The organism is Paludibacter jiangxiensis, from assembly GCF_001618385.1.
Lineage (GTDB): Bacteria > Bacteroidota > Bacteroidia > Bacteroidales > Paludibacteraceae > Microbacter > Microbacter jiangxiensis.
Genome location: NZ_BDCR01000004.1, coordinates 57,672 through 519,044 on the forward strand (window position 1 = coordinate 57,672; position 461,373 = coordinate 519,044).

The 461,373-nt window shown below is 41.9% G+C and carries 357 protein-coding genes and 3 tRNA genes (2 of these 360 running past the window's edge); 165 read left to right on the top strand and 195 right to left on the bottom strand.

What is annotated here, in order from left to right; all coding sequences use genetic code 11:
* From PJIAN_RS10450 to PJIAN_RS10530, 16 genes are all read right to left on the bottom strand, one after another.
* A protein-coding gene (locus PJIAN_RS10450) for a Gfo/Idh/MocA family oxidoreductase (RefSeq protein WP_068704802.1) crosses the window boundary here: on the bottom strand, window positions 1-958 show its 5' portion. 86 nt of this gene lie to the left of the window's left edge; 958 of the gene's 1,044 nt are visible here — the first part of the coding sequence; its start codon is at window positions 956-958; its stop codon lies off the left edge, out of view.
* A 52-nt stretch (window positions 959-1,010) separates the two neighbouring features.
* Complete coding sequence (locus tag PJIAN_RS10455; protein WP_153802549.1) at window positions 1,011-1,676, bottom strand: hypothetical protein; 666 nt, start codon at window positions 1,674-1,676, stop codon at window positions 1,011-1,013.
* A gap of 771 nt (window positions 1,677-2,447) precedes the next feature.
* The gene (locus tag PJIAN_RS10460) at window positions 2,448-3,158 is read right to left on the bottom strand and encodes an aspartate/glutamate racemase family protein (RefSeq protein ID WP_068704806.1); all 711 of its coding nucleotides are present in this window, start codon (window positions 3,156-3,158) and stop codon (window positions 2,448-2,450) included.
* A gap of 20 nt (window positions 3,159-3,178) precedes the next feature.
* A complete protein-coding gene (locus PJIAN_RS10465) occupies window positions 3,179-3,643 on the bottom strand; it encodes a MaoC family dehydratase (RefSeq protein ID WP_068704808.1) in 465 nt (154 codons plus the stop codon).
* A 252-nt stretch (window positions 3,644-3,895) separates the two neighbouring features.
* Complete coding sequence (locus PJIAN_RS10470) at window positions 3,896-5,923, bottom strand: thioredoxin domain-containing protein (protein ID WP_068704810.1); 2,028 nt, start codon at window positions 5,921-5,923, stop codon at window positions 3,896-3,898.
* Window positions 5,924-5,928: 5 nt separating this feature from the next.
* Window positions 5,929-6,180: a (4Fe-4S)-binding protein gene (locus PJIAN_RS10475; protein ID WP_068704812.1), complete on the bottom strand. Its 252-nt coding sequence runs from the start codon at window positions 6,178-6,180 to the stop codon at window positions 5,929-5,931.
* A 564-nt stretch (window positions 6,181-6,744) separates the two neighbouring features.
* Window positions 6,745-7,674 (bottom strand): FAD:protein FMN transferase, encoded by a 930-nt coding sequence (locus PJIAN_RS10480; RefSeq protein WP_068704814.1) that lies wholly within the window; start codon window positions 7,672-7,674, stop codon window positions 6,745-6,747.
* Entirely contained in the window at window positions 7,674-7,985 is a 312-nt protein-coding gene (locus PJIAN_RS10485) for a hypothetical protein (RefSeq protein ID WP_068704816.1), read from the bottom strand. Before PJIAN_RS10485 ends, PJIAN_RS10480 begins: the two co-directional genes overlap by 1 nt.
* A 466-nt stretch (window positions 7,986-8,451) precedes the next feature.
* The gene (locus PJIAN_RS10495) at window positions 8,452-9,165 is read right to left on the bottom strand and encodes a LytR/AlgR family response regulator transcription factor (protein ID WP_068704820.1); all 714 of its coding nucleotides are present in this window, start codon (window positions 9,163-9,165) and stop codon (window positions 8,452-8,454) included.
* A 95-nt stretch (window positions 9,166-9,260) separates the two neighbouring features.
* Window positions 9,261-9,629, bottom strand: coding sequence for a hypothetical protein (locus PJIAN_RS10500; protein WP_068704822.1), 369 nt, complete (start codon window positions 9,627-9,629; stop codon window positions 9,261-9,263).
* A gap of 54 nt (window positions 9,630-9,683) precedes the next feature.
* Entirely contained in the window at window positions 9,684-10,643 is a 960-nt protein-coding gene (locus tag PJIAN_RS10505) for a sensor histidine kinase (protein ID WP_236714398.1), read from the bottom strand.
* Window positions 10,644-10,815: 172 nt separating this feature from the next.
* A complete protein-coding gene (locus tag PJIAN_RS10510; RefSeq protein ID WP_068704826.1) occupies window positions 10,816-12,051 on the bottom strand; it encodes an ABC transporter permease in 1,236 nt (411 codons plus the stop codon).
* A complete protein-coding gene (locus PJIAN_RS10515) occupies window positions 12,044-12,790 on the bottom strand; it encodes an ABC transporter ATP-binding protein (protein WP_068704828.1) in 747 nt (248 codons plus the stop codon). Before PJIAN_RS10515 ends, PJIAN_RS10510 begins: the two co-directional genes overlap by 8 nt.
* A gap of 2 nt (window positions 12,791-12,792) precedes the next feature.
* Window positions 12,793-13,974: an efflux RND transporter periplasmic adaptor subunit gene (locus tag PJIAN_RS10520; RefSeq protein ID WP_068704830.1), complete on the bottom strand. Its 1,182-nt coding sequence runs from the start codon at window positions 13,972-13,974 to the stop codon at window positions 12,793-12,795.
* Window positions 13,975-14,004: 30 nt separating this feature from the next.
* A complete protein-coding gene (locus PJIAN_RS10525) occupies window positions 14,005-15,330 on the bottom strand; it encodes a TolC family protein (protein WP_068704832.1) in 1,326 nt (441 codons plus the stop codon).
* Window positions 15,331-15,447: 117 nt separating this feature from the next.
* Window positions 15,448-17,274 (bottom strand): peptidase U32 family protein, encoded by a 1,827-nt coding sequence (locus tag PJIAN_RS10530; protein WP_068704834.1) that lies wholly within the window; start codon window positions 17,272-17,274, stop codon window positions 15,448-15,450.
* Between the two features lie 481 nt (window positions 17,275-17,755).
* Here PJIAN_RS10530 and PJIAN_RS10540 point away from each other — a divergent pair, with 481 nt between their 5' ends.
* Window positions 17,756-18,727: a tetratricopeptide repeat protein gene (locus PJIAN_RS10540; RefSeq protein WP_153802550.1), complete on the top strand. Its 972-nt coding sequence runs from the start codon at window positions 17,756-17,758 to the stop codon at window positions 18,725-18,727.
* Window positions 18,728-18,793: 66 nt separating this feature from the next.
* On the opposite strand, the gene PJIAN_RS10545 is transcribed toward PJIAN_RS10540, so the two are convergent.
* The 13 genes from PJIAN_RS10545 to PJIAN_RS10605 all read right to left on the bottom strand — a co-directional run bounded on the left by PJIAN_RS10545 (window position 18,794) and on the right by PJIAN_RS10605 (window position 35,896).
* Window positions 18,794-20,245, bottom strand: coding sequence for a family 43 glycosylhydrolase (locus PJIAN_RS10545; protein WP_068704840.1), 1,452 nt, complete (start codon window positions 20,243-20,245; stop codon window positions 18,794-18,796).
* 27 nt (window positions 20,246-20,272) lie between these two features.
* Window positions 20,273-21,034, bottom strand: a complete 762-nt coding sequence (locus tag PJIAN_RS10550; RefSeq protein ID WP_068704842.1) for an acetylxylan esterase — start codon at window positions 21,032-21,034, stop codon at window positions 20,273-20,275.
* 573 nt (window positions 21,035-21,607) lie between these two features.
* The gene (locus PJIAN_RS10555; protein WP_068704844.1) at window positions 21,608-24,139 is read right to left on the bottom strand and encodes a glycoside hydrolase family 9 protein; all 2,532 of its coding nucleotides are present in this window, start codon (window positions 24,137-24,139) and stop codon (window positions 21,608-21,610) included.
* Window positions 24,140-24,335: 196 nt separating this feature from the next.
* A complete protein-coding gene (locus tag PJIAN_RS10560; RefSeq protein ID WP_068704846.1) occupies window positions 24,336-25,778 on the bottom strand; it encodes a family 43 glycosylhydrolase in 1,443 nt (480 codons plus the stop codon).
* Between the two features lie 27 nt (window positions 25,779-25,805).
* Entirely contained in the window at window positions 25,806-26,540 is a 735-nt protein-coding gene (locus PJIAN_RS10565; protein ID WP_068704847.1) for an acetylxylan esterase, read from the bottom strand.
* A 358-nt stretch (window positions 26,541-26,898) separates the two neighbouring features.
* Window positions 26,899-27,516, bottom strand: a complete 618-nt coding sequence (locus tag PJIAN_RS10570; protein ID WP_068704848.1) for a TlpA family protein disulfide reductase — start codon at window positions 27,514-27,516, stop codon at window positions 26,899-26,901.
* A 102-nt stretch (window positions 27,517-27,618) separates the two neighbouring features.
* The gene (locus tag PJIAN_RS10575; RefSeq protein ID WP_068704850.1) at window positions 27,619-27,963 is read right to left on the bottom strand and encodes a hypothetical protein; all 345 of its coding nucleotides are present in this window, start codon (window positions 27,961-27,963) and stop codon (window positions 27,619-27,621) included.
* Window positions 27,964-28,022: 59 nt separating this feature from the next.
* The gene (locus tag PJIAN_RS10580; protein WP_068704852.1) at window positions 28,023-28,994 is read right to left on the bottom strand and encodes a hypothetical protein; all 972 of its coding nucleotides are present in this window, start codon (window positions 28,992-28,994) and stop codon (window positions 28,023-28,025) included.
* Window positions 28,995-29,212: 218 nt separating this feature from the next.
* Complete coding sequence (locus PJIAN_RS10585) at window positions 29,213-30,073, bottom strand: hypothetical protein (RefSeq protein ID WP_068704854.1); 861 nt, start codon at window positions 30,071-30,073, stop codon at window positions 29,213-29,215.
* A gap of 213 nt (window positions 30,074-30,286) precedes the next feature.
* Window positions 30,287-32,632, bottom strand: coding sequence for a DEAD/DEAH box helicase (locus PJIAN_RS10590; RefSeq protein ID WP_068704856.1), 2,346 nt, complete (start codon window positions 32,630-32,632; stop codon window positions 30,287-30,289).
* On the bottom strand, window positions 32,629-33,327 hold the full coding sequence (locus PJIAN_RS10595) for a hypothetical protein (RefSeq protein WP_068704858.1): 699 nt from the start codon (window positions 33,325-33,327) through the stop codon (window positions 32,629-32,631). Before PJIAN_RS10595 ends, PJIAN_RS10590 begins: the two co-directional genes overlap by 4 nt.
* Before the next feature lie 709 nt (window positions 33,328-34,036).
* Window positions 34,037-35,455 carry an ammonium transporter gene (locus PJIAN_RS10600; RefSeq protein WP_068704860.1) on the bottom strand — a complete coding sequence of 473 codons (1,419 nt, stop codon included), beginning with the start codon at window positions 35,453-35,455 and terminating at the stop codon, window positions 34,037-34,039.
* 90 nt (window positions 35,456-35,545) lie between these two features.
* Window positions 35,546-35,896: a P-II family nitrogen regulator gene (locus PJIAN_RS10605; RefSeq protein WP_068704862.1), complete on the bottom strand. Its 351-nt coding sequence runs from the start codon at window positions 35,894-35,896 to the stop codon at window positions 35,546-35,548.
* Window positions 35,897-36,467: 571 nt separating this feature from the next.
* Between PJIAN_RS10605 and PJIAN_RS10610 the strand changes: the two genes are divergently transcribed.
* Complete coding sequence (locus PJIAN_RS10610; protein WP_068704864.1) at window positions 36,468-37,049, top strand: acyl carrier protein phosphodiesterase; 582 nt, start codon at window positions 36,468-36,470, stop codon at window positions 37,047-37,049.
* A 108-nt stretch (window positions 37,050-37,157) separates the two neighbouring features.
* On the opposite strand, the gene PJIAN_RS10615 is transcribed toward PJIAN_RS10610, so the two are convergent.
* Both PJIAN_RS10615 and PJIAN_RS10620 read right to left on the bottom strand, forming a co-directional pair.
* Window positions 37,158-37,580, bottom strand: coding sequence for a GNAT family N-acetyltransferase (locus tag PJIAN_RS10615; RefSeq protein ID WP_068704866.1), 423 nt, complete (start codon window positions 37,578-37,580; stop codon window positions 37,158-37,160).
* Between the two features lie 124 nt (window positions 37,581-37,704).
* The gene (locus PJIAN_RS10620; RefSeq protein ID WP_068704868.1) at window positions 37,705-39,054 is read right to left on the bottom strand and encodes a cobyrinic acid a,c-diamide synthase CobB; all 1,350 of its coding nucleotides are present in this window, start codon (window positions 39,052-39,054) and stop codon (window positions 37,705-37,707) included.
* 970 nt (window positions 39,055-40,024) lie between these two features.
* Here PJIAN_RS10620 and argS point away from each other — a divergent pair.
* On the top strand, window positions 40,025-41,818 hold the full coding sequence (argS, locus tag PJIAN_RS10625; RefSeq protein WP_068704871.1) for an arginine--tRNA ligase: 1,794 nt from the start codon (window positions 40,025-40,027) through the stop codon (window positions 41,816-41,818).
* A 146-nt stretch (window positions 41,819-41,964) separates the two neighbouring features.
* Window positions 41,965-42,738: an MBL fold metallo-hydrolase gene (locus PJIAN_RS10630; protein ID WP_068704873.1), complete on the top strand. Its 774-nt coding sequence runs from the start codon at window positions 41,965-41,967 to the stop codon at window positions 42,736-42,738.
* Window positions 42,739-42,742: 4 nt separating this feature from the next.
* Here PJIAN_RS10630 and PJIAN_RS10635 read toward each other — a convergent pair whose 3' ends face one another.
* Both PJIAN_RS10635 and PJIAN_RS10640 read right to left on the bottom strand, forming a co-directional pair.
* Window positions 42,743-43,108 (bottom strand): YraN family protein, encoded by a 366-nt coding sequence (locus PJIAN_RS10635; RefSeq protein ID WP_068704875.1) that lies wholly within the window; start codon window positions 43,106-43,108, stop codon window positions 42,743-42,745.
* 39 nt (window positions 43,109-43,147) lie between these two features.
* Complete coding sequence (locus tag PJIAN_RS10640; RefSeq protein ID WP_172795604.1) at window positions 43,148-43,795, bottom strand: HAD family hydrolase; 648 nt, start codon at window positions 43,793-43,795, stop codon at window positions 43,148-43,150.
* Window positions 43,796-43,891: 96 nt separating this feature from the next.
* Here PJIAN_RS10640 and PJIAN_RS10645 point away from each other — a divergent pair.
* Window positions 43,892-43,966 (top strand) — tRNA-Ile (locus tag PJIAN_RS10645).
* Between the two features lie 58 nt (window positions 43,967-44,024).
* Window positions 44,025-44,312, top strand: a complete 288-nt coding sequence (locus PJIAN_RS10650) for a GIY-YIG nuclease family protein (RefSeq protein WP_068704879.1) — start codon at window positions 44,025-44,027, stop codon at window positions 44,310-44,312.
* A 116-nt stretch (window positions 44,313-44,428) separates the two neighbouring features.
* Here the strand turns inward: PJIAN_RS10650 and PJIAN_RS10655 are convergent, their stop codons facing one another.
* The 6 genes from PJIAN_RS10655 to PJIAN_RS10680 form a co-directional block, all read right to left on the bottom strand.
* A complete protein-coding gene (locus PJIAN_RS10655; RefSeq protein ID WP_068704881.1) occupies window positions 44,429-44,932 on the bottom strand; it encodes a flavodoxin in 504 nt (167 codons plus the stop codon).
* Window positions 44,933-45,157: 225 nt separating this feature from the next.
* Window positions 45,158-47,191 (bottom strand): alpha-ketoacid dehydrogenase subunit alpha/beta, encoded by a 2,034-nt coding sequence (locus PJIAN_RS10660; protein ID WP_068704883.1) that lies wholly within the window; start codon window positions 47,189-47,191, stop codon window positions 45,158-45,160.
* Window positions 47,192-47,306: 115 nt separating this feature from the next.
* A complete protein-coding gene (locus PJIAN_RS10665; protein WP_068704885.1) occupies window positions 47,307-48,557 on the bottom strand; it encodes a dihydrolipoamide acetyltransferase family protein in 1,251 nt (416 codons plus the stop codon).
* Complete coding sequence (locus PJIAN_RS10670; protein WP_084252384.1) at window positions 48,538-49,221, bottom strand: lipoate--protein ligase family protein; 684 nt, start codon at window positions 49,219-49,221, stop codon at window positions 48,538-48,540. The genes PJIAN_RS10665 and PJIAN_RS10670 overlap by 20 nt, the downstream gene beginning before the upstream one ends.
* Before the next feature lie 15 nt (window positions 49,222-49,236).
* Window positions 49,237-50,583: a dihydrolipoyl dehydrogenase gene (gene lpdA, locus PJIAN_RS10675; RefSeq protein WP_068704888.1), complete on the bottom strand. Its 1,347-nt coding sequence runs from the start codon at window positions 50,581-50,583 to the stop codon at window positions 49,237-49,239.
* 344 nt (window positions 50,584-50,927) lie between these two features.
* On the bottom strand, window positions 50,928-52,307 hold the full coding sequence (locus tag PJIAN_RS10680; protein WP_068704890.1) for a tetratricopeptide repeat protein: 1,380 nt from the start codon (window positions 52,305-52,307) through the stop codon (window positions 50,928-50,930).
* 266 nt (window positions 52,308-52,573) lie between these two features.
* On the opposite strand from PJIAN_RS10680, the gene PJIAN_RS10685 reads away from it, so the two are divergent.
* The 5 genes from PJIAN_RS10685 (at window position 52,574) to PJIAN_RS10705 (ending at window position 60,513) form a co-directional block, all read left to right on the top strand.
* Window positions 52,574-52,978, top strand: coding sequence for a hypothetical protein (locus tag PJIAN_RS10685; protein ID WP_068704891.1), 405 nt, complete (start codon window positions 52,574-52,576; stop codon window positions 52,976-52,978).
* A 173-nt stretch (window positions 52,979-53,151) separates the two neighbouring features.
* Window positions 53,152-54,444 carry a TolC family protein gene (locus PJIAN_RS10690; RefSeq protein WP_084252385.1) on the top strand — a complete coding sequence of 431 codons (1,293 nt, stop codon included), beginning with the start codon at window positions 53,152-53,154 and terminating at the stop codon, window positions 54,442-54,444.
* Window positions 54,445-54,637: 193 nt separating this feature from the next.
* Window positions 54,638-55,741 (top strand): efflux RND transporter periplasmic adaptor subunit, encoded by a 1,104-nt coding sequence (locus tag PJIAN_RS10695; RefSeq protein ID WP_068704895.1) that lies wholly within the window; start codon window positions 54,638-54,640, stop codon window positions 55,739-55,741.
* Between the two features lie 98 nt (window positions 55,742-55,839).
* Window positions 55,840-59,028, top strand: coding sequence for an efflux RND transporter permease subunit (locus tag PJIAN_RS10700; RefSeq protein ID WP_068704897.1), 3,189 nt, complete (start codon window positions 55,840-55,842; stop codon window positions 59,026-59,028).
* Window positions 59,029-59,205: 177 nt separating this feature from the next.
* Window positions 59,206-60,513 (top strand): carbohydrate porin, encoded by a 1,308-nt coding sequence (locus PJIAN_RS10705; protein ID WP_068706405.1) that lies wholly within the window; start codon window positions 59,206-59,208, stop codon window positions 60,511-60,513.
* A gap of 45 nt (window positions 60,514-60,558) precedes the next feature.
* Here the strand turns inward: PJIAN_RS10705 and PJIAN_RS10710 are convergent, their stop codons facing one another.
* The 5 genes from PJIAN_RS10710 to PJIAN_RS10730 all read right to left on the bottom strand — a co-directional run bounded on the left by PJIAN_RS10710 (window position 60,559) and on the right by PJIAN_RS10730 (window position 65,879).
* The gene (locus PJIAN_RS10710; RefSeq protein WP_068704899.1) at window positions 60,559-62,430 is read right to left on the bottom strand and encodes a TonB-dependent receptor plug domain-containing protein; all 1,872 of its coding nucleotides are present in this window, start codon (window positions 62,428-62,430) and stop codon (window positions 60,559-60,561) included.
* A 249-nt stretch (window positions 62,431-62,679) separates the two neighbouring features.
* Entirely contained in the window at window positions 62,680-63,663 is a 984-nt protein-coding gene (locus tag PJIAN_RS10715; RefSeq protein ID WP_068704901.1) for an aldo/keto reductase, read from the bottom strand.
* A gap of 118 nt (window positions 63,664-63,781) precedes the next feature.
* Window positions 63,782-64,315 carry a flavodoxin family protein gene (locus PJIAN_RS10720; RefSeq protein ID WP_068704903.1) on the bottom strand — a complete coding sequence of 178 codons (534 nt, stop codon included), beginning with the start codon at window positions 64,313-64,315 and terminating at the stop codon, window positions 63,782-63,784.
* On the bottom strand, window positions 64,278-64,721 hold the full coding sequence (locus PJIAN_RS10725) for a cupin domain-containing protein (RefSeq protein ID WP_068704904.1): 444 nt from the start codon (window positions 64,719-64,721) through the stop codon (window positions 64,278-64,280). The genes PJIAN_RS10720 and PJIAN_RS10725 overlap by 38 nt, the downstream gene beginning before the upstream one ends.
* A 9-nt stretch (window positions 64,722-64,730) precedes the next feature.
* Window positions 64,731-65,879 carry an iron-containing alcohol dehydrogenase gene (locus PJIAN_RS10730; RefSeq protein ID WP_068704907.1) on the bottom strand — a complete coding sequence of 383 codons (1,149 nt, stop codon included), beginning with the start codon at window positions 65,877-65,879 and terminating at the stop codon, window positions 64,731-64,733.
* Window positions 65,880-66,068: 189 nt separating this feature from the next.
* Here PJIAN_RS10730 and PJIAN_RS10735 point away from each other — a divergent pair, with 189 nt between their 5' ends.
* Window positions 66,069-66,965 (top strand): helix-turn-helix domain-containing protein, encoded by an 897-nt coding sequence (locus tag PJIAN_RS10735; RefSeq protein WP_068704909.1) that lies wholly within the window; start codon window positions 66,069-66,071, stop codon window positions 66,963-66,965.
* A gap of 492 nt (window positions 66,966-67,457) precedes the next feature.
* Here PJIAN_RS10735 and araJ read toward each other — a convergent pair whose 3' ends face one another.
* The 17 genes from araJ to PJIAN_RS10820 form a co-directional block, all read right to left on the bottom strand.
* Entirely contained in the window at window positions 67,458-68,615 is a 1,158-nt protein-coding gene (gene araJ / locus PJIAN_RS10740; protein WP_068704912.1) for an MFS transporter AraJ, read from the bottom strand.
* Window positions 68,616-68,640: 25 nt separating this feature from the next.
* Entirely contained in the window at window positions 68,641-69,558 is a 918-nt protein-coding gene (locus tag PJIAN_RS10745) for a DMT family transporter (RefSeq protein ID WP_068704914.1), read from the bottom strand.
* Entirely contained in the window at window positions 69,548-70,537 is a 990-nt protein-coding gene (locus PJIAN_RS10750; RefSeq protein ID WP_068704916.1) for an adenosine kinase, read from the bottom strand. Before PJIAN_RS10750 ends, PJIAN_RS10745 begins: the two co-directional genes overlap by 11 nt.
* Window positions 70,538-70,723: 186 nt before the next feature.
* Window positions 70,724-71,128, bottom strand: coding sequence for a hypothetical protein (locus PJIAN_RS10755; protein ID WP_068704918.1), 405 nt, complete (start codon window positions 71,126-71,128; stop codon window positions 70,724-70,726).
* A gap of 380 nt (window positions 71,129-71,508) precedes the next feature.
* Entirely contained in the window at window positions 71,509-71,979 is a 471-nt protein-coding gene (locus PJIAN_RS10760) for a hypothetical protein (RefSeq protein ID WP_153802551.1), read from the bottom strand.
* Window positions 71,980-72,340: 361 nt separating this feature from the next.
* The gene (locus PJIAN_RS10765; protein ID WP_068704922.1) at window positions 72,341-73,882 is read right to left on the bottom strand and encodes a TlpA family protein disulfide reductase; all 1,542 of its coding nucleotides are present in this window, start codon (window positions 73,880-73,882) and stop codon (window positions 72,341-72,343) included.
* 224 nt (window positions 73,883-74,106) lie between these two features.
* The gene (locus PJIAN_RS14805; RefSeq protein WP_084252386.1) at window positions 74,107-74,664 is read right to left on the bottom strand and encodes a DUF4738 domain-containing protein; all 558 of its coding nucleotides are present in this window, start codon (window positions 74,662-74,664) and stop codon (window positions 74,107-74,109) included.
* A 264-nt stretch (window positions 74,665-74,928) separates the two neighbouring features.
* Entirely contained in the window at window positions 74,929-79,047 is a 4,119-nt protein-coding gene (locus tag PJIAN_RS10775; protein WP_068704926.1) for a hybrid sensor histidine kinase/response regulator transcription factor, read from the bottom strand.
* Window positions 79,048-79,159: 112 nt separating this feature from the next.
* A complete protein-coding gene (locus PJIAN_RS10780) occupies window positions 79,160-81,274 on the bottom strand; it encodes an alpha-glucuronidase family glycosyl hydrolase (RefSeq protein ID WP_068704928.1) in 2,115 nt (704 codons plus the stop codon).
* A gap of 83 nt (window positions 81,275-81,357) precedes the next feature.
* Window positions 81,358-82,314 (bottom strand): glycoside hydrolase family 43 protein, encoded by a 957-nt coding sequence (locus tag PJIAN_RS10785; protein ID WP_101750758.1) that lies wholly within the window; start codon window positions 82,312-82,314, stop codon window positions 81,358-81,360.
* A gap of 687 nt (window positions 82,315-83,001) precedes the next feature.
* Window positions 83,002-84,978, bottom strand: a complete 1,977-nt coding sequence (locus PJIAN_RS10790; RefSeq protein WP_068704930.1) for a RagB/SusD family nutrient uptake outer membrane protein — start codon at window positions 84,976-84,978, stop codon at window positions 83,002-83,004.
* 10 nt (window positions 84,979-84,988) lie between these two features.
* Window positions 84,989-88,057, bottom strand: coding sequence for a SusC/RagA family TonB-linked outer membrane protein (locus PJIAN_RS10795; RefSeq protein ID WP_068704932.1), 3,069 nt, complete (start codon window positions 88,055-88,057; stop codon window positions 84,989-84,991).
* Between the two features lie 443 nt (window positions 88,058-88,500).
* Entirely contained in the window at window positions 88,501-91,233 is a 2,733-nt protein-coding gene (gene galB, locus PJIAN_RS10800) for a beta-galactosidase GalB (protein ID WP_068704934.1), read from the bottom strand.
* Window positions 91,234-91,280: 47 nt separating this feature from the next.
* Window positions 91,281-92,507 (bottom strand): glycoside hydrolase, encoded by a 1,227-nt coding sequence (locus PJIAN_RS10805; protein ID WP_068704936.1) that lies wholly within the window; start codon window positions 92,505-92,507, stop codon window positions 91,281-91,283.
* A gap of 28 nt (window positions 92,508-92,535) precedes the next feature.
* On the bottom strand, window positions 92,536-95,460 hold the full coding sequence (locus PJIAN_RS10810) for a glycosyl hydrolase 115 family protein (RefSeq protein WP_172795605.1): 2,925 nt from the start codon (window positions 95,458-95,460) through the stop codon (window positions 92,536-92,538).
* An 80-nt stretch (window positions 95,461-95,540) separates the two neighbouring features.
* The gene (gene uxuA / locus PJIAN_RS10815) at window positions 95,541-96,722 is read right to left on the bottom strand and encodes a mannonate dehydratase (RefSeq protein ID WP_068706411.1); all 1,182 of its coding nucleotides are present in this window, start codon (window positions 96,720-96,722) and stop codon (window positions 95,541-95,543) included.
* Window positions 96,723-96,812: 90 nt separating this feature from the next.
* Window positions 96,813-97,628 (bottom strand): SDR family oxidoreductase, encoded by an 816-nt coding sequence (locus PJIAN_RS10820; protein WP_068706418.1) that lies wholly within the window; start codon window positions 97,626-97,628, stop codon window positions 96,813-96,815.
* A gap of 691 nt (window positions 97,629-98,319) precedes the next feature.
* Between PJIAN_RS10820 and PJIAN_RS10830 the strand changes: the two genes are divergently transcribed.
* The 3 genes from PJIAN_RS10830 (at window position 98,320) to PJIAN_RS10840 (ending at window position 101,248) form a co-directional block, all read left to right on the top strand.
* Window positions 98,320-98,820 carry a hypothetical protein gene (locus PJIAN_RS10830; RefSeq protein WP_153802552.1) on the top strand — a complete coding sequence of 167 codons (501 nt, stop codon included), beginning with the start codon at window positions 98,320-98,322 and terminating at the stop codon, window positions 98,818-98,820.
* A gap of 78 nt (window positions 98,821-98,898) precedes the next feature.
* On the top strand, window positions 98,899-99,774 hold the full coding sequence (locus PJIAN_RS10835) for a Cbp1 family collagen-binding glycoprotein adhesin (protein WP_153802553.1): 876 nt from the start codon (window positions 98,899-98,901) through the stop codon (window positions 99,772-99,774).
* Window positions 99,775-99,928: 154 nt separating this feature from the next.
* On the top strand, window positions 99,929-101,248 hold the full coding sequence (locus PJIAN_RS10840; protein ID WP_068704944.1) for a sigma-54-dependent transcriptional regulator: 1,320 nt from the start codon (window positions 99,929-99,931) through the stop codon (window positions 101,246-101,248).
* Here PJIAN_RS10840 and PJIAN_RS10845 read toward each other — a convergent pair.
* Complete coding sequence (locus tag PJIAN_RS10845; RefSeq protein WP_068704946.1) at window positions 101,238-103,421, bottom strand: ATP-binding protein; 2,184 nt, start codon at window positions 103,419-103,421, stop codon at window positions 101,238-101,240. The genes PJIAN_RS10840 and PJIAN_RS10845 overlap by 11 nt on opposite strands.
* Before the next feature lie 379 nt (window positions 103,422-103,800).
* Window positions 103,801-104,967: an aldose epimerase family protein gene (locus PJIAN_RS10850; RefSeq protein ID WP_068704948.1), complete on the bottom strand. Its 1,167-nt coding sequence runs from the start codon at window positions 104,965-104,967 to the stop codon at window positions 103,801-103,803.
* Window positions 104,968-105,319: 352 nt separating this feature from the next.
* Here PJIAN_RS10850 and PJIAN_RS10855 point away from each other — a divergent pair, with 352 nt between their 5' ends.
* The 6 genes from PJIAN_RS10855 (at window position 105,320) to PJIAN_RS10880 (ending at window position 111,339) form a co-directional block, all read left to right on the top strand.
* Entirely contained in the window at window positions 105,320-105,886 is a 567-nt protein-coding gene (locus PJIAN_RS10855; protein WP_153802554.1) for a hypothetical protein, read from the top strand.
* A 201-nt stretch (window positions 105,887-106,087) separates the two neighbouring features.
* Window positions 106,088-107,089: a hypothetical protein gene (locus PJIAN_RS10860; protein WP_153802555.1), complete on the top strand. Its 1,002-nt coding sequence runs from the start codon at window positions 106,088-106,090 to the stop codon at window positions 107,087-107,089.
* A 168-nt stretch (window positions 107,090-107,257) separates the two neighbouring features.
* Complete coding sequence (locus PJIAN_RS10865) at window positions 107,258-107,890, top strand: NAD(P)-dependent oxidoreductase (protein ID WP_068704955.1); 633 nt, start codon at window positions 107,258-107,260, stop codon at window positions 107,888-107,890.
* Between the two features lie 288 nt (window positions 107,891-108,178).
* Window positions 108,179-109,540 (top strand): glycoside hydrolase family 28 protein, encoded by a 1,362-nt coding sequence (locus tag PJIAN_RS10870; protein ID WP_068704957.1) that lies wholly within the window; start codon window positions 108,179-108,181, stop codon window positions 109,538-109,540.
* Between the two features lie 140 nt (window positions 109,541-109,680).
* Window positions 109,681-110,037, top strand: coding sequence for a hypothetical protein (locus tag PJIAN_RS10875; protein WP_068704959.1), 357 nt, complete (start codon window positions 109,681-109,683; stop codon window positions 110,035-110,037).
* A 129-nt stretch (window positions 110,038-110,166) separates the two neighbouring features.
* Complete coding sequence (locus PJIAN_RS10880) at window positions 110,167-111,339, top strand: M24 family metallopeptidase (protein ID WP_068704961.1); 1,173 nt, start codon at window positions 110,167-110,169, stop codon at window positions 111,337-111,339.
* A 104-nt stretch (window positions 111,340-111,443) separates the two neighbouring features.
* Here the strand turns inward: PJIAN_RS10880 and PJIAN_RS10885 are convergent, their stop codons facing one another.
* A complete protein-coding gene (locus PJIAN_RS10885; protein ID WP_068704963.1) occupies window positions 111,444-111,788 on the bottom strand; it encodes a hypothetical protein in 345 nt (114 codons plus the stop codon).
* A gap of 303 nt (window positions 111,789-112,091) precedes the next feature.
* On the opposite strand from PJIAN_RS10885, the gene PJIAN_RS10890 reads away from it, so the two are divergent.
* From PJIAN_RS10890 to PJIAN_RS10920, 7 genes are all read left to right on the top strand, one after another.
* A complete protein-coding gene (locus tag PJIAN_RS10890; RefSeq protein ID WP_068704965.1) occupies window positions 112,092-114,272 on the top strand; it encodes an outer membrane beta-barrel family protein in 2,181 nt (726 codons plus the stop codon).
* Between the two features lie 15 nt (window positions 114,273-114,287).
* Window positions 114,288-115,316 carry a sensor histidine kinase gene (locus tag PJIAN_RS10895; protein WP_068704967.1) on the top strand — a complete coding sequence of 343 codons (1,029 nt, stop codon included), beginning with the start codon at window positions 114,288-114,290 and terminating at the stop codon, window positions 115,314-115,316.
* A complete protein-coding gene (locus PJIAN_RS10900; protein ID WP_068704969.1) occupies window positions 115,310-116,005 on the top strand; it encodes a LytR/AlgR family response regulator transcription factor in 696 nt (231 codons plus the stop codon). Before PJIAN_RS10895 ends, PJIAN_RS10900 begins: the two co-directional genes overlap by 7 nt.
* 459 nt (window positions 116,006-116,464) lie before the next feature.
* Window positions 116,465-118,000, top strand: a complete 1,536-nt coding sequence (locus PJIAN_RS10905; RefSeq protein WP_068704971.1) for an alpha/beta hydrolase family protein — start codon at window positions 116,465-116,467, stop codon at window positions 117,998-118,000.
* Between the two features lie 113 nt (window positions 118,001-118,113).
* Window positions 118,114-118,848 (top strand): lysophospholipid acyltransferase family protein, encoded by a 735-nt coding sequence (locus PJIAN_RS10910; RefSeq protein ID WP_068704973.1) that lies wholly within the window; start codon window positions 118,114-118,116, stop codon window positions 118,846-118,848.
* Window positions 118,849-118,931: 83 nt separating this feature from the next.
* Window positions 118,932-120,758 carry a M61 family metallopeptidase gene (locus PJIAN_RS10915; protein ID WP_068704975.1) on the top strand — a complete coding sequence of 609 codons (1,827 nt, stop codon included), beginning with the start codon at window positions 118,932-118,934 and terminating at the stop codon, window positions 120,756-120,758.
* Window positions 120,759-121,137: 379 nt separating this feature from the next.
* Window positions 121,138-121,683 carry an OmpW family outer membrane protein gene (locus PJIAN_RS10920; protein WP_068704977.1) on the top strand — a complete coding sequence of 182 codons (546 nt, stop codon included), beginning with the start codon at window positions 121,138-121,140 and terminating at the stop codon, window positions 121,681-121,683.
* A gap of 79 nt (window positions 121,684-121,762) precedes the next feature.
* Here PJIAN_RS10920 and PJIAN_RS10925 read toward each other — a convergent pair whose 3' ends face one another.
* From PJIAN_RS10925 to PJIAN_RS10940, 4 genes are all read right to left on the bottom strand, one after another.
* Entirely contained in the window at window positions 121,763-123,820 is a 2,058-nt protein-coding gene (locus tag PJIAN_RS10925) for a dipeptidyl-peptidase 3 family protein (RefSeq protein WP_068704978.1), read from the bottom strand.
* Window positions 123,821-123,997: 177 nt separating this feature from the next.
* Window positions 123,998-124,954: an NAD(P)-dependent oxidoreductase gene (locus PJIAN_RS10930; RefSeq protein WP_068704980.1), complete on the bottom strand. Its 957-nt coding sequence runs from the start codon at window positions 124,952-124,954 to the stop codon at window positions 123,998-124,000.
* A 65-nt stretch (window positions 124,955-125,019) separates the two neighbouring features.
* On the bottom strand, window positions 125,020-126,162 hold the full coding sequence (locus tag PJIAN_RS10935) for an acyltransferase family protein (RefSeq protein ID WP_068704982.1): 1,143 nt from the start codon (window positions 126,160-126,162) through the stop codon (window positions 125,020-125,022).
* Between the two features lie 198 nt (window positions 126,163-126,360).
* Complete coding sequence (locus PJIAN_RS10940; RefSeq protein ID WP_236714399.1) at window positions 126,361-126,765, bottom strand: Dabb family protein; 405 nt, start codon at window positions 126,763-126,765, stop codon at window positions 126,361-126,363.
* A gap of 64 nt (window positions 126,766-126,829) precedes the next feature.
* Here PJIAN_RS10940 and PJIAN_RS10945 point away from each other — a divergent pair, with 64 nt between their 5' ends.
* The 4 genes from PJIAN_RS10945 to PJIAN_RS10960 are packed head-to-tail and all read left to right on the top strand — an operon-like array spanning window position 126,830 to window position 130,929.
* Window positions 126,830-127,600: an AMP nucleosidase gene (locus tag PJIAN_RS10945; protein ID WP_068704984.1), complete on the top strand. Its 771-nt coding sequence runs from the start codon at window positions 126,830-126,832 to the stop codon at window positions 127,598-127,600.
* A complete protein-coding gene (gene holA / locus PJIAN_RS10950; protein WP_068704986.1) occupies window positions 127,600-128,616 on the top strand; it encodes a DNA polymerase III subunit delta in 1,017 nt (338 codons plus the stop codon). The genes PJIAN_RS10945 and holA overlap by 1 nt, the downstream gene beginning before the upstream one ends.
* A 3-nt stretch (window positions 128,617-128,619) precedes the next feature.
* On the top strand, window positions 128,620-129,402 hold the full coding sequence (locus tag PJIAN_RS10955; protein WP_068704988.1) for a methyltransferase domain-containing protein: 783 nt from the start codon (window positions 128,620-128,622) through the stop codon (window positions 129,400-129,402).
* Window positions 129,403-129,420: 18 nt separating this feature from the next.
* Window positions 129,421-130,929, top strand: coding sequence for a glycoside hydrolase family 10-like protein (locus PJIAN_RS10960; RefSeq protein WP_084252389.1), 1,509 nt, complete (start codon window positions 129,421-129,423; stop codon window positions 130,927-130,929).
* Between the two features lie 66 nt (window positions 130,930-130,995).
* On the opposite strand, the gene xseA is transcribed toward PJIAN_RS10960, so the two are convergent.
* The 6 genes from xseA to PJIAN_RS10990 form a co-directional block, all read right to left on the bottom strand.
* Window positions 130,996-132,294 (bottom strand): exodeoxyribonuclease VII large subunit, encoded by a 1,299-nt coding sequence (gene xseA, locus PJIAN_RS10965; protein WP_068704992.1) that lies wholly within the window; start codon window positions 132,292-132,294, stop codon window positions 130,996-130,998.
* An 82-nt stretch (window positions 132,295-132,376) separates the two neighbouring features.
* A complete protein-coding gene (gene metF, locus PJIAN_RS10970; protein ID WP_068704994.1) occupies window positions 132,377-133,330 on the bottom strand; it encodes a methylenetetrahydrofolate reductase [NAD(P)H] in 954 nt (317 codons plus the stop codon).
* An 89-nt stretch (window positions 133,331-133,419) separates the two neighbouring features.
* A complete protein-coding gene (locus PJIAN_RS10975; RefSeq protein WP_084252390.1) occupies window positions 133,420-134,214 on the bottom strand; it encodes a DUF3108 domain-containing protein in 795 nt (264 codons plus the stop codon).
* Between the two features lie 1,050 nt (window positions 134,215-135,264).
* Window positions 135,265-136,446: a class I SAM-dependent rRNA methyltransferase gene (locus PJIAN_RS10980; RefSeq protein WP_068704998.1), complete on the bottom strand. Its 1,182-nt coding sequence runs from the start codon at window positions 136,444-136,446 to the stop codon at window positions 135,265-135,267.
* On the bottom strand, window positions 136,443-137,021 hold the full coding sequence (locus PJIAN_RS10985; protein WP_068705000.1) for a 3'-5' exonuclease: 579 nt from the start codon (window positions 137,019-137,021) through the stop codon (window positions 136,443-136,445). Before PJIAN_RS10985 ends, PJIAN_RS10980 begins: the two co-directional genes overlap by 4 nt.
* A 24-nt stretch (window positions 137,022-137,045) precedes the next feature.
* A complete protein-coding gene (locus tag PJIAN_RS10990) occupies window positions 137,046-137,636 on the bottom strand; it encodes a DUF5063 domain-containing protein (RefSeq protein ID WP_084252391.1) in 591 nt (196 codons plus the stop codon).
* 174 nt (window positions 137,637-137,810) lie between these two features.
* On the opposite strand from PJIAN_RS10990, the gene PJIAN_RS10995 reads away from it, so the two are divergent.
* Both PJIAN_RS10995 and PJIAN_RS11000 read left to right on the top strand, forming a co-directional pair.
* A complete protein-coding gene (locus PJIAN_RS10995) occupies window positions 137,811-138,272 on the top strand; it encodes a type I restriction enzyme HsdR N-terminal domain-containing protein (protein ID WP_068705003.1) in 462 nt (153 codons plus the stop codon).
* A gap of 12 nt (window positions 138,273-138,284) precedes the next feature.
* Complete coding sequence (locus tag PJIAN_RS11000; protein WP_068705004.1) at window positions 138,285-139,523, top strand: CinA family nicotinamide mononucleotide deamidase-related protein; 1,239 nt, start codon at window positions 138,285-138,287, stop codon at window positions 139,521-139,523.
* A gap of 9 nt (window positions 139,524-139,532) precedes the next feature.
* On the opposite strand, the gene PJIAN_RS11005 is transcribed toward PJIAN_RS11000, so the two are convergent.
* The 4 genes from PJIAN_RS11005 to PJIAN_RS11020 all read right to left on the bottom strand — a co-directional run bounded on the left by PJIAN_RS11005 (window position 139,533) and on the right by PJIAN_RS11020 (window position 143,662).
* Window positions 139,533-140,048 carry a flavodoxin domain-containing protein gene (locus PJIAN_RS11005; protein WP_068705006.1) on the bottom strand — a complete coding sequence of 172 codons (516 nt, stop codon included), beginning with the start codon at window positions 140,046-140,048 and terminating at the stop codon, window positions 139,533-139,535.
* Between the two features lie 67 nt (window positions 140,049-140,115).
* Window positions 140,116-141,507 carry a methyltransferase RsmF C-terminal domain-like protein gene (locus PJIAN_RS11010; protein ID WP_068705008.1) on the bottom strand — a complete coding sequence of 464 codons (1,392 nt, stop codon included), beginning with the start codon at window positions 141,505-141,507 and terminating at the stop codon, window positions 140,116-140,118.
* A 40-nt stretch (window positions 141,508-141,547) separates the two neighbouring features.
* Window positions 141,548-142,171, bottom strand: coding sequence for a uridine kinase (gene udk / locus PJIAN_RS11015; protein ID WP_068705010.1), 624 nt, complete (start codon window positions 142,169-142,171; stop codon window positions 141,548-141,550).
* A gap of 102 nt (window positions 142,172-142,273) precedes the next feature.
* Window positions 142,274-143,662: an NfeD family protein gene (locus PJIAN_RS11020; RefSeq protein WP_068705012.1), complete on the bottom strand. Its 1,389-nt coding sequence runs from the start codon at window positions 143,660-143,662 to the stop codon at window positions 142,274-142,276.
* Between the two features lie 191 nt (window positions 143,663-143,853).
* On the opposite strand from PJIAN_RS11020, the gene PJIAN_RS11025 reads away from it, so the two are divergent.
* Window positions 143,854-144,450, top strand: coding sequence for a DUF4290 domain-containing protein (locus tag PJIAN_RS11025; protein ID WP_068705014.1), 597 nt, complete (start codon window positions 143,854-143,856; stop codon window positions 144,448-144,450).
* Window positions 144,451-144,585: 135 nt separating this feature from the next.
* Here the strand turns inward: PJIAN_RS11025 and PJIAN_RS11030 are convergent, their stop codons facing one another.
* Window positions 144,586-145,680 carry a DUF6544 family protein gene (locus tag PJIAN_RS11030; protein ID WP_201787359.1) on the bottom strand — a complete coding sequence of 365 codons (1,095 nt, stop codon included), beginning with the start codon at window positions 145,678-145,680 and terminating at the stop codon, window positions 144,586-144,588.
* 88 nt (window positions 145,681-145,768) lie between these two features.
* On the bottom strand, window positions 145,769-146,545 hold the full coding sequence (locus PJIAN_RS11035) for an alpha/beta fold hydrolase (protein WP_068705016.1): 777 nt from the start codon (window positions 146,543-146,545) through the stop codon (window positions 145,769-145,771).
* Window positions 146,546-146,807: 262 nt separating this feature from the next.
* On the opposite strand from PJIAN_RS11035, the gene PJIAN_RS11040 reads away from it, so the two are divergent.
* Entirely contained in the window at window positions 146,808-147,038 is a 231-nt protein-coding gene (locus tag PJIAN_RS11040; protein WP_153802556.1) for a hypothetical protein, read from the top strand.
* A gap of 183 nt (window positions 147,039-147,221) precedes the next feature.
* The gene (locus PJIAN_RS11045) at window positions 147,222-147,449 is read left to right on the top strand and encodes a site-specific integrase (protein WP_068705020.1); all 228 of its coding nucleotides are present in this window, start codon (window positions 147,222-147,224) and stop codon (window positions 147,447-147,449) included.
* A gap of 155 nt (window positions 147,450-147,604) precedes the next feature.
* On the opposite strand, the gene PJIAN_RS11050 is transcribed toward PJIAN_RS11045, so the two are convergent.
* Window positions 147,605-151,660 carry a hybrid sensor histidine kinase/response regulator transcription factor gene (locus PJIAN_RS11050; protein WP_068705022.1) on the bottom strand — a complete coding sequence of 1,352 codons (4,056 nt, stop codon included), beginning with the start codon at window positions 151,658-151,660 and terminating at the stop codon, window positions 147,605-147,607.
* A 648-nt stretch (window positions 151,661-152,308) separates the two neighbouring features.
* Here PJIAN_RS11050 and PJIAN_RS11055 point away from each other — a divergent pair.
* From PJIAN_RS11055 to PJIAN_RS11160, 22 genes are all read left to right on the top strand, one after another.
* Entirely contained in the window at window positions 152,309-155,284 is a 2,976-nt protein-coding gene (locus PJIAN_RS11055) for a SusC/RagA family TonB-linked outer membrane protein (protein ID WP_068705024.1), read from the top strand.
* Between the two features lie 12 nt (window positions 155,285-155,296).
* Complete coding sequence (locus PJIAN_RS11060; protein ID WP_068705026.1) at window positions 155,297-156,970, top strand: RagB/SusD family nutrient uptake outer membrane protein; 1,674 nt, start codon at window positions 155,297-155,299, stop codon at window positions 156,968-156,970.
* A gap of 305 nt (window positions 156,971-157,275) precedes the next feature.
* Window positions 157,276-158,997 (top strand): alpha-L-fucosidase, encoded by a 1,722-nt coding sequence (locus tag PJIAN_RS11065; protein WP_084252392.1) that lies wholly within the window; start codon window positions 157,276-157,278, stop codon window positions 158,995-158,997.
* Between the two features lie 13 nt (window positions 158,998-159,010).
* Window positions 159,011-161,395: an alpha-L-fucosidase gene (locus tag PJIAN_RS14925; protein ID WP_068705028.1), complete on the top strand. Its 2,385-nt coding sequence runs from the start codon at window positions 159,011-159,013 to the stop codon at window positions 161,393-161,395.
* Window positions 161,396-161,486: 91 nt separating this feature from the next.
* Window positions 161,487-161,840, top strand: coding sequence for an L-rhamnose mutarotase (locus tag PJIAN_RS11075; RefSeq protein ID WP_068705030.1), 354 nt, complete (start codon window positions 161,487-161,489; stop codon window positions 161,838-161,840).
* Window positions 161,841-161,996: 156 nt separating this feature from the next.
* Window positions 161,997-164,588 (top strand): glycosyl hydrolase 115 family protein, encoded by a 2,592-nt coding sequence (locus PJIAN_RS11080; RefSeq protein WP_068705032.1) that lies wholly within the window; start codon window positions 161,997-161,999, stop codon window positions 164,586-164,588.
* Between the two features lie 70 nt (window positions 164,589-164,658).
* On the top strand, window positions 164,659-165,609 hold the full coding sequence (locus PJIAN_RS11085) for a glycoside hydrolase family 43 protein (protein ID WP_068705034.1): 951 nt from the start codon (window positions 164,659-164,661) through the stop codon (window positions 165,607-165,609).
* Window positions 165,610-165,767: 158 nt separating this feature from the next.
* Window positions 165,768-166,670 carry a sialate O-acetylesterase gene (locus tag PJIAN_RS11090; protein WP_068705036.1) on the top strand — a complete coding sequence of 301 codons (903 nt, stop codon included), beginning with the start codon at window positions 165,768-165,770 and terminating at the stop codon, window positions 166,668-166,670.
* Between the two features lie 57 nt (window positions 166,671-166,727).
* Window positions 166,728-168,980: an alpha-L-arabinofuranosidase family protein gene (locus tag PJIAN_RS11095; protein ID WP_068705038.1), complete on the top strand. Its 2,253-nt coding sequence runs from the start codon at window positions 166,728-166,730 to the stop codon at window positions 168,978-168,980.
* A gap of 191 nt (window positions 168,981-169,171) precedes the next feature.
* Window positions 169,172-171,607, top strand: a complete 2,436-nt coding sequence (locus PJIAN_RS11100; RefSeq protein WP_068706424.1) for an alpha-L-arabinofuranosidase family protein — start codon at window positions 169,172-169,174, stop codon at window positions 171,605-171,607.
* 11 nt (window positions 171,608-171,618) lie between these two features.
* Entirely contained in the window at window positions 171,619-173,190 is a 1,572-nt protein-coding gene (locus PJIAN_RS11105; RefSeq protein ID WP_068705039.1) for a glycoside hydrolase family 43 protein, read from the top strand.
* Window positions 173,191-173,475: 285 nt separating this feature from the next.
* Window positions 173,476-175,251: an alpha-L-fucosidase gene (locus tag PJIAN_RS11110; RefSeq protein WP_068705041.1), complete on the top strand. Its 1,776-nt coding sequence runs from the start codon at window positions 173,476-173,478 to the stop codon at window positions 175,249-175,251.
* A gap of 164 nt (window positions 175,252-175,415) precedes the next feature.
* A complete protein-coding gene (locus tag PJIAN_RS11115; RefSeq protein ID WP_201787360.1) occupies window positions 175,416-176,342 on the top strand; it encodes a carboxylesterase family protein in 927 nt (308 codons plus the stop codon).
* Window positions 176,343-176,552: 210 nt separating this feature from the next.
* A complete protein-coding gene (gene hsdR / locus PJIAN_RS11120; RefSeq protein WP_068705043.1) occupies window positions 176,553-178,913 on the top strand; it encodes an EcoAI/FtnUII family type I restriction enzme subunit R in 2,361 nt (786 codons plus the stop codon).
* The gene (locus PJIAN_RS11125) at window positions 178,910-180,376 is read left to right on the top strand and encodes a type I restriction-modification system subunit M (RefSeq protein ID WP_068705045.1); all 1,467 of its coding nucleotides are present in this window, start codon (window positions 178,910-178,912) and stop codon (window positions 180,374-180,376) included. The genes hsdR and PJIAN_RS11125 overlap by 4 nt, the downstream gene beginning before the upstream one ends.
* Window positions 180,377-180,392: 16 nt before the next feature.
* The gene (locus tag PJIAN_RS11130; protein ID WP_068706428.1) at window positions 180,393-182,129 is read left to right on the top strand and encodes a restriction endonuclease subunit S; all 1,737 of its coding nucleotides are present in this window, start codon (window positions 180,393-180,395) and stop codon (window positions 182,127-182,129) included.
* 20 nt (window positions 182,130-182,149) lie between these two features.
* Window positions 182,150-184,024, top strand: a complete 1,875-nt coding sequence (locus PJIAN_RS11135) for an AAA family ATPase (protein ID WP_068705047.1) — start codon at window positions 182,150-182,152, stop codon at window positions 184,022-184,024.
* Window positions 184,025-184,067: 43 nt separating this feature from the next.
* Complete coding sequence (locus tag PJIAN_RS11140; protein ID WP_068705049.1) at window positions 184,068-184,832, top strand: DUF6946 family protein; 765 nt, start codon at window positions 184,068-184,070, stop codon at window positions 184,830-184,832.
* Window positions 184,825-185,643 (top strand): DUF5677 domain-containing protein, encoded by an 819-nt coding sequence (locus PJIAN_RS11145; RefSeq protein WP_068705051.1) that lies wholly within the window; start codon window positions 184,825-184,827, stop codon window positions 185,641-185,643. Before PJIAN_RS11140 ends, PJIAN_RS11145 begins: the two co-directional genes overlap by 8 nt.
* Before the next feature lie 176 nt (window positions 185,644-185,819).
* Entirely contained in the window at window positions 185,820-187,160 is a 1,341-nt protein-coding gene (locus tag PJIAN_RS11150) for a DUF262 domain-containing protein (RefSeq protein ID WP_068705053.1), read from the top strand.
* A complete protein-coding gene (locus tag PJIAN_RS11155) occupies window positions 187,144-189,126 on the top strand; it encodes a GmrSD restriction endonuclease domain-containing protein (RefSeq protein WP_068705055.1) in 1,983 nt (660 codons plus the stop codon). Before PJIAN_RS11150 ends, PJIAN_RS11155 begins: the two co-directional genes overlap by 17 nt.
* Before the next feature lie 59 nt (window positions 189,127-189,185).
* Window positions 189,186-189,392 carry a hypothetical protein gene (locus PJIAN_RS11160; protein WP_068705057.1) on the top strand — a complete coding sequence of 69 codons (207 nt, stop codon included), beginning with the start codon at window positions 189,186-189,188 and terminating at the stop codon, window positions 189,390-189,392.
* A gap of 144 nt (window positions 189,393-189,536) precedes the next feature.
* Here PJIAN_RS11160 and PJIAN_RS11165 read toward each other — a convergent pair.
* Window positions 189,537-189,610, bottom strand: a tRNA-Gln gene (locus PJIAN_RS11165).
* 116 nt (window positions 189,611-189,726) lie between these two features.
* A tRNA-Ser gene (locus PJIAN_RS11170) sits at window positions 189,727-189,814 on the bottom strand.
* Between the two features lie 238 nt (window positions 189,815-190,052).
* On the opposite strand from PJIAN_RS11170, the gene PJIAN_RS11175 reads away from it, so the two are divergent.
* Complete coding sequence (locus PJIAN_RS11175; RefSeq protein WP_068705059.1) at window positions 190,053-190,400, top strand: DUF3127 domain-containing protein; 348 nt, start codon at window positions 190,053-190,055, stop codon at window positions 190,398-190,400.
* A 220-nt stretch (window positions 190,401-190,620) separates the two neighbouring features.
* On the opposite strand, the gene PJIAN_RS11180 is transcribed toward PJIAN_RS11175, so the two are convergent.
* Window positions 190,621-191,388: a TatD family hydrolase gene (locus PJIAN_RS11180; RefSeq protein ID WP_068705061.1), complete on the bottom strand. Its 768-nt coding sequence runs from the start codon at window positions 191,386-191,388 to the stop codon at window positions 190,621-190,623.
* A gap of 117 nt (window positions 191,389-191,505) precedes the next feature.
* A complete protein-coding gene (gene guaA / locus PJIAN_RS11185) occupies window positions 191,506-193,035 on the bottom strand; it encodes a glutamine-hydrolyzing GMP synthase (protein ID WP_068705063.1) in 1,530 nt (509 codons plus the stop codon).
* 217 nt (window positions 193,036-193,252) lie between these two features.
* On the opposite strand from guaA, the gene PJIAN_RS11190 reads away from it, so the two are divergent.
* The 8 genes from PJIAN_RS11190 (at window position 193,253) to PJIAN_RS11225 (ending at window position 201,387) form a co-directional block, all read left to right on the top strand.
* Window positions 193,253-194,113: an enoyl-ACP reductase FabI gene (locus tag PJIAN_RS11190; RefSeq protein WP_068705065.1), complete on the top strand. Its 861-nt coding sequence runs from the start codon at window positions 193,253-193,255 to the stop codon at window positions 194,111-194,113.
* Window positions 194,114-194,210: 97 nt separating this feature from the next.
* Window positions 194,211-194,855 carry a lipoprotein signal peptidase gene (locus PJIAN_RS11195; protein ID WP_068705067.1) on the top strand — a complete coding sequence of 215 codons (645 nt, stop codon included), beginning with the start codon at window positions 194,211-194,213 and terminating at the stop codon, window positions 194,853-194,855.
* The gene (locus PJIAN_RS11200; RefSeq protein ID WP_068705069.1) at window positions 194,852-195,655 is read left to right on the top strand and encodes a DUF4296 domain-containing protein; all 804 of its coding nucleotides are present in this window, start codon (window positions 194,852-194,854) and stop codon (window positions 195,653-195,655) included. The genes PJIAN_RS11195 and PJIAN_RS11200 overlap by 4 nt, the downstream gene beginning before the upstream one ends.
* A 41-nt stretch (window positions 195,656-195,696) precedes the next feature.
* Window positions 195,697-196,668: a type I phosphomannose isomerase catalytic subunit gene (locus PJIAN_RS11205; protein ID WP_068705071.1), complete on the top strand. Its 972-nt coding sequence runs from the start codon at window positions 195,697-195,699 to the stop codon at window positions 196,666-196,668.
* A 32-nt stretch (window positions 196,669-196,700) separates the two neighbouring features.
* Entirely contained in the window at window positions 196,701-197,984 is a 1,284-nt protein-coding gene (locus PJIAN_RS11210) for a M1 aminopeptidase family protein (RefSeq protein ID WP_068705073.1), read from the top strand.
* A 33-nt stretch (window positions 197,985-198,017) separates the two neighbouring features.
* Window positions 198,018-198,947, top strand: coding sequence for a DNA-methyltransferase (locus PJIAN_RS11215; RefSeq protein ID WP_068705075.1), 930 nt, complete (start codon window positions 198,018-198,020; stop codon window positions 198,945-198,947).
* Window positions 198,948-199,173: 226 nt separating this feature from the next.
* Window positions 199,174-200,775, top strand: a complete 1,602-nt coding sequence (locus tag PJIAN_RS11220; protein WP_084252393.1) for a GH39 family glycosyl hydrolase — start codon at window positions 199,174-199,176, stop codon at window positions 200,773-200,775.
* Between the two features lie 165 nt (window positions 200,776-200,940).
* Complete coding sequence (locus PJIAN_RS11225) at window positions 200,941-201,387, top strand: hypothetical protein (protein WP_068705079.1); 447 nt, start codon at window positions 200,941-200,943, stop codon at window positions 201,385-201,387.
* Window positions 201,388-201,536: 149 nt separating this feature from the next.
* Here the strand turns inward: PJIAN_RS11225 and PJIAN_RS11230 are convergent, their stop codons facing one another.
* Window positions 201,537-202,136: a nitroreductase family protein gene (locus PJIAN_RS11230; protein WP_068705081.1), complete on the bottom strand. Its 600-nt coding sequence runs from the start codon at window positions 202,134-202,136 to the stop codon at window positions 201,537-201,539.
* A gap of 167 nt (window positions 202,137-202,303) precedes the next feature.
* On the opposite strand from PJIAN_RS11230, the gene amrS reads away from it, so the two are divergent.
* Both amrS and PJIAN_RS11240 read left to right on the top strand, forming a co-directional pair.
* Window positions 202,304-203,338: an AmmeMemoRadiSam system radical SAM enzyme gene (gene amrS / locus PJIAN_RS11235; RefSeq protein WP_068705082.1), complete on the top strand. Its 1,035-nt coding sequence runs from the start codon at window positions 202,304-202,306 to the stop codon at window positions 203,336-203,338.
* A gap of 272 nt (window positions 203,339-203,610) precedes the next feature.
* The gene (locus tag PJIAN_RS11240; protein WP_068706430.1) at window positions 203,611-205,842 is read left to right on the top strand and encodes a glycoside hydrolase family 3 N-terminal domain-containing protein; all 2,232 of its coding nucleotides are present in this window, start codon (window positions 203,611-203,613) and stop codon (window positions 205,840-205,842) included.
* A 9-nt stretch (window positions 205,843-205,851) separates the two neighbouring features.
* On the opposite strand, the gene amrB is transcribed toward PJIAN_RS11240, so the two are convergent.
* Entirely contained in the window at window positions 205,852-207,285 is a 1,434-nt protein-coding gene (gene amrB / locus PJIAN_RS11245; protein WP_068705084.1) for an AmmeMemoRadiSam system protein B, read from the bottom strand.
* 34 nt (window positions 207,286-207,319) lie between these two features.
* Complete coding sequence (locus tag PJIAN_RS11250; protein WP_084252394.1) at window positions 207,320-208,255, bottom strand: slipin family protein; 936 nt, start codon at window positions 208,253-208,255, stop codon at window positions 207,320-207,322.
* Between the two features lie 191 nt (window positions 208,256-208,446).
* Between PJIAN_RS11250 and PJIAN_RS11255 the strand changes: the two genes are divergently transcribed.
* Both PJIAN_RS11255 and PJIAN_RS11260 read left to right on the top strand, forming a co-directional pair.
* Entirely contained in the window at window positions 208,447-209,352 is a 906-nt protein-coding gene (locus PJIAN_RS11255) for an alpha/beta hydrolase (RefSeq protein ID WP_068706434.1), read from the top strand.
* 105 nt (window positions 209,353-209,457) lie between these two features.
* Window positions 209,458-210,420 (top strand): pectinesterase family protein, encoded by a 963-nt coding sequence (locus PJIAN_RS11260; RefSeq protein WP_068706436.1) that lies wholly within the window; start codon window positions 209,458-209,460, stop codon window positions 210,418-210,420.
* A gap of 112 nt (window positions 210,421-210,532) precedes the next feature.
* Here the strand turns inward: PJIAN_RS11260 and PJIAN_RS11265 are convergent, their stop codons facing one another.
* From PJIAN_RS11265 to PJIAN_RS11280, 4 genes are all read right to left on the bottom strand, one after another.
* Window positions 210,533-211,261 carry a glycoside hydrolase family 11 protein gene (locus tag PJIAN_RS11265; RefSeq protein ID WP_172795606.1) on the bottom strand — a complete coding sequence of 243 codons (729 nt, stop codon included), beginning with the start codon at window positions 211,259-211,261 and terminating at the stop codon, window positions 210,533-210,535.
* Window positions 211,262-211,301: 40 nt separating this feature from the next.
* The gene (locus tag PJIAN_RS11270; RefSeq protein WP_068705089.1) at window positions 211,302-212,234 is read right to left on the bottom strand and encodes a carbohydrate kinase family protein; all 933 of its coding nucleotides are present in this window, start codon (window positions 212,232-212,234) and stop codon (window positions 211,302-211,304) included.
* An 89-nt stretch (window positions 212,235-212,323) separates the two neighbouring features.
* Window positions 212,324-213,853 (bottom strand): phosphohexomutase domain-containing protein, encoded by a 1,530-nt coding sequence (locus PJIAN_RS11275; protein ID WP_068705091.1) that lies wholly within the window; start codon window positions 213,851-213,853, stop codon window positions 212,324-212,326.
* 100 nt (window positions 213,854-213,953) lie between these two features.
* Window positions 213,954-214,553 carry a thymidine kinase gene (locus PJIAN_RS11280; RefSeq protein WP_068705093.1) on the bottom strand — a complete coding sequence of 200 codons (600 nt, stop codon included), beginning with the start codon at window positions 214,551-214,553 and terminating at the stop codon, window positions 213,954-213,956.
* A 280-nt stretch (window positions 214,554-214,833) separates the two neighbouring features.
* On the opposite strand from PJIAN_RS11280, the gene PJIAN_RS11285 reads away from it, so the two are divergent.
* From PJIAN_RS11285 to asnB, 12 genes are all read left to right on the top strand, one after another.
* A complete protein-coding gene (locus PJIAN_RS11285; RefSeq protein ID WP_068705095.1) occupies window positions 214,834-215,583 on the top strand; it encodes a DUF8457 domain-containing protein in 750 nt (249 codons plus the stop codon).
* A 3-nt stretch (window positions 215,584-215,586) separates the two neighbouring features.
* Window positions 215,587-216,261, top strand: coding sequence for a 16S rRNA (cytidine(1402)-2'-O)-methyltransferase (gene rsmI / locus PJIAN_RS11290; protein WP_068705097.1), 675 nt, complete (start codon window positions 215,587-215,589; stop codon window positions 216,259-216,261).
* Between the two features lie 127 nt (window positions 216,262-216,388).
* Window positions 216,389-217,261, top strand: a complete 873-nt coding sequence (locus PJIAN_RS11295; protein WP_068705099.1) for a Cbp1 family collagen-binding glycoprotein adhesin — start codon at window positions 216,389-216,391, stop codon at window positions 217,259-217,261.
* 227 nt (window positions 217,262-217,488) lie between these two features.
* A complete protein-coding gene (locus tag PJIAN_RS11300) occupies window positions 217,489-218,298 on the top strand; it encodes a DUF6515 family protein (protein ID WP_068705101.1) in 810 nt (269 codons plus the stop codon).
* 222 nt (window positions 218,299-218,520) lie between these two features.
* Window positions 218,521-219,531 (top strand): DMT family transporter, encoded by a 1,011-nt coding sequence (locus tag PJIAN_RS11305; RefSeq protein ID WP_068705103.1) that lies wholly within the window; start codon window positions 218,521-218,523, stop codon window positions 219,529-219,531.
* A 21-nt stretch (window positions 219,532-219,552) separates the two neighbouring features.
* Complete coding sequence (gene purD, locus PJIAN_RS11310; RefSeq protein WP_068705105.1) at window positions 219,553-220,821, top strand: phosphoribosylamine--glycine ligase; 1,269 nt, start codon at window positions 219,553-219,555, stop codon at window positions 220,819-220,821.
* 15 nt (window positions 220,822-220,836) lie between these two features.
* Entirely contained in the window at window positions 220,837-221,457 is a 621-nt protein-coding gene (locus PJIAN_RS11315; RefSeq protein WP_068705107.1) for an ABC transporter ATP-binding protein, read from the top strand.
* 5 nt (window positions 221,458-221,462) lie between these two features.
* Window positions 221,463-222,254 (top strand): ABC transporter permease, encoded by a 792-nt coding sequence (locus tag PJIAN_RS11320; RefSeq protein WP_068705108.1) that lies wholly within the window; start codon window positions 221,463-221,465, stop codon window positions 222,252-222,254.
* 208 nt (window positions 222,255-222,462) lie between these two features.
* Window positions 222,463-222,768: a hypothetical protein gene (locus PJIAN_RS11325; protein WP_068705110.1), complete on the top strand. Its 306-nt coding sequence runs from the start codon at window positions 222,463-222,465 to the stop codon at window positions 222,766-222,768.
* Window positions 222,769-222,801: 33 nt separating this feature from the next.
* Window positions 222,802-224,451 (top strand): ABC1 kinase family protein, encoded by a 1,650-nt coding sequence (locus PJIAN_RS11330; RefSeq protein WP_068705112.1) that lies wholly within the window; start codon window positions 222,802-222,804, stop codon window positions 224,449-224,451.
* A 53-nt stretch (window positions 224,452-224,504) separates the two neighbouring features.
* A complete protein-coding gene (locus PJIAN_RS11335; RefSeq protein WP_068705114.1) occupies window positions 224,505-225,908 on the top strand; it encodes an MFS transporter in 1,404 nt (467 codons plus the stop codon).
* A gap of 349 nt (window positions 225,909-226,257) precedes the next feature.
* Window positions 226,258-227,928, top strand: a complete 1,671-nt coding sequence (asnB, locus tag PJIAN_RS11340; protein WP_068705116.1) for an asparagine synthase B — start codon at window positions 226,258-226,260, stop codon at window positions 227,926-227,928.
* A gap of 169 nt (window positions 227,929-228,097) precedes the next feature.
* On the opposite strand, the gene PJIAN_RS11345 is transcribed toward asnB, so the two are convergent.
* A complete protein-coding gene (locus PJIAN_RS11345) occupies window positions 228,098-228,526 on the bottom strand; it encodes a hypothetical protein (RefSeq protein WP_068705118.1) in 429 nt (142 codons plus the stop codon).
* A gap of 406 nt (window positions 228,527-228,932) precedes the next feature.
* Between PJIAN_RS11345 and ftsY the strand changes: the two genes are divergently transcribed.
* The 12 genes from ftsY (at window position 228,933) to PJIAN_RS11405 (ending at window position 248,669) form a co-directional block, all read left to right on the top strand.
* A complete protein-coding gene (ftsY, locus tag PJIAN_RS11350; RefSeq protein WP_068705120.1) occupies window positions 228,933-229,883 on the top strand; it encodes a signal recognition particle-docking protein FtsY in 951 nt (316 codons plus the stop codon).
* Between the two features lie 35 nt (window positions 229,884-229,918).
* Window positions 229,919-230,830, top strand: coding sequence for an alpha/beta hydrolase (locus PJIAN_RS11355; protein WP_068705122.1), 912 nt, complete (start codon window positions 229,919-229,921; stop codon window positions 230,828-230,830).
* Window positions 230,831-230,931: 101 nt separating this feature from the next.
* Window positions 230,932-231,570 carry an outer membrane lipoprotein periplasmic chaperone LolA1 gene (gene lolA1, locus PJIAN_RS11360; protein ID WP_172795607.1) on the top strand — a complete coding sequence of 213 codons (639 nt, stop codon included), beginning with the start codon at window positions 230,932-230,934 and terminating at the stop codon, window positions 231,568-231,570.
* Window positions 231,571-231,762: 192 nt separating this feature from the next.
* The gene (locus PJIAN_RS11365; protein ID WP_068705126.1) at window positions 231,763-234,723 is read left to right on the top strand and encodes a SusC/RagA family TonB-linked outer membrane protein; all 2,961 of its coding nucleotides are present in this window, start codon (window positions 231,763-231,765) and stop codon (window positions 234,721-234,723) included.
* A gap of 12 nt (window positions 234,724-234,735) precedes the next feature.
* A complete protein-coding gene (locus PJIAN_RS11370) occupies window positions 234,736-236,361 on the top strand; it encodes a RagB/SusD family nutrient uptake outer membrane protein (protein WP_068705128.1) in 1,626 nt (541 codons plus the stop codon).
* Window positions 236,362-236,407: 46 nt separating this feature from the next.
* Window positions 236,408-237,583: a SusE domain-containing protein gene (locus tag PJIAN_RS11375; protein ID WP_068705131.1), complete on the top strand. Its 1,176-nt coding sequence runs from the start codon at window positions 236,408-236,410 to the stop codon at window positions 237,581-237,583.
* Between the two features lie 206 nt (window positions 237,584-237,789).
* A complete protein-coding gene (locus PJIAN_RS11380; RefSeq protein ID WP_172795608.1) occupies window positions 237,790-240,624 on the top strand; it encodes an alpha-amylase family glycosyl hydrolase in 2,835 nt (944 codons plus the stop codon).
* A gap of 51 nt (window positions 240,625-240,675) precedes the next feature.
* Complete coding sequence (locus tag PJIAN_RS11385) at window positions 240,676-241,689, top strand: LacI family DNA-binding transcriptional regulator (protein WP_068705135.1); 1,014 nt, start codon at window positions 240,676-240,678, stop codon at window positions 241,687-241,689.
* A 131-nt stretch (window positions 241,690-241,820) separates the two neighbouring features.
* Window positions 241,821-244,478, top strand: coding sequence for a 4-alpha-glucanotransferase (locus PJIAN_RS11390; RefSeq protein WP_068705137.1), 2,658 nt, complete (start codon window positions 241,821-241,823; stop codon window positions 244,476-244,478).
* 24 nt (window positions 244,479-244,502) lie between these two features.
* On the top strand, window positions 244,503-245,825 hold the full coding sequence (locus PJIAN_RS11395; RefSeq protein WP_068705139.1) for an MFS transporter: 1,323 nt from the start codon (window positions 244,503-244,505) through the stop codon (window positions 245,823-245,825).
* Window positions 245,825-246,901: a glycoside hydrolase family 53 protein gene (locus PJIAN_RS11400; protein WP_068705141.1), complete on the top strand. Its 1,077-nt coding sequence runs from the start codon at window positions 245,825-245,827 to the stop codon at window positions 246,899-246,901. The genes PJIAN_RS11395 and PJIAN_RS11400 overlap by 1 nt, the downstream gene beginning before the upstream one ends.
* A gap of 421 nt (window positions 246,902-247,322) precedes the next feature.
* On the top strand, window positions 247,323-248,669 hold the full coding sequence (locus tag PJIAN_RS11405; RefSeq protein WP_068705144.1) for an alpha-amylase family glycosyl hydrolase: 1,347 nt from the start codon (window positions 247,323-247,325) through the stop codon (window positions 248,667-248,669).
* A 147-nt stretch (window positions 248,670-248,816) separates the two neighbouring features.
* On the opposite strand, the gene PJIAN_RS11410 is transcribed toward PJIAN_RS11405, so the two are convergent.
* From PJIAN_RS11410 to PJIAN_RS11435, 5 genes are all read right to left on the bottom strand, one after another.
* A complete protein-coding gene (locus PJIAN_RS11410) occupies window positions 248,817-249,125 on the bottom strand; it encodes a DUF3467 domain-containing protein (RefSeq protein ID WP_068705146.1) in 309 nt (102 codons plus the stop codon).
* A gap of 179 nt (window positions 249,126-249,304) precedes the next feature.
* Window positions 249,305-250,513: a trans-sulfuration enzyme family protein gene (locus PJIAN_RS11415; protein WP_068705147.1), complete on the bottom strand. Its 1,209-nt coding sequence runs from the start codon at window positions 250,511-250,513 to the stop codon at window positions 249,305-249,307.
* Between the two features lie 109 nt (window positions 250,514-250,622).
* Window positions 250,623-251,207 carry an HD domain-containing protein gene (locus tag PJIAN_RS11420; protein WP_068705149.1) on the bottom strand — a complete coding sequence of 195 codons (585 nt, stop codon included), beginning with the start codon at window positions 251,205-251,207 and terminating at the stop codon, window positions 250,623-250,625.
* A 130-nt stretch (window positions 251,208-251,337) separates the two neighbouring features.
* Entirely contained in the window at window positions 251,338-251,790 is a 453-nt protein-coding gene (locus PJIAN_RS11425; protein WP_068705151.1) for a hypothetical protein, read from the bottom strand.
* Between the two features lie 584 nt (window positions 251,791-252,374).
* Complete coding sequence (locus PJIAN_RS11435; RefSeq protein ID WP_068705155.1) at window positions 252,375-253,619, bottom strand: CPBP family intramembrane glutamic endopeptidase; 1,245 nt, start codon at window positions 253,617-253,619, stop codon at window positions 252,375-252,377.
* 202 nt (window positions 253,620-253,821) lie between these two features.
* Between PJIAN_RS11435 and PJIAN_RS11440 the strand changes: the two genes are divergently transcribed.
* From PJIAN_RS11440 to PJIAN_RS11485, 9 genes are all read left to right on the top strand, one after another.
* Complete coding sequence (locus tag PJIAN_RS11440) at window positions 253,822-254,742, top strand: ketopantoate reductase family protein (RefSeq protein WP_068705157.1); 921 nt, start codon at window positions 253,822-253,824, stop codon at window positions 254,740-254,742.
* A gap of 39 nt (window positions 254,743-254,781) precedes the next feature.
* Window positions 254,782-255,237 carry a cupin domain-containing protein gene (locus PJIAN_RS11445; protein WP_068705158.1) on the top strand — a complete coding sequence of 152 codons (456 nt, stop codon included), beginning with the start codon at window positions 254,782-254,784 and terminating at the stop codon, window positions 255,235-255,237.
* 228 nt (window positions 255,238-255,465) lie between these two features.
* Window positions 255,466-255,957 carry a GNAT family N-acetyltransferase gene (locus PJIAN_RS11450; RefSeq protein ID WP_068705160.1) on the top strand — a complete coding sequence of 164 codons (492 nt, stop codon included), beginning with the start codon at window positions 255,466-255,468 and terminating at the stop codon, window positions 255,955-255,957.
* Window positions 255,958-256,044: 87 nt separating this feature from the next.
* On the top strand, window positions 256,045-256,851 hold the full coding sequence (locus PJIAN_RS11455; protein ID WP_068705162.1) for a PhzF family phenazine biosynthesis protein: 807 nt from the start codon (window positions 256,045-256,047) through the stop codon (window positions 256,849-256,851).
* Window positions 256,852-257,532: 681 nt separating this feature from the next.
* On the top strand, window positions 257,533-258,390 hold the full coding sequence (locus PJIAN_RS11465) for a patatin-like phospholipase family protein (protein ID WP_068705166.1): 858 nt from the start codon (window positions 257,533-257,535) through the stop codon (window positions 258,388-258,390).
* A 53-nt stretch (window positions 258,391-258,443) separates the two neighbouring features.
* The gene (locus PJIAN_RS11470) at window positions 258,444-260,483 is read left to right on the top strand and encodes a M13 family metallopeptidase (RefSeq protein WP_236714401.1); all 2,040 of its coding nucleotides are present in this window, start codon (window positions 258,444-258,446) and stop codon (window positions 260,481-260,483) included.
* Window positions 260,484-261,074: 591 nt separating this feature from the next.
* Window positions 261,075-263,504 (top strand): heavy metal translocating P-type ATPase, encoded by a 2,430-nt coding sequence (locus PJIAN_RS11475; protein WP_068706438.1) that lies wholly within the window; start codon window positions 261,075-261,077, stop codon window positions 263,502-263,504.
* 5 nt (window positions 263,505-263,509) lie between these two features.
* The gene (locus PJIAN_RS11480; RefSeq protein WP_201787361.1) at window positions 263,510-263,710 is read left to right on the top strand and encodes a heavy-metal-associated domain-containing protein; all 201 of its coding nucleotides are present in this window, start codon (window positions 263,510-263,512) and stop codon (window positions 263,708-263,710) included.
* A 119-nt stretch (window positions 263,711-263,829) separates the two neighbouring features.
* Window positions 263,830-265,155, top strand: coding sequence for a DEAD/DEAH box helicase (locus PJIAN_RS11485; RefSeq protein WP_068705172.1), 1,326 nt, complete (start codon window positions 263,830-263,832; stop codon window positions 265,153-265,155).
* 89 nt (window positions 265,156-265,244) lie between these two features.
* On the opposite strand, the gene PJIAN_RS11490 is transcribed toward PJIAN_RS11485, so the two are convergent.
* The gene (locus PJIAN_RS11490; RefSeq protein WP_068705174.1) at window positions 265,245-266,378 is read right to left on the bottom strand and encodes a TlpA disulfide reductase family protein; all 1,134 of its coding nucleotides are present in this window, start codon (window positions 266,376-266,378) and stop codon (window positions 265,245-265,247) included.
* 502 nt (window positions 266,379-266,880) lie between these two features.
* Between PJIAN_RS11490 and namA the strand changes: the two genes are divergently transcribed.
* From namA to PJIAN_RS11510, 4 genes are all read left to right on the top strand, one after another.
* A complete protein-coding gene (gene namA / locus PJIAN_RS11495; protein WP_084252397.1) occupies window positions 266,881-267,954 on the top strand; it encodes an NADPH dehydrogenase NamA in 1,074 nt (357 codons plus the stop codon).
* A gap of 42 nt (window positions 267,955-267,996) precedes the next feature.
* Complete coding sequence (locus PJIAN_RS11500) at window positions 267,997-268,482, top strand: DUF5362 family protein (RefSeq protein ID WP_068705178.1); 486 nt, start codon at window positions 267,997-267,999, stop codon at window positions 268,480-268,482.
* A gap of 181 nt (window positions 268,483-268,663) precedes the next feature.
* On the top strand, window positions 268,664-269,113 hold the full coding sequence (locus PJIAN_RS11505; RefSeq protein ID WP_068706442.1) for an Hsp20/alpha crystallin family protein: 450 nt from the start codon (window positions 268,664-268,666) through the stop codon (window positions 269,111-269,113).
* Between the two features lie 98 nt (window positions 269,114-269,211).
* Window positions 269,212-270,270 carry a DUF3089 domain-containing protein gene (locus tag PJIAN_RS11510; protein ID WP_068705180.1) on the top strand — a complete coding sequence of 353 codons (1,059 nt, stop codon included), beginning with the start codon at window positions 269,212-269,214 and terminating at the stop codon, window positions 270,268-270,270.
* 57 nt (window positions 270,271-270,327) lie between these two features.
* Here PJIAN_RS11510 and PJIAN_RS11515 read toward each other — a convergent pair whose 3' ends face one another.
* The 12 genes from PJIAN_RS11515 to PJIAN_RS11570 form a co-directional block, all read right to left on the bottom strand.
* Window positions 270,328-272,190 (bottom strand): DNA topoisomerase IV subunit B, encoded by a 1,863-nt coding sequence (locus tag PJIAN_RS11515; protein WP_068705182.1) that lies wholly within the window; start codon window positions 272,188-272,190, stop codon window positions 270,328-270,330.
* Window positions 272,191-272,444: 254 nt separating this feature from the next.
* Window positions 272,445-273,929 (bottom strand): IPT/TIG domain-containing protein, encoded by a 1,485-nt coding sequence (locus tag PJIAN_RS11520; protein WP_068705184.1) that lies wholly within the window; start codon window positions 273,927-273,929, stop codon window positions 272,445-272,447.
* A 4-nt stretch (window positions 273,930-273,933) separates the two neighbouring features.
* Window positions 273,934-275,043: a porin family protein gene (locus PJIAN_RS11525; RefSeq protein WP_068705185.1), complete on the bottom strand. Its 1,110-nt coding sequence runs from the start codon at window positions 275,041-275,043 to the stop codon at window positions 273,934-273,936.
* Window positions 275,044-275,194: 151 nt separating this feature from the next.
* Window positions 275,195-275,635: a GNAT family N-acetyltransferase gene (locus PJIAN_RS11530; protein ID WP_068705187.1), complete on the bottom strand. Its 441-nt coding sequence runs from the start codon at window positions 275,633-275,635 to the stop codon at window positions 275,195-275,197.
* A gap of 201 nt (window positions 275,636-275,836) precedes the next feature.
* Window positions 275,837-276,181 carry a hypothetical protein gene (locus PJIAN_RS11535; RefSeq protein ID WP_068705189.1) on the bottom strand — a complete coding sequence of 115 codons (345 nt, stop codon included), beginning with the start codon at window positions 276,179-276,181 and terminating at the stop codon, window positions 275,837-275,839.
* A gap of 362 nt (window positions 276,182-276,543) precedes the next feature.
* A complete protein-coding gene (locus PJIAN_RS11540) occupies window positions 276,544-277,725 on the bottom strand; it encodes an AXH domain-containing protein (RefSeq protein ID WP_084252398.1) in 1,182 nt (393 codons plus the stop codon).
* Window positions 277,726-277,744: 19 nt separating this feature from the next.
* Entirely contained in the window at window positions 277,745-278,155 is a 411-nt protein-coding gene (locus PJIAN_RS11545; RefSeq protein ID WP_068705193.1) for a hypothetical protein, read from the bottom strand.
* 131 nt (window positions 278,156-278,286) lie between these two features.
* A complete protein-coding gene (locus tag PJIAN_RS11550; protein ID WP_369691205.1) occupies window positions 278,287-278,502 on the bottom strand; it encodes a DUF2905 domain-containing protein in 216 nt (71 codons plus the stop codon).
* Window positions 278,503-278,562: 60 nt separating this feature from the next.
* The gene (locus tag PJIAN_RS11555) at window positions 278,563-278,829 is read right to left on the bottom strand and encodes a hypothetical protein (protein WP_068705195.1); all 267 of its coding nucleotides are present in this window, start codon (window positions 278,827-278,829) and stop codon (window positions 278,563-278,565) included.
* 117 nt (window positions 278,830-278,946) lie between these two features.
* The gene (locus PJIAN_RS11560) at window positions 278,947-279,711 is read right to left on the bottom strand and encodes an ion transporter (protein ID WP_068705198.1); all 765 of its coding nucleotides are present in this window, start codon (window positions 279,709-279,711) and stop codon (window positions 278,947-278,949) included.
* A gap of 628 nt (window positions 279,712-280,339) precedes the next feature.
* On the bottom strand, window positions 280,340-281,116 hold the full coding sequence (locus tag PJIAN_RS11565; protein ID WP_068705200.1) for a DUF4382 domain-containing protein: 777 nt from the start codon (window positions 281,114-281,116) through the stop codon (window positions 280,340-280,342).
* Window positions 281,117-281,417: 301 nt separating this feature from the next.
* Window positions 281,418-282,950: a carbon-nitrogen hydrolase family protein gene (locus PJIAN_RS11570; RefSeq protein ID WP_068705202.1), complete on the bottom strand. Its 1,533-nt coding sequence runs from the start codon at window positions 282,948-282,950 to the stop codon at window positions 281,418-281,420.
* Window positions 282,951-283,170: 220 nt separating this feature from the next.
* Here PJIAN_RS11570 and PJIAN_RS11575 point away from each other — a divergent pair, with 220 nt between their 5' ends.
* Window positions 283,171-283,503: a hypothetical protein gene (locus tag PJIAN_RS11575; protein WP_068705204.1), complete on the top strand. Its 333-nt coding sequence runs from the start codon at window positions 283,171-283,173 to the stop codon at window positions 283,501-283,503.
* Between the two features lie 193 nt (window positions 283,504-283,696).
* Window positions 283,697-286,111 carry a TonB-dependent receptor gene (locus tag PJIAN_RS11580; protein ID WP_068705206.1) on the top strand — a complete coding sequence of 805 codons (2,415 nt, stop codon included), beginning with the start codon at window positions 283,697-283,699 and terminating at the stop codon, window positions 286,109-286,111.
* A 347-nt stretch (window positions 286,112-286,458) separates the two neighbouring features.
* Here PJIAN_RS11580 and PJIAN_RS11585 read toward each other — a convergent pair whose 3' ends face one another.
* The 3 genes from PJIAN_RS11585 to PJIAN_RS11595 all read right to left on the bottom strand — a co-directional run bounded on the left by PJIAN_RS11585 (window position 286,459) and on the right by PJIAN_RS11595 (window position 293,049).
* The gene (locus tag PJIAN_RS11585) at window positions 286,459-288,123 is read right to left on the bottom strand and encodes a peptide MFS transporter (protein WP_068705208.1); all 1,665 of its coding nucleotides are present in this window, start codon (window positions 288,121-288,123) and stop codon (window positions 286,459-286,461) included.
* Between the two features lie 130 nt (window positions 288,124-288,253).
* On the bottom strand, window positions 288,254-290,785 hold the full coding sequence (locus PJIAN_RS11590; protein ID WP_068705210.1) for a M6 family metalloprotease domain-containing protein: 2,532 nt from the start codon (window positions 290,783-290,785) through the stop codon (window positions 288,254-288,256).
* Between the two features lie 236 nt (window positions 290,786-291,021).
* Window positions 291,022-293,049 carry an OPT family oligopeptide transporter gene (locus tag PJIAN_RS11595; RefSeq protein ID WP_068705212.1) on the bottom strand — a complete coding sequence of 676 codons (2,028 nt, stop codon included), beginning with the start codon at window positions 293,047-293,049 and terminating at the stop codon, window positions 291,022-291,024.
* Window positions 293,050-293,460: 411 nt separating this feature from the next.
* Between PJIAN_RS11595 and gcvP the strand changes: the two genes are divergently transcribed.
* The 12 genes from gcvP to PJIAN_RS14855 all read left to right on the top strand — a co-directional run bounded on the left by gcvP (window position 293,461) and on the right by PJIAN_RS14855 (window position 309,221).
* Window positions 293,461-296,307, top strand: a complete 2,847-nt coding sequence (gcvP, locus tag PJIAN_RS11600; RefSeq protein WP_068705216.1) for an aminomethyl-transferring glycine dehydrogenase — start codon at window positions 293,461-293,463, stop codon at window positions 296,305-296,307.
* A 68-nt stretch (window positions 296,308-296,375) separates the two neighbouring features.
* Window positions 296,376-297,011 carry a redox-sensing transcriptional repressor Rex gene (locus PJIAN_RS11605; protein ID WP_068705217.1) on the top strand — a complete coding sequence of 212 codons (636 nt, stop codon included), beginning with the start codon at window positions 296,376-296,378 and terminating at the stop codon, window positions 297,009-297,011.
* Between the two features lie 163 nt (window positions 297,012-297,174).
* Window positions 297,175-297,789 carry a fumarylacetoacetate hydrolase family protein gene (locus tag PJIAN_RS11610; RefSeq protein WP_068705219.1) on the top strand — a complete coding sequence of 205 codons (615 nt, stop codon included), beginning with the start codon at window positions 297,175-297,177 and terminating at the stop codon, window positions 297,787-297,789.
* A 111-nt stretch (window positions 297,790-297,900) separates the two neighbouring features.
* Window positions 297,901-301,260 (top strand): type IX secretion system sortase PorU, encoded by a 3,360-nt coding sequence (gene porU / locus PJIAN_RS11615; RefSeq protein ID WP_172795609.1) that lies wholly within the window; start codon window positions 297,901-297,903, stop codon window positions 301,258-301,260.
* A 132-nt stretch (window positions 301,261-301,392) separates the two neighbouring features.
* Window positions 301,393-302,517: a type IX secretion system outer membrane channel protein PorV gene (gene porV, locus PJIAN_RS11620; protein WP_068705222.1), complete on the top strand. Its 1,125-nt coding sequence runs from the start codon at window positions 301,393-301,395 to the stop codon at window positions 302,515-302,517.
* Between the two features lie 279 nt (window positions 302,518-302,796).
* Window positions 302,797-303,276 carry a 2-C-methyl-D-erythritol 2,4-cyclodiphosphate synthase gene (gene ispF / locus PJIAN_RS11625; protein ID WP_068705225.1) on the top strand — a complete coding sequence of 160 codons (480 nt, stop codon included), beginning with the start codon at window positions 302,797-302,799 and terminating at the stop codon, window positions 303,274-303,276.
* 9 nt (window positions 303,277-303,285) lie between these two features.
* A complete protein-coding gene (locus PJIAN_RS11630; protein WP_068705227.1) occupies window positions 303,286-304,011 on the top strand; it encodes a hemerythrin domain-containing protein in 726 nt (241 codons plus the stop codon).
* 10 nt (window positions 304,012-304,021) lie between these two features.
* Window positions 304,022-304,627, top strand: coding sequence for a response regulator transcription factor (locus PJIAN_RS11635; protein WP_068705229.1), 606 nt, complete (start codon window positions 304,022-304,024; stop codon window positions 304,625-304,627).
* Window positions 304,628-304,738: 111 nt separating this feature from the next.
* Window positions 304,739-305,872 carry a carbohydrate porin gene (locus PJIAN_RS11640; RefSeq protein ID WP_068705232.1) on the top strand — a complete coding sequence of 378 codons (1,134 nt, stop codon included), beginning with the start codon at window positions 304,739-304,741 and terminating at the stop codon, window positions 305,870-305,872.
* A gap of 43 nt (window positions 305,873-305,915) precedes the next feature.
* Complete coding sequence (gene feoB, locus PJIAN_RS11645) at window positions 305,916-308,393, top strand: ferrous iron transport protein B (protein ID WP_068705234.1); 2,478 nt, start codon at window positions 305,916-305,918, stop codon at window positions 308,391-308,393.
* 10 nt (window positions 308,394-308,403) lie between these two features.
* A complete protein-coding gene (locus PJIAN_RS11650) occupies window positions 308,404-309,045 on the top strand; it encodes a cation efflux transmembrane domain-containing protein (protein WP_068705236.1) in 642 nt (213 codons plus the stop codon).
* Window positions 309,046-309,050: 5 nt separating this feature from the next.
* Complete coding sequence (locus PJIAN_RS14855) at window positions 309,051-309,221, top strand: FeoB-associated Cys-rich membrane protein (protein WP_101750751.1); 171 nt, start codon at window positions 309,051-309,053, stop codon at window positions 309,219-309,221.
* Between the two features lie 3 nt (window positions 309,222-309,224).
* Here PJIAN_RS14855 and PJIAN_RS11655 read toward each other — a convergent pair whose 3' ends face one another.
* The 4 genes from PJIAN_RS11655 to PJIAN_RS15085 all read right to left on the bottom strand — a co-directional run bounded on the left by PJIAN_RS11655 (window position 309,225) and on the right by PJIAN_RS15085 (window position 312,064).
* The gene (locus tag PJIAN_RS11655) at window positions 309,225-310,622 is read right to left on the bottom strand and encodes an alpha/beta hydrolase family protein (RefSeq protein WP_068705238.1); all 1,398 of its coding nucleotides are present in this window, start codon (window positions 310,620-310,622) and stop codon (window positions 309,225-309,227) included.
* A gap of 37 nt (window positions 310,623-310,659) precedes the next feature.
* Window positions 310,660-311,418, bottom strand: coding sequence for a DUF72 domain-containing protein (locus PJIAN_RS11660; protein WP_068705240.1), 759 nt, complete (start codon window positions 311,416-311,418; stop codon window positions 310,660-310,662).
* A gap of 4 nt (window positions 311,419-311,422) precedes the next feature.
* Window positions 311,423-311,614: a hypothetical protein gene (locus PJIAN_RS11665; protein ID WP_068705242.1), complete on the bottom strand. Its 192-nt coding sequence runs from the start codon at window positions 311,612-311,614 to the stop codon at window positions 311,423-311,425.
* A 210-nt stretch (window positions 311,615-311,824) separates the two neighbouring features.
* Entirely contained in the window at window positions 311,825-312,064 is a 240-nt protein-coding gene (locus PJIAN_RS15085; RefSeq protein WP_068705244.1) for a TPM domain-containing protein, read from the bottom strand.
* 209 nt (window positions 312,065-312,273) lie between these two features.
* On the opposite strand from PJIAN_RS15085, the gene PJIAN_RS11675 reads away from it, so the two are divergent.
* The 11 genes from PJIAN_RS11675 (at window position 312,274) to PJIAN_RS11725 (ending at window position 329,706) form a co-directional block, all read left to right on the top strand.
* On the top strand, window positions 312,274-312,879 hold the full coding sequence (locus tag PJIAN_RS11675) for a TetR/AcrR family transcriptional regulator (RefSeq protein WP_068705246.1): 606 nt from the start codon (window positions 312,274-312,276) through the stop codon (window positions 312,877-312,879).
* A gap of 100 nt (window positions 312,880-312,979) precedes the next feature.
* Complete coding sequence (locus PJIAN_RS11680) at window positions 312,980-313,999, top strand: efflux RND transporter periplasmic adaptor subunit (protein WP_068705248.1); 1,020 nt, start codon at window positions 312,980-312,982, stop codon at window positions 313,997-313,999.
* A gap of 155 nt (window positions 314,000-314,154) precedes the next feature.
* Entirely contained in the window at window positions 314,155-318,615 is a 4,461-nt protein-coding gene (locus tag PJIAN_RS11685; RefSeq protein WP_084252399.1) for an efflux RND transporter permease subunit, read from the top strand.
* A gap of 244 nt (window positions 318,616-318,859) precedes the next feature.
* Window positions 318,860-319,306, top strand: coding sequence for a MarR family winged helix-turn-helix transcriptional regulator (locus tag PJIAN_RS11690; RefSeq protein ID WP_068705252.1), 447 nt, complete (start codon window positions 318,860-318,862; stop codon window positions 319,304-319,306).
* 155 nt (window positions 319,307-319,461) lie between these two features.
* Entirely contained in the window at window positions 319,462-321,285 is a 1,824-nt protein-coding gene (locus PJIAN_RS11695) for an LTA synthase family protein (RefSeq protein WP_439951407.1), read from the top strand.
* 122 nt (window positions 321,286-321,407) lie between these two features.
* The gene (locus PJIAN_RS11700; protein ID WP_153802559.1) at window positions 321,408-321,980 is read left to right on the top strand and encodes an SRPBCC family protein; all 573 of its coding nucleotides are present in this window, start codon (window positions 321,408-321,410) and stop codon (window positions 321,978-321,980) included.
* A 377-nt stretch (window positions 321,981-322,357) separates the two neighbouring features.
* The gene (locus PJIAN_RS11705; protein WP_068705258.1) at window positions 322,358-322,747 is read left to right on the top strand and encodes a DUF1398 domain-containing protein; all 390 of its coding nucleotides are present in this window, start codon (window positions 322,358-322,360) and stop codon (window positions 322,745-322,747) included.
* Between the two features lie 14 nt (window positions 322,748-322,761).
* Window positions 322,762-323,112: a YciI family protein gene (locus tag PJIAN_RS11710; RefSeq protein WP_068705260.1), complete on the top strand. Its 351-nt coding sequence runs from the start codon at window positions 322,762-322,764 to the stop codon at window positions 323,110-323,112.
* An 86-nt stretch (window positions 323,113-323,198) separates the two neighbouring features.
* Window positions 323,199-324,389, top strand: coding sequence for a thioredoxin family protein (locus PJIAN_RS11715; protein ID WP_068705262.1), 1,191 nt, complete (start codon window positions 323,199-323,201; stop codon window positions 324,387-324,389).
* Between the two features lie 270 nt (window positions 324,390-324,659).
* Window positions 324,660-325,847 carry an aminotransferase-like domain-containing protein gene (locus tag PJIAN_RS11720; RefSeq protein WP_068705264.1) on the top strand — a complete coding sequence of 396 codons (1,188 nt, stop codon included), beginning with the start codon at window positions 324,660-324,662 and terminating at the stop codon, window positions 325,845-325,847.
* Window positions 325,848-326,055: 208 nt separating this feature from the next.
* Window positions 326,056-329,706, top strand: coding sequence for an alpha-L-rhamnosidase (locus tag PJIAN_RS11725; RefSeq protein ID WP_068705267.1), 3,651 nt, complete (start codon window positions 326,056-326,058; stop codon window positions 329,704-329,706).
* Here the strand turns inward: PJIAN_RS11725 and PJIAN_RS11730 are convergent.
* From PJIAN_RS11730 to PJIAN_RS11760, 7 genes are read right to left on the bottom strand one after another with little or no spacing between them, the layout of a single operon-like run.
* Entirely contained in the window at window positions 329,700-330,812 is a 1,113-nt protein-coding gene (locus PJIAN_RS11730; protein ID WP_068705271.1) for a transglutaminase-like domain-containing protein, read from the bottom strand. The genes PJIAN_RS11725 and PJIAN_RS11730 overlap by 7 nt on opposite strands.
* Window positions 330,813-330,835: 23 nt before the next feature.
* Window positions 330,836-331,084, bottom strand: coding sequence for a putative signal transducing protein (locus PJIAN_RS11735; protein ID WP_068705273.1), 249 nt, complete (start codon window positions 331,082-331,084; stop codon window positions 330,836-330,838).
* 52 nt (window positions 331,085-331,136) lie between these two features.
* Window positions 331,137-331,340, bottom strand: coding sequence for a hypothetical protein (locus tag PJIAN_RS11740; protein WP_068705274.1), 204 nt, complete (start codon window positions 331,338-331,340; stop codon window positions 331,137-331,139).
* Window positions 331,341-331,368: 28 nt separating this feature from the next.
* Window positions 331,369-331,671, bottom strand: a complete 303-nt coding sequence (locus PJIAN_RS11745) for a hypothetical protein (RefSeq protein ID WP_068705275.1) — start codon at window positions 331,669-331,671, stop codon at window positions 331,369-331,371.
* A 54-nt stretch (window positions 331,672-331,725) separates the two neighbouring features.
* Window positions 331,726-332,316, bottom strand: coding sequence for an RNA 2',3'-cyclic phosphodiesterase (gene thpR, locus PJIAN_RS11750; protein WP_068705276.1), 591 nt, complete (start codon window positions 332,314-332,316; stop codon window positions 331,726-331,728).
* Between the two features lie 24 nt (window positions 332,317-332,340).
* Window positions 332,341-333,030, bottom strand: coding sequence for a pyridoxamine 5'-phosphate oxidase (pdxH, locus tag PJIAN_RS11755; protein WP_068705277.1), 690 nt, complete (start codon window positions 333,028-333,030; stop codon window positions 332,341-332,343).
* Between the two features lie 39 nt (window positions 333,031-333,069).
* Complete coding sequence (locus PJIAN_RS11760) at window positions 333,070-333,447, bottom strand: hypothetical protein (RefSeq protein ID WP_068705278.1); 378 nt, start codon at window positions 333,445-333,447, stop codon at window positions 333,070-333,072.
* A gap of 302 nt (window positions 333,448-333,749) precedes the next feature.
* On the opposite strand from PJIAN_RS11760, the gene PJIAN_RS11765 reads away from it, so the two are divergent.
* From PJIAN_RS11765 to PJIAN_RS11800, 8 genes are all read left to right on the top strand, one after another.
* Window positions 333,750-334,736: an aminodeoxychorismate synthase component I gene (locus tag PJIAN_RS11765; RefSeq protein ID WP_084252400.1), complete on the top strand. Its 987-nt coding sequence runs from the start codon at window positions 333,750-333,752 to the stop codon at window positions 334,734-334,736.
* Window positions 334,720-335,316: an aminotransferase class IV gene (locus PJIAN_RS11770; protein WP_501193405.1), complete on the top strand. Its 597-nt coding sequence runs from the start codon at window positions 334,720-334,722 to the stop codon at window positions 335,314-335,316. The genes PJIAN_RS11765 and PJIAN_RS11770 overlap by 17 nt, the downstream gene beginning before the upstream one ends.
* Window positions 335,317-335,746: 430 nt before the next feature.
* Window positions 335,747-338,314 carry an adenosylcobalamin-dependent ribonucleoside-diphosphate reductase gene (locus PJIAN_RS11775; protein WP_068705281.1) on the top strand — a complete coding sequence of 856 codons (2,568 nt, stop codon included), beginning with the start codon at window positions 335,747-335,749 and terminating at the stop codon, window positions 338,312-338,314.
* Window positions 338,315-338,597: 283 nt separating this feature from the next.
* Window positions 338,598-339,269, top strand: a complete 672-nt coding sequence (locus PJIAN_RS11780; RefSeq protein WP_068705283.1) for a succinate dehydrogenase cytochrome b subunit — start codon at window positions 338,598-338,600, stop codon at window positions 339,267-339,269.
* Between the two features lie 38 nt (window positions 339,270-339,307).
* Window positions 339,308-341,248, top strand: coding sequence for a fumarate reductase/succinate dehydrogenase flavoprotein subunit (locus tag PJIAN_RS11785; RefSeq protein WP_068705285.1), 1,941 nt, complete (start codon window positions 339,308-339,310; stop codon window positions 341,246-341,248).
* Between the two features lie 5 nt (window positions 341,249-341,253).
* Window positions 341,254-342,009, top strand: a complete 756-nt coding sequence (locus tag PJIAN_RS11790; RefSeq protein ID WP_068705287.1) for a succinate dehydrogenase/fumarate reductase iron-sulfur subunit — start codon at window positions 341,254-341,256, stop codon at window positions 342,007-342,009.
* Between the two features lie 18 nt (window positions 342,010-342,027).
* Window positions 342,028-342,396 carry a VOC family protein gene (locus PJIAN_RS11795; RefSeq protein WP_068705289.1) on the top strand — a complete coding sequence of 123 codons (369 nt, stop codon included), beginning with the start codon at window positions 342,028-342,030 and terminating at the stop codon, window positions 342,394-342,396.
* A 159-nt stretch (window positions 342,397-342,555) separates the two neighbouring features.
* Window positions 342,556-343,821 carry an adenylosuccinate synthase gene (locus PJIAN_RS11800; protein WP_068706445.1) on the top strand — a complete coding sequence of 422 codons (1,266 nt, stop codon included), beginning with the start codon at window positions 342,556-342,558 and terminating at the stop codon, window positions 343,819-343,821.
* Between the two features lie 40 nt (window positions 343,822-343,861).
* On the opposite strand, the gene PJIAN_RS11805 is transcribed toward PJIAN_RS11800, so the two are convergent.
* From PJIAN_RS11805 to PJIAN_RS11830, 6 genes are all read right to left on the bottom strand, one after another.
* Window positions 343,862-344,896 carry a DHH family phosphoesterase gene (locus PJIAN_RS11805; protein ID WP_068705291.1) on the bottom strand — a complete coding sequence of 345 codons (1,035 nt, stop codon included), beginning with the start codon at window positions 344,894-344,896 and terminating at the stop codon, window positions 343,862-343,864.
* A 108-nt stretch (window positions 344,897-345,004) separates the two neighbouring features.
* Window positions 345,005-345,562, bottom strand: a complete 558-nt coding sequence (locus tag PJIAN_RS11810; RefSeq protein ID WP_068705293.1) for a DJ-1 family glyoxalase III — start codon at window positions 345,560-345,562, stop codon at window positions 345,005-345,007.
* A gap of 9 nt (window positions 345,563-345,571) precedes the next feature.
* Window positions 345,572-346,354, bottom strand: a complete 783-nt coding sequence (locus PJIAN_RS11815) for an energy transducer TonB family protein (RefSeq protein ID WP_068705295.1) — start codon at window positions 346,352-346,354, stop codon at window positions 345,572-345,574.
* Window positions 346,355-346,383: 29 nt separating this feature from the next.
* The gene (locus tag PJIAN_RS11820) at window positions 346,384-346,791 is read right to left on the bottom strand and encodes an ExbD/TolR family protein (protein ID WP_068705297.1); all 408 of its coding nucleotides are present in this window, start codon (window positions 346,789-346,791) and stop codon (window positions 346,384-346,386) included.
* A gap of 23 nt (window positions 346,792-346,814) precedes the next feature.
* Window positions 346,815-347,492: a MotA/TolQ/ExbB proton channel family protein gene (locus tag PJIAN_RS11825; RefSeq protein WP_084252402.1), complete on the bottom strand. Its 678-nt coding sequence runs from the start codon at window positions 347,490-347,492 to the stop codon at window positions 346,815-346,817.
* Between the two features lie 60 nt (window positions 347,493-347,552).
* On the bottom strand, window positions 347,553-348,266 hold the full coding sequence (locus PJIAN_RS11830; RefSeq protein ID WP_068705301.1) for a pyridoxine 5'-phosphate synthase: 714 nt from the start codon (window positions 348,264-348,266) through the stop codon (window positions 347,553-347,555).
* Between the two features lie 324 nt (window positions 348,267-348,590).
* Here PJIAN_RS11830 and PJIAN_RS11835 point away from each other — a divergent pair, with 324 nt between their 5' ends.
* Complete coding sequence (locus PJIAN_RS11835) at window positions 348,591-349,469, top strand: NAD kinase (protein WP_068705303.1); 879 nt, start codon at window positions 348,591-348,593, stop codon at window positions 349,467-349,469.
* 21 nt (window positions 349,470-349,490) lie between these two features.
* Complete coding sequence (gene fmt, locus PJIAN_RS11840) at window positions 349,491-350,450, top strand: methionyl-tRNA formyltransferase (RefSeq protein WP_068705305.1); 960 nt, start codon at window positions 349,491-349,493, stop codon at window positions 350,448-350,450.
* A 5-nt stretch (window positions 350,451-350,455) separates the two neighbouring features.
* Here fmt and PJIAN_RS11845 read toward each other — a convergent pair whose 3' ends face one another.
* The 6 genes from PJIAN_RS11845 to PJIAN_RS11870 form a co-directional block, all read right to left on the bottom strand.
* Window positions 350,456-350,848 (bottom strand): HIT family protein, encoded by a 393-nt coding sequence (locus PJIAN_RS11845; RefSeq protein ID WP_068705307.1) that lies wholly within the window; start codon window positions 350,846-350,848, stop codon window positions 350,456-350,458.
* Between the two features lie 30 nt (window positions 350,849-350,878).
* On the bottom strand, window positions 350,879-351,349 hold the full coding sequence (gene greA, locus PJIAN_RS11850; protein WP_068705309.1) for a transcription elongation factor GreA: 471 nt from the start codon (window positions 351,347-351,349) through the stop codon (window positions 350,879-350,881).
* Between the two features lie 154 nt (window positions 351,350-351,503).
* Window positions 351,504-351,911, bottom strand: a complete 408-nt coding sequence (locus PJIAN_RS11855) for a hypothetical protein (RefSeq protein WP_068705311.1) — start codon at window positions 351,909-351,911, stop codon at window positions 351,504-351,506.
* Window positions 351,912-351,965: 54 nt separating this feature from the next.
* Window positions 351,966-353,255, bottom strand: a complete 1,290-nt coding sequence (gene metK / locus PJIAN_RS11860) for a methionine adenosyltransferase (RefSeq protein WP_068705312.1) — start codon at window positions 353,253-353,255, stop codon at window positions 351,966-351,968.
* A gap of 308 nt (window positions 353,256-353,563) precedes the next feature.
* Window positions 353,564-355,075: an OmpP1/FadL family transporter gene (locus PJIAN_RS11865; protein WP_068705313.1), complete on the bottom strand. Its 1,512-nt coding sequence runs from the start codon at window positions 355,073-355,075 to the stop codon at window positions 353,564-353,566.
* A gap of 59 nt (window positions 355,076-355,134) precedes the next feature.
* Window positions 355,135-356,445, bottom strand: a complete 1,311-nt coding sequence (locus PJIAN_RS11870; RefSeq protein ID WP_068705314.1) for a hypothetical protein — start codon at window positions 356,443-356,445, stop codon at window positions 355,135-355,137.
* Window positions 356,446-356,668: 223 nt separating this feature from the next.
* Here PJIAN_RS11870 and prmA point away from each other — a divergent pair, with 223 nt between their 5' ends.
* The 3 genes from prmA (at window position 356,669) to argB (ending at window position 359,299) form a co-directional block, all read left to right on the top strand.
* Entirely contained in the window at window positions 356,669-357,508 is an 840-nt protein-coding gene (gene prmA, locus PJIAN_RS11875) for a 50S ribosomal protein L11 methyltransferase (protein WP_068705315.1), read from the top strand.
* A 65-nt stretch (window positions 357,509-357,573) separates the two neighbouring features.
* Window positions 357,574-358,527, top strand: coding sequence for an N-acetylornithine carbamoyltransferase (locus PJIAN_RS11880; RefSeq protein WP_068705316.1), 954 nt, complete (start codon window positions 357,574-357,576; stop codon window positions 358,525-358,527).
* A 4-nt stretch (window positions 358,528-358,531) separates the two neighbouring features.
* A complete protein-coding gene (gene argB / locus PJIAN_RS11885; RefSeq protein ID WP_068705317.1) occupies window positions 358,532-359,299 on the top strand; it encodes an acetylglutamate kinase in 768 nt (255 codons plus the stop codon).
* A gap of 257 nt (window positions 359,300-359,556) precedes the next feature.
* Here the strand turns inward: argB and PJIAN_RS11890 are convergent, their stop codons facing one another.
* From PJIAN_RS11890 to PJIAN_RS11910, 5 genes are all read right to left on the bottom strand, one after another.
* Window positions 359,557-361,725, bottom strand: coding sequence for a T9SS type B sorting domain-containing protein (locus PJIAN_RS11890; protein WP_172795610.1), 2,169 nt, complete (start codon window positions 361,723-361,725; stop codon window positions 359,557-359,559).
* A gap of 107 nt (window positions 361,726-361,832) precedes the next feature.
* On the bottom strand, window positions 361,833-362,588 hold the full coding sequence (locus PJIAN_RS11895) for an L-type lectin-domain containing protein (protein ID WP_172795611.1): 756 nt from the start codon (window positions 362,586-362,588) through the stop codon (window positions 361,833-361,835).
* A 10-nt stretch (window positions 362,589-362,598) separates the two neighbouring features.
* Window positions 362,599-366,906 (bottom strand): beta strand repeat-containing protein, encoded by a 4,308-nt coding sequence (locus PJIAN_RS11900; RefSeq protein WP_068705322.1) that lies wholly within the window; start codon window positions 366,904-366,906, stop codon window positions 362,599-362,601.
* A 102-nt stretch (window positions 366,907-367,008) separates the two neighbouring features.
* Window positions 367,009-367,752 (bottom strand): hypothetical protein, encoded by a 744-nt coding sequence (locus PJIAN_RS11905; RefSeq protein WP_068705324.1) that lies wholly within the window; start codon window positions 367,750-367,752, stop codon window positions 367,009-367,011.
* A 58-nt stretch (window positions 367,753-367,810) separates the two neighbouring features.
* Window positions 367,811-368,776 carry a phage tail-like protein gene (locus PJIAN_RS11910; protein ID WP_068705326.1) on the bottom strand — a complete coding sequence of 322 codons (966 nt, stop codon included), beginning with the start codon at window positions 368,774-368,776 and terminating at the stop codon, window positions 367,811-367,813.
* 585 nt (window positions 368,777-369,361) lie between these two features.
* On the opposite strand from PJIAN_RS11910, the gene PJIAN_RS11915 reads away from it, so the two are divergent.
* Together PJIAN_RS11915 and PJIAN_RS11920 are read left to right on the top strand one after the other, a co-directional pair.
* A complete protein-coding gene (locus PJIAN_RS11915) occupies window positions 369,362-369,847 on the top strand; it encodes a SixA phosphatase family protein (RefSeq protein ID WP_068705328.1) in 486 nt (161 codons plus the stop codon).
* Window positions 369,844-370,212 (top strand): iron chaperone, encoded by a 369-nt coding sequence (locus PJIAN_RS11920; protein WP_068705330.1) that lies wholly within the window; start codon window positions 369,844-369,846, stop codon window positions 370,210-370,212. Before PJIAN_RS11915 ends, PJIAN_RS11920 begins: the two co-directional genes overlap by 4 nt.
* 13 nt (window positions 370,213-370,225) lie before the next feature.
* On the opposite strand, the gene PJIAN_RS11925 is transcribed toward PJIAN_RS11920, so the two are convergent.
* Window positions 370,226-370,420 (bottom strand): hypothetical protein, encoded by a 195-nt coding sequence (locus tag PJIAN_RS11925; protein ID WP_153802560.1) that lies wholly within the window; start codon window positions 370,418-370,420, stop codon window positions 370,226-370,228.
* Between the two features lie 189 nt (window positions 370,421-370,609).
* Window positions 370,610-371,134, bottom strand: a complete 525-nt coding sequence (locus tag PJIAN_RS11930) for a hypothetical protein (protein ID WP_153802561.1) — start codon at window positions 371,132-371,134, stop codon at window positions 370,610-370,612.
* Between the two features lie 120 nt (window positions 371,135-371,254).
* Between PJIAN_RS11930 and PJIAN_RS11935 the strand changes: the two genes are divergently transcribed.
* A complete protein-coding gene (locus PJIAN_RS11935; protein WP_068705334.1) occupies window positions 371,255-371,599 on the top strand; it encodes a DUF3795 domain-containing protein in 345 nt (114 codons plus the stop codon).
* A 79-nt stretch (window positions 371,600-371,678) separates the two neighbouring features.
* Here PJIAN_RS11935 and uvrB read toward each other — a convergent pair whose 3' ends face one another.
* The 18 genes from uvrB to tsaB form a co-directional block, all read right to left on the bottom strand.
* On the bottom strand, window positions 371,679-373,694 hold the full coding sequence (gene uvrB, locus PJIAN_RS11940) for an excinuclease ABC subunit UvrB (protein ID WP_068705336.1): 2,016 nt from the start codon (window positions 373,692-373,694) through the stop codon (window positions 371,679-371,681).
* A 12-nt stretch (window positions 373,695-373,706) separates the two neighbouring features.
* Window positions 373,707-374,429: an inorganic diphosphatase gene (locus tag PJIAN_RS11945; RefSeq protein WP_068705338.1), complete on the bottom strand. Its 723-nt coding sequence runs from the start codon at window positions 374,427-374,429 to the stop codon at window positions 373,707-373,709.
* Window positions 374,430-374,503: 74 nt separating this feature from the next.
* Window positions 374,504-375,193 carry a DUF4919 domain-containing protein gene (locus tag PJIAN_RS11950; RefSeq protein WP_084252403.1) on the bottom strand — a complete coding sequence of 230 codons (690 nt, stop codon included), beginning with the start codon at window positions 375,191-375,193 and terminating at the stop codon, window positions 374,504-374,506.
* A 61-nt stretch (window positions 375,194-375,254) separates the two neighbouring features.
* Window positions 375,255-376,181 carry a nucleoside recognition domain-containing protein gene (locus PJIAN_RS11955; protein WP_068705342.1) on the bottom strand — a complete coding sequence of 309 codons (927 nt, stop codon included), beginning with the start codon at window positions 376,179-376,181 and terminating at the stop codon, window positions 375,255-375,257.
* Window positions 376,181-376,687 (bottom strand): NUDIX hydrolase, encoded by a 507-nt coding sequence (locus tag PJIAN_RS11960; protein WP_068705344.1) that lies wholly within the window; start codon window positions 376,685-376,687, stop codon window positions 376,181-376,183. Before PJIAN_RS11960 ends, PJIAN_RS11955 begins: the two co-directional genes overlap by 1 nt.
* A gap of 165 nt (window positions 376,688-376,852) precedes the next feature.
* Window positions 376,853-377,464: a hydrolase gene (locus PJIAN_RS11965; protein WP_068705346.1), complete on the bottom strand. Its 612-nt coding sequence runs from the start codon at window positions 377,462-377,464 to the stop codon at window positions 376,853-376,855.
* 13 nt (window positions 377,465-377,477) lie between these two features.
* On the bottom strand, window positions 377,478-378,353 hold the full coding sequence (locus tag PJIAN_RS11970; RefSeq protein ID WP_084252404.1) for a DUF4249 domain-containing protein: 876 nt from the start codon (window positions 378,351-378,353) through the stop codon (window positions 377,478-377,480).
* An 84-nt stretch (window positions 378,354-378,437) separates the two neighbouring features.
* A complete protein-coding gene (locus PJIAN_RS11975; RefSeq protein ID WP_068705351.1) occupies window positions 378,438-380,777 on the bottom strand; it encodes a TonB-dependent receptor in 2,340 nt (779 codons plus the stop codon).
* Window positions 380,778-381,095: 318 nt separating this feature from the next.
* The gene (locus PJIAN_RS11980) at window positions 381,096-381,551 is read right to left on the bottom strand and encodes an aminoacyl-tRNA deacylase (protein WP_068705353.1); all 456 of its coding nucleotides are present in this window, start codon (window positions 381,549-381,551) and stop codon (window positions 381,096-381,098) included.
* Window positions 381,552-381,615: 64 nt separating this feature from the next.
* A complete protein-coding gene (locus PJIAN_RS11985; RefSeq protein WP_068705355.1) occupies window positions 381,616-381,978 on the bottom strand; it encodes an Mth938-like domain-containing protein in 363 nt (120 codons plus the stop codon).
* A gap of 464 nt (window positions 381,979-382,442) precedes the next feature.
* Window positions 382,443-382,874 carry an IS200/IS605 family transposase gene (tnpA, locus tag PJIAN_RS11990; RefSeq protein WP_068705357.1) on the bottom strand — a complete coding sequence of 144 codons (432 nt, stop codon included), beginning with the start codon at window positions 382,872-382,874 and terminating at the stop codon, window positions 382,443-382,445.
* 252 nt (window positions 382,875-383,126) lie between these two features.
* On the bottom strand, window positions 383,127-384,653 hold the full coding sequence (locus PJIAN_RS12000; protein WP_068705361.1) for a tetratricopeptide repeat protein: 1,527 nt from the start codon (window positions 384,651-384,653) through the stop codon (window positions 383,127-383,129).
* A 327-nt stretch (window positions 384,654-384,980) separates the two neighbouring features.
* Window positions 384,981-386,111, bottom strand: coding sequence for a tRNA guanosine(34) transglycosylase Tgt (gene tgt / locus PJIAN_RS12005; RefSeq protein ID WP_068705363.1), 1,131 nt, complete (start codon window positions 386,109-386,111; stop codon window positions 384,981-384,983).
* Between the two features lie 271 nt (window positions 386,112-386,382).
* Window positions 386,383-387,723: a tRNA (N(6)-L-threonylcarbamoyladenosine(37)-C(2))-methylthiotransferase MtaB gene (gene mtaB / locus PJIAN_RS12010; protein WP_068705365.1), complete on the bottom strand. Its 1,341-nt coding sequence runs from the start codon at window positions 387,721-387,723 to the stop codon at window positions 386,383-386,385.
* A gap of 216 nt (window positions 387,724-387,939) precedes the next feature.
* Entirely contained in the window at window positions 387,940-389,832 is a 1,893-nt protein-coding gene (locus tag PJIAN_RS12015) for an AMP-dependent synthetase/ligase (protein WP_068705367.1), read from the bottom strand.
* A gap of 21 nt (window positions 389,833-389,853) precedes the next feature.
* A complete protein-coding gene (locus tag PJIAN_RS12020; RefSeq protein ID WP_068705369.1) occupies window positions 389,854-390,762 on the bottom strand; it encodes a patatin-like phospholipase family protein in 909 nt (302 codons plus the stop codon).
* A gap of 55 nt (window positions 390,763-390,817) precedes the next feature.
* Entirely contained in the window at window positions 390,818-393,250 is a 2,433-nt protein-coding gene (locus PJIAN_RS12025) for a helix-turn-helix domain-containing protein (RefSeq protein WP_068705371.1), read from the bottom strand.
* A gap of 48 nt (window positions 393,251-393,298) precedes the next feature.
* Window positions 393,299-394,012, bottom strand: a complete 714-nt coding sequence (gene tsaB / locus PJIAN_RS12030) for a tRNA (adenosine(37)-N6)-threonylcarbamoyltransferase complex dimerization subunit type 1 TsaB (RefSeq protein ID WP_068705373.1) — start codon at window positions 394,010-394,012, stop codon at window positions 393,299-393,301.
* Window positions 394,013-394,128: 116 nt separating this feature from the next.
* Here tsaB and PJIAN_RS12035 point away from each other — a divergent pair, with 116 nt between their 5' ends.
* Both PJIAN_RS12035 and gmk read left to right on the top strand, forming a co-directional pair.
* Complete coding sequence (locus PJIAN_RS12035; RefSeq protein WP_068705376.1) at window positions 394,129-394,998, top strand: YicC/YloC family endoribonuclease; 870 nt, start codon at window positions 394,129-394,131, stop codon at window positions 394,996-394,998.
* Between the two features lie 39 nt (window positions 394,999-395,037).
* Window positions 395,038-395,604 (top strand): guanylate kinase, encoded by a 567-nt coding sequence (gene gmk / locus PJIAN_RS12040; RefSeq protein ID WP_068705378.1) that lies wholly within the window; start codon window positions 395,038-395,040, stop codon window positions 395,602-395,604.
* 2 nt (window positions 395,605-395,606) lie between these two features.
* Here gmk and porT read toward each other — a convergent pair whose 3' ends face one another.
* The 4 genes from porT to PJIAN_RS12060 all read right to left on the bottom strand — a co-directional run bounded on the left by porT (window position 395,607) and on the right by PJIAN_RS12060 (window position 400,865).
* A complete protein-coding gene (gene porT, locus PJIAN_RS12045) occupies window positions 395,607-396,296 on the bottom strand; it encodes a type IX secretion/gliding motility protein PorT/SprT (protein WP_068705380.1) in 690 nt (229 codons plus the stop codon).
* A gap of 104 nt (window positions 396,297-396,400) precedes the next feature.
* Window positions 396,401-397,924 carry a 2,3-bisphosphoglycerate-independent phosphoglycerate mutase gene (gene gpmI, locus PJIAN_RS12050; RefSeq protein ID WP_068705382.1) on the bottom strand — a complete coding sequence of 508 codons (1,524 nt, stop codon included), beginning with the start codon at window positions 397,922-397,924 and terminating at the stop codon, window positions 396,401-396,403.
* 56 nt (window positions 397,925-397,980) lie between these two features.
* Window positions 397,981-399,091 (bottom strand): peptide chain release factor 2 gene (gene prfB, locus PJIAN_RS12055; RefSeq protein WP_101750753.1). Its coding sequence is split into 2 segments (ribosomal slippage): window positions 397,981-399,027 and window positions 399,029-399,091, totalling 1,110 coding nucleotides; the frame shifts between segments, so codons are not numbered across the junction.
* A 136-nt stretch (window positions 399,092-399,227) separates the two neighbouring features.
* Window positions 399,228-400,865 carry an ABC-F family ATP-binding cassette domain-containing protein gene (locus PJIAN_RS12060; RefSeq protein WP_068705384.1) on the bottom strand — a complete coding sequence of 546 codons (1,638 nt, stop codon included), beginning with the start codon at window positions 400,863-400,865 and terminating at the stop codon, window positions 399,228-399,230.
* Window positions 400,866-400,992: 127 nt separating this feature from the next.
* On the opposite strand from PJIAN_RS12060, the gene PJIAN_RS14995 reads away from it, so the two are divergent.
* Window positions 400,993-401,961, top strand: a complete 969-nt coding sequence (locus tag PJIAN_RS14995; protein ID WP_201787362.1) for a hypothetical protein — start codon at window positions 400,993-400,995, stop codon at window positions 401,959-401,961.
* A 63-nt stretch (window positions 401,962-402,024) separates the two neighbouring features.
* Here PJIAN_RS14995 and PJIAN_RS12070 read toward each other — a convergent pair whose 3' ends face one another.
* From PJIAN_RS12070 to PJIAN_RS12085, 4 genes are all read right to left on the bottom strand, one after another.
* Window positions 402,025-402,246, bottom strand: coding sequence for a hypothetical protein (locus tag PJIAN_RS12070; RefSeq protein ID WP_068705388.1), 222 nt, complete (start codon window positions 402,244-402,246; stop codon window positions 402,025-402,027).
* A 29-nt stretch (window positions 402,247-402,275) separates the two neighbouring features.
* The gene (locus PJIAN_RS12075) at window positions 402,276-403,430 is read right to left on the bottom strand and encodes an adenylyltransferase/cytidyltransferase family protein (RefSeq protein WP_068705390.1); all 1,155 of its coding nucleotides are present in this window, start codon (window positions 403,428-403,430) and stop codon (window positions 402,276-402,278) included.
* An 8-nt stretch (window positions 403,431-403,438) separates the two neighbouring features.
* Window positions 403,439-406,744: a preprotein translocase subunit SecA gene (gene secA, locus PJIAN_RS12080; RefSeq protein WP_068705392.1), complete on the bottom strand. Its 3,306-nt coding sequence runs from the start codon at window positions 406,742-406,744 to the stop codon at window positions 403,439-403,441.
* A 196-nt stretch (window positions 406,745-406,940) separates the two neighbouring features.
* A complete protein-coding gene (locus PJIAN_RS12085; RefSeq protein ID WP_068705394.1) occupies window positions 406,941-409,829 on the bottom strand; it encodes a triple tyrosine motif-containing protein in 2,889 nt (962 codons plus the stop codon).
* Between the two features lie 203 nt (window positions 409,830-410,032).
* On the opposite strand from PJIAN_RS12085, the gene PJIAN_RS12090 reads away from it, so the two are divergent.
* Complete coding sequence (locus tag PJIAN_RS12090) at window positions 410,033-411,208, top strand: MFS transporter (protein WP_068705396.1); 1,176 nt, start codon at window positions 410,033-410,035, stop codon at window positions 411,206-411,208.
* On the opposite strand, the gene PJIAN_RS12095 is transcribed toward PJIAN_RS12090, so the two are convergent.
* The 17 genes from PJIAN_RS12095 to ung form a co-directional block, all read right to left on the bottom strand.
* Window positions 411,205-412,851 carry a glucoamylase family protein gene (locus PJIAN_RS12095; RefSeq protein WP_068705398.1) on the bottom strand — a complete coding sequence of 549 codons (1,647 nt, stop codon included), beginning with the start codon at window positions 412,849-412,851 and terminating at the stop codon, window positions 411,205-411,207. The two genes, PJIAN_RS12090 and PJIAN_RS12095, sit on opposite strands and share 4 nt — an antisense overlap.
* A gap of 2 nt (window positions 412,852-412,853) precedes the next feature.
* Window positions 412,854-414,833 carry a family 43 glycosylhydrolase gene (locus tag PJIAN_RS12100; protein ID WP_236714403.1) on the bottom strand — a complete coding sequence of 660 codons (1,980 nt, stop codon included), beginning with the start codon at window positions 414,831-414,833 and terminating at the stop codon, window positions 412,854-412,856.
* A 186-nt stretch (window positions 414,834-415,019) separates the two neighbouring features.
* Window positions 415,020-415,883, bottom strand: a complete 864-nt coding sequence (locus PJIAN_RS12105; RefSeq protein ID WP_068705400.1) for a LamG domain-containing protein — start codon at window positions 415,881-415,883, stop codon at window positions 415,020-415,022.
* A 29-nt stretch (window positions 415,884-415,912) separates the two neighbouring features.
* Window positions 415,913-417,379, bottom strand: a complete 1,467-nt coding sequence (locus tag PJIAN_RS12110) for a RagB/SusD family nutrient uptake outer membrane protein (protein WP_068705402.1) — start codon at window positions 417,377-417,379, stop codon at window positions 415,913-415,915.
* Window positions 417,380-417,401: 22 nt separating this feature from the next.
* Window positions 417,402-420,422 (bottom strand): SusC/RagA family TonB-linked outer membrane protein, encoded by a 3,021-nt coding sequence (locus PJIAN_RS12115; RefSeq protein WP_068705404.1) that lies wholly within the window; start codon window positions 420,420-420,422, stop codon window positions 417,402-417,404.
* A 70-nt stretch (window positions 420,423-420,492) separates the two neighbouring features.
* Complete coding sequence (locus PJIAN_RS12120) at window positions 420,493-422,055, bottom strand: glucoamylase family protein (protein WP_068705406.1); 1,563 nt, start codon at window positions 422,053-422,055, stop codon at window positions 420,493-420,495.
* 12 nt (window positions 422,056-422,067) lie between these two features.
* Window positions 422,068-424,356 carry a beta-glucosidase BglX gene (gene bglX / locus PJIAN_RS12125; RefSeq protein WP_068705409.1) on the bottom strand — a complete coding sequence of 763 codons (2,289 nt, stop codon included), beginning with the start codon at window positions 424,354-424,356 and terminating at the stop codon, window positions 422,068-422,070.
* Between the two features lie 324 nt (window positions 424,357-424,680).
* Window positions 424,681-425,256, bottom strand: coding sequence for a rubrerythrin (gene rbr, locus PJIAN_RS12130; protein ID WP_068705411.1), 576 nt, complete (start codon window positions 425,254-425,256; stop codon window positions 424,681-424,683).
* 71 nt (window positions 425,257-425,327) lie between these two features.
* Window positions 425,328-425,870 carry a nitroreductase family protein gene (locus tag PJIAN_RS12135; RefSeq protein WP_068705413.1) on the bottom strand — a complete coding sequence of 181 codons (543 nt, stop codon included), beginning with the start codon at window positions 425,868-425,870 and terminating at the stop codon, window positions 425,328-425,330.
* Between the two features lie 2 nt (window positions 425,871-425,872).
* Window positions 425,873-426,472 carry a NanQ anomerase/TabA/YiaL family protein gene (locus tag PJIAN_RS12140; RefSeq protein ID WP_068705415.1) on the bottom strand — a complete coding sequence of 200 codons (600 nt, stop codon included), beginning with the start codon at window positions 426,470-426,472 and terminating at the stop codon, window positions 425,873-425,875.
* A gap of 16 nt (window positions 426,473-426,488) precedes the next feature.
* Entirely contained in the window at window positions 426,489-427,313 is an 825-nt protein-coding gene (locus PJIAN_RS12145) for a GNAT family N-acetyltransferase (protein WP_068705417.1), read from the bottom strand.
* Window positions 427,314-427,329: 16 nt separating this feature from the next.
* Entirely contained in the window at window positions 427,330-428,673 is a 1,344-nt protein-coding gene (locus PJIAN_RS12150) for a UDP-glucose dehydrogenase family protein (RefSeq protein ID WP_068705419.1), read from the bottom strand.
* Window positions 428,674-428,706: 33 nt separating this feature from the next.
* Entirely contained in the window at window positions 428,707-430,008 is a 1,302-nt protein-coding gene (locus tag PJIAN_RS12155) for a nucleotide sugar dehydrogenase (protein WP_068705421.1), read from the bottom strand.
* Between the two features lie 12 nt (window positions 430,009-430,020).
* On the bottom strand, window positions 430,021-432,411 hold the full coding sequence (locus PJIAN_RS12160; RefSeq protein ID WP_068705423.1) for a polysaccharide biosynthesis tyrosine autokinase: 2,391 nt from the start codon (window positions 432,409-432,411) through the stop codon (window positions 430,021-430,023).
* Window positions 432,412-432,436: 25 nt separating this feature from the next.
* Window positions 432,437-433,195 carry a polysaccharide biosynthesis/export family protein gene (locus PJIAN_RS12165; RefSeq protein WP_068705425.1) on the bottom strand — a complete coding sequence of 253 codons (759 nt, stop codon included), beginning with the start codon at window positions 433,193-433,195 and terminating at the stop codon, window positions 432,437-432,439.
* 2 nt (window positions 433,196-433,197) lie between these two features.
* The gene (locus PJIAN_RS12170; protein ID WP_172795612.1) at window positions 433,198-433,992 is read right to left on the bottom strand and encodes a polysaccharide biosynthesis/export family protein; all 795 of its coding nucleotides are present in this window, start codon (window positions 433,990-433,992) and stop codon (window positions 433,198-433,200) included.
* Window positions 433,993-434,159: 167 nt separating this feature from the next.
* Window positions 434,160-434,822 carry a uracil-DNA glycosylase gene (gene ung, locus PJIAN_RS12175; RefSeq protein WP_068706451.1) on the bottom strand — a complete coding sequence of 221 codons (663 nt, stop codon included), beginning with the start codon at window positions 434,820-434,822 and terminating at the stop codon, window positions 434,160-434,162.
* Between the two features lie 293 nt (window positions 434,823-435,115).
* Between ung and PJIAN_RS12180 the strand changes: the two genes are divergently transcribed.
* Window positions 435,116-435,604, top strand: coding sequence for a hypothetical protein (locus tag PJIAN_RS12180; protein ID WP_153802562.1), 489 nt, complete (start codon window positions 435,116-435,118; stop codon window positions 435,602-435,604).
* Window positions 435,605-436,078: 474 nt separating this feature from the next.
* Here PJIAN_RS12180 and carB read toward each other — a convergent pair whose 3' ends face one another.
* Window positions 436,079-439,333 (bottom strand): carbamoyl-phosphate synthase (glutamine-hydrolyzing) large subunit, encoded by a 3,255-nt coding sequence (gene carB, locus PJIAN_RS12185; RefSeq protein WP_068705431.1) that lies wholly within the window; start codon window positions 439,331-439,333, stop codon window positions 436,079-436,081.
* A 68-nt stretch (window positions 439,334-439,401) separates the two neighbouring features.
* Entirely contained in the window at window positions 439,402-440,475 is a 1,074-nt protein-coding gene (gene carA / locus PJIAN_RS12190) for a glutamine-hydrolyzing carbamoyl-phosphate synthase small subunit (protein ID WP_068705433.1), read from the bottom strand.
* Window positions 440,476-440,730: 255 nt separating this feature from the next.
* On the opposite strand from carA, the gene pta reads away from it, so the two are divergent.
* From pta to PJIAN_RS12235, 9 genes are all read left to right on the top strand, one after another.
* Complete coding sequence (pta, locus tag PJIAN_RS12195) at window positions 440,731-441,741, top strand: phosphate acetyltransferase (protein ID WP_068705435.1); 1,011 nt, start codon at window positions 440,731-440,733, stop codon at window positions 441,739-441,741.
* Between the two features lie 119 nt (window positions 441,742-441,860).
* Entirely contained in the window at window positions 441,861-442,817 is a 957-nt protein-coding gene (locus PJIAN_RS12200; protein ID WP_068705437.1) for a 3-hydroxyacyl-CoA dehydrogenase family protein, read from the top strand.
* A gap of 17 nt (window positions 442,818-442,834) precedes the next feature.
* Window positions 442,835-444,034: an acetate kinase gene (locus tag PJIAN_RS12205; protein ID WP_068705439.1), complete on the top strand. Its 1,200-nt coding sequence runs from the start codon at window positions 442,835-442,837 to the stop codon at window positions 444,032-444,034.
* Between the two features lie 137 nt (window positions 444,035-444,171).
* Window positions 444,172-445,170: an aldo/keto reductase gene (locus PJIAN_RS12210; protein ID WP_068705441.1), complete on the top strand. Its 999-nt coding sequence runs from the start codon at window positions 444,172-444,174 to the stop codon at window positions 445,168-445,170.
* A 237-nt stretch (window positions 445,171-445,407) separates the two neighbouring features.
* Window positions 445,408-446,724 (top strand): PhoH family protein, encoded by a 1,317-nt coding sequence (locus PJIAN_RS12215; RefSeq protein WP_068705443.1) that lies wholly within the window; start codon window positions 445,408-445,410, stop codon window positions 446,722-446,724.
* Between the two features lie 133 nt (window positions 446,725-446,857).
* Window positions 446,858-448,414: a cytochrome ubiquinol oxidase subunit I gene (locus PJIAN_RS12220; protein ID WP_068705445.1), complete on the top strand. Its 1,557-nt coding sequence runs from the start codon at window positions 446,858-446,860 to the stop codon at window positions 448,412-448,414.
* Window positions 448,415-448,467: 53 nt separating this feature from the next.
* Complete coding sequence (gene cydB, locus PJIAN_RS12225; RefSeq protein ID WP_068705447.1) at window positions 448,468-449,616, top strand: cytochrome d ubiquinol oxidase subunit II; 1,149 nt, start codon at window positions 448,468-448,470, stop codon at window positions 449,614-449,616.
* Window positions 449,617-449,741: 125 nt separating this feature from the next.
* Window positions 449,742-451,826 (top strand): M3 family metallopeptidase, encoded by a 2,085-nt coding sequence (locus PJIAN_RS12230; protein ID WP_068705449.1) that lies wholly within the window; start codon window positions 449,742-449,744, stop codon window positions 451,824-451,826.
* A 513-nt stretch (window positions 451,827-452,339) separates the two neighbouring features.
* The gene (locus PJIAN_RS12235; RefSeq protein ID WP_068705451.1) at window positions 452,340-453,464 is read left to right on the top strand and encodes an OmpA family protein; all 1,125 of its coding nucleotides are present in this window, start codon (window positions 452,340-452,342) and stop codon (window positions 453,462-453,464) included.
* Between the two features lie 235 nt (window positions 453,465-453,699).
* Here the strand turns inward: PJIAN_RS12235 and aspS are convergent, their stop codons facing one another.
* The 3 genes from aspS to PJIAN_RS12250 form a co-directional block, all read right to left on the bottom strand.
* Window positions 453,700-455,457, bottom strand: a complete 1,758-nt coding sequence (gene aspS, locus PJIAN_RS12240) for an aspartate--tRNA ligase (RefSeq protein WP_068705453.1) — start codon at window positions 455,455-455,457, stop codon at window positions 453,700-453,702.
* A 110-nt stretch (window positions 455,458-455,567) separates the two neighbouring features.
* Window positions 455,568-456,140, bottom strand: a complete 573-nt coding sequence (locus tag PJIAN_RS12245; RefSeq protein WP_068705455.1) for a DUF3109 family protein — start codon at window positions 456,138-456,140, stop codon at window positions 455,568-455,570.
* Between the two features lie 2 nt (window positions 456,141-456,142).
* Window positions 456,143-458,446 (bottom strand): NADP-dependent malic enzyme, encoded by a 2,304-nt coding sequence (locus PJIAN_RS12250; protein WP_068705457.1) that lies wholly within the window; start codon window positions 458,444-458,446, stop codon window positions 456,143-456,145.
* A 370-nt stretch (window positions 458,447-458,816) separates the two neighbouring features.
* Between PJIAN_RS12250 and PJIAN_RS12255 the strand changes: the two genes are divergently transcribed.
* Window positions 458,817-459,314, top strand: a complete 498-nt coding sequence (locus tag PJIAN_RS12255; protein WP_068705458.1) for a dihydrofolate reductase — start codon at window positions 458,817-458,819, stop codon at window positions 459,312-459,314.
* On the opposite strand, the gene PJIAN_RS12260 is transcribed toward PJIAN_RS12255, so the two are convergent.
* The 3 genes in view from PJIAN_RS12260 to PJIAN_RS12270 are tightly spaced (at most 5 nt apart) and all read right to left on the bottom strand, a layout consistent with a single transcriptional unit that may run on beyond the window.
* Window positions 459,315-460,436, bottom strand: coding sequence for a CapA family protein (locus PJIAN_RS12260; RefSeq protein WP_068705460.1), 1,122 nt, complete (start codon window positions 460,434-460,436; stop codon window positions 459,315-459,317).
* Window positions 460,437-460,441: 5 nt separating this feature from the next.
* The gene (locus PJIAN_RS12265) at window positions 460,442-461,353 is read right to left on the bottom strand and encodes a dihydroorotate dehydrogenase (RefSeq protein WP_068705461.1); all 912 of its coding nucleotides are present in this window, start codon (window positions 461,351-461,353) and stop codon (window positions 460,442-460,444) included.
* Window positions 461,341-461,373 carry the 3' portion of a dihydroorotate dehydrogenase electron transfer subunit gene (locus tag PJIAN_RS12270; protein WP_068705463.1) on the bottom strand. It continues 741 nt past the right edge of the window, so the window shows 33 of its 774 coding nt (coding positions 742-774); the start codon falls outside the window, past its right edge; it ends in the stop codon at window positions 461,341-461,343. The genes PJIAN_RS12265 and PJIAN_RS12270 overlap by 13 nt, the downstream gene beginning before the upstream one ends.

Below are 461,373 nucleotides of genomic sequence, written 5' to 3' on the forward strand. Positions count from 1 at the left end.
CCGGCATCGGTTTGTCTTCTGCCAGTGCGGTATAAACGCCTTTGTAGAATTCGAAGTAGTTGCCCTGTTCGCTCTGTACCTTCTCACGGATCGTTTCCCCGTTTGCCAGGTAGTTGAGGGTGCCCTGTTCTGATTCGGGTTCGGTACCCCAATCGGCGCTACCCGGTTTGGCTCCTTGCAGCAAAATGCCTTCCTGAATGTCGGCGCGCGACTTGAGAAAAGAGCCGTTGGTGCCATGGATAATATAGGCCGGAACCGGTTCTTTGGCGATCAATGTGGCTTTAATTCGGACATGCAGAGTGGGGTAGTAAAGCAAAATATCGAAGCAGTCGTCCACGACAGAAACCGGCCGGATGGTACGGATGTCTGCAAACACTGCCTGCGGCATACCAAACAGGTGCAAAGCCTGATCGATGGCGTGTGGCCCCAGATCTTTGACGATACCCGAACCTGAATTCGGTTCTTCCTTGTGCGTCTTGTAACTCAGGTCGAGGTTGTAACGATCGAAGTGTATTTCCATTTCTTTGATATCGCCGAGCTTACCGCTTTCGATCACCTTTTTTACGGTCAGGAAATCGCTGTCCCAGCGGCGATTCTGGTACACGGCCAGCTTTTTACCTTGTTTTTCGGCCAGCATTTTCAGCTCTTCCGCCTCGGCCACCGTGGAGGTAAAAGCCTTTTCAACAACTACATGTTTTCCGGCTTCAAGCGCCCGTTTGGTGTATTCGTAGTGCGTGTAAGTAGGCGTGTTGACCACCACCAGCTCCACAGCATCGTAGGCCAGCAATTCGTCCAGCGAAGCATAAGATCGTGTTCCCGGATACGCATCCTGAATCAGTTTCTTGCTGCGCTCCCACGCTCCCAAGAGGTGAAATCCTTCGTGGAGGTTGATAAAAGGGGCATGAAATACCTTTCCGCTCATGCCATAGGATAATAGTGCCGTATTAATAATTTTCATTGTGTGTTGAAATAAGCGTGCGATGTCAGTTTGTTTATATGAAAATTCAGCATCATTGTTGCGTAGTGTCCTTTTTTGTCACCACTTCGTTGTAAAGTTCGAAGAACAACAAGATGAGTAAAAGCCAGAAGCCCCAAAGCAAAGAAACGGATGACAACAGACTGACAACCAGAAATAGAATTAATGATAAGATGTTTGTGGCAAGAAGAAGAGTCTTTCTCCTGCCGGTTCTAAAGTATTTGGTGTTGAATAACAACAGCAGCGAAAGGATAAAGCTGAGGCCAACCAGTATTTTCCCGAATATGTTTTTGTAGCTAAAAATGGTTCCTATGCCTGATAAAGAGGCGTCTGTAGGCATTTTTACGCGTTCCCATACGCTATAGAGTGACCATGCGAAATTATTGAGCTTCGATTTGAACTTGCTTTGGTGGTCGGAGGGTACGTTGGATGACACGCTTTTCTGAGCCGTATCAGTTTTCAGGGTGTCTTTTGCCGGCGCCTGACTCAGGTGATCTTGCGCAGTGTCCGACATATGCTGAGCCACAATGCTATCCTGAATGTGTTTCTGCTTTTCGTACGTAAGTGCGGCTTCTTTGTTGATCACAACTTCATTCTTGTTATAAGCCAGTTTCATTTCCGGGCCAACACACGTCTTTACAAAGAACGTGAAGGGAAGGAAATAACACACCAGTGTCAGGATTCGGAGAATAGTTTTCATATCAAGTGAATTTTTACTGTTGCAAGTATTGTTTGCTTGTCAATGGATAACACCGATTTGATGGGTGATGCGATTTTTAATCGCATTTTTAAGTATATGATGATGTTTCAAAAGTCAATGTTGTTATTGATAAACTTATAAGCTGCAATGTTGTCCTATTTTTCTACCCCTATTTAGCTTCGCTGATCTTCGATCCCCCAAAAGGGGACTTTTACGCCAATGGAAATAGCAGATTTATAGCCCCTTCAGGGGTTTGGGGTGAAAAACAAAGATCAATTTTCTATTCGTAAGTCATATAATATCAATATTCCTTATGAGGCAGCACTCATCCAATTAATGTGAACCATTATTTAATCTGTTTATTGCCTGCGGCAGGCCTTACTTTTTGGCGCAAAAAGTAAGCAAAAACATTGACGGAAAGAACTCGTTCGCTTGGCCATGAATCATTTTCTCATTAACGAACTATTGTTGATGGCCTACTCACTCAAACAGCTTTCCGTCGGTTTGGTATTTTTTGTTTATCCCTTCGGGTCTGATCGCATCAACGATTATAAAAACAATCCGGTTCTATTGCAGTGTATATTGCTCAGATCGACAGAACCGTGACTGTTTTCTTTGCCTTTTGTGTCCAGAGGAACATCTCGACTGCAGCGACGGAGACAAAAAACAAAAGACATCCCATCAAACCCGGTTTCCTCTTGCAAGACACATTTTACCTGCAAAAATATTTTTGACAATAAGCATACAAAGATAAGACAGAAAGCGGAAAAGTTACTTGCCGGATAATCTTTCTACAAGCGACGGTATGTGAATTTGAGCAGTGTCCAGTACTGCAATGCGGAAGTCTTTGCTGCTAAGCATCAGCGGAAGCTCTGTGCATCCGAGTATGATGCCGTCGCAGGATTCATTTTCGATAATCTGATTACAGAGAGCAATCATTTCGGCCTTCTTTTCGGGAATGACAATACCTTCTTCCAGTTCGGGGAAAATAATATTGTGAATCGTTTCCTGATCTTTTGCGGGAGGCACAATGACGTTGATGCCGCTGTGTGCAAACACATCCTGATAAAAAGAGTGCTGCATGGTGAATCGTGTGCCTATCAGCAGGACGTTTTTCAATTTCAATTGGACGGCACGATTGCAGGTGGCTTCAACAATACTGATGAGTGGAATAGGGGAGAGTGCCTGAATTCTGTCGAAAACGACATGCGGAGTATTTGAAGCAATGGCAGCCACCGTTGCTCCGGCGTTTTTCAAAGAAATGACCGACCTGAGTAATAGATCGGCCACTCCTGAATAGTCTTTGTTATCGATCAGCGACAACATTTCGGTCATGTTGATGCTGTTGATGATAATGCGTGGATAGTTATCGTCGTTTGATACGGAACGGTAACCGTTGATAATTCCTTTGTAATATTCAACGGTTGATTCGGGACCGATACCACCCACAATCCCGATAGTTACCGGGTTATTTTGTGTCATAGACAATAGCGTTTGTCTTCTTAGTTGAAATGGTAAAGGAATACTACCGAACCCTGAAAGGCTGGTTTGTTACTGTCTTTAATTTCCATTGTAACGCCGATTTCGGCTTTGGTAATACCGCGAAGGTTGACGGCCGATACCAGAGTGGCTCTAACTCTGACTTCGCTGTTTACAGTAACGGCCTGATTGAATTTGAGTTTTTCAATACCGTAGTTTACCAGCAGTTTTGTGTTTTGCACTTCAACGATTTGTGCCCATAAAACCGGAAGCAGCGATACGGTGAGATAACCGTGCGCAATAGTTGCTTTATAAGGGCTTTCTGTCTGCGCTTTTTTCTCGTCCACATGAATCCATTGATGGTCGAGTGTAGCGTCGGCAAAAAGATTGATTTGTTCCTGAGTTATTTTTAAATAGTCTGATACACCCAGCTCTTTTCCCATGTATGGTTCGAAATCCTGATGGCTGCTGATAATTACTTTGCTCATATACAGTTTATTTAGATAGATTTAAGTTGTTTGTGCAAACGATTGCTGTCTAATTTGGCTTCAAAGTTACAAAAAGTCGTTTATATTTTTTGTGCGTTAAATAAGGCTTGATGTAAAAATAGTTGTTTATTGCAACTTAATGTTAAGTGGAGCCGTAAACGATGATTAAAACCATGAAAAAATAATCCGGAATAATAAGATGTGCAAAAGGAGATCTTACTATTCCGGATGTAAAAGCTGATTTTACAGGTGTCAGTTTCTGAGCAATTGCAATGCCTCTTCAACCGAATGAACCGGAAATCCGCAGGTGTTGTTCCGGCAAACGTAAAAGCTTAATTCTTTATTGTTTGCACGTTCTTTCAATAACGGTAATGTTGCATCATCTCCCCCTGCTATCACAGTAAGCGGCAAATAATGTTGCTGTAAGCGCAGAGCTTCCGACAGTGCATTTTCGCCTGTAACCACAATCTCAATTGACGGATGGGTGATTTTACCGGCCAATATCGTCCAGTTGGCAAAATAGGCTCCGCCTTGTATATAGCGCTGTCCGATAGTTTTCAGCATCACTTCTGCCCGCTGTTGGTAAATAAGGTTGTCGGTAAGCCGACCCAATTTTAACAGCACATGCGCCATCCTGGAGTTTGACGAAGGTATCACATTATCGGTGTAATCGTATTTTCGGGCAATGAGAGGCTCCGATTTGTCCGACGTGTAGTAGAAGAGCTGGTGTTCTTCGTCCGTAAAATGATGGAGCACGTAATTGGTCAGCTTATCGGCAAGTTGCACGTGGCGGATGTCAAACGTCACCTCGTATAACGACAGCATTGCATCAGCCAGAAAAGCATAATCGTCCAGAAAAGCTTCGGTGGAAACCTTGCCATCCATGCAGGTTCGGTACAGAATATCATCGTGCAGCAGATATTTCTTTACGAAATCGACCAGCTCTGTTGCGCGTTGCAGGTAAGCCGGATTGCCGAATGCTTTGTAGGCCGAAACGTAAGCCGAAATCATCAGAGCATTCCAGGAAGTGATCACTTTTCCGTCAGTTGTGGGACGTATCCGGTTGCTCCGTACGTTGAACAGGAGTTGGTTCGCCTCTTGCAAAATGTTCTCAAAATCAACGGGATCTACGCCGTTTTTAAGCGCAAATTCCTCCTTGTCCACCGTATAATGCAGGATGTTTTTCCCTTTCTCCCAATTGCCGCTCGTGCTAATGTGATAAAAATGAGAAAGCAATCCTGGGTCGGTTGATTCCAACGAAAGTTCAAATTCCTCTTTTGTCCACACATAAAACTTGCCTTCTTCGTGTTCACTGTCCGCATCGATAGAGGAATAGAATCCACCTTCCGGATTCCGGAGTTCTCTTTCGGCAAAGGCAATGGATTGTTCGGCAATGGTTTTATATTCACTTTTCTGTGTCACCTGCCATGCATGCGCGTAAAGCGTAATCAACTGCGCATTGTCGTACAGCATTTTTTCAAAATGGGGCACTTTCCATTGACCGTCTGTAGAATAACGTGCAAAACCGCCGCCTATCTGGTCGTAAATGCCGCCCCGGGCCATCGAATCAAGGGTATAGGTAACAGCCGACAGAACATTTTTTTTACCGGTAAGGGAATAATATTGCAACAGGGCTTCCCATCCCACCGGCAGCATGAATTTAGGAGTTCCCTTAAAGCCCCCGGACAATAAATCCACCTGAGAAATGAGGCTTTCGAATGCCTCGTGATAGTCGGATTGGAGAATAATATCCGATTCCGTCTCTTCGTCAAAAGTTACGGACAACGGATTTGTTTGCAATCCTTTGGTTAAGGAAACAGCGGCTTCTTCTACTTTTGGGAAATCGGTTTCATACAAGTCGGCCAGTTGTTGCAACAGCTCTTTCCATTGATGAGGCTGGAAATAGGTGGCTGCATAAAACGGACGTCCGTCGGGTAGGGCGAAGGCATTGAGTGGCCAGCCTCCCCGTCCGTTGATAAGCTGGGCAGCTTCCATGTATATCTGATCAATGTCGGGTCGTTCCTCCCGGTCTATTTTGATGCAGACAAAGTGTCTGTTCATGAGTCCTGCAATGGCTGTGTTCGAGAAAGATTCCTGAGCCATCACATGACACCAGTGGCACGAGGCATAACCGATGCTGATCAAAAGGGGTTTGTTTTCAGCTTTTGCTTTGTTTAAGGCCTCCTCTCCCCACTCGAACCAATCGACAGGATTGGCCGCATGTTGGCGGAGGTAAGGGCTGGCTGCATGAGCCAACCGGTTGTATGTAACAGGTTGCATAATAGTTAGGTTTTAGTATCGGTATTGTTGTTTCTGTAATAGCTTAATGCTCCGCTCTGGCATTTTTCTATTTGCGCTATAATTTGTCCGGTAGATGCTCCGTTCGGATTGATCCAGGGGCGTTTTTGCGGGTTGAACACAGCGGGTAAACCCTCTTCATCACACCAGCAAACCGTGGAATGAATACACAAACCGGGTTTCCATACAATGGTAATTTCTCCGTTACTATATTCTTTGACAATGTTTTTGGTATCCATAGTTTTGATTTTTATCCCAAAGAAATGGTGCGATTATTGTATTTGCTGTTGCAAATATAAGGTGGTAGTTTGCCAAAGTGGAATGACGGGCCGATGTTTTATACAATTTCAGGATGGTTGGGCTACTGGATGAGGAACGCAAACTACTCAAATGCCGCAAATTTAGACCGGTTATAGTCGTCTAAATACATTTATTGTGGGCGCATTTGATTAGCGTTAATGAGAATAATGAGTATCTGATATTTTGCCTAATGGCTTGAAAAGCCCCATTTTAATAACCGCAGGTCCGTGACCTGCGTGTTGGCAAAGCTTCTACCACACGACCTGAAAGGTCGGACTATACTAAAAGTAATGCCTTTCAGGCATAGAAGAACGGGGCATTTACAATCCGTAAGCCAATGGCATACGGTTATGCAAATGACGTCTTTCAGACGATATAAGCTCAATTAGGTGACATATCAGATAATCTTTTAGAATAATTCGCGTTATTTGCGTGTTTTTGGTACGGCTTGAGTTAAACCGGTAAGGAGAGTAGAACCTTAAATGAGAAAGACAGAATAATCTTTAGCGGATAATATATTTTTCAAAGTTGCGGGAGAAAATCGTATCGCCGTTTTTGTCCATCAGGAACCCTTCTACACCGTATTTGTCGGAAAGGAATTCCATTCTCCGGAGAAATGTTTCTTTGTCGCAATTGAAAAGTCCGGTTGAAAGAACATCGCCGGTAAGCGCATCCTGACTGATGATACCTACCTGACGGTTTTCGGAAGGATAGCCGGTTTTCGGACTTATAATATGGCCGTAGCGTTTCCCCTCTATTTCAAGAAAAGTGTTTTCGTTCGAAGAAGTGGAATAGCATTCATTGGCAAGTTGTAGCAAAAAGAGAGTGTTGTCTTCATCTTCTGCATCGTTTACTTCTACTTGCCAGTGGGGATGTGAGTCGTTGTTGATGGCGCAGATGCTGCTGCCACCGGCATTGATAATGGCGTCGGTTATACCTGTTGTACGCATCAGTTTTGTCACCTGATCGACAGCAAAAGCTTTGACAAATGAGCCGGTAATGATTTCCTGTCCCTTCTCAATGGCAACCTTTGTGTCTTCGATTTGGATGCGCCGGTAACCGACCTGCGATAGTGCAGCCCGAATTTCGTCGTCGGAAGGAATGCGCCAGGCAGATGTTTTGTAGAAACCCCACAAACGGATCAGCGGCATTACGGTAATGTCGTATTCGCCCGCCAGATCATCGGACAGATCGTTCAGGTGCTTTAGTAATGTTGCTGTGGTGGCGTCGGTATTGACAAATGATCCGGCCTGCCGGTTGATCTGGTCTATAAATGAGCCTTCGGAATATGAATTATAGCGTTCGTTGACGGATTCCATCACTGCAAACAACTCATCAAATACCGATTCGTCCCAAAATGCCGATAGTTTCAATTTGATGTGAGCATGAAACAGCCAGCGTGTTTGGGCTTTGTAGAGCAGCGATGACGCCATTATTTTGTAGAAGAAGCTTTTTCGGGCTTATCTTTTTCAATTTTTGTTTTCGTAGACCAAGCCTGAGAGTTGCTTTTGTTTCCGGCTTTATCAACAGTTTTTGCGCTTTTAGCTTTACTGTTTGTGCTTGTTGTGGCTTCAGCAGCTTTCTTGTCCTTTGCCTTCGCTTTTGAAGAAGAGGCATTTTCTTGTTTTGACTGATCGCCGGCGTTGCCTGTGTTGCTTTTATTGGCCTGAGCCATTGCATCTTTTCCACCGAAAACAAACAGAGCTCCGATGAGGAGAAGAAGCGCTTTTTTGAGGTTAGTCATATCTTATAGTATGGTTGATTGTTACAAAGGCAAAAATAGATAATATTCGGGATGGAAATAGTCAGAAATCATTGATGGACGTTAAATTTGCTGAAAGGCAAAGAATAAGCCGCAGTTTTGCCGCAATGGCGTATATAGAAGTGCGCAAAGGACTGTTTCTCAATTTTCAAATGCTGCTAAGTCAGATTAGGAACGGCCTTGTCCGGTGAGCAAAAAAACAAGTGAGTGAAGCGTGAAATCGCCCACCGTTTGAAACTCCAGACGTAAGGAAGGAGTGAGTTTGGGCGATTTAGCTTGGCGAACGCCAGTTTTTTGAGCGAAGCGGGCATAGCCTTGAACTTTTTGCTTCCTTTTGGCTTCAAGGCAAAAAGGAAGTCGGGATCACAGGGGCGGAAGCCCCTTATTGAAATTTTGAATGCGTAGTCCAAGTGTCCTGCCCGTTCTTTCTGGCATCCCCGAAGGTCTTTTAAGCAAAAAAACGTTTGTTGAGGAATTCCATGAAATGATCTTTGTAAGAATCGGAGATGGGGATGTGGATTTTGCCGAAGACGATGCGGTTGCGTTCGATGGTTTTTATCTTGTCGAGCTGAACGATAAACGACCGGTGAACCCGCATGAATTTATCAGGCGGAAGGCGTTCTTCAACCGATTTCATGCTCATTAACGACAAGATAGGTTCGGTAGCGCTTTCGAGATAAATCTTCACGTAATCTTTCAATCCTTCAACGTAGAGAATGTCGTTGAGGAATATCTGTACCAGTTTATATTCGGTTTTGACGAAGATGGAATCGTTGCCGGCTTCACCGTTGGATTGGTTGCGGAGCAGGTTGAATAATTTGGCTGCTTTGTTGGCCGCTTGCAGAAATTCCTGATAACTGATCGGCTTTAGCAGATAATCGAGCGCATTGACCTTATAGCCGTCCAGGGCATATTGCTGAAAGGCGGTAGTGAAAATGACCTTGGTTTTGTCGCTGATCATTTTCGAGAGCTCCAGTCCGTTGAGTTCCGGCATTTGAATGTCCAGAAAAAGCAAATCAATACCACCGCCATGGATAGCTTCCATCGCAGCAATGGCATTGTTGCAACGACCTACAAGATTGAGAAACGGCGTTTTGCGTACATAGCTTTCTATCAAATCCAGCGCGAGCGGTTCGTCATCAACTATCAGGCAGTTAATCATTGTTGTACAGGGGGTGAAAAAGGTTGGTTATATGGAATTCAAAGATAGCGGAAAGAGAGAAAAAGCCGTTCTTTCGAGCGGCTTTTTCTGTGAATTTATTTTTGACGTTTCAAAACCAATCCGGGGTTGTCCTGACCGTCGGGAGCAGGCATTCCTTCAGCTTTCAATGTAATAGTATCGTCATCTTTGAATGTGCCGGTATTTTTCATTGTTGTGCCGTTGAAGTCGATTTCGAATGTAAAGCCGGTTTCTGTAATTTTACCGTTTGAAATCGGCATATCTCCCTGAGGAGTAGCGATGGAACCGGTAACTTTGTCACCGTCGGTTGCGAATTTGAAGGTCATTTCCATGCCTTGTCCGCCATCCGGTGCGCCAAATGTGGCTTTCCATGTTCCGTCTACTTTACCGGCATAAGCCTGTAATGCGAAAAGCAGCATAAATGCTACAGAAGCTAATGTTTTCATAGTTCAAAATAGTTTTTTGTTGTTAATAAAAAGGATAATAAAAAACTTACAATATTAAAATTTAATTTGTAGTTGCGCAAAGTATGTGTCGCCTCTGTTTTCGAGGCAAAGATTGTGATGGTTAGGATAAAGCAAGTCAAGCCGTTTCCTGAGATTTTCCTGTCCAATGCCCGAACCGCTTTTATCCTGAATGTTTTTGGGGAAGTTGCTGTTTTCTACGGTGCAAACCACTTCCTGACCTTCTTTGGATGTTATGCTGATGTGAACAAAAGACTGATTAATAGGACTGATTCCGTGCTTAAATGCGTTTTCTACCAATGAGATAAAGAGCATGGGAGCTATCCGGTCGTTGCCCGATTCTATGTTGAACTCGGTTGTCAGTTTCACCTGCTCCGACAGACGCAACGACATGAGCTCGATGTAGCTTTTCAAAAAGTCAATCTCTTTGTCGATTGGCACAAAATTGTCGTTGTTTTCGTATAAAACATAACGCAGTAAGTGGCTTAACCTGTGAACTGTATCCTGCGCCTGTTCCGGATGAACCGGAATGAGCGAGTAGATGTTGTTGAGCGTATTGAACAAGAAATGAGGGTTCAACTGGTTCTTCAGGTTCTTTAGTTCCGTCTCGTAGCGGTCTTTTTCCATTTCTTTGCGCTCTGTTTCGGTTTTGTACCATTTGCCGGTCACCCGAATCGCCACGCTAAGCCCCACAGAAAGAACGAGAGAGGTAACGTCTCTGAACAAAAACGGATCGGGGGGACGTGGTATGTGCATTCTGCCTTGCATCGGACCATGCCACATATGGGCAAATTCAACGGTGCGATACCAGTACAGCAGTAAAGAGCAAACAACTATTAGAAGCGTATTTGCAATAATGAACCGAACGGTATTCTGATCAAACAGGAATTTGTTTATCAGGTATAAATAATTCAGATAGAACACGATAGAAAATGCTCCTATATAAACAAAATACCCAAAATACATGTCCACTCTGAAATGACGGCTGTCATTCATGAAAATGAAAGGAAAGCAGAAGAGCAATGTCCATACAAGGAGATGGATACAGACCTGAATTTTGCTGCGGTGTCTTTGTGTATTGATTATCATACTGGTGTGCAAAGATACGATTGCTTATAAAAATACAAAATATTTTTAGAATAAAAATTATAAAACAAGCCGTTTTTTGTTATTCATATCTTAATGCTTCTATCGGATCGAGATTAGATGCTTTCCGGGCAGGATACCATCCGAAGAAGATGCCGGTTGCCGTACATACTGCGAATGCAAGAAAGACGGTATATACCTGAATGAAAATGGGCCATCCGGCGGCAATTTTTACGAGCAACGAAACTCCGACTCCGAAAATGACTCCGATCACGCCTCCGGTAACACTAATAAGAATAGCTTCTATCAGAAATTGCAACAGGATGTCAATTCCTCGCGCTCCGATCGACATACGAAGGCCGATTTCGCGGGTACGTTCCGTGACGGATACGTACATGATGTTCATAATGCCGATACCGCCCACCAGAAGCGAAATAGCGGCAATTGCAGCCAATAGCACGGTCATCATATCGCTGGTGGAGGTCATCATGGTGAGTAGCTCTTTCTGCGACCGGATACGGAAGTCGTTGTCGGCATCATCGGCCAGCTTGTGCGATTTCCGCAGTATGGTTTCCATTTCGTCCTGAGCGCTGTCCGATACGGCTTCGCTACGGGCCGAAGCCGAGATGTTGTTGAAATAATTGATCGCTGAAATTCGTTTCATCACCGTGGTATAAGGTGCAAGTATCACGTCATCCTGATCCTGTCCCATGGAGTTGTTCCCTTTCTCGGTCAAAACTCCTACCACGCGCATCGGAATGTTTTTGAAACGGATCACTTTTCCTACCGGATCTTCTCCGTTGGTGAAAAGGTTGGTTACAACGGTTTTCCCGATCACACATACTTTGGCAGCCGCTTTAATATCCTGATCGGTAAACATATCGCCGTCGGCAATGGTGTATTTACGGATATTCAGATAGCTGGCATTCACACCCGACATGGAAGTCGGCGTATTGTTGGTGCCGTAAATGGCCTGGCCGGCAGCGCTCACAATCGGAGTAATATCCGACAGATACTCGCTTTGATCCACCAAAGCCTGATAATCGGCCTGTTTCAGGGTTTGCATACTGCTGGCATCCTGACGAACACCACCCATCATTCCCTGTCCCGGTTCTACGAATATCATGTTCGATCCCATTTCGGACAACGAGCCCTGAATGCTTCTTTTCGAACCTTGTCCGATAGCCAGCATGGTGATGACCGAAGCAACACCGATGATGATGCCGAGCATGGTCAGGAATCCCCTGAATTTGTTATTGCTCAAAGCCCGCAATGCGATCTTGAACAAATTGCTGAAGTTGACATATCGTTTAATCATCGAGTTTCGGAAGTTTTTGTAATGCTTCGTGAGCCGAAGCAATGTTGTTGTTTACAGTGTCTTCGAGAACCAGACCGTCGCGCAGTACGATGTTACGACTGCTGAATGAGGCCAGTTCCGGGTTGTGCGTAACGAAAATAATTGTACGTCCTTCTTTTTGGTTCAACTCCTGAAAGAGCGAAAGGATTTCAAAAGAGGTACGCGTATCGAGGTTCCCGGTTGCTTCATCGGCCAGAACAATCACCGGCTCGTTGACCAAAGCACGGGCAATGGCCACACGTTGCTGTTGTCCACCCGACATTTGGTTCGACTTGTGATAGAGCCTGTCGGCCAGCCCAACCGCTTTGAGCGATTCGATAGCTTTACGCTTCCGTTCCCGAGCCGATACTTCGTTGTTGTAGATCAACGGAAGCTCCACGTTTTCTACGGCTGTGGTTTTCGGCAGTAGATTGTACGACTGAAACACAAAGCCGATTTTGCGGTTGCGAAGCATGGCCCGTTCATCTTTATTCATCTGCTTGATCGAAATCCCGTCGAGCTTGTAATCGCCTTCGGACGGAGTGTCAAGGCATCCGAGAAGATTCAGCAGTGTAGATTTTCCCGAACCGCTTGTACCCATGATGGTGACAAATTCCCCGGCCGATATGGAGAAGGAGACTCCCCGCAGGGCGTGTACCGTCTCGCTACCGACAATGAAATTGCGTTTCAGGTTGATTACTTCAATGATATTCTTTGCCATGATTAATTTGCTGTTTTTGGTCTTCTGCTTTCGCTACCAGGACGTTTGGGCATAAACGGACTTGCACCTTCCGATTTGGCCTCTGCACCAGGCATTGTTATTGCCATTTTTTCGCCAACAATTACTTCGTCACCGGCTTTCAGTCCACTGAGGACTTCGGTGTGAGTGGCATCTGTAGAACCGATCATAATCTTAACGGCTTTCGATCCGTTAGGCTGTTTAATCCATACCTGTTTTTCGCTACCGCCCGTTTTGTTGACTCTCTTTCCGGTCGGACTGTAATTGAGCGCTTTATTCGGAATAACCAGTACGTCGTTTTTCTCCATCGTGTAGATATTCACACTGGCGGTCAGACCCGGTTTGAGTTTCAGATCAGGATTGGAAGCTTTAATTACTACTTTGTAGGTTACCACATTAGAAGTGGTGGTGGCTTCGAGACGGACTTGAGTAACTACACCAGAGAATACATCATTGGGAAATGCATCTACGGTAAACGATACTTTTTGGCCTTCTTTTACCTGTCCGATATCGGCTTCGTCAACGTTAGCCAGTACCTGCATTTCGTTCAGGTTGTTGGTAATGGTGAACAGTGTCGGTGTGTTGAAGCTGGCTGCAACTGTCTGGCCTTCATCGACAGCACGTGAGAGAACGATTCCGTCAATCGGCGATACGATGGTGGCATAGTTGAGGTTGGTTTTGGCCTTGATCACATCCGATTGCGACCGTTTGTAATTCAGTTTTGCCGTGTTGTAATTGTACTCAGCCGTTTCGTAATCTGTTTTGCTGACCGCCTGTTTGGCATAAAGATCTTTGATACGGTTGAAGTTCTTTTCCTGATAATCCATCTGTGTCTTGTTGACATTCAGGTCGGTAAGGGCGCTTTCGTAAGTCGAGTTAAGAACGGTTTTGTCAATTTCAGCCAATACCTGTCCCCGTTTTACAACCGAGTTGTAGTCGACGTAAATTTTCGAGATAGTTCCCGATACCTGTGTACCCACGGTAATGGTTTTGATCGGGGAGACAGTTCCGGTGGCAGTTACCGATGCAGATATTGTTCCCATGGCCACTTTCGCTGTTTCCGGAACCGACGGTTGCTGTTTCTCCTTTTTACAGGTAAAAAATCCGATCAGGATCAACACGAGTATGGCTGCGATGCCAATCCATATTTTTGTTCTCTTGTTCATAAAAGTATGTTTTAGAAGTTATTTTGCCGTTTATTGTATAGGAATGTTTTGGTAGAAGTTCAATAATTTAAGATTGAGTACCGCTGAGAATTTTGCCTGTAACAACTCCATTTGAGCAGACTGGTAGGTGTTTTTAGCGTTGAGCAATTCCACCGTGTTTTTCATTCCCAGATTGAACTGATCATTAATAAGTGAGTAGCTGATTTCCGACGATTTCACCTTGTCTTTAGCCGATACATAACGGCTTTGCGATGAAATAACATCCTGATAGGTCGTTTCGATGTTTTTTAGCAATGTTTTTTGAGCTGCCGTATAGTCGAGTTGTGCGTTTTTGATGGCATACTCGGCTTTTTCAACTGCTGATTTGTTTTGGCGGTTGTTGAAAATGGGAATGCTTACAGTTACGCCCAGACTCTGTGCAAGGCTGTTGCTTAGTTGAGTGGTAAACTTTTCGTTGCTATTGTAAATATTACCGGTTCCGATGCTTCCCGAAAGAGATACCGTGGGATAATAAGCAGCTTTGCTTTTGTCGAGCGATAGTTGTGCTACTTTGATATTCATCTGGCCACTCTTAATTTCGGGACGGCTTGAAAGGGCAGTATTGTAAATCTGGCTTTTGTCGGCAACAGGCTGTAATACTTCTTCGTCTTTGATGTCGGGGAAAGCAATATTCAGTTCCTCATTTATATCCAGTTCCAACAACTGTTTTAACGTCAGTTTGGCCTGATCGAGCGTGTTTTGAGAAGACGTGAGTGAATATTTGTCGCTACTCAACTGCGTTTCCACCTGAGCATAATCGTTCATGGCAGTAGAGCCGGCATCCAGCAACTGTTTGGCGCGTTTAAGCTGAGCTTCCGACGATTCTACGGTTTGCTTTCCGATTTTTACGGCTTCGTTGGCATACAATACGTTGAGATAAGCTTGTGTGATGGCTGTTGTAATGTCGTTTTCGGTAGACGAAGACGATAGTTCCTGCAATTGCACCTGCAAGCCCTGTTGTTCGATATTTTTGGAGATTCTGCCACCATTCCACAGCGTCATCGACGAACTGACGGAGTACCGGCCGGCCACGTTACTGTTATTGTGGTACGAACCGCTGAGACCGGCTATCCTGCTATTGGTGAACGTTTGGGAAACGGAAGCATCGAGCGAAGGAAGTTGCGCTGCTTTTGCGGTCAGAAGATCCACTTTGGCATCCGAAACCCCGATTTTCGATTTCTGAATCTGAATGTTGTTTTTCAACGCATAGTCGATGCAACTTTTCAGATCCCACTGAGCGGGTTTTTGTTGAGCAGAAAGCTGTAGCGAGCAGCCGATGCCGATCAACAAGCCCAGAATAATTTTTGTTGGAAACATAATGTCGTGGTTTATAGTTTTCGATCACAAAACTACGACACGACATATGCCTGCTACAATTATATTATAGAAAGGGCTTGTTTTTATCGATATAAAATGGATTTCTATCGACGAATCTTACGGTATCAACAGCTGCATTTCGCAATTCTTACAGTCGAATTTCAGTAAAAAGCGGTCGTTTTTGCCTTGCAGGTAAAACGGTTCGCGGGGAGCCTGCTTCGGGTGTTGTTTAGACGGACACCATCCCATTTCGTATTTCAGACAGTACTTTGTAATCATCACCGGCTGGCCCGATTGCAATTTACCTCCGGTTTCGAGTGCTGCGTCTACCGTTTCCACTCCGTGATCGAGATAAAACGACCGAGCTTTGGCGTTGGAAACGTTGCCCAGATAAGTGAGCTGCGTTTCTGGATAAACCGGTTCTTTTTTTGTTGCCTGACGAAGCGTGGGACGCTGGTTGATGCGGATTATCTGTTCGAGTTTGGCAATCATCTGTCTGCGCCATTCGCTCACTTTCGATGCGGGAAAAAACCAGGGTGACGAAAATTCGGTGCGGATGCTTTGCAGCTCAAAATCAGTATTGCCCAGCTTGGCAAACTGAACCCGGATATTTTCCTTTACTTCCGAAAATCCTTTGGTGGAGAGCTCTTTGTCGCACTCTAAATAGAATTGAATGCGGTTCCTTTCCGCGTCGGCTTCGATGGAAATGCCGTTTGCCGTATCTCTGAAGGTAATGTCGATCTGTATTTTACGTTCGGCCGATTTCTTTGCCAGCATTTTGTCGAACTCCTGATCAAAATTGCGGTAGAGCATCGTACCGGTTTTCAGAAACGGCATCTTGAGCGGCGTTACTTTGTCGCCCTCCACGCGGTTCACACGGATACCGGTAAACAGTCCGTCGGTAGAGAGGAAGCACAGGCCGTCGCCATTTGCCAGCGGCACAAGACTTTTTACTGTAAACGAATTTCGTTCTACTCTTTTTACAATGCCGATGGGTTGCCCTATTGATTTTGGGGTGGTGGTTTGTACCAGCCCTGTGTTACGTTCTTGCAGGAAATAAGTGGTGGCACTGCGCTGGAATGTCCGTTGAGGATCGGGCGTAAAGAAATGTGTTGTCTTGCCCAACGAAGCTCTGGTGTATTTGTCCGAACCTTCGAGCAGAGCATCCAATCGTTGACGGTAGTAGGCCGTGATATTTTTTACGTAGTCGGTTTCTTTGAGGCGACCTTCGATTTTGAACGAAGAGACTCCCGCATCCATCATGGCTCCGAGGTGAGCCGACAGATCGAGATCTTTCAGCGAAAGAAGGTGTCCTTCGGGTGTTAGCGGTTTGCCCGACGCATCGACGATCGAGTAGGGAAGACGACAGAGTTGCGCGCATTCGCCGCGGTTGGCGCTGCGGCCGCGTGTAGCCTGACTGGCATAGCACTGTCCGCTGTAGCTCACGCACAAAGCGCCATGCACGAAACATTCAATGCGGGCTTTGGTATTTGCGGCAATATTCCGTATCTGATCCAGCGAAAGTTCACGTGCCAAAACGATTTGAGCAAAGCCCGCTTCTTCCAGAAACTTTACTTTCTCCGCGGTGCGGTTGTTTGTCTGTGTGCTGGCATGAAGTTCGATAGGTGGCAGATTCATTTTCAAAAGCCCCATGTCCTGCACGATCAACGCATCGGCACCAGCTCGATAAAGTTGCCAGACCATCTGTTCGGCTTCGGCCAGTTCCTCGTCACGCAAAATGGTGTTGAGCGCTACGTACACCCTTGCTCCGAAGCGATGGGCATAGGTAGTAAGTGATTCAATATCGGCAATGGAGTTACCGGCAGCGGAACGGGCACCGAATTTCGGGGCTCCTATGTATACGGCATCAGCACCGTGATTGATAGCTTCAATGCCGGTTTCGGCACTTTTTGCAGGCGATAGCAGTTCGATCGATCTCTTCATAAACAGGACTTCAGAATTGGGATGCAAAGATACGGTAGTTTTGCCGGAACCTCGATGACTCTGGACAGAAAGATTATGTTTGTCCAGAATGGGACAGGGATGACGTATTAAAGAATTTGGCACAAAAAAGATGCTGGATTTGTAAAGAATGCTACGTCAGATTAGGAACGGCCTTGTTCGGTGAGCCAAAAAACAAGAGAGGCAAGCGTAAAATTGTCCATTGTTTGAAGCTCCTGACGCAAGGAAGGAGCAAGTTTGGACAATTTAGCTTGACGAGCGCCGGTTTTTTGAGCGAAGCGGGCATAGCCTTGACTTTTTTGCTTCCTTTTTGTGGCAAGACAAAAAGGAAAGTCGGGGTCGCAGGGGCGGAAGCCCCTTATCTAAGTCTTAAATGCGTAATCCCTACTGAATGAAGGTATTTATTCTTTTGATAACCGCAAAAATGGTTATATTTGAAAAAAAAACAATACGTGCATCACACATGAAAAAATATCTGATACTCATAGTGTTGGTTTGGTCGGTATCCGTTTCTGCTTTTGCTATCGGATTGGATACGCTGAAGGTGTCACTGCCCAGTCTTCATTGGGCTTTGCAGATGAACCTTCCCGGGTTTGTCTTGCAAAGTTCGGATGTGAATACAAAGATAGAAGGCCGTTATATTTCGGCATACAATGATTCGTTGGCCATGGATGTGTCAGTTGGAATAGAGGAAAATTCGTTGCGCCTGAATAGTTCGAAGGCTTTGAGAGATAGCAGCTGGATTCAACTCAAAAGGCTCTTTTATGTAAAACAGGCAGTCATTCCGGATTCTGTCAGATATGAGTCGGGAAATTGTGCTTTCGCTGATTTTTTTGTTTCTTCTATTTATGGAAATGTTGTAAATCAACGCAATATTATTGTTTATCTGTTTTATAACAACTTCTGTGTTACTGTTCAGGTGATAAAATCAAATTATAAAGATACAGATGTTGAGAACCTTAATAAAGTTCTGAGCAGCATTAAATTGATAGCTCCTTACTCGCATGTTTCTCTCGAACATTTTATAGATGGGGTTGATTATTTTAATAATGGAAATTATAATCTTGCCGCAAAAATTCTTCAGATGGCTCTGGATGAAAATAAAAGGGATCAGCTATTGAGCAAAGATCAGTTGTATTGGCTGATTTCCAATCTGGGACTGGCATACGGTTTTTCCAAACAATTGGGTAAGGCCGTCTCCACGCTTAATTACGGTATCCGTACCGACCCTTATTTTCCAATGTTTTACTACAATCTAGCAGGGGTATATGCAATGGCAGATGATCTCACAGAGACGATTTATTACCTGTTTCAGGCATTTCAGTATAAGAAGAATATGGCGCAGGGCAATGAATTTCCAGATCCTAAAAAGGATGAGCTGTTTCGGAAATACTGGAAGAATGAAAAATTCAGGGATGCTGTGCGGAACCTGTAGAAATAAAGAAAGACGCAGATCATACAACCTGCGTCTTTCAAATGTGTTCGTTGATAAATAGTCTGTTTAGTGAGCTTTAAAGTTCCATTTGGAATTGTCACTGTTCATGTCAAATTTGCCAAGTGTGGGTGTACTGTCGCCCGAAGATATCAGTGCCAATTGTTCTTTGGAATTAGGAACCACTTTCGGCATAATTCTGTAAGTACCATCGGTCAGTTGGTCGATGCGCCACAATTGTTCGGGAGCTCCTGTAAATTTCGGTACTGTTACCAATTCGGCATCGGCAGTTGCAGCTAAAGCACGTTCAGTTCCTTCAATTACTATTTTGTAGTAAGGGCCTCCGGGGTTTCCACCACCATCGGGTACTGCTGTGATTGTCCATTTTTGATGAGGACGGAACATATAATCGCCGATTCTTACATCAATGTTTCCTGTCGGCCATGTGTTGATAACATCAGATAACTGCTGTGAAGCAACGGGTTTAATCGGTTCGTCGTTGTTGCGTCCGAAACCGCGCATACCGCCCGGCATTCTTGTGAAGTCAACCACCAGTTCCAATGCATATCCTCTGCGTTCCGATTCAATTTCGTAGGTACCTTCTTTGAAGTTCTCTCCTGCAACAGGCCATCCGTTTTTCCACAACAATGGGCGAATGCCTAATACGCTACGGCCGCTCTGATCCAAATCGGCTTCGTAGTGGCATGACATTTTTTCTACACCGTCACCCAAAATCCAACGACCGAAGTGACCGGGCCCTGTGACGCGTCCACCGGCAGCAACGACCATCTTACCGCCGCCTTCCAGCATGTCGCGTCCCATGTTGTCGAGGTAAGGACCTGTAACTTTTCTGGAACGACCGACAACGATATTGTAGGTTGAGTTAGCTCCATCGCAGCAGGTTCCATGGGTACCCAGCAGATAATACCATCCATCGCGGTACATCAAATCGGTAGCTTCGCAGTCAATGGCAATATTGATGGCTTTGTTACCTTCCACACGTTTCCCGGTTTTAGGGTCGAGTTCCACTAAGCGAATAAAGCCGAAATAGGTACCGTATGACATCCACAAACGACCGGTAGTGGGATCAAGAAGAAGTCCCGGGTCGATAGCGTCGCAATCTTCCATGTTTGCAGATGATGCAACGACGATTGGCTCTGTAAATTTAAAATCAGGAGATTTCGGATCAAGCGTTTTATTCCACATGGTATTGATTCTACCATCGTGTCCGCCACCCAGTCCGCCACCGGTAGATCCATACACAACGAGGTAACGATCACCGATTTTGATTACATCAGGAGCTGCACCGCCACCGGGGCGTACGGCACCACCGTTCCATGTCCAGCCGTCTTCGGAGATTAATCCGCCGCCACCTGTACCAAAAGTATAATATTTTCCGTCGCACTCCGCAATTGTGGAGGGGTCATGTATAAATGGTTTCCCGATTTGTGCTTTCGCTGTTCCGGCTAACATTACCGATAACAGGGCTGCTACGCCCATTAATTTTGTTCTGAAGTTCATGTGTATATGATTGTTTTAAGGTCGTTTTTATTCGCAACTAATGGTTATGTCTTTGATCGGTGCTCCTTTTTCATCCAGGAAGCGAACGCAGAAATCGCTCATTCCGGGGCCATTGATTACAGCTCCACGAATGATGTTTTTGCCTTTGTTCAGCGTCAGGCGGGTCGATACGCAATCGTCCACAACCATGCGTCTGTCACCCGAGAGCAACAAAGCTTCCTTGCCGTTGAGCCACCACATAGATGCCGAATTGGATCCTACGGCCATTCTTACGTTTTTCATTTCGCGAGGACAATTAACCACAGTTACCGTCCAAAACAGAACTCCGTAAATTTGTTTTCTTAAGCCATAGGCAAAGCGGAACAATTTGACGTTGTAGTTTTTGCTATCCAAAGCATGCCATTTTAACTCCTGTTCGCCTGCTTTTACAGTCTCTCCATCTTTGGGAAGCATTGTGAACTGGTTGGGGAAATACTCGGTTGAGAATGCTTTGCGGAGGTAACTGTCGGTAAATACAGTGTTACCGCGGTTGGGTTTGTTGATTGGGTCTAAAAGTAACCAACGTTGGATGAAGCCTTTTGCATCCGGACTCTTTTTTGCGGCTGTGGCCGGCGTGAAGTATCCTGAGATGCTTCTTGCGGTATCGCTCGCGGTACTGATCTGCACGGTGCTGCTCTGTGCAGTACTTCTCTTTGTAGTCTTTGACTGAGCGTAACTCCCTTGCAATCCTAGTCCTGCCAGAATTACTGAGCTTACAGCTAATAGTAATGTTTTTCGTTTAATGTTCATGGTAGATCTTTACAGTTTTACATTTGGTGTTCTTAAAAATATGAATTTACTTGTATCACAAAACTACAAATTTTTTTGCTTCGTAAGGCAGGAATTTTACCTTTTGAGGCAGTAAAAAAATTGATTAGTAGCAATATGGATGGCGACATATTGTGAAATTGACACTCTGTTTTTGAATGGGAAATGCCCTGATGTATTCAATTTCCGCTATCGTTAATTTGTACAAAAAGTTAAGCGAAATGTGTTTTTGTAAGAATTTGTATGATAATATTTTGATGTTTGACTTTAGAGCAATGTTGCTGTCATTGATTATACAAACCTTTCGGATATCTTTCCCCTCAGAACTACAGTTGTCGATTTTTTCAAATTGTCCCGGAAGTGTTTCCCCGTGTGGGGGATCTGAGTTGTCTGTTCATGGTTGGTTTATGTGAATTTCTATACCTGATGTTATTTTTTTAGTCTGTTTTGCTGTTTTTGCGCTGGAATGTATCGTCAAAAACAGGCGGGTTTTTCGGACGAAGCATGTTTTTGCTCTTTTGTTGTTATCATTGAGATGACGCAAAAAATGAATGCTTATTTTGCCAGATTCTTAAATACCGATCCAAAAATCAAATAATTGGTATTTCCGGCAATGGTACCCTCGTTTTCTCCCCACAAAAATGGCCAGTCGTCGTAGTTTTCAAAGTGGTCGGGGTTTCTGAATAATACACCCGGAGCTACATTGCCCGGAATAGCGGAAAAATCGGCGCGGTTATTGCCGTAAAAAACCGCTTTGGGACGCGTGGCGCCCACAGTTGCCACAAACGAATAGTTGTGGTACGGGTGGCACCCAAACAACCAGTTGGATACCTTGTAAATATTGCTGATATCCACAATGTCGGGGAAATACTTATTGGCAAAGCAGACAGTGGTGCCAAAATTCAACAGGAGTCCGTTGCCGGCCCAGTTACCCAGTCCGATGGGTACTCCGTAAGGATTTTGCTTTTCAAGTCCTTTGATGTATTCGTTGTATTTTACCACATAGGGGCGGAGTTTTTCTTTGTAGGATGCGTCCATGTGCGGAATAGCGTCCAATGCCGTGAGCAGTCCGAACGTTACGTTGCGGTCAAGAGCAGTCCATAACAATTCCTGAAATTTATCGATGTACTGTTTCTCACCGGTTGCAATATACAACTGAAGATTCGTGGCGACATCTGCCGATCCGAAACCTCTGCGCATATTATCTTTAGGCTGTTTGGCAAGCAATTCCGTTGCCTCTTTCTGCAACCGTTTCGACTGTTGCAATGCTCTTGCAGCAAGATCGTCGTTATATCCCTTCAAAGCACGGCTTGCAGCAGCAAACATCGTTGCGGCCTGAAGATCGAGGCGCGGATTACGGCTTGTAAAGGCCCACATATCATCCTTTACTCCACTTGAGCGGCCATCGGGGGCTATTTCGTAAGGACCGAGATTTGGATTATAGGGAAGTCCGTCTGTTATAGAGGCTGCATCTCCAAGGTGATGGTAATTATCCAGCACTGAGTTAGAGAGCGTTTGTGCCATGTGGCCTATTTTCTCTGCCTGAGCTACCAGATTCAGCGTTCCGTGCTCGATAAACTGCAACACGTCGGGCGTTCCATCGGGACGGTGAAGGTCGACATAGCGATGCTTCTCATCCACGAACGTCTCATCGCGCGAGGGTTTGAAATAGTCCCATGTCTGCACAAAATTTTCCACGACGCTGATGTTCGATTCTGTCTCTATATCAAAATCGCCTGCATCGAAAAAGCCGCCTACGTTTAATCCGGGAATCAGCTCCAGAGCTTTGTATTTTGTGTCGGTGGTAGGCCCCTGAGAGTGCAGGTCGAAATGGTCGGTGTTGGGCGGAGCCTGCAGATAACCATCTTTAAAGGGTTCGCCGTGCCATACCCTGTAACCCTCTTTTACATACATATGATCCATATGTATCGGAATCCACACATCGCTGGTAGCATCGATTATCTTGTCGTAAACGCTGTTGTCAATTAAAAAATTATTGGTTTTGGTATTGCCATACTGAATATAGTAGATCCCGGGTGTTTTAACCGAAGAGAAATCGAATTTCGCATAGTGATATTTGTAATAATCGCCCCATGATACCACATTGCTGCTGAATACTTCGGAAGCATTGCCGGTTTCGTCAATTTTATACAACGATGCTTTTACAAGCGGTTTGTCATTCTTGTCGAGTTCAATAACAGATACTTTCGGTTGCGAAGGGATGTAACCTACCTGAGAGATACCGATATTGGGTTCGCGTACCCAATCCTTAATGGCATTGGGTTCAACGGTCCAGGTCAATACCTTGCCTGTTTTTCCCGCCGGAAGCAGGCTGCGAACTACAAACCAGCCGTTTTGTGCCAACATGCGACCGTCGAAGAGCATCAGATTGGCATCCGGCGAGGTGATTTTCACCAAGCGACTCGGTTCATCGGGCGCAAGCAGCAGGGTGTGACCGGTTTCGAGAGGGAGCGGATCAACAAATTTGCCTGTACCTCTGTCGTCAGCAGTTACATATCCTTTGTATTGCTTGATTTTTTCACTGTTTGGTTTCGCAATGGTACTGCTAACAGCATATCGGGGGAAACGGTTGAAGCGTCCATCCATCAGATAGGTCTTCGACCAATATTGGGAGGGAAGAAATTCCAGGTTAAAGCCGGCTTTCCCTTCGAGAAATTTCGGAACCGGTTTATCGAGGTAAACAGATATTTCGACACTTTTACCTTTGGCCGTGGCGACCACGCGTGAATCGAAATCAAAATCTTTATACCGTAACGTGACCTCGATAGAGTTGGATGCGCGGTCAACCTTGCGGTTTGACACCGAAGGCACCAGATCCCACTGCTCGGGAGTATTGGAGAGCCGTACGGCACCGCCTTGCGCCGTTCTGACACCATGGTGAATCAGTTCGATGCCCGCGTTCTTTTCATCGTTAAAGCCACCTGTGAAAAGGTTGCTGTACACAAGAAGATTGACTCCCTGCTTCTCGAAATACTCAAGATCATTGAGTTTCAAATCCTGAGCCGAAGCATGGCTGAATGCCGTCAGTAGTAGTACAACAATTGAGAAATGTGTTAGTCTCTTCATCTGTATTCGAAAATAAGGTTATCGTAACGAGGGCTGGCATTAACAACCAGAATCAATTTGACATATTTATGTAGTCAGGGTTTAAATTCAGAAATGTTCCAATACCGATAGAAATCGGCCTGCACACAAAAAAAAGGCGCAATTTGAAAGAATTGCGCCTTAAATTCATAAATAATTTATTCCTTGCCAAGGTTGCTTAATGCGCCTTAAAATTCCATTTGGAATTGTCGCTCTTCATATCAAACTTGCCCAATGTTGGCGTACTGTCGCCCGAAGATACCAAAGCTAGTTTCTCTTTCGAATTGGGAACTACCTTCGGCATAATGCGGTATGTACCATCTGTCTGCTGATCGATGCGCCACAATTGTTCGGGAGCACCTGTAAACGACGGAACAGTGATCACTTCGGCATCAGCAGTTGCAGCCAAAGCACGGTCGGTGCCTGCAATTACAATTTTATAATACGGACCACCCAAATATCCACCTGCGTCGGGAACGGCCGTGATTGTCCATTTTTGATGAGGGCGGAACATGTAGTCTCCGATTCTTACATCAATGTTTCCGGTCGGCCATGTGTTGATTACATCAGCTAACTGCTGCGAAGCAACAGGTTTTACCGGTTCGTCGGTGTTACGTCCGAATGCGCGCATACCGCCCGGCATACGTGTAAAATCGACCACCAGTTCCAAGGCGTATCCTCTGCGTTCCGACTCAATTTCGTAAGTGCCTTCTTTGAAGTTATCTCCGCCAACAGGCCATCCGTTTTTCCACAACAATGGGCGAATGCCTAATACGCTACGGCCGCCCTGATCCAGATCGGCTTCGTAGTGGCACGACATTTTCTCCACGCCGTCATCAACGATGGTACGTCCGAAGTGCCCCGGACCGTTAACACGTTCGCCGGCAGCCAGCACCATTTTACCACCACCTTCCAGCATGTCGCGCCCCATATTGTCGAGGTAAGGGCCAGTTACTTTTTTGGATCGACCCACCACGATATTGTAGGTTGAGTTTGCACCGTCGCAGCAGGTTCCATGAGTACCCAGCAGATAGTACCAGCCATCGCGATACATCAAAGCCGTAGCTTCGCAATCGATAGCGATATTGAGTTCTTTATTGCCGGCAACGCGCTTTCCGGTTTTCGGATCGAGCTCCACTAACCGAATATAACCGAAATAAGTACCGTATGTTAACCATAAACGACCATCGGTCGGATCGAGGAGAAACGCAGGGTCGATTGCTTCACAATCATCGTCGCCGTTACTTGATGCAACCAGCGTTTCGTCTTTGTATCCGAAGTCAGGCGATTTCGGATCGAGTGTTTTTGTCCACATCACAAGCACATCGCTTGCATGTTGTTTCCTCGCACCTCTGGCATACGACACATAATACCGGTCTCCGATTTTAATAATATCGGGAGCGACACCGCCACCGGGCCGTACACCGCCGCTATTCCATGTCCAGCCGTCTTCGGATACTAATCCGCCGCTACCTGTACCAAAGGTATAATACTTTCCATCACACTCCACTACACTTGAAGGGTCGTGTATAAATGGTTTCCCGATTTGTGCTTTCGCTGTTCCGACTAACAATACCGATAACAGGGCTGCTACGCCCATTAATTTTGTTCTGAAGTTCATGTGTATATGATTGTTTTAAGGTCGTTTTTATTCGCAACTAATGGTTATGTCTTTGATCGGTGCTCCTTTTTCATCGAGGAAGCGGACACAGAAATCGCTCATTCCGGGGCCATTGATTACAGCTCCGCGAATGATGTTTTTGCCTTTGTTCAGCGTCAGGCGGGTCGATACGCAATCGTCCACAACCATGCGTCTGTCTCCCGAAAGCAACAGGGCTTCCTTACCGTTGAGCCACCACATAGATGCAGAATTGGAACCAACAGCCATTCTTACGTTTTTCATTTCGCGCGGACAGTTAACCACGGTTACCGTCCAAAACAGAACTCCGTAAATTTGTTTTCTTAAGCCATAGGCAAAACGGAACAATTTGACATTGTAGTTTTTACTATCCAAAGCATGCCATTTCAACTCCTGTTCGCCTGCTTTTACAGTCTCTCCATCTTTGGGAAGCATTGTAAACTGGTTGGGGAAATACTCGGTTGAGAATGCTTTGCGGAGGTAACTGTCGGTAAATACAGTGTTGCCGCGGTTGGGTTTGTTGATTGGGTCTAAAAGTAACCAACGTTGGATGAAGCCTTTTGCATCCGGAGTCTTTTTTGCGGTTGTAGCCGGCGTGAAGTATCCTGAGATGCTTCGTGCGGTATCGCTTTGCGCGGTACTGCTCTTTGCAGCCGTCGACTGAGCGTAACTTCCTTGTAATCCTAATCCTGCCAGAATTACTGAGCTTACAGCTAATAACAATGTTTTTCGTTTGATGTTCATGGTAGATCTTTACAGTTTTAAATTTGGTATTTTTGAAATAAAACGAATATATCTATTTGCAAAACTACAAATAAAATATTGTTTTATGCTATAATACAGGCAAATACAACAATAAAGAACAATGATAAGCAGCTTCTTATTGTTACTTATCTTGTCCATGCAAAAGGATTGAATCCGTTGGTATTTAATTCATGGGGGAGGCGGGTTTCTGTACTTTTTTTTTACTCTTTTGGAGGCCGTGTTCCAGCACCCAATAACATCTTGCCATCGGTTTCAAGTAAATTAAAATCTGTGTTATCAGCTAAATCAGCTTCAATCATAGTGGTGACAATCGCATGTGCCCCGAAACGGTGTTTTTCTATTTGGTATTTAACTCTTTTTCTATTATTTGCTCAAGCCTCCGAATGTCTTGAGCTATGTTTTCAGGTTCTAAACTTCCGCCACTTTTCAGGAATATAATTTTCCCTGCTTTATCAACAATAATTGTAGTGGGATACCCTTGACTGAAATTCAGTCTGCAACATTCAACTACACTCATTGGATAGACAGGGAAGGATAATTTCAGTGTATCAACAGATTCTTTAGCTTCTTCAGGAGAGTCGCTTGTAAATGAGATAAACTGAAATGCAGGATTTTTCATGAATTTCTTATGGAGGTTACAAAGTTCATTCATTTCAGCAATGCAAGGTGCGCAATACTTAAACCAAAAATTGATAATGGTGACTTTCCCGATTAATCCTTTTTCTGCTATTGTTTGCCCATCTATACTAATGGCTGTAAAAGCAGGATATTTTTTCCCTAAGTTCAGTTGGAAAATGCTGTCTCTTTTGTGAAAATAAGACTCCATATCAGTATCGAGAGAATTTGTTTTTCTTTCAAACTTAGGTTCTACTGGTTTTTGGTTGATTTCTTGTCCAAAAGCCAGATTTATGTCTAAAATCAGGAGGGCAATAATCAACTTTAAAATCTGTCTCATACTTCCTTTCTATGGTATTAGGTTTTCTAATCCGATAACAACATCCACCGCTTGCATCATATCCGGAGTGTCAGGGAACAAACTTATTTGTTCCCAAATACACTACTGTTCTTTTGTTAATTCTTTTTCATCTGTTTCTTTTGGAAAGAAATCTGAAATCAACATTGGTGTAAAAATGCAGACAATTCCAATTATTGATTTCAATCCGAAATCGCCAACGAAATTCATTCCGATTAGGTATATCCCACAAATTATAAAAACTACTTTAATCAGTTTTTTGTTCCAAACAAAAGCGCCAACCAAATATGATATTCCGAGTAAAGTAAACATTCCTACATTCATAATGTGATTAGTTTCGTCACTATAATGCAGAAACCAGTTTGATATTTTTCCGACCAAAACAATGCCGATTAATACCAGAAAAATGTTGTTTAATAGCTTTTTCATACATATTTGTGTCTTATGGAATTTTCATTAACTTAACATTGAAATTACACAAAAGTTGCTTATTGTTTCTTTAAAAACATTTTGTTGAATAATCTTCGTAGTTTATTGATGTTTGTAAATTCATAGCCTGCATATTGATACCCATTTGATATAATTAATGTATTGTTGCAATTTTTTGTTGTAAAGAAAAGTTCCAAGATTGGCCTCTCTTTTGACTGCTGACCTTCTTTTGAAATGTGAGCTTTATATGATATGCACGCAGTTAAAGTTGTATCAGGAAAAGATTTAAAGTCTTCTTTGAATTTTAATGTGTTTTTTGTAATTGCCTTTTTCAGAATATCACTTATCTTCTTTGTGGGAACCCCATAAGCAATGTCTGTGTTAGGAAACCAAACTAATACTGATAATGAATCGATAGACGTGAATACTGTTTGTATATATTCATAGATTAGGGTGCTTTGGGGAAGAAGGTCATTTTCGCAAATGATTTTCATGTAATCACCCCTATCGCTAAAAGACACTAACTTTATCGTGAATTGATTTCTAACCTTTAATGAGTCTTCCGTTTGAACGCCAAACCATGGTTGAGGGAAAAGATAATATGTGTCTTTTGCAATCATACTTGAAGATTTTATTTTTTTATCTTTAAGGTCAGTCGAGAAATACCTATATGAGTGATTTCTGCTAAGATACGTATGCAAGATACTATCGCTGGAATTTAATAATAACTGATCTACACCATCAAGTGTTTCTTTAAGTTTATATTTTATTGAATTTATAGTCGAATGATTGCAAGTTGAATAATCCACCAATGATTCAATTTTTTTATTTTTAATTAAATGATAAATCGAGTCGTTATTTTTAATCTTATAAAATCCCATATTGAACAAAATACTATCTGATTTTGATTTGTAAAAATCCGTTGTGTTTTCTTCTTTCTTTGGAGAATTAAAATCATCAAATAGACTTTGAGCTTCAGTATTGCAACCAAAAGTTAGCACTAATAAAATAGTTAACATCCTTGTTTTCATATCACTTATATAAGTTTTTTTTTCTGCTGGCGCGGGTCTCCCGACCTGTGCCCTTGCAAAGCTTCAAAACATATTTTTTTGTCTGTTTTTTTAATCCGGATATCAGAAATGTCAAGCTCGTTTACGGTATATATGTTACTTCCATAAATTGCACGGGTCGGGAGATTCGCGCTTGCACGGGAGAACTGAACTTGCAAATTGCACTGAAACCGCTATGTTTAATGACCGCGTGTTGGCGGTAGTTTTTCAACATTAATTAAAGTGCGAAAATAATCCTTGAATTCAATCTTGTAAATCGATCTGAATGCAATGTCGAATTTCTGATCATTTAAGGATAAATGTAATAGACTAATTAATTTAGGTTTCCCATATTTTTCTATCAAATCATCAACAATAAAAGCAAACTCTGAGTACGCATATTTATATAAATCATTTAAAGGATATGTGTTCACAGTTTTTCCTTTTGCTGCCATTCCAAATGTCCCCCAATCAACAGGATTAATAACGTACCCTCTTAGTATCCGTTGCCTGACAGTATCGAGTGGCGGATAACCATCATGGCCTAACATCTGCGAAGAATATGTCGCAATACCTTCCAAAAACCAAAGTGGATAACCTGTCAGCTTAGAGTTTGTTATATTTTGATTTATAATAGAATGTGAAAGTTCATGTTGTAAGTACGAACATAATGCTCCTGCTTTTGTTTCAAAATATTCACGAGAATACAAAATATAAACTCTACCCCAAAAAGGCTGAGTAACAAACTTCACATCATGCCCATTAAATCTACGATGCTCTTTAATGTTTGAGCTAATTACAATTTGGACTTTTCTTTGAAATTTGAGGTTATGAAAATTTTCAACCTTGACAATTAAACTATCAACTTTTGGAAATTTTCTCAAATCTACTTCTCCTTTATGATAATATATAACTGAGCTCTCTGTCTCAATTTTATCAAATCCAATCAACCATGGACACATAAAATTTAGTCTTCCCCAAAAGAATAAATACAAAACAATAAGAACCAGCCCAATGATTAAAAGCTTAATTATGAATCTCGTTTTAGAATTTAATCTCATGAATTACAATTTCAAAATCAATGTTTAAATATCATGTCTTCATCAGTAATGAAGATCTACTTCAAAATTACAGCCAACGACCGAGGCTATGGGCATTTGGCGGTTTGCGGGAGCGTTCACTGTCGCACAGCGACAAAGTGAATGCGGGAGCAAAACTGCCTGAATGCACGTCAGCCAGCCAATGCCTATAGGCGGGTGTTACCAGTAGTTTTTTTATACATATCTTTCGATTAGTTCAAATTTTGTTGGACTTAAATTTGTTATTTGCTGCGAGAATATAATTTCATTTTCATCTACATATTCAATATATTGTTTTAACCAATCAATTTCCTCAAAACCAAATCCATATCTTAGTAACCATATTTCTAACTCGTCATTTGTACCATATTTAATGTAATTCCTTAATGTCAACGCTCTTTGGTCGAGTGTTTGATTATAATACAACTGGAATGCTGCTGCTAAGGGGTCTGATAAAGATAATGAGATAACTTTATCAAGATAGTCATATGTATCATAAACTAAGATATCGTAATCAAAATCTATTATTGATGTGTTTCTAGGGAAAATTCCGGCAGTTGTTGCACTTGGGTCAGGAAGAGGAGTTGCAATAGTTGAATGTCTTATAGTTATTGATTTTCTTAATTGTGATGCATCTTCAGATGAAATTTCATTCTTTCTTAATCTTGATAGAATTCTTCTCTGCTCATCTTTATTTGTCAAGAAAGCATGACGAAGTGAAACAATTTCTTTAAATGATTTACCTTGTATCTTCCAAAGTAAGATTGGAATAGAAACACTCAAAACACTAGCCTCTCCTCTTGTTAAGTTGTTTTTTCTTAAATGACTTATGTAGATCTGTTTAAAAGCATTTTTCACCTTGTTTCTGCTATCATCATCCAAATTGTAATAATCTTTACCAGTGATTGGGATATTATCTTTTAAGAAACTTTCAAGAATAAATTCAATAAAAGAATTTATGTCTGCATTCGATAGTCGCTCTATTTGACTCTCTGTTAAATGTAAGTCATTGTTAAACGAATCATTTTTAATTGCTTCGGAAATATCTTTTAAATCTTCAGGTAAGTCATCTATACTCGAATCAAGCATTGAGGTTTCTTTGAGAGATGTATTATTTCTCATTCGATTGCAAAAACGAGCTACATTTTTTGATTCAATGACAACATATCCATAATCAAATGAATTTGGAACAAGTGTACTTCGACCTGCACGGCCAATTAGATTTTTTAAATCTAAATTTTTTTTATTTTCATCACCGTCAAATCTAAAATTATTAATCCAAACAACATCAAAAGGCATATTAATTCCTTGGGTTAAAGTAGAAGTTGCAAAACATATTTTTGCATAACTCTTGTTGACAAATTTCTCAATTAATAGCCTCGCAAATAAAGGCATTGAACCATGATGAACAACAATCCCAATTTCCATCATATCAATCATATAAGAGTGCTTTTCACCTGCGCGCTCTGATGCCCCAATGAAATCCCTAAGTTCATTTATTATCTCAATCGCTTCAATATTTTCAATTTTGGGACAAAGTTCAATGTATTTTGCAAAATCAAGAATATAACTTCCATCATATATTTTTGATTTTGAAATATAAACTAGTAGAGTTCCATTATTCTTTAGAATATTTTCAATCAATTCTACTTCAACGAAAACTTGTTCATTATCTATGTTCTCAGCATATGGAGAAAAATACTTAAATGTGTTGTTTTTTTCTGACAAAAAAATCTTACCTACTGAATTATGATTGTATCTCGCAAAATCAGAGTTATTTACAAAACCATGTTTTTTTAATTGCGCCTCAGGGTTTTGAACAAATGGGTGAGTGAAAACTTTCTTCGCATTTGGTAGTAATTTATCAACCCTCCTTACAAATGAATCAAATCTCATTCCTCTAATTCTTTCTTCTGAAATTTGAGCTTCATCAAATAAAAATAAGCCAATATTTAAACTATGAATAATGCTAAATAAATCTTCCCCTCGCTCTGGTGTGATAATATATATCCGCCTACTAGTTCTATTGATATTTACATTTTCAATGAATTGTAAAACTAATACAGAATTATCCCCTTTTAAAAGTTCCCTTACTCTAAACAAGTATTCAGAAATTAATGCTCTAGATGGAACAACAATAATAATATCAGTTTCTGCTTTTAAAATCAATTCTCTAAATAAATAAGACTTTCCTGAGCTTGTCGGGGCAGAGAATGAAAAATAATTCTTATTTGTGATTTTTTGAAAAGCACTTGCTTGAACAGGTGTAAATCTGTGACCTGTTTCAGCTTGAATGGTATCAGCAAAAATAGAATAAACTTCCTCGATAATATTAGACGGTTTTGTCGTTTTATAGAACAAACCTATTAAATGCATCAGTTTGCTTTCATACATGCTAAAGGTTTGAGGATGGAATTTCTTTATATAAGACAATTTTTCAAATTCTTGAGAATTAGTTGGTCCGGTTGAATGTAAATTGTCAATAATATCCTTAATTACGTTATCTATTTCAGGATGATTAATGTATTCGGTAATTTTCATATTTCAACACCAATTAAGTATAACTCTGGATATTCTAATAACTTTTCAAAGCAATCTGACTCTATTGCAGTTCTAAAAATTCGTTCATATTGTTGTCCGTTTATTGAAAAAGCAGCTACATAAGCTTTTTCACCATTTATTGCTTTTTGCATTGCTTCATCTGATGCAAAATTTTTTAAATGAACGAAATCCATAATGTCTTTTTTATCATCAATGAAGCCAACTATTTGATTTATTGCGATTGTATGTGGATTCGAATTACTACTATATTTTGCCTCACCAAAAGTTATTAGATTAGCTGAACTTTCTGTATGAAAGTCAAATCCTGGATTACCTGTTATTTTTTCTTTCCAAATTTCAGCCAATGGAATAAACTTATGATCCATATGATTTATCAATGAATCCCTTGCTGATTCAGAAACAAGATATTCACCAAACTCCTCGGTTACAGTATCGTCAACTTTCTCAAAAATCTGAGTAACTAATTTTACAATTGTTTTTTCTGCACGAGCTGCATATGACATTTGCTCAACTACTCCTAAATTATTAATCCAACTTTTGTTTGAAATAGATTGAATTATCTCTTTAGCTCTCGATTCTACATCAGTTATCTTCACATGGATTTTGTAGACTAGTCCTTTAGATGTCTTACCATAGTCTTCCATATTTACAATATCGATACTTAATATTTCCATGTTAGATTTGATGTTGTTTTTATTTTTTTCAAAATTACTGGTAACATTTCTGTAAGGGAAACAGAATTTCCCTTACATCCGCCTTGTGAGTCTTTTGTGTTTTTGTAAATTGTTGTTTATTAGCGAAATAATAAATTCGTATTTATTATGGTAGTTTCTCTTACAAAATTATTAACTTTTGTTTGTATATCTCGGTTGTCGATTTGTCTTGCAAATCAATCTCTATCATTCTTATCTTCAAATAACCCGGGCTATATGTCCAAACTGTCTAACGGATTTCTAATCTGGTCGAAGCCCTTGGTGGTTACGTGTGTATAAATCTCCGTTGTTTCCCACTAGAATGCCCTGGTTTCGGTAACTATTTGCTTAGTGTTTTATTAGAAATGGCAGGCAATGCAGTTTAACTATTTCCGCTTCAAAACTACAAATTAGTTTTCGAAAGACGAAGTTTTTTGTTAATATTATTTTTACGGATAAGGTTTGCTTCTTTTGGTGCAAAAAGGTAAAGGATTTATTTGCAGGTCGCTGTGATTGCTCAATGCGAGTCGGAGCTCGCATCACCCAAAACTTCATGTCATTGGTTTCAGTTAAAGATGGCAATCGCCTTTCATTTCGATGGTGCCAAAAAAGATCGATAAGAGCAACAAAAAAGCGCCTGCAGCAGTTGCCACAAGCGCTTTTAACAAAAGCAAAACTGGTTCTGGTTCTATCAATCGAAGTAGGTATAGCCTGTTTCTGCGTGGTACGATTCATCGAGACCGAGTGCTTCTTCCTTATCGGTAGCACGGATGCCGATGGTAAGCTGTACCAGCTTGAATAGTATGAAGGTTCCGGTAGCAGAGAAGGCGATGGTGGCGCCTACGCCCATAAGTTGTACCAGAAATTGATGCGCGTTGCCGTAGAAGAGGCCGGCGCCGGGGTGGTTGCCTGCGGTGGCAAAATATTTGGTCACTGCCGGAGTGGCAAACAATCCGGTGAACAACGTTCCTACAATACCTGCAATTCCGTGGATACCGAATACGTCGAGCGAGTCGTCGTAGCCAAGTTTCACCTTGACAAAAGCAACCATCAGGAAGCAGATAATGGCAGCAACCAGTCCGATGACCATAGCGCCTTTCACGTCTACAAAACCATTGGCAGGTGTGATGGCTACCAAACCGGCAACGGCGCCGGTACAGATGCCTACCACGGTCGGTTTTTTACCTACAACCCAGTCGAGCACGGCCCATACGGCTGCTGCAACGGCGGTTGCCATGTGCGTGGTAAGGAATGCGTTGCCGGCCAGGAAGTCGGCGCTCAGTCCGCTACCGGCGTTGAAGCCGATCCATCCGAACCAGAGCAGAGCTGCACCGATAGCCACGAAAGGAATATTGTGAGGGGGAATGGCGTGTCCCTGATAGTCGCGGCGGCGTCCCAGCAATAAAACGGTGACGATGGCCGTGATACCCGAGTTGATTTCCACAACGGTACCGCCCGAGAAGTCCATCAGGCCCAGTTTGGCAAGCCAGCCGTCAGCCGACCATGCCCAGTGAGCAATAGGATTGTAAACGAAGATTGACCATAATAACGTAAATACGAGAAATCCCTTGAAATTGATGCGTTCTGCAAATGCTCCGATGACAACGGCCGGGGTGATAACGGCAAACATGCACTGGTACATGATGTAAACAATGTGAGGAATAGTGCCGGTCATTTCGGGCGCTCCGTTGACTATTTTGCCGGTTGCCTGCGCGTGCGAGATGAAGTAGGGGCTCAGGTCGCCTATGCCTATGCCGTTGAGGAATGACCAGTCGAGGCCTCCGATAAACGGAGCCAATGCGCCTTTTGAACTGCTGAAGGAAAGGCTGTAGCCACATACGATCCACTCGATGCTGACAATGGCGGTAATGATAAAGCACTGCATCATCACATTCAGTATATTTTTACGACGGACAAGGCCTCCGTAAAACAACGCCAGACCGGGAATGGTCATTAAAAGAATCAGCGCGGCAGACATGATAACCCAGGCGGTATCACCCGTATCTACTTTAGGAGCAGGAACATTGGTAACAGCTGCTGTTGCCTGTGCTAGTGCAGGGAAAGTGCATGCGATAAGGAGTCCTACCGCAATCAGAATAGATTTTCTCATTGTTGAATAAAACTAATTTACTGTTTTAGGGAATAACGACATGGCGTTACCGGAATTGGGTGAAAATGCGGGAATTTCCCGGGGGGGGCATTATTCTTCTTTATTGTATAATGCTTCGGGACCGTTTTCGCCGGTACGGATACGATAGGTTCCTTCAATGTCGGAAACGAATATTTTACCGTCGCCGGCATCGCCTGTGCGGGCCGAATTGATGATGGCGTTGATTGTTTTTTCGAGGTTCACATCGCGGACGACAACCGACAACATGCGGCGCTGGATGTATTTTGACTGGAAGACCTGGCCTCTAACGACTTGTTCTTCTGTGGATTTTCCCAAACCGGTGATGTCCCAATAGGAAAACCATTCGATTCCGGCATCGTACAAGGCTTGTTTTACGTCTTCAAATTTGGATTTGCGGACAATTGCTTCGATTTTTTTCATACTACTTAGACGTGTAAATTTTTAAGGTACAAGGGGAAATTTATTTTACCCGGAGTGATAATCCTGCTATGTGTTGTGTGATAAGCAAGCCGGGAAAAAGTAAAAGACAATAGTACTTTCTAAGACGCTGCAAAAATAGAAGATATTCCTCAAATTATAAAGCAAAAAGTTATAAAAAAGCCACAAATAATGAAATAATGAAAGAAAAAGAACAATATAGTATCATAATGATATTTATTGTGTTGTTGGGATGTCGTTATTTCAATAAAAGATAACGATAAGCGCCATATTATGGGTGTTTGGCTGACAAAATGATTATTATTGTCTTTTTTAATATTCAAAATAATAGTAAAAGTGCTTTAATAATTATATATGTTGGTTTATTAGGTGCTTTTTGTGGAAAATAGATATTGAAATGAGCCTTGTTCTTTTAATTTGTAACGGTTCTTTAATTCTGCAAAATCGAAGGTATGTCAGTGCGATGATTATATCATGTTACCGAAAATGCTCGTTATCTTTGTGTCGGTTTTTCCGGCAGTCAGTTGTGTCGCCGGTTACTATTTACTATTGAATGAACTATCTTGCGCATATATATCTTTCGGGCGATGATCGTCAGTGTCAGGTTGGCAACTTTATAGGTGATTTTGTAAAAGGGAATCGTTACGAAGATTATCCGGAAAAAATACGCCAGGGAATTTTGCTTCACCGGCAAATCGACAGCTTTACCGACAGCCATCCGCTGGTGCTCGACACAGTGGCTATGCTTCGACCCGAATTTGGGCGCTATTCCGGAATTATTGCCGATGTTTTCTTCGATCACTTGCTCGCTTCCGGCTTTCGTCACTACTCCAACGGGAAATCGCTACGGTGTGTGTCGGTCAATTTTTACTATGCCATGTTGCGTTACTATCCGTACCTGCCTTCGCGTGTAAAAAGATTTATCTGGCATTTTATCTCCACTAACCGTCTGATGCGTTATGCCACATATGAGGGTTTGAACGAGTCGTTTACAATCATGTCCAATTATAAGATTCCGGCGCTTCGTCCTGAAGAGACTATCGCTTTCCTCCGCCAAAATCACACCGAACTGGAAGAACGCTTCGCCGGCTTCTTTCCCGAACTGGAGGCATTTGTAGAAAATGTGGAGATTTGAGGATGTGGAGATTCCAGGATTCCAAGAGTTCAAGATTCCGGAACTACAGTGGAATGCTTGTACGTAATAACATCAGGAAAGTGATGGAGCAAGGATGAATGACTCAGACTATTCTGTAAATCCTTTCGTTTTCATGCTTTCTCCGTTCACAAACAGAGCCATTCCCGTTTTCATTCTCCTGAAATTTTCTTTCTCATAGAATTTTTCCTTGCCGGGAGCAGCGTATAAAATAGCATTGCAATTGGGGATATGCTCTAAAATGGTTTGAAGTATTATTTTACCGATTCCTTTCCCCTGATAATCGGGAAGCACGGCAACATCATAAATCGCCGCTTGGTATTCGCCATCCGATAAAGCTCTTCCAAAACCCACGAGGTTTTCGTCATCAAACACAAATACCACGGTATGGCTACGATTAAATGCCCGTTCATGCACTTCGGGAGTGCGATATGCCATACCTGCACTCTGAAGGATATGAACCACCAAATCCCAGTTGATATTCGTTGTATCAAGTTGTAGTCGTAAATTCATCGGTGTAAATTATTTATATTCTCTCGAACAAAGGATTCGGTAAATAGATGGTGAATTGAACAGATTCAGATCATTCCCTTGTAACTCTTATATAGCGTCAATACTACTGTCTGCGGTGTACTGATTACTGGTTTTTCCACCATCCGGCGAGCTTTCTGAAGAACGACGCGTCCGAATAGAAATGAATATGTGGATAGCCTGCGAGTACGTTCTTGTAGGAGAGTCCGCCCTGCCAGCGACGATGATTTTCGGGTTTTTCGATATCGAAACTGAAATTATAATTGGGCGTTTCGGAAGCAGGAATCAGTTGTGAATGGTGAAACTCGTGTGCCAGTGTCTGCACATCGTCCCAGCCGACTCTGCAATAGCCGAAGTGCTGCAAACGGGTAGTCATCTCAGTGTGACAATCGAACACCCCGCACATGGGGTAAAACTCTCCTTCCGTGGGACTAATCCCTTCGGTAAGGTACATCAGTCCGCCGCACTCTCCATAGATTGGCATCCCGTTTTCGGCGGCATCGCGGATACTTTGCAGCATCGTGTGGTTTTCGCTCAGTTCGCGGGCAAACACTTCGGGATAACCGCCGCCCAGATAGAGCGCATTGATTTCCTTCGGTAATTCAACCTCGGCCAAGGGACTGAAAGAGTGCAATTCGGCACCGTTCTCTTCCAGCAGATCGAGGTTGGCACGGTAGTAAAAACTGAAGGCTTTATCGAAGGCTACTCCCAGCTTTAACCCCTGCAAGGGAATATCGAAACCAGCGGGCTTGCAGGCCGTAAACGTTTGTCTGTCGGTACGGGTTACCTCGAGTAAACGGGTCATGTCTATATGTTGTGCCATCAGGTCGGCAATACGGTCGGTTTTCTCGATCAACGTCTCCACCTCTCCGGCCTGTATCAGTCCCAGATGACGGCTTTCGAGTCCGATGCCGCCGTCGGGAGGCAGGTAGCCCAGGCAGGCCACGCCGCAATGATTTTCGATATAGCGCTGCAAAAAAGAGAACTGTTCGTCGCTGTAAACGTGGTTAAGAATTACACCGGCCACCTGCACCCGTTCGTCGAAACGGGCAAAACCGTTTATAATGGCCGCCACGCTCTGGTAAAGGGCTTTGCAGCTCACCACCAGAATTACCGGTAAGTCAAGCGCCCGTGCCAGTTCGGCCGTGCTTCCGCCTCCATCTTCGCCAATGCCGTCGAACATACCCATTACTCCTTCCACTACCGCAATATCGCTGTTTTGGCTATATTTGGCAAAAAGGTAGCGGGCAGTATCTTCGCCCAGCAGATAAGTGTCCAGATTATGCGACGAGGTAGCTGTAGCCACGCTGTGAAAAGCCGGATCGATATAGTCGGGACCGGTTTTGAAGGGAGCCACCCGCATCCCCTGTCGGCAGAGCAGTCGCATCAGGCCGATGGTAACGGTGGTTTTACCGCTCCCGCTATTGGTTCCCGCTATGATAAATCCGTTGTTCATGCTGCAAAGATAGAGAATTTAGGCAAAACGGGGGAAATATACCCTCGGAGGTTCGGCCTTCCTCCTTTTGGGTTCGGCAGATACCTTTATAGGTAAAGTGTTTGACCAGAAAAGGTATATGTGATATGTTTTTAGGTTCGGCTGATATCCTCTGAGGTCTAAAATATACCCTCGAAGCATATTCTTCAGACCTGAAAGGATATGTTTAATATGCTTTTAGGTCGACGCGATATCTTCGGAGGCCCGAAATATATCATTAGAGGTCGGCGATCGGAACTGAAAGGTTCAAAAGATATTCTCCAAGGTAAAAAATGAACCGAAAAGCATAGGAAAATGCTTTCAATAATTATGATGATCAGGTTTTATACCAAAGGGGCGTAGCCCTGCATTCTTGGTAGAAAATTGTAATGCCGATACCTTGAGGGGCGTAGCTCTGATTTCTTTGTCTTTTTATATTACAAGATGATATAACTCAGACGGCAGGACTACGTCCCTTTATCTCATTTTCAATGATAATTCTACCAAGACAACGAAGCTGACGCTCCTTGAAAAATTTTTCTCATAGAATGAATTTGGCAGGTTCAATCTTAGGAGCAAACCGGATAATTATATAAGGGGCTTAAGCATTCTATTTTGCTCCGGCTCTCACTTAAACGGACTTTTCAAGGAGATGCCAGCTTCGCTAAAAAAAATGGCGTTCGTTAAGCTAAATTGTCCAAACTTGCTCCTTCCTTTCGTCAGGAGCTTCAAATAATGAATAATTTTACGCTTGCCTCTCTTGTTTTTTAGCTTGTGCTGACCGTTGGTTGACTCTCCGGCCAATGCCGTTCCTAATCTGACGTAGCATTTTACAAATTAAGAGTTCATTCTTTGTCAAATCCATAAATGCGTAATCCCAGTCTAAAACCACGATCGATTACTCAATGTTAATTGTTTTTCGTACCTTTGCAACCCGAAAAAATATCCGAAAATGAGCATTGAAGCAAAAATCACACAGGCGGTTATCACAGCCGTAAAAGAATTGTACGGAGCCGACACCGATGCAAAAACGGTTCAGTTACAGAAAACAAAAAAAGAGTTTGAGGGAGACCTCACGGTAGTTGTTTTTCCGTTTGCCAAGGCAGCACGCAAAGGCCCGGAGCAGGCAGCTAACGAAATAGGCGAATACCTCAAAGCTAACGAGCCGCTTATTACCTCTTTCAATGTAATCAAAGGCTTTCTCAATCTCAGTATTGCTCAGAATTACTGGTTGCAGACGCTGGCGGCTATCAATGCCAACGATACTTTCGGTAGGGCAAACGCCACAGAAGAATCTCCTTTGGTGATGATCGAATATTCATCGCCAAACACCAATAAACCCCTTCACCTCGGCCATATCCGTAATAACCTGCTCGGTTTCAGTCTCGGCGAAATTGTAAAGGCCAACGGACAAAAACTGGTCAAGACCAACATTGTGAACGACCGCGGTATTCATATCTGCAAGTCGATGCTGGCATGGCAGAAGTTCGGCAACGGCGAAACACCTGCATCATCGGGTAAAAAAGGAGATCACTTGGTAGGCGATTACTACGTAAAATTCGACCAGGAATACAAAGCCCAGATCAAAGAACTGATGGGGCAGGGACAGAGCGAAGAAGATGCCAAGCGCAATGCTCCTATGATTGTGGAAGCGCAGGAAATGCTCCGTAAATGGGAAGCCGGCGACGAAGAGGTGCGCAATCTCTGGAAAACGATGAATGGTTGGGTTTACTCGGGTTTTGATGAAACCTACAAGAAAATGGGCGTTGATTTCGACAAGATATACTATGAATCGCAGACTTACCTCGAAGGAAAATCGAAGGTGGAAGAAGGACTTGCAAAAGGCGTATTCTATCGCCGCGAGGATGGTTCGGTTTGGGCTGATCTTACCAATGACGGTCTGGACGAAAAACTGCTGCTTCGTGCCGACGGAACTTCCGTTTACATGACACAGGATATCGGTACCGCCAAGCTTCGTTTTGACGATTTTCCTATCGATAAAATGGTCTATGTAGTGGGTAACGAACAAAATTACCACTTTCAGGTGCTCTCTATTTTGCTCGACAAACTGGGCTTCAAATGGGGCAAAGACCTCGTACACTTCTCTTACGGAATGGTAGAATTGCCCGAAGGGAAGATGAAGAGCCGCGAAGGTACTGTGGTGGATGCCGACGACCTGATAGAAGAGATGGTGGGTACCGCCCGCGAAACTTCGCAGGAGCTGGGCAAACTGGACGGTTGTACCGAAGAGGAAGCCGAAAACATCGCCCGCATGGTGGGACTTGGTGCTTTGAAATACTTTATCCTGAAGGTGGATCCGCGCAAAAACATGACCTTCAATCCGAAAGAGTCGATAGACTTCAATGGCAATACCGGACCGTTTATTCAATATACTCATGCCCGCATCAAATCGGTACTGCGCAAGGCAGCCGACATGCAACTTGCAGCTGTAGTAGATGCTGATGCAGCGTTGAATCTTTCGGAAAAAGAGATTAGTCTGGTGCAGATGCTGGCCGACTTCCCCAATGTTGTGAAAGAAGCCGGAGATGAATATTCTCCTGCTGTGGTTGCCAACTACGTTTATGATCTGGCAAAGGAATACAACCAGTTCTATCACGATCATTCTATTCTGAAAGAGGAGAACGAACAGCTCCGCGCTTTCCGTCTTACTCTCTCCCGCAACATTGCCAAGGTCATCAAGACCGGCATGAGTCTGTTGGGAATCGAAGTGCCGGAAAGAATGTAAAGCAATGGACAATTAAACTGCCCCGATATACAAACCGCGTCATGTTGAAAAACAGGCGCGGTTTTAGTGTTTTTTGTGGTTCAATCTGCCGATATTTTTATGAACTTTGTAGAGCTGTCGGTACACGATAGTGCAACTTTCATTACATGAAGAAAGGATTTAGTATGAACAAATTGGTAAAAAAACTGGCATATATCACAGGCGCATTTTTGCTCCTTGTTATCGTACTTGGGTTGATATATTTCTTTAAGTTCAGGTCTGAAACACAAAAAATGAGCCCTTGTCCTACTCAGGAACTGGCAAGCGGACTGTATTCCATCAACGACTCTTTTGTCAATATGTATCTGGTGAAAGATGGCGATAATTATATTGCCATTGATGCCGGAAATGATGCAGTGGCTATTGAAAAAGGTCTGAAACAATTACAGATAGATCCTTCCAGAGTTACGACAGTTTTGCTGACTCACTCAGATGCAGATCATACAGCTGCGTTGAAACTCTTCAGGAATGCCGAACTGCGTTTTTCGAAAGAAGAAGAACAGATGATTAATGGTAAGACTGCCAGAGCGGCAGGAATGCACAACAGCATTGACCGAAAACAGTACAAGCTGATAAATGATGGCGAAACATTTGTGGTTGGTACTACCAGTGTCAGAGGCATTCTCACACCCGGACATACACCCGGTTCGATGTGTTACCTTGTCAATAACCGGTGGTTGTTTACCGGCGATGCGTTAGGTCTCAAACATGGGAAAATAGTTCCGTTCAACGACTTCTTCAATATGAACACCGCTCAGGCCGTCAAGTCCATCTCCAATGTAACGTTACTTCGCAGGGTGGAACTGCTTCTGACGGGACACTACGGATGCAGCGATAAGTTTGATAAAATTGCTGCCGAATGGGATAAAGAGAAGCGGTAGCCTCTTAATTTACAGGAGCTATAAAAGCATCTTCAATATGTTCGATGCGATAACCGTTGGGAGAGGGTAGTGCGGCTATCACATCAAAGCGAGTCGGCGTGTCGATGGCATACTGTTGAATATAAGCATCGGTAGCCATTACGATCCGACGAATCTTGGCAGCGGTAATTGCATCAGCCGGATGCTCGAATGTCTCCGTTGAGCGAGATTTGACTTCAACAACCACCAACCAGCCATCCTTTTCGGCCACAATGTCCAGTTCCAGTTTTTCGGCAAACCAGTTGCGATGGCGAATAGTATAGCCATGTTTTATCAAATAATTGGCCGAGGCTTCTTCGCCTTCCTTGCCCAGTTCGTTGTGTTGTGCCATGGTGTTGTTAGTAAATAGAAATTAGTCGACAGTCTCGATTTATACGGTCTTAACCGTATTCAGTACGGTTTCGAAAAGCGGTCTCAAATCTTCGCGGGGTTGCACCAGATATGTTTGGAATCCCATTTCAGATGCAACCTCAATGTTCTTCTCTCCATCGTCCAAAAACAGGCATTCTTCCGGCTTGAATCCCGAATCTTTGAGTATGTATTCAAAAATTTCAGGGTCGGGTTTGGCCATGTGAATTTCGTTGGAAAAATAGCACTTGTCGAAATAATCATATCTGGAATGCCCGTCAATATCGAAATTCCTGTTCATACTGTAATTGACATGAACCACATTGGTGTTACTCAGCATAAAGACCTTAAAATGTTTCCGTAAAGCAAGTAATAAATGCTTTTTTTCTTCCGGCACATTCAATAGAAACGAGGCCCAGGCATCACGAATTTGCTCATCGGTAACCGGATATTTGGAAGCCGCCCGGATCTCATCATAGAATTCTTGTTCGGTAGCCAACCCTTTTTCGAAACGCAGAAAGATGCCCGATTGCCGGTAGTTGCTCACCATTTCGGAAAAATCGCAGCCGGTGATTTTATATAAATTGTCGAGACAAAGTTGTTTATCCAGATTAATCAGCACTCCGCCGAAATCAAAAAAGAGTGCTTTGATGCTTGAAAAGTCGATCATTCCCTTAAAATTTTTACTATTACCTATTGCGGAAATCCACGAAAAAGAATATCTTTGCATCCGCTTTGCAAAGGTAACAAAACTTTCGCAAAACATGGGCCTATAGCTCAGTTGGTTAGTAGCACCTGACTCATAATCAGGGGGTCACAGGTTCAAGCCCTGTTGGGCCCACCCCTTAAAACGAAGGACTTACGAGATAAATCGCAAGTCCTTTTTTATTTCATACCCTATGTGTGGATGCTATGTTATTTTCAGTAAAAAACTTAACCGATTCTATGTCGGAGCCACTCAGGATGACCTTTCTACAAGAATAGAACATCATAACCAAGCGATGTACGACAAGAATAGGTTTACGGCATTGGCAAATGATTGGGAACTCTTTCTGTTTATCCCCGCCAATGGCTATCCGCATGCCATTCGGATGGAAAGAAAAATCAAAGCCATGAAGTCTTCCGTATACATCCGTAATCTATGCAAGTATCCGGAACTTCTTCAAAAGTTGGTTAGTAGCACCTGACTCCCCCGATAGCTATCGGGATAGGGGGTCACAGGTTCAAGCCCTGTTGGGCCCACCCCTTAAAACGAAGGACTTACGAGATAAATCGCAAGTCCTTTTTTTGTGCAATATTTGCTCTAAACGAACTCTTTTTTCAATTGTTCTACCCAATTTCGTATTCGATCATCGGTCTTGTCCGACTGGTTATCCACATCAAGTGCCAATCCTAAGAAGTTGTTATCTCTGATTGCCTGTGATTGCTGGAAGTGATAACCCTCAGACGAGGTCTGCCCTGCCAACTCGGCTCCCTGGACTTCAACCACTTTTGCCAATAAACCGATGGCATCAACAAAATTGTCGGGATAATTTTGCTGATCGCCCAGTCCAAAAATTGCCACTTTTTTCTTGTGGAGATTCAATGTCTTCAATTCCGGAACGATTTCATCCCAATGAGCGGGCAATTCACCGTCAAACCAGGTAGAAACGCCCATAATAAGGTTATCATACGCCTCAAAATCGACTCCTCGTGCGGTTTCGACGGGAATCCGGTCAATTTGCGAATCGCCAAATGCCTCCTGTATTTTTGCAATAATAGCAGCAGTCGCTATACCTGCTCCATAAAACAAGCCTATCTTTTTCATACTATATTAATTTTTATGAGTATCTGATATGTCACTTAATTGAGTTTTATATCGTCTGAATTGAAAATCGACGTAGTCAAAGGCATTACTTTTAGTATAGTCCGACCTTTCAGGTCGTGTGGGTAGAAGCTCTGCCAACACGCAGGTCACAGACCTGCGGTTATGAAAATGGGGCTTTTCAAGCCATTAGGCAAAATATCAGATACTTATATTATTTTTTACGGTTTAATATTCCAGCAATTCTTTTGCCGCCTTATAAATACGTTCTTCGTTTGGTAGAATGGCCTGCTCAAAAACCGGATGAAAGCCAACCGGCGTAAAGGTAGAGCCGACCCGTTGGATGGGCGCGTCAAGATAACGGAACATCTCGGTTCCGATCGTGGCAGCAAGTTCAGCCCCGAAACCGGAAAATACCTTGTCTTCATGCACGACAATCACCTTGCCTGTTTTTTTTACCGATTCAAACAACGTCTCTTTGTCGAGAGGGATAAGCGAACGGATATCAATCACTTCAATATTTCCTATGTTTTCTTTAGAAAGACGTTCTGCTACTTTCAGGCAAAGATGGGTTGTATTTCCGTATGTAATCAGGGTCGCATCATCGCCTGTCCTGCGAATCCGTGCTTTACCAAAGGGAACTTCAAAATCATCGGGAACGACAGTAGCGGCGTCCACCGCATTATACAATGCCTTGGGTTCCAGAAATAGGGTAAATCCTTTTGATCGTATTGCCGTGCGCAACAAACCCGCGGCATCGTCGGCAAAAGAAGGGTAGACAATTCGTGCTCCGGGCAAAGTCGACAACGCTCCTTCAACATTTTGTGAATGATACAATCCTCCGCCTATATATCCTCCGGAAGCAAGGCGCAACGTAATATTTGGCGTAAATTGTCCGTTGCTTCGCCAATATTCATGGGTACATTCAACATACTGCTCTACTGCCGGCCAGAAATAATCTGCAAATTCGGCTCCCTCTATTACGATATGAATTTTGGGGTCGAAGCGGCACATACCATTCGCTGATCCCACAATAAAGTCTTCTGCAATAGGCGCATTGAATACGCGTTTGCTACCAAACTCCTGCTGTAAACCTTTTGTCACGTTAAAGACGCCTCCCTTATCCTTGTTGGCCACATCCTGACCCCAAAGGAAGGTGTCGGGATTATAGCGGAATTCGCTCTTTAATGTTTCGTTGATGGCCGTCACCAGATTCGTCTTTTCTCCGGTTTCGTTGTGTGTTCCGTCAGTATATTTTGCCGGAAGATAGGGTTCGGGCAATACGAAATCCAGTACTGTAGCCGGATCGGGATCGGGAGCCATAATGGCATTGCGATTAGCAATGCTGAGTTCTTTCTTTACTTCGGCTTCTATTGCCAACAGCTCTTCTTCCGTGAAACGATTATAACGCAACAACATGCGGCGAAATTTAAGAAGCGGATCGGCAGCTTTTACATACGACAACTCATATTCATCCCGGTATAGTGACTGGTTGTCCGAATTGGAATGAGAGCCGATACGTACACAATTGGCATGCACAATCACAGGGCAACCCGTCTCGATGGCATGTGCGCGGGCTTCGGTCATGGCATTCATCGAATCGAACACGTCCTTGCCATTGCAATAAATGATTTTCAGATTTTTGAATCCGGAAAAATTCTCGGCTACTTTTCGGTTCGCAGTTTGATCTTTTTTGGGTACCGATATACCGTAGCCATTATCCTGTATAACAAAAATGACCGGCAGTTTCTCGGTGCTCGCGCCATTAATTGCTTCATAGACATACCCTTCCGAGACGGTTGCTTCGCCAATAGACGTGATTGCCACTCCCGTATGGTTATAATAAGCCATAGCGCGGGCGACACCTACTGCATGCATGGCTTGCGTGCCTACGGCAGAAGAAATATTCTCGATATGCCATTCTATTTTCGAAAAATGGTTGGACATATGCCTGCCGCCACTCGTGAGATCCGTCGCTTTGGAAATACCGTTCAAAATAATCTCTTCCGCAGTCATTCCGGCTGATAACGCGGTCAGCATATCGCGATAATACGGGAATAAAAAATCCTGACCACGGACAAATGTCTGTCCGATGGCCAACTGAATTCCATCATGCCCTGCGTAAGGAGCATGAAATGACCACCCGAGCGATTGACGCTGATACATCGGAGCTTTTTCGTCAATAGCCCGTCCCAGTGTCAGCAGGTGATACCATTTTTGAAGTGTGTCTTTATCTGTGTTATATATATCCAATGTTTTCATACGATAATAATTTTTTCGTTTAAGGAATCATGAAACTTCGTGTTGCTGAATTATTTTCCGATAGCTATCGGAATCTATTCGGGGTTGTAAAACAACATAATAGTTTCGTGATCCGTCACTTTGAGTCCCAGTTTTCAAGATATTCGGCAATATGGAGTAAGAATTTGCCACCCAAAGCACCGTTCACAATCCGGTGATCATATGAGAGCGATAAAATCATTTTGTGCCGTATGGCTATCACATCGCCATCGGCAGTTTCGAGTACCGCCGGTTTTTTCACAATATAACCGATGCCAAGAATAGCTACCTGCGGCTGGTTAATAATCGGCGTTCCTGCAATATTTTTGAATGTTCCGAAATTGGTAATGGTAAAGGTTCCTCCCTGAATATCATCGATTTTCAGTTTGTTTGCACGGGCATTCGCAGCAAGCGAGTCCATTGTATGAGCCAGGCCGCTGATACTCAGTTTGTCGGCATCGTGCACAACGGGAACCACCAGATTACCATCATCGAGTGCCACTGCAATGCCGATATTGATATGTTTTTTCAGAATCATACGATACCCTTCAACCGATGCGTTGACTTGCGGATAAGCGATCAACGCTTTCGTAGCAGCCTCTACTATTGCAGGCATATAGGTCAGGCTAATGCCTTCGTGTTTCAGGAATGAGTCCTTGTTGCGCTTACGCCATTCCACCAGCTTGGTCACATCCACCTCCACGAAGGTCGTAACATGTGGCGAGGTCTTTTTGGACAGTACCATATGGTCGGCAATGATGCGCCGTACTGCGTCCATTTCCACTATCTGGTCTTCGTTGCTACTTACAACCTGTGGTTGTACCCTGTCTTCCACAACAGGTTCAGGTTTTTTCGCTACTGTAACAGCGGGAGCAGTCACTCCATCTTTCTTTTGTGTGATATAACGCTGAATATCTTTTTTACTCAAACGTCCTAAATACCCGCTACCCTGAATCTTATCCAGCTCGTCCATAGGTATATTTGCCTCGTTTGCCAACCGAAGGACAACGGGCGAATACCATTTTTCTTCTTTTGTCTCGACGGGAGCGGTTTCAATAGCAGCCGACGAAGTATCGGATGATGTGTCTTGTTCCCCGGTACTTTCTCCTTCTATCTGCATTACCATAACAACAGTACCTACAGAAACCGTATCGCCTTCGCTAAAAAGGATTTTCAATACAGTTCCTTCCACAGGTGAGGGTATTTCGGCATTTACTTTAGCGGTAGTAACCTCAAATAGGATGTCGTCTTCCTTAACGGCATCACCTACTTTGACAGACCATGCCACGATCGTTCCCTCTGTAATGCTTTCGCCCAGTTTGGGCATTTTAATATCGAATGTTGTCATTGTTGTTCATTTTTAATCGTTCAATTTCTGTAATATCTTGATTGTTCAACAAATAGTTTTCCCCCGAAAAATGCTTCATGATCAGTTGTTTGAATTGCTCTGTCTTCATCGACACCGATAGATGCTCACTAATATTGGTTACCGGGCTTTTTACCGATCTTAGATAGATTCTCGGATCGGTTTCGGGACTGTCCAATACTTTTTCCAGTACGAACAAGTCTGTCGAAAACAATAACGAGGCATGAAACAGTGTCCTGTCTTTATAAATATACTGGGCACTCCCCGAAATCTTCAATCCATTTATAGTCAAACCCAAACGTTTGTCGGGCTGTGCATGTACACCAATTGTTGCCAGAAAGTCGATAATCAGTTGGGGATATTTATTGAAATCGGGTTTCTTATTGCTTTCAATAAATGTGAGATTCACATTCCCCAAATCATTATATACGGCTCCTCCTCCCGAAATTCTTCGTCCTATTTTTATCCGATGCTGATCTGCAAAATCCAGATTCACTTCTGTTTGCACATTTTGATGTTTTCCAATGATGACAGACGGTTCGTTTTGCCACATCATAAAAACATCGGCTGAACTGTGCCGCAGCAAATACTTTTCCGCGGCTATATTAAAATAAGGGTCTGTATAAGGGTTGTTTATACATATCATAAAGGGGCTATTTGACTATAGAAACAGACTTTCGTGTATAATTTCGCCAACCGTAGGGTGGGGGAAAACAATTTGTTTAAACTCGTCTACGGTAAATTTTCGTTCTAAGGCAATGCCCGCCACAACGATTAGTTCTGATACAGGATTGCCCATGAGATGGCAACCAATGATTTGTTCCTGTTCGTTGATTATCAATTTGCAAAGTCCGTTGCCTGCTTCGTTTTCGGCAACAAACCGGCCGGAATAGGCCATCGGTAGTTTCAATACGCTGTATCTTACATTTCCGGCTATCAGTTCTTCCTCCGTTTTGCCTATTCCAGCTATTTCGGGATTGGTATAAACCACTGCGGGGATGGCATCGTATGACATTCGGTCTTTAATCCCTAAAATGTGGTTAATTGCGACATCGGATTCCCGCATGGCCGTGTGAGCCAACATGGAAAATCCGGTAATGTCTCCGCAGGCATATACATTGGGATTCGATGTCTGCATATATTCATTCACGTTCACGCCATTGGATCGCAATTCGATATTCAATTTTTCCAGACCGGGCATGTTCAGTACGGCTTTCCGTCCAACGCAAACCAATATTTTGTCTGCCTCGAGCGTGTTTGCCTTTCCCTGTTGTTCTATAGTGATGCCGGTTTTACTTACTTCTGTAACTTTAGTGTTGAGATAAAACGAGATTCCTTTCTTTGTGTATTCTGTCCGGAGCATGGCTGAAGTTTCTTTGTCCATTGCGCCCAATATCTCCGGCATCATCTCAATAACATGTACTTTTACTCCCATGCTATTAAAAAAGGAGGCAAATTCCATCCCGATTACGCCGCCGCCTATAATGGCAAGCGACTGAGGAGTTGTCGTATTGTCCAGGGCTTCTTTCGACGTCCAGTAATCGATCGTTGAAAGTCCTTTAATAGGTGGTATCATCACATCAGAGCCGTTACAAAGTAAAAGATAGCGTACATTGTATCGTTCGTTGTTGCACACGATGCAGATCATCTCTTTTGCGCTTTCGACAGAGGCTTCACCTTCGATGATTGAAACGCCGGCGGCAATCAGTTTCATTCTGACTCCGGCCGTTAGTTTCTTCACTACTTTGTTTTTACGGCCAATGATTTTATCCAGCGCAAACGAAGGAGTTCCTTCCAGATTGATTCCATATTTGGATGATCCTTTTGCATTATCTGATAATTTGGCAGAATAGAGTAAGGTTTTGGAAGGAATACATCCTTCGTTAAGACATACTCCACCAATGGCGTTTTTCTCGAATAGGACTGTTTTCAGACCGTTTGTGGCCGCTCTTTCGGCTGCATTGTAACCGGCAGGTCCCCCGCCGATGATTGCTATATCATATTCCATAATTACATTGTTTTTCTTGAGTAGAATCACAAATATAAATAGGATTACAGCGATTGATAAAAACAGGGTTCTACTTTTACGTACTATTACGACTTAAGGCAGCCTTTCAAAAAAGTATTTATTTTACTGTTGAAAACAAAGTAAACGGAGAGAAATAGAGGGAGTTGTACACATAATCAGAGGGGCATGGGTTTGAGATTTGTTGAGGTAGATGTTCAAAAACAAAGGACTTACGATGTGAGTCGTAAGTCCTTTGTTTTTTTATTAATATACAGCCACAGGAAACGGATTTCCCCAAAAGTTGAGCGTCATTTTGATGACTATCAGATTAAGTCAAACTTTATTTACTTATAAGGCAATCGGGAAATCAATATCTTTTCTGGACGGTTCTCAGAATCTGTGTCGTAGCTATAATAAATGGCAGAGGCCCATTCGTCGGGTTTGGATACTTTGGGGCCTAAGGTGATTTGTTTTACCAAATTGCGGATATTCACCAATTCTATATACACCTTGGGAGGATTGGATTCACGGGCACATTTTTTCTCAAACTCTATTCCTTTGATGACTAACCGTATTTCATTTTCGTTTTTGTAGGCATCGCTTTTAAACAAAAAAGCAATGCTGTTTAGGTATTTTTCCAGAACCGGACGATCTTCTCCCTTGTATTGGGTTACCTTCTCTTTTAGCTCTTGCATCAGGGTATTCAGTTCATCTTCGACTACTTTCTCTGCACCTGGAATGTGGAAATTAGGGTTCGTGGTATCGTGATCCCAATAGGCTACCCGGTAGAAATTAATATCGTCTTCAATCTTTCTATTGTTTTCTGTTTGCCCCTTTGTCAACAACAAATTAATCTCCTCGATAAAATCTTTCATCTTTAAAGTGATGGCACATCCTTGGGCCTCCACTCCATCTTCTTTGCCATAGAAACGCCACAGGTTCAGATCATCATACTTCTCTTCCGCCACAAAGCTACCGATAAAAGGTTTTGGTGCAAATGGTGCTGCAATCAAACCATCCGGTTTACAATTAAAAGATTGGTATTGCAAATAATTAAAAAGCTCGGTACCCTCCGAAGTGTCATTCAGAAAACTGCCTTCCGAAATCCGAAATAGATTATCTTCATCCAAAATCAATTTTCTAAGAACTGACAATCCTGTATAATGGGCAATGCCTCCCTCGGTAGTCAGCAACAGCTTCTTAATTCTCGAAGTCAACTCTTCAATGGCCGCTACCTCTTTATCCTTGATTTTTTCACGAAGTTCAATTATAAAATCTTTGGCTCGCTTTGCCCATATGTCATTTTTTTCTGGTGTAATATCTAAATATGTTTCAAAGTCTCTTATGCACGTTTCTAACTCCCGCCCACTTTCTCTTTTTGCGAGCCCTTGGTTATAATAAGCATCGGCATATTCAGAATTTAATTGTATCGCTTTATCATAATCGGCAATAGCCTTTTCATATTCGCCTTTATTGTACAATGAAAGACCTCGGTTATTATAAGCAGCGGCAAGATTTGGGTTTATGGCTATGGTCTTGCTGTAATCTGCAATGGCTCCATCATACTTTTCTTGATCATCCAATGCCATACCTCGAATATTATACAATTCTGCCTCTTTATGCTGCTCCAATACCTCATCGGTCAATAGATCGATTACCTCCTGGTATTGTTTCTTATCATACAGTTCTTCTGCTTGTTGGTATAATTTTTCTGATGTTGCCATAGCATTTAGGGTTGATGGTATCGGGGCGTTCTCGTCAGATTATATTTGCATTGCAAACTTAATATTTATTTTTAACAAAAAAGAAAAATATATGTACGTTAGAGATAATAGGTGAATGGATTGAATGTCTTCAAAATCAGAGTTCATTATGCCATTAAAGTATTGAGCGCTTTTCCCACTTAATGCCTTAATAGTTTGTTGTTCTTGAATTGTTAAAATTTAACACATACTTATTGTAAAAGTGTTGCTATCTTTGCACCGTGAATATGAGAGCATCTGTAAAAAATATTGCCGGTACGTTTATCATCCTGCTGATTGCCCTGCAAGTGGTCAATCTCAGTGTCGATTCGGTCGATTTCTACACACAGACCAACAGCCACTCTGCTATGGATGACCAGGATTACACCGACTCCATGCTCGAATTTGTGGTGGAGAACATGCTCGGCTTCTCCAAACATACCCTTCACGACAAAGCCAACAACAACAGCACCTCCAAAATGCAGCAGAACAGCATGCACTGGGATGTGAAACTCTTTTATACCACTACGCCCAAATCGGCTGTGAAAGAGTTGGCCGACAACCGCTTGTCTTATTTCATCACCAACGATAAGGCAGTAACGCTTTACTACAGCGAGGTAAGTCCCAAGCCTCCGCAATGCATCTTTGCCTGATCTTCCGATCGGGAACCATCTCGTTATACATCTTTTGTGCCGTCGCTCTTTTCCTGACCGAAAAGAGACTTGATACGTGCTTATACATTCAAAAAGTGTATTCAATTTGCTATATAACAAGGCTATGTGGCAATGTAAAGTAATACCCATTAATCATTCATTTGAGATTGACTATGAGAAAAATTGTAATAGTTTTAACGACTTGCCTGAGCTTGCTGTATCCTTACAACAGCCGGGCACAAGGCATCACCAGCCTGCGAACCGATACGATAACGATGCGGCTGGACAGCGCCGAAAATATCTTTGTCCGCAAAAATTTCACCTTGCTGGCGCAGCGTTACAACATCGACGCTCAGAAGGCACTGGTGTTACAGGCAAAGCTTTTTCCCAATCCGACGTTTAGCTTCGGGACCCCGCTTTATCAGACAGCTACCCACAAATATTTTCCAACGGGAAAGGAGGGCGAAATCTCCATGGGGTTGTCGCAGGTTATTATGCTGGCCAACAAGCATAACAAACAACTGAAAATCGCACAATCGAATGCGGAACTGTCCGAATACCAGTTTTATGATTTACTACGGACACTGAAACATACCTTGCGAAGCGATTTTTTCAACATTCACTACCTGATGCAATCTGCCAAAGTGTATCAAACCGAAATAGAAGGTTTGCAGCGTATGGCGGATGCTTTCGACCGGCAAAAGGGGAAGGGCTATGTTTCCGAAAAAGAGGTGGTGCGTATCAAAGCACAGCTCTACAGCCTGCAAAATGAATACAACGACTTGCAGCAGCAGATTGAAGGATTGGAAAGCGAGATGCGGCTTTTGCTGCAAACGCCCTCTGTTGTAGTTGTGCCCAACGTGAACGAGCAAAGTATTAACACTCTGAATGCGCAGCAATACCCCATTGCGAAACTGATCGATACGGCCTACACGGAACGCCCCGACCTGAAGATTGCCGGACTGAATACGAAGGTCAGCACCCTCAATCTGCAATTGCAAAAGGCAATGGCCGTGCCTGACCTGACATTACAAATGAACTACGATCAGCAAGGAAGTTATATCCATAACCTGGCAACCGTTGGATTCAGTATCGACCTCCCGTTTTTGAACCGCAATCAGGGAAATATCAAATCGGCGCGAGCGGCCGTGAAACAAAACGAGGCTGGTTATCTGGCCGCGAAAGCCGGTGTGGACGAGCAAATTTTCAATGCACTGCAACGGGCAATGGAGAACAGCGCACTGCTGCAAAAACGCGATCCGTCGTTCGACCGGGATTTTGACCGGTTGTCGGATGAGGTATTGAAAAACTACCGGTCGCGCAACATGAGTATGCTCGACTTTCTCGATTTCTACGATTCGTACAAGGAAAATAAAGTGCAGACCGAAACCTTGAAATTCAATCGCCTGAGTGCCTTCGAAGATCTTAATTTTTATACCGGAACAGATCTGTTTCCGTTGAAATAGAATAACTAAATAAACTCAACCATTAAGGCGTTAAGAAGTATTAAGGAGACTTAATCATCTTAATATCTGAATGGTAAAATGATGTTTAGAGTAGTCATCATAAAAAATGATACGCTTTTTGATTATTAATCAGACAACATCATATCCGTTTTTAAGGCTAAATAAATTTTTGTTTAAAGAAATTACTACCGAAATGAAACAAATAAATAGATACCTTTTCAAATCAATCGTTTCAGTGCTGCTATTATCGGCATTTTTCACCTCGTGCCAGAGCAACAGCAACAGCACAACTCAACAGTCGAAATATGTACTGCCCGATTCACTGGTAAAAACCCTGCAATTCGATGTTGTGAATACGGCTCCTCTTACCAACACCGTTACGTTGACCGGCAAGGTTGGATTTAACGAAGATAAGGTGGCCAAAATCTATCCGATGGTGAGCGGAACTATTCAACATGTCAAAGTGATGCTTGGCGACTACGTGAGTGCCGGTCAGGTGTTGGGAGTGATAAAGAGCTCCGAAATGGCAGGCTTCAGTAATGAGTTTGTCAATGCACAAACCAACCTGAGTGTTGCCAAAAAGAATTTGGATGCCACGCGTGATATGTATAATAGCGGGTTAGCGTCGCAGAAAGATCTGTTGGCAGCTCAGGCCGTTTACGAACAGGCGCTGTCGGAACTGAGCCGGGTGAAGCGCGTGTTGCACATTAACGGAGGCAATACTAACGGTGACTATATCGTGCGTTCGCCGGTAAGCGGCTTTGTAGTCGAGAAATTTGTCACCGACAACATGTCCATCCGTGCCGATAACGCCACCAATCTTTTTACTATTGCCGACCTGAAGAATGTTTGGGTGATTGCCAATGTTTACGAATCGAACATCGGTTTGGTACACCTCAACGACAATGTGAATGTGACCACTCTGGCTTATCCCGGTAAGGCATTCAAAGGCAAAGTCGATAAGATTATGAACGTACTCGATCCGGTCAATAAGGTGATGAAGGTGCGCATTGTGTTGCCCAATCCCGGCTACCTGCTGAAACCGGAAATGTTTGCCAAAGTGGAGCTGAAAGATAACGGACATCATGCGGCGATGTGCGTTTCGTCGGGAGCCGTGGTCTTCGATCAGAGCCAGAACTATGTGCTGGTCTACAAAAGTCCGTCCGATATACGCATCGTACAGGTGAGTGTTCTCAACACAATTGGCAACAAAACCTTCATTTCCGGCAACATCCAGCCTGGCGAAAAGGTAATTGCCTCGCAAGCTATTTTGATTTACGAAGCGCTGAATAGCTAATCGCAAACCGGTATCAGTAGACAAAATATAAAGAAGAGAACCAGTTTCAGTCGTTAATTGTCAAATTGGCACATCTTCAAATTAGCACATTGATAAACATGAATAAACTGATAAAAAACATCATAACCTTCTCGCTCAAAAATCAATATTTCATTTTCGGAGCGACATTGTTATTGCTTATTTCGGGAATTATTGTTTTCAGGAATATGCCTATCGAGGCATTCCCTGACGTCACCAATACCGAAATAACGATCATTACCCAATGGTCGGGACGTAGCGCGGAAGAGGTGGAAAAATTTGTTACCATTCCCATCGAAATCGCCATGAACCCGGTGCAAAAGAAGGTGAGTCTGCGTTCGAGCAGTATTTTCGGCCTCTCCTATATCAAACTGGTTTTCGACGATGGCGTGCCTGACAAGGATGCCCGTATTCAGGTAAACAATTTGCTGGCCAATGCAAATTTACCAGAAGGCGTACAGCCATCCGTACAGCCGCCCACCGGGCCTACAGGAGAGGTATTTCGTTACACACTGCGCAGTACTTTCCGTGATCCGCGGGAACTGAAAACACTGCAGGACTGGATTGTCGATCGGCAACTTCGTGCGGTACCCGGCGTAGCCGATGTGGTTAGTTTCGGCGGCATGGTGAAAACCTACGAGATTAAGGTGGATCCGGGCAAACTAAGTACGCTCGGCATCACGCCTCTTGATCTGTATTCGGCACTCAGCAAGAGTAATATCAATATCGGAGGCGATGTCATCACCAAAAACAATCAGGCTTACGTGGTGCGGGGTATTGGTTTACTGAACGATATTAACGAGATTAAAAATGTTGTTGTCCAAAATATTAACGGTATTCCGGTGCTGGTGAAAGACGTGGCCGATGTGGAAATATCCCATCTTCCGCGGCTGGGATTGGTGAGTCGTGCCGATTCTCATACTGACGCATCGGGCAAACGAACGGTGAGCAAAGAAGATGACGTGGTGGAAGCCATTGTGGTGATGCGCAAGGGTGAAAATCCGACACAGGTCATCAACGCCGTGAAGGACAAGGTGGAAGAGATAAATAAACATGTATTGCCGCACGACACTAAAATTGTTCCGTTCTACAACCGCGAAACGCTTATCAACTTCGCCACCGGCACCGTACTACACAACCTGATAGAGGGTATTTTGTTAGTTACGTTGCTGGTATCGCTCTTTATGTTCAACTGGCGCACCACGCTCATTGTTTCTATCATCATTCCGCTTGCATTGCTGTTTGCCTTTATCTGTCTCAATTTGATGGGCATGAGTGCCAATCTGCTTTCGCTGGGTGCGGTCGACTTTGGTATTATCATCGACGGAGCGGTGGTGATGGTCGAGGGGCTCTTTGTGGTACTCGACCGGCAGGCAAAGGAGGTAGGGATGGAGCGTTTCAACAAACTGGTAAAGACCGGTCTTATTAAAAACAACAGTATCCGCCTGGCAAAAGCTATTTTCTTTTCCAAACTGATTATCATCACCGGCTTGTTGCCCATTTTCGCCTTTCAGAAGGTGGAGGGTAAGATGTTTTCGCCCTTGGCCTACACACTGGGATTTGCCCTGCTCGGAGCATTAATCACCACTTTGACGCTGGTACCGGTGCTGATTAAATTGTTGCTGAAAAAGAATGTTCAGGAGAAGCACAACCCGATTGTGGACTATATTACCCGCAAACTGATGGCCGGTTTCGATTATACCTATCGTCACAAGAAAGTGTCGCTGATTACGGCCGCTGTCATTATTGTCGTCGGACTGGGATCGTTCAAATTTCTGGGTTCGGAATTCATTCCCGAAATGAACGAAGGCGCCATCTGGCTGCGGGCACAGCTGCCGTATTCCGTTTCGCTCGACAAATCCATCGAAGTCTCGAAGCAGATTCGCAGTATTGTGATGACGTTTCCGCAAGTGCAAAGTATTGTGGCGCAAACGGGACGACCCGATGACGGAACTGATGTGGCCGGGTTTTATAATAATGAATTCGACATTCAGCTTTATCCCGAGAAGGAGTGGAACCCTCGCATGAGTAAAGAGGAGCTGATTGACGAGATGAACCGTAAGCTTTCTGGAATTCCGGGTGTGGATTTCAACTTTTCGCAACCGATTACCGACAACGTAGAGGAGGCGGTTTCGGGGGTAAAAGGCTCTATTTGTGTGAAAATTTTTGGCGACTCTCTTAACTACATGGAAGATAAGTCGAAAGAGGTATGCAACATGCTGAAGACCGTGCGCGGCATCTCCGATTTGGGTGTTATTCGCAATATTGGGCAACCGGAACTCGATATTGAACTCGATCAGCAAAAAATGGCATTCTATGGGGTTTCTACTGCCGATGCCAATGCAGTTATCGAGATGGCAATTGGGGGAAAGGTGGCCTCGACACTGTATGAAGGTATCCGAAAATTCGATATTCGCATCCGTTTCCCCGAGCAATACCGCACCTCTTTGGACGATATTGGTAACCTGATGGTTCCTACGTCGAGCGGATCGAAGGTGCCTGTGAAAGAGATTGCTTCTATTACCATGAAAACCGGTCCATGTCTTATCTTCCGCGATGACAACCGCCGTTATTCTGCTGTCAAATTCTCTGTTCGTGACCGCGATATGGGAAGTGCCGTGCAGGAAGCCCGTGCCAAAGTGGATCGGGCCGTGCATCTTAAAAAAGGATATGACATGGTTTGGCAGGGAGATTTTGAGAATCAGCAACGTGCCGTCAAACGTCTTGCTCAGGTGGTTCCGGTCAGCCTGATTCTCATTTTCCTGCTCCTTTTCATCATGTTTGGCAACATGAAGGATGCCGGATTGGTGTTCCTTAATGTGCCTTTTGCCATTGTGGGCGGTATTGCGGTGCTATTTGCCACACATACCAGCTTCAGCATTTCGGCAGGTATCGGTTTTATCGCGCTTTTCGGTATCTGCATCCTGAGCGGGGTATTACTGATAAGTGCTTTCAAGGAGAATATCCATGCTCGAAAGAAAGAGAAAAAGATTCTTCAGCCTGCTGTTCGCGAAGGGGTTCGCCAAATGATCCGTCCTGTGGTGATGACAGCGCTGATGGCAGCCATCGGGTTACTCCCGGCGGCGCTGTCGCACGGTATCGGATCCGAAAGTGCACAACCGCTGGCGCGCGTAGTGATCGGAGGTATTCTGTGTGCCATGTTCTTTTCGTTGCTTGTTTTCCCGCTTATTTTTTCGTTGGCTTACCGGAATATCGATAAGTTCCACCACAAAAAGCTGTGGGACGATGTGAAGGACGAAGCCGAATAAAACCGGCTGCTGTATTTCCAAGGTTGACCGAAAGTGAATCTTCCAGTCAACCTTGGAAATTACGATACAAGAAAGAGGCAATAATATCTCAGAGCTCTTTTCCCGGTGTAACTTTGTGATGAATCAACAATCTTAATTCAAAAGCCGTTACTCATTTATTCAATAAACAACATGCGTATGATTAAAAAACTACTTATCTCTATATTCCTGTTTTCAAGTTTCTCTCTACTTGCCCAAACGGCCGACTCACTGAAAGCCGAACGCCTGTCGGTTCATTTTCAGTCGACAGTGATTCGACAAATGAAACCGGCTTTCCATGCTGCATATTCCGGCATCAACAGTCTGTCGCCCCGTGAAGATGCTCAGACTTCGCTAACATCCACGCTCTTTTTAGGACTACGTTTATGGGATGGTGCATCTGCCTATTTCAACCCCGAATTGAGTGGCGGATCAGGATTAAGCGGAGCCGTGGGAGTTGCTGATGCATTGAATGGTGAAACCTACCGCATTGGGAATCCGGCACCTCAAATATCGCTGGCCCGCCTTTACGTCAGACAACTCATTGCACTCACTGACAAAAGAAGCTATCAAAACAGCGATATGAATCAACTTGGAGGATGGATTCCGGAACGTTATGTTTCTATTTCTATCGGGAAATCTGCCATTGCTGACTTTTTTGATGGTAATAAGTTCAGTCACGATCCACGCTCGCAGTTTATGGCATGGTCGCTGATGGACAACGGAGCATGGGACTATCCGGCCAATACGCATGGCTATACCGAAAGTGTTATACTGGAATATGTTTCTCCCACACATGAATTGCGTTATGCCGCTTCGTTGCTTCCAAAAGCTCCCAACGGTGAAGGACTGAACTGGAATATAGGCAAAGCTCTTTCGCACAGCCTTGAGTACACGCATAAGCATACGATAGCCGGTCAGGAGGGAGCAATTCGTCTATTGGGTTATTTCTCCACCGCCAATATGGGGAGTTACAGTCAGAGCCTTGCCAATCCGTCCGACATCGCCTCGACCCGTGTTTATGGACATACCAAATACGGTTTCGGAATCAACGCCGAACAAAATATCACCGGCGATTTGGGCTGTTTTCTACGTGCCGGATGGAACGACGGACATCATGAAACTTGGGCTTTTACGGAAATTGACCGCACGTTGAGCGGCGGCTTTGTACTGACAGGACAACGTTGGAAGCGCAGTAATGACAATATCGGACTGGCTTATGTCATTTCGGGACTCTCAAAAGATCACCGCGACTTCCTTAAGGCGGGTGGCAATGGCTTTATTCTAGGCGACGGAACCTTACATTATGCACCCGAACAACTGGCCGAACTCTATTATTCGGCCGAAATGAAAAAAGACATGCTTTACCTTACGGCAGCTTATCAGTTGCTTGTCAATCCCGGATATAACAAAGACCGTAGCGGACCGGTCAATGTATTTTCCGTTCGCTTACATGTGAAAATATAAAGGTTGTTTCGCTTTAGGAAATCAGCCGGATTACGACGATTCAAACTAAAATTTCAGATTAAAGCCTCCCATGGTAGTTGCTTTTGGCATAGTGAAACCGGCGTTGATTTCATAGTGTTGTGCCAACAGGTTTTCGCCGCGAACAAACAGGCTGAACTGACGGCTCAGTTGGTAACTTCCACGAAGATTCCACAGAACGAAATTCTCCTGACTCACAGGGCTAACGGAGGTGTAGAGTCCGTTGATATATTGCACTCCGGTCGATACCATCCACTTACCACGGGTAAAATCCACCCCGGCAAAAAGCTTGTGTTCGGGAGCAGCCACCACCGGATATTTCATGTGCAGCCAGCTGTAGTTAGCCGAAAGCATCCATGAAGCATTGATTCGGTAACTGCCGTTCAATTCGATACCACGGTTTTCCACTTTTCCGGTGTTGATATTAATCGGACGGCCGTTCTGAAACACCGTCTGAATCATATTATCGCCGTTGATATAAAACAGGTTAATGCCATACGACAACGCATTGCTGAGCAGTCGCTGTGACCAGGAAACCTCGTAATTCATCATTTTTTCGGGCAATAAATTCGGATTTTGAGGAGGGAACATATACAATTCGCGCATGGTCGGGTTGCGGAATCCTTTACTTACCAATGCTTTCAGTTCGGCAGTTTGTGGCAGATGCAACGACACGCCGGCCTGTGGTACCAACTCTGTGCCGGTGACCGAAAAATGATCGACCCGTAAACCGGCATCCAGTGTAATCAGCGAACCGAGCGTTTGGCGAACGTCGGCATATCCGGCCACTTCTTCTTCAACTTTATCGGCAATGTTAGTGCTGCTGGTAGTAAACTGATTCCAGGCCTTTCCGCCGACATTCTGATAGTCAACGCCTACTGTTATCCGGTTGCCTGTAAAGAAACTTGCGCTCTGATACCAATTGATACCGAACAAGCGATCGGTGGAATGAAAAAGGTAGGTTGGGGGAGTATTCCCGGCATAATAACCGTCATTTATTTTGTGATTACCCCAGTTGTAATAAAACATGAATGCGCCGGAAGTGTTGCCGTAATTGTTTTCAAGGGAAAGCGACGACATGCCGCGGGTTATGTGGGAATCGTTGTCCAGAATAGGTTTGGTAACAGAGCCCGGATTGGACGCATTGAAATGAGTAATATTCACATCGGCATACAGTTTCCATTGGTTGCTGAAATCATATCCCATCTTAGCGAAACCGCTTAATTGCTCAAATTCCATGTTAGCACGGTGTCCATCACTGCGATTGTATGAAAAGGAAGCAACACTGTTGAAACGTCCTTTTTTGACAACGTTGGATGCTTCTGTTATGAGTGTGTTGAACGAGCCGTAACCCATTTGGATGCTGTTTTTTACACCATCTTCCTGCGTCTTGCGGGTAACAATATTGATGACACCACCCATTGCATTTGATCCGTACAACACCGAAGCCGGCCCGCGTACCACTTCCACCTTGTCGGCAAGTAACGACTGGTAAGCATCTGCCAGCGGATGCCCCATTAAGCCCATGTATTGCGGATGCCCGTCGATAAGAACCAACAGTTCGGTGGTGGGGCTTCCCCCGATACCGCGCAGACTCATTCCGCCGGCAGCTCCGGTCGAGACGCCGTAACCCATGATGCCCCGGCTGGTGGTAAACAATCCCGGAACCTGTTCGGTTAGTATGGGGAGCAATGATTGCTCGTACCGCTGACTAATTTGCTCCCGGTTTACCACCGAAACGCTCATGGGTAGATAGCGCTTGTCGGTTTCGTTTTTGGTGCCAGTTACTACTACTTCATCTATTGTGTAATGCTTTGAAACACTGGTTGTATCTTTTTCAAGTGCCGAAACGGACACAAACGAACTGCATATTAAAATACTGGCTAATAAATTTCTCATTCTTGGTTGGCTTTACTCAATTCTGCTTTTTGTGCAAATTTCGGCCAAAGATAAGATTTACTCCGCATTTCCATCTATTAATTCAGGACAAATTGTGCATTGAAATTTCAGAAGAATCGACAACCCTGGTATTAAAGTCTTCGGGTACAAACATCGAGGATGGAAATATAACAGATGCCGGTAATGTATTTTGTTTCAAATACACTACCGGCATACTTTGGCCTCTTGGGCTATTGTTCTGTCAAGACGCTATCTGTCAATCATTTTTGCATTGGCAGGGGCATACCGATCGCCCTGCAGGTTAATTTTAGAGGCAGCTTCTTCAATCCGTTGCAAATCATCAGCGGTTAATTCCACATCAACAGCTCCGATATTTTCGTTGAAACGATGCAATTTAGTCGTTCCGGGAATAGGAACAATCCACGGTTTCTGAGCCAAAATCCAGGCCAAAGCGATTTGAGCCGGAGTAGCTTGTTTTTCAACTGCGATATTGCTCACCAGATCAACCAATGCCATATTGGCTGCACGGTTTTCGGCAGAAAAGCGAGGGGCCGTGTTGCGGAAATCGTTTGCTTCAAAAGTGGTGTCTGCCTTAATTTTTCCGGTCAGAAACCCTCTGCCCAATGGACTGAACGGAACGAAGCCAATACCCAGTTCCTCTAGTACAGGCATTATTTCAGCTTCGGGTTCACGCCAAAACAGGGAATATTCGCTTTGCAAAGCGGTTACAGGTTGAACGGCATGAGCCCGGCGAATCGTTTTTACTCCGGCTTCCGACAATCCAAAATATTTGACCTTGCCCTCTTTAATCAAATCGCCGACCGTACCGGCCACGTCTTCTATAGGCACTTCAGGATCTACCCTGTGTTGATAAAACAGATCGATAGCTTCCACCCGCAGGCGTTTGAGAGAGGCCTCACACACTTCTCGGATATGTTCGGGCCGGCTATTGAGTCCTCCGGCAATAGCACCCAAATTGAAGCCGAATTTAGTGGCAATGACCACTTTGTTTTTGAAGGGCTCCAGGGCTTCACCAACCAACTCTTCGTTGGTAAAAGGACCATACACTTCGGCTGTATCGAAAAAAGTCACGCCGCTTTCCACAGCCTTGCGTATCAGAGTAATCATCTCTTTTTTATCGGCCACAACTCCGTAACCGAAGCTCATACCCATGCACCCTAATCCTAATGCAGAGACTTCGGGCCCGTTTTTTCCTAATATTCTGGTTTGCATAATTTGTGTTGTTTGTTCAAATACAATTGCCTATCCTGATTTTTGTTAGAATTATATAAGTCCTAACGGACTATTTTCAACTCCTGATTTGCCTGTCTTATAATCAGATAAGTTCGTTTTATAACGATGCTCCCATGCGGTAAGCCTCATCCATGACAGTTTTGCCCTTAACCTCTCCTTTTTGCCAGACGCCGGTACCATAAATCACGCCCTTTTCCGTAGCACCATCCAGACAATCGGTAAAGCCCCGGAACGATTCCAGTGTCCTTTCCAACGAGCTTTTGTTACCATCGGCAGCTGTCATGATAAAGCAAAACTCTTTGTTGCTGATTTCTGTATAGCGTGCGCAACAGCGATCGATCAGGGTTTTAATCTGTCCGTTCAACGAATAAAAATAGACCGGAGTCGCCATTACAATCACATCGGCATCAATCATCTTTGCCAGCACTTCGGTCATGTCGTCCTTTTGGGAACAAACCCGCTTGTCGTAACACGCACCGCAACCGGTACAATAATGGATGTTTTTGTCCTTTACATAAATTTTCTCAGTCTGATGACCTGCCGATTGTGCTCCTTTCATCAAACGATCGCACAATAAGTCAGAATTGCCTCCTTTACGCGGACTTCCCGATAATACCAATACTTTCTTCATTTTTTTCCTGTTTTATTGCATTCCTATACTCTTCATCACTTACCGGTTCGTGCCAGGTAACCTGATTATTGCTTGCTTTGGGAGTAATCCCCACATGCACAAATTCGCTGGTAGCTGTTGCTCCGTGCCAATGCAGCACATTGCGTTTAATTTCTACCACATCACCGGCTTTCAGTAGTTGAGCAGGCTTTCCTTTCTCCTGATAATAACCTTCTCCAGAAGTGCATAATAGCAATTGACCTTCGGAATGTTCGTGCCAATAGTTACGGGAACCGGGAGCAAAGGTTACGTTATAACTCAATAGATCATAAGTTGCAACGTCTGTAATCAGCATCTCCACCCAGGCATCGCCGGTGAAATAAGCAGGAGCTTTTTGTCCTTTGGGAAAGATTTCGTTTTTGTTCATTCCTGTAAATTACTTTGCATTTTCCAATACAGTGCGTATCATCTCTTTGGTATAAAGCGATGTTGCTCCCCATAGCCCGGCTACCTCCGATAATTTCTCAACCAGCATCGGAATGTCGCTTTCGGGAATATTGCCCTCTTTCAAAGTAACCGGAGTCCCGATTTTCGAATACCATTGCGTCAGTGCTTCGATGCCGGCATCTGCACCTTCTACATTGAACATATTTCGGGCAAATTGTTCGAAACGTTCGGGAAGGTTATTCTTTTGCCATTTCATCCAGGCAGGCATAATAATCGACAAACCTGCACCATGCGCAATGTTGTATTCAGCGGACAGCGTGTGTTCCAAAAAGTGGGTATCAAAACGGTTGCCTGCAACACCACAAAAGGTTGTAAAGTTTAAAGCCTGGGTAGCCGCCCATGCAAATTCGGCACGCGCTTCGTAGTTGCCTGCGTCAGCCAGTAAAATCTCGGTAGTACGCATTACCGTTTTTAGTATATTTTCAACGTATCCGGCCATGTATGCAGGGAGATATGTTGCCGAGAGGTACATATCCAGACTGTGTGCAAAAATATCGGATGCCGAATATGCCAGATAGTCATTGGAAACGGTAGCCTGTAGTTCGGGATTTATAACCGAAACCGTCGGGAAGGTTTCCGGCCCGGCCAGACTGAGTTTTTGTTTGGTTTGGTCGTTGGTAACTACCGCATAGTTGTTCATTTCGCTACCGGTAGCGGCTAGAGTCATAATGTCGAAAATCTTTAAAGCCTTTTGCGGTTCTGCCTTATGAAGGAAGAAATCCCATACATCGCCGTCGTATTTTGCCCCGGCTGCAATGGCTTTGGAAGAGTCGAGCACCGAGCCTCCACCAACAGCCAGCACGGCTTCCAGACCTTTACTTTTGGCTATTTCAATACCCTCATACACTTTGCTAAGCAGCGGATTACTCTGTACGCCGCCCAGTTCTTCAAAGTTGATGCCATTTTCGGTTAACGATTGGGAAACAGTATAAAACAGTCCGCTCTTTTTAATGCGGTCTGAGCCATACACGATTAATACTTTCGATACACCATATTCGGCAATGTATTTTCCGATATTTGCCTCTTTCCCTTTTCCGAATTCAATGCGGGTTGGGTTGTAATAATTAAAGTCATTCATAAGTTTTCTGTTATTTGTTTGGTTCTACAATTCATTTCATATTTTCGACGATGCAAAATTACGGGTAGAAAACGACCAGTCGTTTATACGTATTACTGATGTTTATACCATTTTTACTGATAATGATCAGCGGAAATTTTTTATTGCAATAAGGGCGTTATCTTTGCATCAAATTTAATGCAAATTACTATGGATGAGTTAACAAGAATAGAAGATATTTCAAAATATAACGAAATGCTTGGAGTGGAAACGTTCCATCCGCTGGTAGCCGTGATTGATTTTTCGAAAGCGAAGCAGATATGTCAGATGCGACGTTATATGGGACTGTATACCATGTTTTTGAAAGACGTCAAATGCGGAGATATCAAGTATGGCCGTAACTATTACGACTATCAGGAAGGTACGCTGGTGTTTGTTGCGCCGGGTCAGGTGATGGAGGTGGAGAACAGCGGAGAGATTATTCAACCGAAAGGGTGGGCTCTGGTATTTCATCCCGATCTGATTCACGGTACTTCTCTCGGTCAGCATATCAAGGATTACACCTTCTTTTCGTACGAGGTGTACGAGGCCCTTCATCTTTCGGAGCAGGAACGGCAAATTGTACTGGATTGCCTGCATAAGATTGACTTCGAACTTCGTCATGCTATCGACAAACACAGCAAAACGCTGATCGTGACCAATATTGAACTCTTGCTGAATTACTGCGTACGGTTTTATGACCGGCAGTTTATCACCCGCAGCAATGTCAATAAGGATGTGTTGGCGCGCTTTGAGAAACTATTGGGCGACTATTTTCTGTCCGATACGCCTCAGCTTCTGGGGCTTCCAACGGTAAGTTATTGTGCAGACAAACTCAATCTTTCGGCAAATTATCTGGGCGATCTGATTAAAAAAGAGACCGGCAAATCGCCACAGGAACATATTCAGCTAAAGGTGATGGATCTCGCCAAAGAGAAAATATTCGATACAAGCCGTTCGGTAAGTGAAATTGCCTACGAACTGGGTTTTAAGTACCCGCAGCATTTTACCCGGATGTTTAAGAAGAGTACAGGAGTATCTCCCAACGAATTCAGAAGCCGGAATTAGGGGTGTTTTGAGGCTTACTGAATGTTTTTATGATTCGCAATTCAGAACTTCTATCAAATGAATGAGACGCATGCAATGCGTCTGTACTATTTTAGTTTGTCGGATAGGGAGAAAAGGATATTAGAAAGCAGGAATAGTTATCTCACAGGGATTCCTTATTTGAGATTTTGGCAAAGAATGCTACGTCAGATTAGGATCGGCCTTGTCCGGAGAGCCAAAAAACAAGAGAGGCAAGCGTAAAATTGTCCATTGTTTGAAGCTCCTGACGAAAGGAGGGGGCGAGTTTGGACAATTTAGCTTGACGAACGCCGGTTTTTTGAGCGAAGCGGACATAGTCTTGACATTTTTGCTTCCTTTTTGTGTCAAAACAAAAAGGAAGTCGGGGTTACAGGGGCGGAAGCCCCTTGTCTAATTCTTAAATGTGTAATCCCAGAGTTTTCTCATCATTGCCAGCAAATCGCCTGATATGATGGAACGTGGGCTAATGTTAATTTAGCGTCCGTAGTGGGCGAAACTATAGCGTTTGTAGAAAATGTAAAGCAGCAGGCATCCGGTAAGGGCAAAAGGTACGCCTACCAGAGACGGATAGCGGCAATCGAGTCCGGCGTGTAAGGTGAGGCCTCCGCAATAGGCTCCGATGGCATTCCCGAGGTTGAAAGCAATTTGCACACAGGCAGCACCCAGCATTTCTCCTCCTTTCGAATAGCGGATGATTAGTATCTGCTGCGGACTCGAAAGTGCGAATAGTCCGGTGGTGCATAACATCATCAGTAGTACCGATAACCACGATATGGGCGACAGGAAAAAGATAAGCAGCAAAGTGATGCCTATGGATATCTGAGTCAGTGAGGCAACTTTGGCAGGATTATAGCGGTCGGACAAAACGCCTCCGGTAAGATTGCCTACTACCATCCCTAACCCTGCAAGCACCATCAGAAACGTAATGACGTGCGGATCGAAACCTGATACGTCTCTCAGTAGGGGATTGATGTAACTGTACCATGCAAAAACGCCTCCGTTGCCCAACAGAACAGCTCCTATCAGTAGCCAGGGTGCAGGTGATTTCAGAAAACGAAACTGGCCTCTGAATCCCGAATCGGGCAGGCCGGGTACACGCGGAACCCATTTTGCAATGAATAGCAGGGTGATAATGCTCCAGCATCCGATGAGCAGAAAGGTAATGCGCCATGACAGCGCCACGCTTAGCCAGGTACACAGCGGAACTCCGAAGAGGTTGGCGATGGTCATGCCTGATACCATCAGAGCAATAGCTTGTGATCCTTTTCCTTTGTCGGCCAGCTTGTCGGAGACGATGGTGCCCACGCCGAAATATGCTCCGTGCGGAATACCTGAAATGAAGCGGGCTAACAAAAGCAGGGAGTAGTTTGGTGCAACAGCGGCGCCCAGATTTCCGAGCAGGATAAGGGCAATCAGCGCCAATAGTATGTGTTTTAGTTGAAATTTGCGCGCCAGAATGAGCATGGGAGCTCCTGCGCAAACCCCAAGGGCATAGGCAGAAATCAGGTGACCGGCCGTGTCGATACTGATGAGTAGGTCGTGAGCTACATCGGGTAATATTCCCATCATGGCAAACTCGGACATGCCCAGACATAAAGTGCCAAATGCCAATGCTACAATGCTTTTCTTCATATCATCGTCTCACTTACTTGCTGCCTCACTTTCTCACTTTCTTGTTTATCTGGCTGACGAACAGTCCGGCAATAACTACTACCATTCCAATAATTTGTTGAGCGGGCAATACTTCGTGCAGAATGAGTGCCGAGAAAATGGCGGTGAGTACCGGTAGCAGGTTGCAAAATACGTTGCTACGGGCAACTCCAATGCGTCGCACCGCTTCTGCAAACAGGACAAAAGCAATGAACGAGGCAAAAAGTGCCAAAAGCAACATGCAGACAATGGAATCGGTGCGCCACACTATTTCGTGTAGATGAGGAGCTTCTATTCCCAGAAACAGAGGTAGGAAATAGAAGAAGCCGATAATATTTTGGTAGGTAACCAGAGTAATGCCGTTGTAATGAGCCGAGAGTTTTTTCAGTACTGTGGCATAGAATATAGCCGATGCTACGGCCAAAGCAATGAGTAAAACGCCCGCAGTGTCGGTAGCAGTGGCTTTGTCGCTACCCACAGTGACAATGGACACGATGCCGGCAAATGATACAATAATACCTGCTATATTGGCTTTGCTGATCTTCTCTTTCAGGATGAAATATGCCGAAAACGGAGCAAAAAGCGGAATGGTGGCAATCATCACCGAAGCGATGGTCGGACTGATCCGTTTCAACCCGTAGGTTTCGCCGATAAAATAGAGGAAAGGCTCGAAAAAGGCAAGCAGCAGGAACCATTTAATGTCTTCTCGTCGGGGTAGTTGGAGCTGACGGGTAAATATGCCGAACAGAAACATCACGACAGTGGCTACCAGTAAACGGGATTCGAGCAGCGTAATGACGGTGAACGATCGCAGGGCAATGTTGGTCCATACGTACGAAAACGACCAGAATACCATGGATAGTATAATGGCCGTGTAAATCGTTGGTTTGCTCCACTCGCGGGGAGTGGCCGGCTTATTCGACATTTAACAGCTGTTCAATCCATTTATGAATGTCGCTCCAGCGTTCGTGCTGTATTTTCGGACCAATTTCTTCCACAACACGGGCAGCCAGATACGAACCGATGAGACCGCTCATTTCGAGAGGAAGATCTTTGGCAAAGCCATACAAAAATCCTGCCGCATAAATGTCGCCTGCGCCTGTGGTGTCTACACAGTTAGCCTCAAAACCCTGCACACGAATCACATCGCTGCCGTGTTTGATGAGCGAACCGGCTTTTCCGATTTTTACTACAGCTACCGGGCACATAGCTCCCAGTTCCTGCAGAGCCTCTTCCGGTTCTTTGCCGGTAAGCGCTTTGGCTTCTTCTTCGTTGGCAAACACGATGTCAACGTTGCCGGGAATAATCTCTTTCAGGAAATCGATATTGGCTTCCACTACGTTGAAGCTGGCAAGGTCGAGGGAAACGGTGAGACCGGCAGCCTTTGCCGTATGGATGGCTGTACGGATCAAATCGTAATTCTGAACCAGATAACCTTCTATGTGGAAAATGCGGTAACCCTCAAACAGGGAGGGAACGATATCTTTGGCTTCCAGTTCGGCACTAGCTCCGAGATACGTGCAGAGAGTGCGTTCTCCATCATTCGAGATCATTACAAGGCAGCGCCCTGACTCATTTTCGGACGCGAAAAGCATGGGATTGATACCGTTGGCACGGGCATCGGCCTGATAAAATTCACCTACTTCGTCGGGACCTATTTTGCCTACAAATCCGGCAGGTAATCCTAAGCGAGCCACCGCATTAAGAGTATTTGAGGCCGAACCTCCGGCTACCATATTTTTGTTGTATTCTTCCGTGTGCCCGCTGATTCGGTTCATTGTGTCGCGGTCGATCAGCTGCATGCTGCCCTTGGGCAATTCCAACTGATGAAGCAACTCGTCCGATTCGAGGATGGTTAGTATGTCTACGAGGGCATTTCCCATGCCCAATATTTTGTTACTCATTGTGTTATCTTTAATTAGTCTATCTGACAAAAACGGCACAAAGGTAACAAAAAATGGCGGTATTTTTTTGATTGCCAGCAAAGAATAAAATCAGGGTCAGGGCATGAGGTGATGAATGCACGATAATACCAGCAAAAATCAGTTTATGCCATTAACCATTAACCATTGACAACTAACAATTAATCATTACCCATTATCCATTACTCGGGATTTTACCAGCGCATGGATATCTTGCAAGCCGAGTATTATGCGCCGGAGTTCGTCATCGTTAGGCGTTTTGTATCCGAATCCGTCAAGCGAACAGATGGATTCAAAACGGTTGATTAAACGGCAGGTATCCTGCATTTCAGGTGTGAGGTCTGATTCTACTTCTGCTGCCTGTTTGTAGAGGGCTACCGGCATGTGATGCTCAGCTATTTCATCGTAATGCGATAGTAGAGCGACAAAGAGTTTTTCGCAACACATCGCGGCGATGCTGTAGAGCAAATCGTTGTCGAACCGACTTTTGCGTTCCAGCGTTTTCGATAGCGTTGCGAGGTATTTTGCTCCTTCCTGAAAGAGGTCAAGCGTATTGTCTTTGAGTTTGAACATAGTAAGGCTTATTGCAATTTACAAATCTGATTTTTATGCTGAAATTATCTACCTATTAGCAATATTTGTACAGATGCATAAACTGTGCCATTCCTTTAATGATCAGTAAATCAAATTCATGAGGAGTGTTGCTGGTGGAGTAGGGTGTTCGATTCAGACAAAAATGTAGACAGGCTACATCTCCTTTTACAAAAATGTAGCACCCTGGATAAAAAATGGCAGACCAGTAAGTCTGCCATTTTCCTTTTTTTCTATTTAGTTGTAAATGTCTCGTCCCGTATTAACGGGACTGATTCTATTTCCAGTTCAAGCTTGAGAGAAGCGATATCTTGAACTAGGCAATCTGCCATGCTTACGCCATTAGGGGGGGGCAGGAGATCCTACCATTTTCTGCTTAAAACAATATAAGATTTAGCTTTTCTATATGATGAATCTGTTTTGATAATTTTCAATGACTTTACATATTCCATTAGAAATGGATAATATCTCTGTATGATTGGAGGGTAGTGTTTTGAGTCATATTGTCTTACAAATGGTTTGTTAAAATAAAATATGACTTTTTTTGAAGCTTTATCTATGAGTCTAAAGCGAATTATTCCTAGTCTAAGTGGTCTAAAATTTTTTGTTAAAAAATACAGTTTCATAACAACTACACCTTCGGTGGATATGTTTGAAAGAGAATCAGGAAGCTGAATTTTTTCATTAGCATTCCAATTTTGAATTTCAAATGAGGAGCCTGTCCCTGTTTGAGATTTAGAGGACAATATATTTAGGGAAAATAATAATAATAACACTATCCATATTCTACACATCCTCACCAAAATCAGTTTTTTAATTTTAAATGTGTTCATATTTTGTTGTTTTTGAATTGTTATTTCAGCTCCTCTTGTTCCAAGTTTGCCTGGTGTTAGTTCAAGTTTAGGCGATACCCGTCCCGTCGGATTTGCAATCCGACGACGGAATCGGGAATAAGGATTTGCAATCCGATAAATTCATACAACTACAACCGAGATAAGCCCCAGCTGCCGCACGAGTCCTCTCGTATGGCCGTGCCCTGCTTTGTTTTGCCGCCCGGCTGTTATTGTTAAGTTTTGCTCCATCGTATGGTTTGACCACACGATACGCTCCGCTAATCGTGCGGCAGCGGGGGATAAAGTGGAAATCTAATCTTCATTAAAATACCTTTTTCAATTGCTTAAATTTTAAGTAGTTCTATTGAGACGACAATAATTTTTCCAATTTTCTTATATTACTCGGACGTGGAGCATCCTTATTAATAATATTTCCATCTTCATCCATATAGATATATTGAGGTATATCTATCATTGGTTTGGCATCATAAATGGTCTTACGGATATCTTCCTTCAATATTTCATTTACCATAAAATGATGACCGCTTAATTTCAATGCTATTACATCATGTATCCACCGTTGCTTAAAATCGGGGATATCAATGGATAAAAATACAGGGAGAATATGATGCAATTCTAATAATGAATCTACTCTGTCTTTATAAGCAAACTCTTCTCTACATGGGCGGCACCATGTTGCCCAAAGGTCGATGAATATTTTTTTGCCTTTAAAATAGGTTTCGTGAAGTTCTTTGAGTGATTTCAAATTCTTGGTAACAGCGGAGGTATCGATATGGATGGCTTTGTCAAACGGCATTGCAGTCAATGTTCCCTTAAGTGGTTTTTGGTTTTTAGTAACTGACGGATTCTCTATATTCACATTTTTATCTGTGGTTTTTGAGGATTCTTTTGCTTTTGCAGCCAACCGGTCAATAACCGGCAAATATTCACTGTCAGGATATTTCTCTCTGAAATAGGCAGTGGCTTTTTCTTTATCAAACTCATTCAAGTTGTATATGTATTGAGAAACAATAGTCTCTCCTAACATCTGTCTAAGAATATCTTCCGGAAGAATACCATATGTTCCGTAAGAGCCAAAAACAGGCAAATATCTTTTATCCGAAGAGGATGTATTATGATAAACAACATAAAAATAACCTTGAAAATAGAGTTTTCCCCAACAGTATGTGAAAAGATCATGAGAATAAGGGGCGAAGTTCTCAAAGATTTTGTTCTGACTGTCTCGAATAGCTATACTATCAGCATCTGTAAAATCGCTGTTTCTCACTCTAAAAAGAAGTGCATTATATTCATTAATGGCAAAGAAGTAAATCTCAGCCAATTTGTTTCTTTCCAACATTGTCGCAAACGAGTCGGATATTGAAGTTGCTTTTTTTAGCGAATCAATATAATGTTGAGATGCATCAGCATAACTAAATATATTTCTATAGATCAAAGGATAATTTTTCTTGTTTGCTTTAAATATTGCTTGAATATTCATGCTTGTTGCAGCTGCAACATTTTCGTTCAGCCATTTTTGTCCTGCTGCATTATCTCCGGAAAAAACAACTCCATCATTGCTGGGAATTTGCGGATATATGTCAACGTGTATCTTATTATTCGGCACTATAATAATCTTGAACAAATGTTTGCCAACATCTACAGTGATAATAGAAGGTGACTTTTGTTTAGGAACGAAAGTTACCTCACTTCCATCTTTAATAATTTGACTATATGTTGAAGCCTTGCTATTATAACATCCATCCAGCGGTTCAGCTATGGCGAGACGATAAGTTGAATTTGGGTTGTCATGTACCGTTAACGTGACAATGCTATTCTCCTTGGCTTGTAGTTTTCCAAATGCCAGAATAGTTACCAATGAGATTAAAATTATTTGTTTCATGGAAAATAGATTAGATTCTTCCCGGCCCGTCGGATTTGCAATCCGACGACGGAATCGGGTATAAGGATTTGCAATCCGATAAATTCATACAACTACTACCGAGATAAGCCCCTTGCCGCACGAGTCCTCTCGTGTGGCCGTGCCTTTCCCTGCTTTGTTTTGCCAGTCGGCTGTTATTATTTAGTTTTGCTCCATCGTATGGTTTGACCACACGATACGCTCCGCTAATCGTGTGGCATCGGGGATTCCTCTTCTGTAATTTGAACTTGTCCTTTGCTATCTATTATTATTGTAAAAAGTCGACAATTGTCTGTATCAGGAACACATAAACTGGCCTTAAGTTTAATTGCTTTATTATCTGCAGAATCAAACCAAAGATTCATTAAACTAAATGAAAGATAGTCGGTTTTTGAAAACTTATTCTTAAAGTTACGCCTACTAATAATATTAGAATAAATCAAACTTCTATTGTTTTTTATTACAACTAAAAATCTTTTGTCTTTTATCTTGAATGTGTCTTTATCTATCAAGTAAGACACATAACTATTCTCATCTGGTGATAATGTTTTAATTGAAACCATAAATAATTGATTCCTAATGCTAAATATCGTATCACTTGATAGATTTGTAGTGTCTGTAACCCAATGTGTATGTTCAGACCCTTTTTCTTTAAAAGAGGGAACCTTCAAGATACTATCGGGGGACTTATTGATCCTATTGTGTTTGTTGTTTGTGCATTCAAATAGAGTAAGGCAAAATATCAATAATAAAGTATACTTCATAGAGCATCTTATTTTTATCGGGTGGATTATTTGTATTACAAGAACTATTGTTCTCCGTTTCGGCGTTGACTCCGTCTACATCGTTGTCAACGGGGGCCCTGCTTTCCATATCCTGCCAAATTTAGTTATTTTTCTTTTAAACAAAAAAGCGACAGCTTATTATGCCATCGCTCTTTTGTCTTATTGCAAGTCCGTACACCTTACTTTGGGGTTCGACGTAGGCCTAGCCTCTATTCTGTTTTTATGTTACGGCGAACCGGATAGTTATCCGATAATGTCCTTCAAAATTGGGTTATTCGGGTCGTTCTTGTATTTCTCAATGAACTCCGAGGGTTTCATGCCGAAGAAGTCATGGAAGCTATTGGTGAAGTAGGAGTGACTTGAAAATCCTACTTTATAAGCCACTTCCGAAATATTCACCTCGTTGTTGAGCAACAGGAAGGCGGCCTGTTTCAAACGGATGGAACGTATCATTTCGCTGGGCGAAGTGTTTATCAGTTCCTTTAGTTTCCGGTTCAGGTGTACGCGGCTCAAACCAACCTCTTCGCTCAGCTTTTCCACACTGAAATCAGAATCTTCGATATTCTTCCGTATCACCTCGATCGTTTTTTCGAGTAGTCGTTTGTCTGCTGAGTTTATTTTCAGGTGTTCATAGTCGTAGTCAATGGGCTGACTGTACTTCTTTTTAATAGTTTGCCGTGCTCCGATCAATTGAGCTATGTTCCGTTTCAAAATGTCGATATTGAACGGCTTGGTAAGATAAGTATCTGCGCCACTGTCCAATCCTTCGATAATGTTCTCGTCTTTGGTTCTGGACGACAGCATGATAATAGGAATATGGTTGGTGTTGGTATTGCTCTTTATCTTGCGGCACAACTCGTTACCATCCATTTCCGGCATCACAATGTCGCTGATCACCACGTCGGGTAAAATACTGGTAATAGCGTTCCAGGCGGCTTTACTGCTGTCGAAACTTTCCACATTGTATTGATCCGACAGTTCAATCCGCAGATAGGAAAGTATGTCCTTGTCGTCATCCACAATCACAACCGTCGGCTTACTTTTAATCTTCTTCTGTGTTTCGGTGTCTTCTGCACCTTCCAGAATAGTGAAGTTCTCTTCATTGCGCGACATTTTAGCCGGTTGCGGATACATATCCCCTTGTCTGCTGGTCTGGAGTTCTGCTTCCGTGAGATGATCGTACGTGAGAGGTATCCGGATGATAAACGAACATCCAACTTCTTCGTTTTGAGCCGAAATTGTACCGTGATGCAAATCTACCAGCTGTTTGGTAAGGTGAAGACCAATTCCGGATCCGAGATATTCAGCCTGACTGTTGGCCTGATAAAAGCGGTCGTATATTTTGTTAATAGCTTCCTGCTTAATGCCGGGGCCCGAATCGTGAATCTTGATTTCGAAATAATACTGTAATTCGTTGGTAGCATTCCGGTCCTCTCCGGTCATGAGGTTAACAGTGATTTTTCCTCCTTCGGGCGTAAACTTAAAGGCATTCGATAAAACATTGAAAATGATCTTATCAAAATTACTTTGGTCGACCCACGCCGTCAGATGTTCATATTCGCTCTCAAGCCGGAAATCAATCTGTTTGTTTTTTGCCAGATAGTCAAACGACATCATGATATCTTTCAGGAAGAAGACAATATCTGTTTCCTGAAAATGCATCTGCATCTGGTTGTTGTCTATTTTACGCATATCCATTAACTGGTTGATTAGTCGTAAAATACGAGAACTGTTACGATACATCAGATTATAGAGATCTTTCTTCTGACTATCCTTTTCCTCCATTCTCAACTTATCAAGAGGACTCATAATGAGGGTGATGGGAGTCCTGATTTCGTGCGAAATATTGGTGAAGAATTGAAGTTTGGCTTCTTTTATGTGTTCAGAATGTTCGCGTTCTACCTGCATTTGCTTGTCACGCATTTTTTGTTGCAATTTTTCGTACATTCGATAAATTATGAAACCTAAAATGATGAAATACAGCATGTATGCCCACACGGACTGCCACCAGGGAGGCAGTATGACAATGGTTAGTTCGGTTTCATTGTAAGAGCCCTGTAAATCGGAACTGCAAGCCTGAACCTTAAATGTATAGGTTCCATGGGGTAGGTTGGTATATGTAACCAGACGATTGTCGGCTCCTGTTTCTTTCCATTCTTTGTCGAACCCTTCCATTTTGTATTTATAAGTAATACTTTGAGGATGGGTAAATTCCAGCGCTACAAACTCAATTGAGAAAACGTTGTCGCTTTGGCGCAGTTTAATCTCTTTTGCATACGACACAGCTTTGTCTAACTCAACCATTTTGCTCGATTCCTGACCTACGTTCACCGATTTGTTGAATACATAGAAGTTGGTGATATATACATTCGGAACCTTGCGGGAGTGGCAAATGTTTTTCGGGTAAAAGGCGGTGACACCATTGATACCACCGAAATAAAGTTTTCCGTCGGCAGCTTTGAAAAAAGCTCTCCGTCTGAATTCGTCACTCTGTAAGCCGTCGTAAGAGTAAAACTTGATGAATGTTTTGTTTTGTAGCGAGAACTTTGCAAGACCGTGATTGGTGGTTATCCAAAGGTTTTTATTGCTATCTTCCACAATAGCATTGATGAAGTTATTGGGTAGTCCGTTGGCCATGGTATAGGTTTGCACACGACCCGATTTGCGGTCAAAGGAAAGCAGGCTGCTATTGGATCCAATCCATAACAAACCGTTGGAATCTTCGCAAAGCGAGTAAATTTTTATGTTGTCGGGAAGTCCCTTTATATCGTTGTAATAGTGTAGCCTTCCTGATTTATCAATCACGTTCAAACCTTTGAGCGTTCCAACAATGAGATTGCCATTCCGGTCCGATGTCATGGTGTTGATCCAGTTGTTGCTCAGTTCCGTTTGAGTACTGTTTCCTATTGTGTTTTTATATAGTGAAATAGCACCGGTTGCCGCATCTATTCGGTTTAAGCCTCCGTCGTATGTGCCTACCCAGATATTCCCTGAAGCATCTCCATACAGACACATGATTTTGTTACTTCCAATCTGATTTTGCTTCGGATAACGTTGTATACTCCGGCCTCCGTTGCATATGCATAACCCGTTAAGACTGGTGCCAATCCAAATGGTTCCTTTTTTATCCTGATATAATGAAGTAATGGAATTGTCAGGAAGCGACGAATTGGATTTGGTGAAATTAATAGTATTGCTTTGACCTTTTGCTTTATAAAACAAACCACTTCCATCGGTTCCGACCCACATGCCTCCATCTTTATCTATCAATATGGAATGGACACAGTTGCTGTTTTCCTCTTGTGTTTGCGAGCTGAATCCATAATATTCAAATTTATTTACGAAGTTGGGAATGAAATAAATTCCTTTCTGGTATAAACCGGCCCAGATATTCCCCTGGTTGTCTTCCATTAGTGCGCTCACATGCCAGGTGCTGTTGGAACGGTCGTTGTTTTCGCGGGGAACAGTTTCAAAACGTTCGTTTTTAGCGTCAAAAAGCATTAAGCCCCTATCGTTGGTTCCCACCCAAATGCGTCCTTTAGAATCGTATAGCATTGATCGTACCGCACAATTGCGGGCATCCGGAGTTGTGGCTTCTCTCACATTGCCGGTGGTCTCATCGTATACAAACATGCCTCTGTTATAGCAGCCAAGTAGTATTTTGCCAGTTGATTTATCTTCTGCAATAGAGGTAATATATTTCCCTTTCAACCATTGTTTAACGGGAACGTATCTGCCTTTTTGAGTACGGTACAAAATGCATCCTTCGGTTTCTGTGCCGATCCACATGTTGTTATGAGAATCCTGAAAAGCAGATCGAATAAATGAACTTGGTTGGTTTTTGATAGTGTTCTCTATTTGAGTTACTTTGAGGGTATGCTTGTTGATACGATAAAAACTGTGTCCTGCCGTGCAAACCACAATATTGTCTTTGTCGCTGTTTAGGATAGCCGTGATGTGTGGCTTTAGCAAAATATTTGTTTTCGCCTCATAGAGAGGGAAATTTTGGAAGCTATTGAAATTTCTGTGGTATAACTGTAATCCGCTTACAGTTCCTATCCAAAAGTTGTTACAGTCGTCCTCAAAAAGAGTTTGAACATAATTGCTTTTGATGGACTTGGGGTCACCCGATTTGTGAAGAAAAATAGAGAACTTCATCCCATCGAAATAGCTCAATCCGTCTTCCGTGGCGATCCATACAAACCCTTTTTTGTCCTGATAGATCTGGTTTATCTGACTGTTAGGCAGACCAGAATTGGAAGAAGTGTATAAACGGGATATTTGCGCTTGTATTTGAGAAAATGGCAAAAAGAACAATACACTGATTATGATCAATGGAAAAATGAGTATGCTGCTTTTCATAAGTAGGTGGTTGACAAAATCTGTGTAAAATTACACAGATTTTGTTGTATATGGGAGGATTAAAAACAAAATATTCACCTCCCACAGTTCTGAGAGGTGAATATTGTGTATTTTAATTATGGCTGGCCATATTTAGCTTGATTTTTTTCAGGTCATCGAGCTTGTGAACCGGAGCTTCGATGTATGGAGGTATCGGTTGTTTTGAGAATTCCTGAAAGTATAACAAGCAGGCATCTTTCCACCAAATGGCATCTTTCTCCTGAATGGCCAGTTTGGCTTTGACAGCCTCAAAACGTTCTTTGTCAACGTAAGTCTTCAGATTGTTCCAGGTAGCTTCGAATGTTCTGACATCTTTCACTCCCGAATCATATAGATAACACAGTTCATCCCAGAGTGTCTTCCCGTCTTTCATTTTGTAGTTCCATGGAACATGATGGAACCAAAGAAGATATTTTTCGGGGCAGGTTTCGGGTTTGTCGAACATTTCACGAAGGGGAGAACAATACTGCTCCACATAATTGGTACCACGAGACGAACGGTCGAATCCTAGTCCGTCTTCGTTTGCCTGATGATAATATTTCGGTAACCAGTCGGGGCGGGCATTTGGAAAGTCGCACCAGGGTTCTGGACCGTAGTGATGTTCCCATGCAAAAAGATGGTGCAGACCTAATGGCATCATGTAATTCACTACTGCTTCGCGGGATGCAATCATCATATTCTTTGCGTCTCTGACAAAGCCACTATCCTTGTTGAAGGTCATTTTTAACCATTCTCCGGCAATTTGTTCCGACGTAAGGTTATGATTCCACGCCAGTCGTCCGAAAGCATACCAGTTTGCCTGCGCGAAATGGTGACCGCACCAGTTGGTGTCTTCTCCTATATTGGCAACGCCTGCAATTGCCGATAGCTCTCTTTTATAGAGCGTACCATCCGTAATGCGGGCAACCGTTGATCCTTTTCCCTGGCAATAGGTGTCGCTATCAAGACATTCTTTCCAGAGAGGAGCCTGATATACCATGTGGTTCGACTGTCCCAGATATTCCTGCGTAATCTGAAACTCGGGCATTATTTTTGTCAGTTTCAAACCTCCGAAAAGTGGGCTGAATGGCTCACGGGGCTGAAAGTCTATGGGTCCGTTTTTAACCTGAACAATCACATTGTCACGGAATTTCCCATCAAGTGGCACAAATTCGTTATAAGCTTGTTTGGCACGGTCGTCATTATCAGGACTGTATACAAAAGCTCTCCACATCACAATTCCGCCGTGAGGTTTCAACGCATCAGCCAGCATATTGGCACCGTCAGCATGTGTGCGCCCAAAATCCTGAGGTCCGGGGAGCCCTTCGGAGTTGGCTTTTACCAGGAAGCCTCCGAAGTCAGGAATTAGCCGGTAAATCTCATTTACCTTATTGTCCCACCATTTTATAACAGCAGGGTTGAGCGGATCGGCTGTGGGCACCCCCCCAATAACAGAAGGGGCTGAAAAATTAATAGATAGATATACTTTGATATGGAATGGACGGAAGATACCGGCAAGAATCTTTACCTTTTCAAGATAGTCGTTGCGAAGGATATTTGGCGAGGCATTGACATTATCCAGTACACTACCGTTGATTCCAATAGAAGCATTTGCCCGGGCATATTCGGTATATCGGGGCGAGATTTTCTTTGGCATATCTTCCCATTTCCAGATAGAATGACCGGCATATCCACGTTCAATACTGCCATCCAGATTATCCCAGTGGTTCAGAATACGGACAGCATATGACGGATTTTCGATGATATCCAGATTGTCCGGTAACTCGTTGGTTTGGATAAGTCGCAGCAAATGATAAACACCGTAAAGCAAACCCGCTTCGCTTTTTGCAGTTATAACAGTCTGTTGTTTGCCACGGAGATCGAAAGTTTTTATTATAAATCCTTCGTTACCCAGTTGTTCCAGATTTTTGCTCAAAGCAAATGGTAGCAGAGCTTTGCTTCGGGAAGTGCCGATAATCAGTGTTTGTTTCCCTGAGTTGTTGATGGATAGTTCTTTGCCGTAAATTTCTTTCCATGCTTTCTGAAATTCTTTTACAGCAAAGAGTGTTTTGTCTGCATTGATTCCGGTAAAACGTATAGGCGATGCTTTGGCCTGTCCGAAACGAAGCCAAAGTTTGCTACCGTCTTCTGCTTGTGCAAATAAAATGGATACGGTAAAAAGAAATAATATAGATAAATATCGGATCATGTAAAAAGTTTCTATTTCAAAGTTTCAAGTTCCAAAATACAATCTGTCATTGCAGATTTTATTGGCATATTTGTGAGCTATAATTATTGTCCTTCTATTGTTTTAATGGTACCGTCAGCATTGTATTCCAGTTCGGTTACCTTAATACTTCGCAACCATGTCTTGCCTCCGGAAGGCACACTGTCGTGGTGGAACAGGTACCATTTTCCCTGAAATTCAACTATCGAATGGTGAGTTGTCCATCCAACAACCGGAGTGAGTATAACTCCTTTGTAGGTAAACGGACCGTAAGGATTATCTCCTATGGCATAACACAGCAAATGTGTATCACCGGTAGAGTAGGAGAAATAATATTTGCCGTTGTACTTGTGCATCCAGGGACCTTCGAAATAGCGACGGCTGTTATCTCCGGCTTTCAGGGGCTCTCCGTTTTCATCCAGAATGACTACATCGCGCGGTTCTTCTGCAAACTCCAGCATGTTGTCGCTCAGTTTGGCAACACGGGCAAATAAAGCAGATTCATCATCGCTCGGTAATGCCGGATTTTCAATGGCCTTGTTGTTGCGGTAGCGTTGTAGTTGTCCTCCCCATAATCCACCAAAATAGATGTAATAATCATTGTCATTATCTTGCAAAACAGCCGGGTCTATAGAGAAACTGCCTTTAATCGGATCGCTTTGCGGAACAAAAGGACCTTCGGGTTTATCGCTTACTGCTACGCCGATACGGAAAATGTCATTTTTGTCCTTCAAGGGAAAATAGAGATAGTACTTCCCATTTTTGCAGGCGGCATCCGGAGCCCAAAGCTGGCGTCCTGACCAGGGGATGTCTTTTACATCCAAAACAACACCATGGTCGGTCACTTCTCCGTCGATAGAGTCCATAGAGAATACGTGATAATCGCGCATGTCGAAATGATCGCCATTGTCGTTTTCAGGAATACCCGATTCAACGTCGTGAGAGGGATAGATATAAATTTTTCCGTTAAATACGTGAGCCGAAGGATCGGCAGTATATAGATGATCGACTAAGTAACGCATAGATTTGATTTTTTTTCTGAGAAAAATATTTTGATTTGCCTCAATGTTTATCAGCAAACGATATCTTTGATTTAAGTCTCTTGTAAAACAGTAAGTAACTGCAGAGATATTTTATATTGATTTAGGATTTGCTGTTTGCCATCGTAAATAACATAGCTCTTGTTTGAAATTATATTTTAGAAGGACAGAAAACAGCATATATTGTTGTTGGGTGAACTTTCAATTTCAGATTGGTAGATAGGATTCTCCCACAGAGTGAGTAGTTCCTTGTTCGATTGTCCGTAATAAATCCGGACGTTGCCGAACATAATATTTTAATTTTGATGGAGTTTTTTCCTTACTATATAGAGTAGGGATCTCCTGCTTTTAACGGGTCAGAAAAGCTGACCACTTACAGTTTGAATTGACAATGTTTTTGTAAGTGTGTTTGTCAATAGCAATCAAGACATGTTTTGCAGCCGTTATCAAACTCCAGCCTTTTACACAGGAGTCTCTTTGCTGCAATATGCAGTTACATTATCATTTTAGAAATCTTAATTATAGAGTTTAATGGTATGCAGACTCAGATAAGATTAACAAAAAGTAAAAAAGAGCATTTGAATTGCACGTAGAGAAATTCGTGAAGGTTAGAAAAGAAGACTCTCTCCATAAAGGAAAGAGTCTTCTTGTTAAGGAATCCGGTACAAATTATTGGTAAGCCGGATTTTGATATGCTTTTTTCTCGTCAGCAGTCATTTCCATTCCATCAAGCTGACCCTGAGGAATAGGACGCAGATAGTAGTTATCTGGAATTGTACGGGTATAAGTTACAGGTGTGTGGTCTCCGTAATTGATTCCGCAGATCTGATATGTTTTAGCATAATCAGCCCATGTTTGTGTGCGAACCAAGTCAAACCAGCGATAACCTTCGCCATAATATTCACGAGAACGTTCAGCCAAAATGTAATCAATTGTAATGGTAGTAGGTGTTGCAGCTACCATTGCAGCACTGTTATCAGCAACTAAAGTTGCATTGTTTGCATTGCTGAATTTCCATTTTCCTGCACGTGCACGAAGAATGTTAATCATTCCATAAGCAGATCCATCATTAGCATATGTTCCGGTTACAGCTTTAGTTGTAGCACCTTTAACAGCAGCTTCGGCAGCAATAAAGAAAAATTCAGAGAATTTTGCAATGTTGAATGGACGTGTGCTACCTGCATTAGGTGAGCCAAGTCCACCGGCATTGTCGGTACGATAAGGACCGAGTTTCCAGAGGCCAGGATATACACGTCTGCTGATTCCGCTCGGAGGTAAAACAAAGTCAGCACGACCAGGTAATACACCGGCACCAACGCTGCTTTTATAAACAGAGTTAGAATAGTCAATTGTTTGTGTAGGTTCTGAACCTAAGAAAGAAAGGACAGCATCTCCATTTGAAATCTGCATTCCATTTGCATTGTATAAAGTTGCGTTAGTTACACCACCTTTAGCCCAGTTGCCACGATAAACAGTAACAAAAGTTCCATCATAACGAGAGTCATTTGTTTTGTCCGCAAAGGTATTTGTAACCACCCCAATCGGAGGAGCCATACGTACCCATGGGCGACCTAAAGCCTGAGCAGCTTCACGTTGAACAGACGAAACAAGAGAAGCCGAACTCCAATCTGTTTTAGAGCTTGTTATAGCAGTATAATTCCAAGTCTGCATCCAGCCAGCAAAGTTGTCGGGAGCACCACCGCTACCATAAGTCAGACTTGCACCATTGTACAATTCACTGGTTTGGGTATGGTCAGCGTACAATAAAATTTCTTTGTTTCTGTCATTTGTTGCCACATTCACATCATAGAATGTTGATTGCAAAGCAAAGTTTCCTCCTGCATTTTGAATTCCTTCTACTGCGTAGTCATAAGCTTTTTGGAAATACCAAGCAGCATCATGTCCATCAGGATCGGTACGATTACAAGTTGGGTAAGTAGGAATGTTTTTCGGATTCTGAAGCCACCAGCCGTATGTCAGATAAGCCTTAGCCAAATAAAGACGGGCCGTTGTTTTCGTTACACTACCTGTTACACGACTTGCATCAGGCAAATTTTTAACTGCTAACAAAAGGTCAGGAAAAATTGCTTTAGTATAAACTTCAGGTACAGTATTACGTTTAGATGTACGAGATGTCGATGTGTTGAATTTCAATTCTCCCGCACCCAGATCTAAAGGAACGCCACCAAAAGTTTGCACTAACAGGAAATAATCAAAAGCACGGAAAAATCTGGCTTCAGAAATTAAAGCATCAGATACTCCAGATGCCGTACCATACTCAATTACACCATTTGCAGTATTAATGTTTGGGAAAGCAGATCCCCACAATATGTCCATCGGGTAGTTATCAGATGTCATTGATCCTACGCCCGAGAGGTCGAAGTTTTTGAAGTTGCCATCAGCACTTTGTCCCCAGGTTGCTTCGTCGGTTCCGGTTTCGCAAGAGTTATAATAATAACCTTGTCCGTACATACTACGCAAATGCGAATACATATACGTCACACCACCCATTACACCAGCCTGAGTTTTGAAATACTCCGGAGTAAAACTACTGCGGGGTGTTTCTTTTAATAAGTCGGAGCATCCCACAAGGAATAAGGACAAGAGCGCTGCTCCTACGCATGTTTTTATATGAATTCTTTTCATGATTTTGTTTTTAGAAGGTTACGTTTAATCCTATTAAGTAATTGTGAGTAGAAGGAGTATTAGTACCTACGATCAGCATCCGATGAGAACCGGCAACAGCCACATTCTGATCTCCGTAAGAGTTTGGCTCTGGATCCATGCCTGATTCGTTATGATAAGGAGAGAACAATACGAATGGGTTTTCTACAGTTGCATATATGCGCATTTTGGAGATACCTGCGTATTGCAACCATTTTTGATTGAAATTATACCCCAATGAAATAGTACGTACTTTCAGATAAGAGGCACTGAAATACCCCAGAGTACTAGCATAATATGGGTTGTCACCACTTTGTAAACCTGCTGGTTTAGGATATTTTGCTCCTGTATTAGTTGGAGTCCAATAATCTACTTTTACATTGTTTCCAGCTCTTGTGTTCATGTTGTTAAGATAGCCAGAACCTCCGTAAAGAGTACTGTTCAAAATACCTCCGCTTACAAAAGAACCTACCATTGACAAATCGAAATTTTTGTAAGAAACTCTTGTGTTAAAACCACCCTGGAAGTCAGGATCACAATTCAGGATCTGACGGTCGTCCGGTCCGATTTGTCTTTTGGGTGTGCCATCAGCATTGTAACCGCCGGTGTATAATACTTTGATCATACCCGCATTACCACCAGGTTGCAATGTTTGCAGATATTTATAATCAGCATCAGTTGTATTCCAGAGTCCGATTTTCTTATAATCGTAAATTACATTTATCGAGTGTCCTACAAACCAGCCATTACCTAAGTCCTGACTAGCACCAGAAGCCAGTTTCGTCAACTTGTTTTTGTTTGTATAAACATTTAAGCCAACTTCCCATGTCCATCCGTTTACGTTATCCAATACAACACCGTTCAGAGATACTTCGAGACCTTTGTTTTGGGTAGCTCCGATATTTGCCATGTAGCTGTTTGCGCCCGAAGTACGAGGTAAGCTTACACTTAATAATACGTTATCGGTATTTTGAATATAGTATTCAATTGTACCTGTCAAACGACTTTTCAACAAAGTAAAGTCAACACCAACATTCCATGTTTTAGAAAATTCCCATCCTAATTTAGGATTTGGTAATTGAGAAACATAATAACCTGTTGCATATGTATTATCACCGAAATTGTAAGGACTTGTAGATAACAATCCTAAGGTTTTATAGGGATCAACTGACTGGTTTGATGTTTCACCATAACCGGCACGCAATTTCAAACGATCAATGAAAGTCAAGGGTTGCATGAACGATTCGTCTTTAATATTCCATCCTGCAGATACGGCAGGGTATGTGTGCCATTGATGTCCTGGAGCCAATCGGGAAGAACCGTCTGTACGAACTGTTGCGCTCAACATATAACGATCGTTATAAGAATACATTACACGACCCATTGCAGATGTTAAACCGCTTTTGTTGTAATTTTGATAATTCGGGTTAACCGTAATGTCAGCACTATTGGATTGACCCAAGTTGTAGAACTGGAATGCATCCGAAGGAATATTCTTTGCAGAGGCATTGGAAGACCAATAAGTAGCTTGCTCTGCAGAGTACATCGCAACAGCATTTACTCTGTGCAATTTGTTAAAGGTTCTGTCATACGTAAGAAGATTTTCAACAGTCCATTTCAGTCTGTGTGAATTGCTAATAGAGGCGGTTGAAGGGTTCGTGACACTGCCACTGAAAACTCCTACTCCTGTATAGTTTCCATAATTGCTTTGAATGTAATCAGCTCCAAGGTTTACACGTGCTTTTAAGCCTTCAACACCCGGAATTTTAACTTCACCATAAGCTGAATTGTAAGAACTGAATCCTCTGGTTAAATCAATGTATTGATCACCAAGTGATTCAAGAGAGTTTCTTGTATAAACCCATTGAGCACCAGAAGTTTGTTGTTGAATTCTGGTTTTCCATGTACCGTCTGCGTTGTAAGGATTTGCTATTGGAGAAGCATTTAACGCACTACCCGGGCCAAGGTTATTACCGTGGTTTTCAGAGTAAATGTTGTTTGAAGTGAATCCTACTTTAATAAATTTACCCACTTCCTGATCAAGAGATGAGTGAATTGCATAACGGGTATAGTACTGTAATGGAATTACAGCTTGGTCGCGGAAATAAGAAGCTCCAAAATTATAATTACCTTTTTCTGTTCCACCCGAAAGATTCAGGTTGTGATTTTGAACAACACCTGTTCTGTAGAGCAAATCCTGCCAGTCAGTATTTACATCGTTCGATTCATCCAAGGTGTTTGCATAGGTGGTCATTTTTCTCATCGCTGCAAATTCTGCACCATTCATCATCGGAAATTTAATTGCCGATTTCACACCAAAGTATCCATTATAGCTTAATTGTGCACTTTGACCTTTTGATCCTTTGATTGTTGTAACCAGGATAACTCCATTAGCACCACGCGAACCATAGATGGCAGTAGCTGATGCATCTTTCAAAATATCAACACTCTTGATGATATTAGGATCGATATCTCCGATTGAGCCGGAGAAAGGAATTCCGTCAAGAACAACGAGAGGGTCGTTAGTGGCATTCAAAGAGCGGGTACCACGAATACGAATCTGCATACCGGATCCTGGTTTTGAATCAGTTTGTGACATTTCCACCCCAGCAACACGACCTTGCAAAGCTCGTGATATGTTTGCGGCAGGAACATCGCGTAACTGGTCGCCATTTACAGAAGCTACAGATCCTGTAACGGCTTCTTTGCGTTGAGTACCGTAACCGACTACAACTACTTCACTCAAAGCTTTCGTATCTTCCGACAACGTAACATTTATTGTCGTTTTTCCGCTTACACTAATTAACTGAGATGTGTATCCAACGAAAGAGAATTCCAATTTAGCATTAGAAGGAACCTGGATAGAGAACTTACCGTCAACATCAGTAATGGTTCCTGTGGATGAACCCTGAATTCTGACATTGACTCCCGGAAGAGTAGCACTTGAAGCATCCTTAACAGTCCCTTTGACCGTTATCGTCTGCCCAAACACTGAGATTGAAAACAAAAGCAGCAGGAATAAAATCCCGGGTGCTCTGAGACAACTAGAAGTTTGTTTCATGATTAAAAGAATTAAAGAATTGATTGGATTGTTTGTATGTAAAGCACGTTTATCTAAACTAAAGCTAAGAACACACAATTTTGACTATGCAAAACTACTCTGGAATTAAAAAAACGTTGAAACTATGGCAACATCTTCTGGCAATTTCGTTACATTGGTTTTAAATATGAGTCATTTGTTGTTGTTTTCGATACATTTTAGCTGAATGTGTTATATCAATTAAGAAACACGGCCTATTCGTAACAATCAATTTGTCATTGATTTAGCTCAATATTTCATTTTAACATTTGGCAAAAGGGGATTAGAATGCCTTTGTTTGCATATATTTACAAATGAAAAGCCTTGGGATTGCGAAAGAAGACACCGTGAAGCTAGCTCTACGGAACGTGTTGTGTGATAAAACTGGATGTATTAAGCATCAGAATGAACCAGCAAAATGAAATTTACTTACTGGAGATGGTAAGATGAGCTGATGTTAGCCCAGCTGATTTTGCTTTGAGGGTAATGTTGCCTTTTGCACCGGCTTTGGATCGGACTATTACCAGACAAAGCCCATTGAATGCGTCTTTTGTTTGTGATGGAAACGGAATCATATTGGTGGGATCGCCGTTGTCAGTCGCTAAAATCTCTCCCGGACCATCAATGCTAAATTCAATCTGATTGTTAGCGACAGGCACTATAAGTCCATTCCGGTCGGCTATTTTTACGGTTATAAAGGAAAGATCTTTACCATCAGCCTGAATTTCACTCCTGTCAGTTTCAATGGTAAGCTGCGATGGTGAGGCTGTTGTTTTTACTGTTTCTTCTTCCCATTTGTTTCCATTCTTGTAGACAATCACTTTCAGTTCGCCGGGTTCGTATCTCACACTATCCCAGCGCAGACGATATTCATATACTCCTTTTACTTTTCTTCCGAGAGATGTACCGTTGAGAAACAGTTCCGCTTCATCGCCCGAAGTAAATACGTGAACAGGAGTAATTTGTCCCATCCTGTCAGGCCAGTTCCAGTGAGGGAGAATATGAGCCATAGGTAATTCTGGTCTCCAGTGTGCCTGATATAGATAAAAGCGCTCTTTTTTGAATCCGGCTAAATCAATAATACCGGTATAAGAGCTGCGAGCTTCGTAATAGGGTGTGGGTTCTCCGAGGTAGTCGAAGCCGTTCCATACAAATTCACCTGCAACGAAAGGGTGATGATCGAGGGCATTGAATACTTTATCGGCAGAAGAGCCAAAATCCACAGCATGAAGTTCGTAAGAACTTACCTGACAAATTTTCGAATCGCCGCCTTCTCCATCCCGTATCGGGGCACTCGTTTTAGGACTTACCGGAAAGAGATACACCCCGCGGCTACTCGCGGCCGAAGCTGTTTCTGTACTTAAAATCATTTTATCCGGAAACTTCAGGTGATAAGGATCATATTGCGGAGCAGTCCGGATACGGTCGGTGCCTTCAAATACAGGATCCTGCCGGATTCCTTCTCCCTGATAATTCAATCCTATGACATCCAGGACGGCGGGTAATGGCATATCGGGTTTTGCATAGTTCATTGCTCCGGTTGTGGGACGCGTAGGGTCTTCTTCTTTGATATAACTGCGCAAACGTGCGGCAATTTGTGCCCCTTCTTCTCCGGTATATTGCTCTCCGACTTCGTTGCCAAAACTCCACATAATAATTGAAGGACAATTTCTGTCGCGGCGAACGAATGCCCGGACATCCTGTTCTGCCCAATCAGGAAAGATAAGGTGAAAGTCGTGTGGAGTTTTTTTGCGTTCCCAGGAGTCGAATATTTCGTCGATTACCAGAAATCCCATTTTGTCTGTTAATTCAAGTAGTTCGGGCGCAGGTGGATTATGCGAAAAACGAATGGCATTGCAGCCCATCTCTCTCAGTATTTCGAGTTGCCGTTCGGCAGCTCGTGTATTGAAAGCCGATCCTAATGCGCCTAAATCGTGATGCTGATTAACACCTTTGATTAACACGTGTTCGCCGTTTACCAAAAGTCCTTTGTCTGGGTTGTACTCAATGTTTCGTATTCCGAAGCGTGTTTCGTATGTGTCAATAACTTTCTTGTTCGATAATAAAGTGGTTACAGCTACGTAGAGATTTGGCTTTTGTGTAGGAGAAGGTCCCCATAATTTCGGATTGTCGATAATCACAGAATTCTCTAGTTTGTCCGATTCTCCGGCTGCAATTTTGGTCTGAGAAAGAATCAAAGAGGCAACTGCTTGCGTTGATTTCTTTCCGTTGTCGTCAATAGAGTAAAATTGTGTAATTACATCAATATTAGCAGATTTATTCGATTTGTTTTCAACTGATGTTTCAAGATTGATAGTGGCGGAGGAAGTTGTCACGTACTTTGTTGTGATATAAGTACCGTATTGACTTACATGCACAGGATTAGTTTTTACAAGCCAAACATTACGATAGAGACCTGCTCCGGGATACCAGCGTGCCGAGTAATTCGGATTGTCTACCCGGATGGCTAACTGATTTGTTTTTCCCGGTAAAACATAAGGAGTCAGGTCAACTCTCCAGGAATTGTAACCATAAGGCCATCCGCCTACCAGCTTGCCATTGCACCACACAATGGCATACGACATGGCTCCGTCTATATCCAAAAAGATAGATTTACCAGCATCAGCTGCAGAAATATCTATCTTTTTTCGGTACCAAGCCACTCCGTTTACAGGCAGGCGTCCCATTCCGCCACCTACTTGAGGATTTGATCCTGTCTGAAACGGGCCTTTGATTGCCCAGTCGTGAGGGAGGTTGACGGTTTCCCATGCTTTGTCGTCAAAGTTGCTTTGTACAAAAGGAAAATCGCCACCGGGATTGCCGGCAGAATGGGTGTAGCGCTTTGTGGGATCTTTGATAAATGGATTTCCGGTTGGTAAAATCCACGATTTTAGAACGTTTTGTGCTGATTCTGTTTTGATGGCTTCTGTCGGTTGTGAATCGGCAGCTTTACTGTCGTTGTTGTCGGTTACTTCCGGCCTAACATCGTATATCAGCTTGTCAGATTTTGCTCCGGATTCGTATTTGAAGAAATGCCATCCGTCGTTGATTGAAATTCGTTGGCGGGAGGCCGTCTTCGTTTCGCTCGCAGAAGAAACCAGTGAACTGTTTGAGCAGACAAGTACACATAATAGAGGTATAATCTTAAATTGTTTCATTTTGAAGATCAGTTTTGAAATCTAATCTGGAGCTTGTCTGTGAAAAATTAATTGGAAACCAATGTTGTTATGCTTGATGCCGGGAGCGGAAATATTACAGCATTCCCTGATGTGGCCGCATTTTTGGAAGTCAGGCTGGCCGTTTTTGTTGTGCTATAGCACGTGAAACCTTGTGTACTTAATCCGGAATAATTGAAAGTGTAATTAATCGCGTAATCATTCTGATTAATAGCGACAATTATTAGTTTGGATCCGTTTGAAAATGCAGTGCAGTATACGCCATCTTGAGGAGTTTCGGTACAGGATACCCGATAATAACCGGGACGTATCCACCTTGCAAAGTGTGCCATGGCATAACCCCGCTTTGTAATGTTGCTGTTTTCATCTATCAGCCCGTAAAACCTTCGGATATACCACCATACATACATGCTGTAACCTGATGTCATACAGCTGTGAAGCTCTTTTGCCACATTAATAGCCCCACTCCAAACATTGCCCGAGTCTGTGGAGGTGGTATAATGTTCTGTCATCCATATTTCTTTCCCCACAGAATATTTGTACGGAGTTGTTCCATAAATATGGCCACAAATAGTAGTGAGTTTTGCTCCCGCAATAGCCAGCACAGAGTCGTTAATCGACTTACTCATATTGAATGTTTCGGGAGCAACCACTTTCGTGCCGCAAGAATCGGCATATAAAGAAAGAAAATTTCCTATTTCGGCCGCATTGTTGTTCATGCCTTCGTAAGACACAACATAATTGGGTTCATTCCATGGACTTATAGAAGTGACACCGCCTACAGCAGTATTGTAACTTCGTAAATAGGCAGCATAAGCGGAATATGAATCTTTTTTTAATTTACCACCAATTACGTTATTACTGGTTTTCATAGATGCGGGAGCTGACCATGCTGTGGCTATAATTGAGACTCCAAACTGTTTGGCGGCATTGATTTGAGACACTTCTCCGCTAAACTGGTCACTACTGCTGGGAATGCGTACACGCATAACACTTAAACCAATGCCGTCAGTAGTAGAAAAGGCTTTGGTCATTTGTGTGCTGGTGAGATCCGCAATCCAGTTATGAATGGCAGCACCTCCAAAACCTCTTATCGTTTGAAACTGTGTGCTGGTATTAATTGTGACCGGCATTTCACCTTCCAATATCGGCTCCGTTGGACTGGCGCTAATTTCTTTTGAACAACCGGAAAATATCCCCGGAATAATTAGTAGAACAGTAATTAAAAATGTGTTTTTCAGTGGTTTGATTTGCATGATGGTATTGGCTTTTAAGGTTGCTTGTCTATCTGTAACTTTCCGGCGGGAAAAAGAAGCTTGGTTTCAGGCCTCCTGTATTTATGATGATTCGTTGCAAGGTTACAACAGGATCCATCATAATGATTTTAATTTTATGATAACCAGCTTGTGATATCGAATGCGATGTTTTACAGACGCGAATACTGTTAATCACGGATTTCGACCATTCCGGATCGTCTTTTGATCCGGCAATATTGATTTTCGGAACCTGAACTACCTGTGGTTGTTCATCGTCAACAGCTATTGCAAATCGCATATCTGCATCTGGCAAACAGTTAAGTGTTGGTGCAATTAATGTATTGATTTCAATTTCACCTGTCGAAAATAGATAGCAATCATATTCAAGAGAAGGCGCATTTTTTAAATCCGTGAAGCTTGAAGCCGTAATAGGCATCGGCATCATGGCTGAAAGGGTGCGTCCGTAATCGGGAACCAATTGCCAAAGCACACCATTTACCGCACGATTGTTGGTGTAGTGTTCTGCCTCCATCGCAACATAACCGTTCGATTCCACAAATCCTTTCAATGACTTTCTATCGGGAGAGGCGGGATTGAAAAGAGGCACGACAACATTATAGGTCTGATTTTCTGTATTGATAGAAATCTTGCCAAACTGATTTTCTCCTTTCGGAGCGTTGTTCCAGTCAATATCTATTTCAATGCGCTGTTCTCCATCGACTTTACCGCTCATTATCGCCGGAATAATCCACGATTGTTCAGGTTTTATCGTAAATGAATGTGAACCTGCTTGTTTTGAGAAAATTTCGAGATAATGTTTTTCTCTCGAATAGTTGCTGAACTGAGGCAAGGTGTCCGGTTTTTGTGCTTCGGAAGCCGAAAGACAGCCTTCTACAGCAATGCCAATAGCTGCTGTTTCCGATGGTTTGGTATAATTCAATCGAGGCATTATATTTTGCTTCGGATCCGACCAACCCCGATAACCAATATGAGGTTGGTTCATCATACCATTCCATTTTCCGTCTGCTACCTGAGTGTGATAGGCTACGGTCAGCAACGAATCCTGAACGAACAACTCTTTTGTTTTCAGAGCATAATCATTGGCCGATAGGCGACCCAGTGCTGCATATGTATGGTTTTTAGAAAGGTTGAAATACATATCGTTCAGGGTGTACGAGGCTTTTACGGGATAGAGTACGAGTTCGAAAAATGCATCTTTTTTAGACGGATCGAGCACTGCATAGATCGAATCTGCCTTGTCGGAGATTGCTTTCCATTTGGAAACAACCGTTTCTGCTTCCCTGTAGTTGCTCAGACTGAAAGTGGTTGCAGAAAGTAATTCGGGTTTTATCCAACCGTTGTATTTCGTGTATTTGTCTATCAGATCTGCAATTGCTTGTGCATATTGATCTCCAAATTGAAGACCAGCCCATTTTTGCGTATAAGTCGTAATGTTGTCTTTATTCCAGGTTTGTGGGCTCCATGCCAGTGACATGAAAAAGTCTATCGGAACTTCAAGAGGTTTTATGTCTCCAACATTCATTATCCAAATCCGATCGGCACCATACGAGTAAGCTTTACTCATCTGATCCCATATCTTGGTTACCGGAATGGTATTGATCCATTTGTAGCTGCGGGGGCCTCCCACATAATCAGCATGATAATAAATGCCCGCACCTCCGCTACGCTTTCTTTCTTCGGCCGATGGTAAACGGCGAATGTTACCCCAGTTGTCGTCACTCCAGAGCAAAGTGATGTTGTCGGGTACTTTTAAGCCGTTTTCATAATACTCCTGTATCTCTTTGTAAAGACACCACATTTGCGGTGTTTTCGTGATATCCGGATTCATTTCTTCGCGCAGTATTTTCTGTTGTTTAGCAACAATCCCTTCTACCATAGCAATATTGCTCTTCAAATCGCCACCCATATCGGTGTCGTTTGCACCCCGGAGTCCCATCGTAATAACGCTTTCGTAGTTTTTATTGCGACGGATACCTTCTCTCCAGAAGTTTACAAGCGTATCCGGATATTTGGTGTAATTCCAATGTCCCAGCGTTTTAAAATAGCGCCTGTCCCATTCCTGTTGCGAACGGAGCATGGGTTCCTGATGCGATGTCCCCATCACAATTCCGTATTCGTCGGCAAGTCGGGGATTTTCAGGGTCGTCTTCATTAAAGTCATTTGACCACATTGCCGGCCACAGATAATTGGCTTTCAGGCGCAAAAGCAGCTCAAATACCTTCGTGTAAAATTGATGATTGCAGTTCTGAATATCATTCGGAATAAAAGGATATTTACTTGGTTTTAGAGTTCCGTAAGTGTTCTTCACCCAGGTGCTTAGTGCTGGAGCTTCGTCGTTGATGAAAATGCCACGGTACTTCACCGCAGGACGATCTTCTTTGTGAAAATTGCGGGAAATAGAAAGGATGTTCTGTTTTTGGGGAGTTACATCAGCAAACCAGTACCAGGGAGATACTCCTATTTGTTGCGAGAGATCGTAAACGCCATAAATTGTGCCCCGCTTATCGCTTCCGGCAATGACCAACGCCTGATCGACACCCGGAAACGGCTTGCTGATAATTTGCATGGAAAAAGCTTCCCATTGATTTTTAATCGCGTCTACATTAATTTTTTTCGATCGGATGAGCTGTGTTATATACTTGCTCTTGCCGACTGTACCCACAATGATTGCATAAGGCCGATTTTTTGGCAGGGAATTTACAAGCTCCGGTTGAGTACCAGTTACTTTCTGAATGTCTGATTGAAGATCGGAAACTACACGTGTTACACCCTTGAAGTCTTGCGGATCGACTACCAATGTCGCCGTAGTTCCCGGCCTGGCGATACAGAAATCGTTGTCTAATGAGTGTTTTACATAACTATCGGAAGCTGTTGCCGAAAGGGTAAAAGCCTGAAATACTGCAATTAGGGGTAAAAGTCGAAATTTCTTCATGGTATAAAATTGGCATGTCGAAGGCATACCTTCTCCAAAACGGAGAAGGTAACCTTGAGTTTGTGAACGGTGTAATTGTTTTATTTTGAGGGATAGAGAGACTTGGCAATGCCCATCTCTAATCCTCTTAATTCTGCTAAACCTTTCATACGGCCAAGGAGAGAGTATCCGTAGAAGATCTGAGGTTTAGCCAGGTCGTCAAGCATCTGGTGCCCGTGGTCGGGACGGAGGGGAAGGGAAATCTGGCGTTTTTGCATGGTTTCGATAAACGAACTCATTACTCCAAACATATTCACACTTCCTTCAAGATGGTTGGCTTCGAAAAAGCGGTTGTCGTCAATCCATTCGGTACTACGCAGGTGCACGAAGTGGATTCTGTCGGCAAAACGCTGGCTCATTTTTACAAGATCATTCTCACGGCGTACACTCAGCGATCCGGTGCAGAAACAGATGCCGTTTGCAGTAGAAGGAACTGCTTCAGCAAGAGCTGCATAATCTTCCTCACGGCTGGCAATACGTGGCAGACCGAGAATAGGGAAGGGAGGATCGTCAGGGTGAATGGCCATTTTGACACCAACTTCTTCTGCTACCGGAATCACTTCTTTGAGGAACAGAATCAGGTGTTCACGCATTTTATTGGCATCAAAATCTTTATATTTTGCTAATTGTTCCAATACGTATTCTACCGTGAAAGCTTTGCCTTCGCCGGGAATGCCGGAGAGAATCACGCTCAGAATCCGGTTCATATCTTCGTCAGTCATCGATTCGTAGCGTTTCTTTACCTGCTCGAAATCTTCATCCGACAGTTCTTCGCGTGCTCCCTGGCGTTGCAATACAAACACATCGAACGCAAGGAATGCATAACGATCAAAATACATTGCTTTTGAACCGTCAGCAAGAGTGTACGACAGGTCGGTACGAACCCAGTCGAGCACCGGCATAAAGTTGTATGTTACTACGTCAACACCGCATTGAGCGAGGTTGCGTAACGTAGTTTTATAGTTCTCTATGTATTGAAGATAGTTGCCTGTGCGACGTTTAATGTCTTCGTGTACATTCACACTTTCCACTACGTGCCATGCCAGTCCGGCATCTTCAATTACTTTCTTGTATTTCTGAATCTCTTCCACGCTCCATACTTCGCCTGTGGGAATGTGGTGTAGCGAGGAGACAACCGCTGTGCAGCCGCTTTGGCGGATATCCTGCAGGGTTACCGTATCTTTTGGCCCATACCAACGCATGGACTGTTCAAAACCGTAAATCATTTTGTTCAATTTGAAAATTAGTCAATTTGAAAATCCGAGAATGAGAAACCGATTGCTCAACACTCGTTACTCACTACTCGTTACTATTTATACTCCCGAATAGGCATCGAAGCCTCCGTCAACGATGATGTTTTGCCCGTTAACGAAGCGAGAAGCATCGCTACACAACCATTGAATGGTTCCGTTGAGCTCGTCGGCAACGCCCATGCGGCCAAAAGGTGTGGAATTGATGATTTTGTTTCCACGAGGAGTTAATGATCCGTCCTCGTTGGTCAATAAAGTACGGTTTTGTTCTGTCAGGAAGAAACCCGGGCAAATAGAATTGACCCTGATTTTATCGCCGTATTTCTGAGAATATTCCACTGCCAGCCATTTTGTAAAGTTCTGAATAGCGCTTTTTGCAGCGGAATAGCCGATAACACGTGTCATCGGGCGGGCAACGGTTGCCGATGTGAAGTTGATGATGTTTCCTTCTTTGCGATCTACCATTTCTTTTGTGAAAACGCGGGTAGGGTAGATGGTTCCATAAAGGTTGAGATCGATAACCTGACGCAATTGCTCTAAGTCAAGATCGAAAAATGATTGTTCGGGAAGAACGTTGGCTCCTGCACGATTGCCTCCGGCGGCATTGATAAGGACGTCTACAGGTCCGAATTTAGCTTTGATTTCGTCATGATTTTGTTGCAGGATATCAATGTTGAGAACATCAGAGACTAAAAACAGAGCTTCGTGACCTTCTGCTTTGATTTCATTTTCAAGGGCTTTGCCTTTTACTGCATCACGTCCCAAAATAGCAACTTTTGCCCCTTGGGCAGCCAGGTGTTTACTGATAGAACTGCCAAGTACGCCAGTCCCGCCGGTGATTACGATCACTTTACCGGCAATGTTGAATTCATTTTTCATATTGAAGATTAAAAAGGGTCGGTTGTGCATTATCTGCCTGCAACCGACAATTGCAAAATTATATATTTAGTTATTTGTAGTTCCTGAATTTTGATACATTTGGTTTCAATATAGGTTCTCTGCTGCTACTTTTGATACAGGTAATATAACTATCGAAACATTTTTACATATAAACCGAATACTGTCACATTGTTGAAGTATACAAGTATTAGACAGGAAGCAACAGGCACAGGGTAGTCACATATTTATTTTATCGGTATGTAACGTGCACTCTGTGATTCATTCGTGTCCGATCACGGATTTGAATATGTGTGTGGATTATGGCGTACGATAAAAAGGAAAATAAATACATGCCTGTTACCAGAAAGAATCTTCGGCAGATGGAAAATATTTGCGACTTCAAAGATAGCAAGATGTTACCGTCTTTCAATGTTTATAAGCAGAGTTCTTTGCATATTTTTGAGGAGAGCAATGGCAGAAGAGATTCCTGTTTCAGGATTCAGTTGCATATCGTATCCATAAGTGGGTGAAATAGTTGATTCTCCTCACCCGGTTCCCCGCAATTCCACACTTTTCCACAATGCGTATTAATTGCAAGTATCTGTTTATTAGGGTGTAATGATTTTGGCATAATTGTTGGATGTTATTTGATATAAACAACCAGGTACACAACTTTTAAAAAGTAGAAATCATGAAATCACTAAAATTGATAATCGTTGGAGTGATGTTATTGTTTGCAGGTGCAATGCAGGCACAGGTTTCAATCAATATAAATCTGGGAAGCATTCCTTCATGGGGACCTCGTGTACAGGAGGATGTGCGGTATTATTACCTTCCTGATGTTGATGCTTACTACGATCTGAGAACCGCTATGTTTGTATTCTCTTATAATGGATGCTGGGTTCGCCAACGTCATCTTCCGGAAGTATACCGTAATTATAATCTTTATGATGGTCGGAAAATTGTGATGAGAAATTATTACGGAGATTCTCCTTATTCTTATTACAGAGGCAGAGGCGAATACAGAGATAACCGGATGGCACAACGTCAGGAAAGAAATGAACGCAGGTATGATGAATTTAACGACCGACGAATGCGCGAAGAGCACAACTGGAGAGGTAACGATGACAGGCAGAATTTCAGACACGATAATGGCCGTGGACACGGACAGAAGAGAGGTTGGGAATATTGAATAATAAGAACATTTTGAAATGTTTGTCAGTATATTTGTAACGTTTTTAATATATTATAAACCATTAAATTTACAACAATGAGAACAATCAGATTTTATGTAATGCTTACAGTGCTTGCTTTTGTAGCAGTATCTTGTGTCGAAAATTCTTCGAAATACAAAGCTGCTATTGCACAGCGTGATTCACTGGCGCTCCAGAAACAAATTATGGATTCCAGCTACAATCAGACACTTACGCTTTTGAATGATATTGAAACCGGCTTTTCTGAAATCAATCAGACCGAAAGCAATATGAAGCTTAACCTCAAAGGAGTTGAGGGTTCAACAAACAAAAGAGCTCAGATAGCAGCTCAGATGAAAGCGATTAAAGAAACGATGGAGAAGAACAAAGCCAAAATTTCAGAACTTCAACGTTTGGTAGGAAAAAACAGCAAAGCTACCGCACAATTGCAGGAAACAATTAAACGTCTTCAGACAGAACTCGATGCCAAAACTACTCAGCTTCAATCATTACAGGCTGAACTGGAACAGAAAAATATCAAAATTACTGAGCTGACGACTACAGTTACAGAACAAGGGAAAAATATTGCAGAACAAAGCAGCACAATAGAACAGCAAAAAACAACTATCAAGACTCAGGATGTCGATCTTCATTCAGTTTGGTATGTTGTAGCTACTTCAAAACAATTGAAAGAAAACAAAATTGTGACCGGAGGTGGTCTCTTCAAATCGAAGAAACTTTCAGCAAGCGATTTCGATCAAAAGAACTTTACACAGGCTGATTTAAGAAGTCTTTCTTCAATCCCGACCAATAGCAAAAGTGTAAAAATTCTATCACTTCATCCTGCTGACAGCTATAAATTAGTAACTGGCGCCGATAAGAAAATCACTATTGAGATTACCAATCCTTCTAAATTCTGGAGTGCATCTAAATATCTGGTTGTTCAAATATAATAGTTTTATTATTTACAAAAATACCGGGACAATGTTCCGGTATTTTTTTTGTTTAGATTCAGAGAAAGACCGAAACCTGTGTTTTTAATTATGATGGATTCCTATGTGTTCAGGGGCACAAATATCCGCTAAATTGTTTATTTTTGCTCCCTGTATGAAACAAACGATTTTATTGATCGAAGATGATGCCACTTTTGGAACAATGTTACAAAAATGGTGTGGTCGGAATGGATTCGAGGCAGAATTATGCTCAGATATTGCTTCGGCACAGGCAGAATTGACACATAAGAAGGTCGATCTTGTGCTGAGTGACTTGCGTTTGCCTGATGGTGACGGCATCATGCTTTTGCACTGGATGCGCGACCTGAATATGGATACACCTGTCATTGTGATGTCCAGCTATGGGGAAATTCAGAGTGCAGTGGCGGCAATGAAACTCGGCGCTGAGGATTTTTTGGAAAAACCAATGAATCCTGCCATTTTGAAAGAAAAGATAGAACAGGCTCTTTTGAAGAAACCGGTAGAAGCAAAGCCCGTAAAAGCTGTCAAAGCGAATGTAGATGGCATGGTGATGGGTAAAAGCGCGGTGGCTCGTCAGATGTACGATCATATTCTGAAGGTAGCGCCTACACGCATGTCGGTGCTTATTATGGGAGAAAGCGGAACCGGAAAGGAATATGCCGCGCGAATGATTCATGAAAACAGTCCGCGTCGTAGCAAGCCTTTTATTGCTGTCGATTGCGGTAGTTTATCGCGCGAACTGGCACCGAGCGAACTTTTCGGTCACCTGAAAGGATCATTTACATCTGCCATTGAAGATAAAACAGGTGTATTTGTGCAGGCCGACCAGGGAACCGTTTTCCTTGACGAGGTAGGCAATCTTTCGTACGAGGTACAGGTGCAGTTGTTGCGTGCGTTGCAGGAACAAAAAGTGCGGCCGGTTGGGTCCGTGAAAGATATAAAGGTTGATGTGCGAATTCTTGCCGCGACCAACGAAAATCTGGAAGAAGCTATTGCCGAAGGGCGTTTCCGCGAAGATTTATACCATCGGCTCAACGAGTTTTCTCTTTTTATTGCTCCCATCCGCGACAGGAAAGGCGATATCGAAATATTTGCGAATGAATTCCTGCGTCAGGCAAACGAAGAGCTGGATAAATCGGTTCAGGGATTTTCATCGGATGCAATGGCATTGCTCGAAAAGCACCACTGGAGCGGTAACCTGCGTGAATTAAGGAACACGGTACGACGTTTGGTGTTGTTTGCCTCAAACGACATTATTACGGTTGATGACATTCCCGCTTTTGCTTCCCAATCGACCAATGAAGATCTTGCTTTGCAACCCGACAATGAGCGCGAGCAGATAGAGAACGTGTTGCGTAAAACAAGGGGCAATAAAACGCTGGCAGCACAATTGTTGAAAATAGACCGCAAAACACTCTACAACAAAATGCATCTTTACGGCATCAAACTTTAATTTCCAGAATGGCTTTTACATCGTTTTGCCAACCGTCATACGATTTGCCCCGCTGAGCATCCATACGGCGAAGGGCTTCGGACGGATAACCCAACAATACAAACATGGGCAGCATTTTGTGGCACACAGCCTGCGCTTTGTCAAAGTCGTCGCTGACGAGCGTCTCTTCCAATAGTTTGTAATTTTCAAAGGTAGAAGTCCGAAACATTTCCTTGATCTCTTCATCGTCATCTTCCAGGAAACTGTCGGTTACCGGTTCTCCTTCACCGAAAATCTCACGCAGCGACTCCAATGAGAATGGTTTTGGTAAGAAACTTTCGAACCCGAGATGATTTGCTTTTTCTGCTGTAAAATCGCTGTGACCTGTCATTATAACAACCGGAGTGGTGCCTGCTGAGGCAAGAATGTCCATCCCGGTACGTTCTCCCATTTCCATGTCGGTTAAGATAACATCGCAGTCCGTCTCCACTATTTTGTGTCCCAGTCGTGTCAGCATATCGCACGCCATTTGGGCAATTACCGGATCATCGTCATATACGGTGATTTTTTTAGTGCCTTTTTTGATTCGTATTTCAGCTTCCCGGCAGGGTATGGTAACTTTCACACTAGTGCCTTTCCCGACTTCAGAAACAACATGGATACTTCCGTATAACAAATCGATCAGTCCTTTTACCACGTACAAGCCTAAGCCGGTGCCGTGTGCCAGCGCGTTGTTGCTTTCTACCCGGGAGAAAGGTTCATAAATTTCCTCCAGCTTGTCGGCGGGGATTCCGGCTCCGGTATCGGTTACTTTAATGAAAAGTTGATATCCGTTATGCGTAGTGTGGAGCGATATTGACCCTTCACTGGTATATTTGATAGCGTTTGACACCAGATTGATGATGATCTGCTTGATTTTCATTTGGTCGGATTTGAGTCGAACCGTATCCGAATCGAATGTAAATTTCAGCCCTTTCTTTTCAGCCAGCGGAAGGAACATCTGACCGGTTTCCTCATTCAATTCAGCCAGAGAAAAATTGCTGGAAGTGATTTGCAACGAACCTTGTTCGAGGCTGGAGAACTCAAGCAGATTTTCCAGCAAGGCCAGAATATGCCTGGCGGAGTTTTGCATCGATTTGATGTCTTCGCCCTGCTGTCGGCGCAATTCCAGATAGCCGAGGATGGAGCCCAGCGGACTTTTAATGTCGTGCGAAACGGAAAGTAACAGTTTGTGCCGGCTCTCCATTACCTGACGAAGGCGTTCGCGTGCTTCTTTGCCTTTGTTTACATCGTAGATAATGAGCAGTATAAACGCAAGTATAAGTCCCAGAGCCACAATACCGCCCACCACAGAAAGTGTATAGTTGCGATTGATGGATTTTTCACTTCGATCAATGGTTCCCAATACAGAATTCAGGGTTTGACGGTGTAGATCGAGTAATACACCGGCTATTTGGGTCGATATTTCTCTGTCGGATGCGATTTGACGAGCCACCTGTTGTTCAATGGCTTTCATATTCTTTTCGTAGCGTTTACCTTCAACCAGCGCCAAATCGTTCACCTCGGTCAGGATCGGTGCAGGTGCTTCGGCACCTACCTTTACGGTATCGACTCGTACGTTCGAAATCACCATCGTGGTGTTTTTACTGGGGCTGAAAAGCTCTCCCAACCGTTTGAAAAAGCCCTTTTTCTTTTCCGGTTTTTTATAGACAGTATCTTGTTTCACCGTTACCACTCGGGAAGGAATACTTGGCAGAGGTTTGTATTTTCGAATGCGTTCACTGATGAGCGTAAGCGGATTTTTGTTCCCTAATTGACGGTTGAGAGCTGCAACTTCGGAGGTTTGGCGTGCCAACAGGATTTTGATCTGCAGTAATTTGGCTTTTCCAACAGGTTCATTGACGGCGAGAGTGTCAATCAGTACATTGATGGAAAGTAGTTTTTTGCCGAATTTATTGATATAGGTAGTGTCGTGAGTGGAAACAAAAAGGCTTACCGAAGATTGTGCTTCACCTACAGCATAGATCAATTCATTGGTGAGTGCAAGCACCTGATGCTGCTTTTCTATTTCTGTCCGCTGGCTGTTGATGTTGCTTCTCATGTTGTACAAAAACACAACCATCACCGCAACGGCAATTCCCGTGATAATGTACAGACCGGCAGCCTTGAAACGTATTTTATTCTCGATATTCATGTCGCAAAGGTAGAGATAAATTTGAGGATATTTTTGCCTTTGTTGGTTGTGTTTGGATTCTTAGCTGACGAAAAAGGGACGTCGTATTTTTACTTAACGCTGTAAGCGTTTTCCCGCGACAGGGAAACCGCTACGCGGTTCAGAATGCATATTGCCTCTCTCGTGCTTGCACCCCGATGAATCGGGGCGTTATTTTTGGGTTACGACTTTGTCGTAAGAAGCCTCTTGGGTTATTATGCTTATGTTGCAGACAGTCAAGTGGTTCTTGATTGTTTGGATTGTTACGGATAAACTGCTTGAAGTTTGTGCGTTGACATAAAAAAGGCTGCCCGAAAATTATTCAGACAGCCTTAAACTCTTCGTTATTGACCCAAATATGTTATTTCTTTACAGAGAATTTGTAAATGGTTGTAGTGTTGTACACTTTACCCGGAGCCAGTTCGATAGAAGCGAAGTTCTTGTGGTTAGGAGCATCGGGGAAGTGTTGTGTTTCGAGGCAAAGTGCAGTGCGGTAAGCATCTTTGATGCCGTTTTTGAATGCGCTAGAACCATTCATAAAGTTACCGGCATAGAATTGCAGACCCGGTTCTACGGTGTAAACATCCATCACGATGCCCGATTTGTCGCCGGTAAGAGTGCAAGCTTTGAATATTTCGCCCGGCTTGCCGTTAAGTACGAAATTGTGGTCGTAACCTTTGCCGAATTTCAATTGTTGATTGCCTTTATCGTTGATGCGTTCGCCGATAGCAGTAGCTTTGTTGAAGTCGAACGGAGTACCTGCAACCGGAGCTAATTCACCGGTAGGAATCAATGTGCTGTCAACCGGAGTCATTTTGTCTGCGTTGATCTGCAACAGGTGATCGAGGATCGTACCGCTGCCTTCACCGTTCAGGTTATAGTAAGCATGGTTGGTAAGGTTGACAATCGTTTTTTTGTCGGTAGTAGCTGTATACTCCATTTTCAGGCCGTTATCGGCAGTAGCGGTATAAGTTACTTTGATGCTCAAATTGCCGGGGTAGTGGCCTTCGCCGTCTTTCGATAGGTAGCTCAATACCAGTGTTGAGTCATTCGGTTGAGCTGCATCCCAAACTACGTCCTGATAACCGGCTTTGCCACCGTGGAGTGAGTTAGGACCATCGTTTGTATCCAGTTGATATGCTTTGCCGTCAACTGTGAATTGACCTTTGGCGATACGATTGCCTACGCGGCCAATCAATGCACCATAATATTGAGCCAATGGATTGGTATATTCTTTCAATGTAGCATGGCCAACCACCACGTCGGTAGCTTTACCGTTTTTGTCAGAAACAACCAGACCGACGATACGTCCGCCATAGTTGGTAATATAGGCCGTTAAGCCACTTTTATTTTTTACTGTGTAGAGCGAAACGGCTTTGCCATTGATTGTATCCGTAAAGTTCTTCTTTTCAGGAGTTACAACTTTGATAGAATCGGATTGGTCTGCCTTTTTTGCCGAAGAGTGGCAGGAGGTAAATCCAAAAGTTAGCGCCGACAGGCACAAAGTGGTCAGGATTGTTTTCTTCATACGATATTGATTTATAAGTGTTGGGTTTGTGTATTTGCTTTACTGAAAAATGCGCTGTAAAATTCGTACATGTTCCTGATATTTGCAAATAATAAGTGTAAAAATTACAAATATTTTTTTGAAGTCAAAGGAAAGAGAGAGAGCGCACGCTTCATCTTTCGATAATCAAAAAGAAAATTAACAAAAATACGAGTGAATTGAAAATGAATTTGTAGATTTGAAGCGCGTAATAATTAACCAGTATTTTCGACTTTCGACCACTCGGGATTGCAAATCCGACGGGACGAGAAAATATGAGAGACTGTGTAATACATCCATAGGTGTTGTAGCTTATGGTAAAACAGAAGCGAATATGAGAAGATTGTTAATAATAGGAATTCTTATTTTTACGACAATGTATGGTAAGGCATCGCAACAGGATGAGACTGTATGCCGACAAATAGTTGTTGATTTTTATAAATGGTATAGTCAAAAATTATCTAGTAATAATGCTTCTGAGTTTCAACCAAAATTTGCACAAGACGAAAATGGTTATACGACATTAGACTTCACGGCATATGTGAAAAATCTAAAGAGAATGAAATGTTCTGATAGTTTTATAAACCGTGAAATTGAAAGCTATACACTTTGCATTGAGAACTTAAAGAAAATAAAATATAGAGAAATTGAAGATAAATTGCCGGATTTATCTGACTATGAAAATATAAAATGTGATTTTTTCAATATACACAGATGGACGATGAGTATGGAAAATTTTTCAGGTGTTGAGATAAAAAAGACTACTGTACAAAAAGATAAATCTGTTGTCTATGGAATAATTTATGAGGATACTCCAGATAAAAAGTATTACTATGGCAATGTTGTTGTTACATTACTCAAAATTGGAAATATTTGGATGATAGATGATATAAAAATATGAAATTCTCGTTTCGTCGGATTTGCAATCCGACGACGGAATGTAGTATAGGGATCTGCGATCCCGTAAATATAAAATTCAAAAGAAAAGCTTATGAGCATTGCACACAGGGTGAATGGGCTTGATACCCGTAGTAGTTGTGTAATTATCGGATTATAAATTCTAATACCCGATTCCGACGGGACGAGATAAACATAATAGACAGTGAGATCAATAAATAAAAAGAAAAAAAAGAAAATTGTAGGAATTGGTTTGACACCATTTTTGATTGTTGTAGGTGTAATTGGTTTGTTACTAACGGTGTATATTGGCTATCGAGCTTCATTAACTGACAGAAAATTGTTCTCCTTAAGCCTACTTGCATTATTTGCAGGGCTTCTTTTTGAGAGCTTTAGAATTTCTGACAACTGGAAGACCGTAATCGGAATTTTTTGTGGAGCTTATCTATTGAGTTTGTTCTGTTTTTTACCAGGAAAACACGAATTTGATTACAATTTTGAGAACCATATAGAAATTTGGCCATATTCTTTTATATTTTTGTTTGCACTGATTTTTGCAATTATTCATAAAGATAGAGTTACTGCTAAACTTACAGAAGGAACTACTTTGTTACTTTCGATTTCATTAATATACTGGGCGTTTGACTATGGATTAATGAATTATCATAACTGGTTTTCCATTTCCCTAATGATACTTGGATTTTTACTTGCAACCTTTTCTATAATTAATGCATTGACACATATACGCCTTTCAAGGACAAACAGATTAGTATTAAGCGTTTGGAGTACAGTGATCATGTTTGCATTTGCAATTGACAATATCATTCGTGTATTTTGCAATCCAAGCATTGAAAGTTCGCCGTATTTATCAGAAAGCCTCTACATTGGCACGCAATATTTTTTATTGGGCGTTTCTGCTGTATATATCATGCAGAACTATATGTTGTTAGTAGCCTTTCTCCCAAGCAGAAATAGTAATTACAAAGATGATTTTAGAGAAAATAAGGAAGACCATATTAATCGTTATTCGGATAAACAGATCAATATTGGACAATCCATTTTTTGTATCATATTTACGGTAACAGTTTATTGGTTAAATTATAAATTTCAATTTTTGCCAAGACATACCATGATTTGGCTTGTGTTTTTGACTTTTCCAATGATTTTGTATGTGATAACATTATTCAATAGTCAAAGAAACTGCTGATAGCACTAGGTATATATCATGCTGGGGTTGCCGTGGTTTTCGGGACACCGCTGTCAGTCGGGACTACCCGCCCAATGACCAAACCTCTGTTGTTAAGGGCAAGTTAGAATGAATGCTAGAATCGGGATATTTTTTACCTGATAACCAAACTTAATAAAACTCAAGCTTATGAAGATAGTTGTATTCGGTGCAAGTGGAAAGACAGGCCGGTTATTAATAGAAGAAGCATTAACATCGGGTTATGAAGTAATTGCTTATGTCCGAAACAAAGAGTCTGTAAAATCAGTTCATCCAAATTTAAGAGTTGTTGCAGGTCAACTCAATGAAAAGGAAAAACTTAAATCGGTCATTATCGGATCGGATGCCTGTATCTCTACTCTGGGTGGAGCATCTCTGACAAAACACAATCACGGAATAATAGAAGGCATTGATAATATCGTCGATATAATGGAAGAAGTGAATGTGAAGCGCTTTATCTATTTATCGAGTATCGGTGTCGGAAATAGTCGCCAGTACATGGCACAACCCGCTCGTTTTTTGATTGCCGATTTAATGCTTCGTGTACCTTTGGCTGATCACAATGCAAACGAAAGCCGGATCACTCAAAGTCAACTCGAATGGACGATCATCCGTCCCGGTGGTTTAACCGATGGAGCAAAGTCTGAGAATCTCAAACATGGTACGGAATATACAAAACTAAAAGGAAACCTAAGTATTTCACGTTCAAGTGTGGCCACTTTTATTTTAAATCAATTCACCGATAGTATCTATGTGAATAAATGCGTTTGGTTGTATGAATAAATCAGTGTGAATGCTAATGTTGAAAGTTTTATAAATGGAGATGAATAGAGAAAACTGTCGCTGGTAAAGACTATATTCAATAAGGTTTTCAGTGTAAATACAAGATTATGTTCCCCGTTCTCCGAAGTGTTTAAAGCAGATTGGGGTTCGGTGTATGGTCCCCGTTAGGCGCAAGCTGACCAAAAAGGAAACCTCCGCTACCACCCGTGATCGCAAATCCGACGGGACGAGATATGGCGAAGATCGTAGCCGAGGATCTGGAACAGCTTGAAAAAAACAGTTAATTATATGATATTCAATTATAAAGTGCTCTTTTGTTCTTTTGCTTTAGTCCTCTTTACGACGCAGACGTTTGCAGCCAAACCGATCTACGATGTTTATAGATTTGGTGCTGTGGGCGATGGCAAAACTAACGACCGCATTGCCATTCAGCGAGCTATCGACCGTTGCTCGGGAAGCGGCGGCACCGTGTTACTGCGTAAAGGAACATTCCTTACCGGGCAGTTAAAACTGGGCAGTAACATGACGCTTTGCATAGATTCTTCAGCTACGCTTCTGGGTATCATGTCCGATAGCGAGACTGATTATCCGCATCATATGATTGAAACGGTATATCCCAACCGGATGAAAGACGATTGCCAGCGCCGTCTGATCTACGGAAACCATCTGCACAACGTACGGGTGACTGGTGGTGGAACTATCAACGGACAAGGTGATTATACACCGTGGATGCATGTAAAGGATATTGGGACGGAAAAAGACCGGCCTTCTATCTTTGCTTTTGTGGGGTGTCAGAATATCACCGTAAGCAACCTGTCGTTGCAGAAGCCAGCTTGCTGGACACAGGTCTATATCGAATCGGACAGTATTACGCTTCGGGGACTGAAAGTCAATACCGGCCGTCTCACACCCAATCGCGATGGTATTGACATTGTGGATTGCCACAAAGTGTTGATCGAAGATTGCGATATTCAGGCGGAAGATGATGGCATTTGCTTCAAAAGCGGTAGCGAATATGGCTGCAAAGAGGTAACGGTAAGGCGATGCCGCATCGACAAACTGAACGTACCTGCAGGCAATTGCTTCAAGCTGGGAACCGACGGCTTAGGTTCGTTTGTGAATTTCGACGTTTCGGAATTGACCCTGAAAAATGCAGCGCAGAATACGGGTCTGTGTATCGAATCGATGGATGGCGCGCTGATCGATAACCTGAAATTCAATAATTGCAATATAACCAACTGCGGACAAGCCGTTTTTGTAATGCTGGCCGACCGCAAACGGACTGTTCCCGGACGGGAGAAACGTATCGGTGCTGTTTCGAATATCAGCTTCAAAAATATAACCGCCAGAAACTTTACCCATCAATATCCATCTATAATTACCGGCGTAAAAGGGCACAATGTGCAGAATGTCAGTTTTGAAAATTGTAACTTCGTGCTGAAAGGAGGCGTTCGGGAAACCAATCAAACCGTGATGGAATACGATGGCAAATACCCCGAGGGTAGTTATTTCGGCGATACCGGGGCTTATGCTTTCTTTCTCCGTCATGTCGACAGCGTATCATTTGTCAATTGCAAAATTTCATCAGAACAACCCGATGCCCGTCCCTGGATGGTGCAGGATGATGTGAAGAGTGAGGTTGTCAGATAATCTATTTGATATGCCCGGTATATCACAAACATACCTTCTGAAATAGCCGAATTCAATGACTTTTAACGCAATGGATATTCATTGAAGGATTGACTTTAAATGTTGGATTGAGTAACTTTGAGGATAAAATAGCTTGAATTATGAACAATCGATTTTTCTCCGGGTTACAAGACGTCCATATTCAGAAAACCATTCTACTGCTTGTGGTTTCTCTTGTTTTGATTGGAAGTTCCCTGCTTATAGGTGTCGGGGATAATTTTCCAATGATTGCCATGCTCTTTACAGGCCTGATTATTTTCTTTTTTGCCTTACTCCGCCATTGGCAAAAAGCCGCCTATTTTGTCATCATGGCCGTAATTTTTACCGTAATTCTTATTTTTGTCTGGATTTTTAAGGCTTCGCTGGGTGAAGATATTGCCATGCCTGCCGGATTGGTAAGCATTTCCGCTATTTTAGCCGGTATTATCGGAGCTTATGTCTTTGTTAGTAAAGAATAGCAATGATCTTCAAAGTCTGATGTATCGGCCTGTCCGGATTGATGAATTTTTCTCCGAAAACATAATGATTATCTTTGCACCGAATCTTACACTGCTGTCGGAACAGGCCGCGGGACTACAAAAGAGATTATGTTTACAGAAGAAATATTACCGGAACTTAATAACCGGTGGAAGGCCATACAGAAAGAGATGGCAAAGAAAGGCGCAGATGCCTGCCTGATTGCAGGCAATGTAAATTTGTTTTATGTGGCAGACAGAGTATACAGTGGATATTGTTACCTGCCCGTAAAAGGCGCTCCCTGTTTTTTTGTGAAACGACCGGTAGCCCTGAAAGGTGAGAATGTGTACTATGTAAGAAAGCCGGAACAAATTGCTGAAATCCTTCTCAGGAAAGGTATGGCTCTGCCTCATACGCTTATGCTGGAACTGGACGAGCTGCCATACAATGAGATTGTTCGTTTGCAATCGGTTTTTATACCAGAACAAACGTTAAATGCTACGGCAACTCTTCGTAAGGTCAGGAGTGAGAAATCGGCCTATGAAACCGCTCTGCTGCGCCACTCCGGACAACTGCATGCAGCCTGTTATGCGGAAGTGCCGCGATTGTACCGACCGGGAATGACGGATATCGATTTTTCTATTGAAATAGAGCGATTGTTTCGTAAAAAAGGCGCGCTCGGACACATCCGGGTATTCGGGCAATCGATGGAAATTTTTATGGGAAGCGTAATTGCCGGTGATAATGCGATCAATCCGTCTCCATACGATTTTGCGTTGGGTGGCGGCGGTTTGCACAACTCACTGCCGGTAGGGGTGAACGGAACAATACCGGAGCCGGGCACCACAATTATGGTGGATATGGGCGGAACATTTACCGGCTACATATCCGATATGACACGTGTGTTTTCTATCGGGAAAGTTGCTCCACTGGCTTATGAAGCACATCAAACTGCTCTGGAAATTCAAAGTGACATAGAAGCCAATGCCAAACCGGGCATAGCAGCTTGCGATCTGTACAATGCGGCCATTGAGAAGGTGAAAAAAAGGAATTTGCTGCCTTATTTTATGGGATATAATCAACAGGCCGGTTTTATCGGACATGGTCTCGGCATTGAACTCAATGAGTCGCCGGTATTGGCGCCCCGTTCAAAAGATGTGTTGAAAGCGGGGCATACTTTTGCGTTGGAACCGAAATTCGTAATTCCGGGAACGGGAGCTGTCGGTATTGAGAATACATTTGTAGTAAATGAAAACGGAATAGAAAAACTTACCGTGCTGAACGAAGAAATTGTTGAATTGTAATAGCATGTAAAGTTCAGTGGTAATCCCTGTAATGAGAAGTCCCGGAAATAAGAAGTTTGATAATGACTATCTTATTTTCGGGGCTTTGCTTTTTCTATTTGAGTCTAAGATCTGAAAATAGATGTGTATTTGTTGTGTATGTTTTTAAGGCGGTTGTATTCGGCACAAAGGTACTCGTAAGTGAGATGTACTAATCTGGAATTGTATACTTTGTGCAGAGCAATGTATTTTGAAAGTGTATCGTTAACAACGTCTTCATCATAGTTGTCGGGAAGCTCAGTTACTTTTGCCACGATGCTACCGTGTTTCAATATAAAAATACTGTTGTTCCATGTAATAACGTAGTAGTTGCATTTGTGATCGTCTTTTGCCTGTGTTACAACTTCAGTAAATTTGTGTCGAAGGTCAAGACCTGAGATTGCTCCGAAATTAATATTTTTCGTAATCATTGTAATGTACGCTTATTCTACATCAGCATTAGTTTTAAAAGTTAACGATAGACCATACGTTTTAGAATGAAAGAGTTGAGATGAAAAGTATCAGTTGCAAGATTGATTCAAATATAACGAATTGTAATGTTAAAATCAAGAGAAAAAATGAAGCTTGCAGAGCTTACGCATTTAGAAGTTTAACGAAGGTCAGCTTCTAAAATTCAGAGGTAGGACCGGTTGCAGATGGTCACCTTTTTTGTGCAGGTGGTCAAAAAAAATTGAATGCTCCAGGCCCCGTGAGTAGTTTTGCAGCAAAAAAACATGAAGAAATCTATTTCATTCGTTGCTTCTTTGTTGCTATGTTGCTCTTCCTTTGTATGGGGAACCGACAAGACGGATCAGAAGAAAGACTCCATTGCCATGCACAAATCTATTTCCGAAGTGGTTGTCTACGCACAACGCTCTACGGTTCAGGTAACGCCCGAAAAGCGGGTGATTCATATCGGATCGTCACCCATTGCCTCTTCCGGCAACGCCTATTCGGTGCTGAAAAACCTTCCGGGTATCATTGTCAATAGCGACGGTTCTGTTTTTCTGAACGGGAAATCGGGAGTGAAAGTGTTGATCGATGGCAAGAGCTCCTATCTGGAGGGAACCGAACTGGTTAATTACCTGATGTCGTTACCGGCCTCTTCGCTCGACAAGGTGGAGCTGGTCACCCGTCCGTCGGCCAAATACGAGGCAAGCGGCAATGCCGGTATTATCGATATCTGTATCAAACGGAACAACCAAAGCGGCTTCAGTCTGAATGTGCATGGAAACTACGAACAGGGAAAGTACGGGCGCACCAACGACAATCTATCGTTTACTTACCGACGTGACAAGTTGAATCTTTCCGGTATGTATGGCTATTACCGTGGACACGACTTCAACGACCTGACTATTGCCCGTTATTATCCTGAAACCGCAACGGAGCAGGCGATGGTGTTCGATCAGGATTCGTACCGTCGGCGCTCCGACTACTCGCACTATGCCAATTTTAGCATGGACTATTATGCCACGCCCAAAACCACTTTCGGCATTGCGTTGAAAGGAAACATCTCCGACCGCACCGAAAACGGTTCTATCAGCTCTCTGTTTCATGCTCCTGCTGCGCAAGCCGACTCTACCCTTCGATCGCTGACAGACAATGGCGAAAAGCGCAAAAACTTCACTTTGAGCCTTACTTTTCAACATAAAATTGACTCCCTCGGGAAAACCGTTTCCGCCTCTGTCGACGGGCTCTATTACTCGGTAGAGGAGGATCAGTGGCACAACGATAGGGTAACGATACCGTCGATGAGAAATACGGAATCGACCTCCAAAGCCTTCAAAGACGGAACTATCAAGATGATTTCGGGACGAACGGATCTGACCTGGCCGGTTTCCGACAAACTGCGGTTCGAGGCGGGAGCCAAGAGTGATTTTGTGCACATCGACAACAGATCCGACTATGCCAATCTGGTTGGTTCGCAGTGGGTGGCCGACAAATCATTGAGTAGTACCTTCTACTATCGCGAGAATATCAATGCCCTCTATGCGACGGCCAAAATGCAAAAAGGAGCTATGGCCGCCGAAGCGGGAGTCCGGGTCGAGAATACCAACATCAAACTAACCTCTTTCTCGCAATCGTATACCGACCTCTTCCCAAACCTCAGTTTGACCTGTCAGCTGCCACACAACAATTCACTCAATTTTACCTATGGCAAACGAGTGGATCGACCTAATTACCGTTACCTCAATCCGTTCGTTTATATTTTCGATACCTACACCTACGAGCAGGGGAATACGAATCTCAAGCCACAATTCACCGACCGATTCGACCTGGCGTACCTTATTCGGAAGAACTACCGTTTCGGTCTGTTTTATACCGATACCCGGCAGGCCATTATCAAATCGTACACTGTACAGCCCGGTTCCCGAAGGGTATATGTAATGCCTACGAACATGGTTTCCTACCGTTCGTACGGTTTGCAGGGCGATATCGGACAGCTTTCCGTTGCCCGCTGGTTTCAGTCGGGAATGCATTTGGAGCTGACACAAAACAACTACAAATGGGAGGAGAACGAAATCTTTCTCCGCAACCGCAAACTTACCTTCCAGATCGGAATTCAGAATAAAATCCGTTTGCCCTGGGGCTGCACGGCCGAAGTCAGTGGATTTTACAATAGTGAGATGGCTTACGGGCAGGTAATGGTTTTGCCAGTGTGGCAACTGTCGGGTGGCATACAAAAGAACCTGTGTAAGGGAAATGCCACGCTCAGTATCTTCTCTAACGACTGGTTCAATTCCAACAGAACCCGGGTAAAGGGCAATTTTAGCGGTACGTATGCCACCACCGACGATTTTCAGGATCGTTGTATTGTGGGCATCTCTTTCACTTACAGATTCAAAAAAGGTGAAGGGGCGAAAGAAAGTAAAAGCGACAAGAGTTTTTATGATTCAAAAAGAATAAATTTGTAACCGAAAGCAATGACTATGAACAAACAAAAGATCTGGTTTTGGATAGCGCCGTCTATTTTCGGCATATTGGTGCTGGCGGTGATCCGCTTAGTGAGCGATGTGCCTTCGGAGGCAAAATTCTGGAATCGGCCCATTGCCCTGAATTTGATCGAGGTGGCGTCGTCGATAGTGATTGCCTATCTTTTTCAGTTTGGCATGGTGCTCTACGTTCGGAAGCGGTCTCCCCGCACCGGAGAGCTTACCCCAAAGAAGCTGCTGCTGGAATACCTGGTGATGCTGGTGGTCGGACTTGTTATTATGTATCCCTGTGTGGCTATCATCCATTTTTTCACCAAAGATCCGCTGGGCATCGACGATATTGTCATTGCCGGCATCTCGTTTTCGTTGTTGCTGGTCATTGCTTATGCCATCCTCCGGGGCAATCAACTGTTGCAGGCCTATGTCGATCAGAAGACCAAAACGCAACAGATATCCAACATCCAGATGGAGACGGAACTGAAGTTTCTGAAGGCACAGTTTCATCCGCACTTTCTCTTCAATGCGCTTAATACCATCTATTTTCAGATCGACGAGGCGAATGAAGCGCCCCGAAAGTCCATCGAGCAACTGTCAGCGTTGTTGCGTTATCAGCTTTACGATGTTAACCAGTGCGTAAATTTGGAGCAGGAGCTTCATTTTATCCTTACGTATGTCGATTTCCAGAAAGGACGCATGAATGAGTCGTTGCAGCTCTATATCAATTTCGATCCTTCGCTCGACGGTCACAAGATACACCCGTTATTGCTCTTTCCTCTTGTGGAGAATGCCTGTAAGTATATCGGAGGAAATTATAGGATGAAATTGGAGGCGCTTCGGGAGAATAATGCGTTATGTTTCAGGGTGGAAAATTCCATTCCGCCCGATATAAAACCGGTTTCGCGTTCCGGGGGAGTCGGACTTGAGAATCTTCGCCGGAGGCTCGACCTGCTTTATGCCGGTAAGTATCAGCTGGAGCTGAACCGGACGGAACATTCATTTATAGCTAATTTGACAATAGAATGGTAAAACTGCGATGTGTCATTACCGATGACGAACCGATGGCCCGTAAAGGGTTGCAGGGGTATGTGGAGAAGCTCGACTTTCTGGAGCTGGTTGCGGTGTGCGAAGATGCCGTTCAGTTGAGTAACGTGTTGAAGCAGCAGCCTGTCGATCTGCTGTTTCTCGATATCGAGATGCCCTACATTTCGGGGGTGGAACTGCTCTCAGGATTAACCGATCCGCCGAAGGTGATTATTGTGAGTGCCTACGAACAGTATGCTCTCAAAGGATATGAACTGGACGTGACGGACTATCTGCTCAAGCCGGTGTCGTTCGAACGGTTTCTGAAAGCGGTTAACAAGGTGTACGATCAGGTGACGAAATCGGCGGCTGCTTGTACCGAACCGCAATTTATCTTTGTGAAAACCACTCAAAAGATGGAGAAGGTATTTTTCTGCGATATTCTCTTTGTCGAAGGCATGGAAAACTATGTCTCCATTCAAACTCCATCAGGAAAGGTGGTTACCCATACCTCTTTAAGTGATTTTCTGAAAAAACTATCTCCGTACAAATTTATTCAAATACATAAATCCTATATTATCAATCAGGATCACGTCTCTTCCGTCGAAGGCAACTTGTTGAACATAGGAAAATATAAACTTCCGATCTCCAGAAATTATAAAGCCAAAGTACTGGATGTTTTATTCAAAACTTAAGCAGAAATCTTCCTTTCTCAATTTTTGTGATGAACAGGCATAAAGTCTCGTTCCTGCCGCATTTTATTCTGTTGTGTAACATAGTACACGCAATTAGCAATGTGTTTTCATGTGTATGGCTATTTCAATTGAAATTTGTAGATTTGACATGATTCAAAACAACCTTTATGTTAATACGAAGGGGAATGTTGGTTTTTGACAATAAGAAATGTTGGAGAGAACTCTGGTAGCAAGATTATTTCTGTTGATAACAAATGGAAATAAAAACGCAACCGGATTCGCCTTAAATATTCGAAGAAGACAGGAAGCCAATGGGTGATTGGAGCATGACTTTTAGGCTTGATTCTACGATATCTGACGTTTTGATGATTCGGAAAGATTCCGAAACCGCTTTTTGCTTGAAATGTTTGTAATTCAATTGAAGATAAAGACCTAATTTTCTTATAAAACTAATACTCAATGAAACGCATTTTTCTTTACTGTTTAATTTTGGCTATGCCGAAGTTTCTTTCGGCTCAAAGTGTTTCGGCATCTGCCGGAAACAATCCTGCTCCGGTAACGTTTACAGCCGAACAGGATCATGCCAATATGATGAAACAACTGGGCATAAAGAGCCTGCGACCCGGTCCGAGTGGAGACGAAAAAGCTCCAAACCATGCAAATTACGACGAGTCGAAGGCAAATCCCTGTCCGCAACTTCCAGATGTGCTTACCCTGAAAAATGGCAAGAAGGTGACTTCGCCCGACATGTGGTGGAAGCTTCGTCGTCCCGAAATTGTCGAAGATTTTGAACGTGAAGTCTATGGCCGCTTGCCTAAAAATATCCCGTCCGTTAAGTGGGAGGTGAAGATTACCGATCGTGAGTTTGTCGGACGTATTCCTGTAATTGCAAAACAACTGATCGGACATGTGGACAATAGTCAATGTCCGTCGATTAATGTCGATATTAATATGATGCTGGTGGTACCCGCCAACGTGAAAGGTCCGGTGCCTGTGTTGATGATGTTCGGTCGTCCTTCTTTCCCTTCGCCGGCACAACCTTCGAATGAAGATCTGGACAAAATAAATACAGCTTTCAAAGAGATGATGATAAAGTCAAATTCCGAAATGAAAGCGATATTTGATAAATATCCGGCTTATCAACCGATTACCAAACTGGCTGGTGCTAATTTCTTTGCCCCGGCTCCTGATGGTAAATCGGCACCTACAGAACAACTTTTAGCCGCAGGGTGGGGATACGTTACGATTGACCCTGCCAGTATTCAGGCAGATAATGGAGCAGGATTAACCAGAGGTATTATTGGTCTGGTTAATAAAGGCCAGTCCCGTAGCCCGGAAGACTGGGGAGCTTTGCGTGCATGGTCATGGGGTGCTGCCCGTGGTCTCGATTATCTGGAAACCGATCCGTTGGTGGATGCTAAAAAAGTAGGTATAGAAGGCGTTTCACGTTATGGGAAAGCCGCTTTGGTGACATTAGCTTTCGAACCTCGTTTTGCAGTCGGACTCATCGGTTCGTCAGGTAAAGGAGGTGCGGCATTACATCGCCGTATTTTTGGAGAAGCTGTTGAAAGTCTCGGTAATAGCGGCGAATATCACTGGATGGCGGGTAACTACATCAAATATTCGGCTTCCGAAGCCAGTTTTGGCAGCAAAACCGGTTGTGATCTGCCGGTCGACTCTCATGAGTTGATAGCTCTTTGTGCTCCGCGCTTAACCTTTATCAGTTATGGTATTCCGGAACAGGGTGATGCCCGTTGGCTCGATCAGCAGGGCAGTTATATGTCAACCATTGCTGCCGGAACTGTTTTCAAATTATTGGGAGCACGCGATCTGGGAGTCTCAAATGATTACATGAAAGAACAAATGCCGTTGGTATTGCATGGTTTAATGGATGGCGAACTGGCATGGCGTCAACACGATGGCGGTCATACCGATGCTCCCAATTTTCAGGCGTTTATCCCTTGGGCCAGTAAGATGCTGAAATACACAAAATAACCGATACGATAAATTTGTGACAGTATAATTTCAGTAGGAGGGTAAGAGATAAGATAGATGGTTGTTCGGCTGCTGAGGTAAAATTCATTACTTTTGCATCAAATTTCTGACCAATGCAAAAAATTATCTCTTACCCTCTTTCCGTACTTGCTTACGTGTTGTTCTTCCTTGTTTTGTGTATCTTTCATCCCGTTCAGTACGTGTGTTTCAATTTGTTTGGATATAAAGCACACAAGAAGAGTGTTGATATACTCAATTATTTTTTGTTGCGTATTTTATGGGCAACATTTTCTACTGCTAAAATAGAAATGAAGGCGGAGTTGCCGGAAGGAAAGCCTCTCATATTTGTGGCTAACCATCAGGGTTTGTACGATATTATCGGCATGGGTTGGTTCTTGCGCAAGTATCACCCGAAATATGTAAGTAAAGTGGAGTTGGGTAAAGGAATTCCCAGTGTCTCCTATAACCTGAATCATGGCGGATCGGTGCTGATTGACCGTAAAGATCCGAAACAGGCCTTGCCGGCATTGAAGAAGATGGCCGAATATCTTGAAGCAAACAACCGCTCTACAGTTATCTTTCCAGAGGGAACGCGTTCGAAAAACGGAAAACCGCGTAGTTTTGCATCCAACGGTTTAAAGATATTGTGCAAGTATGCACCTAATGCTCTGGTGGTTCCCGTTTCTATCAATGATTCGTGGAAAGTATTTCGTTACGGGAATTTTCCGTTGGGCGTTGGCAATCACCTCACATTTACCGTTCATGCTCCCATTGAGATAAAAGGGACTGATTTCAATACTCTTTTTGAACAGACCGAAAACGCAGTTGTCGGCGATATCCGATATTAAGCTTTCGGGAACGATTGTCCGGGCCGGCACCTGTTGCTGATTCTGATTCGTTTCATCTAACCATTAAAAACACTTTTCTACTGATGAAGAAATACTTTCTATGCTTTGGATTTCTTCTTGCGGTAATGGTCTTGCAGGCTCAGCCTGTTGCCTGTTTTACTGTTGATTTAACTAAAGGTAAAAAAGGTAGCCTTTCGGTTACCTGCGATGTGCCAGCCTATCAAAAAGAAGAGTTGGTCTATCAGATTCCGAGAGCCGTGCAGGGTTCTTATTCGATAAAGAATTTTGGTGATTATATTGATAATTTCCGGGCTTATGATCACAAAGGGAAACGGTTGAAAGTCATTTATTGCAGGCAGGAAAGTAATTTTATGATTTCTGATGCAAGGTCATTATCCCGCATTACATACGAAGTTCATGATACATGGACTGACACGAAAAAGCAAAACTATGTGTTTCAACCCGGGGGTACTTATTTTGAGCCCGGTACGCTTTTTTGCCTGAATACGTTTGCTCTTTTTGGCTACTTTGAGGGTTTCAAAGATTGCCCGTCAGAAGTACATGTTAAAAAGGATCCGGTATTATATTGTTCTACGTCAGCCAATATTTCAGCGTTGAGTTCTGCCGACGATGTGGTGAAAGCCCGGAATTACGATGATTTGCAGGATAATCCGTTGGTTTATATGAAGCCTGATACTCTTTCCATCAAAGTCAGGAATTGTCGTTTTCATATTGCCGTGTTTTCCCGCAACGGTAAAATAACATCCGGTGATATCCTTGCATCCATTAGTCCGGTTATAACTAACGCTTTTGCCTCGTTCTTTTCTGTTTTTCCTACCGATAATTATACATTCACATTTCTTTTTCCCGGGTGGCAGGATGAGGCCTTGATGGCAAATGGTACCATGGGAGCAATGGAACACAGGAAAAGCTCGGTTTATTTTTATCCGGAAACGGGCAATAAGGATATTCTGAACTCATTTCTTACTCACGTTGTGGCTCATGAATTTTTGCATGTACTCACTCCCTTATCTCTCAAATCGGAGCAGATATACAATTTCAATTATCGAAATCCGGAAGCCTCGGAGCATTTATGGTTATACGAAGGTGGCGTGGAGTATTTATCAAACATCATCCTGTACAAAGATTCGCTTATCTCTGATGAGGATTTTTGGGAAACGTTTCGACAGAAAACCCTTTACAGTGACAGATACAAGGATATTTCTATGACCGAATTCGGGAAGAAAATCTTTGACAACAGCGATATGCATTATTATGCGAATGTCTACAACCGGGGGGCTCTTGTCTCTTTTATGCTTGATGTGAAGATTAATGAGCTTACTGGCGGAAAGATGAACCTTAAAAAGGTGTTGTTCCAACTCAATGAGAAATACAAAGGACATTATTTTAAAGACGAAGCTTTGTTTGACGAGATTGTCAATCTAACCCATCCGGATATCCGGACGTTAATAAACGATTATATTGTAGGAACGAAAGAGTTGCCTGTAAAAGAATATCTGCATAAAATAGGATATCGGTTTACTTCCGAAAAGCCGGATAGCATTTATACCTTCGGGCGAGTGAGTGTGGAATATGATGCTAAGGATAAACGTTGTGTGGTGCGTGATGCCTCTCCCGGCTATAACGCGTTTGGAATAGACAAGGGAGACGTGATTGTTGCCGTCAATGATACTTTACTGAACGAGGGTAATTATTATCATAATGTGAATTTGATCGGGAGTCCGGAAACCAATGCGGAAATTACGGTACGGTTTTCCCGTAAAGGAAGAATGATGGAGATGAAGAACCCTCCGATAAAAGTAAAAGTGACACAGCTCAATTTTATTGAACCGGAGCGGGATATTTCCGATGAACAGCGATCGTTAAGGCAGTTGGTGTTGGGGAGATAACCGAAAATACAGTGAAGTTACGCATAATTTAGGACGGCATTCTGTCCATCCTTTCGTATGTATATAGACTAAGCAAGCCAGACTTAATTTTTGAGTCTGGCTTGTTGCATTTCTGTGCGGACAATTATTCGATGTTCTTTGAGGCTATTGTTTTATTTGAGTTTTTAGAGCAGAAGTATAATTAAAAAAGTGCGTACTGTGAAATTAATATTTAGTGCAATATGTGATAATAAATATTTATGTTATATTTGTCAATGTGCTTTTTGCTTAAAAATAGTACAATTCAACAAAAGGGAGTTTCCTGAAAATCCTTGTGAAATAACAGAGTAGGGGGCGGATGTCGAAAAGCTGAGAGAGTAGACAAACTTTATTTCAATAAATGATGAGAAAATTAGTTTTATTGGCAATTTTTGCCGTAGGTGTTTTTTTTACAAGTAATGCTCAGTTTAAGATTGGCGCAAATCTGAATGTCGGCATCCCAACCGGAGATCTGAACGACGCAGTGGGAATTGGGGTTGGTGGAACAGTAACAGGATTGTATGAATTTTCTAATTCTTTTGCAGCCGGCGTACAAATCGGATATATAAGTTTTGCAGAAAAAGATAACAGTGGTATTACATTCTCCGTAATTCCTATTACAGCAGTAGGTAAATATTATTTTTCAGAATCGAATTTCAAACCGTACATCAGTGCAGACCTTGGATTGTATTCCATGAAAGCAAAAGCAAGCATGTTAATGTCAGCATATGATATTTCAGTTTCTGCTACAAAAACAAACTTCGGTGTTGCCCCGGCTTTGGGATTTGAATATTTACTGTCAGAGAAATTGTTATTGGATGCAAATGCCAAGTATACAAATATTTTCACAGAAGATTCACCCACGTCCTATTTGGGAATTAATGTTGGTTTCGTGTACAAATTCTAAGCGATTCTATCGTAATTAAAATAAAATGAGGCTTTCCATATCATGGAAAGCCTCATTTTTTATTCAGCAAAAGGTTGCCTTATTCGTTATAAGTTGGTAGTGGCGAGAATTTGCCGGAGTAGCGTAACATCTGTTCGGTGTAGCCTTCCGTGTAGGAAATTTTCACATCTTTGATATTGCCTTTGGCATCTTTCACAGCCATCAACACCGGATTGACGAAGCCTTTGTAGGGTTTCAGTTCCAGTTTTTTGTAGCGGGCCAATACTTCGTCGTGCAGCTTCTGATCAACCTGTACGCCGTAGTCTTCCACCAATTTCTTGGCTCCTTCAAAATCACCTTCCGATTTCACACGTTGGATTTCGGCCAGTAACACGCCCAATAGTTTGTGCATCTTTTCGTAGTCGTTCACCACCACGAAGGTTTTTCCGTCACGTTGTTTGAATTCCACCACATTTTCGGCTTTGCCATGTTCATATACCCAGCGGGCAATCAGCTGACGGTTACGCATGTGAGCCTCTTCGATGTTTTTGCCCGGTTCGATGCGTGTGAGCTGTGTCATCAGACCGTTCATCATGTATTTGTAATACTCGGCTTTGTAAGCTTCTTTGTCGGGGAGGATGCCCAGTTCAACTAATTTAGGATCGCCCACATAATAGAGCCCGAACAGGTCGGCACGCGCCTCTTCAATGGTTTTACCGTACGCTTTTAGTGCATCGGGATCAACGCCAGGCAACAGTTTTCCCGAACCATGGCCGAGGCATTCGTGCAGGTCGGTGTGGAGCACATCAGTGAGAAAACCATACTTGCGGATCGACTTCAGCTCTTTATCGCTCCAAACAAACTCTTCGTTGAACCCGCTCTTTTGAGCAGCTTTGTCGTAAGCTTCCATTATATTTTCGATGGTTACCGATTTGGAGCCGTAATCTTTGCGAATCCAGTTGGAATTAGGCAGGTTGATACCGATAGGAGTTGAAGGGTAGCAATCGCCGGCCAGTTGAGCCACGGTGATTACCTTGGCAGTTACGCCTTTTACCGTCTCTTTCTTGAAGCGTTTGTCTACCGGAGAGTTATCTTCAAACCACTGTGCATTGGCGCTGATGGTTTCGGTACGTTTGGTGGCTTCCAGATTCTTGAAGTTTACATTCGATTCCCAACTTCCTTTCAGTCCCAACGGATCGCCGTAGCTTTCGGTAAAGCCGTTCACGAAGTCGATTTGCGATTGAGTATCGTGTACCCAGAGGATGGCGTAAGCATCAAAGAGCTTCAGGTCGCCTTTCTGGTAAAACTCAATCAGCTTCTCGATGACCGCTTTTTGTTGGGGAGTTTCGGCAACAGTGCCGGCTTTCTCCAACCAATAGATAATCCGGGAGATAGCCTGTGAGTAGAGCCCGCCAACTTTCCATACCTTTTCCACTATTTTGCCATTCACTTTCGCCAGACGACTGTTGTGTCCGTATGCAATCGGTTTCGGATCGTTCGGGTCTTTCATCTTGGCGTAGAAATCCTCAACTTCTTTCTGTGAAATGTCGCCTTCGTAGTAATTATTGGCTGAGGTTTTGATCAGATCTTCGCCGTGCGCCTGATTCACCTTTTTCGGCATTACCGTGGGGTCGAAAATTACAGGTGTAACTTCTGCCAGGAATGCGTCTACAGATTGTCCGTTACGAACAGGAACTTTGCTTTGTGGCAATGCTTTTACCTGTTTGGCAAAAAACTCTTTCGAGAAACCGGGCGCGAATTTGTCTTCGCCGTAGTGGTGGTGAATGCCGTTGGCAAACCATACCCGTTTCAGGTAAACTACGAATTGCTTATAGTCGTTGCTGGTTTTATCTCCTTTGTAGTTGAGGTAGATAGCTTCGAGCGTGCGACGAATCGCCAGGTTGTAGCGTCCGTTCTGGTCGAACAAGATATCGCGGCCCTCGTTGGCAGCCTGGGAGAGAAAATATACCAGTTCTTTCTGTTTGATACTCAGTTGTTCGAACCCGGGAACCTGATAGCGCAGGATCTGCAGGTCGGCAAACTGATCGACAATGTAGTTGAACTCTTTGGGCGGAGCGCTCTGTCCGGCAGCTTCTGCGCTGCCTGCACCCGCCGTTATCGACAATGCGGTCATAGTGATAAGAATTGTTTTCTTCATAATTGAACGTGAAACTTAATTTGATTACAAAGATAATTGTTTTTGGTCTCATGCAAATGAGGCACACGGAAAACACAGGGCACACAGAATACACGGAAACGACGGAAAAACACAGAAGAACATATTTTTCTGTGAAGTTCAGTTTCCTCTGTGTGCTCCGTGTGCAATAGATTCAATTTAGTTTACCCTCGTAATATCTTCTCTTCCTTCAAAGAATCGAATAATGTTTTGCGAGGCAAAGCGGGCAATGTCGTTGCGGGTATCCACGGTGGCGGTGCCGTTGTGGGGTGCCAGTACTACGTTGTCCATTGCCAAGAGCGCGGGTGTGATCTTAGGTTCGAACTCGTAAACGTCCAGTCCGGCGGCGGCTATCCAACCTTGTTGCAGGGCTTCCACCAGCGCTGCTTCGTCGATGACGGCTCCACGTGCAGTATTGACGATGATGGCCGTCCGTTTCATCAGCTGCAATTGTTTGCGGCCAATCAGATGACGGGTTTCATCAGAGAGCGGAGTGTTGAGCGAAAGTACGTCGCAGGCAGCGATAAGATCATCCAGATCGAGGCGTGTGGCCTTATAGGTAGCCTCCAGATCGGGAGAAAGGCGGTGGCGGTTGTAGTAAACGATGTGCATGCCACAAGCCAGTGCGCGCCGTGCCAGTGCCTGACCTATGCGTCCCATACCGACAATACCCAGCGTTTTGCCCGTGAGTGACTGTCCCAGATTTTCAAGCACGCCCCATTTCAGTCCGTCGGGGATGCGCACTTTACGGTCGCATTCGGGAATGCGGCGGGCAGCGGCGAGCATCAGCGCAAGAGCCAGTTCGGCCGTCGGTTCTATCACCGGATCGGGAGTATTGGTCACCACGATGCCCAGTTGTGCGGCGTAATCGATGTCGATATTGTTGTAGCCCACGCCGTAGTTGGAGATGATTTTGACCCGTTGTGCGGCAGCATCCAGCATTTCACGATCGACCGGATAGACAAATGTGGGAACGAATGCGTCGAAATGGGGCAGGAGAGCGATCAGTTCATCGCGGGTAAAAGTTTCGTTTTCAGGAAATACGACTTCAAACTGTTTTTGCAACTCGGCAAATCCTTCGGGCAGAAGGCGGGTGGAGAGTAGAACTCGTCTCATGTTGGTTGAATTAAATAAAACATCTGCAAAGATATTTTATTTTCATTGACATGAGCCAGCAGAGACTACAGTTTAATATAGATTTTCTTTCGGTCAAGCCAGTAGGCAACCAACCAGCATGAAAGCATCCACCAGAGAGCAAATAGTAGTGATCCGATATATCCACCGGCATGGGCGAAAATATTGTTATATAACCAGGAATACAGCGGAGTATCGCCGATAGGAATTAACCACATTAACGTTACGCCGATTTCGCTGAGAACATAAATGGCAAGCGGATTTTTCCCGAAAGCCTGAAAGAAGTTACGGCCTTGTTTTATTTTAAGGAAATCAGTCCAATAAATGATGGCAGCTAGCAATAGAAAATCAAGTCCGACGGTTAGGGTAGCATAAGAACTCGTCCATAATTTTTTGTTGATTGGGAAAATATGGTTCCAGGCGTACGCAATTATAAGTAATCCCAAGCCAACCAAAACAAACTCCGTGATTGTTTGACGATTGTTGCCCTTTCTTTGAATATAAGTGCCGGCTAAATAGCCGCAAATCACATTAAATAATGCGGGTATTGTGCTGAGAATACCTTCCGGGTCGAATGGAAATCCTTCGCCGGTGTAGAGGTGATTTACTCCTAATATGAGAGAATCGAAAGAAAGAACAGCATTCCCTGTTTTTGTATATTCCAGTCCGGGAGAACCAAACCATACCAAAATCATCCAGTAAAATACTAATGCACCGACGCCCGCAGCCAAAATTTTTTCTTTTTTGAGGAAATACACCAGTAAAGCTACTATGCCATAGCAAAGAGCTATTCGTTGCAACACCCCCATGATGCGAGTGTGGGATATAGGAGAAAATATAAGATGAGAATCAGAATCCAATGAAAAGAAGGGAAACCAGTACATGAGATAACCGGTAAGAAAAATAAGGCAACTTCGTTTAGCTACTTTCAGCATTACGGTTTTAGTAGACAGTGTCCCCCAACGTTTATTTACAAAACTAAGAGCGTTGCCAACTGCAAAAAGAAAAGATGGAAATACCAGATCTGTGGGAGTAAATCCATTCCAATCGGCATGTTTTAAAAAACTAAATGTTGTTTCTTCATTGCCCGGAGTGTTGACAATGATCATAAAACAGATGGTCATCCCTCTGAAAATATCAAGCGCAGTGAACCTGTATTTCTCAGAGGTGTGATTTTGCAGGTTATTCATGGGGATTTAACAAATGGCAATTAAAGTCTGTAAAAGTAGTGAATTTCTATGAGATGATTTTTGTTTAATCTAAAATATTCTATATAATTAACTAAATATATTATTGTGCTAATTGCTGTGTGGTATGATATAAAAAACAAAAAAAGGCGTTGTAAGGTGGTTTTGCCTTCAACGCCTTTCTGTTTGTATAAAGATAATTTAAATTTCGTAATCCACGCAGGCACGAGCATTTACCACTTCTCTTACAAAAGATTGAACAGCCTTGTGAAGCGGATTTTCCTGATAGCCGTTTAAGGCTTCTTTACTGGTGAGTTCGGAGTAGAGTGCGATATCATGGTCGGCAGGGTTGCCTGTAAAATCGATGCCTACTTCCAGTTTAATCAATCCTTCAATTTGTCCGTTGAGAGCTTCCAGTTTTTCCTTTACCAGTTTGGCGTTGGTGGCTTTATCGTTTCCGGCAGCCTCTTCTTTTAATTTCCAAAACACTAAATGTTTAACCATGTCTATGTGAATTTTATAAGTTGAATTGTAATTACCTGCAAAGCTACCAAATTTAAGCGTGATGACAATAAATTTAGAATCAAAGGTGATGCTTTTGTTCATCTTTATTGTATTTGCGGGGTTGCCACCGAAAATTTGTATCTTTGAACGCAAAATAATTTTTCGCATGAAGACAAAGAAAGAGATAGTTGAGAACTGGTTGGTTCGTTACACCAAAAGACAATTGGAAGATTTTGACCAATACATTTTGCTGACGAATTTCAATAATTATGTGGAGATGTTTGCAGAACGTTTCGGCGTTCCCGTCTATAACGAAGGAAATATGGTTAACGCTTCGGCAAACGGTATTACCATTATCAATTTTGGAATGGGTAGTCCCAATGCAGCGTTAATAATGGATTTATTAACTGCCATACAGCCTAAGGCAGTTCTGTTTCTCGGAAAATGCGGCGGTTTGAAAGATAAAAATCGTAATGGTGATTATATCCTTCCGATTGCAGCCATTCGCGGCGAAGGTACCTCGAATGACTATTTTCCTCCCGAAATTCCGGCGCTACCGGCATTTATGTTGCAGCGTGCCGTTTCTTCCAATATTCGTGACTTTGGTAAGGATTACTGGACAGGTACTGTTTATACGACCAACCGCCGCGTGTGGGAGCATGATGAAGAATTCAAAGAATATCTGCACAATACCCGTGCTCAGGCCGTAGATATGGAAACTGCTACCTTGTTTTCTGTAGGTTTCTTCAATAGTATTCCTACAGGAGCGTTGTTGCTTGTTTCGGATATGCCGATGCGCCCAGATGGGGTAAAAACCGAGGCCAGCGATAATAATGTTACTGCAAATTTTGTGGAAGAACATTTACGTATTGGAGTGAAAGCCTTGAGTTCGATTATGAATAATAGTAGTACAATCAAGCATCTGCGTTTCGAGTAATGGCAAAAAAATCAGATTCATACGAGCAAATTCTTGATAAACTCAAACGAAAGGAGTATGCCCCGGTGTACTACTTTATGGGCGAGGAACCTTACTATATCGATTTGCTTGCCGATTACATCGAAGAGAACGTGCTGGACGAGATGGAGAAATCGTTCAACCAGACTGTGCTTTACGGAAAAGATACTGATATTCGTACGGTGATCAATGCTGCCAAGCGTTTCCCGATGGGATCGCAATATCAGGTGGTCATCGTCAAAGAGGCGCAGCAGTTGAAGGCGATCGACGAACTTACGTTCTATCTGCAAAAACCGCTGGCTTCTACTATCCTTGTTTTTTGCCACAAATACGGTACGCTCGACAAACGGAAAAAGGTGACCTCCGAGATTGAAAAGAACGGGGTGTTGTTTGTATCTGAGAAATTGCGCGACTACCAGATTCCGCCCTGGATTGTAAAATATCTGGCCGACCGTAAGGTGAAAATCTCCGAGAAGGCAGCGCTTATGCTTACCGAATTCCTGGGGACAGACCTGAGCAAGGTGGCCAACGAGCTTGACAAACTACTTATTACCAAACCGGCATCCGAACCCACCATCACTCCCGAACTGATAGAGAAGAATATCGGTATCAGCAAGGATTTCAATAACTTCGAGCTGCAAAGCGCCATCATAGCTGGCGATGTGTTGAAAGTAAATCGTATTGCCCGCTATTTTGCCGATAATCCCAAGAACAATCCGATTATTGTCACACTCTCCGTTTTGTTCAATTTCTTTAGCAATCTGATGGTGTACCACTATCTGCAGGATAAAAGTCAGGCCAATGTGGCTCGTGAGTTGGGTGTCAATCCCTATTTTGTGAAGGATTTTCAGGCGGCGGCGAAGCGCTTTTCGGCGGCAAAAACATTGAGAATTATCGCTTGGCTACGTGAATGTGATGCCCGTTCCAAAGGGATCGAAAACGTATCGACTGATGCTGGCGACCTCCTGAAAGAATTAGTATATAAAATGTTACATTAAATAATGAAGAAGTTTATCCGGTTCGTGCTGAACCATATTCCCCGCAAGTATCTGCAACTGTTCGCTCATGTGGCCGTAAGATCCAGCTCGATTTTTTATGTGGGTAGCAAATATGAATGTCCTGTTTGTCATCATCGTTTTCGCAAATTGCTGCCTTATGGCTATGTCAATTCCCGCGAAAATGCGCTTTGTCCCTCATGTTTGTCTTTGGAGCGTCACCGTCAGATCTGGCTCTTTTTGCAGGCCAAAACCGAATTCTTTACCAAGCAAAGCGTGATGCTGCACATTGCTCCCGAATACTGTTTTATCAAGCGTTTCGGTGCCATGTCGAATATCGATTACTATTCGGCTGATTTGGAATCGCCGTTGGCTCGTGTGAAGATGGATATCCAGGCTATTCCGTTCGAAGAGAATAAATTTGATGTTATCTTTTGCAATCACATACTCGAACACGTGGACGATGACTTGCTGGCTATGCGCGAACTCTATCGCGTGATGAAACCCGGCGGGTGGGGCATTATTCAGTCTCCGGTCAATCTCGCTCGTGCAGTGACCTACGAAGATAAAACAATCACTGCGCCCGAAGAACGCCTGAAACATTTCGGGCAGAAAGATCACGTGCGTGAATACGGTCGTGATTATGCCGACCGGATGCGTTCAGTTGGTTTTAAGGTGGAAGAGGTCAATCTGCCGGAATATGTTTCCGATGATAAAATTCTCTATCATGCGCTTACTCCAAGCGTTGAGGCTGCCAAAGACACCATCATTTATTACGTTAGCAAATAATCAATCCAGAATTTTATAATGATTTTCAAGAATATCAGAGCTGTTCTGACATTAGCATTAGTTTTACTGATTTCACTTTCGGCTTATTCGGAAGTAGTTCCTAAACGTGAGTTTCGTGGAGTTTGGATCCACACGGTTGGCAATTGGAAATACCGCACCATGAAAGCCGAAGCCATTCAGAAAGAGTGGACTAATATGCTCGATAGTTTTCAGAAGGCCGGTATGAATGCCGTTATCTTTCAGGTTCGTCCCCAGGCTGACGCGTTTTATGAGTCCAAGCTGGAGCCATGGAGCCGTTATCTGACCGGAGAACAGGGCAAGGCTCCTAATCCGATGTGGGATCCGCTCGCCTTTATGATCGAGGAGTGCCACAAACGCGGTATGCAGTTGCATGCCTGGCTCAATCCTTACCGTGTCACCAGCAGCGAGTCGGAGGTGTTGTCGAAGATGAACAAAAAACACTCGAAGCTCTTTATTCATTATGGAAAGCAGTTGTATTTCGATCCGGGTCAACCCGAATCGCGAAAGATTGTCAACAAGGTGGTGGAGGATATTGTGGAACGTTATGATGTTGATGGTATCCATTTCGACGACTATTTCTACCCGTATCCTATCAAGGGCGAGGAGTTCAACGATGCAAAATCGTTCAAAAAATATGCAAAAAAGCAGGGCTTTGGTAAAGACGATCGTGCCAACTGGCGCAGGAATAATGTGGATCAGCTTATTAAAGAGGTGAATGAAACCGTGCATTACGAAAAACCTTGGGTGGTGTTTGGCGTGAGTCCATTTGGTATTTGGCGTAATGTGGGCAGTACTCCTGAAGGTAGCAAAACAAACGGTCTTTCCAACTATGATGACCTGTACGCTGACGTGTTACTCTGGCAAAAAAATCATTGGGTTGATTATGTAGCTCCGCAGCTTTATTGGAAAATAGGTCACAAGGCAGCTGATTATGCAACTTTGATTGACTGGTGGAGTAAAAACAGCTATGGAACCAACATCTACGTCGGCCAAAGCATAACCACTTTCAACGAAAAAGATTTGAAAGATCCGAACAAAACGCAGTTTGCCGAAAAGATGCGGCTCACCCGTGAAACTCCCAATATTCAGGGAAATATCTGGTGGTCGGGCTATCAGATGCGCGAAAATCCTTTCGGATCTATGGATACGTTGGCGCAACACTATCAACGCATTCCGTCATTGATTCCGGTATATCCTGCAATGGAAAAAACGACTCCGGCTCCTATATCGGGACTGCGATTTACGATCGATAATTGCAAGCTGAAGGTTATCTGGCAAGGTGTTCAGGCGAAAAAAGAGTTGGAACAATCGGCCTATTACTGCATCTACCGTTTTGGTTTGGATGAAAATATTGATTTGACTAACGGAGCAAAGATTGTGAAGATTGTGCGTGATCCGTACTACATTGTTCCCGATCCGAAGGAAAAGGCGAAATACGTCATTACTTCTCTCAACCGTCTGCATCAGGAGAGCGTTGCTTCCGAACCGGTTTATGTAGGAGAATAAACAAAATTCAAGATTTCAAAATTTCAAAAGAGAGCCGACTGAATTCAATATCAGTCGGCTCTCTTTTTATTCTGCAATACTATTTGTATTACCATCCTTAAATGCCGTCGTGATGCGGTCGCCGGATTGCACATCGGCAACACTGGTTACCCGTTTCCCATTGGCATAAGTCATGGTGTACCCTTTATCGAGGATGGATAGTGGATTGATGTATTTCAATTGTAACTCTTTTTGTTCCAAAAGGTGCCGTTGTTCCCGAATCAGGCGGTTCGTCAGGATGGATAGAGGCTGGCTATATCCCGAGAGTTTCTGATGCCGATTGGCGATAATTGTCTTTGCTGCCTGTTTTAGCTGTAGTTGATAACGTTCCAACTGCATTTTATGTTCGGTAGTTCGTCCGAGCAAAAGCTGTGGCAATTTTCGAGTGAGCTCTTGCAAACGATTTGAATGTTTTTCGCTGATCTCGTCAATGAGCTGAACCAGATTCTCTTGTTGTTCATCCAATAAGCCTGATGCTTGCTGCATTCGGTTAACCAGAAATTCGGCGACAGCGGTAGGTGTTTTCAGGCAAGCATACGCAACCATGTCGAGAATGGTATTGTCGCGTTGGTGACCGATGCCGGTAATAACAGGCAAAGGAAACTGAGCTGTGTGTGCTGCCAGCGAATAGCGGTCAAAACAGCTAAGATCTGCGGTTGCACCACCACCCCTGATAATGACCACCGCATCAAATTGGTCTATGTGTTGATAGACTACATCCAGAGCTTCGATAAGAGATTGTTCTGATCGGTCGCCCTGCATGATAGCCGGAAAAAGGTGTGTGTAAAACTGAAACCCGAAGCTATTGCCCTGTAATTGGTCGAGAAAATCTCCATATCCGGCGGCGGTAGAGGAAGAGATTACAGCAATGCGTTGAGGAGCTACGGTCAGCTCCAGCTCTTTATTCATATCGGCAATGCCCTCTTCCTGTAGCTGATTGATGATTTGTTGACGTCGGATTGCAACTTCACCAAGGGTGTAGGTTGGGTCGATGTCGGAGATGTTGAGGCTTAATCCGTAAAGCTCATGGTATTCTACCGTGCATGCGATCAGAATTTTTACGCCGGCATGCAACTGTTCTCCGGTGGCAGTCTCAAAGTAAGACTTTAGCATTCGGTAGGTAAATGACCAAATGGTAGCTTTGTTCCGCACGGTTATGCGGTCACTCTTGGAATCTTTTTCGATCAGTTCGAGGTAGCAGTGTCCGTTCGCATTTTCGCGTATCTCGCTAATCTCAGCTTTTACCCATAATGGCTGAGAGAATGAAACGGAAATCGCATCTTTGATCCGTTCATTAAGTTCATATAGCGAGCAGGCTTCGGGCATTTTAGAATAAAGATAAAAGAATAAAGAGTAAAGACTTCAAAGACGGCGGTCTTTGTTCTTTACTCTTGCTCTATGTCCTGAATTAATATACTTTCTCGGCTACACGTTTAACGCTCTGTGTGGCCATCATTGTATAAAAATGAATACTGGGTACTCCTTGCTGTTTTAAGTCCAGAGCCTGCATTGTACACCATTCTACGCCCACTTCAAGCGCTTCGGCATCCGTTTTGCATTTGGCAAGTTCCGTGGCTAAAGGTTCTGGAATATCTACATGGAAAATTTTTGGCAAAACAGTCAACTGATTCATCAGTGTGATCGGCTTTAAGCCCGGAATAATAGGCACTGTGATTCCTTCTTTACGGCAACGGTCCACGAAGGCATAATACTTCTCATTGTCGAAAAACATCTGGGTAACCACATATTCGGCTCCCAAACGCACCTTTTCTTTCAGCCAGTGGATGTCAGAGTCCAGATTGGGTGCTTCGTCATGCTTTTCGGGGTAACCTGCAACGCCATAAGAGAAGGTCGAAACCGGTTGTTTGATAATAGAGCCGTCCATGAATTTCCCGCTGTTGAAATCGTTGATTTGCTGTTGCAGATCGATAGCATGGGCATGTCCCTCTTCACCGGGCATAAAAGCTTTGTCGTGTTTGGCTTTGTCTCCCCGCAATACCAGCAAATCGGTAATTCCCAGAAATTGAAGGTCAATCAGTGCATATTCGGTTTCGCTTTTTGAAAAACCGCTGCAAATGATGTGGGGAACAACATTGACTTTGTATTTGTTTTGAATGGCAGCGGCAATGGCTACCGTTCCTGGACGATGCCGTTCGGCAACCCGTTGAAAAAGATTTGGGCCGGTTTCTTTGTATACGATTTCACTCCGGTGTGTGGTGATGTTTATATATTTTGGATCGAAAGGTCGCAGTAAATCAATGGTTTTGTAAACCAAATCTATACTGTTTCCTTTGAGTGGAGGCAGGATTTCAAACGAAAATGCAGTTGTTTTGCTGTTGTTTATCAGGTCGATAACTCTCATGGATTGAAAAATATGTAATGCAGTTATGTGTCAGACGAATAACTCTGCAAGTTACAAATTTTTCGACTATCAGTCAAATTCTGTGTGGCCTATTTTATGCCGGATGCGCCAGTTAATTCAACGTTAACTTCTCCGATTTTGAGTTTTGAAGTGACTTTAACCGGTATTTTCGCAGAGTCTAGGCTCATCCAAATCGAAATTTTCTCATTCCCTTTGAAAATGGTTCCGGGTACAGTGCTTGCAGCAAATTTTGCGCACATGTATGACTTGTTGTTGTTGTCTTTGCAAGCCTCATTTCCTACATACTGAATTTCAATAGGATATACTTTCCCGTTAATGATTGTATTTACACGAATTTTTTGGTTGAGTTTTAGTTTGGCGAAATCATATTCGCGCATGTAGTAGGCTGCCGATAACATGTCAAAATATCCATCGGCTTTTTCTATCTTACCGGAATTTTTAGTTTTTCCTTCATTTACAGAAATGTTATAATCAATCGTGTTGGCAGAATCGTTGAAACGATAGTGTTCCTGAGCCGAATAGGATCCTTCAATAGCATTGCGTCTCGCTTCAATTGGCAATAATGTATTTTTGAATATGGTTGATTCAAAATTTTCACGGACTTTAAAAAAGAGGTCGTACCGTTTGAAGCTTATTCCATTTGCTTTGATGGTCAGAAAATTTGGATTTTCGTTGGGCAATACTTTTAGCGTGATGTTAGCAGCCGGTAACCATAAAACTCCCCAGTGGTAATAAGCCTTATACGTCAATACTTCTCCCGGAGCGAAAGATTTTTGGGCAAAGGCCGTGTTCGCAAAAGTGATGATAAAGCACAAAAGGGTGAGTTTGCGGAAGAATGAATATCGGGGCATCGTGTGTGACATAATTCAATTAAATTGATGCAAAGATAACGGAATAAACTCGCGAATGTTACATTTTAGGAGTGTTTCCTTTGTTTTGAAGTGAAGTTTTGTGTGAAGCGACTAAGATGTGCTATAATACGGATGTTTTTAAAAAAAGAAAGGGTTGTCTCCCGACAACCACAATCAATTATTAACCTTAAATCTAATACCATGAAAAACACAGTGCAAAGGTAAGCGTAAAGTGGTTGGTAAACCAAATTTTTTGCACTTTTTTTGTATTGATTAATAGACTTTTAAAGGAAAATAAATTGATCTGTTATTTAAATAATTGATATACAGTGGATTTGTAATTTTAGGGGAGGGAGGGGGAATTGTGCTTTTTAGTAAGTATTTAAAAAAGAAAGGGTTGTCTCCCGACAACCACAATCAATTATTAACCTTAAAATCTAATACCATGAAAAACACAGTGCAAAGATAAGGGATTTTGAACTGGTCAACCAAAATAATTTATATAAATTAATTGATTTTAATTTGTGTTTGTATTTTGAATTTGTTTTGTCTTGCGTAAGATGCAGATATTTAGAGGAATATTGTGTTTTGTGTTTGCGGGGTGTTGGTATACCAATTTGAATTTATTTAAAAAAGAAAAGGGTTGTCTCCCGACAACCACAATCCTCATTAACCTTAAATCTAATACCATGAAAAACACAGTGCAAAGATAAGGGTCGGAAAGTGCTGTCTCCAAATAAATTGAGATTTTTTCAAATTAATTCATGTATGTTTATGCCAAATAAAAAAGAGTAAAGAATTTGACCTCTTTACTCTCTTGTTTTTTATTGGAAAGCCAATTTGGCTTGTGGAATAAAATCAATTTTAAAATAGAAAGGGTTGTCTCCCGACAACCACAATCCTTGTTAACCTTAAATCTAATACCATGAAAAACACAATGCAAAGGTACAGTGTAAATTCACGTTTTCCAAATGGTCTGTGCAAGAACTGTTTATAATTAACGTAATTTATAATGAGTGATTTTTTTTAACGGCGGTATGTTGCTTGTTATCAATAATTTGATTATTCCACGTGTAGAACAAGTCCCTTTAAATATTCACCTTCAGCATGATAGATGTTAATGGGGTGATCGGCTGGCTGAGTTAGCTGATGCAGAATACGTACATTTCTGCCGGATTGCGCGGCGGCGGAGAAAACGGCCAGTCTGAATTGTTCCTTTGAAACAACCTGTGAGCAGGAGAATGTGAAGAGAATTCCGTTAGGTTTTATCTGATCAAATGCTTTAGCGTTTAGCTTTCTATATCCTTGTAATGCGTTATTCAGAACATTCTTGTGTTTTGCAAAAGCCGGTGGATCTAATATGATGAGATCGTATTTGTCTTTTGCCTGTTCGAGAAACTTGAATGCATCTTCGGCATAGGCTTCATGTCTTGTCTCGTCGGGAAAGTTCAACGCTACATTTTTGTTGGTGAGTTCTATTGCTTTTGCAGAACTGTCCACTGAATGAACGAGTTGTGCACCTCCTCTCAGAGCATAAAATGAAAAGCCGCCGGTGTAGCAAAACATATTAAGGACAGAGCGTCCTTTGGCATACTTTTCAAGCAAAAGCCGGTTTTCGCGTTGATCCACGAAAAAACCTGTTTTTTGGCCGCGTAACCAGTCTGCATGAAACCGAAGTCCGTGTTCCATTGCAATGCAATCGGTTTCCTGACCCACCAAATAGGTGTTTTCCGGAGTTACGTCTGCTTTGAATGGTAAAGTGCCTTCCGACTTGTAATAAACATTTTCAAGACCTTTTACGGTCTGCATTAATGCGGAAGCAATAGTGTGACGAACGTTATGTATCGCAACAGTGTGTGCCTGTACAACAGCGGTTGTGTCATATACATCAATCACAAGTCCCGGGAGATTATCTCCTTCACCATGAACAAGTCTGTATGTTGTATTTTCCGGGTTCTGAGCCAGTCCGAGCGTTACTCTTATGTTGTAAGCGTTCCGGATCTTTGCCAACCAGAACTGCTCATCAATTTCTATGGGTTTGAAGGACAGAATGCGAACCGAAATACTTCCGATTTGGTAGTATCCTATTGCAATCCATTGTTGTTGTGCGGTATAAACCTCTACAATATCACCTTCCTGCGGATTTCCTTCGATGCGATGAATAGCTCCGGAAAAAATCCAGGGGTGAAAACGTAAAAGAGCTTCTTCTTTTCCTCTTTTGAGCGTTATTTTCGGTAAAATCATACGTCTTGTTTGAGTTTTTGGTAAATTTGGTGGCAGGCCCAGGCATCGGTGGCTGCGTATAGTTGTTGTGCCTGAGTTAGTTCTGAAGCTTCCCAGTTTGATAAGCGCTGGGATTTAGATATACGTTTGCCAAAAAGAATGGCGTAGATCTTTTGCAGACTTTGATCTTTTATGCCATATTCCTGCACAACATTTTGCAGATCAATAAAACTGTCTGCGTGAATATGTGCACGTCTGCTTAATGCCTTGAAATCGTCCCGAAGAGAGAGTCCGACCTTTTTTACATCAATGTTATTCAGAAGTTCCACCAAAACCTGAGGAAAACCAATTTCATTGAGGCGGATCAAAAAGCAAATTTCATCGGTTGATAGTTGTAAAAGAGCAACCTTGTGGGTTTGTCCCCGAGAAAATGAAGGTTTGGTTTCTGTATCAAAGCCAATAAGTTTGTGTGCTGATAAGTACGCTATAGCATACTCCAGTTCTTCAACAGAATGCACTACAATTATTTTGCCATCAAAGGCGGCTGTAGGCAGTCCTGCTATAGATTCTTTGCTTATTGATGCTTGATAAGTCATTATTTTGGTTTCGGTTCAAAAAGGTTACTCTCTGCGTTGATATTTTAGAAATGGAATATCACGTTCATCATCCGCAGGAGTTGTGGTTGTGTCAATGTCTTCTTCGCTATTGTCGTTGTAAAAAGCCTGATGCAATGGGCGCATGGCGTTTAACAGCTTGCGTCCCCAGTGATCTTTGAATGCCGAAAGACAATATGTTAAGGCATCCTGCATGGCTTCGTCGCTCCCAATCTGACAATTATACAGAAAATCTTTAAGTTCCTGATAAATGTCAGCTAAGTCTTCCGAAATTGTTGCCGCAATTGGTGTATCGGAGTATTGCATGTCAGGGTGGAATACTTCCAGATAATTATCATCCATCCCCATTAGAGATGCAATATTGCTCCTTACAAGTTCATAATCGGTTTCTGTTACGATGCGTTCTGGCTCCGATTCGTAATCATCGCTGTTAAAGGGTAATAAGGATGTTTTCAGATAGACAAGAGGCAGGTATTTTATAGCCCGGTTTAGAAATTGTTTCTTGTCGATTTCAGGAAGTTGTTCTAAAAACAGGCAAAATTCAGCAGCAACTGTTATAAATTCCAGGTTTTCTTTTGAATGTAAGGTTGATGACATACAACGCAGTAACAAAATTTGTTTGCAAAATTACAAAAATTGTTGCTATCAAGCGCATGTTTCTTTTCAAATTTACAAATGAAGGTGGTAACTTTGTCTTTTTGAAACACAGGGAGGCTTTAATCTCAATGTTTGGGGAGTATCTGTGTGTGAAGTATTTTTTATTTTGAAGCAATGTTACCACTGAATTTACCATCATATTCGTTTCGTTTTAAGGAAAAAGATGGCAAACGTCTTGTTTTTGATCGTTTGCGCAAGAAATACGTGGCACTAACTCCCGAGGAGTGGGTTCGCCAAAACGTTATCGAATTTTTGGTAAACGAAAAAAGTTTCCCTGCCGCAAGGATAGGAAATGAGATTTCGTTACGCCAAAACGGATTAATCAGAAGATGTGATTCGGTGGTGTACGATACTTTTGGCATGCCGTTGCTTATTGCCGAATACAAAGCTCCTGCCGTGGAAATAACACAGGCTGTTTTTGATCAGATAGCGCGTTATGTATGGGAGCTGAAGGTTGAGTATCTGTTGGTGAGTAACGGGATGAAGCATTTCTGTTGTCATTTGAACTACGAATCGATGCAAATGAGTTATTTGAGAGAAATTCCTGTATATCAGGATATTTGTCGTGTTGACTAAAACTGTAATGTTATGAATGTCGAAATAATTACGATTGGAGACGAATTGCTTTTAGGACAGGTTGTCGATACTAATTCGGCCTGGATGGGGGCGGAGCTCGCAAAAGAAGGATTTAGAGTAAGAGGCATAACGTCTATAGGTGATGAAGCCGCTGATATTAAAGAAGCAATCGGAAGGTTGTTGGGGAAGGCCGATATTATATTGGTTACTGGTGGATTGGGACCTACAAAAGATGATATTACTTTGCAAACATTGTGTGAGTTCTTTGAAACGAAAATGGTGTTTAGCGAAAGAATTTATAAAGACATTGAAGCTTTTCTTGCCGGGCGTCCCGGTGCAATGAATGAACTGAACCGAATGCAGGCCATGGTTCCCAAAAAAGCAACCGTGATTTCAAATAGTGTCGGCACAGCACCTATTACATGGTTTGAACGGGACGGCAAAATACTTGTTTCGATGCCGGGCGTGCCGGTAGAAATGAAAACGGTAATGAGTAACGAGATTATTCCCCGCCTGAAAAAATATTTCAAGGTGCCATCAATACAACACCGGCATATAATTGTTGGAGGCTATTCCGAGTCGGCACTTGCTATTAAACTGGAGGAATGGGAAAGTAATCTGCCTGATTTTATCAAGCTTGCATATTTGCCCCAAATAGGTTTGATGCGCCTCCGGCTTACAGCTTCCATGAACGATCAACATGAATTGTCGCGTGTACTGGATGCGCAGGTAGAGAAAGTTAAACCCATCCTGGGTGATGCAATTCTTGCACTTGATGATATTACTCCGGAAGTGGTTGTGGGTAACTTGTTGCTTCAGAGGAAAATGACCATGGCTACAGCCGAAAGTTGTACCGGTGGAAATATAGCGCACTTGATTACCTCGGTGTCGGGTAGCTCCGAGTATTATAAGGGTAGCGTAGTTGCCTATGCAAATGACATAAAGCACAACATTCTGGGCGTTTCGGAGTCGGATTTGAATACCTACGGAGCTGTGAGCCAACAGGTGGTGGAGCAAATGGCGCGTGGTGTCCAATCGCGATTCAATACGGATGTTGCAGTTGCTACGTCAGGAGTAGCCGGTCCGACCGGAGGAACTCCCGAAAAGCCGGTTGGCATGGTGTGGATTGCTGTAGCTGTTAGGGATAAAGTAGTGAGCGAATGTTTTCAGTTTGGAAAGCTCAGAGATAGAAATATTACCCGTGCCACCATAGAAGCTTTGGTTTTGCTGAAAAAAGAGATTGAAAAATAAAAAGTACAATTAATGGGGAGTATTTAATTGTTGAGCAATATTTTTGGCCCACTCTTCAATTACATCCCATTCTCTGAAATCTCCCACCGGAGCCTTAATTTTGCTGATAATAAAGCGTTCAAATACGTTCATTTTGTCGAGGCTGAGCTGGCCGTGAAAAAGAGCTATATCGTGCGGCTTAATCGTCGACATGACTAATTGAAGGGTGGGAGGGTACTTCCATCCTTTCATTATTTCTACAGGATTTCCTTTGCCTGTCGGACCACTCGAAAATAACCAAACATCCTTGTCGGCCAGTTCTCGTTTGTTGTTTTTTAGGAACTTTATTGCGGGGCGGCGCCATTGGCCGAAATAGACCGCACAGCCCATCACTATCGCCTGATATGGTTCCAGCGAGGCGGTGTCGTACACGGGAAGCACATCAACCAATAAACCACTTTGGCTTAGAATTAATCCGATTCTTTCTGCAATTTCTTCCGTAGCCCCGTATTTAGAGGCATAAGCAACTAAAACTTTTTTTTGCATGACGATTCAGGTAACAAGGAACTGTGATAGTGTATTTGTTGGTCGAGACAAATATACATAAAATATGTTACAAAATATGTTGCAAATTGTTTTCTGCAAGAGGACTTTTATATGGAGTGTTCAGATCGATATTCATGCGGATACGCCATTCAGACGGATAGAGGTTGTTGGCTCTGTTCCCCAGGTTTTTAACCCATCCTAATGGAGTGTTGTTATAGGCAACTACAACATATCCCTTCGGAGAATCTGGTAGTGTAATAGCTTCCCTTCTCAGATAAGATATGGCTGTTTGCCAGTCTACATTGGCGATCGCAAGATCGTTTTTATTCAAAACTTTCGATAGAGCCAATGCCGTGTGAGGAATGAAATCAGCTCCTTTTTGTTCGCCCATTTGTATTCCGGCAAACAAAGGATTCAGATGGCTATTTATTGCATTGATAATTTCTTCGAATTGTTTTTGATAGGCAAATATCCCATTTTTACCCGATCGGAAAAGCCAGTTATCTCCCTCAAGATAAGAAATGAAAGCGTCGGGTTTTAATACGGATTGCCGGCTTTTAGAATCGTTGTTTTTGTTTTTTCTGGCAGCGGGTGCAGATGAAGATGTTTTCTGCAAAACAGCAATGAAAAATCCTTCGCTTTGTGTCTTATGCGGGTAAAAATGATAGCCGGATTCACTTTGGGTAATGCCCCATGTTTCATCAGTGTCGACCGTGAGAATTTGCGCTCCAAGAGTGTCTGCAATCCACTGTATATTATTTTCGTCTTCGCTTCTGTTGTAAGTACAAGTACTATAAACCAAAATGCCGTCTTCTTTTAGGGATGGCCACACGTCGTTGATGATGGATTGTTGCCGCGAGGCGCAAAGCTCCACATTGGCAGGCGACCACTCGTTGATAGAAGCCGGATCTTTGCGAAACATGCCCTCTCCTGAACAGGGAACGTCGGCCACAATTACGTCGAAGAGGGGCGGAAGTTTCCCAAAATCAGCCGCAGAATTGTTCGTAACTGCTACATTGGGGTTACCCCATTTTTGCATGTTCTCGGCCAGAATATTTGCCCGTTGACGTATTGTCTCGTTCGAAATCAGAAAACTTCCTTCGGGCAACAGATTTGACAGGTGAGTCGATTTGCCTCCGGGTGCAGCACAAAGATCGAGCGCATATCCCGGCTTGTGGATGTGCTGTCCGATTACCTGTTCCAAAAACATCGACCCGGCTTCCTGAACGTAATAAGCTCCGGCATGAAGTAATGGATCGGCAGTAAAAAGAGGACGTTCGGGTAGGTAATAACCGGATGAACACCAGGAAACTCTCTCGTATGAAAGGGGCTGGTTTATTTTGTTATTCAAACGAATGCTTACAGGCGCATCACTTTGCAAGGCTTGTTCAAAAGCTTCCCACTCTGTTCCTAAAAGTTCTTTGGTTTGTTCGATAAATGGAGGTGGAAATGTAAGCATCGCAGAATACAGCTGTTTTTATTTGAAAGGGAAGTTCGTTTTATTTTTTGATTTCAACACCGAGGTTTTGCTCGATATACATTGTCAGAATGTCAATGGCGATTTCGTTGTCGCCACCTTGTGGAACAATGAGGTCTGCAAATCGTTTGGTCGGTTCGATAAATTGCAGGTGCATGGGTTTGACGGTGGTTTGGTACCGTTCCATAACTGTCGTTGCAGAACGTCCGCGTTCCAGAATATCGCGATTGATGACGCGAATGAGGCGATCGTCAGGATCAGTATCTACAAACACTTTCAGATCCATCAGGTCGCGCAGTTCCGGATGAGTGAGTACAAGGATACCTTCAATGATTACAACGTCTCGGGGAGAAATAGAGACTGTTTCTTCCGCTCTTGTACACGTAAGATATGAGTAAACAGGCTGTTCTATGGAATTGCCTTTTTTGAGTTCTTTTACATGATCAACAAGTAAATCGAACTCAATAGAATTCGGATGGTCGAAGTTGATGTCAAAACGTTCTTCGAGAGGAATATGCGAACTGTCTCTATAATATGAGTCCTGAGGTAAAACAACCACTTCGTCGGCCGGAAGACGGTCGATAATTTTACGAACTACTGTGGTTTTCCCGGAGCCTGTACCCCCTGCTATGCCGATTACTAACATCTTATTGCTTGATTTTTCTGTTTATGATTTGCGGCTACAAAAGTAGAACTTTTCAAAGACAATGGCAACCTGCTTGTTTTGCCCTTTCTGCACGCTTTTGTTCTATTCTTCGCTTTTAATCACATATACCTGTCCCGCTTCGTAGCGTGTAACTTTAATCGCGGTGCCTTGTTCTATGAAGCCATGTTCGGAAACAGCATCATAAAAAGTGCTTTCAACCATAACTTTACCAGAAGGGCGCAAAACAGTTGCTGCAATGCCAATCTTACCCACTATTTGTTGCGGCTCTGTAGGAACACCCACGAATCCTTGTGAAATATCCTGCTCTGCTTCGAGTGCGACTCTTCTGAAAATGCCTTTTTGGCCAATTTTGTTGGAGAGATAAATGGAGAAGCCGAATGCGACAGCAATACTAATAAGAACAGTAAATAGTGCGATGGCTATTTCACCGCCCGGCACTCTGCTGAAATCGAGATTGATGTTGTCTATCATACTTAAAGTTAATCCGCAAATTATTAATATGATGCCCGAAATTCCGGCAATACCAAATCCGGGGATTACAAATATTTCAAGCGCAAGTAAAACAAGTCCGATCAGGAACATGAGAATTTCCCATCCGGCCGCCGAACCTCCCAGATAAAGAGGGGCGAAATAGAGAGCTGCTGCAATAATCGCTGCAATGATAGGTACTCCGAATCCCGGAGTCTGTAACTCGAAGTAAATTCCCGCGATAATAATCATAATCAGGATTCCGCGAACAAGCGAACTGTTGAGAAATCCCAGAAAATCGTCGAATCCGGAGGGTTTGTAAATCTTCAGATCATAATCTTTGATTCCCATTTGCTTCGAGATAATGTCGTCGACAGATTCGGCTTTTCCCTCGCAATAGCGGTTTTTAATGGCTTCGTTGGTGGTGAAAGTCAGCGTTCGTCCGGAGTCGACCACATTGGGGATGATAATCCGATTGTCAACCATGGCCTCTGCAATGTGCGGGTCGCGTTTCCATTGGATCAGAGTATCCTTGCCATTAACGATCGTGTCTTTTCCGTGAGCTTCAGCGGTAGAGCGTATGGTGGCGCGCATGTACGACTGGTATTTATCGGGCAATTGTCCGCCGGTTTGGTCAACAACAGTTGCGGCACCAAAACTGGCGCCTGTCCGCATATAAATTTTGCCACATGCTATGGCAATTAATGCACCGGCAGACGCCGCATTGTTGTCTATAAAGGCAATAACGGGGATTCGGCTGTTTAGTATGCGCGTACGCATCGAATCGGCATAAACTACTTCTCCGCCGTAAGTATTGAGGCGTATTACAATCAATTTAGCGCCTGTTTTGTTGGCTTCCGCAAATCCTTTCTTCAGATAAAGCCAGGTAGTGGCACCGATGTCTTTTCGGATATCAATCTGATAGATTAACGGTTTGGTTTCTCCTTTTGCTAAAAATAATGTGTAGCAAAAGGTTAACAATATCATCATGACTTTACGCATGGAGTAATATTTTTGAGTAATTGATTGAACGACAATGGTATCTCTTTTTCGATGAGAATTGCATACAAAAATACGTTATTTCTGCTATTTTCCTGCGGATCATCTAAAAATCACCTCTAATAGCAATAAAAATGTGTACCTTTGCAAAAACTTTATCAATAAAGCCTCTGTGCCGGAGGGGAATCTGTGATATGGAATACGCTAAACGACAAACATTGATACTACCAGAATACGGTCGCAACATTCAGCGAATGGTGCAGCACGCCGTCAACATTGAAGACCCCAAGGAGAGAGCACGTTGTGCCCAGACTATTATTTCGATAATGGGAAATTTGTTTCCTTATTTACGTGATATCAATAACTTTAAACATAAGTTGTGGGATCACCTTGCAATAATGTCTGATTTCAAGTTGGATATTGATTATCCTTGCGAAGTTCTGAAAAAAGAGAACTTGTATACGCATCCGGATAAAATTCCGTTTTCAAATAAATCCATACGCTACCCGCACTATGGCCGCGTTTTGGAACAGATGATTGCCAAGGCAATTGATTATCCGGAAGGCGAACAAAAAGACCAGCTTTTGCTGCTGATCGCCAACCATATGAAAAAGTGCTACCTGACGTGGAATAAAGAGGTGGTGGAAGACCGGAAAATTTTTGATGACCTGCGGGAACTGTCGCGTGGACGATTAAATATCAATCCGGATTTTCTAAAGTTGATGGAATCCAAAGAAATTCTTAATAAAAAGAATAAACCCAATAATCAAAACAAGAAAGCGACCAAATAGGTCGCTTTTTTGTTTTGAGGCAAGAAACACTACTGAAAAATTATTGTTACTCCCTTTTTTAGATGCTAAAGCCAATAAGGCTTCTTCCCCTTTTGTCTCTGCCCGAAAGGACGGAGTTATTCTTTTACTACTTGCTTAATCAATATAATCTCTGTTATACTGAATTTCTTTCAGGGTAAATTTTCCGTAAACGAATTTTCCATCGGGGTAATGCCACACCGCATCACCTTTCGAAATAAGATTGTATCCGTTAATATTTTTGTATTCAGTTACCGGGGTAGAAAACGGAAACTCTTTCATATAAGCTATTGCTGTACGGTCGTTTGATGTGAAGTTGACCAGCTGTCCTTCTGCATTGAAATAGAGTATGGCGGAAACGGTAATGTTCTCGTTAGTGAATATAGCTTTTGTCATGGAATCGTTGATAGGCTGCCATTCAATTCTTTTGTCAATCAATGATGCCGGAGCCAACAGGCACATGTCGTTAAGGAGAGTGACGGTCTCTGTTTTGTCCATTACCGGGCCGGATTTCTTGATGACGGGGATGAGCCCGAATAATCTTATGTCCATACGGGCTTTCGCGTTGGTGTATTTATGGTAGCCGGGAACTTCGATGCCGAACATCCTTCCTTTCATGAAGAATAAGCGTGCCGGATTTGCAAAGAAATTGTATTGTTCTGCCACAAAAGGGAAGAAATCTTTCCCTTTATCCCGCATTTCTCCTTCAAAAACCACTCTGAAATTTTTGACTTTAGGCTTGTTTACAACGCCAACGTACCTGAGGTATCGTTTTACCGGCTCGGGAAGGTGATGCATATCTTTTTCCGTGAGGAGATCACTTGAGGGAAAGGAGTTGTGCTTTAGATTCTTGCGTGCGTCATGCCGGAATATTTCTTCAAAGCAGACACTTCCTCCTGCGAGAATGGACGTAAACAGGATAATTGTGTTGGCTATCGTTCCAAAGCGGGCATCCTGCCAGGCCGAAATAATCAGTACCTGGGAACAGATCACCGCAATGACAGCGGCTATCCACCAGCTTTTTTTCTTTGCAATGAATAACCAAGAGGCAGCGAGAAAAAGTAATCCGCTGATTAGCCACGCATACCCCGCAGATGTTGAAATATAAATAGACTGGTTGGCAAAAGCGTAACCGAATGCTTTGGCAAAGCCCATTGAGTGTAGGAGGCCATGCACAATAATCAGTAGAGCGAAAAGAATTCTAAGTATCATAATCTAAGTGGTTAAGCGATAGATAATAAGAAAATTGCATCGTTTGCCAAACAAAAATACAAAACCAACCCGGAATTTCTTCTGTAGACTATAGAGACTCTAAAAACGTTTTAATGTCATCGACGTATTGTTGAGGATGTTCGTCGTGAATCACATGACCGCAACCCTGATATTCAATAAGATGTATGTTTGGTTTACCGTCACACATGGCTGTGGCATTTTCGGATTGGAAGGCCCAGCTTTTCTCGCCATGCATTAACAGAGTAGGGCAGGTAACTTTATCCCAATCATGGGTGTGGTTGCCGTTGAGTTGTTGCTGCGAACGGACAATATCTTCGTAATCGAACCGAAAACCCCATCCGTCTTCAAATTCGGTGATACTTTCCATGAAATAAGTATTGTCCCCCATTTTGTTTTTGCGGAAATGAAGCTTTAATGATCTGATGGAGTCAAAGCGGCGAGGCCATAGCAGAAACGAACGCATGTCGCTATTTACAATGGTGCCAATGTCTTCAATGATTAAAGCTTTGACGTATTGTGGGTAACGGGCAGCAAACTGATACGCATTGACCCCTCCCAGAGAATGCCCAACTATGATGACATCTTTCAAGTGAAGCGCTTCAATGATAGCGCGCACATCGTCTATATAGGCCTCGCGGGAATAGTCATCGCTGTGATCGCTCCAGCCGTGACCTCTTTGGTCTATAAGGATTGTGCGGTATTCGTTCAGCTCTTTTGTAATATGCTTAAACGTGCTTGCGCAGCTAAAATGTCCATGGAGGAAAAGGATTGGAGTCGCATCTTTCCCGTTGTCATAATAGGCAATACGGGTGCTCTTGTTTTGAGTGTAGTGGCGTGCCTGCATGGAAGGATGATGTTAAATGGTTAAAGGATAGTATAAAACAACAAATCCCTGCAAAAGAATTTACAGTGATTTGTAAGTGTTGTTCTGCTGGGACCTTCCCAAAGCAAAACTTATAGATTTCAAAAAGCCTGAAAATGTTAATTGTATATGCTTAAATGCAATAAATTCAGTTCTTTGTAACTTTAAAATAAATTGAATTATGTAACAGCTAAATTGCCAAAAATAAATGTATTTGTATCAGCTTTTTGAAACAATAACTAATATGGCGACAATCTATTACTCACAGTCCCCGAAAACTTATGCTAATGTCGAAAGCGAAATATTAATCTGTTTTTCACATGGTAGAATTAACAAGCGCGCAAAAATAAATATCTTTCAATCTTCAAAATATTGGAATATTACAGAACAGCGTATCAATATTCCCAAAGTACGTTTGCTTAATAATGAAACAAAAGTACTAATTGATGATGTAAACGCCAACAATGAGAGATAAATAGTATTGCAACTTCTGTGCTTAAAATATTTCAATGAAGCGAATATAAGTAATGTTTCTTCCGACTGGTTGCCGCTTTTCTGGTTTGGAGAACATAGGCAAAACTGATATTAAAGATGGATTAATAACATTCAGCCAAAAAAAAACAATAACGAGGAGACAATTCCACTACATCCTGTTGTAATGGAGATATTGGAGAAATATGAATATAATCTACCTGAACCAATCACAAACCAACGCTTCAACGAATATATCAAAGATGCTTGCAAGGCAGCCGAAATAAAGAGCGTTGAATCAATGACTCGAACCGTTGGAAGTAAATTGGTTACAGGGAAGGTTGAAAAGTGGAGCATGCCATTAAGCAACTGGTGGACAACAGCTCATCAGTTGGTAATTAAATTTGGAGATTGATTTAAGATTTTTATAAATTGCCGCGAGGCGTTCCCCGAACGGAGAGTTTTTAGTGAAAATTTAAGCCTGGCACAGTTCGTTTTATACACCCTGTAAATTAGTTCAATAAAAACTGTAATGCTATTTCATTACAAGATAATTGTCTAATTAATTTTCTAGGATTCTAAATCCATCGATGTCTTATTTTCTTTGATTTTTTTGATATATACAGATGGTGACATTCCATACTCTTCTTTGAAACATTCTCTGAAGTATGAAATAGAATTTAACCCAACCAAATGAGTTATCTCCGACACATTATATTTACCAGATAACAGAAACTGTTCTGCTTTTCTGACTCGAATTTTGCGAATGAATTCACTCACAGACATTCCTGTTAACGCTTTAATTTTTCTGTATAGAGAAGAATAACTCATAGATAACTGATAGGAAATTGATGACATGTCAATTTTTTCATCCATTAAATTTTCTTCAATCACGCTTGTGATCTTTTCGATAAATTCATTGTCTAATTTATTGGTGGATTCAGTAATGAGATGATGCTTTAATGAAAGATTAGATGATATTAATAATGCAAGCTTATTCCGAGCAGACATTAGATTTTCAATTCGGCTTTTTAATAGGATTGTGCTAAATGGTTTTGTTATGTACGAATCAGCTCCTATTTCATATCCGAGAGCCTTATCTTGTATTGTATCTTTTGCTGTAAGTAAGATTACTGGTATATGACTTGTTTCTATGTTATTCTTTATTTTTTTACAAAATTCCATTCCGTCCATAACTGGCATCATTATGTCACTTATAATGATGTCGGGAATACTAGCATGCGCTGCTTCTAATCCTTTCTCTCCATTTTCAGCTAAAACAATAGAATATACACTCTCTAATGATTCAGCGATGTAATTTCGTAAGTCAATATCGTCTTCGACCACTAATACTATTGGTTTTTTTGATTTTTCTTCGGATAAGACGGCACAGTCATTATTTATGTGAATAGCATTGGGATATGAATTGTCAGTCAACAATCTTATGCGAAACGTTGTCCCGACTTCTGGATTACTATCAACATAGATTGACCCTTTATGAAGATCAACAAGATTTTTTACCAAAGATAGACCAATGCCAATTCCAGTAATATTTGCCCTATTACTCGCCTGATAATAACGCTCAAATATATGAGGAAGATCAACTTCTGGAATACCGATTCCTGTATCAGAGACTTCAATCTCAGTGAATTCAGTTTGATTTACAATTACCGAACGTAAACGCAAATGTATATTACCTCTTTTTGTGTATTTAAATGCATTAGATAGGAGATTGTCAAGTATAGTTGTAATCACCTCATGATCAAAATATAATAATGTTCTATCCGTATCGATGGTAGTTTCAAAATTAATGTTTGGGTTCATGTTTAATTCTTTGAATTTAACCCCAGCATCCATAATTGCTTCTGCAATATTGGCTCTAATAATACGAAGCTGTTTATTCTGAGTTTCGGTTTTCCTGAATTCTAATATTTGAGTAACTAAATTTAAAAGGCGTAATGCACTTTTTTGAATAAGTGATAACTTACGCTGTTGTTCTTTGCTAAAACCCAAGCTATTTTGTAAGTCTTCAAGAGGACCAAGTATTAATGTTAAAGGAGTTCTCAATTCATGGGCTATGTTCGCATAAAATCGCAATCGTTCCTCATGGATTTTTTGTTGCTTGAGAGCTCTTTCTTTTTCCAAAAGAAAAGTATTTTTTAACTGTAAACTCTTTTTGTAGTAACTAATTACGTACCATGTGCCAACAGTCAAGAGTATAATATAAATTAATTTTGCCCACCAAGTTAGCCAGATGGGGGGCGCGATAGTTATGGTGAGAATTGAAGGGCTTTCTTGCCATTTTTGACTTTTATAGCGAGCTCTCACGTGCAATTTGTATTTATTATATGGAATATTTCTAAAGGTTACATGATTTTCATATCCTATATTGATCCATGAAGATTCAAGACCTTCGAGCAAGTAGGAATATTCTATTTGTCCCTGAAGGGCTTTGTTCATAATATTGAAAGAGACACTGAATATATTTTGATTGCATTTTAGAGATACATTGCCGTTGATCATTGGCAAACTCACATCGGGGGCATCTTTGTAGGAGTCCTTTTGATAAACCTTGAATTCCGTAAATACAATCGGGGGTAGAATGACATGCAGTTGTTTTTTTAGAGGATTAAAAAAACAGACTCCATTTGTGCTTCCAAAATATATTGTTCCATCCGGAGCTTTTGCTACGGAATTATTGATATAATTTCCATATAAAGCTCCATCAAAATGATCATAATTCAAGAATCTATTTTCCGCTTCCAAATAACAACTAATTCCAAGATTAGTACTTACCCATATATAACCCAGAGTGTCTTCTGCAATTGCACAAATCGAATTACAAGCTAATCCATGTTTGTTATCTAGTATAATGTATTTATCCAATCGATTAGTTGGAAAGCAAATTAATCCTTCGCCAGTTGCTATCCACATGCGATTTTTTGAATCACGAAATATTTGATTAATTACATTATTGTTGAATCCAATCTGGCTTTTGGTGTATTTTGTGTTTTTCGACAATTTGTCAAAAAGGATAATTCCTTTGTTCAGAGTCCCTATCCAAATCCTATTATAATGATCTTGCGAAATAGATCTAATCTCATTTGTTGGCAGATTGCCATTCTCTGCTGTGAGAAGAGTGATTTCTTTGGTGTCTAAATTGCATATTTCAAGACCCTTGTTTGTTCCGATCCATATGTTTCGTCTATTGTCTTCATAAAGACAATAGATTATGCAATGGCCGAGTTTAAGCTGGTAGTTAGAGGTTCGAATACCTTTCTGATTAAATATATCAATGCCATCACTCGGGGTCCCGAACCATAAATCACCATTTGAAGTCCTTATGGATGCGCAATATGATTGCGATGAAGCATTTCCTTTATCTCGCGAATATATTTTGACATTTTTGCCATTTTCATATACATTTATACCACCTCCATCAGTTCCAATCCACACTTTTCCATTTTCAGGAGCACAAATGCATGTAGCTTCGATATCATTCATACCATTTACTACACCTGGAATTCTATTGGTTTTCCAATTATTAAAGAAAGGCGAAATATTACTTATAAAGCTACACCCGCCACCATTAGACCCGATCCAGATATTTTTGAAAGAGTCTTCATAAACTCGCATGACAGATGGATTTGAAATCCCCCAAAAAATGTCTTGTATATACATGAAATTTACGTCTTTCTTTCCACGCAATATTTCTTCAATATCCCTGCGATTAAAGTAACATAAGTCTGAAGTCGTTCCTATCCATATACGGTTGTCGCTTGTTTTACTGATGCAAAGCACATCTTTCTTTATTGTACTATGAATTCCACCTGCATCCTTGAAATTTCTAAATTTTCCAGTCAAAGGATTGAATATGGACAATCCATTATCTGTTGCAAGCCAAACAATTGAATCTGTATCGTAAACTATAAAATTTATTCTATTGCCAGCAATAGAGTATTTATCCGAATTTACGTGTTTGAAGTTCCTAATTTGTTTTTTTTGAGGCGAAAAAATGGTTAACCCATCCTCTGGATGACCAATGTATAAATCACCATTTTTTCCTTCAGCCAACGAGCTTATTTTGTCCGAAGGGAAATTAGGAATTCTGTATCTATTATAGTGCTTAAACTGCTTGCTCACAGGATCAAACAGATCCAATCCTTTGTCAGCAGTCCCAATCCAGACATTCCCTTTCTTGGTTACTAGTATATTGGTTATATAATTAGAAGCAAGAGAGTTCTTGTCATTCTCCGTATGATAAAAAGAAGAGAAAGTCTCTGTTTCGCAATCAAAGACATTAATGCCTGCCCATGTGTTTGATATCCAGATTTTATTGTTAAACACATCAGCCGTTACGTGGTTGATATCATTACTGTTTAAGGTTGGCACATTTGTATTTCTTATAAAAGTCTTGATCTTACTTCCGTCAAATCTATTTACTCCGTATCGGGAAGAAAACCACATGAAGCCTTTTTTATCTTGAGTAATATCTGAAATGAAATTACTGGACATCCCATCCCTTACAAGCATGTTGATTGTCGGAATTTGCTGGCTGAAGCTAATAGGCGAACTGCATGTTATCGCTAATAGTAATATGACTTTAAAATTTACGCTTAATTTCATTTTCAAGTAATCTGATAATAAAAATCCAATGAGAGATTCAAAATTTGATAAGCTCTCTATTCGCCCATAAAGTATCTTCTCTGTTGTTGATATTTTGTTAGAACATGTTCTTTCTATTTGATATTGCCATTGCTATGTGGAGCCGAAGCAGCGTTTTGGAAAACTTGCAGAGTGAGTCGCTCTAAAAGTCTCTTTTGTTTTGACAGCAGACATTATGCTATAAAGAACGGATGACATTGTAGATGATCCTTTTTTTAGGGAGTTTTTTTATAATGAGGTTTAATAATGGTCTGATAATTAATTCAAAGTTAATGCGTTTTTGCGAAAATAAAGATACAGTATACTCATTATGGAAAAGGATGGTATTCTGCCAAATGTCGACTACAAATATGTCATTTATAGAATAACGTTTGTGATTGACGAGCTACAGTTGATCTGTTTTTTTTCTAAAATATACTTTTGCACTCTGATTTATGAATGCCCTATACAAGTCAATATTGAAAATAGAAATGACTAGCATGTATGAAAATCTTTGATATTTCTATTTTTTTTTGTGATTAATCAAAAAATCGGAATGCCTATGGAATAAAATGATCTCGTATTTTATTGTGTCGTATTATTAGTTATTAACTTTAAAACTTATTATTCATGAAACATTTTCATTATTTAATTTTGATATGTTTGTTATTTTTCTCAATCTCAAGTTTTGCACAGGAAATCAGTTTACACGGACAAGTTACAGGAGTATCTGGAGAAGCCATTATTGGAGCCAATATAAAAGTAAAAAACAAATCTGTTGGATCAATCACCGATATTAACGGAAAATATAATATTAAGGCGGCACCAAATGATATACTCATAGTATCTTATATTGGCTACATTACGCAAGAAATAAACATAAAGGGAAGTAAGGTCGTAAATATTAGTCTACTTGAAGATACTAAAAAATTGGATGAAGTTGTAGTTGTTGGATATGGAAAACAAAGAAAAATAGATCTAACAGGCTCCGTTTCAAGCGCAAATATCGATGAATTTCGAAAATCACCAAACACTAACTTAGTCCAGAGTTTGCAGGGTGCCGTTTCGGGGTTGAATATCGGACAGGTCACAGCGGCAGGGCAGACACCTTCGATTTCAATTAGAGGTGCTAATACGATTTCAGGGAATAGTAGTGTATTAATAATTTTAGATGGCATTCAATATAACAATTCGTTGTCATCTATTAATCCCAATGATATAGCGTCGATCGATGTACTAAAAGATGCCAGTTCAACTGCTGTTTATGGAGCGCAGGCAGCAAATGGCGTTATTTTGATTACCACAAAAAAAGGAGCTGTCAATCAAAAACCAAGAGTAACCTTTTCCAGCTCATATACGACTCAAACACCCACTGTTAACTTGAGACCTATGAACCGTCAGGAATACCTTGATCATGTGCGGGATTTGTATTGGGATAAAGCATACTTAACCGACGGCTCCTTAAATCCAGCTTTCAATGTTGCAACTTATGTAGACCCATCTATGAAAGATTCAAATGGAAATCTTTCATCAAATGATTTTAATTGGTGGAAGGCTGCTACAAAAACCGGCTACATTCTGGAGAACCAATTGAGTGTAGTTGGCGGAAGTGAAAAGGTTAATTATTTAATTTCAGGCAGCTCAACAAATCAAACGGGTTTTATCATAAATGATAAATTCAAAAGGCAGAGTTTGCGAGTCAATCTGGAATCGCAAGTTACACCATGGATGAAACTCGGTGTACAATCATTTGGCTCTTTTGTTAATCAAGACGGTGCAGAACCCAGTTTGTGGGAAATTGAAACTCAATCACCTCTCTTGACTCCATATGATAGTAATGGAAATCTTATCCCTTATCCCTTCAATACGCTTGATAAAAACCCATTTATGACCTATTTGGTGGATGATTATGAACGGCATAATTTTTTATTCGCCAACATATATTCCGAAATTGCATTCCCTTTTATCAAAGGTTTGAAATATCGATTTAACTATGGCAATAACTACAGGACCGACATTCACAATTGGGCCAGTATTTATGGTGCAGGCATAACAGGTGAAGCGTATAAAGAAAATACACAGTATGCAGATTATACCTTCGACAATATTTTATCCTATGAAAAGAATTTTGGTAAGCATAATGTGAATTTGACTTTCGTCTATGGTTCTGCAGAGCGCAAAAACAACTATACTAAAGCGGATGCAACAGGCTTTGATAGATTAACTTTGGGATATAACAACCTGAATTTAGCAACTAAACAATATACATATTCAAGCGCATGGAGAGAGGCTTTGAATTACCAGATGGCAAGATTGAATTACAAGTTTTCTGATAAATATTTATTGACAACTACCTTGCGCAGAGATGGCTTTTCTGGTTTTGCAACAAATGAGAAATATGCATATTTCCCTTCAGTCGCATTAGGGTGGCTTATTTCGGAAGAATCATTTTTTAAAGTAAAATGGGTTGATCTTCTCAAAGTTAGACCGGGGTATGGCGTTAGTGGAAATCAAACAGGACGTTACTCTTCATTGGCTAAGGTTACTACTTCAAATGCATATGTTTATGGAGATGGTGGATCAACTGTTGTGGGACAAGAGTTGAGCAGTTTGGGCAACACAGATCTCAAATGGGAAAAAACAACAGGGATTAATTTGGGTGTTGATTTCAAACTACTGAAATATAGAATCAATGGAAGTATTGATTGGTATAAAAATAAAACAAATGATCTGCTATACGATGTTGCGATTCCTAATATTACCGGATTTTCGACAATACGTTCTAATGTAGGGCAACTTCAGAATAGTGGAGTGGAAGTTAATTTGACCACAATTAACTTTGATCGTAAAAACTTCCAATGGAGTACAACCTTTAACTTTTCCACAAACTCGAATAAAATTATTCGTCTTACTGGAGCTGACACAAACGGAGACGGGAAAGAAGACGATATGATAGCAAGTAATTTGTTTATTGGTAAATCATTAGGCACGATTTATGGATATCAGTCGGATGGGATTTATCAAGCCACGGATAAGATTCCTTCCGGATATTATGTGGGATGCTATAAAATCGTGGATCAAAATAAAGATGGGAATATCACTCCTGATGACAGAGTGGTCTTAGGGCATACAGAACCGGCATATAGGGTTAGTATGTTGAATAAATTCAGCTACAAGAAATTTACCTTAAGTATTTTTTTTAATTCTATTCAGGGGGGCAAGAATGGCTATTTAGGAGCTAACAGCCCAGCCGTATCTAGAAGCGATAACTCTTTACGTTGGAATGACATCGCAGGCGTTAATTATTGGTCTCCGGCAAATACTACAGGAGAATATGCACGTTCAGTAAGTTCTCCCGCTATTACTCCAACATTGTATAAAGACCGTAGCTTTATTCGACTGCAGGATATAAGTTTATCGTACCAATTGGATTTCGAATGTATTAAGAAAATTGGAATTCAAGATCTAACGGTTTATGTAAGTGGAAAGAATCTTGCGACTTGGACTAAATGGAAAGGATGGGATCCTGAAACAGGACAGGGATTGACAACGTCGGGTAGACCTGTAATGAAAGGGTATTCTGTTGGTTGTAATGTAACATTTTAATTTAGTACTATTATGAAAAATATGATAAGAATATTTTTATTGTTTATCTTGTGTACATTGGCTTCTTGCAGTACTAGTTTCTTGGATGAGAAGCCATTAGATTTTTTGAGCAGTGACAATGCATATCAAACTTATAGCGATTTCAAAACGGCTGTTAATATGCTATATTCTAGGGTTCGTAGTGAGTTTTATTCAAAAGACGAAAACAGACCTTTTGACTATTTGTATGGTACGGATCTCGTATTTGATGGGCAACCAAGTCAAAGTTCGAACAGGCACTCTCCTATGTCAACTGCTTATAATTCTACCGGCGATATTGCATTGTCGCATTGGACCGAATTGTTCAAAATTGTAGCGGATGCCAATACAATAACAAGTCGCTTGTCTGCATCAAGTATGACTGATAGTCAGAAAAAATTGGTGGAAGCACAAGCTAGATTCTTTCGGGGGTTGGCATATAGAACATTAGCATATTTGTATGGAGGAGTACCTTTGCTTACAGCTGAAGTTACTTCTGTAAAAAATGATTATGTAAGAGCCACTAAAGCAGATGTGTTGAAGCAGGTGATTGACGACTTAGTATTCGCAGCCTCAAATCTTCCAAGTATCTCTTCCGTTCAAGATGGGGAAGTGAGCAATTTAGCTGCTTCACATCTCTTATCGGAAGTTTACTTAGCAACAGGCGAGTATCAGAAAGCTGTAGATGCAGCCTCAGTCGTCATTGGAGATGCCAATATGGGCCTTATGCAAAATAGATTCGGATCAGAATCAACTACTAATCCAGGTGATGTATATTGGGATATGTTTAGGCCGGGGAATCAAAACAGAAAGTCTGGCAATAAAGAGGCGATTTGGGTAATTCAGTTTGAAACTGACGTTAACGGCGGAAGTCTTGTCTCAACGGCGCAATCGGGTTATTTGTTAGAAAGACATCATTCACCCATGGTACGTGATTTAAGTATTGGTGGTGTCAATCCGTTCAGATGGCCAGTTAGTGATTATACAGGAGGACGAGGTGTTGGTTGGGCTATATCTACAGTTTATTTTAGTGATACCATATGGAAAAGTGATTTTACGACCGATATGCGTAATGCCAATCACAATTTTGTACGCAATTTTGTAGGAAATAAAGTTGGAACTGCTTATTATGGTAAGATTATTTCAACACAAACTCCCCCAGCAGGAGTAACAGTGCCTAATCGCTCATTTTATCCGTATCAATCAAAATGCACTACCCCGTATCACCATCCAGCAGGGTTATATTCGAATGCAGCCACATTTGATTTGAAAAGTACCGCAGGGGGAACTTATACCGATCAATACATGTTTAGATTGGCAGAAACATATTTACTTCGGGCCGAGGCATACTTAGGTTTAAAAGATCAAGAAAAGGCTGCCGCAGATATAAATGTGGTGAGAGCGCGAGCAAAAGCATCTCCTGTCGCCAAAGAAAACGTAACGATTGACTATATTCTCGACGAAAGAATGCGAGAATTGGGCGTTGAAGAAAAGCGTCGTATAACGTTAATGCGTTTAGGTAAATTATACGACAGAGTAATGAAATGTAATCCATTCTATGCAACTATGGCTGGGGGTATGATTCCTACATACAATCTATGGCCAATTCCGTTTAGTGTTATTGAAGCAAATACGGGAGCAAAACTGGAACAGAATCCCGGGTATTAGTCATGTGCTTATTACAATTATAAAGATATGACTGACAATGAAATAGGCAACGAAGATATGTGAAGTGTAAGGTGGCTTCTGTAAGTCTACAGAAGCCACCTTTAATTTAATGATGTGTACGATATTCTTATATGGTGTGATATTGCTGACAATAAAATGTTTACCACAATATATAAGCATGTGAAATAATCAAAATCCTATTTTCGATACCAAATATCAGAATGGAAAGGAATAGAAGTACTGTGCTTACAGAGAAAATATAATATTGAGCAGTAATGTTGATTCATTCCTAAATTATTAATGCCATGAATAACTGCAAAATTTTCTATCAAAGATCGATCTCATTATTGATTCTTTTTTTTGTTGTGCTTTGTAGTGCCAATATATTTGGACAGAGCACAACATCAGAGACTCCTGCACAAAAGGAGCAACGTATGAAATGGTGGAACGAAGCCCGCTTTGGGATGTTTATACATTGGGGCCTTTATTCTGTTCCGGCAGGTGTTTGGGAGGGTAAGGATATTCCATTCTTAGGTGAGTGGATTATGAATAGCGCTAAAATTCCGGTAGCTGAATATGCAAAATTTGCCGGACAATTTAATCCTACTAAATATAATGCCGAGCAGTGGGTGAAACTTGCCAAAGAGGCCGGTATGAAGTATATCGTTATAACCACCAAACATCACGACGGATTTGCCATGTTTAAGTCAGATGCCAGCAAATTCAATATTGTGGATGCAACCCCATTCAAACGTGATGTGATTAAAGAATTGGCTACAGCCTGCAAAAAATACGGCATGAAACTTGGGTTTTACTATTCTCAGTCTCAGGACTGGCATCATGCGGGAGGTGCTGCTGATCGAGGCCATTGGGATAAAGCTCAAGAAGGTTCAATGGACGAATACATTGACAAAGTAGCCGTTCCTCAGATGAAAGAGATTCTTACCAAATATGGTCCGGTATCGGTTTTATGGTTTGATACACCGGCAGCCATGAATAAGGACCGTGCTGAAAAATTCTTGCCAATATTGAAATTGCAGCCTGGAATTATTTACAACAATCGTTTGGGGGGAGGTATATCCGGCGATCTTGAAACCCCAGAGCAATTCATTCCGGCAACCGGCTACCCTGGTAAAAACTGGGAATCGTGTATGACAATGAATGAAACATGGGGATTCAAAAAAAACGATCAAAACTGGAAAAGCCCGGAAATGCTTATCCGTAACTTAATTGACATCGCCTCAAAAGGTGGAAATTATTTACTCAATGTAGGCCCTACTTCCGAAGGATTAATCCCTGACTCATCGGTTGTGCGCCTGAAAAAATATGGAGAGTGGCTAAAAATAAATGGAGAGGCAATTTACGGTACTAAAGCCAGCCCATTCCCTTATCTTAAATGGGGACGTTGTACCCGCACAGAGAACAAGCTATATCTGAGTGTATTCGACTGGCCTCAAAACGGCATCCTTCATGTGCCTGCTGCAATTACTGTAAAAAAAGCCTATTTATTGGTACAACCATCAAAGTTACTTAAAACCAGGTTGTCGGATGGTAGACTCGAAATTTCACTTCCGGCAACTGCTCCGGATAAAGTGGCCTCGGTTGTTGTTATAGAAACCGATGGAGAAATAGCCGTTCAACCAGCGGCTTCGGATGGTAAAATGTTTACCGCATCTTCCTCAAAAAAAGAATCAACAGCCGATAAAGCATTCGACAACGATGGAAATACTCGCTGGGAAGCATCGGATGAAGATAGGAATGTTTCTCTTGAAGTCGATTTGGGGAAACCGGTTGACATCTGTGCTGCATTCATTCAGGAATCGGAAGGATGGGACAGAACTATCCAGACCTTTCAGTTTGAATATAAAGATGGCGATCAGTGGAAAATCATCTTTGATGGAAAACGACTCGGAATGGGTTCTGTTAAAACCTTTCCTACAGTCAAAGCACAGCAATTCAGGTTGAAAATATTGAGCGCTCAAAAAGCTCCTTACATCAGCGAAATGAAATTATATCAAGACCAATAAACAATATAATGCCATGAGAAAAATCACATTATTACTTTTTGCCGCAGGCATCCTTGTATCTATTTCTGCCCAAGCGCAAAAATACCAGCCAACATTTAAGTCATTGGAAGCAGTAAACCCTGTTCCCGAATGGTTTAAAGATGCCAAATTTGGTATATATTTCCACTGGGGCGTATTTGCCGTACCTGCTTATGCCAACGAATGGTATCCCCGAAATATGTATGGTAAAAATACCAACGAGCGCAAGCATCATACCGAAGTTTACGGTGCACCCGAAGAATGGCCTTACAACAATTTCATTACTGGCGCCAAAGATAAGCAAGGCAATTTTGTCCAGTTTGCCCCCAAACTGAAATCGGAAGGTGGAAAGTTTGATCCCGAAGAATGGGCGCAGTTATTTGCCGATGCCGGAGCTAAATTCGCCGGGCCTGTAGCCGAACACCACGATGGATTTTCTATGTGGGCCAGCAAGGTGAATCCCTGGAATTCGCAGGATATGGGGCCAAAACTCGATTTGGCAGGATTGTTTGAAAAGGCTATCCGTAAACACGATATGAAATTTCTGATGGCCATGCATCATGCGTTCAATATCACCGGCTTTTATTCGGATGCCCCAAAAACAGACAATCCAAAACTGCAAATGCTTTACGGGCAGCAGGGAACTGAACGAAATGAAGCTTTTTGGCTGGCAAAACACAAAGAAATTATTGATAATTATCATCCCGATATTATCTGGCAGGATTTCAACCTTCATAAACTTGCACAATCCACTCTTTTAGGATTCTTGTCGTACTATTACAACAGTGCCCAAGGTTGGGGCAAAGAAGTCGTTGCGACTTACAAAGATGGATTGAATGACAAATGCGGAGTTCTTGATTATGAGCGTGGAGGAGCCGCTGATATTACTGAAAACTATTGGTTGACCGATGATGCCATCAGCTCGTCGAGTTGGTGTTATACCGAAGGTCTGAAATACTATACTGCAAAAGCCATTCTGCATGGTTTTATTGATCGGGTAAGTAAAAATGGGAATTTATTGCTCAATATATCTCCAAAAGCAGACGGTTCTATCCCCGAAGGCCAGAAAGACATTCTTTTGTCAATGGGAGAGTGGCTCAAAAAATACGGCGAAGCCATTTATGCAACCCGAGCCTGGAGTAAATATGGAGAGGGGGCAACCAAAATTGGAGGAGGCGCATTTTCGCAGCCACAGGCAGGTACCATTAAGGATATTCGTTTTACCCGATCGAAAGATAACAAAACGCTTTATGCCATTTTTATGGGTAGGGAACAAGACCAAAACGAGCTGGTACTTACCTCGTTGAGTGAGAATAGGATCAATCTGAAAAATCTTAAGTCCGTTCAGTTGATCAATGGTAAAGCCAATAGCTATGTCTCACTTAAGTACAAACAAGATGAAAAAGGATTGACCATTCAACTTCCTGAAAAATCGTTTGATGATATGGCTTATGTTGTTAAACTCACGTTTGCAGGTGCGATTCCTGTATTGGATACGTATGTGGATGTGAATTGCGAACCTCACTATTATATTGTGCCCGGTAACGAAAAGGTAACCTTTGCCTTAAATGCTGATTTGAAACTAACGGGGAAAGATAAAAATTTCACTTCACAATGGAAACTTAAACCGCTTGGGAAAGGATATTATGTTATTCAGAGCCGCAAAGATATTCAGCAGGTATTGCAATATGGCGAAAACGGGCAATTGATATTGGCAAAAGCATCTGCCAACGATAATCAGATTTGGAAAGTAGAACATTCGTTTGCCGGACTGTACAAAATAACCAATAAAAAATATCCGACCATCATGCTTTCTGTAAACGATGGGGTTGCTGTAGGTAAATCATTGTCTGCCATTGACAACAAGTCTGATTCTAAAACATTTGGCTGGTCGCTTGTCGAAGTGTGCGATATGGTACAGGAGGCATATAAGCCGAATACTATTCCCGGAATTATTGAAGCAGAAGACTTTGACAAAGGCTGTCCAGGTGATGCCTATTTTGACAGGGATGACGCGAATACTGGTCGCCAGTACCGTTTGGATCAGGGTGTCGATATTGAAGTATGTAGCGCCGGAGGTTTCGATGTTTACCGCACCAGTCCCGGCGAATGGATGGCTTATACTGTCAACGTCACAAAGAGTACCACCTACGAAGTCAGTTTTCAGATTGCCTGCACCTCGGACAATGCTCGCCTGCATCTCGAATGCGATGGCGTTGATAAAACGGGCAATGTGATTACCCCAAGTACCAATGGTCGTCAGAATTGGAGTGTCGTTAAGAGTGCCATTAAGCTCGATGCCGGAAAACATGTGCTTAAACTTGTATTCGATGGCCCGGGCTTGAGTATAGATAAAATGACATTTGCGGCGATTGAATAATGCGCAGATAGATAGTATTCTATGAGAAAATAAGCCTTGCGGTGAAAATCTGATATTCTCTACTCATTACTATAAATAAACAAAATGAAATATGCAAAACTCGTTTAACCGTTACTGCAAAACTATGGAGCTGCGCAACGATGGAGCTCTAATCGAAGCCTATAAAAAAATACATGCTAAGGGAGCTGCCTGGCCAGAAATTACACAAGGAATGAAAGAAGTAGGGATTCTTGATATGGAAATCTATTTGTTTGGAAACAAACTATTTATGATTATGGATACGGTAGCCGATTTTGACCACAATAAGGCAATGGAAGAACTTGCAATGAAGCCTCGCCAAAGCGAATGGGAAGCTTACGTGGCAAAATTTCAGGATGCATCAGCTGAGGCTACGGCCGATCAGAAGTGGCAACTGATGGAGCGAATCTACAAGATGAACGAATAACAATGCCGCGTTTAATGTCTCAAATCCACAAACAATAAAAATGTTGTATAAATACGTGTATTTTTTCTCATCATTTATACCGGGTAATCGTCATAAAACAAAAATGATTTCAATATAAAATGTAGTGAAGATTTTCCTACAAAAAAACAAATTAAAATGAAACAGCTTTTATTATTGGGATTATTCTTAATCCCTAATTTGCTTTTTTCTCAGATAACGGTACATAAGCAAGCCGAGAGGAAGGTATCGGATTTTTCCGTTGTCGCAGAGAAAACAGTGGCATCGGTTTATTGCGATAATGCCGACTTTGTTGCAGTAAAAACTACAGCCCGTCTTTTTGTAGAAGATGTGGAACGGGTTACCGGCAAACAACCCGAATTGGTGTCGTCGAAATCAAGACTCGGACAATATACGATTATTATCGGCACAGTAGAAAAGAACCAGCTGATAAACGAACTGGTAAAATCGAAAAAGTTGGACGTAGAGCAACTTCGCAACCAATGGGAAAGTTACATTATCAAAACAATTGACAACCCTTTCCCCGGTGTAAAGCAAGCATTGGTTATTGCCGGTAGCGATCGCAGAGGTGCATCCTACGGGGCATTTTCAATATCCGAAGCCATCGGAGTTTCGCCATGGTATTGGTGGGCTGATGTCCCTGTACAAAAAAGTCCGACGATAAGTATCGAACCTATCAGCTTTACATCCAAAAGTCCTTCGGTCAAATACCGAGGAATCTTTATCAACGACGAAGATTGGGGACTGAAACCGTGGTCTTCCAATAATTACGAAAAAAACCTGGGTGACATCGGTCCTAAAACATATGCACAGGTTTGCGAATTGTTGCTTCGCCTTAAAGGGAATATGGTTGCTCCGGCCATGCATAGTTGTACCGGCGCTTTTTATTCGCATCCCGAAAGTAAGGTGGTAGCCGACCAATATGGAATTATCATTACTACATCGCATTGCGAACCGCTACTATTCAACAATGCAGCCAAATCGGAATGGGATAGTAAACGCGATGGAGAGTGGAACTATTTGAAAAACAAGAATGTTATCCTGAAAAAAATGGACGACCGTGTGCGTGAAGCTTCGCCTTACGAAAACATTTACACGGTGGCTATGCGTGGTGTTCATGACTCTGGCCTGAGAGGCAATCTTACAGACAAAGAGAAAGTTGATGTGCTTACTCAGGTGATGGGCGACCAACGCGAAGTGCTGAAAAAGTATCTAAAGAAACCGGCAACCGAAATTCCCCAAATTTTTGTACCCTACAAAGAGACTATGGATGTGTATGAACTTGGATTGCAAATACCCGATGACGTTTCCCTGATTTGGGTTGATGACAATTACGGGTATATGAAACGTCTCAGCAGCCCTGACGAACAGAAACGTAGCGGAGGTGCAGGTGTTTATTACCACTTTTCCTATCTGGGTGGTCCTCACGACTATTTATGGTTGAATACCACGCCACCGGTATTGATGTACGAGGAGTTGACAAAAGCGTATAAAACAGGGGCTAATCGTTACTGGTTAGTGAACGTGGGTGATATTAAACCTTCCGAACTGGGCATGCAAATATTCTTCGACCTTGCATGGGATGTAAACAGATTCGACTATACCAGCATCAACCAACACCAGAGTCAGTTCCTGGCACGCACCTTTGGTGCAAAATATGAAAAGAATTTTCAGGATATTCTAGACAATTACTACCGACTGGCATGGAGTCGTAAACCCGAATTTATGGGCTGGGAACGTGAATGGGATGCTCCAAAATACAGGAATATTTTGAATACCGACTTTTCTTTCCAGAATTATAACGATGCTCAACAACGCTTAGCCGATTACAAGCGAATTTCTGAACTTTCAGATAATATATCGAAGGAACTACCTGAAAATATACGTCCGGCATTTTATGAGCTATTAGCCTATCCGGTAAAAGGTTCTTATCAGATGAACCGCAAGTTCCTGTTGGCTCAGTTGAACAGCGAACTTGTAAAAGATAATAAATTGTCGAACGCCAATTGGGCTGCAAAAGAATCAAAAGTAGCCTTCGACAGCATCAACAAACTTACTTGGAAATACAACACTATGCTCAACGGCAAGTGGAACGGCATGATGGCTCTTTCTCCCGGCTGGTGTGCCAAATATCAGGATATGCCCAAAGTGAAACTTGCCGAAGGAGTCGAAAGCTATCCGGTTGCCATTGAACCACAAAAGAGCAAAAGCAAGTTAGAGGGTTGCACAGTAATAGACCTTAAACAGATTAAAAATAAAGTAGCCAAAAACGGCCATACGCTTCAAATCATCGAAGGTGTTGGCTACGACTGGTATGCCCTTAAACTGGGCGAAGCCATTGAGCAAACGGTTGACCCCCAAAACCTCGATGGTACACGTGTTGAATATGAATTTACAGGCGTAACAGCTGATTCGGTAACTGTGCATGTTTACAGCTTACCATTCTGGGCTCTCCACAAAGGAAAAAGCACCCGCTTTGGTATTTCGGTTGATGGACAACCTGTATTTGTTTCGCAAAGCGACCATAAAGAATATTCGGAACCCTGGAAAGACCGGGTGCTACAAAACGGAGTCGTTACGGTTGCCAAATTTCCTGTAAACAAGGCGTTGCCAATGCATTCGCTTACATTAACATGTGGCGATCCGGGTATGATTATTCAACGCGTGGTGATTGATTGGGGTGGCCTGAAGAAAACCTATGTGGGGCCAAGTGTTTCATTATTGCAATGATGTCATCTATTATTCTAACTTTGTTTTTTGTTGATTATTAAATAATTGTATTATACATATATGTGTTTCTATGAAAATCAGATTTTTCCTTGCAGTTATTGTCTTTTCTATTATTTACGGTGTAAAAGCACAAAATCCCATCATAAAGAATTTGTTTACAGCCGACCCGGCACCTATGGTTTATAACAACACCGTTTATCTTTATGTTGGTCACGATACGGCTGCGGTCGATGCAAAAACGTACCAAATGCCCGATTGGCTGGTGTATTCAACGACCGACATGGTCCACTGGAAAAGCCATGGATCGTGCCTTTCCACCAAAGACTTCAAATGGGCATCCTATGCCGCCAATGCAGCACAGTGTATTGAACGCAATGGTAAATTTTATTGGTATGTCTCGATTATTCATAAGGCTGATGAAAACAGTAAAGGTGGTGTCGCCATTGGTGTTGCGGTAGCCGACAGCCCAACCGGGCCATTTAAAGATGCCCTCGGCAAGGCGCTTATTACAAACGATATGACCACCGATATGAAACATGCTTGGGACGATTTGGATCCGACCGTCTTTATCGATGATAACCGACAAGCCTATCTTTTCTGGGGTAATGGTAGTTGTAAATGGGCTAAGTTGAAAGAGAATATGATTGAACTGGATGGCTCGATACACACTTTCAAACCACAAAATTTTACGGAAGCACCATGGGTTTACAAACGTAAAGGTCTGTATTATCTGGTGTATGCTGCCAATTTCCCAGAAACCATTGAGTATTGCACGGCAGAGAAAATTGAAGGCCCTTGGATTTACCGCGGACTGATTCAAGATAGAGTTTCTAATAGTACAACTACCCATCCGGGAATAATTGACTACAAAGGGAAAACTTACTTTTTCTACCACAACGGAGTATTGCCAACTGGAGGAAACTACCGCCGTTCGGTTTGTGTCGATTATTTGCATTACAATGCCGACGGGACTATTCAGAAAATAATACAAACAACCGATGGGGTCAAAGCTGTAAAATAATGAAGCTACCTAAGATGAATATGCGAACGCTATAATCAAGAATAGGAATAAGTATAATGTGGCTCTTTCGGTCAAAAGGTTAAGGCGAGCAAGGCAAACTGGAAATATTCATTTCCCCAAGATTCTTACATAATTATCACTTTAAAAAATAAACAAAAATGAAAACAAGTTCAAAATTTGGGCTGATGCTGGCAATATTTTTTGTATTCTCATTTTCGGACTCATTTGCAAAAAAAGCCCAAAAACCCGATCCAAAATTCTTCATTTACCTCTGCTTTGGGCAATCAAATATGGAGGCTGGGGCACGCCCTGAAAAGCAAGATTCAGGTATGGTTGACAAGCGTTTCCAAATGATGGCAGCAGTCGACAATCCAAAATTGAATAGGAAAAAGGGGAATTGGTATGTGGCAGAACCGCCGATTAATCGACCCGAAAATAAAATGGGACCAGTCGATTTCTTTGGTCGCACAATGGTCGCTAACCTACCAGAGAAATACCGGGTAGGCGTTATCAATGTTTCGGTTGCGGGTGCAAAAATAGAGCTTTGGAGTAAAGACAGTTGCCAAAGTTATCTGTCCAAAGCAGAAGGGTGGATGCAGAATATATGTAAACAATACGATGGAAATCCATATCAACGTTTGGTTGAAATGGCTCGAATCGCACAAAAAGATGGTGTGATCAAGGGCATTCTGATACATCAGGGCGAATCAAATTCAACTGATCCGCAATGGCCAAACAAAGTAAAAGCCATATACGATAATCTGATGAAAGATTTGAATCTCAAACCTAAAAACGTATCATTATTGGCGGGAGAGCTCAAAACTAAGGAAGAACATGGTATTTGCTATGCCTTCAATACAGATATTTTGATAAATTTGCCAAAAATTCTGCCTAATTCCTACATTATTTCATCTCAGGGAGTAAAAGGAACTACCGACCAATATCATTTTAATACCGAAGGAATGCGAGAACTCGGAAGACGGTTTGCTGTACAAATGCTGAAAATACAAGGGTTCAAATACAATGATCCCGCTGTGCCTGCAATTGCCACAACCAAATGAGAGTACATAGAAAATGACTGCTGATGCAATTATTAAAGAGCATAAAATAATACAAGAATGAAAAAAACACAAAAGAAAGTATCGGTTCTGACGGCATTTGCCTTGCTATTTGGCTATTTGCAGATTCCTGTAATAGCACAACAACCAGCAGTAACCGCGTATCGTATGAATTTAAATGTTGATCAGTTGGGCATCGACATTAGTCCCACCCTGAATGGCATTTTCTTCGAGGATCTCAATTTTGCAAACGACGGGGGAATCAGCGCGCAGCTTATTCAAAATAATTCTTTCCAGATGTACAATGTTACCGGATCAGCAGAAACAGGACCAGCAAACAAAAAAGTTCCGGAATTCTCGAAATCGCCGACCGATATTTACAGTTGGACAGTCGTTTCTGCCGGAGGAGGTAGTGGTTCGGTTACGTTGGTCGATAGCAAACCTTTGGTCACTTATAAAAAGCTATACAACTTCGATGAGAAAGATCAGTACGACGACGCTTTAAAATACAAGCAATATTGTGCCCAGATAACAATCAACAAAGCCGGAAACGGTTTTGGACTGGCAGCCAACGGATTTGGTATCAATCCCAATGGGCAGGAACGACAAGGTTTTTACTATGCCAATAATACACAAATCCCGTCTATCGCAGTCAATGCCGGTGTAAAATACGACTTAGGCCTTTATCTTCAGGGAAAAGACTACAAAGGTACTGTAACCGTATATCTCGAAGATGCTTCAGGAAAACGGAATTCAAATGCGTTGACATTTAAAGGGATGAATGGTAACTGGAAAAAATTCGCTGGAAAGCTGACCGCACAGCGCAGTGTAGATAGCCGCCTGATTATTGCGGGCACTGCAACCGGAACATTTTACCTCGATTTTGTGACTTTGGTTCCCGAAGCATCGCAGTTGTGGCGTGCAGGCAAAATAGGTGGTTTTAGGAAAGATATGCTGGAGGCACTCGAAAAACTGCATCCGAAATTTATGCGTTTCCCGGGTGGTTGCGCTTCGGAAGGCTCCAACTACTGGGGTCAATATTTCTGGAAAAATACCATTGGCCCGGTTGAAGAACGAATCGGTATTCGCAATCACTGGGGTTACTGGACTTCACAACACATTGGTTATTATGAATATTTGAAAATGGCCGAGGCGCTTGGAGCTAAACCGCTTCCGGTTCTCAACAATGGTGTAACCTGTCAGTTTGCCGGGCGTTCGTACATTGCACCGCTGGGCACCGACGAGGAGAAAAAACGCTTTTACGACATCTATGTGAAAGATGCGCTTGATTTGATTGAATTTTGTAATGGCAATGCCTCCACCGAATGGGGAGCAAAACGTATTGCCATGGGGCATCCCAAACCTTTCAACCTCGAATATCTTGGTGTCGGGAACGAAAACAGCGGCGAAGCATTTTGGGAACGTTTCGATATCATTTATAAGGCCGTGAAGGAAAAATACCCGAATATCAATGTTGTTTCGACTGCCGGAGCAGGCGGTTCTGGTAAGGAATTCGATGCCAACTATTCGATTATTGACCAAAAATACCCGGTAAGCATCGTAGACGAACATTACTATTCCAGCGATGAATGGTTTTTCGGAAATACGCATCGGTACGATAAAGATAAAGTTCGCGGTAATCAGGGGAATACCTATAACCGAGAAAAGCCTACCCGTGTGTTTGTGGGTGAGTTTGCAAATAGCCGCACTAATAATGCTTACGTTTCAACTTTGGCTGAAGCTGCCTATTCAACCGGACTGGAACGCAATTCAGATATGGTGGTGATGGCCGCCTACGCACCTTTGTTCTGCAAGAAAGGCTTTTCTAAATGGGGCTCAAACCTGATTTGGTTCGACAACCGCGGACTGTGGCGTACAACCAACTACTATTACATGTCCATGTTTGCCAGCAACATTGGAAACAAAGCCATCGAAATTAGTCCATTATACAAGGCAGCCGATCAGTCGGAAGACTCCAAAGTGTATACTTCGCCAACCATCGACACCAAAACCGGCACTATTTATCTGAAAGTGGTGAATGCCGAGGCAGTGCCCAAAGAGACAACGATTGCGTTGAATGGGGTCGGCAACGGGAAATACAAAGCTACAATGGAATACCTCACTTCGGGAGATACTTCAATTAAAAATCAGGGCAGCCAGAATTTTTATTCTTCCGCTCCTGATGTAAAAGATTTCACTTACAACGAAGCTATCACACCGCAGACTAAAGATTTGGGCATGGTATCCGGGTCATTGAAAGTTACATTCCCAGTTAATTCGGTGTGTGTGATCAAATTGGTGAAGACAAAATAATGCTCATTCCAATTTAGTTATCTGAATTGCTTCAAACAACAACATAGGCGATTATTGCCGATTCTGGCATAATAAATTAATGAAAACACAGAGTATGAAACGAACATATTGCTGCACAACATCCAAGAGGATTGTAATAATTTACAGCAACATGGAGTTCCATACTTCCTTAGATGAAAAATTATTATAGTATGAAAACAAGATTTAGAAATTCTCGCTATAGGAAAATTGCGCTAATTGGATCGTCCATCGTTTTTTTTCTTTGTTTCCAGTCTTTCGCTATTGACAAAGCAAAGATATCGGTTGACGTAAATAAACCAGGGCATGCTATTGCTCCAAATTTATTCGGAATCTTCTTTGAAGATATTAACCTCTCTGCCGATGGCGGTATCTACCCGGAACTGGTGCGTAACCGTTCTTTTGAAGATGCCGATACGCTTCAGAACTGGAAATTTACTAGCGCTAACAATCAAAGTAAAGCATTGGTTTGTACGGCCAATGTGCTGTCTCGCCAACCAGTCACTCCACTTAACGCATTCAACCGCAAATCATTATTGATCGATGCAAATGGTCTTTTTAAGATGGAAAATGAAGGCTATTTTGGCATGAATGCCGTTCAGGGAAACAGCTACACATTTAAAATGGCAGCAAGGACTTCCACTAATTTCAACTCTTCGGTGAAGGTCAGACTTGTTGGTTCCAACGGAAAAGAGCTTGCTTCGGGAGAAATAAAGGGGTTTGATGAAAAATGGCAATATTTTTCGCTGACACTTACTCCTTCAACCACTGATCCTAAGGCTCATCTCGAAATTTCGGGAGAAGGAACCGGCAAATTGTACCTCGATATGGTTTCGTTGATGCCTGACAAAACTTGGAAAAATAGTGGCTTACGGGTTGATTTAGCACAAGCTATCGATGCACTTCATCCAAAGTTTTTCCGCTTTCCCGGAGGTTGCTGGGTAGAAGGCGAAGATTTTGAACATATGTATCATTGGAAAAATACGATTGGTAACATCGATTCGCGTACGTCGTTGTGGAATATCTGGGGCTACAATGCCACACACGGCCTAGGTTACCACGAATATCTGCAAATGGCAGAAGATTTGGGAGCCGAACCTTTGTTCTGCATCAATGCCGGTGTTTCTCACAAGGAGACGGTATCTACCGATCGCATTGGGCCTTGGATACAGGATGCTCTGGATGCAATTGAGTATGCCAATGGCCCGCTAACTTCGGTTTGGGGCAGCATCCGTGCAAAAAATGGTCATCCGGCACCCTTTAATCTGAAGTATCTCGAAATTGGAAACGAAAACTTCGGGAAAGAATATTTTGCCAACTATGAGCTGATTGCAAAAGCTGTGTTGGCAAAATATCCGGACATGAAACTTATCGCTAATGACTGGTCGGGAGGCCATCCAACAGAACCCAGTCCTGAGTTGATTGACGAACACTACTACAACAATCCGGACTGGTTTGTGTTGAATGCAACAAAATATGATGGTTACGACCGTAAAGGTCCGAAGATTTTTATTGGAGAATATGCCGTTACAAGCGGTTCCGGAAAAGGAAATTTGCGAGGAGCTATTGGCGAAGCTGCTTGGATGACCGGTATGGAACGCAATTCCGATATTGTTGAAATGGGTGCTTATGCACCACTTTTCTGTAATGCCAATCACAAGCGCTGGCCTATCAATTTGATTAACTACGATAGTTACCGCTGGTATGGGTTGCCAAGTTACTATGTGCAGGAAATGTTTGCAAACAATCAGGGTACAGTTACGTTGCCTGTTAACGTGGAAGGTGGTCCGCAGGTCGAAATGCCAAGTTCTTCCGGTCGAATTGGATTGGGAACATGGAATAATACGGCAGAATTTAAAGACCTGAAAGTGGTAGCTCCAGATGGTAAGATGCTGTATCAATCCGATTTTTCAAAGAGTATTGACGATTGGACAAAAACCGGACAGGGTGACTGGTCGGTTAAGGATGGTATTCTGAAACAATCGGCAATTGCAACCGGTGTTACTGCTTTTGTTGGAGACAAATCGTGGAAGAATTATACAGTCACTTTGAAGGCACGCAAACTTTCGGGAGAAAACGGATTTCAGATTTACTTCCATAATACAGGTAAAGGTGAACGCATACGCTGGGATATTGGTGGTTACAATAACACGACCAACGAAATGCAAATCGGACTCAATGCCGGAAGCATGAAAGGATCGCTGGAACCGGGTCGTTGGTATGATGTCAAACTTGAAATTTTGGACAATGCAGTGAAGGGTTATTTGGATGGAAAATTGGTGCAGGAAGTATCAAACGGACAGTTGAATACGAAGAGTATTTGTGCCAGCGCTTCGCGCGACGATAAATCAGGCGATATTATTGTGAAAGTAGTGAATACTGCCGCTATTGCTGTTAAAACGACTATTGCCCTGCAAGGAGTAACTAATATAACCGGAACCGGAACAGCTATTGTGTTAACTTCGGCCAACGCGTTGGATGAGAATACATTGGATGCACCAACCAAAGTTGCGCCTAAAACGGAAACTGTGAAATTCTCAGGGACAAAAATTAACCGTTCATTCCCGGCTAATTCGCTGACAATATTACGCTTATCAAATAATAAATAAAACCTATTTCCATGAAAAAAATTGGAACTTTACTATTACTTCTCGTTATTTCAAGTGCAAACTTACTCTTGGCTCAAGCCAATAAAGCACAGAATCCGATTATTTTTGCCGATGTCCCCGATATGTCGATGACCCGTGTGGGCGACACTTATTATATGAGCAGCACCACCATGCACATGAGTCCCGGCGTGCCAATTATGAAATCGAAAGATCTTGTGAATTGGAAGATTGTGAGTTATGCTTACGACACGCTGGCAAATATAGATGCCATGAACCTTGTAAACGGCAAAAGTACTTATGGCAGAGGCTCGTGGGCCAGTACTATCAAATATCACAAAGGACAATTCTATGTTACCACTTTTGCTCAAACAACGGGTAAAACCTATATTTTCACGACGAAGAATATAGAAAAAGGGCCTTGGAAAACCGTTTCGTTTAAGCCTGCTTATCACGATTGCAATCTCTTTTTCGACGATAACGGACACAATTACCTGATTTATGGGAATCATAAATTACACATTGTTGAGCTTAACGAAGAAATGACCGGCGTGAAAGCTGAAACTGATCATATACTTATAGAAGATGCGACAGCTCCGTCCGGAAAGCCGGGACTTGGAGCCGAAGGTTCTCAGGTTTTCAAAGTAAACGGGAAATACTACCTGATGAACATAACATGGCCGAGTGGACAAGGAAGCATGCGTACTGTGGTGCTTCACCGGGCCGACAATATTATGGGTCCTTGGGAAGGCAAGGTAGCACTTAAAGATTTAGGAGTAGCTCAGGGAGGGCTGATAGATACCCCCGATGGTCGATGGTTTTCGTACTTGTTTCGCGATTACGGTTCGGTAGGCCGCATTCCTTACCTCGTTCCTGTAAAATGGGAAGATGGGTGGCCTGTGTTTGGTGTTGACGGCAAAGTGCCCGAAATTCTTGATCTGCCAGTCAGCAAAGGATTAGTACCCGGTATTGTAAACAATGATGAATTTACCCGTAAACCCGGAGAACGAGTTTTGCCTTTGGTGTGGCAGTGGAATCACAATCCTGATAACTCTCTTTGGTCGTTGAAAGAGCGGCCCGGCTACTTGCGTCTCAAAACCGGACGAATCGATACTTTGTTCCTGAAAGCAAGAAATACACTTACACAACGTACTTTCGGTCCCCAATGCTCGGGGATTACTTCGGTCGATGTTTCGCATCTGAAAAATGGAGACTTTGCCGGTTTGTGTGCTCTGCAACGCAAATTTGGTCTTGTGGGCGTTAAAATGGAAAAGGGAGCTAAATATGTTTATATGGTTAGTAACAAAACCGATAAACCGACCGAATTGCAAAGTATTCCTTTGTCTCAGAATAAAATCTATCTCAAAATTGAATGTAATTTCAGAGATAAAGTTGATATAGCCAAATTCTTCTACAGTCTCGACGGTAAAACGTGGAATGTTATTGGGGACTCGCTAAAAATGGAATACACGCTGATGGAACACTTTATGGGATACCGTTTTGGCCTGTATGCTTATTCGTCTAAAACCCCTGGTGGTTATGCAGACTTCGACTGGTTCCATATCTCCGATAAAATTTCCAAATAAGCGAATTGTAACTCTCAATTGAAATACGAATCAAATACTGGTTAGGTTTGCATAGCATTCTGAATTGCTTATCGAATCTTTTTTTGTAACTATGCCTGCCAATATCAAAAGTAAATTACATGCTTTTATTTACCGCCTTTATTGATGAGGTGGGTGAGTTAATCCTAGTTTGAGACAAAATTTAGGAAGTGTTGCTGTCTAGTCTTAATGATGGTTTTTTATATACTTGAAAAGTACCTTTGTTATGCACAAGGTATTATTGATATCATATCTAATATACAATAGATGAGAAAAATTATTGAAGCTCTGATCTTAGCTACTGTGCTAATTTTTAGCATTAATGCACAAGGATTGAAGGTGAAAAACAAATCTTCACTTCCTGATAAATTACCGTCATTCCCTAATGTTCCGGCACCATTAGGAATTGACACAGTATCAATGGGAGATTCTCGAACTTTTCCCGAAATCAAACTCGCGAATTTACCCCTTACACCCGGTCCTTTTGAACCCACATGGGAATCGATTGAAAAAAACTATCCGGGCGAACCAAACTGGCTTCGTGAAGCCAAATTTGGTATCTGGGTTCACTTTGGACCTCAATCGGCGGGTGAGAGCGGCGACTGGTATGCCCGCAATCTATATAAATCAGGTCATGTGGCTTACAACAACCATATAAAAAGATACGGACATCCATCAGAGGTTGGTTACAAGGACGTCTTAAACAGTTGGAATCCTACAAAATTGAATCCCGCCGCGCTTACAAAAATATATGAAGAAGCCGGTGCGCGCTTTTTAATGATTCAAGGGGTTCATCACGACAATTTTGATTTGTGGGATTCTAAATATCAACCCTGGAATTCTGTAAATATCGGCCCCAAGCGCGATCTTATAGGCGAGTGGGCTAAAGCATGCCGCGCCAATGGAATGCGGTTTGGCGTAACTTTCCATCACGAATATACCTGGTGGTGGTGGCAAACCGCTTTTGGCAGCGACAAAGATGGTGACAAAAAAGGAGTTCCTTATGATGGGAATCTGACTCTTGCCGACGGGAAAGGTAAATGGTGGGAGGGCTATGATCCCCGCCTGCTTTATGGAATTAACCTGCGCGAATACAAAGGTGTAAGCAAAGCTGCGGCGTCGGGCTGGTCGCCACCACCAGCTGGTATTTTTGCCAACCATATTGATTATGCTAAATGGTACACTACGCAATGGGCATTGCGGATGATGGATGTGGTAGAGCATTACGATCCCGATTTTATATATACTGATGGAACTTCCACCCAACCATTTAGCGGAAACGGTACCGGAACCGGGATTAAAGCCGATGCAATGCAACGTGTTATTGCCGATTTTTATAACCGTGCACTTCAACGACGCGGACAGGTAAATACCTTTAGCATTGTGAAGTTTCGTCATAATACCAACGGTACTGTAAACACCGAAGAGTTTGGCATTCCGGCAGACATTAATGCAAAGGAGCCCTGGATCGCTGAGGCTCCGGTGGGTGATTGGTTCTACGCTCCGGGATTTACATACAATTCAGGAATGATGATTCGTTACATTATCGAAGCTATTGCACGCGATGGAAATGCTGCTTTGTGTATTTCTATACTTCCGGATGGTTCGCTCGATGAAGGCAGCCGGGAAATGCTGAAAGAAGTGGGTGTCTGGATGAAGCGCAACGGAGAAGCCGTTTATGGAAGCCATGCATGGAAAATTCCCGGCGAAGGCGAAATCGTCAATGGCAAATTGAAAATGCTCCCCGGTGGCGCCTTACAGCGCAAACATGCCGAATTCAAATTTGATGCGCAGGATATACGTTTCACTGTGGGTAAAAACGGATCGCTTTACGCGTTCTGTATGAATGTACCCACAGCAGGATCCTCGGTCAAAATCAAGTCACTTGCTACAGAGACCAATAATTTTAGAAAACCTGTCAAATCAGTGCAATTACTTGGATACAAAGGCAAATTGAACTGGAAACAGGAAGCCGATGGCTTAACAATTACCTGCCCGGAAGAAATGCCTTATGCCACTTCGGTGGTATTTAAGATTGATTAGTTGACACAAGGTTGTCCTCGCCGCCAAGGCATGTCTTTGAAAAAGAAAGGAAGACCTTGAAAGTACATGTTCATTTTACCACATCTCAGCCCTGCCATATTGGAGGGCTGAGGGAGACGGAAAATACAAAAATAAAGATGACCTCAAAAAGAACTATGAGTATTATGAGCAGAAAGCGAATAACCTTGTTGTTGGTGTTCTGTAATGTGATTGCTGTGAGCACTATTCTTGCTCAATCCTCATTATCAGGGCGGAGTGGCATCTCATTTGGTACAACACTCGATCCTCAGAATCAGATTCGTGAATCACAAACACTTGCGAAATCACTGGCAAATTCCAACTCTCCGCAATGGAAAGCCAGAGGAGATCAGAAGAGATTCTATCATTTCCCTGAGGCAAATGCAGATGTGCCTTATCGTGTTTGTGTACCATCCAACTGGGATGGTAAGTCAAAATTACCCTTGGTGATGTTTCTACATGGCGGATGGAATGACGAGAGTTCATATCTGGATCAGAATGATAAGCAACTGGTGAAACTAGCCGACAAATATGGTTATTTGCTGGTTTCTCCTTTGGGTTACCATGCCGCCTATGGCAATTCACTATTATTGCCAGCCGTATTTGGTCAGCCGTACGAGGCTGCAAAAATTCTAGCTGCACGTACTGCCACGAAGGATAGCGCGCAGGTGTTGAGCGAAAAAGATGTTATAAATGTGCTTGAATTGGTATTGAATGAGTATCCGGTCGACCGCAAAGAAATGTTTCTTATCGGTCATTCGATGGGTAGTGGCGGAACCTGGTATCTGGGTGCAAAATACCACAATTACTGGAAAGCTTTGGCTCCGATGTCCGGCCCGTTTTTGCAAGAGAAGGGTTATCCGTGGAATAACATTCGTAGAATGTCCATCTTTATTTCCGAAGGAACAAAGGCAACAGCTTCATTGGCGGGAAGCCGGGCGCTGCGCGATTGGATGAGGGCACAGGGATTTAATATCGAATATAAAGAAGTGGATGCAGATCATCCGGGTATGGTTCCGCTTATTTTACCGGATGTATTTGACTTTTTAGATCGTTGTCGGTCGGAGCAATAGGATAAAAATAATGATAGTAGTTGGTATAATAGAATTGTTTGCTGAATTATAATGTGCTGACTTTACAACCTAATAATTGACGATTGGTCTTACTATTACTACTAGCAAAATAGGACAGATTTAGTATGTTTTATTAACTAAAAAGCCAATAGTTTCAAAGGGAATTTGTAGCTTTGAAGGTTGAAACGCATATTCTAACGAGACCTTGCTATGGAAAACATTTACAAGAAAGAATTTAGCGAATCGGATATTTGCGATAAATACATCAGCCCGGCTATTGAAAACGCAGGATGGGATAAGATGACGCAGATCAGACGGGAATTTCCACTAACACCCGGACCGGTTGTAGTGCGGGGAAGCATGTCCATGCGCAACAAGAAAAAGCGGAAGTTTGCCGACTATGCTTTATTCTGGGAGCCAGGTATTCCGATAGGCGTTGTCGAAGCGAAGGATAACAATCATTCCGTGAGCCATGGTATGCAGCAGGCGTTGGGATATGCCGAAATCATGGATGTACCCAGTGCTTTTAGTTCCAATGGCGATGGCTTTGCCTCGCACAACAAAACTGCCGCCGAAGGCGAGGATGTGGAAACCGAATTCGGGATGGATGAATTTCCGTCACCTGAAGTCTTGTGGAGAAGATATAAACAATACCGAAATATTGCTGACGAACAGGAAGATCTTATTTTACAACCTTACTATCAGGATAATTCCAACAAAGACCCACGGTATTATCAGGTTGAAGCCATTAATCGTACCATTGAAGCGGTGTCACGCGGACAAAAACGCCTTCTACTGGTTATGGCAACGGGAACGGGCAAAACCTATACCACCTTTCAAATTATCTGGCGATTGTGGAAGTCGCGCACCGTCAAACGGGTTTTGTTTCTGGTAGATCGCAACATTCTGGCAGATCAAACCAAGACAAACGACTTCAAGCCTTTTGGCGCGGTAATGACTAAAATAGTGAATCGGAAAATTGATCCATCCTATGAAATATATCTTGGGCTTTATCAAGCCATTACCGGGAATAACGAGGATGATAAGATTTTTAAAAATGTATCGCGAGACTTCTTTGATCTGATTGTAATTGATGAGTGTCATAGAGGAAGTGCTGCCGATGATGCTGCCTGGCATGAGATACTGGACTATTTCGATCGTGCCATTCAGCTCGGACTTACGGCTACACCCAAAGAAACAAAATACGTATCCAATATCACCTATTTTGGTGAATCAGTATATACTTACAGCCTAAAGCAAGGCATTGCCGATGGTTTTCTGGCGCCATACAAAGTGATCCGCATTGACATCGACAAAGATGTCAATGGATGGACACCCCCTCCGGGTATGAAGGATGATTTAGGGAACGAACTGGAAGCTCGGGAGTACAACCAGTTGGATATGGATCGCATTTTGGTACTGAACCAACGTACCAAGCTCGTTGCCAATCGAGTTATGCAGTTCCTAAAAGCAACTGATCCATTTGCTAAAACCATTATTTTTTGCGAAGATATTGACCATGCCGAACGCATGCGCAAAGCCATTGTCAATGCGGCAGGAAAATTGGCCACCGATAACCCACGTTATGTGATGCGTATCACTGGAGACAGCGTGGAAGGTAAGGCGGAATTAGAGAACTTTGTTTTTACCGAGAGTAAGTTTCCGGTAATAGCGACTACTTCCGAATTGATGACGACCGGGGTAGATGCAAAAATGTGTAAGCTTATTGTGCTGGACAAAACCATACGCTCTATGACTACGTTCAAGCAGATTATCGGACGGGGTACCCGCATTGAAGAAGATTACGGCAAAATGTTTTTTACCATCATGGATTTTAAGCGGGCTACCGAATTGTTTCATGATCCTGATTTTGATGGTGATCCGGTTGTGATATACGAACCGGGCGAGGGTGACAATCCGGTTCCGCCTGATCCTCCTGCTGGCGATGGAGATGATGATGACGACGACACAGATGGAGGCGACGACACTACTACCGTGCGGAAATATTATGTCAGAGGAGTCGAGGTAAATATACTCAACGAGAGGGTGGAGTATTATGGAGAAAACGGACAGTTGATCACTGAATCATATAAAGATTATTCCCGCAACCAGTTACATGAAGAATATGCTACACTTGATGATTTTTTACGAAGCTGGAACAATGCCGATAAGAAAAAAGTCATCATAGAACGACTGGAAGAGCATGGAATTATACTGGAAAATTTAGCTGAAGAAGTCGGTAAAGACTATGGCGATTTTGACCTGATCTGTCACATTGCTTTTGACCAGCCGCCACTTACACGCCGAGAACGAGCCGAGAATGTCAAAAAACGCAATTACTTTACTAAATACGGAGGACAGGCACGAGAAATACTGGAGGGTTTATTGGAAAACTATGCCAATAAAGGAATTGTATCAATCGAAGATCGGAAGATACTGAAGCAAAATCCTTTCAAACAAATAGGTACCCCAAAGGAAATTATAAACGAAGCATTTGGCGGATTGCACAACTATGAACAGGCACTCCGTGAACTGGAAAACGAAATATATAATCATAATAAATTAGCATGAGCAATGTATCAGGCATTATAAAATCCATTCAGGATATAATGCGCAAAGATGTGGGAGTTGATGGCGATGCACAGCGCATCAGCCAATTGGTTTGGATGTTGTTTTTAAAGATATTCGACGACCACGAAGAAGAGCTGGAACTGACAGAAGATAGTTATAAATCGCCATTACCCGCACATCTGCGCTGGCGGAACTGGGCTAAAGATCCGGAGGGTATAACCGGAGATGAATTGCTTGATTTTGTAAACCTACAACTCTTCCCGAGTTTGAAAGATAAGCTGAACCTGCAAAATAAACGTGCTCAGGTCATACACAGCATGTTCGAAGATGCATACAACTACATGAAGTCGGGTACCTTGCTGCGTCAGGTGATCAATAAAATCTGCGAAATTGATTTTAATACCAAAAACGACCGCCATACCTTTGGAACCATTTACGAGCAAATACTAAAGGACCTGCAAAGTGCCGGAAATGCCGGAGAGTTTTATACGCCCCGTGCAGTCACCACTTTTATTGTCGACCGCGTAGATCCGAAACTGGAGGAAATTGTCTTCGACCCGGCCTGTGGTACCGGAGGATTCCTGAGCAATGTGATTGAATACAAACGGGAGCACTATGTACAAAGTACCGAAGAGGAAGAAGTCCTGCAAAACAGCATCCGGGGTGTAGAGAAAAAAGCCCTGCCTCATATGTTGTGTACCACCAATATGATTCTGCACGGCATTGAAACACCCGTACATATCCGACACGACAATACCCTGAGCCGTCCGCTGGTGGACTACACACCCAAAGATCGGGTACATGTAATTGTTACCAATCCGCCTTTTGGGGGAATGGAAGAAGACGGCATCGAAAACAATTTTCCATCGTCCTATCGTACCCGTGAAACAGCTGATCTGTTTATGACCCTGATCATTCACCTGCTAAAAGAGAACGGACGTGCCGCCGTGGTATTGCCGGACGGATTTCTGTTTGGCGAAGGAATCAAAACCCGTATCAAGGAAAAACTGATGGACGAATGCAACCTGCATACCATTGTGCGACTGCCTAATGGCGTGTTTAATCCCTATACCGGTATCCGCACCAATATACTCTTCTTTACCAAAGGAACGAAAACCGAACAGGTGTGGTATTACGAGCATCCGTACCCCGATGGCGTAAAGAGTTACAACAAAAGCAAACCCATGCGTTTCGAAGAGTTTGCTACCGAAATTGCCTGGTGGGGGAGCGAAGCTGATGGATTTGCGGCACGGGTGGAAAACGAACAAGCCTGGAAAGTAAGCATAGAAGATATTAAAGCCAGTAACTACAATCTGGATATTAAAAACCCACATGTAAGCGAACAGATCAATCACGACCCCGAAAAGCTGCTGCTGAAATATCAGGTGCAACAAACCCGTATTAGTGACTTGCGCGATAAATTAAAAGCCATCATCAGCGTGGCATTGAATGAAGCTAACTAATTCAGAGAGAAAGAAAATGAATAATATATTATTAGATTCACTTCCTATCTGGATAACCGCACAGGCACAAAAAACCAGTAACCGGGGCATTAGTGCCTCCAACCTGCAATTGCTGGGAATACAGAAACTGCGGGAGCTAATTTTGGAACTGGCAGTTCGTGGAAAACTGGTACCACAAGACCCGAATGATGAGCCGGCAAGTGAGTTGTTAAAAAGAATAAAAGCAGAATATAAGCATCTTTCCAAAGAAGGAAAAATAAAAAAATCAAAAGCATTACCGAATATCTCGGAAGATGAATTTCCATATGACCTCCCTAAAGGCTGGGAATATGTTCGACTAAATGATCTGGGCGAATGGGGAGCAGGTGCTACTCCAAACAGAGGAAATAGTGAATACTATGGGGGCAATATCCCTTGGTTCAAGTCTGGCGAACTTGTTGGTGATTATATATCAGAATCAGAAGAATTTGTTACTGAGCTAGCCCTAACAAAGTCATCGCTCAGATATAACAAAGCTGGAGATGTTCTTATTGCGATGTATGGTGCGACGATAGGAAAAACATCAATTTTAAAAATCCCGGCTACAACAAATCAAGCAGTCTGTGCATGTACTCCGTTTTCGGATATTTACAATGTTTTTCTTCTTACACTACTCAAAGCTTATAAAAATAGATTTATTAGCATGGGTGCTGGAGGAGCACAGCCCAATATCTCAAGAGAAAAAATTATTGCAACTGTTATTGCTCTTCCCCCTCTCGCCGAACAACACCGCATTGTAGCCAAAGTAGATGAATTAATGGCTTTGTGTGACGAACTGGAGAAAGAACAAACCAATAGCAATTCGGCTCACGAAACATTGGTGGAAGTGCTACTCAGTACACTTACTGATGCTAAAAATTCTGATGGTTTTAAGTCAGCATGGCAGCGCATAGCCCGTTGTTTCGATACGCTGTTTATTACCGAACACAGCATAGATAAACTTAAACAAACTATTCTGCAACTGGCCGTAATGGGCAAACTTGTACCTCAGAACCCAAACGACAAACCCGCCAGCGAACTGCTGAAAAAGATAGCTGCCGAAAAAGCCAGATTAGTAAAAGAGGGAAAAATAAAAAAACAGGCTGCTTTGCCGGAATTTACGGAGGAGGAAAAACCTTTTGAACTGCCGACGGGGTGGGAATGGGTGAGATTAAGTCAAATTGGAGAGTTAGCACGTGGTAAATCAAAACACAGACCCAGAAATGATAATTCTTTGTATCAAAATGGTATATATCCAATGATACAAACTGGAGACGTCGCAAAAGCAGATAAATTTATTGGTACGTATACAGCTCTTTATAATGAAAAGGGATTAAATCAAAGTAGGTTGTGGCCTAAAGGGACTATGTGTATAACTATAGCTGCAAATATAGCAGATACGAGTATTCTTGGTTTTGATGCTTGTTTTCCAGATAGTATTGTTGGACTAATTGTATCAAACGAGATTGGAGATGCAAGATATTTTGACTATTTCATAAGAACAGCAAAAAATAGATTAACTGATTATGCACCTTCAACGGCTCAGAAAAACATCAATCTTGGTATACTAGAATCAGTTCAAATTCCCTTACCTCCTCTTAATGAGTTGAATCAGATTGTATTTAAAGTAGATGAATTGTTTGCTTTGTGTGATAGCCTGAAAGACGGAATAAAGAAAGCGCAGGAGATACAGAATTTACTGGCTGAGGAGATAGTGAAGAAAGTGGTAAAATAGGATAATCCCCCATTTAAAGTATGAGAATAAAACATTTGTATATCAGTAAATACAAAAATCTAAAAAGATTTTCGTTAGACTTTGAAAATGAAAGTTTTATTGATGTATTTGTTGGTAAGAATGGTTCTGGAAAATCGAATATGTTTGAAGCATTAATTGAAATATTCAGACATTTATATGAGAATGACTATCAGATAAAATTTGATTACCAACTAAAATATAGTATAGATGACAATACTTATTTTGTAAGCTGGGACTGGGAAAAAGAATTATGGTTAGATGAAACCAATAATGAAATAAAGAAAATAACTGTTGATAAACTCCCCGATAACATTCTAATATACTACTCGGGGCATAATACCAAAGTAGATCAGCTTATAAGTCAATATGAAGATAAGTTTCGGAAGGGGTTATTAGGAGCAAACGAAGGTGATTTGCGTAAATTTATCGGCATTGGAAATGAATATAAGTCATTATTACTAACCATTCTTCTTTTGCTGCCTGAACATAGTAAAGCAAAAAAGTATATCCTCGAAAAACTCGGAATTAAAAACTTAAGCCATGAATTTAAGCTCGTATTTCAACGTCCTGAATATGCGAAAAAAGCCGGATATGATATTGATCAATTTGAACCAACAACAAGATTTTGGAAAGTTGCAGGAATAACAAAAATCTTCATGGATAGAATCTATGAAGTAAAAAAAGGTGATTCGAAAGGAAAGGTTAGAGATGAGGGTTATTTTAGAAATGGGGGATACAATGATAACTACATCCTCTACTACGATGTAGTTGACTTTCAAAAAAAGTTTGAAGATCTATCACCTCAAGCGCTATTCAGAAGCTTCGATAATTTGAAAACATTAGGAATACTGAATGATATATCAATCGAAATAACTCTCCATGATAATTCGACAATAGATGTCAATCAGTTTAGTGATGGGCAATTTCAATCGATCTATATTTATTCGATAGTAGAATTATTTAAAGACAGAACTTGTGTAACCCTATTAGATGAACCTGACTCGTTTCTTCATCCAGAGTGGCAATATGGTTTTCTGACGCAAATTGAAGATATTACAGCAGAATCAAGTGCATGCAATCACATATTAATGACTAGCCATAGTGCTATCACACTTATACCTCACGCTAAAGATAATATCAATCTTATAGTAAGCCAAAGTGGAGTAATTCAGAAACGATCTGTAAATAAAGCTTATGCAATTCAACAATTATCATCTGACATTCTTAGATATAGAGAAAATGAGCAGATATTAAGTTTACTTCATAAGGTTAAACTTAAGAAACAACCTATAATATTTACAGAAGGGAGTACAGATCCAGAAATAATAAAAACTGCTTGGGGAAAACTTTATGATAAACCGATGCCATTTTCTGTAATATATGCATTTAATTGTAATTATCTTAGGTTGTTAATTCAGGATGAAAGGATTTTAAATGAAATAAACGGAAAACCAATATTTGGATTATTTGATTTTGATAAAGCATATAATGAATGGAACTATATAAAAGAAGATAGTGTCATTGAAAATAATCCGTTAAAAGGGCTTGCAAAAAAAATCAAAGATAAAAACAGTTTTGCTCTAATGTTGCCTATACCCAATAACCCAACAGTACAAAAACAAGTTATCAAAAAGCTAGAGCCTATAGAAACATATAAAGACGAATCTGAAATGGAAATTGAACATCTGTTTTATAGTGATGAAAACACCCATTCTTATTTTACTGAAGAAGCTATTAAAGGAGGTGGTACAATTGTAAAATTCAGGGACAACAAAAAAACTGAATTTGCTCAAGAAATTGTTCCTTCAATTGATAAGGAGCATTTTGAAGTATTCAGACCTATGTTTGAATTGATTATGAGCAAAATAAGTTGATCGCAAAAAAGGAAAATCTATATAAGTTTTAGACTAATACATCATGAAAAACCAACTATTCTTCGGCCAACCAACCTCATTAGATTATGATTTAGAGCTGGACATGTTTTCGGGTATTAAGATAAACTCCAACCGTACCTCCAGTGTGCCATTGGTAGAGTTTTGGAAAGAGACGGATAAAAGATTGGAAAAATTATTAGCCAGGATTGATAATGGCTTGTTGGGGCAGAATATTTCGATTTGTTTTGAATATCCCACCAAACCAAAACTCGGCAAAGGTAAGGCATCGATGACAGACTTGATGCTAATTGCAAACGGTTGTAAAATTGCCATTGAAGCCAAGTTTACAGAATATCATAAAGCAAAGAACACGGAAACAATTACACATTGGTTGAAAGCAGGCGACAATCCAGAGAATAGAGAAAAAGTATTAACTTCCTGGAAAAGCATGATAGATGGTTTTGTGAAAGAGCCTCTAACTGAATCAATTCATGAACTGGAATATCAGTTTTTTCATCGTACGGCTTCTGCTTGTTTCAATACCGAAAAAGCAAATGTAGTTTATCAGGTATTCTATGACGATGAGACATTTGAGGATTCGAAGAAATACATCAGCAAATTACAGAAAATGGTTGAGCAAATTAAGCCCAATGATAAACTGAAATATTTTGTATGGAAAATAGAAACAGAGCAGTTGATTGATAACAGCGAGAAAGATCCTTTTGGATATATGAAGCAAAAAGCAGCTTACCGGTTTTTGAAGGATGAAATTGTGGAGATAAAATCACTTCATAGCAACAATGCTTGAAAAGGATAAAATATTAAATCTATTAATAGAACATTCTATCAATATAGGAAATTCATTAGCTGGTAAAGGATATCCAAGCTCTGAATTGAAAAGATATGGAGAACCCTTGGCATTAAAAACTGTCCATCATATATGTTCAATACAACGATTGTGCGTACCTAAGGCATTTGTTCATAGTACAGTGCTATTTCAGGAAGTAATAGATTTTCCATCCATAGCAGCTTTAACCAGAACAGCTCTTGAATCCTATCTTACATTCAATTATATCTTTGTTGCACCTCAGAGTGTTGAAGAAAAAGAATTCAGGTATTATTGTTGGGATTTAGCTGGATATATCGAAAGAGAAAATTTTCCGACAGCTACAGAAGAATCTGTCAAAAGACATGCAAAAGAACAAGAAGAAAAGACCGAAATCTTTCAAAAATTAGCATGTAATTCTATATACAAAAATATTTCAGCAGAAGGCAAAAAGAAAATACTCAAAGGAAACTGGAGAGTATTTAAAAGCTGGCGCGATCTGGCTATAGAATCAGGTTTGCCAAAGCAGTATTTCGATGTGATATATTCTTATATGTCCAGCTACAGTCATAGCGGGAGACTATGTGTGATGCAAATAGAACAATCTAGAGATATAATATCACAAAAAGCTATGGCTGATTTGTATATCCAATTTTGTTTAGAGATATTGGCAAGGCTAATACATGATTATATACTATACATGCCCGATAGTAAACATGTTCACGAAGTCAATCATGAAGCTGCTTTTTATACCGAGTTATATTACAAAATTGGTAATCAAATCAAATTCTAAACTGATGTATTATGCCCTGCTAATACAAATTTATCGAAGATCTTCAACTGTTATGTCCGAAGCTAGAAAACAGTGATCGGCAACAGAATGCTCAAAAATGACTCCTCAAACGAGTTTAGTCTGGCCTTCTAAAAGAAAAAGTAACGGGGCCAAGAAATATGATAAAGCACTAACATATGAGCAATCCAGCCCCCAGAATTGTAGATATCAGAGAATTTCTGAAAACGCCAAATTTGAAAATTCCCGATTATCAACGCCCTTATAAATGGACTGATAAAAATGTCAATCAGTTGATTGATGATATTCAATGTCATACCGACAAGTCAGCCTATCGGCTGGGAACGGTGGTAATTCATCAGGAAACAGTTGATAATTTGACTGCATTGAATATTGTAGACGGACAGCAACGAACTATAACCTTGCTGCTAATTGTCATGGCATTGATCCGCAATCAGAAACTGGAAAAGATTAAAGGTCTCGCAGACTATCAAACCAACCTGTCGGCATTGGAGTTTTCGAACGACATAACGATTGCCAATATACAAAACAACTACAGGGTGATTGAACGTCGCATCAATGAATTTGATGAGGCTACCATACTATTCTTCTTTAATAAATGTCAGTTAGTACAAGTTACCCTGAATGAAATATCTGAAGCCTTTCAGTTTTTCGATTCACAAAATGCCAGGGGCAAAGACCTGGAACCTCATGATTTGCTGAAAGCTTATCATTTACGCGAGATGAACAGTTCATCTACCGAAGCAGAACGGAAACAAGTCGTTGAAAAATGGGAGGAAATGGATACCGAAAACTTATCCAAATTATTTGCTCAATACCTGTTTCGTATTCGCAACTGGAGCAAGGGCGCTTCGGCACGATACTTTAGTAAGAATGATGTGGATGTTTTCAAAGGGGTTAGCCCAGAGGTAACGGAGGATTATCCATTTACCAAGATGTATCGGATTGCCCACTATTATACCGAAGAATACAACCAATCGATGCACCGGAATATTCAACAAAAAAATTTTACCTTTCCCTTCCAATTGGATCAGACAATTATCAATGGGAAACGATTCTTTGAAATGATTGGCTATTATGATGGATTGATTAAGCATATCAAAGAAAAGCAACTTTCATCAACCATTCTAACGATGAAAAACTCTCAGGGGTACTACCGTACAGGAGATAAATATGTACGCAACCTGTTTTACTGCGGTTTAATTTATTACATCGATAAATTTGGTGAAAAAGAACTGGATAAAGCCATAGATAAAATTTTTATCTGGGCTTTTACCTTACGGCTGAAACTTTATAGTGTGGGTATCGATTCGGTGGATAACTACGCTTTAAACAGAGCACACTCGCGAGTCCAACTCTTCAAATGTATCCGGGAAGCCATACGTCCCAATGAAATTCTGAATATCAAACTGGAAGTACTCACCGAAAAGAAGTCCACCAAAACGGACACAATTGAAGCATTCTTTAAAGAGCAAAAGTATTATGAGCCAAAATCCTAAACACTATACAGTCAGAGAATTTTTTAGTTCTGATCAATATATTATTCCCATTTATCAACGGAATTATGCCTGGGGTGAAGGTGAAATTACCCAACTAATTCAGGATATTGTCGATTATAAAAAAAGCTACAATACATTTTATTATATCGGAACATTAGTAGTATGGGAAAGGAAGTTAGACGGTACGGTTATCTACGAAACAATAGATGGACAACAGCGTTTAACCACACTTTCGATATTGTTGAGCTTAATCAACAAAGAATACCTAGAACTGAAGTGGTTCAGTCAACCCCGTCTGAAATTCGACAGTCGTACTCACTCTACAGCTACTTTAGATGCATTATTTTATGGATATGAACCAGATGATAACCATTGCAATACAGCCATCAAGGATGGATATAAAACAGCTAAACGGGCATTGGAACGAATTTTGAACGAAAAAGAATTTAACCTGTCTATCGAAGAATTTACTACTTTCTTGTTAGACAAAGTCACCATCCTGCGAGTCCCTGTTCCCACAGATACAGACCTGAATCATTATTTCGAAATAATGAATAGCCGGGGGGAACAATTAGAAAAGCATGAAGTACTAAAGGCAAAATGTCTGGAAGTACTGGATGAGAGTGATAGGTATGCGTTTAATACTGTATGGGAAGCCTGTGCAAATATGGAGAAGTATGTCCAATATGGTTTCACGACTGATGAACGGGATTTGCTCTTTGGGAAAGGAACAGAAACAAAATGGGATGAATTGACGGATGAACGCAATTTTTATGCAAGCTTGCGTGTAAAACCGGAAGAGAAGTCCAAACCCAAAGAAGGCTCCCAAAATATGTTTTCGATTCAGGATATTGTTGATAATAAAATTGTAATTGGTGCTGGTAATACTTCCGATACGGGTGAAGAGTCCGAACGATTCAATACAATCATCAACTTTTCAAACTTCCTGCTTCATATCCTGCGTATACAAACCGGCGAAAACATTGCCCTGGACGATAAACGATTGATCCCTCAATTTGAACAATATCTGAAAGCGGATAATAAAAAAGAGTTTGTCAGAACTTTCGGGTATAATCTGTTAAAAGGAAAATATCTGTTTGATAAATACATCATCAAGCGTGAGTACACAAAAGGTAAAGATCAGTGGAGTTTGAAAAAATTAAAACTGGGCGATAGTGGCTCTGTAAGCTATGTGAATACATTTGGGGCTGAAGATAGCAACGATGATATTAATCGGGAAAATTTAATGTTACTTTCGATGTTCCATGTATCTACCCCCACTTTGGTGTATAAACACTGGTTGAATGCAGTCCTGAAGTTTGTATTCCTCAACCCCAAGACAGAGGGCGAGACTTATAGAACCTATCTGGAAAATCTGGCTAAGGCCTTCCTGGTCAGAAGATACATTGCGAATGAGCCGGAAGATTTTTTTACTCTCATTTATGGCGAAACTGCTGTAGATGCAGACAGCTGTTTTGATCACATTACGGATGATTGTATCGATTTTTCAAAACTTGATTCCGGTACCGCTGTAGAAAACTTTATTTTTAATTATCTGGACTATTTATTGTGGAAAGACTACAGAAGAGACAAAAAGTATTTCAGGATAAATGGTGATTTTGCATTTGACGATAATCGGGTTCGTGATTTTGAGTTTTCATTCCGAAGTTCGGTAGAACATTATTATCCGCAAAACCCAATAGACTCAGCCATGAAGCTGAAGGATAAAGATCAGATGTGGCTGGATAATTTCGGAAACCTGTGCCTAATTAGTAGCAGCAAGAACTCTCGCTTAAGTAATTTTATGCCTTCTGCTAAAAAAGACCACTATCGTAGTAGTCAAAAGATTGACAGCATTAAACAGCGTATTATGATGGAGTATGAATATTGGGATACTAATGGAGATAATCAATTTAATGAAATAAAAGATCATGGTGAGAGGATGAAAGAAATATTGATGAGTTGATTTATGTATAGAATCATTTACGCAACAATATTTACTGGAAAGAGGTAAAATATATTCATATGGCAAAGGTAAGAATTGAAATTGAAGAGGATTTCTCGATGACATTGAATGTGGCTGATGAAATTTATGAAGAATATCTCAAACAAATCAAACCCGGCATGACAGGAAGTGAAAAATTTTCTCTTATTTCCCGATTATCACAGGATTTTAAAAGTATGAATGAAGCAGTAGAAAATCTAAAGTCATTGTTGACCAATAAAAACTAGTGTTTAAGGGATTTTTTGTGGAGTTTTATCTGCAAATAGATGGCTTGTTTTGGACCTGTTTTTATATTATCTCGCCAATATCTCGCCAGGAATATAAAATAAAAAACGCTACTAATCTTATATTTAGATTAATAGCGTTTTTAATGGTTGTTCTGCTAGGACTCGAACCCAGACGAGCAGAACCAGAATCTGCTGTGCTACCATTACACCACAGAACAATTTGATGATGCAAAGTTATTGGTTTGTCTTGAAAAATACAAGAGAAAATAGAGCTTTTTAGGCTATTTCTGAATTTTTTCAAAGAAATTTACCAACTTTCTGGTAATTAAAAAAGCGGAGAGGACGAGATTCGAACTCGTGAAACCCTTTAGGGGTTTACACGCTTTCCAGGCGTGCCTCTTCAACCACTCGAGCACCTCTCCTATTGGCTGAAAGCGGATGCAAAAGTAGGGATTTATTCTGATTGCAACAATAGCCAATTGAAGAAAAATAATGTCAGTGTTGAATCATTCTGCTGCAAACTATTGAGACTTACAATCGTTGTCGTTAAATGGTTTTTCAATGATTTTATTCTGCTTAAATCAAATTATTTTGAGTAAGTTTACACAATGGATAGCACGTAGCTATTTACTTGAGTATTAAATAAAATAGATTCAAAAAATGCAACTCACGGCTAAATTAGTAGAATTACTGCCATTACAAACCGGTACAAGTTCAAAAGGTGAATGGAGAAAACAAAACATTGTTGTAGAGACTGAAGAACAGTATCCTAAGAAGATATGTATCTCTGTATGGGGTGATAAGATTGACGCTAAACTACAACCCGGTAATAAACTGAAGATTGATTTCGATATTGAAAGTCGTGAGTACAATCAAAGATGGTATACTGACGTGAAAGCGTGGAAAATAGAACTGGCAAATGCGAATGCTCCGGGCGAAACTGCGCCGCCGATTGATGCTTCTTTCGATCCGGGACCGGCAGAAATGCCTGGTGATATGCCATTTTAACTGACGTCATTAATTGTCAAGCAGGCAGGTTGTCTGTCGGAAAATTTAGAAAAAGAGCGTTGTCCTGAAATTTGTCTAAGCAATCAGGATGACGCTCTTTTTTTTGTATGTTAGGATTCATCTTTGTGTACTTTGAGAATTCTCTGCGTTTTTTGCGGTTAATCTCAGATTTTTTGCCGCAAAGAGAGCAAAGAATCCAGCAAAGACCCGGATAATCATTTTACAAATTGAACAAACCGGTGGCATTTCTTCCTGTTACTTCAATTATGTCATTCACAGGTTGTTGATATATTTCAGCAAGCTTTTGAGCTACCAGCATCACGTAAGCACTTTCGTTACGTTTTCCACGGTAGGGAGCCGGAGTGAGGTAGGGCGCATCGGTTTCCAGTACCAGATATTCGGGCGAGAGTTGTTCCAATACGTGACTGAGCTTTGAATTTTTGAACGTTACCACACCATTGATACCCAGATAAAAACTGCCCAGGGATAGAATGCGTTGAGCCTCTTCTAATGTGCCTCCGAAACTATGAAATATACCTCTCAGTTTGGAACAATTGTATTTTTCCACGCAGGCAATAGTATCCTCAAAAGCATCACGCTGGTGAATGATTACCGGCAGGTCGTAGTCGATGGCCCATTGTAATTGTTGTTCGAAGGCTTTGATCTGTTCATTGCGGAATGTTTTGTTCCAGTACAGGTCAATTCCCACTTCTCCGATGGCGCAATAGGGACGGCGTTCCAATTCGCTTTTTACCCATTCCAGTTCCTGTTTGTATGTCGCATCCACGCTGGTAGGATGCAGTCCAATGGTTGCGCTGAAATACTCAGGTTCGATGGCTTCAAGCGCCCACATCGGCTCTAGCGTTTCTTTATCCACATTGGGTAAAACAATGTGTGATACGCCGGCCGCTTTCGCCCGGTTGACCACTTCCGTCCGGTCTTCGTCGAACTCAGAAAGGTAAATGTGTGAATGGGTATCTATTAACATTCTAAATAATGTGCAAATATGCCAATAAGAAAAATATGCCAATGAAACTAATAAAATCAGAAGGATTTAATTGGCACATTGGCATATTGAAGAATTGTCTAATTGTCTAATTGTCTCTTATTCCCACTCAATAGTTGCGGGTGGTTTCGAGCTGATATCGTACACAACGCGGTTTACGCCACGTACTTTATTGATAATATCGTTCGAAATCTGAGCCATAAAGTCGTAAGGGAGGTGAACCCAGTCGGCTGTCATACCGTCGGTAGAGTGAACGGCACGAAGAGCGATGGTGTTTTCGTAGGTGCGTTCGTCACCCATTACACCTACCGATTTTACCGGAAGCAGAATGGTTCCAGCCTGCCAGATAGAATCATACAGACCCCATGTTCTCAGCCCTTCGATGAATATATGATCGGCATCCTGAAGAATGCGAACTTTTTCGGCAGTAACATCGCCCAGAATACGTACGCCAAGACCCGGACCCGGGAAAGGATGACGACCGAGCAGATCCTGAGAAATGCCAAGGCTTTTACCTACGCGGCGAACTTCGTCTTTGAAAAGCAGACGCAAAGGTTCCACCACTTTCAGTTTCATGGTTTCAGGCAGACCGCCCACGTTGTGGTGCGATTTGATGGTAGCCGAAGGACCATTGACCGAAACCGATTCGATAACGTCAGGATAAATAGTTCCCTGAGCTAGCCATTTTACGTCTTCTATTTTATGTGCTTCTTTGTCGAATACTTCGATAAAATCGCGACCAATGATTTTACGTTTCTTTTCCGGTTCACGAACACCTTTCAGGTCGTTAAGGAAATGTTCGGTGGCATCTACTCCGATCACGTTCAGTTTCATGCCTTTGTACTGATCGAGTACGCTCTCGAATTCGTTTTTGCGCAATAAACCGTTATTTACGAAGATACAGGTGAGGTTGTCTCCGATGGCACGTTGCAGTAAGACGCCGGCCACCGTTGAGTCGACACCGCCCGAAAGGCCGAGTACCACTTTGTCGTTGCCCAGTTGTACTTTCAGCTCTTTTACAGTGCTTTCGATAAATGAATCGGGAGTCCAGTCCTGAGAGCAACCGCAAATATCCACCACAAAGTTTTTCAACATTTGTGTCCCTTCGGTTGTGTGGTACACTTCGGGGTGAAACTGGATGCCGAATGTATTTTCACCGCTGATTTTGAAAGCGGCATTTTTTACGGTTTCTGTTGAAGCAATCAGTTCAAAATTAGCAGGAATCTCGGTGATGGTATCTCCGTGAGACATCCAAACCTGAGAACGTTCGCTTACTCCTGCAAAAAGAGGAGAGTGCGATGCAGCGACATTCAACATGGCACGGCCATATTCGCGTGTGTCGGAAGGTTCTACCTTACCGCCATTGCTGTGGCAAAGATACTGAGCTCCGTAGCAAACGCCCAAAATTGGCATTTTTCCTTCAAACGGAGTGAGGTCGGGAATCAGCGCATTGTCCTGATGAACAGAGAATGGACTACCTGAGAGAATTACACCCTTCACTGAGGCATCAAGAGCCGGATAGTGATTGTAAGGGTGAATTTCACAGTAAACATTGAGTTCGCGGATGCGACGACCGATAAGCTGGGTATATTGCGACCCGAAATCGAGGATTAAGATTTTGTTGGTCATGCTGGTGTGAAGAATTTTGCTGCAAAGATACGTTTTTTTGCTAACTTTGCACCGTTTTTTATCAAGATAAATTGGTCGGATAAGACGTTGGTGATAATGTTTTGTCTTGCTAATAAGCAAATTAGATGGTTTTTATTGTAGTTTTGCTCCGTGTACGATCCCGACATTGATTGTACTCAGGAGAATAGGTATCTAGTATTTATTAATTTGTAACAGTATGTCAAACAATTTATTAAAAGGAAAAAGAGGAATTGTCTTCGGAGCTTTGAACGACATGTCCATTGCATGGAAAGTTGCAGAACGTGCCGTAGAAGAAGGCGCTTCAATTACATTGACCAATACCGAATTGGCCATTAGAATGGGTACAATCGACGAATTGTCAAAGAAGCTCAACGCCGAAGTGATTCCTGCCGATGCAACCAGTGTAGAAGATCTGGAAAAGGTTTTTGCAAAATCTCAGGAAATTCTGGGTGGCAAAATCGACTTCGTTTTGCACTCCATCGGTATGTCTCCTAACGTACGTAAAAAACGTACTTATGATGATTTGGACTATGATTTGTTGAGCAAAACCCTTGATATTTCGGCCGTATCATTCCATAAAATGATTCAGGTGGCGAAAAAGATGGATGCTATCAGCGAAGGTGGCTCTATTTTGGCGCTTTCGTATGTGGCAGCTCAACGTACTTTGTTCGGTTACAACGACATGGCTGACGCCAAAGCAATGCTTGAATCCATTGCTCGCAGCTTCGGTTATATCTACGGTCGCGAAAAAGGTGTGAGAATCAACACCATCTCGCAATCACCGACAATGACCACTGCCGGTAGCGGTATCAAAGGCTTCGACGGTTTGGTAGACTTCTCTAACCGCATGTCGCCACTGGGTAATGCATCTGCCAGCGAATGTGCAGACTATTGTATCGTGATGTTCTCCGATCTGACCAAGAAGGTGACTATGCAGAACCTTTTCCACGATGGTGGTTTTTCAAGCATGGGTATGAGTCTGAGAGCTATGACTCAGTACAACAAGAGTTTTGAAAACGATTTCAAAGACGAGAACGGTAATATTATTTACGGATAATTTCCCGACTCGATAAACTGATGGTAATTGGCGGCTATCTTTGCAGGTAGCCGCTATTTACAATTTAAATTGTACCTTATAATTTATTTCAACCATTATGCAACTCTCAAAAACAGCAAAAATTTCCATTCTGACAATCTTCCTGATTCTGTTTTGCGATCAAACACTGAAGCTTTTTATTAAATCGCATTTCGAGCTTGGACACGACATACAGATATTCAGCTGGTTTCATATCTATTTTATTGAAAACAACGGGATGGCTTTCGGTATGGAGCTGATCGGGAAATTGTTTTTGAGTCTTTTCCGCATTGGTGCCGGTATTTTCCTGATTTATTATCTGCGTAAAATTATACAACGGCAACTACCGACCGGATATATAATCAGCATTTCGTTGATTCTTGCCGGTGCAATAGGCAACTTGTTCGACTGTATGTTCTATGGACTGTTATTTTCCGACAGTATGGGACATGTAGCTCAGTTTATGCCGGAAAGCGGCGGTTATGCTTCTCTCTTTTACGGTCGTGTTGTCGATATGTTGTATTTCCCTCTTATCGAAGGCAACTTCCCCGATTGGTTCCCGATATGGGGAGGCCAGGACTTTATATTCTTCCGTCCGGTATTCAATATTGCCGATAGCGCAGTGAGTGTTGGTGTTGTATTGATATTGTTGTTCTATCGTCATTATCTTTCCGATAATGAAGTAAAAAAGCCGGTTGAAAATCAGCCTGAGACACAAGCATGAAAACAATAATCGTATATTTTGCGGCAATTCTGCTGCTGTTTTCCTGTAGTACCACACCCAAAGGCGTGCTCCAGGAAAAGAAAATGGCCGACGTACTTTATGAAATGTATTTGGCGGATGCCTGTAATATGGTAAAGAATTACGGAGCCAACCTTGACAGCACAAAGCGTCAGTCTTACCGTTATATTTTGCATAAATACGACGTGTCGGTTGCCGATTTCGACAGTTCAATGGTTTGGTATTCTGCACACCCCGACAAACAGGAACATTTATACGACAGGCTGAACCTGCAGTTTCAAAAACTACAGAAGGATGTTAACGCACGTAAATACAAACAAATAACTCCGGTGCTTACAGAAAACGATACGGTGGAAGTGTGGCAAATGCCCCGTCGTTTTGACTTTACAACCGGAATCATTCATAATAAGGTGAATTTCCACTTTGACCGGAATCAGTTTCAAAAAGGGAATGGCTTTCTGTTGACATACAAGCTGAAACTCAATAAGGAGGATAAGGCTGAAGGAAATAAATTTCTCCTCAAAGTGGCATATCAGGGAAAAACGGACAGTTTGGTGTCTTATGCGAAAAAAGACGGACAATGGCTTAGTTACCGCGTTTTTATGCCGCTGTCACCCAAAACTGACGTTATGACAATAGATGGCTGGCTGCTCGAATGCAAAGGCAATAATATGCCTCAATCAGCTGTTATTGCTGATGTGCATTGTTACCGTATTGCTTATGCTACTCACAAAGGTGCGAAAACATCCCGAAGCTGGTGGCAGAAAATTTTCTCAAAATAAACGGTCATTATTTATAAGCAAGTATACTTACAAAGAACCATATGACACTATATCCCTTAAAATTCAGCCCTATCTATAAAACCCGCATTTGGGGCGGACACAAACTAGAACAATTCGGAAAGCACTCCGATACGCTTCCAAATATTGGCGAAAGCTGGGAACTCTCGGGCGTACCGGGCGATGAGTCGGTGGTGTCAAACGGTTTTTTGGCCGGAAATTCTCTTCCGGAACTGGTGGAGGTTTACATGGACGAACTGGTGGGTAAAAAGGTATTTGAAACGTACGGTGAGACATTCCCTTTGCTGATTAAGCTGATTGATGCTAATGACGACCTCTCCATTCAGGTGCATCCTGATGATGAACTTGCAGCAGAACGCCACAACTCTTTCGGGAAAACCGAAATGTGGTATGCTTTGCCGGGAGCCGAAGATGCTACCCTTATTTCGGGATTTGTGCCGAATGTTGATAAGGACTTATATTTGAAACACCTTGCAGAAGGAACTCTCGAGCAAGTGATGGATAAACATCCGGTAGAAAAAGGCGATGTTTTCTTTATTCCGGCAGGCCGTGTTCATGCTATTGGTAAAGGCTGCCTTGTTGCTGAGATTCAACAAACTTCTGACGTTACATATCGTTTGTTCGACTTTAACCGTGTAGACGACAAGGGAAATGCCCGTGAATTGCACACCGAACAGGCGCTCGATGCTATTGACTTTGCGTACGTGAAAGATGCAAAAAAACATCCGGTAGCAAAAGAGAATGTTCCCTGCGAACTGGCTTCCTGCAACTATTTTACCACCAATCTGATTAAATTGACGGATAAACTGGAACGTGATTACTATCATCTCGATTCTTTCGTGATTTACCTGTGTACGGAAGGATCTGTGGAGATTAAATATGACGGTGGCAGTGAAACAATGGTAAAAGGTGAAACCGTATTGTTGCCGGCTTCCCTAAGCAGTATTACACTGGTGCCGCAACGTTCGTCGGAAATTCTTGAAGTTTACGTTTAGTTATAAAAGTTGAGTCACTTGGCTCTGCGTATATGAAAAAACTTGCCTTGTTGAGCATGATTCTGCTATGTGCAATGACTGTAGTGGCAGGAGAAAGGTGGACAGAAATAGTTTCTTACCGTTTGGATATGAGACTCGATTCTGCCGGGCGATTGCTCAATGTTCAGGCTCTGATTAGACTGGCAAAAGACGATAGCACAAAGACAGTGCGACTCAATTTTGCCGATATTATTCCTATCCATAAAGTTACCTGTAACGGCGATACGATTGGGTATCGTCGTTCGCAGGATGGCTTACTTTTTCAATTGCCGGCTTTCCGGAAAGGCGAGCTTCGCTTCAATTATACACTCGAAACAGACTCCTTCAAAAGCGATCGGGTAATCGCTTTGGTTCGTGCCCGCAAATGGTTCCCTTATTTGTACGACAACGTTGCTTCTTCGAAAATTAACCTGACCGTACCGGCCGGTTATTACGCTTATTCTTCAGGCAAGCAGTCCGGTTATGAGTTTGACGGGACAAACAGGCAGTATCATTTTCGCGTGAAAGTAAATGCCGGAATGCCGTTGTTTATTGCACCGGTAGATTATTATACCAGTCAGACTCAACAATGGAAGGGCCGGCAACTGAATTATTTCTTTCACACAACGGATACGACAAAAGCGAACGCCGTTGTCCGGGAAAGTTTACAAGCTTTTCGTTTTGCATATAAATTTATTGGGAAGTATCGGCCTCCGACGTTTACTTTTATCGAATTCCCGGGCTTTGATTTTTGCCAGTCGATGCCGGGCTTTGTGTTGATGGGTCCCGAATACATTGCTGACGTCAATAAGCCGGATAAGCGCTACTGGGTGGGGCACGAAACGTTTCATCAGTGGGTGGGTAATGGCTATTTTACCCGACTTTATAACCATTCTCCATACACCCGTTTTACGGAAGAATCGTTGACGGAATACCTGCGCATGGTGTACCTGCAAAAGAGTTTCGGCGACGATACCCTGAAAGCAATGCTACGTGAGAATTGCCGGATTTATAATACCTACATCAAGGGTACGGAGGAAGATCTTCCGATTGCGGCCAACCGGCCTAACTGGGTGACATATACCCTCGGTCCGGTAATCTGGCATGTGGTTCGCGGAGAAATGGGCGACAAAAAATGGCAAAAGTTTATTCAGAAGCTCTATTCAAAATATTACGGAAAAGTGATTGATTATGCGGTTTTCAGAGAGCAATTAGTTAAATTTGCATCGGAAGAAACCGTAATCAAAATGGAAAAGTGCCTCAACGAAAAAGGCATTCCTGCTGAATTTGCGGAATAGACAAGCATTTATTTTTTACTACAACCAAACCACATGCAAAAACAACGGGCACCCCGTAATCGTACTTTAACGGTCAATGATGACGAGAAGCTGTCGCTGCGGCAACATTTGTTCACCCCTGAGCAGCCCGTAACTGTGGCACAGGCTACCGATCGTACTATTTGGGGTGATCTGATGCAGGTGCTTGAATTCCTTCCCCGTGAGTTTGCCGACCTGATCATCATTGATCCGCCCTATAATCTTACCAAAGACTTTGCCGGGAACAAATTTACCCAGTTGTCGGAATCGCACTATCTCGACTATCTTCAAAGTTGGTTTCCCAAAGTAGTGGGATGCCTTAAACCCGGAGGATCGCTTTACCTGTGTGGAGACTGGAAATGTACTTCGGCTCTGCAAACTGTGATGCAGGAACATCTGACAGTGCTTAACCGTATTACCTGGCAGCGCGAAAAGGGCAGGGGCGCCAAAACCAACTGGAAAAATTCGATGGAAGATATATGGTTTGGCGTGAAGGATGCAAATCAATACACTTTCAATGTGGATGCTGTAAAGGTGAAACGGAAAGTGCTGGCTCCATACCGTCACGAAGGTAAGCCCAAAGACTGGCAGGAAACTGAAGAGGGAAAATTCCGTCTGACGCATCCCTCCAATTTTTGGGATGATATTACGGTTCCTTACTGGTCGATGCCGGAGAATACCGATCATCCTACCCAAAAGCCTGAAAAGCTGATTGCTAAGTTGATTTTGGCCAGCTCCAACGAAGGCGATATCGTCTTTGATCCGTTTCTTGGCTCGGGCACAACCTCGGTGGTAGCCCGTAAACTGAACCGTCATTTTTGCGGAGTGGAGATGAACGAAGATTATTGCCTGCTGGCCGAAAAACGCCTCCAACTGGCACAAACCGACCCTTCAATACAGGGCTATGTCGACGGTGTTTTCTGGGAACGTAATACTCTGAAGTAGCCGGATTGCCGAATAGGCATAACTCCGTCCTTTAGGGCGGAGATTAAGATGCCAATGACCGATTGGGCTTTAGCCCTGAACGTGATGTTTTGTGATAATCGAAGGAGTCAAGGCTAAAGCCCTGAATATGCATTCCTCTTTTCTCCGTCCTAAAGGACGGAGTTAATAGAGTCTGCACAGGTCGCTTTGCGGATAATCATTTAATCTAATATCAATATCTTCTATTATGAAAAATAAAAACTTCTTCCTTTGTGCTGTCTTGCTCGGCAGCATGTCGTTCGGCAATGTCTTTGCCGGCAAATCCAAACCAAAAGTTGCAGCAGTTCCCCAACGTGTGATTGCCATCGATTACAATCAGGCGAAAGGTCCCTTGAACACTCAGTTTAAAGAATGTATCGGTGCCGGACGTGCCAATGAAGGCTTGCGTGCCGACTGGCTGCAACAACTGGCTCTCGTTAAGAAAGAGTGCGGTTTCAAATACATCCGCATGCACGGCCTGCTTACCGACGATATGGGCTTGTACCGCGAAGATAAAAATGGTAAGCCTGAGTACAACTATCAATACATCGACGTGTTGTTCGATTACCTGTTGAGTATTGGAATGAAACCGTTCGTGGAACTGGGTTTTATGCCCGAAGCGCTGGCAAGCGGCAAACAAACTATCTTCTGGTGGCGCGGAAATGTAACTCCTCCAAAGGATTACAATAAATGGGAAGCTCTTGTTCGTAATATGGCTCAGCATTTTACTGAACGTTACGGCGAAAACGAAGTGAAGAGCTGGTACTTTGAAGTGTGGAACGAACCCAACCTGAAAGGCGCTTTCTGGACAGGGACGCAGGAAGAATACTTTAAGTTGTATCAATATGCGGTGAATGGTATTAAGTCGGTCAATAAAGCCTATCGAGTGGGTGGACCAGCCACAGCCGGTGCTGCCTGGGTACCCGAAATGATTGAGTTTTGCCATAAAAATTCATTGCCGCTTGATTTTGTCAGTACCCACACTTACGGTGTGAAACAGGGCTACCTTGATGAGTATGGTAACTCTGGAACTGTACTCAGCAAAGATCCGATGGCCGTGAGTGGAGACATTCTCAATTCCCGTAAGCAGATTCAGAATTCGGCCATGCCGGGTCTCGAACTGCACTATACAGAGTGGAGCGCATCTTATACACCGTCCGATCCGATTCACGACAGCTACCACGAAGCGGCCTACATTCTGCAAAAAATCAAACAGGTGGGCGATGCTGCTACTTCGATGTCGTACTGGGTGTTTACCGATATTTTTGAAGAAGCGGGGCCACGTTTTACACCGTTTCATGGAGGGTTTGGTTTGCTCAACTATCAGGGCATTAAAAAGCCGGCTTACTATGCCTTTACGTTCCTGAATAAGCTGGGCGAAACCGAGTTGACGAACAACGACAGTGAGTCGTATGCCTGCAAGAATAGCAAAGGCGATGTGCAGTTGCTTTTATGGGACTTCACCAATACCCATCCGGGCGATTCGGTCAACAATCAGGTTTACTACGTGCGCGATCTGCCGGCAAAGAACAAAGGGAAAGTGGTGGTGTCGCTATCGGGTATTCCGCAAGGAAACTACACGATGGAGCTGTATAAGGTCGGTTACAAAGTGAACGATGCGTATGCTACCTATTATGCGATGAACAAGCCTAACCAACTTACGAAGCAGCAGGTGGAAGAGATCAAAAAAGCCAACGACGGATCGCCGGTGGCCAAAGAAGAGATTCAGATTGCTGCCGACGGCAAATTCTCCCAAGCGCTTGATTTGAGGGAGAACGATGTTTGGTTTGTCAATCTGGTGAAGCGATAAAGCTTTTTCTCGCAAAGGCGCCAAATCGCAAAGAACTCTTTATATCCAGATTTTTTTTAGCGGCTTGGCGTCATTGCTAGGTATTATTTTTTTCTTCTGTCGCACGAGGGTATCGATAAGGGAAAGGCGTTTATATACAACCACAAACGATAAAAATATAATAGAATGAAAGCTTACTATTTTTTCTTGTTGATTCTGGTTTTTTCTGTTTTGTTTACTGTTAGTCAGCGTAGTCAGGCTTCAGATAAATCAAAGCAAACACACCCTGTGACAAGCGGTAAGAGTTCCTCAATAATGCCTGATTTTTACTTGTATATAGATAGTATGAAAACAGGAGAAGCTTTTACAGATAAGTCGGACATGTATGGCTACTATCGTTTGCTGTTTGTTTCTAGCGAAGAAATCCGTAGCTTTTATGTCGAGAAAATTAATATTGTAGGGGATGGAATCGTTAAACTTCAGAATCGCTATAAGATTGAAGACGAGACATTCGGAATAAATATTAACGATTCTGACTTCAAGTTTTTACAATGGAAGTCTCCTGAATTAATAGAAGTTTATAGCCGGGGTAAAAAGGTTGTTCTTAATTTGACATTAAAGACGAGCCTTTGAAATGTAAGATGAGTTTGCAATTTTACTGGATAAGGTGTGATTCTGTTTTACAGTAAATGAAATTCACACAAAAACGCCAAGTCGCAAAGAACTGTTTATATTCAGATTCTTTAGCGTCTTGGCGTCTTTGCGAGATATGATTTTACCGATTATTTGAAAATTTTGATGCGCTCTTCAAGCGGTTGAAACTGTTTGGCATCGGGCTGAAAAGTCGGTTTACCGAAAGGCATCTGAGCAATCAGTTTCCACGATGCGGGCACATTCCACTCTATCTTTACGTCTTCTTCAATCAGTTCGTTGTAGTGCTGCAGCGAAGCACCGAATCCTTCGGCTTCCAGTGCGGTCCAGATCACAAACTGGTGCATTCCGCTCGCCTGTAGCGACCATGAAGGAAAATTGTGTGCATATGGAGGGAACTGGTTTTGCAGATTTTCCACCACGCTGTTATCTTCGAAATAGAGAACAGTCCCATATCCGCTCTTGAAAGAATCAATCTTCACTTCGGTGGCTCCGAAATTTTCAGCAGGAACAATCTTTCGCAAAGCTTCTTTGGTGATGTCCCATAGCTGGTCGTGCTGAGCGCCCAGCAACAAAATCAGCCTTGCACTTTGAGAGTTGAATGCCGACGGGGTATACTTCACGGCATGTTCTATCACCTCCTGAATCTTTTGATCAGAAACGACGGTTTCTTTACTAATCCCATAAAAGGAACGTCTTGCTTCTACTGCTGAATAAAAATCTTTTGCCATAATCGTATTTTTATTTTGTTTTCTATATGCAAATGTAATATCTGGTTTCACGTTTTGGGTTACAGTTTCAGGAAAGGATGTGGTACATTTCGGAAGAGAGCAGAAAAAAGAGGGAGAAAGATTCAAAAGGTGATTAATTGTAGTAATTTTGAAGTTGAATCACCGCCATGGAAGCTTACGAACCCGATAAATGGAGCCGTCCGGCAATGTGGCAGGAGCAGTTGCCGGAGATGAAAGTGCAGTGTCATCTCTGCCCTCTCGAATGTGTTTTGCATCCGGGACAAACAGGAATATGTCGTACTCGTATCAATAATGAAGGGGTAGTGTACACACAGGCTTATGGTAATCCCTGCTCCATTAGCATTGATCCGATTGAAAAGAAGCCGTTGTTTCATTTCTTTCCCGGCAGTGGCATTTACTCTCTTTCTACGGCCGGATGCAATTTTCGATGCCTTAATTGCCAAAACTGGCAGATTTCACAGGCGTCACCCCGCACATTACAGCATTTTGAACTTACTCCTCTCGAAGTAGTACAACAAGCTCTTCGACACGATACTGACAGTATTGCCTTTACGTATACCGAACCAACAGTGTTTTACGAATATCTTCTCGATACGGCATCTATTGCCAAAGAAAAAGGTTTGAAAACAGTGTTTATTTCAAATGGGTTCATCAATAAAAAACCGCTTGCAGGACTAATGCCGTGGCTCGATGCGGCCAATATTGACCTGAAGTGTTTTGATGATGAAATATATCGTCACCTTGACGGAGGAAGGCTGCAACCGGTGCTTGATACGCTGAAGATGCTAAAAGCCGGCGGCGTTTGGTTGGAAATTACCAATCTGCTTGTTCCCGGATATACCGATAGTCCTGAAATGATATTGGTTATGTGCGAATGGCTGGTTGCGAATGGTTTTGCAGATACTCCGCTTCATTTCAGCCGTTTCTTTCCTACCTACAAGCTGAAAGAAATCCCGTCGACAGCCGAAACTGTGCTGATTCATGCCAAAGCCATTGCCGAGAAATGCGGTATGAGATTTGTTTACATCGGCAATGTGCCTGATCTGCATGGTGAAAATACTATTTGCCCGGTTTGCCGGCAATTGTTGATAGAACGGGTAGGGTACAGGGTAAAATCGAACTATATCCATCACGGTCGTTGTGTCTTTTGCGGCGAACCTATTCCCGGCGTTTGGCAGTAAACAAGTTTCTTGAATGTCCACATCTTAGTATAAAAGACGGTTCTTAACCCGATTCTTATAACTCCGTTCTTTAGGACAGAGCAAAGTCAGGTTGACCATGCATTGGCTTTAGCCTTGATGACAGGCGTTTTATTTGTTTTATCATCATAAATAGTACCATTGGTTAACTATTTGATTGTGTTATAAAAGAAGGGCGAATGGCTCTTTTTTTTGTGATAGTTTTTGTAAATTCGGACATTATTTCAAACAACACTTATTTTAAGATCAAACCTATGAAAAAACTCGTATTAGCCTCCTTTTTGCTGACGATTCCGCTGCTTGCCGTCTGCCAGAATGGAGAGAAATTTGTGAACGATTTATTGTCGAAAATGACCCTCGACGAAAAAATCGGGCAGTTAAACCAGTACACCAGTGATGGTGCTGCTACCGGTAAGATTACCGTAGATGCGGAGAAAGAAAAGCAGATCAGAGAAGGAAAAGTGGGCTCCATGCTCAATGTGATGGGAGTGGATAAAACCCGTGCATTGCAGGAAGTCGCCATCCAGTCGCGGTTGCACATTCCTCTGTTGTTCGGACTGGACGTAATTCATGGCTTGCGTACCACCTTTCCGATACCTTTGGCTGAAGCGGCCAGTTGGGATATGTGGCTGATGGAGAAATCGGCACGTATTGCGGCCACAGAAGCTTCGGCTTATGGCATTCACTGGACATTTGCCCCGATGGTGGATATTGCCCGTGATCCGCGCTGGGGACGCGTGATGGAAGGTGCCGGTGAAGACACCTATTTTGGATGTCTTGCTGCACGTGCACGTGTAAAAGGTTTTCAGGGTGCAGGACTGGGCAACACCGATGCCATCATGGCTTGTGCAAAGCATTTTGCGGCCTATGGCGCTGCTGTCGGTGGCCGTGATTACAATTCGGTGGATATGAGTCTTCGCCAGTTGAATGAAACCTATCTGCCGCCATTCCGCGCCGCGGTAGAAAGTGGCGTGGCTACGCTGATGAACTCGTTTAACGACATCAATGGCATTCCTGCCACGGCAAACAGTTATATTTTGCGAGACAAACTGAAAAAAGAGTGGAATTTCAAGGGATTTGTTGTCAGCGACTGGGGAAGTATCGGCGAGATGATTCCGCATGGATATGCGAAAGATAGCTACGATGCAGCAAAGAAAGCCATTTTGGCGGGCAGCGACATGGATATGGAGAGCCGTTGCTATCGCGATAACCTGAAGCAACTGGTAGCGGATGGCAGGGTGCCGGTATCGTTTATTGATGATGCAGTAAAACGTATTTTGTTGAAAAAATATGAGTTAGGTCTATTCAAAGATCCTTTCCGCTTTTGCAATGAACAACGCCAACAGCAGCAAACCAATAATGCCGACAACCGAAAAGCTGCCCGTGAAATTGGCGAAAAAAGTGTTGTATTGCTCGAAAACAAACCGGTAAATGGCAAGCCTTTATTGCCACTTTCAAAGAAAAATATGACCCTCGCTCTGATTGGCCCATTTGCAAAGGCTACTGTTGAAAATCATGGCTTTTGGTCGGTTGCTTTTCCTGATGATGCGCAACGGATTGTCTCTCTGTATGACGGCATCGCTTTGCAACTCGACAAAAGCTCGACATTGCTTTATACCAAAGGCTGCAACGTGAAAGACGAGGATACTTCAAATTTTGGAGCAGCTGTCGATCTGGCCAACAAAGCCGACGTGGTGATTCTCTCTCTGGGAGAAGCTCCCGATATGAGCGGTGAAGCAAAAAGCCGCAGTTCTATACGTCTGCCGGGTGTGCAGGAAGATTTGTTGAAAAGGGTTTGCGCTACGGGTAAACCGGTTATTTTGCTGATTAGCGCCGGGCGGCCTCTCGTTTTCAACTGGGCTGCGGATAATGTTCCGGCTATCCTCTATACTTGGTGGTTGGGTACCGAAGCCGGAAATTCGATTGCAGATGTTCTTTTCGGCGAATACAATCCTGCCGGAAAACTGCCCATGTCTTTTCCTCGCACCGAAGGGCAGATCCCCATTTACTACAATCATTACAGCACAGGACGCCCGGCTAAAAACGACGATGACAAGAATTATGTTTCGGCCTATATCGATTTGCAAAACAGTCCGCGCTATGCTTTTGGTTACGGTTTAAGCTATACTTCGTTTGATATTGCCAACCTGAAGTTGTCTTCCGATAAGCTGAAAATAAAAGGTGATAAGCTGAAAGTAACTGTCGATGTGAAAAATACTGGCAATTATGATGGCGAAGAAGTGGTACAGTTGTATGTGCGCGACTTGGTGGGAAGTGTGGTTCGTCCTGTTCGCGAGCTGAAAGGCTTTCAGAAGATCTTCCTGAAAAAAGGAGAAATGCGTAATGTGGAATTTACCCTGTCACCCGACGATCTGAAATTTTACAATAATGACCTTCAGCATATTAACGAATCCGGAGAATATGACCTGTTTGTGGGTAATTCGTCTCAGGCTGCATTAAAAGGGCATTTTGAGCTGACAGAGTAAATTGAGGAGCTATCTGTCTACCTCTTCAGGAAAAACAGTAGCAGTAAAGACATACAGGTTGGCTTTTTTCCATCCATCCCAATCGAGACCGGCTTTATCACGGGCGCAATGACCTAAAAATTGCTCCGTGCTCCAGCCGGTTTCTGTTGCTACCTGCGGCAGAAATACACCGGAGCGGAAACCGTCTTCAATGTAAATGCCGTGTTTGCCCAGTTTTATTTCAGCAATATTGTCGATATGGCGTAAAGGGGATAGAACCGATATTTCAATGTCGATATCTGGTAACTCGTCTTTTCGAACAGGGGCAAAACGAGAATCACGACATGCGGCTGCAATCGTCATTTCCTGTACCACCTGATAGAGAGGAATATCGCTGGTCATGCGGCCGATGCAGCCCCTTAGTTTCCCGTTTTTATGCAGGGAAACAAAGGCGCCGCAATGTTCATGAAGCGATGAAGGCAAATCGGCCGGTTCAAATTCATATATTCGTTCGTAGACACAAAATTCTTTTAGCGTGTTTTTGGAAATCTCCAACAACATCGCTTTTTCTTCCATGGTCAGACTGAAACCGTTCTTTTCTTCCTTGTGCTCAGCAACCGCTATTCCCCAATAACCAACTACCCGGTTGCGGTCTCCATAGTATTTCGTATCGCCGGAGTTCCGGTAATCGACGGCATAATACTTCAGGTTTTCATTCCCTACAGTCATATAGAGCAGCGTGAGTACCGAAGTCCATCCGCAAAGGCTGGTGGCCAGATGAGGTATATGCTGAGAAATGTTTTCTGCCAAGGTATTCATCAACGCTTTGGGATTGTTCTCCAGAATGGCATCTTTGGTTTTTGCATCAATTTCCTGTGCATCTTTATAACCCGGATAGTGTGAAAAATCGGTGCTGATGATAAAAAGATTTTCGGAAGATAAATAATGCTTTAATACCGAGGCAATTCGTGAGCATACGGAAGGCGTAGCTGTTCCAATGAGTATCGGAACGATGCTGTAGTCATGTTTCATTACATGATGCAGGATCGGCAGCTGTACTTCAATCGTATGTTCGTCCTGATGGTGTTTGCCATTGCATGAAAATATGTCCGGATGCCTTTCAACAAGCATCTTGCAAAAAGCGGTATCAACCTTTTCTACGCCATAGGGCATTACAAAGTTACCATCGCAATACAGCGAGGCTTTTTCAAATGCGTCGTGGTGCGATGAGCCGATAATAAACACTCTTTTATAGTGAGCGTCGGGATCTATCTGGTTGAAAGCCGAAGCTGCTACAGAGCCCGAAAACATATATCCCGCATGAGGAGCAATAATTGCTCTTACGTATTTTACCTGTTTAGGCTCTGCTCCCGCAAACAGTCCGGCAACCTGCTGCTTGAGGATGTCGGGCTCTTCGGGATAAAACTTGCCAGCAACGGCCGGAAGTCTGTCTGTTGAATTCATATGCTGTTCAAATTCAATTAAGTACTTCTTGTTGTCAATAAACAATATCGCTCACACCTTCTTTGCCGGATTGCCGTTGTTCTTTTTCCTTATCCTGTTGTATTGATTTGGTAAGAGCAATAGTTCCGGTAAGTCCGCCCAGACTCATGGTTTCTATAGCAGAACTTGGCACTACAACAATGGTGGAGTTGGTTTTCAGACCTTCGTATAACATATTCATGGCACGCAGATGGAATGCTGTCGGATTTTCCGAATAGGTTCTGGCTGCTTCTTCAAATTTGCTGGCAATCTGACGTTCCGAATCACCCAGAATAACTCTCGCCTGTCGTTCGCGCTCGGCTTGTGCCTGCATTGACATGGCAGTTTCAAGTCCCTGAGGAATAAGCACATCTTTTACTTCAACCGAAATGACATTAATGCCCCACGGTTCTGTTCGTTCATCAATGATATTGCGCAAAAGTTCGCTGATTTTTTCACGGCCTTCCAGCATATCCGAAAGCATAGTTTTACCGATAACATCACGTAAGGCAGTCTGAGAAGCCCAACTGATAGCGCTGTAATAATCGGATACATCAATTGCTGCTTTTTTAGGATCAATAACTTTCCAGAAGAGAACCGCATCTACATCCACCGGAACGGTGTCTTTAGTCAATGTTTTTTCTGCCTTGAAAGAGGTTGTGATAACCCGAATGTCAATCCAGTAAGGAATGTAATCAACAATAGGAATAATAAAGAAAATGCCGGGTCCGCGAAGAGCATGAAACTTGCCGAGACGTAGAACGACGGCTCTGTCCCACTGGTTAGCAACCTTTGTTGCCCATGCTACAAATATTGCTACTATGAAGCTGATTATTAAAATGACATGACTTGTTGTGTCAGTGAAGTCGGGACTTATTAAAAGAGCAAGTCCGATACCGATTAAGACAATAATTACAAAGAGTAACGCTGCAATAGAACCTACATTTTTCATAGTTGAAGGAATTAAAGGTGTAGAATATTGTTACAAATTTAAGTTGCTAATTCACGAAGTGTTATTGCGTGAGGAATTAATTTTGAAATGAAAGTCGGATGGAAAATCGTCGTTTGATGAGTCATCAGACAATTTTGGCTAAATTTGTAAATCAAAGAATTCAGCGCATAAAAATGATAACAATAGGAAAAATGAATAGATTGGTTTTGTTGTTGATGGTGTTAATCTCGTCTTCCGTTGTCTTCGGACAAGTTTCGTTTCCTCTTTGGCAAAAAGGTTCAATGCCCAATAGCTGGGGGATGAATATCAGAGATAGCATTGCCAATGAACGTGTCTACAGGGTGGGGCAACCTGATATAGAAGTATATACTCCATCGAAGGAGGAAAACCGTAATTTCGCTATTCTGGTGATTCCGGGGGGCGGTTATGCCCGTGAAGCCAACGTGGTGAGCGGATCACAAATTGCCAAGTATTTCAACACGCTGGGAGCTACGGCTTTTGTGCTGAAATATCGTTTGCCGCAAAGTCCTGATGTGGTTCACCCCGAATTGGCTCCTTTGCAGGACGGGCAGCGGGCCATAAAGCTGATGCGTGCTCTGGCGGGAAAATATCACTACGATGCCGATAAGATCGGTGTTTTCGGAACCTCGGCAGGCGGACATCTGGCGGCTTCGCTGGGAGTGTATACCGAAGATTTTACCGAAGTGAAGGATTCATTGTCGAAATATTCGATTCGGCCCGATTATATGATCTTGCTTTCGCCGGTTATATCGCTGGCCGATCCCTATGCACACAAGGGTTCGCGCGAAAATCTGTTGGGTAAGAGTGCAAGCAAGGAGATGATTGATAAGTTTTCGCCCAACCTGCATGTGACCGAAACCACGCCACCTACCTTGCTAATGCAGGCAAATGACGATCCGGCAGTGCCTTCGTTCAACAGCGCCATGATGTATATTGCGCTTCGGGAAAAGAAAGTGAATGCCTCATTACACATTTTCCCGCATGGCAAACACTCCATCGCTCTGACTCACAATCCTATTTCTACCGACCTTTGGATGCCGATTGTTGAGGCATGGTTAAAAGAGTTAGGGTGTTGAAACAATATGCTAATGAGCCAATTTGAAGATTTGAGAATTTGAAAATATAATTTGTTTTTCGTCTTGTTCAAATGGCCAATCGTAAATATTAAAATTGTAAACGACATGATGCGTAAACTAATTTTATCCGGCTTTTTGCTGTTGTGTTCTGTTGTGCTGATGGCACAAAATAAGTACGATTTTTTGGTGGCGGCCGATGGAAGCGGCGATTTCAAAACCGTGCAGGAAGCCATCAATGCCGTGCCCGACATGCGTGCCAACCGTACCCGTATTTTTATTAAACCGGGTGTCTATAAAGAAAAACTGACCTTGCCAGCAAATAAAACTAACGTGTCGTTTGTCGGCGAGGATCCCGCTAAAACCATTCTGACATTCGACGACTTTGCGCAACGTAAGAATCGTTTCGGAGAGAATATTGGCACTTCGGGTTCTTCTTCCTTCTTTATCTATGGCGATGGTTTTACGGCAGAAAACATCACCTTCGAAAATTCGGCCGGGTCTGTGGGACAGGCAGTAGCTGTTCGCATCGACGGCGATAAAGTGAGCTTTTTTAATTGCAGGTTTTTGGGCTTTCAAGACACGCTCTATCCGCATGGCGAGAAAAGCCGTCAATACTACAAGAATTGCTACATCGAAGGAACAGTCGATTATGTTTTCGGATTTTCTACGGTTCTCTTTGATAACTGCACCTTGTTCTGTAAAAAGGCCGGATATGTAACGGCTGCGTCAACACCCAAAGAAAATGCCTATGGTTTTGTGTTCCGCAATTGTAAAATCACCGGTTCGGCTCCCGAGGGCGCCTTTGCTTTGGGGCGTCCGTGGAGGCCTTATGCTAAAGTGGTTTATTTGGAGTGTGAGATGGACAATGTGATTGCTCCTGCCGGATGGAATAACTGGGGCAATGCCGAAAACGAAAAAACGGCTTACTATGCCGAATACAAAAGCCGCGGTGCAGGAGTCAATGTCTCTCAACGGATGGCCTGGAGCCATCACTTGACTGAAGAAGAGACAAGGCAATATACAACGGCCAATATTCTTGGAGACTGGAATCCGGAAACGGGGCGATAAGATAAACAAACAGGAACCGGATAGTATATTTCCTAATCCGATTCCAGTTTTATTTCTTTTAAGGTTGTTAAAAAAAAGGTTGTTATTTGAAGTTGCCTAAATTGACTGACAATTATTTATTAGCTACCATGTTAAGTTTAACGAATTTGAAACTTCCGCTGCTTTTGTAGCCTTCGACAACAAACGATACTTCGTGCATTTTTCCCAGGTTCATTCCCAGTTTTTCCCATTGTTTAAAATGCTCTGAAATATGGATGTTCCCTTTGTTTCGGGTGTTTTTTCTTATGCTGAAATATTGAGTGAATGTAGCAGTCCCGACAATAGAGGGCTGATTGATCCGGGTAGTTTGGTAAATGTCATACAGACTGCCGTCGATATAAAAAGAACCTTTCTTTATAGCATCCTTAGACATCGAGGGAATCCAGTTACGCCAGTCTTCTACAATGTAAAATTCAACAAGAGGATCTACACTCCAGCCATAAATTGCTAAATAGGAGTTTCCGGCCTTGGTATTCGGTTTGTAGATGCAGCTGTATTTTGCTGAAAATGTACCGATTTCATTGTGCTTTTGAGTTTGGTTATACGCCAGACCACGACGAGCGAGGTAGTTTTCAATATCGTTCCATTTGCCGCTGAATAAAGCGCCTTTGCCAAGGGTCATACAAGCCTCTCCTTGCGAATTTTGATTCCACAATTCATAACGGAATCCGTTTTTTACACCTTGTTTCTGATCTGAACTTGCATCGATGCACAACGTTTGCGAATAAACGTTCATGGCAATTACCAATTGCAATGCTATTATGAGTTTGAATTTCAAGGTTGAGAACGTGTTTTTTTTCATGTTTGATTTCATTCTAAGGGTTTGTTTAGTAATATTCAAATTATTCAGCGTTTTTCGTGTGCCGAATTTTTGCGAACTCAGCCGAAATATAATTGTCGTACGACAGACATACTTCGGTGGCAAAGTCAATGCCATAACCGATCAATTGTTGCCAGGTGTCAGCTGAAACGGACGAAAGCGCATTGTTTCCAATATTGTGTTTGTAAAGTCCGTAAGCAATACCGGCGTTGAAAGTGTCGCCGGCACCGATGGTACTTACCGGTTCTATCTTGCGTGTTGGCAGGCAAAGTGTGATTTCCGGCGTTTTTAGGTAGGCGGCTTCTGAGCTGGACGTGTAAATAAGCGTAGTGCAGAATGGTTTCACGGCTTCGTAGGCTTCCTCGCTGTTTTTTGCTCCGAAAATAATCTCCAGATCTTCATCAGAAGCACGTACAACCGAAGCCAGAGACATGTTCTCGATAATGGCTGGTCGCAATTGCTCCAGCTCATGCAGGTGAGCTTTCCTAAAATTTGGATCATAATAGATCAAGGCATTGAGGCTTTTGGCGTAAAGCAGAAACTCACGTAAGGTCTCCCGAATTTCCATGGCAATGGCATAAATCGACCCGAACATTACAATGTCATTTTCATTTACTTCGGGAAATGTAATGTCGAACCGTTTTTGAGGATACGACTTGTAAAAAGTATAGGATGCGTTATTGTTTTCGTCCAGAAATGCCAGAGCCAACGCCGATTTGCCGTCCTCAAAATGGTAAACATAGTCGCTGTTGACGCCATTTTTATTCAGAAAATCGTCAATCATAAAACCTACCGGATCGTTGCCGTATTCGGAAATAAAATGAACAGGAAGCCCCAAACGACCAAGACTGACGGAGGTATTTAACATGGATCCTCCGGCGGTGGATGCTACTGGTTGCCCGTTTTTGAAAATAATGTCGAGAACGGTTTCTCCTATTGTGAAGATTTTACGCATGAGTTACATTTACGATTTTAGAATTTACTATTTACGATTGAATTGGAAGGTCTCAGATGTCATTCTCAAATTTCCACATTCTCACATTTTCAACTTGACAATGCGGTTTTGTCCAGTTCTTCATCCGGATATTTTGCAAAGAACGTGTTTAGTTTAAGGCCTATTTTTGTTATACCTCCAGTTTTATCAGACTCTATATTGAGCGGAATTACCGGATCGTGGAGTGAAAGACGGAGCAGAAACCATCCGTTACCAGAGTTTGCATCGCAGGCAATGCGGATACCTTCGTAGTTATTGGGAACAATCGTCCAACCCGGAACCGAAGCAACGAAATATTTCAATTGTTCTATCACCGTATTGCCATAAGTCTTGAAATCGTCAACCTTTATCTTCAATCGAAATTCTTTGCTTTCTGCCGGAACACGCAAGCCGGTAATTAGCTCACTCAAATCTTTTCCTTCAGCAATTTTCATTTGGGCAGCTTTGATCACCAGTTTGGTGACCAGATAAGCGCCGTCATCCAGAAAATAGTTTTCCTTCAATGCCGCATGGCCGCTGGTTTCTATGGCGAGCCAACACTCCTGGCCGTTGTTGTTGAGTCTGATAGCTTCGTTGATAACATTTTTGTAGCCTCGTTTGAAGCGGTGATGAGTTCCACCCAGCTTGCCAATGAATTCAGCCAAGCCGTCGGAAGTGATGGAATCAGTGACAATGGTAGAGTGGGGATGTTCTTCCAAAATGATGGCACCGATCAGGGCTATTAATTCATTACGATTGATACTTTCACCTTTGTGGTCGACAGCTGCAGCCCGATCAACATCGGTGTCGAAGATGATTCCCAGGTCGGCATTATTCTTCAAAACGGCTTTTTGAATGAACAACATGGCTCTTTCATTCTCAGGATTAGGTATGTGGTTGGGAAACAAGCCGTCAGGATCCAGAAATTGGCTGCCGGTAGTATCGGCGCCAAGTGGTTGCAAAACCTTTTCAACATAAAACCCACCGGCACCATTTCCGGCATCTACTACAATTCGAAAGCCAGAGAGTGGCGTAGCGTAATGTTCCGGATGATTGATCTCTTTTCTGACTTTGTCAACTAAAAAGCTCGAATATCTTGAAATTAAATCGAATGTGGTGACTTCCCCGCGATTAGCGGATGGTGTGGTTATTAATGTTGCCGTTTCCAGAATGCGGGTAATGTCCGGTTTGTCGAGTCCCCCTTCTTTGGTGAAGAATTTAATGCCGTTTCGGTTGAATGGTAAATGACTTGCTGTGAGCATTGCTGCGCCGTCAAACTGCGTTTCTTCGAAAATAGTGCTCATGTACATCGCCGGAGTTGAGGCAATGCCGCAGTTAATGGCTTTTGCTCCCGATGCCACCACGCCTTCTATAAATGCTGCAGTCAACGTTTCGCCTGAAATGCGAGAATCACGGCCAACAGCGATGCTGAGTTGGTTGGCCGGTTTGCCAGTATGTCGTGAGAGCCATGCAACAAAAGCCAGAGCTATGATTTCAACTGTTTTTGTGGTCAGATTAACGGTTTCTCCGTCTATACCTTCTGTGGCAACGCCGCGGATATCAGAACCGTTCTGAAGCGAGAGAAAATGATTTTTTTCCATGAAGATAGAGGTTGATGAAAGTGCATTATCTCACAAATATACGCAAGTTTCAAACGACTTATTCCCGATTTAAGGATGACGATTCTGTCTCAGATTTGAGTTATTTGGAGACTGTGGCAGCCTTTTGTTTCTCAGCTTCAAAACAATGACGGCAGATTGGCTCGTATTCATTTTTCTCGCCCAGCAAAACCTGATGAGCATCCGAAACCAGACGGTGTGAAACATAGCCGGGATTGCCGCAGCGCACACATACTGCATGTTCTTTGCTTACGTCGTCGGCAATAGCCATCAGGGCAGGCATCGGACCAAAAGGTACACCGCGGAAGTCCATGTCGAGACCGGCTACAATCACACGAAGTCCACTGTTGGCTAACTGATTACATACTTCAACGATGCCTTCGTCGAAAAACTGTGCTTCGTCAATGCCCACTACGTCAACATCACCTGTCAGTAGCAATATGTTTCCGGACGAATCGACCGGGGTAGAAACAATGGAATTATTATCGTGAGAAACCACTTCGACTTTCGAATAGCGGGTGTCGATAGCCGGTTTAAAGATTTCGACCCGTTGTTTGGCAAACTTTGCCCGTTTCAGTCTTCGGATTAGTTCTTCTGTTTTACCCGAGAACATGGAACCGCAAATTACCTCGATGCTTCCTTTCTTGCCGGAGGTGTTAAAGTTTGATTCGAAATAAATCATTTTATATTGTATAACTATTTGATTTTAATTGGTATGCGTGTATTTCTGTAAAGGAGAAAACTTGGAAAATATCAAAATGTGGAAATAGCACCTTTTTATCTTTTAGAATCCTGATATTTTATCTCTTTTATATTTGTTTATCTGTGCGTTATTTCTGCCAATTTGCATTGTCAATTGTCAATTTTCCATTGTCAAATATAAAATTATCCAGTATCTTTACACTACATTTGCAAAGGTAAAATTTGCCTTTTAATTTGCCATTAAAATTGTAAAGAAACTTATGAACAAAGAAGTTTTGCTTGCGTTAATAGATAAGGATATTAAGGAGTTAGCCATCCTGAATAAAGGGTTTGCTGAAAATGATATTGTATCGGCCACTATTCTTGGATTGGCAAAGGCAAAGGCAGAAAACATTTTGACCGGATTGGTTCAATTGGGAGAGATGCAAAATGCTCCTCAACCTGTTGTGGAAGCTAAACAAGAGGAATCTCCTGTTTGCCCTGCTGTAGAAGAAACTCCACAGGTGACTGTCTCCGAACCGGAAAAGACAATTGAACTGGAGCTTGATCCGGAAATAGAGACGGTGATTGAACCGGAGATTCCGGCTGTGCCCGAACCCGAATTACCGGAACCTGCACCTGTGGAACCGGCTCCGATGCCCGAAGCTGAACCCGTGGTGGAAACAAAACCGGAAGAAGAAATAACCAAACACTCTTTGGCAGAAGTGCTGAATACAAATGGACATTCGTTGAACGATCACCTGGTGGAAAAATCCGAGCCATCACTTGCTAATATACTTTCCAATTCTAAGGTTGAAGATTTGCGTCAGGCATTGAGTCTGGCAGAACGTTTCCGTTTTCAACGCGAATTGTTTAATGGTAACGGAGAAAAGATGAACACGACACTTTCGTTACTCAACGCTATGAAGACGGAAGAAGAAGCTGTCGCTTATCTGTCGGCTTTGGGTTGGCAGGAGGAAGATGGCTGTGTGGGCGAATTCAAACAACTGGTTCATCGTAAGTTTTTATAAATTATGGGCAAACTGTATCTGGTACCTACTCCGGTTGGGAATCTCGAAGATATGACCCTGAGGGGCATACGTATTTTGAAAGAAGTGGATCTTATTCTGGCTGAAGATACACGTACGTCAGGCTTTTTGTTGAAGCATTTCGGGATAGAAACCCGCATGATGTCACATCATAAATTCAACGAACATAAAACGGTGGCTGCTATTGGCGAGCGTATTGAAAAAGGTGAAACCATCGCTCTTATTTCCGATGCCGGTACTCCGGCTATCTCCGATCCTGGCTTTATGCTGGTACGTGAATGTGTGGCGCGTGATATTGAAGTGGAGTGTTTGCCCGGTGCTACGGCTTTTGTTCCGGCTCTCGTCAATTCGGGTTTACCCAATGACCGGTTCTGTTTTGAAGGTTTTTTGCCTCAAAAGAAGGGTCGGCAAACGAAGCTGAAAGAGCTGGCTCTGGAAACGAGAACCATGATTTTTTATGAATCGCCTTTTCGTCTGGTGAAAACCCTGCAACAGTTTGCCGAATATTTCGGCTCGGAGCGGAAAGCCTGTGTATCGCGCGAAATCAGCAAGCTTCATGAAGAAAATGCCAGAGGAACAGTAACCGAATTGGCGGCTTATTTTACTGAAAAACAACCCAAAGGAGAAATTGTCATTGTTGTTGGAGGATTGGAAAACTAATCTTACATTTGTTAAACATCTTGATTCTATTAAAGATTAAATTGTGTCATATTGAATGTTTTAATATTTAATGTGTTGCACTGAAAATTGTCTCCATACTATCTTAAACGAAAAAAAATATTTACGTATGAAAAATGTACTTGCTGTACTTGCCGTTTTATTGCTTGTTTCTTGTCACAAGCAACCTGCTGATGTTGAATCCTTGCAGAGACAGAATGATTCGTTGATGCAGGTGAAAGCTCAATTGGAAAATGAGACTAACGAATATCTGGCGTCGATGAATGAAATTGAAGCAAACTTCGACAAGGTGAAACAAATGGAGAATTACATCCAGATTAATAAATCGGCAGAGAATACGAATCAGGATGTGAGAAGCAAAATTAACGATGATATTCTTCTGATGACAGATATGCTGAAGAAGAATAAAGAACAGATCGCAGCGTTGACCCGTAAAATGGGCAAAAGCGCGATTAAAATTCGTGAAATGCAGAAGACAATAGAGCGATTGAACAATATGCTGAACGAGAAAATTGATCTGATTCAGTCTTTGTCGAATGAATTGCAAATCAAGGATGCTGCTATTGCTGACCTGAATAAGAACGTGGAAACGTTGAATCAGGACGTGGCAAATCTGAAAACTCAAAGTCAGGCGCAACAGGAACAAATTGCCAATCAGGATGAAAAAATTTATACCGGATGGTATGTGTTTGGTTCTGGAAAAGAACTGAAAGATCAGAAAATTCTGACAAGCGGAGGATTTCTATCTTCAACTAAAGTGCTTCAGAAAGATTTCAATAAGGAATACTTTGTAAAGGTGGATATTCGTCAGGTAAAAAGCATTCCGCTTTATTCTCCCAAAGCCAAAATCCTTACGATGCATCCTTCCGGGTCTTATTCTCTGGACAAACCTGATGGAAAGAATGGTAACTATGTGTTAACTATCAAAGACTATAAGGAGTTCTGGAGTGTTTCCCGTTACTTGGTTGTAAAAGTTGATTAAACCCAAATTCCGCTATAGCGGAATTTGCCCGAAGGGCTGCGAAAAATAATATTTTTGTCAGGGTTAACCCGGACATTTTTGCAGGTAATCTGCAAAAATTGTCGATTAATCAACATAATTTTTTTATTGATTGATTTGGGTTAAACTATCATCGTAGCTTTTTGTCATATAATTAAACATGTAGTTTGTTCGTTAAGACTTTACTACAACACTAAAATGACAACATTATGAAATCAACAAAGAATTCGTATTTTTCCCTTACTTGTGCCATTGCTTTGTCGTCGTTGATTGCGTTGCCGGCTTTTGCACAGAGAGGTGAAGGAAACCGTGAACAAAGATCGGATAATAAGCGAGGCGAAGTAAGAAACGAACGGCAACAGACCAGTCGCCCGGAAAACCGTGGCAATGCTCCCGCTCAGGTTAATGCTCCCCGTTCTAACGCGCCTCAGGCGTCAAATGCTCCCCGGGGCAATGCAGACAGACGGGATGTGCGTCCCGGAAACGACCGTTTCAATGCTCCAAGACAAGGTGGCGCTACCATGCGAGACAATCGTGCGTGGGATGCACGTAATGATCGTTTCTACGGAAGATGGCCGGCTCGTGGTGCTTCAGTAAGAGTTGTGCCTCAGGGCGGATACTGGAGAAATTATCGTGGTGTACGTTATATGTATCACAATGGTTTTTATTACAGACCTTACGGTTCTTCTTATGTGGTAGTTGCGCCTCCGATTGGATTTCGTATCACGACACTGCCGGTAGGTTTCGTTGCTTTTACGCTTGCCAATGCTGCCTATTACTATTATGCCGGGGCTTATTATCAACGATATAACAACGAGTATGTCGTTGTTCAGCCTCCTTTGGGCGCTTTGGTACAGAGTATACCGGAAGGTGGTCAACAGGTGGTTATTGACGGAAATACATTTTATATTGTTGACGGAATTCAATATCAGGCCGTAATGTTCCATGGAAGTATCTGGTATAAAGTAATTAAGATTGAAGATCGCGTGGATGATTATAATGGCGAAAATCCATATTAATTATCACAAAAAATATAATTAAAACGACAGGCAGAATGATCTACATTTCTGCCTGTTTTGTTTTTTTACTAATGCTCAAATAAGATGCAAGTAATTTCAATGAAACTGTTTTAACAAGGGCTTTTTGTAGTAAATTTGCAAAATTATTGAACCAACAAAACTAATGCCTTGCAAATGTGCACAAAGTGTTGTCTGTAAAGTGTATAATCAATTTATTTTGAGATGAACAAGACAAAATTGCAAGGACATGCTGCCATTTTTGTGGCCGCCATCATATTTGGAGCGAATTTTCCGATTACAAAACACCTGATGCCTCACTGGATGTCTCCCTGGGCGCTGACATATTCCCGTTTTGCTTTCGGTGCTATTGCCTTTTGGACCTTATCTTTATTTGTGAAAAAAGAACGGGTTCCCCGAAAAGACATGTTTACGCTGCTTTTGGGATCCATGCTGGGTGTTGGCTTTAATCAGGCATTGTTTATTTTCGGTCTTCAGTATACATCACCGACGGATGCATCTATCGTAAATACCGTGATGCCGATTATGGCAATGGTAATTTCGTTTTTTATACTCAAAGAACCGATTACTTTGAAGAAAGCAGGAGGTGTTTTCCTGGGTCTATTTGGCGTTTTGTGTGTGATTCTGTCAGCTCACGTTCCTGCGGGAGCATCCAAATCGGCTCCTATACTGGGAGATTTGTTCTGCGCATTGAGTTGTCTGATGTATGCGTTCTTTCTGGTAATCACCCGCGATGTGTCTAAACGGTATTCTCCGGTGACAATTATGAAATGGATGTTCTTGTTTTCAACCATCCTTTCATTTCCGTTTGGATACAAAGACCTGTTGACCGCAAATTTGTTTGTGAGTGGTTCATTAAATGAATGGCTGTCGTATGGCTATTTATTGGTGGGCGCGACATTCATTACCTATTTGCTGATGCCGGTTGCTCAAAAGAGAATACGCCCAACTACTATCGGAATGTACAATTATGTACAACCTCTGGTTGCTTCTGTAATAGCCATTTCAATCGGACAGGATGAATTTACCTGGATTAAACCCATTGCTGCTATTCTGATTTTTGCGGGAGTTTATTTTGTGACAACCAGTAAATCGCGCGAGGATATTGAGAGAGAACTGGTGGAGGTAAAACCAGCTCTCGACTCAGAAGATGCTGATCGTTTTCAGGTGGAAGTGGTGACCCAACAGATCAATAAGGATAAGAAAATTAATTAAAACAACAATAATATTTTTATTATGAACATTTTACTACTTGGATCGGGCGGAAGAGAACACGCCATGGCATGGAAAATAGCACAAAGTCCTAAAGTGTCGAATTTGTACATAGCACCCGGTAATGCCGGAACTTCTTCAGCAGGGACAAATCTTGCGATTGCCGCTGATAATTTTCCTGCTATCAAAGATGCAGTTGAAAAGTATGCTATTGATATGGTGGTCGTCGGACCGGAAGATCCATTAGTAAAAGGAGTTGTCGATTTCTTCGAAGCAGATGCCGAATTGTCGAAAATACCCGTTGTAGGGCCTAATAAAATTGCCGCTCAACTGGAAGGCAGTAAGGATTTTTCGAAACAGTTTATGGTTCGGAATAACATTCCTACGGCGCGTTACCAGAGTGTTACAATTGATACAATTGAAGAAGGCGTGGAATTCTTGCAAACGCTGGAAGCTCCTTACGTACTGAAAGCTGATGGGTTGGCTGCCGGAAAGGGCGTGCTCATTATCAATGATTTGGAAGAAGCCGTTTCGGAATTGAAAAGTATGCTTCAGGGTAAATTCGGTGCAGCCGGTAATACGGTTGTAATTGAAGAATTTCTTTCCGGCATTGAATGTTCTGTGTTTGTTGTTACAGACGGTAAACATTATAAAATTCTTCCGGAAGCAAAAGATTACAAACGGATTGGAGAAGGCGACAAAGGTCTTAATACCGGTGGTATGGGAGCTGTATCTCCTGTTCCGTTCGCTGATGCTGAATTCATGCAAAAAGTGGAAGAACGTATTATTCGTCCTACAGTTGAAGGTCTGGATAAAGAAGGAATTGTTTATAAAGGCTTTATTTTCTTTGGTCTGATCAAAGTGAAGAACGAACCTGTGGTTATTGAATACAATGCCCGTATGGGAGATCCTGAAACAGAAGTAGTAATGTTACGTCTGAAATCGGATCTTGTGGAATTGTTGGAAGGTGTTGCCGCCGGAAATCTGAACGAAAAAACTGTTGAATTTGATTCCCGCAGCGCCGTTACCGTTATGCTCGTGTCCGGTGGATATCCCGAAGATTACGAAAAAGGAAAAATTATCACCGGTCTCGATCAGGTGGAAGGAAGTATTGCTTTCCATGCTGGTACCAAAGTTGCAGATGGCAATGTGGTGACTAACGGAGGTCGTGTGATTGCGGTAAGTTCTTATGGCGCATCCAAAGATGAAGCTCTTGCACAGTCGTTTGCCAATGCTCAAAAAATCAGTTACGAGGGGAAATATTTCCGTCGTGATATCGGTTTCGATTTGTAAAACTCGGATTTCATAATGCTTTTTACTCTTCATAACGTAGCTGTAGCCTATGACAATAAACCTATTTTTTCTCCTGTCAGTTTTCAATTGAATACAGGAGAGAAAATGGCGATAAGTGGCCCTTCCGGCAAAGGAAAGAGCAGCTTGTTTAATGTGTTGCTGGGCTTTGAACATCGTTATCAGGGAGAAGTGTTTTATGACGGGAAGCCATTATCTCCCGCAGTAATTCAGGAAATCAGAAAGCAGGTGGCGTGGTTACCTCAGGAAATCAATGTTTTGCCAACACAGACGGTTCGCGAATTTATATATACTCCGTTTGAATATCAGGTCAATAAGCATAAAAGGCCTGCTATCAATCAGGTAGAATCCATACTTGAAGAATTTGATCTAAAAGCTGAAATTCTGGATCATACAATTGGTTCGGTTTCAGGCGGAGAAAAGCAGCGTGTCGGAATTTTGACGGTATTGCTATTACAACGCTCGATTTTATTTTTGGACGAACCGGTGGCCGCTCTAGATGCCAGGATGAAGAAGAAAGTTGTTGATCGATTGCTTGGAAATAAACAGCTGACGGTTTTATCTACATCGCATGATGCTGTATGGAACGACCATTGCGATAAAATAGTAACACTTTAATCGGGATGGGATCTACGGTTGACATAAGCTGGACGGCATTGCTGATAAGCGAATTGTTTCTTGCAATTCCGTTGTTTGTGCTTGGTTACTATCGCACTCATTTGGTGAAAGCGACGATAATTTCTGTGCTTCGGATGACGATTCAGCTTTTTCTTGTCGGAATTTATTTGGGTTATATCTTTAAACTCAATAATCCGCTGGTGAATGTGGCGTGGGTAATGGTTATGCTGGGTGTTACCTGTCAGACTATCGCCCGAAGGGGAGAGCTCAAGCTGAAGTATTTTCTGATCCCGTTTGTTGTTTCAATTGTTTTTACGCTTACCGTTGTCGATGTTTTCTTCCTTGGCTTCACGGTTCGGATAGGATATTTGCTGGATGCCCGCTATTTCATCCCGATTACAGGGATGATGTTGGGTAATATTATGCAGTCCAATGTAATAGCATCTAATTCTTTTTATCACAACATATATAAAAACAAGGTTGCGTTTCGATTTGCGTTGGCATCAGGAGCTACCCGTCATGAGGCTGTTTTTCCTTTTGTGGGAGAAGCCCTGAAAAAAGCATTTAACCCAACGATTGCTCAAATGGCTACGATTGGTCTGGTGTCGTTGCCGGGCATGATGACAGGCCAGATTTTGGGCGGAAATGATCCTTCTGTGGCTATCAAATATCAGATTATGATGATGGTAGCTATTTTTACTGCAAACGTTATAAGCGTTATTTTATGTATCCGTTTGTCCGGCCGTTTTATTTTTGATGCTTACGGAAATCTCAGAGAAGAGGTTATTCGAAATTAATGTGATCAAAAAACGGATTACGCAGTGCTGGAAAGTATTGAAATGAGGACATCCGGCTAGGATAAAAACAAATTATTCTCGGATAAAAATGATAAAAAAGAGTATCTTTGTAATACTCAACCCGAGCAGAAATAGTAACATCATACGAATATGCGATTGGATCAATCCATTTGTGACGAATTGCATATGACTCTAAAATTATTTGCGTATGAATTCAGCATTAAATTTATTGTTGCGTCTGGGCATTGCCACCAGCATGCAGGACAGGGAAGCGGTAATAGACAGGATAAGTTCCGTATTGGAGGATAAAATGGGGACTGATCCTGATAAGGCTCAAAAGGTGGGGGAAAAAGTCCTTGCCGGAATTGAAGGCCTTAAAGATCAGTTGTCTATTGAGCAAATCATTTCTTCTCTTTCCCATAATGACGATGCGATAGAGAAACGACTTGATGAACTGACGGAAGCTGTCAACAAGCTGAATGCCAATGTTGAAAAACTAATGAAGAATAAATAACCCGGACCAAGGTTCCCATAACTGTATATAGCAATGAAGATATTTCGGATTTATACAACGTGGCTTCAGTTTTCAAGAGCGTTGCAGATTATCAGGGTGCTGACAAAACATGCCTTTCGTGAATGGTTTTATCGTACGAAAATGGGAAAAAGGCGTTTGCGCCGTCACCCGAAAGCCCAGCTTGACGTACGTACAACCCCTGAACGTGTGCGACTGACCATTGAAGAACTTGGTCCTACCTACATTAAATTCGGTCAGATACTTGCCGATCGTCCTGATATTATATCCGAACGGTTTCGTATCGAATTAAAGAAACTTCAGTCGAAAGCAATTCCTATTGACGACGATACAGCCGTTAAGCTTATTGAGGACGAACTCAATGATTCTATTGATAACGTTTTCGCATACTTTGACCACCGTTGTCTTGCTGCGGCCTCTATAGGTCAGGTGTATCAGGGGCGGCTGCATACCGGAGAAGAGGTGATTGTTAAAATACAACGTCCTCACATTATCAGCAAAATAAAACTGGATATATACCTGATGCATTTTGTGGCCAAACAGTTGGTGAAAAATTATCCTGATTTGGTAGCTATCAATGTGTTAGGCTTTATTTCTGAGTTTCAGGATAAAATCATGAAGGAGCTTGACTATACGGTGGAAGCATCGAATATCAAGCGATTCGAATTCATGTTTAAGAACGATCCTACCGTTCATATTCCGGCTGTTCATATGGAATATTCAACGCGCAAGCTGTTGATAATGGAGAAGATAGTTGGAATTACGCCGGATAATATTCAACGGCTTAAAACCGAAGGGTATGACTTGCATCAGGTCGCTGTAAATGGAGCGAATGCCTTATTGAAAATGATCCTGGAAGAGGGCTTTTTCCACGGAGACCCGCATCCGGGCAACTTATTTGTTTTACCCAATAACGTTGTTGGCTTCATAGATTTCGGAATGGTGGGCGTTCTTCGTCCTCGTGAAATGAGCTTCCTTGCTCAGTTTTGCATGGGATTTGTTCGTCGAGATACACGTGCCATTGCTTCGTCTTTGCTTACGTTGTGCGATGTCAAATTTTTTGATCAGACCGAGGATATGGAATTTCAGATAGATCAGATTCTCAAGCAATATGGTCACCTGACAATCGAAGAAATTGACTTTTCGAAAGTGATGCAGGATTGTATTAATCTGGTAGTTTTATTCCAGTTGAAGATACCTTCCGGCATCTTTATGCTTGCTAAATCGTTGGCAACTTTGCAAAAATTTGCAGGTAATCTCGATCCCGATATTGCTTTGACTCCTATCGTTCTCCCATACGCCAAAAAGCTGGTGCTGACACGGTTTAGTCCCCGAAAAGTGGCTGCCTCTATCTATGATACGGCAATGGATTATGTGAACCTTGTAAATACACTTCCGTCAACAGTCAACGAAATCTTGTACAAAATAAAAGAAGGAACCATGCACCATCAGGTTCATATTGATGAGAAGAACCCGGTTACCCGTGTTTTAAGAAATATTGGTTACCGTATGGTGTCGGCCATTTTGATTATTGGTGTATTTGTCGGTTCTTCCATTTTGATTGTAAATACACCGGAACGTCCGTACGGTAAGTTTGCTCTATACATGTCTTCATGTATTATTGTTTTCTTACTTCTGAAAGCATTGTTTGCACGAAAAAAATAGAACTATATTGAAAATCAAATTATAAACTAAATTTTTACTGAAAGAAAAAACCAATGGAACAGATTCATAAAACGTTGCGCGATGCAAAAGGGATGAGATGGCTGGTGTTGATACTGGTATCGTTTACGATGTTGTGTGCTTATTATTTGACTGATGCTATGGCTCCCTTACAGGAACGGTGTCAAACAAGTTTATCGTGGAGTGCAACGGATTATGGCTTTTTTACCAGCGGTTACGGTTGGTTTAACGTCTTTCTGCTGATGCTGGTTTTCAGCGGCATGATACTTGATAAGTTAGGCGTAAGATTTACAGGTGTTTTGTCTATAATAATAATGATAGCCGGTGCTTTTGTAAAGTACTGGGCTATTTCGGGTCATGTAGATGGTACATTCGAAATGCACCTGGGTTCTTATCAATTGCTTGCGCCAACGGCAAAATCTGCTGTGGTTGCAGGTTTGGGATTTGCCATATTTGGTGTGGGTTGCGAAATGTTTGGTATCACAGCAAATAAAGCCGTAGTTCGTTGGTTCAGAGGAAAAGAAATGGCTCTGGCAATTGGATTAAATACTTCTACGGGACGTATTGGTACAGCATTGGCTATGTTCACGCCGGTGCCTTTGGTTAATATGACAGGCCATCTAAGCGCACCGGTGATACTTTCACTGCTGTTGCTTTGTATCGGATTTCTGATCTTCCTGCTGTTTGGTGTTTTGGATAAAAAACTGGATAAGGAAGAAGCAGCAGCCGGTATCTCTTCAGATGACGAGTTTAAGTTCAGAGATATTATTGATATTGCAAAAAATAAAGCATTCTGGTATATTACAGCACTGTGCGTACTGTTTTATTCGGCCGTTTTTCCGTTCATTAAATTTGCCACTAACCTGATCGTACAGAAATTTGGTATTTCGGATACTTTTGCCGGCTATATTCCTGCTCTGTTGCCTTTCAGTGCACTACTGCTTACACCTCTGTTTGGTAGTATGTACGATAGGAGAGGACGTGGGGCTTCCATTATGGTTCTGGGATCTTTGTTGTTGGTTTTTGTACACCTGTTGTTTTCCATTCCGTCGCTTAACAATTTGTATATTGCCGTGGGATTGGTGATGGTATTGGGTGTGGCATTTTCAATGGTGCCATCAGCAATGTGGCCTTCGGTTGCCAAAATTATTCCGGAAAATAAACTTGGTACAGCATATGCGATGGTGTTCTGGGTTCAAAACTGGGGTATCATGGGAGTGCCTCTTCTCATCGGAAATGTTCTCGATAAGTATTGTATTAGTGGACATGTCCAGAAAATGGTAGATGGTAAAATGATTGAAGTTACGCAGTATAATTATACTATTCCGATGTTGATTTTCGCCTGTTTTGGTGGCGTGGCCATTTTATTTGCATTTCTCCTGAAACATGAAGATGCAAAAAAAGGATACGGACTGGAAAGACCCAATATTAATAAATGATAAAATAGTAGATTTTGTTCTATTATCGACAAGCCAATCTTATGTGAGATTGGCTTGTCGTTTTTTTAGGGGTGTGATTGTAAAATGGCTGTTTTTGCCTTATGTGATATGTAATATTAGGGGGTGTGTATGAAAAAAAACTGCTTTTTTGCTCAAATGGTTATAAAATATAGGGGTATTCTTGTATTTTGTAAATATCAAAATGTATTGTGTTTTGTGTTTTAATGCATCATTATGTAATGTAAAACGTTTTTATTGTAATCAAAATGATATTTATATGCGGAAAATATTGTACATTTGTGTCGGTTTTATTACTGCCGATATAAATAATCAATAAACGAACTATAATATGTGTGGATTTGTAGGAATATTCGACCTGAAGGTAAAAGCAGAAGATTTGCGTTCTCAGGTGCTTAAGATGTCAAAGAAAATTCGTCATCGCGGACCCGATTGGTCAGGGATTTATTGTGGAGAGAAGGCAATTTTGTCACATGAACGGCTTTCGATTGTGGATGTTGCTTCGGGTAAACAGCCATTGTTCAGTAAAGATGGGAATCTGATTCTTGCTGTGAATGGCGAAATATATAACCATCAGGAAATTCGTGAACGTTATGCTGGTAAATATGAGTTTCAGACTAAATCTGACTGCGAAGTAATCCTTGCATTGTATCGCGATAAAGGTCCTGCTTTTTTGGAAGATCTGAGCGGTATTTTTGCTTTTTGTCTTTATGATAAAGAAAAAGACATCTTCATGGTTGGTCGTGATCATGTCGGAATTATTCCTTTGTATATGGGCTGGGATAAGCAGGGTAATTTCTATGTGGCCTCAGAATTGAAGTCTTTGGAAGGATATTGCAATATTATTCAGGAATTTATGCCGGGTCACTATCTCTACAGTCCTGATGGAGAAGTGAAGAAATGGTATGTGCGCGACTGGATGGAATATGATAATGTGAAGGATAACACAACGAGCATTAATGAGTTGCGTACTGCACTTGAAGATGCTGTTCGTCGTCAGTTGATGTCCGATGTTCCTTATGGAGTTCTGTTGTCCGGTGGGCTTGATTCCTCCATTATTTCTGCTGTTGCCAAAAAATTTGCATCAAAAAGAGTGGAAGACGGAAGTACTCAGGATGCATGGTGGCCTCAGTTGCATTCATTTGCAGTAGGGCTCGAAGGTTCTCCAGATTTGGTGGCAGCCCGCAAAGTGGCCGATTATATCGGTTCTGTTCACCACGAAATCCACTTCACGATTGAAGAAGGTCTCGATGCGGTCAGTGATGTGATCTATCATCTTGAAACTTATGATGTAACTACAGTACGTGCTTCAACTCCAATGTATCTGATGGCTCGCGTTATTAAGTCGATGGGAGTGAAGATGGTGCTTTCGGGAGAAGGAGCTGATGAAATATTCGGGGGTTACCTTTATTTTCATAAAGCACCGAATGCTAAAGAATTTCATGAAGAAACAGTTCGTAAACTCGACAAACTGCATCTCTATGATTGTTTGCGTGCTAATAAATCGTTGGCAGCATGGGGTGTTGAAGGTCGTGTTCCTTTCCTAGACAAAGAATTTATGGATGTTGCCATGCGCCTGAATCCTAAAGATAAAATGGCTGGCGAAGGTAAAATGGAGAAATGGGTACTTCGCAAAGCTTTTGAAGATTACTTGCCCGAATCTGTTACATGGCGTCAGAAAGAGCAATTTTCGGATGGTGTGGGCTATAGTTGGATTGATACGCTGAAAGCCCGTGCTAACGCTAAGATATCTGATCAGGAATTGGCGAATGCTAAATATCGTTTCCCGATTAATCCTCCTAAAACAAAAGAAGAATACCTGTACCGTACAATTTTCACAGAACATTTCCCCTCGGATTCGGCTGCGGCTACGGTACCATCTGATCCTTCGGTTGCATGTAGTACTCCTATTGCTTTGGAGTGGGACGAAAGCTTCAAAAAGAATGCAGATCCATCAGGGCGTTCGGTACTGTCGGTTCACAATGATGCAAAGGAGAATTGATAAACAGATTCTCTCTTTAAAACGAATAATGCCTCTCAATTGGGAGGCATTATTCGTTTTAAAGAGTGGTGCGCTATGTGGCAAAATGTTTTGAAGTGCAGTTTGGGAAAAGCTGATGGAGTGAATATAAATAAAAAAGCAGACACATCATGCATCTGCTTTTTATATTTTATCGTTGAGTAATTGAATTTTGATCTATTAATTCTACTTTACATTTGATTTGTTTTCCGGAACCTTCTTCGGTTAGTAATACTTCCGGTGCTGTATCTTTTTGAGGATCTTTCGTCTTGAAAGCGATTTTGTATTTCTTTTCTTTGTCAGCCTGGAACTTTACCAGATAATGTTTGTGATAGTCAGGGATGATTTTACAAGCGCCGGTTTGAAGCTCAACTGTGGGTTTGTTATTGAGAGTGGCGTCCCATCCTTTATAATGTCTGATTTCGACTATGCGTTCTCCGGCTTTAACTTTGACTGCTTTGGGCCATCCTTTGTAAAAACTGCCGACAGTCTGAGAGTCTACTTTTACAAGTAGTGCGGCTTCTAAATAACTCTTTCCCTGGATGTTAACTTTGTCTTTTTCTCCTTTAATCTCAAACATTTCAGTGGCTGAAACTTTGTCCCCGCAATAAGCTTTCGGAGTTATGCAATTTGAAAATAAAGGCACTGATAAACAGGCTAAAAACAATAGATTAATTGTTTTAATACGCATACACTAATGCTGATTATTTATGTAAAGTTTCGGGGTATGTCCGTAACAATACCCTCCTTAGATTTGGTAGTGCAAAATTCGGTTTTTTTGTCGATATCCGCAATATGATGTTGAACTGTAGAAGTTAATAATTAATATTTAATTTACAAATAAATGGATAATTGATTATTTCACAATGCTAAATTAAAGTTAAAATACTGGCTGTGATGCAGGTTGTGGGTATGTTTCTTTTTTTGTATTTTTGGTAGTTCAAATGAGGTATTTCTATATTGTTCAAAATCAAGAATAAAAGACTATGGGTATTTTTAATTTTTTCTCAAAGGAAAAGCAGGAAACGCTGGATAAAGGATTGGAAAAGACCAAAAACAGCGTGTTCTCTAAACTTTCGCGCGCAATTGCCGGCAAATCGAAAGTGGATGACGAAGTGCTTGATAACCTAGAGGAAGTACTTGTTACGTCAGACGTTGGGATTGAAACTACGCTTCGTATTATTAAGAGGATTGAAGAAAGAGTTTCTCGCGATAAATACATGGGGACGTCCGAGCTGAATGCTATTCTGAAAGAAGAAGTTGCAGCTTTATTGGCTCAAAATAATACCGGAGAAATGCTCGATTTCTCGAATCCATCCGACAAAAAACCTTATGTTATTATGGTGGTTGGCGTTAATGGAGTCGGTAAAACAACAACGATAGGTAAGCTTGCATATCAGTTTAAGAAAGCCGGTAAAAGTGTTTATCTTGGAGCTGCTGATACATTTAGAGCTGCTGCGGTGGAGCAACTTGTGATTTGGGGTGAAAGAGTGGGGGTTCCTGTTGTGAAACAACAAATGGGCTCGGATCCGGCATCCGTAGCGTTTGATACGCTAAGTTCTGCAAAAGCCAATGATGCTGATGTTATTATTATTGATACTGCGGGCCGTTTGCATAACAAAGTGAACCTGATGAATGAACTTACGAAAATCAAAAATGTGATGCAAAAGGTGATTCCTGATGCACCGCATGAAGTTCTTTTGGTTTTGGATGGTTCTACCGGACAAAATGCTTTTGAACAGGCACGTCAGTTTACCAAGGCTACAGAAGTGACCGCGCTTGCAATTACAAAACTCGATGGAACAGCAAAGGGTGGAGTTGTAATTGGAATCTCAGATCAATTTAAAATTCCGGTACATTATATAGGTCTTGGTGAAGGGATGGAAGATCTTCAGGTATTTGCCAAGGATGAGTTTGTGGAATCATTATTCAAATAACATTTCGTATAGTTCCTAAATTTATTTACAAGATCATGAAACGTATTGTTGCTTCGGTAATGTTATTGTGCGCGATTGTTTTGCTTGCACAATCCCAAAACAAACAAATTTTACCATTGTGGCCGAATGGAGCGAAAGAAAGCAATGGTATTACGACTCCTGAAAAAACGGAAAACCAACATCGAATTATAAATATATCAGAAGCTTCTATAACGGTTCAGTTGCCGGCTGCGTCAAAGGCTACGGGGGCCGCTGTGGTAATCTGCCCTGGGGGTGGTTATATCGCAGAAGCGGCTTTTCATGAAGGATATCAGTTTGCTGATTGGCTCAATGAACATGGAATTGCCGGAATCGTATTAAAATATCGCTTACCAAACGGACACTCCGATATTCCTTTAACCGATGCAAAGCGTGCAATGCGTCTCGTTAGAGCTCATACCAATGAATGGAATATTGATCCGAAGAAAATTGCTATTGCAGGGTTTTCTGCCGGAGGCCATTTGGCATCGACTCTGGGTACTCATTTTGATGATGGTGATGCCAAGGCGTCTGATGCGGTTGAGCGTTTCTCCTCGCGACCTGATTTAATGCTTCTTTTCTATCCGGTTGTGTCCATGAAGAAAAATGTAACTCATGCCGGATCAAGATCGAATCTTTTAGGACAGAATCCGCCCTCAGAGCTTGAAGATCTGTATTCGAACGAGTTACAGGTCAAAGCAAATACACCGCCAACGATTCTGTTTCTTAGCGATGATGATGGTGCAGTTCCTCCGGTAAATAGCATTCAGTTCTATAATGCTTTGAAGGAGAAGAAAATCCCTTCATCCATGGCGATATTTCCAACCGGAGGCCATGGCTGGGGAATGAGAACGAATGTCTCTTTCTGGCAAATTTGGAGAGAAATGCTTGCCGATTGGTTTGTCAAATATCAGTTTGTAAAGCAATAATTAAAAAGAATAGTATTACAGAGAGAATCATACTTTACGAGTAAAGCAATGTTTCTCTCTTTTTTTAATAGTTGTTTTTTGAAAATTAAATGATTATAGATATGAGAAAGTTTATTTTTATAGCAGTGTTAAGTTTATGTGCTGCCAGCTTATTTGCCCAGCAGGAACCTATGGCAAAGGCAGCTCTTGAGAAAGCCGTTGGCATGATGAAAAGTTCACCGGTTAAAATAGTTTTTGCAACTACGATTGAATCAGCTTCAAGCAAAAAGAAAAATAATGTATCGGGAACGTTAGTTGTGATGGGGAATAAATTTCATCTGACAATGAATGGAACGGAAGCCTATTTTGATGGTAAAACACAATGGGTGTATGTGCCGGAGAGCAATGAGGTGACAATTTCTATCATTTCGGCACGGGATCAGAAGCAAATGAACCCACTTTCGGTATTGTCGCAATACAGTGGAAAGGATACGAAAATCATGTATAGCCGTGAAGCCAGCACTTCCGCCAATCAGGTTGCGATTGATCTGTTTCCTACTTCAAAATCAGCTAACGAGTTTCGTATTCTTGTAAAACTTGATAAGCGTTCAAATGCGCCTCAAATGCTACAGCTTTTTGGTCGCGATGGATCAAAAACAACTGTAACCATTAAATCTTTTCAGAAAATATCCACTGATAACAAGAGTTTTACGTTTGATGTGAAAGCACATCCCAAAGTAAGTGTGAACGATTTGCGCTAATCGTTCTTTTTTACTTTCTTTTTGTATATTTTTCATGCAGTGCAAACGTTTGCTTTGATATATTATCAAAAACAAACGTTTGCAATCTTATCTGAAAATTTGTTGCCCTACATTTGTCACTGAATTTATCTCTGTGCAGTCGATGTGCTTATGATAAATTAGTTTAAGTGTTAACAATAAATCTTTTTATGCATGAAGAATTTGAATGTTCTTTCTACGCTTCCCACGCGTAGATGGTGGACGATCCTCCTTGCGCTTCTCTTTGCAATGAGTATTTCCGCTCAAACAATTTCTGTGAAAGGCGTTGTGAAAGATGCCAAATCAGGAGAAACAATTGTCGGTGCTAATGTTATAGTTAAAGGCACCACTACGGGAACGGTTACCGATGTTAACGGTAATTTCTCACTCAATGCTCCTTCCAATGCAACTTTAGTCGTAAAATATGTCGGCTATCAGGATGCAGAATTACCCGTTGCGGGAAAATCCAATTTAGTTATTAATTTACAGGAAAGCTCGATTGCTTTATCAGAAGTAGTTGCTATCGGTTATGGTCAGGTAAAGAAAAACGACCTGACAGGTTCGGTTGTGGCTGTCAGCACAGACAAGATGAATAAAGGGTTGGCTACTTCTTTTACAGATATCTTGTCGGGTAAAATGGCCGGGGTGAACATCTCTACATCGGGCGGAGCTCCGGGAGCCGGTGCAACTATCCGTATTCGTGGTGGGTCATCCATGAGCGCAAGTAACGATCCGTTAATTGTAGTTGATAACGTGCCTATTGAAGGATCCGGCGTGAACGGTATGTCAAATCCCCTTTCCGGTATCAATCCGCAGGATATTGAAACATTTACGGTGTTGAAGGATGCTTCTGCAACTGCTATTTATGGGTCAAGAGCTTCGAATGGTGTTATTCTTATAACTACCAAAAAAGGCTCTTTGAAGCAGAAATTTGCAGTGTCTTATGATGGAAGTGCTTCTGTAAGTACAATAGCAAAGAAAGTAGATGTTTTATCTGCAGATGAATTCAGAACGTTTGTTCGTGACTATTGGGCAGGTTCACCTTCAGTTCCGGCTCTTCTTGGTAATTTTAATACCAACTGGCAGGATTTAATTTACAAAACAGCTTGGGGACATGACCACAACTTAAGTATTGCTGGTGCAGCCGGCAAACTTCCATACCGTGTTTCTGTCGGATATACCAATCAGGATGGTATTCTGAAAACGTCTAATTACTCACGTACTACAGCATCTTTAAGTTTGAATCCAACTCTGTTGAACGATCATTTGAAAGTTAATGCGAATGTAAAGGGTTCTTATTCAACTAACCGTTTTGCCGATACAGGCGCTATTGGTGCTGCGTTAGAATTTGATCCTACACAACAAATTTACTCTGCAAGCAAGTATGGCAACAATTATTTCATGTGGCTGAAAACAGACGGTACACCACAATCTTTGGGAACAGCCAATCCACTTTCGGTTCTGACAGAGAAAAGAGATGTTTCTTACGTTTATCAAAGTATCGGTAATCTTCAACTCGATTATAAATTTCACGCTATTCCTGAACTGAGAGCCAATTTGAACCTTGCTTATGACATCTCTAAATCGGATGGTTCTACAACAATAAATGCAAATTCACCGATATCATACGTTTGGGGGTCAAAGAAGAATGGTGCAGGTTCGTATGCTCCATACTATCAGAAAAAAACCAATACTTTGCTTGATTTCTATCTGGACTATGCCAAAACATTCGGCGTTCACTCTATCGACCTGATGGGTGGTTACTCCTGGCAGCACTTCTTTAATACAAGCTGGTCATCAACAGTATATACTGATAATGTAGCCAATGTTCCCCGTGTTGATTATCCTACAGCATATCAATTGGTATCGTTCTTTGGACGTTTCAATTATACATTGATGGACAGATATCTATTGACCTTTACGCTGCGTGATGACGGAACTTCACGTTTCAGCAAAGACAATCGCTGGGGTCTTTTCCCATCAGTGGCTTTAGCATGGAAAATGAAAGAAGAATCGTTCCTTAAAGATGTTAACTGGTTAAGCGATTTGAAATTGAGATTGGGTTATGGTCAAACCGGTCAGCAAAACCTGAATATCAGCAACGACTATCCTTATATTCCAACTTACAATTTAAGTACATACAATGATGCTCAGTACCTGTTTGGAAGTCAATGGTATCACTTGCTGCGTCCTTCTTATTTCAACACAAGTTTGAAATGGGAAAGCACAACAACATACAATGCCGGAATTGATCTGGGCTTCTTAAACAATAGAATTACAGCAAGCGTTGATGTATATAAAAGAGTAACCGATAACATGATAAATGTTATTCCGGTAGCTGCAGGTACTAACTTCATCAATGAAATGGTAACCAATATTGGTAGCATGGAAAATAAAGGTGTTGAGTTTACAATTACAGGAAAGCCAGTTGTATCACGCCATTTTACATGGGATCTGAGCTATAATCTTGGTTATAATAAAAATGAAATTACAAAACTGACCAGTTCGCCTGATGCCTCTTATGGAGTTCCTGGTGGTGATATCAGCGGTGGTACAGGAAATAAGATCTATATCCAGAAAGTAGGATATCCGGTCAACTCATATTATGTTTACAAACAGGTGTACGATACCAAAGGAAATCCGATTGAAGGAGCCTACAACAATAATGCAACATTGTACTGCGACCACAGTCCGGCTCCTGATGTAACAATGGGTCTGTCTTCCCGCATGAATTACAAACAATGGTATTTGAATTTCTCTATGCGCGCAAGCATTGGAAATTATAACTACAATAATGTTCAGTCGTCTAAAGAATTTAAAAACCAATCATTCACAACCGGTAGTTTGAAGAACCTATTGTCGACATCACTTGATACCAACTTCAAGAATGCTCAATACATCTCGGATTACTATATTCAGAATGCTTCATTTGCAAAAATGGACAATGTAACATTAGGTTATAATTTTGATAAGTTCTTAGCATCCAAATTGAGAGCAAGTGTATACGGAACCGTACAAAATGTATTTACCATTACTAAGTATAAAGGTCTTGATCCTGAAGTTTCCAATGGTATAGACAATAATATCTATCCTCGTCCTCGTGTATTTATTATGGGATTAAGAGTTAACTTCTAAACACAGCATACAATGAAAACAATAAAATTTCTAACTATTATAGGTGTGGTTGCGTTAGCATCATTTACTCTTAGTTCTTGTGTAAATGATTTGGACGTGACGCCGTTAAATAAATCTATTTCTACAGAGACAACAACATTCTCTAATACATCAGGCGCTTATATCAGCTATTTGGCAAAAGTTTATGCAGGATTTGCTACCGGTGGTATTCAGGGAGGTGATGCAAACGTAGACGTAGTGGGAATGGACGGAGGTAGCCAGGCTGGCTATTTACGCCCGTTATGGAACTTGCAGGAATTACCTACCGAAGAAGCAATGTGTTGCTGGAACGACCAAACAATTGGAAATTTCCATGCTTTGAACTGGACTGCATCTGATGTGTTCATTAAAGGTTTTTATTCTCGTTTGTACTATCAGATAACTATTGCAACAGCATTTCTTCAGGAAACTACTGATGATAAACTTGCATCTAGAAATGTTTCATCAACATTGAAAGACTCTATTGCTACTTTTAGAGCAGAGGCTCGTTTTCTGCGCGCTTTGGCTTACTACAATGTGCTTGATATGTTTCGTAACGGACCTCTTGTAAATGATGCAAGTCCTATTGGTTCTGCAACGTTGCCGGCTTATGCTGATTCTCAAACTATCTTTAAATTTATCGAAAGTGAACTTACCGATTGTCAGGCAAAATTGAGTAATCCGGTAGTTGGTAATTCAAATCAGTATGGACATGCAAACAAAGCTGCTGCATGGTCATTGCTGGCTCGTTTATATTTGAATGCCAATGCTTTCCTTGGAACAAATGATGCCAAATATTACACTTCTTGTATTGAAAACTGTAACAAAGTGACTGCTATCGGTTATACTTTGGAACCGGTTTATCAAAACCTTTTTGTTACGGATAATTACAATTCAAAAGAGATTATTTTCCCAATCGTAATAGATGGTACTAATCTTACATCATGGGGTGGAATGCAATTCCTGGAATGTTCTGCAACCGCTTCCGACGGATCATACAATCCTTTGAATGCTCCGGGTACCTGGGGTGGTAACCGTGCCACTATGCAATTCCTTGATAGGTTTAAATCAATGTCGAATTATCAGGATGATGCTCGTTATAAAATGTTGTATACAGGTTATAACCATACAAGTATTGATGATCAGTCGGATTTCAAACAAGGTGTACAGGTTTTCAAATTTAGCAACTTGAGTAGTACAGGAGTTAAAAATACGGCTTCTTTCGCTAGCACTGACTTTCCAATGTTTCGTTTAGGTGACATATACCTGATGTATGTAGAAGCATTTTTACGCGGAGGTGCAGGAGCAAACCAAACTACAGCATTGAAATATATTAATGATTTGAGTAAAAGAGCAAACTCTATTTCAGGAGGAAACTATAGCGCTTCTGATTTGACTCTTTCATTTATTCTGGAAGAACGTGCCCGTGAAATGTTTTGGGAATGTACCCGTCGTACAGACTTGGTTCGTTTTGGCAAACTAACGGATGCTAACTATGTATGGCAGTGGAAAGCAGGAGTAAAGGCCGGAGCAGGATCGGATAGCTATAGAAACTATTATCCAATACCAACCGCAGACCTGACAGCCAATACAAATTTGAAACAAAATACCGGTTATTGATTATTCAATCAGATTGTCATCTGGTAAACGAAACAAAAGATACCTTATGAAAAAAATATTAATTTTCACTGCTTTTTTAATGGCAGTAATATTCGTAGGATGTTCGGATGATGCTAAATTGATGATTTCGGCAAATCCCGTAGCTCCTGTATTAAGTGCTCCCAGCCAATCGACTACAGCCTATGTAAAAGATTCAGCTGCATATATTTTAAGTATGGATAGCACAGGTCTTGCAGAAACTTTCAAAGTGTCTGCTGCAGATTACGGAGTGAGCGCTCCGGTAACTTATAGCCTTCAGATTGATAAAGCAGGTAATAATTTTGCTAATGCGCAGACGATTACAAGTTCTTCAACAACGAGTTTGGCAGTAACAGTAGTGCAGCTGTATAATGCTATGACAGGTGCAACCGCTCTGAACCTTCCAACAAATGTAAAGGCAAGTATTGATGTGCGCGTCATGGCAACAATCGGAGCTTCTTTGCAGCCTGCTTACTCAAATGTAAAAACCATTATTGTAAAACCATTACCATCTTTGAAACCGTATTACGCGGTAACTCCTAAACCATATTATATTATTGGCTTGGGTGATGGAGCATGGAACAATAGTCCGGCAGGTCTTGGGGTTTCTTTATATCCTATGAGTGTTGTCAGTGGATTTGCTTATACCAGTGCCGGTGCCGGAACATTTACATTTACGGGTTACTTTAAAGCATCGAGAACATTCAAGTTGATTCGCGATGTAGGTAGCTGGAATGAACAATGGGGTAACTCAGGTCAGGATGGCATAGATAATCCTGTTCATAATGATGGAGGTTCGAAAAACTTTAAAGTACCCTCTGATGGTTATTATACCATTACATTGAATTCAATTTCAAATACGGTGAAAATTGTAGCAGCCAGTGCTCCTGCCAAATCTTTCGGTGCTATTGGTATGATTGGTGAATTTAACGGCTGGGGAACAGATGTTGCTATGACAGCATCCGAAACTACCAATAATCACTACTGGTACACAACTTATACATTTAGTTCGGATTTCACACCTCCGGTAGGAAGTGGTGGAATGAAATTCCGCGCAGATGCCGCATGGACCAATAACTGGGGTGCAGGTTATTTCCCGGTTGGAATCGGGACAAACGGAGGTACCAATGTTCCTCACATGGCCGGAACATACAAAGCCTTGTTTAATGACGTTGACGGATGTTACTATTTCGTGAAACTGTAAGTTAATCCTGACGTTTAATATGAATTATTCTTCACGGACTTTGCAAAAAGTCCGTGAGGTTTAACTTCCATCTTTAACCAAAACCTCTGATCGGCTTGTTTCAAAACAGGCTATCGTATTTTCTTCCCATGAAAACACTCTCTGCAATATTTCTTTACTTGTTATGTATAAGCAGCATAGCAGGTCAGGTTGTTACAACAAACCCCGTGCTTGTAACGAAAGATGCAGGAGTGATTTCCGTTATATTTGATGCTGCTCAGGGTAGTGCCGGGCTGAAAGATGATGCCGGTCCGATTTACGCGCATACCGGTGTTATTACCAATTTGAGCACATCTTCCAGCGACTGGAAACATGTTATAACCGACTGGCCTACCTCAACTAATCAATCTTCTGTCAATCTTGCCAAAAACAAACTGACTTCTCTTGGAAATAACAAATGGAAACTGACTATTACTCCCGATATTTATTCTTATTATGGCATTACCGATGCCTCGGAAACGGTTACCAAACTGGCTTTTGTGTTTCGTAATGCAGACGGAAGCAAAACGGGTAAGAACGCCGACGGATCTGATATTTTCGTGTCGGTTTATGCTGCGTCAGCTCTGACGGTGAAGCTAGCGACACCAACATCTAATACGTTGATGCCTTTGAATACCGCATCTACGATAACGGCCAATTCATCAGCTTCCGCTAATATGGCACTATATATCGGAGCAACTTCTTCTTCAAATATTACAGCTACCACTCCGGTAGCGCAATCGAATGGCGTTACAACATTATCGTCTTCGTACACATTTACTACACCGGGTAACTATTATGTCATCGCGACAGCTACAACCAGCGGTGGTAGTACAGCATCCGACACTTCTTATGTTTGTGTGCCGAAAATACAACCTCTAGCAGATCGTCCTTCAGGATTGAAAGAGGGACTTACAAAAAATCCGGACGGATCGGTGACGTTTTGTCTCTCATTGGGCAAAAGCGCTCCTGTCTCGGCTTTTACCCGGGTATTTATCTTGGGCGATTTTAATAATTACAAACTGGACAACAATTACCTGATGAATCTTCAGGCTGATAATACAACTTACGGTACGGATGTCAACTTTTATTGGCTGACCGTTTCCGGTCTGGATGCTTCAAAAGAATATGCTTACCAGTATTATGTGGATGGACTTGCCGGAACTAATGCTGTCAGGGTGGGAGATCCTTACGCTGAAAAGATTCTCGATCCGGCTAACGATAAATATATCGGTTCTTCCATTTATCCGAATTTGAAATTATATCCATCCGCCTTGACGAGCGGGATACTGTCGTGCTTTACCATTAATTCATCAAATTATAACTGGCAATATTCATCGTCATTCAATCCTCCATTGCAATCACAGCTTACAATTTACGAGATGCTGTTTCGCGATTTTACGTCTGAAAAGTCAGTGCAGGCAGCTATCAGTAAACTCGATTATCTCAAAGAACTGGGGGTAAATGCGGTTGAGCTTATGCCGATAATGGAGTTTGACGGGAATGATAGTTGGGGATACAACCCGAATTTCTACTTTGCAACAGACAAAGCTTACGGAACCAAAGCCGACTACCAGCAATTTGTTGATGAATGTCATAAACGGGGAATTGCTGTAATTCTCGACATTGTGTTCAATCATACATGGGGTTTGAGTCCTTATTGCCTTGTCTATTGGGATGCGGCAAATGGCCGTCCTGCTGCTGCCAATCCCTATTATAATGCTTTGGCACCTCATCCTTACAGTGTTGGTAATGATATAAATCATACTTATGCTCCTGTAAAAGCCTGGCTGTCCCGCGCTTTGAAGTTTTGGCTGACGGAATACAAAGTTGACGGCTTTCGTTTTGACCTGAGCAAAGGGCTCACGCAAACAGCTTCGAACGGAGGCGCCGTAAATCCGAATGCCACCCTTAATTGCAGCACATACGATCAAAGCCGTATCGATAATATCAAAACGTATGTAGATGCAGTGAAATCGACCAATCCGAAAGCATACGCTATTCTGGAACATTTTTGTGATGACGCAGAAGAAAATGCATTGGCTGCTTATGATAGTACGATGCTTTGGCGCAATGTTTCTTATGCTTTTCAACAGGCAGCAATGGGCTATGTTGACGGCTCGGATTTTTCACGATTGGCATCTTCTTCGCAATCGGGTGGTGCAGTCAAGCTGCCAACCAATCGGGTGGCTTATGCCGAAAGTCACGACGAGTACCGGATGGGGTATAAAGCCATCACGTGGGGCGTAACTGATGTGAAAGATACAACCAATGTGATGAAACAACTTGCCGTATGTGGTGCTTTCGCTTTTCTGAGTCCGGGCCCCCGAATGATGTGGGAATTCGGAGAATTGGGGGCGAATTACAATTCAAAAGGTTCAAATGGCAGTGACAATATCACAAGTGCTTTCCCTGCCGAATGGGGTTTCCTGAATATTCCGGCACGAAAAGCGTTACACGATAATTATCAGAAAATTTTGAATTTGAGATTGAAGTATCCGTCGCTGTTTTCAAATCCAACATCATGGAGTTGGCAGGTGTCAGCCAGTGATTGGTCTGCCGGTCGTAATGTTTATCTCACAGATGGAAAAACTTCGGCAGTCGTACTTGGAAATTTCACGGGAACCGGAGCTGTTTCGGCTAGTGCGCCGTTCGACAAAACGGGTATTTGGTATGAATTACTTACCGGCGATTCTATTAATGTAACCGCTACGCCAATGACCATTGCACTGCCGGAATTCGGTCTGAAAATTTATACAAATATCAGAATTACACCGGCACCGGTGGATACTGCAACGCAGAAAACAGTGCTGATTTTTCCGAATCCGGTAGAAGATATGATGTATATTTCGGGAGCTCCCGCTAATTCAGTGCAGATTTCGGATGTCAACGGACGACTTGTTGTTGTAAAAGATATTGAGAATAATCGTGTAAATGTATCAATGTTGCAGACTGGTATGTATCTCGGTAAGGTATTTTTCCGGGATGGCACCACTAAGGCTATAAAAATATGCAAGCGATAGTGTAAATTTGTCAGTGAAAACGTTTGCACTGTACCTTAAAATCATTTCCTTATGCCGAATAGCCAGATAACAATAAAAGATATAGCTAAAGCTCTGAATGTTTCCGTTTCAACGGTATCGAGAGCTTTGAATGATAGCCCTGACCTGAGTGGTGCAACCAAGCAGCAGGTACAGGAATATGCGCGTCAGCATCACTACAAACCGAATTTGCTTGCTCTGAGCATGAAAAAACGGGAAAGCAAAACAATAGGTGTGATAGTACCGCAGATTATTCATCATTTTTTTTCTTCTGTGTTGGAGGGAATGATGGATGTGGCCGAGAGGGAAGGTTTTAATGTGTTGTTGTTCCGGTCGCGTGATAGTTTTGAGAAAGAGCAGCACAGCGTACAGCAGCTGATTTCTTCGCAGGTCTGTGGTGTCTTGACTTCCATCGCCAAAGAAACAACTCATTATGAGCATTTTCAGGAGCTGGTGGATAATAATATTCCGGTAGTTTTTTTCGACCGTATTTGTGTTGATATTCCTTCGAATCGCGTGGTGATTGATGATTACGCAGGAGCTTTAGCTGCAACTGAATATTTGATCAAAACAGGTTGCCATCGAATAGCGTTTTTCTGTTCGCCACTCAATCTTGAAATTTCCAAAAATCGACGCGGAGGTTATCTGGATGCTTTAAGCAAACATGGTATTCCTGTTGATAAAGACCTGATTAAGATTTGTGACAATTATGACGAAGCTATTCCGGTGGCAACAGAAATGCTGCAGTCGGAAAACCGTCCGGATGCCTTTTTTGCAGTGAATGACGAAACCGCTTTAGGTATTTTGCATGCAACCAAGCACTTGCATTTTAAAATACCGGAAGAAATTTCAATTTGCGGGTTTACCGACGGTTTTGCTGCTATTGCGTCCGACCCACAGCTTACTACCGTAGGGCAAAGCGGACAGGATGTAGGTCGCAGTGCTATGGAGTTATTAGTAGAAAAGATAAGACACAAAGGAGATCAACCATTGATAAAGAATAAAATCATAAAAACAAAATTAATTGTAAGAGAAACGACACGATAATATAACAACTTGAGAGATTGAACTATAATAGTGTTGCGTTTCAACAAAGGATTCTTTAAATAAATGCCTGAGTTGAAGCATTAATAGGCAATCATAAGATTAGTAGGGGATTGCTAAATATTTAGAGGCGTATGAAACTAATTTTTTCGGTAGATTATTTTACTTCGTGGGGGCAAACAGTGTACGTGGAGGGTTCGATACCGGAGCTTCAACCCGCAGAAATGTCTTTTTCTGACAACCATCTATGGAAACTCACGCTCGACATTCCGTCTGATGTGCCCTCATTTACATATTCTTATTATGTTAAGGATCAGGAAGGTGCTATAATAAAAGAGTGGGGGAAGCCACGTGTTTTCGAATCAAAGGAAAACATTGCGATTTATCACCTGAAAGACCAATGGATGGGTATTCCCTATAATAGTCCGTTCTTCTCGTCAGCCTTTACCAAAGCTTTTTTTGCACCCGATAAGAAGAAAAAAATTGCATCTTCAATAGCAGAAACATCCATCACCTTCAGGGTTTTTGCACCAGAGATTCGAGGGGGTAAATGTTTGGCTCTGGTTGGGAATAATACAGTATTGGGAAACTGGAAGGTTAAGAAGTCGCTCCTGATGAGCAACGAAAATTTTCCGGAATGGTCTATTACGCTGGATCGCTCAAAACTCAAAGCTCCGTTTGAATACAAGTTCGCAGTAGCAGATCCGGATACTTTGTCAGTTGAAGAATGGGAAAACGGGACAAACCGTGCGGTGACTGCTTTGCCTCCTAAAGATGAAGAGCTCATCATTACCTGCGGTGTTTACCGGGGCAATAATCCGGCATGGAAATGTGCCGGAGTGGCTATTCCGGTGTTCTCTTTGCGTTCGGAAACAAGTTTTGGTATTGGTGATTTTGCAGACCTCAAAAAAATGATAGACTGGGCTGCAAATACAGGTCAGCGTGTTGTTCAGCTACTACCTGTGAACGATACCACCATGACTCACACCTGGACAGATTCCTATCCTTACAATGCCAACACAATTTTTGCATTGCATCCGCTTTATCTGAGCATTTCAGTGTTTGAAAAGATCAAAGATAAAGAGGTGATGAAATTTGCAAATGAAATGCAAAAGGAACTGAATGCTTTGCCGGAGGTGGACTATGAGGCCGTATCGGATGCTAAATGGAAAATCTACAGAACAGCATACAACGAACAGTATACAAAGGTCAATAATACAGCTGCTTATAAGGATTTTGTAGAGCAAAACAAAGAATGGTTGTATCCTTATTGTACCTTTTGTTATTTGAGGGACAAGTATAAAACTGTGGATTTTCGTCAGTGGAAAGAATATGCGATATTCAGTCCTGCGATAATTGAAGAATTGTGCAATAAAAATTCGCAAGACTATGACGAAATTGCCATTCACAGCTTTTTACAATATCACTTACATAATCAGTTGAAAGAAGCTTCGGATTATGCCCGTTCTAAGGGTGTTATCCTGAAAGGAGACATTCCTATCGGAGTCAGTCCGTGCAGTGTGGAAGCGTGGACCGAACCCCATTTGTTTAATCTTGATGCTCAAACCGGCGCTCCGCCTGATGATTTTTCTATCACAGGTCAAAACTGGGGTTTTCCGACATACAACTGGGAGCGGATGAAGCAGGACGGTTTCAGATGGTGGCGCAGACGCTTTACCAAAATGGCCGACTATTTCGATGCTTACCGTATTGACCATTTGCTGGGGTTTTTCCGTATTTGGGAAATTCCGATGGATGCCGTTCAGGGTTTGCTGGGGCATTTTAGCCCGGCGCTTCCTATGGGTAGACAAGAGTTGCAGGCAAACGGTTTTTGGATTGACGAAGAGAGACATTTGAAACCGTATATCCGTTATTACCAGCTGAATGAAATGTTTGGTAATGCAACAGACGAAGTTATTGCAAAGTATCTTGTTGAAAAAGGATCGGGAGCTTTCGGACTGAAGGAAGAGTTCAGTACTCAACGTAAGATTGAAGCGTATTTTGCTGCTACCGGAGAAGACACCAATGTACGCGACGGGCTGTACGCTTTAGTTGCGGAGGTATTATTCGTGAAAGATCCACGTGACACTCAGAAGTTTCATCCACGCATTACAGCTCAATATACCTACAGCTATAAAGCATTGTCGGACAGCGATAAATATACATTCGACCGCTTGTACGATCACTTTTATTATCAACGTCACAACTATTTCTGGTCGGAACAGGCAATGCAGAAACTTCCGGATCTTATCACATCCACCGAAATGCTGGTATGTGCTGAAGATTTGGGGATGATACCGGCTTGCGTGCCTTATGTGATGAAACAGTTGCACATGCTGAGTCTAGAAATTCAGCGTATGCCTAAAGACCCGACCAAGAAATTTGCCAACACGAATTATTATCCCTACTTGTCGGTTGCAACCACATCCACTCACGACATGAGCACGCTGCGCGGATGGTGGGAAGAAGACGGAGAATTGCGTCAGCAGTATTACAATCAGGTGTTGGGAAAATGGGGTGAAGCGCCTATGTATGCCGAGCCATGGATTTGTAGCAATATTGTACGAAATCACTTGTGGGCGCCTTCTATTCTAACGATTCTGCCTTTACAGGACTGGTTGTCTATTGACGGAGAAATTCGCAGAGTAAATCCACATGACGAACGTATCAATGTTCCGGCAAACCCACGTCATTACTGGAGATACAGAATGCATATCACATTGGAGCAGTTACTTGCGAGTGATGACTTCAACCAAAAAGTGAGATCGCTGATAAAAGAAACAGGAAGATAAATCAACAGAGAACTTAAATCTAACATGAAAACTAAACCCAGACTATCTACAGCCCAAATCCTGAATATGAATTTCGGATTTCTGGGAATCCAATTTGGCTTTGCTCTACAAAATGGCAATGCGAGTCGCATCCTTCAAACTTTTGGTGCAGACGTACAATCGCTGTCCTGGTTTTGGGTAGTTGCTCCGCTTACGGGAATTATTATCCAGCCCATTATCGGTCATTATTCCGATCGAACATGGTGTAAATTAGGCAGACGGAAGCCCTATTTTTTGGCGGGTGCCATCCTTGCTGCTCTGGCTCTTATTTTCATGCCTAATTCAGGTGCTTTGTCAGCCGTAGTTTCACCATTGATTATCGGGGCCGGAATGTTGACTATTATGAATGCTTCGTTCAATGTGGCGATGGAGCCTTTCCGTGCTCTGGTGGCCGATATATTGCCCGATGAACAGCGGACTACCGGCTTTTCCATTCAAACATTTTTGATTGGTATTGGTGCCGTTATCGGTTCATGGTTGCCTTATGTGATGTCGGAATGGATGGGCATCGGAAAAAGTACTCCGCAAGGAGAAATTCCCGTGAATGTTATCATTGCATTCTATGTCGGTGCTGCCGTGATGTTGGGTACAATTATCTGGACCATAGTAAAAACGAAAGAATATCCTCCGGAGGAATATCGTCAGTTTCAACAAGAAGAACCGGCGGAAGAAAAATCAAAGGAGAGCCTGCTCGATATTTTCAAAGATATTGCTCGTATGCCTCTCACCATGAAGCAATTGGGAGTTGTGCAGTTCTTTTCGTGGTTTGCGTTGTTTGCTATGTGGGTGTATACGACTCCGGCTGTAGCTTCGCATGTGTATGGAGCGGTAGATGCCACATCTTCTAATTATCAGGTGGCTGCCGATTGGGTAAATGTTCTCTTTGGCGTATATAATTTGGTAGCTATGCTTTTTGCATTGGCGCTTCCCTGGATTGCAGCCAAAACAAACCGGAAAATTACGCATTCCATTTCCCTGATTTGTGGTGCAGCAGGACTTATTTCCATCTTTTTTATTACAAATCAGTATTGGCTGATCTTGTCTATGGTAGGAGTCGGTATTGCGTGGGCAAGTATTTTGGCGATGCCCTATGCTATTCTGGCAGGTTCCATTCCTCCCCGGAAAATGGGAGTTTATATGGGTATCTTTAATTTTTTTATCACCATTCCACAGATTATTTGCAGCTTATCGGCTGGTCCTATTTTGAAACACATGTTTCATTCCGACGCAACTTACGCACTGTTAATTGCAGGTATCTGTTTGCTGGTCGCTGCCGGTTCTGTTGTATTTGTTAAGGACAAGCACTAATGCCTGGAATACAGAAGAAAGGATGGTTTTTCCTGCTAATTGTGCTCTTTATCTCGTGTGGAAAAACAGAAACTGAGCAAATTACCATTTCAGTCAATTCTCAGGTTCAGGCGGCTGATGTGTCGTTTCTTCCTCAGATTGAGGCGGCAAATATCACGCTTTATAATCAGTCGGGACAGGCTGAAGACATGCTCACAACCTTGAAGAAATCGGGTTGCAACACCATTCGTCTTCGTTTGTGGTATACACCGGCTGACGGGTATTCCGGCTTTTCAGAGGTAAAAACGATGGCGCAGCGGGCGAAAGCGTTGGGGTTAAAAGTCTGGTTGACGGTGCATTATTCCGATACATGGGCCGATCCGGGCGCTCAGACTTTGCCGTCAGCGTGGTCATCCTGTACATTTGCTTCATTGAAAGACAGCGTTTATGCTTACACTCAACGCATAATGAGTCAAATGCAACCCGATTATATTCAGATCGGGAACGAAATAAACAGTGGATTCCTGTGGCCGATAGGTAGATACGACAACATGAGTCAGTTCACGGCACTGCTCGACAAAGGAATTAAGGCTGTGAGAGCCACAAATGCGGCGACCAAAATCATTTTGCATTGTGCCGGAACAACCAATGCCAACTGGCTTTTTTCTCAATTTACATCGCTGGATTACGATGTAATTGGAATTTCCTATTATCCTGTATTTCATGGCAAAGATTTTGATGCCCTAAAGTCTTCATTGAAGAGCCTTGCATCCACATTTGGGAAGAGCGTAGTCATTGCAGAAACCGCTTATCCGTTCACATTAGAATGGAATGACTGGACAAATAATATTGTCGGAACAAGCGATCAACTAGTGAACGGTTATCCTGCTACTCCGACCGGACAGCATGACTTTGTGGCCAAAATTAAAGAAATATCCTGCTCTTATACCGGAGGACTTGGCTTTTGCTACTGGGGAGGAGAATTTATTGCATGGAAAGGTTCTACAGCTACCAATGGCTCCAACTGGGAAAATCAGGCGTTTTATGATTTCAGCAATAAAGCTTTGCCCGTGCTCAATGTCTATAACGGAAAATAATTTGCGCCACTAATCTATTCTTTTGTAGTCATATTGACTTTTTATTGTGCGATACCTATTAGTTTTGCTGATCTTCGATTTCCAATATTAGGAGGGAGCTGTTAAGTTCAGGCAAATTATAGCCCGGAGGGCTTTCATATCAATAGAAAAATTGTTCCAGCTTGCCAATTTTTGTCCGTAGGACATCCATTGTGCATTCCCTATGGGAAATAACTTCACAAAAAAGACTCGGTTTCTATTGATATGTATGCCCTGACGGGCAAAACATAGAACTTAACAGCCCTGTCAATATGGAGGCTTTGCTCCCGACATTTCATCGTTGGTGGTCGTCGTGAGAGGTGCTAATGAGTCTAATTTATATTTACATTGCCGGAAAAAGCCAGAATGATTCTTGTATCAACCATTTAATAATTCTATACCTATGAAAGTCAGAAATCTGTTTTTATTTGTACTTGTCAGTGTGTTGCTGGCTTCCTGCAATACAGAAAAGAAATCCCAATCTCCCGAAGAGTGGAGCAAAAATGCAGTGATTTACGAGGTTAATGTGCGCCAGTACACTGTTGAAGGGACCTTCAATGCATTTGCCAATCGGTTGCCGCAATTGAAAGAACTTGGGGTGGACGTCCTTTGGTTTATGCCCATTTATCCGATTTCGCAGGAAGGCCGGAAAGGTACACTCGGTAGCTATTATGCCGTTAAAGATTACAAAGGAATCAATCCTGAATTTGGAAAGGCAGAAGATTTTAAAGCCCTGGTTAAGAAGGCTCACGAAATGGGATTTAAAGTGATACTTGACTGGGTGGCCAACCATACCGGACGTGATAACGTATGGGTAAAACAGCATCCTGACTGGTTTGTAAAAGACAGTGTGGGCCATATTTTGTCTCCGTTCGACTGGACGGATGTGGCAAAACTCGATTATAAAAATCCCGCGATGCGAGCAGCTATGCAGGATGCCATGGCGTATTGGGTAAAAGAATTTGACGTGGATGGCTTCCGTTGCGATGTTGCTGGCGAAGTACCGACCGATTTTTGGAATGACACACGTGCAAAACTCGATAAAATCAAGCCTGTATTTATGCTTGCCGAAGCCGATAAAGCCGAGCTAGCTCAAAAAGCTTTCCATGCCGACTATAACTGGCCGTTGCTAAGTACAATGAACGACATTGCAAAAGGCAAGAAACAGGCAACCGATATTGATAAGGTGTTGGCACACCACGATTCGGTGTATAATCCGATTTCGTTCAAAATGAACTTTGTGACCAATCATGATGAAAATTCATGGAACGGTACGGAATATGAACGGATGGGAGCCGGTGCTAATGCGTTTGTTGTACTTACCTATACCTATCCCGGCATGCCTTTAATTTATACCGGACAGGAAATTGGTCTGAAAAAGCGCCTCTCTTTCTTCGAAAAAGATACCGTGGCCAACTGGAATAACCCTGCTGTTTTCAACTTTTATAAAAAACTGAATGAACTGAAACATACACAACCGGCTTTGGCAGTCGGCAAGGAAAAGGGGCAGTTTATCCGCTATGCGACAACCAGTCCATCTGTATACATTTTTGAACGCAAAGTAAAAGGAAATGCTGTGTTGACAGTACTGAATCTGAGCAGTCAGAACCAAATAGTGAACTTTACGAAAGCTAAGCCTTCCGGGGAGTATACTGACTATTTCCAAAATATGAAAACGGATGCTTCCCGTCTTCAGGGAGCAACGCTATTGCCCTGGCAGTATAAAGTCTATGTCAGCGCTAAAAAATAAAAAAGCGGCAAAACCGCATCTGTGTAGTTTTAAACCTAAAACCTCCCTGTTTCTTAATAAAGCAGGGAGGTGTTTTTTTTAAAAGACCCTCAGCATGTTATGGAGAAGGTAATATGGACAGGAGTTTATTGTCGAATTGTCAACTTATCAAGCTTCTCCACCGTTGAAATTCAGCGGCATGGGAGGATTGAAAGCGCCATCGGCTGTTTTAATTTTGCCGAAAACAGATTCATATTTTGCGACGTTTTCTTCCAGCGCAAAGAGCAGGCGTTTTGCATGTTCGGGAGTCAGAATAATACGCGATTTCACATTTGCTTTCGGGGTACCGGGCATAATGCGTATGAAGTCAACCACAAATTCAGATGATGAGTGTGAAATGATAGCCAGATTGGAATAAGTACCTTCAGCCACTTCTGCCGAAAGTTCGATGTTGATTTGGTTTTCCTGATTTTCCATTGTATTCGGGAGTGTAATTGTTATTTTGAAACAAATGTAATCATTCTGGTTCATAGAACCAAGAGCCACGATCCGGAACCAAAGATTAGAGATCAGGAATTAGGAAGAAACAAGACTAAAAGATTACTCACTACTGTTCCTTTATCATTAACCATTAATAATTAACACTTAACCTCTTCTTACCCGAGCGCTTGTTCCAGATCTTTTATCAGGTCATCGGCATCTTCCAGTCCAATGGAAACGCGAAACAGACCGTCACCTGCAAATTCTTTCCACGAAGCCAGTTGTTCCGGAGTGTTGAATTTGAACGATGTTTGTAATAAATCGTTGGCGTTAAGGTAGAATATCAGCGAACGGTGATGTCCGAGCGAAACGGCATAATGAATCACCTGCAATTTTTCTGCGAATATTTTTGCCTGCGCAGCCCCGTCTTTTACTCTGAAAGTCAACATGCCCGAGAAATTCTTCATTTGCCGTTTGGCTAATTCATATTGCGGATGCGATGGTAGCCCGGGATAAATAACGCGTTCCACTTTCGGATGGCTTTCAAGGTATTGCGCTACTTTCAGGGCATTCTCCTGATGTGCGCGCATCCGCAATGGAAATGTAGCTGCACCTCTCAGTATCAGCCATGCATTGAACGGACTGAGAGTGCCCCCGAATCGGATGGCAGTCTTTTTACGCAGTGGAATAAGATCGGCTTTACTTCCAAGGATAGCGCCGCCCAATGCATCGCCATGTCCCCCGATATACTTGGTCAGCGAATGAATCACAAAGTCGACTCCCAGTTGCAGGGGTTTGGTGGCTAACGGCGTTGCAAACGTAGAATCTACTGCCAGTTGTGCACCTGCTGCATGTGCCAGATCGGCAACCGCTTTGATGTCGGTCAGACGAAGCAGTGGATTGCAGGGCGTTTCGATATAAACCAGTTTGGTGTTGGAGCGAATGGCATTTTTAACAGAGGCAATGTCGGAAGTGTTCACTTTGGTGATTTCAATTCCGTATTCAGGAATCATGTCGTTGGTAATTTCCGATAACGCGGCATAAGCTACATCGCTCACCACCGCATGATCGCCGGGGCGTAGCAGATGGAAGAGCAGGGTAGTGATAGCACCCATACCGCTTGCAAAAGCGACGGCTGTTTCGGCCTCTTCGAGTGCGGCAAGCTTTTCTTCCAACTGGTGAACAGTGGGATTGCCCCAGCGTGTATAAATCCAGGGATCGTTTTCCTGAAGTCCTTCAACCGAGAACTTGGTGTCGGTATCGACAATATACGTGGTGGACATTACCAGATTGGGCGATGATGCATGGGTTACCGGATCGGGAGCTTCACCGGCATGAATGGCGAGAGTTTGATCGCCTACAGGGAATTGAATATGTTCTGACATAGTTCTGCTTTTTTTATTGCAAAAGTAATCTCGTCAGAAATACCTATCAATAACTCAAACAGGCTATTTTCCTACCAAAAGTGTGGTATAATGCCGTGTTTTGGGATGTTTATCTTTTTAGTATGCCCTGTTCAACACACTCATTGATCAATTTTTCCGTATATTCCCAAATTGTTTCGGAGCCGTTTTTGATCAGTTTCTTTTTGTCGTACACCTTCTGGTAATTCACCCCGAACTCGTTCCAGGTACCGCCGTTATTCGATGAGTTTTGCAACAAAGGTTCCAGACGATCCATCGCTTTGGCAAAACGTGCATCGGCTGTTTCGCCCGCTTCAAACTCTTCCCAGAGAGCAATCAGCTCCTGAGCCTGCTCTTCAGGCAAAAGGCCGAAAATCCGTTTGGCAGCTTTCAGCTCTTCTTCGGTATTGGTGTGGTTCTTGGTAGCGTCGTATATGAAGATGTCGCCGGCATCTATCTCCACGATGTCGTGAATCAGAACCATTTTCATTACCCTGAGCAGATCGATTGGTTCGTTCGCATGTTCAGCCAGTACCATTGCCATCATAGCCAGATGCCAGCTGTGTTCGGCGTCGTTTTCGTTACGGTTGCTGCTAATCAATTTGGTCTTGCGAAAAATAAACTTGATCTTGTCGATCTCTTTGATAAATTCGATTTGTTTGAGAAGTCTCTCCATTGTGTCGGGTTGGTAAGTAGGATGCAAAGGTAAGATCTATGTTGGAATTTACCACAACTTGCAGGGTAAAACCTCCCGAAGCGGAAGCTTTGCGCTCGGTAGATATTCTGAAAGCAAATAGGAAAGCAGCCTATCGGTTGATCAGTAAATTGATGAGTTTTGCTATCTCTTCGGGGCGATCGGTGCCGATGCGTACCACCTTGCTGCGATTTTTGAAATGGAGTTCGATGGCTTTTCTACCCGATACATTGTAGAGGACACCTCCCATGAAATAGTGTATGCCAAGGCCCAGAAAAAGATTGTTTTGTACCGCGTTGCACGATTGTATGTCGCAGATGCGGTAGCTTTTCCTTATCAGCCCGATACCCATGCGGAAAGAGACCGTTTCTTCCGTTACGGTGATGGTGAGCTGGTAAAACAGCGCCAGACATACCTGAAGAACAATCAGCACGCCAATCAGAATTGCCAGGTCGACTCCGTTATCGGCCAGTGTGTTTATAATTGCATTCAGGCAAAACAGGGAAGCAATCATCAGGATAAACATGATCCATTTGCCCGACTGACGGAAAATTTGAGGTTGCATGGGGAGTGGGATTGAAGGTTATTTTAGAAAGAGATTAGCTGTATTTTATGTAAAAATGGAAATTGAGACCATGTTCAGTTGTTCATTCCTAATTAGAAATAAATTCTTGAAATTGTTTGAATTAATAAGGTCAAAATAAGTATGGGGACTAAAATCAAATATCCTTTGAAATGAAATTCTTTTCGGACAAATTTTATCGGTATTTTAGTCCATAGTCCAATTATAATTATTAGAAAAGCAAGAATAAACGCAATTATACTTATCAAATTAAAATTATAGGTATAAAAATAATCAATCCTGATTAGGATAGGATTAATCAGAAGTCTAAGATTGAAATATATAGCAGCAAAGAGCAATGAAAGAATCATGATTTGTCGTCGTATCCAAAAGACAGCTAAAATATCCAATAAAAAGGACAGGCAAGTTTGCACCAGAGATACACTATTTTTTGCGACAGCTGTAGATGGTTCTATAAATATTGATAAAAGGTAGACTGTTGAAGCTAACAATAATATACCTTGGTAGAGTCCCTTTTTGTTTGTCGATGTTTGATTTTCTTTTGTCATACGCAACGATATATTATACTATTCTTTTTCAATAATCAGAAAGTCAAGGTCTTTGCTTACAGTTCGGAAGCTGATGCCATATTCGTCATATAACCGCTTCTTTAAGTCGGCAAAAGACTCTGACGTTTTGGCGCTGAAAGTTAATTTATGAATGGTGTCTGAGCTTATGATAAATTGTTCAGGATATAAAACGTCTATCAAACGGCATGTGCGCCCTAAAGTAAACGCATGACAATCACCGCATGACAATTTTCTTTTGTTGTACCTGACAGGATCGCTTATATATGCTTCCTGAACATTGACATTCTTTTTGCGGTGGGTAATGGAAATTTTCAAAGCCCGTTGAATTTCCTGTAACAATAATTTTCGGGAAAGATCAGTGTTTTGTTGTTTGCGTTTCATGTAAAAGTCGATGTCAATTGGCATCATAGAAGAGCTCTTGACATACTTTTCGGTTACTTCACTCAGAATGGATATTGCTTTGTCCGTTTTTACATTTCGGAATGAAATAGTATCCGGAGTAACCCGACAGGTATAGATATTTAGACTCTCTTTGATAGAATGTTTATACGGTTGTATTGAAACCGAATAGGCATTGTTTGAAGTGGTGTATCCTTTAAATGGAACGATGCTACAAAATGCAATGGTGATAAAAATCAGATTGTTAAAAGCATGATAGAAAATACTCCATATCAACCCGTACTTTATACGGATATAACCCAAAATTATACCACAAATTAATTGTGACGAAGTGAGTAAAGGCATCCAGAACAATAGTTCTTTATAACCGGAATAATTTGTGATATGCATAAAGCCAAATAAAATAGCCATCAGGTAGAAGAACCAAATGAAATATTTCCGACGAAATGCAATAACACCCTTGTCCAGTTTGTCGTCAGCTACAACTCCCGAAACAGACAAAAGGTAAACAATAGCCCTGAAAATATAATTGTAACGATAAATCAGCGGGAGTCTGAAGATCAATTCTTCAAATGTGGGAGCAATGATAACCACGGTAATAAATACCCAAACGTAACCGGTTGAGATGAATAAATCATCCAGTTTATGATGCGTTGGTTCTAAAATATGTAATGTGTGTAGTATGTGATTAATAGCCAGAAGGATAATCACAATGACAACGTCAAATAAAAATAGTTGAAGCAAAACATTGAGCTTTCTGCCAATGGAAATGTCAACTTCTTCCTGATCATTTGGATGCCTGAGAAAACGAAAAAAAGCATTGTATATAAATTTTTGATTCATGCCGAATATACGTATTGGTATTTTTTACAAAGATTACGATAATGATTGTGATTGCCAAATCAGCATGACGCTATTTTCGGATACACACGAAAACGAGCAAAAATGGGAGAAAGTGCATAATTAACAATTTTAGCGACTCTTCTTGGGAAGCACTCCAAAATAAAGTACATTTGCAGAAGATACCTTATAAAGTCATACGGATATGAAAATAGCAGTCATAGGTACAGGCGGAGTCGGAGGGTACTTCGGCGGGCGACTGGCAAAAGCCGGTAATGATGTGACATTCCTTGCCAGGGGAAAACATCTGGAAGCTATGATGAGTCATGGTCTTATTGTGCAGAGTATCAGGGAGAATTTCACCATTCAGCCCGTACAGGCCACCGACTCCATTACCGCCATCGGCAAGGTGGATGTGGTGTTGCTTTGCGTTAAATCGTGGCTGGTAAAGGATATGGCAAAAGAGTTGCTTTCTTTGTTGAAAGAGGATACTGTGGTGCTTCCGCTTCAAAACGGAGTGATGGCAGCCGAAGAATTGCAGTTGGTTATTCCAACGCATCATGTACTTGGAGGCCTGTGCCGTATTATCAGTAAGATAGAAGCTCCGGGTGTCATCCGGCATTTCGGTGTCGATCCTACCGTTGTGTTCGCAGAACTGAACAACGGAAAGAGCGAACGGGTGGTGAAACTGCAAAAGGTATTTGAACAAGCAGGCTTCAATGCCCGTATTTCGCATGATATACAGGCCGATATCTGGAAAAAGTTTATCCAGATCTGCATCAGCGGGTTGTTGGGAGTAACGCGCGTACCGTACGGAGGAATTCGCGAAGTGAAGGAAACCCGCGAAATGATGATTTCCCTCTTTCAGGAAGTGTATGATTTGTCTCAGAAACTGGGCATCAATATTGCTCCCGATTTTGTAGACAAGACCGTAGGTGTTATCGATAGCTTCGATTACAACGCTTCGGCATCGCTTGCCCGCGATATTTGGGAAGGGCGCCCTTCGGAACTTGAATATCAAAACGGAACGGTAGTACGCCTGGCCGAAAAATACGGACTGGAAGTTCCAGTTAATAAATTTATCTATTCTGCTCTTTTACCTCAGGAACGCAAAGCAAGACAATAATAAACCTGTGTTTGAAATTCCTGTATTAAAATATAGCTTATGAAGTCAATTGAAAAAATAGCTGAAAATAAGAATTATGCAGCCATTAATCTGGGTAATCTGGAAGAGATACTGCAATATTCCCTTATTCATCCGGTAAGTAAACGGGAGATTGAGGGCAAAGTTTTTGTGAAAGATGCTACCGGAGCCACCGGAACGGAAATTTCGTTCAATATGTTGCCTCCGCGCACCGAAGTGCCTTACTTTCATATCCACAATAAAAACGAGGAGACCTATATCTTTCTGAAGGGAGCGGGTTTTTATCAGGTGGACGACGACTGTTTCCCCATCAAAGAGGGAAGTGTGGTGCGTGTAGCTCCCAAAGGTAACCGTGGCATGTGCAATACTTCCGACGAACCAATGATTTATATTGCCATTCAATCGAAAGAAAACTCGTTGGAAGAACATACCACTGCCGATGGCACACGAATACCTACCGAACCGAAGTGGAGATAGAGTGCTGTACGCAGTCTTCAGTACTCAGCACAAAATATGCAGGGAAATGCGAATAAGTATCTGATTTACCTGATGGCTTGAAAAGCCTTATTTTCATAACCGCAGGTCTTTGACCTGTGAGTGAAGGAACCAATCATCAATATGACCTGAAAGGTCTGACAGGGCTTTTGATCAATACCATCAGGATATTATGACAGACAATTAAGAGTTGCGATAATTATTTTACAAATGACTCAATTACAACGTATTTTGCCGGATGCCGATTTGTCGGGTGCAGTAGCCGTTTTGAGAAGTGCGCATGGCACAGTAGCGCAACAGTTTGGTTTTACGCAGGAGACCAATCCGACCAACAGCGCCTTTATCGATGCGGAAACCCTGCGCGGACAATTAGAAAAAGGCATAGAGCTTTACCTGATGATCGAAGAAGGAAATGCTGTGGGGTGCATTGCGATAGAGGAGTCGCAGACGGAAGTCGAAACATTTTATATTGAGAAGGTATCGGTTGTACCCGACTTCCGCAATCGTGGTTTGGGAATGGAGTTGATGAACTTTGCCGCTTCATTGATAAAAGAACGGGGCGGTAAGCACATCGGTATTGCACTAATCAACGAGTATGAAAAGCTAAAAGCCTGGTACCAGCGGCAGGGCTTTCGCGAAATCCTTGTAAAAGAATACCCACATCTGCCTTTCAATGTTTGTTTTATGAGTAAGGAGATATGAAGCTGTAGATTAATCAGCCTAGCTTTTACCCCTAAATCCCCTAGAGGGGACTTTGAGGTCGTAAATATTAAATTGAGAAATAATTTGATGCAATTTCAATCAATCTTTCAGGTCGATGCTTTTACGGCAGAACCGTTTAAAGGAAATCCGGCAGGAGTGATGGTGGTAACAGAAAATATTACCACCGAACAGATGCAACAGCTTGCCATGGAGATGAATCTCTCCGAGACGGCTTTTGTTTTCCCGCAACGCGACAATCTATTTGAAATCCGTTATTTTACGCCAGCCAAAGAGGTCGATCTTTGCGGACATGCAACCCTTGCCAGTGCTCATATTCTGTACGAAACGGGTAGGGTAGCATCTGATGATCAGATACACTTCAAAGCCAAAGGTGCCGATCTTACTATTTCAAAATCGGATAGCTGGCTGGAGATGAATTTCCCCCGTTATCCTTTGACTAAAAGAGCTCAACATCCCGATTTTGAAGCTTTGGTTGGTTTTGAACCGGTGGAGTTATACGACAGCAGTTATAACTGGGTAGTTGCTGTGGCAAATAGAGAAGATGAGGTGCAGAATGCTTTGCCTGTTTTCAGCGCATTGACCGAAGCAGGCTTGGGGCACCTGATGATTACTGCTCCTGCGTCAACTCCGGAATATGATTTTGTATTGCGATGCTTTGCGCCCTGGGCGGGTATCGACGAAGATCCGGTGACAGGGTCGGCACATTGTGCTCTGACTCCGCTTTGGGCGGAACAACTTGGCAAGAAGCAACTCACATCTTTGCAGGTTTCTAAGCGCACCGGAATCCTTAAAACGGAACTGGCAGGAGACCACGTGATCATCAAAGGTCAGGCAGTAACGGTGTTCAAAATAGAATTAACAATTAATAATTAATAATGACGGAGGTAGGTCTGAGTTTATCTCTGATCTTTTATGAATAAACAGTAGATTATAAATTAGATAAATTATTATTTCGTGGCTAAATCATTCTTTGGAACACACAGGAAGGAGCAAGTGTGCTAAGAAGTTTATAATTCAGAATAGTTTGATTTTAATAACTCCGTCCTTCAGGGCGGAGTAACTAATGATTCAATGTTAATGGGCTTTAGCCCTGAATGATGTTTTCAGATATCTCATTTTCAAGGCTAAAGCCAATAGTACATTCTGTATTTTGTGCCTCCGCCCTGAAGGACGGAGTTATGTATATGTGTGGAATATGACCCTTTTCAGTTAATCCTAATGAAAAGATTGAAATTTTCTTTGATTTCTTTATGCGTGAGTATATTCTCTATATGCTTAACGGCAAAAATAAATCATGATATAGCCATTTATTACATTAATACTGATGGAAAAGGGAGAGCCTTATCTGGAATTTTCGAGCATTTGTTTGATTATAAATATTTTTACCTTCTCTTGGGTGTGTTTTCTATCGTGCTGATTTGCTTGGGTCATAAGCACAAAGAAAGCAAGGGAATTTTATTGTTGGCTCTTACTTTAGCTCTACTTAGCATTGGCATTATATTTGTCAGCTTTTGGAAATGTATGATATAGATTATAAAAGATAAAACACAATAAATGATTGATAATTCTATCGGTCTGGTGCTCGAAGGCGGTGGCTTCAGAGGAATGTACACCGCAGGAGTGCTGGACGCTTTTCTTCAGCAGGAACTTTATTTTAAGTATGTCATCGGAGTTTCGGCCGGAGCCGATTATGGCGTTTCGTATGTTTCACGACAATTCGGGCGTAATTTGGCCGTGAATGAATATGTCTCCGATCCCAACTATTGCAGCTGGTTTCATTTGTTTTCAAAAGGGGAATATTTCAACGATGATTTTATATACAGCTATTTGCCGGATCATCTGGTTCCGTTTGACTTTGAGTCTTTCACTGCAAGTGGCGTGACGATGAAGGTTGGCCTGACCGATTGCAATACCGGCAAAGCGGATTTCAAAACGCTGGATGCTACGGATAAGGTGCGTTTCGCTACGTTACTTTCTGCCACTTCTTCGCTTCCTGTCATTGCCAGACCCAAGAAGATAGACAATGAATTCTACATGGACGGCGGCATTTCCGATTCGATTCCGGTGCAGCAGGCTTTTAATGACGGACATAAACGTCTGGTAGTCATCCTTACGCGCGATGCTGCTTATCGTAAAGATCAGGTGAAATTTCTTCCTTTCTGGAAACGTCACTATCGTCAGTATCCGCGTTTGGTCGAAGCCATTATTAACCGCGCAGCTCAATATAACCAAACTCTGGACATGATTGCAAAGCTGGAGAAAGAAGGTAGTATATACGTAATCCGGCCTAATGAAACGCTTCCTGTTTCGCGGATGGAAAATAAGCCGAAACGTCTTGAAAAAGTGTACTACATGGGATTGGAGCAGATGAATAATGAAATAGGTCGACTGAAAGAGTGGATTGGAATTTAATCTGAGAAAAATATAATTTATTCGCCACTTTTTGCGTGGCATAACTACAGAAAATGAGAATGCATAAAAATCTGAAACAAGCAGCGATATTGCCCCTCTTTTTGCTGGGCATATCATCTTTGAGTAATGCGCAATCTATCGATCCGATGGTGTCGCATATCGATTCGACCGAAACGCCGGGTCATGATTTTTTCTTGTATGCCAATGGAAAATGGTTCAAACAGAATCCGATTCCGGCTAGTGAAACATCGAATGGTATTTTCCAGATAATTCAGGATACCATCAACGCCCAGATACACGATGTATGCGTGTCGTCGGCAAAGCTGAAGAATAGTGTGAAAGGAAGTGCCCGCCAGAAAATCGGAGACCTGTTTTTAACCGGAATGGACTCCGTATCGTTGAATCGCATGGGAATTACTCCGCTTAAAGCCGATTTGGCACGGATTAATCAGATTGCCAATATCAACCAGTTGATGACTACCGCGGCTTATCTGAGAACGATCGGTGCCGGTTCAATGTACGGTCTTGGCGTTGGACAGGACGATAAAATAAGCAGTAAACATGCCGTGTTTATCAACCAGGGCGGATTGAGCCTTCCCGACCGTGAATACTATTTTGCCACCGATGCCCGTGCGGCCAAAGTGCGTGAAGCGTTTCTGACTTATGCCAGTAAAATGTTCGGTTTGATGGGTTACAGCGAAGCACAGGCAAAATCGGCAGCTGACGAGGTGATGAAACTGGAAACGGCGCTGGCCAAGGTTTCGCGTAAACGCGAGGATCTCCGCGACCCGTTGTTGAATTACAATAAAATGACGTTTGCCAAAGTAGCATCTGAAAATCCTTCGCTGGAGTTGCAACAATCATTGGCGATTGTAGGTTTACCCAAAGTAGATACGGTTATTGTCGGCCAACCCGAATTTGTAACTGCACTCAACGGTTATATAAAAACCATGCCTTTATCAGCCTGGAAATCGTATCTGAAATTGCGCCTGATGAGTGCTTATTCCGATTATTTGGACGATAAAACATTCAAAATAGCCTTTGAATACAGTTCGGCCTTGAGAGGAGCAACCGAGCCCCGTCCCCGCTGGAAACGCGTAACCGATGAGGTGGACGGATCGTTGGGTGATTTGGTTGGTCAGGTCTATGTGAAAGATTACCTGCCGAAAGGAACCAAAGAGAAGCTGATGGAGATCGGAACCGAAATCAAGAAGGTGTATGCCGAACGCATCAAAAACCTCGACTGGATGTCGTCTGAAACAAAGATCAAAGCGCTTCACAAACTGGATGTGATGATAATGAAAGTGGGCTATCCCGACAAGTGGAAAGATATGAGCAAAATGCAAATTGACAAAAGTTCGTATGCGTCTAATATGAAACGTGTGGCTCAATGGCATTATAACTATATGATTTCCAAATACGGCAAACCGGTCGATCGTACCGAATGGGATATGCAGCCTCAAACCTACAATGCGTACTACAATCCGTCGAATAACGAAATTGTGGTGCCGGGTTGTAATATTATCGTTCCGGGTTATGAGCGCAAAATGGCCGATGATGCCATTCTTTACTCCATTATCGGAGGCTCTACTTTTGGCCACGAAATGACACACGGATTCGACGATCAGGGTGCAAAATACGATGCCAACGGTAATCTTGCCAACTGGTGGACTCCCGAAGATAGCACCAAATTCTTTACCAAAACAAAGATGATTGTGGCTCAGTTCAATAAATATATTGCAGTGGACAGCCTGCATGTGAACGGTGAAATGACGCAGGGCGAAAACATTGCAGACTTAGGTGGTGTGGCCATGGGTTACGAGGCTTTTAAGAAGACGGCGCAATATAAAAACAATCAGGTAGTAGGTGGCCTGAATCCCGACAAACGCTTTTTCCTCGGTTACGGAATGGCCTGGATGGTCAATATTCGTCCCGAAGCACTTGCCAATCAAATTCGCAGCGACGTACACTCTCCGGCGAAATTCCGTATCAATGGTCCGTTGTCCGACATCGATGCTTTCTATAAAACATTCGATATCAAACCGGGAGATGCTATGTGGATACCCGAGAATCAGCGGGTAAAAATCTGGTAGTGCCATAAAACTACTTTGAAATTTTATACCAAACCATTCAAATATTAAGATTCCTATGCATCTTAATATCTGAATGGTTTGTTGTTTGTTAGGGTTAAAACAAGCATTATGCTCTTGTTTTGCCTCCGCCTTAAAATACGGAGTTAGAAAGTGTGTTTTATCTACACTGTTATAGGATTTTACATGTATTCTAAAGCATAGGGGCGTTAGCCCTATTGTCTTGGTAGATAATTCAGAGACACAAAAAATGAGGGGCGTAGCTCTGACGTCTGCTTATTGTATAAGATCCTTATAAGAAAGACATCAGAGCTACGCTCCTCCGAATATCCACCTGTTATTTACTACCAAGAATACAGGGCTAACGCCCCTGTGTTTTTGTAAACCATTAAGGCATTGAGAAACTAAAGTTATTTCTCAATGCCTTAATGGTTTAGATATGGAGAAGTTAGCTATCTCTGAAGGTCTGAATTGTAAATCATTTTCAAATAATATTTCGGTTTTATCAGGGTTGTATATTATATTTGTAACACTATAACAGTGGGGGCACGATTTTTGCTTGTCTCACAGATATATCTAACCAATCCTTATCTCATGCAACCAACAAAGTCGACTTACTATTTGCCTGTTTCGGGCATGGAAAGCGAGCATTGTGCTCTTATTGTGGATAAAACATTGCAAAATATCCCCGGTGTCATCGAGCATGCCGTGGAGTTTAACAATCGTCGGGCTGTTGTAACGGTTGAAGGAACTGACGTTTTGTCTAAAATACTGGAATCAGTGAGTGGGCTGGGCTATACGATTCCTACGGTCAAAAAGAGTTATCCGGTGCTCAATATGTCGTGTGCATCCTGTGCAAGCAGCGCACAGACGGTTTTGGGACGCCAGCCGGGAGTGATTGAGGCTTCTGTCAACTATGGTAATGGTATGGCTCAGTTGGAATATCTCTCTACCATGACTTCCGAAGCAGAATTGAAAGCTGCGTTACAAGTCGTAGGTTACGATTTGATGATTGAAGAAGAGACCGCACAGGGAGATACTCTTGAGGATCTTCAACGCAAAAAATACGAATCGCTTCGTAAACGGACTATCTGGGCAATTGCTCTATCGCTGCCGTTAGTTGTTTTGGGCATGTTCTTTATGGAAATGCTTTATGTCAACTATATTTTGTGGGTACTGGCGACCCCGGTTGTCTTTGTTTTAGGCCGACAATTCTTTGTGGGAGCCTGGAAACAGGCAAAGCACGGCTCGTCCAATATGGATACGCTGGTGGCTCTCAGTACCGGAACCGCCTATCTTTTTAGCGTATTCAACACTCTCTTTTCTGATTACTGGACCAGTCGGGGACTCGAAGCGCATGTCTATTTCGAGGCTTCGGCGGTAGTCATAGCCTTTATTTTGCTGGGAAAATTGCTCGAAGCCAGAGCGAAGAATAACACTTCGTCCGCGATCAAGCAGTTGATCGGTTTGCAACCTAAAACGGTGACTGTGATTAATGAGGGTAATCCGGTTGAAGTGCCTGTTGCCAGCGTACAACCGGATACGATTCTGTTGGTGAAACCGGGAGAGAAAATTGCGGTGGACGGTATTGTTACCGAAGGTTCTTCTTTTGTGGACGAAAGCATGATTAGCGGAGAGCCTTTGCCTGTGGAAAAACAACCCGGCAATGCAGTATTTGCCGGTACGATCAACCACAAGGGAAGTTTCCGCTTCAGGGCGCAGAAAGTGGGCGGAGAAACGGTGTTGGCACAAATCATTAAAATGGTGCAGGATGCTCAGGGTAGTAAAGCTCCGGTGCAAAAGCTGGTGGATAAAATTGCGGCTGTCTTTGTGCCGGTGGTGATGGCAATTGCCGTGTTGAGTTTTGGTGCCTGGATGATCTGGGGTGGCGAAAATGGCTTTACGCATGGGCTGCTGGCAATGGTTACGGTTTTGGTCATTGCCTGTCCCTGTGCATTGGGATTGGCGACTCCTACGGCTATTATGGTGGGAGTAGGGCGCGGTGCTCACAACGGTATTCTGATAAAAGATGCCGAAAGTCTTGAGAAAGCACGTGAAATTACCGCTGTCGTACTCGACAAAACAGGAACGATTACCATTGGAAAACCGAAGGTAGTTGCATCAAAATGGTTTGCCGACGAATCCAAAGAATTGCACGATGTTTTGTATACCATTGAAAAGTCGTCGGAACATCCACTGGCTGATGCTATGGCTGGTTATCATGAAAAAACGGCAAACCTAATAGAAGGTGTTACGGTTGAAATTCAGGCAGGTCGTGGTATTGAGGGTACTCTTGCCGATGCTGTTTATTGCATTGGAAACGAAGCGATGGTTACCGAAAAAGGTATTGAAATCGACAAAGCAGATAAAATATGGATTGATGAGCAATATCTCAAAGCTTATACGGTCGTCTATTTCGCATCTATGCATAAACTCATTGCGGCGTTTGCCATTGCCGATGCTGTAAAAGAGTCTTCGCTGCCGGCAATTAAGAAGCTTCAGAAACGGGGAATAGATGTTTATATGTTGACGGGCGATAATGAACAAGCGGCTAAAGCCATCGCCGTTCAAACGGGCATTTCACGCTACAAAGCCAATTTTCTTCCCGCAGAGAAAGCCAACTTCGTTAAAGAGTTGCAAGGTAAAGGTAAGATTGTAGCCATGGTGGGCGACGGGATTAACGATAGTGCAGCACTGGCTCAGGCCGATATTAGCATTGCGATGGGCAAGGGTAGTGACATTGCGTTGGATGTGGCCAAAATTGCTTTGCTTTCGTCCGATCTATCAAAAATACGTCAGGCCATGTCGCTTTCGCGTCATACCGTGCTGACGATCCGGCAGAACCTGTTTTGGGCATTTGTGTATAACCTGATTGGCATACCTATTGCAGCAGGTATTCTATATCCGGTTTCAGGTTTTCTGCTTAATCCGATGATTGCCGGAGCCGCTATGGCTTTGAGTAGTGTAAGCGTGGTAACAAACAGTTTGAGACTCAAATATAAAACAATCAGTAAATTAAAATAGTAACTATGCAATTTAAGACAAATATCAATTGTGGCGGGTGTATCGCCAAGGTAACTCCGTTTTTGGATGAGACAGCCGGTGCCGGTAAATGGTCGGTCGATACGGCAAATCCCGATAAAGTGCTGACCGTAGAAACTGAAACACTTTCGGCAGATGACATACAAAATGGTTTGGATAAACTCGGCTATCATGCAGAGGTGATATAACGATTGACCTGCGATCGATGTGTTAACATAAAAGGCAGACAAACTTTAGATAAGTTTGTCTGCCTTTGGTCTGTTTATGACGAGATAGCCGTCTCCTTTTAATTGCGTATCTTTGCAAAATGAAAACTAACTCCACTCAAATCGATAACACGCTGAGAAGCATGGGTATCGAATCGCTTAATGCCATGCAATTGGCAACTCTTGACGCAAATGAAACAGGCAAAGATATAATTTTACTGTCGCCTACAGGATCGGGCAAAACGTTGGCTTATCTGCTGCCGGTATTGATGAATATGAATCCCGAATGCCAGAAAGTTCAGGCTCTTATTGTAGCTCCCTCGCGCGAATTGGCACAACAAATAGAACAGGTATGGCGTAGTATGGGCACTGGCTATAAAGTAAACACGTGTTTCGGAGGCCGCCCCTCTAATGGCGAAAAACGCGATCTGGCGGTTCCTCCGGCTTTGCTTATCGGAACGCCCGGGCGCATCAAAGATCACATAGCACGGGGAAATGTTGCCCTTGACGAAATTCAACTGTTGGTGCTTGATGAATTCGATAAATCGCTCGAAATGGGCTTTGCCGAAGATATGGAGGCTATTATCGGCAATATTCCTTCTTTGCAGAAACGTATCCTGACATCGGCTACCGATGCGGTTTCTATTCCGGCTTTTACCGGTATCCGTAATCCGATTAAACTTGATTATTCCGAAAAAGATACTGCCCTCAAAGGGCTTGAAATATTTACCGTAAAAGGAGAAAATAACGATAAATTCGATCTGCTCTTTCGCTTGCTGTGCTATCTCGGCAATGATTCTACGCTGGTTTTTTGCAATCAACGCGAAACGGTAGAGAAAGTGAATGCTTACCTAACAACCAGACATTTGGCAAACGAATTTTTCCATGGAAAACTGGAACAAACCGAACGCGAAAGAGCTCTTTCCAAGTTCAGAAATGGTAGTTGCAGTGTATTTATTTCTACTGATTTGGCTTCGCGCGGACTGGATATTCCTGAAATTAAACATGTTGTTCATTTCGACGCTCCACCGCGTCTGGAAGAGTTTGTGCATCGCAATGGTCGTACGGCTCGCATGGAAGCCGAAGGCAGCGCATATCTCTTGTTGGCTGCCAACGAAGAACTGCCCGGCTTTATCTCCGTTGAGTCATCGTTATTAGCTTTGCCAAAACTGGTTCCGGCCCCTTCGAAACCTGATTGGGCTACCATCTATATCGGCAAAGGGAAAAAAGACAAACTGAGCAAGATGGATGTGGTTGGCTTTATGTTCAAGAAAGGACAGCTCGACAAACAAGAACTTGGATTGGTAGAAGTCAAGGACTACTATTCGTATGTGGCAGTAAAAGCCGCTAAGGTTAAACAAGTGCTTCGCCTGGTGGCCAATGAAAAAATTAAGAATATGAAGACCAAAATAGAACTCGCTGAATAAAAAAGCCAAACGAGTTCATAAAAACAAAAGCGGATAGATCTTTCTTTAAGAGAGATTTATCCGCTTTTGTTATAGTTGTAGTTAAGTGCTTATTTTCCGGCAAAAATTTCAGTTAGTTTCTTTTCCAGATCTTCGCCTCTCAGGTTTTTAGCAATGATTTTTCCGTTGGGGTCAAGCAGAAAATTTTGAGGAATTGAACGTACCTGATAGAGTTGTGCTGCTGCGTTGTTCCAGTATTTCAGGTCTGACACATGATTCCATGTCAGTCCGTCTTTGGCGATGGCTGCCAGCCAGGCATCTTTCCCGTTTTCATTATCGAGCGAAACACCCAAAATGGTAAAGTTTTTATCCTTGAAATGATTGTAAGCTGCTACCACATTGGGATTTTCTCTGCGACAAGGACCGCACCACGAAGCCCAAAAGTCGAGCAAAAGGTATTTGCCTCTGAAACTTGAAAGCGCTACAGGCTTTCCATTCGGATCGTTCATTGTGAAATCGGGAGCGATAGAACCAATGGCCGTCGCTTTGAGCTGCATCAACCCTTTAGCGTATTCCTGTCCGGTTTTGGAGTTTTTGATATTGTCGGACAATTGGTTGAAAATAGGTTCCATTTCATTGGGATTGGGAGTCGCACCGGCAAGATTGTTTAACATCGCCAGGCTCACAAAACTACCCGGATTTGCTTTGATAAACGAAGCAAGAATTTTATTCTGTTCTGCTGTTATCGCATCGTCTCTTTTTTCGAGGTCGGCCATAAATTCTTTCGATTCACGCTTGGATTGCGGTGCTGCCTGATATTCGGCAGAAAGCGCCTTTTGAGCCCGAATGACAGGATCCAGCAGTTTAAGAAGGCTTTGATATTCGCTGTTGGTTTTCGATCCACTAATCGAAGCATTGGCAATAGAGTCTTTGCTTTGGAATGTGATTGTGCCGGATTCGACGAAAATGGTCTTTAAATCAGGTTGACGAATAGCCTGTAATCCCTTTCCTTCGTGGTCAATAACCAGTCTGGCGTATTCCGGATCTCCCACAGTGCCTTTAAATGTAAAGGAGCCTTTTACCAGCTTTGCAGTGTCGATTACCATCTTTTTGTCTACCTGATGTTGCAGGTATATTTTGGCAGGAGCATTTAATTCTCCGATTTTACCGGTGAGTGTATAACTTTGTTGTGCAAACATCGCCACAGGCAACGTGCAGAAAAGTAATAATAGAGGGTTCTTCATTTGATTGAAAGTTTAGTTGTAATGAGAATCAAAAGTAATAGTTTCTATCGGGATTACAATTTTATGGCGTTCCTTTTTTAACTTTAGTAATGCGTATTCTTTGAGACTAGTGTATCATTCATTAATTCAGTGTTTTATGTGCAGTTAGTGAATATTGTTGGTTTTTTTATTCACTTTTAATGTTAAAATAGAGGGTTTGCAATAGTATATTTGTGTTCGGAATAGAGCGCGTGATACTAATTATTTTGTGTTGATTTTCAGGGTGAAGAGCACAGTGTACAGAAACACAGACAATGGTCATTGTCGAAGAATTATGCCATATAATTCATCCTGAATATTATTTCAATGGCAGTAAGGTGCTGAATAATAAATATTTGATGAATCGTTGTTTCTTTAAGCACTGATAGAAATCAACCGAACAATTATAATCAACCCAGGGCATTAGCCTGGCTGATTTTCCAAACGCAATTCTACCTGACTTTTTACAATAAACCATTTACACATGAAAACAATATTATTATCCCCGCTGCAACTTAGGGGGCTGGAACTGAAAAATAGAATAGTTGTTTCTCCTATGTGTCAATATTCGGCAGAAGATGGTTTTGCTAACGATTGGCATTTTGTGCATTACGGAAGCAGAGCCGTTGGTGGTGCCGGACTGATTATTGCCGAAGCGACAGCCGTTTCGCCCGAAGGAAGAATTTCTCCCTATGATCTGGGAATGTGGAAAAACGAACATGTAGAAAAATGGAAACAGATCAATCATTTCATTCACCAACAGGGTAGTTTGTCGGGTATTCAACTGGCTCATGCCGGTCGCAAAGCAAGTACAGGATGCTTGTGGCGCGAAGGAGATGTTTACCTGTTTCCTGATAAAGGAGGCTGGCAACCGCTGGCTCCATCTTCAATCCCGTTTGAAAGCGGGGCACCGGTACCATTAGAAATGGATGTCGAGTTGATAGAATGGGTAGTGGAAGAGTTTCGAAAATCAGCCCAGAGATCAAATGAAGCAGGTTTTGATGTTGTAGAAATTCATGCAGCTCATGGTTACTTGCTACACCAGTTTTTATCCCCGATTACCAATAAACGTACCGATAAATATGGTGGTAGTTTTGACAATCGTGTCCGGTTTTTGCTCGAAGTTGTTGATGCTGTCAGACAAGTTTGGCCGGTCAGTAAGCCTCTTTTTGTGCGTATATCAGCAACGGATTGGGCGGAAGGCGGTTGGGATGAAGCTCAGTCGGTTAAGCTGGCCATGTTATTGAAAAACAGAGGTGTGGATTTAATGGATATTTCCTCCGGAGGGTTATTGCCTGATGCGAAGGTGCAGATTGGCTATGGTTATCAGGTGCCGTTTGCAGCAAGAATCAGGCAGGAGGCTGACATGAAAACAGGAGCCGTAGGTTTGATTACTAAGGCCGAACAGGCAGAAACAATTTTGACAAACGGGTTAGCTGATATTATACTTGTCGCCCGGGAGTTTCTGCGGGATCCATATTTTCCGCTACATGCCGCTTCGCAACTCAAAGACGAAATTGCATGGCCTGTTCAGTATGAACGGGCTAAACCTCACTGAAACAAAAACTAATCTAAATACTAATAATTTCGTATCTGAATTATGGACTATTATTTTGAAAAACAGAAAGAAACCGTTGCGACGCCAAAACCGGCAGAAGTTGAAACGAAAGTGGAAGTCACAGAAGCAGCCTTGCTTCATTTGGACGAAACCCGGAAATGGTCAAAATTTATAGCTGTATTTTGTATTGTAATGGCCGGTTTTATGGCATTTAGTGCAATCGTGCTATTGCTAGCCGGCACAAAAACAGAACTTCCCGGTGCAGGAATCCTGGGTATTGCTTATTTGATATTTGCAGTTTTGACTTTTGTCCCCATGTTGTTTCTCGTAAAGTTCTCAAACTACGCGAAAAAAGCGGTGGCGAATAAAAATAATAGTGATTTGGAAGAAGCCCTGAAATATCAGAAGTTTTATTACGTTGCTACCGGTATAATGGTAATTATCTCTATTATTTTTGTGGTGGCTTTTGCCATTGCCGGATTCACTATGGGCTTTGTGAGTGGAATAATGCAGTCGCAGAACGTGTAAAAATGTCTCATTTTTGCAATTTTTTCCTGTCATTTTGACTCTGTTTTTTGTTGAACGAAAAGATGCTAATTGATTATTAATAAGATAAGTAATCTGATTCTGTCTGGCACAGGTTTTGAATATTTTATTTCAGAAACAATGTTCTTTAATTGATGTTCAACTTAAAAAAATGGAGGTAGTTATGTCACTTATCAGAAGAAATGATTTGGTTCCCTCTTGGTCGAACCTTTTCGATGATTTTTTGAACAATAATTGGAATGATTGGACGAATCGTCATTATTCGAATACGAATACGACCTTGCCGTCCGTTAACATTAAAGAGACTGAAGAAAATTTTGAGGTTGAAGTAGCAGCACCTGGAATGGAAAAGGAAGATTTCAAGGTAGAGGTAAACAATGGGTATCTGACTATTTCATCCGAAAAAAAGAGCGAAACAAAAACAGAAGACCCCAAAGGCAAATATACCAAACAGGAATTCTGTTATGAATCGTTCAGTCGTTCGTTTACGCTGCCGAACAGTGCAGATACAGAAAAGATAGGGGCAAAATATGAAAAGGGCATCCTGATCATTTCGATCCCTAAAAAAGAAGAAGCAAAACCGAAACCTGTGAGACAGATTTCGATTGAATAGTGGTTTGAGGATCAGTAAACAAGCCGGGCAGAAATGTCCGGCTGTTTTTTTTGCCTGAAAATGACTATAATTGTATTCTAATTTCAAATTAATCAGTTATGAATAAGAATATAATAGCAATACTTATATGTTTACTGCTAGTCCCGTCAGCCGATGCACAACGCGGAAAACTGGTACAAAAATTGATGGCGAAGCGTTTGGAGGCTTCGTCTGCTGAGAATACAGGCCCGGTTCCAGATTACGGAAATCTCTCCTTCTGGGCCGCATCGCCGTTTAAGCACGACAATAGCGACTCCATTCCGGCTTTTCTTGCGAATGAACCCCGAGATCAACGTGCGGATGTTTTCTTTATTCATCCCACTTCGTTTTCTCAGGATGTGAAAGATGGAGCCTGGAATGCCGATTTGACGGACGCAACCCTGAACAGCCAAACCGATTCACGATCCATTTTATACCAGGCTTCCGTTTTTAACGGTAGTTGTCGTGTATTTGCTCCACGTTATCGTCAGGCTAACCTGAAGGCATTCTTCATCCGCACCACACCTGCGGCACAAAAGGCTTTTGATTTGGCCTACAGTGATGTGAAGCAGGCTTTTGAATATTATCTGACGCATTATAATAACCATCGTCCGATTATTATTGCTTCACACAGTCAGGGAAGCCTTCATGTAATTCGTCTGCTACAGGAGTATTTTGATGGCAAACCGTTGCAAAAACAGCTTGTTTGTGCGTATGTCATAGGCTATCAGATTCCAAAGACTTCTTTCAAGTCGATTCCTTTGGGTAAAACGGCCGATGCGACGGGATGCGTTGTGGGCTGGCGTAGTTATCAGAAAGGAGAGATTCCGGCCGGAGTGAAAGCTGAGAAGGATAATTCTCTTTGTGTGAATCCGTTGACATGGACAGATGCGACATCTCCGGCATCATCAAAGCTCAATCACGGTTCTCTGATGACGTTCAATTTGTTACGGAACCTGGGGCCGGCAGCGGAGATTGAGCCCTCATCTCATATTTTGTGGGTAGAATTGCCTGATAATGTCGGCGAAAAGATCAAATCGACAAAAAATCTTCATGTTTACGATTACAATCTTTTCTGGATGAATATCCGCGAAAATGTAAAAATGAGGATCAATGCGTTTGAAAAAGCGAGGAAATAGGGAGTGTTCAGTATACAGCAATCAATCAAGTGTTTGCTGTATACTGAGTAAAAGATGTTAATCTGTATAGTCTTCTTCGATTACCAGGTTTTCTATAATGAATTCCTGACGCTCGGGAGTGTTGTTTCCCATGTAGAACTCAAGTAATGTGGCAACCGAGTCTTCTCTTTTCAGCGTAACCGGATCAAGGCGGATATCTTTGCCAATGAAATGACGGAACTCATCGGGAGAGATTTCACCTAACCCTTTGAATCGGGTCATTTCAGGGTTTGGTCCCAGCTTTTTAATAGCGTTCTGCTTTTCTTCATCGGAATAACAGTAGATAGTTTCTTTCTTGTTCCTTACCCTGAAAAGCGGTGTCTGAAGAATATAAACATGCCCTTTTTTGACAAGGTCGGGAAAGAATTGCAGAAAGAAAGTGATGAGTAGCAGGCGTATGTGCATTCCGTCTACGTCGGCATCGGTCGCAACAATTACTTTGTTGTAACGCAGGTTTTCAATTCCTTCTTCAATGTTTAGAGCAGCTTGCAGCAGGTTGAACTCTTCGTTTTCGTAAACAATCTTCTTGGTAAGTCCGAAGCTATTCAGTGGTTTACCACGCAAGCTAAATACGGCCTGGGTGTTTACATCCCGGCTCTTGGTGATAGATCCACTCGCAGAATCACCCTCGGTAATGAAGATACAGGAGTTTTCGCGTTGCTCTCCTTTGGCATCGTTGTAGTGCACGCGACAGTCACGCAGTTTCTTGTTATGAAGACTTACTTTTTTCGCTCTTTCGCGCGCAAGCTTCGTAACCCCAGCAATGGCTTTACGCTCCTTTTCCGAATCCTGAATTTTCTTCAGCAGAATATCAGAACTCTCCAAATTCTTATGCAGGTAGTTGTCAACTTCTTTTTTTACAAAGTCACCGATAAATTTACTTACCGAAGGACCTTCCGGCCCGACATCTTTGGAGCCCAGCTTTATCTTTGTCTGTGACTCAAAAACAGGTTCTTCTACGCTGATCGCCACTGCAGCCACCAACCCGTTGCGGATATCGGTGACTTCCATGTTTTTGTTGTAATACTCTTTTATGGTGCGGGCAATTGCTTCACGGAATGCACTTTGGTGTGTACCTCCCTGTGAGGTATGCTGCCCGTTTACAAAAGAATAATATTCTTCACCATACTGATCGGTATGGGTAAAAGCAATTTCTATATCTTCTCCCTTCAGGTGAATGATAGGGTAGAGACATTCTGAAGTGATGTTTTCATTTAACAGGTCAAGAAGCCCGTTTTTGGAATAAAAACGTTTACCGTTGAAAATGATTGCCAAGCCGGTATTAAGGTAGGCATAGTTCCGTAACATCGATTCGATGTAATCTTCACGGTATTTGTAATTGGTGAAAATGGTATTGTCTGGAGTAAATTCCACCAGAGTTCCGTTGGATTCGGATGTCTTCTGGAGAGGTGATTCGGAAGTAATTTTGCCTTTGGAAAATTCAGCATGTTTCATTTCTCCCTCGCGGTAACTTTCAACCATGAATTGAGACGAAAGTGCATTGACGGCTTTTGTACCAACACCATTCAAACCCACGGACTTTTTAAAGGCTTTTGAGTCGTATTTACCACCGGTGTTCATCACCGAGACTGCATCCACCATCTTGCCCAATGGTATTCCACGACCAAAGTCACGTATGCGAACGGTACCATCTTTCACGTTGACCTGAATAGTGTTCCCGTTCCCCATTCGAAATTCGTCAATTGAGTTGTCGAGAACTTCTTTGAGCAACACATACACACCATCGTCGGGATAAGTTCCATCTCCTAATTTTCCGATGTACATCCCCGGGCGGCGGCGTACGTGCTCCAACCCTTCAAGCGTAATGATATTGTCGTCTGTATAGCTACTTGATTGTGAATTGAGTTTGATATCGTCCATGTTTTTTCCGATTGTTCAAGCAAAGATAATAAAAATACAGGAAACGAAAATTGCCAAAAAGAAGTTAGTAGAGCGGATTTATCGAACCATATTTAAGGGATTTTTGTAGCGAAAAGTCAAGACTAATTCTATTGTTCTTAAATGAAAGAACCTAGTTCAGCAAATGTTAACAGTTATAAGCAGAACCTCAAGGATTATTAGCTGCTGATATGTCTGATAAAGCAAATGAAAGCTTGCAGCAAGCTCAAGAATATTTACTGCTTAGACGGGTCAAACTGGTACAGGAAGTTGGTGTAATCACTGTAAAAATAAGCATTCCAGCCTAAGATATATGCTTTGTTGTTTATAACGAACGATGTGTGGACTGCAAGGGTTTTTGGAGCACTGATGCCTTTTATCCATTTATCGTTGGTTTCGTCATACCGCCATATGCTGCTAGAAACTGCTCCTGCATAAGCACTCTCAATATAGCCCATTCCAACATACGCTTTGTCATTGATCACAAAACTACAGAAGTCACTATATCCTTCAGGCATGAAATCAGTTTTTCTTGTCCATAAATTGGTGGTTGGTGTGTATTGCCAGAATTGTTTTACGCTACCTCCACTCCTGTCAATCCCCAGATAACCGGATTTGCTGGTGGCAAATGAGAAATAGCCCCATGGTGTATCTGGAAGGCCGCCAGCAAAATCAGCAACCTGATTCCAGCTGTTGGTTAACGGATTGTATTGCCATACATCTTTAGCGGAGTGAAAATTACCCACATAGGCCTTATTGTCAATCGTAAAAGAAAACATGTAGTCAGAAACTGTTCCCGGGTATGCCTTTTGAGCGCTCCAGGTCATTGTTGAAGTATCCAGTTTCCACAAGGTCTTATTTATCAATAAAAAACCGGCGTTATTTGCGGAAAATGCTATCGGGTGATTCCCGGGTGCTTCCGGTAAATTTGGAGTAGCTGTAAATAAGTCTGTTGCAGAATTGTATACATACAAGTTTGCGGAATTTGGCTTTATCAGGTATGCATTATTCTGTAAGGCAAAACTAACCGTATTGCCCGCCATCATCATCGAAGGTTTATTCCGTTGAGTCCATGGGAAAAGTAAGGAGAAATAGCTGGACGAGGTTGCAGTCATGCCGGCAACTTCCACATTGATTTTTACACTGTCAGAAGCCTGAATAGAGGGTACTTTTACATAAAGAGAATTCTCAGTAGCAGAATCCACCGCAACTGACAAAGAACCTAATTTTACGCGATTTTTTGTTATCTTGCTGTCGAAATGACTTCCCGAGATGACGATTGTTTTGCTAAAACCTCCGTTCGAAGGAGAGAATCCTGTGATGACCGGAGGATTGCTGCCCTTGCTGTTAAAAGTAAGAACATTGCCATAAACAAGATATTTTGAGGATTTTATATATGCCCGGACGTGGTATTCTGCTCCGTTTTTTAATCCCCCTTCAATTTTGCAATTGATTTTTCCGTCAGAAACCGATTGACCCAACGATTTTTTGGAACACGTCAAAACCGGTGATGCAATAGTGTCATCCCATACGAACCCATAATCGATCACGTCATTTTTATTTGTCCCTGTTACAGTGGCATTGAATGTTGCACCGGACGCATTGATATCCGACACTTCTTCTGTAATGATATACGGATAAGATTTTGTACTAACCTCGAGATCGGCACAACTTATCACCAAAATACCAGCAAGAATAAAAATGATGCTAAGCTTCTTCATCGCCTTAAAGATTAAAAGAAATTATAAGTTGTAAGTTGTTTCTGGAAAAATCCTGGGTTTGGAATCCGTATTGTTGATTGACACGGGCTTCAACAAACAACGCATGTTTATAATTCAACTTATATTCAACGCCTATGCCTGCAGCCATACCCACTTGCTGGGAAGAAAAATATCGGTTTGGACCATTGTCGTCAATCATTATGGTAGATGAAGACATGTTGATAGTAGCTGTATTCAAATAGCTTTTTTCGCGCAATACATAACTAATGGTGGGGCCGATGTTGATAAATGGGAATAACTTGCCGAAAGAGGCAGTGTACCTCAGTAAAATAGGGAGATTAGCCGTCGTGATGTTAGAAACGAAGTCGTAATCCTTATTTGTTACATGTTTTGATACTGAATATCCGTTTTTAGCAATGTATAATTCCGGATGCAATGACAGATTTCCTTTCCCAATCGGATAATCTACAAATATGCCAAAGAGGCAGTTGTACGTGTATGGAAATTGAAAGAGTTTTAAATCAGGATTGGAGGGGGAACTTTTAAGGCTTGGTAACGTGGCTTCAGCTCCTGCCAATATACCCCATTTAAAGTATACTGTATGTTTCGTTTTGCAATAGTCGGTATTGGAGAAATATCGTTCAAAAGACAGACGGCTGTAGGTCAAAAATTTCAACTTTTCTTTGTTGGGGGAACAATGTGACGTGAAGTCTTCAATAATCCTACGATAGTTCTGTTCTGTTAGTTCAACCAGTTTGTTATTCTCTTTTTCAATAAAGAACGTCGAGTGTTGCTCATCCTGAAAATAATATACAAAAGGAGCTTCCGAATCCAAACGTAAAAGAAAATTAGTCCGTGACACTCCGTTTATTGTGAATGTTTTGGAAAAATATTTATCCGAAGACCCGAAACTATATTCAGTAATCTGGTTCGGGCTAAAACTGAAAGTCGAGTCTTTGAGCTGTATCTTGCAGCTTTTCTGGTTGTTTTGTATTCCCTGATCAATAATGGTTATGCCCATCGTAAGAGCAGAGTCTTTTACATAGTAATCCGTTTGACTGTAGGTAGATACGGTGGTGTAAATTGCAAACAATAAGAAAAGAATTCGTTTCATGTTAAGGGATGGTAGTAGATTTATGTCAGAATGAATTCTGTGGTTTTGGTATTGTTTTGCAAATATATATTTTTTATTTCTAATTTTTATTGAACAGATGGTTGTAATATGAAGATAAAATTTGGCATAATTTTTACAAAACAAGATGGAATCAGAACATAAGGTCGCAGTTGCGTTCGGTCTCATTAATTTGGGCGCCCAGACTTTTATAGAAACCTATTGCAGGAGTATTCCATTCGGAGACTTGCCAGCGTACTTTGCTGCAATTTTCTTTTTTTGCGAGCGCAATGATACTGTTAATGAGTTTCGTGCCAATTCCTTGTGCGCGATATTCCGGTTTTACATAAAGGTCGTCCATGTAAAGCGATTTGCCAATCCACGTGTAATAAGCAAAAAAGCAGGTGGCGTAACCGATTATTGTATTCTCTTCATTGATTGCCGCAAAGCCCTTAATGTACTCTTTTTCTGATTTCATTTTATCAACTGTATTTGTCATTAGTTCAGGCGCTTTCTCGAATATGGCAAATTCTTGGAATAAAGCAATAAGTTGGGTGAAATCAGCTTCTTCTATTGGTCGTATTTGTATTGGCATGTTATTTGTTTTTCTGCAAAATTAGGCATTTTGGATCATGGATCAAACCTGAAGTTATAGCACGCCTTTCAAACGGATGATGAACCCGGTTGAGTTTGGATACAAAAAAAGCTTTATGACGAATAATCTCTGCAGACTAACCGTGCATAAAGCTTTTTTGTAAATAAAGATGTCGTGTGATGCTGATATGTCAGTTTTGTGTTAAGCGATGCCAGTGTTAAAGGCAACAGAAGAAATTGACTTTTGAGGAACAATATATTCTTCGCAAAAATTTTCAAAGATAAGGGTTACATCTTTGATGAAGTTTTCTTTAGAAAAATTAAACATGCCTCTGGGAGCATCGTTTTCAATGATGTTGATGAAAATGTAGTTCTGATGCTTTTTCAGAATAATCATGTTTTTATTCTGTTTCATCCGGTGAGATTCACTTGTCAAAACGGCAATTTCATCACTGTAATTTGCGTCGCTGAACTCAATATTGTGGTTCAGGTAGTTTACGACCGAATGCAAATCAGTCGTAACTAATTTGAAGGATGACGTTTTCATTCTCTTTCGATTTTGGAAGGTTCGAGATTCTAAAGATAAAATCTTGAATCTAAGATTTTGGTTGCACAATGATTTTGGTCCCTCAAATATAAGGCGTTATTCTATGATTTCATAATAAATTAACATATAAAATATATTAAACACTAAAAAAAGTAAATAAAATTTTGTAATGTGTTGATATTAAGTTTTTTGTATAATTCAGAAAGAACATCGTTTTTAAGAGTGTGGTTAAAAGATGGATTTTCCTTATTTCGATGAAGAAAGACCGGAATGAGTCAATGCTTTGGTGTTCAGATCGACACCAAAGGTGGGCTTTGCATAGCTGTAGTGGCACTATGCCGGAGAAATGGAATAGTCTCTTATTATTTTTCAGTAGAAACGACTATCCCATTAGCCAGATAATTGTTGTTTTTCAACAAACGACTGAGATTGTAAGTCATTATTGATCCTGGTCGGGGAGTAATTGATTCAACCCGTATCTCAGTTAGCTGGTTTCGGGTGTATTTGAGGCAAATATCACCTCTGGTAAGTTGCCGCGTGGGGATGTTATATTTTTTGCGGGTCAATGCAGGTTTACAGGAACACCATCCTTTCCCTTTTACAAAATACGGATGATCTGCCGTATTGATATTTAGGGTGTTATCGCTAAATGCAATTTTTACGATATCATCATGAGCCACAGAGTCAATCTTTTGTACAATGTCAGTCTCTGGCTTCATTGTTTTTAGGTTCACCGTTACGATTTTATCTCCCGTTTTTATCGTTTTGATGCATTTTGTCGTTCCGTCGGGAAAAGTAATTTGCGTGTTGCCATCAAAACAGAAGGATATATAGCAGTATCCGGGCGTAATGGTAGTTTCTCCGGTGACCAGATCAATCAGGCCGGTAATGCATTGGTTTTTATCCCAGTTAATATCTCCTGAAGCCTGAAAAAAGGGATGTCCGTTGGTAGGATTAGCCTTGGTGGTAACTTTGTAAAGAATAGCACCTGTGCATAGTGTATCAGTCTTTGCAGCTTTAATTAATGCTTTAAATGCAGCTTGCTGCGAAGTGTATTTTAGGGTGTTGACAGATGCTACGGTAAACATTTGAGCACTGAATGCCGATGCATCAATAAGACTGTTAATCTGGTCTTTGGTGAGTAACGTCGTTCTCGGAACAGCGATAGATGGATATAAACCGGCAGTCGAAGAGTTCAGAAAAACGGGGAATGAGTCGTACAGTCTTGTTTCAACCCAGTCAATTTTTACTTTATAGCTAATATTGAAAGAGATACCATCGTTCCATTTCCCGATGCCTGTGCTGCAAGGGAAAATGTGATCGTTAAAGTAATCTTCCGTCATATTATTTCTGGATAGGAAGAGTTGTTTCCAGATATTGAAATAGTTCTGGCAGGTATCGCTTTTGCCAAATATGCCGCTACAAGCTATTTCGTCAGTCTGCATGGCGTAATGGGAACAATCGCATTTGCGGGTTGTATATTCAGTAATGGTGCATGATCCCAGAAAGAAGATGCAGATGACGAAACCAATCATTTTCTTCATAAGCCTGTTATCTATGTCTTTATTGACGTTTTAGTTTATAGCGGTCGACTTGCGTATCGGATGTTGCGGAACGATAATCTTTTGATATTTCAATCGAGTCACTCTTAATTTTGATTTTGTATTTGCCGCCAAGTATTAGCGTCCAGTCAAAATTTGCTGTCCATGCGCACTCATTCGTAAAAATAATAGCGTCGCCGATAATAGTGTAGGTGCCTTTGCAAAGTGCCGGGTAGTATGGCTTGCTGCTTGAGCCCGACCATGTGTTGCCCGAAAATCGAAGGGTTACGGTTGAAGTGTCTGTTGGTTGCCAGGTTATCTCTCTTTTGAAAGAACCTTTATAGGTGCCATCAGCAAACAGATAATTCTCTTGTATGGTGCTGCAACCCGAAACGCAAATGATGCATGCTAATGCCAACATGAATTTTTTCATACTCCGGTAAGATTACGTCTGTTGTTTTTCAGAAAAAACAGATATAAACTATAGATGCATGTTCCCTTGTAAATGCTGCTTTTAGCTGATATTGAGAAGGAATATTTATCCGGTAGGGTAGTCACGTCTCTTTATTGCAGGAATTTTTTGATAATAGCAATAATGGCAGATAGAACAACACTTACCAGAATCATGGTGGTGATCGGAAAATAGAACCTGACATTCTCTTTTTCTATACGAATATCTCCCGGTAACCGTCCCAGCCAGGATAATTTATCCCCGGCAAAGTAAACCACAACGCCGGCAATTACAATGAGAATACCAGCAATGATTAATATTTTACCGATGGGTTACATTGTTTGTGAGATTGATTTGTTTTCAGCGTTTTCGAGGCAAGAATAAAGCGCTTAAATTATCACCGGCGTTGATGTAACAACGGTAATATGGTTGTTATAATACTCCTGACGAACCAAATCCTGTGTCAGAAACAGCTTTTCCCACATGGTATGATAAGCAGCATTGGTATCGATGTCGCAAACCATTCTTGCTGCCGAAGAATCAGCAACAGACGGTTTTAATGCCCTTTGGTAGCGATATTTTTTGAATATCGGCATGGAAAGTACCATTACACAGGCCAATAAGCCGAATAACCATTTTGTGATTTTTGTTTTCATATCTTGTTTTTACGCCAAAACCATAAAGGCATTATCTACGCATTATCCTTTCCTTATTAATATCCAATTTATAGCACGAATCAGGAGATTTGCGCTAGGAGGGGAGAGTCGGGATGGTTAGTTCATGCTTTCTACAAGAATTTTATTTTTTTGCTCTAGAAATTCATCCTCACTCAATATGCCTTTTTCCTGTAATTCTTTTAGCTTTTCAAGCTGATCAATCCAATCGTCTTTCTTTTCTATGGCATTATTACTATTCACAAACCAAGAAGCTACATAACCAGTAAAAGTACCAAAGAGTCCAACTCCGGTGGTCATTAAAATAGTTGCGATCAATCGTCCTTCAGTTGTTATCGGATATTTATCTCCATATCCCACAGTTGTAATAGTAGTAAAAGCCCACCATAAAGCATCTTCGGCGCTTTTGATATTGGAGGTGGGGTCTGTTTCAACCTGCAATATTCCTATGGATCCAAATATTAATGTCAGAAAAGCAATTAAAGCCACTGCTGCAAATGTTCCGTTGATCTTTGATTTGAATATATGTTGTATTAAAAAACGCACAGAACGAAACGCTCGCATTACCCGGATAACTCTTATTAACCTGATAGTTCTTCCATACTGCAGAAAAGAGAAAGTCGGAATGCTTGATACAAAATCAATCCATCCCCAACGCATAAATCGCAATTTTGATTTTGCTTTAAAGAAACGATAAAAGAAGTCATATAAAAATATGATGCAGATCATATTATCTATTAATGAAATCAATTGTGACGTTTCTGGCGAAAGCTTAAAAAAAGAATCTATCAGTAAGGCCACAAGTACATAAATGGATAAAATCATTATTGTGATATCCAAAAAAGTAAGCTTCTGCTGATTCATTGAGAGACTGCTTTTGATTAAATTGTTTAAGTATTATTGCTTTGTGTTATTTTATACATTTTCATCCAAATTTTCTTATGTTGATTTCAAGTCTTTGGATGATGGTAATGATAAGGGCCAATAGTTTGGGAGTTTTTAATTACACTCATTTTATTTGATTTTGCCATAATTTCCCTCGCAAATTTACATTTTATTTCTAAATAAATTGATTGAATTGCTTTTTCTATCTGCATTTTGTGACTAAACACGGAAAGAGTTAGAGAGGGGAGGTTTCGATTGGAAAATAGAGCTATTACACCAAATATCTGTGAGATACGGGAGGTAAAAAAGTGTTTAATTGGAGATGCAAAGCGGCATAGTGAAAAGCAGTCGCAGGAGATGACTGGTTTTGCCGAATGACCTGTGGAATCAATCCGTATAACCGGATTGAAGAGGGGAGAAGGCTTGATAGTTCTGGATAATTGTGGGCAGGTTATGGTCAAAAAGGAGACAGGCGGAGATGTGCGGGTGCTAACCAAACGCTGTTCTCAAAGAAATTACCTAATTCTCCTTTTTTACCATTTTATCATCCTGATTGCCGCAGAAAAATTCTTGCAAGCTCAGCGAAACGACAGAGTCGGTTTGTCTTTTACTGGAGGGCAACGGTTCCCATATCGGTAACCTGTCCTGATGTTACAAGCACGTTATCAACGGTTTTATTTGTATAAGGCGATACCGGCTGAAATACAACCTTGTATGTTCCGGCGTCAATTCCTCTCAGTAGAAATTTTCCATCACTACCAGCAATCGTGCCGATAGTGTCACCACCGGCTATTGCTGTAACATAAGGTGCTGCAGCAACAGGAGAAACCATTCCTTTGATTGCGCCACTTGTTGCCTTTGTGAAGGTTCTGATCACAGGTTTCAGGTTAAATCCGCCGTTGCCTTTTGCTACAATGGAACGGGCTGCATCAAAATCAATCCATAGCTGATAATCGATCCCTTCGGTAAGTATGGCGTTGATATTGAATTTCAATCCCGACTGCATGGCCGATGGCGTGTCGAGCGTGTACAGCTGATCGTTGATCTTTACCTGATTGTTGGATCCCAATACAAGGCGCATCTGCGTGATTTGTCCCGCTGGCAGTTCTATCTTTGCCAAGAGAGTATCCATGCCATTCCTGAAATCAAGCAGGTTGTAAACCCCGGATCGGATGGGTAACGATACCCAGTTGTCAGTAACGCCTGTTGCTGCAACATTGATTTGGGCACTTTGAATATCAATCAGCACCTGTTGGAAATTGGCAGGAGCATCCGTCAGACGAACGGAAAAGGTGGCATTTTTCACTGGATCTGTCGTGCAGGACGCCAGTCCAAGGGCAAGTGTGCCGGCCACAAAGATGGCTGCAATGATTTTCTTATTCATAATATTCAATTTAGAGATGACACATCCGGAACTTTGTAGAAATAGCTTCCTGAAGAAGCGAAACTAACCTGCATCGTAAAATATGATGTAAAATTATGGTGGTGTAAATCAGAAATCAATAGGATGAATAATCTTTAACTTGTAAAATTACAGAAAATTAAACCGTTTATGTAAAGAAAAAGAATAGGTAAAAATGCATTCTTTTTACAGGTCTTGGAACATGCAATTTACCCATGCAGCTGATTCTGTCTATGTTGCTGTAAGGCGTTGATAAGTAATGTATAAGCGGATGATAATTGATTTATCGCTTCAGTTTTAGTTCATACAAATCGTTACGCCGGTCTTTCAGGTTGCGCACACTACCGTAGGTGTGTAGTTCGGTGAGCAATGAGATGTCCACATCCGATACCATGATCATTTCGGTGTTGGGAGTGGCCTCGGCGCATTTACCGTCGGTAGGGAAAGCAAAATCGCAGGGCGAAAACACTCCCGACTGCGCGTACTGGATGTCCATGTTATGAACGCGCGGAAGATTGCCTACGCAGCCCGCTATCACCACGTAACACTCGTTTTCGATGGCACGTGCCTGTGCACAGATCCGTACCCGAGAATAGCCGTTTTGGGTGTCGGTGAGGAACGGAACAAACAATATCTGCATGCCCTGATCGGCCATGATACGGGGTAATTCGGGGTATTCCACATCGTAACAAATTAGTACGCCGATACGGGCACAATCGGTATCGAAAGTCTTTATCACCTTGCCGCCGGTAAGTCCCCAGCTTTTAATTTCGTCCGGCGTCACGTGAATTTTCTCGTAAGTGTCGTAAGTTCCATCTCTTCGACACAAAAAACCGACGTTGTGCAAGTCGTTGCCCCGTAACTGAGGCATACTTCCGGTAATGATATTGGTGTTGTAACTGATGGCCAGACTTACAAATCGTTTGCGTATCTCTTCGGTGTATTGCGCCAGTTCGCGAATAGCCTGCGATTCTCCCAGATGGTTGAACTTAGCCATCAGCGGAGCATTGAAATATTCGGGAAAAAGCACGAAATCGCTTTTGTAATCTGACACCGCATCCACAAAAAATTCCACCTGTTCAAAGAGGTCGTCCACCGACTGGTAATTGCGCATCTGCCATTGCACTAATCCTACGCGAATACTGGTCCTTGGCGGTATAAAATCGGGGGTGGGTGCCTGATAGTAGATATTATCCCATTGCATGAGGCAGGCGAAATGTTTCGACTCTTCATCGTTCGGAAGGTAGTTGGTCATCACCTTACGAACGTGAAAATCGTTCGATAACTGAAAGGTGAGCACCGGATCGAAAATCTCTTTTTTGCGAACTTTTTCGATATACTCTTTCGGGCGTATTTCGTCGGCATATTTATGATAATTGGGCAGCCGCCCGCCAAACATGATGGCCTTGAGATTAAGAGTTTCGCAGAGTTCTTTGCGGTAATCGTACATGCGTCGAGCAAGGCGCAGCCCTCTGTATTGCGGATGAATGAATACCTCGATGCCGTAAAGAATGTTGCCGTTGGGGTTATGCGTGTCGAAGGATTCGTTGCCAGTCACCGAAGCATAAGAGTGGTCGTTTTTTACGAGGTCGTAGTCCACGATTATAGACAGCGCGCAACCTACAATCTTTTTGTCTACGACGGTTACCACCTGTCCTTCCGGGAAAATGGTTATCAGTGTGTCAATCTGTTTTCGCGACCAGAACACATCGCTTCCGTCGCTGTAGGTGCGTGTAAATGACTGTGCCAGTTGCTTGTAATCATTCCGGTGCAACGGGCGAATAGAAACTTTGCTGATTTCAGGTATATTATCCATATTCTCAGTGTTTAGAAAATGGTGTACAAGCAAAGTTAGTGGGAATGAATTATTTTTCAAACGAAAAAATGGGTTTTGAAAAATGTTTTTTAACAGCTTATGAAATAATGTAATAGAAACCCTAAATAACGAAAGCATTCACTTATTTTAAATTCGCAGAAGACGAAAGCGGCAGATTCTCAGTTAACTTTGCGGCTTAATTATTGCATTCATCCTATAAATGATCAAGCAGAGAAACAGAATACGCATACTGATCGCATCACTCCTTTTGATGCTAACAACCGGCACACTGATGGTGAAGTCGGTTCACTGCGTGTTGATTTCTCACGATGTGGTTACTGAAGCTGTAAACGGGCAGACAACCGTTTCTACCGATCAGCCGGATAGTTGTCCTATCTGTTCTTTCGATTTCTACCCTGTAATCCTTCATTCGTTGAAGGTATTGCCGGATGTAACCCGTTTTGCTTATTCAGAACGCCTGTACAGCCTTATTGATGCACCCGTCAAACAGGCTACCCATCTATTTTTGCTTCGCGCACCACCAGCCGCGTAAGACACTCATCTCATTTCTTTTATAAAAATCAGAACTCGTAGCATTGACTTGCACGGGTATTGGTGTATTGTATTCGACCCTTTGGTCTGTCGTACATTACATCCGCCATTTACATTAGCCTTAAGATATCGGAAAGCATGAAAAATATGCCTGATTTCTTAATGGTGATCATTATAATTTAAATCCAAACGTTATGCAAAAAAGATTGATATTTATCATTTTATATATTATTCCGGCTTTATTATTTGCCGAACCCTTGCCTTTGGCTAAAACGTCGCTAAAGGGAGTTGTGACTGATAAATTAACGGGAGAACCCTTGATTGGGGTGGCAGTGTACATTCCCGAATTGAAAACAGGAGCCGTGACTGACGATAAAGGCTCTTATCATATTGATAATTTGCCGAAAACCACACTGATCGTACAGGTTACTTATGTAGGGCATCAGTCTGTTATTGAGGCTATTGATTTGAGAAACAGTGTGACGCAAAATTTTTCTCTTGTGGAATCGTCGGCAAAAATAGACGAAGTGGTGGTAACAGCCACTGCCGGATCTACTCAATTAGTGAGAACTCCCACGCCGATTGCGATAGTGCCTCATACCGATCTTTTGCGTGAAGCATCTACCAATCTGATGGATGCGTTGGCCAGTCAACCCGGTATTTCGCAAATTACGACGGGAGGAGGTATTTCCAAGCCTGTTATTCGCGGACTCGGCTACAATCGTGTGGTAGTGGTAAATGACGGGATACGTCAGGAAGGTCAGCAGTGGGGCGACGAGCACGGAATAGAAATAGACGAACAAGCCGTGAATAAAGCCGAAATTTTGAAAGGTCCTGCCAGTCTGATGTTCGGTTCCGATGCCATGGCAGGCGTGATCAACCTCTTTTCAGCGCCAACTCTTCCTGAAGGCAAAATAGCCGGTAATTTCTATGCGAACTATCAAACGAATAACGGATTGATGGCTTATTCTCTTGATTTAGCAGGTAATAAAAAAGGATTTATATGGGATTTGCGCTACAGCGATAAAATGGCTCACGATTATAAGAACAAGTATGACGGCTATGTCTATAATTCACGTTTCAAAGAGCAAGCGCTGACCGGTTTGATTGGAATAAACAAAGAGTGGGGGTATTCTCACCTGACCTTTAGCACTTATCAACTAACACCCGGAATTGTAGAAGGTGCACGTGATTCAATATCCGGAAAATTTATAAAACCGGTTGCACTCAAAGGCGTTGAAGGTAGTGAACTTGTTAACAATGCTGACGGGAAGAGTTACAGTCACGGAATGCCATATCAGCAGGTAAAACACTACAAAGCAGTGTGGAACAACAGTATTTTTATTGGGGACGGTAGTTTGAAAACCACAATTGGATTTCAGCAAAACCGCAGACAGGAATTTGGCGATGTTCTGAATCCCGATCAGTACGGGCTTTACTTCCTGCTGAATACCGTCAACTATGATGTACACTATATGTTACCGCAAAAAAACGGGTGGTCTGCTTCGTTTGGTGTGAATGGCATGTATCAGCACTCCATGAATAAAGGTACTGAGTTTTTGGTGCCGGAATACAACCTTTTTGATGCCGGTATCTTTGGGATTGCCAGTAAAACTATCGGACGATTCGACATTAGCGGAGGCATACGGTTCGATAACCGCCACGAACACGCTGATGATCTCTATTTGAATTCAAATGATGAGAAAACCACCGTTTCAGATCCTACAGCCTACCATCGTTTTACCGCTTTCACCAATGATTTCGGGGGAATAACCGGTAGTTTAGGTGCAGCATGGAGAATAACCGACGATTTTCATGCAAAATTCAATCTGTCAAGGGGTTTCAGAGCTCCAAATATTGGCGAATTAGCATCCAATGGGGTTCATGACGGAACTGTTCGTTATGAAATTGGCGATAGTAACCTGAAGCCGGAAACCAGTCTGCAAGCCGATTTTCAACTGGGCTATTCATCGCGCTATCTTTCTGCGGAAGTCGACCTGTTTGTCAATCGTATCAACAATTATATCTTTTCCAGAAAGCTGAACAGTACGGCAGGTGGCGATTCAATTACCAACGGTTACCAGACTTATAAATTTGTTTCGGGTGATGCCCGGATTATGGGTGGTGAATTTATGTTTGACGTTCATCCATTTGACTGCCTGCATATCGAAAACAGTTTTTCGTATGTTAACTCCATTCAGCTAAACCAACCTGATTCCACCCGCTATTTACCGATGACTCCCGCTCCCAAATGGAAAACCGATGTGCGTCTTGATATTTTAAGACATGGTAATGTGTTACGTAACGGATATATCAATGTTGGTGTAGAGAGTTATTTTGCACAAAATCACTATTATGAGGCCTACGGGACAGAAACCCGTACCCCCGGTTATTCTTTGCTGTATGCCGGAATTGGTGGCGATGTTATACACAAAGGCCATACGCTCTTTTCTCTCTATCTGACAGGAAATAATCTGACTGATGTGGCTTATCAAAGCCATTTGAGCCGGCTTAAATACGAGGATGTAAACAATGCAACCGGCCGTACGGGAGGGTATAATATGGGGCGGAACTTCAGCATTAAGTTATTGGTTCCGATAAACCTGTAAGCGATAAAGTACGGGGTAATTGCAGTATAATGGACTAACGGTTTTTCTACGCTAAAGGCGTAACCCAATAGTAACGTCCCGATTCAGCGGGGTGCAAGCGCAAGGATGGTCAATGTACTCCCTGAACCGCGTAGCGGTATCCAGTTTACAGGGAAACGCTTACAGCGTTATGTAAAAAAGCGACTTTACTACCCGTCGGGATAAATCCCGACGTTATTATAGGAACAACACCTACGGTGTTTAGGGGTCACTTTGCAGATAATCATATAAAATGAAAACCATTAAGAAAATGAAGATACCTTCATCGTCTTAATGGTTTTTCTGTAGATTATATTGTTACGCGGAGCTTATTTGGTTATTGTTTCCAGCTTCTTGAGCATGGCAAACATAAAGATGGCAGAAACCAGGCAGCAAAGTACCAGTACGCCCCATACCATCCAGAGTTCCATACCTCCCCACAGGTCACCAATTACACCGGTGAGTTTGTTGCCGAGTGCAGTAGCTCCAAACCAGCCTCCCATCATCAATCCTTTGTATTTCGGAGGAGCAACACGGGAAACAAATGAAATACCCATTGGACTAAGGAATAGTTCAGCAAACGTGAGGACGAGGTAGGTACTGATTAGCCAGTCAGGTGAAACCAGCATAGGACTTACACCTCCCGATGCTTTCAGATCGGAAGGAGAAAGCAAGCCGATAGAACCGAAAGCCAATAAAGCAAAACCAGCAGCGGCAATCACCATCCCAAAACTGATTTTACGGGGTGCTGACGGCTCTTTCTTCTTTTTAGCCAGCCAAGAGAACAGTCCTACAAAAAGCGGCGTTAAAACGATTACAAAGAAGGGATTGAATTGTTGGAAGATCTGAGGTGTAATTTTAATGGACGGTTCCATATGTGCATATACTAAAGCGATTGCACCCAGAGAAGCTGCAAGAAATAGCCCGGAAATGGCTTTCCCTTTTCCTGTTTTTGATTGAAAGATATTGGTGATGCTATAAACAACAGCAATGAGAAGAACCATGGAAACCAGCGAAAATCCGATTCTATCGAGGCCGGAAACAGAACCTGTAGTGTAATCACGGGCAAAGAATGTCATTGTCAGTCCGTTTTGGTGGAACGACATCCAGAAGAATACAACTACAGCAAAAACCATCAAAAGGGCAAAAATGCGTTCGCGTGTTTGTTTTGGAGTAAGTTCTTCCACGTGCGAAGTAGCCGTTGGTTTGTTGGCGTTGTAATCGGCGTGCTTATATGTTCTCTTGAAGACTACGAAGATGGCAATAGAGATAACCAGCGAGATGCAGGCGATGCCGAAGCCATAGTTATATGCGGCACTCAATTTTTCAATATAAAGGCTTGAAAAGTCTGCTAACGGTAGTTTTGTGCCTTGTTCAGCGGCCAATGCCGTCAGTTGAGCCAAACCATCAGTAGAAATAGTGCCATTAAGCAACTGGTGGGCGAGAGCAGGGATGTGAGCGTCGTAAACCATGTGGTATTGACTCAGGCTGTAGTTAGTGATCCATTCGGCAGCAGAAGGTGCGAAGAAAGCACCAATATTGATGCACATGTAGAAAAGGCTGAAAGCCAAATCGCGTTTGCTGCTGTATTTCGGATCGTCATATAAGTTACCAACCAATACCTGCAGGTTTCCTTTGAAAAGACCTGTTCCCAACGAAATCAGGGCTAAAGCCGAGACCATTGCAATGAGAGAAAAAGTGCGGTCATTGTTTGGAATAGCCAAAAGCAGATAGCCGGCAAACATGATTATGATACCAATCATGATGGTGCGTCCGTAACCCAGCCATTTGTCGGCAAGAAATCCACCCAAAAGAGGAGTGAGGTAAACAGCACCCAAAAACCAACTGAAATACGAACTGGTTTGCGAAGTGTCGAATCCGAATTTTGCCTGAAGAAATAACGTAAAAATGGCTAACATTGTGTAGTAGCCGAAGCGTTCACCAGTGTTAGCCAATGCTAGAGCAAAAAGCCCTTTGGGATGTTCTTTAAACATAAATGAATACTTAATGGATTATTATTGGTAAAATTGAGAAACAAAGATAGTTTTTAATCCTGATATATCCCAATTAACCGATTATCCGGTAATCATCTATAAGTGCGTGTCAGTCTGTTGTTTTATCTATTTATTTGATAATTAATTTTTTGGTCAATGCCCCGGCTTTTACTATCCAGGCTCCGGTTGGCAATGTAAACGAATACGGGTTGCCATCGGAAATGACATTCTTTATCATTTTTCCCACAGGAGAATAAACGTAAATTTGGGTACCTTCAGTCATACCATATACAATCACCTTTTCATTATCACATAAAATATAAGGTTCCGTAAATTTTGGGGCAATATAATCTATGCAGGCACTTTCTGTCCCCACTATTCCGTTGTTCACCGTGCGTAAGCAATAGGTACCGCTTTTTGCAGAAGGAATTGTGAAATCTAATGAAGTGGTGTTGCCAATAGAATCTCCGTTGAAATAAATGTTGTAAGAACAAAGAGGAGACTTGTTGATTAAACCTCTTACATTGAAATTGTAGTCATTAGTAGCTCCAATTGTATAAGGCGTTCCACTTTCAATAATAACAGCGCCATAATTACCGGCAGTTGTCGATTCAATTTTAGGACCTCTGTCTACCGATACGGTATAACCCGATGCAGAGGTATACTGAACACCTATTGCGTAGACTTTTCCGGCTTGAATTGACAAGGGATTAGTGAAATACATCTCGTTCCATTGGCTTGTCTTAACACCGGTTACCGATTCATCCAATTTGAGGACCATTTTGTTGGTCGAGGATGAATATTCAAAAACCTGAATGTGGTAAGCGCTTGCATTTGCATCGTAAGGATAGAACTTAACGCCGGCGAAAGTTTTGCCCACATACGAAGCCAATGTTGACGAACTGAAAACCTGTGCACACGACATTGTTTCCTGCTGTCCGGTAGAAAGGGCGCCATCCAACGCTGCTCCATCCCAATGAACTTCCTGTATCGAATCTCCAATTTGAGGAATAGCGGTGGGAGCAGTCCATGATAAAACATAATCGGTATTGGATACTTTTCCTGTTAAATTTAGTGGCGCCGGACCTACATTTACATTTTTCATGAAGTCGAATGAAATAGTTCCGCCGTTTTCAGAAATATTTGTTATAGGTTTACCAGTTAAGGTGTTATCCCATGATTTTGCCGAAGGTGTTGTGCTGTCTGTAAATGATGTTTTGCCGGACGTGCCAGGAAATGCGCATCCTCCGGAATCAATATTGCCGTATGATGCTGCCGTAGATGTAGGATTTGTCGTGGCAGATGCACAAACCGGGTACACTTTTTGCGGAGATGTGATATTCAGATCATAATACAGATCATCGGCATCTTTTGCAATATGATAAATCAGAAGACCATGTCCCGGCAATGAACTGTCATAACCGGTTTGCTGTCTGTTTTCAAGCATATAATATTCCCCTTGCGTCAGTGTTTTGAAAATATACGCTTCTCCTTTTGTCCCGTTAGCCGCCATATTGGAGATGGTGGTCGGGGATTTAAGTTCAACCGGAGCAATCCATCCATATCTATATTTTTGGTATAGCGTAAGGTTGGGTGGGCAGGTGCCATAATAATTTAAGCCTACCCGGTTCCAGCTTCCTTCTGCCATTAGATCCCATGCTCCGGTACCGATATAACTACCATCACCGGTGTTGTCGTAATTGGTGTCATAATAATCGGGAGCTCCGATTACGTGATTTAATTCATGACATAAAACGCCCATAGTACATGTAACGCTCGGACTATTCGCATAGAGTTCCGGTGTGCATAAATAATGAGTTATAGAACAGTAGCTTGGGGGTGTAAAGTCATTCTGATGTGACCATATGGCATCTGTGGAAACACTTGTGAATTCCTGTCCGTTGCCTGCGAAAATGACATTTATAGCGCTATAGCCCGAAAAATCAAACGAAGGATTGGTAGTGTGTACCGCTCTGATTGCCTCTACTACCAGAGAGTCTGGATGCTGGTCATTTCCGAGTCCGCCTACATCTTTTCCATAATAAGATCTTGGTCTGCTGGCGGTAAAAGGGCCTTTAACGTCAAAATTCATAGCGAATTTTCCGTAAGAAGTAGTAGTGAAAAAATCTTTGACTGAACTTTGATTGTTATTCACACTATAACCCGTTTGGTTGAATAAGTTATTGAAATCAGAAGTCGTTTTTGTGAAAGCAACATCCTGGAACCCCATCAAAACAACCAAAATTTTGACTGTTCCCGTTGGAAGAGCCGAACTTTTCTGGCGTTTCATGATAGATGCTTTAAGTTGGGACGTCATTGAATCGAGTTGGAGCTGACTGAAGAAAATTTTTCTGGTCTGTCCGGAAAGAAAACTTTTTGCTTTATCGGAACGTTCTGTTGCATCCTGAGCAACTATATCCGATGCAATCATGTTGCCTTTTGAGTCAGTTGTGGCATAAGTGATGTATCCCCTGGCATTTTTCATCAGGGTCATGCCGTCGGAGGTCTCCATCCAGTGAACGTGTTCATCGCCTTTCTGCACAACAGTCACACTGCTTCCGTCAGGTTGCGTAATTTTTACCGGCCATGGGAATGCCGAAACAGCTGCTACTTTAGTGGCACAAATGAGCAGAATGGATAGGATATAAAAACTTTTCTTCACGATTTAACGTTTTGCAATAATAAATTCAAAATTATTACATCTAACGTTAAGTACCAATTAAATAGTATGAATTTAGCATGTTTTGTGATTTTGCAGGGTAAAACCTTACTCTAATTTATGCCGATTCATTTTAGCGAAAATAGCTTATCCATTGAATTTATGGCGTCTTGATACAAAAAAAGCGCTTTGATACAGCCTGTTGTATCAAAGCGCTTTTTGAACATGCTTCAGATAATCTATTCTTTGGCTTTGTCTGCGGTTTTAAGGGGAACTCTGATTAAGAAATATCCCACTAAACATAAAGCAATAAGGCCTAAAAGATAGGGAGGATTGCTGAACAGGCTGAAAACATTGCCTAAGAAAATATCGCCAATTGCAAAAATAGCAATAACCAATCCCATGAGGGCTTCTCCGGCAATCAGACCTGACGCCATTAAAACGCCGGTATTTTCCACAACACCTTTTTGATGTTCGTTCAGTTGTTTTTTTGCTACGTAATGATCCAGTATGCCCTTGAATAAGCCGCCAAGGAATATTGCAGCAACAGTTTCTAATGGCAGGTACATTCCTACAAAGATCAACATCGGACTTTTTACTTTCATCAGAATCAATGCCACGCCCATCAGCATACCGGTAATAATCAAAGCCCATACCATTTTACCTGCAATAATACCGTTCGACAATACAGCGAAAAGTCCCGCTTGTGGTGCAGTCAGGTTTTTACTTCCGAAACCACCAACGTAGTGTTCGGCATTTCCTTTTGCAATATCACCCTGGTTTAACAGAATCAAAACGCCAAACATTACCAGTCCCGAAATTACGACACCGATAATATCGCCAATCTGCATTTTCCAGGGAGTTCCTTTCAGAATATGTCCGGCTTTCAAATCCTGAAACATTTCGCCGGCCACAGCTACAGCCACCGCAACAATAGCTGCGACGCCCAATACTGCGGCTACACCTTGCGTGTCGTGTGTGATTCCCAGAGCAAGGAATATGAGTCCGGTAACAACGATTACGGTAACTGTTAAGCCACTGATAGGATTGGAACTACTTCCGATAATTCCAACCAAATAGCCTGAAACCGCGGAAAGGAAGAAGGCCAGCAGAACCATCAGCGAAGCAGCAGCGATAGCAATTACTATAGAAGCATTGAAGATGAAGTATGTTACGAAAAAAGTCAGTGCAGCGGCAAATGCGATACCCATCATGACCCATGTAAATTTCAGGTCTTTTTCGGTGCGATCCACAGCTTCGCTGCTTTCCTGTTTTGCTTTTTGAATATCGCCAACTGCACGTTTCAGACCGACAAAAAGACTGCTCCGCATGTTGTAAAGCGTGAAAAATGCAGCAACCAACATTCCTCCGATAGCAATCATGCGCACGATGTATTTCCAAATGTCGGTTGAAAGATGTTCCCATCCGGCAAAATTGGGCGTGCCATCAGCTGCCATCAGGCTGTAAACAGGATCATTGATGACGCTAGGGCCAACAATCAGCATAATGATTGGAATGAATAATCCCCACGCCAAAATAGAACCGCTGAAATTAAGAGACGCCAAACGCGGACCGATGATATATCCGACACCAAAATAAGCGGCGCTGATTTTAGGTGCTCCGGCAAGGAAGCCTCCCTGAGTCTTAATGCTAGTGCCGGTAATGGTTTTAGCGCCGGTATAAATAAACTGGCTCCAGGATACCGCAAACACTTTGAATTCGCCAAATAGTTTAATGAGTCCGCCGACAATCATTGAATAAAAAAGAAATTTGGAACCGGAGGCTCCTTTTTGCCCGGCTTTGTGAATTTCAGCAGCTGCCTGACTTTCGGGAAATGGCAACTCTTTGTCTTCAACCATTACGCGGCGCATCAATGCCACAAACAGAATTCCGAGAATACCACCGGCAATCAGAATCAAAGAGGCAGTCAGATACGTTTCCCACGATGAGAAATTATCCTTCCAGATTCCCGTGATGTAAAATGCAGGAAGTGTGAAAATGGCTCCTGCAGCCACCGACTCTCCGATACTTCCCACGGTACGGGTGAAGTTCTCTTCCAGAATCGTACTCTTTTTCATCATTCGCAACACCGCCATTCCAAGCACAGCAGCAGGATAAGTGGCGGCAATCGTCATACCGGCGCCGAGGCCAAGGTAAGCATTGGCAGCACCTAAAACAACTGCGAGTACCAAACCGATTAACAACGCGCGGAGGGTGAACTCTTTCAAAGACCCACCAGATCCGAACGGTTTGTTTTCATTTGCCATATCAACATTTTTAGAATTAGTAAACAGTAAACAACTCTTGTTTTTTTATAAAAGATGTCCATTTTTTAACATTGCAGGCAAAGGTACTTGCTTTTTTTCTATTAACCAATACTGTTTGCTGACGGATAATTATTTATTGGTTCTTAAACGGAGCATTTTGTCAGGAAACTCTGAAAGAGTATTGTTTCGTTACAAAATCAAAAAAATAATTGTGTTTGATTGATAATTTGAAACGATAGACACCTGACTGCTATCACTCTGGTAGATGTCAATAAGTTGTATGTTTTTTTCTTTCACTTTTCCTAAAAGAGCCGTAACTTTGAACTTTGATTAGGATTATAATGGGCTGATGTAACCCATTGAATATCCGTGCTTTTATTGATTGTCGTTCTTTTAATCTTATTACCTACAATGCAATCCGAACAATTTGTTGATCGTCACAGCGGGATATGCCCCAATGACATGTCGAAAATGCTAAAAACCATTGGTGTTAACTCTTTGGATGAACTAATCGGTCAAACTATACCTGCAGATATCCGGCTGCCCAAAAAACTACAACTGCCGGCTCCCATGTCAGAACATGAATATGCCGATCACATTCATGATTTATCATTGAAGAATCAATTGTTTGCCAATTATATCGGTATGGGCTATTACGACACTGTAACTCCGGCTGTGATCTGGAGAAACGTGTTTGAGAATCCGGTATGGTACACTTCATATACGCCTTATCAGGCTGAAATTTCGCAAGGAAGGCTTGAAGCGCTGCTCAATTTTCAAACAGTAATTACCGAATTAACGGCTCTTCCTTTGGCAAATGCGTCTCTTCTGGATGAAGCTACTGCCGCTGCCGAAGCAATGACATTGTTTCATAATACCCGCACCCGTGCTCAGCAACAAGCCGGCGTGAATACTTTGCTGGTTGATAAGAATGTTTGGCCGCAAACTCTTTCTGTACTTAAAACGCGTTCGGTTCCTCAGGGTATTCAATTGCTGGTGACAGATTTTGCCACATTTGATTTTTCTGTTCCTGTTTTTGGCACCATCCTTCAATATCCGGACTCAAACGGAGAGGTAAGAGACTATACTCAATTTGTGGAAAAAGCGCACGAAAACGGATGTAAAGTAGCTGTTGCTGCCGATTTGATGGCTTTGACGTTGCTGACACCTCCGGGAGAATGGGGTGCTGATGTTGCTTTCGGTACTACTCAGCGTTTTGGTATTCCGATGGGATACGGTGGTCCTTCGGCAGCTTATATGGCAACCCGGGATGAATTTAAACGTGATATCCCCGGCCGTATAATCGGTATATCGAAAGATGTTCATGGAAAACCGGCGTATCGTCTTGCTTTGCAGACACGAGAACAGCATATTAAGAGAGAACGCGCCACATCAAATATTTGTACGGCTCAGGCTTTGCTGGCTACAATGGCATCGTTCTATGCCGTTTATCATGGCCCGGACGGGTTGAAGAATATTGCAGAACGCATCCATACATACGCTATGCAGCTTTCTGCTCAGCTCGGCATGTTTGGCTTCAACAATTTGAACAGCACTTATTTCGATACGTTGAAAATAGAATTGTCTAAAGGTGTTTCTGTTGAGACTATAAAAGAAAAAGCGCAACAACGAAAAATAAATTTCAGATATTTCGTTTCGGGTGAGATTGGTATCAGTCTTGATGAAACGACTACAGAAACGAAGCTTAAAAGCATCATTGCATTGTTCGCAGAAGTGGTTGGTAAGCAGCATGAACAAGCATTACCAACTGTAAACAATGATGTCATTCCGACAAACTTACAACGAGTTTCAGCATATCTTCAGCAGTCTGTATTTAGTAACTATCGTTCCGAAACAGACCTGATGCGATATATCAAAAAGCTCGAACGCCGGGATATTTCTCTGGCTCATTCCATGATCTCACTTGGATCGTGTACGATGAAACTCAATGCAGCTTCCGAAATGCTTCCTCTCAGCAGTCCGCACTGGGGAGCGATGCACCCATTTGCTCCAACGGAACAAGCCGAAGGTTATCATCTTTTGTTTGAAGGGTTGAAATCTTATCTGGCAGAAATTACAGGATTACCTGCAGTTACTCTGCAACCAAATTCCGGAGCAGCAGGTGAATATACAGGTTTGATAACTATCCGTAACTATTTCATTGATAAAGGTGAAACTCAACGTAATGTGGTGCTGATACCTGCTTCTGCTCATGGTACCAACCCGGCAAGTGCAGCTCAGGCTGGTTTTAAAGTGGTGGTTACTGCCTGTGACGAAAACGGAAATGTGGATGTGGCAGATCTTAAAGCAAAAGCGGAACAAAATAAAGATGTTTTGGCCGCACTGATGATTACCTATCCGTCGACTCACGGTGTGTTCGAGGTAGCTATCCACGAAATATGCGATATTATCCATTCTAATGGAGGTCAGGTTTACATGGACGGCGCCAATATGAATGCTCAGGTAGGATTGACTTCTCCGGCATTTGTGGGTGCTGATGTGTGTCACCTTAATCTTCATAAAACCTTTGCTATTCCTCATGGTGGAGGTGGCCCCGGAGTAGGTCCTATTTGTGTTGCCGAACATTTGGCAAAATACCTTCCTCAGCATCCGGCTATCGATGAAAATGCACAATATACAGCCGTGGCAGCATCGCCATACGGCAGCGCAAGCGTTCTTCCTATTTCTTATGGCTATATTCGAATGCTTGGAGCCGAAGGCTTAACGCAAGCTACGGAAGTTGCAATTTTGAATGCAAACTATTTGGCAGAAAAACTAAAAGATACTTATGGTATTGTTTACACCGGAGCAACAGGCAGAGTAGGGCACGAAATGATTCTGGAATGCCGTCATTTCAAAGGATCAGCGGGAATTACAGAGACCGACATTGCCAAACGTCTGATGGATTTCGGATTTCATGCTCCGACTCTCTCATTCCCCGTACATGGCACGTTGATGGTGGAACCGACCGAAAGCGAATCATGGGCAGAACTGGATCGCTTTGTGGAAGCAATGTTGGCCATCTATAATGAAATCAAGGAAATAGAAAGCGGAACGGCAGATAAGACCGATAACGTATTGTTGAATGCACCACACTGTGAGTTTGAAATTGCAGCTGATGAATGGTCGCATCCTTATTCCAGAACCAAAGCAGCATATCCGCTTGAATGGGTAAAAGACAATAAATTCTGGTTGCAGGTTGGCCGTATAGATAACGCATTCGGCGACAGAAATCTGACATGTTCCTGCCAGTGCTGATCTGTTCTGCAATAGAACAGCACAGTCAGGAATAACGATATTTGTTTATAAACATTGATCTTTTTGAAATGGACTCAACGCAACTACATTTGCCCGAACCTGCATTGCGACGTTTGCCGTGGTATTTATCATATGCAAAGCTCGCTTTGGAACGGGGGGAAACCACTGTTTCATCTACCCAAATAGCGAAAGACATTGGCGTTGAAGCTTCAATGGTGGCAAAGGATTTGTCATACATAAACGTTACCGGCAAAACCCGTGTCGGGTATAGCACGTTTACGTTGATCGAAGTCATTGAGACGTTTCTGGGATTTACCGAGACTCATAAAGCATTCCTGTTCGGTGTGGGTCGGTTAGGTGGTGCTCTTTTACAGGATAATGGATTGAGGCAGTTCGGCCTCGAAATTATTGCGGCTTTCGATGTGAAGTTTGAGCTGGCCGGTACAAATATCAACCATATTCCGATTCATTATATTGACCGGATGAATGAGCTTAGGCAACAAACCGGCGTAGACATTGGTATTTTGACCGTGCCGATCAATCAGGCGCAGGAGGTTGCGGATATGATGATTCAGGCAGATTTCAAGGCAATTTGGAATTTTACCCCTATTCGAATCCGGGTGCCCAATAATATCGTAGTTCAGAATACATCTATATATGCTCACCTTGCTGTGATGTTTAATAGATTGAGAATGAATCCATAATAATACTATAATCAGAGAAAGCCGTTGCTATATGCGACGGCTTTGCTGCATCAATTAAGTTAAATGAAAGGAACATTACAAAACCTGCTGATTTTGGCACACAAGGGATTGGTTATGTTTTGTCATGGAGTTCCATGTGTCATAAAAAAACAATGATAAACACATGAAAATATTTGCAATAGGCTGGAATTATAAAGATCATAATAAGGAGCTGTCATTTAATGAACTGCCTGAGGAACCTACGTTTTTCCTGAAAGCGGAGACTGCCTTGCTGAAGGATAACAAACCTTTTTATTATCCGGACTTTTCCAATCAGATAGAATACGAAGTAGAACTCGTGATTCGGATTAATAAATTGGGGAAAGGCATTGACGAACAGTTTGCTCACCGGTATTACAGTGAAATCGGACTTGGTATAGATTTTACGGCGCGTGATCTTCAAAAGAAACAACGGGAATCAGGTGGTCCGTGGGAGATTTGTAAGTCATTTGATAACTCGGCACCGGTTAGTCATTTTATTCCGGTAAGTCAGTTTGAAAGCGTGCAGAATATAAATTTCAGGTTGGATATTAACGGAAAAACAGTGCAGCAGGGTAATACGGCAAATATGATTTTTTCTGTCGATAAGATTATATCCTATCTGAGTCGTTTTTTTCTGTTGAAAATGGGAGACCTCATTTTTACAGGCACGCCGGTTGGTGTTGGTCCTGTTAAGGTTGGAGACCGATTGCAGGGTTATATCGAAAACGAATTAATGTTCGATTTTTTGATTAAATAATCTTTTTGCGTACTTTTGAAACTTATATTTAATTTACATTTATTTGTGTAAATAATGAAAGTACAGGGTACATGGCTTTGTGTAGTATTTTTGATTTGCATTTCCTTGATTGTGAGGGCTCAAAATGAAGAAAGATACAAAAAAGTATCTGCTGCCGGTGTGCAAATTTTTGCACCCAACTCTGTACTGTCCACGGGACAATGGACTAAAATAAGAGTTTCATCAACAGGTGTTTGTAAAATAACTTTTGATCAGTTGAAACAAATGGGGATCACCAGTCCTCAGAATGTGCATGTTCATGGCTATGGAGGCGCTATGTTGCCCGAATCTTTTACAAGCGCATATTTGGATGACTTGCCTGAAACTCCGATATATATTGGCGGCGATTACATACTGTTTTATGCACAGGGGCCGGTCAGCTGGCAGTATGATGCAACTAAAATGCAGTTTGTGCATACTGTGAACCCATATTCAAATTACGGATATTACTTCGTAACGCAGACGGCCACAGCAGCAAAGCAAATCACCACCACAGCAGCAGAAAGCCTGACACCGACCACTACCATCGACTATTTTCTCGACCGTGACGTTCACGAAAAAGATTTAGTCAATCTGGCCACTTCCGGTCGGGAATTCTATGGGGAAAAATTTACCGGAAATACCAGTAATTCCTTTGGATTCTCATTTCCAAATACAGATATAAGCCGTCAGGGTAAAATTCGGGTAAATGCAGCAGCCACTTCATCATCTTCCAGTTCAATGTCCGTGGCGTATAATGGTTCTTTGGGGTCAATTTTATTTTCACCTGCGGGAACATATGATTATGCTATTTCGGGAACTGGCTCTTATGCTTATACTCCGACGTCGGATTCTCCCTCTTTCACTCTTCAGCTTAACCAAACGACATCGTCAGTTACTGGCTATCTTAATTACATTGAAGTAAATCAATACCGCAAACTTTCGATGACTGGTGCCACGTTATCGTTTCGTAATCCGGACTTTCTCAACCAGAATGCAGTTTTGCAATACACGTTGTCTTCAGCCGGAAGTAACGTCAAAATATGGAATGTAACAGACCAGCAGAATATAACGGAAATTCCTGCCGCCCGAAACAGTTCGGTATTGACCTTTATTTCGTCAGCACAAAACTTGCAGGAGTATCTGGCGATTGATCCCACTCAGGCATCGGCGTTCGGTACTCCTGAAATAGTGCAAACAAATGTGCCAAATCAAAACCTGCACGCATTGGAACAAACCGATATGGTGATTATTGCGCCATCAGCCTTTGTAAGTCAGGCCGATAGATTGGCTCAAAAGCACAGGGAAAAAGATAATTTGAGCGTAGTGGTGGTTACTCCCGATCAAATTTATAATGAATTTTCATCAGGAACTCCGGATGCAACAGCATACCGCAGGTTAATGAAAATGTTCTACAACAGGGCGAAAGCCGGTTTGGGCCAGGCTCCTAAATACTTGTTGTTGTTCGGTCGTGGGTGTTACGATAATAAGGGATTATTATCCACATCGTCAGACCTGCGTCAGTTGCTGGTGTTTGAATCGTACAGCTCATTGAATCAGATAGATTCATATCAATCGGATGATTATTTCGGCTTTTTGGACGATACCGACGGGGTCAGTCTTGCTTCAGACCAACTGGATATTGGGGTAGGAAGGTTCCCGGTTACTACCGTTGATCAGGCAAAAGCAGTAGTTGACAAGACGATCGCATACATGGATAATGCCAATACCGGTTATTGGAAAAATAAGGTTTGTTTTATCGCCGATGATGGTGATGCCAATTTACATATGAGCCAGGCAGACACAATTGCGAAGTGGACAGCCAATGCCAATCCGTATCTCCAGGTGAACAAATTATACATGGATGCCTATCCGCAGGTAGTTTCATCAACAGGCGAAAGCTATCCGGCAGCTAAAACGAAGCTATTGAACCTCATAAAATCAGGATTGTTAATGCTTAACTATACCGGTCACGGTAATCATTTGTATCTTGCAAACGAGCAGATTATAACAAAGGAAGATGTTACGGCCATGTATAATCAAAATCAGGCATTGTGGGTAACGGCAACATGCGATTTTACGCGTTGCGATTATACCGATGTGTCAGCTGGCGAAAGTGTCTTGTTAAACCCGGCAGGCGGCGGTATAGCGCTGTTTACCACTACTCGTTTGGTTTTTTCGAGTGATAATTTTGCATTGAATAAACAATTTGCGAAGAACGTATTCTATAAAGATGCTAGCGGGTATGCCCTGAAGTTGGGAGATGTGATGCGCCTTACTAAAAATGCACTTCCTGGCAACAGCAATAAGCTTAATTTTATACTTGTAGGCGATCCTGCATTAAGATTGAGTTTTCCTGCTCCAAATTACACTGTGGTTATCGATTCTGTCAATGGAATTGCAGCCGACCAGTCGATCACAGTCAATGCTTTGAGCCCCTTGAAACTGAAAGGACACATTAATAATCCGGGCAGTGCAAACGTATGCTCTGATTTTAACGGGTCAGTGATGATCAGAATTTACGATAAGCTGGAAAATATGACTACCTTGGCCAATGATGCGGGCTCGACATCGTTTGTTTATCAGGATCGTCCAACGATGTTGTTTGCCGGAAATACAGAAGCGAAAAACGGTTATTTCGCCATAGAAAGCATTATACCCAAGGATATCGACTATAAATTTGGTGCAGGACGAATAAATATGTATGCTTCTGACGAAAAAGGGCGTGAAGGTCAGGGAGATTTTGTTAACTTTGCAATCGGAGGCTCTAATAATTCGTTGCAATGGGAAAATAACGGGCCGGATGTAAGTATTTACCTGAATACAACAGCATTTGTTTCAGGAGATAAAGTAAATGAAACGCCGTTGTTTCTTGCAAAAGTCCGGGATGATACCGGAATAAATACCGTCGGAAACGGTATTGGGCATGATATGACGGTGTTAATTGATCAGGATCCGGCTCAATATTATGTTGTAAATGACTATTTTGAACCGACAGTTGGTGATTATAAAAGTGGTAGCGTTCAATATTCATTGCCAACACAATCTGAAGGGAAACATTCGCTGACATTTAAAGTTTGGGATGTATTAAATAATTCGACTTCAAAAACATTAGAGTATGAAGTAGTAAAGGGATTGGCTCCTGATTTTATTTCTTTATACAATTACCCCAATCCTGTTGTAAATGGGCACACAAATTTTGTACTCGAGCATAACCGCCCGGATGTAGTGCTGAGTGTCATAATTTCAGTGTTTGATTTAAGCGGTCGGTTGTTGAATATGCTTTCAACAAGTACTTCAACCGAATCTACAAAAACCACTATTCCGTGGAATGTTACAGACAGTCGTGGAGCCGCGCTTAAACCTGGTGTTTATCTTTGCAGAATAGATATTTCGACGCAGAATGGGAAAATAGCGTCAAAAACGCAAAAAGTAATTGTAACTAAACAATAAAACAAATATCAATTCGTTATTAACTTGATATTTGTCACATGATTAACTATAAAATAATCGTGGCATATATTTGATTTCTAAATAACTGACTGTAATACAGTATAAAATATATAGCCACATATTTCTCACATTATGACAAAAAAAACAACAGTTGTTATTCTGTTATTTCTTTTAGGAGGATTAAGTACATTTGCTCAGGTAGATAAAACATTGAATCCGCTTATTACCGGAGTTCCATCTTTATCAATAGCTCCTGATGCTCGGGGTGGAGGTATGGGTGATGTAGGGGCCGCAACTTCTCCCGATGTAAACTCGCAATACTGGAATCCGGCAAAATACGCGTTTGTAGAAGATGCAGCGGGTATCTCTCTTTCGTATACTCCATGGTTGCGTAAGTTGGTGAGCGATATTAATCTGGCTTATTTGGCCGGTTACTACAAGCTGGACGAAAATCAGTCAATTAGTGGATCTTTGCGTTATTTCTCGTTGGGGCAGGTTGATTTAACCGATGTTAACGGCGTATCACAGGGAAATACCAAGCCTTCAGAATTTGCTCTTGATGTTGCGTATACCCGTAAGTTATCGGACAACTTCTCAGGTGGTGTGACTTTGCGTTACATTCACTCCGATCTTGGTGGTGGCATGATTAGTGATATGTGGCCGGCAAATGCTTTCTCTGCTGATGTTTCTGCATATTATACTCAGACTGTTACCGGATCAGGAAACACAGACGGTAGGTTTTCGGCAGGTGCCAATATTTCCAATATCGGATCGAAAGTATCCTATGACAAAGGGAATACAAAGCAATTCCTTCCTACTAATTTTCGTTTAGGTGCTTCTTATCTGCATCCGATAGATGAATATAACACCATTTCAATCAACATGGATATCAACAAGTTGTTGATTCCTGCCGATACAGCTACAACAGTGGAAGGTCATCAAAAATATTCGGATATCTCAATGCTTTCGGGAATCTTTAAGTCTTTCGGAGATAAAGATTTCTTGAAACGTATTCAGTTGTCGTTGGGTTTGGAATATGAATACGACAAGCAATTTGCCGTTCGTTGTGGCTATTTTTATGAATCGCAATTAAGCGGTAACCGTAAATATTTCACGTTTGGTGCAGGCTTTAAATTAAACGTATTCAGGCTTGATGCAGCTTATGTAATTGCGACTTCTCAAACAAATCCTCTTGATCAGACGTTGCGGTTTAGTTTGGGCTTTGATCTGGACGGGCTGACGAATCTTGTGAAATAGATTCAACAATAAGAATAAAATTATTCCCCGCACTTCCCGAATGGAATGCGGGGAATTTTTGTTAAACCCAAATTTCGCAATAGCGGAATTTGCCCGAAGGGCTGACGAAAAATAATATTTTGTCAGGGTTAACCCCGATATTTTTGCAGGTAATCTGCAAAAATCGTCGATTAATCAATAGAAATTTTTCTATTGATTAATTTGGGTTAAAATAACCAACAAGTATCAAAGTGGGATTCATTATGTAGTACTTTTGTTGCTCAATAAAATTATGATCGTATGAAAATAAGAGTCGGAATGGGATATGACGTTCATCAGCTAGTAGAAGGACGTGAATTATGGTTGGGAGGAATTCGTTTAGAACATGAAAAAGGCCTACTGGGACATTCGGATGCCGATGTACTGATTCATGCCATTTGCGATGCCTTGCTGGGGGCCGCAGACTCTCGTGACATTGGTTATCATTTTCCCGATAATGCAGGAGAATTCAAAAATATAGACAGCAAAATATTATTGGCCAAAACTGGCACAATTATTAAAGAAAAAGGATTTGAAATCAGCAATATAGATGCTACGGTTTGTGCTCAGCGCCCGAAACTCAAAGACCGGATACCGGAAATGAAAGAGGTGCTGGCAAAATGTCTGGAGATTCCTTCGGACGACATTTCTATTAAAGCCACAACTACCGAGAAGCTTGGTTTTGTGGGCAAAGAAGAAGGTATGTCGGCTTACGCTGTAGCTCTGATTTGCAAAGCTTAATTTACAAAAATGGCAAACCTTACAACATATTCAATGAAGAATTATCCGGCATTTTCGCCTCAGATGAAAATGGCCGATCTGATTCATGTCAACTATCGCAATCTGTCGGTACTCAGTCGTTTGGGCATCTCGCTTGGATTTGGAGAGAAAACGGTGGACGAGGTCTGCAAACGCCATAATGTTGATGTAAACCTGCTGCTTTTGATTTGCAACGTATTGCTCGATACCGACATGATACCGGCCGAAGAGCAAATAGCTAAGTGTCCCGTAGAACAGGTAGTTCACTATTTGCAACAATCGCACCAGTACTACCTCAATGTGGCATTTCCAAGCATTCAGCACTTGCTCGACAGGCTGGTAGCGGCTTGCAACGAAACTCACGGAAAAGCCTTGAACCGTTTTTTCAATGAATACCGGAAAGAGGTGGAAAGTCATCTGGCGCATGAAGACCAAACGGTGTTCCCGTATATTATGCAGTTGCTTAACGCTCCTAAAAAGAGTAAATTTTCCATTCGCCAGTATAAGGATCGTCATGCCAATATTGAAATAAAATTGACCGACCTCAAGAATATTATCATCAAATATATTCCTTACGACAATACGGACAACCTCAGGGATGAGCTCCTTATACAGTTGTTTAACTTCGAAGATGATCTGAACCGGCATACACTCATCGAAGAAAGACTGTTGGTGCCATCCGTGATCCTTATTGAACAAAAAATTTCATTAAGCTAAATTCAATGCTATGCAGGTAGACAGAGCTAAAAAACGGATTTTGCTTATTGAACCTTCGTTGATGGTGAGCAAGGGCTTTGCTTCGTTACTGGACGATGCAATTGGTTATCAGTTGGTCGCAACGTCATCCAACGTAAGCCGCATTCAGGAACTGATTGTGAGTAACCGGCCTGATATCATAGTTTTTAATCCGTCAATAATGAGCTTTCAACACCGGACGTCGATTCGAAGCTTTATGAATATCCCTTCAGAAATGGCTTTGGTGGCATTGGTTTACACGTTTGTAGACGAATGGATTATGGCTCAGTTTGATGCTGTATTGACCGTAAACGACGACCAGACTCAGATTGTCAACAAACTGAATGGAATCAAAGTGACGGCAAATTCGTCGGACAAAGCGGAAAACGAAGAACTGAGCGAACGTGAAAATGAAATTCTGGGATGTGTTGTGAAAGGTATGACCAATAAAGAAATTGCTGAAAAGCACTTTATATCAATACATACCGTTATCACTCACCGGAAAAATATTGTTCGTAAAACAGGCATTAAATCGGTTTCCGGCCTCACTGTGTATGCCCTGCTGAATAACCTCATTACCTACGAGGATATTGAATAAAGATATACCTATCATTAGAAAAGGGTAGTTTAGTGTCATCATAATCATCATTTGTGGGGATGGTACTACCTTTTGGATGGTTGTACTTTTGCAGTGTAAAAACAACAAAAGATGACAACCTCTAAAATGAACCGTTTCTCTACTGCTTTTTTGCTCTTCCTGACAGCCGGATTAACTACTTATCTGTCGGCTCAAACAACTTCTCCTTTATCTTTCAACGCATCGTACATTGGCGACTGGGTGGTTAATATGCGTGGTGGTATTAAAACCGGCTCGACATATTTGGGACTAGCTAACTTGAAAATCGGGTTTGACACCGAAAAAGCACGTCTCTGGAAAGGAGGTTCATTCTTTGTGAATGCAGGAAATACTCACGGAGGAGAACCATCAGCTAATTTGGTGGGCGATTTCCAGGGTGTGACCAATATTGAAGCCGGTAACCTTACGTTCATGTACGAATTGTGGTACAAGCAGCAAATTGATAAAATAACGGTAACCGCAGGCTTACAGGATCTGAATGTGGATTTTGCGTCTACTTCCTATGGGGCTTCGTTTAATAATAGTTCTTTCGGCATTCAGTCGAGTATCGCATCCAATATTCCTTCTCCCATTTTTCCGCTCACGGCATTAGGCGTATCTTTGCAGTGGAATATTTCTCCAGCCTTATCGTGGGAAGTGGCGCTTTTTGACGGTACTCCCGACGAATACGAATCTAATCCTTACAATGTCCACTGGAAGCTGAGTAAAAACGACGGTTATCTGGCAATTTCCGAATGGCAACTTTCGGCTAGTTTGTTGCGTAATCTCGAAGGGAAATACAAATTCGGAGTTTATACTCACCGCAAATGCGATAGCGCGCAAACCACTTTTCATAACTACGGTTTGTATGCAATTGCCGATCAACAAATTGTTAAAACGGAAAAAGGAGGAGTCGGACTCTTTTCCCAATTAGGATGGAGCCCCAGCAAAAACTGCAACAACTATTATTGCAGTCTCGGCATTAACTGGCAAGCACCCTTTGCTTGCAGAGAAAACGACATGTGTGGCATTGCTTTTGCATATGCAGGGATACACAATAACAATGGCGTAGGAGGAGAACTTTCAATTGAAGCTCTTTATAAAGCTCAACTGACGAAGAATCTTTATTTGAAACCAGATATTCAATATGTTGTGAATCCAGCCGGTACAGATGCAAAATTGCCCAATGCCCTGGTGGGTATGGTGAGAGTTGGAATTGAATTCTGACAATCCGACTGCCCTTATTTATCGATAAAAAGAACTCAATATAATGACAACAACAATTAAAACCACTTTTTTAGCCGATCTGAAAACGGGTGAACAAGGCATTATTACAAAAGTGCTTGGTCACGGAGCGTTCAGAAAACGTATAACCGAAATGGGATTCGTGAAGGGAAAGCAGGTAACTGTTATAAAAAATGCTCCTTTGCAGGATCCGGTGGAATACGAGATTATGGGCTACAAAGTGTCGTTGCGGAGAAGCGAAGCACGCCTGGTGGAAATAGTGGCCGCTGAAGATGAAAACGAACCGATCGGTGCTAATTTTTCGGGGACGTTAGACAGCGAGGAGATTATTCGTTCTGCAAGAGAAAAAAGTACCACGATCAACGTGGCTTTAGTCGGAAATCCGAATTGTGGGAAAACGACGTTGTTTAATCACGCTTCGGGGTCGCACGAGCGGGTAGGGAACTACAGCGGAGTGACGGTAGATGCCAAAGAAGCAACGATGAAACGCGATCCTTATACCTTTCGTATTGTGGATCTTCCCGGAACCTATTCCATTACAGAATATTCCCCCGAGGAACTTTACGTCCGTCGTCACATTACGGAACAGATGCCCGATATTGTTGTCAATGTGGTAGATGCATCCAACCTGGAGCGTAACCTCTTCCTGACCACACAGCTCATTGATATGAACGTGAAGGTAGTGATTGCCCTCAATATGTACGACGAACTTGAAAAGAAAGGCGTGGCGTTTGATTACAGGGAGTTGGGTAAAATGATCGGTATTCCCATTGTTCCTACAGTGGCTTCAAAAGGAACAGGGGTGGATGAACTTTTCGATAAGGTAATTGAGGTGTACGAAGACCGCGAACCGGATGTACGTCACATTCACATTAACTACGGTATTGAAATTGAAAACGCGATCCGACAAATACAGGACGAAGTGTGGAAATCGCCAGAAGTAACGGATAAACTTTCATCACGTTACGTGGCTATTAAGTTGCTGGAGACCGATAGAACGATGCTTTCGCAACTGGAGTCCTGCACAAATTTCGATCAGATAAAAAGCAAAGCACAAAGTGCCATACAATTGCTTGAGAAAGAGTACGGCGAATCGTCAGAAACGATTATCACCGATGCAAAATATGGCTTTATCGACGGGGCGTTGAAGGAAACCTACAAAGAGCCGAAAAAAGACAGACGTAAAAGCAAACGAGAACTCGACGACCTGTTGACGCACAAATTCTGGGGTTTTCCGATCTTCTTTTTCTTTATGTGGCTGATGTTTCAGGCCACGTTCACTCTAGGCGGCTATCCTATGGAGTGGATCGAAACGGGAGTGTCGTGGTTGAGCGATACTGTGCAAAATGCCATGGCAGAAGGTCCGTTACGCGATTTGGTGGTGAACGGAATTATCGGCGGGGTGGGCAGTGTAATTGTTTTTCTGCCGAACATTCTGATTCTGTTTTTCTTTATTTCAATGATGGAAGATACCGGTTATATGGCGCGTGCCTCGTTTATTATGGACAAGCTGATGCACAAAATCGGACTTCACGGCAAGTCGTTTATTCCTTTGTTGATGGGTTTTGGGTGCAATGTACCTGCTATTATGGCAACCCGTACGCTCGATAATAAAAAGGATAGAATCCTCACCATGCTTATTATTCCGTTTATGTCGTGCAGTGCCCGGCTTCCGGTTTATTTGCTGTTGATTTCGGCATTCTTTCCGGGTAACAAAGCGTTGATGTTGTTTGCCATTTACATTATCGGTATTGTGTTAGCGATATTGATGGCATTGGTACTGAAGCGTTTTCTGTTCAATAAACAGGAAGTACCTTTCGTAATGGAATTGCCGCCTTACCGAACTCCGACAATGAAAAATACATCGATTCACATGTGGTTCAAGGCGCGTCAATACCTGAAAAAAATGTCGAATGTGATTTTGCTGGCCTCCATCATTATTTGGGCTTTGGGCTATTTTCCCCGCGATGTGAAGTATAGCACCAATTATGATGCCAAACGTCAGACGATTGAGGCAAACGCGGGATTAACCAAGGCTCAGAAGGATGCAAGTCTGAAGGAAGTTGCCCTGCAACAGCAATCCGAAAAGCAGGAGAAATCATATATCGGGCAATTGGGTCATGCCATCGAACCGGTAATTTCTCCTTTGGGATACGACTGGAAAATGGGAGTGAGCCTTCTGACCGGACTGGCAGCCAAAGAAGTGGTTGTAAGTTCCATGGGAGTGCTTTATCAGGCTGATGACGAATCGGGAACGCTGAAAGATAAATTGATAGAACAGCGTCATACATCGGGCCCGGAAATCGGACAAAAGGTGTTTACACCTCTGGTGGCTTTCGGATTCATGCTCTTCATTTTGATATATTTCCCTTGTGTGGCTGCTGTTGCGGCCATAAAAAAAGAGGCTGGTTGGAAGTGGGCTGCATTTACTATTGTCTACACAACGGCGCTTGCCTGGCTTATTGCCTGCTTAACTTACCAAATAGGAAGTCTCTTTGTTTAATTCTGAAATTATGAACGAAAAAAAACTATATCAATACGCTTTCGGTCTGGCATTGTTTACCATTGTCTATAATGTACTGGAAGCTGTATTTGCCCTTTATTTCGGTGCCGAGGACGAAAGTCTTTCACTATTTGGTTTTGGTATCGACAGTTTAATAGAAGTCATTTCAGGGCTGGGAATTGCCCATATGGTGATTCGCATACGGCAGAACCCCGGTAGCAACCGCGATAACTTTGAAAGGACAGCATTGCGCATCACCGGGATTTCATTTTATCTGTTTACTGCTGGTCTGATATTGAGTGCCATTGTTACTTTTGTTGAAGGTCATAAGCCGGAAACAACGTTCTGGGGAATTGTAATTTCTCTTATTTCAATTGCCTTTATGTGGGCGTTGATTTGGGGTAAAACCTACGTGGGCAAACGACTCCATTCTGAAGCTATTCTGGCAGACGCCGCCTGTTCCAGAACCTGCGTTTATATGTCGCTGGTTCTACTGGCAAGCAGTGGTATTTATGCCCTCACTCAATGGCCTTTTATTGACGGTGTAGGTGCCTTGGGATTGGCAGTATTTTCGTTTACAGAAGGACGGGAATGTTTTGAAAAAGCAAAGAGCAACCAACTTTGCGGGTGTGGTTGCTCTTGTAAAGATTGATAATTATGTTACAGGAAATTATTGTTTATATCATATTGCTCATCGCTGCCGGCTTCGCTGTCAGGGCGATTGTCAAACGTTTCGGACGTAAAAGCTCTCCCTGCGACGGATGCAGTGGATGCGATCTGAAAAATACGGTTAGCAAAGGCAATAAACCGCCGTGCGGATGTTCGTAAATGCTATTTGACGATCTGCTTTATCCAGTTGGTGGTGGTTTCCAAAACAACAGGTGCAATGGTTTGTTCAATTGAACCATACTCTGCGGGAGCACCGGTTTTACACTCCTGAAACATGTGGTTCAGGTTTGGAAATACTTTGATTACAACCTGCTTGTTGCCTCCTTGTTTCAGCGCTTTCTCAATGAGCGGAATATTTTCCTTGGCAGGAACTTGTAAATCCTTTTCTCCATTCAGAACCAGTACCGGGTATTTTACCTTTGATAATGTTGGTAGCGGATCATACTTCAGAAAGTATCTCATCCATGGGGTGGTCATCTGTTCAACCTGCATAGATATCTGAGCCTTTATGTCTGCCTGAGAAGTATCTTTCTTTAGTTTCAGGTAGGTCTCGGTAAGCAGTTGAGCGAGTTTTTGCTTCAACGCTTTGGGATCGGTGGTGTGGTCCATGATGTCCATTCCTTTTTCACCAGCCTCTTTCCACGCGGCAAGTTCTTGTTCGGGGGCTCCGTTCGCACGACCGATCAATTCCTGTTGCAGCACTATCAACTGGTCTCCCCTCAACCCAGTTCCTGCCAGAATCACAATAAAGCGTATATCTTTGGATTTGGAGGCTACTATCGGCGCAATGTTTCCTCCTTCGCTGTGTCCTATCAGGCCAATCTTCTTTTGATCAATATCTTTCCGGCTCTTCAGATATGCGACTGCACTTTCTACATCCGAGGCAAAATCGGTGGTAATTGCTTTTTGAAAATCTCCCGTCGATTTGCCGAAGCCACGGTCGTCATAGCGCAATACTCCAATGCCATTTCGAGTCAGATAATCGGCAATTACCAGAAACGGTTTGTGCCCGAATATTTCTTCATCCCGGTTTTGCGATCCGCTGCCGGTAATAAGAACCACAACGGGAAATTTACCCTCTTTTTTAGGCAAAGTCAATGTGCCTGCAAGGGTAATGCCAGCAGATGGATTGGGAAAGGTTACCTCTTCGGAATAGTATGGAAAAGGTGGCACTGGTTCCTGTGGACGTTTGATCGCTTGTTTTTCGATAGCACGGCGGGTAAGATTCAATGGCATTGCCATTCCCCGTTGCTTGAAAGTGCCTATAATAGAATCGCCGCCCCGTAACTCTCCGTTGTATTCCGCCATCAGGTTGGGCATGGAGATGTCCAGTTTCGAGTTGGCAAATAAGGTGCTGCTGACAGGTATTCCTTTAGCCCCCTGATCGGGGCTGTCCAGCGTAGCACTGTATTTATCGCCGTTTTGAGAGATATGAAAAACAATCCGCAATTGCATCGCGGCCTGAACTTTTAATGCTCCGTACCAATCACCGGTAATTTGTTGGGCAAAAGCACTAATGGAAAATAGCAAGAGCACCAGAGAAAGAATTCGTGTTTTCATGAGTTTGTGTTTTAATGTTTCCCGATACCTGATTTAATTATTGCAAATATACTAATTCTCTTATTTTTAGTGCATTTTTCGGAGCAAAACCTCCGTAGTCGTTGTTGAAAAAAGCCCATACATCCTTGCCTTCGTTTAACCAGCAACGAATCTTTTCAGCATAGAATACCAAATCCGACATGGTATAATCAGATGCGTACAATTGCTCGCGGCCGTGAAAGCGTATGTAGACAAAGTCAGAAGTGACAATTTCTGCGAATGGAAATTTACCTCCGGCATCTGAGATGACGAAGCCAAGGGAATAACGGCTCAATAAGTCAAAAAAATCATCGTTAAGCCACGATCCATCGCGGATTTCCACCGCAAAATGATAATCCGGATGTCTGTTCCTAAGTAAGTCGGCAAAATGAATAGATAGTTCCTTGTCGTAATGGAAATTAGGAGGTAATTGTACCAAAACAGGACCTAATTTTGGCTTCAAACAGTCAAAGGTCTGAAAATAGTTTTCAAGTGCTTGATCGCAATTCACCAGACGTTTTTGATGTGTAATGAAACGGCTCATTTTGGTGCAAAAGCGGAATGACTCCGGTGTACGGCGCATCCATCCGGCTACTGTTGCTTTGAACGGAAGATGATAAAAGCTGGCATTCAGTTCAACACAATCGAATTGAGTAATATAATACTCGAGATATTGGGCTGGTTGTACTTCTGAAGGATAAAAGCATCCGGACCAGTGCTGATAGCTCCAGCCGGATGTGCCTACAAATAGCTCTCCACAGTTGGAAATTGCAGTCATTGCTCTATCGCTTCCGTTCGTTCAGCAGCCACACTCCCAGTAAAGCAAGAAAGATAGCCGCCACTGCGCTTATCCAGGCCGGAATGCTTACGCAATTTGCAACAACGATAGGTACAGCAATAATGAATCGCAAGAGCTGGGCAAAAGCCAAAAACAGCAATAAAATGCCGATAACAAGAGATGCCGGGCGTTTCATGATTGGATCCTCCAATATTAATTCAATACAAAGATATATTGGATTTTGGAGGTGTGTAATCATTTATTTATCATTCTGCTCCGATAAGTTGAAGTTGGTGTGATTGCAGGTTTTCACCGCGAAAAAAGAGCGTGACTTTATGCGATTTAGTGAATCTCTCTAACAGGGCGGCCATGTATTTTGAATAGCTGAGATAATAGTCAGTGCCGTCTAAGTTGTATGAAATTTGTTCTCCAAATCAAGCCCGTATTCAGCAGCTGTTTTGCCTTTCAAATCTTTTAATGTGTAAATAAGCATCGAAACGGAACTCTTCTCTTTTAAGCCTTGCAATCGGGAGACTATTATTGATTTTTCCTGATTGGAAAACAGCGAGGCATTATCAATCACCTGCTGGCTTTTGCCCGGCAAGCAAAAAATGAACAAATATGAAAGAATTGGTATGTATTTCATGCGTTGGATATAGTTCGTTAAAGTGGTATTATAAATACAAATCTAACAGATATTTAGGCAAAAACTATAAGAAGACGATATTTTTTGAAGTGGAGAGAGTGGACTTATATGACCTGAAAGTGGTGCGTTGATAAAATTTAACGTTTAAAATTATTGGAATTCAATAAAACTACTCTATTTTTGTACTCGAAAACGATTTTAGTCGAAAAATGATAAACGATCAGCTATCTAAAGAAGAACAACTCCGAAAAGAGATAATTTCAACTGCTCAGAAATTATTTCAACAGTATGGACTCCATAAAACAACAATGGAGGATATTGCTCGTGCAATGGGCAAAGGGAAGAGTACGCTTTACTACTATTATAAGAGTAAAGAGGAAATTTTCGATGCTGTGCTTCGTACTGAAATGAACGAAGTTTATCATCTGTCAAAGGAAGCTGTACATCAAGCAGAATCGGCTTCTGATAAGCTAAAGGCTTTTTTCTCACTTTCTTTCCAGATAGCAAAAAGTAAAGTCAACCTTTATAAGATTGTTACTGAAGAGATGGCTATTCAGGATTTGTCGCGAACACATCATGTGGTGAAGGAACTGAATGCAAAATCAGTAGCAATGGTGGAAGATATTTTTATTGCAGGATTTGTATCGGGTGAATTTTGCGACGAACTTCGCAGCCAGGCACATCTTCTTGCATATTCAATGGTAAGTGCTATGCGTAGTCTGGTGTTGGATATGGCGATAGATGACCAAATACCTGACTGGGATACCCGGTTAAATGTTTTACTTGAATTCCTGATTAAGGCATTACGCAAATAATGCCATTTTTTTTAATCAGAATTCGACCAAAAAACGAAAAACGTTTTGAAATTTCTCATATAAAGAAAGATAGATAAAACAAATTAAATTTCAGAAGAAGATGAAGAAAGTAGCTTATTTCGTGTTGTGCATCCTGACATTGGCTGGATGTAAACAGGCAAAAACAGAGAGCGTTGCCGATCCGAAGATTGTAATAGCTGAGGTTCAGCAGGTATCTACTTCGGGAGCTTTGCAGTATAGTGGCACTATTGAACCGACACAAACCATTCCACTTACGTTTCAGGCTCAGGGAACGGTGCTGAAGGTGTTGGTTAATGCGGGTGATCCGGTGAAAGCGGGTCAGTTGTTGGCCGTTGTCGATAAGGCTGATGCACAAAGCATGTATGAAATGACGCTGGCAAAATATCAACAGGCAAAAGATGCGTACGATCGGTTGAAACAGGTGCACGACAAAGGAAGCCTGCCCGAAGTGAAGTGGGTAGAGATGGAGAGCAACCTGCAACAGGCTCAATCGTCGGTGGCTCTGTCGAGAAATAATCTGAAGAAGTGTAATCTCTATGCTCCCGAAAGCGGTGTGATAGGTAAGCGTAATATCGAACCGGGGATGAACAGCCTTGGCAATTTGAATGCGCCGATAGAACTGGTGAAGATCAATACGGTTTATGTAAAGGTGGCTGTTCCCGAAAACGAGATCAATCTCATAAAAAAAGGTCAGAAAGCAACGTTTACCGTGTCGGCACTCGATAATAAAGAGTTTGAAGGAACCGTCACCAATGTGGGGGTGGTGGCTGATGCCATATCGCGTACTTACGAAGTGAAGATAACCGTCAACAATACAAAACTGGAGCTAAAGCCGGGCATGGTGTGCGACGTAAAACTGAATGTGACCGCGAACCGCACTATAGTAGGAGTCCCTTTGCAGGCGGTAGATAAAGATAACGACAATCGCAACTATGTGTATGTTGTCAATGTTGCCGGCAAAACGGTTTCCAAACGGTTGGTCACCGTGGGTATCTATCAGGGTGACTTTGTGGAGATCCTGTCGGGAGTTAATCTGGGCGAGAAGGTGGTGACCGGAGGCTTGCATAAGTTGTCGGATAACAGTAAGGTGACTCTTTGAGAATCAAGAACCAGGAACCAAGAGTCAAGACAATCTGTTTTTTTATGAAAAGAACTAGATAAGAAGGAAATTAGAAAAGCGGTCAACGTTATTTGGGTATGGAGCGCGTGTTTCTTGGCTCTTGACTCTAGATTCTTGAATCAAAATATAAAATTATGAAGCAAAAAAAGATAGGCTTTATAGCATGGGCAATGCGTAATCATAACATAACCAATTTATTGGTCGTTATGTTTGTGATTTTCGGTGTGGTGGCGTTACTTAAAATGCCCCGCAATGAGTTCCCTCAGTTTACCATTCGTCAGGGAGTGGTTGTTGGGGTGTATCCGGGTGCAACCTCTTCCGAAGTGGAAGAACAATTGACGAAACAGGTTGAAAATTATCTCTTTGGATTCAAGGAGGTGAAAAAGAAAGATACCTATTCCGAATCGAAAGACGGGATGATGTATATTTATGTGGAGCTCAACGATGACGTAAAAAATGCCGATGAGTTTTGGTCGAAGCTGAAGCATGGTCTGAACGAATTCAAATCGTCGTTGCCCACCGGGGTGTTGGCTCTGATTGCCAACAGCGATTTCGGCGATACGTCTGCGCTGCTGATCTCCCTGTCGTCGGATACCAAGGGATACAAAGAGATGGAAGAGCAGCTGAAGAAGCTGAAAGCCGAATGTCGGAAAATCCCCGCTGCATCGAAGATTAAAGATTACGGTATTCAGCGTGAAAAAATTTATGTAAACGTCGAACCGGAGAAGTTGAATGAGTACAATATCAAATCGTTATCGTTGCTGGCACAGTATCAGCCCAATGGGTTGGTTTCTCCGGCCGGAACCCTGAAAACGGGTACCAACAATCTCAGTGTTCATTTTCCGCCGAACTTTCAATCGGAAAAAGATTTGGCCGATCAGATTGTATTCTCCGACCCGAAGGGTGGGGTGGTGCGCCTGAAAGATATTGCGACGATAGAACGTTGCAGCGATAAAGATCCGGACAGCTATATCAAACAGAATGGAAAGAGAACCATTTTGCTTTCGCTCGAAATGCAGCCGGGTAATAATATTGTTTCGTTTGGTAAGGATGTGCAACAGGCACTCGATAATTTCAAAAAGCATTGTCCGAGTGGCATCGAAGTAAATGTTATTTCCAATCTTCCGGAGTATGTGAACGAATCGGTTACCGATTTTATGCGCGAATTTGTGATCGCGATTATTGCCGTAGTGCTGGTGGTAATGTTGTTGCTGCCGCGCCGTGTGGCTTCCATTGCCGGGTTAACGGTGCCCATCTCGGTAATGATTACGCTTGGATTTCTCTACTTCTTCGGCGTGGAACTCAACACCGTTTCGTTGGCAGGATTGATCCTGGTGCTGGGGATGATTGTGGATAACTCCATTGTGGTGATCGACAACTATGTCGATAAGAAGGATCATAAAATGTTTTCGTGGCATGCAGCCATCAAGAGTGCACGCGAGCTGGTAACACCTATCATTACGGCAACGCTGGCCATCTGTGTGGTTTACATCCCGCTCGGGTTTATGATGCCCGGAACCTCCGGTGACTTCCTTAAGCCGTTGCCTCTGACTATTTGTATTGCATTAGTGGTTTCTGTGGCCGTTGCACTCTTTGTTGTTCCGTTCCTTAACTTCTATTTTATCAAGAAAGGGCTTAAAGCAGATGATGAAAAAAAGAGCAAGTCGTTTCTGGATATTATGCAGGCGGCCTTTGATGCAACCCTCGAGAAGGCATTCCGTCATCCCAAACGTACTTTGGCTATCGGTGTGGGCTCTATTGTTTTGGCCATTGTTCTGTTCAAAAGCATCGATCAACGTCTGTTTCCCGAGGTAGAGCGTAATCAGTTTGCCGTAGAGGTCTATCTGGATGAAGGTGCTTCGCTTGAAAGTACCGCCAAGATTATGAATCAACTCTCGGACATGCTCGAAAAAGACAAACGCGTGACGAAGGTTACCAGTTTTATCGGAACCAGTTCTCCCCGCTTCCATACCGCTTATGCTCCCCACATGCCGGCTCCAAACTATGGCCAGTTGATGGTAAACACGATCGATAACGAAGCAACCCGTGAAATTTGTGAAGAGTATAACAATAAACTTGCAGGTGCTTTTCCGAACGCGCATGTGAAGTGGAAAATTCTTGCCCTTCAAAAGAGTAAATATCCTATCGAATTGCGTATTACCGGCGATTCTATTAAGGATATCCGCAAGGCAGAGGCCATGGTCGATTCGGTGATTAAACCGGTGAAAGGTATTGCCTGGGTAAATCCCGATTGGGGCCAGAAGAGCCAAAGCATTCGCGTCGATCTCGATAAAGACAAGGCCAATCGCATGGGATATTCCAAAGGGGTGGTTGCCACTTCGGTGATGGTCGGACTCAATGGTGTTCCGCTGACAACCGTTTGGGAAGGCGATTATCCGGTAGGTGTAGAACTGAAGCAGGATCAGGGAGAAAAGAAGGATGTGAATTTCCTTGGTAACCAGCTTGTAACCTCTCCGATGAGTTATTCGGCCATGCCACTACGTTCGTTTGCCAAATTTTCGCCCGAATGGAACGAGGGAACGATTGTTCACCGCAATGGTACCCGTACGTTGACGATTCAAATCGATGTGGCGTCCAACTATATTGCATCGGCTATTACCAATGAAATTCGTCCGCAACTCGATAAACTCAAATTTCCCGATGGGGTAACTTTGTCGTACGGCGGTGAAATCGAAGATCAGGAGATGTCGTTTATCCCGATGTCTATCGCTTTGGTGCTGAGTATCGGACTTATTTTCCTTATTCTGTTGTTCCAGTTCAAAAAGATAAAGATGGCTTCCATCATCATGTCGACCATGTTGTTAAGCTTGCCTGGTGCTGCCATCGGACTGTTTTTAGCCCGTTATCCGTTCAGTCTCACCGCATTCTTGGGAATCACCAGTTTGTGTGGTATCGTGGTGCGAAACGGGATTATTCTGATTGATTATCTGCGCGAGTTGCGGGTAGAGCATGGCATGGGCGTGAAAGAGGCGGCTCTGGCTGCCGGCAAGCGCAGAATGCGTCCTATCTTCCTGACCTCTGCTGCAGCTTCGGTGGGTGTGATCCCGATGATTATAAGCCGTTCCCCGCTGTGGGGACCGTTGGGAACCGTCATCTGTTTTGGTTTACTCATCTCAATGGTGCTGACGCTCTTTATTCTGCCGGTGTTATATACCGTTCTTTATAAAGAGAAACCCAACGAAAAGAGAAAAAAACATCATATGCCCTACCAGAAAAGCGTGGGATCGGGAGCAACCATCCTGTTGTTGTTATTTAGTTTGTCGTCAATTTCTTTGTCGGCGCAGAAACGCGAAATTTCGCTGGATGAATGCAAGAAACTGGCGGTGCAAAACAATGCAAAAATAAAGGAGGCCAATCTCGATTTGCAGGCTTCGCAGGAGACGCGAAAAGCGGCTTTCACCAGTTATTTTCCAAAAATCAGTGCTTCGGCCAACTGGGTCAAGTTCAGCGAAAACCTGCTCAAGGTAAATGTTCCTTCGGTCAATTTGCCGGTCTATAACGGAGACATGTCGACATTGGCCTCGGCAACTCAGTTCGCTTATTTTCCGGGCATGTCTGTATCGACTCTCGATAAAGCAGTTGTTGGAAATATACTCATTATGCAACCGGTATTTGCCGGAGGACGTATTATCAACGGCAATAAGCTTGCAAAACTGGGAGAAGATGTCAATGCCAGCAAGGTAGTGCTTTCGAAGAGTGAAGTATTGCAAAAAGCCGAAGAGCAGTACTGGCAGATTGTGTCGTTGCGCGAAAAGATGAAGACGTTGCGCATGTTGCAAATGTTGCTTGATAGTACCTATAAACAAGCTAACGATGCGTATCATGCAGGTTTGATTAATCGTAATGACGTGATGAAAGTAACCCTGAAAAAAAGCGATACGAAAATCAATGAACTCCAGCTCTCCAATGGTATTAAACTATCTACCATGGTTTTGTGTCAGTATATTGGTCTGCCTTACGATTCTGCAATCGTATTTGGAGAAGAGATTCCTCTCTATAAAATGCCCGAGCAGGTATATCTTGATTCGAAACAGGCTGTAACAAACCGCGAGGAGTATAAATTGCTCAATAAAAGCGTAAAAGCCGAAGAATTGCAGTCAAAGTTAAAATTGGGAGAGTACATGCCCGAAGTTGCCGTTGGGGTAGGAGGTGTATATCAGAATGTTGCAGGTTCGCACAATTCGTTTGGGTTGGTAATGGCTTCGGTCAAAGTGCCGATTTCTGATTGGTGGGAGGCTTCGCATACAATGAAAGCCCGTAAACAAAAGGAGCAGATAGCCCGTACCCAAAGCAAGAACAACACTGAATTGCTGGCACTAGAAATTGAGAAGACGTGGAACGAACTGATTGAATCTTATAAGCAGATTGCTATTGCCAGCGAATCCATCGGACAGGCAGAAGAAAATCTTCGCATAAACCGGGATAATTTCAATGCCGGGATGATAAATATATCCGATTTGCTTGAAGCTGAAACGATGCTTCAACAGGCTAAAAACCAGTTGACGGATAGTCAGACCAGATATAAATCCAAACTGGCAGCTTACCTGCAGGTAACCGGTAGATACGAAAAGTGAGAAGAGATCTGCCGGACGGTTGTAAATGAAATAGAGTCAAATTGTCCGGCAGATACTTCTGAAAAGAGACTTTAGTGAAGAATAATCTGATAATAAATAGAATGACTTTTGTTTAATAACCAGTCGGTTAAAAAAGGCTAAACAAAAATTGGATTCTTTTGCAGTTTGCTCTTTCGGGAGTACATTTGCAAGGATTAACAATTCGATTAGACATCGTCATTGCATCTAAAATTGAACTAAAAATATGGAAGCTGTAGTAGAATACGAAACCGTACTCAATATTCTTTCCGGCAGGGTCGGAGATAAAATAAAGCGGCCTTTCTATAAGGCATTTGCTCGCGAATGTATTGCTATCTCGTCCGAGCAATATGCCATACTTGCTTGTTTGGTAAAACAAAATATGGTAACACAGCAAACTCTGTGCGGCCTGACAAAGAAAGATAAGCCTAACGTTACCCGTCTGATTGATCGTCTGGAAAATAAAAGCCTTGTACAAAGGATTGCAGACGCAGAAGATAAACGTAAAAAACGTATTTGCATTACCGAGCAAGGAATGCTGGTTTATGAAAAGGTGAACCATATTGTATCTGACATGGTTTCTCATGCTATGAAGAATATTGACGAAGGTCAACTGGTGGTCTTTCAGGATGTATTAAGACATATGATGCACAATCTCTCAATGGTTGTCTGAATTGCTCTGTTTTGCTATAAATGGCGTGTTTGTGTGTCGTCCGGCATGCAAACTTTTTATTGTTGACGTTATAAATCAAAGCGTAAGATTAAAAAATTACATAAATTACTGTTTGTAGAATTGTTACAAACTACTTCCAGTCAAAAAAACGTGCCGTGAGTTCAAGACTTTTCACCCTTCTTAAGAGCTATCTCTTCTTTATTCTTCTTTTTGTAGTGCAGAAACCGCTTTTCATGCTCTACCATTGGGATCAGGCCTCTAAAGCTTCGATCGGTGACTGGTTTGCTGTGATTTGGCATGGATTGCCCATGGATCTTTCTACGGCTGGTTACTTCGTCGTTATTCCGGCTTTACTGCTTATTGCGTCCATTTGGGTCGATCGCAGGTATATTGCTCCGGCGGTGAATGTCTACGGTATTATCATTTTGCTTGTTATCACTCTTATCTTTTTAGTCGATATAGAGTTATACTCCTATTGGGGTTTTCGGATCGATACCACGCCGCTGTTTTATCTGAAATCGCCCAAAGATGCGCTGGCAAGCGTCTCTACCTGGATGCTGATTTTGGGCATTGTTTGTTTTGCGCTCTGTTTTGCCGGTGTTTACTGGCTTTTCCGCCGCTATGTGCTCAGTTTGTATCAAAAGATGCCGAAGGTACCCGTACGTCGCGTTGTGTATACCATTTATATGACGTTACTGGCGGCCTTGCTGTTTATTCCGATTCGGGGAGGTATTTCTGTGTCGACAATGAATGTGGGAACAGCTTATTTTAGTAACGTATTGTTTCTCAATCATTCGGCCGTGAATCCGGTATTCAACCTGATGGCTTCTTTCGGGGCAGAGAACGATTTCGGACAACAGTATCGTTTTATGGACGACAAAGAGGCGCATCGTATATTCTCTGAACTCAGGGAAAAACCGGTTGCTGCCGATTCTGTTCCGGTAGTGTTAAATCAGCAACGCCCTAACGTTATCTTCTTTATTCTTGAGAGTTTCATGTCGAAAGATTTTGAATCGCTGGGCGGGCTTCCTGTGGCGCAAAACCTGAATCGTTTGTGCGGAGAAGGGGTGGTGTTTACCCATATCTATGCCAACAGTTTCCGTACCGACAGAGGAATTATTGCTAACCTGAGCGGTTATCCGGCGCAGCCCACTACATCCATCATGAAGTATCCGGTGAAAAGTCAGAGCCTGCCCTCCATTCAGAAATCTTTGAAGAATGCGGGATATGCCTGCTCGTACTATTACGGTGGCGATGCCGACTTTACTAATATGCGATCGTACCTTATGAGCTCGGGCATCGACAAAATTATTTCGGATAAGGATTTTTCATTGAAAGAGCGCATGTCAAAGTGGGGAGCTCCCGATCATATTCTGATACGCCGACTACTCAACGATTTGCAGCATCCGCCCCGTCAGCCGTTTTTTACCGTTGTGCAGACTCTTAGCAGTCATGAACCTTTTGAGGTGCCGATGCACCGTCTCAAAGATCCGTATCTCAATTCGGTAGCCTATACCGACAGCTGTTTGGGGGTATTTATCGATGCTATGAAGAAATCACCTCTTTGGAAAAATACGTTGCTTGTATTTGTTCCCGATCATGCCATGCGTTATCCGGCAACCATTGAGAATACCGATCCTAACCGATATAAAATTCCTATAATTTGGGCGGGTGGGGCTGTGCGGAAACCGATGAAGGTCGATCGTTATGGTAGTCAGATTGATCAGGCAGCTACACTGCTTTACCAGTTGGGAATCGATCATTCGGCATTTACTTTCAGTAAAAACCTGTTGAATCCCAACAATCCGCAGTTCGGTTTCTTTGACTTTGTCGACGGGTTCGGTTTCGCTTCACCGCAACGTGAGGTGGTGTACGACCATGCTCAGAAAAAGGTGGTATACGGAGATCAGGCATCAGTGGAATTTACCAAAGGAAAAGCTTTTCTGCAATGTTTGTATGACGATCTGGCCAGACGGTAAAATTTTGTTATCTGTATACAAGTTATGATATCAATTGTCTGCATGAGCTATATTTGTACTCTAAAGAGAAGATTGAGATGAAAAACAAATGGAAATACCTTGCAATATTTTGGCTGTCAACCATGATTTTTCCTTTCCTGACTTCAGCTCAAAACTGGAAGTTTATCAAAGAAAAGCATGGGGTTCAGTTATACTCACGCCATGAAGCGGGCAAAGGATTGAAATATTTCAAGGGGATTGCTGAAATACAGGCATCAGCCGACAAAGTTTTTGCAATGCTCGAAAATGTGCATCAAACCGACTGGTGGACAAAAGATGTTACACAGTTGAAAGTGTTAAATTACGAGAAAGACCGTTTGGCACAGCTGTACGTGGTTTACCGGTTACCCTGGCCATTCAAATACAGAGAGTTGTATATTAATATCACAGCCTCAATAAACCCGTTAACCGGAGAACGCAGGTTAACTTCCATCCCATTTCGGGGCACAAGTGTTGAAACTAGAGATTACGTCCGGATTAAGAATTTTTGGGAAGAATATAAAATTTGGCCCATCGACAAAAACCGCTCCCGTCTGGAACTTGAATTCTACATTGATCCCGGAACCGGATTGCCCGACTGGCTGGTAAACATGGTGTTGGCCGATTCTCCCATTCGGATCATCAAAACAATAAGAGAGTATTTGTATGGGACTTAAAAGAAAACTAACACAGTTTGAGTTGGCGCTTAGTTCATTCTTCCCTGTTTCCTGATACAATTTTCCAAATGATGTATAGAGCCCTGTCCTCAATAGGACGGGGCTTTTTTGTTATCTATAAAAATAATGTTAACCTAAATATGTATTTAACGAAAAGAAATTTGTAGTTTTGAGGCGACAATCACTATTTTTTGTAGCACGACTTATGATCAATCAGAGTAACCCTTGGCTTTTGATCGATTTTTCTGCACCGTGCCGAAACCAATCCGAAGAACAGGATAAAGGAGATACAATGGAAATAGGTATTTGAAGATATTGGCTAAACAATTGCTTATCTTGCACAAAGAATTCTAATATCACTCTAAAACCTAAAAACTATGTTTACAGTAGATCAGATTGAACAGGCTCACAGCAAGGTGAAGTCTGGCGCCGACTTTCCCAAATATATTGCAGAAATCAGGCAAATGGGCGTTACTGCTTTTGAAATCTGGGTGAAGGATGGTCATACTATATATTTCGGCGAAGATGGTTTTCAAGCCAAATCATTGCCTCAATACGATGCTTTGGTTATTAATGACGAATGCGATCGAAAACGGTTTATTCACTATTTGAAAATCCACCAGCAAGGCCAGACCGACTTTTATACCTTTTGTTATCATTGTGCTGAAACTGGTATCGAGAAATGGTTTGTAAGTCTGGACGATATGCTCTGTTTCTATTTCGATAAAGCTTCAATCGAAGTACTGGAAGAACGGATTCCTCATTAATAATTGTCATATCGATGAAAGAGTTTGCATTGATATTCAGGATGGACATAACCACTAAAGAAGCCCAACCAACCGAAGAACAGATGCGCGGGTATATGGAGCAATGGATGTCGTGGATAAATTATATTGATCAAGAAGGACAACTGGTCGAAGGAGGTAACCACTTTTCCAGAGAAGGACGGGTTCTGAAAGCGGGCAAAAGTATTATAGAAGGGCCTTATATTGCAGATGGAAATTCAATTGCCGGTTATATACTTATCCGTGCTACAGATATGGATGATGCAACACGTGTTGCAGAAAAATGCCCGATACTACAAGGTGAAAATACAAGTGTGGAAATACGGGAACTGGGGCAGCCCGGCTAATAGATCACATACCAGACTGATTCACTACTCAATATGGTGAACATCGAAAATTGATGTGCGTTTTTTAATCAAATAATCTTACAATCATGAGAAAAATCTTTTTAATCTTTTTTGCAGCTGTATCTGTTTCTCTTTCGGCTCAGAATGAGGGGATACAGTTTCTTGGTGATTCAACGTTACAGTCGGCTTTAGCCAAAGCCAAACAAGCGAACAAACTCCTCTTTGTCGATTGTTACACATCCTGGTGCGGACCTTGTAAGTATATGGCAAAGAATATATTTCCATTGCCAGAAGTCGGAAACTTTTTTAATCAGCACTTTCTGAACTGGAAAGTGGATTGTGAGAAAATTAATAAGGTAGATGCCGGTCAATTTGCAAAATACAACATACGTGCCTGGCCTACTTATCTCTTTCTTGACGGAGATGGAAATATTGTACACATGGCTCTGGGAGCTGGCCCTGCATCGTTTTTTTTGGAGACAGGAAAAGCGGCGCTGGATTCAACTAAAAATTTGATCGGACTGCAGAAAAAAATCAACCATGGAGATCGCTCTCATGAAACCCTGAAAAATTACTATTCCTGCAATATATCTGCAGATACGAAATACATAGACGAACATTTCTCGCTCGTAGATGACTCTGTCCGGTTCTCGAGACCTTCATGGGATTTGTTTTCCTATTTTATGATGAATATTGATGGTTTCGCCTTTAATTTCTTTGTCAAAAATAAAACGCAATACGAAAAAAAATTCGGACAAGAAGCTGTAGATAATAAGCTTACCAGTCTGTTTGGGTATTATGCCCGTCCGGGAAAAGAGAGCCAGTATGAAAAACTGTCGAAAATAGATACAGCACTCTTTGCAAAAGCGAAACTAATCAATGAATTCCGTAAAGCTCAAATGAGCTATTCTACCGATAAAACGAATAAAGAAGCATGGGATAAATTGATAAACATGACATCGACTTTATTCACTGCGCACAAATTTACGGTTTGGGAACTGAATGATGTAAGTTGGATGGTCTACGAAAACTATAAAAAGTTTAAGGATACCAATGCGTTGAAGCAGGCTCAGATATGGTCGAAGAAAACCGTGGATAACAAGCCTGATACGCACGCTTTTAACGATACTTATGCACATATTCTGTTCGATTTGGGAAATAAAAAAGAGGCCATTCAGAAAGAAGAACTGGCTCTGAAACAAGCAACGGAACAAAATGCGCCTGACCAGATTAAATTCTATTCTGACGAACTGAAAAGATTTCGGGGAGACAAATAAAACGGTAGATTTCTACCAATAGATTTCTTGCTTGGATCAAAGATCATGGTTTTTAAAACAAAATTTCTACCTTTGCATTATGCTTTCGGGCTATTAAAAAAATTGAGAATGAGAATTAGTTTAAACATTATTGCGGTCATTATTATTATCATCGGAATCCCCTGGATTTGCCGAAGGTGATAGTTTTGTGTTGCGCAAAATATCCAACCCCCTTTCGGTAAATACCGGAAGGGGGTTTCTTTTTATATTCACTTTTATAATTTTTGTCTTATGAATGTATCATCAACCGGCAGGTTTGCCACTCGTATGGAAGGAGTTCCCCGTTCGTTTATCCGTGAAATTTTGAAAGTAGCCATTTCGCCCGAAGTGATTTCGTTTGCGGGTGGCTTACCCAATAAAGAGTTGTTCCCGTTAGAAGAACTTCAGGCGAGCGCAGCGAAACTGATGTCGGGATCGGACCGGAATATTCTCCAGTATGCCAATACGGAAGGGTACCTGCCATTGCGTGAGAAGATTGCTGAACGGTATGCTCGCAAAGGTTTGAAGATAGATTCCAAAAATATTCTTATTACAAACGGTTCGCAACAGGGGCTCGATTTGCTAGGGAAAATCTTTATCAATGAGGGTGATGCCGTGTTGATGGAAGAACCCGGATATTTGGGTGCTATACAGGCTTTCTCCATCTTTCATCCCCGCTTTGTAACGGTTCCGCTCACCGACGAAGGTATTGATGCTCAAATATTAAAACAGAAGATTAATGCGGAGAATCCCTGTCTGGCCTATCTGATTCCCAATTTTCAAAATCCGTCCGGCATTAGCTATACAGAAGAGCGTAGACGCGAAGTTGCTGAAATATGCCAAGGAAAACCGATGTTTTTGGTGGAAGACGATCCTTATGGCGATATTCGGTTCCGGGGAGAACGCAAAAACTCGTTTTACCATTATTTGCCCGAGCAAACTATATTGCTGGGAACCTTTTCAAAAACGGTTGTTCCGGCATTTCGCATGGGTTGGATAGTGGCTCCTGATGATGTGATGGAACGCCTCATTATTGCAAAACAGGCAGCTGATCTGCACACCGATTATTTTACGCAGCGATTGGTGCATCAGTATCTCTCCGATTATAACATCGATCAGCACATATTACAAATTTGTCGGGCTTACGGCAAACAGGCTGAAGCAATGATTTCTGCCATTGAACGGTATTTCCCGAAAGAGGTAATGTTTACAGGTCCTGAAGGGGGTATGTTTTTGTGGCTGACGCTACCCGAAGGTCAGAGCGCGATGAAATTATTTGACTTGGCCATCAAAGAGAACGTGGCTTTTGTGCCCGGAAATCCATTTTACGTGGGCAAAACGGACGTGAATACCTGTCGGCTGAATTTCTCCTGTTCCAATGAGTCTGAAATTGAAGTGGGGATTTGTAGGTTGGCAAAAGTACTTACAAGATTAGGATAATACGTACTCTATTTCTTACCGGATGTCCTGTGTCATTCGGTAAGAAATTTGTTGAATGTTTATCCTCTTCCAATCTATTGTTTTTTTATTGATTGATCGGATTATAAAATCAATTTTCGCACAAAAAAGGAGAATATATTTTATCAAAAAATAACTACATTTGAGAGTGACTCATTAGGTCGAATAATGTTCATTAATCAGTACCAAAATGAAACGCTCAACTACAATTCTTAGCTTCCGGGCAATACTGTTTCTGCTGCTATATCTGTCTGTTAATTCGGTGGTTATTGCACAGTCAACCTCTCTTTGTAAAATAACGAACCTACTTACGGAATACACATCTACGCCGATAGGTATTGACGTTGCCAAACCCCGGTTTAGCTGGCAAATGCAGGTTGAAGGTAATGAACGGGGATACTTCCAGAAAGCGTATCAAATTGTGGTCAATGATGACAAAGGCAACACGGTCTGGAATAGTGGCAAACAGGAAAGCAATATTTCTCTCAATATTGAATATCACGGCATTCCTTTGCAGGCTGAAAACCGTTATCAATGGCATCTGACGGTCTGGAATCAAAAAAATGAAGAGCTTACGGCCGGTTCGTGGTTCGAAACGGGTTTAATGAATCCTTCGATCCAGGCCTGGAATGGAGCAAAATGGATTGGAGGTACCGGCGATCAAATTCCATTCTATTCCCAATATTTTTCTGTATTCAAAATTGGTTGTACCGTTCAGCTCGATGCAGTTTCCGGTTCTTCTAAGGCTTCTCTTGTGTTTGGTGCGAATGATAAACGGTTGATGGATAAAAATAAGAATGTGTTTAATCTGTCCAATAAGCTAAATGCGTCTTACATCAGGGTGGAACTGGATTGCTCAAGTCTTATCAATAAAAAAGAGGATTTTGCACAGATAAAGGTTTACAGGGTAGGGTACCAACCTGAAGACAAACAAGACAAGCCTATTGGCTCTGTTGAGATCCCAACATCCATTATCAATGTCAGGAATGTGTATGCTGCTCATACCATCCTGATAGAGTCGTCGGTTGGCACTTTGAATTTTGAAGTTGACGGACAAAAAATTATGATCCCCAAGCCGGCAAATCATAATATTTATATTCCTTTCGGGATTCAGGTAAATCCAATGGGCGTTGGTGGCGATTATATCGGATTTCCGATGTTGGCAGACGTGGGCTTTATGCTTGGTAAACAACAGAAAGCCGCTTTTTCGAATTTACAAATACGCAATTACCGGAGTCCTTCTAATGTTTTATTTGCGGAAGATATTCCGGATGACGGTAAATATCAGGGCATTTTTGCTAAGGCACTCAAAGGTGGCAAAACAAATGTTGAAATTAAAAATCATTCGATTATTCTTTCCGGTGGCCAAAACGGGTGTTTTGTTGTGGCTAATCCTTCCCGAAATGCAATGCCAATGTTGCGAACTGTTGTTGACAATGGTAATAAAAATATCCGGTCGGCTCGCGTGTACGTAACGGCAAGGGGTGTTTACGAACTATGGATTAACGGAAAAAGGGTAGGGAACGACTGGTTTAATCCGGGACTCTCGCAGTACGATAAAACTCATTTTTATCAGACTTATGACGTGACTTCTTTGTTGCAAAAGGGTAAAAATACCGTAGGTGTTATGCTGGGTGAAGGCTGGTGGAGCGGTAACCTTTCTTATTTGCCTGTCAACTGGAATTACTTCGGCGACCGCCAATCTCTTTTGATGAAAATGGTCATCCGTTTCAATGACGGCACATCTAAAACAGTCACTTCCGATCCGTCCAAATGGAAATATTTTGCCAATGGCCCAGTTCGTTACGGAAGCTTCTTTCAGGGCGAAGTATACGATGCGACGAAAGAACAATTGATTGAGAAATGGGCGACTTCGGATTATGATGATTCGGCGTGGAGCAAGGCGATGGAGGTGTTGACTGATGGAACAACTTATAAGGACTCTATGACCGAAAAAGATCATCAGGCAACTGTTGAAAAAATGCCGGTTTTCAGCAATACTGATCAAGCAGAACTGATAGGACAGATCGGCGAAAATGTCAAACAGGTCAACGAACTCACGGCTCAATTAGTGAGTGAAGTTCGTCGCGGTGTGTATGTATATGATATGGGGCAAAATATGGTAGGAGTACCGTGCATTCATCTTGAAGGGTATAAAAAAGGTCATGTAATTACATTTCGGTTTGCGGAAATGCAATATCCCGACCTGAAAGAATACCGCGAGAATAAGGATATGATCATGCTGGAGAATATTCGGGCAGCACTGGCACAGGATATCTATCGTTGCAAAGGCGGTGAAGAGATATTTCAGCCTCGTTTTACCTTTCACGGTTATAGATATATCGAAATTACAGGACTTGATAAGCCATTGCCTCTTTCCTTTGTTAAAGGCAAAGTTTTGAGTTCAGTTCCAAAAATAACCTCTCATTACTCGACATCCAATCCGGATGTTAATCGCCTGTGGAAAAACATTTGCTGGTCAATGCAGGGTAATTTTTTGTCTATCCCGACGGACTGTCCGCAACGCAACGAGCGGATGGGCTGGAGTGGCGATATTTCAGTGTTTTCCCGTACAGCTACTTACATGGGAATGGTTCCTCAGTTTCTTCGCCGACATGTGCTTGCACTGCGCGATACTCAGTATGGCGATGGACGTTTTGCCGATGTGGCTCCTATTGGAGGTGGCTTCGGGGGTATTGTGTGGGGTAGTGCCGGCATTACTGTCCCCTGGGAATCGTACCTTCAATACGGAGACAGCGCTATGCTGGCAGAACATTACGATGCCATGAAACGTTATATCGACTATTTGAATAGAAACATCGATGCGAAAACTGGTATCACCACTACAGGTCAACTGGCAGACTGGCTGAGTCCTGAGGGTAATCTGATCGGTCCTGTTGGTGTGAATAATCTTGTGTGGGATGCCTATTATGCTTACGATCTGGATTTAATACACCGCATTGCAAAAATTCTTGGCAAAGAAGAAGATGCTACAACGTATGCTACACTTTTTGAAAAACGCAAACAGCATTTCAATGCTACTTACATTGATTCGGCAACAAAGAAAACACGCCAGTTGTTTCCTCCAAAAACATTTGATAATCAGGTATCTTACGTAGTTCCTCTGGCGTTTAACCTGCTGAACGATTCCAACAGAGAACCTGCAATCCGTTACCTTGTTCGTAATATCGGTCATGAAGTAAAAGACGACAAGGAAATTATTCGACCGCCATATTCCCTGATGACAGGTTTTGTGGGAACTGCATGGATTAGTAAAGTGTTGTCGGATAATGGGTTGGATTCTATTGCCTATAGACTGCTTCAGCAAACAACCTATCCATCATGGCTTTATCCGGTAAAACAGGGGGCTACTACCGTTTGGGAACGACTGAATTCGTATACACTTGAAAATGGATTCGGAGGCAATAATAGCATGAATTCCTTTAATCATTATTCGTTTGGCTCGGTGGGGGCATGGATGTATAACTATTCTCTGGGAATTGATCGTGACGAAACTGACCCCGGATTCAAGCATTTTATGCTCCGGCCAACTCCCGATCCGGATGGAGTTATGACTCATGCGGAAGGGTATTACGACTCGATGTATGGGCGTATAGAGAGCTCCTGGAGGCTGGAGAATGGGAAAACGATTTATCGGTTTACTGTGCCGGCAAATACCTCTGCGACTCTCTTCCTTAAAGCGCCTGATGTAAACCGGATCAGTGAGAGCGGGACTGCAGTTAAATTTGCGAAGGGCATACGTTTCCTGAAAAGTGAAAATGGAAAATCATTGTTTGAATTAGGCTCCGGAAATTACAGCTTTGAAGTTCTAAATCAGTGAGACACAGGTGGTGCGTAAAAATCGTTCAGCGAATGGGTATAAATGCAATAATCCAGTTTGTATTTACCCTGAAAAACAGTAGGATTTTTTGCTCCCTGAGGTACAAGCATCAGCGCTTTCTTGCCGTCAATGGTAAGTTTTTCAGTATCCGTACCTTCCCGGTTGTCGAACGGACAATTGAAATAATAAAGGTATGGATATATCCAGTTGGTATACATTCGTTTGCTTGCTCCCGATAACGAACTTATTTCAAGTTGTGAATAGTGTTCTTTAATGGCTTTCTGAAATTCGACGGCATTAAGAGGAATTCCATGCAATACCGGCATAGCATCCCACTGACTATCCAGTAGTACCCATTTCTTCAGGTCATTCAGATATACTTCGGCAACAACATGTCCGGCTCCTGATAATCTGGTCTCCACATCCTTTACTTTCAAACTGAGCACTCTTGCCTTTAGACCAATTGAGTTCATGCATGCTGCTGTAACGATACCAAATTCAACACAACGAAAATTGTCTCCTTTTTCTGCTTTCTCGAGAATATACAAGGCGTCTTTCTTCTCGGCCGCATTATACCCATCGTGCTTCCATAATCCATGAATCCAGTGCATAACTTTCAGGGCTCGTTCCGAATTGCTTTCGGCTCCTTTAACAAGTCGATCGATACGATATTTGTCCCGCAACTGAATCAGGTAAGGATTTTGATTGTTATTCTCGTAAATAAGATGAGCAGGCAGAGATGCAACAGAATCAAAGGTTAAGGTTGTAAAATGCGGTTTAATTGCCTGGATCACAGTTATGGCATACGATGTGTCATTGAGCAAAACAAAAAACTTATGGCTCTGACCGGGATGAAGGAAGAATTGAATGCTATCTTTATCTGTGTAAAAAGTAAAATCTTCGACAGGTAGAAAACACTGAATAGTGAGGGTGTCAGCGGTTATTTGAGGTGAAATTTTCCACTGGCCTTCATACCAGTCATCGCCCAGCCGGTAGTCTGCCATTGAATCTTTTGCAGTTATAACGGGTAAGCCGTGGTATGTTTTTTGAGCCTGTGAAAATAGAAATGATAACAGGAAAGTCGTACAAAATATGAATTTACGCATAGATTCAGTATTGTATGCGACTATTATCCCATTGTATCCTCCTTTTGTTTGTTGGTATAATAGTCGTTGATTATAATCGTTGCTTGATCAACATCGTTACTCGAAATCATTACTTTGACATTTCCGGCGATAGAAGGATTAAACGCATACGCATTTAAAAGAGCATTTACAAGATAAGACTCAATTTCGGCATTCTCCAAAAGGCTTTGTATGAGCTGCGCTTCCCATAATGTTCCGGCGTAAGCTTCAACGGCATGTTCTTTATTCTGCATAATTGCTATTGTTGTTTGTGTTGTGCTTCTTTGACGTGCAACTGCTTTATTCTCAATTTTCCTGCTTCATCTTTTTCAGCCATAAAACGACCGCCCACGCCACAGTGATGATACATAAAATAATCACCGGAATCAATACGGAATGGATAAAGTGATGAAAATATGCTCCAATCAGTACAAAGACACTACCAATAGCAATTTTCAGCACCATTAGTTCAACGTTCATCCATGTGGTTTTCTTTTTGAAAAAGTTCATAATGTACGATCTTTAAGTTGTAGTTTAATCACCGACAACGCTTCTTTCTGCAAATACCTTTCCCCCCAATAATGCCCCATCCTCCACTGCCAATTAAAAAACCGAAGGCATACCAACTGCCATTGTTGTTTTGAGCATACATGGTCACATCTTTGTTGAATAGCATTCCTATGAAATCGAAAGGTGCAATGATGCCATGCCACAAACCGCCCCAGAATCCATAAGTATGTCCTTTAAGACACGCATCCACAACTTCTTTATGGGCACAACTTACGGTTAGTAGCAAGCAAAACAATAGAATGATGTACAATGATATTCGATTTTTGGTCATCTGAATTGAGTTTTGATGTGGTGACTATAAATAATCTGTCCGAAAATAGTTGAACTAAGTTTCTTTCTCTAACGCAGAATCGTTTAGCCTGAATGTTTCTATTGGTTTGTATTGCGAACCATCAGGCGACAAAATGCTTTCATACAAAACAACCGATTGTCCTTTACAGACTATTGGTAACATGTTTGTCATTTCGTCAATTGTATTTACAAGTTGCGGAGTCGCTATTTGCCGGGATGCAAACCGTCCAACTGTAATGTGGGGCACAAAAGGCTGTTTGTCGGCGAAAAAGCCAATAGAAGCCAAAGCCTGATCGATTTCGTTTTTTAAGGCAATCAGACTGTCTGATTTGTCGATACCCAGCCAAAGTACCCGCGGATTACGTTCCGAATAAAATATCCCTGTCGAATTAATAGCAAAGGTAAAGCTCCGCAAATTGTCTGTTATGGCAAAAATAGTGTCTTGTATGACGGAAACCTGTTGTGTGGAAATCTGCCCGAAAAAGAAAAGCGTCAGATGAAGATCGTCCGTCGATATCCATCTGATACGATAGTCTGATAAATCCGATTTCAGTTGGTTTATAGCTTCGGTAACGAGTGTTTCTCCATTGTATGGAATAGCAAGAAAAACTCTTTTTGTTTTCATTTGGCTAATTCAATACAGGCAGAATTATGGAGAAAGACGTTGTTTGGTCCAGGTATTATCTGCTTGCAATTCGTATAGTATTCTATCGTGTAATCGGTTAGATCTTCCCAGCCAGAATTCCACTTTGGTAGGTGCCAGGCAATATCCTCCCCAGTTTTCTGGACGAGGCACCGGTTTTCCGCTGAATTCTTTTTCGATATCTTCCATGCGCAGTTCTAATTCATGTCTGGAGTTCACCGGCTGACTCTGCATTGAAGCCCATGCACTGATCTGGCTCCCTCTTGGGCGACTGCTAAAATAATGATTTGCTTCTATCGGAGGAATGCGATGAACGATGCCTTCTATTCTCACTTGTTTATACAATTCAAGCCACAGAAAAGTAAGTGAAGCATAATTATTTGCTTCAAGTTCATGCGATTTACGACTGGAGTAATTGGTGTAGAAGATAAAACCGCGTTCATCAAAGCCTTTTAACAAGACAACTCTTCCGGATGGTTTCCCATCGGGAGTTGCCGTTGCTAGGTGCATTGCGTTGGGTTCCCGCAATTTATTGCTTACAGCTTCATTGAACCAGACTTCAAACTGGTCTATCGGGTTTTCTTTAAGATCCGATTCCGCTATTCCGTTGGATATGTATTCGTTGCGAAAATTGGCAACCAATTGACGAAGAGATTTACCTTGTATTTGCCCGGATATACTTTTGAAAAAATTCATTCTACAAAAATAGTATTGTTGCTACATTATGAATGCAGGTTAGTTGTTGTTAAACCGCAAATAGTTTATGACTTTTTGAGAAAAGCCATCACATTTTGTGTTTTTAAAGTCAATAGATAAGTACTCTTTATTCATGTAATAAAGATGTGTAGTCGGAGGTGAGTAATAATCTTCCGAACCGGCATATATCAACGTAATAGAATCACCTTTCAGTTGATATTGATACTGTTCATTGTGAACACTGGCATTTGAATGGTATACGACACCTGTATTTGAATCAAACGTCAACGTGTCTGCCATATCTCTTGCAATCCATCGGCCAACTATATTAATATTATTGGGCATTGGCAGATCATTGTTACAACTTATAAATCCGATGGTAATCAATGATAGAATAACAAAATAATAAAATTTCATAATGGTAAGATTGAACTGATTCGTATGCTTAATCAAATTAATCTTACGCCCTTCAGTTGGGTTTTCTCTTTAGATTATTCGGTACTTATTGACCGAAAGGATACTTAAACGGTTTTATCTGCTTCTCTAAGCTTTTTTATAACCGACTTCTTAATGGATTTATATCACAAAGATAATGCCTGATTAACGATTTTTTACTCTTAATTGATAATTTTTTTTCGCGATTTTTCTATGATTTCTAACTCATAATCATTTCTGTTGAACAGCCTTATTCGTTACCTTTGTAGAGCAATAAAAAAAGGATGAATAAAACAATTACGGTAACAAAAGAACTTGCAATTCGCACAATGAATTTCTGGGGCTCGGAAGGACGTCCATTCTTGTTTGTTATTGATTTTCTGCAAAATGAACCCATTGTTCTTGCACTTGATGAAATAAACGAGCAACAGTTTCTTTTCAAAACTCCGTTGCTGTCTAATGTAAATCCTTGTTCGTCCGGTCTTCCGATAGAAATTGAAGCTTTTCCGATGCCTAAAGAGGAATATGAGGGTCAATTTAAAAAAGTCTTAGCGGAAATACGTCGTGGCAATAGTTTTGTAGTGAATCTTACCTGCCAGACACCGATAAAATGTAATACGTCAACGCACCATATTTTCCACGCGTCAAAATCAAAATATGGACTTTGGTATAAAGATCATTTTGTGTGTTTTTCTCCAGAGACATTTGTACAAATAGAAGATGGTTGCATTAAGACTTTTCCCATGAAAGGCACAATTGATGCTAACAAGCCTAATGCAGCGGAGGATATTCTGAATGACGAAAAAGAAAAAGCAGAACACAATTGCGTGGTTGATCTTTTACGCAATGACCTTAGCATGATAGCCGAGAATGTAGAAGTGACCCGTTATCGGTATATTGATAAAGTATTAACTGAAAAAGGAGCTCTTTTGCAGGTAAGTTCTGAAATAACCGGCATATTGAATGCTGACTATAAGAATCATTTGGGAGATATCATTTTTTCTATGCTACCCGCAGGTTCAATAACAGGTGCGCCAAAGATTAAAACCACAGAAATTATTCTTGATGCTGAAAACTATGATCGTGGTTATTATTCAGGAGTATTTGGTGTTTTCGATGGTCATAAACTTGATAGCGCCGTGATGATTCGCTTTATAGAAGAAACGGCGCAAGGTCTCGTATTTAAGAGCGGAGGTGGAATTACTGCCAAAAGTAATCTGGACAATGAGTATAACGAAATGAATGCTAAAGTATATGTGTCTGCTACTTGAAAGTATTAAAGTTGAAAATGGGCGTCCTTGTAATCTGGAAGATCATATAAACAGAATGAATAATTCGAGAAGGTGTCTATTTGGAATACAGAATCCTATCATTCTCTCAGATCAACTATTTGATAAAGAGATAAAAGGAGTTGCAAAATGCCGGATTGTTTATTCCGAAACAATTCATTCTGTAGATAGCCTCCCTTACACGCCCCGTCTGATCAATACACTATATCTGATAGAAAAAAACGATATCGATTACACATACAAATATGCAGACAGAAGCGCATTTCAAAATTTACCGGCGCACGCTCCTGACGAAGACTTTCTCATCGTAAAAAATGGGTATATTACCGATACCACCTTTTCTAATATAGTGTTTTTTGACGGGAACCAATGGGTTACACCTTCCACTTACCTGCTTAACGGTACACAACGCCAACGATTATTGAGAGAAGGGCGCATTGTTAGTCGTAATATTAAAGCCGATGATCTGGATTCTTTCCTTTATGCTCGTTTAATAAACGCAATGCTCGATTTTGATTCTGCTCCGTTTATTGAAATGTCTGCTATCAGGGTTTCTCAATAATCAATTAAGAGAAAGATTTACTCTATTGGTGGGTTTCAAATGTTTTTTTAATAAACAAACAGACGAACGATAATGAACTGATAGAATATGTTTTTAAGTCTGTTCTTCTAAGATACCGGCAAAACTTTATATAGATTTATTTGCTCTTCGCAAGTGTTTTACTATTAAATAATGTTTTATTTATTATGTGTGATTATAATCCGGTTGCAGATTCACAAATCTACAACCGGATTTCTTTTTGGATAACTTTTCGACAATGTAAAAAAATTATATGTCTAATATTCTGATAGATGTATTTTTTTTTGGAAAACTTCTCAAAAATAGTAGTCAAAATATTTTTCTTTTCGAATAATCTATCGTATCATTGTATTCTGAAAAACGAACAATACAACTGAACAATAAACGCCTTATAATTAAAACTTTTTGACAAGTGGAAAAGCAAACTTATTCTTACGATGAAGCATTTCAGTCCTCCCTTGAATATTTTCAGGGAGACGAGTTGGCCGCACGCGTGTGGGTAACTAAATATGCACTCAAAGATTCGTTCGGCAATCTTTATGAAAAGAATCCGGATGACATGCACCATCGCATTGCATCTGAAATTGCACGTATAGAATCAAATTATCCCAATCCGTTGTCGCACGATGAACTTTTTGACCTTTTGAAAGGGTTTAAGTACATTGTGCCACAAGGTAGTCCTATGACTGGAATCGGGAACGAATTTCAGGTTGCATCACTTTCAAATTGTTTTGTAATTGGTTTCGATGGAGATGCCGATTCTTACGGAGCTATTATTAAGTTGGACGAAGAACAGGTTCAACTGATGAAACGCCGCGGTGGAGTAGGGCACGACCTTTCTCATATCCGCCCCAAAGGTTCACCCGTTAAAAACTCTGCTCTTACATCTACTGGCTTGGTGCCGTTTATGGAACGTTATTCCAATTCAACCCGTGAGGTGGCACAGGATGGCCGTCGTGGAGCTTTGATGTTGAGCGTTTCCATAAAACACCCTGATTCAGAATCTTTTATTGATGCAAAACTGGAACAGGGCAAAGTAACCGGTGCTAACGTATCGGTAAAAGTGCATGATGATTTCATGCAAGCGGTTGTAAATAACACACCTTTCAATCAGCAATATCCTATTAACTCTGCGAATCCTACGGTCATTAAAGAAATTGACGCCAATGTTTTGTGGAAGAAAATCATTCATAACGCATGGAAATCGGCAGAACCAGGTGTGCTTTTCTGGGACACGATTCTAAAAGAGTCGGTTCCTGATTGTTATGCAGATATGGGATTCAGAACTGTGTCTACCAATCCTTGTGGCGAAATTCCTTTGTGTCCTTATGATAGCTGCCGCTTGTTGGCAATCAATCTGTACTCGTATGTTGTAAATCCGTTTACGAAAGATGCTTATTTTGATTTTGACTTGTTCAAAAAGCATGTGGCATTCTCTCAGCGTATCATGGATGACATAATCGACCTGGAAATGGAAAAGATCGATAGGATACTTGAGAAAGTTAAATCTGATCCTGAAAGCGAAGATATAAAGCTTACTGAGGTACAATTGTGGGAAAAGATTAAACGTAAAACTGCCATGGGTCGCCGTACCGGTGTGGGCACTACAGCCGAAGGCGATATGTTGGCCGCATTAGGTTTGATTTATGGTACAGACGAAGCGACGGACTTCTCTGAAAAAGTACATAAAACAGTAGCATTAGCTGCTTATGCTTCATCTGTTGAAATGGCGAAGGAACGTGGTGCTTTTGAAATATATGACACTAAACGTGAGGCCGGCAATCCTTACATCAACAGACTGAAAGAGGCTGATCCTAAATTATATCAGGACATGGCGAAATACGGACGTCGAAATATCGCCTGTCTAACCATCGCGCCAACAGGAACAACCAGCATGATGACGCAAACTACATCAGGCATTGAACCTGCATTCTCATGCTACTATAAACGCCGCAGGAAGGTGAATCCAAATGATCCTGAAGTACGTGTGGACTTTGTTGATGAAGTAGGCGATACCTGGGAAGAGTATTTTGTATTCCACCACAAATTTGTGACTTGGATGGAAGCCAATGGTTATTCTACAACCAAACATTATTCTGACGAAGAACTGGAAGAAATGCTTGCTAAATCGCCATACAACAAAGCAACTTCTGCTGATGTTGACTGGCTGAAAAAAGTACAGATGCAGGGACGTATTCAAAAATGGGTCGACCACTCCATTAGCGTTACAATCAACCTTCCATCGGATGTAACAGAAGAATTGGTGGAAACATTATACGTTGAAGCCTGGAAGTCCGGATGCAAAGGTTGTACCGTTTACCGTGAAGGATCTCGTGCCGGAGTACTTGTTTCTGCGAGCAAAGACAAGAAAAAAGAAGACGAAGAAACAGAAGAAAAGCAGGAAAAAGACAAAAAATGCTTCTGTTATACCGAAGTATCAGTTCGCCCTAAAGAACTCGACTGCGACGTGGTTCGTTTTCAGAATAACAAAGAAAAATGGATTGCTTTTGTCGGCATCATGAACGATCGTCCGTATGAAATCTTTACTGGTTTGTCGGATGATGAAGATGGTATCTTATTGCCAAAAAATGTAACGGAAGGTAAGATCATTAAGAATGTATCAGAAGACGGATCAAAACGTTATGACTTCCAGTTCACTAATAAACGTGGTTACAAAACGACGGTAGAGGGTTTGTCTCACAAATTCGACCCTGAATTCTGGAACTATGCAAAACTGATTTCCGGCGTATTGCGTTATGGAATGCCTATCGATCAGGTTATAAAATTGGTATCCGGATTACAACTCAATAGCGAGTCAATCAATACCTGGAAAAACGGGGTTGAACGTGCATTGAAAAAATACATCCCTGATGGTACGACCATAGAAGGCAAACAGTGTCCTAACTGCGGACAGGAAACCCTGATTTATCAGGAAGGCTGCCTATCTTGTAAATCATGTGGTTATTCACGATGCGGTTAACGATTTGACAATAAATAGAAAGGAGAAGTGCTTTTTGTACTTCTCCTTTATTGTTTTATACCGCCTGGTTATATGCAAACTTTATTGCCTCGTATTCTTTAGAATTAAATTGCAGAAAAAATTCTTTATTCTTTTGTGAAACCAAGGCTTTTAGCTACATTTGCAGTGCATTTTAAAATAGGTTCTTTAGGTTCAATAAGCCTCATTTACAAAAGATTAAGGCAAAACAAATTAACATTCTGCTTATTATTATCCTTTCAATAAACATCAATTCAAAACTGTTATGAAGTTATTTATTATCGATTCTTCGATTGGAAGAAAGCTCATTATGAGTTTGTCAGGGCTATTCCTATTTGTCTTTTTGACCTTGCACACCTTTCTCAACATGTTGTTGTTGGCTGGGCCTGCAACGTATCAGGCAGGATGTGAATTTATGGAATTGCCTGTTGTTACAGTAATGGTACCCATTCTGGCTGCCGGTTTCTTTGTTCACATTGCTTATGGTATCTGGTTGTCATGGATGAACTTACGCGCTCGTGGCGAAGTGGGTTATGCTTCCGGCAAAAAATCACAAACAACATCATGGGCTGCCCGCAACATGTTTGTTTTAGGCGCTATCGTTTTGTTGTTCATTGCGTTGCACTTAACTCATTTCTGGGCTAAAATGCAGTTGCAAGCCTTTATGGGTGGTGCAGAACAAGTACATGCAGAGGAAGCTTACGGTTTGGTAGCTACTTTGTTGCGCAATCCGGTTTATAACCTTTTGTACATTGCTTGGTACTGGGTATTGTGGTTTCACCTTACACACGGTTTCTGGAGCGCATTTCAAACCATCGGTGTCAACAACAGCAAATGGCAACCTCGTTTGCAGGTAATCGGCATTATTTACGCAACTATCCTTATTGCTTGCCTTACCGGTATTAATGTTTACTTCTTATTAGGATGCGGAGCTTAATCTCTTCTTTATTTCAGAATACAATAAACAGATAAGATATGACACAAATTAATTCTAAAATTCCCGAAGGGAAGTTAGCTGAAAAGTGGAACAACTATAAAGCCTCTCAGAAGCTCGTCAACCCGGCAAATAAACGCCGTTTGGACGTTATTGTTGTAGGTACAGGTTTGGCCGGTGCTTCAGCTGCCGCATCACTTGGTGAACTCGGCTTTAATGTTTTGAACTTCTGTATCCAGGATTCACCCCGTCGTGCTCACTCTATTGCTGCACAGGGTGGTATCAATGCTGCTAAAAACTACACAAACGATGGTGACTCTGTTTACCGTCTTTTCTACGATACAATCAAAGGTGGTGACTATCGTGCCCGCGAAGCAAACGTTTATCGTTTGGCCGAAGTTTCCAACTGTATTATTGACCAATGTGTTGCTCAGGGTGTTCCTTTTGCACGCGAATACGGAGGTTTGCTCGACAACCGTTCTTTCGGTGGCGCTCAGGTATCACGTACCTTCTATGCTAAAGGTCAAACAGGACAACAGTTGTTGTTAGGTGCTTATTCCGCTCTTAGCCGTCAGGTTGGTAAAGGTTCTGTAAAACTTTACACCCGTTACGAAATGATGGATGTTGTAGTGGTTGATGGCAAAGCACGCGGTATTATTGCCCGTAACCTTCGCACCGGCCGTTTGGAACGTTTCTTTGGTCACGCAGTAGTTATTGCTACCGGTGGTTATGGAAATACCTTCTTCCTGTCTACAAATGCTATGGGATCTAACGGATCTGCTGCAATTCAGGCATATAAGAAAGGTGCATATTTCGCAAATCCTTGCTACGCTCAGATCCACCCGACCTGTATTCCGGTTCACGGTGAATTCCAGTCGAAACTGACGTTGATGTCAGAATCACTGCGTAACGACGGCCGTATCTGGACTCCGAAAAAGAAAGAAGATGCCGAAGCTATCCGTGCTGGTAAACTGAAACCTACTCAGATTGCAGAAGACGATCGCGATTACTATCTCGAACGTCGTTATCCTGCTTTTGGTAACCTGGTTCCACGTGACGTTGCCTCTCGTGCTGCAAAAGAACGTTGCGATGCCGGTTATGGTGTAGGTACAACAGGTCTCGCCGTTTACCTCGACTTCTCTGAAGCTATCAATCGTCTGGGCCGTGATGTTGTTGAAGCACGTTACGGTAACCTTTTCCAGATGTACTATAAAATCGTTGACGAAAATCCGTACGAAACTCCGATGATGATCTATCCGGCTATCCACTACACAATGGGTGGTATCTGGGTTGATTACGAATGTATGACCAGTGTAGAAGGTCTGTTCGCCATCGGTGAAGCTAACTTCTCTGACCACGGTGCAAACCGTTTGGGTGCTTCTGCTTTGATGCAGGGCTTAGCTGACGGTTATTTCGTATTGCCATTCACTATTCAAAACTATTTGGCTGACGAAATTCGCACACCGCGCATGAGTACCGAAAAAGAAGAATTTGTTGAAGCTGAAAACTCAGTACAATCAAAAATTCAGAAATTGATGTCAATCAAGGGTAACCGTTCGGTTGATTCAATTCACAAAGATTTGGGTCATGTGATGTGGAACTTTGTGGGCATGGGCCGTACAAAAGAAAGCCTTGAAAAAGCGTTGGAAGAGATCAAACAAATCAAGAAAGAATTCTGGAGCAACGTATTCATTCCTGGCGAAAGCGAAGATTTGAATACCGAGCTGGAAAAAGCTCTTCGTGTAGCTGACTTCATCGAAATCGGTTACTTGATGGCGAAAGATGCTCTTCACCGTGAAGAATCTTGCGGTGGTCACTTCCGCGAAGAATACCAGACAGAAGAAGGCGAAGCAAAACGTCAGGACGACAAGTTCTCTTACGTAGCTTGCTGGAAATACGAAGGCGAAGATCAAGAGCCGACTCTTTTGAAAGAACCACTGGTATACGAATCTATTCATGTTCAACAACGGAATTATAAGTAAGCAAAATGGAAAAAACAATTAATATAACCCTGAAAATATGGCGTCAGAAAGGGCCTCAGGCTAAAGGCGCTTTTGAAAGCTACCAGTTGAGCAATATTTCTACCGATAGCTCATTTTTGGAAATGCTCGACGTATTGAACGAAAAGTTAGTTTCTGAGAAAAAAGAACCGGTAGTATTTGACCACGACTGTCGCGAAGGTATCTGCGGTATGTGTTCTCTTTATATCAATGGTCACCCACACGGACCAGATGAAGACGTAACTACCTGTCAGTTGCACATGCGTAAGTTCAAAGACGGCGAAACTATTACCATCGAACCGTGGCGTTCTCGAGCTTTCCCTGTAATCAAAGACCTTATGGTGGATCGTAGCGCTTACGATAAGATTATGCAGGCTGGTGGTTTTATTTCAATCAGCACCGGTGGTGTTCCTGACGCGAATGCAATTCCTATTTCGAAAGAAAAAGCTGACGAAGCTATGGATGCTGCATCTTGCATCGGTTGTGGAGCTTGTGCTGCCGCTTGTAAAAACGGTTCTGCTATGTTGTTCGTTGCTGCTAAAGTTAGCCAGTTGGCTCTGTTGCCACAGGGTAAAATTGAAGCTGCTCGTCGTGCAAAAGCAATGGTTTCTAAAATGGATGAGCTTGGTTTCGGTAACTGTACCAACACAGGTGCTTGCGAAGCTGAATGTCCTAAAAATGTTTCCATTTCGCACATTGCACGTCTGAACCGTGAGTTCCTTGTTGCAAAACTGAAAGACTAATCAGAGCGTTATTTTTCGATGGATTTCAAATTTGTACATAACAACATCAATGTCTTCGATCTTCAGAAGAGCTTGGCCTTTTACGATAAGGCGCTGGGGCTGAAAGAAGTTCGACGGATCAATGCTCCGGATGATAGTTTTATAATCGTATATTTATCGGACAATCAGACAAATCATCGATTAGAATTAACATGGTTAAGGGATCGAACCGAACCCTATGATTTAGGAGATAATGAAATACACATCGCTTTTACGACACAGCATTATCAGGAAGCGCATCAGCTTCACCAGCAAATGGAGTGTATCTGTTTCGAAAATGAAGCAATGGGGATTTATTTCATAGAAGATCCGGATGGATATTGGGTTGAAATCCTACCCGAAAGATAACCTGTAATATATTAACTGCCTCGGATTGTAGCATTACAATTTGAGGCAGTTTTTTGTGCGTGAAACTCTTCTCAAAAGGTTGAAATCTGATAAAAAATCGGTAACTTTACACGCATTTCCACGTAAGATTCATAGTGTATGACTATAAAAAATAAACAAATGAAAGTTGATGTTCTGTTAGGCCTTCAGTGGGGCGACGAAGGAAAAGGAAAAGTAGTTGACGTACTCACACCCAAATATGGTGTGGTGGCTCGATTTCAGGGCGGTCCGAATGCAGGACATACCCTCGAATTCGAAGGTCAGAAATATGTATTAAGATCAATTCCTTCCGGAATTTTTCAGGGCAACAAAATCAATATTATCGGTAATGGGGTAGTGCTTGATCCGGCTCTCTTCAAAGTTGAAGTTGAAGGTCTCGAAGCTTCCGGTCACGATCTGACGAAACGTCTCCTCATTTCAAAGAAAGCTCACTTAATTTTGCCAACACACCGTCTGTTAGATGCAGCCTATGAGGCCGCTAAAGGTGATGCTAAAATTGGAACCACAGGTAAGGGCATCGGTCCGACATACACAGATAAGATTAGTCGTAATGGTGTAAGGGTAGGGGATTTGCTCCATAATTTTGATAAAAAATATGCAGCTGCCATTGCTCGCCATAAGGCTATGCTGGCTCAATACAACTATCCTCTCGATCAATTGGAAACGATTGAAAAAGAATGGTTTGCCGGAATTGAAGTGCTGAAAAAATTCCAATTCATAGATAGCGAGCACGAAGTAAACAACTATATTGCAAAAGGTAATTCAATTCTTGCAGAAGGTGCTCAGGGTACCATGCTTGATATTGATTTCGGTTCTTATCCATTTGTTACTTCGTCAAACACAATTTGTGCAGGAGTTTGCACAGGATTGGGCGTAGCTCCGAGAAATATCGGTGAAGTATTTGGAATTTTCAAAGCATATTGTACCCGTGTGGGTAGTGGTCCTTTCCCTACTGAATTGCACGACGAAATTGGTCAGAAAATCAGAGATTTAGGCCATGAATATGGTTCTGTAACCGGACGTCCGCGTCGTTGTGGCTGGGTCGATTTGGTTGCTTTGAAATATGCGATTATGATCAATGGCGTTACTCAATTAATCATGATGAAGAGCGATGTACTGGACGATTTCGATGCCATCAAAGCTTGTGTAGCTTACAAAATGAATGGAGAGGAAATCGACTATTTCCCTTACGAGGCAGATGATTCTATCGAACCGATTTATGCAGAACTACCGGGCTGGAAATGCGATATGACCAAAATGCAGCATGAAAACGAGTTTCCTGAAGAATTCAATGCTTATGTTGATTTTCTTGAAAAAGAACTCAAGACTCCAATTAAAGTCGTTTCTGTTGGACCCGATAGAAAACAAACAATTTTCAGAGGATAATAATTTATCTGAAGACCAAATAAAAAGAGAGGAATCTTGCTTAGCAGGATTCCTCTAATTCTTTCTGGTAATGGGGGAGTGCCGCCTTCAGTTTTTTAACGGTATCCTTCATCGATTCGTAGCTCTCACCGCCCGAAGCATTTATATGTCCGCCGCCATTAAAAAGCGTAGATGCAACCTTGTTTACCGGGAAAGTTCCCCGTGAACGAAGTGACAGTTTTACCATATCTTTGCCTTCTTTCACCAGCACAGAGAATACAATTCCTTTGATACTCAACGGAATATTTACAAAACCCTCGGTATCACCTTCTTTGTAGTTGAATTTATCGAGTTCGGCTTTTGTTAATGTGATGATTGCAGTATGATATTCGGGCAAGATCTCCATCTTCTGTCCAAGTGTATAGCCCATAAGTCTCAATCTATCAACGGAATACGTATTATAGACTTTTGAGTAAATCGCATCTTTATCTACACCTTTTTTTAGCAGTTCGGAGATGATATAATAGATCTCAGGATCGTTTGAATTAAAAGTAAACGCACCTGTATCCGTCATCATTCCGGAATAGAGACATTCTGCACACGATAAAGTCATTTGCGGAAAGAAACCCATCGAATAAATCAAACGAAAGACCAGTTCCGAAGTAGATGCAATTTTAGGATACGAAATGACTACATTGCAAAAATCATCCGGATCGCGGTGATGGTCAATTAAAATCTTTTTGCATGCAAGATTCTTTACAATGCTGTTTAGATTTCCAATTCTGGTCAATGTGTTAAAATCGAGCGCAAACAACAAATCACATTTCTTCAAGGCAATTTCAGTTTGTTCTTTCATTTCATCATACACCAATACATTTTCTGCGCCGGGCATCCAGGCAAGAAAATCAGGAAAACGATTCGGAACGATTACCGAAACTTTTTTTCCGCATGTTAGTAAATGTTGATACAATCCGAGTGCCGATCCAACGGCATCACCATCCGGACTCATGTGTGTAACGATTGCAATTTGCTTTGCATTTTCGATCTGTGATAAAGTTTCGTCAACTTTGTGCTTATCTATAATCTTAGTGAGCATTCGATATTTCCGTTTATGTGTTTTGTCCTGTCCAAATATTCAAATTTGAGTCAATTCAAATTTCCTATAATTAATATTATGTTAAGTAGAATTGACAAGGGCGAAGAGTTACCTCATTAGCATTCCCTGAGCAATTTTATCTGCTACCTCTTTCCCCTGGAGAATTTCTACCAACTGAAGACCGAACTCAATGGCAAAAGCTGGTCCTTTAGCCGTAACCACATTTCCGTCTTTTACGGTCCCATTATTTGAAAGCACAGCTCCCGTTAATTCATTTTCGAATCCGGGATAACAAGTTGCATTCTTTCCGTTCAATATATTAAGATGTCCAAAAACTTTTGGCGCGGCACAAATTGCTGCAACCAATTTATTCTGTTCAAAATGTGCCTGAAGTAATTTTCCTAGTGCTTCGTGATTTTGAAGATTTTGCGCACCAGGCATTCCACCTGGCAGAATTAGTAGCTCACTACCGTCAAAAGCTACATCTTCAAAAAAAGTATCCGCCACAATATTAATGTTGTGGGCTCCGGTAACTTTCAGATCTTTTGTGATCGAAACGATTGTCACAGGTACGTTCCCCCTTCGGAGAACATCAATAGTAGCAACCGCTTCAATCTCCTCAAAGCCATTGGCTAAAAAGATAAATGTCCCTTTCCTATTTAACATAATATTTCCCTATTTAAGAATGAAACGATATGTAATTGTTCCTATAGCTTCATTGGAACCGGAAGAAAATTTACTTCTGCGGGCAGCTTGTAATGCTGCTTCACGAAGTGCATCGCTGGATGTTGTCGCCGAGCCAATATATGCTCTGATTACATTTCCATCCTTATTAACAGTCACATTCACAGTTACTTTTCCTTCATCATTAGAATTGTATGAAGGACTGGGTGTTGATGTTATCGATCGCCCTGAAACATTGGCGACCACACTTCCGGTACCTCCGACTTTACCTAAGGGATTTCCTTTTATGCCATCTCCTTTCTGTCCGTCTCCGCTACCATTACCGTGATTTGAACCGAATACACTGCCCATTTTTCTGGCTTTATCGGTAATAGCCGCCTGTTGTGCAGCCTGAGCTTTCACTTGCTGCTGCTTCATCAGTTCCTGCTGAATCTTTTTTCTGTTATCTTCCAGCTCTTTAGCGGTCTGTTTTTTGACAGTTGTTTTCTTTTTTTCTACTGTTTGCACAGGAGATTCATTAGCCTGTGTAGCTAAGTTTTCGTCATCACTGGCCTGTTGTTTTGTGTGAGATGGAGGAGGTGGAACTGCCTGAGTAGGAGGTGCAGGATTAGTAACAGCAGCCCCTACCCCATCTTCCGCATCTCCGAGATTGATTTCTACCGGCTCAGTGTAATTGTCCTGAATGGAGACAATTCGAACCAGAAAAAATAAAAGCAATAACAGGGTTGCAAATAAAGTTGTACCTGTAAGACCGTATATTTTTGATTTCCTCATATTTACGTTTGTTCAACAGTTACAACCGTTTACTCTTTTTGGGTAGCCAAAATCATTTTAACATGTAATTGGTGTCCAATGTCCAATACCGAAACCAAATCCTGTAATTGGATGGTACGGTCAGCACGTAATATAACGGTAGCATCGGATGTATTTGCAACCATCTGTTGTATTGTCGGTTGAATTTGTACAAGTGCTATAGGAAGGTCGTTCAAATAATAGCGCAAACCTTCAGGATCTTCTTTGATAGAGATATTGATGGTTTGTTTCGACATTTTTTGCACATTGGCCGTTGCTTTTGGTAATACCAATTGAATAACCGATGGGTTTACAAGAGTAGAAACAATCAGGAAGAAAAGCAACAGAAAAAACATGATGTCATTCAACGAAGCCGTATAGACTTCGGGTTGCATTTCCCGTTTACGTTTGATAATCATACGATAAAGTATTAAAAGTCTGATTATTTATTACGAAGCAAATTCAGGAACTGATTGCTCTGACGTTCCATGCTGGAAATGATTCGGTCGATACGGCCGTTGAGAATATGATAGGCCGAGAATGCAATAATACCAACCAACAGACCGGCGGCCGAAGAGATCATCTTTTGATAAAGACCTCCGGAGATACCACCAATACTGATATTGTCGGTCAATGAAATGCTATAGAAAATTTTGATAACCCCGAAAATTGTTCCAAGAAAACCGAACATCGGAGCAACAGAAGAGATAATGGCTAAATAATTCATGCCCTGGCTCATGTCATCCACCTGTTGGCGGGCTTCTGCTTCCATCGAATCTTTGATGTCGCTTACCGGGTTACCAAGATTTTTCAATCCACAGGTAAGTACCTCTCCAATAGGCATATTGCTGCTTTCGCAAACTGTAATGGCTTTGTCTATATTGCCTTCTTTTAGCATCGGGGCAATCTTATCTACCAGATTCTTAGTTTTTGACGATTTATGTAGTTCAAATGAACGAACAATAATGACGTAAACAGCTACTAAAAGCAAAAATGCAATAGGAGCTAAAATCCAACCACCTTTTAAGACGATGTCAAACATAGTTTCGGTTTTTTCAGAAGTAACCGGAGTTGTGGTAGGAAGCTGTGCAACAGCCTGCAGGATAAGCATTAAGTTCATGGGAAAATAAATGATTTAATTTTACGACAGAATAGTTTTATGCCCAAAGGCACAAATTAATTACAATAACTGCTTTTTATATGAATTTATTGTTTGTTCCAAACCTAAATATAAGGCATCACAAATGAGTGCATGACCTATTGATACTTCGGCCATCCAGGGAATGTTCTTGTGAAGGTAGCTAAGATTCACCAGACTTAAATCGTGACCTGCATTAACACCCAAACCCACTTCACGAGCTACCTTTGCAGCTTCAACAAAGGGAGCAACTGCCTGGTCTGGAGAAAGAACGTAATTTGTAGCATAAGGTTCTGTATACAATTCAATTCTATCGGTTTCAGTCAACGCGGCATTACGTATATTATCAGGGTTGGTATCAATAAAGATTGACACACGAATGCCGTGCGATTGAAATTCCGCTACAACTTCTTTTAGAAAGGCTGCATGCGCAATTGTATCCCATCCGGCACTGGAGGTAATGGCATCGTGAGCATCCGGCACTAATGTTACCTGTTCGGGTTTGACCTTACAAACCAAATCTATAAATTCAGGTGAAGGATAACCTTCAATATTGAATTCGGTAGTAACAATCGGACGCAATGCATATACGTCAGCATAACGAATATGTCGCTCATCAGGTCTTGGATGTACGGTTATGCCTTCAGCCCCAAATAATTGACAATCAGTTGCAACTTTTAACACATCCGGCGCGTTGCCTCCTCTTGCATTACGAAGAGTTGCTATTTTGTTGATATTAACACTTAACTTCGTCATTAAATTTTTCTGCTATATTTGTAAGTATGATACGCATTTTGTTTCTTTGCATATCGGTTGGTTATAGAGACAAAGTTAAGGAAAAAACCAGCAACCACCAAGATTGCTTTTTCTTAATTGATGATTTATCCAAAAATAGTATTGTGTTTATAATCTTTGTAATCAATAGATTGCTTCTACGAATCGCCTTCCGTATCATTTAAAATATATAAAAATGAAATGATCATGTTGCTTCACAACACCTCAGGGTTCCCTATTGCTATCGGGAAATAATTTCAGCAACATGCAGTTCCATATGTCATTAAACAAGAAAATTATAATCATATGAAAATAGCTCTCTTCGGAAATACTTTTCGTCAGGAAGCCATAGATACTGCAACGCATTTATTGACAACCTTACAAAAGAAAAATATTGAGGTATTGATTGAAGCATCGTTTTTTGATTTTCTGAAGAACGCGGGATGCGATATTACAGTTTCACCAGAGAATACAATTAATGATGGAGATTTCTCCGCGGATATAGCTCTGAGCCTTGGAGGAGATGGTACGTTTCTGAATACGGCAAAACATGTTGGAAGTAAAGGAATTCCCATTTTAGGAATTAACGCCGGGCGTTTGGGGTTTTTGAGCGATGTGGCGGACAATGAAATTGAGGCTGCTCTTGATGAGATTGTTAATCATCAATATCAAATTGAAGAACGTTCTGTACTACAATTAATAACAGATAATTCAGATTGGCAGGAATATGCTTTTGCGTTGAACGAAATTGCATTGCTAAAGCAAGATACGTCATCTATGATGACCATTCATGTTAGCGTCAAAGGAGAATTATTGAATTCCTACAGGGCTGACGGTTTGATTATTTCTACTCCTACCGGTTCCACTGCCTATTCTATGAGTGTTGGTGGCCCGATTGTTGTCCCTCAATCAAACACGTTCATTCTTGCGCCGGTAGCCTCTCACACATTGAGTATAAGACCTTTAATTATCCCGGATAATTGGGAACTGGAAATTTCCATCAGCAGCCGCTCTAAAAGTTTTCTTGTGGCCCTTGACGGACGTTCCGATGTTTTTCCCCAAAGCACCAACCTGAAAATACGGAAAGCGGAGCATACGGTCAAAGTATTGAAGAGAGCCAACCACACTTTCTTTAATACGCTAAAATCCAAATTAATGTGGGGTGCTGACAAACGAATGGAATAATTGCAGATTTAAGATATACTGATGAATAAGAAAGATTTAAGGATAGTTTATATGGGTACTCCCGACTTTGCTGTGGAGAGCCTTCGTGTTTTAGTGGAAAATGATTATAATGTTGTGGGTGTGATTACTATGCCCGACAAACCAGCCGGGCGTGGATACAAAATCCAATTCTCACCGGTCAAACAATATGCATTAGAAAAAGGGTTAACTCTCTTACAACCGGAAAAACTGAAAGATCCTGTTTTTCTGGACGAATTAAAATCATTAAATGCTGATTTACAGATTGTGGTTGCATTTCGGATGCTTCCTGAGGCTGTTTGGAATATGCCTCGTTTTGGAACTTTCAACCTTCATGCATCACTTTTACCTCAATATCGTGGTGCCGCTCCAATCAACTGGGCGGTTATCAACGGTGATACTGAAACCGGAGTAACGACATTCTTTCTGACTCACGAAATTGACACCGGAAATATTATTTTACAAGAAAAAGTAGCTATTGAAGAAACAGAAAACGCTGGGGATATTCATGATAAACTCATGATAACTGGATCTAAGCTGGTACAAAAGACTGTGGATATGATCATTGATGAGAATGTATCTTCTATGCCCCAGCCTGCAACTATGACATTGAAAGCGGCCCCGAAAATTTTCAAAGAGACCTGCAAAATTGATTGGAACCAAAATACTGCGACTGTCTATAATTTTATCCGGGGATTAGCACCCTACCCTGCCGCATGGTCTTTATTGAAGACAGAAAACGGAGACGAACTGAATGTTAAAATCTTTGAAACGGAAAAAGAGCTAACAACGCATACGCTTACCTGCGGGAGTATCGTGATTGAATCTCCCAAGCAGGTAAAAGTAGCTGTTATTGATGGTTTTATCCGGTTGAAAAGTATTCAGGTAGCCGGAAAGAAAAGAATGTCTGTTGAAGACTTTTTACGCGGAAATAAGCTTACGGAAGCTTATAAATTTGAATAAGGACGCTAAGCAAAAAAACTGATATTATAAGCTAAGCTCTTCATCTCTTCGGGTGAGAGCTTTAGCTTTTCTTTTGCAAAATTGATGTCGGCTTCCGAATTCAGGGGTACCAAATGTATGTGGGCATGTGGCACATCAAGTCCGATGACAGCAACGCCTACTCTTTTACAGGGAACAGCCTTTTCGATAGCCTTTGCAACTTTCTTGGCAAAAAGAATATAGGCCTGAAGGGTTACATCATCCAGATTGAAGAGGTAATCCTCTTCAATTTTCGGAACCACCAACGTGTGTCCCTTGGCGACGGGATTAATATCAAGGAATGCAAAAAAACGATCGTCTTCTGCCACTTTATAGCACGGTATTTCGCCTGCAATAATACGAGAAAAAATAGTTGCCATAATTGTTAGTTTTATTGACCTGTTCGATTGTTAAATTGAAATATCTACAATCTCAAAAGGAATAATACCTGATGGCACTTTTACCTGAACAGTATCACCAACTTTCTTACCCATCAAACCCTGACCGATTGGTGTGCTAACCGACAACTTACCTTCTTTCAGATTAGCTTCACTTTCAGAAACCAACATGTAAGTCATAACCTGCCCGTTATTTTGATTTTTAATTTTGACTTTATTCAAAATTTGTACACTATCGGTATTCAATGTGCTTTCATCAATTACACGGGCATTGGCCAAAGTGTCTTTCATTTTTGCAATTTTCATTTCAAGCAGACCCTGAGCTTCTTTTGCGGCATCATATTCTGCATTTTCAGACAAGTCGCCTTTGTCGCGGGCTTCGGCAATCTGACGCGAGATAGCTGGCCGTTGTACACTCTCCAATTGATTAATCTCTTCCAATAGCTTTTTGTAACCCTCCTGGGTCATATACGATGTTGCCATGGTAAAACCTGTTTTTATTGTAATTGATTGAAAATAAAAAGAATTCCGACTATTGCCGGAACTCTTTTCTTATTTTGTTATACTAAAATGTTCGTTGAATAATTACGCTACAAAGATACTGATTTTTTCTTTCTGATAATATCGCCTGAAAAAATTAAAATTTTCGGCTAAAGATTTCACTAAAAATAATTCCTCTTTTTATTTCATCGTAATCAGAAAAATCAGGCAAAGAAATTTTTTCCTGCTCTTCGGTATCGTTTAATGTTGTTGATACAACAGGCGCTATTTTTACAACTGTGTCTTTATGTAACTTCTTTTCTTCGTCCAGAAAAGGTTGAGACTTATGTTGAACAGTCTCTTTTTGGTATTCCGGAACGTGAGACAGCACCTGATCTTTATCCATTGTCAGCTCTCTTATTACATCTTCCCAACTTTGTGCAGGAGTAGATGGTGCTGATGGCTCAGATTCCGCTCTCTTAGTTTTCTTCTTGGACAATATACTGCTCAAAACCGCAATAATGACAGCAATAACATAAATGATATTTCCTGAATTATCGGCCATGTTTATCGGTGTTTTGAACTGTAAAGATACACAAATATATAAAAATTCAACGGCTTAAAGAGAAAATTCTTCGCGAATTTTGTCCACGTAATCCAATTTTTCCCAAGTAAACAGTTCTACTTCTTTTTCAATAGTATCAGTGTAACGAGAAGAAAAAGTTTTTTTTACTACCTGCGGTTCGCGACCCATATGTCCGTATGATGCAGTCTCAGAGTAGATAGGATTTCTTAGCTTCAATCGTTGTTCAATTGCTTTCGGACGCAAATCAAACAGCTTTTCCAAACGAAGAGCTATTTCTTCATCTCTCATTTCTACATTGGCTCTTCCATATGTATTTACATATACGCTAAGAGGTTGAGCCACACCAATAGCATAGGAAACCTGGACCAGAATTTCATCGGCAACACCCGCAGCAACCGCATTTTTTGCGATATGACGCGCAGCATATGCTGCAGAACGGTCTACTTTTGAAGGATCTTTTCCAGAGAATGCACCTCCTCCGTGAGCGCCTTTGCCTCCGTAGGTGTCAACAATAATTTTACGCCCTGTCAATCCGGTGTCACCATGCGGGCCGCCGATAACAAATTTGCCGGTCGGATTAACGTGCAAAATATAATTGTCATCGAGCAACTTTTTCCATTCAGGATTCTTTGCCAATACCCTGGGGATAAGAATATTTTTCACATCTTCCTTGATTTTAGCTACCATTTCTTCGTCGGCTTCAGCCTGAGTTTTGCCGTTTCCTGCCAACACAAACTCATCATGTTGAGTGGAAACCACAATGGTGTGAATGCGTTGTGGCACGCCATCTTCTGAATACTCTACAGTAACCTGTGATTTGGCATCAGGACGCAAATAACCAATTTCTTTAGCTTCGCGACGTAAAATAGCCAATTCGATTAATAATTGATGCGACAATTCCAGAGGCAGAGGCATGTAGTTTTCTGTCTCTTTTGTAGCATAACCAAACATCATGCCCTGATCACCGGCACCCTGATTGAGAGGTTCTGCTCGTTCAACACCACGGTTGATATCGTCTGACTGTTCGTGAAGAGCAGAAAAAACACCGCAAGCATCACCGTCAAATTTATATTCGCTCTTTGTATAGCCAATCTTATTGATTACCTGACGGGCTACTTCCTGTACATCAACATAAGCACTCGATTTAACTTCACCTGCTAATACTACCTGACCTGTTGTAACTAAGGTTTCACAGGCTACTTTTGAATTTTCATCGAATGCCAGAAAATTATCCAGAATTGCATCGGAAATCTGGTCGGCAACCTTGTCAGGATGCCCTTCAGAAACTGATTCTGAAGTAAATAAATAATTCGTCGTCTTCATTTAGATAATACTTTATTAAACTAACAATAAAAGCATGAAATCGTTTCACGCCTTGTCATGCTATGAATAAAATTTGGTTGGGATAAAAAGGCAATGCTTAAGTAGCACTGCATTAACGAGAAAGAATCACGTTTTAGCATTTTTTTCCGTGGTTGCAAGCAATCAAATCTATCCACTATTTTGACGATGCAAAGTTACGTCATTTTGTTCTAATTGCAAATAATCTCTGCTGAAAATATTAGCGTTCAATAAAAAAGCCTGCATTTCTAATCGAAACACAGGCCCCTTGTAAATTATTCTACAGAAAATTAATAGCGCAAGCCAATGGTAAAGGCTAAATTGCTATTATGCGTAGTCAATCTTGCCGGAGCTAAATTGATATCGTCATATGGGTAAAAGTCCTGTTTCTGATTACTCAACACATATGCAAGGTCGAAGTTCCAGTTGTTATAGCGGAACCCGATACCTGCCGTAAAGTTCTGGGTATTTACATCCAGAAAATATTCGCTGTCGGTACGTACTGAGTTGTTTGCTAAAACTCTGTAGGCATCAGGTTTAGTTGCCGGAGAAATATAGTTGTATCCTAAACGTAATGCTATATTATCAGTTGCACGGAATTCTCCTCCAACTTTAAAACTGCTTACCGATTTCATATTTGCTTTTACACCTTCGTTTTCAAATTCAAACGACTGACTGTCTCCATCCTGATTTTTTAATTTCATAGTGGTAAAATCCTGATACTGGTAATCAAAGCTTAGAATTCCTTTTTTACCTAATACAGCAGCTAAACCAAAAGTATAGTAAGACGGCGTTTGAACTTTATACTTACTGTAACCGCCTTCATCCGGAGTCGATATTGTACCTTTCCGTTCTGTGTCGTAATTTAACGATGCGTAATAATTATCCGTCATGTTATAAAACATTGGGGTATGATATGCAAAACCTAAACGCAGGAAATCTACCGGGCGCACAATAACGCCTAATTTTACGTCAAATCCTGATCCTGTAGTATAGATTTCATTTCTGAGATTCATACTTCCTCCGGAACCAAAAGTTTCTCCATAGTTGCTTATCAGTGAATAGTTCAGACTTTGCCATCCGATAGAAGCACCCAAATAAACGATATTGGAAATATTTCCAGCGTAACCAATGCTGTATTGGTCAATATATCCTCTCTCAGAATAGCTATAAGACGGACGAACTGTTTCTGTAGTACCTAACAATGTTGTCCACTGATTCGTTCCACTCGAACTCGGATTAATCAGGTACCCTTCATATCCCAATACTGAGATCCATGGAATACTTGTATTGTTGAATGGATCATTGGACGATTGAAGAGCTGATTCGGGAATTCCACCTGTACGATAAGCTATATTATCGGTCAAAGATGAAAGCTGGTTAGCACCAGAAACTACCCCATTCCTGTTAAAAGACTTTAGGCGGTCAAACGTAAAGCTCAGGGCAGAACTATACTGATCGGTACCAGGAATTGTTGCAACTATAGACAAGTTATTGAAATGCGCAAAGATATTATTGTCGCTGTTAGTTACACCTTTCCATGTAGAATTTGAAGAATTATTCATCATATTCAGAGTCGCGGTTAACTCCGAACTCCTATATACTCCTAAACCTGCAGGATTGAGTGAAATTGCAGAGGCATCACCTCCCAGAGCCGTAAAGGCGCCACCCATACCCATGTAACGTGCAGTTCCTTTTAATTGTGTTTGCGAAGCTTTAAGTGCATCAAATTCATCTTGAGCATGAATGACGGCAACAAAGCCTAGTAACAAACCTAATGAAAGCAAACTCTTTTTTATCATAATATATTTGTTTTAATAATGATATCTATTTTACATTCGTTTCTACTTTAGGCGATCGGTTAACGACGGCCACCTCCGCTACTACTGCTACGCGAACCACCACCTGAATAACTTCCACTACTTCCTGAAGAGTAGCTTGATCTGCTGCCCGACGAGTAACTGGACGAACTACTGTTATAGTCAGAAGATGAAGATCTTCTGCTACTATTGTCGTAGTTGCTACTATTGCTGGATGAGCTTCTTGATTCGCTATTGTTGCGGGTAGAATAGCCAGATGATGGAACTGATACAGTTTCAGAGCTGCGACGACTGCCTGCTCCACTGGAATAATTTCCTCGTGAATTATAAGAAGGAGCACTGGTGACACTGCTACCCATTGAACGACTGCCTCCGCTAACAGTAGCACTGGTTGTGCCAGCAGCACGGCTACCGCTGTTTACATTATAGCCTCTATTTGAAAGGAAATTATTCCAAAATGTAGTGTTCTGATTGCTGCCTCTTGTACCGATTGTATTGCTACGTGTGCCCGAGGTTGAAGAACTGAATGAACTACGACTGCTTCTTGATCCTGTAGTAGAAGAAGCAAAGCGCGAGCCGGTCATTGAACTGCGAGCAGTTCCTGTTGCAGCCTGTCTTCTGCTGTCAGCAGTATAGTTATATGGAACAGAGCGTCCCCAATTGCCACCATACCAACCTCCATATCCGTAGGAGTATGGATAACCGCCCCATCCATAATAAGGATATCCCCAGCTGTAATATCCACCGTAATATGGATAATCCCAACCAAAGCCAGAACTCCAACCGAAGCTCCAATCCCAGTAAGGATCATACCAGCTGGAATACCACGGAGAATACCAGTTATTCCAGTATCCACTATAACCCATATACTCGCCGTATTGATAATGGCGATATCCGCCGTAAGGCCATCCCCAGCCAAAATTGTCATAAACATTTACAGTCCAGTTTACGTTATCGAGAGGATATGCACCGTTTTCGTCACCATCGTTGATGATAATAGTACCATCAGGATTATGGAAACGTTTGATCCTGTTTGCATATTCGCCATTAGCAATTCCGACTTTAGAGCTGTCTATAACCGGTTCCTGGTTATCTCCGGAATAATAAACGGTATCGCCATTCATATTCCTTACCACAACAATATCTTTTCCTCCCACTCTTGTCGATTCAATTTTGTATTGATCGTTGTTTGGAGCAGAAGATTCAGCATTTTGAACTACAGGTTTTGCCTGTTGTGTCTGCAATGGTTTGTCTTTTCCGGGTTTATAATAAAGGTCATCGTAAAGATCTTGCCCGAACACAAATGCCGGAAGCGACATCAGGGCGGCTACGAAAAACACTTTTGCTTTCATGATTATATCTCCTTTTCTTTAAGGGTGAATTTTTACCTTTTTATATTAGACAGAATTGTAATCTTCCGGTTTAATTTTTTGGAAAAGATTTCAATATAGAACGTTTTCGGTCTCAGAATTATTATCTAAGTTTGTATACTTTTTTATTATGGGCAAAGTTATACCAAAAGCCCTGTGAATAATACATTTCGCTTGTATTTTAACGAAAATAAACCAAACACTGATGGATTACATTGAACTCACATTATCTCTTAACAATTCGCGAGGTTTTGAGAACGATATAGTATCTGCAACACTCGCTGAAATCGGATATGAGAGCTTTGTCTATACAAATGACGGAATGAAAGCCTATTGTGCTGCATCGTTATTTGATGAAAAAGACCTAAAAAACTGGAAAGAAACTTTACCTTGTGATATTGAAGTTGAATATACCTTCGAGCTGATAAAGGATAAGAACTGGAATGAAGAGTGGGAAAAGCACTATTTTTCTCCTATCGTGATTGGCGATGATTGTGTGATTCACAGCTCATTTCACACAGATGTGCCCAAAGCGAAATACGATATTTTGATTGATCCTAAAATGTCATTCGGTACTGGTCATCATGAGACGACAAGCCTTATTATCGGTGAATTGATAAAGATGAATCTAGCCGGCAAATCGCTCCTTGACATGGGGTGCGGAACGGGAGTACTAGCGATTCTGGCTGCCATGAAAGGAGCACAACCAATTACAGCTATTGATATTGACGAATGGGCTTACGATAATACAGTTGAGAATATACGTCTGAATGGTTATCCTGATATAGAAATAGCCAAAGGCGGTGCTGAATTGCTTTCCGGACGCAAGTTCGATATTATCCTTGCCAACATAAATCGTAATATTCTTCTCAATGATATGAAACATTACGCAGCTTGTCTTTCTTCAGGAGGCTTACTACTAATGAGCGGATTTTACAAGACTGATATGCCTGCTATTGAAGCTGAAGCTACGGAAAATGGACTGACTTTTATAAAATTTGAAGAAAAAAATAACTGGGTAACCACGGTATACGAAAAACGTTGATACGTTGAATTTTTGAAGCGTTGACAAAAGGTATATTGCAACGATTACACACTTAAACACTGATTATGAAGACTTACACGAACGTAAAAGATTTGGGTGACCTGAAAGCTGCGGTTGCCGAAGCGCTTGAGATAAAGAAAAACCGTTACGCATATAAACATCTGGGCGAGAATAAAACGCTGTTGATGGTATTTTTCAATTCGAGCTTGCGTACGCGCCTGAGCACCCAAAAAGCCGGAATGAACCTTGGGATGAACACTATTGTGCTGGATGTCAATCAGGGCGCATGGAAACTCGAAACTGAACGGGGTGTTATTATGGATGGTGATAAAACCGAACATCTGCTCGAAGCTATTCCTGTTATGGGATGCTATTGCGATATTATAGGCGTACGTTCGTTCGCACAGTTTGAAAGCAAAGAATACGACTATAACGAAACCATTATCAACCAGTTTATAAAATATTCCGGTCGTCCCGTTTTTAGCATGGAAGCGGCTACAGGGCACCCTCTGCAGGCTTTTGCCGATTTGATTACCATTGAGGAGTATAAAAAAGCCAAACGTCCGAAGGTTGTTCTGACTTGGGCACCCCACCCTAAGGCTTTGCCTCAGGCCGTTCCTAATTCATTTGCCGACTTTATGAATGACGCAGATGTGGATTTTGTGATTACGCACCCGCACGGTTACGAACTGGATGAAAAATTTGTTCGTGGTGCTCGTGTGGAATACAATCAGGATAAAGCATTGGCTGGTGCCGACTTTGTTTATGCCAAAAACTGGGCCGCTTATACGGATCCTAACTATGGGCAAATATTGAGCAAAGATCGTTCGTGGACGGTAAGTACAGAAAAGATGGCGTTGACTAACAACGCTTACTTTATGCACTGCCTGCCGGTGCGTCGCAACATGATTGTGACCGATGATGTAATTGAAAGTCCGCAATCGATAGTGATTCCGGAAGCTGCCAACCGTGAGATTTCGGCGCAGGTAGTTTTGAAACGCATGCTTGAAAACCTGTAAATCGATGGAAAAACTGACAATTGTAAAAGTTGGCGGAAAAATAGTAGAAGAAGAAACTTCACTTAAACAACTTTTGAGCGATTTTGCAGCTATCGAGGGTCATAAGGTGTTAGTTCACGGCGGAGGACGCTCGGCGACCGCTATTGCAGCCAAACTGGGCATTGAGAGCGTAATGGTCAATGGCAGGCGTGTGACCGATGCCGAAACGCTAAAAGTGGTGACTATGGTCTACGGCGGTTTGGTCAACAAAAACATTGTGGCACAGTTGCAGGCAATGGAGATCAACGCGCTCGGACTGACAGGTGCCGATATGAACTATATGCTTTCAGCCAAACGTCCGGTGGGCGAAGTGGATTACGGCTTTGTGGGTGATGTAAAGTCGGTGAATGCCGGTTTGCTGGCCGATCTGATTTCAAAAGACATTGTACCGGTATTGGCTCCGCTTACGCACGACAAACAGGGGCATCTCCTCAATACCAATGCAGACACCATTGCCGGAGAAGCAGCCAAAGCGCTGGCTAAATTTTTCGACTTAACGTTGGTCTATTGCTTTGAAAAGAAAGGCGTTTTGCGCGACGAGCACGATGACGACAGCGTGATTGCAGAAATAGACAAAGAGGCTTTTGCGCAATATGTTGCCGACGGAGTGATTCAGGGTGGAATGATTCCCAAACTGGAGAATGCTTTCGAAGCAATTGATGCCGGGGTTAGTCAGGTGATTATCACTAAAGCTGATGCTATAGACGGAACATCGGGCACCAAGGTGAAGTAGCAATATCCATTCACAACATACGAACAGAACCATTAAGAAATAAAAAGGTCTAAAGAGAACAACTCAACAGCCTTGGTTTCTTAATGGTTTTTTGTTTGTACAACGTTAGAGCTACGCCCCTCGCTTTTTTGGGAGTCGCTGGTGTATTACCAAGACAACAGGGCTAACGCCCCTATTCCAGTTTAAACAAAATCATTGAGGCATTAAGAAGCATGAAGGAATCTTCTCAATAATCTTAATGTCTTAATAGATTTCGATTATCTCCTTAATGTCAGATATCCCGTGTAATGTTCAACGGCGTTGGTCTTTGTGTCAGTCGTTTCGAGGATATAGTAATAAGTTCCGTCGGGTAGATTCTTCCCGAGGAAGTTGCCGGTACCTTTACCATCCCACTCATTTTTATAATCATTGCTCTTGTAAACCAAATCACCATTCCGATTGAATACCTCAAATTTCAGACGCAAGTGAGGCGCATGTATAATTTCAAATGTGTCATTAAATGTGTCATTATTTGGAGAGAATCCATCAGGTATAATAAGAGCTGCTACAGGAACATTCGTTATTGTCGGTTTAGGAGCAACGAATCCGTCTTCTGTGTTGTGCGGGTCGTTCGACAAAACATCCGTAATGTTACCCATTAACTTAGAACTACCTTCCGTTGTAGCCTGGTTATAAACCTTTCCTGAATACCAGTGTGAATCTATTCGTAAAGAAATAACGATGGAATCGGTTTGTTGCGGAGCTAAGCGACATTTGGATGCCAGTAATGTTGCAATATCACTATTCCCGTCATACAAACTGTTGGCAACAAGAGCTCCGCTGGCAACAACACTCTGCACTTCGAAGGTTTCACCGTGGGTGAATACTTTTGTCAGATCATCATTTACCTGAATGTTGGCTAGTGTGTCTTTTGATGAAACAGGCATTGTATTTTTCAGCGTAATGGTGTACTTCCAGCTAAACTTCGTTTTTCCGTCAAATTTAGGTGTAGTAGCCGTTTTGGTTACACTCAACACCTGTTGATTTGAATCTGCCGTATAAATAATGGTTGGCTTATCTTCCGTAAGCGATTTTGGATCGGAGTAGTCAGTTACAAGTTTTCCAAAAATATCTATTGCAGCTACCTGGGCCAAATTTACCACGTAACCGGTATCCACATCAGCCTTTGTAATTTTATAATCGGCTGTAAAAGTGGTATAATCGGTTGCACCCGGAGCTAAACTATCTATAGGTGTTCCCACAACCGCAACTTTAGGATCCACTATATGAATATTGGTGAGCTTGTATTTTCCGGTATTTGCAATGGTGAACGTATAATGAACCTGGTCACCTGCATCGCCCTCAATACCATTATGGTTTGCATCTACTACTTTTGCCTGTTTCAGCAATGCAATCGCACCTTTGTTGTTATTACTGGCTTTCGTATAATTAGCTTCCCTCTGGGTTGAAAGTGTAGCAAGGCTATCAAACTTAAGACTTAATACTTCCGATCCCGGAACGCTACCCACCAAGCTGGATTCCTGATAATTAAATTGCCAGTCATCCGTACTTGGATAGTACCCCGTGTTGTTTGGCGCTTTTCCGTAACGCGTTATGTAATTGGCCGCTGACGAAAATCCCAGCATGTTTGTTTTCGAGTTATGTTGAAGGCTGATAGTGGCCGAAGCCGTTGTGTTGCCGTAAATATTCCACGTGCGGGCAATACCTGCAAGGTCCGATTCGTCTGGTGCTGAAGCCGCATACGAATTGACATTGACGTGCATCGTATTGGCCGTGGCCGGTGACACGGTGGCAGGAGTATAGTCGTTCACCGCATATCCTACAGGGAATATAAACGCGCCTGTATAATTTTCCTTTACCAAGTGACCCGATGATGCCGTAACCACATATTTATCGGCATCATAGCCCAAAAGATTGGCAATGCTGGTAAGCACCATATCCCGGGTGTTCAAAAAGAGATGACCGGTGGTAAACGTGATGGAGGTCCCCACACGGGCATCGGTGTTGAGCAGTAGTACCCCTTTGGGGTTGTTGATCTCCATAGACGTGATGGTGTTTTGCAAACTGTTGGCAGGATTGCCGCCGTTACCGCCATCCAGTATCTGTTGCGTGATGGTTCCGGTATTGGGGTTGGGTTGCTTGAACACGAAAGTTCCGGTACCAGTACCATGATTTTGTATAGTCCAGGCAGTATTGGAACCATATATGCGCGCACCGGGGAATATCTTCAGCGTATCGCCGTAAAAGAGAAGTTTTTCGCCATCTTCGATATACACGCGGGCATTGGGCCCCAACACCACGTTGCCATACCATTGCGTGGTGCTGCCAGCGGCCACAGTATAGGTATCGTCAATATAAATAGATCCGGTAGTTTGGGCGTGAGAAGTAAAAATGCAAAAGAACAATAGTAAAAACAATATAATCACCTTACGCTTCTTTTGATTAAAGTAATCCTTCAGGTAACAAAAAGAAATATGAAGGATTCTGTGATCTTGGTTGATGTATAAGCAGTTTATCATTATCCTGTTAGGGCTTATCTAAAAACAAAATTACTAACAGTCTGAGTGGACCAATATCCACCTGTAGCCCCTGTAAAACCAACCCAGCCCAACGGAGAACCTAATACACTTGGTATATCCACAGAAAAGTATTTAGTTGTTGTATTTGTAGTTGATTGTTCATCCATTTTTACAGTTAACGTTTTCGCACTGTAATTGTAAGTAATAGTAAAGATTATGGGATTACCACTAGCCAAATTAACAGGACTTACCGGATCATAAGGAGTGGTTATCACTCCATTGGTAAGAAATTTAATTCCATTAGTTCCATATATGTTGATAGCAATAGCAATGCTTGGTGAAATACCTTGATAGCCTAAATTATTAGCATGAAGGCCAAGAGATGTGGTCGTCGCATTTTGTATTACAAAACAGATTCCATCAGCGGGATTATAATTATAGGTCTTACAACCGCCCCAACCATACCAGCTTGTACAGATATACGAAAAATCAGATGGCGTATAAGTAAATGTCGCAGTAAAATTTCTTCTCATTCCCATTTTAAGCTTGTAAAAAGCAGAGCTTGCTTGAGAAAGCTCACTCGTTGTTAATGTCAGTACGCGATTGACAATAGAAGGTGCTACGTTTCCATTGTTATTAATCTGCCATCCTGAACTTCCATTCATGTAAATATAATGCGGTTGGTTCAGCGCCCAGAATTTCTGTATCGGAGGTTGAGCATTCGATAGCAGACAAACACCCAACAATAAAACAACTAATTTCGTTCTCATGGTCATTTAATTAGTTATAGTTATTGCCGATTGTCCACCAGAAAGTGCTACCGTCATAGAAGAAAGAAAGAATATCGAATGCGCCAGCTGATTGAGTAAGATAAGGGACTCCATTGCCTCCATTGATTACTTTATTAGTAGTTCCTGAGGCAAAGCCCAAAGTGCTATTCCCTGCATTTTTCACAATAATTACACCATACATTCCTGCTTTTACGTTAGATATTGTCAGTGTATTTGTTCCGGCATCTAAAGTCCATGAAGCAGAAGATCCTTTACTTAAGTCCCATGTTAGAGAATTCCCTGTAGACGAAGTCCCCTTAGCACCAGCAGTAGTAAAAGTTCCTTGTACCGGCGAAGTATAATTTGTTGCGTTTACGGTGCCATCCACGCCAAGAGTTGGAATGGAAGCGCCTGTATTACCCGGCTTGGTAAATGTAGGATCACTTGCTGGGGTAGATGAAGTGCTCAATCCTACCCCTACATTGCCGTTGGCTAAAACTGTTACCCCACTGCCGGTAGTGCTGTTTGCCTGTATGGTAGCTACTTTTCCTGTAGCTGAAGATGAATAAGTTGCGCTATTTACCACATTGAGTAATCCGTTTGTGGAAGTATTGGTAGAAGCGGAAACAGACAATCCTGTACCACTTGTCAAACTATTTCCTGCTATTGAAAAGATATTTCCGGTAGTTCCTGTACTATTCCATGTAATCGGGTTCGTATTCATTGTAACAGTACGTGTATTATTCAGAGCACCATTGGAATTGTATATGTTTGGCAAATCCGACGGACTTGCCCAACTTAAATTTCCCGAACCATCGTTTGCCAAAAGTTGCCCGCTTGCTGTGGCTTGAGCAGCAGGCATTACTAATGAATAGGTTGATGTTGAGGCTGCTGCCGATACTGTTGCCGTTCCCGAAGTAGAACCTGTAAGTGTAAGTGTTTTGCCCGATGCTAATACGGTATTGCCGACGGAAGTAATGGTTAGGGCATCTGATAATAATGAAGGCGAGACGGTGGTGCTAGTTGTAGCAGGAGTAATGGCAAATGCCATATAGGCATAATTACTTGCAGTAAAAGAATAACCCATATTGGTGGTTGTCCCTGTTGTTGCTTTTTTATATCCTATTGTACCATAGTAACTTGAGCCGGCTTGTAACGATGATAATATAGTTTGTCCATAAGAAGCTGTTGGAGTGCCTGATGTCCCAATGAAATCCATTACAATTTGCCCTGTAGATGATGCCGGATACAAAAGAGCAGAACTATAGTAGCCCGTAGCAGCAGTTAATGGCGTATTTAATGTTTGTACATTGGATAAAACGAAAGCTGAAAAACCTATACAAACGCCACTGTTATCGGGTTGGGTAACAACAATATCATGTGTGCCTGGAGTTGGAGCAGCTAAAGTCCACATTTCAATCCTCGTATTTCCTGAACCTACGGTTTGGAATTTTGTTAGATTTTGACCAAACCATGTAACAGACGAAGCCGAACTATAATTATAGGAATAAACCAAAGCAACTACTAAAACTGTGTTATTCAGAGATGAGGAAATAGGATAACCCGTATAAGTGTAAGTTTGAGAATTACCGTTGCAATATTGATCTGTTATTAAATTATTTACACGAATGATACTTCCGGTGCTTGCTACACCTGTTTGAAAAATAATATTACCCGAACCACCTGCACCGGCTCCGTTACTTGCCTGAATGTACATGTCGGCACCGGGCGTGTTGCTTGCTCCTGCCTGTGCACCTCGAATAACGGTATTCGTAGGTGTGCCGCCTTCGCCTTTGCCAAAGATAGTGATGTCGGCATTAAATGTTTTATCACCTGAAAAAGTTTGTGCGGTTGTGGTTACTAATCCTCTTGCCGATGCTGATGCATCTGGAATATTGAATGTATGAACTGTTCCGCTTGATGTGATGTTAAAGTCTGTACCTGTTGTTCCAGTTGCAAAAGTTTGAGTAAGCCCGGTTAACCCATTCAAAGAAGTAATTCCTCCACCTGCATTAGGGATATTCAATTCCCCTGTTGTGCTATTGTATGTAGCAACTCCACCTGTACCGGTTGTTGTAAGCGAAATAGCTGATCGCGCTCTGGCATCAGTATAATACAAATTTGTACCCTCTGGAACGACTGATGTATTAAGCGTTTTCCAGGTTTTATCACCGCTCCAGTATTGGGATGTTGTCCCATTTGTTATTGCGGGTTCTTTGCTATTAAATTTATTCCAGTCTGCACTGTTCAAATATCCGTCAGTAGAAGTAGTTGCCTGGCTAATAGAAAATATTCCCGATGTATTATTATAGCTCAATGGAGCGGTTGCACTTAATGAGCCTAATGTGATGAACAATGGGGCTCCCGTTATTTTTGACCAACCAATATTGTTGATGGAAACATCAGTACGAGTATTAGGTGTGTTGTCTGCCACTGTAAATTCCGAACCGAAATTCAAGGTGCTTCTTTGCGTCAGTCCTGTGCCATTGGATTGTACAGTCTGGTAATAGGCACTTGTCAGATATGTATTAGCATCAAAACCCCATGTTGATGTTCCACTGTTATACTTTAAAAATCCATTTGAAAGAGTTGGTACAGATTTCCCCTGTATTCCTTTTACAACTGGTGAAGCTGCAGTACCCCCTAAATCGCCAGCTAATTGTACTCCACCCAATGTTGTTGAAGTTGCCGAGGACAGAGAAATAGTTTTGGCAGCACTTCCATCATAAGTTGTTCCTATGTTCAATTGAAGTCCGGCTCCAGCCGTCAAAGCATTAGGAGTTACGGCTGTTATTGTTGTTGATCCACCGAGTGCAACACTATTGCCATTAATCGTTATTGAAGAATTAGCTAAATCTACATTCGGTATTGACGATATATAGTTTGTTGTAGTTCCCGATTGCTTAACATATCCAGTTCCGCTTAGTGCGGGCTGCTTACCATTAAAGGTATTCCACTCAGTATTACTAATCAACCCTCCTGTTACGCTAGAAGAAGTATTTGCCATCGGAATATTTAACGTAGTACTTCCACCCAATGAAACTGGCGATGTACTCCATGATGGCGCCGCTCCTGTAGTCCCAGTAGATAATGAGATTGACCCTATGGAAGATATTGCTTGCTGCCGAACAACTCCTGTGCCATCTACACTTAACAGCTGGTCAGTAGTAGCACCCGTTTGTAAACCCTCTAGTCGCAAAGGATTAGAAGCCGATTTTACATGCAGCCTATTACTCGGATTTGTGGTATTTCCAATGCCGATTCCCACATTCCCAGTTTCTACTACTTTTACTAAATCGATCGCATCAGGATCCCAGTCTCCATTTGCACGAATCCTGAATTCTGAGTTCGTTGAGGTTTTATCTGCATCAATAATAACATCCAATCCGGTACTACTTACTATATTACCAGTATTTCCCAAGAACAAAGAAGCTCCTGACCATGCTGATATGCCTCCTGGAACAGTTGTAACCCCCAAGCCCAAAGCTTCATTTGTATCGAATGAAAACAATCTCATTTTTTCCTTTCCATTCGTGCCAAAAACCAAATCTTTTTGATCTGTAGTTCCCAAATAATTTTGTCCTGTTCCTGTACCCGGGTTCGTCAAGCTATTCCCGGTTAACAACCAGGCATACGTAGACGGACTAACTGGAGACCAGTTTGTGCCGTTGTAACCAAGAACTTGCCCAGTTGTAGCAACTGTTGTAGTTCCCAGTGGAGAACCATTAATTTTTGTGACAGTCAATGCTGGATTTAAAGAAGAAGTTCCAGACGCAGTTCCAGTAACATCTCCGCTACCTGTCCAAATAATAGACTGATTAGTGGCTGTCAGCGTATTCCATTTTGAACCATCCCAACGAAAAAGGGTTGAACTCCCTGGTGCAATAATAACACCTCCCACTGTAATTGACTGTACGGAAGTGTTGCTATTGGATACCTGAAAAATTCTACCCGGAGTATTGTCGGTTGGGGGGTCGAGAGAGAGGGTTCCTCCTGTACTTGTTTTTACGACAGCGCCAGAAAAAGCATCTACAGTGGACGTTCCAATCTTACCGCTTGATAGGTCTGTTATATCTGTCGATCCCAAAATAGTAGAGCCGGCATTGTGAAGTGTAGCTTTTGGCGCAGTAGTGCCGATGCCTACATTGCCTGTAGTGTTTTTGTTGTATATGTCGTTGCCCACTTGCTTCCATTTCGATTGATCGATATTTTGTATCGTGCCTTTATTGTCGATCACGCGCACGGTTTGTGCACATACACCCAGTGTAAGCATCACCGCCAAAAGAAAAAATATCCGGATTTTAGAAGAAGAAAGCATGTTGACCAATACCTTATTTTTTGATTGTATATAAACTAAAACGGAAAAAGCAATTAAGAGGCAAGGTAGATGCCTTGCCTCTTAAGAAATATCTGAAAAATATTATTTAACCCACTGGATTTCTATTCTATCACCGACATACAATGCATAGTCTTCTCCAGCATTAACACTTGAATTCTTAACAATAACATCATAAGGTGCAGATGCACCAAGTGTATAGTCAACTCCAGCCAACAATTTAACACCATTTCTATATACAGAAATTTTCTCAATACTTGCTGGAATTGATGCATCACCCGAGTAAGTAAAGTTTTTTGAAGCATCACTAACTTTATCGTTATATTTTCCACCTTTAACAAGATCAGTAAACAAAAGTTTTTGAACAGCACCGGTAGCTTCGTCACGAACTAATAATGTCCAACCTGCTGTTGAAGCTGAGGGATCGGTTGATGTGTGTGTTGGAATACCTGCTGTGGCCGCACTTCCCGTAGCAAAACTAATTCCATCCAAACCAAAAACCTTGCCATCTGTAGTGATATAAGTATTATCAGTCAATGTACCACCTAACTGCCATGTGGTAGTAACCCCAGTTTTATCGTCAGATGTATTAGTAATGGCTGTGATACCATTTTGAACTTGTAAGTACTTGATAGTTCCTTTATTGTCAATCAGGCGAATAGTTCCATTAGCTTTTACAGCTGTTCCTGCCACATCACTATTCTTAACAACTCCGAGGTTAGCAACAGCTGTGGTTGTGTTCTGAGCGTTTGCCGTAAAAGCAAAAGTTCCAATGGCAAGCGTAAGGCCGGCCACTTTCATCCAATTTTTAGTAGAATTTGTTTTCATCTCTTCGATTTTTGAAATGTGAATAAATTAGAAAATTAAATATAGATTATTGATCCTTTTATTTCCATTGATAAATTTTGATTTCATCTCCCGCAAAACATCCGCTATCAAATACAGCATCCGGTTTTAAAATAATGCTGGATGCTCCTGCTGTAGCGCTGAAGTCTATTTCGGCACCATTTCGGTACACCTGTATTTTATCGGCAGAGCTTATGGGATAAGGAGTCGGAAAATTTAGTTGTCCATCTGTTGCCTTATAAACCGCTACTTTCCGGCCGCTTGCCATGCTTGATGCTGATACAGATTTGACAACACCAGTAGCAGGGTCGGCCACCAGAATATTATCGGCATCGCTGCCCGTTTGCAGGCCGGTAATGGATAATGTATTGGTAGCATCCGTATTGATAGTGGTAGGACGGGTCAGGTTCCCGCCAAATGAGATGGTATGCGTGGAGGGGTCATAACTCAGCCCGTTGGTGGCATTCAGGTTTTGAATAAGTTCGTTGAAAGAAATTTTGCGCAATACTCCCGAAGGATCGGAAACAATCAGGCTGTCTGATTTTGATCCCGGTTGAAGACCCGATAAGGAAAAAGTATTAACCGATGAAGCGGTAATTGTTGTGGGCTTGATAAGAGAACCACCGAGCTGTACGGTGTTAGCACCGCTTTTCGATAGTCCGTTTTCGGCATTAGTAAGCGAAGAGGTGGAAGAAATGTCAATTATTTTAATCCATTGCGTTCCATCGTTATAATAAATACCTTCGGAAACATATGGCAAATTAGTCCCATTCGTGGTTTTATTATACACTAACATCCCCTTTACATGCGATGTTAAAGGAGCTGGCGATGTCGTTAGATTCAAGTTGACGCGGGGTAACAACATACCCTTTTTCCCATTAGCAGCATCCCCCAATTCTAAATAGGCATTGGCATCAGAAGGACCTGTTGTGCCACCGATTTTAGTTTGAGAGTGAACATGGGAAAAAATAACGCAGATGAATATAGCTGCAATTACTTTTCTCACAGATAATTATAGTTTTCTCTTTAGATATTCTTAATAATCCGTCTATTAACTTTGTTCATTTAATCTACAGTTAGTTAAATAGACGGATCAATGGTCATAATCAACACTTCTCACTGCATTGCCAAAGAAGATTGATTTTTTGACATATTTTAGTCTTGCAAATGTATGGAATTTATTTATTTCATCATTTATTAATGATACATAATTATGTTAAATATAATAAATTAAGCAATTGAAATTCACGTAAATAACATAAATTATGTTTACATGCGCTTGTTGTTGGCTTTTTTATAAAAAACTGCCTATAAATTATCCAAAAGATTACAGATACTCCAGTACCCAAAATCGAATAAACCTGACACAATATCGTCTCCCTGCGCAGCTAAAAACTCCCCACCCAATTTGCGTCCCAAATTTATTTTTCACATCATCCCTATGGTCATAAATATGAATGCCAAAAGAGGGAATTCCGTTCTATTTTCAAAAACCTGATATAAAACATCCTTTATGCGCAGGGTTTATTGCAAGAAAAGAATATATTTGCCTTAGAAACATGAGAACAATCAATTCAAAAACATTTATACTATGAAAAAGCTTATACTTATCCGTCATGCAAAAGCGGAAATTCTACAACCCGGTATCCCGGATGTTGATCGTATTCTTTGTGAAAGAGGAAAAAGTGATGCTGTTAAAATGGCCAACCAGCTGTATAGCACAGAAATAACACCGAATGATGTAATTTGCAGTCCGGCAAAAAGAGCAGTGGAAACAGCTACTGTCTTTGCTGAACAATACGGCATAGAAAGGCTCATCAAAGAGGAATTCCTTTATGGAGATTACAATTTTGCCGACATAAAACAGTTGCTAATTGAAGAAGTTCCTTTGGCCGACACCGTTTTAATTGTAGGTCATAACCCTAATCTTTCTTATATTATCGCCAAACTTACCGGTAATTTTAACCAGCATCTTCCTACTGCGGCTGTGGCAGTCCTTGAATTCGATATTGAAAAATGGGACGATTTACAACCTTCGACGGGTGTTTTGGAAATGTTTTTCTATCCCGATAAATGAATAAAGAATCTGTCGCAAAAACTATTGACGAATACATCGCACGTTTCCCGGACGAAATAGCTATCAGGCTTCAAAAGGTACGGGAAACGATTCGCGGTGTAGCGCCGGATGCGGAAGAAGGAATCAGCTATCAAATCCCGGTGTTCAAGCTTCACGGTCCGATGGTTTATTTTGCAGGATACAGAACACATATCGGATTCTACCCTACCTCGTCTGGCATCGAACGGTTCAAAGAAGAATTATCAGAATTCAAAATCGGGCGCGGAACTGTCCGGTTTCCCCTGAACAAGGAAATTCCTTATGACTTGATTGCCCGCATAACAGCGTTCCGGTATGCCGAGAACATTGCCAAAAAGAAGCAGTGAGGAAGCAATTGTATCAGTTCTTTTTGAAAAAGACGATATAAGTAATGCCTACCAGATTTGTAAAAATCCCCACTGGGATCAGCATTTTCACGCCGCCCATATTACTGATACCTTGACTACTCAAAGAGGTTATTTGCAGTAACATTGCGGCATATGTCACAACGAGTCCAATAGAAAAGAAAATAACTCCAATTGCCAGTTTCAGCATAAACGGTAGTTGTGTATTCTTGGTAAATTTAGGATATAAGAACCAGAGGCCAGTAACAGGCATCAAAATAAGTACTAAGCACAAAAACATTGTTATCATAAACTGCTGTGGAATTATTCTATTGATAATTATGCAAAGATAACAATTTTGGATTGGTAATCTTCCGAAAGAAAGCGGTGGCAAGCATACTTACTTTCGGCTCCACGGACCGAGCTGATCAAGAATCTGATTTTCGAATATCCGCTTCAACTCCTGATTCTCCTTTGGAGTTAATTTTTTCGTGTTGATTTCGCGCCAGCGATTAAAACCAATTCCCTTTGATACCGCTTCAAGTCCTATTTGAGTAGTTCGGGCCGTATCGCTAATATTCATAACACAATGCAGGGTTTCGTTTCTGTTCTTCAGATAAAAATAGATATGGCAAAAATGAGCTGTGTAAGTGTTTTTAAGTTCCACTTTTTGCCCGCTTTGTAAGGTTACTACCAATTGATAATCAGGATTTCGTTCTTTGAAGATGTTAATCTTGCTCAACAGAGCCTGTCTCGAACATTGGAATGTATAATACTCAGCCCAAGGGTAGTCGTCGGTATTGAGATTAATACACGAATACAGAAAAGAAAATCCCACAACTAATCCAAAGAACATTGCAAATAGCTTATCTTTGAAAGCCGGAATGCTTTGCTGGTTACGCAATTTTCTAAAGTTCGTTTCCATAGACACAGAATATACCTCAAATATAGTGCTTTTTATTACGATTTTGCGCAAAATATTAGTGTCAGTATATTCATTTATCTTCAACATAGCAGATAGTTACCCTCAAACAAAATAATATTTATGAACACACTGATTTCTTGCTGTGGCCTTGATTGTGCCGATTGTGGTGCGCGTAAAGCGACCTTACTAAACGATGACGAACTGAGAAAACAAACCGCGGAAGAGTGGTCAAAACAATTTGGTGTTGACATGCCGTATGAGATCATTAACTGCACCGGCTGCCGTGAAGAAGGCGTTAAGTTTGTGCATTGCAATGAATGTCAGGTACGTAATTGCGTGAAAGAAAAAGGGTACGATACTTGTGCTGATTGTGCGGAACTGGAAAGCTGTTCTATTGTTGGAGGCATTCACCAACATGCTCCATTTGCATTGGAAAATCTGAAGGCGTTACAAAAGCAGGAGTAAATACGGCAACGAAATACACGGATTAGACAGATAATCTTTTAGTTCCATTCCGTTTTTTCTGCGTATTCCGTGTGCTGAATTATTTTTTATTTTTCAACAACTCTTCCAGCTTGATAAGTTCGTCGCGATATTGAGCAGCTTCAATGAATTCAAGTTTTTTAGCGGCATCATGCATGGCTTTACGGGTCTTTTCGATGGCTTTTTCAAGGGCTGGACGGCTCATGTACTGAACCACGGGATCGGCTGCTATATTCACATTTTCCGGTTCAACATAAGCCTTCATTGCTGCTTTTTCGGCAGCCTGTTTACCTAAAACGGATGTGTGACCCTTGCGGATCGATTTTGGAGTGATGCCGTTGGCTTCGTTATATGCCAACTGTTTCTCTCGGCGACGAGCAGTTTCGTCAATAGTCTGACGCATGCTATCGGTGATTTTATCGGCATACATAATCACACGACCGTTCAGATTACGAGCCGCACGCCCGGCTGTCTGCGTGAGTGATCGGTGCGAGCGCAGGAAGCCTTCTTTGTCTGCATCCAGGATAGCCACCAGCGACACTTCGGGTAAATCGAGCCCTTCACGAAGCAGGTTCACACCAACAAGAACATCAAAGAGTCCGTTACGGAGATCTTCCATAATCTTCACCCGTTCCAGCGTATCAACGTCGGAGTGGATATAGTTACAGCGGATACCCATTTTCATGAAATAGTCAGTGAGCTCTTCTGCCATTCGCTTGGTAAGCGTAGTGACAAGCACCCGTTCGTCTTTTTCGGTGCGCTGTGCAATCTCCTCCATTAAGTCATCTATCTGGTTGAGACTGGGTCGTACGTCAATAATGGGATCGAGAAGGCCGGTAGGACGTACCACCTGCTCTACCACTACCCCATCCGACTGCTTCAATTCATAGTCGGCCGGCGTAGCGCTTACGAATATTACTTGCGGTGTCAGCGTTTCAAATTCTTCAAATTTCAGCGGACGGTTGTCCATAGCTGCCGGTAAACGAAATCCATATTCTACCAGATTCTGTTTACGTGAAGCATCGCCTCCATACATCGCCCGGATCTGTGGTACCGTGACGTGGCTTTCGTCAATTACCATCAAAAAATCATTTGGAAAATAGTCGAGAAGGCAGAAGGGCCGGCTACCCGGAGCACGCCCGTCAAAATAACGCGAATAGTTCTCTATGCCGGAACAATAACCCAATTCGCGGATCATCTCAAGATCGTAAGTCACTCTCTCCTGGATTCTTTTGGCTTCGTAGGGCTTGCCTTCCGATTCGAAAAAAGCCACCTGCTTCATCATATCGTCCTGAATCTCGTTTATAGCGCGATTGATGCGTTCTTTCGTCGTAACGAAGATATTGGCCGGATAGATTTGGTATTGATCAAATATCTCGATGGTATTGCCATTGAACGGATCTATCGTTTCAATTTCGTCAATCTCATCACCCCAGAAAACAACCCTTAAAGCAACGTCTGAATATGCAAGAAATATATCAACCGTTTCGCCTTTAACCCGAAAATTACCTCGATTGAAATCAATTTCGTTTCTGGAATACAAACTATCCACCAAAGAACGGAGAAACGCATTTCTGGCTATCGTTTGCCCTTTGTGAATTGGAATGGTATTGCTGTAAAAGTCCTCCGGATTTCCGATACCATAAAGACAGGATACGGACGAAACCACCAGCACATCTCTTCTCCCGGACAACAAAGCTGAAGTCGCCGAAAGCCTTAGCTTCTCTATTTCATCATTTATTGAAAGGTCTTTTTCAATATAGGTGTCGCTGGTCGGAAGATAGGCCTCGGGTTGGTAGTAATCGTAGTAAGATACGAAATATTCTACCGCGTTATTTGGAAAGAAACTCTTGAACTCTCCGTAAAGCTGTGCTGCTAAAGTCTTATTGTGGCTCAAAACCAGTGTCGGGCGGTTCACCTCCTGCACCATATTGGCTATGGTAAAGGTTTTTCCGGAACCGGTCACCCCCAGCAATGTCTGAAACTTTGTCCCATGGTTGAGCCCCTCGGCCAACTGACGGATTGCTTCAGGCTGGTCGCCGGTAGGTTTATATTCCGATATAATTTTGAAATCCACAGCTGTAACTAATTAAAAATTAAACAATGAATCCCATTGATTGTAAAGTTCTTCCATGCCTGACAGTACAATATTTGCACCGGCATCAATCAGCACATCGTCTTCCAGAATACCGGTATTGATGGCTATGGTAAAGATACCAGCTCCTTTGGCAGATTGCACTCCGAGGGGAGCGTTCTCCACAACTACAGCTTCCCAGGGTTTTACGCCAGCTTTTTGTAAGCCCATCAGGTAAGGTTCAGGATTGGGCTTTCCATATTTTACGTCGAAAGCCGTAACCATTTTATCCTGACTGAAAATTCCCGGATAGTAAACCTCCAGATTATCAAGTAGACTTGCCTGTCCCGAGCCGGTTACCAAAACAATATCCAACCCTTTTGCTTTGATCTTATTCAGCAAATTGTCGGCAAAAGGCATAGGTATAGTTTCACTAAGATCTCTGAATTCTTCGCTTTTGTGTTGATAAATGGCATCCATCTCTTCCTTGGTGGCATTACGCCCCAGTTCGCGTTGAAAAATGCCGTTAATGGTTCCCGATCCGGTTCTTCCTTCGTGCATGTAAGCCTCATAATGCGAAAAAGGCATTCCAATATTACGGATAGCTCTGACCCAGGCTTCGGCATGTGCCGGCATTGAATCGAAAAGAACGCCGTCCATGTCGAAAAAGACAGCTTTAAGTGAAAACTCGGGATATGAATGTTGTTGTGTAAAATCGTTAACTGGTTGAAGTGTCATGCCTTAAAACTATTTATTTGATTCTTAAATTTATACTTCCAGCGCGGTTTTCAGGTATGAATAAAAGGTTTGGCTCAATTAGAAGAGGGCATTTCTCCGTTTACATCTATCAATCTTTTTATATTGAAATAGAATCCTCTAATGTTTATTCTGTTTTTTGCTACAGTGATAAAATCACAATCACTATAAACAAAGCGTTGGTCGACCGGAAACAATCCCAGCAGATAAATCAGCTCATATTCATCCGAAACCGAAATTACATGCCATGGCGTCATTTGCGTTCTCCCATCTCCTGTAGAAAAAATGGCTGCGGCTATTTGTTTCGCTTTCAGCGTGTAAAGATGAGCTAAATCGTTTCTGCCGGTCATATGATACGCATAAGCCAGTTGATTGAGCTTATACAAGTCTAATGGAAATACAGCTAATGATTGTTTGGTAAGTCGAATAATGGTATCGCAGTCCGCAGTTGTCTTATTTACCTTTCGGGCGTACGAAAACAACAACGAATCTTTTGTATTGTGATAGTAAGGCTTGTATTCTTTTTGCAACGTATAACCATAATACAGCGAACGTACCTGCTCCATCGTCATGGTGGTATCATTTGCCAGAAAACGCTGCATTAGTTTCGGATAATAACAGTCAGACTTTTCATCAACAATAATTCTTCTTAGCGAATTATAGTTCGGAGGCGTGGTGGGTTGTTTTTGTGCAACACATAAAGTAGTTACTGATATAACAAGTCCCAATAATATATTTCTTAGCATGTTATGTGCAATTTATAAATTAAAATAACTCTATCAAAAAACACTTCTCTAATGGAGATAATTACAATTTTACCGACGGTATAATTCTTCGTATAGCATGAATTCCCCAAACGACCAGAAAAGCCAGTCCGATGCGGGGAACTACGATCCAAAACATCGATACACCAATAGAAACAAACAGTAACGTATCTTCCAGTAACGAGTGATTGACGGCAATATGATAGTTGAGCATATTGGCATCCCTCTTGTTTACGATACCTTTTTCCACCTGTTCGATCACCACAGCCGATCCGTATGCCAGTCCGAGTGTTTGTGCAACAAACCACAGGAATGAAACTTCCCTTGAGAGTCCGAAAAACTTCATGAGTGGCGCGAAGAAATTTGATATTTTATCAAGCCACTTAAATTCGTTGAGCAGGTTTTGTAGAATAAATAGCCCATAAAGAATTAGGGAAACCTTAATAATCAATATCATGGAACTTTTAGCCCAGAGAAGCAAAACATCCGTGACAGAAGAAAGATGGGTTGCCTGTTCGGTAGAATGCGATACAGAAAATCCTGTTGTTGGCAAAAGCCAGTTTAGCAATAGAGCAGCCGTAAAACTCATTCCAATGCGCACTACCAGCATGTTCAATACAGAGGAACCAGTTCGTTTTTGTACGGCAGTTTCAATTATCAAACTATGCGATATAAGGCACATAATGGCCAGAATCGTTATCTCTCGCATTCCCAGTGTCATGGTTGCAATAACAGCCAAAACCGAATAGAGAGGCAAAAACAGGCTGGTAATAAAGACAATAGCGGAAGCCCCGGGCAAGCCAATATGTGTAAATACAGGAGATAAATATTGTGCCATCCAGTCCATTACACCCCAATATTGCAAAAAACTGACCAACAAAGCCACCGGCAGCATTAATTTTAGCAGCCAAACGATGGTATGAGTGGCTTTCGGCAAAGCCAGACGAATACAAGATATGACTCTTTGCATTATAACTCCTTATTCAATGACTTCATTACCAACATGAAATCATGTTCAAAATTAGGGGTGAAAATTCCTTTACCTAATGAGGATTTGATTTCGTCAATACTCCAGAAACGACCTTCATCCAGCTCGTTGTAGTCGAGCTTGAATTTACCGTCGTAAACGGTTCGGAATGCATTTACCAATTCTTTTTCTACCGCCGATTGCCAAACATAACGAGAAACAAAACTCGAAGTAAACCCCGTAACTCCCAATTCTTCAAATGCTTCACGATTTAAAGCAGTTTCCACGTTTTCTCCGTAATCCACATGACCACCGACCGCCGTATCCCATTTACCGGGTTGTGTATCCTTGGTCATTGCTCGTTTTTGAAGAAAGAGTTCACCCTTACTGTTGAAAATATGGAGATGTACCACCGGATGCAACCAAAACGTTCCCCCGTGACATTCTTTTCGGGTAGCTTTTCCGATTACGTTTCCCTGCTCATCTACCAAAGGAAATATTTCGTCCATAATTGTTTGATCTGAATTAAATTGCTTCCAGTAAGACCTTCACTAAAAACAATGCAAAGGTACTATATTTTCAGGTATGAGAAGGTAAAAAAAACGAAACGGCTTATAGCGTTTCATTATCAAACTATAAGCCGTTGTCTGTTGTTTTGCATCTGGTCGGGATTCTTATCTGGATTTGTCAGCCAGTTCCTTTTCCTGCATTGCTTTAATGGTCTCATCTATCAGGTAATCAAATTCCCATCCAAGCATCTCAGCTCCTTGTTGAATGACATCCCGCGAACATCCGGCCGCAAACTTCTTGTCTTTGAACTTCTTTTTAAGCGAAGAAACTGTCAGATCCAGTGTGCTTTTGCTTGGCCGCATAAGTATTGCCGCACCAATCAGACCTGTCAGTTCGTCTATCGCATACAGCACTTTTTCCATTTCATGTTCCGGCTTGACATTTACTCTGTGACCATAACCATGAGAAACCACCGCCCGTTCAATCTCAGGATCAATATTCTCTGCCTCCATAATTTCCTGAATTTTAATACAATGTTCATCCGGGAATTGCTCAAAATCCAGATCGTGTAACAAGCCAACCAATCCCCAAAATTCCTGTTCTTGTGTATAGCCTAAGATTCGAGCAAAATAACGCATGGTAGCTTCTACAGTTTCAGCGTGTTGAATATGAAACTCCTCCCTGTTGAATTGTTTCAAGAGCTTAATTGCACTGTTTCTGGAGACGATCGGGCTTATTCGTGCGGCATTATCCTTTGGTAAATGTTCTATTCTCATAATTGTAATTCAACTATTTGAAAATTGTTTCAGCTCTGGAAATAGCATATGCGGCAAAATAACCTCTGGGATTATTTATCGCGTTTTTCGGGAAAGTCTGTATGATATTTGTCCTGATATTGGCCGGCTGACCTCCTAACAGAGGATTATGGCCACGGGATTCATTTTTTACTTCTCCTATAAAATTATAATAATCCTGTGAGATACTGCATGTTTCCAACATTACCCGATCGCCGGAATGAATTTTTTCCGCTTTATTTTCAGAACGAATATATAACATGGTTTTGCCGCTCACTTCCATCCCGTCAAACAAAGCATCGCTAATTAATCCCCATTCTGTAATTGTATCCGAGATACATGTTTTATTTTTATAAGCTTTGGTCAGATAATAGTTAGATACTCCTGATGGATCTTTCATCCAAGCATTTACAGCCCACACATTTTCATAAAGAAGGACTTGCTTTTCCACCTGTATCTTTTTGAGCGGAGGAACTGCATTAAGCGTACTTGTAGCTGTATATGTTTCTTTGATGTCATCTTCATTTACATCTATATCACTTATAGTTAAAGTATAAGTACGTCCAGCCACACCAAAATAATTCGATGGTGTTTTATATGCCCCCTTTTCCTGTGCATCTTCGTGTAACGTTATGGATGTAATGCCATCACTGAGAGTGACCGATGCACCTGAAACTACACTGACTGGCTGGTCACAAAAATAATTGCCTGTCTTTTTAAGACGCACCACATGCTCCGTGGTGTCGGTACTAATAGCGCCGTCTACGACAAGTTCTACCGGGATAGAATCAAGGTTGACATTGAAATCTGTTGTACAGGACACAAACGCTATTGCCATAAAAATTGCATAGAGGTATAATTGTGGTTTCATGTTTAGAACAACTGATTATTAGTGATTTAATTATAACATACAACTCCATTTTGGTGTTGCAGAGCAACAAATTTTTTCTTCTGTTTAAAATTTAAAATTATAAGTTATTGAGGGAATAGCTGTAAAGAGGTAGGTCATTTTAGCTTTAGTTATGTACGGATCGTTTTGGTCCTGAACAAAGTTGATTGCCCATGCATTTTTATGTCCATAAACATTGTACAAAGAAAAATTCCACTCACTCTTCCATTTCCGTTTTTTAATGCTCCGGGGTACCCATGTAAGAGAGACATCCATCCTGTGATAGTCAGGCATACGATATGCATTGCGTTTAGAATAAACAGGCAGAATTACCCCTCCTAATTCCATCCGGCCAACCGGATACGTAATTGGTAACCCTGTTGCATAAACAAACGTAGATCCAAAATACAAACCTTTTTGCAATTCGTAATTTCCTACTATATAAATCGTATTAGGACGATCAAATGGCGATCTGTATGGTTGATTGTCATTTACTCCATTAATAGTGCATTGGGCATGAGAATAAGTATAACTAATCCAACCTGTAAGTTTCCCTTTCGTCTTTTGCAGCTGAAATTCTGCACCATAAGCATACGAATTACCAAAACGCAATTCCCCGTCGAGTTCTTGATTCATAATTAATCGTGCGTGATCCTTGAAATCAATGGTATGATGCATGCGTTTATAAAACAATTCAACCGACGTTTCAATAGTATTGGTGAATAAACTCCGAAAATAACCGATAGCAAACTGATGACATCCTTGTGGTTGAACGTTTTTTCCGGAGGTAAACCACAAATCAAGTGGTGTTCCGGCCGTAGAATTGGATGCCATTTGTAAATATTGATTGGTACGGGCATAACTGGCTTTGAAAGACGAATTGTCGTCAATAAAATAATTAATGCCCAAGCGTGGAGAAACGCGAAGAAAAGCCTTTATAATTTGTCCCGACTTATAAACAGTCGAGTCTATCGCATTGTAATTTGAGTCATAATTGTAGACTGTTCCCTTTCCAATATCCGCAAAACAGGTGGAACGCAAACCTGCTTTTATCAATACGCGTTCCGAAAGTTTATACTCATCGGTAATGTACAGCGAATTTTCGATAGCATACACATTGGGTAAGAGAAGGGCAGTCGATCCCACAGCTTTATTTTCTGAGGTAATTTTACCCGGGTGAAGTATATGATATATACCGGTATAGCCAAATTTCAGGGTATGGCGAGGATTGCTAACATACGTAAAATCACTTCTGAGATTGAAATCCCGCATGGCATATTGCCAGTCAAAATTATTATCTGTACTATATTTCGATTGAAGGTTGTATCTAAAGCGACTATAATTCAAAGAGATATTACTGAATAGCTTTTGTGAAAACAGGTGATTCCATCGTGCCGTAACAGCGGCATTTCCAAAGCTGAACCCCAAATTACTATTATTGAAAAAGTCATTACCCAAATAGGCAGAAATAAAAACGCGGTTGTTTTTATCAAATTTATGATTGATCTTGGCATTTAAATCATAGAAATACAATTCATTATCTTTTATATCGGCATTATGCGACATTTTCAGGAACATATCGGCATAAGTACGCCTTCCTGATACGATGAATGTGGTTTTATCTGAATCAAGAGGTCCATCCAATGTCAACCTGCTGGATATTAAACCAATACCTCCACTACCAGATAATTTCTTCGAATTGCCATCTTTTGTTTGTACCTTCAGCAGTGAAGACAAGCGCCCGCCATACGAAGCAGGTATATCTCCTTTGTACAGAGTCATATTCCGGATAGCATCATTATTGAAAACCGAAAAGAAACCCATCATGTGAGATGCATTAAAAATGGGCGCATCATCTAATAGGATTAAATTCTGATCAACACCACCTCCACGAACACTGAAACTGGATGACCCCTCTCCTGCCGATACTACTCCGGGCAATAACTGAACCACCTTTAGTAAGTCTACTTCACCCATGAGTGCCGGCATTTTACGCATTGTATTAATGGATACCTGCTGTTTGCTCATGGTAGTCGATTCTATCAGATCTGAATTTTTAGAAGAAATGACCACCTCTTTCATCTCTTTAGTGGCTATTTGCATTTCCAGATCCAGTTTTTTCGACGTCGTCAGGTCTATATGTAAAATCTGCGTTTGATAGCCCAGATATGAGACTTCAATGGTATATTTACCTTTGGGTATGTTGATGGAATAGAAGCCCGACTGATTTGTAGCAGCCCCGGTTCTCAGTTCGCAAATATTCACAGTGACACCTATCAAAGCTTCTCCATTTGCATGGTCTTTGATGGTTCCACTCAGGCTGATTTTATCTGTTGTCGGTACAATGGCAGATAAAGCGGAAACATGAAATAAGAAAGAAATTATAATTAAAAGTCGGAATATCATACAAAACAAATCTACTTAAGAGTTACAACTAATCACATGCACTTAAACACGTTAGAAAATCAAGCATTTAACCCTTTAGATTTTGTTAGTACGGTATTAACAATGTAGAAAGACAAATATTTGCTGGCGTTCCAGTGAAAAGAAAGATCAAAGATAATTCAAATTCTAATATTTATTCGCTTTTAAGGATATTTTTAACACTATTATCTATTTCGGTAAAATTCCGTATTAAATAAACAAACCAGAGAAGCGCAATAGTGTTGTCACCTCTCTGGTTATTGTAAAAAGAATACGCATTATCATTCGCAATGCAGCCCTTCAAAAACGTACAATTTTAGGTTTAACTAAATCCTCAAAATCTTTGTATGACAGTCTGATGAGTTCGGTAAGAGTTCCCGCATTAAAGGCAATCTCTTTATCTTCCGTCAGAGCAGTCGAGACATAAACATCCATTCCGTAGAGGTTTCCGAAAGGCGGCATGGCGCCCAGCTCGCAGCCAGGGAACTTGTCTAAGAATTCGCGTTCGTTACAAACAGATACCGTTTCTGCTCCGATGGCTTCTTTCAGCATGTCGGGATGAACTCGTCCGGAAGCCGGAAGCACAGCCAATGCCATTTTTCCGTTTACCCGTATCACAACCGTTTTTGCCAGTTCCTGTCCATGGATATGTGCAGAATGGGCAATTTCGTTGGCCGTGTAAGCTTTCGAATGGCGAATGGAGACAAATTTGATGTTATTGGCGTTGAGAAACTCAACTAATTTGGCAACTGGCATAATAATCTGATTTAGAATGTAGACAATATACCAATGTAAGGCCGGAGAGGCCCGGTGAGAGGTGTCAGCAGGTGACATGGAACAAGCCGATGGCGGCTTCTTCAACTGAATTCCAGGTCTCTATAGCCTGGGGTGTGGGTAACAGCAGCACGTGACATCCGTGTTGCTTGAAATATTCGTTTGCTGTGTCTGATAGTTCAACGTATCCGGTCTGTCCGGTACCGACAATCAACAATGCTGCTCCGGCAGCGTATACATCATGCGCTTCGTCCAGCGACAGAATGTGAGAAGTGCCGTATTGTGCACTCGACAAGCGTTTGTTGCGGTTTCTTACCGTTCCATCCAAACCGATCACCACGTCGTGCGTATAGGTTTTTCCTTCAATGGTAATCTCTCCGAAACGGGTGCTGTCGATTGTAGGTTGCATAGGCTGAATATCTGATCAAATACTTTGTAAAGGTAAGATTTTCGGAAGGAAGTTGTACTGCGGGGCTATAGAAAATGAAGATGTGATTCTTGCTAACCCAAACCCACTGACGATCTACGATGTCAGTACTGTAAGCCTGAAGGGGCTTTAATCTGGCTGCAGTTAGTTGTATCTTTTCTTTCAGGGCTAAAGCCCGGTACGTCTTGTCTTGCTGCAGCCTCCGCCCTAAAGGACGGAGTTATTATCTTCGGCTTATACTATCTTTTGGATGACTTTGCAACTAAGGTGAGTGTTGCTTAATAAACTTCAAGGATAACAGATTAACTTATGCTGTCCGTGATTTCCATCACTATATCCTTTAAGAAAATGCTGTAATCAATTATAAATCTAGAATTTTACTCTCTGTTGTTATCATAACCCCGTCCTTCAGGGCGGGGATCCAGACGATGCTACGCCGATTGGCTTTAGCCTTGAGGAGTATACCCATAACTCTCCAAGAACTTATTATACTCTTCCGTAAATGAGAGTTTTCGGTGATGTTCATCCTGATTGAGAATGTATGCCCGCACTTTATCTTTCTGGGATTCACTGACTGAAGCGGCAAAGTATTCGTCAGCCCATTCAAACTTTGGTTTTAGCAACTTCTGTTTGTTAATCCAAAAGGATGATTCTCCTTTTATCAAATTAATGGCTTTGGCAACCGACATGTCTGCATTGAGATAAAACAGGCAGTGAATATGATCTGGTTGCGAATTGAGCGTATCAATGAAAATCTCTTTGATTCCAGCATTCTCCTTGATATGCGACAAAATTTCAGTCCGGAGGTGTTGAGCAATAGCGCTTTCTCTATTTTTGGTACCCCAAACGGCATGAATCAATACTTTTGCGTAGGCCATATTTCTTTTTTTCAGGGCTAAAGCCCCATTTGTTTACTCATGGTATTATCTCCGCCCTAAAGGACGGAGTTATAATTCTCTGCTTATTCCAGCCGTTTCTGGTTTCGGTGCAACGGTAAGTGCCTTCATACAGACCCGCTCTATCTCTGGCGGTCATCATAACCCCGTCCTTCAGGGCGGGGCTGAAAACGTAGCTTTGCAGATTGGCTTTAGCCATGATTGAAAGAAAGAACAAGTGCCAGTCATCTTTAATTAAGTAGTTATTTTTCGAGCAAATTCTTTCAGCTTATCAAGCTTTGGATGACCTTGTTGCTCGGCAATAGTTACATGATCCTGCAAATTCCAACCAATTGATTTTGCCCCTTTCCCAATTAACTCTTCCAATTGCTTTTCAGCCTTCTCGTACCATTGAGGATAATGAGCAAAACGATAAAACCATAATTCGGACAATAAACCAATATTTTGATTATCATCCATTTCAAAGACTTGATTGATATACTTTTCAGCAGTTTCAAAATCTTTTTTTTCTAAAATCAAAAAATGAGCATAGTTTCCTAGGTTATTTGCATGTTTTGGGTTGGCCTCTATTGCCTTTTTATAATACACTTCGGCGCTGTCATAGTCCTTTCGGAGATTATGCAAGAAAAGGGCATAATTTCCTAATAAATTGGTGTTATCAGGATATTTAGTAATCCCTTCCTGATATATTTTTATTTGCCGGTCAATATCTTTTTCTATATACGCATCATATAAATATTTATTTGAGCCCGTAAAAAGTTCTTTTGTTGCATCGGATATCGGCTTATTAGTTTGTTGGATAGATGCTAACAGACCCTTTAGTTTGTTGTCTAATTCTGCCAGCCTACCTTTGGCGGCTTCCACAAAAGGATGAGTCTCCGGTTTATCAAGCTTTGAGAATATATCATACCCTAAAGCTGTATTGAAAGCATACATCAATTGATCGAACCCTTCTATGTGAACAATAAAATCCTTATTCGTAAGTAACTCTTTTGTTTTAGTGTTTAGTTCTGCATGATCTTTTAAAACACACCAATATATACTTTTCCTGTTTTCAACAGGAATTTTTTTTAAGTATTGCATCAAACTGCCATCATTTCCGCCGTATCCGATAACAAGAAGATGAAACCGGTTTACAATAGGCGCCAAAGCTTTTTCCCATTCTTGTTTAAGGCAATTTGTACCTTCTTCATCATTAATTGGATGCAAGAACAAATCTCTATGTACTTTGATAATAGTTGGTCTTTCGGTGTTGGATGAAATAAACTCAGCTAATGTTTCATGCCCTGCAATAAAAGGTTTTTGAGCAGTAAACATGCGGACAGCATCTTCCACTAAATAGTCGAAATTGGTGGTAATAACAAAATTATGTTTTTCATTCACCAAAATCTGAGATAGGATAACATAGCCCAAACCGGGATCAATGTTTTCCATCAATTTTTTAAATTCATCGTATCCTAATTGATCCTGCGCTTCATAGCGTTTCTGGTATAAATGAGGATAAAACTCACCAATATTTTCTTCGTCAAATCCAATTGAATTTTTCCAATCCGATAACTCGTCCTCTGTTAAATCTTCTTGTAAAGCTTTATACCACTCAACAGCAAGTTCCCATCCTGTTTTAATTCCGGAAGATTTTGAAGCTCCGGCTCCGATTAAAAAACAAAACCGAGTGTCTTCGCTATTTAATCGCTTAATATCTTTGAACATCCGAACAAGACGTTCTTGACTAATGATTTTCGGTTCAACTTGTGTTTCCATTTTTCGTAATAAGCTTCAATATCTATTTATCGTTGTTTTTCTATTTTCCAACCCCAAATCTACAAATTTCTTCTCGCAAAACATGTTTTTGGTTAATTTATTCTCTGAATGCTAAATCAAGCACTGTTCTTCATCATTTTATGGACATAGTTTATTGAACAGATCCAATAAATATACAGAGAATGGCATTTGACTGCCTGATAAATCATTTTTATTGCTCAACAAATGGCTTTGATTGTCCAATAATTGGTTTTGTTTTAAAAAGAAACGGAGTAATACTGCCTTTTTCGGGCTGCATTACTCCGTCGATGTGTTTGAATGAACTGTTTACAGGCGTTGCGACACCTGACGCACCATTTGGGGCTTCCAGCTGCTGAAATCGCCCGCAATAATGTGTTTGCGCGCTTCGCCTGCCAGCCACAGATAGAAGGCCAGATTATGTATCGAAGCTATCTGCATGGCCAAAAACTCCTGGCTATGGAACAGATGGCGCAGGTATGCTTTGGAATAGAACGAGTCGACGTACGACGTACCCGCGGGATCGATGGGCGAAAAGTCGTCTTTCCACTTCTTGTTCTTCATGTTCATGATGCCCTGACTGGTAAACAACATTCCGTTGCGGCCATTGCGGGTGGGCATCACGCAATCGAACATATCGACTCCGCGCTCGATCCCCTCCAGAATATTGGCGGGCGTACCCACTCCCATCAGGTAGCGTGGACGGTCTTTGGGCAGAATCTCGTTCACCACCTCTATCATCTCGTACATTTTATCGGTCGGTTCGCCCACGGCAAGGCCTCCGATAGCATTTCCTTCACGGTTTTGCGCCGCGATAAACTCTGCCGACTGCTTCCGCAGTTCGGGATAAACACATCCCTGAACAATAGGGAAATAGGCTTGCGAATATCCGTACTTTGGTTCCGTTTCGTCAAAATGCGCAAGGCCGCGCACCAGCCAGCGATGGGTAAGTTCCATCGATTGTTTGGCATAATCGTAATCGGCCGTTCCGGGCGTACATTCGTCGAAAGCCATAATGATGTCGGCTCCGATGATACGTTGAATGTCCACCACATTTTCGGGCGTAAAAAGATGTTTAGAGCCGTCGATATGCGAACGGAAGTGTGCACCATCTTCTTTTAGCTTGCGGTTGTCGCTTAGCGAAAAGACCTGATAGCCGCCACTGTCGGTGAGTATGGGTCGATCCCATCCGTTGAACTTATGCAGTCCGCCGGCCTTCTCAATAATGTTCAAGCCCGGACGCAGATAGAGATGGTAGGTGTTTCCCAGAATAATCTGAGCCTTGATATCCTCCTTCAGTTCGCGCTGATGTACCGCTTTCACAGATCCCGCCGTGCCCACCGGCATAAAAATAGGCGTTTCAATTGTTCCGTGGTCAGTGGTTATCACTCCCGCACGTGCATTCGACTTGGGGTCGGTATGTTGTAATTCAAATTGCATACGAAATATGTTATTCCAAAATTTATTAGTTTCGGGATTCCATCACTGAACAATTCCCGGCTTTTCCTTTCTATTGATTTTTTCCTCTTTGTTATCTACCCCTCCCAACCTCCCCTGAAGGGGAGGAATAAGGCAGTAAAATGAGGTAACTGTATTCACTTTGCATGGTTACACCCCCTTAAGGGGAACCAACGGTCAACGACAGAAGGGAGTTAATGGGGGTAAACAATCAAAGCTGCTTACGATTTTTACCCGCTATATTACTTACTATCTACAGCATACTATGCACTAACTCGCAGTCCAGACTCATCATTCCGTGATCTTCTTCGGGATGGAAGCCTTTCAAAACCACCTCTTCGATGGTGTTGATCTTCGATTTGTCGTAGGGAGCGGAGACACGCACGTAATTATCCGTGAAACCGTGCATCCATTCGCCTTTTCGGGCCGATTCCCAAAGTACCTTCGCACTCTTCCCTATCTGACTTTCGTAGAACGCTCTGGTTTTGCGTTCCGACAGCTCGTGCAATCGTTCACTACGTTGTTTACGCACGTTTATAGGCACGGTATACTCGATTTCCAGCGCTTTTGTGCCGGGCCGTTCCGAATAGGTAAAGACATGCAGCTGCGAGATGGGCAGACTTTCGATAAAACGATAGGCATCCTCGAAATGGTCGTCGGTTTCGCCCCGTACGCCTACAATAACATCTACGCCAATAAAGGCATCGGGCATCACGCGCTTTATTTCTTCTATGCGCTCGGCAAAGAGTTCGCGTTTGTAGCGTCGACGCATCAAACCGAGTATCTCGTTGTTGCCCGATTGCAACGGAATATGATAGTGAGGCACGAAATGGGCTGATTTGACTGCGAAGTTGATTATTTCATTTGTAATCAGGTTTGGTTCGATACTGCTAATGCGATATCGTTCAACGCCTTTAACCTTATCAAGCTCTTTTACCAGTTCGAAGAAGGTTTCGCCGGTCGATTTACCGAAATCGCCGATGTTGATACCCGACAAAACGATCTCTTTTGCCCCTTCGGCGACTGCCTGTTCGGCTATCTTCACCGTGTCAGCAATGGTACCGTTGCGGCTCTTACCCCGTGCAAATGGAATGGTACAATAACTGCATCGGTAGTCGCATCCGTCCTGTACTTTCAGGAAAAAGCGGGTGCGGTCGTCGTGCGAAACCGAAGGATGAAACGCTTTCACGTCGTCGATGGCAGTAGAGTGTACCTCTCCCCGACCCTTTTTGTGCAAATCCTCAATAAAGTTGAGCACGTCGAACTTTTCGTTGGCTCCGAGCACCAGATCCACGCCCTCAATCCCGGCAATCTCTTCGGGTTTCAACTGGGCATAACAGCCCGTCACCACCACAAAGGCATCGGGATGGTTGCGCACCATCTTGTGGATGGCCTGACGGCATTTTTTGTCGGCTATATCGGTCACCGAGCAGGTATTAATCACGCAGATGTCGGCCTGTTCTCCGACTCGCACCTTGCGAAACCCCGCGTCGGACAATGTTTTGCCAATGGCGGAGGTCTCCGAGAAATTGAGGCGGCAACCCAGCGTGAGGTAAGCCGCTTTTTTATCTGTAAATTGTGAAGTATCGATCATAAATTAATTTGAAAATTTGAGAATGTGCCGATGTGCCAATGAATCGGCATGTTGCTTTCTTGGGTGATGCGATTTTCAATCGCATTTGTTACGCATTATGCGCGATTACAAATCGCGCCACCCATTAATCTGTTTGTATAAGTTCAATATATCTTGGGCGTAATATTCCTTCCGCAGATTATCGTCTTTGTTCTTTACTCTTTGTTCTTTGTTCTCTTAAAATATATTCTGCAAATTCCTTTCGTTCAGCATATTTTTGCCCTCGGCAGTATAGAGGAAATCGATAGTCTCAGCATAGATTTCTTCCACTTTTCCGCGCACTACTTTCATGGTGCTGTTCACCATGTGGTTTTGTTCGGTAAACGGTTCGGGCAATATGGCAAAGGTAGTGGGCAGCCATCGCTCTGGAAACATGCCTGCATGTACGCCTCCGGCTCTGAACTTGTTTATTTCGTTCACCAGCAATTGAACCGCCTCTTTGCGTCCTTCGGGTGAATCAGGTGCATGTTTGATATGACGTTTCAGCGCCTCTTTGTTAGGCACGAGTAACGCCGTTGTGTAAGCATCCTGATTATTGTGCAGCACTACCTGATCGATATGATGTGTCATCGACACCAAAGCCTCTTCAATGCCCTCGGGACTGTATTTTTCGCCGTCACTACCAATCAGCAGACTCTTGAAACGACCCAAAACATAGAGATAGCCGTCGCTGCTCATATATCCCATATCGCCGGTATAGAGCCAACCCTCTTTTACAGTATCGGCTGTCGATACGGGATTCTTCCAGTAACCTGCCATCACATTTTCTCCACGGATGACGATCTCACCCTTCTCTCCGGCAGGTAACTCTTTGCCGTCGCTGTCCAGAATTTTGATGTCGAGCGGTTGTACCAACACTCCCGATGATCCGAATTTATGGCTAACCGGAATGTTGGAAGAGATTATCGGCGTAGCTTCCGATAGTCCATAGCCCTGAAACATCGGGATGCCGATAGCATAGTAAAATTGTTGCAAATCTTTATCGAGCAAAGCTCCGCCACCGACAAAAAACTGAAGATTACCACCGAAACTCTCGCGCAGTTTGGAAAAAAGAATGCTGTCGAACCATGTAACCAGCGGTTTCAGCACGCATCTCCACCCAGCCCCTTTGTTCCAGCCGTCCTGATTGTAAATATAGGCCACTTTCAGGGCCAGATGAAACAGTCGGTTGAGCGATTTACCCTGCGCACGCACACCGTTCTCTATATTTTTCCGAAAGTTTTTGGCCAGTGCCGGAACGCTCAGAATCATGTGCGGCTTTATCTCCTTGATATTTACCGGAATATTGCGCAATGTTTCCAACGGGGATTTACCCACCTGCACCGTTGCCACTCCTGCGCCACATTTCATGAAAATATAGAATCCAGCCACATGCGCAAAACAGTGATCGAGCGGCAGAATGACCAGTGTGCGCCATGTTTCCGGAATAATTAACAACGTCAATGCCTGTTCGATATTGGCTGTGTAATTGCGGTGAGTGAGCATCACCCCTTTGGGTTCGGCAGTTGTACCGGAGGTATAGGTAATGGTAGCCAAGTCATCGTTTTTCAACGATTTGGCTATTTCCAGAAATTCTTCTTCCGAATGTTCTTTCAGGTATCGATCGCCAGCCTGAAGCACTTCTTCGATAAATACCTCTTTGTCGGCATAAACTTCTTGCTCATCGAATACAATCACCTTTTGCACGGCAGGCAACTGATCGATAATAGTTCTGATTTTGGGCAACTGATTGCCAGAAACCATGATATACTTTACATCAGCATGTTGCAGACGAAACAACAAATCGTTGCTCTCTTCCAGCTTGATGGAGAGCGGCACATTGACCGCTCCGGCGTAAAACATCGCCAGTTCGCCCATAATCCACCAGTTACGGCCTTCAGAAAGCAGAGCCATCGCATCATTTTTGTTTACTCCGATGGCTCGTAACCCTGCGCCGAAGCAATAAACCTGTGCGCGGGTCTGTTTGTATGTGGTTTCCTGAAATCTATCGGTGATTTTTTCGAATAAAAAGGGACGTTCGGCATATTTTTTGACCGACTCCTCGAAAAGATTGACAAGAGTTTGCTCCATATAGATCAAAATTGCGTCTGTTTACTGTTCCTGAATGGTTTGGGTTGGTTGCTCCCGATTTACTTCGGGTTGCGGTTCCGTCCGGGCAGCATGCTTGAGAATTTCAGGATGTTCCTCGATATATTTTTTGACGGTGATATAGCCGTTCATGTAAATATCTTTGTACCTCCCGTAGCTGAAAGAGCTGATTTTCTTACTGTGCGGAATGTTTATCAAAAAATCGCACATATCAGCACCCTGTTTTGAATTATGGGCAAGCACCACTTTCACCGTTTTGTTTAACACGCTTATGGGGCCCGTGAGTTTCATCCCATGATCATACGTATCAACATTTATACCGATTACCACATCGCAAAGTGGACGAATGGGTTGCGTAGGGATATTGTTTAACGCTCCTCCATCAACGTAGCTGACAGAATCAATCATAATTGCATCGAACACTCCCGGAATAGAAGCCGATGCCACCACATATTCGCTCAGTCGTTTACCGTGCCCGAAATAGGCGGCCTGACCATTGTTAAGGTCGGTTGCACAACAAAAAAATCGTTTGGGTAGACTATCAAAATCGTCGCTCGGAATATATTTTTTCAATACGGTTCGCAGGGCATTGTGAGTCGACAGACCGGTAGCATCACTATGTGGCAATACTTTAATCAATTTGCTCTTTTTGTACATTTTTTCGTTCTGCGTCATAACCAGAATCTGTTGTGGCGAGTATCCTGCGGCATAAAACGAGCCCACGACAGCTCCCATGCTGGTTCCGGAAACAAACTGCGGATGAAATCCGGCTTCCTCGAGTGCCTGCAGCGCACCGATATGAGCAAAACCAAGCGCACCACCACCACTGAGCGTTACTCCCAGACGCAATTGTTGTGCAAACGAAGCAGCAACAAAGCTTGACAATAAAATAAAAAGATAAAATTTCTTCATCTTCAGACGTTTAATTTGTGATATGCATTACAAAACAACGTGAATTTCGTGGTTTTTAGGGTCGGTTCAAATAGCTGAGTACATATTTCAACTCACCGTACGACAACGCCCCCTGAAGCGCTTCAAAAGCCGGTGTGAGTCCTGCGGTATCTGCCGACCTGAAGTAATCTAGCGCTTTTTGAAGTTTATCATCCGGCAACAGTACCGAAATATCGATCTTTTCTTGTTGCACAAAGCGTGCCAAATGGCCTTCGATGGTAGTAAGTGTCAGGCCTCTCTCTTTAGCAATAGCTCGTGCGTCTAATCCATTGACAAACAAGTTGTATGTTACATCGAAGGTACTTGTTTTTACATCCAGCTCTTTCTCTTCGGACTCCACCGCAATAGCAAGCCCTTTTTCCTGCATATATTCGGTAATAATCTCAATCAGGTCATCGCCATAGTCCCTGATACGTTTTGCCCCAAGTCCTTTGATCGACTTAAGCAGCTTTTTATTTGTCGGAAGTTTGCTTATAAGTTCATCCAAAGATTTCTGCCGCAATACATCATATGGTTGCACGTTGTGTTCGTCAGCAGTAGCATTACGCCAGGCTCGCAATTTCAATAACAGATCGGGATGAGCCGAAGATTTCAATGAAACCGGTTTATACCTTTCGGTTTCAGGTTTATCGCCTTTCAATATTGCTTTTGCTCTTGCTGAAAGATAGTTGCTCAGGCGGAATCCATCAGCACAACTCCGTAATGCATGTTTTTTTGTGACGATTTGCTCTTTCAGCTTATCCAATAAATCTGAAATGCTCTTGCGAATCGCTTTGTTGTCGGTCTCAAATTCCAATGCATCCACGTCGGTCATGCACCGCTCAATTTTTTCACCAAAGAAAGAAGTTGCCTTCCTGATTCGCTCCTGCAACAGGGTATTATTTTCCACATCACCGTTCTGAGCAATCAGTTCGTTGATCTGAGAATGAAATTTGATACCAATCTCAACAATATCCTGATTTATAAACGCTTTTACATCACGAACAGACTTGTGTATATTTCCGCTCACCACCTGGTCGTTCTCCCGTAAACGGTATATCAGGTTAATGATCTCTTTTTGCAAAGGAGTAAAGTCGAACAGATCGATCAACAGCTCCTGCATGTAATATTGCTGCGCCGTCCGCAATGACTCCTGCGATGGTGCATTCTCTTTTTGCTTACGGGTAAATTGTTCTATTTCCGAATTGCTTACCAAACTATTCTGATGCACAGGCGTGCTGAGCACCAAACCATCCAGCGAGCGACAACGGCTCAGGGCAACATATACCTGTCCGTGAGCAAACGCAGCCCGTGCGTCAATCACTACTTTGTCGAAGGTTAAGCCCTGACTTTTATGAATGGTAATGGCCCATGCCAGCTTGAGCGGGTATTGTTCAAAAGTGCCGATCACCGTTTCGACAATCTCCTGCGTAGTATCGTCGATGGTGTACTGCATGTTATTCCACTCCATCGGATGCACCGCAATAATGCGCTCTTCACCCTCACTTTGTACATAAATCGTTTCGTCGTCGATGGAGGTTATCACTCCGATTTTCCCATTGAAATAGGCTTTCTCCGGCGACGAGTCGTTTTTGAGGAACATTACACGGGCTCCAGGCTTCAGTTCCAGTTCGAAATCGGTAGGATACGAACTTTCGGGAAAGTCGCCGGTGACCTTAGCCTTGAAGAACCAGGAGGCATTTTTCAGCTCTTTCAGCCGTTGATCGTTGATGCGTTGTGCCTGATGGTTATGCGTGGTCAGCATTATATAGTCGTCGGCCTGAAAGCCCGGAATGGTACGCTGACGCAACAAATCGATCACTTCGGACGACAGTTGATTGTCGCGTACTGCATTGAGCAATCCGATAAATTTTGCCTCACTTTGGCGGTAGATATGTTGCAGTTCTACAGTCACAAAGCGAGTCTTTCCTAAAGCCCTGCTTCCGTAAAAGAAATTGGTATCGTAGTAGCGCTTCAACACTTCCGAATCAGCATCGGTCACAACGGGAGGCAACTGCTGGAGATCACCGATCATTAACAACTGAACACCGCCGAAAGGTTTGTTACGGTTTTTATAACGACGCAACACTTCGTCGATGGCATCGAGAATATCGGCCCGTACCATACTAATCTCGTCAATCACCAGCAAGTCGAGACTGCGCAAAATATCTATTTTGATGCGTGAAAAACGGTATTGCCGCTCATTTTCACTCTCTACCCTCGCCTCTTTCGGAATAAACGGCGTAAAAGGCAACGAGAAAAAGGAATGAATGGTAACACCTTCTGCATTGATGGCGGCGACGCCCGTTGGGGCAACCACAATCATTCGTTTGGGCGAAATTTCCCGCAAACGCTTCAAAAAAGTGGTTTTGCCCGTTCCTGCCTTTCCGGTCAGAAACAGGTGCTGATCGGTGCATTGAATGTACTGCAATGCCAAATCCGCCTGTTCATTGTTTTGAAACGTAGTCAAATTTTTGTAGTTCTATTTCCCTTTGAGATTTTACAATCGCAGCTGTCTTTATGCGTTGCTCTTCGCGCCTTGTTCTACATTCAGCACTTTATTTTTGGGTACTGTTGCCACAAATTCTTTAAGATAGAACGGTTCAAAGTAAGCCACATCTACAAATTCTCCGGCAGCAAAAGCTTTTTCGGCCAACGGAATCATATTGGCAGCCTTGGGTTGGATATCGTCAATAAATTCGGCATTAGGATGCGTAATGCTGCTACGGCATTTATCAGCTCCATTTCCAAAGAAGAGCACTTTATGATCGGCTAAAATATCGAGGTAGGAGTTTTCATCCACAATGTCGGCTGCAATTTCACGGAACAGCTTGAGATCTTTATCGTAAAAGGCTGAGAAAACCTCCATGCGACGTGCATCGATCATAGGACAGAAAAGCGTATTTTCTTCTGCTTGTTTCCCGGCGGCAACCGTTGATGCAAGCAATTGAAGCGTATTAACTGCAATGAGAGGCACGTTCCAGCCGTAGCAAAGCCCTTTGGCTGTAGAAACCCCGATACGCAGGCCTGTGTACGATCCCGGACCACAACTCACAGCAACCGCATCAGGATGTGCATTGGTTTCCTGAAGTATTTCCTGGACAAAAACGCCGAGTAAGGAGGCATGTGACGGGCCGGTAAGAGAAATTCGTTCCGAAACAACCTTACCATTCTCCGATAAAACCACGGAGCAAACGGTGGTGGATGTTTCGATATGAAGTATTGATGGCATAATTAAGTATTTAGATACAAAAGCGCCATAATACTACAGCGCTAATTTGTGGCACAAAAGTACGATTTTTAACTCAAAAAAGCGTACATTTGCGCTCTAATTTTAGAATCAACATTATGCTCCAATCCATGACCGGATATGGCAAAGCCACCGGTACCTACAACGACAAACAAATCAGAATCGAAATTAAATCTCTGAATAGTAAACAAATGGATATTTCGACACGGATGCCCGGGCAATACCGTGAAAAAGACCTCGATTTACGTCGTATGGTGACACAACAACTCGAAAGGGGAAAAGTTGATCTGAGCATCAATGTTTCCACAACCAACGTGGTTGCTTCTACTCAAATTAACGGAGCTATTCTGAAAGATTACTATAACCAGATAAAACAGCTTTCCGACTCGGAAAATATTCCTTTACCTGCCGATTGGTTTTCCACGCTGCTTCGTTTACCCGAAGTACTGAAAAACGAAGACCAACAACTCGAAGAGAACGAATGGTTTGAAGTCGCAAAAATTACACAGGAAGCGATCGACCAACTGGTGAAATTCCGTGTACAGGAAGGAGATTCACTTGCAAAGGTATTCACCACAAAAGTGGATAATATAGAGAGATTGCTTGGTACCGTCGGCCAATATGAAGCTGAACGAATCGAACGCGTTAAAACCCGCCTGCGCGATGGCCTGCAAAACGTGAGCGAAAACTACAATGCCGATCGTTTTGAACAGGAACTGATTTTCTATATTGAGAAACTGGATGTGAACGAAGAAAAATCACGTTTGCAAAACCACCTGAATTACTTCCGCGAAACAATGAAAAAAGAGCATAATCCCGGCAAAAAGCTCGGCTTTATCGCTCAGGAAATGGGTCGCGAAATCAATACCCTCGGCTCCAAAGCCAACCATGCCGAACTCCAAAAAATCGTCGTCCTAATGAAAGACGAACTGGAACAAATCAAGGAACAGGTACTGAACGTCCTTTAATTGACTCTCATTTTGAAACTTTGAACTTGAAATCAATTTATGTCCGGTAAAGTAATCATATTTTCTGCTCCTTCCGGTTCGGGCAAGAGCACACTGATACAACATCTTCTTCAACAGAATTTCAATCTTGGTTTTTCCGTTTCGGCAACCAGCCGTGCTCCCCGAGGAGAGGAAAAAGACGGCGTGGAGTATTTCTTTCTGACTCCCGAAGTCTTCCGGCAGAAGATTGCCAACGATGAATTCATCGAATTCGAGGAGGTTTATCCCGATAAATTCTATGGGACTTTGAAAAGCGAAGTGGAACGCTGTCTGTCCGAAGGTAAAAACCTGATTTTCGATGTGGACGTAGTAGGCGGAGTGAATATCAAAAAATATTTCGGCAACAGAGCGTTGGCTGTGTTTGTTCAGCCACCATCGGTGGAAGAGCTTCGTAAACGACTACACGGACGAGGAACCGATGCTCCCGAAGTGATCGAACAGCGCATCAATAAAGCAGAATGGGAACTTGAGTTTGCTCCGAAATTTGACGTTGTTATCATCAACGATCAACTGGAAGAAGCGATTGCTAAAACAGAAGAAACTATCGGAAAATTTCTGTCGGCATAGGGTCATTCAAAATTGAATGTCAGCACGAACGCTTTTGAAGTAAGACGAGAAATAACATCCGTATACCGTTTCTGGTCAGAAGTGAATGTACCGGTATCTCTCGAAGATAATGGAGTCAGCACATCACTCATTCCGAGACAAAATTTAAACTCCGGTGACAAGCGGAAGAAATCAAAATAGATGTCGCAGCCCATTCCAAAGGCGATAAAAGGGCTGTAGGTTTTCAGGTAGACATTCACATCTTTTCCGCGTTGCAAATCACAGTCAATACCTCCTCCGGCAATTAGATAAGGGCGAGAGCGCTTATACCAGACTGCACGATACTTGATGTATAGAGGCAAAGTGACAAATGTCGACTGAACAAATTGCCCCTCCCACGCACTTGTAGTCGAAGTAAAATCGTGATACAATAAAGTCCTTTGAGTAAAATTGAGAGAAGGAGTAAAGCGCAGGTTGAAAAAATTATTCAATCTCAAATCACCGATAATACCTACCGTAAAGCCCGGAGTGAAAGACGATACCTGAGCACCAACCAGTTTAGGATCTCTGGGTGTTACTGCAAAACCATACGAATTCATTCCCAACGTAAAGCCGTAATGCCAGGTTCGTTGATCTGCTTCATGAAAATCTTCTTCAGCAAACAAACTACCTACTAAAAGCCAACAGCTTATTATTAACAGAATTCGCTTCATTGGTAAATCTCTTTGATATTATAACGCAATTATACGCGAAAAATTGCAATAAAAAACTCCCTTCCCTGAAATAATCAAAGAAGGGAGCAATATATCGGATCAAATTAATGAATCAGGTTCTTTCCTGTCATCTCTGAAGGTTGAGTAATACCCAACAAACCACAAAGTGAAGGAGCAACGTCTGCAAGAATTCCGTTTTCAACTTTTGCATCTTTCTTTTCTGTTACATACACAAAAGGAACCGGATTCAGTGAGTGAGCAGTGTTAGGTGAGCCATCAGCATTTACAGCGTTATCGGCATTTCCGTGGTCAGCAATGATGATAATTTCGTAACCATTCTTTTTAGCAGCTTCAACAACCTGGTTCAGACATTTGTCAACAGCTTTTACAGCAGCTTCTATTGCTTCGTAAAAACCAGTATGGCCAACCATATCGCCATTGGCAAAGTTTACTGCAATAAAGTTGAATTTCTGAGTATTAATAGCTTCTTCCAACGCGTCGGCTACTTTAAATGCACTCATTTCCGGCTGCAAATCGTATGTTGCTACCTTCGGAGAAGGAATCAGGATACGTTCTTCACCATCAAATTCGGCTTCGCGACCACCTGAGAAAAAGAAGGTAACGTGAGCATATTTTTCGGTTTCGGCAATACGCAACTGCTTCAAACCTTCTTTTGCCACGATTTCACCCAAGGTATTTTGAACATTGTCTTTGTCGAACAAAATGTGCAAGCCCTGGAATTTAGCATCGTACGGAGTCATCGTGCAGTAATGCAAAGGAATGGTGTGCATTCCGGCTTCAGGCATATCCTGCTGAGTCAATACAATGGTCAACTCTTTGGCACGGTCGTTACGGAAATTGAAGAAAATCACCACGTCGCCGCTTTCGATTTTTGCCAATGGAGCACCGGCAGCATCAGTCAACACGACCGGTTTGATAAATTCGTCGGTAACACCGTTGTCGTACGAAGTTTGTACAGCAGCAACCGCATCGGTAGCCGGAGTTCCTTTACCTTCTACCATCAGGTCGTACGATTCTTTCACACGTTCCCAACGTTTGTCGCGATCCATTGCATAGTAACGTCCAATGATGGATGCGATTTTACCGGTAGAAGTTTTCAGATGGTTGTCGAGCGCTTCAATAAAACCTTTCCCGCTGCGTGGGTCGGTATCACGACCATCCATAAAGCAGTGAACATAAGTTTTATCAATACCGTAGTGCTTCGAGATGTCAGTCAGTTTGAACAAGTGATCCAACGAACTGTGTACGCCTCCGTCAGAAACCAAGCCCAACAAGTGGATTTTCTTATCGTTAGCTTTAGCATATTCGTATGCCTTTACGATTTCTGGATTCTGAAGAATCGAGTTATCACGGCAGGCAATATTGATTTTCACCAAATCCTGATACACCACGCGGCCGGCGCCAATGTTAAGGTGACCCACTTCGGAGTTACCCATCTGACCGTCAGGCAAACCTACGTTTTCTCCGGATGCCTGCAATTGCGAGTTAGGATAGGTTGATACTAAATAATCCCAGTATGGAGTCGGCGTTTCAGAGATAACGTCGGCTTTCGATTTGTTGCCGATTCCCCAGCCATCGAGGATCATCAGCATAGCTTTCTTACTCATAATACCTATTTTATTTACGATTTAATAATTTACGATTTACTTTGGCACATTGGAGACTATTCTCCCCCGAATTCCATCAGGTAAGCTTTAATAAAGGCATCAATATCACCATCCATTACAGCGCCTACATTCGAGGTCTGATAGTTTGTCCGGTGATCTTTTACGCGACGGTCATCGAACACATAGCTTCGGATCTGCGATCCCCACTCGATCTTCTTCTTTCCGGCTTCCACCTTGGCTGTTTCGGCACGGCGTTTCTCAAGTTCCAGTTCATACAACTGCGATTTCAACAAACGCATTGCATTGTCTTTGTTGCCAAACTGAGAACGGCTTTCGGTATTTTCAATTACAATTTCGTCCATTTCTCCGGTTACCGGATTCTTGAACTTATAGTGCAAACGCACACCGGTTTCCACCTTGTTAACGTTCTGTCCACCGGCACCACTCGAACGGAAGGTATCCCAGCTAAGATTAGCCGGATTGACTTCGATTTCGATGGTATCGTCTACCAAAGGAACCACAAAGACTGACGTAAATGAGGTCATACGTTTTCCCTGAGCGTTAAACGGAGAAACGCGAACCAAACGGTGAACCCCGTTTTCACTTTTCAGATAACCATAAGCCATATCACCATCGACCTGCATGGTAACGGTTTTGATCCCGGCTTCGTCACCTTCCTGAAAATTAGTGATTTCGCACTTGTAGTTCTGGCGTTCGCACCAGCGTTGATACATGCGGAAAAGCATATCAGCCCAGTCCTGCGCTTCGGTACCACCGGCACCGGCAACAACTTTAATAACTGCACCAAATTTATCTTCCTCACGACGCAACATATTGCGCATTTCGAGATCTTCAACCAGTTGCAGCGCTTTTGCATAAGCCGCATCTACTTCATTTTCGTCGGCGACGCCTTCTTTGTAAAAGTCAAATGCAAGCTCCAGTTCTCCGATAGCACTATGCACTTCGTTGTAACCTTCAACCCACACTTTAATTTCGCGGATTTTCTTCATTTGCGCTTCTGCCGATTTCTGATCTTCCCAGAAATTTTCGGCATGAGTGCGCATTTCTTCTTCTTCGAGCTGTATTATCTTGTTGTCGACGTCAAAGATACCTCCTCAACGCGTCCTCGCGTTCTGATACTGCTTTCAGTTGTTCAGTCGTAATCATTTGTTAGTTAGTGTTTTATATATTGTTTTTATCACTTCAAATCAAGGTGCAAAGTTAAGCAAAAATTAAGGCAATAGCAAGGCGATAAGCCAGATTCAGAAAGTTAGAGCAACTTAATTCTCAGTTTCTTATTGCCTTAGTTTTTCTTCTCCAATTCTCTTAGGTTTTCCATTTTTTTCTTTTCAAGAAAACCTTTAATGTCTTCCAAGTGCTCGGTGACTTTTTTATTACCGAACTCATACACCTTACTCACAAGCCCATCCAGAAAATCACGGTCGTGCGATACCAGAATCAAAGTGCCATCATAATCTTGTAAGGCACTTTTCAGAATGTCTTTTGTTTTCATATCCAGGTGATTCGTCGGCTCATCGAGAATCAGCAGGTTGACCGGTTCAAGAAGGAGTTTAATCATTGCCAGACGGGTACGTTCCCCACCCGACAATACTTTCACTTTCTTATTGATGTCATCGCCACCAAACATAAACGCTCCGAGGAAATCCTTAATCTTGGTACGTACATCCCCTTTGGCAATATCGTCGATAGTCTGGAAAACGGTAATGTTTTCATCCAGCATAGAAGCTTCATTCTGTGCAAAATAACCAATCATGGTATTATGACCGAGTGTCAGTTTCCCATCGTGTTTTATTTCGTTCATGATACACTTGACCATGGTCGACTTACCTTCACCGTTTTTGCCAACAAAAGCCACTTTTTCGCCCCGTTCGATGGTAAAATTGGCGTTTGAAAAGACTACATGTTCGTCGTAGCTTTTACCCACTCCATCGCAAATCACAGGATAGCTTCCGGAACGGGGAGAAGGCGGGAACCGTAATCTCAAGGCTGATGTATCTTCTTCGTCCACTTCAACAAGCTCCAGTTTTTCAAGCATTTTCACTCGCGATTGTACCTGAAGTGTTTTGGAATAAGTACCCTTGAAACGTTCGATAAACTCCTGAGTTTCGGCAATCATTTTTTGTTGCTCTTCCCATTGTTTTTGCTGTTGTTCCCGGCGCTCTCTTCTCAAAACAAGATACTTGGAGTAATTTACATTATAGTCGTAAATACGCCCCATCGTTACTTCAACGGTGCGGGTCGTAATGTTGTCGACAAAAGCACGGTCGTGCGAAATGACAATTACCGCTTTGGCATTGTTCACCAGAAAATCTTCCAGCCACTGAATCGACTCAATATCAAGGTGATTGGTAGGTTCATCAAGCAAGATCAAATCTGGTTTTTGCAGCAAAATCTTAGCCAGCTCAATACGCATACGCCAACCGCCGCTAAACTCATTCGTTGGACGGGTAAAATCCTCGCGCATAAAACCAAGACCCAGTAACGTCTTTTCTACTTCGGCATCATAGTTTATTTCTTCGATAGAATAAAAGCGTTCACTAAGCGTTGAAACTTCTTCTATCAACTGATAATAACTTTCCGACTCATAATCCGTTCTTGTCGCCAATTGCTCATTAATTTCATTGATACGGCTTTCCATGTCAAAAATGGATGCAAATGCCCGGGCGGCTTCCTCGAAAACCGTTCGGTTGTTATCCGTCATCAAATGTTGAGGTAAATAAGCAATGACAGTATCTTTTGGGGCTGATACTTTACCACGGGTTGGCTTCTGAGCTCCGGCAAGAATCTTTAGGAGAGTTGATTTTCCGGCTCCGTTTTTACCCATCAGGGCTATTCGGTCTTTTTCGTTGATAGAGAAAGAAATATCTTTAAACAGCGTTGCACCGCTGAATTCTACGGTTAATCCGTCAACAGTAATCATAAAATTAAAGGTCTTTTTTTGAAGGCGCAAAGATATGATTTTAACCCCATATTTTTGCATAAGAAGCCCTAATCCGTTTTGTAAAATCTTAATTAAACCGGATAGTTTTTCAAAATAATCTTTATCTTTGTGTTATCACAAATATCTAAAACTAACAATTATGGGACTCCAAGATTTTCTTAAGAAGTTATTCGGCAGCTCAAAAGAAGCAGCTGAAAAAGTAAGTGAAACTGCAGAAACTACATGGGAGAAAGCCAAAGAAAAAGCACCTGAAGTAAAAGAAAAAGTGCATGAAGCAAAAGAGTGGGCTGAAGAAAAGATAGAAGAAATTAAAGCGAATCCCAATGTGAATAAAGCAGTTGACTCTGCAAAAGAAGTCATTGAAACGGCTAAAGAGAAGATTTCTCACCTGCCCGAAAATCCGACAGTTGTTAAAGCCGTGGATTCTGCCAAAGAAATAATAGAAACTGCCAAAGAAAAGATTGCCGAAATTCCGGAAAACCCTAAGGTTGTGAAAGCTGTTGAAACAGCAAAAGAGTATATTGGAACGGCTAAAGAAAAGATTGCGGAGATACCTGAAAACCCAAAAGTAGTCAAGGCTGTAGATACGGCAAAAGAATACGTTGAAACAGCTAAAGGCAAAGTTGAAGAGTTCAAAGCAAAACATCCGGAAGTAGACAAAGCCATAGACACGGCAAAAGAAGTTATCGAAACCACAAAAGAAAAGATATCTCATCTACCAGAGAATCCTACTGTTGTGAAGGCTGTTGACTCTGCAAAAGAAATAATAGAAACTGCCAAAGAAAAAGTGGCTGAAGTACAGGAAAATCCCAAAGTTGCAAAAGCTGTTGAAACGGCTAAAGAATATGTAGAAAGTGCAAAAGGCAAAGTGGAAGAGTTCAAAGCAAAACATCCGGAAGTGGATAAAGCTATGGATTCTGCTAAAGAAGCAGTTGCGACAGCCAAAGAGAAAGTGGAAGAAGTGGTTGAAACATTAAAGACAAAGACAGCTAAGAAAGAAGAACAAGCCTCAGAAGAAAATCCTCCCAAACCTACAGAACCAACAGTAGAAGGAGAACAACCCCGAGAAGCATAATACTTAGTCCTATAATTAAAAATGGCTTCCTGATATTATTCAGGAAGCCATTTTTAATTGGTTTTAATCAAAAAGTGTCGGATGATCTTCGTCAAGGCGTTTAAGAATTGTCCGTATTACAGCTTCTCTCATGAACTTAGAAGTGTTGCTGATCTGATATTTGTCAATAAATCTATTTACGGCCTTAAATTCCTCTTCATTAAGCATAAATGCAACCCGGTGCGTCCTTTTCATCGTTGGATGATAAGGTTGCGAAGGGGGAACAGAGGTTTTCTTTTTTGCCATAAATAACGGACAAATATTATTAAGTTTAATTACATGTTAAAGCTTTGGCGGCGTACTGATATGCGGATCGTATCGTCCAACGGTTGATCAGTAACTAAGATCATATAGCCACCTCCACCGGCACCGGCCAGTTTACGGGCCAGAGAACAATCCTTGTATTGTTCCATCACCTCTTTTACGTCAGTTGGCATCATTGCCGGGAACATCCGAATCTGCGCTTCAAATGATTTGTTGACAAAATGAGCAAATTTCTCCAGATCCTTCTGTAGAATTGCTTTCCAACAACCTTCAGCAGCTTCTGTCAGAGCTTTTACATTTTCCGTATTGATATACGTTTCTTTCAAAAGATCAAGACCAGCCGGACGAGGCCATAACAGGCGTAAAGAAATATGTTGTTCCAGCCAGTCAAGGATTGAATCGTCCAGACAAGATTCCAGTTTTTGAGGCCAGTAGCAGTTGTCGTAATAATGACGCACCAAACCCGGCATACAAATACCGATAGAATCCTGAGCACCTGAAATCTCAGAACGTCCCGGTTCATTTTCATTGCGAAAAGCAAGTTTAGCAAGCTTTTCCGGATGCATCGCCGGTAATTCATACGGCCATATTTGCCGCAATGCATTACGGGTTGAAGTGCTCATACCACAACGCTCGTTGAATTCGATCGTTGGTTCAAGCGAAAGGGTAATTGCCCATCCCGGATTGAATTTCGATACGTAAGGCTGATCTATCCACGTGCCGGCCAGATCAATTCTGTAAGGCAGATGGCTATGAACTCCGGTACGAATCGACGTTGTGCTACGTGTAGGCAATCCGGCATCAGGAATTCTTTTCAAAATTTGATATTCAATGCCAAGTTCATTACAAAGAACCTCTTTGGCCGGAGAGTGCCCGTCTTCATTCACGACAAAGACATCCGGCACATTCTTACGAATATCTTTTTCAAAGTCCATAATTCCGCTACCGGAATTAATCCATGCATCTTTCACATACCGGATGGATTTGACCATGTAGAGACGTTCCTGATCGCTGTTTACTGTGTCTCTGCCTTTCAATTCCCGAATAGTTCTGTCAGAGCCTAAACCGACATACAAATCTCCAAATCCTGCCGCTTCTCTGAAAAAAGCCACATGCCCACTGTGCAGCATGTCATAACATCCGGTAACAAAGACTTTCTTCGCCATTCTGTTTGCTATTCTTCTTGTCCGTGACAATTTTTATATTTTTTGCCGCTGCCACAAGGACATGGATCATTACGACCTACCTTTTTTTCAACACGAATCGGTTGTTGCTTGGGTTGCGGTTCGCGAGTATCATGGTGAGCAGGATCCCCTTCCTGACGGCTTGTTTCCGGTTTTGAAGTCTGATAACGGCTGTAGTCGGAACGACGTTCTTCGTCAGCTCTGTGCACCTGTTCCGGTTCGCGTACCGGAATCTGACCACGCATCAACACGCTGGTAGCACGGCGGTTCATAACCTCTACCATTTTTTTGAACATGCCGAAAGATTCCAATTTGTAAATCAACAACGGATCTTTCTGTTCGTAGCTGGCGTTCTGTACCGAATCGCGAAGGTCGTCCATTTCACGAAGATGCTCTTTCCATTCGTCATCGATAACTAACAATAGGACAGCTTTTTCAAACGCTTTGATTACTTCCTTACCCTCTGTTTCATTCGCTTTCTTGAGGTTGACCGGAATATTATACATACGCTTACCATCCGTCAAAGGAATCAGAATGTTTTCGTAGGCATCGCCATGATTTTCCAATACCTGCTTGATAACCGGATAAGCAACAGAAGCCAGTTTGTCCATTTTACGTTTGAAAGAAGCCAGAGCGCTTTCAAAAATAGTATCAACTGCTTCATCCAACTTCATTGAACGGAATTCTGCTTCATCAAATGGCAGGTCAATTGCAAATACACTCATGACTTCCAGTGATAAACCTTCGTAGTCGAGCATTGAGTGATACTGCTCTACAATTGCCTGAGCCGTATCATACAGTACATTCACAATATCCATTCCGATACGTTCGCCCATAAGCGCATGGTGACGACGGGTATAAATTACTGTACGTTGTGAGTTCATCACATCGTCGTATTCCAGCAAACGTTTACGGATACCAAAGTTATTTTCTTCTACTTTTTTCTGCGCCCGTTCAATTGATTTTGAAATCATGGAGTGTTCAATCATTTCTCCATCTTCAAAACCAAGTCGGTCCATGATACCTGAAATACGTTCAGAACCGAACAAGCGCATCAGTTCGTCTTCCAAAGACACATAAAATACAGAAGATCCCGGGTCTCCCTGACGCCCGGCACGACCACGCAACTGACGGTCGACGCGGCGGCTTTCGTGACGTTCGGTACCTACGATGGCCAAACCACCGGCATCTTTAACAGCTTTCGAAAGCTTGATGTCAGTACCACGACCAGCCATATTGGTTGCTATGGTTACTGTTCCGCTCTGACCGGCCTGAGCTACAATGTCAGCTTCGCGCTGGTGTAACTTGGCGTTCAATACGTTGTGAGGGATTTTCCGCAGCGTAAGCATACGGCTCAACAACTCGGAGATTTCCACAGAAGTTGTACCCACCAAAACAGGACGACCTGCGTTGACCAGGTTAACAATCTCTTCAATAACAGCATTATATTTTTCGCGTTTCGTTTTATAAACGCGATCGTTCATATCATCACGAACAATTGGTCTGTTGGTAGGAATTACCATTACATCCAGCTTGTAGATGTCCCACAACTCGCCTGCTTCTGTTTCTGCCGTACCGGTCATACCTGCAAGTTTGTGGTACATACGGAAGTAATTCTGTAAGGTAATGGTAGCGAAAGTCTGAGTAGCAGCTTCTACAGCTACACGTTCCTTGGCTTCAAGAGCCTGGTGCAATCCATCGGAATAACGGCGGCCTTCCATAATACGACCGGTTTGTTCATCCACAATCTTCACCTGACCGTTGATAACCACGTATTCGTCATCCTTTTCGAACAACGTATAGGCTTTCAACAACTGATGGATAGTGTGAACACGTTCCTGTTTTACCGAGTAGTTCTGTATGATCTCGTCCTTTTCCGCCTGTTTGTCTTCAGGAGAAAGATTTTTGCGTTCAAGGTCGGAAAGTTGTTCCGCAATATTGGGCAATACGAAGAATTTCGGATCGTCCGAATCGCCGGTTATAAGGTCGAGACCTTTATCTGTAAGCTCAACGCTATTATTTTTTTCGTCTATAACAAAATAGAGTGGATCGGTCACCACGTGCATTTCGCGGTTATTATCCTGCATGTAGAACGCTTCTGTTTTCAGCATTTCAGCCTTAACACCCTGTTCGCTCAGGAATTTGATCAAAGCTTTATTTTTCGGCAAACCCTTTTGAACCCTGAAAAGCAGCAAAGCCCCCTCTTTACGCTGTTTGTCATCGTTAGACTTCATCATGTTACGAGCCTCTGCCAGAAGCTTTGTTGTCAATGCCTTCTGAACATTGTACAAACGCTCTACCTTCGGCAATAACTCTTCAAACATCTGATCATCGCCCTTAGGAACAGGACCTGATATAATAAGAGGTGTACGGGCATCGTCAATCAAAACCGAGTCAACTTCATCGACAATAGCATAATGATGTACGCGTTGTACAAGATCAAGCGGACTATTCGCCATGTTATCACGCAGATAATCGAAGCCGAATTCATTATTTGTACCAAAAGTGATATCCGCCAGATATGCGTTGCGACGGTCATCAGAGTTTGGTTCGTGTTTATCGATACAGTCAACACTCAGTCCGTGATACATGTAAAGCGGCCCCATCCATTCCGAGTCACGTTTGGCGAGGTAGTCGTTCACTGTTACCACGTGCACGCCACGCCCAGCCAACGCATTCAAAAATACCGGAAGCGTAGCCACGAGGGTTTTACCTTCACCGGTAGCCATTTCGGCAATTTTACCCTTATGAAGCGCAACACCACCGATGAGCTGAACATCGTAGTGAACCATGTCCCATTTCATCTTGTTGCCGCCTGCCATCCATTCACTGGAATAATAAGCCTTATCGCCTTCAATACGCACAAAATCGGTTTTGGTAGCCAACTGTCGGTCAAAATCATTCGCGGTAACCTCCACTTCTGAATTTTCGCTTAAACGACGGGCAGTATCTTTCATGATAGCAAATGCTTCAGGAAGTACCTCCAACAAAACTTCTTCCAGCTTTTCAAGAGCTTTCTTTTCGAGTTTATCTACTTCTTCATAGATTTTTTCACGATTTTCAAGCGGCTCGTTTTCGATGTTATCTTTTAATTCAGCAATGCGGTTGGTCTCATTAGCTATGTAGTCAGCAATTTTTTGCTTGATCGCCTCTGTATGTTGACGTACCTGATCGTTGCTTAATTTGGATATTTCTTCGTAAGCTGATTTGATTTTTTCTACGTACGGCATAACTTCACGCAAATCGCGTTGCGACTTATTGCCGAACATTTTACTTAAGATTTCATTAAATCCCATGATTTATTGGAGGTTTATGTGTTTTTATATGTTCATGTTAATAACAAATGGCGTGCCAAGCCTTGTCTATACGAAATAGTTCTCTTGGAATGAGGCCATTTTGAAATTTTAGCCACAAAGATACTCTTTTTTCAGGAAGCGGGAGACATTTTAGTTAAAAAACAACCCTCTTCAGAGCAATGAAAAACCATTCAAATCATTTCAGTTCTATCATAAATTCAGTCAGATTTTTCTCGGCACTAATATTCAGTTTTTTACGCAAGCGGTAACGTCCGGCTTCCACGCCTTTGAGTGAGATATTCATCAGGTTGGCAATATCCTTGGACGATAAATTGAGGCGCAGGTAGGCGCATAAGCGTAAATCGTTGGAGGTAAGCTCCGGATAACGTGTATGCAGATTACGAAAGAAGTTCTCATGAATACGGTCGAAATTGGATTGAAAAACGGCCCAATCATCTTCCGACGATAGATTTTCATCAATAATGTGAACTATTTTATCGTAATACTTTTTCGGATATTGGCTTCCAAGATGTTCTTTCTGAAGCGTCAGTTCTTCTTTAATCCGAACCAGAATATCGTTTTTTTTGATAATGGACATGGTGGATCCCGCCAGTTCTTTGCTCTTCAGCATCACTTCGGTTTCCAATTTTTCCTTTTCCAGTTTCATGATTTGTTGCTCGCTTTTCTCTTTTTCCTGACGGCGGAGTTCTATGTGCTTTTGCTCTATTTTATCTCTCTTTTTTTTCTGTTCCGTTTTGATTAACAGGTAAATGGCCCTTATTGCAATAACAAGCAGCAGGAAATAAAATATTTTAGCCCACACGCTCAGATAAAACGGAGGTAAAATTTCCAGATCATATGCCAATCTGTCTATCACTTCGCCGGTAGAAGCAACAACTTCTGCTCTGAAACAATACTTTCCGTATGGTAAACGAACGTATTCCTGCACAACCGAATTTTTAGGATCAGTCCATTTCTTGTCCCAACCATCTAATTTGTAACGGAATCGAACATTTTCAATCTTGCTATAATTGGGATAAGCTATCGTAAACTGAATACTATTGAAGGCAAACGGCAAAGCATCCGGTTCGCTTAAGGCAACTGATTGGACTGCCGAATTGTCAGCACGATAAGCTGTAACGCTTTTCAAACACAATTTGAACGGAATTCCTGATTTGGATCGGTGTTCGTTCAGGTTGTAGAATGCAAGTCCGTTTTCAAGGCAAATCACGCACTGTGAATCCGAAAACGGGACAATGCTCTGGTTCTTATCGACATTTTCATTGGGAAAAGAACTGTAATTCACCACGTCCAAAATTCTCACTTTTTCATTTTCCACCTGTACCAAAGCCGCCATATCATCACGGATAAACCAATAGGTATTATCGCGGAATGGCTCAATACGGTACGAAGAAGCAAAATTACGCAAGCCCGCGTTCAATGCCCGGAACGGGATGATTTCTTTGGTCAGGTCATTGAATGTATAGAATCTTTCTCCATTTGTAAATACCACTCTGTTAGCCACTTTGAACACATTAATTGAAGTATGCGTTTTACCGCTAAGTGAAGTGTAGGTCTTCATCTCTCTGATATGCCGTAAGTCGCGATCGAGCACAATGCGATACAATCCTTCGTGGAAATGAGCTGCCCAGATGGTTCCCTGATAATCAATTTCCAAATAGCGGATCGGATTGATAAAATTGTCTACTACATTGCTAAACACCCATTGTCCTCTGGCATCTTTCCGGTAAATACAAAGTTGCGTGTAAGTGCCCTGCACCAAAACTTCCTGTCCGTTGATAACTCCCTGCTTAATACAAACGCCCCCACGAACCGGAGATGCAATGCTGATGCTATTGCCTGTCAAACAATAGGTTTCTTCATTATTACAACAAAAGAGCTGATTGCCAAACCGTTTCAAATCCCACACCTGACCTTTGATACGGGAAACAAGCGAAACATTCACATTTTTATCGTCTTCACGCAAGCTGCCTATTTTTCCGGCATAGAGGCCTTGATTAGTGCCTATATAGATATCCGAGCCATACTTATCAAGTCCGTAAATGGCTCCGATAGAAGGTTGAAAAGATGTAACATATTTCACCCGGCTACCGGTGCGTACAAAAGCGATTCCCTTATCCAACGCCAGCCACACGTTATTGGCTCTGTCGCAATACATTCCAAGAATCGTGTTGTTTTGTAAAAAGTTGGTACTGTTTAGTTTCCATAATATTTTACCGGCTTTATTGACAGCCACTACCCCATCCAGAATCGTACCGATAACGAACACCGAATCGCTGGTAATAATCGCCCTGTTGGCATTGGCTTTTATCAGGAATTCATTAGCCTGACTTTCAAATCTTTTGCATTTACTTCCTTCCAGAATAAAAAGTCCGTCGTGAGTCGTTACCAACAACGTTTTTGTGGCATCGTAAGGCAATACGGCCGTTATTGACGATTTCGGACATTCTCCTTCTATCACGGGATGAAATTTATTTTTTGCCGGATCGTAGCGGCAAAGACTGCTTCCATCGACATGCGAATATATATTATTGCGATATTGATTAAAAAACAGGAAAGTACCCGACATCCGATGGCCGGTTATTTGCTTACCATCGAACACAAAAAAGGAAGCAAACGATTGAAAATAGATTTTACCCCGGCACGAGATAATTGTCCATATTTCATCATTTTGCATTTTGTAATTGCGAAGTTGCTGCGATAAAGAATGGTAACGTAATTCACCTGTAGAAAGCGGCTGAAAATATCCAAACTCTTCAAACGAACCCACATAGATACGTCCGTCAGCAGCAGGTAATACGGAGCGAACCACGCGGTTGCCGGGCACCGGAAAAAGTTCCCAGGCGGCTCCGTCGTAACGCAGTAAACCATTATTGTTGCCGAAATAGAGAAACCCGTGAGCATCCTGTGCCACAGCCCAGTTCTGATTAGCTGCTTTGTATTCCTTTTTGGTAAAATTGGTGACTACCGGAGCAAATTCTGCCCCTTCAGCAGAGAGCGGAAGAAAAACAAGAAATAGAAAATAGAGTGCGGTGATTTGTTTGCACAATGGAATATAACGCATGGTGATTAAGGTTGAAATATTGCCTGATTTTTTCTTTCGAAACCATTATTGATCAGGACTAAATAACGCTACAAATATAAATCATTTTGGTAATTTGGAACTATCCGGTTCTAAATTAAAAAAACGCTAATTATATTCTTATTCAATAACACTCTGTTCATAAGACGAGTAACTTTGCAAACTCAGATTAAGAAGCAAAAAAGATGTATAAAACATTATGGAACAGGGACTTCATTTTATTGACCATGTCGAATTTCCTGTTGTGTATTACCTATTATTCGCTCATTTCCACCCTTCCGGTTTATTTAGCCGACAGTCTTCATGCCGACAAAAGTGCAATCGGGCTTGTGCTGGCTGCCTATACCATCGCTTCGGTGACGGTTCGTCCGGTGTCTGGCTTTGCCCTTGATAAATTCGGAAGAAAGATGATACTCGTCAGTGCATTAACACTCTATTCAGCACTGTTTATCGGCTACATGTTTGCTCTTTCTATTGCATTGATCACGGTACTCCGCTTCATGCAAGGACTTGGCTGGGGCATTTCCACCATCTCCGGGTCAACCGTCGCCGTTGACATTATTCCTAATGAAAAAAGAGGCGAAGGTATCGGCTTTTATACGCTCTCCACCACCCTAGGCATGTCCGTAGGACCTGTAATCGGATTGTTGCTGGTACATCATGGAAGCTACCTGCTTATGTTTGCCGGAATGCTTGTCATATCCATTATCGCCATTGTTTGTGCCGGCATTGTCAAAGTGCCCCGAAACATTCCTCATGCGACCAATATGGGCTTCAATCTGCATAATCTCTTCGAACCAAAGGCTGTATTGCCTTCGATTAATCTGTTGATAATAATGACTGCGTACGGAGGTTTATTATCGTTTGTCGCTCTTTACGGAAAGGAAGTCGGCGTACATGACACCTCCCTGTTTTTTCTGGTTTTTGCTGCAGGAATAGCCATTTCGCGAATCACAGTAGGCAAAACTTTTGACAAAAACGGACCTGCTGTTATTCTCACCTTTTGTCTTATACTTGATATTCTGGGATTTACCGTGCTGGCTTTATTGAAAAATCCGTTCGGATATTTCATATCGGCCATTCTGATCGGCTTTGGCAACGGAGTCGTTTTTCCGGTTTTTCAAACAATGGTGAACAATGTGGCAGAACCGGCTCACCGTGGAGCCGCCAACTCTACGCTCTACACGGCACTCGACCTCGGAATGGGTGCCGGTATGATCCTGATCGGGTTCATATCCGAGCACACATCCTTGTCGCTTGCTTTCATTTGTTGCGCCGTAATTTGCCTTGCTGGCCTTGCTCTATTCCGCTTCAGGGTATTGAGCGATTATCTGTCGAAAACACTACAAACCAAGCATTAATAAGTAAAGCCCAGCTTTGTCAACCCTTGCTGAATATCACTGTTTTGCATAAACAGATGCCAAAGCAATTGCGTACGATAATTTTCTATCATCACCACAATCGGTCCTTCGTCGATTGCCAGATATGAGTTGGAGAACCAAGGTGTATTGAGAGAGAATGCATCGTAAAAGCCGTAATTGCTCCAGAGTTTGTCTCCTAGCATATAATAGAAAAAACGTGCAGCACGAAGGCTTTCGTTAGGCGTGTAAGGCATGGACGAAAGGGCCGCCGTTGGTGCAATCACACCTAAGTCATTGATAGGCGAACTTGCCGAATATCCGTTCGGAATATCGCTTGCTGTCAATCCCCAAGAGTCGGCACTATAGCCGTAATAGCCTCCCGGATTTCGAATGCAGTACATATTATTAATCTTGGCATGAGCCGTGTTTTGTTGCCAATAAGAGGCATATTGGTCTCTCAGGTTACGCGGATCGAGCCCTAAAAAAGAGTAATGCGTAAAGAATAACGGTCCTCCGTAATCGCTTCCCAAGGGTAAAATTGTCCCTTCAAACGTCTTACCATTCGTTATTCCGCCATTTTTAGCCCAGCCATTGGTATAAACCTCTTTGGGTATTGAATGAGTTGGAGAAGCAGCCGCCAGTATATACACAATCAAAGCCTCATTATAGCCTGCTATAGGCATATTCATTGCCCAGCCGTAATCGGGCGACCAATGCCAGTAAAGGACGTTCTGTCCGTTTTGGCGATACCAATCCCATTCCACATTCTGCCACAATTTTTGAATAGTATCGCACATTGCCTGTTCGCTTGAATTCCCGTTTTTGAAATACTCACGAACGGACAACAATCCCTGCATCATAAAGGCTGTTTCAACCAAGTCTCCTCCATCATCTTTTGTGCTGAACGGGATAACCTTTCCTGTTGTTCCGTTCATCCAATGCGGAAACGCGCCATGGAATTTATCGGCCTGTGTATTGAGAAAATTAACCACTTTATTGATGCGCGAAAAACCATCTGAACGTGTAAGAAAACCTCTCTCGATACCCACTAGCATTGCCATTAGTCCGAAGCCGGAACCGCCAGTAGTAACAGTCTCGCCCGAACCAAGCCGCTCACGAGCCATACCCGAAACCGGATGAGCATAGTCGGTAAAATAACTCAAGGTTTTCTGCTGTATTAATGTCAGCAGATCATTATCCGAAAGAGTTGGGAATTTGGCAGTGCTATCGATGGCGGTCATATATTGCGACGAGAAACCGGTCACAATTTTCCCTCCAAGATTAACTCCGGTATTTATTGAAAATGTAAACGAAGTCAATGGCGCTACCGAAGCAGTAGAGGTCAAAACAATAGTCTGTTTATTATCGCCTTGCGTAGCCTTGTAGTTTGAACCGATTGTACCTCCGAACGACAAGCCGGAGGTAACGATAGAGCTGGGATCGACTGTATTATTGAAAACGATCTTTGCGACCTGAACACCACCTGCAACGCCATGAAAATTTCCATTATTAGTTAATGAAGAGCCGTTGATCTGTACGCTGACAACAGACAATGAAGTAACATCCGGCACAACCGGTTCGTTATTTTTGCCACATGAAGCAACAATAATGATAATAGCTAATAAAAAACTCAATTTTCTCATATTCACTGGCATTTAACCGGTTTTGACAACAGTGATACCCCACTCTCGCCTAATGCTTCAATAGCAAACCAATAATTGGTGTCCTTATCCAGACCTCTCATGTCGTATGTAGTTGCATCATACACTGTAATGCAGTTGTAAAGCTGATCCGGAGCTATTCCGAAGCGAATATTGTAACCGTAGGCTCCGGCTACAGCTTGCCACTTTATCGTTGCATTGCGGGTATCTTTCTTGTCTCTTACGGTTACAAATTTACTAACTACTGCAGGTGTTTGTCCTTCCGATTTGCCGAATACCCGGAAATCCATCAACGCAAAATTACCGCTTGCCGAATGGACGTTTTCAATTTTCAGGTAACGTGTTGCCAGGGGTTGCTTCAGTTCCACATAGTCGTGAGGAACGTCGAGATCGTTATTGCTTTTATCTACCGTCAATTGCCAATTTTTGCCATCGGGCGAGGCGAAAATTTTGTACTGATGATACACATCCATTGCTTTACCACATTGGTTTGCTTTGTGTTCATAATAATTGACCTGAATGGCGTTAACCTGTTTTTCAGCGCCTAAATCCATTACAAACCACTCTCCGGGATTGCCGGTAGCGGCAGCCCAATACGTCCTCATGTTTTCATCAGCCGCATTTTCGGGCTGGTAGATGCTGTCGGATGATGAAGCCCACACCTTTTTGTGCAACGACAGCAACATCCAGCCGGTAAAGTTGCCTTTAGCATGATCTTCGGAAGCACGCGGAATCGTGGTGGGATAATCGCCGAACGCAGTATTGGCAAACAAAGTACCCTCCTTATCAAATCCTGCCGGATAGAGTCCGATACGACGTTCAAACGTTTCTCTGAGCGACAACATACAGGTGGCTATGTGCCAGTAGTTTCCGTAATTATCTTTGAATGTTCCGCCATGTCCGGCCCCCAACACAAAACCTCCGGGTTTGTATGAAAACGGATTGTGTCGTTGATAAACGAATGGTCCTAACGGCTTGTCCGACACGTAAACGCCATCGGCATACACTTTGAATTCGGTACCGGGAGCTCCATACTGAAGATAATATTTCCCATCGTGCTTCGTCATGAACGAACCTTCAACAAAGGGTTTAAGTGTTACAGAATCATCATTGTTCATTCCGAAGCGCTCCCATCCGTGAAGCTCGGGATGCAACAGAATCAAATCATGGATAACGCTTTTGGGACGAAAGGATGCACGATCGTATTCAACGCCTTTAGTCGGGAATTCGTTGCTGGAACCATAATAAAGATACAGACGTCCATCATCGTCGAGAAAAAGATCTGGATCCCAGTGAGGCAGCAGAGCCGTTTCTGCCAGATGTTTCCATCGACCGTCGTCAGGGTGAGTTGTGTACCAAACCGGCAACTCTTTATACGTAGAGCCGAGCATTACCAATGTATCGCCAAACACTTCTACTGCGGGAGCGCACGGATCGTCATCGTTGGGTTTACGCTGAAAACCGGCGAAAACGTATTTCCATTTTGTCAAATCATCCGAAACGTAATAACCGGATTGATTGGTCGAAAAAAGGTAATATTTTCCTTTATACGGCACAATCATCGGATCGGCGGTAGATCTGCACGAAATGCCTTTGTTGTTGCTATGGTTGAAATATTCAAAGTTATAGTCAATATTTACCGGGTTGCAATAAGTTTTCGGACGATCATTGTCCGGATCGAACCAGGGAGTTGCCTGTGATTGTTGACGCGTGATAGAATGATTCTGGTGATCGGGAAACATACGCAAGTTAATCGTAGTGAGGATTGGTGAGATGGGAGTCTCGGTAAATTTCATGCCGGGAAAATAGCAAACCAATGACTTGTCGTCCGGGCTGACCGTCATTGTAAAACGGCCTTGGCCATCACTTGAAGCGGAAACCACCCCGTGTTTCACCATAAGTTGAGCTCCGGGCAATGGAGCGCCTGTGCTGTCTGTAACGATACCTTTTATTTGATATGTCATTACAACGGGTATGTTATACTCGGTTATCTGCCCTTTTATGGTTTTGGTTTGAGAATTTGACATAACAAACCCACAAAAAAAGAGCAGGATAAAATTCGAAAAACGGACTGTGTTATTCATAAAAAAGATAAGAAAAGGGTTGCGAATACCACAACCCTTTTCCGTTTTTAATAATCAGAGATGAACTTATCGTTTAGCTGTAAACAAACTTTGAACTTCTGCTGCTGTTAAAGCTGTTCCATAAAATCTGAACTGATCGAGAGCTCCTTTCCAGGTAGAAGCCAGCCAGTTGTCAGATACATCACTGGCATCGCCCTGCGGACCGCAACCGATACGTACCGATGCAATGACAGAATTTACTAATCCTATTGCTCCGTGACCTGTCCATACTTTTGTGCCCTGAGAGACCCCATCTTTGTAAAATGTCAAGCCTGAAGTAGCCTGGTCATATACAAATGCGCAGTGGTGCCATGCATTGTCCATTAATCCCGGAATACTACCAGATCCTTCCCAGGTCAGCCATGTGTCAGCAACACTTGCACCGCCACTTAAGCCGGATGCTGCCACCAATTTTACCGCACAGGCAGTATTATCACCTTCAAACAAGAGGAAAAAGTTACTACTCGACCAATGATAGTTGGAGACAGCGACAAAACTAAACGGATATTCAGGTCCATTGGTCAAGGCATTATTATGAGTTTGCCCGTTATGTTTTTCCCAAAATGAGATGGTGAAACTTTTTGCTGTGGTTGCAAAATCGTTGGGTTTTGCATACGAAACAAATTTACCCACTCCACCCTGAATGGCTTTGCCTTTGATTCCATCAACAGATGAAGTTGTATTGGCACTGGCAAAATTTGCCCGAATGCTGTCTACTGCATTCATCAATACATCAGAAGTCGTACCGTCAAATGCAACGTAGAATTTCAGAGGACCACCTGCCGGATTGCTGTCTTTAGGATAGTCTCCCAAAGTGGGATGATTCAAATCCTGACAGCTGCTAAAAGCCAAAACAGTAACAGCCAATATGCTATATATAATATTTTTCATATTTCTAATATTTAATAGTTAACCATAAATTACCAGTCGGGATTTTGAGTAAGTTTTCCCTGTGCTTTATCAATAATAGTTTGAGGGATAGGATAATACTTACATTTGTCGGTATATCCTTTGGATCCTAAAACAGTCAAAGCATCACCCCAACGAACCAAATCAAAGAAACGTTCACCTTCCATAGCAAATTCAGCACGACGCTCCTTCTTAATGGCCGCACGTAAAGCAGCCTGATCGGTGGTAGTTATTGCAGGCAAAACATTGGCACCGCCTCTGGCTCTGGCCCTGATCATTTCGAGATATTTAAGTGCTTTGGCACTGTTCCCCGATTCATTTGCAGCTTCAGCCGCCATCATAATTACATCCGCGTATCTCAACAAGCGAACATTCAGCCAATTGGCATATTTGATACCTGTTGCTGCTCTTCGTGCCGGATTGGAATATACTTTACGATTCCAGTAGGGCTGAATTGATCCCAATGAAGCAGGAACTGTCAAACCATAGCCATCTGAACCTCCCGAATAGAGTATGGTAGTAGTTTTTCTCGGATCGCCGGCTTCATATGAGTCAACCAAATCCTGACTCGGAACATTCCATCCCCAGCCTAAATCCCAGTCGCCACTACCACGAACACCCTGAGAACCGTTGTAATTATTGTTATAACTGGTAGTTCCGTTGCTACTTACATAGTTTTGAGCTTCAAGCATCGATTCGGAAGAATTTTCACCGTCTTCGGTAAAGAATTTGTCATAAGACCCCAGTAAGCTGTAGTTGCCAGAATTAATTACCGTTTCACACAATGATAATGCCCCAGCCCAGTCTTTCTGATACAATTTAACCTTTGCAAGCAATCCGTTAGCCGTGCCATTGGTCACACGCCCCGCATAGTTACTGGCCCACGATGATGGCAAATGAGCAGCCGCATAAGCCAAATCTTCTGTAATGAATGTATATATCTGAGCAACTGTTGATTTTTCGATATTGGCATCACCGATATTATAAATTTTGAAATTAATAAGAGGAACGGCACCAAAAGTGCGAACCAGATCAAAATAGGCATATCCCCTTAAAAAGCGGGTTTCCGCGCGATTGATGATATCGCCTGCCGATTCCAGCTTCAATGAATCCATCAGTTGAAGAATATCATTGCAGTCGTTAATCATGGTATAGTGCGCATTCCAGTAGTCAAGAGTAAGCCAACTTTCAGCCTTGTTATATTTGTAGTAATCGGCAATTTGTTCGTAGGCGGCACCATCAGTTGGCGTACTGCCTTTGATGGCATCGTCGCTTCTCATAGTGTGCATAAAGGCATACGGTAAACCGGATACACCTTCAGCTCGTAAATCGCCATATAGTCCAAAGACTTTTCCTTCTACTCCGCCCACAGTAAGATCTCCTTCTGTAGCCGTTGCGAGAGGTTTTCTGTCCAAAAAATCGGAACAACTTACCAGCAATAATAAAATCGGTAAGATTAGTAAATATATCTTTTTCATAATTCTATGGTATTAAATGGAATTAAAAAGTGATGTTCACACCCACAGTAGTTACGGCCGGCACAGGATAACCACCGTTGTCATATCCGAATTTAGTAGCACTACCTCCGGCTTCAGGAGTAAAGCCCGAGTTATGCTTCCATGTTACAAGGTTCTGTCCGCTTACATAAACTCTCAGTTTCTCTATATTCATTTTTTGCAACAGTTTATGATCAAATGAATAACCCAACTGAACATTACGCAAACGCAGGTAACTTCCGTCTTCAATCATATAGGTAGAAGGCAAATTGTTATTGGCATCATTTCCAACCTTCGGTTCCCAATTGGAAGTTCCGGCTCCGGTCCAGCGACCCAAACGATCCTGTCTGTAATTGAATACGGCATAAGAAGAACCGTTACCCCAATCACGCCAGATTTCATTTCCATATACACCCTGGAATTCGATTGATAAATCAAAGTTTTTGTAGTTGGCTGATGCGCTCAGTCCGTAGGTAAAATCAGGCGTAGGATTGCCTATAATAGTACGATCTGCATCTGTAATTTTTCCGTCACCGTTCAGATCCTTAAATTTCAAATCGCCGGGACCGTAATCGGCTAAAGTATTCACCGGACTGGCTAACTTATCAGCATACGACTGATAAACGCCTTCAACAACATATCCATAGAATGATCCGATAGGCGATCCGGCCTGTGTAATTGAATTACCATCATAGTAAGCATAACCCGGTTTCCAGACACTTAACACTTTATTACGAATTGTAGTAATATTTCCAGATACATTAAATGTCAAACCATTAGCTAACTTCTGATTCCATGATGCAGTGAATTCAAAACCATTGTTTTTAACAGAACCCGAATTCGTGTAAAAATTATTGCTGCCATCATTTACGTAAGTCAACAGGTCTTTTGTGCGTTTTTCGTAATAGTTGGCTTCAAAATGAAGTCGGCTACCAAGGAAGTCGGCTTCAAATCCACCTTCGTACGAATCCACGGTTTCCCACTTTAGGTTTGGATTATTTTTGTAGGCCAATTCATAAGCCGGAACAATATTGGAACCGAATACAGCTGAAGAGCCTGCTACATAGTTAGGATAGTACGGATAGTGTACCGCATTGTACTGATTTCCCAATTGACCCAGAGACGCTTTAATCTTCAGGTTATTGAACACTTTCTGATTCTGCATGAACTTTTCTTCGCTCATAAACCAGGCTCCACCCAATGCCCAGAAATTCTGATAACGATGACTGGGAGAGATTTCAGAAGATCCATCGCGACGGAACGAACCATTCAGATTGTATTTTCCTTTATAACTGTAGAGAGCACGGAACAGCATCGATACTGTAGATCTGTCCCATTCTGAAGGATTGTCTTTGTCTGCAACAACCACTCTGGTTTCAGGGTCTCCATAAGGATAAACATCAAGATACCACCAACGTTTGTCATAAGGAATCACAGGAGCTCCGGCATAAGAATACTGGTTCACTTTACCGCTAACCTGGCTATAGTCTTCATAGAATGTGGTAAAACCGCCCAGCAAAGTCAGATTATGCTCGCCAAATTTCTTCTTATAGGTTAACAGATAATCCTGTTGAATCTTGGTATACGTGTTTTTATACTGGCTAACAGATGACAAAGTATTCCAATCGACCACCTGACCTGATTCAGCAGCATACACCTGATATTTAGGAGTATATGTACGACCATTGTTAAAACCTAAATCGGCAAAGTAATTGGCCTTCAATGTGAGATCTTTAAACAGCGTCCATTCTATAAAACCATTACCAATAAACCGGTATTCGTTGTTGAGCTGCGTGTATTTGTTCCCTTTTACAAACATCAACGGATTACCAATTTGAGGACCTCCAATATCATCAGGTAACTTATTATACACATTGTAAGTCGTATTGTACGGTTCAACAATTGGAGTTGCATTCAATGCCGAAATAAAATCGTGCAATTGAGGTAAATTTGCTTTGTAGGCATTAACGTTCACTCCAACTTTGAAGTGCTTATTAATTGTCAGTTCATCATTGAGGCTGACGGTTAACTTGTTGTATGTTTCATATTTAATCAAGCCTTCCTGATACAAATACCCTGCCCCAAAATAAAACTTATTTTTCTCATTCCCACTCGAAATACTCAGGTTGTGAGATGTAACAATGGCATTGCTTTGTTTAATCTGGTTAATCCAGTTTGTATTACCTTGGAACAAGTCATAGCGACCATATGCAGAAGCTCCCTGATTGATTCTTTGTTCATCGTAAAGAGTTATAAAACCATTACGATCAGTCATATCAGGTGTTCCAACAATATTCTGTACACCAACAGACGAATTGAAATTGACAGTCACCTTTCCCAGAGCTCCTTTCTTGGTCGTAATAATGATGGCACCGTTAGCACCCCGTACGCCGAAAATTGCTAGTGACGAAGGGTCTTTAAGGACTTCCATCGAAGCAATATCCTCCGGATTGATAAAGTTGATATTGTCGTTGAAAATCCCATCGACAATGTACAACGGCTTTGTCTGGTTGCGGCTGATAGTTCCCCGAATTCTGATATCGGGTTCAGAACCAGGTTTTCCACTATTAACAACCGACAAACCGGCTACTTTTCCTTGCAACGAAGAGATAGGGTTGGAATTCGGTTTGTTTTCAAGATCTTTTGACGACACTTTCACAATCGATCCGGTCAGGTCTCTTTTATTAGCCGTACCGTAACCAATTACAACCACCTCGTCTATTTTAGTAGTCGACTGTTTCAATTTTACATTGACTGTCTGAGAGTTTTCAACCTGTAATTCTTCTGTTTCATATCCAATGAAAGAAAACTGAAGAACGTTTCCTTTTGTAACATTCAGAGTAAAAGCACCGTCAAGATCGGTGGCCGTTCCCTGTTTTTGCCCTTTCACAACAACGCTAACTCCCGGAAGAGTTTCGTTAGTTTCTGCATCCCGAACAATGCCCGAGATTTTTAGATTTTGTGCCAGCATCTGTAACGAGAAGGCACTCAGCAGAATCAGAATAAAACTGATTTTCTTTTTCATAGTTCTGATTTTGTGTTAATTAATTCATGACAATCTATTTTCTTAATTTATGGAATGCCCGTATCAAATATTATTTGTACTGAAATCCCAATTTTTTTATTCCGTTACCAATCTCTTCATTTTGCATAAAGAGAGTCCAGAGTAAGCCGCTCCGGTAGTTCTCAATCATCGTAGCAATCGGTCCCTGATCGATTGCCAGATACGATCGAACTACCTGTTGGCCTGATACCATGTTCAGGTTAAAAGCATCATAAAATCCATATTTGCCTAATAATTCTTTACCTAAATCGTAATAGAAATGGCGGAATACAGGTAACACTTCCTGCGGGGCATAAGGCAAAGACGAAAGCGCTGCTGTTGGAGAAACAGTACCATTTTCATCAGGTGTACCCGGATGATGCGAGGTATATCCAACCAATGGATCGTCAGAAGAAGTAAATCCCCAACTATCGGCTCCGTAGCCTTTGTATTTCTTCGGGTTTGCCATTGCATAAGCACGGTGAATCAAGACATGATTTCTATTCCGGTCCCAAAAATCGGCATCTTTGTTGCTTAGGCCTTTAGGATTCAGCCCCAGAAAAGAGTAATGGGTAAAAAACAACGGGCCGCCGTATTCCATGCCCAACGACAGCGGTATTCCAAAATAACTTTTGCCGTTTTGATAGTATGGTGAAGTTCTCCAGCAATTGAACACTTCCGGTCGAATCGGGTGCGTGGGCGAAGATGCCGCCAATACGTATGTAATAAGGGTTTCATCAAAGCCTTTTATCCGATGACGCATTTTGAATCCATAGTTCTTTGACCAGTGCCAGTAAAGTGAGTCTGTACCGTCCGTATACCAGTTCCAGTCAATTTCTTCCCACAGTTTTGTGATACGCGACGAAAGTGTTTTTTCCTTATCGTTTCCATTCTTAAAATACTGACGGGCAGTAAGCAAGCCCTGTGTAAGGAAGGCTGTTTCTACAAGGTCTCCCCCATCGTCATATTGACTAAAATTGAAAACCTTACCTGTGTTTCCATTGTACCAGTGCGCCCAAGCTCCATGAAAACGATCAACCCTTTCAAGGAAAGAAACAATCTGATCGATTTTATTCATGGCTTGTTCCCGCGGAAAATAATTACGCTGAGCCCCAGCCACTAACGCCATAATCCCGAAGCCCGTACCTCCGGTTGTCACTATATCTCCATGATTATCGTTGCTTCGCTCGCGAGCCATACCACAGTCGGGATGAGCCAGATCAAAGAAATAACGGGTCGTATAGCGCTGAACCATGTCAATCAGCTGGTCATCCGTGAATTTATGGGTCGTTGCTTTGCATTCGAATTTTGCGGCAGCTTTGTCTGTAACATTCATTCCTTTGGGTACGACTCTATACACCAAATTCCTTTCTCCCACAGATTTACCCGGAAAATCAAGATAAAATCCGGAGTTGTTTTCCGCTCTCTTTTGAAAATGAATGCCATGATCTGTCGAGAGATAAATCTCGTAGGTAAAACCGGGCAGATTGGCATACGTTATTTCAACATGCGCATCATAACCTGTAGCCCGAAGCGACTCCGGCACAATATATTTCTGTGCAGTCAACAACGGCATACAGGCTGTTGCCATTAAAAGAATTAATAATCGAAACATAGAAATGAGATTTTACTGTTCAAGGGAGAACATTGTTTTCTTTACATCTCGCGAGTTGCCGCCTACGTACACCTCAAATTCTCCGGGTTCAGTACCAAAAGTCATATCTGCACGATAGAAGGCCAGCATTTGCGGTTTTATGATAAAACTGACGGTTTTGGTTTCTCCTGCTTTCAGGAAGATCTTTTCAAAACCTTTCAGCTCTTTTACCGGCCGTGTAACGCTGCCTGCTAAATCGTGCAAATACATTTGAACTACCTCTGCACCGTCTTTTTTGCCTGTGTTTGTAACCTGACAGCTAACGGTGATGCTGCCATTTGCGTGTAATTTTGATGATGAAAGTACCGGAGTAGAATAGTCGAACGAAGTGTAGCTAAGTCCGTATCCAAACGGATAAAGCGGGGAATTGGGAACGTCCAGGTAAACAGAACGGAATTTCTCAAATTGATCTTCTTCATGTTCCGGTCTGCCAGTAGGTTTATGCGCGTAATAAATAGGTATTTGACCCACATTGCGTGGGAATGTGGCTGTCAGCTTACCACTCGGATTAACATCTCCGAACAAGACATCCGAAATGGCATCGGCGGCCATAGTGCCTCCAAACCATACATTCAGTATGGCCGGAATATTTTCATTCTCCCAACCCAATGTGAGCGGGCGTCCGGTAAACAGCACCAATACAACCGGCTTTCCTGTTTGAGCCAAAGCTCTGAGAAGCTCTTTCTGCGTATCCGGAATAGAAATATCAGACCGGCTTGCACACTCTCCGCTCATTTCGGATGATTCGCCTACAGCTGCCACGATAACATCGGCCTGTGCAGCTACTTTCAGTGCTTCATCCAAAATTTCTTTTGCAGGACGGTTATCGCGATTCGTGGTTTTTCCAAACACGCTGACCCTTTTTTCCATTTCCTCGTCGGCAAAAATATTCGAGCCTTGTGCATACACTATTTTTGCCTTATCGCCTACTGCCGCCTTCATCGTTTCATAAAGTGTTGCCGGCTTGGAAAAATCAGCTGCTACCGACCATGTACCGCACATATTTTCTCTGTTATTGGCCAACGGACCGATTAATGCAATAGTTCCGTTTTTCTTCAAGGGCAATAAATTGTTCTGATTCTTTAGCAAGACAAAGCTTTCTGCTGCTGTTTTGCGGGCAAAATTCAAATTTTCCGGTGTAAAAATCTCCGTTTTAGCACGGTTCTCATTACAATATTTATAGGGATCTTCAAATAGTCCCAGCTTCAGTTTTGCAATCAATACTGATTTACAGGCATCGTCAATCTCTTTTTGTGTAATTTTTCCTTCCCGAAGTGATTGTTTCAATGTTTTCAGAAATCCTTCGCTTACCATATCCATGTTTACTCCGGCTTTCAAAGCCAAAGCCGATACTGTCTGTAAATCGCCCATGCCATGAGCTGTCATTTCGGAAATACCTGTATAATCGGTAACTACAAAACCTTTAAAGCCCCATTGTTTGCGCAACACGTCTGTGAGTAGCCATTTATTGCCTGTCGCAGGAATACCGTCAATTTCGTTGAATGAAACCATTACCGATCCACAACCGGCATCAATAGCTGCTTTATATGGTGGCAAATAATCTTCATACATTCTGCGTTTGCTCATATCCACCGTGTTGTAATCGCGTCCGGCTTCGGCTGCACCATACAACGCGTAATGTTTTACGCAGGCCATAATATTATTGTTATGAGAGAGGTCTCCCTGATACCCCTTCACCATTGCTTTTGCAATCAAAGAGCCGAGATACGGATCTTCTCCGGAACCTTCGGCAATCCGTCCCCAGCGAGGGTCGCGTGCAATATCCACCATTGGAGAAAAAGTCCAGCATATACCATCGGCACTGGCTTCAATGGCAGCAATGCGTGCCGTTTTTTCTATCATCGGCAGGTTCCATGTGGAGGATAATGCGAGAGGAATAGGAAAAGTGGTTTCGTAACCATGTATAACATCCATGCCGAAAATAAGAGGAATATGTAAACGGCTTTGTTCAACGGCTACCTTTTGCATGGCTTTAATCTTCGCAACCGATTTTATATTGAACAATCCGCCAACCAATCCTTGTTTAACTTTACCTCCGATATCGGAATTTTGTGCCTGACCTGTTACAAAATCGCCGGCTCCCGGCAGATTGAGTTGTCCTATCTTTTCCTCCAGCGTCATCAGTTTCATAATTGAATCCGCACGATATTCAATTCGTGATACAGGACGCGCAGGTGTATTTTTAAAAGAGGAAAATAAGACAAACAAGAAAAGTAAAAGAAGAGAAGTAGCTTTTTTCATATAGATGATTTTAGGGTAATTTTTACAAATACAATGCAAAGTTATTGCGTCAAAATTGAGTTGTCAAGTATTTGAACCCGAGATTAATACTACAAGAAATAATACAAAATAAAGGTACCCCTACTTTACCCCCACAAGCAATACAAAATATTACATATACAATTGTATATCAATACTTTAAACAATGCAAATATTTAATATTTCATTGCTTTGTAATCCCCTATATCATGTGTAATAAATGATAAATAAATACAAAAAGCCCCTGATAATATCAATTATCAGGGGCTAAGAAGTAAAATTCTAAATTTTAAACAATGGTAAGCTTTAGTAGTTTTCTTTGATTACTTCAAAATAAGCTTGCGGATGGAGACATGCAGGGCAAATTTCAGGAGGTGTTTTGCCTGTATGAATGTAACCGCAGTTACGGCATTGCCATGTTACTTCATCTGTTTTTTCAAAAACTTCATTAGCTTCAATGTTATGCAAAAAGGCGAGATAGCGTTCCTCATGGCCTTTTTCAGCAATACTAATCATTCGATACATGGCCGCAATCTGAGGAAACCCGTCTTCATCTGCAATTTGGGCAAAGAAAGGATAAAGCTCACTCCATTCTTCATGTTCTCCTCCGGCTGCTTCCTTCAGATTCTCTGCAGTAGTACTGATTACACCGGCAGGATAAGTAGCTGTTATCTCAACCATTCCGCCTTCCAGAAACTTAAACATCCGTTTTGCATGTTCTTTTTCCTGATTAGCCGTTTCTTCAAAAATGGCGGCAATTTGTTCGTATCCCTCTTTCTTTGCCACGCTTGCAAAGTAGGTGTAACGATTACGGGCTTGGGATTCACCTGCGAATGATTTCAGCAGGTTTTGTTCTGTACGTGTTCCTTTAATACTTTTCATAGCCAATCATTATTAATTGAAAATTAAACAATTGAATATAATTTCACCGACATATTTTCATGTCCGTTTTATCAATATACATTATACGAAACAACATCAGTTATAGGCTTCCTCACTTTGTCCCGGTGCGACGATGAAGTATATCCTAACAATATCAACAAGGCAACTCTCCTGGAGGCTGGAATCTTCAGTAATTTCCTTATTTTCTTTTCGTTAAGCCAGCCTACAACACACGATCCCAAACCTTCATCAGTCGCTGCTAAGGTAATGTGACTTGCCAGAATCCCCAAATCCGTATCGGGATAATGTTTGCCCTTAATCAGTCCTCCTATCTTAGATGAAAAGTTGGTGCTTTCTTCTACTATTACCAAATGAATTGGCGCCTGTTTTGTAAAATGATTAAATCCCAACGCTTTGCTGGATGTAGCATCCGCAATTTGATTTTTTAGTTCCGGATCATCAACAACGATTATTTTCCAGGGTTGTCCGTTACATGCAGACGGAGATAACCTTGCCGCCTCTAAGATGCGTTCAAGCTTTTCCTTTTCAACAGGGCGTTCATCATACAATCTGTCGCTCTGTCGCTTTTCTGCCAACTCCAGAAAACTTTGCACGTTTAATCCACTTTAATTTTAAATACAATTTTCCGTACGGACGCTTTATCACCCACTTGCAGGTTCGTAAGATGCACCTGTTGCGGAAAGAAAATAAAGAAATAGCCCGAATTTGCCACATAATACGGTAAAATCGGCAGATTGTAACCGCCCCAGTCTTTCTTTTCGTTGAAAGGAGATACCTCTTTGGCCTCTGATAATTTGCCACATCCCATAAATTCGCATCCGGTTATGACATACTGAAAATCAATATATTTCCGATGCACTTCTAAAACCTGATCGCCAAACTCGTGCGTGGTATATTCCTGAACTTTCACTATAATATTGTCATCCAGATTGATATTACCTAATGGCAACTTCATCAGATCGTTATTTTTAAGGTAATCGAATACCTTTTGCCAACGTTCGGGATGCTTTTTGTAATGATCGTAAAGCAACGCTTTATCTACCGATGGTGCAGGCTGTGCCTTGAATCCGGCTTTCCAGTCCCCTTTATTGAACCATTCCGCAATAACTTTATCTGATACAGTTGTTTTTAATTTTTGAGCATAAACGACTGAGCTTAAAGCCACAATACTTATCAACAATAATATTTTTTTCATTCTTTTTTTGTGCCTCTTAATAATTCAACCTGTAAAATGGTAACGTAAATGTTGGTTCAAATCCAAGCCTGCAAGCCAAGCGATACGAACCTATATTATCTTTCTTACAAGACCAAGCTGGTTCATAATTATTTTCAATACAATAGTTTATCAATGCAGAACAAGCTGCAAAGGCATACCCTTTTCCTTTATGCGGTTGGGCAGTTTCAATTCCGATTTCAAGTGTATCGTCGAAAATAAAAGAAGAAAATGCCGTAGATGCAACCTCATTGTCGGATAACGATGTAAACCCTACCCCATTTTCAAAGAAGTCGTCCCTGTTATTCCAGAAGTTTTCCGGTATTACAGCTCCACGAATGGCATCATAATGCGCAGTATCAGTTCTAACAACTTGTTTATCAACCGTAATCATTGCGCTAATGGCCTCAAATTTTTCTTTATTGAATTTGAAATTCACACGGGTGGTTATTTCAATTTTATCATTAACAGCTCCACGGTTCTCTTCTACCGCAACAAAGCGGTCGCCAAACGTATCCGAAAGGAATGCCTGCCATTTTTTTTCAGGAGCCTGAAGCCATTCAAACGTTTGCCGGTGTTTATCCGTGTTCAACAGGTATGCCACAAGAGCGCTATTGAATTCTATATTATCCACATTTCCAAACAATAACGACATTGAATAAGGATGCAAAATGTAGAACGTTGTAGGATTTTCCGGATTATCCACAAAAACCTTTCCATCTACTTTTTGTTCTATAATAAAACGTGCAAAGAGGTGATTAACCGTTATCTGACGAAGATGCTCTGTAACTTTGTGATAATCTTGTTTCTGTAATAATATCATGCTGACGAGTTTGAAATTAAACGCCTACTCCCATATACGTAAATCCAAGTTCTGACATCTCTTTTTTGTCGTATATGTTACGACCGTCAAGCACTATATGGTTCTTCATCAGTTTTTTTACGATATCCCAATTGGGCATTCTGAATTCTTTCCATTCAGTCACCAGCATAAGAGCATCCGCATCATTGACCGTATCGTAAATATCAGCAGCAAAATAGATTCTTTCTTTCAAAGCAGGATCAATATTACTCCTTTCAATGGCCTTTTGCGCTTCTTCCACGGCGACCGGGTCAAATGCACGAATACTGCATCCGGCATTCAATAGCTTACGGATCAACACCAGCGATGGAGCTTCACGCATATCATCGGTATTAGGCTTGAACGACAAACCCCATAAAGCAACGGTTTTGCCACTTAGAGATCCATTTGGAATAAGGGTATGAAGTTTGGTGTATAATACTTCCTTCTGCAATTCATTCACTTCGTCAACAGATTGCAATACCCGCATCGTATAACCCTCTTTTTCAGCTATTTTTATCAAAGCTCTCACATCTTTCGGAAAACACGAACCCCCATATCCGATTCCGGAATAAAGAAACTTCGTACCAATACGATTGTCTGAACTAATTCCTTTTCGAACCATATTCACGTCCGCTCCCACTCTTTCGCATAGATTGGCTATGTCGTTCATAAAGCTGATACGTGTTGCCAACATGGCATTTGCAGCATACTTAGTCATCTCTGCAGAAGGAATATCCATGAAAATAACCCGGAAATTATTCAGCAAAAACGGGCGATATAACTGGGTCATGAGCTTCTGCGTGCGGTCGGATTCAATACCCACCACTACCCTGTCGGGACTCATAAAGTCGTTTATAGCGTCGCCTTCCTTCAAAAATTCAGGATTAGATGCAACATCAAACGGAATATTAACTCCACGTTTGTCTAACTCTTCCTGTATAATGGTTTTTACCTGATAAGCAGTGCCCACAGGAACCGTACTTTTAGTAACGACACAAACGTATTTGTTCATGTTGCGGCCAATTGTACGCGCCACCTCATAAACATATTGTAAATCAGCACTTCCATCTTTATCCGGTGGTGTTCCAACGGCACTAAAAACAACTTCCACATCATTCAGCACCTCCGGCAGCGATGTAGAAAACTGTAATCGTCCCGCCTTGATATTCCGGATAACCATTTCATCCAGCCCCGGCTCATATATCGGAATAATCCCTTGTTTGAGATTCTCAATCTTCTGTATATCAATATCCACACAGGTCACTTCGACACCCATTTCGGCAAAACAGGCGCCCGAAACCAACCCAACATACCCGGTTCCTACAATTGCTATTTGCATGTTATATCCTTATATTGTTACAAATTGCGTTTATTACAAACGAGCATCCACTAAGCTCCTGTCCACAAAACCTTTGACGTCGTAAATAACAGCTCCTGAGTCTTTGTATTTTTTATAATCAATATCCTTGAATTCGCGATGTTCCACGGCAACTACAATTGCTTCGTAAGGAATTGACGGATCTAACTCTGACAACAAATCCAGGTCGTATTCACGTTTTACTTCCTGCGCGTTTGCCCATGGATCGTAAACATCAACGATTAATCCGAACTCTTTTAGTTCTTTATAAATATCAATAACTTTGGTATTTCTAACATCAGGGCAATTTTCCTTAAAAGTAAAACCAAGAATCAATGCTCGTGAATGCTTAATCTTATGATCTTTCTGAATCATCAGTTTGAGCACTTTGTTGGCAATAAACGTAGCTATGCTATTGTTCACCCGGCGGCCTGACAATATGACCTGAGGATCGTAGCCGAGTGCTTTTGATTTATGCGCAAGGTAATACGGATCAACTCCAATGCAATGGCCACCTACCAGTCCCGGTTTGTATTTCAGAAAGTTCCATTTTGTGCCTGCCGCTTCAATCACGTCGGCAGTATCAATGCCAACACGGTCAAAAATCAAAGCCAATTCATTCACAAACGAGATATTTACGTCACGTTGTGCATTTTCTATTGCCTTTGCAGCTTCTGCCACTTTCAGATTAGGAGCTTTATGAGTTCCGGCTTCAATAATGGAACCGTAAAGTGCGTCAACAAAGTCAGCCACTTCGGGAGTAGAGCCTGAGGTTATCTTTCTTATCTTTGTCAGCGTATTCACTTTATCTCCCGGATTAATTCTTTCAGGAGAATAACCGCAAAAGAAATCAATATTGAATTTTAGCCCCGATTGTTTTTCTAATACCGGCACACAGTCTTCTTCTGTGCATCCGGGATATACCGTTGATTCATAAATAACCACATCGCCTTTTTTCAGGACATTTCCCACCGTGCCGCTGGCTTTGATCAATGGCGTTAAGTCCGGATTATTAAATGCATCGATCGGAGTCGGAACTGTCACTATGAATACGTTAGCACCGCTGAGATCTTTAATATTAGAACTGAAAGATAATCCGATGGCGCTTCCTGTTCTTTTCAATTCGGATGCTTGTTTCAAATCGTCAATATTGGCTTCCCGGGTATGATCTTCGCATCTGCTAAGTTCGTCAACCCGGCTGGTATTGATGTCAAATCCAATAACATCGTATTTTTTGCCAAATTCAATTGCCAATGGCAACCCCACATATCCCAGGCCAATAACAGCAATATGCGTTTTCTCCAAGTTTAATTCCATTTTAATTCCTTATTATTCTTCTTCGTAATAGTCTTTTATATAATCTTTTGTCACCGGATTATTACCATAAGTACCATATCCGTAACGCTGGTAACTATAGTTGTATCCGTAACCTCCGGTGTTGGCGTCAATGTCATTTAGCACCACTCCGACATGTTGCATTCTATCCGTTTTTAACTGATTAATAACCGACTTGAAGAATTTCTTGTTTGTTTTTCTGCTTCTGGTAATATAAATCACACAATCTGAAATGGGTGCCAACGGATATGCATCCGAAACAATCCCGACAGGACTGGTATCGATAATCACGTAATGGTAGCGCATTTTCAATTCGTTAATCAATTCAAGCAGTTTAGGTGAACGTATCATTTCTCCCGGATTCGGAGGAATCGTACCGGCCAGCAACAAATCGAAATTGATTTCCGGTGATTTCTTTATAATAGCGTCGTCTAATGATACCTGCCCCAGCATACAATTCGTAATACCAGTCTCATTCTCAAGAGACAAGCGCTTCGATACGGACGGTTTACGTAAGTCCATATCAACCAAAATGGTAGGCTCTCCCGTCATGGCACACATGCTGGCGTAATTAAGACAAAAATGAGTTTTACCATCACCTGATTCGGTTGAAGTAACAATTACACATGAAGCATCCATTTGTCTTGAAACGAACTTAATTCTGGTTCGAACCATTCGATAAGCTTCTGCAATGGCCGATTTGGGTCTTTTAAGCACCGTGATAGTAGCATCATCATGAGTAGCATGTGGCAAACTGCCAATATAAGGGAATGGAGAAAGCTTTTCAATGTCCCGCTTATCCATTACCTTCGTCTTCAGATATTCCTTCAGAATGATAATCAATAACGGAATGATCAGCCCCAAAGCTAAAGCCATCATCATGCTTTTCTTTTTGTCCCCGCCATTGGTGATAGATATCATTCTGGCACGTTCCAGTATGGTATTATCGGGAACATTCGAAGCACGTTGAATCTGAGCTTCGGCACGTTTTTGAAGTAAATACGTGTAATATGTATCGTTCATCTTGAACTGACGCTCAAAGCTATTCATCTGCGTTTCGATGTCAGGCAAAGTCGCAAGTTGCCCTGATGCTTTACGCGACTGTGTATCAATATCTTTCTTCTCTATAGAAAAAGCCGCACGTACATTGCGCAATGCATCCGTGAGAGAACCTTTCAGCTTATTTAGTTCCTCCTGATATTTGGCGTAAAAAGGATTTTGAGGTGTGGTTTGCAGCAATTTCCGAATCGTTTCATTATATTGAGTCAGTAAACCTGTAAGCACCGGATCCACTATACCAAGACTTGAAGGCGTTAACAGCTCCTGATTATTGACATTCTTCTTTATGTAGTCTGCCAGATAGTTTAAGTACGACTCTTTCAGGTTATATTGTAACCGTTTTTCATCATACGATGTCAGATGGCCTAAAATAGTAGAACCGTATGCATTCAGATCCAGAATCTGATTGGCTTTTCTGAAATGCTGCAAATGGCTCTCCGAAGTTCTCAACGAATCTGATATATCGCTTAATTGTTTATCAATAAATGAGATAGTTCGGTTTGCTTCTTCATTTTTACGATTCAGGTTATCCAGCAAAAATTCGTCACACAAAGCATTCAGAAAATCGATATCGCGCTGATACACCGTACCCACAAGAGATACAGCCAAAACCGTAGAATTCTGGGTAACAAAACTTAAGGAAATGCGTGGGGTGAAATAATCAATCAGATAGGCATTGGAAAGAAACGCAAAATTGATTTTCTTCCGAGGTTCAAAATTATCCGTTTTGTTGACAACAACAGAAAAATAAGGAGTATTCAAAAGCGAGCCGTATCGTCCGGTATAGCGCAGTTCATCAAGTTGTTTGTCTTTTTGATGAGCTATCTCGTAAGTCACGCCGTCAATATCCCTGAAGTCAAATTCCAGCCCGGATACAGCGTCCGATATATTATCTCCTTTTATTTCAATCGGAGCATATCCGTACAGGTTGCTTACCTTGAAATGCCCGGTTGTATAGTAATCAACATTCGCGTTTATTTTATTAATCGCCCGTTCAACCAAATCATTAGACGTAAACATAATCATTTGGTTATCATTGTTTTTATACGCCATATTTAGATTAACACCCTGCATCACCATTTGTTGTGACGCTGATGCCTGACCTCCCCCTAAAATCACACGAGCACTCACCTGATAAGATGGTTTCCATGTTCGGTTTGCAATAAAAGAAATACTCAAACTTATGGCTAACGCAATGACAAACAAATACCAATGACGCAGAATCTTAAACAACCACTCAATGATGTCGAACCCGGATTCGTCTTCTTCCATATCACTGTTAGAAAGTGGATAGTTTTGATATTGATTATTGTTATTCGTTTCCATAAATGAAAAAATTAAACGTACGCACTTATTTAATGGTATTCAGTACCAAAACCAGAAAAGTAACAGATGTTGTTACTAACGACATTAAAGAACTAAACGACTCTATGCGGAAGAAACTTCCCGGGGCTGTACTCACATAGATTATATCATTCGGATACACATAGTAATACTCTGAATCCAGTAACGATTTTGAACGTATATCAAATTGCTTTACCACAGGACCTTTCGCTGTTTCACGAATAACCTTAATCTTGCCCCTGTCTCCGTTTGTACGTATATCTCCAGCCAAGGCAAGCGCCTGAAATATAGTTAGCTTATCTTTATAAATCGGAAATTGTCCCTTGCCGGCTTCTCCAATAATATAAAACACATCGTTATTCAGAGCAATAACAACAGACGCATTCTTGTCAAACTCCTTTATTTTCTTTTCTATCACCTGATTTGCTGCTTCCAACGTTAATCCTCCGATTTTCAAATGAGAAATAAAAGGCAAATCCACTGTGCTGTCGGCATAAATTTTGTACGACATTCCGTTTCCCGATTGTCCTGACGATGCGGACGACGAAGGAAATAAGCGGTTTATATCTTCATTTATTGAAAGTACCCGGACTGCAATCTGGTCGTTCGGTTTCAAGACATACCATTGGTACTCTTTTTTACTGTATTGAGGAAGGTTTTTGCGTGTTTGAAGATATTGTGTGGTGTAGTTTGTTACACACGAAGCAAGGCTAAACAAAAGCAAAGCTGCAATCGACCAAATAGCAATTTGTTTTATTCTTTCCATGCTTAAAAATATTTAGAAATACTTATACCCAACAACAGCAGAGAGATTGTCGTAGAGACGGTTCCTAGCAATGATGACCAGGATGTTACACCGAAAAAGTGAGATGGAAGTTTTTGCACGTAAATCACATCATTTGGCTGGATATAGTAAAAATCCGTGTGCATAATATCCTTGCTCCTTACGTCAAAAGTTTTTACTACAGTTCCAAATTGTGTCTGGCGCAATATTTTTATTTGCTTCCTGTTGGCCAATGAATTTAAATCGCCGGATATCGCCAGAGCTTCAAAGATATTCAGTTTTTCTTTTATGAGAGGATAACGCCCGTTGCCGCCTTCGCCAATAACGCTAAAGAAAGCATTGGCAAGGTTAACCCTTACGTAACAGTTGCCGAATTGGTTCTTTGTCCGGCTTTCTAATTCGTCTTTAACGTCCCGCAAGGTTTTGTCCATGGCTTTCACCTTCCCCACATAAGGAAATAGAAGTTCGCCATTTTCATCGACTCGATAAGTAAATAAATCACTGGCTGATCCACCGCCTGAGGCACCATCCATGTTTTCGCTGCCCTGAAAAAGTTTGTTGGTTTCTTCGTTGAGAGAATGAACTACAATACTCAGACGGTCGCCCGGCTGCAACTTATAATCTTCAAAACACACAGAATCTTTATACCTGATAACATCCGGATTCGGCTGCTGTAAATAATTAACGTCTTTGTAAGTAATACAAGACACCAAAAGCCAACTGCCGGTAACAACAGCAATCAATGCCAACAAAATCCGTTTGAATATAGGTTTTGACAAGTACATCAGCAATTTGGAAATGATAAATATTTGCGGTATTAATGGGCAAATTTAAGAAATAAAACGTAAAAATAATACGATTCATGCCCAAAGCAAGAACTTTGCAACAGAAAAAACAGAGATTAGCCGAAGGTCAGGCTTTTCAATGTGGAAAATGGCTTCGGAGATTACCAATTAATGGGTTCTAACCCATTCTCTGCCAGATATGAATTCGCCTTACTGAAATGACCGTTCCCGAAAAAGCCCCGATAAGCTGACAAGGGAGATGGATGCGGAGACTGAAGTACAAGGTGACGTTTACGGTCTATAAATTCACCTTTGCGTTGCGCGTAAGAACCCCATAGCAAGAACACCAAATGTTCTTTTTCTTCATTCAAAACGCGTATGGCTGCATCTGTAAATTGTTCCCAGCCTTTATTCTGATGAGATCCTGCCTGATGCGCTTTCACCGTCAACGTTGCATTCAGCAATAAAACACCTTGTTTAGCCCAACGTTCCAGATTGCCGCTTTGAGGTATTTCTACGTGCAAATCGTCGTTGATTTCTTTGAATATGTTCACCAGAGATGGAGGAAAGTCAATGCCTTCGGGAACTGAGAAACAAAGGCCATGCGCCTGTCCGGGACCATGGTATGGATCCTGCCCTATTATAACCACTTTTACGTTATCGAATGGACATAAATCAAACGCGTTGAAGATAAGTTTTGCCGGAGGATAAACACGTCCGCTGGTGTATTCATTCTTTACAAAATGAGTCAACTCTCCGAAATAAGGTTTATCAAATTCTGGTGCAAGTTTTTGCTTCCAACTATCTTCAATGCGCACTTCCATTATTCTACTGCTTTTTAGGTTTAACCGGTTGTTTCTGCCGATTCTATTGCAAAGTTCGCAAAGTTTTCCAAAACCCCAAACCAAACAAAAGAACAAACAAAGTCAAAGGAAGGCCACCTACCGGCTTTTGTACCACACAAGAAATTTTATTACATTTGACAGTCTTGAAAAACAGGCACTTCCCTTATTGCAACAAACAAACGGAAGGAGCCTATTCAGCCGGAACAAGAGGGAATTTTTTAAAATGGTATTATAACTCAGGGGAAAAGAAATAATCTATAACGAAATAACGTATGAAAAAATTAAATATTCATATTGCCTGTATGTTTTTTATATTGATATTAATAACAAGTTGCAACTTCAAAGGAAATACCTACACGAAAGAAAAAATAATAAAGGATACATTAATTTCTGAAGATTTCGATTTGTTTTCAAAACACTTTTACTCTGACAGCGTTTTTCAAATGAGTCGTATAGAATTCCCGCTAAAAGGGCTTTATAATGAACCTGTCGAAACTACGATATTAAGTCAGATAGGAGATACCATTTTATACGTTTGGGAAAGAAAAAAATGGAAGATCCTCAAAACAAGCTTTACTAACAATAAAGACACTTCAATAAAAGATTGCTATGGAACAAAATATATTAGAAGAATTAAGAAAAACAGCACTGAAGTAATTGATTCTGTTTATATTGAAGATTCAGGGTTCATAACAGTGCAAAAGTTTAAAATAAAGAATAAAAAGTGGTACTTAACTTATTATGAAATATACAACAACTAAGAAATTAACGATGACACCTTTTTGGCGCAAGAATGCAGAGACAGCAGATTCTCGTTCAAGCTTAACAACGTGTAGCTTGGACGCAAAACAGAAGCAGTTTGTAACTGGTTAGAAGAAAAGTAAAAGAGCAGACTCACGGGTCAGCTATTTTGCTTGAATGAAAAGTTCATTTATACGATCGTTTAAGTGAACTTTTTTTGATGTGCCATTTTACAGGGTTTGAGCTGGCAGAAACACGGTTTTTTACAAAGTTCATCTTTTAGATGGTTTTTGTGAACTTTTTGCGGGCAAAATAAAAGCCCCGGATTCTTCGTAGCGTGTAAAGCATATCGAGGCTCCTACTTACAGAGAGCAGCAGGCTTGAATTATGTCGTGCGACTTGGAAGTCGCATCCCCCAATAGTAAAAACAAACAAAAACGGTGCAAAATTCAGATGAACTTTGCACCGTTTAGTATTTATTTCAATCGTGACAATTATTTATACCCGGCCCAATCACGAATATCGATATCGTCTGCCGTGATTTTACAGAATGCCTTGATAAAGGCGCTTGCCAAACGGGCATTGGTAATCAATGGAATGTTGAAGTCGATTGCTCCACGGCGAATTTTATAGCCATTTGATAGTTCACGCTTTGTCAAATTCTTCGGAATGTTAATGACCAGATCGAATTTTTTATCGGCAATCATTTGCATTACGTTGTGTTCGCCGTCTTCATCCGGCCAGTTCACATCAATTGCATCTACTCCATTTTGTTGCAGGAATTGCTGCGTTCCATGGGTTGCATAAATGGTGTAACCATTCTTCGATAACAAAAGGCATGCATCCAGCATGGCTACTTTCGATTTCGATTCACCGGAAGATACCATAACAGTTTTCTCCGGAATACGATAGCCTACAGAAAGCATTGCTGTAAGTAAAGCATCGTCAAACTGGTGACCGATACACCCTACTTCACCGGTCGAAGCCATGTCAACACCAAGTACCGGGTCGGCCTTTTGCAGACGGGTGAACGAGAACTGAGAAGCTTTAATACCCACGTAGTCGAGATCAAATGCCGATTTTTCGGGTTTTGCTGGGTTCAAACCTAACATTACCTGAGTAGCCAAATCAATAAAATTGATTTTCAATACTTTAGATACAAACGGGAAGCTTCTTGATGCGCGAAGATTGCATTCAATGACCTTAATGTCGTTATCCTTCGCAAGGAATTGAATATTGAATGGACCTGAAATATTAAGTGATTTTGCAATCTGACGGGCAATCTGTTTGATGCGGCGAACCGTTTCCACATAGATCTTTTGCGGAGGGAACTGAATGGTAGCATCACCGGAGTGAACACCGGCAAATTCGACGTGCTCCGAAATTGCATAGATCACAATATCACCGTTATTGGCTACTGCGTCAATTTCGATTTCCTTGGCATTTTCGATAAATTCTGAAACAACCACAGGATGTTCCTGTGACACTTCGGTTGCCAATTCGAGGAACTCTTCAAGCTCTTCCTGATTGGAGCAGACGTTCATTGCGGCACCCGAAAGAACGTAAGAAGGACGAACCAATACTGGGAAGCCGACGTTCTTTACAAACTCTGTAATGTCATTCAAAGAACGAAGTTCCTGCCAACGCGGCTGATCAATTTTCAGATCATCCAGCATGCTGGAGAACTTATGACGGTCTTCTGCATTATCAATTGATGGCGCTTTGGTACCAAGGATATTCACACCTGAATCCGACATACGAACAGCCAGGTTATTTGGAATCTGACCACCCACAGAAACGATGGTTCCCATTGGGTTTTCGAGTTCCAGAATGTCCATCACACGTTCGTAGGTCAACTCATCGAAGTAGAGACGGTCGCACATATCGTAGTCGGTCGAAACAGTTTCCGGATTGTAGTTAATCATAACCGAACGGAGACCCTGTTTGCGAATAGTATTCAATGCGTTTACGCTACACCAGTCGAACTCAACAGAACTACCGATGCGATAAGCACCAGAGCCTAACACCACTACCGAACGGTGGTCGCCAAGATATTTCACATCGTTAGCCGATCCGTTGTAGGTGATATACAGGTAATTGGTTTGTGCCGGATATTCTGCGGCAAGGGTATCGATCTGTTTTACAACCGGCAAAATACCGCGACGTTTACGTTCAGCACGAACTTCATCGCCGATACGAGCCTTATTTTCGTGAATATCGAACATCAGGCGGGCAATCTGAAAATCAGAGAAACCCATCTGTTTAGCACGCAACAAGAGGTCATCCGACAAATCGTTGAACGATTCCGTCAGTTTCAGATCTTTGGCAACATCAACGATATTTTGAAGTTTCTGGAGGAACCAGTTGTCAATCTTTGTGAGATTATGAATCTGTTCGATGGTGTATCCGCTCTGAAGCGCCTGCGACAGGTAAAAAATACGACGGTCGGTAGGTTCTGAGAGCGCTTTGTTCATATCAGAGATCGACAACGTTTTGTTCGCAACAAAACCGTGCATTCCCTGCTGAATCATACGTAAACCTTTCTGAAGGGCTTCTTCGAAGGTACGACCAATAGCCATCACCTCCCCCACACTCTTCATGCTACTACCGATTTCACGAGAAACACCGTGAAACTTTGCTAAGTCCCAACGGGGAATCTTACAAACCACGTAGTCCAAAGCGGGTTCAAAAAACGCAGTAGTAGTTTTTGTAACCGAGTTTTTCAGTTCAAACAAGCCATAGCCCAAAGCCAGTTTAGCAGCAACAAATGCAAGAGGATAACCGGTTGCTTTTGATGCAAGTGCAGAAGAACGGCTCAAACGGGCGTTTACTTCGATTACGCGATAGTCTTCCGAATCAGGGTCGAATGCATACTGAACGTTACATTCACCTACGATTCCGATATGGCGAACAATGCGAATGGCAATTTCACGAAGTTTGTGATATTCGCTGTTGGTAAGTGTTTGTGATGGAGCAACTACAATACTCTCTCCGGTGTGAATTCCCAGTGGGTCGAAGTTTTCCATGTTACAAACCGTGATACAGTTATCGTAACGGTCGCGAACCACTTCGTATTCGATTTCTTTCCAGCCTTTCAGTGATTTCTCAACCAAAAGCTGCGAAGAATAGTTGAATGCCTTTTCGGCGAGCGCTTCGAGTTCCTGTTCGTTGTTACAGAAACCACTACCCAAACCGCCCAAAGCGTAAGCTGCACGGACGATAATAGGATAACCCAGATCCTTTGCAGCAGTTTTGGCATCTGCCATATTTTCTACTGCAAAACTTTTGATGGTTTTTACATCAATCTGATCAAGCTTCTTTACGAACAGTTCGCGGTCTTCTGTATCAATAATTGCCTGAACCGGAGTTCCCAGCACGCGCAGATTATATTTTTCAAGAATGCCCGATTCGAAAAGCTTTACTCCGCAGTTCAAAGCAGTCTGGCCGCCGAAAGCGAGTAAAAGACCATCCGGTTGTTCTTTTTTGATTACCTTTTCAACAAAGAACGGGGTGATTGGAAGGAAATAGATTTTATCGGCCACACCTTCAGAAGTCTGAACGGTAGCAATATTCGGATTGATGAGCACCGTTTCAATTCCCTCTTCTTTCAACGCTTTCAACGCCTGAGAGCCGGAATAATCGAATTCGCCCGCCTCTCCGATCTTCAAAGCTCCGGATCCGAGAATTAAAACCTTTTTAATGGACAATCGGGTATTGTCTGTGGACAAGAAGTCGTCTTTTATATTCATTGTTTCTTAATTCGTTTTGACTTTTTGCTATAAAACACACATTTTCAATAGTCTGCAATTAATTGCACTTAGTCAATTAATTTGAGGAACTCATCAAATAAAAATTCGGTATCGGTTGGACCGCTGGATGCTTCAGGATGAAACTGTGCTGAGAAATACGGCTTCGTTTTATGGCGAATACCTTCGTTTGTTCCATCATTCAAATTGATGAATAAAGGTTCCCAGTCGCTACCCAGCGTATTATTATCAACAGCGTAACCATGGTTTTGCGAAGTTACAAAGCAACGGTTAGTGCCTGCCATACGCACCGGTTGGTTATGACTGCGGTGACCGTATTTCAACTTGTATGTTTTTGCACCACCTGCAATTGAAAGCAATTGGTTACCCATACAAATACCGAAGATAGGTTTGCCGGTTGTCATCGCCTTGCGGATATTCTCCACAGTTACGTTGCAATAGGCAGGATTACCGGGGCCATTTGAGATAAACAATCCGTCATATTCCAGAGTATTGAAATCATAATCCCATGGAACACGAATCAGAGTAACGTCACGTTTCAGGAAACAGCGCAGAATGTTGTGTTTTACACCACAGTCGACCAACACAACTTTTTTCTTGCCGTTGCCGTATGTAATTACCTCTTTACAGCTTACTTTTGCAACATGGTTTTCGCTGTCAGTGTCAACAAATTCCACATCTTCCTTGTCGGGAAAAATAAGTTTTCCTTTCATGGCACCATACTCGCGAATGATTTTAGTCAATTCGCGGGTATCAACGCCATAGATTGCCGGAATTTTGTTCTCTTTCAGCCAGTCGCTAAGGCTTTTTTGTGCGTTCCAGTGGCTGTATTGAAACGAATAATCGGAAATAATCAAGCCACTGACATGAATTATTTCCGATTCGTAAAATGTTGATAAGCCGTTTTCTGTAATGCCCTGCGGGACTCCGTAATTACCAACTAGCGGATAAGTGACAGTAAGAATCTGTCCCGAATACGAAGGATCGGTTAAGCTTTCAGGATAGCCAACCATTGCCGTACTAAAGACGACTTCGCCGGCTCTTGGCTCTTCGTACCCGAAAGACTTACCGTAAAAAGTGGTGCCATTTTCGAGCACCAAATGCATCGGTTTGTTATGTTCCATTATTAAAGCGTAGAGATAGAATAAATATGGTATCTTTTCGACCTGCAAAGGTACAAAAAAACTACCTAACGATAAAGAAATCCGCAGTAATAATAATAAAAAATAAGGTTTTTGATATTTTGCAATGTCAATTTGATATTTTTGATACAAAATTGCAATGTGGACTTTGCAACCCGAAAGATTAATTGTACTTTTGTATCAATACATTTTTGCAACATTTATACATATAAATATCTAATATTAAAATAAATAGTCATGAAATTGTTGGAAGAAATCATGAAACGGGCTCAGGAAAATGTTCAGCACATTGTGTTGCCCGAAGGAACCGAGGAACGTACTCTACAGGCTGCAGATGTAATCCTGGAGAAAAAAGCAGCCAATATCACCCTGATCGGTAATCCGGACGAAATCCACAGTTTAAGCGCTAAATTTCAATTAAAAAATATTGATAAAGCGACCATCCTCAATCCTGAAAACTATTCACAATACGAAGAATACACCAATCTGCTGTTTGAATTAAGAAAAGCTAAGGGCCTTACTATGGAACAAGCACAGAAGCTGGCAAAAGATCCTTTATATATAGGAACGCTGATGATTAAAAACGGCGATGCTGACGGTGAAGTTGCCGGTGCAAGAAACACTACCGGAAATGTGTTGCGCCCTGCTCTTCAAATTGTAAAAACAAAACCCGGCACATCAGTTGTTTCAGGTGCTTTACTGTTGTTTTCCGATAGTCCTTACGGCGAAAACGGATTGGTATTAATGGCTGACCTGGCTGTTACCCCGAACCCAACCGCACAAGAACTTGCTGAAATTGCCGTGAACTCAGGACAAACAGCCCGTACAATCGGAGGCTTTGAACCAAAGATTGCAATGCTCAGCTTTTCGACAAAAGGAAGTGCCAAACACGAATTAGTCGACAAGGTTGTAGAAGCAACACGTATTGCTCAGGAAATGGCTCCCGATTTACAAATTGATGGCGAGCTTCAGGCAGATGCTGCTTTGGTACCTTCTGTAGGCGAAAGTAAAGCTCCCGGAAGTGAGGTTGCGGGCCATGCCAACGTTCTTGTATTCCCCGACCTGCAAGCAGGTAATATTGGTTACAAACTTGTTCAACGTTTGGGTAACGCTGTTGCTATCGGACCGATCCTTCAGGGGATGGGAGCTCCTATCAACGATTTATCGCGCGGTTGCTGTGTGAATGACATCGTACAAATGATTGCCATTACCGCAAATCAGGCCATCGGAGTAAAACAGGCAAAATAAAGATTGATGCAAAATTGAGAAAGTATTTCAAAATTCCATTATTCTATAAATGAGACAAATGGAGTTCAGAACAATATTTTCTTTGTACCTCGTAAATGAATAAATTGTAAATATATATTATGTCACAATTACCTAACGAACCCATCGAAAATTACGGACTAAGCCACAAAGACCGCAAACGCACTCTGTTTTCAAGAATTGGCGTAGTTGGCTGTGGAAAAGATGGCAGCATCATAGCTACCATAGCTGCCAGCCGTGGCATGGAAGTTGTTTTTCTGGAACCAACAGAAGAAGGCATCAGCAATGCATATTCCAGAATTGAAAAGAAATTGGATGCCCGGGTAATGAATTGGGGACTTACAAATTCAGAAAAGAAAGCCATTCTTTCGCGTATCAGAGGAACCGTAAATTATTCTGATTTTGTAGGATGTGATTTCGTGATTGAAACAATTCGTTACGACGATAATACCGGCATCAGAAGCATTGACCGCCGTAAAGAAGTGTTCAAAAAGCTGGAAGGAGTTCTCAATCCCGAAGCTATTATCGCTTCCAATGTTTCTACTATTGTTGTAACTGAATTGTCTAACGAACTGGAACATCCGGAACGCTGCGTAGGAGTACACTTCCTTACCAACGTCCCCGACTCGCATGTTCTGGAAATCGTGAGAGGTTTATATACGTCAGAAAACACTTTTGAAAAAGTATGCCGTTTTGCCGAACTGATTAATTACGATTTTATTTCAGTATCCGAATCGGTAGGATTGGTTAGTCTCCGTATGTTTCTGATAATGCTCAACGAAGCATGCTCTATTGTGATGGAAGGTATTTCTACTGTTGCCGATGTTGACAAAGTGCTTACCGTCGGTTTTGGTCACCGTCAGGGTGTTTTCCGTACTGCCGATCAATTGGGAATTGAAAAAATTGTGCCGTTGATGGAAAATCTTTTCAACGAATACGGTAACATTAAATACAAGGCATCTCCGCTTTTACTTCGCTTGTATCGTGCTAAACATTATGGCATTCGTAATGCAAAAGGTTTTTATCAGTATGATGAAAACGGAAAAATCATCCAATAATCATTAAAATCAAAGACATGAAGATTTTAGTACTGAATTGCGGAAGTTCTTCCGTTAAATATAAACTGTTCGACATGGAATCTAAAACCATTCTCGGACAAGGTGGCGTTGAAAAACTGGGAATGCAGGGATCTTTCCTGAAACATACCCGTCCTGATGGGCAAAAAGTTACACTTGAAGGTGAAATACTTACTCACTCTATCGCTGTAGAATATATTCTGGGCGTTTTATTGAGTGAAAAACATGGAGCCATCAAGTCTCTTGATGAAATTGATGCCGTTGGACACCGTTTGGTGCATGGTGGGGAAACGTTTAATAAAAGCGTACTCATCAACGACGAAGTAATTTCAAAAATTGAAGAATGCATAGAGATTGCCCCACTCCACAACCCACCCAACCTGGCCGGTATTAACGCTATTCGCGAATTATTGCCCAATGTTCCTCAGGTAGGCGTTTTTGACACGGCATTTCACCAGACTATGCCTTCGTATGCATACATGTACGGTATTCCCTACTCGCTCTACAAAAAATACGGAATCCGTCGTTACGGCTTTCATGGAACAAGCCACCGCTATGTTTCGAAGCGTGCCTGCGAACTACTTGGTCTCGACGTAAACAATTCGAAACTGATTACTTGCCATATTGGTAATGGCGGTTCAATTACTGCCATCAAAAATGGAGAATCAGTAGATACGTCAATGGGCTTTACTCCGGTAGAAGGCCTGCTTATGGGAACCCGTTGCGGAGATATTGATCTAGGAGTGGTTACTTTCCTTATGGACAAAGAAATGCTGGGCACTGATTCGGCATCTACCCTATTCAACAAACACAGCGGCTTACTGGGCATCTCCGGGGTGTCTTCTGATATGCGCGATGTAAATCAAGCCGTTAAGGATGGTAATGAACATGCCAAACTGGCACTGGACATGTACCACTATCGCATCAAAAAATATATCGGAGCTTACATGGCTGCTTTAGGTGGTGCCGATGCCATCGTATTTACGGGAGGTGTAGGTGAAAATGGAGACAACTCCAGACTTCAGGCATGTGCCGGCCTCGAATTTTTGGGCATCAAAATTGACCCAGCAGTGAATGCTACCGTTCATGGAGAAGAACACATTATCAGCACGCCTGATTCAGCAGTAAAAGTAATTGTGGTTCCAACAGATGAAGAATTTATGATTGCTTCTGATACGATGGAAATAGCAGGAAAATAAGGCCTCAAGCCATTTCTGATAAATAAAAACGGTACAATTTGAAATTTTTCACTTTGTGCCGTTTTTTATTGATACCACACCAGACTCTTCATTTTTATTGTATTTTTGTGCATATACAAACAAATCACTCCTAATCAATGGAAACACAACCCTCACCTACCCGCTACGAAAATAAAGTTCCCTATGTACAGTGCGGAAAAAGCGGCCTCGTTCTACCCCGGATATCATTAGGTTTATGGCATAACTTCGGTGATGTTGACGATTTTAGCGAAGCAACCAAAATGATCCAGTTTGCATTCGATAATGGTATAACTCACTTTGATCTGGCCAATAATTACGGACCTCCGGAAGGAAGCGCTGAAGAAAATTTCGGAAAGATTCTTCATCATTACTTACCCGGATACCGCGACGAAATGATAATATCCACAAAAGCAGGACACAGGATGTGGCCTGGCCCGTACGGCGACGGAGGATCTCGTAAATATCTTATCGCCAGCTTAAACCAAAGCCTGAAAAGGATGAAGCTGGATTACGTGGATATTTTTTATTCTCACCGGTATGATCCGAATACTCCTCTGGAAGAGACCATGAATGCATTATCTGACATTGTGCAACAGGGGAAAGCATTGTATGTCGGAATATCGAAATACCCGGTAGATAAAACAATTGAGGCCTACTCTATACTGAAAGCAAATGGAACTCCATGTCTGATCCATCAGGACAGATACAGCATGTTATCACGAGACATAGAAGAGGGAATTCTACAAGCTGCGGATGATCATGGCGTGGGATTTATCGGGTTTTCTCCTTTATATCAGGGGGTATTGTCTGACAAATATCTTCACGGTATCCCTGATAATTCACGAGCCGCAAAATCAACAGGCTTTTTACAACGCAGTCAGATATCGCCCGAAATTTTGGACAAAGTTACCGCTCTTAATGCCATTGCAATCCAGAGAGGCCAGACGTTGGCACAAATGTCATTAATTTGGTGCTTACGACACCCGACTGTTACCTCTGTTATTGTCGGCACTAGCTCCTTAAAGCAATTGCAGGATAACATTGACGCGTTGCACTACCCGCGCCTGTCTGAAGAAGAAATCGCTCAGATAGACACAATACTTCAACAAAAATAGAACCCTCGTTCTCTTGATTTGAAGAATCAAACATAAAGCAATCGGAGCTTAATGGCTAACTTGAAAGCCATTAAACTTGACCAGAACGTAAATTCACATAAAAGTAGCATTAAAGCTTCAACATAAGAAAAAATGCTATCTTTACAGCGTGCATTTACGTTCTTGTTGTATTCAGGATACTCTTATTTCGCATCAGTCCTGATACAATTACTCTAAATTCTTCTAAATTTTACAACTATGGCAATCAAGAAGTTTATCCTCGACACCAATGTCATTCTACATGACTATAAATGCATCTACAATTTTCAGGAAAATGATATTTATATTCCCATAACTGTACTCGAAGAGCTTGATAAGTTTAAAAAAGGGAATGATGATATTAATTTCAATGCCAGAGAGTTCTCCCGGGATCTCGATTTACTGGCTGACAATTCCATTTTCACCAAAGGTGTAAGTCTGGGAGACAGCTTGGGTAAATTGTATATCGTAACTTCATACGACTATCCGGAAGCCTTGCAACAAACTTTCTCTGAAAAAACGCCCGATCATCGCATTCTGGCAGTAGCCTATCAACTACAGAAAAAGTATAAAAACACCATCTTCATTTCGAAAGACATCAACCTTCGATTAAAAGCTAAATCTCTGGGAATTGTTGCAGAAGATTATATTTCGGACAAGGTTACAAGTGCTGATATTTTCGATAAAAAACATGCCACATTCTCTCACGTAGAAGCCCATCTCGTGGATGATCTCTATAAATCAAAAGAGGGTATTCCTGTGGAAAAATTCAGTTTTTGTTCCGACATTGAACCGAACGAGTGTTTCATCATCAAAAGCAGTAAATCAGGCGTTCTGGCTCGTTATAATTCTTTCAATCAGAAGGTTGAACGGGTTGAAAAGAACAAGGTATTTGGTATTGAACCCCGCAATGCTGAACAAGCCTTTGCGTTTAACGTAATGCTGGACAATAATATTAAACTGGTTGCGCTTACGGGAAAATCAGGAACCGGAAAAACACTGCTTGCCCTTGCTGCGGCTTTGGAACAACAGGAAAATTTTCAGCAAGTATTACTTGCTCGCCCTATTGTTGCTCTTGGAAATAAAGATTTGGGCTACCTTCCCGGCGATGATAAGCGCAAAGTATCTCCCTATATGCAACCTTTATTTGACAACCTGAATGTCATTAAGCATCAGTTTAATTATCAGGGAAAAGAAGTCTATAAAATTGAGGAAATGCAGCGCGAACAGAAGCTGGTTATAGAAGCGCTGGCGTATATTCGCGGGCGGAGTCTGAGCAATACATTTTTTATTGTTGACGAGGCCCAGAATCTTACGCCACACGAAATCAAGACTATCATTACAAGAGCCGGAGAAGAAACCAAAATTATTTTTACCGGGGATATTCAACAAATAGACCAACCTTATCTCGACATGCACTCTAATGGACTGGTTTACATGATTGACCGTATGCGTGGCCAAGAGCTCTTCGCTCATATAAACCTTACTAAAGGAGAACGAAGCGCTCTCTCAGAATTAGCCAGCAACCTATTATAATATCACCAAAAACTTGGAATTGATTATTTCAATAACTATATTTGCCGGTCAATTTATTTAAAATAAATACAATTTTACAAACATAACTCTCTAAATTCTGGTGTAGTCGCCTAACAATCAATTTTATTTGCGCATGGAAACACTCGATTTATCTATCATTGACTGGTCTCGTGCCCAGTTTGCAATGACCGCTATGGATCATTGGATTTTCGTACCGTTGACATTGAGCCTTGGTTTTATTATGGCTGTAATGGAAACCGTATATTACAAAACAGGTAAAGCCGAATGGCAAACAATGACAAAGTTCTGGATGCGTCTTTTTGGCATCAACTTTGCCGTGGGGGTAGCCGGAGGTTTAATCTTAGAGTTTCAATTTGGCACTAACTGGTCCAATTATAGTTGGCTTGTTGGCGATATTTTTGGAGCCCCGCTTGCTATTGAAGGTATAATGGCCTTTTTCCTGGAATCAACTTTCTTTGTTATCATGTTTTTTGGCTGGAACAAAGTCAGCAAAGGCTTTCACCTCGCAGCAACCTGGCTCACATGGTTTGGTGCCACATTATCTTCATTATGGATTTTAGTCGCAAATGCCTGGATGCAATATCCTACAGGTACTTCCTTCAATATAGATACAGTTCGCAGCGAAATGACCGATTTTTGGGCTGTACTCTTCTCTCCGATGGCAATGAATAAATTTTTTCATACCGTTACATCGTCCTGGATTGTGGGAGCTACATTTGTAATCGGTGTCAGTTGCTGGTATCTGATGAAAAAACGCAATATTGAGTTTGCACATAAAAGCATACGAATAGCTGCTGCTTTTGGTTTATTGGGTATAATACTGGCTATGTACAGTGGTGACGGTTCGGCTTATCAGGTAGCGCAAAAACAACCTATGAAACTCGCCGCAATGGAAGGTCTTTATCAGGGACATAACGGAGAAGGATTAGTTGCCATGGGTATCCTGAATCCGGCAAAAAAAGAATATAACGATGCTACAAATCCGTTTCTTGTTAAAATAACCGCTCCGAAATTGCTCTCTTTTTTAGCTTTCAGAAATTTTGACGCCCACGTTCCCGGCATTAAAGACTTATTGGATGGCGGCTATCTGGAAACAAAACCTGACGGTCAGGCTGTCAAACCTGTCACAACAGACGAAAAAATTGTGTTCGGCAAAATGGCTCAAAATGCTCTAAAAGGCTATAAATTAGCTCAAAAAGAACACAATGATTCTCTGGCCGCTGTGAATAAGGCTGTTTTTGCAGCTACATCCCCCTACTATGGTTACGGTTATATTAAAGATAAAAAACAGTTGATTCCGAATGTACCGCTTACTTTCTATTCATTCCGTTTCATGGTAATTTTCGGAGGCTTTTTCCTCTTATACTTCATCTTCATTCTATACATCCGTCGCAGAATTGAAAACATGAAATGGCTTCAGAAGTTTGCATTATGGGCTATTCCCCTGGCTTACCTTACTTCTTTCTCTGGTTGGATTGTTGCTGAAGTCGGACGCCAGCCCTGGGCAATTCAGGATCTTTTACCAACATTTGCAGCTGTATCCAGCATACCCGTGAGCTCTATCCAGACAACATTCGCATTTTTTGCCATACTGTTTATCGTCCTTTTCATTGCCATTGTAAGCATTATGGTGCACGAGATTCGCAAAGGGCCTGAACACATACAATAAGGTCCATTGTAACTGATAAACACTATCGATTAAACAATTTTAATTCAATAATTATGGATTACGCTTTTTATCAAGAATATTGGTGGTTTTTAGTATCGTTGCTCGGTGCCATACTGGTCTTCCTGTTTTTTGTTCAGGGAGGACAATCCTTGCTGTATACCATTGGGAAAACCGACGAAGAAAGAACGCTTATGGTAAATTCTATTGGAAGAAAATGGGAATTTACATTCACTACGCTGGTTACTTTTGGGGGCGGATTTTTTGCCTCTTTTCCGCTTTTTTATTCCACCAGCTTTGGAGGTGCCTATTGGCCCTGGATGCTTATTTTGATTTGCTTTGTGCTACAAGCTTTCAGCTATGAATTCAGAAAAAAAGAAGGCAATATTCTGGGTCATAAAACATATGAAGCTTTTTTGCTTCTCAATGGATTTGTCGGATTATTGCTATTTGGAACCGCAGTGGGAACTTTCTTTACTGGCAGCGAATTTATTGTGAACAAAGAAAATATCTATCAACCGTTGATGCCGGTAATTTCGACATGGCAAAACCCGTTACATGGCCTTGAAGCTGTAGCTAACCCTCGTAATGTACTACTCGGACTTGCTGTTTTCTTCCTTGCCAGAGTGTTGGGCAGCCTTTATTTTATCAACAACATACGCCACGTGGCTATTAATGCACGCTCCCGGAAACAGGTATTAATCAATTCCATTCTGTTTTTGGTCACATTCCTTGCCTTTTTCATATGGACACTATGTGCCAAAGGCTTTGCAGTACATCCTGAAACCGGAGAAGTTTACATGCAAAACGCTAAGTATTTCCACAACTTAATAGAAATGCCACTGATTGGGATTATGTTGCTTGTCGGCGTTGTAGCCCTTCTATATGGCATTGGTATCGGAGTGTTCTGCTCTCGCAGCACTAAAGGAATCTGGTTTGCTGGTTTAGGTACAGTATTAGCTGTATTATCGTTGCTGTTAATTCTTGGCTATAACAATACGGCCTTCTACCCATCGGTTTCAGATTTACAAAGTTCACTCACGATTCGAAACAGTTCTTCAAGTCTCTTTACATTAAAGGTAATGAGCGTTGTTTCTCTTTTTATTCCGGTAGTTTTGGCCTACATTTTTTATGCATGGCGAATGATGGATAAAAAGCAAATTGATACCAACGACCTCAAAGACAATCATAACCCTCAGTACTAAACACTGACGCAAATTTCAGAAAGCGTAAGTATGGTAAAACTACCCTGCTTACGCTTTTTTTATTTCATCCTTCTAGCATAAAAACCTAACTTTGCTATAGATTATAACCCTACACATTTAAAAATATGACAGAAAAATCTACGTTATCTTCATACAATAGCATTTCGAATAATCCGTTCTTACATCCATTCGATACCCCACACGCAGCTATTCCATTCAATGAAATCAAGCTCGAGCACTATTTGCCGTCATTTCAGGAAGCCATTCGCATACATGAATCCGAAATTGATGCTATTGTTGGAAACAAAGATGTCCCCACGTTTCAAAATACAATTGAAGCCCTCGAAAATTCAGGACGTTTACTTTCTCTTGTAACAAATACATTCTTCAACCTTAACAGTGCTGAAACGACTGATGAGATGCAACAACTTGCAGAAGAGATTTCTCCGATGCTGACCGATCATTCCAATAATATCTCATTAAATGCACAGCTTTTTGAAAGAGTGAAACAGGTATTTATTCAAAAAGATTATTTGGAATTAGTCGCAGAACAACAAACCTTATTACAAAAGACATACGACAGCTTTGCCGATAACGGAGCAAATTTGAATGATACGGATAAAATTACGTATCGAAACCTCACGGAAAAACTTGACACCGCGTCTTTGACCTTCGATAGAAATATTCTGAAAGAAGTCAACGACTATTCCCTGATTATTTCAGATAAACAGCGGTTAACCGGACTATCTGACGACTATCTTGAAGCTGCTGCTGCAAAAGCCTCGGCAAAAGGACAAAATGGATGGCTACTTGACTTGACAGCTCCGAGTTATGTGCCAGCCATGAAATTTTTAGATAACCGGGAGCTGAGACAGCAACTTTACATGGCATTCTGCACAAAAGGAATTCATAATGACGCCAATGACAATCAGGAAATAATTCGCTCTATTGTGAATAACAGACTGCAACTTGCTCAATTATTAGGTCATAAGACATATGCAGAATATGTACTGAAAGATAGAATGGCCGAAACGAGCGACAATGTATACAAGCTTCTTAATGAGCTGTTAACCGCCTATAAACCTGTAGCCGATAAAGAAATAGAAGCTGTGCAGAAATATGCTGCAAGTCTAGGATTTACAGAACAATTAAAGCCTTGGGATTGGGCTTACTATGCAGAAAAGCTCAAGGATCAAACATTCACTTTCAATGAAGATTCATTGCGTCCGTATTTTGAACTCAACAATGTAATTACGGGAGTCTTTGGCTTAGCAACTAAATTATACGGAATTACCTTCAAAGAAAACACGAATATTCCCGTATATCATCCGGAAGTGAAAACGTTTGAGGTATTTGATCAGGATGGACAATACCTTGCCCTACTCTACACAGACTTCTTTCCCCGACAAGGAAAGCGACCAGGTGCATGGATGACAGAATTCAAAGGCCAATGGAAAGACGGAGAGGACAATCATCGTCCTCATATTAGTCTGGTGATGAATTTTACCCGTCCTACAAAAACAAAACCAGCCCTTCTTTCCTTCGATGAAGTGAAAACATTCCTTCATGAATTTGGACATGCCCTACATGGCATTTTTTCCAACACAATATATCTATCACTCTCGGGGACGTCTGTATATCGCGATTTTGTAGAATGCCCCTCGCAGTTCATGGAAAACTATGCTGTTGAAAAAGAATTCCTTGATGATTTTGCATTCCAGTATCAAACGAAGGAATTAATCCCTTTTGAAATGATTCAAAAAATCAAAAATGCTGAAAATTATAACATAGGATACCAATGCATACGTCAATTGAATTTTGGATTCATCGATATGGCATGGCATATGCTAGAAAAAGACTTCTCAACTAATGTGATTGAATTTGAAAAACAAGCTGAAAAGCAGACTCAATTATTACCTTCTCTTGAAAACACGTGTATTAGCTCGGCATTCGGACATATCTTTTCAGGTGGGTATGCCGCCGGATACTACAGCTATAAATGGGCTGAAGTACTGGCTGCTGACTCTTTTGCAGCCTTTCAAAATGCCGGCATCTTTAATCAGGACGTAGCTAATTCTTTCCGCAATAACATTCTTTCCAATGGAGGATCCGAAAAGCCGATGACCTTATACAAACGATTCAGAGGGCAGGACCCTTCCATTAATGCTTTGTTAATTGCCAATGGGATTACGCTTCATACCACAAAATAAAAATTTGAATAGAATAAAACAAATCCATTCTTAACACTTCAAAAGGTATTTAATCAATAAACGTTCAATATTTCGCGCTAATATTTAAAGTCAAAATGTTTAATATAAGTAAAAATAGAATCATTTTGATTCATTTTTCATTCTTAATTATCGCATAATCATTTGTAATAATGAGCATTTGTGGAATTTTAGCGCCTATATCTTATTGATTGTTTGTATTTTCACAAATTGTTATTCAATCCTTTTTTGATTTGATTTTTTTTAACTATATACGGAAAGTGTGATATAAAATTAGCGCTATCTTTGCCTTAAGTATTTTTGACGGTTTGTTCAAAAAACCACGATTTTTCTACATTTCACCCTTGTTCGTATGAAAGAAAAATTATTTTCTTCTAAAAAATTGACAACAAATTCCCGCATTAAGAATTCTAATTTTAAGGAAATATTCTTAGGCTTTCTATAGAGTATAAAGTGAAAAAATCAAGCTGTTGTTTAATTAAAATTTTTTGAAAAATGAAAAAAATTATCACATGTGGATTGCTACTCTTTGCTTTCATTGCAGTAGCAAATGCTCAAGCTGACAAAAAAGCCGATGCAAAAGATGCAAAAGCTACTTTTCAGCCAGGTTGGTATATGAGTCTCTATACCGGTTACAATTTATTTTTAGGTGAAGGAAGTAACATTTTTAAAAGCGGAAACTCTATCAATTTCAGAAATGATGGTGGTGTGCTTTCTACTTTCGGATTAGGTTACGATTTTAATCCGGTTATTGGCTTACGTGGCGAATTAGGCTGGGCGCGTCATGGCTGGCAAGGCTACAATGCGTACACAAAAGTAAACAATCCTGATTGGTGGAGCGTTAACTTTACCGGTGATCTGACAGTAAACTTGAGCAACTGGTGGGGTGGTTACAATCCTGACAGAATTTTTGATGTCACTGCATTTGGTGGCATTGGCTTAGGTGTTCGTTCTGCGAATCAAGTTGCAGCAAAAAAGCAATTAACTCCTATTGTACGCGCAGGTTTACTTGGAAGCTTCCATCTTTCAAAACAATTTGACCTGAACGCAGAAGTAGCAACCAACGCTGTTCGCGATGGATTCAACGGCGTAAAAGCTGGTCTTTTCTTTGATGATTTCACAGCTTTCCAGGTTGGTTTTACATACCACTTCAAAGCTACATCTAAAGCAGCTCCCACACCTGCTCCAGAACCAGTAATCCAAATCAAAGAAGTTGTAAAACACGATACTGTATTTGTTAAGGTTCCCGCTCCTAAAGTAACAAAAACTGTTACAAAGGAATTTTCTAAAGAAATTTTCTTTGGCTTTGACAATTCAAGCTTAAATGACCTTAACAAGAAAGCGACAATTGAAGAAACTGTTGCATTCCTGAAAGCTAATCCTGATGCAAAATTAACCGTTGATGGCTATGCTGACAAAAATTCAGGCAGCAAAGCATACAACCTGAAATTAAGCAAAAAACGTGCTCAGGCTGTTGCAAAAGCAATTACAAAAGCTGGAGTAGACAAAAGCCGCTTAACAGTTGTTGGACACGGTGTCATTCCACAACTTTATAAAGAAAAAGCTAAAAACCGTCTTACTACATTGAAATCTTCTTACCAAGTAGTAGAAGTTCAATAATAATATAAACTCGAAAAGCTCTAAGAGGATGTTCAATCGAACATCCTCTTTTTTTTTATAAACCACTCCTACCACTGTACAAGGGTCATTCCGGACAAGCAATTCTGCTATCAATACATTTGCAAAACCACACCCAACCAGCATTCAACTAAACGTTGCATTTAAATACTCGTTGATGTAAATCAAAAAAAGCAGAGCTTTTGGCTCTGCTTTGCTTTATATAAGACATTATATTTTATTCAATATCTGGCAATGTAATATTGATATTGAGTTCTTTAAGCTGAGATTCTTCTATTTGAGAAGGCGCTCCACTCATTACATCCCTACCCGAGTTATTCTTTGGAAATGCAATACAGTCACGAATGCTGTCCAATCCTGCAAAAAGAGATACACAACGATCCAATCCAAAAGCCAGTCCTCCATGAGGTGGTGCTCCATATTTGAATGCATCCATAAGGAATCCGAACTTGTATTGTGCCTCTTCTTCTGAAAAGCCCATTAAACGGAAAATTTTATGTTGAAGCTCACTACTGTGAATACGAATAGAACCTCCGCCAAGTTCAACGCCATTTATAACCATATCATAAGCGTAAGCTCTGACTCTACCTGGATCTGATTCCAGGTATGGAGTATCTTCTAAATTCGGAGATGTAAAAGCATGATGCATAGCGTAAAAACGCTGTGTATCTTCATCCCATTCAAACAAAGGAAAGTCAATTACCCACAAAGGCGCAAATTTATTTTTATCGCGCAAGCCCAAACGACTCCCCATCTCTAAACGCAATTCACACAACGCTTTTTGTGTTTTTACTTTGGATCCGGCCAAAATCAGAATCAAGTCACCCGGCTTAGCATTCATTGCTTCTGCTATCTTCTTAAGATCATCAGCAGTGTAAAATTTATCTATAGATGATTTGATTGTGCCGTCTGCTTCGTACTTAATATAAACCAACCCCTTTGCTCCAATTTGAGGACGTTTTACAAAGTCGGTCAATTCATCAAGTTGTTTTCTGGTATAAGTTGCACAACCTTCAGCACATATACCTCCTACGTATTCAGCGCTGTCGAATACGACAAAATCGTGCCCCCCGACAAACTCTTTCAATTCAACAAAAGTCATTCCAAAACGAATATCCGGCTTGTCCGAACCATATAACCTCATAGCATCAGCGTATGTAATGCGAGGCAAAGAATCAATCGTAATGTCTTTTACATACTTGAAAAGATGAATCATCATCCCTTCAAACAAATTGAGCACATCTTCTTGCTCTACATATGACATCTCACAATCTATCTGAGTAAATTCAGGCTGACGATCAGCACGCAAATCTTCATCTCTGAAACATTTTGCTATCTGAAAATAACGGTCAAAGCCTGAAACCATCAATAATTGCTTATACAATTGAGGAGACTGAGGCAAGGCATAAAATTCACCAGAATTCATTCGGGATGGCACCACAAAGTCACGAGCTCCTTCTGGTGTCGATTTAATTAAAATGGGAGTTTCTACTTCCAGAAAGTTTTGTTGATCGAGATAACGACGCACTTCAAAAGCTATACGATGTCTTAACTCCATATTTTTACGAACGGAAGAACGGCGTAAATCAAGATAACGATACTCCATTCTCAGGTCATCACCTCCATCCGTATCATCCTCTATAGTAAATGGCGGTGTTTTAGATTCGTTTATGATATTTAATTCACTTACAATTAACTCAATATCACCCGTAGATAAATTCGGATTTTTATTACTTCGCTCTGCAACTTCACCTTTGACCTGAATAACCCATTCACGTCCCATGCGATTTGCTTTTTCGCACAATTCAGCATTAACATCCTGATTAAAAACTAATTGGGTAACTCCATAACGATCGCGCAAGTCCACAAAGGTCATACCTCCCATTTTACGCGTTTTTTGTACCCAACCGGCCAAAGTGACGGTTTCATTAACATGAGTATGGCGAAGTTCGCCGCAAGTATGCGTTCTAAACATGTGATTCTTTTTTTGTGCAAAAATAGTAAATTATACAGATAAAAATAAACGAACCCCGCTCAATCTTCATTGAAAATTAAGCGGGGCGCTTGTTTGTTATGAATCTTTAATTATTGTTTTACAATATGCTCAGCAGCAACAACAAGCTGATCATACCATTGTTTGCCAAACTTCCTGATTAAAGGTTCTTTGAGATATTGATACAATAATAAGTTCTTCTTTCTTCCATCAACAACAGCGTCTTTGCAAATATGCCATTTATGATAGTTTACGGCTTGAAAAGTAGGGAATTTTTTTGTGCGTATTGGGTATAAATGACACGAAATTGGTTTTCTGAATGTTGTTTTACCCGCGTTGTACAACTGTTCAAGCAAACAACTCCAAATACCATCTTCCCCTTTTGTTGCAAAAACACATTCCGCACCATGAACAATAGAAATCGCCATATCGCCTTCACGGTCAATATAAGCCACACCCTGCTCATTAATAACCTCTTGTGCATCAGGTGTCAGTTGATCCCATATTAATGGCAAAATCTCTTCTATTTGAGCTATTTCATCCAATTCTACGGGAGCACCCTCTTCTCCTTCCACGCAACAAATGCCCTTACATGCTTTCAAATCGCAACAAAAGCACTGATCAAACAGATCCAAACTTATAATTGTATCATCAATCTGCAACATCTTTATACTAAATCTCCAACTTTATTGTTTCTTTTTTGATCTTCCACTATAGCATCCAATACTGCAACTATAGTCATATTTACAATATCCCGAACAGAACTTTCCACATCAAGAATATGAATTGGCTTATTCAATCCCATTTGGATCGGACCGATCATGTCTGCTAATCCCATTTCCAACAACAGCTTACTAGCTGTATTCGCAGAACTTAAATTAGGGAATACCAATGTATTAACATCTCTACCAGCCAATTTATTGAAAGAATATTTTTCATCACGCAGTTTTTTGTTCAGAGCAATATTCACCTGCATTTCTCCATCCACAATCATATCCGGACATTCAGCATGAAGTCGTTTCACTACATTATGTACGCTGGCCGGGCTTCCTGTTTTGTCAATACCAAAGTTAGAATAAGAGATCATTGCCATAACAGGTTGATGGTTAAAGAATTTAACGGCATCATTAGCCAATTTGGCAATATCCACCAGCACGTCTGTATTGGGATGTCTGTTAAATAAGGTATCGGCCATAAAGAAAGTTCCTTTTTTAGTGTTCAGAATATGCATTGCTGCAATATTATGCACACCTTCTCTGATGCCTATCACCTGTTTTGCGGCATTAATACTTTCAGTAAAGTTTGTGTAGGAGCCCGTAATCATCGCATCTGCATCACCGGTTTCTACCATCATCATACCAAAATAATTACGCTCAAACATTTTTTCAAGAGCGTCTGGAAGAGTCATACCATCCCGGCCACACTTTTCAGTAAGCAATGACGCATAACGCGTACGACGTTCTTCTTCCCTGTCATGGCGCAAATTTACTATTTCAATTCCTGCAAGGTCGATATTATTCTCTGCAGCCATCTTCTCTATACGTTCTTCATTCCCGAGCAATATTGGATGACATACACCCTCTGCCTTAGCTAGTTCAGCAGCTTTAAGCACATTCAAAAGGTTAGCTTCTGAAAATACCACTCTTTTCGGACTTTGGCGAGCCATCTCAACAAAATGTCGCAGCATCTTGTTATCCGAACCCATCAGTTCTCGCAACTTATCCTTGTATGCTTCCCAGTCTTCAATTTGAATACGGGCTACACCTGAATCAATTGCAGCTTTGGCTACAGCTGGTGCTACAGTTGTAAGCAACCGGGGATCTAAAGGCTTAGGAATTATGTAAGAGCGACCAAAGCTAAGTTTGCTTAAATTGTACGCAGCGTTAACTACATCAGGAACCGGCTTTTTGGCCAATTCAGCAATAGCGCGCACAGCAGCAACTTTCATTTCTTCATTAATAGTTCTGGATCTCACATCCAAAGCACCCCTAAATATATAAGGAAATCCTAGTACGTTGTTGATTTGATTAGGATAATCAGAACGTCCGGTAGCAAACAGAATATCGCCACGCGAATCCATTGCATCCGCATAGGAAATTTCAGGATTCGGATTAGCCAAAGCAAAGACAATAGGATCTTTAGCCATTGTTCGAACCATTTCTTTACTCAACACGTCAGCAACAGATAATCCTAAGAAAACATCTGATCCATATACCGCATCTGCAAGGGTTTTTAGATCTGTGCGAGAAGTGGCAAATTCTTTTTTCTGATCTGTAAGGTTGCTACGTGTATCACAAATGACACCCTTACTATCAACCATCACAATATTCTCTCTTTTTGCCCCCAGGCAAATATAAAGTCGGGCACAGGAATTTGCTGCTGCACCGGCACCGTTCACAACAATTTTTACTTCTTCAATTTTCTTCCCTACAATCTCAAGCGCATTTAACAATCCTGCTGCCGAAATAATAGCCGTTCCATGCTGATCGTCATGCATGATAGGAATATCAAGCTCTTCTTTTAAGCGGGTTTCTATTTCGAAACATTCAGGAGCCTTGATGTCTTCGAGATTTATACCTCCGAAAGTAGGTGAAATAGCTTTTACAGCCTGAATAAATTTTTCAGGATCTTTTTCGTTGACTTCGATGTCAAAAACGTCAATCCCAGCAAATATTTTGAATAATAAGCCCTTACCTTCCATAACAGGTTTCCCGGCCAATGCTCCAATATCGCCTAATCCTAAAACTGCTGTTCCATTAGAAATTACAGCAACAAGGTTGCCTTTGGCTGTGTAGTCATATGCTGTATCCGGATCTTTTTCGATCTCTAGACAAGGCTCTGCCACACCTGGTGAATAAGCTAAAGATAAATCTGTTTGTGTACTGTAAGGTTTTGTAGGAACCACCTCAATTTTACCGGGTTTGCCTTGTTTATGGTAGTTTAAGGCATCCTCTCTTGTTAGTTTAGCCATGGTGTAGTATTTGATAATGATGTTAATAATTAATCGCAAATTTAGCATTTTATCTCATTAAACCAGAAACCAAACAAGGCTTATTTTCTTCGATATTCAAAAAATAAGCTAAATATTGCGTCAATTTATCACAATTTTCACAACTCCACGAATGAGTGCCAATTAGCTCTTAAATAGCAGCTCATAACAACGTAAGCAATGATCAAATTTAACAAACACAGAATAAGCTGTTAGCATTCTACATGAAAATCAGAATATTCGATAAATATTTCAACGATAATCTTTAGAAAAGAGTGCAGCTAATATGTCACACTTCAATTTTTTTAAGAGTAATTTTATCTATTTTTGCACCATAAATAGATTCCTGACTATGCCACACATTTCAATTATAGCAGCTGTAGCCTCCAACAATGCCATCGGCAAAGATAACGCCCTTCTATGCCATCTTCCCGGCGATTTACAGCGATTTAAACAACTAACCCTTCACCATACCATCATAATGGGGCACAAAACGTTCTTATCGCTTCCCAATGGCGCTTTGCCCAATCGCAAAAACATAGTTTTAAGCAAAACGGTACACGAAATACCAAACTGCATTGTAATGGGGTCTCTCGAAGATGCTTTAGAATCTTGTAAAAATGAGGACGAAGTATTTATTATTGGAGGAGGAATACTTTACAAACAAGCCTTGCCATTAGCCGACCGTCTATATCTTACCCATATCCATGCAAACCTAGAAGGCGATACGTTTTTTCCTATGGTAGATTATAGCCAATGGACAGAAATAACACGAGAAGACTTAAATTCTGGAGAAAAATGCCCGCATTCGTATTCTTTTATCAATTACGAGCGAAGCATAATTAATTGATTATTTGAAGCTTTGTATATTTTGGAGGCGGTTTCGTGTGTCCTGATCAAAAGTGACCAACATTGAATCATCACGAGCTGGCAAACTAACAGATAACAGTCCGTTTCTGTATTTTTCCGTAGGAATTAAATAGTATTGAAATTTACGGTTCAGTGTTCCTTTATATACATAAAACGGGAGATAATCTACTTTTTTAATTTTACAGCTATTCTTCAAAATCGTGATCCTTGCTAATATTCCCCCATTAGAATTACGCCAACGTTGATTCGAGATCATATTTCCTAAGGAATAAAATACAGGGATTTTAGAGCTGTCAGAACGGCTCAACATCTCGAAATTCTGGACTACATGAGGATGTGAACCAATAATAGCATCAACTCCGGCTTTTGTCATAAAACCAGCCAGGCTTTCTTGAAGAGAATTGGATTTCAATTCATATTCATTGCCCCAATGAATGGTCATCACGACAAATTGAGCTCCCCTTTTGCGAGCAGTCTGAATATCGTTTCTTATTTGTACTGTATCAATCAAATTAACAATTTTCGGAGCAGAAACTACATGTCCATTTGTACCAAAAGTACAATTCAACAGCGCAATTTTCAAGCCTTTCACTTCAATAATAAGAGGATACAGAGAATCCCTCTGTGCTTGATTGGGATACACTCCCATTGATTTTACCTTCTTATTTACAGTAATATAAGAACGTTCAATCCCACGTTCCCCTCTATCTGCAATGTGATTGTTGGCCAATTGCATAACCTTGAACCCTGCATTAACAGCACCATCCAATAACGCATCAGGGCTTGAAAAACAAGGATAACCACTATATGGCTTTCCTGCTAAAGGAACTTCCAGATTAGCTACCGCAATGTCTGCTGATTTAATATAAGGCTCTATATAGGTATAACAAGGATTAAAATCATAAGTCTTTGTAGACTTATTATAAGCAGCCTCAATTTGAGGTACATGCCCCATAATATCTCCGGCGAATACCAAAATAATGGAATCGTTTTTGGTAGGTTCGCCATGTGTATTATCCTTTGTATCAGGAGCTTTATACGATAAAGAAACCCAAACGATGGATAATAGCATGAACAAGGATATGTACCAGCTTTTTTTCATATATGTTATGCTTCTAACGCTCCAATTATATCATAAATGGAAGAACACCCGTGTCTGTCAAGATATTCATTAATACCTTCAACTACTTTTACACTGATAGCCGGGTCTATAAAATTGGCTGTGCCTATTTGGATTGCTGTTGCACCGGCAAGGAAAAATTCAATCGCATCTGCTGTATTCATAATGCCTCCCAACCCTATTACAGGTATTTTAACAGCCTTTGCAACCTGCCATACCATACGTAATGCTACAGGCTTGACGCAAGGCCCGGACAAGCCTCCTGTTATCGTTGAAAGATAGGGCTTTCTGGTTTCCGCATCAATCGCCATACCTAATAATGTATTTATTAATGACACGGAATCAGCACCTTCCTCTTCGACTGCTTGAGCAATCGATGCAATATCAGTCACATTAGGAGATAATTTCACAATCAGAGTCTTGGAATAAGCTTTACGAACAGCCCGAACCACCTCTGCTGCACCAGCGCAACTAACACCGAAAGTCATTCCACCTTGCTTCACGTTCGGACACGATATGTTGAGCTCTATAGCGGGTATTTTATCCAGTTCATTAACTTTTTCAGCCGTAGCTACATAGTCTTCAATAGTAGAGCCGGAAACATTGACCATTATGTTAGTATCATAGTCTTTTATACGAGGATAAATAGATGAAATGAAATAGTCAACACCTTTATTTTGCAGACCTACAGCATTTAACATTCCTGATGGTGTCTCTGCCATACGGGGATAAGCATTCCCTTCTCTATGTCGAATGGTAGTGCCTTTTGTAAAAATACCCCCTATTCGATCTAAATCCATAAAATCAGTATACTCTTCGCCAAAACCAAATGTCCCGGAAGCGGTCGTTACCGGATTTTTGAACTCTAACTCCCCTATTCTTATCTTTAAATCTGCCATGATAATTCTTTTGTGTTAAA

What these genes read in the sequence shown, in the direction of transcription:
- PJIAN_RS11210 (WP_068705073.1), top strand. Translation starts at nt 196,701, where the DNA reads ATGAAAAAACTTGCCTTGTTGAGCATGATTCTGCTATGTGCAATGACT.
- PJIAN_RS10530 (WP_068704834.1), bottom strand. Translation starts at nt 17,274, where the DNA reads ATGAAGAGATCGATCGAACTGCTATCGCCTGCAAAAAGTGCCGAAACC.
- metF (WP_068704994.1), bottom strand. Translation starts at nt 133,330, where the DNA reads ATGAGAGTTATCGACCTGATAAACAACAGCAAAACAACTGCATTTTCG.
- ftsY (WP_068705120.1), top strand. Translation starts at nt 228,933, where the DNA reads ATGGGTATTTTTAATTTTTTCTCAAAGGAAAAGCAGGAAACGCTGGAT.
- PJIAN_RS12180 (WP_153802562.1), top strand. Translation starts at nt 435,116, where the DNA reads ATGAAAAAATTAAATATTCATATTGCCTGTATGTTTTTTATATTGATA.
- PJIAN_RS10485 (WP_068704816.1), bottom strand. Translation starts at nt 7,985, where the DNA reads ATGACTAACCTCAAAAAAGCGCTTCTTCTCCTCATCGGAGCTCTGTTT.
- PJIAN_RS10855 (WP_153802554.1), top strand. Translation starts at nt 105,320, where the DNA reads ATGAGAAGATTGTTAATAATAGGAATTCTTATTTTTACGACAATGTAT.
- PJIAN_RS11545 (WP_068705193.1), bottom strand. Translation starts at nt 278,155, where the DNA reads ATGAAAAAATTCATGTTGGCATTAGCATGCATCATTTGCGTTTCGGGT.
- PJIAN_RS10680 (WP_068704890.1), bottom strand. Translation starts at nt 52,307, where the DNA reads ATGGCAACATCAGAAAAATTATACCAACAAGCAGAAGAACTGTATGAT.
- PJIAN_RS10960 (WP_084252389.1), top strand. Translation starts at nt 129,421, where the DNA reads ATGATTTTCAAGAATATCAGAGCTGTTCTGACATTAGCATTAGTTTTA.
- PJIAN_RS10745 (WP_068704914.1), bottom strand. Translation starts at nt 69,558, where the DNA reads ATGTCGAATAAGCCGGCCACTCCCCGCGAGTGGAGCAAACCAACGATT.
- PJIAN_RS11935 (WP_068705334.1), top strand. Translation starts at nt 371,255, where the DNA reads ATGAACACACTGATTTCTTGCTGTGGCCTTGATTGTGCCGATTGTGGT.
- PJIAN_RS10730 (WP_068704907.1), bottom strand. Translation starts at nt 65,879, where the DNA reads ATGAATGACTTTAATTATTACAACCCAACCCGCATTGAATTCGGAAAA.
- PJIAN_RS11130 (WP_068706428.1), top strand. Translation starts at nt 180,393, where the DNA reads ATGAATAATATATTATTAGATTCACTTCCTATCTGGATAACCGCACAG.
- PJIAN_RS11965 (WP_068705346.1), bottom strand. Translation starts at nt 377,464, where the DNA reads ATGAGAATAGAACATTTACCAAAGGATAATGCCGCACGAATAAGCCCG.
- PJIAN_RS10830 (WP_153802552.1), top strand. Translation starts at nt 98,320, where the DNA reads ATGAAATCACTAAAATTGATAATCGTTGGAGTGATGTTATTGTTTGCA.
- PJIAN_RS11930 (WP_153802561.1), bottom strand. Translation starts at nt 371,134, where the DNA reads ATGGAAACGAACTTTAGAAAATTGCGTAACCAGCAAAGCATTCCGGCT.
- prmA (WP_068705315.1), top strand. Translation starts at nt 356,669, where the DNA reads ATGGATTACATTGAACTCACATTATCTCTTAACAATTCGCGAGGTTTT.
- PJIAN_RS11810 (WP_068705293.1), bottom strand. Translation starts at nt 345,562, where the DNA reads ATGTTAAATAGGAAAGGGACATTTATCTTTTTAGCCAATGGCTTTGAG.
- PJIAN_RS10935 (WP_068704982.1), bottom strand. Translation starts at nt 126,162, where the DNA reads ATGAATAACCTGCAAAATCACACCTCTGAGAAATACAGGTTCACTGCG.
- PJIAN_RS10635 (WP_068704875.1), bottom strand. Translation starts at nt 43,108, where the DNA reads ATGGCACAACACAACGAACTGGGCAAGGAAGGCGAAGAAGCCTCGGCC.
- PJIAN_RS10720 (WP_068704903.1), bottom strand. Translation starts at nt 64,315, where the DNA reads ATGAAGAAAGTATTGGTATTATCGGGAAGTCCGCGTAAAGGAGGCAAT.
- PJIAN_RS10735 (WP_068704909.1), top strand. Translation starts at nt 66,069, where the DNA reads ATGGATGAGTTAACAAGAATAGAAGATATTTCAAAATATAACGAAATG.
- PJIAN_RS11110 (WP_068705041.1), top strand. Translation starts at nt 173,476, where the DNA reads ATGAGAAAAATTATTGAAGCTCTGATCTTAGCTACTGTGCTAATTTTT.
- PJIAN_RS10940 (WP_236714399.1), bottom strand. Translation starts at nt 126,765, where the DNA reads ATGAACAAAAGCATCACCTTTGATTCTAAATTTATTGTCATCACGCTT.
- PJIAN_RS10650 (WP_068704879.1), top strand. Translation starts at nt 44,025, where the DNA reads ATGTGTGGATGCTATGTTATTTTCAGTAAAAAACTTAACCGATTCTAT.
- PJIAN_RS11045 (WP_068705020.1), top strand. Translation starts at nt 147,222, where the DNA reads ATGGAGATATTGGAGAAATATGAATATAATCTACCTGAACCAATCACA.
- ispF (WP_068705225.1), top strand. Translation starts at nt 302,797, where the DNA reads ATGAAAATAAGAGTCGGAATGGGATATGACGTTCATCAGCTAGTAGAA.
- PJIAN_RS10620 (WP_068704868.1), bottom strand. Translation starts at nt 39,054, where the DNA reads ATGAACAACGGATTTATCATAGCGGGAACCAATAGCGGGAGCGGTAAA.
- PJIAN_RS10905 (WP_068704971.1), top strand. Translation starts at nt 116,465, where the DNA reads ATGAAACGCATTTTTCTTTACTGTTTAATTTTGGCTATGCCGAAGTTT.
- PJIAN_RS11080 (WP_068705032.1), top strand. Translation starts at nt 161,997, where the DNA reads ATGAAACAGCTTTTATTATTGGGATTATTCTTAATCCCTAATTTGCTT.
- PJIAN_RS11025 (WP_068705014.1), top strand. Translation starts at nt 143,854, where the DNA reads ATGGAATACGCTAAACGACAAACATTGATACTACCAGAATACGGTCGC.
- PJIAN_RS11115 (WP_201787360.1), top strand. Translation starts at nt 175,416, where the DNA reads ATGAGCAGAAAGCGAATAACCTTGTTGTTGGTGTTCTGTAATGTGATT.
- PJIAN_RS11660 (WP_068705240.1), bottom strand. Translation starts at nt 311,418, where the DNA reads ATGACTGCAATTTCCAACTGTGGAGAGCTATTTGTAGGCACATCCGGC.
- PJIAN_RS11870 (WP_068705314.1), bottom strand. Translation starts at nt 356,445, where the DNA reads ATGAAAGCAAAAGTGTTTTTCGTAGCCGCCCTGATGTCGCTTCCGGCA.
- PJIAN_RS11385 (WP_068705135.1), top strand. Translation starts at nt 240,676, where the DNA reads ATGCCGAATAGCCAGATAACAATAAAAGATATAGCTAAAGCTCTGAAT.
- PJIAN_RS15085 (WP_068705244.1), bottom strand. Translation starts at nt 312,064, where the DNA reads ATGAAATACATACCAATTCTTTCATATTTGTTCATTTTTTGCTTGCCG.
- PJIAN_RS11785 (WP_068705285.1), top strand. Translation starts at nt 339,308, where the DNA reads ATGACACAAATTAATTCTAAAATTCCCGAAGGGAAGTTAGCTGAAAAG.
- PJIAN_RS11985 (WP_068705355.1), bottom strand. Translation starts at nt 381,978, where the DNA reads ATGCAACCTACAATCGACAGCACCCGTTTCGGAGAGATTACCATTGAA.
- PJIAN_RS11725 (WP_068705267.1), top strand. Translation starts at nt 326,056, where the DNA reads ATGAAACGCTCAACTACAATTCTTAGCTTCCGGGCAATACTGTTTCTG.
- bglX (WP_068705409.1), bottom strand. Translation starts at nt 424,356, where the DNA reads ATGAAAAAAGCTACTTCTCTTCTTTTACTTTTCTTGTTTGTCTTATTT.
- PJIAN_RS11780 (WP_068705283.1), top strand. Translation starts at nt 338,598, where the DNA reads ATGAAGTTATTTATTATCGATTCTTCGATTGGAAGAAAGCTCATTATG.
- holA (WP_068704986.1), top strand. Translation starts at nt 127,600, where the DNA reads ATGGCAAAAAAATCAGATTCATACGAGCAAATTCTTGATAAACTCAAA.
- PJIAN_RS11520 (WP_068705184.1), bottom strand. Translation starts at nt 273,929, where the DNA reads ATGAAGAAGCTTAGCATCATTTTTATTCTTGCTGGTATTTTGGTGATA.
- PJIAN_RS10910 (WP_068704973.1), top strand. Translation starts at nt 118,114, where the DNA reads ATGCAAAAAATTATCTCTTACCCTCTTTCCGTACTTGCTTACGTGTTG.
- PJIAN_RS11050 (WP_068705022.1), bottom strand. Translation starts at nt 151,660, where the DNA reads ATGAAATTAAGCGTAAATTTTAAAGTCATATTACTATTAGCGATAACA.
- PJIAN_RS11535 (WP_068705189.1), bottom strand. Translation starts at nt 276,181, where the DNA reads ATGAAAACGTCATCCTTCAAATTAGTTACGACTGATTTGCATTCGGTC.
- tgt (WP_068705363.1), bottom strand. Translation starts at nt 386,111, where the DNA reads ATGCAATTTGAATTACAACATACCGACCCCAAGTCGAATGCACGTGCG.
- PJIAN_RS11010 (WP_068705008.1), bottom strand. Translation starts at nt 141,507, where the DNA reads ATGCTTACATTTCCACCTCCATTTATCGAACAAACCAAAGAACTTTTA.
- PJIAN_RS10900 (WP_068704969.1), top strand. Translation starts at nt 115,310, where the DNA reads ATGGTAAAACTGCGATGTGTCATTACCGATGACGAACCGATGGCCCGT.
- PJIAN_RS10520 (WP_068704830.1), bottom strand. Translation starts at nt 13,974, where the DNA reads ATGAACAAGAGAACAAAAATATGGATTGGCATCGCAGCCATACTCGTG.
- PJIAN_RS11370 (WP_068705128.1), top strand. Translation starts at nt 234,736, where the DNA reads ATGAAAACAATAAAATTTCTAACTATTATAGGTGTGGTTGCGTTAGCA.
- PJIAN_RS11955 (WP_068705342.1), bottom strand. Translation starts at nt 376,181, where the DNA reads ATGCAAAGAGTCATATCTTGTATTCGTCTGGCTTTGCCGAAAGCCACT.
- PJIAN_RS12100 (WP_236714403.1), bottom strand. Translation starts at nt 414,833, where the DNA reads ATGACATATCAAATAAAAGGTATCGTTACAGACAGCACAGGCGCTCCA.
- PJIAN_RS10515 (WP_068704828.1), bottom strand. Translation starts at nt 12,790, where the DNA reads ATGGCAAAGAATATCATTGAAGTAATCAACCTGAAACGCAATTTCATT.
- PJIAN_RS10880 (WP_068704961.1), top strand. Translation starts at nt 110,167, where the DNA reads ATGTTTACAGAAGAAATATTACCGGAACTTAATAACCGGTGGAAGGCC.
- PJIAN_RS12070 (WP_068705388.1), bottom strand. Translation starts at nt 402,246, where the DNA reads ATGGCAAAAAAGAAAACCTCTGTTCCCCCTTCGCAACCTTATCATCCA.
- PJIAN_RS10805 (WP_068704936.1), bottom strand. Translation starts at nt 92,507, where the DNA reads ATGCAAATCAAACCACTGAAAAACACATTTTTAATTACTGTTCTACTA.
- tsaB (WP_068705373.1), bottom strand. Translation starts at nt 394,012, where the DNA reads ATGCCATCAATACTTCATATCGAAACATCCACCACCGTTTGCTCCGTG.
- PJIAN_RS11240 (WP_068706430.1), top strand. Translation starts at nt 203,611, where the DNA reads ATGAAAAAACTCGTATTAGCCTCCTTTTTGCTGACGATTCCGCTGCTT.
- PJIAN_RS10580 (WP_068704852.1), bottom strand. Translation starts at nt 28,994, where the DNA reads ATGAAAACAAGGATGTTAACTATTTTATTAGTGCTAACTTTTGGTTGC.
- PJIAN_RS11605 (WP_068705217.1), top strand. Translation starts at nt 296,376, where the DNA reads ATGGACTCAACGCAACTACATTTGCCCGAACCTGCATTGCGACGTTTG.
- PJIAN_RS11715 (WP_068705262.1), top strand. Translation starts at nt 323,199, where the DNA reads ATGAGAAAAATCTTTTTAATCTTTTTTGCAGCTGTATCTGTTTCTCTT.
- PJIAN_RS12260 (WP_068705460.1), bottom strand. Translation starts at nt 460,436, where the DNA reads ATGAAAAAAAGCTGGTACATATCCTTGTTCATGCTATTATCCATCGTT.
- PJIAN_RS11105 (WP_068705039.1), top strand. Translation starts at nt 171,619, where the DNA reads ATGAAAAAAATTGGAACTTTACTATTACTTCTCGTTATTTCAAGTGCA.
- PJIAN_RS11040 (WP_153802556.1), top strand. Translation starts at nt 146,808, where the DNA reads ATGGCGACAATCTATTACTCACAGTCCCCGAAAACTTATGCTAATGTC.
- PJIAN_RS11160 (WP_068705057.1), top strand. Translation starts at nt 189,186, where the DNA reads ATGGCAAAGGTAAGAATTGAAATTGAAGAGGATTTCTCGATGACATTG.
- PJIAN_RS12115 (WP_068705404.1), bottom strand. Translation starts at nt 420,422, where the DNA reads ATGAAAAAGAAAATCAGTTTTATTCTGATTCTGCTGAGTGCCTTCTCG.
- PJIAN_RS10995 (WP_068705003.1), top strand. Translation starts at nt 137,811, where the DNA reads ATGTTACCACTGAATTTACCATCATATTCGTTTCGTTTTAAGGAAAAA.
- PJIAN_RS10785 (WP_101750758.1), bottom strand. Translation starts at nt 82,314, where the DNA reads ATGCGTTACTTAGTCGATCATCTATATACTGCCGATCCTTCGGCTCAC.
- PJIAN_RS14925 (WP_068705028.1), top strand. Translation starts at nt 159,011, where the DNA reads ATGAGAAAAATCACATTATTACTTTTTGCCGCAGGCATCCTTGTATCT.
- PJIAN_RS12015 (WP_068705367.1), bottom strand. Translation starts at nt 389,832, where the DNA reads ATGGAGCAAACTCTTGTCAATCTTTTCGAGGAGTCGGTCAAAAAATAT.
- thpR (WP_068705276.1), bottom strand. Translation starts at nt 332,316, where the DNA reads ATGAAAACAAAAAGAGTTTTTCTTGCTATTCCATACAATGGAGAAACA.
- PJIAN_RS10710 (WP_068704899.1), bottom strand. Translation starts at nt 62,430, where the DNA reads ATGAGAAATTTATTAGCCAGTATTTTAATATGCAGTTCGTTTGTGTCC.
- PJIAN_RS10760 (WP_153802551.1), bottom strand. Translation starts at nt 71,979, where the DNA reads ATGAACACATTTAAAATTAAAAAACTGATTTTGGTGAGGATGTGTAGA.
- PJIAN_RS11355 (WP_068705122.1), top strand. Translation starts at nt 229,919, where the DNA reads ATGAAACGTATTGTTGCTTCGGTAATGTTATTGTGCGCGATTGTTTTG.
- PJIAN_RS11975 (WP_068705351.1), bottom strand. Translation starts at nt 380,777, where the DNA reads ATGATATTCCGACTTTTAATTATAATTTCTTTCTTATTTCATGTTTCC.
- PJIAN_RS11020 (WP_068705012.1), bottom strand. Translation starts at nt 143,662, where the DNA reads ATGCGTAAAGTCATGATGATATTGTTAACCTTTTGCTACACATTATTT.
- PJIAN_RS10595 (WP_068704858.1), bottom strand. Translation starts at nt 33,327, where the DNA reads ATGGAAATATTAAGTATCGATATTGTAAATATGGAAGACTATGGTAAG.
- PJIAN_RS10630 (WP_068704873.1), top strand. Translation starts at nt 41,965, where the DNA reads ATGAAGAAAGGATTTAGTATGAACAAATTGGTAAAAAAACTGGCATAT.
- PJIAN_RS10585 (WP_068704854.1), bottom strand. Translation starts at nt 30,073, where the DNA reads ATGAGATTAAATTCTAAAACGAGATTCATAATTAAGCTTTTAATCATT.
- PJIAN_RS11855 (WP_068705311.1), bottom strand. Translation starts at nt 351,911, where the DNA reads ATGGCCGATAATTCAGGAAATATCATTTATGTTATTGCTGTCATTATT.
- PJIAN_RS11720 (WP_068705264.1), top strand. Translation starts at nt 324,660, where the DNA reads ATGAATGTATCATCAACCGGCAGGTTTGCCACTCGTATGGAAGGAGTT.
- PJIAN_RS11180 (WP_068705061.1), bottom strand. Translation starts at nt 191,388, where the DNA reads ATGTTAATAGATACCCATTCACACATTTACCTTTCTGAGTTCGACGAA.
- PJIAN_RS10560 (WP_068704846.1), bottom strand. Translation starts at nt 25,778, where the DNA reads ATGAACTTCAGAACAAAATTAATGGGCGTAGCAGCCCTGTTATCGGTA.
- PJIAN_RS10840 (WP_068704944.1), top strand. Translation starts at nt 99,929, where the DNA reads ATGAAACAAACGATTTTATTGATCGAAGATGATGCCACTTTTGGAACA.
- PJIAN_RS12095 (WP_068705398.1), bottom strand. Translation starts at nt 412,851, where the DNA reads ATGAGAAAATTGAGTTTTTTATTAGCTATTATCATTATTGTTGCTTCA.
- PJIAN_RS11895 (WP_172795611.1), bottom strand. Translation starts at nt 362,588, where the DNA reads ATGAGAACGAAATTAGTTGTTTTATTGTTGGGTGTTTGTCTGCTATCG.
- PJIAN_RS10570 (WP_068704848.1), bottom strand. Translation starts at nt 27,516, where the DNA reads ATGAGACAGATTTTAAAGTTGATTATTGCCCTCCTGATTTTAGACATA.
- PJIAN_RS11315 (WP_068705107.1), top strand. Translation starts at nt 220,837, where the DNA reads ATGCTTTTTACTCTTCATAACGTAGCTGTAGCCTATGACAATAAACCT.
- PJIAN_RS11260 (WP_068706436.1), top strand. Translation starts at nt 209,458, where the DNA reads ATGATGCGTAAACTAATTTTATCCGGCTTTTTGCTGTTGTGTTCTGTT.
- hsdR (WP_068705043.1), top strand. Translation starts at nt 176,553, where the DNA reads ATGGAAAACATTTACAAGAAAGAATTTAGCGAATCGGATATTTGCGAT.
- PJIAN_RS11815 (WP_068705295.1), bottom strand. Translation starts at nt 346,354, where the DNA reads ATGAGGAAATCAAAAATATACGGTCTTACAGGTACAACTTTATTTGCA.
- PJIAN_RS11500 (WP_068705178.1), top strand. Translation starts at nt 267,997, where the DNA reads ATGGACTATTATTTTGAAAAACAGAAAGAAACCGTTGCGACGCCAAAA.
- PJIAN_RS10975 (WP_084252390.1), bottom strand. Translation starts at nt 134,214, where the DNA reads ATGTCACACACGATGCCCCGATATTCATTCTTCCGCAAACTCACCCTT.
- PJIAN_RS12155 (WP_068705421.1), bottom strand. Translation starts at nt 430,008, where the DNA reads ATGGAATTAAACTTGGAGAAAACGCATATTGCTGTTATTGGCCTGGGA.
- PJIAN_RS10640 (WP_172795604.1), bottom strand. Translation starts at nt 43,795, where the DNA reads ATGATCGACTTTTCAAGCATCAAAGCACTCTTTTTTGATTTCGGCGGA.
- PJIAN_RS11740 (WP_068705274.1), bottom strand. Translation starts at nt 331,340, where the DNA reads ATGAACTTTTTCAAAAAGAAAACCACATGGATGAACGTTGAACTAATG.
- PJIAN_RS11475 (WP_068706438.1), top strand. Translation starts at nt 261,075, where the DNA reads ATGCAACCAACAAAGTCGACTTACTATTTGCCTGTTTCGGGCATGGAA.
- PJIAN_RS11265 (WP_172795606.1), bottom strand. Translation starts at nt 211,261, where the DNA reads ATGAAAAAAAACACGTTCTCAACCTTGAAATTCAAACTCATAATAGCA.
- PJIAN_RS11190 (WP_068705065.1), top strand. Translation starts at nt 193,253, where the DNA reads ATGTCAAACAATTTATTAAAAGGAAAAAGAGGAATTGTCTTCGGAGCT.
- PJIAN_RS11085 (WP_068705034.1), top strand. Translation starts at nt 164,659, where the DNA reads ATGAAAATCAGATTTTTCCTTGCAGTTATTGTCTTTTCTATTATTTAC.
- PJIAN_RS10705 (WP_068706405.1), top strand. Translation starts at nt 59,206, where the DNA reads ATGATTAAAAAACTACTTATCTCTATATTCCTGTTTTCAAGTTTCTCT.
- mtaB (WP_068705365.1), bottom strand. Translation starts at nt 387,723, where the DNA reads ATGATCGATACTTCACAATTTACAGATAAAAAAGCGGCTTACCTCACG.
- PJIAN_RS11450 (WP_068705160.1), top strand. Translation starts at nt 255,466, where the DNA reads ATGACTCAATTACAACGTATTTTGCCGGATGCCGATTTGTCGGGTGCA.
- secA (WP_068705392.1), bottom strand. Translation starts at nt 406,744, where the DNA reads ATGGGATTTAATGAAATCTTAAGTAAAATGTTCGGCAATAAGTCGCAA.
- PJIAN_RS11510 (WP_068705180.1), top strand. Translation starts at nt 269,212, where the DNA reads ATGAATAAGAATATAATAGCAATACTTATATGTTTACTGCTAGTCCCG.
- xseA (WP_068704992.1), bottom strand. Translation starts at nt 132,294, where the DNA reads ATGCCCGAAGCCTGCTCGCTATATGAACTTAATGAACGGATCAAAGAT.
- PJIAN_RS12220 (WP_068705445.1), top strand. Translation starts at nt 446,858, where the DNA reads ATGGAAACACTCGATTTATCTATCATTGACTGGTCTCGTGCCCAGTTT.
- PJIAN_RS11330 (WP_068705112.1), top strand. Translation starts at nt 222,802, where the DNA reads ATGAAGATATTTCGGATTTATACAACGTGGCTTCAGTTTTCAAGAGCG.
- PJIAN_RS11270 (WP_068705089.1), bottom strand. Translation starts at nt 212,234, where the DNA reads ATGCGTAAAATCTTCACAATAGGAGAAACCGTTCTCGACATTATTTTC.
- PJIAN_RS11000 (WP_068705004.1), top strand. Translation starts at nt 138,285, where the DNA reads ATGAATGTCGAAATAATTACGATTGGAGACGAATTGCTTTTAGGACAG.
- PJIAN_RS11100 (WP_068706424.1), top strand. Translation starts at nt 169,172, where the DNA reads ATGAAAACAAGATTTAGAAATTCTCGCTATAGGAAAATTGCGCTAATT.
- asnB (WP_068705116.1), top strand. Translation starts at nt 226,258, where the DNA reads ATGTGTGGATTTGTAGGAATATTCGACCTGAAGGTAAAAGCAGAAGAT.
- PJIAN_RS11470 (WP_236714401.1), top strand. Translation starts at nt 258,444, where the DNA reads ATGAGAATGCATAAAAATCTGAAACAAGCAGCGATATTGCCCCTCTTT.
- rsmI (WP_068705097.1), top strand. Translation starts at nt 215,587, where the DNA reads ATGGGCAAACTGTATCTGGTACCTACTCCGGTTGGGAATCTCGAAGAT.
- PJIAN_RS11065 (WP_084252392.1), top strand. Translation starts at nt 157,276, where the DNA reads ATGAATAACTGCAAAATTTTCTATCAAAGATCGATCTCATTATTGATT.
- PJIAN_RS11410 (WP_068705146.1), bottom strand. Translation starts at nt 249,125, where the DNA reads ATGGAAAATCAGGAAAACCAAATCAACATCGAACTTTCGGCAGAAGTG.
- PJIAN_RS11820 (WP_068705297.1), bottom strand. Translation starts at nt 346,791, where the DNA reads ATGATTATCAAACGTAAACGGGAAATGCAACCCGAAGTCTATACGGCT.
- PJIAN_RS11425 (WP_068705151.1), bottom strand. Translation starts at nt 251,790, where the DNA reads ATGCAACCTCAAATTTTCCGTCAGTCGGGCAAATGGATCATGTTTATC.
- PJIAN_RS10750 (WP_068704916.1), bottom strand. Translation starts at nt 70,537, where the DNA reads ATGAGTAACAAAATATTGGGCATGGGAAATGCCCTCGTAGACATACTA.
- PJIAN_RS11560 (WP_068705198.1), bottom strand. Translation starts at nt 279,711, where the DNA reads ATGAATCAGCAGAAGCTTACTTTTTTGGATATCACAATAATGATTTTA.
- PJIAN_RS10695 (WP_068704895.1), top strand. Translation starts at nt 54,638, where the DNA reads ATGAAACAAATAAATAGATACCTTTTCAAATCAATCGTTTCAGTGCTG.
- PJIAN_RS10600 (WP_068704860.1), bottom strand. Translation starts at nt 35,455, where the DNA reads ATGAGAAAATCTATTCTGATTGCGGTAGGACTCCTTATCGCATGCACT.
- rbr (WP_068705411.1), bottom strand. Translation starts at nt 425,256, where the DNA reads ATGAAAAGTATTAAAGGAACACGTACAGAACAAAACCTGCTGAAATCA.
- PJIAN_RS11690 (WP_068705252.1), top strand. Translation starts at nt 318,860, where the DNA reads ATGGAAGCTGTAGTAGAATACGAAACCGTACTCAATATTCTTTCCGGC.
- gmk (WP_068705378.1), top strand. Translation starts at nt 395,038, where the DNA reads ATGTCCGGTAAAGTAATCATATTTTCTGCTCCTTCCGGTTCGGGCAAG.
- feoB (WP_068705234.1), top strand. Translation starts at nt 305,916, where the DNA reads ATGACAACAACAATTAAAACCACTTTTTTAGCCGATCTGAAAACGGGT.
- PJIAN_RS10790 (WP_068704930.1), bottom strand. Translation starts at nt 84,978, where the DNA reads ATGAAAAGAATTCATATAAAAACATGCGTAGGAGCAGCGCTCTTGTCC.
- PJIAN_RS11195 (WP_068705067.1), top strand. Translation starts at nt 194,211, where the DNA reads ATGCAACTCTCAAAAACAGCAAAAATTTCCATTCTGACAATCTTCCTG.
- PJIAN_RS10985 (WP_068705000.1), bottom strand. Translation starts at nt 137,021, where the DNA reads ATGACTTATCAAGCATCAATAAGCAAAGAATCTATAGCAGGACTGCCT.
- PJIAN_RS11765 (WP_084252400.1), top strand. Translation starts at nt 333,750, where the DNA reads ATGAATAAAACAATTACGGTAACAAAAGAACTTGCAATTCGCACAATG.
- PJIAN_RS11650 (WP_068705236.1), top strand. Translation starts at nt 308,404, where the DNA reads ATGAACGAAAAAAAACTATATCAATACGCTTTCGGTCTGGCATTGTTT.
- PJIAN_RS10700 (WP_068704897.1), top strand. Translation starts at nt 55,840, where the DNA reads ATGAATAAACTGATAAAAAACATCATAACCTTCTCGCTCAAAAATCAA.
- PJIAN_RS10655 (WP_068704881.1), bottom strand. Translation starts at nt 44,932, where the DNA reads ATGAAAAAGATAGGCTTGTTTTATGGAGCAGGTATAGCGACTGCTGCT.
- PJIAN_RS12205 (WP_068705439.1), top strand. Translation starts at nt 442,835, where the DNA reads ATGAAGATTTTAGTACTGAATTGCGGAAGTTCTTCCGTTAAATATAAA.
- PJIAN_RS10980 (WP_068704998.1), bottom strand. Translation starts at nt 136,446, where the DNA reads ATGATTTTACCGAAAATAACGCTCAAAAGAGGAAAAGAAGAAGCTCTT.
- PJIAN_RS10835 (WP_153802553.1), top strand. Translation starts at nt 98,899, where the DNA reads ATGAGAACAATCAGATTTTATGTAATGCTTACAGTGCTTGCTTTTGTA.
- PJIAN_RS10990 (WP_084252391.1), bottom strand. Translation starts at nt 137,636, where the DNA reads ATGTCATCAACCTTACATTCAAAAGAAAACCTGGAATTTATAACAGTT.
- lpdA (WP_068704888.1), bottom strand. Translation starts at nt 50,583, where the DNA reads ATGGAATATGATATAGCAATCATCGGCGGGGGACCTGCCGGTTACAAT.
- PJIAN_RS12035 (WP_068705376.1), top strand. Translation starts at nt 394,129, where the DNA reads ATGCTCCAATCCATGACCGGATATGGCAAAGCCACCGGTACCTACAAC.
- PJIAN_RS10660 (WP_068704883.1), bottom strand. Translation starts at nt 47,191, where the DNA reads ATGAAAACATTGGATATATATAACACAGATAAAGACACACTTCAAAAA.
- carA (WP_068705433.1), bottom strand. Translation starts at nt 440,475, where the DNA reads ATGGAACATAACAAACCGATGCATTTGGTGCTCGAAAATGGCACCACT.
- PJIAN_RS11565 (WP_068705200.1), bottom strand. Translation starts at nt 281,116, where the DNA reads ATGAATAAGAAAATCATTGCAGCCATCTTTGTGGCCGGCACACTTGCC.
- PJIAN_RS11835 (WP_068705303.1), top strand. Translation starts at nt 348,591, where the DNA reads ATGAAAATAGCTCTCTTCGGAAATACTTTTCGTCAGGAAGCCATAGAT.
- porT (WP_068705380.1), bottom strand. Translation starts at nt 396,296, where the DNA reads ATGAAGCGAATTCTGTTAATAATAAGCTGTTGGCTTTTAGTAGGTAGT.
- PJIAN_RS11035 (WP_068705016.1), bottom strand. Translation starts at nt 146,545, where the DNA reads ATGCAGGCACGCCACTACACTCAAAACAAGAGCACCCGTATTGCCTAT.
- PJIAN_RS11680 (WP_068705248.1), top strand. Translation starts at nt 312,980, where the DNA reads ATGAAGAAAGTAGCTTATTTCGTGTTGTGCATCCTGACATTGGCTGGA.
- PJIAN_RS12200 (WP_068705437.1), top strand. Translation starts at nt 441,861, where the DNA reads ATGTCACAATTACCTAACGAACCCATCGAAAATTACGGACTAAGCCAC.
- PJIAN_RS11320 (WP_068705108.1), top strand. Translation starts at nt 221,463, where the DNA reads ATGGGATCTACGGTTGACATAAGCTGGACGGCATTGCTGATAAGCGAA.
- PJIAN_RS11790 (WP_068705287.1), top strand. Translation starts at nt 341,254, where the DNA reads ATGGAAAAAACAATTAATATAACCCTGAAAATATGGCGTCAGAAAGGG.
- PJIAN_RS11865 (WP_068705313.1), bottom strand. Translation starts at nt 355,075, where the DNA reads ATGATAAAAAAGAGTTTGCTTTCATTAGGTTTGTTACTAGGCTTTGTT.
- PJIAN_RS11685 (WP_084252399.1), top strand. Translation starts at nt 314,155, where the DNA reads ATGAAGCAAAAAAAGATAGGCTTTATAGCATGGGCAATGCGTAATCAT.
- PJIAN_RS10610 (WP_068704864.1), top strand. Translation starts at nt 36,468, where the DNA reads ATGAACTATCTTGCGCATATATATCTTTCGGGCGATGATCGTCAGTGT.
- PJIAN_RS10540 (WP_153802550.1), top strand. Translation starts at nt 17,756, where the DNA reads ATGAAAAAATATCTGATACTCATAGTGTTGGTTTGGTCGGTATCCGTT.
- PJIAN_RS12245 (WP_068705455.1), bottom strand. Translation starts at nt 456,140, where the DNA reads ATGTTGCAGATTGATGATACAATTATAAGTTTGGATCTGTTTGATCAG.
- PJIAN_RS10670 (WP_084252384.1), bottom strand. Translation starts at nt 49,221, where the DNA reads ATGATATGTATAAACAACCCTTATACAGACCCTTATTTTAATATAGCC.
- PJIAN_RS11700 (WP_153802559.1), top strand. Translation starts at nt 321,408, where the DNA reads ATGATTTTTCCTTTCCTGACTTCAGCTCAAAACTGGAAGTTTATCAAA.
- PJIAN_RS10875 (WP_068704959.1), top strand. Translation starts at nt 109,681, where the DNA reads ATGAACAATCGATTTTTCTCCGGGTTACAAGACGTCCATATTCAGAAA.
- PJIAN_RS11295 (WP_068705099.1), top strand. Translation starts at nt 216,389, where the DNA reads ATGAAAAATGTACTTGCTGTACTTGCCGTTTTATTGCTTGTTTCTTGT.
- PJIAN_RS11060 (WP_068705026.1), top strand. Translation starts at nt 155,297, where the DNA reads ATGAAAAATATGATAAGAATATTTTTATTGTTTATCTTGTGTACATTG.
- PJIAN_RS11205 (WP_068705071.1), top strand. Translation starts at nt 195,697, where the DNA reads ATGACACTATATCCCTTAAAATTCAGCCCTATCTATAAAACCCGCATT.
- PJIAN_RS11395 (WP_068705139.1), top strand. Translation starts at nt 244,503, where the DNA reads ATGAAAACTAAACCCAGACTATCTACAGCCCAAATCCTGAATATGAAT.
- PJIAN_RS11705 (WP_068705258.1), top strand. Translation starts at nt 322,358, where the DNA reads ATGTTTACAGTAGATCAGATTGAACAGGCTCACAGCAAGGTGAAGTCT.
- PJIAN_RS10505 (WP_236714398.1), bottom strand. Translation starts at nt 10,643, where the DNA reads ATGAATGACAGCCGTCATTTCAGAGTGGACATGTATTTTGGGTATTTT.
- PJIAN_RS11845 (WP_068705307.1), bottom strand. Translation starts at nt 350,848, where the DNA reads ATGGCAACTATTTTTTCTCGTATTATTGCAGGCGAAATACCGTGCTAT.
- PJIAN_RS11805 (WP_068705291.1), bottom strand. Translation starts at nt 344,896, where the DNA reads ATGCTCACTAAGATTATAGATAAGCACAAAGTTGACGAAACTTTATCA.
- PJIAN_RS14855 (WP_101750751.1), top strand. Translation starts at nt 309,051, where the DNA reads ATGTTACAGGAAATTATTGTTTATATCATATTGCTCATCGCTGCCGGC.
- PJIAN_RS11400 (WP_068705141.1), top strand. Translation starts at nt 245,825, where the DNA reads ATGCCTGGAATACAGAAGAAAGGATGGTTTTTCCTGCTAATTGTGCTC.
- PJIAN_RS11090 (WP_068705036.1), top strand. Translation starts at nt 165,768, where the DNA reads ATGAAAACAAGTTCAAAATTTGGGCTGATGCTGGCAATATTTTTTGTA.
- PJIAN_RS11900 (WP_068705322.1), bottom strand. Translation starts at nt 366,906, where the DNA reads ATGCTTTCTTCTTCTAAAATCCGGATATTTTTTCTTTTGGCGGTGATG.
- guaA (WP_068705063.1), bottom strand. Translation starts at nt 193,035, where the DNA reads ATGACCAACAAAATCTTAATCCTCGATTTCGGGTCGCAATATACCCAG.
- PJIAN_RS11435 (WP_068705155.1), bottom strand. Translation starts at nt 253,619, where the DNA reads ATGAATCAAAAATTTATATACAATGCTTTTTTTCGTTTTCTCAGGCAT.
- argB (WP_068705317.1), top strand. Translation starts at nt 358,532, where the DNA reads ATGGAAAAACTGACAATTGTAAAAGTTGGCGGAAAAATAGTAGAAGAA.
- PJIAN_RS10925 (WP_068704978.1), bottom strand. Translation starts at nt 123,820, where the DNA reads ATGAAGAAAACAATTCTTATCACTATGACCGCATTGTCGATAACGGCG.
- PJIAN_RS11415 (WP_068705147.1), bottom strand. Translation starts at nt 250,513, where the DNA reads ATGTCAGAACATATTCAATTCCCTGTAGGCGATCAAACTCTCGCCATT.
- PJIAN_RS11455 (WP_068705162.1), top strand. Translation starts at nt 256,045, where the DNA reads ATGCAATTTCAATCAATCTTTCAGGTCGATGCTTTTACGGCAGAACCG.
- PJIAN_RS10845 (WP_068704946.1), bottom strand. Translation starts at nt 103,421, where the DNA reads ATGAATATCGAGAATAAAATACGTTTCAAGGCTGCCGGTCTGTACATT.
- PJIAN_RS11770 (WP_501193405.1), top strand. Translation starts at nt 334,720, where the DNA reads ATGTGTCTGCTACTTGAAAGTATTAAAGTTGAAAATGGGCGTCCTTGT.
- PJIAN_RS12140 (WP_068705415.1), bottom strand. Translation starts at nt 426,472, where the DNA reads ATGAAAAAAATATTATTGTTGATAAGTATTGTGGCTTTAAGCTCAGTC.
- PJIAN_RS11125 (WP_068705045.1), top strand. Translation starts at nt 178,910, where the DNA reads ATGAGCAATGTATCAGGCATTATAAAATCCATTCAGGATATAATGCGC.
- PJIAN_RS11145 (WP_068705051.1), top strand. Translation starts at nt 184,825, where the DNA reads ATGCTTGAAAAGGATAAAATATTAAATCTATTAATAGAACATTCTATC.
- PJIAN_RS12215 (WP_068705443.1), top strand. Translation starts at nt 445,408, where the DNA reads ATGGCAATCAAGAAGTTTATCCTCGACACCAATGTCATTCTACATGAC.
- PJIAN_RS12075 (WP_068705390.1), bottom strand. Translation starts at nt 403,430, where the DNA reads ATGGCGAAGAAAGTCTTTGTTACCGGATGTTATGACATGCTGCACAGT.
- PJIAN_RS11365 (WP_068705126.1), top strand. Translation starts at nt 231,763, where the DNA reads ATGAAGAATTTGAATGTTCTTTCTACGCTTCCCACGCGTAGATGGTGG.
- PJIAN_RS12060 (WP_068705384.1), bottom strand. Translation starts at nt 400,865, where the DNA reads ATGATTACTGTTGACGGATTAACCGTAGAATTCAGCGGTGCAACGCTG.
- tnpA (WP_068705357.1), bottom strand. Translation starts at nt 382,874, where the DNA reads ATGGCCTACGCAAAAGTATTGATTCATGCCGTTTGGGGTACCAAAAAT.
- PJIAN_RS11515 (WP_068705182.1), bottom strand. Translation starts at nt 272,190, where the DNA reads ATGGACGATATCAAACTCAATTCACAATCAAGTAGCTATACAGACGAC.
- PJIAN_RS10615 (WP_068704866.1), bottom strand. Translation starts at nt 37,580, where the DNA reads ATGAATTTACGACTACAACTTGATACAACGAATATCAACTGGGATTTG.
- PJIAN_RS11970 (WP_084252404.1), bottom strand. Translation starts at nt 378,353, where the DNA reads ATGAAACCACAATTATACCTCTATGCAATTTTTATGGCAATAGCGTTT.
- gcvP (WP_068705216.1), top strand. Translation starts at nt 293,461, where the DNA reads ATGCAATCCGAACAATTTGTTGATCGTCACAGCGGGATATGCCCCAAT.
- amrB (WP_068705084.1), bottom strand. Translation starts at nt 207,285, where the DNA reads ATGAATTCAACAGACAGACTTCCGGCCGTTGCTGGCAAGTTTTATCCC.
- PJIAN_RS10690 (WP_084252385.1), top strand. Translation starts at nt 53,152, where the DNA reads ATGAGAAAAATTGTAATAGTTTTAACGACTTGCCTGAGCTTGCTGTAT.
- PJIAN_RS10550 (WP_068704842.1), bottom strand. Translation starts at nt 21,034, where the DNA reads ATGAACATTAAACGAAAAACATTACTATTAGCTGTAAGCTCAGTAATT.
- PJIAN_RS10685 (WP_068704891.1), top strand. Translation starts at nt 52,574, where the DNA reads ATGAGAGCATCTGTAAAAAATATTGCCGGTACGTTTATCATCCTGCTG.
- PJIAN_RS14805 (WP_084252386.1), bottom strand. Translation starts at nt 74,664, where the DNA reads ATGAAGTATACTTTATTATTGATATTTTGCCTTACTCTATTTGAATGC.
- PJIAN_RS10545 (WP_068704840.1), bottom strand. Translation starts at nt 20,245, where the DNA reads ATGAACTTCAGAACAAAATTAATGGGCGTAGCAGCCCTGTTATCGGTA.
- PJIAN_RS11440 (WP_068705157.1), top strand. Translation starts at nt 253,822, where the DNA reads ATGAAAATAGCAGTCATAGGTACAGGCGGAGTCGGAGGGTACTTCGGC.
- PJIAN_RS12020 (WP_068705369.1), bottom strand. Translation starts at nt 390,762, where the DNA reads ATGAAGAAATTTTATCTTTTTATTTTATTGTCAAGCTTTGTTGCTGCT.
- pta (WP_068705435.1), top strand. Translation starts at nt 440,731, where the DNA reads ATGAAATTGTTGGAAGAAATCATGAAACGGGCTCAGGAAAATGTTCAG.
- PJIAN_RS10795 (WP_068704932.1), bottom strand. Translation starts at nt 88,057, where the DNA reads ATGAAACAAACTTCTAGTTGTCTCAGAGCACCCGGGATTTTATTCCTG.
- PJIAN_RS12150 (WP_068705419.1), bottom strand. Translation starts at nt 428,673, where the DNA reads ATGCAAATAGCAATTGTAGGAACCGGGTATGTTGGGTTGGTTTCGGGC.
- namA (WP_084252397.1), top strand. Translation starts at nt 266,881, where the DNA reads ATGAAAACAATATTATTATCCCCGCTGCAACTTAGGGGGCTGGAACTG.
- PJIAN_RS11710 (WP_068705260.1), top strand. Translation starts at nt 322,762, where the DNA reads ATGAAAGAGTTTGCATTGATATTCAGGATGGACATAACCACTAAAGAA.
- PJIAN_RS10565 (WP_068704847.1), bottom strand. Translation starts at nt 26,540, where the DNA reads ATGAACATCAAACGAAAAACATTGTTATTAGCTGTAAGCTCAGTAATT.
- PJIAN_RS12165 (WP_068705425.1), bottom strand. Translation starts at nt 433,195, where the DNA reads ATGGAAAGAATAAAACAAATTGCTATTTGGTCGATTGCAGCTTTGCTT.
- PJIAN_RS12160 (WP_068705423.1), bottom strand. Translation starts at nt 432,411, where the DNA reads ATGGAAACGAATAACAATAATCAATATCAAAACTATCCACTTTCTAAC.
- PJIAN_RS11525 (WP_068705185.1), bottom strand. Translation starts at nt 275,043, where the DNA reads ATGAAACGAATTCTTTTCTTATTGTTTGCAATTTACACCACCGTATCT.
- PJIAN_RS11230 (WP_068705081.1), bottom strand. Translation starts at nt 202,136, where the DNA reads ATGGCAAAAGATTTTTATTCAGCAGTAGAAGCAAGACGTTCCTTTTAT.
- PJIAN_RS11905 (WP_068705324.1), bottom strand. Translation starts at nt 367,752, where the DNA reads ATGAAAACAAATTCTACTAAAAATTGGATGAAAGTGGCCGGCCTTACG.
- PJIAN_RS12110 (WP_068705402.1), bottom strand. Translation starts at nt 417,379, where the DNA reads ATGAAAAAGATATATTTACTAATCTTACCGATTTTATTATTGCTGGTA.
- PJIAN_RS11485 (WP_068705172.1), top strand. Translation starts at nt 263,830, where the DNA reads ATGAAAACTAACTCCACTCAAATCGATAACACGCTGAGAAGCATGGGT.
- PJIAN_RS11250 (WP_084252394.1), bottom strand. Translation starts at nt 208,255, where the DNA reads ATGAAAAATGTAGGTTCTATTGCAGCGTTACTCTTTGTAATTATTGTC.
- PJIAN_RS12255 (WP_068705458.1), top strand. Translation starts at nt 458,817, where the DNA reads ATGCCACACATTTCAATTATAGCAGCTGTAGCCTCCAACAATGCCATC.
- PJIAN_RS11960 (WP_068705344.1), bottom strand. Translation starts at nt 376,687, where the DNA reads ATGGACGAAATATTTCCTTTGGTAGATGAGCAGGGAAACGTAATCGGA.
- PJIAN_RS11175 (WP_068705059.1), top strand. Translation starts at nt 190,053, where the DNA reads ATGCAACTCACGGCTAAATTAGTAGAATTACTGCCATTACAAACCGGT.
- PJIAN_RS11945 (WP_068705338.1), bottom strand. Translation starts at nt 374,429, where the DNA reads ATGACACTTCAACCAGTTAACGATTTTACACAACAACATTCATATCCC.
- galB (WP_068704934.1), bottom strand. Translation starts at nt 91,233, where the DNA reads ATGAAACAATTTAAGATTATACCTCTATTATGTGTACTTGTCTGCTCA.
- PJIAN_RS10945 (WP_068704984.1), top strand. Translation starts at nt 126,830, where the DNA reads ATGAAGACAAAGAAAGAGATAGTTGAGAACTGGTTGGTTCGTTACACC.
- araJ (WP_068704912.1), bottom strand. Translation starts at nt 68,615, where the DNA reads ATGAAGAAAAGCATTGTAGCATTGGCATTTGGCACTTTATGTCTGGGC.
- PJIAN_RS10920 (WP_068704977.1), top strand. Translation starts at nt 121,138, where the DNA reads ATGATGAGAAAATTAGTTTTATTGGCAATTTTTGCCGTAGGTGTTTTT.
- PJIAN_RS12265 (WP_068705461.1), bottom strand. Translation starts at nt 461,353, where the DNA reads ATGGCAGATTTAAAGATAAGAATAGGGGAGTTAGAGTTCAAAAATCCG.
- PJIAN_RS11215 (WP_068705075.1), top strand. Translation starts at nt 198,018, where the DNA reads ATGCAAAAACAACGGGCACCCCGTAATCGTACTTTAACGGTCAATGAT.
- PJIAN_RS12210 (WP_068705441.1), top strand. Translation starts at nt 444,172, where the DNA reads ATGGAAACACAACCCTCACCTACCCGCTACGAAAATAAAGTTCCCTAT.
- PJIAN_RS12120 (WP_068705406.1), bottom strand. Translation starts at nt 422,055, where the DNA reads ATGTTTCGATTATTAATTCTTTTAATGGCAACAGCCTGTATGCCGTTG.
- PJIAN_RS11675 (WP_068705246.1), top strand. Translation starts at nt 312,274, where the DNA reads ATGATAAACGATCAGCTATCTAAAGAAGAACAACTCCGAAAAGAGATA.
- PJIAN_RS10865 (WP_068704955.1), top strand. Translation starts at nt 107,258, where the DNA reads ATGAAGATAGTTGTATTCGGTGCAAGTGGAAAGACAGGCCGGTTATTA.
- greA (WP_068705309.1), bottom strand. Translation starts at nt 351,349, where the DNA reads ATGGCAACATCGTATATGACCCAGGAGGGTTACAAAAAGCTATTGGAA.
- PJIAN_RS12250 (WP_068705457.1), bottom strand. Translation starts at nt 458,446, where the DNA reads ATGGCTAAACTAACAAGAGAGGATGCCTTAAACTACCATAAACAAGGC.
- PJIAN_RS10885 (WP_068704963.1), bottom strand. Translation starts at nt 111,788, where the DNA reads ATGATTACGAAAAATATTAATTTCGGAGCAATCTCAGGTCTTGACCTT.
- PJIAN_RS12230 (WP_068705449.1), top strand. Translation starts at nt 449,742, where the DNA reads ATGACAGAAAAATCTACGTTATCTTCATACAATAGCATTTCGAATAAT.
- PJIAN_RS11255 (WP_068706434.1), top strand. Translation starts at nt 208,447, where the DNA reads ATGAATAGATTGGTTTTGTTGTTGATGGTGTTAATCTCGTCTTCCGTT.
- PJIAN_RS10460 (WP_068704806.1), bottom strand. Translation starts at nt 3,158, where the DNA reads ATGACACAAAATAACCCGGTAACTATCGGGATTGTGGGTGGTATCGGT.
- PJIAN_RS11630 (WP_068705227.1), top strand. Translation starts at nt 303,286, where the DNA reads ATGGCAAACCTTACAACATATTCAATGAAGAATTATCCGGCATTTTCG.
- metK (WP_068705312.1), bottom strand. Translation starts at nt 353,255, where the DNA reads ATGAAGACGACGAATTATTTATTTACTTCAGAATCAGTTTCTGAAGGG.
- PJIAN_RS10470 (WP_068704810.1), bottom strand. Translation starts at nt 5,923, where the DNA reads ATGCAACCTGTTACATACAACCGGTTGGCTCATGCAGCCAGCCCTTAC.
- PJIAN_RS11640 (WP_068705232.1), top strand. Translation starts at nt 304,739, where the DNA reads ATGACAACCTCTAAAATGAACCGTTTCTCTACTGCTTTTTTGCTCTTC.
- PJIAN_RS10915 (WP_068704975.1), top strand. Translation starts at nt 118,932, where the DNA reads ATGAAGAAATACTTTCTATGCTTTGGATTTCTTCTTGCGGTAATGGTC.
- PJIAN_RS11830 (WP_068705301.1), bottom strand. Translation starts at nt 348,266, where the DNA reads ATGACGAAGTTAAGTGTTAATATCAACAAAATAGCAACTCTTCGTAAT.
- PJIAN_RS12145 (WP_068705417.1), bottom strand. Translation starts at nt 427,313, where the DNA reads ATGATATTATTACAGAAACAAGATTATCACAAAGTTACAGAGCATCTT.
- ung (WP_068706451.1), bottom strand. Translation starts at nt 434,822, where the DNA reads ATGGAAGTGCGCATTGAAGATAGTTGGAAGCAAAAACTTGCACCAGAA.
- PJIAN_RS12085 (WP_068705394.1), bottom strand. Translation starts at nt 409,829, where the DNA reads ATGCGTTATATTCCATTGTGCAAACAAATCACCGCACTCTATTTTCTA.
- PJIAN_RS11610 (WP_068705219.1), top strand. Translation starts at nt 297,175, where the DNA reads ATGAAAATATTTGCAATAGGCTGGAATTATAAAGATCATAATAAGGAG.
- PJIAN_RS11305 (WP_068705103.1), top strand. Translation starts at nt 218,521, where the DNA reads ATGAACAAGACAAAATTGCAAGGACATGCTGCCATTTTTGTGGCCGCC.
- PJIAN_RS10755 (WP_068704918.1), bottom strand. Translation starts at nt 71,128, where the DNA reads ATGTTCAAACTCAAAGACAATACGCTTGACCTCTTTCAGGAAGGAGCA.
- PJIAN_RS11920 (WP_068705330.1), top strand. Translation starts at nt 369,844, where the DNA reads ATGAATAAAGAATCTGTCGCAAAAACTATTGACGAATACATCGCACGT.
- PJIAN_RS11325 (WP_068705110.1), top strand. Translation starts at nt 222,463, where the DNA reads ATGAATTCAGCATTAAATTTATTGTTGCGTCTGGGCATTGCCACCAGC.
- PJIAN_RS11880 (WP_068705316.1), top strand. Translation starts at nt 357,574, where the DNA reads ATGAAGACTTACACGAACGTAAAAGATTTGGGTGACCTGAAAGCTGCG.
- PJIAN_RS10500 (WP_068704822.1), bottom strand. Translation starts at nt 9,629, where the DNA reads ATGAAAACATTAGCTTCTGTAGCATTTATGCTGCTTTTCGCATTACAG.
- fmt (WP_068705305.1), top strand. Translation starts at nt 349,491, where the DNA reads ATGAATAAGAAAGATTTAAGGATAGTTTATATGGGTACTCCCGACTTT.
- PJIAN_RS10725 (WP_068704904.1), bottom strand. Translation starts at nt 64,721, where the DNA reads ATGAACAAAAACGAAATCTTTCCCAAAGGACAAAAAGCTCCTGCTTAT.
- PJIAN_RS11800 (WP_068706445.1), top strand. Translation starts at nt 342,556, where the DNA reads ATGAAAGTTGATGTTCTGTTAGGCCTTCAGTGGGGCGACGAAGGAAAA.
- PJIAN_RS11345 (WP_068705118.1), bottom strand. Translation starts at nt 228,526, where the DNA reads ATGTTTGAGATTAAAGGAGAAAAAGACAAAGTTAACATCCAGGGAAAG.
- PJIAN_RS11925 (WP_153802560.1), bottom strand. Translation starts at nt 370,420, where the DNA reads ATGCTGAAACTGGCAATTGGAGTTATTTTCTTTTCTATTGGACTCGTT.
- PJIAN_RS11555 (WP_068705195.1), bottom strand. Translation starts at nt 278,829, where the DNA reads ATGAAAACAAAAATCACAAAATGGTTATTCGGCTTATTGGCCTGTGTA.
- PJIAN_RS10930 (WP_068704980.1), bottom strand. Translation starts at nt 124,954, where the DNA reads ATGAGACGAGTTCTACTCTCCACCCGCCTTCTGCCCGAAGGATTTGCC.
- PJIAN_RS11540 (WP_084252398.1), bottom strand. Translation starts at nt 277,725, where the DNA reads ATGAAGAAAATGATTGGTTTCGTCATCTGCATCTTCTTTCTGGGATCA.
- PJIAN_RS11225 (WP_068705079.1), top strand. Translation starts at nt 200,941, where the DNA reads ATGAAAGCTTACTATTTTTTCTTGTTGATTCTGGTTTTTTCTGTTTTG.
- PJIAN_RS10895 (WP_068704967.1), top strand. Translation starts at nt 114,288, where the DNA reads ATGAACAAACAAAAGATCTGGTTTTGGATAGCGCCGTCTATTTTCGGC.
- PJIAN_RS11795 (WP_068705289.1), top strand. Translation starts at nt 342,028, where the DNA reads ATGGATTTCAAATTTGTACATAACAACATCAATGTCTTCGATCTTCAG.
- cydB (WP_068705447.1), top strand. Translation starts at nt 448,468, where the DNA reads ATGGATTACGCTTTTTATCAAGAATATTGGTGGTTTTTAGTATCGTTG.
- argS (WP_068704871.1), top strand. Translation starts at nt 40,025, where the DNA reads ATGAGCATTGAAGCAAAAATCACACAGGCGGTTATCACAGCCGTAAAA.
- PJIAN_RS11285 (WP_068705095.1), top strand. Translation starts at nt 214,834, where the DNA reads ATGAACAAAGAAGTTTTGCTTGCGTTAATAGATAAGGATATTAAGGAG.
- PJIAN_RS11140 (WP_068705049.1), top strand. Translation starts at nt 184,068, where the DNA reads ATGAAAAACCAACTATTCTTCGGCCAACCAACCTCATTAGATTATGAT.
- PJIAN_RS11275 (WP_068705091.1), bottom strand. Translation starts at nt 213,853, where the DNA reads ATGGAAAAAAATCATTTTCTCTCGCTTCAGAACGGTTCTGATATCCGC.
- PJIAN_RS10820 (WP_068706418.1), bottom strand. Translation starts at nt 97,628, where the DNA reads ATGAAAAATGAATTCAACATTGCCGGTAAAGTGATCGTAATCACCGGC.
- PJIAN_RS11530 (WP_068705187.1), bottom strand. Translation starts at nt 275,635, where the DNA reads ATGCCAATACAAATACGACCAATAGAAGAAGCTGATTTCACCCAACTT.
- PJIAN_RS11570 (WP_068705202.1), bottom strand. Translation starts at nt 282,950, where the DNA reads ATGGATAATATACCTGAAATCAGCAAAGTTTCTATTCGCCCGTTGCAC.
- PJIAN_RS11915 (WP_068705328.1), top strand. Translation starts at nt 369,362, where the DNA reads ATGAAAAAGCTTATACTTATCCGTCATGCAAAAGCGGAAATTCTACAA.
- lolA1 (WP_172795607.1), top strand. Translation starts at nt 230,932, where the DNA reads ATGAGAAAGTTTATTTTTATAGCAGTGTTAAGTTTATGTGCTGCCAGC.
- PJIAN_RS11505 (WP_068706442.1), top strand. Translation starts at nt 268,664, where the DNA reads ATGTCACTTATCAGAAGAAATGATTTGGTTCCCTCTTGGTCGAACCTT.
- PJIAN_RS11745 (WP_068705275.1), bottom strand. Translation starts at nt 331,671, where the DNA reads ATGACCAAAAATCGAATATCATTGTACATCATTCTATTGTTTTGCTTG.
- PJIAN_RS11595 (WP_068705212.1), bottom strand. Translation starts at nt 293,049, where the DNA reads ATGGCAAATGAAAACAAACCGTTCGGATCTGGTGGGTCTTTGAAAGAG.
- PJIAN_RS10465 (WP_068704808.1), bottom strand. Translation starts at nt 3,643, where the DNA reads ATGAGCAAAGTAATTATCAGCAGCCATCAGGATTTCGAACCATACATG.
- PJIAN_RS11405 (WP_068705144.1), top strand. Translation starts at nt 247,323, where the DNA reads ATGAAAGTCAGAAATCTGTTTTTATTTGTACTTGTCAGTGTGTTGCTG.
- PJIAN_RS11005 (WP_068705006.1), bottom strand. Translation starts at nt 140,048, where the DNA reads ATGCAAAAAAAAGTTTTAGTTGCTTATGCCTCTAAATACGGGGCTACG.
- PJIAN_RS10715 (WP_068704901.1), bottom strand. Translation starts at nt 63,663, where the DNA reads ATGCAAACCAGAATATTAGGAAAAAACGGGCCCGAAGTCTCTGCATTA.
- PJIAN_RS10780 (WP_068704928.1), bottom strand. Translation starts at nt 81,274, where the DNA reads ATGATCCGATATTTATCTATATTATTTCTTTTTACCGTATCCATTTTA.
- PJIAN_RS11155 (WP_068705055.1), top strand. Translation starts at nt 187,144, where the DNA reads ATGAGCCAAAATCCTAAACACTATACAGTCAGAGAATTTTTTAGTTCT.
- PJIAN_RS12105 (WP_068705400.1), bottom strand. Translation starts at nt 415,883, where the DNA reads ATGAAAAATATTATATATAGCATATTGGCTGTTACTGTTTTGGCTTTT.
- PJIAN_RS10605 (WP_068704862.1), bottom strand. Translation starts at nt 35,896, where the DNA reads ATGAAAAAAATCGAAGCAATTGTCCGCAAATCCAAATTTGAAGACGTA.
- PJIAN_RS11950 (WP_084252403.1), bottom strand. Translation starts at nt 375,193, where the DNA reads ATGCTAAGAAATATATTATTGGGACTTGTTATATCAGTAACTACTTTA.
- PJIAN_RS11445 (WP_068705158.1), top strand. Translation starts at nt 254,782, where the DNA reads ATGAAGTCAATTGAAAAAATAGCTGAAAATAAGAATTATGCAGCCATT.
- PJIAN_RS11635 (WP_068705229.1), top strand. Translation starts at nt 304,022, where the DNA reads ATGCAGGTAGACAGAGCTAAAAAACGGATTTTGCTTATTGAACCTTCG.
- PJIAN_RS11580 (WP_068705206.1), top strand. Translation starts at nt 283,697, where the DNA reads ATGCAAAAAAGATTGATATTTATCATTTTATATATTATTCCGGCTTTA.
- PJIAN_RS11220 (WP_084252393.1), top strand. Translation starts at nt 199,174, where the DNA reads ATGAAAAATAAAAACTTCTTCCTTTGTGCTGTCTTGCTCGGCAGCATG.
- amrS (WP_068705082.1), top strand. Translation starts at nt 202,304, where the DNA reads ATGGAAGCTTACGAACCCGATAAATGGAGCCGTCCGGCAATGTGGCAG.
- PJIAN_RS10525 (WP_068704832.1), bottom strand. Translation starts at nt 15,330, where the DNA reads ATGTTTCCAACAAAAATTATTCTGGGCTTGTTGATCGGCATCGGCTGC.
- PJIAN_RS10475 (WP_068704812.1), bottom strand. Translation starts at nt 6,180, where the DNA reads ATGGATACCAAAAACATTGTCAAAGAATATAGTAACGGAGAAATTACC.
- PJIAN_RS10495 (WP_068704820.1), bottom strand. Translation starts at nt 9,165, where the DNA reads ATGATTAACTGCCTGATAGTTGATGACGAACCGCTCGCGCTGGATTTG.
- PJIAN_RS10575 (WP_068704850.1), bottom strand. Translation starts at nt 27,963, where the DNA reads ATGAAAAAGCTATTAAACAACATTTTTCTGGTATTAATCGGCATTGTT.
- udk (WP_068705010.1), bottom strand. Translation starts at nt 142,171, where the DNA reads ATGTTAGTAATCGGCATAGCAGGGGGTACAGGCTCCGGGAAAACCACA.
- PJIAN_RS11095 (WP_068705038.1), top strand. Translation starts at nt 166,728, where the DNA reads ATGAAAAAAACACAAAAGAAAGTATCGGTTCTGACGGCATTTGCCTTG.
- PJIAN_RS11420 (WP_068705149.1), bottom strand. Translation starts at nt 251,207, where the DNA reads ATGGAGAGACTTCTCAAACAAATCGAATTTATCAAAGAGATCGACAAG.
- PJIAN_RS11390 (WP_068705137.1), top strand. Translation starts at nt 241,821, where the DNA reads ATGAAACTAATTTTTTCGGTAGATTATTTTACTTCGTGGGGGCAAACA.
- PJIAN_RS10810 (WP_172795605.1), bottom strand. Translation starts at nt 95,460, where the DNA reads ATGAAGAAATTTCGACTTTTACCCCTAATTGCAGTATTTCAGGCTTTT.
- PJIAN_RS11030 (WP_201787359.1), bottom strand. Translation starts at nt 145,680, where the DNA reads ATGATACTTAGAATTCTTTTCGCTCTACTGATTATTGTGCATGGCCTC.
- PJIAN_RS12000 (WP_068705361.1), bottom strand. Translation starts at nt 384,653, where the DNA reads ATGGAAACACAAGTTGAACCGAAAATCATTAGTCAAGAACGTCTTGTT.
- PJIAN_RS11825 (WP_084252402.1), bottom strand. Translation starts at nt 347,492, where the DNA reads ATGAACTTAATGCTTATCCTGCAGGCTGTTGCACAGCTTCCTACCACA.
- PJIAN_RS11150 (WP_068705053.1), top strand. Translation starts at nt 185,820, where the DNA reads ATGAGCAATCCAGCCCCCAGAATTGTAGATATCAGAGAATTTCTGAAA.
- carB (WP_068705431.1), bottom strand. Translation starts at nt 439,333, where the DNA reads ATGAATATAAAAGACGACTTCTTGTCCACAGACAATACCCGATTGTCC.
- PJIAN_RS11200 (WP_068705069.1), top strand. Translation starts at nt 194,852, where the DNA reads ATGAAAACAATAATCGTATATTTTGCGGCAATTCTGCTGCTGTTTTCC.
- porV (WP_068705222.1), top strand. Translation starts at nt 301,393, where the DNA reads ATGACAAAAAAAACAACAGTTGTTATTCTGTTATTTCTTTTAGGAGGA.
- PJIAN_RS11055 (WP_068705024.1), top strand. Translation starts at nt 152,309, where the DNA reads ATGAAACATTTTCATTATTTAATTTTGATATGTTTGTTATTTTTCTCA.
- PJIAN_RS11655 (WP_068705238.1), bottom strand. Translation starts at nt 310,622, where the DNA reads ATGAAAACACGAATTCTTTCTCTGGTGCTCTTGCTATTTTCCATTAGT.
- PJIAN_RS12090 (WP_068705396.1), top strand. Translation starts at nt 410,033, where the DNA reads ATGTATAAAACATTATGGAACAGGGACTTCATTTTATTGACCATGTCG.
- PJIAN_RS11300 (WP_068705101.1), top strand. Translation starts at nt 217,489, where the DNA reads ATGAAATCAACAAAGAATTCGTATTTTTCCCTTACTTGTGCCATTGCT.
- PJIAN_RS11490 (WP_068705174.1), bottom strand. Translation starts at nt 266,378, where the DNA reads ATGAAGAACCCTCTATTATTACTTTTCTGCACGTTGCCTGTGGCGATG.
- PJIAN_RS11735 (WP_068705273.1), bottom strand. Translation starts at nt 331,084, where the DNA reads ATGCAGAATAAAGAACATGCCGTTGAAGCTTACGCCGGAACATTATGG.
- PJIAN_RS11375 (WP_068705131.1), top strand. Translation starts at nt 236,408, where the DNA reads ATGAAAAAAATATTAATTTTCACTGCTTTTTTAATGGCAGTAATATTC.
- PJIAN_RS11980 (WP_068705353.1), bottom strand. Translation starts at nt 381,551, where the DNA reads ATGCCAGTTGCCAAATTAGTTGAGTTTCTCAACGCCAATAACATCAAA.
- PJIAN_RS10665 (WP_068704885.1), bottom strand. Translation starts at nt 48,557, where the DNA reads ATGACAACATTCGATATTAAAATGCCCAAACTGGGCGAAAGCATTACA.
- PJIAN_RS10555 (WP_068704844.1), bottom strand. Translation starts at nt 24,139, where the DNA reads ATGAAGAGACTAACACATTTCTCAATTGTTGTACTACTACTGACGGCA.
- PJIAN_RS10955 (WP_068704988.1), top strand. Translation starts at nt 128,620, where the DNA reads ATGAAGAAGTTTATCCGGTTCGTGCTGAACCATATTCCCCGCAAGTAT.
- PJIAN_RS11575 (WP_068705204.1), top strand. Translation starts at nt 283,171, where the DNA reads ATGATCAAGCAGAGAAACAGAATACGCATACTGATCGCATCACTCCTT.
- PJIAN_RS10590 (WP_068704856.1), bottom strand. Translation starts at nt 32,632, where the DNA reads ATGAAAATTACCGAATACATTAATCATCCTGAAATAGATAACGTAATT.
- PJIAN_RS10765 (WP_068704922.1), bottom strand. Translation starts at nt 73,882, where the DNA reads ATGAAACAAATAATTTTAATCTCATTGGTAACTATTCTGGCATTTGGA.
- PJIAN_RS11665 (WP_068705242.1), bottom strand. Translation starts at nt 311,614, where the DNA reads ATGAAACGCCCGGCATCTCTTGTTATCGGCATTTTATTGCTGTTTTTG.
- PJIAN_RS10480 (WP_068704814.1), bottom strand. Translation starts at nt 7,674, where the DNA reads ATGGCGTCATCGCTGCTCTACAAAGCCCAAACACGCTGGCTGTTTCAT.
- PJIAN_RS10890 (WP_068704965.1), top strand. Translation starts at nt 112,092, where the DNA reads ATGAAGAAATCTATTTCATTCGTTGCTTCTTTGTTGCTATGTTGCTCT.
- PJIAN_RS10850 (WP_068704948.1), bottom strand. Translation starts at nt 104,967, where the DNA reads ATGAAGAAAACAATCCTGACCACTTTGTGCCTGTCGGCGCTAACTTTT.
- PJIAN_RS11585 (WP_068705208.1), bottom strand. Translation starts at nt 288,123, where the DNA reads ATGTTTAAAGAACATCCCAAAGGGCTTTTTGCTCTAGCATTGGCTAAC.
- PJIAN_RS11760 (WP_068705278.1), bottom strand. Translation starts at nt 333,447, where the DNA reads ATGAAATTTTATTATTTTGTTATTCTATCATTGATTACCATCGGATTT.
- pdxH (WP_068705277.1), bottom strand. Translation starts at nt 333,030, where the DNA reads ATGAATTTTTTCAAAAGTATATCCGGGCAAATACAAGGTAAATCTCTT.
- PJIAN_RS10455 (WP_153802549.1), bottom strand. Translation starts at nt 1,676, where the DNA reads ATGAAAACTATTCTCCGAATCCTGACACTGGTGTGTTATTTCCTTCCC.
- PJIAN_RS12235 (WP_068705451.1), top strand. Translation starts at nt 452,340, where the DNA reads ATGAAAAAAATTATCACATGTGGATTGCTACTCTTTGCTTTCATTGCA.
- PJIAN_RS10775 (WP_068704926.1), bottom strand. Translation starts at nt 79,047, where the DNA reads ATGAAAAGCAGCATACTCATTTTTCCATTGATCATAATCAGTGTATTG.
- PJIAN_RS11280 (WP_068705093.1), bottom strand. Translation starts at nt 214,553, where the DNA reads ATGATTTATTTCGAATCAAACTTTAACACCTCCGGCAAGAAAGGAAGC.
- PJIAN_RS10870 (WP_068704957.1), top strand. Translation starts at nt 108,179, where the DNA reads ATGATATTCAATTATAAAGTGCTCTTTTGTTCTTTTGCTTTAGTCCTC.
- PJIAN_RS11075 (WP_068705030.1), top strand. Translation starts at nt 161,487, where the DNA reads ATGCAAAACTCGTTTAACCGTTACTGCAAAACTATGGAGCTGCGCAAC.
- gpmI (WP_068705382.1), bottom strand. Translation starts at nt 397,924, where the DNA reads ATGAGTAAGAAAGCTATGCTGATGATCCTCGATGGCTGGGGAATCGGC.
- PJIAN_RS10510 (WP_068704826.1), bottom strand. Translation starts at nt 12,051, where the DNA reads ATGATTAAACGATATGTCAACTTCAGCAATTTGTTCAAGATCGCATTG.
- PJIAN_RS11480 (WP_201787361.1), top strand. Translation starts at nt 263,510, where the DNA reads ATGCAATTTAAGACAAATATCAATTGTGGCGGGTGTATCGCCAAGGTA.
- PJIAN_RS11730 (WP_068705271.1), bottom strand. Translation starts at nt 330,812, where the DNA reads ATGCGTAAATTCATATTTTGTACGACTTTCCTGTTATCATTTCTATTT.
- purD (WP_068705105.1), top strand. Translation starts at nt 219,553, where the DNA reads ATGAACATTTTACTACTTGGATCGGGCGGAAGAGAACACGCCATGGCA.
- PJIAN_RS11465 (WP_068705166.1), top strand. Translation starts at nt 257,533, where the DNA reads ATGATTGATAATTCTATCGGTCTGGTGCTCGAAGGCGGTGGCTTCAGA.
- aspS (WP_068705453.1), bottom strand. Translation starts at nt 455,457, where the DNA reads ATGTTTAGAACGCATACTTGCGGCGAACTTCGCCATACTCATGTTAAT.
- PJIAN_RS11135 (WP_068705047.1), top strand. Translation starts at nt 182,150, where the DNA reads ATGAGAATAAAACATTTGTATATCAGTAAATACAAAAATCTAAAAAGA.
- PJIAN_RS11335 (WP_068705114.1), top strand. Translation starts at nt 224,505, where the DNA reads ATGGAACAGATTCATAAAACGTTGCGCGATGCAAAAGGGATGAGATGG.